Annotated in this window: 394 protein-coding genes, 31 tRNA genes, 9 rRNA genes, 5 pseudogenes, 3 riboswitches and 1 other annotated feature (2 of these 443 only partly in view); of the genes and pseudogenes, 360 read left to right on the top strand and 79 right to left on the bottom strand. The window is 50.0% G+C overall.

Annotation, left to right across the window (positions count from 1 at the left end; genetic code table 11):
- A protein-coding gene (locus B9T62_RS29010; protein WP_087918429.1) for a sensor histidine kinase crosses the window boundary here: on the bottom strand, positions 1-723 show its 5' portion. Its footprint begins 432 nt before the window's first position; only the first 723 of its 1,155 coding nucleotides appear in the window; it begins with the start codon at positions 721-723; its stop codon lies beyond the left edge, outside the window.
- A 176-nt stretch (positions 724-899) separates the two neighbouring features.
- Between B9T62_RS29010 and B9T62_RS29005 the strand changes: the two genes are divergently transcribed.
- The 7 genes from B9T62_RS29005 to B9T62_RS28975 all read left to right on the top strand — a co-directional run bounded on the left by B9T62_RS29005 (position 900) and on the right by B9T62_RS28975 (position 10,299).
- The gene (locus B9T62_RS29005) at positions 900-1,835 is read left to right on the top strand and encodes an ABC transporter ATP-binding protein (RefSeq protein WP_087918428.1); all 936 of its coding nucleotides are present in this window, start codon (positions 900-902) and stop codon (positions 1,833-1,835) included.
- An 18-nt stretch (positions 1,836-1,853) separates the two neighbouring features.
- Entirely contained in the window at positions 1,854-3,026 is a 1,173-nt protein-coding gene (locus B9T62_RS29000) for an ABC transporter permease (protein ID WP_087918427.1), read from the top strand.
- Positions 3,019-4,179, top strand: a complete 1,161-nt coding sequence (locus B9T62_RS28995; RefSeq protein ID WP_087918426.1) for an ABC transporter permease — start codon at positions 3,019-3,021, stop codon at positions 4,177-4,179. The genes B9T62_RS29000 and B9T62_RS28995 overlap by 8 nt, the downstream gene beginning before the upstream one ends.
- 318 nt (positions 4,180-4,497) lie before the next feature.
- Entirely contained in the window at positions 4,498-5,208 is a 711-nt protein-coding gene (locus tag B9T62_RS28990) for an AAA family ATPase (RefSeq protein WP_087918425.1), read from the top strand.
- Positions 5,209-5,301: 93 nt separating this feature from the next.
- Positions 5,302-5,625, top strand: a complete 324-nt coding sequence (locus tag B9T62_RS28985) for an L-rhamnose mutarotase (RefSeq protein WP_087918424.1) — start codon at positions 5,302-5,304, stop codon at positions 5,623-5,625.
- Positions 5,626-5,801: 176 nt separating this feature from the next.
- A complete protein-coding gene (locus B9T62_RS28980; protein WP_087918423.1) occupies positions 5,802-6,965 on the top strand; it encodes a cation:proton antiporter in 1,164 nt (387 codons plus the stop codon).
- Between the two features lie 319 nt (positions 6,966-7,284).
- Positions 7,285-10,299, top strand: a complete 3,015-nt coding sequence (locus B9T62_RS28975) for an efflux RND transporter permease subunit (protein ID WP_087918422.1) — start codon at positions 7,285-7,287, stop codon at positions 10,297-10,299.
- A gap of 75 nt (positions 10,300-10,374) precedes the next feature.
- Here the strand turns inward: B9T62_RS28975 and B9T62_RS28970 are convergent, their stop codons facing one another.
- Genes B9T62_RS28970 through B9T62_RS28960 form a run of 3 tightly spaced genes read right to left on the bottom strand, consistent with a single transcriptional unit; the run spans position 10,375 to position 13,027 of the window.
- Complete coding sequence (locus B9T62_RS28970) at positions 10,375-11,172, bottom strand: ABC transporter permease (RefSeq protein ID WP_087918421.1); 798 nt, start codon at positions 11,170-11,172, stop codon at positions 10,375-10,377.
- A gap of 13 nt (positions 11,173-11,185) precedes the next feature.
- Positions 11,186-11,992: an ABC transporter permease gene (locus tag B9T62_RS28965; RefSeq protein WP_087918420.1), complete on the bottom strand. Its 807-nt coding sequence runs from the start codon at positions 11,990-11,992 to the stop codon at positions 11,186-11,188.
- Between the two features lie 18 nt (positions 11,993-12,010).
- Positions 12,011-13,027: an ABC transporter ATP-binding protein gene (locus B9T62_RS28960; RefSeq protein ID WP_087918419.1), complete on the bottom strand. Its 1,017-nt coding sequence runs from the start codon at positions 13,025-13,027 to the stop codon at positions 12,011-12,013.
- Between B9T62_RS28960 and B9T62_RS28955 the strand changes: the two genes are divergently transcribed.
- Entirely contained in the window at positions 13,008-13,277 is a 270-nt protein-coding gene (locus B9T62_RS28955) for a helix-turn-helix transcriptional regulator (RefSeq protein ID WP_157794053.1), read from the top strand. The two genes, B9T62_RS28960 and B9T62_RS28955, sit on opposite strands and share 20 nt — an antisense overlap.
- 105 nt (positions 13,278-13,382) lie before the next feature.
- Here B9T62_RS28955 and gcvPB read toward each other — a convergent pair whose 3' ends face one another.
- From gcvPB to gcvT, 3 genes are read right to left on the bottom strand one after another with little or no spacing between them, the layout of a single operon-like run.
- A complete protein-coding gene (gene gcvPB, locus B9T62_RS28950; protein WP_087918417.1) occupies positions 13,383-14,843 on the bottom strand; it encodes an aminomethyl-transferring glycine dehydrogenase subunit GcvPB in 1,461 nt (486 codons plus the stop codon).
- A complete protein-coding gene (gene gcvPA / locus B9T62_RS28945) occupies positions 14,840-16,192 on the bottom strand; it encodes an aminomethyl-transferring glycine dehydrogenase subunit GcvPA (protein ID WP_087918416.1) in 1,353 nt (450 codons plus the stop codon). Before gcvPA ends, gcvPB begins: the two co-directional genes overlap by 4 nt.
- Positions 16,192-17,319, bottom strand: a complete 1,128-nt coding sequence (gene gcvT / locus B9T62_RS28940; protein WP_087920467.1) for a glycine cleavage system aminomethyltransferase GcvT — start codon at positions 17,317-17,319, stop codon at positions 16,192-16,194. The genes gcvPA and gcvT overlap by 1 nt, the downstream gene beginning before the upstream one ends.
- Positions 17,320-17,392: 73 nt before the next feature.
- Between gcvT and B9T62_RS39575 the strand changes: the two genes are divergently transcribed.
- Both B9T62_RS39575 and gcvH read left to right on the top strand, forming a co-directional pair.
- Positions 17,393-17,563 (top strand): hypothetical protein, encoded by a 171-nt coding sequence (locus B9T62_RS39575; protein WP_157794052.1) that lies wholly within the window; start codon positions 17,393-17,395, stop codon positions 17,561-17,563.
- Positions 17,538-17,634: riboswitch (glycine riboswitch) on the bottom strand. It overlaps the preceding gene by 26 nt.
- Before the next feature lie 183 nt (positions 17,635-17,817).
- Positions 17,818-18,207 carry a glycine cleavage system protein GcvH gene (gcvH, locus tag B9T62_RS28935; protein ID WP_087918415.1) on the top strand — a complete coding sequence of 130 codons (390 nt, stop codon included), beginning with the start codon at positions 17,818-17,820 and terminating at the stop codon, positions 18,205-18,207.
- A gap of 92 nt (positions 18,208-18,299) precedes the next feature.
- Here gcvH and B9T62_RS39570 read toward each other — a convergent pair whose 3' ends face one another.
- The 3 genes from B9T62_RS39570 to B9T62_RS28925 form a co-directional block, all read right to left on the bottom strand.
- Complete coding sequence (locus B9T62_RS39570; protein WP_157794051.1) at positions 18,300-18,455, bottom strand: hypothetical protein; 156 nt, start codon at positions 18,453-18,455, stop codon at positions 18,300-18,302.
- Positions 18,456-18,523: 68 nt separating this feature from the next.
- Positions 18,524-19,411: a flagellar motor protein MotB gene (locus B9T62_RS28930; protein WP_087918414.1), complete on the bottom strand. Its 888-nt coding sequence runs from the start codon at positions 19,409-19,411 to the stop codon at positions 18,524-18,526.
- On the bottom strand, positions 19,411-20,190 hold the full coding sequence (locus tag B9T62_RS28925; RefSeq protein WP_087918413.1) for a flagellar motor protein: 780 nt from the start codon (positions 20,188-20,190) through the stop codon (positions 19,411-19,413). Before B9T62_RS28925 ends, B9T62_RS28930 begins: the two co-directional genes overlap by 1 nt.
- 179 nt (positions 20,191-20,369) lie before the next feature.
- On the opposite strand from B9T62_RS28925, the gene uvrB reads away from it, so the two are divergent.
- The 6 genes from uvrB (at position 20,370) to galU (ending at position 30,488) form a co-directional block, all read left to right on the top strand.
- Positions 20,370-22,361, top strand: a complete 1,992-nt coding sequence (gene uvrB / locus B9T62_RS28920) for an excinuclease ABC subunit UvrB (RefSeq protein ID WP_087918412.1) — start codon at positions 20,370-20,372, stop codon at positions 22,359-22,361.
- Positions 22,362-22,442: 81 nt separating this feature from the next.
- Positions 22,443-22,808, top strand: coding sequence for a hypothetical protein (locus B9T62_RS28915; protein WP_169834449.1), 366 nt, complete (start codon positions 22,443-22,445; stop codon positions 22,806-22,808).
- A gap of 225 nt (positions 22,809-23,033) precedes the next feature.
- Complete coding sequence (uvrA, locus tag B9T62_RS28910) at positions 23,034-25,898, top strand: excinuclease ABC subunit UvrA (protein ID WP_087920466.1); 2,865 nt, start codon at positions 23,034-23,036, stop codon at positions 25,896-25,898.
- A gap of 314 nt (positions 25,899-26,212) precedes the next feature.
- A complete protein-coding gene (locus B9T62_RS28905; protein ID WP_087918410.1) occupies positions 26,213-26,422 on the top strand; it encodes a DUF2759 family protein in 210 nt (69 codons plus the stop codon).
- Positions 26,423-26,747: 325 nt separating this feature from the next.
- Positions 26,748-29,306: a U32 family peptidase gene (locus B9T62_RS28900; protein ID WP_087918409.1), complete on the top strand. Its 2,559-nt coding sequence runs from the start codon at positions 26,748-26,750 to the stop codon at positions 29,304-29,306.
- Between the two features lie 294 nt (positions 29,307-29,600).
- Positions 29,601-30,488, top strand: coding sequence for a UTP--glucose-1-phosphate uridylyltransferase GalU (gene galU, locus B9T62_RS28895; protein ID WP_087918408.1), 888 nt, complete (start codon positions 29,601-29,603; stop codon positions 30,486-30,488).
- A gap of 75 nt (positions 30,489-30,563) precedes the next feature.
- Here galU and B9T62_RS28890 read toward each other — a convergent pair whose 3' ends face one another.
- Positions 30,564-33,344 carry an O-antigen ligase family protein gene (locus B9T62_RS28890; RefSeq protein ID WP_087918407.1) on the bottom strand — a complete coding sequence of 927 codons (2,781 nt, stop codon included), beginning with the start codon at positions 33,342-33,344 and terminating at the stop codon, positions 30,564-30,566.
- Between the two features lie 143 nt (positions 33,345-33,487).
- Here B9T62_RS28890 and B9T62_RS28885 point away from each other — a divergent pair, with 143 nt between their 5' ends.
- From B9T62_RS28885 to B9T62_RS28765, 25 genes are all read left to right on the top strand, one after another.
- Positions 33,488-34,855 (top strand): ABC transporter permease, encoded by a 1,368-nt coding sequence (locus tag B9T62_RS28885; RefSeq protein ID WP_087918406.1) that lies wholly within the window; start codon positions 33,488-33,490, stop codon positions 34,853-34,855.
- 12 nt (positions 34,856-34,867) lie between these two features.
- The gene (locus tag B9T62_RS28880) at positions 34,868-36,079 is read left to right on the top strand and encodes an ABC transporter ATP-binding protein (protein ID WP_087918405.1); all 1,212 of its coding nucleotides are present in this window, start codon (positions 34,868-34,870) and stop codon (positions 36,077-36,079) included.
- The gene (locus B9T62_RS28875) at positions 36,076-37,683 is read left to right on the top strand and encodes a class I SAM-dependent methyltransferase (RefSeq protein ID WP_169834448.1); all 1,608 of its coding nucleotides are present in this window, start codon (positions 36,076-36,078) and stop codon (positions 37,681-37,683) included. Before B9T62_RS28880 ends, B9T62_RS28875 begins: the two co-directional genes overlap by 4 nt.
- Positions 37,684-37,715: 32 nt before the next feature.
- Positions 37,716-39,989: a glycosyltransferase family 2 protein gene (locus B9T62_RS28870; protein WP_087918403.1), complete on the top strand. Its 2,274-nt coding sequence runs from the start codon at positions 37,716-37,718 to the stop codon at positions 39,987-39,989.
- Between the two features lie 1,212 nt (positions 39,990-41,201).
- On the top strand, positions 41,202-43,661 hold the full coding sequence (locus B9T62_RS28865) for a DUF7657 domain-containing protein (RefSeq protein WP_087918402.1): 2,460 nt from the start codon (positions 41,202-41,204) through the stop codon (positions 43,659-43,661).
- Positions 43,654-44,364 (top strand): glycosyltransferase family 2 protein, encoded by a 711-nt coding sequence (locus tag B9T62_RS28860; RefSeq protein WP_087918401.1) that lies wholly within the window; start codon positions 43,654-43,656, stop codon positions 44,362-44,364. The genes B9T62_RS28865 and B9T62_RS28860 overlap by 8 nt, the downstream gene beginning before the upstream one ends.
- 14 nt (positions 44,365-44,378) lie before the next feature.
- The gene (locus B9T62_RS28855) at positions 44,379-44,747 is read left to right on the top strand and encodes a DUF2304 domain-containing protein (RefSeq protein WP_087918400.1); all 369 of its coding nucleotides are present in this window, start codon (positions 44,379-44,381) and stop codon (positions 44,745-44,747) included.
- Positions 44,748-44,759: 12 nt separating this feature from the next.
- On the top strand, positions 44,760-45,122 hold the full coding sequence (locus B9T62_RS28850) for an EamA family transporter (protein ID WP_245864109.1): 363 nt from the start codon (positions 44,760-44,762) through the stop codon (positions 45,120-45,122).
- Positions 45,123-45,293: 171 nt separating this feature from the next.
- Positions 45,294-46,157, top strand: a complete 864-nt coding sequence (rfbD, locus tag B9T62_RS28845; protein WP_087918399.1) for a dTDP-4-dehydrorhamnose reductase — start codon at positions 45,294-45,296, stop codon at positions 46,155-46,157.
- Positions 46,158-46,253: 96 nt separating this feature from the next.
- Positions 46,254-47,273: a glycosyltransferase family 2 protein gene (locus B9T62_RS28840; protein WP_245864108.1), complete on the top strand. Its 1,020-nt coding sequence runs from the start codon at positions 46,254-46,256 to the stop codon at positions 47,271-47,273.
- Positions 47,274-47,451: 178 nt separating this feature from the next.
- Positions 47,452-48,351, top strand: coding sequence for a glycosyltransferase family 2 protein (locus B9T62_RS28835; RefSeq protein WP_245864691.1), 900 nt, complete (start codon positions 47,452-47,454; stop codon positions 48,349-48,351).
- A complete protein-coding gene (locus tag B9T62_RS28830; protein WP_087918396.1) occupies positions 48,348-49,754 on the top strand; it encodes an undecaprenyl-phosphate glucose phosphotransferase in 1,407 nt (468 codons plus the stop codon). Before B9T62_RS28835 ends, B9T62_RS28830 begins: the two co-directional genes overlap by 4 nt.
- A gap of 80 nt (positions 49,755-49,834) precedes the next feature.
- Positions 49,835-50,710 (top strand): phosphatidylinositol-specific phospholipase C/glycerophosphodiester phosphodiesterase family protein, encoded by an 876-nt coding sequence (locus tag B9T62_RS28825; RefSeq protein ID WP_087918395.1) that lies wholly within the window; start codon positions 49,835-49,837, stop codon positions 50,708-50,710.
- A gap of 187 nt (positions 50,711-50,897) precedes the next feature.
- A complete protein-coding gene (pcrB, locus tag B9T62_RS28820) occupies positions 50,898-51,617 on the top strand; it encodes a heptaprenylglyceryl phosphate synthase (protein WP_087918394.1) in 720 nt (239 codons plus the stop codon).
- A gap of 61 nt (positions 51,618-51,678) precedes the next feature.
- On the top strand, positions 51,679-53,982 hold the full coding sequence (pcrA, locus tag B9T62_RS28815; protein ID WP_087918393.1) for a DNA helicase PcrA: 2,304 nt from the start codon (positions 51,679-51,681) through the stop codon (positions 53,980-53,982).
- 72 nt (positions 53,983-54,054) lie between these two features.
- Positions 54,055-56,067: an NAD-dependent DNA ligase LigA gene (gene ligA, locus B9T62_RS28810; protein WP_087918392.1), complete on the top strand. Its 2,013-nt coding sequence runs from the start codon at positions 54,055-54,057 to the stop codon at positions 56,065-56,067.
- A gap of 597 nt (positions 56,068-56,664) precedes the next feature.
- Positions 56,665-56,874, top strand: a complete 210-nt coding sequence (locus B9T62_RS28805; RefSeq protein ID WP_169834447.1) for a hypothetical protein — start codon at positions 56,665-56,667, stop codon at positions 56,872-56,874.
- A gap of 240 nt (positions 56,875-57,114) precedes the next feature.
- The gene (locus tag B9T62_RS28800; protein WP_087918390.1) at positions 57,115-58,842 is read left to right on the top strand and encodes an alkaline phosphatase; all 1,728 of its coding nucleotides are present in this window, start codon (positions 57,115-57,117) and stop codon (positions 58,840-58,842) included.
- Positions 58,843-58,853: 11 nt separating this feature from the next.
- Positions 58,854-59,570, top strand: a complete 717-nt coding sequence (locus B9T62_RS28795) for an ABC transporter ATP-binding protein (RefSeq protein WP_245864106.1) — start codon at positions 58,854-58,856, stop codon at positions 59,568-59,570.
- Complete coding sequence (locus B9T62_RS28790) at positions 59,567-60,799, top strand: ABC transporter permease (RefSeq protein ID WP_087918388.1); 1,233 nt, start codon at positions 59,567-59,569, stop codon at positions 60,797-60,799. The genes B9T62_RS28795 and B9T62_RS28790 overlap by 4 nt, the downstream gene beginning before the upstream one ends.
- 12 nt (positions 60,800-60,811) lie before the next feature.
- Positions 60,812-61,765 carry a hypothetical protein gene (locus B9T62_RS28785; protein ID WP_087918387.1) on the top strand — a complete coding sequence of 318 codons (954 nt, stop codon included), beginning with the start codon at positions 60,812-60,814 and terminating at the stop codon, positions 61,763-61,765.
- 142 nt (positions 61,766-61,907) lie between these two features.
- Positions 61,908-62,615, top strand: a complete 708-nt coding sequence (locus B9T62_RS28780; RefSeq protein WP_087918386.1) for a response regulator transcription factor — start codon at positions 61,908-61,910, stop codon at positions 62,613-62,615.
- A gap of 20 nt (positions 62,616-62,635) precedes the next feature.
- Positions 62,636-63,748, top strand: a complete 1,113-nt coding sequence (locus B9T62_RS28775) for a sensor histidine kinase (RefSeq protein ID WP_087918385.1) — start codon at positions 62,636-62,638, stop codon at positions 63,746-63,748.
- Positions 63,749-63,830: 82 nt separating this feature from the next.
- Positions 63,831-64,439, top strand: a complete 609-nt coding sequence (locus tag B9T62_RS28770; RefSeq protein ID WP_087918384.1) for a hypothetical protein — start codon at positions 63,831-63,833, stop codon at positions 64,437-64,439.
- Positions 64,436-66,364: a transglycosylase domain-containing protein gene (locus tag B9T62_RS28765; protein ID WP_087918383.1), complete on the top strand. Its 1,929-nt coding sequence runs from the start codon at positions 64,436-64,438 to the stop codon at positions 66,362-66,364. The genes B9T62_RS28770 and B9T62_RS28765 overlap by 4 nt, the downstream gene beginning before the upstream one ends.
- 13 nt (positions 66,365-66,377) lie before the next feature.
- Here B9T62_RS28765 and B9T62_RS28760 read toward each other — a convergent pair whose 3' ends face one another.
- Positions 66,378-67,649, bottom strand: coding sequence for a molybdopterin-dependent oxidoreductase (locus B9T62_RS28760; protein WP_087918382.1), 1,272 nt, complete (start codon positions 67,647-67,649; stop codon positions 66,378-66,380).
- A gap of 103 nt (positions 67,650-67,752) precedes the next feature.
- Positions 67,753-68,961, bottom strand: coding sequence for an MFS transporter (locus tag B9T62_RS28755; RefSeq protein WP_245864689.1), 1,209 nt, complete (start codon positions 68,959-68,961; stop codon positions 67,753-67,755).
- A gap of 479 nt (positions 68,962-69,440) precedes the next feature.
- Here B9T62_RS28755 and B9T62_RS28750 point away from each other — a divergent pair.
- The 12 genes from B9T62_RS28750 to pssA all read left to right on the top strand — a co-directional run bounded on the left by B9T62_RS28750 (position 69,441) and on the right by pssA (position 84,709).
- Positions 69,441-70,998 (top strand): 16S ribosomal RNA (locus B9T62_RS28750).
- Between the two features lie 83 nt (positions 70,999-71,081).
- Positions 71,082-71,157, top strand: a tRNA-Ala gene (locus tag B9T62_RS28745).
- A gap of 249 nt (positions 71,158-71,406) precedes the next feature.
- Positions 71,407-74,454 (top strand): 23S ribosomal RNA (locus tag B9T62_RS28740).
- A gap of 134 nt (positions 74,455-74,588) precedes the next feature.
- Positions 74,589-74,705 (top strand): 5S ribosomal RNA (rrf, locus tag B9T62_RS28735).
- Together the 16S, 23S and 5S rRNA genes with 1 tRNA gene alongside form the textbook arrangement of a ribosomal RNA operon.
- Before the next feature lie 413 nt (positions 74,706-75,118).
- Positions 75,119-76,291 carry a GNAT family N-acetyltransferase gene (locus B9T62_RS28730; protein ID WP_087920464.1) on the top strand — a complete coding sequence of 391 codons (1,173 nt, stop codon included), beginning with the start codon at positions 75,119-75,121 and terminating at the stop codon, positions 76,289-76,291.
- Positions 76,292-76,568: 277 nt separating this feature from the next.
- Complete coding sequence (locus B9T62_RS28725; protein ID WP_087918380.1) at positions 76,569-77,030, top strand: CtsR family transcriptional regulator; 462 nt, start codon at positions 76,569-76,571, stop codon at positions 77,028-77,030.
- 30 nt (positions 77,031-77,060) lie between these two features.
- Complete coding sequence (gene mcsA / locus B9T62_RS28720) at positions 77,061-77,585, top strand: protein-arginine kinase activator protein McsA (protein ID WP_087918379.1); 525 nt, start codon at positions 77,061-77,063, stop codon at positions 77,583-77,585.
- 28 nt (positions 77,586-77,613) lie between these two features.
- Positions 77,614-78,678, top strand: coding sequence for a protein-arginine kinase McsB (mcsB, locus tag B9T62_RS28715; protein WP_087918378.1), 1,065 nt, complete (start codon positions 77,614-77,616; stop codon positions 78,676-78,678).
- A 36-nt stretch (positions 78,679-78,714) separates the two neighbouring features.
- Positions 78,715-81,183: an ATP-dependent protease ATP-binding subunit ClpC gene (gene clpC, locus B9T62_RS28710; protein ID WP_087918377.1), complete on the top strand. Its 2,469-nt coding sequence runs from the start codon at positions 78,715-78,717 to the stop codon at positions 81,181-81,183.
- Between the two features lie 268 nt (positions 81,184-81,451).
- Positions 81,452-82,819 (top strand): DNA repair protein RadA, encoded by a 1,368-nt coding sequence (gene radA / locus B9T62_RS28705; RefSeq protein WP_087918376.1) that lies wholly within the window; start codon positions 81,452-81,454, stop codon positions 82,817-82,819.
- A 13-nt stretch (positions 82,820-82,832) separates the two neighbouring features.
- On the top strand, positions 82,833-83,909 hold the full coding sequence (gene disA / locus B9T62_RS28700; RefSeq protein ID WP_087918375.1) for a DNA integrity scanning diadenylate cyclase DisA: 1,077 nt from the start codon (positions 82,833-82,835) through the stop codon (positions 83,907-83,909).
- 62 nt (positions 83,910-83,971) lie between these two features.
- A complete protein-coding gene (pssA, locus tag B9T62_RS28695; protein WP_087918374.1) occupies positions 83,972-84,709 on the top strand; it encodes a CDP-diacylglycerol--serine O-phosphatidyltransferase in 738 nt (245 codons plus the stop codon).
- 173 nt (positions 84,710-84,882) lie between these two features.
- On the opposite strand, the gene B9T62_RS28690 is transcribed toward pssA, so the two are convergent.
- On the bottom strand, positions 84,883-85,278 hold the full coding sequence (locus B9T62_RS28690; RefSeq protein ID WP_087918373.1) for a nucleoside triphosphate pyrophosphohydrolase family protein: 396 nt from the start codon (positions 85,276-85,278) through the stop codon (positions 84,883-84,885).
- A gap of 213 nt (positions 85,279-85,491) precedes the next feature.
- Here B9T62_RS28690 and B9T62_RS28685 point away from each other — a divergent pair, with 213 nt between their 5' ends.
- The 25 genes from B9T62_RS28685 to tuf all read left to right on the top strand — a co-directional run bounded on the left by B9T62_RS28685 (position 85,492) and on the right by tuf (position 111,624).
- Entirely contained in the window at positions 85,492-86,580 is a 1,089-nt protein-coding gene (locus B9T62_RS28685) for a PIN/TRAM domain-containing protein (protein WP_087918372.1), read from the top strand.
- A gap of 98 nt (positions 86,581-86,678) precedes the next feature.
- Complete coding sequence (ispD, locus tag B9T62_RS28680; protein WP_087918371.1) at positions 86,679-87,377, top strand: 2-C-methyl-D-erythritol 4-phosphate cytidylyltransferase; 699 nt, start codon at positions 86,679-86,681, stop codon at positions 87,375-87,377.
- Complete coding sequence (gene ispF / locus B9T62_RS28675; protein WP_087918370.1) at positions 87,374-87,862, top strand: 2-C-methyl-D-erythritol 2,4-cyclodiphosphate synthase; 489 nt, start codon at positions 87,374-87,376, stop codon at positions 87,860-87,862. Before ispD ends, ispF begins: the two co-directional genes overlap by 4 nt.
- Positions 87,863-87,911: 49 nt before the next feature.
- Positions 87,912-89,375: a glutamate--tRNA ligase gene (gene gltX / locus B9T62_RS28670; RefSeq protein WP_087918369.1), complete on the top strand. Its 1,464-nt coding sequence runs from the start codon at positions 87,912-87,914 to the stop codon at positions 89,373-89,375.
- Between the two features lie 500 nt (positions 89,376-89,875).
- On the top strand, positions 89,876-90,568 hold the full coding sequence (gene cysE / locus B9T62_RS28665) for a serine O-acetyltransferase (RefSeq protein WP_087920463.1): 693 nt from the start codon (positions 89,876-89,878) through the stop codon (positions 90,566-90,568).
- 50 nt (positions 90,569-90,618) lie between these two features.
- On the top strand, positions 90,619-92,025 hold the full coding sequence (cysS, locus tag B9T62_RS28660) for a cysteine--tRNA ligase (RefSeq protein ID WP_087918368.1): 1,407 nt from the start codon (positions 90,619-90,621) through the stop codon (positions 92,023-92,025).
- Positions 92,022-92,456 carry a Mini-ribonuclease 3 gene (locus tag B9T62_RS28655; RefSeq protein ID WP_087918367.1) on the top strand — a complete coding sequence of 145 codons (435 nt, stop codon included), beginning with the start codon at positions 92,022-92,024 and terminating at the stop codon, positions 92,454-92,456. The genes cysS and B9T62_RS28655 overlap by 4 nt, the downstream gene beginning before the upstream one ends.
- 37 nt (positions 92,457-92,493) lie before the next feature.
- Positions 92,494-93,258 (top strand): 23S rRNA (guanosine(2251)-2'-O)-methyltransferase RlmB, encoded by a 765-nt coding sequence (rlmB, locus tag B9T62_RS28650; protein ID WP_087918366.1) that lies wholly within the window; start codon positions 92,494-92,496, stop codon positions 93,256-93,258.
- A complete protein-coding gene (locus B9T62_RS28645) occupies positions 93,258-93,782 on the top strand; it encodes an NYN domain-containing protein (protein WP_087918365.1) in 525 nt (174 codons plus the stop codon). The genes rlmB and B9T62_RS28645 overlap by 1 nt, the downstream gene beginning before the upstream one ends.
- A gap of 153 nt (positions 93,783-93,935) precedes the next feature.
- On the top strand, positions 93,936-94,580 hold the full coding sequence (sigH, locus tag B9T62_RS28640) for an RNA polymerase sporulation sigma factor SigH (protein ID WP_087918364.1): 645 nt from the start codon (positions 93,936-93,938) through the stop codon (positions 94,578-94,580).
- Positions 94,581-94,902: 322 nt separating this feature from the next.
- The gene (gene rpmG / locus B9T62_RS28635) at positions 94,903-95,052 is read left to right on the top strand and encodes a 50S ribosomal protein L33 (protein ID WP_076099620.1); all 150 of its coding nucleotides are present in this window, start codon (positions 94,903-94,905) and stop codon (positions 95,050-95,052) included.
- Between the two features lie 20 nt (positions 95,053-95,072).
- The gene (secE, locus tag B9T62_RS28630) at positions 95,073-95,264 is read left to right on the top strand and encodes a preprotein translocase subunit SecE (RefSeq protein WP_019908206.1); all 192 of its coding nucleotides are present in this window, start codon (positions 95,073-95,075) and stop codon (positions 95,262-95,264) included.
- 21 nt (positions 95,265-95,285) lie between these two features.
- On the top strand, positions 95,286-95,819 hold the full coding sequence (gene nusG, locus B9T62_RS28625) for a transcription termination/antitermination protein NusG (RefSeq protein WP_087918363.1): 534 nt from the start codon (positions 95,286-95,288) through the stop codon (positions 95,817-95,819).
- 75 nt (positions 95,820-95,894) lie between these two features.
- Positions 95,895-96,320, top strand: coding sequence for a 50S ribosomal protein L11 (rplK, locus tag B9T62_RS28620; RefSeq protein WP_087918362.1), 426 nt, complete (start codon positions 95,895-95,897; stop codon positions 96,318-96,320).
- Between the two features lie 82 nt (positions 96,321-96,402).
- Positions 96,403-97,095 carry a 50S ribosomal protein L1 gene (gene rplA / locus B9T62_RS28615; protein ID WP_087918361.1) on the top strand — a complete coding sequence of 231 codons (693 nt, stop codon included), beginning with the start codon at positions 96,403-96,405 and terminating at the stop codon, positions 97,093-97,095.
- 67 nt (positions 97,096-97,162) lie between these two features.
- Positions 97,163-97,316 (top strand) — a sequence feature (ribosomal protein L10 leader region).
- 64 nt (positions 97,317-97,380) lie between these two features.
- Positions 97,381-97,884: a 50S ribosomal protein L10 gene (gene rplJ, locus B9T62_RS28610; RefSeq protein ID WP_087918360.1), complete on the top strand. Its 504-nt coding sequence runs from the start codon at positions 97,381-97,383 to the stop codon at positions 97,882-97,884.
- Positions 97,885-97,950: 66 nt separating this feature from the next.
- Complete coding sequence (gene rplL, locus B9T62_RS28605; RefSeq protein ID WP_087918359.1) at positions 97,951-98,310, top strand: 50S ribosomal protein L7/L12; 360 nt, start codon at positions 97,951-97,953, stop codon at positions 98,308-98,310.
- A gap of 97 nt (positions 98,311-98,407) precedes the next feature.
- Positions 98,408-99,004 (top strand): class I SAM-dependent methyltransferase, encoded by a 597-nt coding sequence (locus B9T62_RS28600; RefSeq protein ID WP_087918358.1) that lies wholly within the window; start codon positions 98,408-98,410, stop codon positions 99,002-99,004.
- Between the two features lie 428 nt (positions 99,005-99,432).
- Complete coding sequence (gene rpoB, locus B9T62_RS28595; protein WP_087918357.1) at positions 99,433-102,978, top strand: DNA-directed RNA polymerase subunit beta; 3,546 nt, start codon at positions 99,433-99,435, stop codon at positions 102,976-102,978.
- A gap of 110 nt (positions 102,979-103,088) precedes the next feature.
- Positions 103,089-106,700 carry a DNA-directed RNA polymerase subunit beta' gene (gene rpoC, locus B9T62_RS28590; RefSeq protein WP_087918356.1) on the top strand — a complete coding sequence of 1,204 codons (3,612 nt, stop codon included), beginning with the start codon at positions 103,089-103,091 and terminating at the stop codon, positions 106,698-106,700.
- Between the two features lie 174 nt (positions 106,701-106,874).
- Positions 106,875-107,126 (top strand): ribosomal L7Ae/L30e/S12e/Gadd45 family protein, encoded by a 252-nt coding sequence (locus B9T62_RS28585; protein ID WP_087918355.1) that lies wholly within the window; start codon positions 106,875-106,877, stop codon positions 107,124-107,126.
- A gap of 135 nt (positions 107,127-107,261) precedes the next feature.
- On the top strand, positions 107,262-107,681 hold the full coding sequence (rpsL, locus tag B9T62_RS28580; protein ID WP_020427075.1) for a 30S ribosomal protein S12: 420 nt from the start codon (positions 107,262-107,264) through the stop codon (positions 107,679-107,681).
- Positions 107,682-107,726: 45 nt separating this feature from the next.
- On the top strand, positions 107,727-108,197 hold the full coding sequence (rpsG, locus tag B9T62_RS28575; protein WP_087918354.1) for a 30S ribosomal protein S7: 471 nt from the start codon (positions 107,727-107,729) through the stop codon (positions 108,195-108,197).
- 48 nt (positions 108,198-108,245) lie between these two features.
- Positions 108,246-110,324 carry an elongation factor G gene (gene fusA / locus B9T62_RS28570; protein ID WP_087918353.1) on the top strand — a complete coding sequence of 693 codons (2,079 nt, stop codon included), beginning with the start codon at positions 108,246-108,248 and terminating at the stop codon, positions 110,322-110,324.
- Positions 110,325-110,433: 109 nt separating this feature from the next.
- Positions 110,434-111,624: an elongation factor Tu gene (gene tuf / locus B9T62_RS28565; protein WP_087918352.1), complete on the top strand. Its 1,191-nt coding sequence runs from the start codon at positions 110,434-110,436 to the stop codon at positions 111,622-111,624.
- Positions 111,625-111,701: 77 nt separating this feature from the next.
- On the opposite strand, the gene B9T62_RS28560 is transcribed toward tuf, so the two are convergent.
- Positions 111,702-112,043 (bottom strand): cupin domain-containing protein, encoded by a 342-nt coding sequence (locus B9T62_RS28560; protein WP_087918351.1) that lies wholly within the window; start codon positions 112,041-112,043, stop codon positions 111,702-111,704.
- A gap of 36 nt (positions 112,044-112,079) precedes the next feature.
- Positions 112,080-112,529: a V4R domain-containing protein gene (locus tag B9T62_RS28555; protein WP_087918350.1), complete on the bottom strand. Its 450-nt coding sequence runs from the start codon at positions 112,527-112,529 to the stop codon at positions 112,080-112,082.
- 181 nt (positions 112,530-112,710) lie between these two features.
- On the opposite strand from B9T62_RS28555, the gene B9T62_RS28550 reads away from it, so the two are divergent.
- From B9T62_RS28550 to rpsI, 36 genes are all read left to right on the top strand, one after another.
- A complete protein-coding gene (locus tag B9T62_RS28550) occupies positions 112,711-113,418 on the top strand; it encodes a Crp/Fnr family transcriptional regulator (RefSeq protein WP_087918349.1) in 708 nt (235 codons plus the stop codon).
- A 1-nt stretch (position 113,419) separates the two neighbouring features.
- A complete protein-coding gene (locus B9T62_RS28545) occupies positions 113,420-113,659 on the top strand; it encodes a hypothetical protein (RefSeq protein ID WP_087918348.1) in 240 nt (79 codons plus the stop codon).
- Positions 113,660-113,854: 195 nt separating this feature from the next.
- On the top strand, positions 113,855-114,163 hold the full coding sequence (rpsJ, locus tag B9T62_RS28540) for a 30S ribosomal protein S10 (protein WP_005544556.1): 309 nt from the start codon (positions 113,855-113,857) through the stop codon (positions 114,161-114,163).
- Between the two features lie 40 nt (positions 114,164-114,203).
- Complete coding sequence (gene rplC / locus B9T62_RS28535; RefSeq protein WP_087918347.1) at positions 114,204-114,827, top strand: 50S ribosomal protein L3; 624 nt, start codon at positions 114,204-114,206, stop codon at positions 114,825-114,827.
- 25 nt (positions 114,828-114,852) lie between these two features.
- Entirely contained in the window at positions 114,853-115,476 is a 624-nt protein-coding gene (gene rplD, locus B9T62_RS28530; RefSeq protein ID WP_087918346.1) for a 50S ribosomal protein L4, read from the top strand.
- Positions 115,476-115,769, top strand: a complete 294-nt coding sequence (gene rplW, locus B9T62_RS28525; protein ID WP_087918345.1) for a 50S ribosomal protein L23 — start codon at positions 115,476-115,478, stop codon at positions 115,767-115,769. The genes rplD and rplW overlap by 1 nt, the downstream gene beginning before the upstream one ends.
- Before the next feature lie 30 nt (positions 115,770-115,799).
- Positions 115,800-116,630: a 50S ribosomal protein L2 gene (gene rplB / locus B9T62_RS28520; protein ID WP_087918344.1), complete on the top strand. Its 831-nt coding sequence runs from the start codon at positions 115,800-115,802 to the stop codon at positions 116,628-116,630.
- Between the two features lie 77 nt (positions 116,631-116,707).
- Complete coding sequence (rpsS, locus tag B9T62_RS28515; RefSeq protein WP_036692395.1) at positions 116,708-116,986, top strand: 30S ribosomal protein S19; 279 nt, start codon at positions 116,708-116,710, stop codon at positions 116,984-116,986.
- A 31-nt stretch (positions 116,987-117,017) separates the two neighbouring features.
- Positions 117,018-117,350, top strand: a complete 333-nt coding sequence (rplV, locus tag B9T62_RS28510) for a 50S ribosomal protein L22 (protein ID WP_036652942.1) — start codon at positions 117,018-117,020, stop codon at positions 117,348-117,350.
- Positions 117,351-117,363: 13 nt separating this feature from the next.
- Positions 117,364-118,029 (top strand): 30S ribosomal protein S3, encoded by a 666-nt coding sequence (rpsC, locus tag B9T62_RS28505; RefSeq protein WP_087918343.1) that lies wholly within the window; start codon positions 117,364-117,366, stop codon positions 118,027-118,029.
- 2 nt (positions 118,030-118,031) lie between these two features.
- Entirely contained in the window at positions 118,032-118,466 is a 435-nt protein-coding gene (gene rplP, locus B9T62_RS28500; protein WP_087918342.1) for a 50S ribosomal protein L16, read from the top strand.
- Complete coding sequence (gene rpmC, locus B9T62_RS28495) at positions 118,456-118,653, top strand: 50S ribosomal protein L29 (RefSeq protein ID WP_019908232.1); 198 nt, start codon at positions 118,456-118,458, stop codon at positions 118,651-118,653. The genes rplP and rpmC overlap by 11 nt, the downstream gene beginning before the upstream one ends.
- A 43-nt stretch (positions 118,654-118,696) precedes the next feature.
- Positions 118,697-118,963, top strand: a complete 267-nt coding sequence (gene rpsQ, locus B9T62_RS28490) for a 30S ribosomal protein S17 (protein ID WP_087918341.1) — start codon at positions 118,697-118,699, stop codon at positions 118,961-118,963.
- A 39-nt stretch (positions 118,964-119,002) separates the two neighbouring features.
- Positions 119,003-119,371, top strand: a complete 369-nt coding sequence (gene rplN / locus B9T62_RS28485; RefSeq protein ID WP_036680556.1) for a 50S ribosomal protein L14 — start codon at positions 119,003-119,005, stop codon at positions 119,369-119,371.
- Positions 119,372-119,433: 62 nt separating this feature from the next.
- Positions 119,434-119,787, top strand: a complete 354-nt coding sequence (gene rplX, locus B9T62_RS28480) for a 50S ribosomal protein L24 (protein WP_087918340.1) — start codon at positions 119,434-119,436, stop codon at positions 119,785-119,787.
- A 31-nt stretch (positions 119,788-119,818) separates the two neighbouring features.
- Positions 119,819-120,361: a 50S ribosomal protein L5 gene (gene rplE / locus B9T62_RS28475; protein ID WP_087918339.1), complete on the top strand. Its 543-nt coding sequence runs from the start codon at positions 119,819-119,821 to the stop codon at positions 120,359-120,361.
- A 48-nt stretch (positions 120,362-120,409) separates the two neighbouring features.
- The gene (locus tag B9T62_RS28470; protein WP_036589425.1) at positions 120,410-120,595 is read left to right on the top strand and encodes a type Z 30S ribosomal protein S14; all 186 of its coding nucleotides are present in this window, start codon (positions 120,410-120,412) and stop codon (positions 120,593-120,595) included.
- Between the two features lie 32 nt (positions 120,596-120,627).
- Positions 120,628-121,026 carry a 30S ribosomal protein S8 gene (gene rpsH, locus B9T62_RS28465; protein WP_087918338.1) on the top strand — a complete coding sequence of 133 codons (399 nt, stop codon included), beginning with the start codon at positions 120,628-120,630 and terminating at the stop codon, positions 121,024-121,026.
- Between the two features lie 30 nt (positions 121,027-121,056).
- Complete coding sequence (gene rplF, locus B9T62_RS28460) at positions 121,057-121,599, top strand: 50S ribosomal protein L6 (protein WP_087918337.1); 543 nt, start codon at positions 121,057-121,059, stop codon at positions 121,597-121,599.
- Positions 121,600-121,684: 85 nt separating this feature from the next.
- A complete protein-coding gene (gene rplR, locus B9T62_RS28455) occupies positions 121,685-122,053 on the top strand; it encodes a 50S ribosomal protein L18 (protein WP_087918336.1) in 369 nt (122 codons plus the stop codon).
- A gap of 27 nt (positions 122,054-122,080) precedes the next feature.
- A complete protein-coding gene (gene rpsE / locus B9T62_RS28450) occupies positions 122,081-122,578 on the top strand; it encodes a 30S ribosomal protein S5 (protein WP_087918335.1) in 498 nt (165 codons plus the stop codon).
- Between the two features lie 14 nt (positions 122,579-122,592).
- On the top strand, positions 122,593-122,778 hold the full coding sequence (rpmD, locus tag B9T62_RS28445) for a 50S ribosomal protein L30 (protein ID WP_087918334.1): 186 nt from the start codon (positions 122,593-122,595) through the stop codon (positions 122,776-122,778).
- Positions 122,779-122,818: 40 nt separating this feature from the next.
- On the top strand, positions 122,819-123,259 hold the full coding sequence (rplO, locus tag B9T62_RS28440) for a 50S ribosomal protein L15 (RefSeq protein ID WP_087918333.1): 441 nt from the start codon (positions 122,819-122,821) through the stop codon (positions 123,257-123,259).
- Complete coding sequence (gene secY / locus B9T62_RS28435; RefSeq protein ID WP_087918332.1) at positions 123,259-124,557, top strand: preprotein translocase subunit SecY; 1,299 nt, start codon at positions 123,259-123,261, stop codon at positions 124,555-124,557. Before rplO ends, secY begins: the two co-directional genes overlap by 1 nt.
- Before the next feature lie 97 nt (positions 124,558-124,654).
- Entirely contained in the window at positions 124,655-125,299 is a 645-nt protein-coding gene (locus B9T62_RS28430; RefSeq protein WP_087918331.1) for an adenylate kinase, read from the top strand.
- A gap of 4 nt (positions 125,300-125,303) precedes the next feature.
- The gene (gene map, locus B9T62_RS28425; RefSeq protein WP_087918330.1) at positions 125,304-126,056 is read left to right on the top strand and encodes a type I methionyl aminopeptidase; all 753 of its coding nucleotides are present in this window, start codon (positions 125,304-125,306) and stop codon (positions 126,054-126,056) included.
- A gap of 11 nt (positions 126,057-126,067) precedes the next feature.
- Positions 126,068-126,376 carry a KOW domain-containing RNA-binding protein gene (locus B9T62_RS28420; RefSeq protein WP_087918329.1) on the top strand — a complete coding sequence of 103 codons (309 nt, stop codon included), beginning with the start codon at positions 126,068-126,070 and terminating at the stop codon, positions 126,374-126,376.
- Positions 126,377-126,378: 2 nt separating this feature from the next.
- Positions 126,379-126,594 carry a translation initiation factor IF-1 gene (gene infA, locus B9T62_RS28415; protein ID WP_036652996.1) on the top strand — a complete coding sequence of 72 codons (216 nt, stop codon included), beginning with the start codon at positions 126,379-126,381 and terminating at the stop codon, positions 126,592-126,594.
- 94 nt (positions 126,595-126,688) lie between these two features.
- Positions 126,689-126,802, top strand: a complete 114-nt coding sequence (gene rpmJ, locus B9T62_RS28410) for a 50S ribosomal protein L36 (protein WP_003322638.1) — start codon at positions 126,689-126,691, stop codon at positions 126,800-126,802.
- Between the two features lie 19 nt (positions 126,803-126,821).
- Positions 126,822-127,190: a 30S ribosomal protein S13 gene (gene rpsM, locus B9T62_RS28405; protein ID WP_087918328.1), complete on the top strand. Its 369-nt coding sequence runs from the start codon at positions 126,822-126,824 to the stop codon at positions 127,188-127,190.
- Between the two features lie 16 nt (positions 127,191-127,206).
- Positions 127,207-127,602 carry a 30S ribosomal protein S11 gene (gene rpsK, locus B9T62_RS28400; RefSeq protein ID WP_087918327.1) on the top strand — a complete coding sequence of 132 codons (396 nt, stop codon included), beginning with the start codon at positions 127,207-127,209 and terminating at the stop codon, positions 127,600-127,602.
- 131 nt (positions 127,603-127,733) lie between these two features.
- Complete coding sequence (locus tag B9T62_RS28395; protein WP_087918326.1) at positions 127,734-128,678, top strand: DNA-directed RNA polymerase subunit alpha; 945 nt, start codon at positions 127,734-127,736, stop codon at positions 128,676-128,678.
- A gap of 34 nt (positions 128,679-128,712) precedes the next feature.
- On the top strand, positions 128,713-129,078 hold the full coding sequence (rplQ, locus tag B9T62_RS28390) for a 50S ribosomal protein L17 (RefSeq protein WP_076225057.1): 366 nt from the start codon (positions 128,713-128,715) through the stop codon (positions 129,076-129,078).
- A gap of 306 nt (positions 129,079-129,384) precedes the next feature.
- Positions 129,385-130,164 (top strand): tRNA pseudouridine(38-40) synthase TruA, encoded by a 780-nt coding sequence (gene truA, locus B9T62_RS28385; RefSeq protein WP_087918325.1) that lies wholly within the window; start codon positions 129,385-129,387, stop codon positions 130,162-130,164.
- 220 nt (positions 130,165-130,384) lie between these two features.
- Positions 130,385-130,822, top strand: coding sequence for a 50S ribosomal protein L13 (gene rplM, locus B9T62_RS28380; RefSeq protein ID WP_087918324.1), 438 nt, complete (start codon positions 130,385-130,387; stop codon positions 130,820-130,822).
- A gap of 20 nt (positions 130,823-130,842) precedes the next feature.
- Positions 130,843-131,235, top strand: coding sequence for a 30S ribosomal protein S9 (gene rpsI, locus B9T62_RS28375; protein WP_087918323.1), 393 nt, complete (start codon positions 130,843-130,845; stop codon positions 131,233-131,235).
- Between the two features lie 396 nt (positions 131,236-131,631).
- On the opposite strand, the gene B9T62_RS28370 is transcribed toward rpsI, so the two are convergent.
- Complete coding sequence (locus tag B9T62_RS28370; RefSeq protein ID WP_087918322.1) at positions 131,632-132,660, bottom strand: AraC family transcriptional regulator; 1,029 nt, start codon at positions 132,658-132,660, stop codon at positions 131,632-131,634.
- A gap of 224 nt (positions 132,661-132,884) precedes the next feature.
- Here B9T62_RS28370 and B9T62_RS28365 point away from each other — a divergent pair, with 224 nt between their 5' ends.
- The 11 genes from B9T62_RS28365 (at position 132,885) to B9T62_RS28320 (ending at position 143,807) form a co-directional block, all read left to right on the top strand.
- Entirely contained in the window at positions 132,885-134,183 is a 1,299-nt protein-coding gene (locus B9T62_RS28365; RefSeq protein WP_087918321.1) for an extracellular solute-binding protein, read from the top strand.
- A gap of 39 nt (positions 134,184-134,222) precedes the next feature.
- Positions 134,223-135,095: a carbohydrate ABC transporter permease gene (locus B9T62_RS28360; RefSeq protein WP_157794048.1), complete on the top strand. Its 873-nt coding sequence runs from the start codon at positions 134,223-134,225 to the stop codon at positions 135,093-135,095.
- Between the two features lie 13 nt (positions 135,096-135,108).
- On the top strand, positions 135,109-135,975 hold the full coding sequence (locus B9T62_RS28355; RefSeq protein ID WP_157794047.1) for a carbohydrate ABC transporter permease: 867 nt from the start codon (positions 135,109-135,111) through the stop codon (positions 135,973-135,975).
- A gap of 7 nt (positions 135,976-135,982) precedes the next feature.
- On the top strand, positions 135,983-137,488 hold the full coding sequence (locus B9T62_RS28350; RefSeq protein ID WP_087918318.1) for a sulfatase: 1,506 nt from the start codon (positions 135,983-135,985) through the stop codon (positions 137,486-137,488).
- A gap of 34 nt (positions 137,489-137,522) precedes the next feature.
- Positions 137,523-137,834 carry a sulfatase-like hydrolase/transferase gene (locus B9T62_RS40310; protein WP_211296363.1) on the top strand — a complete coding sequence of 104 codons (312 nt, stop codon included), beginning with the start codon at positions 137,523-137,525 and terminating at the stop codon, positions 137,832-137,834.
- A 111-nt stretch (positions 137,835-137,945) separates the two neighbouring features.
- Positions 137,946-138,446 carry an alkaline phosphatase family protein gene (locus tag B9T62_RS40305; RefSeq protein WP_211296362.1) on the top strand — a complete coding sequence of 167 codons (501 nt, stop codon included), beginning with the start codon at positions 137,946-137,948 and terminating at the stop codon, positions 138,444-138,446.
- Between the two features lie 47 nt (positions 138,447-138,493).
- Complete coding sequence (locus tag B9T62_RS28340; protein ID WP_245864100.1) at positions 138,494-139,738, top strand: anaerobic sulfatase maturase; 1,245 nt, start codon at positions 138,494-138,496, stop codon at positions 139,736-139,738.
- Positions 139,739-139,872: 134 nt separating this feature from the next.
- Positions 139,873-140,565: a phosphoadenylyl-sulfate reductase gene (locus B9T62_RS28335; protein WP_087918317.1), complete on the top strand. Its 693-nt coding sequence runs from the start codon at positions 139,873-139,875 to the stop codon at positions 140,563-140,565.
- 39 nt (positions 140,566-140,604) lie between these two features.
- Positions 140,605-141,777, top strand: a complete 1,173-nt coding sequence (gene sat / locus B9T62_RS28330; RefSeq protein WP_087918316.1) for a sulfate adenylyltransferase — start codon at positions 140,605-140,607, stop codon at positions 141,775-141,777.
- A gap of 84 nt (positions 141,778-141,861) precedes the next feature.
- Positions 141,862-142,635, top strand: a complete 774-nt coding sequence (gene cwlD, locus B9T62_RS28325; RefSeq protein ID WP_087918315.1) for an N-acetylmuramoyl-L-alanine amidase CwlD — start codon at positions 141,862-141,864, stop codon at positions 142,633-142,635.
- 62 nt (positions 142,636-142,697) lie between these two features.
- Positions 142,698-143,807, top strand: coding sequence for an Mrp/NBP35 family ATP-binding protein (locus B9T62_RS28320; protein WP_087918314.1), 1,110 nt, complete (start codon positions 142,698-142,700; stop codon positions 143,805-143,807).
- A 63-nt stretch (positions 143,808-143,870) separates the two neighbouring features.
- Here the strand turns inward: B9T62_RS28320 and gerD are convergent, their stop codons facing one another.
- Positions 143,871-144,533 carry a spore germination lipoprotein GerD gene (gerD, locus tag B9T62_RS28315; protein ID WP_087918313.1) on the bottom strand — a complete coding sequence of 221 codons (663 nt, stop codon included), beginning with the start codon at positions 144,531-144,533 and terminating at the stop codon, positions 143,871-143,873.
- 116 nt (positions 144,534-144,649) lie between these two features.
- Here gerD and B9T62_RS28310 point away from each other — a divergent pair, with 116 nt between their 5' ends.
- Complete coding sequence (locus B9T62_RS28310) at positions 144,650-145,258, top strand: KinB-signaling pathway activation protein (protein ID WP_342746102.1); 609 nt, start codon at positions 144,650-144,652, stop codon at positions 145,256-145,258.
- Positions 145,259-145,418: 160 nt separating this feature from the next.
- Positions 145,419-146,240 (top strand): PPK2 family polyphosphate kinase, encoded by an 822-nt coding sequence (locus B9T62_RS28305; RefSeq protein ID WP_087918312.1) that lies wholly within the window; start codon positions 145,419-145,421, stop codon positions 146,238-146,240.
- A 54-nt stretch (positions 146,241-146,294) separates the two neighbouring features.
- Here B9T62_RS28305 and pdaB read toward each other — a convergent pair whose 3' ends face one another.
- Positions 146,295-147,098: a polysaccharide deacetylase family sporulation protein PdaB gene (gene pdaB / locus B9T62_RS28300; RefSeq protein ID WP_087918311.1), complete on the bottom strand. Its 804-nt coding sequence runs from the start codon at positions 147,096-147,098 to the stop codon at positions 146,295-146,297.
- Positions 147,099-147,233: 135 nt separating this feature from the next.
- On the opposite strand from pdaB, the gene B9T62_RS28295 reads away from it, so the two are divergent.
- From B9T62_RS28295 to B9T62_RS28200, 20 genes are all read left to right on the top strand, one after another.
- Positions 147,234-147,845 (top strand): stage II sporulation protein M, encoded by a 612-nt coding sequence (locus B9T62_RS28295; protein ID WP_087918310.1) that lies wholly within the window; start codon positions 147,234-147,236, stop codon positions 147,843-147,845.
- Between the two features lie 241 nt (positions 147,846-148,086).
- Positions 148,087-148,317 (top strand): hypothetical protein, encoded by a 231-nt coding sequence (locus tag B9T62_RS28290; protein WP_025336637.1) that lies wholly within the window; start codon positions 148,087-148,089, stop codon positions 148,315-148,317.
- Between the two features lie 413 nt (positions 148,318-148,730).
- Positions 148,731-150,288 (top strand): 16S ribosomal RNA (locus tag B9T62_RS28285).
- 122 nt (positions 150,289-150,410) lie between these two features.
- Positions 150,411-150,527, top strand: a 5S ribosomal RNA gene (gene rrf / locus B9T62_RS28280).
- Between the two features lie 40 nt (positions 150,528-150,567).
- Positions 150,568-150,644 (top strand) — tRNA-Ile (locus B9T62_RS28275).
- A 22-nt stretch (positions 150,645-150,666) separates the two neighbouring features.
- Positions 150,667-150,742: transfer RNA gene (locus B9T62_RS28270), tRNA-Ala, on the top strand.
- Between the two features lie 249 nt (positions 150,743-150,991).
- A 23S ribosomal RNA gene (locus B9T62_RS28265) occupies positions 150,992-154,039 on the top strand.
- A gap of 136 nt (positions 154,040-154,175) precedes the next feature.
- Positions 154,176-154,292 (top strand): 5S ribosomal RNA (gene rrf, locus B9T62_RS28260).
- A 6-nt stretch (positions 154,293-154,298) separates the two neighbouring features.
- A tRNA-Asn gene (locus tag B9T62_RS28255) sits at positions 154,299-154,374 on the top strand.
- Between the two features lies 1 nt (position 154,375).
- Positions 154,376-154,451, top strand: a tRNA-Thr gene (locus B9T62_RS28250).
- A gap of 10 nt (positions 154,452-154,461) precedes the next feature.
- A tRNA-Glu gene (locus B9T62_RS28245) sits at positions 154,462-154,536 on the top strand.
- Positions 154,537-154,574: 38 nt separating this feature from the next.
- A tRNA-Val gene (locus B9T62_RS28240) sits at positions 154,575-154,650 on the top strand.
- Between the two features lie 51 nt (positions 154,651-154,701).
- Positions 154,702-154,775 (top strand) — tRNA-Gln (locus B9T62_RS28235).
- Positions 154,776-154,780: 5 nt separating this feature from the next.
- Positions 154,781-154,853, top strand: a tRNA-Lys gene (locus tag B9T62_RS28230).
- Positions 154,854-154,870: 17 nt separating this feature from the next.
- A tRNA-Leu gene (locus B9T62_RS28225) sits at positions 154,871-154,954 on the top strand.
- 7 nt (positions 154,955-154,961) lie between these two features.
- Positions 154,962-155,036: transfer RNA gene (locus B9T62_RS28220), tRNA-Gly, on the top strand.
- A 6-nt stretch (positions 155,037-155,042) separates the two neighbouring features.
- Positions 155,043-155,119 (top strand) — tRNA-Arg (locus tag B9T62_RS28215).
- 26 nt (positions 155,120-155,145) lie between these two features.
- Positions 155,146-155,219: transfer RNA gene (locus B9T62_RS28210), tRNA-Pro, on the top strand.
- Positions 155,220-155,233: 14 nt separating this feature from the next.
- Positions 155,234-155,307: transfer RNA gene (locus tag B9T62_RS28205), tRNA-Gly, on the top strand.
- A 14-nt stretch (positions 155,308-155,321) separates the two neighbouring features.
- A tRNA-Pro gene (locus B9T62_RS28200) sits at positions 155,322-155,395 on the top strand.
- 89 nt (positions 155,396-155,484) lie between these two features.
- On the opposite strand, the gene B9T62_RS28195 is transcribed toward B9T62_RS28200, so the two are convergent.
- Both B9T62_RS28195 and B9T62_RS28190 read right to left on the bottom strand, forming a co-directional pair.
- Positions 155,485-155,898, bottom strand: a complete 414-nt coding sequence (locus tag B9T62_RS28195; protein WP_087918309.1) for an ImmA/IrrE family metallo-endopeptidase — start codon at positions 155,896-155,898, stop codon at positions 155,485-155,487.
- A gap of 33 nt (positions 155,899-155,931) precedes the next feature.
- Positions 155,932-156,384 (bottom strand): helix-turn-helix domain-containing protein, encoded by a 453-nt coding sequence (locus B9T62_RS28190; protein WP_087918308.1) that lies wholly within the window; start codon positions 156,382-156,384, stop codon positions 155,932-155,934.
- A gap of 284 nt (positions 156,385-156,668) precedes the next feature.
- Between B9T62_RS28190 and B9T62_RS28185 the strand changes: the two genes are divergently transcribed.
- The 36 genes from B9T62_RS28185 (at position 156,669) to B9T62_RS28010 (ending at position 191,685) form a co-directional block, all read left to right on the top strand.
- The gene (locus B9T62_RS28185; protein ID WP_425436709.1) at positions 156,669-157,178 is read left to right on the top strand and encodes an ArpU family phage packaging/lysis transcriptional regulator; all 510 of its coding nucleotides are present in this window, start codon (positions 156,669-156,671) and stop codon (positions 157,176-157,178) included.
- A gap of 389 nt (positions 157,179-157,567) precedes the next feature.
- On the top strand, positions 157,568-157,981 hold the full coding sequence (locus B9T62_RS28180) for a phage tail terminator family protein (RefSeq protein WP_087918306.1): 414 nt from the start codon (positions 157,568-157,570) through the stop codon (positions 157,979-157,981).
- Positions 157,978-158,157 (top strand): hypothetical protein, encoded by a 180-nt coding sequence (locus B9T62_RS28175; RefSeq protein ID WP_087918305.1) that lies wholly within the window; start codon positions 157,978-157,980, stop codon positions 158,155-158,157. The genes B9T62_RS28180 and B9T62_RS28175 overlap by 4 nt, the downstream gene beginning before the upstream one ends.
- A gap of 54 nt (positions 158,158-158,211) precedes the next feature.
- Entirely contained in the window at positions 158,212-159,534 is a 1,323-nt protein-coding gene (locus B9T62_RS28170) for a phage tail sheath family protein (RefSeq protein WP_087918304.1), read from the top strand.
- 1 nt (position 159,535) lies between these two features.
- The gene (locus tag B9T62_RS28165) at positions 159,536-160,006 is read left to right on the top strand and encodes a phage tail tube protein (protein ID WP_087918303.1); all 471 of its coding nucleotides are present in this window, start codon (positions 159,536-159,538) and stop codon (positions 160,004-160,006) included.
- Between the two features lie 85 nt (positions 160,007-160,091).
- Entirely contained in the window at positions 160,092-160,514 is a 423-nt protein-coding gene (locus B9T62_RS28160) for a phage tail assembly chaperone (RefSeq protein ID WP_087918302.1), read from the top strand.
- 194 nt (positions 160,515-160,708) lie between these two features.
- A complete protein-coding gene (locus B9T62_RS28155; RefSeq protein ID WP_087918301.1) occupies positions 160,709-162,763 on the top strand; it encodes a phage tail tape measure protein in 2,055 nt (684 codons plus the stop codon).
- Position 162,764: 1 nt separating this feature from the next.
- Complete coding sequence (locus tag B9T62_RS28150) at positions 162,765-163,466, top strand: LysM peptidoglycan-binding domain-containing protein (RefSeq protein WP_087918300.1); 702 nt, start codon at positions 162,765-162,767, stop codon at positions 163,464-163,466.
- Between the two features lie 11 nt (positions 163,467-163,477).
- Positions 163,478-164,440 (top strand): XkdQ/YqbQ family protein, encoded by a 963-nt coding sequence (locus tag B9T62_RS28145; protein WP_087918299.1) that lies wholly within the window; start codon positions 163,478-163,480, stop codon positions 164,438-164,440.
- 4 nt (positions 164,441-164,444) lie between these two features.
- Complete coding sequence (locus B9T62_RS28140; protein ID WP_087918298.1) at positions 164,445-164,741, top strand: DUF2577 domain-containing protein; 297 nt, start codon at positions 164,445-164,447, stop codon at positions 164,739-164,741.
- Entirely contained in the window at positions 164,738-165,166 is a 429-nt protein-coding gene (locus tag B9T62_RS28135; protein WP_087918297.1) for a DUF2634 domain-containing protein, read from the top strand. The genes B9T62_RS28140 and B9T62_RS28135 overlap by 4 nt, the downstream gene beginning before the upstream one ends.
- Positions 165,159-166,217, top strand: a complete 1,059-nt coding sequence (locus B9T62_RS28130) for a baseplate J/gp47 family protein (protein WP_087918296.1) — start codon at positions 165,159-165,161, stop codon at positions 166,215-166,217. Before B9T62_RS28135 ends, B9T62_RS28130 begins: the two co-directional genes overlap by 8 nt.
- 2 nt (positions 166,218-166,219) lie before the next feature.
- On the top strand, positions 166,220-166,633 hold the full coding sequence (locus B9T62_RS28125) for a phosphoglucomutase (RefSeq protein WP_087918295.1): 414 nt from the start codon (positions 166,220-166,222) through the stop codon (positions 166,631-166,633).
- Position 166,634: 1 nt separating this feature from the next.
- Positions 166,635-167,657, top strand: a complete 1,023-nt coding sequence (locus B9T62_RS28120; RefSeq protein WP_087918294.1) for a DUF2793 domain-containing protein — start codon at positions 166,635-166,637, stop codon at positions 167,655-167,657.
- A gap of 12 nt (positions 167,658-167,669) precedes the next feature.
- Positions 167,670-168,008, top strand: a complete 339-nt coding sequence (locus B9T62_RS28115) for a hyaluronate lyase N-terminal domain-containing protein (protein WP_169834446.1) — start codon at positions 167,670-167,672, stop codon at positions 168,006-168,008.
- 3 nt (positions 168,009-168,011) lie between these two features.
- Complete coding sequence (locus tag B9T62_RS28110; RefSeq protein ID WP_087918293.1) at positions 168,012-168,623, top strand: YmfQ family protein; 612 nt, start codon at positions 168,012-168,014, stop codon at positions 168,621-168,623.
- An 11-nt stretch (positions 168,624-168,634) separates the two neighbouring features.
- Positions 168,635-170,152 (top strand): hypothetical protein, encoded by a 1,518-nt coding sequence (locus B9T62_RS28105; RefSeq protein WP_087918292.1) that lies wholly within the window; start codon positions 168,635-168,637, stop codon positions 170,150-170,152.
- Positions 170,153-170,169: 17 nt separating this feature from the next.
- Positions 170,170-170,688 (top strand): XkdW family protein, encoded by a 519-nt coding sequence (locus tag B9T62_RS28100; protein WP_087918291.1) that lies wholly within the window; start codon positions 170,170-170,172, stop codon positions 170,686-170,688.
- On the top strand, positions 170,688-170,795 hold the full coding sequence (locus tag B9T62_RS40300; protein ID WP_211296361.1) for a CD1375 family protein: 108 nt from the start codon (positions 170,688-170,690) through the stop codon (positions 170,793-170,795). The genes B9T62_RS28100 and B9T62_RS40300 overlap by 1 nt, the downstream gene beginning before the upstream one ends.
- A 485-nt stretch (positions 170,796-171,280) precedes the next feature.
- Entirely contained in the window at positions 171,281-171,568 is a 288-nt protein-coding gene (locus tag B9T62_RS28095; RefSeq protein ID WP_157794046.1) for a hypothetical protein, read from the top strand.
- A gap of 2 nt (positions 171,569-171,570) precedes the next feature.
- The gene (locus B9T62_RS28090) at positions 171,571-171,771 is read left to right on the top strand and encodes a hypothetical protein (RefSeq protein ID WP_087918289.1); all 201 of its coding nucleotides are present in this window, start codon (positions 171,571-171,573) and stop codon (positions 171,769-171,771) included.
- Complete coding sequence (locus B9T62_RS28085; protein ID WP_157794045.1) at positions 171,758-172,153, top strand: hypothetical protein; 396 nt, start codon at positions 171,758-171,760, stop codon at positions 172,151-172,153. Before B9T62_RS28090 ends, B9T62_RS28085 begins: the two co-directional genes overlap by 14 nt.
- On the top strand, positions 172,125-172,841 hold the full coding sequence (locus B9T62_RS28080) for a M15 family metallopeptidase (RefSeq protein WP_087918287.1): 717 nt from the start codon (positions 172,125-172,127) through the stop codon (positions 172,839-172,841). The genes B9T62_RS28085 and B9T62_RS28080 overlap by 29 nt, the downstream gene beginning before the upstream one ends.
- Positions 172,842-172,851: 10 nt before the next feature.
- Positions 172,852-173,115: a holin gene (locus B9T62_RS28075; RefSeq protein ID WP_087920460.1), complete on the top strand. Its 264-nt coding sequence runs from the start codon at positions 172,852-172,854 to the stop codon at positions 173,113-173,115.
- Between the two features lie 200 nt (positions 173,116-173,315).
- The gene (ppc, locus tag B9T62_RS28070; RefSeq protein WP_087918286.1) at positions 173,316-176,108 is read left to right on the top strand and encodes a phosphoenolpyruvate carboxylase; all 2,793 of its coding nucleotides are present in this window, start codon (positions 173,316-173,318) and stop codon (positions 176,106-176,108) included.
- A 345-nt stretch (positions 176,109-176,453) separates the two neighbouring features.
- Entirely contained in the window at positions 176,454-177,296 is an 843-nt protein-coding gene (locus B9T62_RS41360) for a methyl-accepting chemotaxis protein (RefSeq protein WP_087918285.1), read from the top strand.
- A 252-nt stretch (positions 177,297-177,548) separates the two neighbouring features.
- A complete protein-coding gene (gene sigW, locus B9T62_RS28060; RefSeq protein WP_087918284.1) occupies positions 177,549-178,115 on the top strand; it encodes an RNA polymerase sigma factor SigW in 567 nt (188 codons plus the stop codon).
- 123 nt (positions 178,116-178,238) lie between these two features.
- Positions 178,239-178,853 carry a zf-HC2 domain-containing protein gene (locus B9T62_RS28055; protein WP_087918283.1) on the top strand — a complete coding sequence of 205 codons (615 nt, stop codon included), beginning with the start codon at positions 178,239-178,241 and terminating at the stop codon, positions 178,851-178,853.
- A gap of 307 nt (positions 178,854-179,160) precedes the next feature.
- Positions 179,161-179,991, top strand: coding sequence for a diadenylate cyclase CdaA (cdaA, locus tag B9T62_RS28050; RefSeq protein WP_087918282.1), 831 nt, complete (start codon positions 179,161-179,163; stop codon positions 179,989-179,991).
- Complete coding sequence (locus B9T62_RS28045) at positions 179,984-181,471, top strand: CdaR family protein (RefSeq protein ID WP_087918281.1); 1,488 nt, start codon at positions 179,984-179,986, stop codon at positions 181,469-181,471. The genes cdaA and B9T62_RS28045 overlap by 8 nt, the downstream gene beginning before the upstream one ends.
- 96 nt (positions 181,472-181,567) lie before the next feature.
- Entirely contained in the window at positions 181,568-182,908 is a 1,341-nt protein-coding gene (gene glmM / locus B9T62_RS28040; protein ID WP_087918280.1) for a phosphoglucosamine mutase, read from the top strand.
- A 566-nt stretch (positions 182,909-183,474) separates the two neighbouring features.
- On the top strand, positions 183,475-185,307 hold the full coding sequence (gene glmS / locus B9T62_RS28035; RefSeq protein ID WP_087918279.1) for a glutamine--fructose-6-phosphate transaminase (isomerizing): 1,833 nt from the start codon (positions 183,475-183,477) through the stop codon (positions 185,305-185,307).
- 1,597 nt (positions 185,308-186,904) lie between these two features.
- Positions 186,905-188,173 carry a hypothetical protein gene (locus tag B9T62_RS28025; RefSeq protein WP_087918278.1) on the top strand — a complete coding sequence of 423 codons (1,269 nt, stop codon included), beginning with the start codon at positions 186,905-186,907 and terminating at the stop codon, positions 188,171-188,173.
- A gap of 1,103 nt (positions 188,174-189,276) precedes the next feature.
- On the top strand, positions 189,277-189,765 hold the full coding sequence (locus B9T62_RS28020; protein ID WP_087918277.1) for a hypothetical protein: 489 nt from the start codon (positions 189,277-189,279) through the stop codon (positions 189,763-189,765).
- Between the two features lie 20 nt (positions 189,766-189,785).
- Complete coding sequence (locus tag B9T62_RS28015) at positions 189,786-190,322, top strand: hypothetical protein (RefSeq protein WP_087918276.1); 537 nt, start codon at positions 189,786-189,788, stop codon at positions 190,320-190,322.
- Positions 190,323-190,599: 277 nt separating this feature from the next.
- The gene (locus B9T62_RS28010) at positions 190,600-191,685 is read left to right on the top strand and encodes a phage exclusion protein Lit family protein (RefSeq protein ID WP_157794042.1); all 1,086 of its coding nucleotides are present in this window, start codon (positions 190,600-190,602) and stop codon (positions 191,683-191,685) included.
- A 360-nt stretch (positions 191,686-192,045) separates the two neighbouring features.
- Here B9T62_RS28010 and B9T62_RS28005 read toward each other — a convergent pair whose 3' ends face one another.
- Both B9T62_RS28005 and B9T62_RS28000 read right to left on the bottom strand, forming a co-directional pair.
- Entirely contained in the window at positions 192,046-195,993 is a 3,948-nt protein-coding gene (locus B9T62_RS28005) for an nSTAND3 domain-containing NTPase (protein ID WP_087918274.1), read from the bottom strand.
- A gap of 563 nt (positions 195,994-196,556) precedes the next feature.
- A complete protein-coding gene (locus B9T62_RS28000) occupies positions 196,557-197,768 on the bottom strand; it encodes an IS701 family transposase (protein ID WP_087913645.1) in 1,212 nt (403 codons plus the stop codon).
- 1,722 nt (positions 197,769-199,490) lie between these two features.
- Between B9T62_RS28000 and B9T62_RS27995 the strand changes: the two genes are divergently transcribed.
- From B9T62_RS27995 to B9T62_RS41900, 11 genes are all read left to right on the top strand, one after another.
- Positions 199,491-201,011 (top strand): SAVED domain-containing protein, encoded by a 1,521-nt coding sequence (locus B9T62_RS27995; RefSeq protein ID WP_087918273.1) that lies wholly within the window; start codon positions 199,491-199,493, stop codon positions 201,009-201,011.
- 18 nt (positions 201,012-201,029) lie between these two features.
- Positions 201,030-202,151, top strand: a complete 1,122-nt coding sequence (locus B9T62_RS27990; protein ID WP_087918272.1) for an SMODS domain-containing nucleotidyltransferase — start codon at positions 201,030-201,032, stop codon at positions 202,149-202,151.
- The gene (locus B9T62_RS27985) at positions 202,144-203,967 is read left to right on the top strand and encodes a ThiF family adenylyltransferase (RefSeq protein WP_087918271.1); all 1,824 of its coding nucleotides are present in this window, start codon (positions 202,144-202,146) and stop codon (positions 203,965-203,967) included. The genes B9T62_RS27990 and B9T62_RS27985 overlap by 8 nt, the downstream gene beginning before the upstream one ends.
- Positions 203,967-204,467 carry a Mov34/MPN/PAD-1 family protein gene (locus B9T62_RS27980; RefSeq protein WP_087918270.1) on the top strand — a complete coding sequence of 167 codons (501 nt, stop codon included), beginning with the start codon at positions 203,967-203,969 and terminating at the stop codon, positions 204,465-204,467. Before B9T62_RS27985 ends, B9T62_RS27980 begins: the two co-directional genes overlap by 1 nt.
- A gap of 168 nt (positions 204,468-204,635) precedes the next feature.
- Positions 204,636-204,899 (top strand): hypothetical protein, encoded by a 264-nt coding sequence (locus tag B9T62_RS27975; RefSeq protein ID WP_087918269.1) that lies wholly within the window; start codon positions 204,636-204,638, stop codon positions 204,897-204,899.
- A gap of 560 nt (positions 204,900-205,459) precedes the next feature.
- A complete protein-coding gene (locus B9T62_RS27965) occupies positions 205,460-206,755 on the top strand; it encodes an IS110 family RNA-guided transposase (RefSeq protein ID WP_087917418.1) in 1,296 nt (431 codons plus the stop codon).
- A gap of 405 nt (positions 206,756-207,160) precedes the next feature.
- Positions 207,161-207,964 carry a TnsA endonuclease N-terminal domain-containing protein gene (locus tag B9T62_RS27960; protein WP_087918267.1) on the top strand — a complete coding sequence of 268 codons (804 nt, stop codon included), beginning with the start codon at positions 207,161-207,163 and terminating at the stop codon, positions 207,962-207,964.
- A 13-nt stretch (positions 207,965-207,977) separates the two neighbouring features.
- Positions 207,978-208,523 carry a hypothetical protein gene (locus B9T62_RS27955; RefSeq protein WP_087918266.1) on the top strand — a complete coding sequence of 182 codons (546 nt, stop codon included), beginning with the start codon at positions 207,978-207,980 and terminating at the stop codon, positions 208,521-208,523.
- 86 nt (positions 208,524-208,609) lie between these two features.
- Positions 208,610-210,106, top strand: a complete 1,497-nt coding sequence (locus B9T62_RS27950; RefSeq protein ID WP_157794041.1) for a Mu transposase C-terminal domain-containing protein — start codon at positions 208,610-208,612, stop codon at positions 210,104-210,106.
- Positions 210,107-210,111: 5 nt separating this feature from the next.
- Positions 210,112-211,827, top strand: coding sequence for an AAA family ATPase (locus B9T62_RS27945; RefSeq protein ID WP_087918264.1), 1,716 nt, complete (start codon positions 210,112-210,114; stop codon positions 211,825-211,827).
- A gap of 15 nt (positions 211,828-211,842) precedes the next feature.
- Complete coding sequence (locus B9T62_RS41900; protein ID WP_087918263.1) at positions 211,843-212,394, top strand: TniQ family protein; 552 nt, start codon at positions 211,843-211,845, stop codon at positions 212,392-212,394.
- Here the strand turns inward: B9T62_RS41900 and B9T62_RS27935 are convergent.
- The gene (locus B9T62_RS27935; RefSeq protein ID WP_087918262.1) at positions 212,384-213,940 is read right to left on the bottom strand and encodes an IS1634 family transposase; all 1,557 of its coding nucleotides are present in this window, start codon (positions 213,938-213,940) and stop codon (positions 212,384-212,386) included. The two genes, B9T62_RS41900 and B9T62_RS27935, sit on opposite strands and share 11 nt — an antisense overlap.
- Positions 213,941-214,051: 111 nt before the next feature.
- Between B9T62_RS27935 and B9T62_RS41355 the strand changes: the two genes are divergently transcribed.
- The 4 genes and pseudogenes from B9T62_RS41355 to B9T62_RS27915 all read left to right on the top strand — a co-directional run bounded on the left by B9T62_RS41355 (position 214,052) and on the right by B9T62_RS27915 (position 220,614).
- Positions 214,052-214,993, top strand: coding sequence for a TnsD family Tn7-like transposition protein (locus B9T62_RS41355; protein WP_087918261.1), 942 nt, complete (start codon positions 214,052-214,054; stop codon positions 214,991-214,993).
- A gap of 26 nt (positions 214,994-215,019) precedes the next feature.
- Positions 215,020-215,493 (top strand): annotated as a pseudogene (locus B9T62_RS41350) (TnsD family Tn7-like transposition protein); the annotation flags it as partial.
- 27 nt (positions 215,494-215,520) lie between these two features.
- Complete coding sequence (locus B9T62_RS27920) at positions 215,521-217,089, top strand: TnsD family Tn7-like transposition protein (RefSeq protein WP_087918259.1); 1,569 nt, start codon at positions 215,521-215,523, stop codon at positions 217,087-217,089.
- A gap of 117 nt (positions 217,090-217,206) precedes the next feature.
- Positions 217,207-220,614 (top strand): P-loop NTPase fold protein, encoded by a 3,408-nt coding sequence (locus B9T62_RS27915; RefSeq protein ID WP_087918258.1) that lies wholly within the window; start codon positions 217,207-217,209, stop codon positions 220,612-220,614.
- 822 nt (positions 220,615-221,436) lie between these two features.
- On the opposite strand, the pseudogene B9T62_RS42025 reads toward B9T62_RS27915, so the two are convergent.
- A pseudogene (locus tag B9T62_RS42025) lies at positions 221,437-221,652 on the bottom strand (transposase); the annotation flags it as partial.
- Between the two features lie 253 nt (positions 221,653-221,905).
- On the opposite strand from B9T62_RS42025, the gene B9T62_RS27910 reads away from it, so the two are divergent.
- The 15 genes and pseudogenes from B9T62_RS27910 to B9T62_RS27845 all read left to right on the top strand — a co-directional run bounded on the left by B9T62_RS27910 (position 221,906) and on the right by B9T62_RS27845 (position 249,720).
- Positions 221,906-222,838 carry an ABC transporter ATP-binding protein gene (locus B9T62_RS27910; protein WP_245864098.1) on the top strand — a complete coding sequence of 311 codons (933 nt, stop codon included), beginning with the start codon at positions 221,906-221,908 and terminating at the stop codon, positions 222,836-222,838.
- Positions 222,839-222,858: 20 nt separating this feature from the next.
- Complete coding sequence (locus B9T62_RS27905; protein WP_087918256.1) at positions 222,859-224,013, top strand: ABC transporter permease; 1,155 nt, start codon at positions 222,859-222,861, stop codon at positions 224,011-224,013.
- On the top strand, positions 224,010-225,140 hold the full coding sequence (locus B9T62_RS27900) for an ABC transporter permease (RefSeq protein WP_087918255.1): 1,131 nt from the start codon (positions 224,010-224,012) through the stop codon (positions 225,138-225,140). The genes B9T62_RS27905 and B9T62_RS27900 overlap by 4 nt, the downstream gene beginning before the upstream one ends.
- 1 nt (position 225,141) lies before the next feature.
- Complete coding sequence (locus tag B9T62_RS27895; protein ID WP_087918254.1) at positions 225,142-225,327, top strand: hypothetical protein; 186 nt, start codon at positions 225,142-225,144, stop codon at positions 225,325-225,327.
- A 55-nt stretch (positions 225,328-225,382) separates the two neighbouring features.
- Complete coding sequence (locus tag B9T62_RS27890) at positions 225,383-225,607, top strand: hypothetical protein (RefSeq protein WP_087918253.1); 225 nt, start codon at positions 225,383-225,385, stop codon at positions 225,605-225,607.
- A gap of 628 nt (positions 225,608-226,235) precedes the next feature.
- Positions 226,236-226,676: a transposase gene (locus tag B9T62_RS40965; protein ID WP_087918252.1), complete on the top strand. Its 441-nt coding sequence runs from the start codon at positions 226,236-226,238 to the stop codon at positions 226,674-226,676.
- Positions 226,677-226,885: 209 nt separating this feature from the next.
- Positions 226,886-228,625, top strand: coding sequence for an ABC-F family ATP-binding cassette domain-containing protein (locus B9T62_RS27880; RefSeq protein WP_087918251.1), 1,740 nt, complete (start codon positions 226,886-226,888; stop codon positions 228,623-228,625).
- Between the two features lie 407 nt (positions 228,626-229,032).
- Positions 229,033-229,110 (top strand): annotated as a pseudogene (locus tag B9T62_RS40960) (RNA polymerase subunit sigma-70); the annotation flags it as partial.
- 310 nt (positions 229,111-229,420) lie between these two features.
- Positions 229,421-229,966 (top strand): PadR family transcriptional regulator, encoded by a 546-nt coding sequence (locus tag B9T62_RS27875; protein WP_087918250.1) that lies wholly within the window; start codon positions 229,421-229,423, stop codon positions 229,964-229,966.
- Positions 229,944-230,441 carry a hypothetical protein gene (locus B9T62_RS27870; protein WP_087918249.1) on the top strand — a complete coding sequence of 166 codons (498 nt, stop codon included), beginning with the start codon at positions 229,944-229,946 and terminating at the stop codon, positions 230,439-230,441. Before B9T62_RS27875 ends, B9T62_RS27870 begins: the two co-directional genes overlap by 23 nt.
- 615 nt (positions 230,442-231,056) lie before the next feature.
- Positions 231,057-245,327 (top strand): S-layer homology domain-containing protein, encoded by a 14,271-nt coding sequence (locus tag B9T62_RS27865; RefSeq protein ID WP_169834445.1) that lies wholly within the window; start codon positions 231,057-231,059, stop codon positions 245,325-245,327.
- 141 nt (positions 245,328-245,468) lie between these two features.
- Positions 245,469-247,298 (top strand): sensor histidine kinase, encoded by a 1,830-nt coding sequence (locus tag B9T62_RS27860; protein ID WP_087918247.1) that lies wholly within the window; start codon positions 245,469-245,471, stop codon positions 247,296-247,298.
- Entirely contained in the window at positions 247,273-248,427 is a 1,155-nt protein-coding gene (locus B9T62_RS27855; protein ID WP_169834444.1) for a response regulator, read from the top strand. The genes B9T62_RS27860 and B9T62_RS27855 overlap by 26 nt, the downstream gene beginning before the upstream one ends.
- A gap of 210 nt (positions 248,428-248,637) precedes the next feature.
- Complete coding sequence (locus B9T62_RS39545) at positions 248,638-248,976, top strand: exonuclease/endonuclease/phosphatase family protein (RefSeq protein ID WP_157794038.1); 339 nt, start codon at positions 248,638-248,640, stop codon at positions 248,974-248,976.
- A gap of 204 nt (positions 248,977-249,180) precedes the next feature.
- Positions 249,181-249,720: a flavoprotein gene (locus B9T62_RS27845; RefSeq protein ID WP_087918245.1), complete on the top strand. Its 540-nt coding sequence runs from the start codon at positions 249,181-249,183 to the stop codon at positions 249,718-249,720.
- Positions 249,721-250,332: 612 nt separating this feature from the next.
- Here the strand turns inward: B9T62_RS27845 and B9T62_RS40955 are convergent.
- Both B9T62_RS40955 and B9T62_RS27835 read right to left on the bottom strand, forming a co-directional pair.
- A complete protein-coding gene (locus tag B9T62_RS40955) occupies positions 250,333-250,791 on the bottom strand; it encodes an aldo/keto reductase (RefSeq protein ID WP_245864097.1) in 459 nt (152 codons plus the stop codon).
- Positions 250,792-250,853: 62 nt separating this feature from the next.
- Positions 250,854-251,147: pseudogene (locus tag B9T62_RS27835) on the bottom strand (MerR family transcriptional regulator); the annotation flags it as partial.
- Between the two features lie 249 nt (positions 251,148-251,396).
- Here B9T62_RS27835 and B9T62_RS27830 point away from each other — a divergent pair.
- The 3 genes from B9T62_RS27830 to B9T62_RS27820 all read left to right on the top strand — a co-directional run bounded on the left by B9T62_RS27830 (position 251,397) and on the right by B9T62_RS27820 (position 253,961).
- A complete protein-coding gene (locus B9T62_RS27830) occupies positions 251,397-252,485 on the top strand; it encodes a CHAP domain-containing protein (RefSeq protein WP_245864096.1) in 1,089 nt (362 codons plus the stop codon).
- Positions 252,486-252,547: 62 nt separating this feature from the next.
- The gene (locus B9T62_RS27825) at positions 252,548-252,970 is read left to right on the top strand and encodes a GNAT family N-acetyltransferase (RefSeq protein ID WP_087918244.1); all 423 of its coding nucleotides are present in this window, start codon (positions 252,548-252,550) and stop codon (positions 252,968-252,970) included.
- 4 nt (positions 252,971-252,974) lie between these two features.
- Complete coding sequence (locus B9T62_RS27820) at positions 252,975-253,961, top strand: phosphotransferase enzyme family protein (protein WP_087918243.1); 987 nt, start codon at positions 252,975-252,977, stop codon at positions 253,959-253,961.
- On the opposite strand, the gene B9T62_RS27815 is transcribed toward B9T62_RS27820, so the two are convergent.
- The 3 genes from B9T62_RS27815 to B9T62_RS39540 form a co-directional block, all read right to left on the bottom strand.
- Positions 253,927-254,436 (bottom strand): cysteine hydrolase family protein, encoded by a 510-nt coding sequence (locus tag B9T62_RS27815; protein ID WP_342746202.1) that lies wholly within the window; start codon positions 254,434-254,436, stop codon positions 253,927-253,929. The genes B9T62_RS27820 and B9T62_RS27815 overlap by 35 nt on opposite strands.
- 66 nt (positions 254,437-254,502) lie before the next feature.
- Entirely contained in the window at positions 254,503-255,450 is a 948-nt protein-coding gene (locus B9T62_RS27810) for an SAM-dependent methyltransferase (protein ID WP_087918241.1), read from the bottom strand.
- A gap of 130 nt (positions 255,451-255,580) precedes the next feature.
- The gene (locus B9T62_RS39540; protein WP_157794037.1) at positions 255,581-255,748 is read right to left on the bottom strand and encodes a hypothetical protein; all 168 of its coding nucleotides are present in this window, start codon (positions 255,746-255,748) and stop codon (positions 255,581-255,583) included.
- A gap of 52 nt (positions 255,749-255,800) precedes the next feature.
- Between B9T62_RS39540 and catA the strand changes: the two genes are divergently transcribed.
- The 15 genes from catA (at position 255,801) to B9T62_RS27735 (ending at position 270,056) form a co-directional block, all read left to right on the top strand.
- Positions 255,801-256,460 (top strand): type A chloramphenicol O-acetyltransferase, encoded by a 660-nt coding sequence (catA, locus tag B9T62_RS27805; RefSeq protein ID WP_087918240.1) that lies wholly within the window; start codon positions 255,801-255,803, stop codon positions 256,458-256,460.
- 215 nt (positions 256,461-256,675) lie between these two features.
- The gene (locus tag B9T62_RS27800) at positions 256,676-257,395 is read left to right on the top strand and encodes a hypothetical protein (RefSeq protein ID WP_169834443.1); all 720 of its coding nucleotides are present in this window, start codon (positions 256,676-256,678) and stop codon (positions 257,393-257,395) included.
- A gap of 153 nt (positions 257,396-257,548) precedes the next feature.
- Positions 257,549-258,127: an RNA 2'-phosphotransferase gene (locus B9T62_RS27795; protein WP_087918238.1), complete on the top strand. Its 579-nt coding sequence runs from the start codon at positions 257,549-257,551 to the stop codon at positions 258,125-258,127.
- 226 nt (positions 258,128-258,353) lie between these two features.
- Positions 258,354-258,500, top strand: coding sequence for a hypothetical protein (locus B9T62_RS39535; protein ID WP_157794036.1), 147 nt, complete (start codon positions 258,354-258,356; stop codon positions 258,498-258,500).
- Between the two features lie 89 nt (positions 258,501-258,589).
- A complete protein-coding gene (locus B9T62_RS27790; RefSeq protein ID WP_087920458.1) occupies positions 258,590-259,381 on the top strand; it encodes a TatD family hydrolase in 792 nt (263 codons plus the stop codon).
- A gap of 164 nt (positions 259,382-259,545) precedes the next feature.
- Positions 259,546-259,668, top strand: a complete 123-nt coding sequence (locus B9T62_RS41345) for a hypothetical protein (RefSeq protein WP_281257646.1) — start codon at positions 259,546-259,548, stop codon at positions 259,666-259,668.
- Between the two features lie 178 nt (positions 259,669-259,846).
- The gene (locus B9T62_RS27780; RefSeq protein ID WP_087918236.1) at positions 259,847-260,497 is read left to right on the top strand and encodes an alpha/beta hydrolase; all 651 of its coding nucleotides are present in this window, start codon (positions 259,847-259,849) and stop codon (positions 260,495-260,497) included.
- A gap of 1,122 nt (positions 260,498-261,619) precedes the next feature.
- Positions 261,620-262,573 carry an aldo/keto reductase gene (locus B9T62_RS27770; RefSeq protein ID WP_087918234.1) on the top strand — a complete coding sequence of 318 codons (954 nt, stop codon included), beginning with the start codon at positions 261,620-261,622 and terminating at the stop codon, positions 262,571-262,573.
- Positions 262,574-262,613: 40 nt separating this feature from the next.
- The gene (locus B9T62_RS27765) at positions 262,614-262,823 is read left to right on the top strand and encodes a helix-turn-helix domain-containing protein (protein ID WP_087918233.1); all 210 of its coding nucleotides are present in this window, start codon (positions 262,614-262,616) and stop codon (positions 262,821-262,823) included.
- Positions 262,824-263,008: 185 nt separating this feature from the next.
- The gene (hflK, locus tag B9T62_RS27760; RefSeq protein ID WP_087920457.1) at positions 263,009-264,061 is read left to right on the top strand and encodes an FtsH protease activity modulator HflK; all 1,053 of its coding nucleotides are present in this window, start codon (positions 263,009-263,011) and stop codon (positions 264,059-264,061) included.
- Positions 264,058-264,924: a protease modulator HflC gene (gene hflC, locus B9T62_RS27755; RefSeq protein ID WP_087918232.1), complete on the top strand. Its 867-nt coding sequence runs from the start codon at positions 264,058-264,060 to the stop codon at positions 264,922-264,924. The genes hflK and hflC overlap by 4 nt, the downstream gene beginning before the upstream one ends.
- A gap of 812 nt (positions 264,925-265,736) precedes the next feature.
- Entirely contained in the window at positions 265,737-266,441 is a 705-nt protein-coding gene (locus B9T62_RS27750; RefSeq protein WP_087918231.1) for a response regulator transcription factor, read from the top strand.
- A complete protein-coding gene (locus B9T62_RS27745; RefSeq protein WP_087918230.1) occupies positions 266,438-267,811 on the top strand; it encodes a sensor histidine kinase in 1,374 nt (457 codons plus the stop codon). The genes B9T62_RS27750 and B9T62_RS27745 overlap by 4 nt, the downstream gene beginning before the upstream one ends.
- Before the next feature lie 46 nt (positions 267,812-267,857).
- On the top strand, positions 267,858-268,592 hold the full coding sequence (locus B9T62_RS27740) for a PepSY domain-containing protein (RefSeq protein WP_087918229.1): 735 nt from the start codon (positions 267,858-267,860) through the stop codon (positions 268,590-268,592).
- Positions 268,593-269,444: 852 nt separating this feature from the next.
- Positions 269,445-270,056 (top strand): PepSY domain-containing protein, encoded by a 612-nt coding sequence (locus tag B9T62_RS27735; protein ID WP_087918228.1) that lies wholly within the window; start codon positions 269,445-269,447, stop codon positions 270,054-270,056.
- Between the two features lie 161 nt (positions 270,057-270,217).
- Here B9T62_RS27735 and B9T62_RS27730 read toward each other — a convergent pair whose 3' ends face one another.
- Positions 270,218-271,027, bottom strand: coding sequence for an AraC family transcriptional regulator (locus B9T62_RS27730; protein WP_087918227.1), 810 nt, complete (start codon positions 271,025-271,027; stop codon positions 270,218-270,220).
- Between the two features lie 133 nt (positions 271,028-271,160).
- On the opposite strand from B9T62_RS27730, the gene lacZ reads away from it, so the two are divergent.
- Positions 271,161-274,307 (top strand): beta-galactosidase, LacZ type, encoded by a 3,147-nt coding sequence (gene lacZ, locus B9T62_RS27725; protein ID WP_087918226.1) that lies wholly within the window; start codon positions 271,161-271,163, stop codon positions 274,305-274,307.
- Between the two features lie 732 nt (positions 274,308-275,039).
- Here the strand turns inward: lacZ and B9T62_RS27720 are convergent.
- Positions 275,040-276,233, bottom strand: coding sequence for an oxalate decarboxylase family bicupin (locus tag B9T62_RS27720; protein WP_087920456.1), 1,194 nt, complete (start codon positions 276,231-276,233; stop codon positions 275,040-275,042).
- A 191-nt stretch (positions 276,234-276,424) separates the two neighbouring features.
- Here B9T62_RS27720 and B9T62_RS27715 point away from each other — a divergent pair, with 191 nt between their 5' ends.
- The 3 genes from B9T62_RS27715 to B9T62_RS27705 all read left to right on the top strand — a co-directional run bounded on the left by B9T62_RS27715 (position 276,425) and on the right by B9T62_RS27705 (position 279,768).
- The gene (locus B9T62_RS27715) at positions 276,425-277,981 is read left to right on the top strand and encodes a hypothetical protein (protein ID WP_087918225.1); all 1,557 of its coding nucleotides are present in this window, start codon (positions 276,425-276,427) and stop codon (positions 277,979-277,981) included.
- A complete protein-coding gene (locus B9T62_RS27710; protein ID WP_245864093.1) occupies positions 277,974-278,372 on the top strand; it encodes a YidH family protein in 399 nt (132 codons plus the stop codon). The genes B9T62_RS27715 and B9T62_RS27710 overlap by 8 nt, the downstream gene beginning before the upstream one ends.
- Positions 278,373-278,493: 121 nt before the next feature.
- A complete protein-coding gene (locus B9T62_RS27705) occupies positions 278,494-279,768 on the top strand; it encodes an Nramp family divalent metal transporter (RefSeq protein WP_087918224.1) in 1,275 nt (424 codons plus the stop codon).
- A 123-nt stretch (positions 279,769-279,891) separates the two neighbouring features.
- Here B9T62_RS27705 and B9T62_RS27700 read toward each other — a convergent pair whose 3' ends face one another.
- From B9T62_RS27700 to B9T62_RS27690, 3 genes are all read right to left on the bottom strand, one after another.
- A complete protein-coding gene (locus tag B9T62_RS27700; protein WP_087918223.1) occupies positions 279,892-281,202 on the bottom strand; it encodes an ABC transporter substrate-binding protein in 1,311 nt (436 codons plus the stop codon).
- 152 nt (positions 281,203-281,354) lie between these two features.
- Positions 281,355-282,194, bottom strand: a complete 840-nt coding sequence (locus B9T62_RS27695) for a carbohydrate ABC transporter permease (RefSeq protein ID WP_425436708.1) — start codon at positions 282,192-282,194, stop codon at positions 281,355-281,357.
- Positions 282,191-283,081 carry a carbohydrate ABC transporter permease gene (locus tag B9T62_RS27690; protein ID WP_087918221.1) on the bottom strand — a complete coding sequence of 297 codons (891 nt, stop codon included), beginning with the start codon at positions 283,079-283,081 and terminating at the stop codon, positions 282,191-282,193. Before B9T62_RS27690 ends, B9T62_RS27695 begins: the two co-directional genes overlap by 4 nt.
- 107 nt (positions 283,082-283,188) lie before the next feature.
- Between B9T62_RS27690 and B9T62_RS27685 the strand changes: the two genes are divergently transcribed.
- The 6 genes from B9T62_RS27685 to B9T62_RS27660 all read left to right on the top strand — a co-directional run bounded on the left by B9T62_RS27685 (position 283,189) and on the right by B9T62_RS27660 (position 290,299).
- Positions 283,189-285,066 (top strand): sensor histidine kinase, encoded by a 1,878-nt coding sequence (locus B9T62_RS27685; protein ID WP_087918220.1) that lies wholly within the window; start codon positions 283,189-283,191, stop codon positions 285,064-285,066.
- Positions 285,044-286,633: a response regulator transcription factor gene (locus B9T62_RS27680; protein ID WP_087918219.1), complete on the top strand. Its 1,590-nt coding sequence runs from the start codon at positions 285,044-285,046 to the stop codon at positions 286,631-286,633. Before B9T62_RS27685 ends, B9T62_RS27680 begins: the two co-directional genes overlap by 23 nt.
- Positions 286,634-286,722: 89 nt before the next feature.
- Positions 286,723-287,358, top strand: a complete 636-nt coding sequence (locus tag B9T62_RS27675; RefSeq protein ID WP_087918218.1) for a GntR family transcriptional regulator — start codon at positions 286,723-286,725, stop codon at positions 287,356-287,358.
- A gap of 199 nt (positions 287,359-287,557) precedes the next feature.
- Complete coding sequence (locus B9T62_RS27670) at positions 287,558-288,694, top strand: ABC transporter ATP-binding protein (protein ID WP_087918217.1); 1,137 nt, start codon at positions 287,558-287,560, stop codon at positions 288,692-288,694.
- On the top strand, positions 288,691-289,347 hold the full coding sequence (locus tag B9T62_RS27665) for an ABC transporter permease (protein WP_087918216.1): 657 nt from the start codon (positions 288,691-288,693) through the stop codon (positions 289,345-289,347). Before B9T62_RS27670 ends, B9T62_RS27665 begins: the two co-directional genes overlap by 4 nt.
- A 40-nt stretch (positions 289,348-289,387) precedes the next feature.
- Entirely contained in the window at positions 289,388-290,299 is a 912-nt protein-coding gene (locus B9T62_RS27660; RefSeq protein ID WP_087918215.1) for a glycine betaine ABC transporter substrate-binding protein, read from the top strand.
- Between the two features lie 87 nt (positions 290,300-290,386).
- Here the strand turns inward: B9T62_RS27660 and B9T62_RS27655 are convergent, their stop codons facing one another.
- The 4 genes from B9T62_RS27655 to B9T62_RS27640 form a co-directional block, all read right to left on the bottom strand.
- A complete protein-coding gene (locus B9T62_RS27655) occupies positions 290,387-291,775 on the bottom strand; it encodes a sensor histidine kinase (RefSeq protein ID WP_087918214.1) in 1,389 nt (462 codons plus the stop codon).
- A 69-nt stretch (positions 291,776-291,844) separates the two neighbouring features.
- Entirely contained in the window at positions 291,845-293,323 is a 1,479-nt protein-coding gene (locus tag B9T62_RS27650) for an FG-GAP repeat domain-containing protein (protein ID WP_087918213.1), read from the bottom strand.
- Positions 293,324-293,476: 153 nt separating this feature from the next.
- Positions 293,477-294,622: an N-acetylmuramoyl-L-alanine amidase gene (locus B9T62_RS27645; RefSeq protein ID WP_245864092.1), complete on the bottom strand. Its 1,146-nt coding sequence runs from the start codon at positions 294,620-294,622 to the stop codon at positions 293,477-293,479.
- 45 nt (positions 294,623-294,667) lie between these two features.
- A complete protein-coding gene (locus B9T62_RS27640) occupies positions 294,668-295,762 on the bottom strand; it encodes an LLM class flavin-dependent oxidoreductase (protein ID WP_087918212.1) in 1,095 nt (364 codons plus the stop codon).
- Positions 295,763-296,445: 683 nt separating this feature from the next.
- Between B9T62_RS27640 and B9T62_RS27635 the strand changes: the two genes are divergently transcribed.
- The 13 genes and pseudogenes from B9T62_RS27635 (at position 296,446) to B9T62_RS27570 (ending at position 311,217) form a co-directional block, all read left to right on the top strand.
- Entirely contained in the window at positions 296,446-297,738 is a 1,293-nt protein-coding gene (locus B9T62_RS27635; protein WP_087920453.1) for an arsenic transporter, read from the top strand.
- A 693-nt stretch (positions 297,739-298,431) separates the two neighbouring features.
- Positions 298,432-300,027: a stalk domain-containing protein gene (locus B9T62_RS27625; protein ID WP_087918210.1), complete on the top strand. Its 1,596-nt coding sequence runs from the start codon at positions 298,432-298,434 to the stop codon at positions 300,025-300,027.
- Between the two features lie 179 nt (positions 300,028-300,206).
- Positions 300,207-300,983 (top strand): ABC transporter ATP-binding protein, encoded by a 777-nt coding sequence (locus B9T62_RS27620; protein ID WP_087918209.1) that lies wholly within the window; start codon positions 300,207-300,209, stop codon positions 300,981-300,983.
- A gap of 74 nt (positions 300,984-301,057) precedes the next feature.
- The gene (locus tag B9T62_RS27615; protein ID WP_087918208.1) at positions 301,058-301,855 is read left to right on the top strand and encodes an ABC transporter permease; all 798 of its coding nucleotides are present in this window, start codon (positions 301,058-301,060) and stop codon (positions 301,853-301,855) included.
- 24 nt (positions 301,856-301,879) lie between these two features.
- Positions 301,880-302,761: an ABC transporter permease gene (locus B9T62_RS27610; protein ID WP_245864091.1), complete on the top strand. Its 882-nt coding sequence runs from the start codon at positions 301,880-301,882 to the stop codon at positions 302,759-302,761.
- A gap of 22 nt (positions 302,762-302,783) precedes the next feature.
- A pseudogene (locus B9T62_RS27605) lies at positions 302,784-304,390 on the top strand (FAD-dependent oxidoreductase).
- Positions 304,387-304,719 carry a 4Fe-4S dicluster domain-containing protein gene (locus tag B9T62_RS27600; RefSeq protein WP_087918207.1) on the top strand — a complete coding sequence of 111 codons (333 nt, stop codon included), beginning with the start codon at positions 304,387-304,389 and terminating at the stop codon, positions 304,717-304,719. Before B9T62_RS27605 ends, B9T62_RS27600 begins: the two are co-directional and overlap by 4 nt.
- 50 nt (positions 304,720-304,769) lie before the next feature.
- Positions 304,770-305,792 carry an ABC transporter substrate-binding protein gene (locus B9T62_RS27595; protein WP_211296360.1) on the top strand — a complete coding sequence of 341 codons (1,023 nt, stop codon included), beginning with the start codon at positions 304,770-304,772 and terminating at the stop codon, positions 305,790-305,792.
- A 307-nt stretch (positions 305,793-306,099) separates the two neighbouring features.
- Positions 306,100-306,777, top strand: a complete 678-nt coding sequence (locus tag B9T62_RS27590; protein WP_087918206.1) for a Na-translocating system protein MpsC family protein — start codon at positions 306,100-306,102, stop codon at positions 306,775-306,777.
- Between the two features lie 145 nt (positions 306,778-306,922).
- A complete protein-coding gene (locus B9T62_RS27585) occupies positions 306,923-307,306 on the top strand; it encodes a response regulator (protein WP_157794034.1) in 384 nt (127 codons plus the stop codon).
- A gap of 330 nt (positions 307,307-307,636) precedes the next feature.
- Positions 307,637-307,984, top strand: a complete 348-nt coding sequence (locus B9T62_RS40060) for a hypothetical protein (RefSeq protein WP_169834442.1) — start codon at positions 307,637-307,639, stop codon at positions 307,982-307,984.
- A gap of 513 nt (positions 307,985-308,497) precedes the next feature.
- Positions 308,498-309,574 carry a bifunctional 3-deoxy-7-phosphoheptulonate synthase/chorismate mutase gene (locus tag B9T62_RS27575; RefSeq protein WP_087918203.1) on the top strand — a complete coding sequence of 359 codons (1,077 nt, stop codon included), beginning with the start codon at positions 308,498-308,500 and terminating at the stop codon, positions 309,572-309,574.
- Between the two features lie 200 nt (positions 309,575-309,774).
- On the top strand, positions 309,775-311,217 hold the full coding sequence (locus tag B9T62_RS27570) for a SulP family inorganic anion transporter (protein WP_087920450.1): 1,443 nt from the start codon (positions 309,775-309,777) through the stop codon (positions 311,215-311,217).
- 116 nt (positions 311,218-311,333) lie between these two features.
- Here B9T62_RS27570 and B9T62_RS27565 read toward each other — a convergent pair whose 3' ends face one another.
- The 4 genes from B9T62_RS27565 to B9T62_RS27550 all read right to left on the bottom strand — a co-directional run bounded on the left by B9T62_RS27565 (position 311,334) and on the right by B9T62_RS27550 (position 317,016).
- On the bottom strand, positions 311,334-312,326 hold the full coding sequence (locus tag B9T62_RS27565) for a ketoacyl-ACP synthase III (protein WP_245864085.1): 993 nt from the start codon (positions 312,324-312,326) through the stop codon (positions 311,334-311,336).
- A gap of 10 nt (positions 312,327-312,336) precedes the next feature.
- Positions 312,337-312,678, bottom strand: coding sequence for a hypothetical protein (locus B9T62_RS27560; RefSeq protein ID WP_087918202.1), 342 nt, complete (start codon positions 312,676-312,678; stop codon positions 312,337-312,339).
- Between the two features lie 273 nt (positions 312,679-312,951).
- Positions 312,952-314,232, bottom strand: a complete 1,281-nt coding sequence (locus tag B9T62_RS27555) for a glycoside hydrolase family 125 protein (RefSeq protein WP_087918201.1) — start codon at positions 314,230-314,232, stop codon at positions 312,952-312,954.
- Positions 314,233-314,256: 24 nt separating this feature from the next.
- The gene (locus tag B9T62_RS27550) at positions 314,257-317,016 is read right to left on the bottom strand and encodes an alpha-mannosidase (protein WP_087918200.1); all 2,760 of its coding nucleotides are present in this window, start codon (positions 317,014-317,016) and stop codon (positions 314,257-314,259) included.
- 356 nt (positions 317,017-317,372) lie between these two features.
- On the opposite strand from B9T62_RS27550, the gene B9T62_RS27545 reads away from it, so the two are divergent.
- The 6 genes from B9T62_RS27545 to B9T62_RS27520 are packed head-to-tail and all read left to right on the top strand — an operon-like array spanning position 317,373 to position 327,406.
- Entirely contained in the window at positions 317,373-318,326 is a 954-nt protein-coding gene (locus B9T62_RS27545) for an ABC transporter permease (protein WP_087918199.1), read from the top strand.
- 16 nt (positions 318,327-318,342) lie between these two features.
- A complete protein-coding gene (locus B9T62_RS27540; RefSeq protein WP_087918198.1) occupies positions 318,343-319,254 on the top strand; it encodes a carbohydrate ABC transporter permease in 912 nt (303 codons plus the stop codon).
- A gap of 36 nt (positions 319,255-319,290) precedes the next feature.
- Positions 319,291-320,904, top strand: a complete 1,614-nt coding sequence (locus B9T62_RS27535; protein WP_087918197.1) for an extracellular solute-binding protein — start codon at positions 319,291-319,293, stop codon at positions 320,902-320,904.
- 41 nt (positions 320,905-320,945) lie between these two features.
- Positions 320,946-323,258 (top strand): glycoside hydrolase family 3 N-terminal domain-containing protein, encoded by a 2,313-nt coding sequence (locus tag B9T62_RS27530; protein WP_087918196.1) that lies wholly within the window; start codon positions 320,946-320,948, stop codon positions 323,256-323,258.
- Positions 323,255-326,386, top strand: coding sequence for an alpha-mannosidase (locus tag B9T62_RS27525; RefSeq protein ID WP_087918195.1), 3,132 nt, complete (start codon positions 323,255-323,257; stop codon positions 326,384-326,386). The genes B9T62_RS27530 and B9T62_RS27525 overlap by 4 nt, the downstream gene beginning before the upstream one ends.
- Before the next feature lie 3 nt (positions 326,387-326,389).
- Positions 326,390-327,406 carry a glycoside hydrolase family 130 protein gene (locus tag B9T62_RS27520; protein ID WP_087918194.1) on the top strand — a complete coding sequence of 339 codons (1,017 nt, stop codon included), beginning with the start codon at positions 326,390-326,392 and terminating at the stop codon, positions 327,404-327,406.
- A 35-nt stretch (positions 327,407-327,441) separates the two neighbouring features.
- Here B9T62_RS27520 and B9T62_RS27515 read toward each other — a convergent pair whose 3' ends face one another.
- Positions 327,442-329,769 (bottom strand): helix-turn-helix domain-containing protein, encoded by a 2,328-nt coding sequence (locus B9T62_RS27515; protein ID WP_087918193.1) that lies wholly within the window; start codon positions 329,767-329,769, stop codon positions 327,442-327,444.
- A gap of 240 nt (positions 329,770-330,009) precedes the next feature.
- Here B9T62_RS27515 and B9T62_RS27510 point away from each other — a divergent pair, with 240 nt between their 5' ends.
- From B9T62_RS27510 to B9T62_RS27480, 7 genes are all read left to right on the top strand, one after another.
- Positions 330,010-331,074, top strand: a complete 1,065-nt coding sequence (locus tag B9T62_RS27510) for an amidohydrolase/deacetylase family metallohydrolase (RefSeq protein ID WP_245864684.1) — start codon at positions 330,010-330,012, stop codon at positions 331,072-331,074.
- Positions 331,052-332,164, top strand: a complete 1,113-nt coding sequence (locus tag B9T62_RS27505; RefSeq protein ID WP_087918191.1) for a DgaE family pyridoxal phosphate-dependent ammonia lyase — start codon at positions 331,052-331,054, stop codon at positions 332,162-332,164. The genes B9T62_RS27510 and B9T62_RS27505 overlap by 23 nt, the downstream gene beginning before the upstream one ends.
- Positions 332,157-332,912 (top strand): 2-dehydro-3-deoxy-phosphogluconate aldolase, encoded by a 756-nt coding sequence (dagF, locus tag B9T62_RS27500; RefSeq protein WP_087918190.1) that lies wholly within the window; start codon positions 332,157-332,159, stop codon positions 332,910-332,912. Before B9T62_RS27505 ends, dagF begins: the two co-directional genes overlap by 8 nt.
- A complete protein-coding gene (locus B9T62_RS27495) occupies positions 332,905-333,918 on the top strand; it encodes a sugar kinase (protein WP_087918189.1) in 1,014 nt (337 codons plus the stop codon). The genes dagF and B9T62_RS27495 overlap by 8 nt, the downstream gene beginning before the upstream one ends.
- Positions 333,905-334,651 (top strand): GntR family transcriptional regulator, encoded by a 747-nt coding sequence (locus B9T62_RS27490; protein WP_425436608.1) that lies wholly within the window; start codon positions 333,905-333,907, stop codon positions 334,649-334,651. The genes B9T62_RS27495 and B9T62_RS27490 overlap by 14 nt, the downstream gene beginning before the upstream one ends.
- 192 nt (positions 334,652-334,843) lie before the next feature.
- Complete coding sequence (locus B9T62_RS27485; protein WP_087918188.1) at positions 334,844-336,136, top strand: homocysteine synthase; 1,293 nt, start codon at positions 334,844-334,846, stop codon at positions 336,134-336,136.
- A gap of 394 nt (positions 336,137-336,530) precedes the next feature.
- On the top strand, positions 336,531-337,580 hold the full coding sequence (locus B9T62_RS27480; protein WP_087918187.1) for a hypothetical protein: 1,050 nt from the start codon (positions 336,531-336,533) through the stop codon (positions 337,578-337,580).
- A 76-nt stretch (positions 337,581-337,656) separates the two neighbouring features.
- Here the strand turns inward: B9T62_RS27480 and B9T62_RS27475 are convergent, their stop codons facing one another.
- The 3 genes from B9T62_RS27475 to B9T62_RS27465 form a co-directional block, all read right to left on the bottom strand.
- Positions 337,657-337,899 carry a hypothetical protein gene (locus B9T62_RS27475; protein ID WP_087918186.1) on the bottom strand — a complete coding sequence of 81 codons (243 nt, stop codon included), beginning with the start codon at positions 337,897-337,899 and terminating at the stop codon, positions 337,657-337,659.
- Positions 337,892-338,149 (bottom strand): hypothetical protein, encoded by a 258-nt coding sequence (locus tag B9T62_RS27470; protein ID WP_087918185.1) that lies wholly within the window; start codon positions 338,147-338,149, stop codon positions 337,892-337,894. Before B9T62_RS27470 ends, B9T62_RS27475 begins: the two co-directional genes overlap by 8 nt.
- A 453-nt stretch (positions 338,150-338,602) precedes the next feature.
- Complete coding sequence (locus B9T62_RS27465) at positions 338,603-339,556, bottom strand: phosphotransferase (RefSeq protein ID WP_245864083.1); 954 nt, start codon at positions 339,554-339,556, stop codon at positions 338,603-338,605.
- A gap of 570 nt (positions 339,557-340,126) precedes the next feature.
- Between B9T62_RS27465 and B9T62_RS27460 the strand changes: the two genes are divergently transcribed.
- The 3 genes from B9T62_RS27460 to B9T62_RS27450 all read left to right on the top strand — a co-directional run bounded on the left by B9T62_RS27460 (position 340,127) and on the right by B9T62_RS27450 (position 343,766).
- Positions 340,127-342,112, top strand: a complete 1,986-nt coding sequence (locus B9T62_RS27460) for a heavy metal translocating P-type ATPase (RefSeq protein ID WP_087918184.1) — start codon at positions 340,127-340,129, stop codon at positions 342,110-342,112.
- Between the two features lie 287 nt (positions 342,113-342,399).
- On the top strand, positions 342,400-343,341 hold the full coding sequence (gene trxB / locus B9T62_RS27455; RefSeq protein ID WP_087918183.1) for a thioredoxin-disulfide reductase: 942 nt from the start codon (positions 342,400-342,402) through the stop codon (positions 343,339-343,341).
- Between the two features lie 191 nt (positions 343,342-343,532).
- Entirely contained in the window at positions 343,533-343,766 is a 234-nt protein-coding gene (locus B9T62_RS27450; protein WP_087918182.1) for a glutaredoxin family protein, read from the top strand.
- A gap of 149 nt (positions 343,767-343,915) precedes the next feature.
- Here the strand turns inward: B9T62_RS27450 and B9T62_RS27445 are convergent, their stop codons facing one another.
- Both B9T62_RS27445 and B9T62_RS27440 read right to left on the bottom strand, forming a co-directional pair.
- Positions 343,916-344,110, bottom strand: a complete 195-nt coding sequence (locus tag B9T62_RS27445; RefSeq protein WP_087918181.1) for a hypothetical protein — start codon at positions 344,108-344,110, stop codon at positions 343,916-343,918.
- Between the two features lie 253 nt (positions 344,111-344,363).
- Positions 344,364-345,524, bottom strand: a complete 1,161-nt coding sequence (locus tag B9T62_RS27440) for an ROK family transcriptional regulator (protein ID WP_211296359.1) — start codon at positions 345,522-345,524, stop codon at positions 344,364-344,366.
- Positions 345,525-346,002: 478 nt separating this feature from the next.
- Here B9T62_RS27440 and xylA point away from each other — a divergent pair, with 478 nt between their 5' ends.
- The 9 genes from xylA (at position 346,003) to B9T62_RS27395 (ending at position 361,781) form a co-directional block, all read left to right on the top strand.
- A complete protein-coding gene (xylA, locus tag B9T62_RS27435) occupies positions 346,003-347,319 on the top strand; it encodes a xylose isomerase (protein ID WP_087918180.1) in 1,317 nt (438 codons plus the stop codon).
- A gap of 969 nt (positions 347,320-348,288) precedes the next feature.
- Complete coding sequence (gene xylB / locus B9T62_RS27430) at positions 348,289-349,785, top strand: xylulokinase (RefSeq protein ID WP_087918179.1); 1,497 nt, start codon at positions 348,289-348,291, stop codon at positions 349,783-349,785.
- Positions 349,786-349,942: 157 nt separating this feature from the next.
- Positions 349,943-351,730, top strand: coding sequence for a cache domain-containing sensor histidine kinase (locus B9T62_RS27425; RefSeq protein ID WP_087918178.1), 1,788 nt, complete (start codon positions 349,943-349,945; stop codon positions 351,728-351,730).
- Complete coding sequence (locus B9T62_RS27420; RefSeq protein ID WP_087918177.1) at positions 351,727-353,286, top strand: response regulator transcription factor; 1,560 nt, start codon at positions 351,727-351,729, stop codon at positions 353,284-353,286. The genes B9T62_RS27425 and B9T62_RS27420 overlap by 4 nt, the downstream gene beginning before the upstream one ends.
- Before the next feature lie 244 nt (positions 353,287-353,530).
- Positions 353,531-354,511, top strand: coding sequence for an ABC transporter permease (locus B9T62_RS27415; RefSeq protein WP_087918176.1), 981 nt, complete (start codon positions 353,531-353,533; stop codon positions 354,509-354,511).
- Positions 354,512-354,579: 68 nt separating this feature from the next.
- The gene (locus B9T62_RS27410; protein ID WP_087918175.1) at positions 354,580-355,485 is read left to right on the top strand and encodes a carbohydrate ABC transporter permease; all 906 of its coding nucleotides are present in this window, start codon (positions 354,580-354,582) and stop codon (positions 355,483-355,485) included.
- Between the two features lie 144 nt (positions 355,486-355,629).
- Complete coding sequence (locus B9T62_RS27405; protein WP_087918174.1) at positions 355,630-357,378, top strand: ABC transporter substrate-binding protein; 1,749 nt, start codon at positions 355,630-355,632, stop codon at positions 357,376-357,378.
- Positions 357,379-357,521: 143 nt separating this feature from the next.
- Positions 357,522-359,900 carry a glycoside hydrolase family 95 protein gene (locus tag B9T62_RS27400; protein ID WP_087918173.1) on the top strand — a complete coding sequence of 793 codons (2,379 nt, stop codon included), beginning with the start codon at positions 357,522-357,524 and terminating at the stop codon, positions 359,898-359,900.
- Between the two features lie 738 nt (positions 359,901-360,638).
- Positions 360,639-361,781 (top strand): transglutaminase domain-containing protein, encoded by a 1,143-nt coding sequence (locus tag B9T62_RS27395; protein ID WP_087918172.1) that lies wholly within the window; start codon positions 360,639-360,641, stop codon positions 361,779-361,781.
- Between the two features lie 109 nt (positions 361,782-361,890).
- Here the strand turns inward: B9T62_RS27395 and B9T62_RS27390 are convergent, their stop codons facing one another.
- The gene (locus B9T62_RS27390; protein ID WP_087918171.1) at positions 361,891-363,369 is read right to left on the bottom strand and encodes an amino acid permease; all 1,479 of its coding nucleotides are present in this window, start codon (positions 363,367-363,369) and stop codon (positions 361,891-361,893) included.
- Positions 363,370-363,567: 198 nt separating this feature from the next.
- Positions 363,568-363,772: riboswitch (Lysine riboswitch) on the bottom strand.
- Between the two features lie 104 nt (positions 363,773-363,876).
- On the bottom strand, positions 363,877-365,016 hold the full coding sequence (locus B9T62_RS27385; RefSeq protein WP_087918170.1) for a conserved virulence factor C family protein: 1,140 nt from the start codon (positions 365,014-365,016) through the stop codon (positions 363,877-363,879).
- A gap of 168 nt (positions 365,017-365,184) precedes the next feature.
- Here B9T62_RS27385 and B9T62_RS27380 point away from each other — a divergent pair, with 168 nt between their 5' ends.
- Together B9T62_RS27380 and B9T62_RS27375 are read left to right on the top strand one after the other, a co-directional pair.
- Entirely contained in the window at positions 365,185-366,189 is a 1,005-nt protein-coding gene (locus B9T62_RS27380; RefSeq protein ID WP_087918169.1) for an MBL fold metallo-hydrolase, read from the top strand.
- A gap of 163 nt (positions 366,190-366,352) precedes the next feature.
- Positions 366,353-367,978, top strand: coding sequence for an ABC-F family ATP-binding cassette domain-containing protein (locus B9T62_RS27375; protein WP_087918168.1), 1,626 nt, complete (start codon positions 366,353-366,355; stop codon positions 367,976-367,978).
- Positions 367,979-368,240: 262 nt separating this feature from the next.
- Here the strand turns inward: B9T62_RS27375 and B9T62_RS27370 are convergent, their stop codons facing one another.
- Positions 368,241-368,423, bottom strand: a complete 183-nt coding sequence (locus B9T62_RS27370) for a hypothetical protein (protein ID WP_087918167.1) — start codon at positions 368,421-368,423, stop codon at positions 368,241-368,243.
- A 142-nt stretch (positions 368,424-368,565) separates the two neighbouring features.
- On the opposite strand from B9T62_RS27370, the gene B9T62_RS27365 reads away from it, so the two are divergent.
- Entirely contained in the window at positions 368,566-369,453 is an 888-nt protein-coding gene (locus B9T62_RS27365; RefSeq protein ID WP_087918166.1) for a cation diffusion facilitator family transporter, read from the top strand.
- Positions 369,454-369,641: 188 nt separating this feature from the next.
- Entirely contained in the window at positions 369,642-370,754 is a 1,113-nt protein-coding gene (locus B9T62_RS27360) for a C40 family peptidase (protein ID WP_087918165.1), read from the top strand.
- 267 nt (positions 370,755-371,021) lie between these two features.
- On the opposite strand, the gene B9T62_RS27355 is transcribed toward B9T62_RS27360, so the two are convergent.
- Positions 371,022-371,414, bottom strand: a complete 393-nt coding sequence (locus B9T62_RS27355) for a hypothetical protein (RefSeq protein WP_087918164.1) — start codon at positions 371,412-371,414, stop codon at positions 371,022-371,024.
- 195 nt (positions 371,415-371,609) lie between these two features.
- Positions 371,610-371,780 (bottom strand): DUF1328 domain-containing protein, encoded by a 171-nt coding sequence (locus B9T62_RS27350; RefSeq protein ID WP_087920446.1) that lies wholly within the window; start codon positions 371,778-371,780, stop codon positions 371,610-371,612.
- A 191-nt stretch (positions 371,781-371,971) separates the two neighbouring features.
- On the opposite strand from B9T62_RS27350, the gene B9T62_RS27345 reads away from it, so the two are divergent.
- The 10 genes from B9T62_RS27345 to B9T62_RS27300 all read left to right on the top strand — a co-directional run bounded on the left by B9T62_RS27345 (position 371,972) and on the right by B9T62_RS27300 (position 382,928).
- The gene (locus B9T62_RS27345; RefSeq protein WP_087918163.1) at positions 371,972-372,481 is read left to right on the top strand and encodes a DUF948 domain-containing protein; all 510 of its coding nucleotides are present in this window, start codon (positions 371,972-371,974) and stop codon (positions 372,479-372,481) included.
- A gap of 76 nt (positions 372,482-372,557) precedes the next feature.
- Complete coding sequence (locus B9T62_RS27340; protein ID WP_087918162.1) at positions 372,558-373,088, top strand: hypothetical protein; 531 nt, start codon at positions 372,558-372,560, stop codon at positions 373,086-373,088.
- Positions 373,089-373,188: 100 nt separating this feature from the next.
- Positions 373,189-373,536 carry a YflT domain-containing protein gene (locus B9T62_RS27335; RefSeq protein ID WP_087918161.1) on the top strand — a complete coding sequence of 116 codons (348 nt, stop codon included), beginning with the start codon at positions 373,189-373,191 and terminating at the stop codon, positions 373,534-373,536.
- A gap of 235 nt (positions 373,537-373,771) precedes the next feature.
- Positions 373,772-374,944 (top strand): SpoIIE family protein phosphatase, encoded by a 1,173-nt coding sequence (locus tag B9T62_RS27330; protein ID WP_087918160.1) that lies wholly within the window; start codon positions 373,772-373,774, stop codon positions 374,942-374,944.
- Positions 374,941-378,609, top strand: a complete 3,669-nt coding sequence (locus tag B9T62_RS27325; RefSeq protein ID WP_087918159.1) for a response regulator — start codon at positions 374,941-374,943, stop codon at positions 378,607-378,609. Before B9T62_RS27330 ends, B9T62_RS27325 begins: the two co-directional genes overlap by 4 nt.
- Before the next feature lie 90 nt (positions 378,610-378,699).
- Positions 378,700-379,566, top strand: a complete 867-nt coding sequence (locus tag B9T62_RS27320) for a CheR family methyltransferase (protein ID WP_087920445.1) — start codon at positions 378,700-378,702, stop codon at positions 379,564-379,566.
- 18 nt (positions 379,567-379,584) lie between these two features.
- Complete coding sequence (locus B9T62_RS27315; protein ID WP_087918158.1) at positions 379,585-381,255, top strand: response regulator; 1,671 nt, start codon at positions 379,585-379,587, stop codon at positions 381,253-381,255.
- 96 nt (positions 381,256-381,351) lie between these two features.
- Entirely contained in the window at positions 381,352-381,690 is a 339-nt protein-coding gene (locus tag B9T62_RS27310) for an STAS domain-containing protein (protein WP_087918157.1), read from the top strand.
- Positions 381,691-381,708: 18 nt separating this feature from the next.
- Positions 381,709-382,161, top strand: coding sequence for an anti-sigma B factor RsbW (rsbW, locus tag B9T62_RS27305; RefSeq protein ID WP_087918156.1), 453 nt, complete (start codon positions 381,709-381,711; stop codon positions 382,159-382,161).
- Positions 382,158-382,928 carry a sigma-70 family RNA polymerase sigma factor gene (locus tag B9T62_RS27300; RefSeq protein ID WP_087918155.1) on the top strand — a complete coding sequence of 257 codons (771 nt, stop codon included), beginning with the start codon at positions 382,158-382,160 and terminating at the stop codon, positions 382,926-382,928. Before rsbW ends, B9T62_RS27300 begins: the two co-directional genes overlap by 4 nt.
- A gap of 288 nt (positions 382,929-383,216) precedes the next feature.
- On the opposite strand, the gene B9T62_RS27295 is transcribed toward B9T62_RS27300, so the two are convergent.
- Both B9T62_RS27295 and B9T62_RS27290 read right to left on the bottom strand, forming a co-directional pair.
- Entirely contained in the window at positions 383,217-383,552 is a 336-nt protein-coding gene (locus tag B9T62_RS27295; RefSeq protein ID WP_087920444.1) for a DUF5665 domain-containing protein, read from the bottom strand.
- 134 nt (positions 383,553-383,686) lie between these two features.
- Positions 383,687-384,190, bottom strand: coding sequence for a YtxH domain-containing protein (locus B9T62_RS27290; protein ID WP_087918154.1), 504 nt, complete (start codon positions 384,188-384,190; stop codon positions 383,687-383,689).
- Between the two features lie 398 nt (positions 384,191-384,588).
- Between B9T62_RS27290 and B9T62_RS27285 the strand changes: the two genes are divergently transcribed.
- A complete protein-coding gene (locus B9T62_RS27285; protein ID WP_087918153.1) occupies positions 384,589-385,308 on the top strand; it encodes a pirin family protein in 720 nt (239 codons plus the stop codon).
- A gap of 155 nt (positions 385,309-385,463) precedes the next feature.
- On the opposite strand, the gene B9T62_RS27280 is transcribed toward B9T62_RS27285, so the two are convergent.
- Positions 385,464-385,688 (bottom strand): DUF1128 domain-containing protein, encoded by a 225-nt coding sequence (locus tag B9T62_RS27280; protein ID WP_087918152.1) that lies wholly within the window; start codon positions 385,686-385,688, stop codon positions 385,464-385,466.
- Between the two features lie 148 nt (positions 385,689-385,836).
- Between B9T62_RS27280 and yyaC the strand changes: the two genes are divergently transcribed.
- On the top strand, positions 385,837-386,385 hold the full coding sequence (yyaC, locus tag B9T62_RS27275; RefSeq protein WP_087918151.1) for a spore protease YyaC: 549 nt from the start codon (positions 385,837-385,839) through the stop codon (positions 386,383-386,385).
- A 69-nt stretch (positions 386,386-386,454) separates the two neighbouring features.
- Positions 386,455-387,249 carry an alpha/beta fold hydrolase gene (locus B9T62_RS27270; protein WP_087918150.1) on the top strand — a complete coding sequence of 265 codons (795 nt, stop codon included), beginning with the start codon at positions 386,455-386,457 and terminating at the stop codon, positions 387,247-387,249.
- Positions 387,250-387,426: 177 nt separating this feature from the next.
- Here B9T62_RS27270 and B9T62_RS27265 read toward each other — a convergent pair whose 3' ends face one another.
- Together B9T62_RS27265 and B9T62_RS27260 are read right to left on the bottom strand one after the other, a co-directional pair.
- Positions 387,427-388,728, bottom strand: a complete 1,302-nt coding sequence (locus B9T62_RS27265; RefSeq protein WP_425436707.1) for an MFS transporter — start codon at positions 388,726-388,728, stop codon at positions 387,427-387,429.
- Positions 388,709-389,266, bottom strand: coding sequence for a winged helix-turn-helix domain-containing protein (locus tag B9T62_RS27260; protein ID WP_087918148.1), 558 nt, complete (start codon positions 389,264-389,266; stop codon positions 388,709-388,711). Before B9T62_RS27260 ends, B9T62_RS27265 begins: the two co-directional genes overlap by 20 nt.
- A 560-nt stretch (positions 389,267-389,826) precedes the next feature.
- Between B9T62_RS27260 and B9T62_RS27255 the strand changes: the two genes are divergently transcribed.
- From B9T62_RS27255 to B9T62_RS27240, 3 genes are all read left to right on the top strand, one after another.
- On the top strand, positions 389,827-390,495 hold the full coding sequence (locus B9T62_RS27255; protein WP_087918147.1) for a DUF6483 family protein: 669 nt from the start codon (positions 389,827-389,829) through the stop codon (positions 390,493-390,495).
- Between the two features lie 14 nt (positions 390,496-390,509).
- Entirely contained in the window at positions 390,510-391,700 is a 1,191-nt protein-coding gene (locus tag B9T62_RS27250) for a class I SAM-dependent methyltransferase (protein ID WP_087920443.1), read from the top strand.
- A gap of 1,025 nt (positions 391,701-392,725) precedes the next feature.
- Positions 392,726-395,170 (top strand): O-antigen ligase family protein, encoded by a 2,445-nt coding sequence (locus tag B9T62_RS27240; protein ID WP_245864081.1) that lies wholly within the window; start codon positions 392,726-392,728, stop codon positions 395,168-395,170.
- A gap of 517 nt (positions 395,171-395,687) precedes the next feature.
- Here the strand turns inward: B9T62_RS27240 and B9T62_RS27235 are convergent.
- Positions 395,688-396,341 (bottom strand): SdpI family protein, encoded by a 654-nt coding sequence (locus tag B9T62_RS27235; protein ID WP_169834441.1) that lies wholly within the window; start codon positions 396,339-396,341, stop codon positions 395,688-395,690.
- A 2-nt stretch (positions 396,342-396,343) separates the two neighbouring features.
- Positions 396,344-396,622, bottom strand: a complete 279-nt coding sequence (locus B9T62_RS27230; RefSeq protein WP_087918144.1) for an autorepressor SdpR family transcription factor — start codon at positions 396,620-396,622, stop codon at positions 396,344-396,346.
- A gap of 260 nt (positions 396,623-396,882) precedes the next feature.
- Here B9T62_RS27230 and uptA point away from each other — a divergent pair, with 260 nt between their 5' ends.
- The 20 genes from uptA to B9T62_RS27130 all read left to right on the top strand — a co-directional run bounded on the left by uptA (position 396,883) and on the right by B9T62_RS27130 (position 413,907).
- Positions 396,883-397,500 carry an undecaprenyl phosphate transporter UptA gene (gene uptA, locus B9T62_RS27225; protein ID WP_087918143.1) on the top strand — a complete coding sequence of 206 codons (618 nt, stop codon included), beginning with the start codon at positions 396,883-396,885 and terminating at the stop codon, positions 397,498-397,500.
- Complete coding sequence (locus tag B9T62_RS27220; RefSeq protein ID WP_087918142.1) at positions 397,497-398,063, top strand: thioredoxin family protein; 567 nt, start codon at positions 397,497-397,499, stop codon at positions 398,061-398,063. Before uptA ends, B9T62_RS27220 begins: the two co-directional genes overlap by 4 nt.
- Before the next feature lie 3 nt (positions 398,064-398,066).
- The gene (locus B9T62_RS27215) at positions 398,067-398,696 is read left to right on the top strand and encodes an MBL fold metallo-hydrolase (RefSeq protein ID WP_087918141.1); all 630 of its coding nucleotides are present in this window, start codon (positions 398,067-398,069) and stop codon (positions 398,694-398,696) included.
- Between the two features lie 300 nt (positions 398,697-398,996).
- Positions 398,997-399,326 carry a hypothetical protein gene (locus B9T62_RS27210; RefSeq protein ID WP_087918140.1) on the top strand — a complete coding sequence of 110 codons (330 nt, stop codon included), beginning with the start codon at positions 398,997-398,999 and terminating at the stop codon, positions 399,324-399,326.
- A gap of 78 nt (positions 399,327-399,404) precedes the next feature.
- Positions 399,405-399,938, top strand: a complete 534-nt coding sequence (sigY, locus tag B9T62_RS27205) for an RNA polymerase sigma factor SigY (protein WP_087918139.1) — start codon at positions 399,405-399,407, stop codon at positions 399,936-399,938.
- Positions 399,928-400,257, top strand: a complete 330-nt coding sequence (locus B9T62_RS27200; protein WP_087918138.1) for a DUF5345 family protein — start codon at positions 399,928-399,930, stop codon at positions 400,255-400,257. Before sigY ends, B9T62_RS27200 begins: the two co-directional genes overlap by 11 nt.
- Positions 400,254-400,475 (top strand): hypothetical protein, encoded by a 222-nt coding sequence (locus B9T62_RS27195; protein WP_087918137.1) that lies wholly within the window; start codon positions 400,254-400,256, stop codon positions 400,473-400,475. Before B9T62_RS27200 ends, B9T62_RS27195 begins: the two co-directional genes overlap by 4 nt.
- Positions 400,476-400,489: 14 nt before the next feature.
- Entirely contained in the window at positions 400,490-400,681 is a 192-nt protein-coding gene (locus B9T62_RS27190; RefSeq protein WP_087918136.1) for a PLD nuclease N-terminal domain-containing protein, read from the top strand.
- Positions 400,681-401,598 carry an ABC transporter ATP-binding protein gene (locus tag B9T62_RS27185; protein ID WP_087918135.1) on the top strand — a complete coding sequence of 306 codons (918 nt, stop codon included), beginning with the start codon at positions 400,681-400,683 and terminating at the stop codon, positions 401,596-401,598. The genes B9T62_RS27190 and B9T62_RS27185 overlap by 1 nt, the downstream gene beginning before the upstream one ends.
- Positions 401,595-402,368, top strand: a complete 774-nt coding sequence (locus tag B9T62_RS27180; protein ID WP_087918134.1) for an ABC transporter permease — start codon at positions 401,595-401,597, stop codon at positions 402,366-402,368. Before B9T62_RS27185 ends, B9T62_RS27180 begins: the two co-directional genes overlap by 4 nt.
- A 148-nt stretch (positions 402,369-402,516) precedes the next feature.
- Positions 402,517-402,900 (top strand): ATPase, encoded by a 384-nt coding sequence (locus B9T62_RS27175; protein ID WP_087918133.1) that lies wholly within the window; start codon positions 402,517-402,519, stop codon positions 402,898-402,900.
- Positions 402,901-403,129: 229 nt separating this feature from the next.
- On the top strand, positions 403,130-403,633 hold the full coding sequence (locus B9T62_RS27170; RefSeq protein ID WP_087918132.1) for an RNA polymerase sigma factor: 504 nt from the start codon (positions 403,130-403,132) through the stop codon (positions 403,631-403,633).
- A 45-nt stretch (positions 403,634-403,678) separates the two neighbouring features.
- The gene (locus B9T62_RS27165) at positions 403,679-404,932 is read left to right on the top strand and encodes a DUF4179 domain-containing protein (protein ID WP_087918131.1); all 1,254 of its coding nucleotides are present in this window, start codon (positions 403,679-403,681) and stop codon (positions 404,930-404,932) included.
- Positions 404,933-405,146: 214 nt separating this feature from the next.
- Positions 405,147-405,434: an Asp-tRNA(Asn)/Glu-tRNA(Gln) amidotransferase subunit GatC gene (gene gatC / locus B9T62_RS27160; protein WP_087918130.1), complete on the top strand. Its 288-nt coding sequence runs from the start codon at positions 405,147-405,149 to the stop codon at positions 405,432-405,434.
- A gap of 443 nt (positions 405,435-405,877) precedes the next feature.
- Complete coding sequence (gatA, locus tag B9T62_RS27155) at positions 405,878-407,335, top strand: Asp-tRNA(Asn)/Glu-tRNA(Gln) amidotransferase subunit GatA (protein ID WP_087918129.1); 1,458 nt, start codon at positions 405,878-405,880, stop codon at positions 407,333-407,335.
- A 104-nt stretch (positions 407,336-407,439) separates the two neighbouring features.
- Positions 407,440-408,873: an Asp-tRNA(Asn)/Glu-tRNA(Gln) amidotransferase subunit GatB gene (gene gatB, locus B9T62_RS27150; RefSeq protein WP_087918128.1), complete on the top strand. Its 1,434-nt coding sequence runs from the start codon at positions 407,440-407,442 to the stop codon at positions 408,871-408,873.
- 104 nt (positions 408,874-408,977) lie between these two features.
- On the top strand, positions 408,978-409,448 hold the full coding sequence (locus tag B9T62_RS27145; protein ID WP_087918127.1) for a GNAT family N-acetyltransferase: 471 nt from the start codon (positions 408,978-408,980) through the stop codon (positions 409,446-409,448).
- A gap of 42 nt (positions 409,449-409,490) precedes the next feature.
- Complete coding sequence (locus B9T62_RS27140) at positions 409,491-411,410, top strand: DUF4097 family beta strand repeat-containing protein (protein WP_087918126.1); 1,920 nt, start codon at positions 409,491-409,493, stop codon at positions 411,408-411,410.
- 127 nt (positions 411,411-411,537) lie between these two features.
- Positions 411,538-411,975, top strand: a complete 438-nt coding sequence (perR, locus tag B9T62_RS27135; RefSeq protein WP_087918125.1) for a peroxide-responsive transcriptional repressor PerR — start codon at positions 411,538-411,540, stop codon at positions 411,973-411,975.
- Between the two features lie 210 nt (positions 411,976-412,185).
- Positions 412,186-413,907 (top strand): glycosyl hydrolase family 18 protein, encoded by a 1,722-nt coding sequence (locus tag B9T62_RS27130; protein ID WP_169834440.1) that lies wholly within the window; start codon positions 412,186-412,188, stop codon positions 413,905-413,907.
- 85 nt (positions 413,908-413,992) lie between these two features.
- On the opposite strand, the gene B9T62_RS27125 is transcribed toward B9T62_RS27130, so the two are convergent.
- Positions 413,993-414,361: a DUF2614 family zinc ribbon-containing protein gene (locus tag B9T62_RS27125; RefSeq protein ID WP_087918123.1), complete on the bottom strand. Its 369-nt coding sequence runs from the start codon at positions 414,359-414,361 to the stop codon at positions 413,993-413,995.
- Between the two features lie 128 nt (positions 414,362-414,489).
- On the opposite strand from B9T62_RS27125, the gene B9T62_RS27120 reads away from it, so the two are divergent.
- The 19 genes from B9T62_RS27120 (at position 414,490) to B9T62_RS27030 (ending at position 422,431) form a co-directional block, all read left to right on the top strand.
- Complete coding sequence (locus B9T62_RS27120) at positions 414,490-415,371, top strand: nucleotidyltransferase-like protein (RefSeq protein ID WP_157794032.1); 882 nt, start codon at positions 414,490-414,492, stop codon at positions 415,369-415,371.
- A gap of 477 nt (positions 415,372-415,848) precedes the next feature.
- Positions 415,849-417,406 (top strand): 16S ribosomal RNA (locus B9T62_RS27115).
- Between the two features lie 381 nt (positions 417,407-417,787).
- Positions 417,788-420,836 (top strand): 23S ribosomal RNA (locus B9T62_RS27110).
- A gap of 66 nt (positions 420,837-420,902) precedes the next feature.
- Positions 420,903-420,978: transfer RNA gene (locus B9T62_RS27105), tRNA-Asn, on the top strand.
- A gap of 3 nt (positions 420,979-420,981) precedes the next feature.
- Positions 420,982-421,074, top strand: a tRNA-Ser gene (locus B9T62_RS27100).
- Between the two features lie 13 nt (positions 421,075-421,087).
- Positions 421,088-421,162: transfer RNA gene (locus tag B9T62_RS27095), tRNA-Glu, on the top strand.
- A 55-nt stretch (positions 421,163-421,217) separates the two neighbouring features.
- Positions 421,218-421,293, top strand: a tRNA-Val gene (locus B9T62_RS27090).
- A gap of 31 nt (positions 421,294-421,324) precedes the next feature.
- Positions 421,325-421,401 (top strand) — tRNA-Met (locus tag B9T62_RS27085).
- A gap of 2 nt (positions 421,402-421,403) precedes the next feature.
- Positions 421,404-421,481: transfer RNA gene (locus B9T62_RS27080), tRNA-Asp, on the top strand.
- A gap of 14 nt (positions 421,482-421,495) precedes the next feature.
- A tRNA-Phe gene (locus B9T62_RS27075) sits at positions 421,496-421,571 on the top strand.
- 25 nt (positions 421,572-421,596) lie between these two features.
- Positions 421,597-421,672 (top strand) — tRNA-Thr (locus B9T62_RS27070).
- An 8-nt stretch (positions 421,673-421,680) separates the two neighbouring features.
- Positions 421,681-421,766: transfer RNA gene (locus tag B9T62_RS27065), tRNA-Tyr, on the top strand.
- A gap of 6 nt (positions 421,767-421,772) precedes the next feature.
- Positions 421,773-421,846, top strand: a tRNA-Trp gene (locus B9T62_RS27060).
- Between the two features lie 20 nt (positions 421,847-421,866).
- Positions 421,867-421,942, top strand: a tRNA-His gene (locus B9T62_RS27055).
- Positions 421,943-421,985: 43 nt separating this feature from the next.
- Positions 421,986-422,058, top strand: a tRNA-His gene (locus tag B9T62_RS27050).
- 34 nt (positions 422,059-422,092) lie between these two features.
- Positions 422,093-422,167: transfer RNA gene (locus B9T62_RS27045), tRNA-Gln, on the top strand.
- 6 nt (positions 422,168-422,173) lie between these two features.
- A tRNA-Gly gene (locus tag B9T62_RS27040) sits at positions 422,174-422,248 on the top strand.
- A gap of 7 nt (positions 422,249-422,255) precedes the next feature.
- Positions 422,256-422,329 (top strand) — tRNA-Cys (locus B9T62_RS27035).
- 20 nt (positions 422,330-422,349) lie between these two features.
- Positions 422,350-422,431, top strand: a tRNA-Leu gene (locus tag B9T62_RS27030).
- Positions 422,432-422,921: 490 nt separating this feature from the next.
- On the opposite strand, the gene B9T62_RS27020 is transcribed toward B9T62_RS27030, so the two are convergent.
- Both B9T62_RS27020 and B9T62_RS40295 read right to left on the bottom strand, forming a co-directional pair.
- Positions 422,922-423,479, bottom strand: coding sequence for a hypothetical protein (locus B9T62_RS27020; protein ID WP_087918121.1), 558 nt, complete (start codon positions 423,477-423,479; stop codon positions 422,922-422,924).
- Between the two features lie 15 nt (positions 423,480-423,494).
- Positions 423,495-423,632, bottom strand: a complete 138-nt coding sequence (locus B9T62_RS40295) for a hypothetical protein (protein WP_157794031.1) — start codon at positions 423,630-423,632, stop codon at positions 423,495-423,497.
- 82 nt (positions 423,633-423,714) lie between these two features.
- On the opposite strand from B9T62_RS40295, the gene B9T62_RS27015 reads away from it, so the two are divergent.
- The 4 genes from B9T62_RS27015 to B9T62_RS27000 all read left to right on the top strand — a co-directional run bounded on the left by B9T62_RS27015 (position 423,715) and on the right by B9T62_RS27000 (position 428,064).
- Positions 423,715-424,692: a LacI family DNA-binding transcriptional regulator gene (locus tag B9T62_RS27015; protein ID WP_087918120.1), complete on the top strand. Its 978-nt coding sequence runs from the start codon at positions 423,715-423,717 to the stop codon at positions 424,690-424,692.
- A gap of 251 nt (positions 424,693-424,943) precedes the next feature.
- Positions 424,944-426,257, top strand: coding sequence for an ABC transporter substrate-binding protein (locus B9T62_RS27010; protein WP_087918119.1), 1,314 nt, complete (start codon positions 424,944-424,946; stop codon positions 426,255-426,257).
- A gap of 95 nt (positions 426,258-426,352) precedes the next feature.
- Entirely contained in the window at positions 426,353-427,237 is an 885-nt protein-coding gene (locus B9T62_RS27005) for a carbohydrate ABC transporter permease (protein ID WP_087918118.1), read from the top strand.
- Positions 427,237-428,064 carry a carbohydrate ABC transporter permease gene (locus B9T62_RS27000; RefSeq protein ID WP_087918117.1) on the top strand — a complete coding sequence of 276 codons (828 nt, stop codon included), beginning with the start codon at positions 427,237-427,239 and terminating at the stop codon, positions 428,062-428,064. Before B9T62_RS27005 ends, B9T62_RS27000 begins: the two co-directional genes overlap by 1 nt.
- Positions 428,065-428,218: 154 nt before the next feature.
- On the opposite strand, the gene B9T62_RS39515 is transcribed toward B9T62_RS27000, so the two are convergent.
- Complete coding sequence (locus B9T62_RS39515; protein ID WP_245864680.1) at positions 428,219-428,341, bottom strand: hypothetical protein; 123 nt, start codon at positions 428,339-428,341, stop codon at positions 428,219-428,221.
- Positions 428,342-428,460: 119 nt separating this feature from the next.
- On the opposite strand from B9T62_RS39515, the gene B9T62_RS26990 reads away from it, so the two are divergent.
- The gene (locus tag B9T62_RS26990) at positions 428,461-429,051 is read left to right on the top strand and encodes a LysR substrate-binding domain-containing protein (RefSeq protein WP_087918116.1); all 591 of its coding nucleotides are present in this window, start codon (positions 428,461-428,463) and stop codon (positions 429,049-429,051) included.
- Positions 429,052-429,150: 99 nt separating this feature from the next.
- Here the strand turns inward: B9T62_RS26990 and B9T62_RS26985 are convergent, their stop codons facing one another.
- Entirely contained in the window at positions 429,151-429,855 is a 705-nt protein-coding gene (locus B9T62_RS26985; RefSeq protein WP_425436706.1) for a transposase, read from the bottom strand.
- A 758-nt stretch (positions 429,856-430,613) separates the two neighbouring features.
- Here B9T62_RS26985 and B9T62_RS26980 point away from each other — a divergent pair.
- The 15 genes from B9T62_RS26980 to B9T62_RS26910 all read left to right on the top strand — a co-directional run bounded on the left by B9T62_RS26980 (position 430,614) and on the right by B9T62_RS26910 (position 447,493).
- Complete coding sequence (locus tag B9T62_RS26980) at positions 430,614-431,300, top strand: response regulator transcription factor (RefSeq protein ID WP_087920441.1); 687 nt, start codon at positions 430,614-430,616, stop codon at positions 431,298-431,300.
- Positions 431,297-432,439 (top strand): HAMP domain-containing sensor histidine kinase, encoded by a 1,143-nt coding sequence (locus B9T62_RS26975; protein WP_087918114.1) that lies wholly within the window; start codon positions 431,297-431,299, stop codon positions 432,437-432,439. The genes B9T62_RS26980 and B9T62_RS26975 overlap by 4 nt, the downstream gene beginning before the upstream one ends.
- A 2-nt stretch (positions 432,440-432,441) precedes the next feature.
- The gene (locus B9T62_RS26970; protein ID WP_087918113.1) at positions 432,442-434,772 is read left to right on the top strand and encodes an ABC transporter permease; all 2,331 of its coding nucleotides are present in this window, start codon (positions 432,442-432,444) and stop codon (positions 434,770-434,772) included.
- 4 nt (positions 434,773-434,776) lie between these two features.
- Entirely contained in the window at positions 434,777-435,535 is a 759-nt protein-coding gene (locus B9T62_RS26965) for an ABC transporter ATP-binding protein (RefSeq protein WP_087918111.1), read from the top strand.
- A gap of 298 nt (positions 435,536-435,833) precedes the next feature.
- Positions 435,834-436,127, top strand: coding sequence for a glycerophosphodiester phosphodiesterase family protein (locus B9T62_RS41895; RefSeq protein ID WP_087918109.1), 294 nt, complete (start codon positions 435,834-435,836; stop codon positions 436,125-436,127).
- 40 nt (positions 436,128-436,167) lie between these two features.
- Entirely contained in the window at positions 436,168-436,869 is a 702-nt protein-coding gene (locus B9T62_RS26955) for a response regulator transcription factor (protein WP_038594692.1), read from the top strand.
- The gene (locus B9T62_RS26950) at positions 436,866-438,095 is read left to right on the top strand and encodes a sensor histidine kinase (RefSeq protein ID WP_087918107.1); all 1,230 of its coding nucleotides are present in this window, start codon (positions 436,866-436,868) and stop codon (positions 438,093-438,095) included. Before B9T62_RS26955 ends, B9T62_RS26950 begins: the two co-directional genes overlap by 4 nt.
- A gap of 64 nt (positions 438,096-438,159) precedes the next feature.
- Entirely contained in the window at positions 438,160-438,855 is a 696-nt protein-coding gene (locus B9T62_RS26945; RefSeq protein WP_087918106.1) for an ABC transporter ATP-binding protein, read from the top strand.
- Complete coding sequence (locus B9T62_RS26940) at positions 438,839-441,199, top strand: ABC transporter permease (RefSeq protein WP_087918105.1); 2,361 nt, start codon at positions 438,839-438,841, stop codon at positions 441,197-441,199. The genes B9T62_RS26945 and B9T62_RS26940 overlap by 17 nt, the downstream gene beginning before the upstream one ends.
- A 319-nt stretch (positions 441,200-441,518) precedes the next feature.
- A complete protein-coding gene (locus B9T62_RS26935) occupies positions 441,519-442,103 on the top strand; it encodes an RNA polymerase sigma factor (RefSeq protein ID WP_157794028.1) in 585 nt (194 codons plus the stop codon).
- The gene (locus B9T62_RS26930; RefSeq protein WP_087918103.1) at positions 442,042-442,830 is read left to right on the top strand and encodes a hypothetical protein; all 789 of its coding nucleotides are present in this window, start codon (positions 442,042-442,044) and stop codon (positions 442,828-442,830) included. Before B9T62_RS26935 ends, B9T62_RS26930 begins: the two co-directional genes overlap by 62 nt.
- Positions 442,831-442,865: 35 nt before the next feature.
- On the top strand, positions 442,866-443,783 hold the full coding sequence (locus tag B9T62_RS26925; protein WP_087918102.1) for an ABC transporter ATP-binding protein: 918 nt from the start codon (positions 442,866-442,868) through the stop codon (positions 443,781-443,783).
- Entirely contained in the window at positions 443,780-445,033 is a 1,254-nt protein-coding gene (locus B9T62_RS26920) for an ABC transporter permease subunit (RefSeq protein WP_087918100.1), read from the top strand. The genes B9T62_RS26925 and B9T62_RS26920 overlap by 4 nt, the downstream gene beginning before the upstream one ends.
- Before the next feature lie 210 nt (positions 445,034-445,243).
- Positions 445,244-445,346: riboswitch (purine riboswitch) on the top strand.
- Positions 445,347-445,493: 147 nt separating this feature from the next.
- A complete protein-coding gene (gene allB, locus B9T62_RS26915; RefSeq protein WP_087918099.1) occupies positions 445,494-446,906 on the top strand; it encodes an allantoinase AllB in 1,413 nt (470 codons plus the stop codon).
- Positions 446,907-446,929: 23 nt separating this feature from the next.
- Entirely contained in the window at positions 446,930-447,493 is a 564-nt protein-coding gene (locus B9T62_RS26910) for a cysteine hydrolase family protein (protein ID WP_245864077.1), read from the top strand.
- Between the two features lie 632 nt (positions 447,494-448,125).
- Here B9T62_RS26910 and B9T62_RS26905 read toward each other — a convergent pair.
- The 13 genes from B9T62_RS26905 to B9T62_RS26845 all read right to left on the bottom strand — a co-directional run bounded on the left by B9T62_RS26905 (position 448,126) and on the right by B9T62_RS26845 (position 459,060).
- A complete protein-coding gene (locus tag B9T62_RS26905; RefSeq protein WP_245864075.1) occupies positions 448,126-448,731 on the bottom strand; it encodes a DUF1989 domain-containing protein in 606 nt (201 codons plus the stop codon).
- Between the two features lie 19 nt (positions 448,732-448,750).
- Complete coding sequence (locus tag B9T62_RS26900) at positions 448,751-449,434, bottom strand: cyclase family protein (RefSeq protein ID WP_087918097.1); 684 nt, start codon at positions 449,432-449,434, stop codon at positions 448,751-448,753.
- Between the two features lie 541 nt (positions 449,435-449,975).
- Positions 449,976-451,790 (bottom strand): adenine deaminase, encoded by a 1,815-nt coding sequence (locus B9T62_RS26895; RefSeq protein WP_087918096.1) that lies wholly within the window; start codon positions 451,788-451,790, stop codon positions 449,976-449,978.
- A gap of 2 nt (positions 451,791-451,792) precedes the next feature.
- Positions 451,793-452,074: a EutN/CcmL family microcompartment protein gene (locus B9T62_RS26890; protein ID WP_087918094.1), complete on the bottom strand. Its 282-nt coding sequence runs from the start codon at positions 452,072-452,074 to the stop codon at positions 451,793-451,795.
- Between the two features lie 7 nt (positions 452,075-452,081).
- Entirely contained in the window at positions 452,082-452,834 is a 753-nt protein-coding gene (locus B9T62_RS26885) for a hypothetical protein (RefSeq protein ID WP_087918093.1), read from the bottom strand.
- Between the two features lie 8 nt (positions 452,835-452,842).
- Positions 452,843-453,124 (bottom strand): BMC domain-containing protein, encoded by a 282-nt coding sequence (locus B9T62_RS26880; protein WP_019908484.1) that lies wholly within the window; start codon positions 453,122-453,124, stop codon positions 452,843-452,845.
- A gap of 27 nt (positions 453,125-453,151) precedes the next feature.
- Complete coding sequence (locus B9T62_RS41890; protein ID WP_087918092.1) at positions 453,152-453,607, bottom strand: BMC domain-containing protein; 456 nt, start codon at positions 453,605-453,607, stop codon at positions 453,152-453,154.
- A 46-nt stretch (positions 453,608-453,653) separates the two neighbouring features.
- Entirely contained in the window at positions 453,654-454,610 is a 957-nt protein-coding gene (locus B9T62_RS26870) for a hypothetical protein (RefSeq protein ID WP_087918091.1), read from the bottom strand.
- A gap of 780 nt (positions 454,611-455,390) precedes the next feature.
- Positions 455,391-455,660, bottom strand: coding sequence for a BMC domain-containing protein (locus tag B9T62_RS26865; RefSeq protein WP_211296529.1), 270 nt, complete (start codon positions 455,658-455,660; stop codon positions 455,391-455,393).
- Between the two features lie 41 nt (positions 455,661-455,701).
- Positions 455,702-457,045, bottom strand: a complete 1,344-nt coding sequence (locus B9T62_RS26860; RefSeq protein WP_087918089.1) for a UbiD family decarboxylase — start codon at positions 457,043-457,045, stop codon at positions 455,702-455,704.
- Positions 457,045-457,599, bottom strand: coding sequence for a UbiX family flavin prenyltransferase (locus B9T62_RS26855; RefSeq protein ID WP_087918088.1), 555 nt, complete (start codon positions 457,597-457,599; stop codon positions 457,045-457,047). The genes B9T62_RS26860 and B9T62_RS26855 overlap by 1 nt, the downstream gene beginning before the upstream one ends.
- Positions 457,600-457,786: 187 nt before the next feature.
- Entirely contained in the window at positions 457,787-458,152 is a 366-nt protein-coding gene (locus tag B9T62_RS26850; protein WP_087918087.1) for a Na-translocating system protein MpsC family protein, read from the bottom strand.
- A 158-nt stretch (positions 458,153-458,310) separates the two neighbouring features.
- Positions 458,311-459,060, bottom strand: a complete 750-nt coding sequence (locus tag B9T62_RS26845) for an AraC family transcriptional regulator (RefSeq protein WP_087918086.1) — start codon at positions 459,058-459,060, stop codon at positions 458,311-458,313.
- Positions 459,061-459,387: 327 nt separating this feature from the next.
- Here B9T62_RS26845 and B9T62_RS26840 point away from each other — a divergent pair, with 327 nt between their 5' ends.
- Both B9T62_RS26840 and B9T62_RS26835 read left to right on the top strand, forming a co-directional pair.
- Positions 459,388-460,524: a BMP family ABC transporter substrate-binding protein gene (locus tag B9T62_RS26840; protein WP_087918085.1), complete on the top strand. Its 1,137-nt coding sequence runs from the start codon at positions 459,388-459,390 to the stop codon at positions 460,522-460,524.
- Positions 460,525-460,772: 248 nt separating this feature from the next.
- Positions 460,773-461,373 carry the start of an ABC transporter ATP-binding protein gene (locus B9T62_RS26835; protein WP_087918084.1) on the top strand. Its footprint extends 962 nt past the window's final position, so only the first 601 of its 1,563 coding nucleotides appear in the window; its start codon is at positions 460,773-460,775; the stop codon falls past the right edge of the window.

The following is a 461,373-nucleotide window of genomic DNA, read 5'->3' as shown; positions in this document are numbered from 1 at the left end:
CACCGCAGTGCGCATGTCATCCATGCTGGCGGACAGCTGGTCGCGGATCTGGTTCATCATCTGCATGCCGGCCTCCGGTGCGGAGGGAAGCACCTGGATGGCGGCCTCCGTCATCATCTTGACCCGGATCAGCCGGTGGCCGATATCGTCATGCAGCTGGCGCGAGATCCGCACCCGTTCCTCGGACAGGGCGGCGTTCTCCACCTGGGTGCTGAATTGCTGCAGCCTGCTGCGCGTCTCCTCCAGCTCGAAATGTTTTTTGCGCAGCTGGTCATACAGGAACAAGGTATCCTGGCGTCCGCGTCCAGCCCGGAGCAGCAGCCCGTACAGAACTGCCGTCAGCAGAAACGTCAGGTTGACATAGATTCTGATAAGCGGCGCCGACTCGAGGAAGGCTACATTCAGCACAGCCAGATGGACCGCGGTGAAGTAGGCTGCCGTCCAACGCGGCTGCAGTTCCGAATAGAACAGCAAGGCTGACAAGGCGGGGAAGATCATCAAGCTGCCGTACTGGTAGCCCAGCCAGGCGGTGAACAGCATTTCCAGACAGCCTGCGAGTAAGGGCAGCCTTCCCGGCAGCCTGATACCCACCGTTACGAGCAGCAGCAGAAGCAGTACATGCAGGGTGAACCGTTCATAATCTTCATATTGAAATACATACATCGTTATAAAAGCGGGAATGAGAATAAGCCCATACCGCAGCAGATTCAACTCTTTATTCATGGGATCATTCCATCCTATTCCTGAAAGGTAACTTGTCTTCTTATCTTAGCATACTCCGCTGCGGCTTCAGGAGGTGACTTTGGTCACCTTTGAATGATGACTTTTCGTACCTCCCAGGCAACCGTATCCGGGCTACAATTAAGAACATGGAATTACAGAGACAGGGGAGATGACGTATGGCAATTGCGGTATTGACGGATGTAGTGAAACGTTATGAGGGCAAGCTGACAGTCGATCATGTGAATGTAAGCATTCAGGAGGGGGAAATCTTCGGATTGCTTGGACCCAATGGTGCAGGAAAAAGCACAACGATCAGCATGATCTGCGGCCTGCTGAAGCTGGACGGCGGCGATATCGTCATTGACGGAATTTCTGTGGGCTCGAACCCGCTGGAGGTCAAGAAGCGGATCGGCCTCGTTCCTCAGGACCTGGCTCTATACGACACGATGACTGCGGCGGAGAACGTAACCTTCTTCGGGAGGCTGTATGGGCTGAGCGGCAAGCTGCTGAAGGAACGGGTAGCCGAAGCGCTTGCCTTCACGGGGCTCAGCGACCGGGCCAGAGAGAAGCCCTCCACCTTCTCCGGCGGGATGAAACGGCGGCTGAATATTGCCTGTGCGATCATGCACCGTCCCAAGCTGATCATCATGGATGAGCCAACCGTCGGAATCGATCCGCAGTCACGCAATCATATTCTGGAGTCGGTCAAGGCGCTTAACAAGCTGGGCTCCACGATTATTTATACCAGCCATTACATGGAGGAGGTGGCCGCCATCTGTGATCGGGTGGCAATTATGGATCAGGGCCATATCATCGCTTGTGGTACGGAGAAAGAGCTGCGTGAACGGGTAGCCCAGGAGGAGAAAATTGTGGTCAAAGCCTCCAATGTCACACCCGCACTGATCGATGAGTTGGGACGGCATCCCCGGGTTACCCGGGTAGAGCAGAACGAAGGCCTGGTTGAGCTGTATCTGCCCTCCTCGCAAGGAGAACTGCAGGATATTTTATTTATTTTCTCCAAGCATGAGGGAATTATCGGAGCACTCCATGTGGAGGAGCCGAATCTGGAAACCTTGTTCCTAAGCCTGACAGGGCGGACTTTACGCGATTAGAAAGAGAGGGGAATCATCTTGGCTAACATCTGGACCATTATGATCTATGAACTGCGCAGGCTGATGAAGTCACGCTCGATGGTGCTCAACATGTTCCTGCTGCCGCTGGTGCTGATCTTTCTGCTCGGCGCTTCACTCTCGGGAGTGATGGGCGATCAACCTACTCCGACGATCGACAAGGTGCGGGTAGCTATTGTTAATCTGTCCGCTAAAGGGATCGACGGTTCGGCGATGATCTCCGAATTCCTGCGCAATGCTGAAGTGCGGCAAATGGTTGTACCGGTGGAGACGGATAACAGGCAAGCGGCGGAGAGCGGGCTACGCAGCGGCAAATACGGCTATGCCGTGGTAATTCCGGCTGATTTCGACAGCCGTGTGCAGAGCGGCGGAGAGGCGAAGCTTGAATTCATACTCGGCAAGAACCCTACGGACAATCTGGTGGTGGAGACTGTCTTTGATAATTATCTCAGCACCGTCAATTACAGGCAGGCGGCAGCTGTAACGCTAGGGCCTGCCGTTCTGTCGGCAGCAGCTCCGGTCGCTGCGGAGACGGCTTCAGTGAAGCTGGGTGAGCTGGGGGAGAAGGGGACTGGATACACCTCCTCGCAATATTATGCGGTGTCGATGATGCTGATGTTTCTGCTCTACAGCGGGCTGACTGTGTCAACGTCGCTTTTTAACGAGAAGGAGAATCACACACTCTTCCGCATCAACTCGATGCCGGTCAAGGGTTCGCAGCTGTTCATCGGTAAAATGCTCGGAGTCGGTGCGGTTACTGTATTGCAGAATGCAGCCATTATCATCCTGACCCATCTGCTGTTCGGGGTACATTGGGGTGACCAGCCGCTGCTGCTGGCGCTGTTCTGCCTGCTGATGATTGTGGCTTCCATGATGCTGTCGATCATCATCTCGATGTTCAGCAAGACGGGAGCCGGTGCCAGAAGTGTCGTCAGCGTCCTCACTGTATGTATGACCTTTATCAGCGGGGGCATGGTTCCGCTTCCGGAGTCTTTTGTGAATTCGATAGGGGCATTTACCCTGAATCATTGGGCGATGCAGGCGATTCTGCGCATGATGCTGCATGCCGACGTATCAACGATTATGCCTCATTTGGGAACAATGGCGCTGATTTGCCTGGTGATGATCAGCATAGCGGTGGCCGCATACCGGAAGGTGGGTTATCATGAATAAGATTCTTGCAATCAGCTGGAACATGGTACGCAGAAGTATCGGTTCAAAGAAAGGCTTCCTGGCATTTATTATCCTGCCCTGCTTCGTTGTGGCCGGAATTGTGGCGGTCACCGGTAAAATGGGACCAGAGCCGGCCACCGTATTATACGTCAACGCCGATCATGCCCCGGGAGGAGACCACCTGCTGGAGGAGCTGCAGGTTGCCGGAGGCTACGAACTGGTGGAGGCTGCGGATGAGGCTGAACTGAAAGAGGCGATCACCAATCAGCAAGGCGAGGCTGGAATTGTCATACCGGCAGACTATACGCAAGGACTGTTGGCCGGAGAATCGGCGCAGCTTACCGTTTATGAGCTGAAGGCGTCGGAAGCCTCCATTATGCTGCGCATGAAGCTGGAAGCGATCGGTTCCCAGCTGCAGAGCTCTGCAGCCTTGGCCGGCATGCCGGCAGCAGAAGCGGGGGAGCCCCACGAGAAGCTTGCTGTCTTGCTGAAGCAGGCAGAGCAGCATCGGGTGGGCAGCACCCGGACAGACTATAATCTCTACCCCCGCGAAGGGCAGGGAATTGTAACCGGCCTGACACTGCTGTTCCTGATGGGTCTGGTGACCAGCTCCGTGTCGCTGATTATGGATGACCGCAGAGGACGGACGATGATGCGGATGTTCAGCGCCCCGGTGCGGGCCCACGAGATTGCCCTGGGCAACTTTCTGGGCAGCTTCATGGTAGGCCTGATCCAGATTATGGTTGTACTTATGCTTGGCCGGTGGGTGATGCGATATGATTATGAAACTCCAATGTATCTGTATTTTCTGGTGCTGGCCATGTTTATGCTTGTATCGATGGGGCTGGCCAGCACCGTGGCCGGATTGATCCGCAACCCGAATAATGCGGGGATGATGAATGCGCTCATCCTGACTCCGACATGTATGCTGGGCGGCTGCTTCTGGCCGTTGTCCATCATGCCGGATTACATGCAGAAGGCAGCAAATTTCGTTCCGCAGAAGTGGGCCATACAGGCCATTGACGTGGCCGCCACCGGCGGCGGCTGGAATGAGCTGTGGCTGCCCTTTGCGGTGCTGGGCTTGATGGCTGCTATACTGCTCGCCATCGGCTCCGCCATTCTTCGGCCAAGCGAAGCAGGAATCAGCGCGTAAGGAAGATTAGATCAGCGATATAACGAATCGCGAAGTTGTTCTTGTTGTATAATGATCTTGCGCATTCCGCAGGAACAGCCCGCCCTTGACCTTAGCCACAGACGTGCATCCCGTCAGGGATAGCGGGCCGGTCCCAGCGACGTCCAAGCGGTCCCGCAGGGATAAGCGCTCCTACACCCCAGCCTTCTAATCACAGTACCGCCAGGTTCATTCGCCAAGCTTGCGGGTGTCCAGAGGGTGCAACCCTTTGGGGGCCCTCCCTTGGAAGGGAGGGTTTGGGAGGGATCGATATAGAATAGAAATGGAGGTTGGACGCAGATGTTCTTACGCAGCTTGGAGCTTCTTCGCACCCCAACGTATAACCCTCAGGAATATCCCTTCAGTATCCCGGCGATCCGGGAGCTGGACACGTTGTCTTTTGACGGGAACGTGACCTTTCTGGTGGGAGAGAATGGATCAGGCAAGTCGACCCTGCTAGAAGCCATAGCTTATCAATGTGAGTTCAACACGGCAGGTGGGGGCAGAAACAACTATTATGAGGTGGATGCCGCTGATTCGGTGCTTGGGCGGAGTATAAGATTATCCTGGCTGCCCAAGATTACGAACGGCTTCTTTCTGCGTGCCGAGACCTTCTACCATTTCGCCTCTTATCTGGATACGGTACCGGAAAGTCTGGGTTCTTATGGCGGACGTTCCTTGCATGAGCAGTCGCATGGCGAAGCCTTCCTGTCGCTGTTCACCAACCGGTTTGGCAAAAAAGCGATTTACCTGCTGGACGAGCCGGAAGCAGCGCTGTCTCCTGTCCGTCAGCTGTCCCTGCTGCGGATCATCAAGGAGCTGGAGCATGAAGCCCAGTTTATCATTGCTACCCATTCCCCGATTCTGCTCGGTTACCCCGATGCGCAGATTTTTGATTTCGATACCCATCCTGTGGGCCGCATTCGCTATGAGGAAACGATGCATTATCTGATTACCCGCCGATTCCTGGAGAACCGGAAGGCTGTACTTAAGGAGCTGTTTGAGGACTAGGAATCATGCTATAATTGGGCTTGTTGTGTATGAAAGCGATATCAGCCATTACAGGGGCTGGGATGGTGACACTACCAGTAGGAGGATGAGAGGATGGGCAGCAACAAGCTGGCTTGGACGTGGAAGGTTAAAGAGGAATGCTTGGAGGAGTACGTGGCGATGCACTTGGAGCCTTGGCCGGAGATCATGGAGGAGCATAGCAAGGCCGGGATTTCGAACTATTCGATCTTTCAGAACGGCAATCAGTTCTTCTATTGCTTCGAATGTGAGGATACGGAGGCGGCCTTCGCCTATATCGCCAAGAGTGATGCCTGCAACCGCTGGAATGCGATCACCTCGCAGATGGTGGAGGGTTCGTTTGACTTCAATGACAGTGTGCCGATGGTGCCGCTGCGTGAGGTGTTCTACCTGAAATAGGAATGGGCTGCACAGTTTACAACAATTCTAAACAAGGTTATACTGGTATTATATTGTTTAACCGCATATTTCATTGTTATTTGGAGGAGCCTGTCACCAAGGGCTCCTTTTTGCCGTTTTCCGGTTTAAAGCGGCCCTTGGCAAGGGTTCTGAGCCGGTTAAGAAGGAGTGGGAAGATGGAATTTATCCTGTATTTGCTGTTGATCTTATTGTTTACTAAGCTGGCCGGAGATCTCTCTGTGAGGCTGGGGCAACCGGCGGTGCTGGGCAAGCTGATCGTCGGTATTCTTCTGGGGCCTGCGGTACTGGGCTGGGTGAAGGATGGAGAGTTTATTCATTACATGTCTGAGATCGGCGTGCTGCTGCTGATGTTTATCGCCGGACTGGAGACGGATCTGGACCAGCTGCGCAAGAACTGGAAGTCTGCCTTTGCTGTAGCAGTCGGTGGGATTATTCTACCCTTTATGGGCGGATTTGCTGCCGGGGAGCTGTTCGGCTTCGATTATCATCATGCCTTGTTTATGGGTGTTGTGCTCAGTGCGACCTCTGTTAGCATCTCGGTACAGGTGCTGAAGGATATGAACAAGCTGAATTCGCGTGAAGGCTCGACTATTCTGGGAGCGGCGGTTGTTGATGATATCCTGGTAGTAATACTGCTGGCGGTGCTGATGAGCTTCTTCGGAACGGGGGAGCAGGTATCCATTGGACTGTTGATCGGCAAAAAGCTGTTGTTCTTCGCGGCCGCCATCGCTGCAGGCATCTTCGTGGTGCCCCGGGTGATGAAGTGGATGGCTCCGCTCCGGGTGAGCGAAGCAACGGTTACGGCGGCATTGATCCTCTGCTTCGGCTTCGCTTATTTCGCCGAATGGCTGGGCATGGCCGGCATTATCGGGGCATTTGCTGCCGGAATTGCCGTTGCACAAACTCCGTTTAAGCACGTAGTGGAATCCAAGCTGGAGCCGGTCGCGTACTCATTGTTTGTGCCGGTCTTTTTTGTGAGCATCGGCCTCAGCGTATCCTTTGAGGGCGTAGGACAGCAACTGGGCTTCGTCATTGTGCTTACGGTAATCGCTGTGCTGGCGAAACTGCTTGGCGGAGGACTCGGCGCACGGCTGACCGGCTTCTCCAGCCGCTCGGCTGCGATTATTGGCGCAGGGATGATCTCGCGCGGTGAGGTGGCCCTGATTATCGCAGCAACCGGACTGCAGAGCGGTCTACTGCTTCCGCAATATTTCACGGCAGTGATTATTGTCGTAATTGTCACCACGCTCGCAACTCCGCCACTGCTGAAGCTCATGTTCCGTGAGCCGGTGCCGGCAGCAGAGAGACCTGATGAATGAGGGTGGTTTGCTGACCAACCAGATATGATCCAGGAGCTGTCCCGTAAGCCATGAAATGGCTGCTGGGGCAGCTTTTGTTTTTTTTAAGAATAGGATCGACGTACTCTCCTCGGTTTGTTCTACACTAGTGCCAACGCCAACTCCAGGTAGAGGGACGTTCCCCGCCTAAGGTCGTAGATAAGAACCCGCCGGTAGGCTGTTTTGACGGATGACAAATGAGAATAAACTTAATCCAGTAAATGCCAAACATACATAAGAGCACCAAGCAAAAGAATGGCGGGTACAGAAGACTGATGGGGTGGAAGGAGATCGTAAAGAAATGAAATGGTTAACCAAATGGTCGTTCAGCAATAAAAGTGCCGTGAGTCTGCTGGTCCTGATGGCGCTTGTGGTGGGGTACATGAGTTATACTTCATTGCCGATGGAACTGATGCCGGAGGCAGACAGCCCGGTAATTACGGTTACGGCTCTCGGGCCAGGGCAGGATGCACATACGATGGAGACGAAGGTGACGCAGCAGATTGAAACGGCGACTTCACTGATTAAAGGCAAGACAGAGCAGCTCTCGACCTCCGGCAACGGGTATGCCCAGGTGGAGATTTATTTCGAAGGCGGTACGGACATGAAAGCTGCGGCACAAGAGGTCAGCCAGGCGGTAACAGCCCTGCAGCTGCCTGAAGGGGTAATGGATCCTTATGTTCTGCAGCTGAATACTTCCATGATTCCGGTCTCCCAGGTCACGCTGGCTTTTGATGATGGGCTGACGAAAGAGAATGTGGATCTGGTCGAGCAGAACATTCTGCCGCAGCTCCAGCAGATAAAAGGGGTATCCAATGTTGCGTTATATGGCAAGGTGGCTCCACAGGTTAGCGTGAAGCTTAATCTGCAGCAGATGACCGAGAAGGGAGTTTCCACTACCCAAGTGACAGGCCTGTTGCAGGGACGCAATGTGGCAGCCTCGATCGGAGAGCAGACCATCGGCGGCGAGACAGGCAGCATCAACGTGTTCTCTTCCATTGACAGTCTGGAGACACTGAAGCAGCTGCCAGTCTTGCCCGGAGTGAAGCTGCAGGATATCGCCAGTGTAGGGCTGAATAAGCAGCAGGAGAGCATCAGCCGTGCGAACGGCAAGGACGTGCTGGTTGCCGTTGTGATGAAGGAAGCCAGTGCCAACGCTGTAGACGTTGGAGCAGAAGTGCAGGCGGCTGTGGATGATATCAACACAACCTACAAGAATGCGGAGGCTGGAACTCTGATCAATACCTCCGATATGGTGGTAACCTCCGTAAACAGCATGATGCGTGAGGTGCTGCTCGGTGCCTTGTTCGCCACCATCGTTATTCTGATCTTCCTGCGCAATGTGCGGGCGACACTGATTACAGCCGTATCCATTCCGCTGTCACTGGCGGTAACGTTGTACCTGCTGGATCTCTCCGGCATAACGCTGAACATCATCACACTCGGAGCGGTGGCAGTGGCTGTCGGGCGGCTGGTGGATGACAGTATTGTGGTCATAGAGAATATTTACCGCAGGCTGCAGAAGGAGCCGTTCTCGGTGGAGATGATTATCTCCGCAACGTCCGAGGTGGCGCGGGCCATAACCTCTTCAACCATAGCAACAGTGGCTGTGTTCCTGCCTATGGGGCTGCTGAAAGGCAGTCTGCAGGACTTCCTGCTGCCGTTTGCCTTGACCGTAACCTACTCCTTGCTCACATCGCTGGTAGTGGCACTGACCGTAGTTCCGCTGCTCAGCTCATGGCTGCTGCGCAAGACCTCCATGAAGGAGCATGAACCATCCAGAGGGTTCACCCGTTTCCTGGACTGGAACCTGCGCCGCAAATGGCTGGCTCTGTCTCTTGGGCTGGTCCTGCTGGTTGGATCGGTGGGCGCGTATCTCTCCATGCCCAAAGCGGCTCTGGATGCCTCAGATGCCGGTTATGTATCGGTTCAGTTAAATTATCCGCCGGATGTTCCCACATCTGAGGTAATTGCGAAAGGCAAAGAGCTGGAGCAGGAGCTGATCGGCCAGCCGCAGTCGAAAACAGTGGTCATGCAATCCGGCAACAGTGCCGATGCTGCGAAATTTGGTTCAGTTAGTTCTGTGACCCAAGTTGATTATACGGTTGTGATGAAGGAGGACGCAGACGCCCAAGAGCTGCTGGATTTCGTCCGCGGACAGCAGGGGAAATATGCCGGAGCAACCTTGACTGCGAATGAATTCAGTATGATGAGCTCAAGCTCCGCCAATGAGTACATCGACATCATAGGCGATGACCTGGCGAAGATAACCCCTGTCGCAGAGCAGGTTGTGGCGAAGCTGAAGGGGGTAGAAGGTATTGAGAAGATCAGCAGCAATATGGAGGATACCAAACCGGAGTTTGGCTTCAAGGTGGATCCGGCCAAGGCGAACGCCCAGGAAATCGCCATGCAGCTGGGGGCGATGCTGAATCCGCTGCCGATCGGGCAGATGGAGCTGGACGGATCGACGGCGGCAGTGGTACTTGATCCGGTGCTGCAGCCAACAACACAGCAGGAACTGAACGACATCACACTAATAACAGCTGAAGGGCCCAAGCTGCTCTCCCAGCTGACCACCCTGGAGGTTAGCAAGCAGCCGGCGATGCTCTACCACAAGGACGGCAAGCCTTATGTACGGATAACGGCAAAAGTAGATCCGAAGAAGGTATCTGAAATCGGTGCAGATATTAGAGAGCAGACCGACAGCATCAAGCTTCCGGAGGGAATAACCCTGTTTGCAGGCGGAGCATCGGCCGATCAGTCCGGGGACTTCAATGATCTGGGCATGACCGCCCTGATCTCGATAGGTCTGGTCTATCTCATTATGGTCTTGACCTTCAAGACGCTGCGTGCGCCGCTGGCGATCATGTTCTCCTTGCCGCTGGCCGCCATCGGCGCGATTATCGGCCTCTTGGTCTCCGGGATTACACCGGACTTCACGGCCATGTTCGGGGCACTGATGCTGATCGGGATCGTGGTCACCAATGCAATTGTGCTGATTGACCGGATCAAGCATAACGAGGAGCATATGAACGTGCGCGAAGCAATTCTCGAAGCGGCGGGCACCCGGATGCGTCCGATCCTCATGACGGCCATTGCCACCGTCTGCGCCATGCTGCCGCTGCTGTTCGGGCATTCCGCGGAAGGCAGCATTGTCTCACAGAGTCTGGCAATCGTCGTGATCGGCGGTCTGACCGCCGCCACCCTGCTGACACTGATTATTGTGCCGGTGATTTACGAGCTGTTCTATTTCCGCAAATCAGCCAAACAGCGCCGAGCGGCGCTGAAGCCAGCCGAGCTGCAGGAAACAGCTTAAGATTAGATTGGAGTAACAGAACAGGCCTCCCTATCCGGCTGACCGGACGGGGAGGCCTGTTCTGTAGCTAATAATCTAATTACCCGTGCTCTCATAACGCGACAATCCGAGCCGGAAGATTCCGTAGGAGGCTGCCGCACTGCCGATGGCGACAACCGGCGACAGCAGCCACCAGCTTGCGCCACCGCTTTTATCGAAGATGTAGGTAGCCGGATAAAAGCTGATGAATGCATAAGGCGGCACCGTAGAGATAAATATGCGGATACTCTGATGAAAGATGGTAATCGGATATTTGGCCAGATCGGCCAGACTATGCACCATCAGCGGAAAAGCGTTGCCGGAGTTGCGGACCCAGAAGGCTGCTGAATTACCGGCCAGATTGATTGACACCCGGGTCACCACCGCACTCAGCAGCAGCACTGCGATGACGGCAATCTTCTCCGGCGACCATTCCAGCTGGCTGCGTACGAACGACTGCCAGACCATCACAACGCCAATCAGCAGGTTGCCGAGGCCGTTGATGCCGACGCCGGTACAGAATATTTGCAGCACAACGGGAACTGGCCGCAGCAGATAACGGTCCAGCTCCCCGCGGTTCACTAGCCCGCTGAGTCGCCAGGTGCCCTCGAAGAATAAGGAGCCGATCCCCTCTGTAAGAAAGATCATCGCGTACATAAAGATCACTTCCCAGAACTGCCAGCCGTTGATGTCCGGAATCCGGTCATAAATCACCCACAGAAACACGAAGCCAAGCACCTGAGTCAACGCTGCGGAACACATTAGAATATAGAAATCCTTATTGTATTCCAGGATAGCTTTGAGCTGCTGCACATACATTCTCTGGTACAAATAAACCATGCGCTTCAACCGCATGTTCCAACCTCCTTTACCCCCCGTGAATGGTTACCTGGCGGACGGCCCAGCTCCATATTTTTTTGCCTGCCCACCAGAGGAGAGCTCCCCACAGACATTGCAGTCCGATCAGGCACAACGCACCCCAGCCATCTGTCTGCTGCAGGAAGATCACTGTAGGCGTATGGATAATGCTCTGAAATGGCAGCCACAAAGCCAGCCGCTCCAGCCAATCCGGGAAAAAAGCAAGCGGAACCAGCGCCCCGGACATTAAATTGGTGAGCGCAATCCGTGTCCAGACGATGCCGAGGGAGCCTGTAGACCAGAAGCAGAGCAGAGCGGCCAGATACACCACCCCGAACTTGACCACCATCACAGCCAGCAGGCTGAACCCGAATAGCGGATAGACCCAAGGGGAATGCGGAAGTTTGACTCCCGGTGTGAGCATCATAAAACATCCGATCAGAAAGATGCCCAAGGTCCCTTCCAGCAGGCTGGAGCCCAAGGTCTCCGCGAAGCGTGCGCTTTGGAAATCAATCGGCTTCAGCAGATCGGCGGCCACGCTGCCATCGAGAATTTTGGCTGAAATGGCCGTTTCGGAATACCAGGACAAGATGGAATTGGCCAGAAAGGTGACCAGAAGATACGTTTTCATCTGATCCCAGCTGTACCCGCCCAGAGACTCACGCCCGTTGTATATGCCTTGCCATAGAAAATAGACGGCCAGCAGATTGACGAAACTGGATAAAAGGGTCATCACGTAGGAGAGCCGGTACGCCAGAATATTCTGCAAGGAACGGTTGGCTATACTGCGGTATTTTTTAAACTTCATTACGCCCATAATTACGCGGTCCCTCCTTCACTGCACGCGCAGGTTAAGATCCAGGCTACCCTCGTAGACACTTTTGATCACCGCTTCGATCTGTGTTTCCTCCATACGGAAGTCAGCCACCTCGCCGAATTTCATCACCCGGCTGACCACCTCGCTGGCCGTATATTCATACCGGTCGAAAGCCACAGAGAATTCCAGTTCACCCTGGATCGTAAGCTTCATTCCCGTCGTCTGCTCCAATTGCTCTAAGAGCTGGGGCATCGGGGAGGCGACCTGAAAGAAAATCACCCGTTCCTTGGCAAAATTCGCTTTCACTTCGGCCAGACTGCCATCATAGATGATAGAGCCGTGGTCGATAATAATCAGCCGCTTGCACAAGTCCTCAATATCGCCCAGATCATGGGTGGTTAACATCACTGTGGTTTGCTGCTGCTGATTGATCTGCTTGATGAATTCACGGATTCTTTGTTTGACGGATACATCCAGCCCAATCGTAGGCTCGTCCAGATACAGAATCGGCGGGTTATGCAGCAGGGAAGCCGCCAGATCGGCGCGCATCCGCTGCCCAAGCGACAGCTTCCTAGCGGACAGATGAATGAATTCGTTCATCCCCAGCAGCTCGGTGAACATGTCCAGATTGGCTTTGTAGACCACGCTCGGAATCTGATAGATATCCTTCAGCAGGGAGAAAGACTCGGTAATCGGAATGTCCCACCACAGTTGGGTGCGCTGGCCGAACACCGCTCCGATCTGGGCAGCATTTTCGATCCGGTTTTTGTAGGGATTGATTCCGTTTACTGTTACGGAGCCGGAGGTGGGCAGCAGAATGCCGGTCAGCATTTTGAGCGTGGTGGACTTGCCTGCTCCGTTTGGACCTACATAGGCTACCGACTCCCCGGCTTCAATGGTTAGATCGAGAGCGTTCACCGCCGTTTTTTTGATATGTCTGGGCACAAACAGATGTTTGACCGAACCCCTCAGACCCGGCTCTTTCACTGCCTGCATGAAGGATTTGGACAGTTGTTTGGCTTCAATAATACTCAATGGTGATTCCCCCTTATGCGGATGGGCTAAGGCTGGAGCGGACTGCTCTCAACTGCGCAGCTTCCATGAATATGGGTTAACTGACAGGGAGCGGGAAGTCGCCGGCCTGTGGTCCCTGCAGAAGAGCGCGCTGTACATATCCAATGAGCTGAACATCAGCGAAGGGACGGTGCGCAACATGATCAAGAGCATCTACTCCAAGATGAGTGTCAGTGACAGATGGCAATTTGCCAAGAAGCTGGCTCAATGAGTGGGGGTTTCCGCATTTCAGGCATGTTGGTATTTATAATGAAAAAAAGCGGCTAATCTGCAAGTCTATAAACAGACTTGCGGATTAGCCGCTTCGTATATTCGGTTACCCGCAGGAGCAGTTCAGCACCGGCTTGCGCGCGGCCTGAGTCTCATCCAGACGGCTGATCTCCGTCGTATGTGGCGCGTTGATCACAATCTCCGGCGTTTCCTGGGCTTCCTTGACGATTTGGATCATCGTCTCAATGAAGCCGTCGAGCGTTTCCTTGCTTTCGGTTTCGGTCGGTTCGATCATCAGGCACTCTTCGACGGTAAGCGGGAAGTAGACTGTAGGCGGGTGGTAGCCGAAATCGAGCAGCCGTTTGGCTACGTCGAGCGTGCGCACACCGTATTGCTTCAATCCCCGGCCTGACATCACGAACTCATGCTTGCAGACACCTGGATATGGAATTTCGAAATAAGGAGCCAGGCGGTGCATCATATAGTTGGCGTTCAGCACAGCGTTCTCCGACACCTCGCGCAGTCCGTCCGGACCGTAAGTGCGGATATAGGCGTAAGCGCGGACCAGAATGCCGAAGTTGCCGTAGTAAGCCTTCACCCGTCCAATCGACAACGGTCCGCCGAAATCCAGCGTGTAGCTGCCGTCTTCTTGCTTGGCAACGGTTGGCTGCGGCAGGAACGGAATCAGCCGGGTCTTCACGCCAACCGGTCCTGCTCCCGGTCCGCCGCCGCCGTGCGGTGTGCTCATCGTCTTGTGCAGGTTAAGATGCACCACGTCGAAACCCATGTCGCCCGGACGGGTAATGCCCATGATCGCATTGGAGTTGGCTCCATCATAATAGAGCAGGCCGCCTGCTTCATGCACAATAGCGGCGATCTCAACGATCTGTGTCTCGAACAGGCCGAGTGTGCTCGGGTTGGTCAGCATAAGCGCTGCGGTGTCGCTGCCGACTGCCGCCCGCAGCGCGTCCAGATCAACCATTCCCTTCTCGTTGGAAGGAATGGTTATCGTATCGAGACCGGCTGCTGCGGCGCTGGCCGGATTGGTGCCGTGTGAGGAGTCCGGCACAATGACCTTGGTGCGGGTCTCGCCGCGGCTCTCATGGTAGGCGCGGATCATCATCAGGCCGGTCCATTCCCCATGGGCACCGGCGGCAGGCTGGAGAGAAACGGCGTCCATGCCGGTCAGGGCGGCAAGGTCCTTCTGCAGCGTGTACATCAGTTCCAGCGCGCCCTGGATGCTCTCCTCCGGCTGGTAAGGATGAATCTTGGCCAGGCCTGGGAAACGGGCGACATCTTCATTGATCTTCGGGTTATATTTCATCGTACAGGAGCCCAGCGGATAGAAGCCGTTGTCTACCCCGAAATTGCGCCGGGAGAGGGAAGTATAGTGGCGGATCACATCCACTTCCGACACTTCAGGCAGCACTGCCGGCTCGCTGCGCAGCAGCCCTTCCGGGATCATGGTATCAAGGCTCTGCTCCTCAGGGACATCACAGACCGGCAAAGAGTAGGCCGAGCGGCCCGGGCGGCTTAATTCAAAAATCAGACTTTGTTCCGGCTTCATACACAGCCCTCCAGTACGCTTGCGAATTGGTCGATTTCAGTCTTGCTTCTCTTCTCCGTAACGGCAACCAGCATATGTCCGGCCAGCTCGGGATAATCGCGGCCCAGATCGTAGCCGCCGATGTAGCCCTGCCTGATCAGCTTGGAATTAATTTTCTTGACGTCGCTTCCCTCGGGAAGCTTCAGTACAAACTCATTGAAGAATGGGGCGGAGAAGCAGCGTTCTGCACCGCTTAGCTCTGCCAGCCTGCCTGCCGCGTAATGGCTCTTGCGGATATTCAGCTCGCCGACCTCGCGCATGCCTTCCTTGCCCATCACCGAGAGGTAGACGGAAGCGCAGAGCGCCAGCAGCGCCTGATTGGAGCAGATGTTCGACGTAGCCTTCTCGCGGCGGATATGCTGCTCGCGGGCCTGCAGCGTCAGTACGAAGCCGCGCTTGCCGCTGCGGTCTACGGTCTGGCCGACAATCCGGCCCGGCATGCGGCGCATCAGCGGCTCGGCTACGGCGAAGAAGCCGCAGGTAGGGCCGCCAAGCGAAGCCGGAATGCCGAGCGGCTGGGCGTCTCCGACGACGATATCGGCGCCGAGCTTGCCCGGTGTCTCCAGCACGCCGAGGGCAATCGGATTGGCGCTGACCACGAGCAGCCCCTTGACCTCATGGATCAGCGGTTCTACCGCGCGCAGATCCTCGATGCAGCCGAAGAAGTTGGGCGACTGCACCAGCACGGCGGCGGTGTCGCCGTCGATGGCTTCGGCCAGCTTCGCTTGATCGGTAACGCCGTCTTTATAGTCAATCTCCACCACGTCAAGGCCCCAAGCATTCGCAGAGGTGCGCAGCACCTGGCGCGTTTCGGGATGAACGGTGCGGGAGACAATCAGCTTCTTGCGTTTGGTGGCTCCGGCGGCCAGAACAGCCGCTTCGGCGAAGGCAGTAGCCCCATCATACATGCTGGCATTAGCTACCTTCATGCCGGTCAGCTCGCAGATATAGGACTGGAATTCGAAGATTGCCTGCAGTTCCCCCTGGCTGATCTCCGGCTGGTAAGGGGTGTAAGCTGTATAGAATTCGGAGCGGGAGATCACATGGTTAATGACTACGGGAATATGGTGGTCGTAGAGTCCCGCGCCAAGGAAGCTGGCATGGGTGTCGAAGTCGGCATTCTTGTCTGCCAGGCCTTTCATGTGGCGAAGCAGGGCATATTCATCCAGTGGCTCAGACATAGGCATCGTTCCCTGATAGCGGACAGCCTGGGGAATATCGGCGAACAGCTCGTCGATGGACGTAATCCCGACGGTCTCCATCATCTCGGTGCGGTCCTGCGCGGTCATGGGCAGATAACGGTGCTTCATTACGGCTTCACTCCTTGAGTTGTCTTCTTATAAAAAGGGGCTTTCACCACGACAGCCTTCAGCTGCTTGCCGCGGATCTCCACGTTAACCTCTGTGCCGATTTCACTATAAGCGGCATCGATCAGTGCCAGTCCAAGGCTGCGCTTCAGCGTAGGGGACTGCGTTCCGGTGGTCACTTCACCGATCTTGCTGCCGTCGGCCGCGTACACCGGATAATGGGAGCGGGGAATGCCGCGGTCGATCATCTCCAGACCGACCAGACGGCGGGGAAGGCCGGCTTCCTTCTGCTGGAGCAGGGCCTCGCGGCCGATGAAGTCGCCTTTGTCCAGCTTCACGAAGAACTGGACTCCGGCTTCCAGCGGCGTGATGTCCGCCGACAGCTCCTGCCCGTACAGCGGCAGCTTGGCTTCGAAGCGCAGCGTGTCGCGTGCGCCAAGCCCGGCTGGTGTCAGTCCGTGCGGAGCACCTGCAGCCAGCAGTCCGTTCCAGAGCGTGGCGGCGGCTTCCAGCGGTGCGTACAGCTCGAAGCCGTCCTCTCCGGTGTAGCCGGTGCGGGAGAGCAGGACCTTCACGCCGCAGACGGTGGCGTCTTCGATGAACCGGAAGGGCTTCAGCCCTTCCAGCGGCTCAGTGGAAACAGCAGCCATAATCGTCTCGGCCAGCGGCCCCTGCAGCGCCAGCAGCAGCGTCTCGTCAGAGACATTGGTGAGGCTGACTTCGCCGAAGGCGGGGTCCAGATGCTGCTCCAGCCACTGGAAGTCCTTGTCGATGTTGGAGGCGTTGACGACCAGCATATAGCGGTGCTCGCCGAGCCGGTAGACCAGCAGATCATCGACAACGCCGCCGCCTGGGTAACAGAGCAGCGTATACTGCGCCCCGCCGTCGGTCAGCATGCTGACATCGTTCGTGGTCATATGCTGCAGGAAGGCTTCAGCTCCGCTGCCCGTCAACATGAATTCGCCCATATGCGAGACGTCGAACAGTCCGGCCTGCTGGCGGACGGCTTCATGCTCCTTCACTATGCCTGTGAACTGCACCGGCAGCTCCCAGCCGCCGAAGTCGATACATCTCGAATCCGCATAAGCGGAATATAGCTCATAAAATGGCGTACGCTTCAATGTTTCCATTCCCTCACTCCTTTTGATCTGATCGAGCTGCTTCACCTGCCGCTGCACAAAAAAAGGACAGGCGGAAACCATCATGCCGAATGGCATAAATTGGATTCCCGCTCTGTCCTTGGTACCTGAGAGTTACCCTGCACCGGATCAGGCTCCCGGTGAGGTTTCCCCGTTGGTGATCAGGGCGCTGCTTCGCTGCTCGCGTATCCTGATGCTCTCCAGAGATGCGTCCGGCAAAGGTCCTTTTGCCTGAGAGATTCACTCTAACCAGAGCTTACTCCTTCGGCGCCGTCTTCTTGAGACAGTCTCTCCCTATGCCATCATTCGCAAAACGTATGAAATGCTGCTGACTCCATTAAAACGGCAATCGCGTACCGCTGTCAACAAAAAAACGTCAAAAAGTCGACAAATTTAAATTTCCTGTCAGTAATATTGACATAGCGCAGCCAGATAACTTAGGCTATAACTAAATTTACAACTTCATTTTGGAAAAGAGGCGGCTAGTGTATGAGCGAAGTGTTAGACAACCTGCTATACAGCGAAGAGCATGAGTGGGCACAGCAGGCAGCAGGTCAGGTAGTGCGGATTGGCATCACCGATCATGCCCAGCATTTGTTGGGAGATATCGTGTTTGTGGAGTTCCCGGACGTAGGCTCCTCCATCACAGCCGGTGACAGCGTAGGCAGCATTGAATCTGTTAAGACCGTTTCTGAATTATATTCACCGGTTTCCGGCAAGGTCACCCGTATTAACGACGCGCTGGAGGCCAGCCCGGAGCTGATCAATGACCAGCCTTATGGCGAGGGATGGATTTTCGAGGTAGAGATTGAGGGCGAGTTCGCCGCGATTGCCGGCCTGCTGGACGCTGCGGCTTACCGCGAGCTGTTGAGCGAATAGGGATAATTTAAATGTAATTTTTGGTAATTAGTACAACAAGAAGAATAAAGAATCTTATATTTTTAAAAGACAGGCTTTGCACATTGATGTCACTAATGTGTGAGGTCTGTCTTTTGATAGTAGACCAGTCCACCCGCCAGCATGATTGCAAAAACTTGAAATAATGTATTGAACAGCAATGACAAGAGCAGCTGTATGCGGTTTAAGAAACGGGCGGAGTCCCGTGAGGTTCCGTTTGCGGTAGTCATCGGTCCTGAACTCCTTTTTACAGGAAGTGGAAAAGCGAATTTTCGGTATATATTCTACTGAAATCCGCTTATTCCTCCTCCTGCAGCTGCCGCAGCACAATAATCTCCACACGGCGGTTCTTCTGCTGTCCGGCAGCGGTACTGTTGTCAGCCGCAGGACGGGTGTCAGCATATCCTGCATATTGGAAGCTGTCCGGGTCCAGCCCTTCACTGTCCAGGAAGAAGCGCAGTACCGACAGCGCTCTGGCTCCCGACAGCTCCCAGTTGTCATTGTATCGGGAAGCGGAGGATACAGGCGTATTGTCCGTATGTCCCTCAATGCTGATCTTGGCCCCGATGCCCCCAAACAACTCCGACAGCTGGGTCAGAGCAGGCAGGGCAGGGGCTTTCAGCTCGGCTCTGCCGATATCGAACAGAAAGCGGTCGCTTAAGGTGATGGCAATGCCCTGCGGCTTGTCGGCCACAAAAATCTGGTTATCCAGATTATTATCCTCCACATAACGTGTGATGACTCCTACCAGCTCCGCCAGTTTGGCCTCCTGTTCACGGAATGCCAGCTCACGCTCCGATGGCGGCCCCACTGCTGCGGCTGCGCCCGGAGCCGGTGACGAAGAGGGCTGAACACTGCCTTCAGTGCCTGTCCCGCCGCTGTCTGCGCCGTTACCCGGCAAGTCTGTACTCTGGGGAGCCGGAACTACCCCCGGTCCTCCAGATTCTGTGCCTTTGTTTCCGTCAAGCTCACCGTTTCCTCCATCCAGCACAGAACCACCTGATTTGAAGGTCTCTGACAAGGAGCCGGTAACGCTGTTATATTTGGCTGTATCCAGGCTGCTCATGGCAAACATGATTACGAAGAAAATCAGCAGCAGCGTAATCAGATCCGCGTAGGTAATCATCCAGCGGTCACGGCTCTCAGGCACCACATTACGCTGCTTGCGTCGCCCTCTTTGTCTCATTATGAACCTCCTGCTTCCCGGCGGCTTACAGCCGTTTCATCCGGCAGGAAGGAGTTCAGCTTCTTGCGCACCATTAGCGGATGTTCCCCGTTCTGCAAGGCCAGGATGCCGACCAGCAGCATCTCCATGCTGTGCAGCCGGCCTTCGCTGCGGGATTTGATTTTGGAGGCAATGGGTAAAAATAATAGGTTGGCACTGGCAACACCATACAGGGTGGCCGCGAATGCAACCGCAATGGAACCGCCCAGATCTGACGGATCGCTCAGGCTGCTCAGCACACGGATCAGACCCATCACGGTGCCGATGATTCCCATGGTTGGGGCGTACCCGCCGGCGGCTTCGAAGACTTTGGCGTATCCTTCATATTTGGCTTCTTTGGCGTCCATTTCCAGCTCCATAATCTGCCGTACCTGGTCCGGATCTGTGCCGTCTACAATCAGCAGCAGTCCTTCGCGGGTAAAAGCGTCCGGGTGCTCTTCCGCTGTTTTCTCCAGCGTCAGTACACCGCTTCGACGGGTAACAGCGGCCATGGCGATGAGCTCCTCGGCTTTGGCGGCATCATCCGCCGAATGGCGGCCGAAGGCCATGCGCAGCGCTGCAGGAACTTGGCGCAGTCTGCCGGAAGGGAAGCTGACCATAACCGCAGCCAGCGTGCCGCCGAACACAATCAGGGCCGCGTTCAGCTGCAGCAGGCCGGAGAGGCTGCCGCCTTCCCATAGAAAACCGCCGATCAAGGCGGCAAGTCCGGCCAAAAGGCCGATGATTGAGGTAATATCCATAGATTAAGGCTCCTTAAATTACTATATATTATGGTTTGCAAGGATGAAAACTTCAATGTATAATGAACGGGAACAGGTATTCTTATATTCCATTTTTTTCTGGCATTATGCCGCAGCAACTTTCAGCCAACAATTATGATATATTCATATATTTTAGACGATAGAGGGGAGACGGGCAAATGAATGAACTTGTCCTCAGTTCGAAGACTTTCGAATTGGAGTCCGAATATACCCCCCAGGGTGATCAGCCTGTTGCCATAGAGGAATTATTAGAAGGCATCCGGCAGGGCAAGAAGGAGCAGACACTGCTGGGGGCAACTGGTACAGGCAAGACGTTTACGATCGCGCAAGTGATTTCCAAGCTCAACCGGCCGACGCTGGTTATTGCGCACAATAAGACCCTGGCCGCGCAGCTGGCCAGCGAGTTCAAGGAATTCTTTCCCCATAATTCGGTGGATTACTTCGTCAGCTACTACGATTATTTCCAGCCAGAGGCGTACATCCCTTCCTCCGACACCTACATCGAGAAAGACTCCAGCATCAATGAAGAGATCGATAAGCTCCGCCACTCCGCGACCAGCTCTCTGTTCGAACGGCGCGATGTGATTATTGTAGCGAGTGTATCCTGCATTTACGGCCTCGGTTCGCCGGCTGCCTACGGCAACCTGCTGCTGTCACTGCGGGTAGGCATGGAGAAGCCTCGCAACGAGCTGCTGAGCCGATTGGTTGATATCCAGTATCAACGCAACGATATCAATTTCGTGCGCGGTACCTTCCGCGTGCGCGGAGATGTGATCGAGATCTTCCCGGCCTCGCAGGGAGAACGCGCGATCCGGGTAGAGCTGTTCGGAGATGAGGTCGAACGAATTACCGAGATTGACGTGCTGACCGGTGAATTGATTGCTGAACGTGACCATGTGGCTATTTTCCCGGCGTCCCACTTTGTTACGGAAGAAGAAACAATGCGGGTGGCGCTGGTGAATATTGAACGTGAGCTGGAAGAACGGCTGGCGGCGTTGCACGATGCCGGCAAGCTGCTGGAAGCGCAGCGGTTGGAGCAGCGTACACGTTATGATATAGAGATGATGAAAGAGGTAGGCTTCTGCTCCGGGATTGAGAACTATTCCGGTCCGTTGACCTTCCGCGAGCCGGGTGCAACCCCGTATACCTTGATGGATTATTTCCCTGATGACTTACTGATTGTGATTGACGAATCCCATGTGACGCTGCCGCAGATCCGTGCGATGTACAATGGTGACCGGGCGCGCAAGACCGTGCTTGTTGAGCATGGTTTTCGTCTGCCTTCCGCACTTGACAACCGGCCGCTGAGATTTGAGGAATTCGAAGAGAAAGTCAACCAGATTATTTATGTCTCTGCGACCCCCGGCCCCTATGAGCTGGAACGATGCGAGACGATGGTCCAGCAGATTATTCGCCCAACCGGACTGTTGGACCCGATTATTGAAGTCCGTCCTTCCGAAGGACAAATTGATGATCTGATCAACGAGATCCGTGACCGTGTAGAGCGTGATGAGCGTGTGCTGGTCACGACCCTTACGAAGAAGATGTCCGAGGACCTCACAGATTATTTCAAGGAAATCGGCATCAAGGTACGCTACATGCACTCCGATATCAAGACCCTTGAGCGGATGGCGATCCTGCGTGACTTGCGATTGGGCACGTTCCATGTGCTGATTGGGATCAACCTGCTGAGAGAGGGTCTCGACCTGCCCGAAGTTTCTCTGGTAGCGATACTGGATGCTGACAAGGAGGGCTTCCTGCGCTCCGAGCGTTCGCTGATCCAGACCATGGGCCGCGCCGCGCGTAACTCTGAAGGCCGCGTTATTATGTATGCCGACCGGATCACCGACTCCATGGATAAAGCGATGGGCGAGACTTCTCGCCGCCGCGAGATCCAGATCGCCCATAATGAAGCCAATGGAATCACGCCAACGACGATCCACAAGAAGGTTCGCGAAATCATCGAGGCTACCAAGGTGGCCGAGTCCAAGGCTGATTACCTTACAGGTGCCGGCGGCAAGCTGAACAAGAAGGAACGCCAGAGCCTGATGCAGCGCCTCGAGGCGGAGATGAAGAACGCCGCCAAGAACCTGCAATTCGAGCGCGCCGCCGAGCTGCGCGATGCTTTACTGGAGCTGCGGGCTGAATAGCCCCGAGCGCCTTTTTTACTGTGAAATGGAACGGTGCTGTCAACGCCGTTCTTTTTCAATAATATAGGCTTCGCCTATTATATGTCTGTGCTATTGCGCATTCCGAAGGAACAGCTCGCACTTGCCTTTAAGGTCTTGCGCATCCCGAAGGAACAGCTCGCCTTTGACCTTAAGGTTTTGCGCATTCCGAAGGAACAGCTCGCACTTGCCTTTAAGGTCTTGCGCATCCCGAAGGAACAGCTCGTCTTTGATCTTAAGGTTTTGCGCATTCCGAAGGAACAGCTCGCACTTGCCTTTAAGGTCTTGCGCATTCCGAAGGAACAGCTCGCCTTTGACCTTAAGGTTTTGCGCATTCCGAAGGAACAGCTCGCACTTGCCTTTAAGGTCTTGCGCATCCCGAAGGGACAGCTGCACTTAGCGCATTCCGAAGGAACAGCTCTCTTTTGACTTTAGTACCCGGTCGCACATCCCGTCAGGGATAGCGGGCCGTCCATTGCGGCGTCCAAGCGGTCCCGCAGGGATAAGCGTTCCAAGTACCCAGCCTCCTAATCACAGTACCGCCTGGCTCATTCGCCAAGCTTGCAGGTGTCCAGAGGGTGCAACCCTTTGGGGCCCTCCCTTGGAAGGGAGGGTTTGGGAGGGATCGAATTTATTTATGAAGGAGAATCAACCGTGGCAATCGAACATATTGTAATCAAAGGCGCACGAGCGCATAATCTCAAAAATATCGATGTGACGATTCCGCGCGACAAGTTCGTCGTCCTCACAGGGCTAAGCGGCTCCGGCAAGTCATCGCTGGCGTTCGACACCATCTATGCCGAAGGCCAGCGGCGTTACGTTGAATCGCTCTCTGCGTACGCGCGTCAGTTCCTCGGTCAAATGGAGAAACCGGATGTGGATTCGATCGAAGGGTTGTCCCCGGCCATCTCGATTGACCAGAAGACAACCAGCCGCAACCCGCGTTCTACCGTAGGGACAGTAACTGAAATCTACGATTATTTACGGCTGCTGTTTGCCCGGATTGGCCATCCGCATTGTCCTGAGCATGGGATTGAGATTACATCCCAGACCGTCGAACAGATGGTTGACCGGATTATGCAATATCCCGAGAAGACCCGCCTGCAGATTCTGGCTCCGGTTATCTCGGGGCGCAAGGGAGAGCACAAGGGACTATTCACTGATATCTCCAAGCAAGGGTTCGTGCGGGTGCGTGTAGATGGTGAACTGCGTGATCTGTCCGAGGAGATTGAACTGGAGAAGAACAAGAAGCACACCATTGAAGTGGTGGTGGACCGGATCGTCATCAAGGATGATGTAGAGACACGCCTGACCGACTCGCTGGAAACTGCGCTGAAGCTGTCCGGAGGTCAGATTCTGGTTGATGTGATCGGCCAGGAGGAGCTGCTGTTCAGTGCAAGCTTCGCTTGTCCCGTCTGCGGATTCAGCATTGATGAGCTGGCGCCGCGCATGTTCTCTTTCAACAGCCCATTCGGGGCTTGCCCCGAGTGTGACGGACTAGGTGTGAAGATGGTAGTTGACCCGGATCTTTTGATTCCTGACCACGGGATGACGATAGCGCAGGGGGCATTTGTAGCCTGGACCGGCAGCACCTCCAATTATTATCCGCAATTTCTGAAATCGGTCTGTGAGCATTTCAAAATTCCGCAGGATGTGCCGGTCGGTAGTTTGCCGGCGGAACAAATGGCCAAGCTGTTGAATGGCACCGGCAGTGAGAAGATTCGATTCAAATACGAAAATGATTTCGGCCAGAAGAAGGATGCCATGGTAGCCTTTGAGGGGATCATTCCCAATCTGGAACGGCGTTACCGGGAGACGGCCTCGGACGGTATCCGTGAATATATTGAAGGCTTCATGAGCGCCAAGCCCTGTCATGTCTGCAAAGGTAAACGCCTGAAGCGTGAAATTCTTGCCGTTACGATCAACGAACAGAATATCTCAGATGTGACCAATCTGTCGATTGGTGATTGTGAGCGGATGTTTGCAAGCATTGAGCTGAGTGAGAAGGAGCAGGCGATTGCCAACCTAATTCTCAAGGAAATCAGCTCCCGGCTCGGCTTCCTGGTGAATGTGGGGCTGGACTATCTGTCGCTTAGCCGTGCGGCGGGCTCTTTGTCCGGTGGAGAGGCGCAGCGGATTCGTCTGGCGACCCAGATTGGATCAAGCCTGATGGGCGTACTCTACATTCTGGACGAGCCCAGCATAGGCCTGCATCAGCGAGACAATGACCGTCTGATCTCTACCTTGGCCCATATGCGCGATCTCGGCAACACGCTGATTGTAGTTGAGCATGATGAAGACACGATGATGGCTGCTGATTATATCATTGATATTGGACCGGGTGCAGGCATTCACGGCGGACAGGTAATGTCTCAGGGAACGCCGCAGGAGATTATGGATGATCCGAATTCCCTGACAGGGGACTATCTGAGCGGACGGAAGTTTATTCCGGTAACCGCGAAACGCCGTCCCACCGATGACCGCTGGCTGGAAATCCGCGGTGCCAAAGAAAATAACCTGAAGAATGTGAATGTGAAGATTCCGCTGGGTGTGTTCACAGCAGTAACGGGAGTTTCCGGCTCAGGCAAATCCTCGCTCATTAATGAAATACTATATAAGAGCCTAGCACGGCAATTGAACAGAGCCATCAAGGTCCGACCCGGCCAGCATAAAGAAATCCGCGGACTGGATCATCTCGACAAGGTGATCGAGATCGATCAGTCACCGATCGGACGGACGCCAAGATCGAATCCGGCGACCTATACCGGGGTATTCGACGATATCCGTGATCTGTTCTCCAAGACTAATGAAGCCAAGGTGCGCGGTTTCCAAAAAGGCCGCTTCAGCTTCAACGTCAAAGGTGGGCGCTGTGAAGCTTGCCGCGGCGATGGAATTATCAAGATTGAGATGCACTTCCTGCCGGATGTATACGTTCCTTGTGAAGTATGTAAGGGCAAACGTTACAACCGTGAGACGATGGAAGTGAAGTATAAAGGCAAGAGCATTGCCGATGTGCTGGAAATGACCGTAGAGGATGCTACGGAATTCTTCAAGAACATTCCTAAGATCCACCGTAAGATGCAGACGCTGATGGATGTGGGCCTGGGTTATATCAACATCGGGCAGCCGGGAACTACTTTGTCCGGCGGCGAAGCACAGCGCGTGAAGCTGGCCTCCGAGTTGTATCGCCGCAGCACCGGCAAGACGCTCTACATTCTGGACGAGCCAACGACAGGTCTGCATGTGGATGATATCGGACGATTGCTGGAGGTATTACACCGTTTGGTGGATTCCGGCGAGTCTGTGCTGGTGATCGAACATAATCTGGATGTGATCAAGACGGCCGACTATATCATTGATATGGGTCCGGAAGGTGGAAGCGGCGGCGGGACTGTGCTCGCAACGGGAACACCGGAGAAGATCATCAAGGTGGAAGAATCGTATACCGGGAGATACTTGAAGCCGATATTGCTCCGCGATACGAAGCGAACGGAGGATATGCTGCAGACTGTAAACTAGTATATATGATAGGTAACCCTACGAAATAAATATGAGAAAAAGCTGGGCCGCTGAGGCTCAGCTTTTTTTGCGGAACTGCCGGAGGGCAGGTACTTGAACAGAAAACAAACTTGTAATTTCCGTTGATAACCTCATGACTGCAATGAATAAAATCACTCAAACAATCGATGAATGGCTCAGAAAAACAATTTTTTATAACAAATATACAAAACTGCTCAAAATGTTCTTGCACGCATGAAATGGTGGCGATAACATAGAAGGTGACACAGGGGACAGAGTGCTTGTTTTGACAACACTTTTGGGGAGGTTGTGCCATGCTGCTTGCAGAAGCTGCTGTGCAGGAAGCGTCGAAATTCCATACCTTTGATGTATTTATGGTTTTGTTTACGATCCTGATTCTGGTCGGCGTGATCCGGCTGCTGAAAGCTCCGCAGAAGAATAAATTTGCCATTGGTTTTGGAATTGTCAGCCTGATTGTATTTCTAGTGTCTGACTATGCCATGATTATGAATTGGATCAGCTAGGAGGTGTCTTCAAACCCGATGATTCGGAGGACAAGGACAATTCAAGCGGCGACGGGGAGAGAAGATTTCTCTACCTGTTGCTGCTCAATCTGTGATAATCCTCCTGAAGCTTAGGTTTGAAGACACGCTCTAAGGCAATTACCGAATCCGCCAACACGAACGGCATAGGTTTCAGGGCAAAGACACCTTTACCGCCGCAGGCGCACTGAAGGCGTCTTTTTATAAATGTTGGTAAACCCGTGGCGCACTGGTGTGATATTTGATACAATTAATAAGTTAATCGTACAGAAATGACCCGCTGAATCAGCGGTTTGGGAGGATATAAATGAAAGAGCAAGAAATACGCAGAGAAGACGTGGAGCTGCTGGCTCCGGCGGGTGACTGGGACTGCATGCGTGCGGCGGTGGCGAACGGGGCGGACGCTGTCTTTTTTGGCGTAGAGAAGTTTAATGCACGGGCGAGAGCGAACAACTTCCGCATGGACGAGCTGCCGGAGATTATGGCGTTCCTGCACAGCTATGGTGTGAAGGGATTCCTGACCTTTAATATATTGGTGTTTGAGAATGAACTGCTGGAAGCAAAGCAACTGATTGATGCCTGTGTGGAGGCCGGAGTTGACGCGGTGATTGTACAGGATCTTGGGCTGGTGAAGCTGATCCGCGAGATTTCGCCGGATTTCCCGATTCATGGTTCGACGCAAATGACGATCACCTCGCCGGAGGCGGTGGAATTCACGAAGCCGTTCGGGCTGGAGCGAGTGGTGCTGGGGCGTGAGAATAACCTGAAGCAGATCCGCACCATCGGGGAACAGGCCCGCCTGCCGATGGAAGTGTTCGTGCACGGTGCGCTGTGTGTATCATATTCCGGCCAGTGTCTGACCTCGGAGATGTGGGGTGGACGCTCCGCGAACCGCGGCGAATGCGCACAGGCCTGCCGCCTGCCGTATGATCTGATGGTAGATGGCGAGATCAAACCGATGGGGGACGTAACGTACCTGCTCTCACCGAAGGATCTGGCCGCCATTGATCTGATGCCGGAGTTGATTGAAGCAGGCGTGACCTCCTTCAAGATTGAAGGCCGCCTGAAGAGCCCTGAATATGTAGCCAATGTAGTTGGCAAGTACCGCAAGGCGATTGACCGTTATTTCGACGGGGAATGGTCTGCACCCTCCAAGGAAGAGATGCGTGAGCTGCAGCAGAGCTTCTCGCGTGGTTTCACACACGGTTTCCTAGACGGTACGGATAATAAAAAGCTGATCGATGGCACGTTCCCCAAAAGCCGGGGCGTGTACCTCGGAACGGTGGAGCAGATCCTCCGCGATGGCGTAGTCTGCCGTATCCATGCGCCGCTGAAGCGCGGGGATGGGATTGTTTTTGACGCTGGTGATCCAACAAAGAAGGAAGAAGGCGGACGCGTCTACGATCTGCGCCGCAAAGGCGTAAAGCTGGAAGGCGAAGCCGGTGAAGGCTGGATCATCGACATCGTCGCCGGACGCAACGACGTTGATCTGCGCCGTCTGCATGTCGGCGACCGCATCTGGAAGACCAACGATCCTGCGTTGGACAAGTCGCTGCGCCAGACGTATGAGACGGAGAAGCCCTACCGCGTCTTCCCCGTGCACGTGAAGGTGGAAGGCCGTGTCGGCGAGCCGCTCTCGACCTGGTGGAGTGACGTGCAGAAGAACGTCACGGTGCGTGTGGACTCGGAGCTGCCGCTGGAAGCGGCCCAGAAGCGCCCGATGGACACTGCCCTGCTGGAAGAGCAATTCGGCCGCCTGGGCGGGACTGTGTTCCAGCTGGATGCTCTTACGTCGCAGCTGGAAGGCGACGTAATCGTGCCCATGCGCGAGCTGAACAGCATCCGCCGCCGCGCGGTGGAGCTGCTTGCGGGCGAGCGCCCGAAACCTCCCGTCTATGTGAAACGGGAGGTAGAGGTCTACGGCGGCACTGCCCGCAGGGGCGCCGCTGGGGCGGCCCTCCCCGCTGCGCGGGAGGGCGCGGGCCGTGCGCACGGTGAAGCGGAGCTGACCGTGCTGTGCCGCAGCCTGCCGCAGGTGCAGGCTGCGCTCGAGGCCGGCGTGAAGAGCATCTACGCCGACTTCGAGTTTATCAAGCAGTTCCCGGCAGCGGTGGACGCTGTCCGGGCTGCGGGCGCCAGCATCACGCTGGCGACGCCGCGCATCCATATGCCTGGTGAGAATGGCTACCACGCCAATATTCTGCGCCTGCAGCCGGATGCGGTGCTCGTGCGCAACACGGGCGCGCTGTACTATTACCTGCGCCGCCGCCAGGAGCAGCCGGATGTCGTGCATCCGCGCCTGATCGGGGACTTCTCGCTCAACATCGCCAACCATAAAGCGGTGGAGCTGTTCCTGGAAGCAGGCTGTGATATGATCACGCCATCCTATGATCTGAACATCCAGCAGATGGTCGACCTGCTCGGCAACAGCAGTAATACATCGAGCATGGAGATCGTGATTCATCAGCATCTGCCGATGTTCCATACTGAACATTGCGTGTATTGTACCTTCATGAGTGAAGGCACCAACTACACCAACTGCGGCCGACCTTGCGAGGAGCAGCGTGCTTCCCTGCAGGACCGGATCGGCATGTCCCATCCGGTGCGGGTGGATGAAGGCTGCCGTAATACGGTATTCAATGCCGTCGAACAGTCCGGTGCGGAATACCTGGACAATTTCCGTGAACACGGGGTGTCCAGCTTCCGGATTGAGTTCCTGGAGGAAACGCCTGAACAGGTGGCGGAAGTAATCAGCTTGTACAGCCGCGCGCTACGCGGAGAGATCTCCGGCACCCAGGTCTGGAAGAGTCTAAAAGCAACCAACCAGCTCGGAGTAACCCGCGGGCAGCTGGTGAATGCCAAGTAATTCATAGCAGCAGCCACAACGGCCAGGCCAGCAAGGCGGAAGTTCACTTCTACAACAGGTGATGCTTCCGGGCCTTGTATGCCTGGCCTTTTTCTGAATATAAGAGAGTAGATGCTTTACCCCATCACTTAACCTTCTATTTCACGCAGAAATGGATGCCAGTCTCTAAGAAGTTGACTCTGCCAAAACCCAATAATTACTGTTATAATGTTAATAAATATGCCATTTTTTAAGAGGTCATGAGAAACACGGCGACCCTATATACAGTAGATGACAGAAGGAGCAATGTGAGAGATGAAGATCCGTAAAGCGATTATCCCTGCCGCCGGTCTGGGCACCCGCTTTTTGCCCGCAACCAAGGCCATGCCCAAAGAAATGCTGCCGATTGTCGATAAACCAACCATCCAATATATTGTCGAAGAAGCGGTAGCTTCCGGGATTGAGGATATTATTATTGTGACAGGGAAAGGCAAACGTGCAATAGAGGACCATTTCGACAATTCCTTCGAGCTGGAGTTTGGTTTGGCCGAGAAGCAGAAGTGGGAGCTGTTGGAATCCGTGCGCAAATCCTCGGAGATGGCCGACATTCACTATATCCGTCAAAAAGAACCGAAGGGTCTGGGTCACGCCATTTGGTGCGCGCGCAAATTCATCGGCAACGAACCGTTTGCCGTATTGCTCGGTGACGATATTGTTGAAGCAGAGAAGCCCTGCCTTCTGCAAATGATCGAAATCTTTGATCAATACAAATCTTCGGTTGTAGGCGTCCAGCAGGTGCCTTGGGAAGAAGTATCCCGCTATGGCGTTGTGGATGGAACCCCGCTAGCGGAGCGGGTCTACAAAGCTAACCGGCTGGTAGAGAAACCCAAGCGTGAAGAAGCGCCTTCCAACCTCGCTATCTTGGGCCGCTACATCCTGACTCCCCGTATCTTCGATATCCTGGGTGAGCAGCAGGTAGGGGTAGGCGGAGAGATTCAGCTGACAGACGCCATTGCCCGTTTGAGCGACGTGGAGCGGATTATAGCGTATGACTTCGAAGGCAAGCGCCACGACGTAGGGGAGAAGATGGGCTTTATCCAGACGACCATCCATTACGCGCTTCAGCATGCTGAGCTTAAAGAGGACCTGCTGCTGTATTTGAGAAAGGTACTGGAGCAAGAAGCCGAAGAGGCACTTAAATAACAACTGTGTTATAGAATAAAAAAAGAGCGCCCACCCCTACTTGAGGGAGAGCGCTCTTTTGGCAATCATTTGTCACTAATTTAGTCTCGTATTAGCTATTTGGGTAACCTGCTCTGCTTCTGCAGGATCGGCTGCAATCAGCTTGTCATAAACAGCCTGATCCGGAGCAATGCCCGCTCTTTGCTGTGCCGCCAGATACCAGCGTGCGATCTCACGGTTCGTGGCATCATTGTAGTCGTCGGTGAGAACCTGCTGCAACGTGGAAATAGCAAGCTGAGTTTGTCTGGTCATATACTGCATTTTTCCTACATTCAGCGCAATCGCCGGAGTAGTTTTAAATTCCGGATGGGTTGCCAGAAGCTTGTAGGCTTGCAGGCCGTTCTGAGAATGTACATACATCGGAGACAGATCTGCTGGCTGCTGAGCGAAGGTTGCTTGTCCCAGGTCACTAGAGATGCGGATGAAGCCTGCGTACCAATCCGTCGTCCATAGATTTCCACTGTCTGCCAGCTCGGCATAGTTGCCGGTGAAGCCCAACTTCACGGTAGCAGCGGCTGCTTCAGCATCACCCTTCAGGAGCTGCATGTTGCCGATGTTCAGTGCTATGATCGGAGTAATGGCAAAAGGTCTTCCCTGCAGTTGTTCCGGCGGCAGAGTCTTCAGATGCTCGATGTTGGCCAGGACATGCTCATAGGTTTTGAAAACCGTTTGGAGGAATTCCTGCAGCTTGGCATCATCTTTCTGTGCAGAGGCCTCTTGTGCCAATAAAGCACCCCGGTTGAACAGCTCACTGTACCAGTCGATATCCCAATTGAAGTTGACTGTGTTATCGAGATATACCTTGTAAGCCAGGTCGCTTTGACCTTTTAGGTCATAATAGCTGGCAAGCTGGACCAGCAGTTGTTTGTTGAAAGGCTCATCCTTCAGTGCCCGGGTAAGCACACTGTAAGACTCAGCCAGGAACTGTTCATCCTGAGTTTGCGCAAACACCGTCTGGTCAATAGATGATAGCATAAGGGCGGATTCCGGATGACTTGGACGTTCCTTAAGAGCGGCCACCAGCGGCGTCTTCAGCTCTTCATACGACTGGCTGACATTAACCAGTTTTTTGGCTTTCATTCCATCACTAGCTGAGCTAATGTAGGTGATGGAGAGGAATAGCATATACACGGTGCCTATAGTAAGCGCGGCCAGATATCCAAGACGAACACCTTTTTTGTTCCAGCCCTTGCGAAGCGGTTTGCTGTCCATTACGACAGTCATTCCCGCAAGACCGATAAAGACCAGAATTCCCATAAAAGCATAACTTAAGTTAAAGTCCAGCAAGCTGTGAATCAGGATGGACAAAGCGATAATCAGGAAGAAAAATCCGTTCTGGAAATCATCCTTATCCCGCTTCACATAGCCACGGATATATTTATAGAAAATATACAGAATGAAACTCATGAACAGCACGAATCCGACAATCCCAACTTCGATTAAATATTGCAGGAAGAAGTTGTGCACCTGACGGACAGTATAAGGGTTGTTCTCATATTTCTCATAGAGCGTAGCCCAACCGCCGCCGCCGGTGCCTAAGATTGGATAATCTTTAATAACCTTCATCGAGTCTTTGTAGAAAGTGATCCGCTCCAGTACACTGTGCTGTCTGAAGTTGATATTCTCCAGCCGGACACTGATATTGGCGGGCAGAATATTTTTGGCGCTTGTACCAATGAATAGAAAAGCGATGATAGCTACCATAACTACAGAACCGAGTGGGATCCACAGTCCGGTTAGTTTGCGTGACTCCGATCCGCCAAGCTTGCGGTGCAGCCAAGGTGCGGCATATTTCTGAATCGCCCAGCTTAGAGCAGTTGCAACAGCAGAGGCGCCCAACAGGTAGGCCCAGCCTTTAAAAGCATCACCTGCATTGAAATTGGCGACCAATTTGGTGACTCCGTCAATCTGCTGTGCATTAAGCGATATGCCCAGATCACTGACCGGGGTGGTTACAATCAGCGCTGCGATCCCGGCTATACCCAGATGAACAATCCAGAGAATCTGCTGCACAGGCTTCAGGAACAGCAGCAGCAGCACGAAGGCTACGGGAAGCATCACGAGACCGCCGCGTGAGAGCGTCAGCAGCAGTGATACAATAAGCGGTACCAGCATGAAAGCATGGGTCAGCGTGCCATACCATTTACGTGAACGAATCAGAGCAAATACCGCTACGAACAAAAAGGCCATTAAAAAGGCAGCGTATGTATTCGCATATTGAAATACAGAGGTTAGGCGCAAGCCGTTGGAATCGACCATGACGGCATCCCAGTATCTGCCGTTGGTTACGGTACTAGTGAACCAGCCTACCAAATTTCCGGCAAATTTCCAGCCTCCGAGCCAGTTCAACAGCCCAAATCCGACAATAAAATACGCTACCGCCAGCACCGCATTTTGAATGACAACATTTAGTTGCTTTTGCTTCAGCAGATAAAAGGCTATAATGAAGACTGCCGCATACATGCTCTGGATAAAGAACAGATTCATCGCCATATAATGAGAAACAGCGACAAACACCGACAACGCGTATAATACCGGAAGCAGCAGTGAGACTGCGGCGGTCAGATCACGCTGCTCCTCAAGCTTGAACTTCTTGTAGTACAAGCCGACCCAGAGCAGCAGCATAAGTCCGCTGAGCAGCGCAGACACATAAATTGCGTTCTCATAATCCAACGCCTGGCCATTAAACAGCGCCACCTGAAATGGGGTCCAGATCAAGAACAAAATCAACCCAACAACCAAAGCCCACACCGGGCCCGGAATTTTTTCAACATTTCTCGACTGAGATGCGTTTTTACCGTATACTGGTTTCGACACGTTATAATCTCCTTTTCCTGTAGGTACGTGGATATTTTAACATAAGTGGTCAAACGAATAAACTTTATTAGATAAAATGAAAACTAATAAGACAAAGCGAGTTATATATTTAAGCTACTTGTTGATGTGAGGAGTAAAGATTAATGAAGTTTTTGAAACGCTTAATTATTGTATTGGTTTCCATAATGGTTATGTTAGGAGTTTTTTATTTATTAAGTGCTCATCAAAAATCTAGTACTCAAATGTACATTCAGTTTGATGTCAAATCCTCGGTTGCTGATGATATTCAAGTTTTCTTCTCTCCGGAGGCCGAAGGTTGGACTGAAACGAATTCGGAATTTAAAAAGTATGAAGTAAAGGGCTCTTGGAAAACCTTTCGTTTTGAATTGCCTAGGGCATACAGTTTTATTAGAATAGATGTAGGACAAACCAAAAACTCGGATTTATCTATTAGAGATATTCATTTCAGTGCAATCACTAAGTCGAATGTTCCGTTGGACGATTCTAGTATTAAGTTCAATCAAATAAAAATTAATAATTCATCTAATAATGAAATGAACTTTAACTCAATAGGTAACGACCCTTATTTATCTTTTAATACAACTCCCTTTATTAAAGGAGCATACGAAGGGATAAATATTTTCACATTATTATTCAATATTCTTATAAGTGTTTTAGTAGGGAGCTTGTTTTATTTTGTTGTCAAGAGATTCAGATGCTCTATAGGATTCGCTCGTGAAATTAGAAACAATAAAAGTTTAATTTATAATTTGGCGAAAAATGATTTTAAAACCAGATATGCCTCTTCGTATTTGGGGGTATTGTGGGGATTTATCCAACCCTTAATAACAATAGTAACTTATTGGTTTGTATTTCAAGTTGGACTTAGAAGTGGGAGTGTTGGTGACGTTCCATTTATAATCTGGTTTATTGCCGGTATAGTTCCTTGGTTCTTTTTTTCTGAAGCATTAACAGGGGCGACTAATGTATTCTCAGAGTATAGTTATTTGGTTAAAAAAGTTGTATTTAAAATAGAACTTCTACCATTTGTTAAAATTTTATCTGCAGGCTTTGTTCAAATCTTTTTTGTTATTTTTATTTTCATTGTTTATGGTTTTTATGGATATTTACCTGGATTATACAATTTACAAATAATTTACTATTTTATTTGTATGCTTGTGTTAGTGACTGCAATAACTTTTGTAACTTCGGCTGTTGTGCTCTTCTTTAAAGATCTAAATCAAATAATTGCTGTAGTTATTCAAATAGGGTTCTGGTTTACTCCTATAGGTTGGTCAGTCACTATGCTTTCTGAAACATGGGCCAAAATATTTAAACTTAATCCGATGTATTATATTGTGCAGGGATATCGGGATACTTTCATAGATGAAATTATTTTTTATGATCGTCCTTATCAAACAATCTACTTTTGGTTATTTTGTATAATTGTATTTACTTTGGGATTTAAGCTTTTTGAAAAACTTAAACCTCATTTCTCAGATGTGTTATAGGGAGTGTGGAAAATGGAAAAAATTATTGATATCCGTAATGTAACAAAAATGTATAAGTTATACGAAAAGCCAATGGACCGTTTTAAAGAGTCAGTCTCTTTTAGCAAAAGGAACTATCATGAAGAGTTTAAAGCTTTAGATAATGTTACATTTTCAATAAACAAGGGTGATGCTATAGGGATATTGGGTACTAACGGATCGGGTAAATCAACTCTTTTAAAAATGATCACAGGTGTGCTGACCCCAACCAATGGTGACATAGTAGTGAACGGTAAGATCTCTGCTATTTTGGAGCTGGGTGCGGGATTTAATCCTGAGTACACAGGGCGTGCTAACATATACCTCAATGGCCTTATGATGGGATACAATAGAGAGGAAATGGAGGAGAGAATAAATAATATAATAGAATTTGCTGATATCGGAAGCTTTATAGAACAACCGGTTAAAGTTTATTCCAGTGGAATGTTCGCCAGACTTGCATTTGCAGTTTCTATTAATGTCGAACCGGATATTTTAATTGTTGATGAAGCACTGGCTGTAGGTGATATCAGGTTTCAGACCAAGTGTATTGAGAAAATGAAGGAATTAAAAGCACAGGGAACAACAATTCTATTTGTATCGCATGCTCCCGAGCAAGTAAAACGATTTTGTAACAAGGCAGCTTGGTTGAATCAAGGTATATTGAAAGCTTTAGGTGAATCCAGTGAAATAGTGGATTTGTATGAGGATTTTATGAAAAACGGACCGGATTCGGGGTCGGAAGTAAGGACGATTAGTATTAGTAGTGAAGAATTAAATGATTTTCAATTGCCTACAAATCCTGATGTTTTGGCCTTAGTTACTAAAGTTGCGATAAATAAAGACAGCTTTAAAACATTTGAAAAGTTGGAAATCAGAATTGATTATGAAGTATATGCCAATTCAATTGAGGATTTGCTTTTAGGTGTAGCTATATACACTCCCAAAAGAGAATATATATTCGGACCAAATACTCACTTAGAAAAAGTAAGTATTCCCACTGACATAGGAAGGCACAGCATTAATTATGTCATTTCTGAACTTCCTTTACTTGGTGGGAGTTTCTCTGTCGATGTAGGCATCTTTAACAATGAGGGCTTGGTTTGTCTAGACTATAAACAAGATATACTCGGATTCAGCGTGTCTAACAAGTACTTTTCAGAAGGCATCGTATATATGAAGCATAGATGGGAAGTGGTGAAGTGAATCAAATACCTTTTGATCAATTTCAAAGATATAATAATGTGAAAAAGATTATTGACGGTTTGCGAAATGGAAATGAAAGATATAGGATTTTAGAGGTTGGAGCAAATGAACATCAGAATTTAGAGAGATTTCTTCCAATAGATAAAATTACTTATTTAGATATACAACTTCCTAAGGAGTTAGAGACTAATCCGAAATATATTCTTGGTGACGCTACTCAGATGACCTTTGAAGATAACGCTTATGACATTGTTGTAGCACTTGATGTGTATGAACATATCCCTCCTGAAAAAAGAAATAAATTTATCGATGAATTAAGTAGGGTGAGCGCTCACTTTTTTGTGATAACAGCCCCTTTTTACTCAGAGGAAGTAAAAGAGTCTGAAAATAGATTGAATACACTTTATGCAAGCATGTTTAAAGAGAATTTTATTTGGTTAGAAGAGCACGCGGAAAATGGATTGCCTATACTAAGCGAACTCGTACAGTATCTAGAGCATAGTGATAACAATTTTAATATTATTTCACATGGTAATGTTGATATATGGGAAAAAATTATGAGTATGCATTTTTTCGCTGCCCAAAACCCTGAATTAATAATGTACAGAGAGAAAGTTGATCAATTCTATAATGAACATATTTTTAATTGCGATTACTCAGATCAGTCATATAGAAAGATAGTTATAGGATCTAAGTCAATGACTGTAAATAAAATTTCAATTGGGGAGAACAAACAAGTCCCTTTAAAAGAACTTGCAAAGCTACAAGAGTTAGAAAACAGTTTTTTTGAACTACGAGCATTTTTTATTAAAGAATCAACTGAAAAGAAGCTTTCTGAGTTTAAAAATGATTTGCAGCAGTTTAAAATTGATATTGCGAAAGAGAAAGAGAAAGAGAAAGATAAATTACAATTATACGTTAATACGGGAATTGGCTTTAGTGAAGAACAAAGTTTGGCCTATCACTTGGAAAATAGAAATGAAGGTTCCTTTTATTTTAATTTGTCAGAATTTAATGAAGTTAAGTCATTGAGAATAGATCCTTCCATGTTCTCAGGAATATTTGAAATAAAAAAAGTGAAAATAAATAATGAATTTTGTGATATTAAAATGAAAGGGAACTACGTATTGGACTTGCGCAATGAAACATTTGTATTTGAGAACGACGATCCGTTTATTGAATTTAGCTTAGATAAGAGTAGAAAAATAGAATATTTGGAATTTCAATGTATGCCAGTTAAAACCTCAACTTTGGTGAGTGAATTAAAGACCTTACAAAATGTCGCTGATGAATATTTGACGGATTTGAAATTGAAAAATGTGATCAATAATAGTTTGGAAGAGCAGGTAAGTGACTCTCTATTGAAAAATAAAAGCCTAACTGGTCAGATTAATAATAAAGAAAATGAAATTACTGAAAAGGAACGATTCATAAAAATCTTGGAAGACACTAATAAGGATTTAAAAACAGAAATTGCTAAAAAAGAAGAAGAGCAACGCTTATTAGCTCTAAAACAAACGGAATTAACTGCCGAATTATCAGGGATATATTCCTCAAGGTCTTGGAAGCTTGTTAAACGTTTAAAGTCGCTCATTAATAAATAACATTTTAGAGTAAGAAGGGGAGAGGGTTTGGGTTGGCAATCAAAAAGATTTGGGGCAAAATCAAGTCATTCACAGCGGGTGTTTTATCTTTAAGCACAGATATTGAATTGAAAATTATATCTGATCTGACACTTTTAAAAGGGGAGTTTATATCTACAGGCACAGATCCTGCATTTCTATTAGAAGGAAAGATATTTAATGGTTGGAATAAAATAAGTTGGTATTCTGAGTCGGAAGAATATATTCCTTTAAAATTATACTGGGATAATGGGTTGGGGTTTTCTGAAAATAATAGTATAATTTTTTCTTCCATTCCTAAAGGAACGGTAAATTACAATATGACATTTTATATCCCTGAGGATGCAGTTAATTTACGTCTTGATCCAGGTGATAAGAAAAATAAGTTTGTACTTAAAAATATGAAGTTTAAGAAAACAACTAAATTTAAAATTCTATTGAATGGTCTTGCTAATTTCTTCAAGCAACGAGGCGCAAATTACAATACTTTTAAAGTTGTCGTGAACAAAAGTTTGGTGGTATTAAAAAGTCAAGGAATTAAAGGTCTATGGTATAAAGCAAAACAGGTAAGTGGAATTAGCAATGGCAATGTGGTAGATGATTATTCATTATGGCTTGAGAAAAATACTTTATCAAAAGATGAACAAAATATTATTTCTTTAAAAGCTGCGGCGTTTGTGTACAAGCCTTTAATATCTGTAATCCTTCCTGTTTATAATGTAGAAGAGGAATGGTTGAGGAAATGTATTGAATCAGTTAGAAATCAATTGTACACAAACTGGGAATTATGTATCTCGGATGATGCATCTACCAAGGGACATATTCAGAGAGTACTTAATGAATACATGGACATTGATAAAAGAATAAAAGTTGTATTCAGAAAGAAAAATGGTCATATTTCTGAAACCTCAAATTCATCTCTTGAAGTTGCTGAGGGTGAGTACATTGCTTTATTAGATCATGATGATGAACTTACTTTAGATGCACTGTATGAGGTAGTTAAACTAATCAATGAATATCCTGAAGCTGATATGATTTATAGTGATGAAGATAAAATTGGAATGGATGGTATTAGGCATTCTCCGTTCTTTAAACCCGACTGGTCCCCTGATTTACTACTAACTCATATGTATACATGTCATTTAGGGGTGTATAGAAGATCATTAGTTGAACATGTAGGCTCGTTTCGTAAGGGAGTTGAGGGTAGTCAGGATTTTGACTTAGCTTTAAGAATAACTGAACAAACGTCTCATATATATCACATTCCTAAAATACTTTATCATTGGAGAACTATACCAGAATCAACTGCATCGGGTTCGGGCGCAAAAAATTATACTCATTTCGCTGGTCTTACTGCAGTGCAAGATGCTATGAAAAGAAGAAATATAAATGGTTGGGTTGAAGAACTTGATGGTTACTCAAATTTTTATAGAGTTCATTATAATGTTGAGAGTAATCCTATGGTTAGTATAATAATTCCAACAAAAGATAATCATAAACTTTTATCCAGTTGCTTGAGTTCATTAACTGAAATCACTAAGTATAGTAATTATGAAATTATTGTTGTTGATAATGGTAGTGAAGAACAGGATACATTTGATCTATTTGATGAGTGGAAAGATGAATTAAATGATAGATTTAAATTAATCACTATTAATTCTTCATTTAATTTCTCAGCACTTAACAATGCAGCAGTCAAACATGCAGTAGGCGAATTAATTCTCTTTCTTAACAACGATATTCAGGTCATAGAAGAGAATTGGCTAAGCGATATGGTAGGTTCCGCGATGAGAGAGAAGGTAGGCGCTGTAGGTGCTTATTTAAAATATCCAGATAACACTGTACAACATTCAGGACTAACATTAGGATTAGGTGCACAAAGAGCTGCTGGTGACGGTCATCATTATCGTCCAATAGATGATCCGGGATATTTTGGCGCGCTAATTTCTGTGAAAAACGTGTCAGCAGTGACTGCGGCGTGCTTAATGGTAGAGAGAAAAATATTTGAAGAGGTTGGCGGTTTTGATGAGAACTTAACCGTAGCTTACAATGATGTTGATCTTTGTCTATTGTTTAGAGATAAAGGTTATTTAAATGTTTGGCTACCTTACGTAAAACTGATACATCATGAATCAAAGTCCAGAGGGTATGATAATACAAGTACAAAAGTTGATAGATTAAACAAAGAGGCGGAGTATCTTAAGAATAAATGGGGAGCAATACTAAATAGTGATGTCTATTATAACCCCAATTTATCTCTAGATACTGGTTATATAACAAAAATTTAGATAATAAAATCCTGGCTAAACTCACTGGCTTTCAACCAGTAAATCCCTTCAGGATTAGCAGATACATAAGTGTGGGGGGCCCACGACGATGTATTCATCGAAGAGTGAATCTCAATCACGAACTTGATCTTACTTGAGCAAGGGGGTATTTCAATGCACTTCAGTGTAAGGGATGACTTTCAGTAGCTTAGATGAATCCCTACATTTTAGTGAAGGGTGATTTAGAAATCTCAAGATTTAGTTTGAGAAGCGAAATTAAGCAAAGGCAATACATCTATACACGTTAAACCAGAGTTTTCTTGGGGTTGGGAATGATTTCATGCTCACCATGTCGGAGTTAATAGAAAAATTAACGTGAAGATAATGACAATGGAGTTTAAGAAAGCAGACCAAGAAAAATCAAAAAACTAATGAAGCAGGAATAAGATAGACAAATGTATGAACGCTAACAAACCATTGTTCTGCATCGGGTCAAAGGGATGAATGTGAAGAAAATTCCAGATATTACCCTCAGAACAGAGACAACGATTAAAACCTACATTCGCTCGTATGAGAAAAAAGGTCTGGGGGGTTGGTGATGAAGTTTTCTATAGATGCGTCGGAGCAGTTGTGCCCAGCCCAGCAAGAGCAACTAAAAATGTCATCAACCAAACCTTCCTTACCAGTTGGAATTACTGCCAGATATAACAGGACACTCCGTCTGGCAGTCGAGTATGTGGAGTGAGAATCTGAAATTAGTTATACCCTCCCGGGCATGGCGAAGCTGTTACACCGGTTGGACCTTCGATTCGCGAAGCTGACCTATACACTTACTAGAATACAGTCGATCACATCACCAGAGATATCGTATGGAAGGAAGATGTTCAGTTTAGCAGAGACGTTTCTCATATTTCTTAAAAAAGTTGTAGCGTAGTTCCCAAACCGAAAAATTGTGAGCTAATCAAGCCTTTTCTATCAGATATGAATGGACGCTGGGAGTTTGCTTTTTTGCCTCCATACAGCCTCCAATTTAGTATTGAAGTCGGATGTTATCAACAAATTATTTTACCACACGTTAGCTGAAATTCAAGAAAAAGTCGCAGATTTTATGGGTTAAACTATGAAATACAAGTGATACATTATTAAGCGTCTGTGTGTTCGTCTGGAGACTTCCTTCACGATATGAATTTCCGAAAATCATTATTTTAATATCTATAATAAAGGTGGTGCAAAGTGTCGAGAAAGAAGGTTATAAGCCTTTTGGTGTTAATATTTGTGATTTACATCCTTCAGTTACTTTTTTTTAATTTCAGTTATTTTACTGCAGACAGAAGTCTCACATCTGAAGTTCTTTCAGTTAATGAAGGTACAATAAAGGACCTTGAGGTAGTTGATGGTTCTTTTCTCTCAACTACTAACGACCCTTGGATAGATTTCCATCCCACAATTAGGATTATTAAGAGTATTGAAATTGAGGCTTCTTATGAAAATAGCAATTCTTTGTTACAAGTATTTTATACAGTAGGAGAGGACACTTCGTATTCAGAAGCTAATTCGAAAGTATTACAAACTAAACAAGGTAAACATAAATACAGTATAGATCTTGGTGATGAACTGAAAATTACCAGCTTTAGGGTAGATATAACTAATCTGAACAACGAAAAGGTAGGGTTGAATAAATTCACTTTAAACCCTCATGAAAATTTTATTTGGAATACTAAACAATTATTGTTAAACACTTTGTTATTATGTATATTAATGATTTTATCTTATTTAATTTATAAAAAAATTGACTTGATAATCAAATATAGATATCAACTGAGCGGTATAATATTCGTGATTTTAGTTTTATTCAAGCTTCATGGCTCATCTATAGGAATGTGGGATAAATATATCACACAAAAAATTGATACAAGTAAACAAACTACACTTATAGGAACCGAAAGATCAATACGTAGTGATGAATGGCTAGTTCAAGTACCATATATGTTATCTCAAGTAAATAATGCGAGTTTTAATCAATATCATAACGAGTTAGTACGTTCAGATGGTCAAAATATGTTACTTGCTAACACACCTACATTTACCATAGAAACTCTGGGAAAACCATTTTATTGGGGTTTCTTGATTTTTAATGCGGATTATGGATTATCTTGGTATTGGTTTTCGAAAATGATATTGTTACTACTGCTATCTTTTGAAATATCAATGTTTTTAACTAGAGAAAATAAAATATTATCAATATTAGGTAGTTTATGGATAGCTTTCTCTCCGCCGATACAGTGGTGGTACACTACTGGAGCTGGGGTAGTAGAATTAATAATTTATTCTCAAGCAATAGTTACTTGCGCAATATATTATTTTAAATCTGATAATATAAGAACTAAAATTTTTCTTTGGGGGGCTGCGACGCTTAGTTTAATTGGTTTTGTATATACGTTATACCCTGCTGTTCAAGTTCCATTAATGTTTTTAATACTGATATTTTTAGGAGTCTTAATATCTGATAATTTTAAAACACTGAGCATAAAAAAGATTGAACTTTATTTTATAATTGTATATATATTATTATTCTTTTTTACTGTATTTTCTTTTCTCAATAATAGTATGTCTGATATTAAGCTAGTGTTAAACACGATCTATCCTGGAAAAAGAATGATCAACGGTGGTGACTATTCCTTTTCAGATCTACAATTGTATTTAATAAATTGGTTATTACCTTTTAAAGATACTACTTTTTCGAATAATAGCGCAGTAAGTTCACTTTTCAACTTTGTGCCCTTGATAATGATAAGTTTTATTTTTATTAACAAGATAGTAAAAAACAAAAAGATGTTTTTGGCTTTATTTCTTTATTTAATATTTCAAATTTCATGGCTTTTTGTTGATTATCCCTATTTTATTGCTAAAATAACTTTGTTTTCTTTTGTTCCTGAAGCCAGGTTAGCTGGAATTTCTTTTGGTATCACAGCAGTATATATTTCTATTTGGTTTGTAGGAGAAGTGTTTAGATTAAAACCATTCTCCTTAATCCAAAGTCTGTTGTTTTGTATACTAACCTTCTTCGTGTACCTTTATTCTGTTTATAGTAGTGAAATGCATAATTATCTAGGTGCATTCACTATTGCAACATTACTCTACTATACTCTGATTCATTTCTTTTTGTTAAAGGGATATAGAAAGGTATTTCTAATAAGTATGCTTCTAACAATATTTGTATCCGGATTAACTATTAATCCTATAGCGAGGGGTACGGATTCTATCTATAATAAGAAAATCACTCAAGCTATTGAAAGTGTCAACGAAGCTGATCCAGATCAAAAATGGGTCGCAACTGATAGTATTGTTAATGGACAACTTTTAATTGCATTAGGTGTGAAATCATTTAATAGTGTACAGTTTTATCCTGATTTAAAGATGTGGAGAAAATTAGATGAAGAGGGTGAATTTAATAACGTTTATAATCGGTATGCACATGTGATTGTTTCGCTTACGCAACAAAAAACAGAATTCATTTTAGATTATCCAGATAGATTCACAGTCAAATTGGACATATCAGATTTACCTACTACTGGTATAAGGTATATTTTATCATCTTCTAATTTGGATCAATATGATGTGCTAAAAAAAGTATATTACGAGCAAGTAGATCAGTTTTATATCTATAAAGTTAAGGAGAGCACATATGAATAACAAGAAAATATTACTCATTATTCCCGCATATAATGAAGAAGAAAATATTTTAGATACTCTTAATAGCATTAAGTCTGTAAAAATTCCAAATTCCGAAATATTAGTAGTTAATGACTGCTCTTTGGATGATACAGGCTGGATATGTAAGGATGCTGGAGTGTCCGTTATTGATTTGCCTTGTAATTTAGGCATAGGTGGAGCTGTTCAAACAGGGTATAAGTATGCCCAAAATTTTGGTTTTGATATAGCTATTCAAGTAGATGGTGATGGCCAGCACAAACCAGAGTATATTTTTGACTTAATAGAACCACTTCTGAATAATGAGGCTGACTTAGTGATAGGATCCCGTTATATTAAAAAGGAGGGCTTTCAAAGTTCGCTTATGAGAAGAATTGGAATTAATTATTTTTCGCGTCTGTTATTATTGCTTACCAACCAAGTAATAACTGATCCCACATCAGGTTTTCGTGCTTGTAATAAAAATGTAATTGATCTTTTCTCCAAAAGATATCCTACCGATTATCCTGAACCTGAGTCCATAATGTATCTCAAAAGAACGGGCTTTCGTCTAAGAGAAGTTTCGGTTGTAATGCAAGCAAGAAAAGGAGGACAATCCTCCATCACGAAGTTTAAATCAGTTTATTATATGTTGAAAGTATCACTTGCTATAATAATTGATAGGATGAGAAAGCAAATTGTATAAGAAGGAAGTAGTATATGATATCCGATAAACTTCAAATTATTCTTTTTTTGGTTTCTATTGTATGTTTTTGTCTTTTGATTAATATGATTCGTAAATATCACATAGAGCTAAAATATTCAATGATGTGGTTATGTGTAATGTTTATTGTGGTTATCCTTTCGATATTTCCTAAATCATTTGAAACAATTGCTACTCATATGGGCATTGAATTACCTGTAAATGCATTATTTTTGATCTCTATATTTGGAATTAGTATAATTCTGTTTTCTTTAACTATAGTTATCTCTCGAACGACGATAAAGTTAAAGGAATTATCTCAAGAAATTGGCTTGTTAAAGCATGAAATGGAAGAGTTGAAGAGAAAAGATAACACTGTGAAATGAGGGGATAGTATATTGCGTTCTTCTAATATTGTAAACTCTATCTTACTTTTATCTAATATTTTCATGCTAGCCACTGGCCAAATTTTTTTCAAGTTAGGATTAGGGAAAATAGGCGGAGTGAACTTAAATAATGCCTGGAAGGCAATGTTTAATATTCATATTATAGCTGGATTAATTTTATATGTATTTGCAACATTAATATGGTTTGTGGTACTTTCAAGAATTCCCCTCAGTGTTGCTTATCCTATACAAAGTATTGCATATGTTTTAGGTTTACTTGCTGCTTTATTAATATTCAATGAGCCAGTGAGTGCAATGAAATGGTTAGGTATGATGATAATTATGTTGGGAGTTGTTATTATAGCAGTGGACTGACTTATGCATTGTAGAGGCTCACTACAAAACCATCCATTCTGATCAAGCACTAAACTCTAGTCGGAATGTCTTATTATCTTGTGGTAATGATAAACTTACAAACATGCATAATCTAACTAAATAATATTTATATTGTTTTAAACAAGAATTAAAACACACGGAGGTTGAACCATGAGAATTCTCGTCACAGGAGCAGCCGGGCAGCTCGGCCAGGATGTAGTATTACTGCTGCAAAAACAGGGCCATGAAGTTATGGCCTGCGACCGCCAAGAAATGGACATTACCAACCTTGCAGAATGCCAAGAGGTGATCGGCTCATTCGCACCGGATGCCGTGATTCATTGTGCGGCTCATACGGCGGTGGATGTAGCTGAGAGTGATGTGGATGCTGCTTATCTGATTAATGCGGTGGGCAGTCGTAACGTAGCGTTAGCTGCTGAGAAAGCCGGAGCGAAGCTGGTGTATATCAGTACAGATTACGTTTTTGATGGTATGGGTAGTCAGCCTTACCACGAATACGACAACACCGATCCGCAGAGCATCTACGGTAAGTCGAAGCGTGCAGGAGAAATTCTGGTTCAGTCGCTGTCATCGAAATATTTTATCGTCCGCACCTCCTGGGTGTATGGCAAATACGGCAATAACTTTGTCAAAACAATGCTGAAGCTGGGGCAGGAGAAGACACTGCTGCAGGTGGTGGATGACCAGAAGGGCTCGCCTACCTATACAGTGGATTTGGCGCGGTTCCTGCTGGAGCTGATTGCTACGGAGAAATACGGGGTTTACCATGCCTCGAACACTGAAGCTTGTACCTGGTACGAATTCACGCAGGCGATTTTTGCCGAAGCTGAAGATATTCTGGGCCTGAAGTTCACCGCCAAGCTTGAACCTTGCGGAACAGATCAATTTCCGCGCCCGGCACCGCGTCCGCAGTATTCGGTGCTGGAGCATCTCTCCATCCGTACCAACGGTTTTGAGGATATCCGCCCTTGGCGTGAGGGGCTGCGTGATTTCCTGCTGGAATTGAAGGAATAGAAGATTAATAGAACTCCCGAGTCGTACACGGCGATTCGGGAGTTTTTTTGATGTGTTTTTTGCTATAATAGATGAAAAATGAATCCGAGGAACCCGATGAACAAAACAGTTAGCATACATATCGTTACCTATAACAGTGCAGATGATATTATAGAATGTTTAACGGCAGTGCTGGCCCAGGATTATCCCATGGAGCAGGTAGTGGTGGTTGATAATGCATCGTCAGATGGCTGCGTGGAGAAGGTGAAAGCCTTCTTCGGCCAAGCGTTATTGGAGCAGCCGGCGGAATCGCTTCGTACGCGTAGTCCTATTGATCTCTCTCATCAGCCTATTGGAAGCATCCACAACCTCCCCCAACTGAAGCTGATTGCCAATCCGGTCAACACCGGGTTCGCTCCCGCACACAATCAGGCGATTGCTGCCACGGACACCGACTATATACTGGTGCTTAACCCAGACCTTACGTTGGCACCGGATTATGTATCCAGGCTAGTTTCCAGAATGGAGGCTGATCCCACGATTGGCAGCGCGACAGGCAAGCTTCTGCTGAAGGCTGATCCTGCCGTGGTAGACAGCACGGGACTGCGGATGAGCAGGAACCGTCGTGCGTTTGACCGCGGAGCTGGAGAACCGGCGGAGAACTGGCAGACGTCCGGGCTTGTATTCGGCGTATCCGGAGCAGCGGCGATGTATTCGCGGCGGATGATTGAGCATATCAGTGTGGAGGGCGAGTTTTTTGATGCGGATTTTTTTGCATACAAAGAGGATGTGGATGTCGCCTGGCGCGCACAGCTGATGGGTTGGCAGGGGTATTATGATGCACAGGCCATCGGGTACCATGAACGGGGCTGGAAAACCTCCGGCCGTAGCGGCAAGGCGATGTTCATCAGACGAATCTCTTATATTAACCGCTACAAAATGATCTATAAGAATGAACCCCGGCGTACCTTGCTGAAGACGATCCTGTTATCTCTGCCCTATGAGCTTGCTGCACATGGTTATATGCTGCTGAGAGAGCCGAAGTTAATTAAGGCATGGGGATCATTTTTCTCTCAAAGCTCCGCTCTGAGAAGAAAAAGGAAGACTATTCAGTCCAGGGTAAAAACAGACGTATAGAGCTGCAATTGTTGCCGCTCCTAGTGATCACTCAGTACCTCCCTGCCCTCAAACCTCCCATCCGGGAGGTTTTGTGCTATAATAATTGTCGAGAGATTACTATATTTGTCAGGAGAGTAGTGCAGTGAATGTAGATGTAAGCATACTTATATTGAATTACAATACATGCCGCCTGACGATGGACTGTATAAGGTCGGTTTATGACTCGGTAACGAACTATTCCTATGAGATTATATTGATAGACAACCATTCGCATGATGATTCAGTAGAGACCATCAGCAGAGAGTTCCCGGGTGTGCTGTTGATTGCCAATCAAGAGAATGTCGGATTCGCCCGCGGGAACAATCAGGGCATGGGTGTGGCGTCCGGCAGATATGTGCTGCTGCTCAACTCCGATACGGTGGTGCGCAAGGATACGCTGGAGACAATGGTGGCCTTTATGGACACCCGGCCGGATCTGGGTGCCTCGGGGTGCAAGATTATTTTGCCGGATGGTTCGCTGGATAAGGCTTGTAAGCGGGGATTTCCGACGCCGTCGGCTTCGTTCTATTATGCCTTTGGATTCAGCAAGCTGTTTCCGGACCGTCCGAGATTCAACGGGTATCAGCTGGGTTATTTAGATCCTGACGAGGCGTATCCGATTGATTGCCTGGTGGGTGCGTTTATGCTGGTGCGGCGGGAGACGATTGCGCAGGTGGGCGGACTGGATGAGGAGTTCTTTATGTACGGCGAAGATCTGGACTGGTGTTACCGGATTAAGGAAGCCGGCTGGGGGATTTATTATTATCCTGAAACATCGATTGTGCATCTCAAAGGCGGCAGCGCGCGACGCAGACCGTTCAAGATCGTCTATGAGTTTCACCGGGCAATGATTTTATTTCACCGTAAGCATTATAGCAGGCAGTACAACAGTATGATTAATGGAGCGGTGTATGCAGGCGTGGGTGTGAAGTTCGCCATCTCCCTGCTGCGCAATGCGCTGATCCTTCCCAAGACAGTCCCTTCGCCGGCGCAGAGCCTTGGCTCTGCCGCAGAGGTTGGTCCACGTAATGATAATAATACCGAGGTGAGATTATGATTCGCCGGAATCAGCAATTCCTGACCCAGCTCTATATGGTGGCTGACTTTGCTATTATCCAGCTGTCTTTTCTAATGGCCTGGTGGCTGAAGTTCAAGAGCGGGTGGCTGGAATCCTATAATAACCTGCCTGTTGAATCCTATGCTTATTGGAGTTTGATTTATGGTGCTATCGCTGTCTTGATTGGCATCTTGCTCTCATTATATCTGCCCAAGCGTAAGAAACGGTTTGTAGATGAATTCCTGAAGGTGTTTCAGGTGCATGCATTGGGTATTTTTATTCTGCTAGGCCTGATGTTCTTCGTGAAGGAAGTCGACATCTCCCGGCAATACCTGGCCATTTATATAGGTTTCAATATTCTGTCCATTATGCTCTACCGCTATGTGCTGAAGAAGATGCTCAAGTCCTTGCGCGAAAAAGGCTTCAACCGCCAGTTCGTGCTGATCCTCGGAGCGGGAACACTCGGCAAACGGTTCTATAACAATCTGGAGCAATACCCGGAGCTGGGATATGAAGCGATCGGTTTTCTGGATGACTATCTGACCTGGGACGGAATGGAGGAGCAGCGCTACAAGCCGATTCTCGGAACGGTTGATCAACTGTCGGGGTTGCTGGAGATGCTGCCTGTAGATGAGGTGATCCTGGCGCTTCCGCTGGATGCCCACTCCAAATATTCTTCTATTATCGCTGCGTGCGAGAAGGCAGGGGTTCGAACGTTGATCATCCCGGATTTTTTCGACTATCTGCCTGCGCGCCCGTACTTTGACAATTTTGCCGGAATGCCGATGATTAATGTTCGTGATATTCCCTTGGATATGGCTGGTAACAAACTAGCCAAACGGTTATTCGATATCGTATTCTCGCTGTTCGCAATTATTATGATGTCGCCGGTGATGTTGTTGGTGGCGCTTGGCGTAAGGCTGACTTCTCCAGGGCCGGTTATTTTCAAGCAGGAGCGGGTGGGTCTGAACCGTCACAACTTCATGATGTACAAGTTCCGCTCGATGAAGCTGCAGACGGACGGCGGAGAGGACCGAGGCTGGAGCACACCGGAGGACCCGCGCCGTACGCGGTTTGGAACCTTTATCCGAAAAACATCCCTGGATGAGCTGCCGCAATTTTTTAATGTGTTGTTCGGGCATATGAGCGTGGTCGGGCCACGTCCCGAGCGTCCGTTCTTCGTTCAGCAGTTCCGTAGCGAGATTCCCAAGTATATGGTGAAGCATCATGTGCGTCCTGGTATTACGGGCTGGGCGCAGAGCAATGGGCTGCGTGGAGACACATCGATTGAAGACCGGATCAAACATGATATTTTCTATATTGAGAACTGGTCGCTGCTGTTTGATATCCGTATTATTTTCAAAACGATCCGCAACGGTTTTACCAATAAAAATGCTTATTAGTACGATCTTCCCCGTTATGCCAACCGGCAGAGCGGGGTATTGTTTTTCTACTCCAAACACTGCAAAGGAATTTATACTTTATGAAGAAAAAATGGTTGGCTTTTGGAATTGTACTTGTGGCACTGGCGCTTATAATAGTCATTATACTCACTCAAGAAAAGAAAGAGGAACCGGCCACCGGCTTTGCGGCCCACCGGATCATCGCTCACGGGATGGGCGGGATTGCAGGACATGCCTATAGCAACTCTTTTGATGCCTTCATAGCCAACTATGAGCAGGGGACGCGCATTTTCGAAACGGATCTGCTGCTGTCTTCCGACGGTCAGCTGGTTGCACGTCATGAATGGACAGCCAACATGAGCAAGCTGCTGGGTCAGCTGGACGTACTTCCCGAGGACAGGCAAGGAGCGGTATTAGGGCATCAGGAGCTAATGGACACTCCAATCCTGGAGCTGTTCTCGCCGCTTGATTTTGCGAAAATACTGGACCTGATGGTGTATTACCCCGACGCCTATATTGTGACCGATACGAAAGAGACGGATCCCGCGCTGGTGAAACAGCAGTTTGAGCTTATCAGCGCCGCGGCGTCACGCCGCGATCCTGCACTTCTGGACCGGATTGTGCCGCAGATATACAGCCAGAGCATGCTGGAGGAGATTCGTAAGGTGTATCCTTTTCCGCATGTGATCTATACACTCTACCAATCCCAGGATACGGATGAACAAGTGATCGCTTTTGCCCAGACCAGCGGAGTGGATATCACCATGCCGGTCAGCCGGGCCACCACAACGTTCGTGCAAAAGCTGAAGCAAACGGGGGCCCGTATCTATGTGCACAAGCTGAATAACGAACAGGAGATCAAAAAGCTGTACGAGCTTGGCGTGGATGGCTTCTATACAGATTTTGTCTCGGAAGAGGATTTCGGCCATCTTCCCGGACTGCGCGATAGCCGGTAAGTTGGAACATGAACAACTGCCGGGGCGGATTGATTTCCAATAAAAAATGCGAAAAAATGTTCGCATTTTTAGCTGCTTTAAATTGACACACCTGCTGTGCTGGCATAGACTAGATTTATATCTTTTGCAGCCTGCAGGAGTGTCTTTGGCATGGAATAAAGATGAATAACAAGGATGGAGTATATCCATGAATGTAACGCAGCAGATGATAAAACCTTGGCGCCATGTGTTCAAGCTTGACCCGGACCGGGAGCTGGATGATGCGGGACTGAATGCGGTCTGCCTCTCAGGGACGGACGCGCTGCTGGTAGGCGGCTCGACAGGAGTAACCTATCACAATACGGTGGAGCTGCTGTCACGTATAAGGCAGTATGCTATCCCCTGTGCACTGGAGGTATCTGATCTGGAGGCAATTGTCCCCGGGTTTGACCTCTACATGATTCCCATGGTGCTGAACACACCTGATCCGGCCTGGATTGTAGGCCATCACCGCCGTGCGGTAGAACGTTATGGCTCTCTAATTCCCTGGGATCTGCTGCTGACTGAAGGTTATATTGTGCTGAACGGGGATTCCACTGTAGCACGACTCACTCAGGCGGACACCTCGCTGGATGCAGAAGCCGCAGCGGCTTACGCACAGGTAGCGGACAAGCTGATGAGCCTTCCCGTTGTGTATCTGGAGTATAGCGGCAGATTCGGGGAGATGGACACCGTACGGACGGTACGCGAGTGTGTAGAGCACAGCCAGCTGTTCTATGGCGGCGGCATTGCCTCGAAGACAGAAGCTGAACAAGCGGCTGCTCTTTGTGATACGGTCGTTGTAGGCAACATTATTTATCACGATCTGGAGCAAGCCTTGCTGACCGTTGAGGCGGTGCGGCAGACCACGCAGCTGAAGCTCGATTAGTAGTTATAGTTAGGACTACTTAGGAACATTATTTCATATTCAGAAAGGAGCATGTTATAACATGCAACTTGTAAGTATACAAGAAGCCGTAAGCCGGCTTAATCCTCCACAACGCCAGGCGGTGGAGACTACAGAAGGTCCACTGCTTATTATGGCAGGTGCCGGCAGCGGTAAGACCCGGGTGCTGACGCATCGGATTGCCTGGCTGATCGCCCAGCGCAAGGCTCCGCCATGGGCCATTCTGGCTATTACCTTTACGAACAAGGCCGCAAGAGAAATGCAGGATCGTGTCTCTAAGCTGGTGGGACCTGAGGGCAAGGACATCTGGGTTTCGACCTTTCACTCCATGTGCGTACGGATTCTGCGCAAGGATATTGAGCGGATTGGCTTCACCTCCAATTTCTCGATTCTCGATTCTACGGACCAGCTGTCGGTAATCCGCAATTGTATGAAGGAACTGAACATCGACACGAAGAAGTTCGAGCCGAAGGCTGTCCAGGCTATGGTCAGCACTGCGAAGAATGAGCTGGTGACTCCTGGGCAATACGAGCAGAAGGCCGGTGATTATTTTGAAGGACTGGTGGCCAAGGTCTATAAGATGTACCAGCGGCGGCTGAAGAGTAATAATTCGCTTGATTTCGACGACCTGATTATGAAGAGCATTGAATTGTTTAAAGAAGTACCAGAGGTGCTGGATTTCTATCAGAAGAAATTCAAGTATATCCATGTGGATGAGTATCAGGATACCAACCGAGCACAATATATGCTGTGCCAGATGCTGGCTGATAGCCATCACCGGATCTGTGTGGTGGGGGACAGTGACCAGTCGATTTACCGCTGGCGCGGGGCGGATATTACCAATATCCTCAACTTCGAAGAGGATTACCCCGAAGCGAAGACGATTCTGCTAGAGCAGAATTACCGCTCTACCTCCAACATTCTGAATGCAGCCAATGGCGTGATTGCGCTGAACACCGGACGCAAGCCGAAGAAGCTGTGGACCGATTCTGACGAAGGCGCCAAGATTAAGGTGTACCGGGCCGATTCGGAGCATGATGAAGGTTATTTCGTGACCGGTGAGATCAGCAAGAATGTGAAGAAAGGCCAGGATTATCAGAGCCATGCCATTCTGTACCGCACCAATGCGCAGTCCCGGGTTATCGAGGAAATTCTGATCAAATCGGATATCCCGTACCAGATCGTAGGAGGCATCAAGTTCTACGATCGTAAGGAGATCAAGGATCTGCTGGCATACTTGCGGTTATTGTCCAATCCAGATGATGATATCAGTCTGACGCGAATCATTAATGTGCCGAAGCGCGGCCTCGGAGACACGACGGTCGGCAAGCTGGCTGCGGCAGCGGGAGAACGCGGAGTTTCCATCTTCCGTGTCCTGCAGACGGTTGACGATCTCGGCTTCGCCGGACGCACCCGCAATATGCTGGTGGAATTCTATGACATGATCGAAGCGCTGCACCGGATGGTGGAGTTCCTGTCGGTCACCGAGCTGACCGAGAAGATTCTGGAGCTGTCGCAATACCGGCTGGAGCTGCAGAACGAGAATACGCTAGAATCGCGCTCGCGGCTGGAGAATATTGATGAGTTCCTGTCCGTGACGATGGAATTTGAGAAAAACAACGAAGACAAGTCGCTGGTCTCCTTCCTCACCGACCTGGCGCTGATCGCTGACATCGACAGCGTGAATGACGATGAGGAAGAGCGCAGCGACGCGGTGGTGCTGATGACGATGCACAGCGCTAAGGGGCTGGAGTTCCCGACGGTATTCATCGTCGGGATGGAAGAAGGCGTGTTCCCGCACAGCCGCGCCTTCCAGGACAACGACGAGCTGGAGGAGGAACGACGGCTCGCGTACGTGGGCATCACCCGCGCCGAGAAACAGCTGTTTCTCTCCTGCGCACGGATGCGCACGCTCTTTGGACGGACGAATGCCAATCCGCCGTCCCGGTTCCTGGAGGAGATTCCAGAGGAACTGAAGGAAGACACTGTGATAGTGAACGACCGCTTCCGGCGCGGAGGCGCGGAGGTAGGCGGTGCCTATGGCGGCCGCGGCTTCAGCGGCGGCGGAGGCGGGAACTTCGGCGGGCGCGCAGGCGCCGCCGGAGCAACGCCGGCTGGCAAGGGCCGTGTGACCGTGACCACGGGAGGGCAGCGCGCTCCCGGGGCGGGGGCTGCGGACGCCGATTTCAAGGCGGGCGACAAGGTCTCCCATGGCAAATGGGGCATCGGTACCGTGGTGTCCGTCAAAGGCAGCGGCAACGATACGGAGCTGCAGATTGCTTTTCCGGCACCGGTCGGGGTGAAACGGCTGCTTGCAGGGTTCGCGCCGATTACCAAGGTCGAATAATCGGGCGTTTAACGAGGGAATCTTTGGACCACGCTAATCGTAGGTAAACTTATAGACGGAGGGAAGTGCTGCATGGATGTTATGCATACAATGGAAGAGCTGGTCGAGGAGCTGAATCAGCACAATTATCATTACTATACGCTGGATGCGCCGCAGCTCAGCGACAAGGAATATGACTTGCTCTACGACAAGCTGGTAGCGCTGGAGGCCGAAAGCGGCCTTGTGCTGCCCCATTCACCCACCCAGCGTGTGGGCGGCGAGCTGCTGAAGGGCTTCACTCCGCACCGCCATCTGGCACCGCTGTGGAGCCTGGATAAAGCGCAGAATATTGAGCAGCTGCGTAATTGGAATGCACGGGTGCTCCGTCTGGTCAATGACTACAATACTAAGAACCCCGATACTCCCCTGCCTGAGCCTTGTTATGCCGTTGAACTGAAGTTCGACGGGCTGACGCTTAACCTCACCTACCGTGACGGCGTGCTGGTGCAGGCGGCAACCCGCGGCAACGGAGTGACGGGGGAAGGGATTCTGGCACAGGTGAAGACGATCAAATCGGTGCCGCTGACCCTTCCTTTCCAATCGGGGGTGATCGAGGTGCAGGGAGAGGGCATTATGAACCTCTCTGTACTGGCTGATTACAACACCAGAGCGGCAGAGCCACTGAAGAATGCGCGCAACGGTGCAGCTGGTGCCCTGCGCAATCTTAATCCGCAGACGACAGCCAGCCGCAGGCTTAACGCCTACTTCTATAATGTCGGTTATGCGGAAGGGGTAGACTTCGCCGACCATCAACAGATGATGGATTTCCTGCGGACCAACCGGTTTAAGGTCAATCCTTATCTGACCTATTTCAATACCTTTGACGATGTCACAGAGCAGCTGGCAGAGATCGAGGAGAGCCGTGCGGGCCTGGATTATCTCATTGACGGTGCCGTTATCAAGGTTACGGATTTCCGTATCCGTGAGGTGCTCGGGTATACCGATAAGTTCCCGCGCTGGGCGGTGGCGTATAAGTTCGAGGCTGAAGAGACGACCACCATTCTGGAATCGGTCAGTTGGAATGTGGGCCGGACCGGCAAGGTGACTCCGCTGGCCCGGGTAGAGGCCGTGGAGCTTGCCGGGGTTACCGTGCAGAATTGCACGCTTAACAACGTAGGGGATATTGAGCGGAAGAATCTGAAGCATGCGCTCGGTACCCGGGTGTTCATCCGCCGCTCCAACGATGTCATTCCGGAAATTCTCGGCAAGGTGACCGAGGAAAGCGACGGCGGAGAGATTATATTCCCTGAAGCTTGTCCTGCCTGCGGATTCCCGCTGGAGATGCGCGGGGCCCATCTGTTCTGTAACAACAAGCTGGACTGCAGACCGCAGATTATCGCGCGGATTACCCATTTCGCCTCACGGGATGCAATGGATATTGAGACGTTCAGTGACAAGACCGCAGGACAGCTGCATGATGAGCTGAATGTTCGCGAGCCTGCCGATCTGTATGAGCTGGATTTCGAACAGCTGGTGAAGCTGGACCGCTTCGGGGAGCGCAAGGCCCAGAACCTGCTGAAGGCGCTGGAGGACAGCAAGGGGCGTGATCTTGCTTCGTTCCTGTACGCACTGGGAATTCCGAACACCGGCAAAGCGACAACCCGTATGCTGGCCGACCATTACCGTGATCTTGGCGCAGTGATGCAGGCCGATGCAGAGGAGCTTGCGGCGCTGCCGGACATTGGCGGCATTGTCGCTGAGAGTATTGTAGGCTTCTTCGCCGATCCGTTTGTAGTCACATCGATTAACCGCATGCTGGAGCTGGGCGTGGAAGCCAAGGCGCCAGAGGCGCCGCGCGTGGTAAGTGCGGATTCCTTCTTCAGCGGTAAGACCGTTGTGCTGACCGGTTCGCTGCAGAAGCTGACCCGTGAGGATGCAGCGGAACGCTTGGAGGCACTGGGGGCCAAGGTCTCAGGCAGTGTCTCCAAAAAAACAGATCTGGTTATCGCCGGCGAGAAGGCCGGCAGCAAGCTGGCCAAGGCGCAGCAGCTGGGTATCCGGGTTATTGAGGATGAGGACGAATTCATCCGACTGCTGGAAGAATAGGCTGTAAGCTTCTAAGCAATCGACAACCCTGCGAATGCTGACACCGTAAACCGTAAATAGTAGCCTGTATGTTCAGCATATTTATACCGCCCCCTGTGTTTCTGTGCAGGGGCTTTTTTATAGTTACCACTAAATCTTCTATTGAGAGCATTAGAAAACGTACCAATTGGCCGATAATTTCTGGCTGAAGAAAATAAGTACGGAAACGGTTGCTACTTAGGTCATGCTGAAGATGGTAGAAAGTTACACTAGAGCATTCAGAGAAATTAGATGCAAAAGCGCATCTAATTTCAGGTGAAATAGATGGTATCAGGCAAATAAGTGCGAATCTGCAACTATTTTCGAGAAAAACGTTTCCTTAACGCTCAAAAACCGAAATTAGATGCGTATTCGCACTTATTTGCTCCAAAACGGAATAAAACGGGGAATTAGATGCAGATTCGCAACTAATTCGGTGGAGTAGACTGATATAGAGAGATCAGACGTTTAGTTCTATCCTACGGGGCTTCTGAGTAGTGACCACGTTTACATTTGATTACTCGCAAGAATCCACGACATCCCTTAGAACCCTAGCTGGAGCCAATGGAGTATAAGGTTTTGCACATTCCGCAGGAACAGCCCGCTTTTGACCTTAAGGTTTTGCGCATTCCGCAGGAACAGCCCGCTTTTGACCTTAAGGTTTTGCACATTCCGCAGGAACAGCCCGCTTTTGACCTTAAGGTCTTGCGCATTCCGCAGGAACAGCCCGCTTTTGACCTTAGCCGCCGGCCGTGCATCCCGTCAGGGATAGCAGGCCATACCCTGTGACGTCCAAGCGGTCCCGCAGGGCTAAGCGCTCCTCGCACCTTACCTTCCTAATCACCGTACCGCCAGACTCATTCGCCAAACTTGCCGGTGTCCAGAGGGTGCAACCCTTTGGGGCCCTCCCTTGGAAGGGAGGGTTTGGGAGGGATCGATTCCTTATTTAATACAACCCTCTACTTATTTTGACAGAGCCTTGATCATTGAACGTTATGCTTAATGAAATCTTGATCATATGGAAGGGGAATGAAGTTGAATAAAATCATGAAAAGTATGGTTATCGGCGGACTGGCAGCAGCAGTGGTTTCTGGCTCCACCCTCGTTGGAGCGGCACAGAGCCAGACACAGAAGGCGGTTGCCGCCAAAGGGCAGTCCAAGAATCTGATCGTTCTGATTGGCGATGGCATGGGCCCGGCCCAGGTCTCGGCCGCACGATACTTCCAGCAGTACACCAAGGGAGTCAGCCATCTTAATCTTGATCCATATTACGTGGGACAGGCTACTACATATGCTGACCGGGGGGAAGACGGGGACAAGATTGTTTCGGGGATTGTAACGGACTCCGCTTCAGCGGGTACCGCTTTCGCCACCGGACACAAAACCTATAATGCAGGCATCAGCGTATCCAATGAGGATGTAGCCAAGCCGTTTGCATCGATTATAGAAGCGGCCGAGAACAACGGGAAGTCCACAGGTCTGGTTACTACCGCTCGGATTACGCATGCTACCCCGGCCGTCTATGCATCACATGTCCGCAGCCGGGACAATGAATCGGCGATTGCTTCGCAGTATCTGGAGAGTGGCGTTGATGTGCTGCTGGGCGGCGGCAAGCAGTTCTTTACGACCAAAGAGGAGAAGGGCAAACGCTCGGACAAAAATATCCTTCCCGACTTCCAGGCCAAAGGCTACAAGCTGGTGGAGAACACAGCCAGTCTGAACGCGCTGCCGGCTTCAACGACCAAGGTGCTCGGACTGTTCGGAAACTCCCATGTAGCCTATGTTCCGGAGCGTACTGCCGAGGTTCCCAGCCTGGCGGCCATGACCTCGAAAGCCCTGAAGGTGCTCTCCAATGACAAAGACGGATTCGTGATGATGGTGGAAGGCGGCCGGATTGATCATGCCGGACATGCCAATGACCTGCCGACCTTGGTGCAGGAAGCGCTGGATTTCGACGCGGCGTTCAAGACAGCCATTGAATTTGCCAAAAAAGACGGCAATACCTCTGTTGTTGTTACAGCTGACCATGAAACCGGAGGCCTGTCTCTTTCACGCGATAATATCTATGAGATTAATATTGACCTCTGGGATAAGCAGAAGCATTCCTCCGAGACTTTGGCCGCTTCCCTGGAAGCAGCGCAAACACCCGAAGAGATTCGGACCATTGTAACAGCCAACACCTGGATCACTGATCTTTCCGATGAAGAGGTTCAGCAGATTATGAACGGTGACGGTTCTTCCTACAAACGTGAAGGCGCATATAATGCCGTAATCTCCAAACGTTTGCTTGTAGGCTGGTCGGGTCATGGACACTCGGCGGTGGATGTAGGTGTCTGGGCGTATGGACCGATAGCAGATCAGGTTAAAGGGCAGGTGGACAACACCGAAATAGCCACAGCCGGTGCCAAAATTCTGGGTCTTGATCTGAATAAGCGCTCCACAGAGCTGCAGTCGAAGTACCTGTATCCTAAATTTAAAATCAGCCGTGAGAACGAGGTGCTGTTCCCGGCTGAGGCCCTTGTCAAAGCTCTTGGCGGCGCCTATAAAGGCGATGCTTCCACAGCCAAGCTCACACTGGGCAAAAATGCCGTAGAGCTTAATCTAAGTGCCAAAACCGCCAAGCTGAATGGAAAAGCAGCAACATATACCGTCGATGTGGACAATGGCAAGCTGTACCTGCCACTTGCGGCCTTCAGCCAGCTGACCGGAACCGCACTGAAATGGGACGCCTTGTCCGAACGGATTGTATTGAGATAGGAGGGATTGACTTGCTGCATATCCGAGATCTGCAGAAACAATTTCAGGTGGATGGCCGGTCTGTGCCCATTCTGGATATCCCGCAGTGGAAGGTGGAACCAGGGGAGCAGGTGGCGATTACCGGCCCCAGCGGCTCCGGCAAAAGCACGCTGCTGCATTTGATCAGCGGTCTCCTGCGGCCGGATCGCGGGGAGATCCTGCTGGATAATCAGCCGCTCCATTCGCTTGGTGAAGCACAGCGCGATGCCTTTCGGGCCAGCCGGATCGGATATGTGATGCAGAACTTTCATCTCATTCCCTCGCTGAATGCAAGACAGAATATTGAGATTGCCATGACAGGCGCGATCTCTTCCAAGGCCAGAGCCGCGGTTATCAGCGAATGGCTGGAGCGGGTGGGGCTGCAGGACCGCGGGCAGCATCTGCCCTCCCAGCTCTCACGCGGGCAGCAGCAGCGTGTGGCGATCGTGCGGGCGCTGATCAACCAGCCGCCGCTTGTGCTGGCGGATGAGCCTACCGGCAGTCTGGACTGGGAAACAGCGGACGAGATCGCATCGCTGCTGCTTGGACTCAGCCGCGGCATCAGACATACGCTGATTGTGGTCACACATGATCTTAATCTTGCGGCGCGATTCAGCAGATGTCTCCATATCCATGACATGAATCAGATTCGTCAGCCTGGCCTGAGCCGCACGACCGGACTGGAACAGCGGGAGGGATTTGGCGGATGAACCTTCTGCATTTAACGCTGCGTAATGTGCTGCATCGCCGCTTCTTGTCTCTGCTTACGGTCTGCGCAGTGGCGCTTACCGTTGCCTTCATTGTGCTTCTGTCGCTTTCCCGTGACAGTGTGGAGCAAGGTGCGAAGTCCGGTTATGGTCCATTTGATCTTGTGATTGGCGCCGAGGGCAGTGAAACGCAGCTGGTGCTGAACAGCTTCTATCATATCGGTGCCCCGACCGGGAATATTCCGCTGGCTGTACTCGAGCAGGCGAAGCTGGATGCAGGTACAGACAAGGCTTACGCGATGACAACCGGAGACAACAGCGGCGGGTTTCCTGTCGTCGGCCTAGACCCCGAATATTTCGTCACGCGTTACGGGGATCAGAGGCTTCAGTCGGGAAGGCTGTATGCCCAAACTGGTGAAGCAGTGCTCGGCTCCCATGTGGCTAAGACCCTGGGCCTGCAGCTCGGCGATACCTTCACCGGAGCGCATGGGCTGATCGAGGAGCATGAATCCGGCGGTGAGCATGATGCCGAAGAGTCGGCGGAGCATGGCGCGCATGAAGAAGAGGATGCGCATGGCAGCTTCCTGTATACGGTAGCCGGGATTCTGCCGCCGCTGCATACGCCGGATGACCGGGCGATTTTTACTACGGTGGATTATGCCTGGGCGGTACACGGACTGGCCCCGGAAGACCGCGAGATTACGGCAGTGCTGGTGAAACCGGGCAGTCTGCTGGGCGCGCATGATCTGAAGGAAGCGCTCGACGGGCAGGGCGGAGTTCAAGCCGCCTACAGCAGTAAAGCTGTTTCCGATGTGCTGAACGCCGTGGATCAAGGCTCTCGCCTGGTTGGAATCATTACGGCGCTGTGCATAGTGCTGGCGGCCATTACCATCCTGCTATCGCTGATTGCGGCAGTGGGTGAGCGTACGAAAGACGCGGGCCTGCTGCGCCTGCTCGGCAAATCGCGGGCGTATGTCTGGATGTCCTTAACCAGCGAAGGCCTGCTGCTAACGTCAGTTGGACTGCTGTCCGGTCTGTTGCTTGGGCATCTGGGCGCATTCCTTCTGCAGGATAGAATATTCGCCGAAGCAGGCATACAGCTGAATCCTTACCACTGGACGCAGACCCATGTTCTGATTGTGGCGGGCACACTTGGCATAGGCCTGCTGTCCTCACTGGGCCCGGCCTTCCGGCTGTACCGGCTTCATCCGCTGGAGCTGTTTAAATCCTAGGAGGTGCACAGGTTGATCTATGTTCGAAGCAGGCTGATTTCTATTCTGGCAGCTGCGGCAGGCGCACTTATACTGCAAGGCTGCGGCCAGGACAATGCCTCCCTTAGCCAGGGAGATTCCTTCGCCTCTTCCCTCCATACCGCTGAGCTTGCTGCTCCGGTGGAAGCTGAAGCGTCACCCTCACAACCGGCTGCAACACCCGGAATAGCGACTGCGGCAACAGCTGCTACGGCCGCCAGCACAACGCCTGACGTCACCGCCAGCCCGGAAGCGACAGCTGATGCAGTCGTTTCGGCTGCACCGGCCACTCCTGCCGCAGAGCAGTCTTCCGAGGCTGCCGGAGAGCCGGCGCTTGCCGCGAAGGCGACTGCGGCCCCGGCTTCGGCTCCGGTCCAGGCAACACCTGCGCCCAAGAGACAGGACGCATCAGGACAGGGCGGCGATGAACCTAAGGCACCGCCATCCAGGCCACCTGCCACGGTGAGCAGCAAGCCATCGGCTGAATCCGAGCCTGAGGCCACTGCCACCGCCGCCAGCGTGTCACCTCGGCCAGCAACCAGTGCACGCCCGAGCACCCCTGCTCCTAAATCATTGGCCTCCTCAGGACTGACGGCTATCGGCTGGGACGGATTTTTTGACGGCAGCGATCAGACTCGCCCCTCGGAGCAATTCTGGGATCTCAGCGGCAGCGAGGTCACAATCAAGGGTTTTATGGGTGAAGTGCTTTCCTTCGAGAAGAACTGGTTTCTGCTGATTCCCGAACCGGGCGCGGAATGTCCGTTCGACAACGGGGATGAGACCTACTGGAACAAGATTATGATCGTGTTCGTGCCGGATGATGTGAAGCTGAGATACGTATCGGGGCCGCTGCAGATTACAGGCAGGCTGGATGTGGGCATAAAGATCGACGACTCTGGCTACAAGACGATGTTCCGGCTGTATGACGCCTCTTTTACCACACTATAAGCTCCAGTAAGTATATCCTGCTCTTAGTATGTCCTCTCCTCTTATAGTGAAGCTCCCGTTCTCCGGGGGCTTTTTTAAATTTGAATATGATAAAATAAACAATAGAATCTTTATATCGTCTGAAGAAAGGAAACCCACTGTAGTGAAACAACAAACGATCCTGCTCGTTGATGACGAGAAAGCAATCATAGAGCTGCTGGACATCTATCTCTGCAATGAGGGATACCGGCTGCTGAAGGCCTACGATGGGCTGGAGGCACTGGAGTGTCTGCGGACAGAAGACGTTGATCTTATTATCATGGATGTGATGATGCCCCGGCTGGACGGGCTGGAGGCCTGCATGAAGATCCGTGAGGAGCGGCAGATGCCCATCATTATGCTGTCGGCCAAAAACACCGATATGGACAAAATCACCGGTCTCAGCATTGGCGCAGATGATTATGTGGGCAAGCCGTTTAATCCCTTGGAGCTAGTGGCACGGGTGAAGTCGCAGCTGCGGCGTTACCATAGATTCAACAAGGAATACAATCCGCCGGTGAATGAAAGCGAGCTGGTGTTTGAGGATCTGGTGATTGATACAGCGAAACATGAGGTGCGGGCAGATTCCAAGCGGATTAAGCTGACGCCGCGTGAATTTGCCATTCTGGAGCTGCTTGCGCGGAATCAGGGCCAGGTGCTGAGCATCGAGCAGATTTATTTGAAGGTATGGAACGAGCCGTTTCTGGACGGAGGCAACACCGTAATGGTTCATATCCGCAATATCCGCGACAAAATCGAGCAGGACTCCAAGCACCCCCGCTATATCCAGACCGTGTGGGGAGTGGGCTACAAGCTGGATGGTCCATCCTGAGGAAGGAAGGTTGAAGCTGCATGAACTCCAAATATATCGCTACGATCCGCTGGAAATTTATATACGCCTTCCTGCTCAGTGTGCTGTCCGGGGGAATTCTGCTCTTGGCTGGCTATCAGTTGGTCAATTCGATGATCTATCTGAATCCGGCTTCTAATGATGCGCCTTATTCGCGGCTGCTGCGCTGGGTGATTAACCATATTGGCTCGACACCTATTTTGACTGCGGTCGGGATCATCAGCTTTTTGCTGTTTTTTTTCCTGTATACCCGCAAGGTGGTGCTGTATCTGGAAGAGATCACCTCCGGTATTCAAAAAATGTCGAAAGATGGCATGACCCACCGCATCGAGGTGCGCAGCGGCGACGAGCTTGGCGAACTGGCGGATAACATTAATGCTATGGCTGAGCTTCTGCAGCAATCGGTGCTGGATGAACGGAAGGCTGTGACTGCCAAAAATGACTTAATCACCGGCGTTTCCCACGATTTGCGCACCCCGCTTACCTCTGTACTGGGGTTTCTGGAGTATATTGACCAGGACCGCTGCCGGGATGAAGGTGAGGTACGCCATTATGTCGGCATTGCCTATGAGAAGTCGCTGGTGCTGCGCAAGCTGATCGATGACCTGTTCGAATATACCCGGGTCAACAGCGGCGGTCTGCCGCTGAGGCTGGAGCCGCTGGACCTGAAGGCTTTCATCCGCCAGCTGACCGAGGAGTCGGTGCCGGAGCTGGAGCAGGCTGGAATGACTTATACGATCGAGGATGAGACGGAGGCGTTGTGGATTGAAGCCGCACCGGGTGAACTGGTAAGAGCCTATGAGAATCTGATCACCAATGCCATCCGTTATGGAAAAAGCGGTAAGCGGCTTGAGATCGCCTTCAGCAGGGACGGAGAGGAGGCCGTAGTACGGTTCAGCAACTTCGGTGACCGGATCGCAGAGAGCGATATTCCTTATATTTTTGAACGCTTCTACCGGGCTGAGCGCTCGCGCTCCCAGCATACGGGCGGCTCCGGTCTGGGCCTCGCTATTGCCAAAAGCATCATAGACCGCCACGGCGGCACGATATCCGCAGCCAGCGGACTGCAGCGGACCGACTTTATCACAAGTTTTCCATTGTTAAGGAAATCTTAAGAAGTGTGGTAAGCGTTTCTTAAGATTTAGCCGTTATCCTTGCAGAGCAGCATGAACAGCTGACTGTAAGGAGGGAAGGCCAGTGAAGATATTTAATACAGTGCGCTTCAGCTATCTGTATATCGTGGGCGGAAGCGCGCTGATCAGCGGTTGTGTACTGGCGGGCTTAAGGGTAGCAGCAGAGCTGCTGTATGCCCGTTATGCCGGGGACCCGTCTGTAATTTGGATTAGAATCATTCATTGGATTATTAATCATATAGGCAAGATTCCGGCGTCTGCCGGATTATTTCTGTTGCTGTTCGGCCTGCTATATATGCTGCGCTCACAGAAGATAGCCGCTGACCTGGAAGTGATTGTGCGAGCGGTAGAGGAACTGGCCAACACGGGGCAAGCCCATGAGATTCAAGTGCTCTCCACAGGGGAACTTGGGCGCATTGCGGCCAGTCTGAACCGGCTGGAGCAAATGACTCCTGTAGCCACTGAAGTTACTTCTGCGCCAAGTGATATGCCGGCTCTCGGCAGAACGCAATCGATCCAGCTGCTGGTAAGAACCAGGTCTGTGCTGCATTATTTGCGTGAATCGCAGAAGGAGGAGCTGACGCCCGAGGAACTGCGCGTCTTATGCCGTGCAGCGGCGGAAGACGCGCAAGTATTGGAAAGGTTCCTTGAGCACCAGGTCATGGAATCATGAGCGCAGGGTGGAGTTACAGACTCCTTGCGCTCATCGCAGGCAAGCTGCGCAGAAGGAAGGCGCAGACCCTGCTGTACCGAATCTGCTACAGGCTGTTTGATCTGACCGTTGTTGTTGCCATTCTTGCTCTTGCCATATTACTCTATGTGCATCAATACGGGGGAATAGTTGTCAGCCGCCACCCGGAGAAGCTGAAGCTGGCTGAATCCAGTCAAATCCTCTCAGCCGATGGCACTCTACTGCGGACACTTCCGCTGCCTGGCTCAGGCTACAGACTGGCGGCAATGCTGGATGAAATGCCGCAGCTGCTGCTGGATACCTTTCTGGCAGTGGAGGACCGCAGATTCTACAGCCATCAGGGACTGGATTATCGGGGGATTCTGCGGGCATTTGTGAATAATGCCACCCGGGGAAGCCTATCGGAGGGCGGCAGCAGCATTACTCAGCAGCTGGCCCGCAATCTGTATCTGAACCGGGAGAAGAGCTGGCTGCGCAAGCTGAACGAGGCGGGGGTTGCCCTAGAGCTGGAGCGCAGGTTGTCCAAGGACGAGATTCTGCAGCTGTACTTGAATCAGATCTATATGGGAAGCGGGCAATATGGTGTAAAAGCGGCAGCTAAACGTTATTTTGGCGTATCTGACCTGAAGCTGCTGGAGATCGGGCAGATTGCCGGCTTGGCGGGCCTTCCCAAAGGACCTTCCATCTATAACCCGCTGGATCATCCGGAGCAGTATCGAATCCGCCAGAAGCTGGTACTTAAGGTAATGTACCAGTCAGGACTGATCAGTTATGCCGAGATGCAGCAGGCAGCCAGGCAGACATTCCAGCTTCCTGAAAGGGAGCGGGCATCGACAGAAGGCATCGGTGTTTCCTATCTGGATGCAGCGCTTCGGGAAGCTGCGCGAAAGACGGGTATAACGCCTGAGGATTTGAGGACAGGCGGCTATACGCTGGTTACTGCGATGAACAGCGGGGCGCAGCAGGTGCTGGAGCAGGTTTTTGCGGACACAAGTATGTTTCCGCCGGATGGCAGCGACCAGCAGGTTGAAGCGGTCATGACGATCATGGATCATCATACCGGAGAGATCATCGCCTTGATGGGCGGCCGAGATCCGCAGGAAGGCGGCTTGAACCGGGCCTTGCTGGATGCTCGTCAGCCGGGGTCCGCTTTTAAGCCCATCATTGCTTACGGTCCGGCGCTGGAGAGCGGCCGGTTTACTCCCGAAAGTATGCTGCCGGATCGTAAAGCAGCTTATGGAACCTACCGTCCCGAGAATCTGAACGGAATATACCGGGGCCAGCTGAGCATGCGGACCGCGCTTCAGCAGTCTGTCAATGCACCGGCGGTATGGCTGCTGCAGCAGCTCGGGTTGTCCAACGCCCGTGAATTCGCCTCCAGATTGGGGATCAAGCTGGCACCTGAGGATAACAACCTGGCGATTGCGCTAGGCGGTCTGCACAGCGGCGTGTCTCCCCTCTCGATGACGCAGGCTTACAGCGTGTTTGCCAGCGGCGGGGTGTATCAGGAGGCTCACTTGGTACGCCGAGTAACAGACAAGCAAGGTCGGACAGTCTACGAACACCAGTCTAAGCGAAAGCAGGTTGTTTCTCAGGCGACGGCTGCGGGAATAACAGCGATGCTGCGCAGCGCCGTCGAGCGCGGCACAGGCCAAAAAGCCCGCATGAACCTTCCGGTTGCGGGCAAGACGGGCACAACCCAGCTGGACCTTCCCGGAGTGAGCAGCAAGGCCAATCGTGACTTGTGGTTTGTGGGGTATACCCCACAGTGGACTGCAGCGGTATGGATGGGCTTTGACCGGACGGACAGCCATAATTATATGACTGCGGGCAGTGGAAAAGCTGCGGCATTATTCGCCGCTGTGATTAGCAGAGCCGCAGCTCAAGCAGGCAGCTCACATGAATAGTTCAGACTGCGGGCTAGACCCGCTTGGCATCCGGCAGCCAGGCATCTATATCATATCCGCGCTCTTCCCAATAGCCGATGTGCTCCTTGTCGATCAATTCGATCCGGTTCAGCCATTTTACCGATTTATAGGCGTACATCTGTGGAGTGACGAGGCGCACAGGACCTCCAAGCTGGTTCGGGATAGGTTTGCCGTCATGCATCACCGCTACCATGATATCCTCCATCCGCGCCTGCTCCAGTGTCAGGGAATCTGTGTAGACGCCGTCGCCGGAGTACAGCTTCACCATTACAGCGCCCGCTTGCACTCCGGCCATGTCCAGCAGGGTGGCGAGCGGAATGCCCTCCCAGGTATTCTTGTACACAGACCAGCCTGTCACACAGTGGAAATCACTGACCTGGACCTGGCGCTTCAACGCTACAAACTGCTCCCAGCTCCAGTTGAATTTGTTGTTGACCAGACCGTCAATGGTAAAAGACCAGTTGCTGTTGTCGAAAGAGGGGATGTCCGTCACGGTGTATACACGGAAGCTTCCTTCCGCACCGCCACCAATCGGCGGCGCGGACTCAGGCAGCGGCACAGGATCAGGCAGCAGCGCATTGGCATTGTCTGCGGCGTATTCCTCTGCTGTCGGCATCTGCAAGGATCTGCCCACCCAGCGTACAAAAGTAGGTCCAAGTGTCACCGCAAGGCCGGCACCAACCGCTACCTTGATAAACCCCCGCCTTGAATACAAAGGCTGGGACGTTGAAGCGGCAGGCTGCTGCCGTACACCGGGCTCACCTTCCCGTGCTGCTGGACTGGCTTCGCGGGTGATGGAGCGTTTCTGCGGTTCCTTGAGCCATTTGGTGCGGGTGATCGAGTGATAGATGATTACGGGCAATCCGATCCAGGTCAGCAGATCATGGATGAGCAGGGCGGCATTGGCCGCCCGTGGCCCAACCAGCCGGAATTGCCACAGGACAACCCCGGATATAATCCAGCCCACCAGCATCGCCATTACGAAGATTACGTTAGCCTTCTGTCCGTTTTTACCTTTCAGCCGTTTCCAGTGTTTGGACGCAAGCAGCAGGTAGTAGATGACAGGAATGAGCAAGACCAGTCCGATGTAGATATGGGCCAGCTTCAACCAGACCCGTCCCTCACCTAACAGCTCCCGCCAGACGCCTCCCAGCAGCATTAACCCGCTTATGGACAGAAAAAGCACCAGCCAGGCATTCCACATATGAAGGGAGACCAGTTTTTTGCCGTACCCTTTGCGAATCCGTTCCAGAACATTCTTCATCTGCTGATCTCCTTTTGCGGGCTGCATATGGGCTGCGTTCAGTTAATAATTTAAGTTTTAACTAATTGTACCGCAAAATGCCGCAGATGAATAATCGCAGGATTTACTCCGCTGCCCATTCCTCCAGCTGCTGATCACGGGGAAGTAATAGAGCCAGGAGTCCCAACAAAGGAAGGAAGCCGCAGGCTATAATCACATTGGTAATGCCGATACCATCGATCAGACTGCCAATTACCAGTGAGCCAATGCCGCCAAGGCCAAAAGCCAGCCCTGTAATCAGCCCCGAAACTGTACCGATGTTCCCTGGATAGAGCATCTGAGCGTAGATAACCGTAACCGAGAAGCTGGACAGCAGCACGAAACCGCCAATCAGCAGTAGAATAGCCGCCCAGAACTGGCTGACAAACGGCAAAGCCAATGCAAATGGAACCGTTCCTACCATAGAGATCAGAATGAGGTTGCGCCGTCCGAAGCGGTCGGCAAGCGGTCCGCCAAAAAAAGTTCCGATCGCACCGGCGGCCAGATACATGAAGATGTAGACCTGAGCGTCATCCAGCGGCATTTTATAATTCTCCATTAAGTAGAAAGCGTAATAGCTGCCTATTGAAGCACCGTACCAGGAGCGCAGGAAGACCAGCAGCACCAGAATGATTGTAGCGTTGCGGATACTTTTGCTGCGGGCCGGATCAATGGTGCGTGCTGATGTTTTTTTGCGGAAGGTGTATCCAGCATCCAGCATTTCCCGGTACCAGCGGGCGACATAAGCTTGAACGGCAATCCCCGCAGCGGCAAAGATCGTGAAGGTTAACGCACCAATCTGTCCAAACGGAATGAAAATCCATTTCGTAAGCATAGGGCCCAGCGATTGTCCGGCATTTCCGCCTACTTGAAAGATGGATTGCGACAAGCCCTTGCGTAGGCCAGCAGCCATATGGGCCACTCGCATCCCTTCCGGATGGAAGGCTGCCGAGCCGAAACCGACCAGCATGACGGAGAACAGGACGAGTACGTAGTTATTGGCAAAAGCCAGCAGCAGCACTCCGGCGAACGTACAGCACATGCCCAGCGGCAGCAGAATAGGGCGGGGCTTCCGGTCGGCGGCATAGCCGATAATCGGTTGAATGACCGAAGAGGTCATGTTCAGAGCGAAGGAGATCCAGCCAATCTGAGCGAAGGAGAGCAGCATGTTCTCTTTTAGGATGGGGAAGATCGCCGGTATGACCGCCTGAATGGAATCATTGAATAAATGGACAAAGCTGACTGCAAGTAAAATACGGTAAATGGTAGCTTGCTGTACATTGCGCGGCTCCATGCCTTTTTGACCAGGCTGTTGTGCAGAGGATGAAGGGATATTTTTCATCTGTTCTCCTTTTCGGTTTGTGATATGTAGTTGTCCTATTAATATAGAAGAAGACAAATTCTATTGTAGTCATAATCCAAGGGATATGGGAATCAATTTGTGCTCCCGCAGCCCTATTTATACGGCTATTAGATATTTTTTAAAAAATGGTTGCATTCATCAGAACGGCATGGTATATTATCTCTTGTGCTTACGAGACACCGATCGACAGCAAGATGAACGGTGAAGAAATAAGTTGACAAGATAGTCCGAAACATGATATGATCTAATTCCTGTGCAAGAAACATAACTGTTGAAAAGCCGGGTACAAGTTCTTTGAAAACTGAACAAATGGAACGCGTTAATTTTAAAGGATTCATTTAATGAATCGTCAGTTTCAAAATGAGCATATCGCTCTTTTCAATACTTTATCGGATTTATCCGATAAAACCAATTTGGAGAGTTTGATCCTGGCTCAGGACGAACGCTGGCGGCATGCCTAATACATGCAAGTCGAGCGGAGTTCTGTTGAAAGCTTGCTTTCAACAGGATTCAGCGGCGGACGGGTGAGTAACACGTAGGCAACCTGCCCCTTAGCCTGGGATAACTACCGGAAACGGTAGCTAATACCGGATAATTCCTTGGTTCACCTGAACCGAGGATGAAAGGCGGAGCAATCTGCCCTTAAGGGATGGGCCTGCGGCGCATTAGCTAGTTGGTGAGGTAACGGCTCACCAAGGCGACGATGCGTAGCCGACCTGAGAGGGTGAACGGCCACACTGGGACTGAGACACGGCCCAGACTCCTACGGGAGGCAGCAGTAGGGAATCTTCCGCAATGGGCGAAAGCCTGACGGAGCAATGCCGCGTGAGGGATGAAGGTTTTCGGATCGTAAAGCTCTGTTGCCAGGGAAGAACGTCCGGTAGAGTAACTGCTATCGGAGTGACGGTACCTGAGAAGAAAGCCCCGGCTAACTACGTGCCAGCAGCCGCGGTAATACGTAGGGGGCAAGCGTTGTCCGGAATTATTGGGCGTAAAGCGCGCGCAGGCGGCTATTTAAGTCTGGTGTTTAAACCTTGGGCTCAACCTAAGGTCGCACTGGAAACTGGGTGGCTTGAGTACAGAAGAGGAAAGTGGAATTCCACGTGTAGCGGTGAAATGCGTAGATATGTGGAGGAACACCAGTGGCGAAGGCGACTTTCTGGGCTGTAACTGACGCTGAGGCGCGAAAGCGTGGGGAGCAAACAGGATTAGATACCCTGGTAGTCCACGCCGTAAACGATGAGTGCTAGGTGTTAGGGGTTTCGATACCCTTGGTGCCGAAGTTAACACAGTAAGCACTCCGCCTGGGGAGTACGGTCGCAAGACTGAAACTCAAAGGAATTGACGGGGACCCGCACAAGCAGTGGAGTATGTGGTTTAATTCGAAGCAACGCGAAGAACCTTACCAGGTCTTGACATCCCTCTGAATCTGCTAGAGATAGCAGCGGCCTTCGGGACAGAGGAGACAGGTGGTGCATGGTTGTCGTCAGCTCGTGTCGTGAGATGTTGGGTTAAGTCCCGCAACGAGCGCAACCCTTATGCTTAGTTGCCAGCACATCATGGTGGGCACTCTAAGCAGACTGCCGGTGACAAACCGGAGGAAGGTGGGGATGACGTCAAATCATCATGCCCCTTATGACCTGGGCTACACACGTACTACAATGGCCGGTACAAAGGGCTGCGAAACCGCGAGGTGGAGCGAATCCCAACAAAGCCGGTCTCAGTTCGGATTGCAGGCTGCAACTCGCCTGCATGAAGTCGGAATTGCTAGTAATCGCGGATCAGCATGCCGCGGTGAATACGTTCCCGGGTCTTGTACACACCGCCCGTCACACCACGAGAGTTTACAACACCCGAAGTCGGTGGGGTAACCCGCAAGGGAGCCAGCCGCCGAAGGTGGGGTAGATAATTGGGGTGAAGTCGTAACAAGGTAGCCGTATCGGAAGGTGCGGCTGGATCACCTCCTTTCTATGGAGAATCGTTTCCTGCAACGGAAACATTCAAATATGTACTTAACGCGTATCCATTTGTTCAGTTTTGATGGAATTTGAGGGGCCATAGCTCAGCTGGGAGAGCGCCTGCCTTGCAAGCAGGAGGTCAGCGGTTCGATCCCGCTTGGCTCCACCAACAAACTTCATCTATTTGTTATGTCTTGAATAGTAAACTTGATCCTTGAAAACTGGATACCGAAACGAATTTGCGTTTTAGAACATCTTTTAACTGAAGCTTGCGTAAGCAAGTGAACGTGCATTAGATGCTGGAAGCGAAGATTTTGGATGATGAAGCGACCTTTGGCTTTGAATGTGTTAGTGAGTGGAGCAATCCGCGAGCGGCATTCAAAACAAGATGAGCAAATCAGCCAAACATCGTAGCGCTGGTTAAGCTAATAAGAGCACACGGAGGATGCCTAGGCGCCAGGAGCCGACGAAGGACGTGGCGAACAACGAAACTGCCTCGGGGAGCTGTAAGCAAGCTTTGATCCGGGGGTGTCCGAATGGGGAAACCCAGCTGTGGTAATTCGCAGTTACTCCTCTCTGAATACATAGGAGAGGTAGAGGCAGACCAGGGGAACTGAAACATCTAAGTACCCTGAGGAAGAGAAAACAATAGTGATTCCGTCAGTAGCGGCGAGCGAACGCGGAACAGCCTAAACCTAAGAGCTTGCTCTTAGGGGTTGTGGGACGTCTCACATGGAGTTACAAAGGAATATGGTAGGCGAAGAGGTCTGGAAAGACCCGCGATAGAGGTAAAAGCCCTGTAGCCTAAACTGTATTCTCTCCGAGACGGATCCCGAGTAGTGCGGGGCACGTGAAACCCCGTATGAATCCAGCAGGACCATCTGCTAAGGCTAAATACTACCTGGCGACCGATAGTGAAACAGTACCGTGAGGGAAAGGTGAAAAGCACCCCGGAAGGGGAGTGAAATAGAACCTGAAACCGTGTGCTTACAAAAAGTCAGAGCCCGTTTTAGGGGTGATGGCGTGCCTTTTGTAGAATGAACCGGCGAGTTACGTTTACCATGCAAGGTTAAGGTGAGAAGCCGGAGCCGCAGCGAAAGCGAGTCTGAATAGGGCGATTTGAGTATGGGGGCGTAGACCCGAAACCGTGTGATCTACCCCTGTCCAGGGTGAAGGTGCGGTAACACGCACTGGAGGCCCGAACCCACGCATGTTGAAAAATGCGGGGATGAGGTGGGGGTAGCGGAGAAATTCCAATCGAACTCGGAGATAGCTGGTTCTCCCCGAAATAGCTTTAGGGCTAGCCTCGGTATAAGAATAGTGGAGGTAGAGCACTGATTGGGTGCGGGGCCCGCAAGGGTTACCAAGCTCAGTCAAACTCCGAATGCCACATATTTATTGCCGGGAGTCAGACAGTGAGTGCTAAGATCCATTGTCGAAAGGGAAACAGCCCAGACCATCAGCTAAGGTCCCCAAGTGTGTGTTAAGTGGGAAAGGATGTGGAGTTGCACAGACAACCAGGATGTTGGCTTAGAAGCAGCCACCATTGAAAGAGTGCGTAATAGCTCACTGGTCGAGTGACTCTGCGCCGAAAATGTAACGGGGCTAAACACACCACCGAAGCTATGGCTAGGATCGACTTCACTGCTTCTTTGAGCGGTGTTTATCGGATAGACATGTATGCCTGAAATCATCCTGGAAGGGATGAAGGCTATATGTTCTACAGGGGATAAACACATTTCGAAGCTGGAGTGAAGTCGATCCTGGGGTAGGGGAGCGTTGTATATACGTTGAAGGTATACCGTGAGGAGTGCTGGAGCGTATACAAGTGAGAATGCCGGTATGAGTAACGAAAAGATCAGTGAGAATCTGATCCGCCGAAAGCCCAAGGTTTCCTGAGGAAGGCTCGTCCGCTCAGGGTAAGTCGGGACCTAAGGCGAGGCCGAAAGGCGTAGTCGAAGGACAACAGTTTGAAATTACTGTACCACCGTAATCCGCTATGAGCGATGGGGTGACGCAGGAGGGTAGTGACGCGGACTGATGGATGTGTCCGTCTAAGCAGTGAGGCTGATGTGTAGGCAAATCCGCACATCGTGAAGGCTGGGCTGTGATGGGGAGCGAAAATTATAGTAGCGAAGGTCATGATCTCACACTGCCAAGAAAAGCCTCTAGCCAGGAGAAGGTGCCCGTACCGCAAACCGACACAGGTAGGCGAGAAGAGAATTCTAAGGCGCGCGGAAGAACTCTCGTTAAGGAACTCGGCAAAATGACCTCGTAACTTCGGGAGAAGAGGTGCCTCGGTAGGGTGAATAGCCCGAGGGGGCCGCAGTGAAAAGGCCCAAGCGACTGTTTAGCAAAAACACAGGTCTGTGCGAAGCCGTAAGGCGAAGTATACGGGCTGACGCCTGCCCGGTGCTGGAAGGTTAAGGGGAGCGGTTAGGAGCAATCCGAAGCTGTGAACCGAAGCCCCAGTAAACGGCGGCCGTAACTATAACGGTCCTAAGGTAGCGAAATTCCTTGTCAGGTAAATTCTGACCCGCACGAATGGCGTAACGACTTGGGCGCTGTCTCAACGAGAGATCCGGTGAAATTTTAATACCTGTGAAGATGCAGGTTACCCGCGACAAGACGGAAAGACCCCATGGAGCTTTACTGCAGCTTGATATTGAATTTGGGTACGATCTGTACAGGATAGGTGGGAGCCTAAGAAGCAGGAGCGCAAGCTTCTGCAGAGGCGCCGTTGGGATACCACCCTGATCGTATCTAGGTTCTAACCTAGTGCCCTTATCGGGTACGGGGACCGTGTCAGGCGGGCAGTTTGACTGGGGCGGTCGCCTCCTAAAGAGTAACGGAGGCGTTCCAAGGTTCCCTCAGAATGGTTGGAAATCATTCGCAGAGTGCAAAGGCATAAGGGAGCTTGACTGCGAGACCTACAAGTCGAGCAGGGACGAAAGTCGGACTTAGTGATCCGGTGGTACCGCATGGAAGGGCCATCGCTCAACGGATAAAAGCTACCCTGGGGATAACAGGCTTATCTCCCCCAAGAGTCCACATCGACGGGGAGGTTTGGCACCTCGATGTCGGCTCATCGCATCCTGGGGCTGAAGTAGGTCCCAAGGGTTGGGCTGTTCGCCCATTAAAGCGGTACGCGAGCTGGGTTCAGAACGTCGTGAGACAGTTCGGTCCCTATCTGTCGTGGGCGCAGGAAATTTGAGAGGAGCTGTCCTTAGTACGAGAGGACCGGGATGGACGTACCGCTGGTGCACCAGTTGTTCCGCCAGGAGCATGGCTGGGTAGCTACGTACGGACGGGATAAGCGCTGAAAGCATCTAAGCGTGAAGCCCCCCTCAAGATGAGATTTCCCAATTAGTAAGACCCCTTGAAGACGACGAGGTAGATAGGTTGGAGGTGGAAGTGCAGCAATGCATGGAGCTGACCAATACTAATCGGTCGAGGGCTTATCCACATCTTAAAACGCAGATTTGTTTCGGATTCAGTTTTCAGGCGATTAAGCCTGAAAGATTTTAAGGTGCATGTCTTTTCTGTAGTCGGTTATTTTCCTGAAGGAATTCGGGGAGTAGCACGAGCGGAAAAAACCCGTTTGGTGGCGATAGCGGAGGGGTTCCACGCGTACCCATCCCGAACACGACCGTTAAGCCCTCCAGCGCCGATGGTACTTGGACCGAAGGGTCCTGGGAGAGTAGGACGCCGCCAAGCACATGAAGACCACTGTTGATCACTCAACAGTGGTTTTTTTGCGTTGTGCAGCCTGTGGAGATCCTGTGGATAGTTCGTGAAAATGTACAGAAAAGTTATAAACAAATTACAGGATATGCGGATATTTCAGCTTTCTTCAAGCCTGTTTTATACACAATGAATTAGATATGTCAAGAAAAGGTGGAGTAATACACTGATTTTGTGGATATTTTCCGGGATATGTGGATAAATAATTGAAAACAGTGGATAACTTTTGTTGACGTCGATTTTAACTATGAACAACTGAGTTATCTGTGTGTAAGCTGTTGATAACTTTACTGGATATGATCGGCTGCTTTTTTGGATTAGCGTTAGGCAGGGGTAGCTTGGTATACTCTCTTAAAGAATATAATTCAATGAATGAGGTGAATATGATGGAGATCAGGCAACTGAAAGAGGAAGAATTCGACGTTAGCGTTAGCTTGTCTGAGTATGCATTTCAGTACAAGCTGTCTGATGAAGATCGATTGAAGGCTAAGCAGAGATTTAAACCGGACCGGATATGGGGGATTTTTGATCAGGAAGCATTGGGTGCCAAATTAACTATACTCCCCTTGCAAATATACATACAGGGACAACCGGTATCTATGGGAGGGATTGCCGGAGTAGCCACCTGGCCAGAGAACCGCAGACAAGGGCTGGTCTCCAAACTGCTGACACACACCCTGCAGACCATGAATGAGGCTGGGCATGCCATTTCCCTGCTGCATCCGTTTTTGATCCCTTTTTACCGCAGATTTGGTTGGGAAGTCTTCTGTGAATATAAGAAATACACCATTCCTGTGAGCAACTTTCCCAAAAAAGTGGAGATAGAGGGCGTTGTAAAACGTGATGTCGATACTGTGGAGACGCTGGACAGGCTCTATCAGCAATTTGCGGCCAACTATAACGGTACGCTGAAGCGGGACCGCGATTGGTGGGAGCACTCCATTCTGAATGAGGATTGGCATCAAGCCGTATTTTATTCCATATCGGGTGAACCTAAGGGCTATGTGATCTATAAAATAGAAAACAAGGTGCTCCGTATCGATGAATTCATTTATCTGAACGAGCAGGCACGGCAGGGACTGTGGACTTTTTTGGCCAACCACGATTCGATGGTAACGAGTGCTTCGCTCAAGCTGGTGCCTGCTGACGACATGCTGCCTTATCTGCTGCCTGATCCCCGGATCGCCCAGGAGAATTATCCCTATTTCATGGCCCGGATCGTTAATGCCCAAGCTTTATTGGAACGTTACAAACTAAGGGCACAAGGGGTAATAAGCAGGAAGACCTTTTATATAGAAGATCATGAGGCTCCTTGGAACAACGGGTTATGGGAATGGAACGTGTCTGCGGAGGGGGAGTCCCAGCTGAATCAAATAAAAGGGGAAGACAACACGGCTGAGCTGACATGCAGTATAGGGACATTAACTGTGCTGCTGCTTGGGTATAAACGCCCGAGTGAGTTGGCCCGCTTCGGTCTGCTAAACGGTACTGAGGCTGCAATCGAATGGCTGGAAGAGGCTGTACTGCCTGCCCAGACGGCATTGTTTGATTTTTTCTAAAGAATACATTGGCTCCAATACGTAAAAAATAATACTGCCCACTTGGCATTCAGTGAGAATATGGTATAATGTTAAAAAGTCAAAGAAAGTCAAAGTCTAACGAAAAGCTTATCGGGGCAATTCTTGACGGATTTAGGTCATTCCAGCATCAGGATTAAGGCAATTTGGATAGTGGTTGACTGCCGCTATGTAGATTCGCTGCCTGGACGCAGGTTAAATTTTGTTAGAAATCACCCGTAAGCGGCATGATAATGCTTTGAATACTGGAGGATGAGTGATGCGCAATATCTCCGATATTATTGAACAATATCTGAAGAATATTTTGCATGAAAGTCCCGAAGGTACGGTGGAAATCCAGCGGAATGACCTGGCGGACCAGTTCTCATGCGTACCGTCACAGATTAATTATGTAATTAGTACACGCTTCACTCTGGAGAAGGGCTATATAGTGGAAAGCAAGCGCGGCGGCGGCGGCTACATCCGAATTCAACGGTTTGAATTGCCCCAGAACGTGGCGCTCCATGTGCACCTGAATCATACGATAGGCAGCGGGATTGATCAGAATGCTGCCGACGGGCTGATTTATCAGCTGGAGGAAGCTCTGTTTCTCACCAAACGTGAAGCGTGTCTCATGCGTTCCGCAGTTTCCCGGGAATGCCTTGCGGTTAATCTTCCGTACCGGGATGAGATTCGTGCCAAGATCATGAAGGCTATGTTAATCTCTTTGTTAGGCAAATAATTGTCAACGATAAGGGAGGGCCTGACGTTTATGTTATGCCAGGAATGCGGCGTCAAACCCGCAACACTTCATTTCACCAAGATCGTCAGTGGAGAAAAGACTGAGTTTCACATCTGCGAAAGCTGTGCGCGTGAGAAAGGGGAGGTACTCCCCGGAACGTCCGGTGGCTTCTCCATCCACAGCCTGCTGTCCGGTCTGCTTGATCTGGAAGGAGCCGGCAAGGAGAAGACAGCCGCCACCAAGAATACGCAGAGCTTGCGCTGTGACAACTGTGGAATGACTTATTCGCAGTTCAGCAAGCTGGGCCGGTTCGGCTGCAGCTCGTGCTACAACTATTTCAACAGTGCGCTTGATCCGCTGTTCAAGCGGGTGCATGGCAGCACATCCCATGTAGGCAAGCTTCCCAAACGTGCGGGAGCGAAGATCATGTTCAAGCGGCAAATTGAGGAGCTGAAGCAGGATCTTCAGCAGAGCATCTCTCAGGAAGAGTTCGAAACCGCAGCAGGTCTGCGGGATCAGATCCGCCGACTTGAAAAAGAAATTACACAAGAGTAAAGTCTTTGATATATAAGGGGGATACGACATGTCAAGTCTCCGGTTTACCGAACAAGCCCTCAGCGATTGGATGCGTTCCGGCGGCAGCCACTGTGAAATTGTACTTAGCAGCCGGATGCGAATCGCCCGTAATTTGCAGCAGCTACCTTTTCCCATGCTGGCTTCCCATGCGCAGGCCGAAGAGGTGCTGAAGCAGCTGGCTCCCGTATTCAATAAGGGAACGGATACTGGATTTGGCGTTTTCGAACTGCTGAAGCTTGAAGATCTGGAGGAGCTGGACAAAAAGGTACTGGTCGAGAAGCATCTCATCAGTCCTAATCTGGCTAACGATTCACGCGGTGGTGCTGTGGTGCTGAATGATGATGAGTCCGTCAGCATTATGATCAATGAGGAGGACCACCTCCGCATCCAGTGTCTGTACCCGGGGCTGCAGGTCCGGGAAGCATGGCAACGCGCTACTGCAATTGATGACATCTTTGAGGCTGCAGTCAATTATGCTTTTGACGATAAGCGCGGTTATCTCACCAGCTGTCCCACCAATGTGGGCACAGGGCTGAGGGCATCCGTAATGGTTCATCTGCCGGCGCTGGTGATGACCCATCAGATCAACCGGATTCTGTCCGCTGTGAATCAGGTGGGGCTGACCGTTAGAGGAATTTACGGGGAAGGCAGCGAAGCAGTGGGGAATATCTTTCAGATTTCCAACCAGATTACGCTGGGCCAGACCGAGAGTGAGATTATCGAGAATCTGCATAGTGTAGTCACCCAGATCATTGAGCATGAACGCAATGCAAGAGAACGGCTGCTTTCCGATTCGGCCCTGCGGATTACCGACCGCGTGAAGCGCTCCTACGGAATATTGTCGTATGCGGCGCTGATGGAGCTGAAGGAGTCGGCACAGCGGCTGTCCGATGTAAGGCTGGGGGTAGACCTTGGCATTCTAGAGGGGCCATCGATTTCCGTGCTGAATGAACTGAATGTGAAGACACAGCCAGGATTTCTGCAGAAAATGTTCGGTGACGAGATGACAGCCACTGAACGCGATATGTACCGGGCAAAGCTGCTCCGGGAAACTTTGGGATCACAACATTAACTATAGATATCTATTATTCATGGAGGTGCAGGAGATATGATGTTTGGAAGATTTACGGAACGTGCACAGAAGGTGTTGGCACTGGCGCAGGAAGAAGCAGTTCGTCTAGGACACAACAATATCGGCACTGAACATATTTTGCTCGGACTTATTCGTGAAGGGGACGGCATTGCCGCCAAAGCTTTAATCGGTTTGGGACTGGGTCTGGAGAAGATTCAGGATGAAGTGGAAACACTGATCGGCAGAGGCCAGGAGCAGCCAACGAACATAGCGTATACTCCTCGCGCCAAAAAAGTCATCGAGCTGTCGATGGACGAAGCCCGCAAGCTGGGCCATACGTATGTCGGCACAGAGCACATCCTGCTTGGACTTATCCGTGAAGGTGAAGGGGTAGCGGCACGTGTGCTGAACAACCTCGGCATCAGCCTCAATAAGGCGCGCCAGCAGGTACTGCAGCTCCTGGGCAGCAGCGAGGCGGCTTCCAGCCACAGTGGTACACCGGCGAACGTCAGTACGCCAACGCTGGATGGACTGGCCCGCGATCTGACCGCTTATGCGAAGGACGGCAACCTGGACCCTGTTATTGGGCGCAGCAAGGAAATTGAGCGCGTAATTCAGGTGCTGAGCCGCCGGACGAAGAACAATCCGGTGCTGATCGGCGAACCCGGTGTAGGTAAAACGGCGATCGCCGAAGGACTTGCCCAGAAAATCATCAACAACGAGATCCCCGAGACGCTGCGCGATAAACGTGTAATGACTCTGGACATGGGTTCTGTTGTTGCCGGTACGAAATACCGTGGTGAATTCGAAGACCGTCTCAAGAAAATTATGGATGAGATTCGCCAGGCAGGAAATATTATTCTCTTCATCGATGAGCTGCACACCTTGATTGGTGCAGGCGGTGCGGAAGGCGCAATTGATGCCTCCAACATTCTAAAGCCCGCACTGGCCCGTGGAGAGCTGCAGTGCATCGGGGCAACAACCTTGGACGAATACCGCAAATACATCGAGAAAGACGCCGCGCTGGAGCGCCGCTTCCAGCCGATTACAGTGGATCAGCCTTCACCGGAGGAAGCCGTACAGATTCTCTTCGGTCTGCGTGACCGGTATGAAGCCCATCACCGTGTGAAGATTACGGATGAAGCGATCCATGAAGCTGTGAAGCTGTCGGATCGTTACATTCCTGACCGCTTCCTGCCGGACAAAGCGATCGATCTGATTGACGAAGCCGGCTCCAAGGTAAGATTGAATTCATATACGATTCCGCCCAACCTGAAGGAACTGGAAATGCGTCTGGATGATATCCGCAAGGAGAAGGATTCGGCTGTACAGAGCCAGGAATTCGAGAAGGCAGCGGCGCTGCGCGATACCGAGCAGAAGATCCGTGAGGAACTGGACACTACCAAGAACCAATGGAAAGAGAAGCAAGGCCGTACTGACTCCGAGGTTACGCCTGAGGATATCGCCCAGGTTGTAGCCAGCTGGACCGGCATTCCTGTCAGCAAGCTGAAGGAAGAGGAGACAGACCGACTGCTGAACATGGAATCCATTCTGCATGAACGCGTAATTGGCCAGGATGAGGCCGTCAAGGCTGTCAGCCGGGCGCTGCGCCGGGCACGTGCAGGACTAAAGGACCCGAAACGTCCGATGGGCTCCTTTATCTTCCTTGGTCCTACCGGTGTAGGTAAAACCGAGCTGGCCCGTGCGTTGGCAGAAGCGATGTTCGGCGATGAGAATGCCGTGATCCGGATTGATATGTCGGAATACATGGAGAAGCACTCCACGTCCCGTCTGGTCGGTGCGCCTCCGGGATATGTCGGCTATGAAGAAGGCGGACAATTGACCGAGAAGGTACGCCGCAAGCCATATTCCGTGGTGCTGCTGGACGAAATCGAGAAAGCCCACCCGGAAGTCTTCAACATTCTGCTGCAGGTGCTGGAAGACGGTCGTCTGACCGATTCGAAAGGCCGGGTAGTCGATTTCCGCAACACGCTGATCATTCTGACCTCCAATGTGGGTGCACAAGCGATCCGCAAGAACTCGACACTGGGCTTCACCGCTGTTCAGGATGCGGGTGCGGACTATGGCAATATGAAGGGCAAGGTTATGGAAGAGCTGAAGAAGAGCTTCCGCCCAGAGTTCCTTAACCGGATCGACGAGATCATTGTTTTCCACTCGCTGGATGAGAAGCATATTGCCGAGATCGTCACCTTAATGTCGGATGATCTGCGCAAACGGCTACGTGAGCATGATGTTGACTTCGTGCTTACTGATGAAGCCAAAGCGTTCCTGGCCAAAGAAGGCTATGACCCAGCCTTCGGTGCACGTCCGCTGCGCCGGGCCATTCAGAAGCATATTGAAGACCGTCTGTCTGAAGAATTGCTTAAAGGCAATATTCAGAAGGGCGACTCCCTGAATATCGACCAGGTTAACGGAGAGCTTGTGGTAACTAAGGTGGCTGCCCCAGACCCGGTATCTCTGGAAAAAGAAGTCGAAGCTGAATAAGCTTCACCAAGAAGAAACTTTATAGCGTAAAACCTATAAATTCTTATATTTTAAGATAAAAAGCTTCCGTTCCTTCATGTAGAGGAACGGAAGCTTTTTTTGTTCCATAGTGCGAAACAATGGTTATTTGCATTGCATTTCAGGTGCGTAAGTGTACGAACTGTAAATCCAGTTCTTAATGGCCTTTCGTAAAAGGGGCAGAAATGGTAAACTTTGATTAGGACAAAAATATCCGCAATTTTAGAAGTTCAGACAGTTAGGAGAGCACATGGCCAAACCTAAAACTAAATTTTTCTGCACGGAATGCGGGTACGAATCACCCAAATGGTTCGGCAAATGCCCGGGGTGCCAGGAATGGAACTCCATGGTGGAGGAAACGGAAAGCGTCGTCAAAACCCAGGGAATGAATGCCCCTATTTTTCATAGTAAAGAAAAGGCACAATCGATCATAAGTATAGAAAGTGACAAGGAGCCTCGCATCTTGACAGGCATCGGTGAGCTGAATCGGGTGCTCGGCGGAGGCATCGTGCCCGGATCGCTTGTGCTGGTGGGGGGAGATCCCGGAATCGGCAAGTCCACCCTGCTGCTGCAGACCTCCCACGCGCTAACCACTCAAGGGCTGAGGGTGCTCTATATCTCAGGCGAGGAATCCGTTAGGCAGACCAAGCTGCGTGCTGACCGTCTTGGGGCGTTGTCGGCAGAGCTGTATGTGCTGTGTGAGACCAATATGGAGAGCATCGAAGAAGCGATTGATCAGATCAAACCGCAATTCTTGGTCATTGACTCGATTCAGACGGTGTTTATGCCTGAGGTTACCAGTGCACCGGGCAGTGTGACACAGGTACGGGAATGTACAACAAGATTCATGCGGATTGCCAAGATCCGGGGGATCGCTACGGTACTGGTAGGGCATGTGACCAAGGAAGGCGCCATTGCCGGTCCTCGCATGCTGGAGCATATGGTTGACTGTGTACTATACTTTGAAGGTGAGCGGCATCATACGTACCGGCTGCTGCGGGCGGTGAAGAACCGCTTCGGCTCCACGAATGAAATCGGTATTTTCGAGATGGGAGAGCTGGGGCTTACCGAGGTGGAGAATCCTTCTGAGCTGTTCCTCTCGGAACGTCCGCTTGGTGTAGCCGGATCTGCAGTAGTTGCCAGTATGGAGGGGACCCGGCCGGTGCTGGTCGAGTTGCAGGCACTGATAGCCTCTACGCATTTCCCTTCACCCCGGCGGATGTGCACCGGGATGGATCACCAGCGGATGGCGCTTATTATCGCTGTACTGGAGAAACGGATGGGCATGTTTCTGCAGAATCAGGATGCTTACCTGAACGTGGCCGGAGGAGTGAAGCTGGATGAGCCTGCGATTGATCTGGCGGTAGCCGTCAGTATCGCCTCCAGCTTTCGTGATATATCGACTAAACCCTACGATGTTTTTTTCGGTGAAGTAGGGCTTACGGGCGAAGTGAGGGGCGTCTCACGCGCAGAGACGCGCGTCAAGGAAGCCGCGAAGCTTGGCTTTCGGCGTGTAATTATGCCGGAGAAGAGTATGAAAGGCTGGAAACATCCGCAGGATATCCAGATCATTGGCGTCAGTACCGTAGCAGATGCACTATCGGTCGCGTTAGATTAGGGGGCACATACAGATGAAGGAATATAACCAATTAGAGAATATGAATGATCTGCTCAGGCTGGCGGCACCGGGAACCCCGTTCCGCGAAGGGTTGGAGAATGTGCTGCGGGCCAAGACCGGAGCGCTGATCGTAGTTGGATACAGTCCTGAAGTGATGGAAGTTGTCGATGGCGGTTTCTCCATTAACTGCGATTTTTCGCCCAATTATTTATATGAGCTGGCCAAGATGGACGGGGCAATTATTCTGAGTGAGGATCTGAAGCGTATCCTGTACGCCAATACGCAGCTGATTCCCGACTCCTCCATCTCCTCCATTGAGACAGGCATTCGCCACCGGACAGCGGAACGTGTAGCGAAGCAGACCGGCAAGCTGGTGGTCTCCATCTCCCAGCGGCGCAACATCATTACCTTGTACCAGGGCTCGATCCGTTATGCGCTTAAGGAGATCGGCGCCATCTTGGCGAAGGCCAACCAGGCCATTCAGACGCTCGAGAAGTACAAGGCCGTGCTCAATCAGGGCCTGACCAATCTTTCTGCCTCCGAATATGAGGGAATTGTAACGGTGGCTGAGGTGGTTGGTGTTATCCAGCGGGTGGAAATGGTGCTGCGCATTAAGATGGAAATTAAACGCTATATCAACGAACTGGGCAATGAAGGACGCTTGATCAGCATGCAGATGGAAGAACTGGTGGGAAACACCGAGGAAGAAGCGTGGCTTCTGTACAGAGACTATGCAAGAGAAGAGCAAGAGGACAAGATCCGCGAAATTATCGCCGGTCTCAAGCGGGCAAGCGATGATGAATTAATGGACGATAATCATATTGCCCGCCTGCTGGGCCATTCTTCAACGGCGGTTGCTTCCGAAGAGATCGTAACTCCGCGCGGCTACCGGTTATTGAACAAAATTCCACGGCTCCCCAATGTAATCATTCACAATTTGGTGGAGCGTTTCGAAAGGCTGCCTAACCTGATGACAGCAAGCATTGCTGAGCTGGATGAGGTGGACGGAATCGGGGAGGTGCGTGCCCGCAACATTCAGGATGGACTGAAGCGCCTGCAGAAGCAAGTTCTTATTGACAGACAAATGTAAATAACATACAATCACGTAATGTTGAGCAGGAAGATTTAAAGTAAGAATACAGAGGTGAAGAAATGATACAAAAATCAATTCCGAGTCTTTTTACCATTGGTAACCTGATACTTGGAATGTTTGCGATCATGATGGCATTTGACGGGAAGCTTAGCATGGCTGCTATCATGGTGATCATTGCGATGCTGCTTGATGGTCTGGATGGCCGGGTAGCGCGTGCCCTGAAATGCGAAAGTGAATTTGGTAAGGAATTGGATTCATTGTCGGATGTAGTATCCTTTGGGGTAGCGCCGGCGGTGATTATGTATATAACCAGTCTGCAGGATTTGAATTCTGCACTGGGCTGGACAGTAACTGCAATCTTCCCGGTGTTCGGAGCGCTTCGGCTGGCCCGCTTTAATGTACGCCCTGGAATTCCCGGCTATTTCGTCGGATTGCCTATTCCTGCTGCCGGTGGCGTGCTTGCCACATTAGCTCTGTTCCATAAGGATGTTTCCGCTCCGTTTATGATTGTAGCTACACTGCTCTTATCCTACCTGATGGTCAGCACGGTTAAATATCCTAATTTCAAGAAGATCGGTTTGCCCAAAAAAGCAGTTGTAGGCACACCGCTCGTTATCGTGGTTGCTGTCGCTGTTGCCGTAGTCTTTCCGGAGCAGATCGCCAAGCTGATCTTCGTCTTGCTTGCCTTGTATGCCTTATATGGCTTCAGGCAGAATGTTGCCCGGCTGTCGGCACGCCGCCGCCACCGCCGCAGAAGACGATCGGAGGATAAGGTATATCACTCCAAGAACGGTTAAATATGAAGATTAACATAATAAGGCTATGTCGCCCCGAGGGCAGCATAGCCTTATTTAAAATAAAAGAATTTATATGCTGCACGCCATAAATTATCCTTCTATTTCTCGCTGAAACGTCGCCGTCCTTTAAAAAGGACGGCGACGTTTCCACTTGTGTTTGCCTAATGAAGAGATCAGGAGAGATTAAATAAGCCGAGCGTGGCGCATTTCTGTGATTCCTTCACAACAATCTCGTCCATATTGATGTCAAGCAGATTGCAGAGAGCAGACATGTAGAACAATTCACGGCCCAGTTCGGAGCCGATCACTTCACGGCAATTCTCACACAGCTGTCCTTCCACATGAGTGCCGGCAAGCTCTTTGGCCTGTTCCATGCCAAGAGCGGGTTCAAATACCTGCTTGGTGGCGTGCAGCTGAATGCAGCCGCATTCGGTAATCGCTTTGACGACTGCCCGGTTGACGGATGCGCTGCTCTGGCCGTTTTTGGAGATGACGTCCAGAAGACTACGGTGACGGAGCAGCAGTTCGGAGACTTGATCCTGGAAGGCCTGTAAACTTGGTGCGCTCATTTTCCATTCACCCCTGACTTCGTAATTGAATTCATTATATCTACCGCTTTGCCTTTTTTCAACCAGGAATAGGGGGCCTGAAGCCCTTTTACTCCTACTGTGGAGCCAAGTTCCAAAAAAAAATTTTGTACCCCGATTACCATCGAGAAAATTGGAACATACTGGTGAGGAAACCATCGTTTTCTGGATGAATAAAAGGAGGTGCACGCGGTTATGTGGAGAAAAATCATCTTGTCTTTCGCTTCAGTTTGTGGAGCTTGGTCAGGATATTCGCTTTATCATGCGGCAGAAAGAGGCTTCCCTCAGGGGATGGAGAAGCTGGGGAAGGAGCTGCCTGTGGAAGGAAGCCTTTTGTTTATGGTGCTGGGTGCCATTATTTTTTTGTTAGCAGGAACTTTGTGTGCAGACTGGGTAGGGGCCAAGCTGAAGGAGGCTGTCCTGTTCTGCTCACGCATTCCGATGAATGAACTGGCTGCAGGTGCTGCCGGTCTGACGGGTGGGCTGCTGCTGTCCCTGCTGCTGTATCCGGCCACGGTCTGGCTGGGCAAGGCAGGGCAGCTGCTGCAGGTGATCGCTACACTGGCGTTCGGGTATATGGGGCTGCGTATTGGGCTGGAGAAAAAAGCAGAGCTGGCTTCGTTATGGACCACGGGACGCTGGGGACAATCGGCGGAGCCGGAAGGGCGCGGCCTGGAGGAGCATAAAATTCTCGATACGAGCGTGATTATCGATGGCCGGATTGCTGATATCTGCAAGACAGGGTTCATTGAAGGCACGATTGTGATTCCTGAATTTGTGCTGGAGGAGCTGCAGCATATTGCCGATTCCTCAGATCTGCTGAAGCGCAACCGTGGACGGCGCGGCCTGGATATTCTCAACAAGATCCAGAAAGAGCTGGATGTGAAGGTATTGATCTACGAAGGCGATTTCGAGGAAATCTCCGAGGTAGACAGCAAGCTGGTGAAGCTGGCCAAGGTGCTGAGAGGGAAAGTGGTCACCAACGATTTCAATCTGAACAAGGTCTGTGAGCTGCAGGGAGTATCGGTGCTTAATATTAATGACCTGGCGAATGCGGTGAAACCGGTCGTGCTGCCCGGAGAAGAGATCATTGTACAGGTGATCAAGGACGGCAAGGAACATGGACAAGGTGTGGCCTATCTGGATGACGGAACGATGATTGTGGTGGAGGGTGGACGTGAGTACATCGGCACTACAATGGAGGTTCTGGTCACCAGTGTGCTGCAGACCTCTGCCGGACGGATGATCTTTGCCAAGCCGAAGCTGCTGGAAAGAGCGCAATAATAGGCGAGTGCACGGGACCGCTTCAGGCTGTATGGGTTGGAAAAGCCCGCCAAACACGTTATGATGGAGATATACGTGAAAGGGCGGGAGTCTGAGCAATGTCAAACAGTGTAGGCGCCGTAATTGTGGCGGCAGGCAGAGGGACAAGAATGGGAACGGCAGAGAGCAAGCAATATCTGCTGCTGCAGGGCAAACCGATTATCGTGCATACGCTGGAGGTGTTTCAGCAGCACCCGCTGATCTCCGAACTGGTGCTGGTCACCGGAGAGGACGATATCCCGCGCTGCCGGGAGTGGGTGCAGACCTTCGGTTTGGACAAGGTCAAGGCCATTATCTGCGGAGGCGCGGAGCGTCAGCATTCGGTTCATAAAGGACTGATGCAGCTTAAGTCAGAGTGGGTAATGGTGCATGACGGGGTCCGGCCTTTCGTGAAGCCTCAGGAGATCGTGGCTTGTTATGAAGCAGCGCGCCGCACCGGAGCTTCGGTGCTTGCCGTGCCGGTGAAGGATACGATCAAGCAGGTGGACAATACGGGACAAGTGTTATCTACGCCGGATCGGCGAAGTCTGTGGGCGATTCAAACCCCGCAGACTTTTCGTCTGTCCGCTCTCGTTGCCGCTTATGAGGCAGCGGAGCAGGACGGGTTTCTTGGCACCGATGACTCCAGTCTGGCGGAGCGAGCCGGTATTGCCGTTTCTGTGGTGGAGGGAAGCTATGGAAACATCAAGATTACCACGCCGGAGGATCTCGATTTTGCCGAGTTTACAGAAAGAAACAGGGGAGAGAGACAAATATGATTGCTGTAGGTCAAGGGTTTGATGTGCATCAACTGGTAGAAGGCAGGCCATGTATTATTGGCGGAGTAACGATTCCATATGAAAAAGGCTTGCTGGGGCACTCCGATGCCGACGTGCTGCTGCATGCAGTGAGCGATGCCATTCTGGGCGCACTGGGACTGGGCGATATCGGCAGGCATTTTCCCGATACCGATCAGGCCTTCAAGGATGCAGACAGCCTGGAGCTGCTGCGGCAGGTATGGGCTATGGCCAAGGAGCGCGGGTATAAGCTGGGCAACATAGATTCAACGATCATTGCCCAGAAGCCGAAGATGGCTCCGTATATTCCGCAGATGACCGAGATTATTGCCCGTGTGCTTGAAGCGGAGCCTTCCAAGGTGAACGTAAAGGCTACGACTACAGAGCAGCTTGGTTTCGCCGGGCGGGGCGAGGGAATTGCGGCACAATCTATTGTCTGTCTGCTCCAAAATGTGGTATCATCGTGAGATGGCTTAACCAGCACTCTATCTAATTATATGAAGCGGAGGGAATGAAATGGCGGATGAAGTCCGGGTGCGTTATGCACCGAGCCCTACGGGACATTTACATATCGGAAACGCCAGAACGGCGTTGTTCAACTATCTGTTCACCCGCAATCAAGGCGGCAAATTCATTATCCGGATTGAAGATACAGACGTGAAGCGCAATATCGCCGGCGGCGAGGAAAGCCAGCTTAAATTCTTGAAATGGCTGGGCATGGATTGGGATGAAAGTGTGGATGTGGGCGGAGAATACGGCCCTTACCGCCAGACTGAACGTCTGGACCTGTATCGTGTCCAGTGGCAGGATCTGCTGGACCGTGGACTGGCTTACCGCTGCTACTGTACAGAAGAAGAGCTGGAAGCAGAACGCGAAGAGCAGACCGCACGCGGCGAAACACCGCGGTATTCCGGCAAACACCGGGGTCTGACCGATGAGCAGCGCCAGGCTTTTGAAGCAGAAGGGCGTATTGCCAGCATCCGTTTCCGGGTGCCAGAAGACCGCACATTTACGTTCGAGGATATTGTTAAGGGCAGCATTTCTTTTGACACGACTGAAATGGGCGATTTCGTCATTGTGAAGAAGGATGGAATTCCGACCTATAATTTTGCGGTAGCTGTCGACGATCATCTAATGGAGATTAGCCATGTGCTGCGCGGAGAAGACCATATCTCCAATACACCGCGCCAGCTGATGATCTATGAAGCTCTGGGCTGGGAAGCTCCACTGTTCGGCCATATGACATTGATCGTCGGCGAGAACCACAAGAAGCTCAGCAAACGTGACGAATCAGTCATCCAGTTTATCGAGCAATATGATGAGCTGGGATACCTGCCGGAGGCTATGGTCAATTTCATCTCCTTGCTGGGCTGGTCCCCGGAAGGCGAAGAAGAGATCTTCAGCAAGGAAGAGTTGATTTCCATCTTCACTGCTGACCGTCTGTCCAAAAGCCCTGCGGTATTCGATAAGCACAAGCTGGCGCATCTGAACAATCATTACATCAAGCATGCTGAGCCGCAGCGGATTGCAGCGCTGGCCATCCCTCATCTGCAGAAGGCTGGAAGATTGCCGGCCGAGCTGTCACCAGAGCAGCAGGAATGGGCTGCAAGTCTGGTCGCTCTGTACCAGGAACAGATGACGGCTGCTTCGGATATAGTAGAACTGTCAGAGCTGTTCTTCCGCAGCCATCTGGAGCTGGACACAGAAGCGGCACAGATTCTGGCCGAAAGCCAGGTGTCCGAGGTGCTGTCCGCGTTCCAGCATAAGATTGAGAACTGCGAGGATTTCAGTTCGGCGAATATGGCCGTACTGATCAAGGAAGTTCAGAAGGAAACCGGACACAAGGGCAAAGCGCTGTTTATGCCGATCCGTGTCGCCTTGACGGGCCAGACCCATGGCCGTGACCTGAATGTCACGATTGCTCTGCTGGGACGCAGCCGCGTAATTGAACGCTTGAAATCACAGATCAAAGGAGCCTAGGCGGGAGATTCCGCGGCGGCAGCCTCTTGTCAGACAATAAGCTTGTGCGCTAAGATATAAGAATATTACAATAGCTGTGATCAGGAAAAGTACGTGCATAAAGACAATGAACAGAGAGAATAACCGCGGGAAGGGTCTTCCTTCCCGGGCTGAGAGTTATTCCATTGTCCGGGACGGAACATGCACCTGTGAGCTGCACGGTTGAGCGGCCTTTCAAGTATGAAGGCGCCGTTAGGCCGCGCCGGGAACGTCGCCGTTACTGACGCCAAGTGGGGCGGAAGCACCGTTGCCGATGTTTAGCCGGCAGCTCGGGAGCTAACGTCCAAGCAGAGTGGGACCGCGGTTAAACGTCTCTGCAGCTTTATGCTGCAGGGGCGTTTTTTGTGTACAGCGTCAAGCAATCCTGAACCATACTCCGAGGCTGCCCTGGGCTGGAGTCACTATCTTGCTCTGCGTACCTGATAACAGGAGGCAGGGGAGTCATGAAGAGGGGAACCGTGATGTTTAAGCATATCAAATCGGATATCCAGGCTGTATTTGATAACGATCCTGCTGCCCGCAGCAGATTTGAGGTAGTCTTCACGTATGCCGGGCTGCACGCCATTTGGGGACACCGGATTGCCCACTTTTTATTCAAGCACCGCTGGTTTACACTGGCCCGGGTCGTCTCCCAGATCAGCAGATTTATGACCGGAGTGGAGATTCACCCCGGAGCTACCATCGGGAGTAGGCTGTTTATCGATCATGGGATGGGGATTGTCATTGGCGAAACCTGTCAGATTGGTGATGATGTGATTATATATCAGGGAGTGACTCTGGGGGGAACAGGCAAGGAGAAGGGGAAACGCCATCCCACAGTGGGGAACAATGTAGTCATTGGCTCGGGTGCGAAGGTGCTTGGATCGTTTCGCATCGGGGATAATTCAAATATAGGCTCCAATGCTGTAGTTCTGCGCGAAGTTCCGAATAACAGCACCGTAGTCGGCAATCCCGGCCGGGTCGTCAAGCGCAATGGGGAGCGGGTTTCCGACCGGCTCGATCATACTCAGATGCCCGATCCGCTCGTTGATTCCCTGCGCTTCCTGCAGAAGGAAATCGAGGAAATTAGGGAGAAGCTGGGTGCGGAAGATAAGCAGAAGACAGAACAGCGGCGGCTGGAGAGCCAGCAGTATATTGGGGATTATGAAATATAACTTACCGGTACTCAGAGATTCCGGCATCGATGAAAGGGTTGGGAAGAAGAATGGCTATACAGATCTATAACACAATGACGCGCAGTAAGGAGTTGTTTGTACCCCTGGAAGCAGGCAAAGTGAAACTGTACGTCTGCGGTCCGACCGTATATGGCTATATGCATATCGGCAATGCCAGACCCATTATCGTCTTCGATATGGTTCGTGCCTATCTGGAGCAGCTTGGCAATGAGGTGAATTACGTCACCAATTTCACCGATGTGGACGATAAGCTGATTCGCAAAGCGGAGGAAATGAAGCTAAGCGTAGCCGAGGTATCCGAGCTGTTCATCAATGCATACTTCGACGATATTCAAGGGCTTGGCGTGAAGCCTGCGACCCATAACCCCCGTGTAACGGAAAGTATGGATCTGATTATCGGATTCATCAAGGAGCTTGAGGATAAGGGGTATGCCTATGCCAATGGCGGAGATGTATTCTACCGTACGGCTAAATTCTCCGGTTACGGCAAGCTGTCGCGCCAGAATCTGGAGGAGCTGCAATTCGGAATCCGTGTGGAAGTGGATGCGCGCAAAGAGAAGCCTGAGGATTTCGTGTTATGGAAAGCAGCCAAGCCGGGTGAAGTCTTCTGGAGCAGCCCTTGGGGCGACGGTCGGCCGGGCTGGCATATCGAATGCTCGGCCATGGTGCGTGAGCTGCTGGGGGACACCATTGATATTCATGGCGGCGGCCAGGACCTCACCTTTCCCCATCACGAATGCGAATGCGCCCAGACTGAAGCGCTGACCGGCAAGGCGTTGTCCAATTACTGGATGCATAACGGGTTTATTAATTTCAACGATGAGAAAATGTCGAAATCACTCGGAAACGGGTTCTTGGTGAAGGATGTCCGGGAGCAATTCAAAGCCGGTACCATCCGTTATTTCATGCTCTCCACCCATTACCGCAACCCGCTGAACTATAATCCGGATTCAATGACCTCTGCCGAGAAGAGCGTGGAGCGGATCGCGCTGGCCGTGAGCAACGTGAAGCATCGTCTGGAGCTTGCGGCAGACATAGCGGCGGATGAAGTGAATCCTCAGCTTCAAGAGCAACTGGCTGCCATTGTCTCAGGCTACCATGCCAGAATGCAGGATGACTTCAATACGCCGGATGCTATTACTGCTGTGTTTGACTGGGTTACCCTCGCTAACCAGACCTTGTCGCGCAGTGAAGTTAGTGCCGCGGATCTGACTGCTTTGACGGAAGCTTTTGCAGAGATGAACGCTGTCCTGCGTCTGATTCCCGAAGCCCAGGATGAAGTGGCGGGAGAAGAGGTGGAACGTCTGATCGCCGAACGGACGGAAGCCCGCAAGAGCAAGAACTGGGGACGTTCCGACGAGATCCGCGATGAACTGAACCGGATGGGCATTGTTCTGGAGGATACGCCTCAGGGAATGCGGTGGCGGCGTAAATGAGCGATCAACTTCAGAACGGATTTGGCTGGTTCCCTTATGAGCCCTCCAAAGCTCCGCGGCTGCTCTCCCCTATAGTGCTTGCTTATATCGGAGATGCTATATACGAGGTGGCGGTGCGGCAGTACCTGATCTCGCTGCCCAATCTGCGGCCCAACCATCTGCACCGCACGGCAACCGGACTGGTGTCCGCCAAAGCACAGAGCACGATTCTCGCCTTCCTTGAGCCTTCGCTAACGGATGCTGAGAAGGATATCGCACGCCAGGGGCGCAATGCCAAATCCGGTTCGGTGCCCAAAAACGCGGATGTGCTGGAATACCGCCATGCCACTGCTTTTGAGTGCCTGATCGGCCATTTGTATTATACCGGACAGCAGGAGCGAATCCGCGAGCTTATTGAGAACAGCATTCAATATATGATGAACCGGTCCTGACAAGGCCAGGAATGAATAGAGAAGAGGAGGCGTAAGCATGGAAGAGGATTTGAAGACAGAAGAGGAAATATTGGCTGGAAAGCACTCTGTGCTTGAAGCGCTTCGCGCCGGCCGCACCTTGAACAAGATATGGATCGCCGAGACGGCGCAAAAACATCTCACCGCCCCCATCGTCGCCGAAGCGCGCAAGGTAGGAATCGTAATCCAGCATGTGGACAAGCGCAAGCTGGATCAGCTGGCACCGGGAATTCAGCATCAGGGCGTTGTTGCGCAAGCAGCTCCGTTCGCCTATGCCGAGGTCTCCGATCTGCTGGCAGCGGCAGAAGCCAAGGGCGAGCCGCCCTTCCTGATTCTGCTGGACGAGATTGAAGATCCGCATAACCTCGGCTCCATTCTGCGCACCGCAGATTGTACGGGCGTACATGGGGTGATTGTTCCGAAACGGCGCTCTGCTCAGATTACCGCCACCGTCTCCAAAACCTCGGCCGGCGCAGTAGAGTATGTTCCTGTCGCAAGAGTTACCAATCTGGGCCAGACAATAGACCGTTTGAAGGAGCTGGGCGTTTGGGTAGTAGGCACCGATGTAGATACGGACCAGAATCTGTTTGGATCCGATATCTTCACGGGCCCTGTGGCAGTCGTTATCGGCAATGAGAACAAAGGCATGGGCCGGCTGATCCGCGAGAAATGCGATGTGCTGCTGAAGCTGCCAATGGCCGGAAGAATCAATTCGCTTAATGCCTCGGTTGCTGCCGGAGTGATCATGTACGAGGTGCTGCGACGCCGGCAACAGCAGGGATAATGAGGGCCGATTGGCGTGATGTGATGCTTGTGGATGGTTATAATATAATCGGCGGCTGGCCGGAGCTGGCGGCGCTGTCGCTCAGCGGGATGCAGGAAGCACGCGACCGGCTGCTGGATTTGCTCGCCGATTATCAGGCCTTTTCAGGCCGGCGGGTGATCGCCGTGTTTGATGCATACCGTGTTCCCGGACTGGGCCGTTCATTCGTCCAAGGCAAGGTGCAGGTCTTTTTCACTAAGGAAAAAGAAACGGCCGACGAATGCATCGAACGGCTGGTTGGAGAATTCAGCCACCGCCGCCGTCAAATTTATGTGGCCACCAGCGATTCCATTGAGCAGCATGTCATTTTTGCTAAAGGGGCTCTGCGGTATTCAGCCAGAGAATTGCGCCTTGAGGTCGAAGAGAACCAGAAGCAGGTCAAGAAAGCTATTGATCCCCGCAGTGGAGGCTCCTCACGGCATTCGCTGGAGGATAAACTTCCGCCGGATGTCCGCGATGAGCTGGAGAAATGGCGCAGGCAGTAGAAAGTTAAGAAATACGAACGATATTCCATATTATGTTATTGATGATTTTTTTTGGACGATTTACGGTTGACGGTGTAAGGTAACATAATATATACTGTTCCTATATTTCACGAAGTGACGATGTGTCAAGCGTTGCAGCCGGGGGGATTCTTGGTGAGTGTCGACCTCAAGGAATTAATGCTATCCGAGTATGATTTCATAAGCGATGAAGATATTGTCGAGGTTTTCCGTGGTGGCGACAGTGGCGCATTGGAACATTTGATCAACAAGTACCGTAATTTCGTCCGGGCCAAGGCTCGCTCTTATTTTCTAATTGGGGCGGACCGTGAAGATATTGTGCAGGAAGGCATGATTGGTCTGTATAAGGCTATACGTGACTTCAAGGGCGATAAGCTTTCTTCTTTCAAGGCTTTTGCCGAACTCTGTATTACGCGTCAGATCATAACCGCTATCAAGACGGCAACCCGTCAGAAGCATATCCCGCTCAACTCCTACGTCTCTTTGGACAAGCCCATTTATGATGAGGATTCCGACCGGACGCTAATGGATGTGATCTGTGGAACTCAGGTGCTTGATCCTGAAGAACTGATCATTAATCAGGAGGAGTTTAGTGGTCTTGAAGACAAGATGGCTGAAATTCTAAGCGATCTGGAACGCAAGGTGCTTATGCTCTATCTGGACGGGCGCTCCTATCAGGAGATTGCCGAGGATCTGAAGCGACATGTGAAGTCGATCGACAATGCGCTGCAGCGGGTGAAACGGAAACTCGAAAGATATCTGGAAGTGCGTGACAATTGATGGTATACTGTTACTTGAAAGGCTCGGACTTCGAGTCTTTTTTTAGTGCTTGCTTAGAGCAGGTTTATACACTGTCGTATTACCCCATAATGAATAAGGCAAGCAGCAAAGTGCGGGGATTGGACAGCCTCAGCGTCAAAGGATGGACACAAGACTACGCAATGCGGATACACCCCATGTAGCAGGCAATTCTTTCGTTGACACAGCCATTAGCAGTATGCTAAAGTGTTTTAGGTAGGCCTAAATTCGCGGCTTTTTTTAGGATCAATATTTGCGTCTTCTGATTTTAGAATTGGAAGGACGTCATCGGGAGGTGCACAGCATGCGGGTAATTATCACTTTGGCTTGTACAAGTTGCAAACAACGGAACTATGCGACAACCAAAAACAAGCGAAATCACCCCGACCGCATGGAGATGAAGAAATTTTGCAAGTACTGTAACTCGCAAACTCCTCATCGCGAAACCAGATAGTCTTTGGAGGTGTAGTCGGCGTGAAACGTAGTTTTAAGTCTTTGTTTTCCTTTTTCACTGAGAGCTGGAGTGAACTCAAAAAAGTTCGCTGGCCTAGTCGTAAAGAACTTAAGAACTACACTTTAATCGTTCTCGGTACAATTGTAGTTATTGCTCTGTACTTCTGGGTTCTGGACATCGGCATTTCCGCTGTGATCGAAAGGATTATTTAGAGAGGTCCCAGGTGGCTTGATATGGAAAAAAGATGGTACGTCGTTCATACCTATTCCGGGTATGAGAATAAGGTCAAAGCCAATTTGGAAAAACGCGTTGAGTCCATGGGCATGGAAGACAAAATATTCCGCGTTCTTGTTCCTATGGAAGAAGAAATCGTAACCAAAGACGGCAAGAAAAAAACCGTCATGCGTAAAGTTTACCCCGGATATGTTTTGGTGGAAATGGTCCAGACGGACGATTCCTGGTATGTTGTCCGCAATACGCCGGGCGTTACCGGATTCGTTGGTTCGACAGGCTCCGGGTCCAAGCCTACCGCTTTGCTTCCGGAAGAGGTAGAACAAATTCTGAAGCATATGGGTATGGTTGAACCTAAAGCTGTTATTGATTTCGAAATCAAGGAATCTGTACGTATTATGGTTGGTCCCTTTGCGAATTTTGTGGGCTCCGTGGAAGAAATTTTGGCGGACAAGAGCAAGATCAAGGTACATGTTAACATGTTTGGACGGGAAACCCCGCTGGAGTTGGATTTTACTCAAGTGGAAAAAATATAACAATGGTTAGGGTTTCTTGTGGGAGAGCGCCAAAAGGCGTTCGAAGACCACTATTGACGCAAGGAGGTGTCACTCATGGCTAAAAAAGTTATCAAAATGGTGAAACTGCAGATTTCTGCAGGGAAAGCGAATCCAGCCCCTCCAGTAGGTCCGGCATTGGGCCAAGCAGGTGTCAACATCATGGCATTCTGTAAGGAATTTAATGCTCGTACTGCTGATCAGGCAGGTCTGATCATTCCAGTTGAAATCACAGTGTTTGAAGACCGTTCGTTTACCTTCATCACCAAAACTCCTCCGGCTGCCGTTCTGCTTCGCATCGCTGCTAAAGTAGAAAAAGGATCCGGTGAACCAAACAAGAAAAAAGTAGCAAAACTCGGCCGCGCTGCGGTTCGTGAAATTGCTGAGCAAAAAATGCCCGATCTTAACGCTGCAACTGTTGAAGCTGCAATGCTGATGATCGAAGGTACTGCCCGCAGTATGGGTATCACAATCGAAGACTAGTATTGTCTTTCGAGCAACCGGTCGATCATGACCGCAATATGTGGGAGGAATTTCCGCTAACACCACAAAGGAGGAACATTTCATGGCAAAACATGGTAAGAAATACCAAGAAGCTGCCAAGCTGATCAACAGCGAAGCGACTTACGAGCCAGCTGAAGCCGTTGAGCTTGTGAAAAAAGCAGCGACTGCTAAATTCGACGAAACCATTGAAGCAGCAGTGCGTCTGGGCGTAGACCCGCGTAAACAAGACCAAGCTGTTCGTGGTGTTGTTGTCCTGCCTCACGGCACAGGCAAAACACAACGTGTGCTTGTATTTGCAAAAGGTGAAAAAGCTAAGGAAGCGGAAGCTGCCGGCGCGGATTTTGTAGGCGATCAGGATATGATCAACAAAATTCAACAGGGCTGGTTTGATTTCGATGTCTGCGTAGCTACACCTGATATGATGAGTGAAGTAGGTAAACTGGGTCGTCTGCTTGGTGGTAAAGGTCTGATGCCTAACCCTAAAGCCGGAACAGTTACATTCGATGTTTCCAAGGCTGTGCAAGAAATCAAAGCCGGTAAGATCGAATACCGCCTGGACAAGGCGGGACAAATTCACGCGCCAATCGGCAAAGTGTCTTTCAACGCTGAACAGTTGAACGAGAACCTTAAATCCCTGATCGACGCTCTGAACCGTGCGAAACCAGCTTCTGCTAAAGGTGTATACCTGAAGAGCATCGCTATTTCGTCCACTATGGGTCCTAGCGCTCGTGTAAACACAACCGTCTTCAGATAATTGGGGGTTGACTCTATGAGTCATCTTTGATAATCTATAACAGTTGTGAAGATGAAGGTTATCTTCTTGAACTTGAATATGCTTACCGTAGACAGTAGGTGCCGTAGGGCTTAATTTCCTACCGAGGTGTTGTGATAGAAACAAGAAATGCCGGGCGTTGCCTGTGTAATTTTCGTTTTATCAAGCCTTCGTGATTCTGCGGAGGCTTTTCTAATGCCTGCGTAGGTACGGTGTACTTTCTCTGGAAGAGATGCCGTCACATAAATTTTCAGGAGGTGTATACAATTGGCAAATGCAAATGTAATCCAAGCTAAACAGGATGCAGTTGATGTCGTAACTGGCAAGCTGCAAGGCAGTATTACTACTGTAGTTGCGGACTATCGTGGTTTGAACGTAGCCCAGGTGACTGAACTGCGCAAGCAGCTTCGTGAAGCTGGCGTTGACTTTCAGGTCCTGAAGAACACACTGCTTCGCCGCGCAACTGCGGCAGCCGAGCTTACTGAGCTTGATGCAGTTCTGACTGGTCCAACAGCAGTAGCATTCAGCGAAACGGATGCGGTAATCGCAGCCAAAATCCTTAATGATTTCGCCAAGAAAAACGAAGCTTTGAAACTTAAAGGCGGCGTTGTGGAAGGTCGTGTCATTGACGCGGACCAACTGAAAGCATTGGCAGAGCTTCCATCCCGCGATGGTTTGCTGTCCATGCTGCTTAGCGTGCTTCAAGCACCAATGCGCAACTTCGCGCTTGCAGTTAAAGCTGTTGCAGAGAAAGAAGAACAAAGCGCGTAAGCCTTTGGCTCTGACAGCATAATCAACAACACAAACTAAATTTAAATATAAAATGGAGGTTCTATCATGAGCAAAGAAGCAATCTTGGAAGCAATTAAAGGCATGAGCGTATTGGAACTGAACGACCTGGTAAAAGCAATCGAAGAAGAATTCGGCGTAACTGCAGCAGCTCCAGTAGCTGCCGGCGGTGCTGTAGCAGCCGTTGAAGAAGAGCAAAGCGAATTTGACGTAATTTTGACAGGCGCTGGCGCTTCCAAAATCAACGTTATCAAAACCGTTCGCGAAATCACTGGTCTTGGTTTGAAAGAAGCTAAGGATCTGGTAGACAACGCACCAAAAGCAATCAAAGAAAAAGTGAGCAAAGAAGAAGCCGACGCTACCAAAGAAAAATTGGAAGCAGCAGGCGCAGCTGTAGAAGTGAAGTAATTCCTTCTATAACTGATAAACCCCTTGAACTTGTTCAAGGGGTTTATTGTGTAATATAGGATGAGAATTATCAAAAGAACGGAAAGGGAGAATAGAGATGTCGCAGCATTACTACTCACAGCAGCCGGAGGCACGTCATGACAGACGTACCATTCATACCGTTTTGAGGGGCCGGAAATTTCAATTCACCAGTGACGCCGGAGTGTTCTCCAAAGGCGATATCGATTATGGCAGTAGAGCTTTAATTGAAACGATGGAGATCCCGGAAGGTGCGGCAGTTCTTGATGTAGGTTGTGGTTATGGTCCTATCGGACTCAGCGCAGCGCATTTGGCTCCAAAGGGGCATGTGACCATGCTTGATATCAATAGCCGTGCTGTAGAACTGGCCCGTGAGAATGCCCAGCAGAATGGAATCCGGAATGTGACGGTAATGGAAAGCGATGTGCTCGGCGCATTGAAGGAACAGACCTTTGATGTGATTCTCACCAACCCGCCCATCCGTGCCGGCAAGGCTGTGGTGCATCAGATTTTTGAAGAGGCCTATCAGCATTTGAATGAGGGTGGTTCGCTGTGGATTGTGATTCAGAAGAAGCAGGGGGCTCCTTCAGCAGTTGCGAAGCTGGAAAGCTTGTTCCCGGTTGTAGAAGAAAAGGGGAAAGACAAGGGCTATCGGATTATCAAAGCACAGAAATAAAAATATAATAATTTCATTGACATGCGAAATTGATAGTGGTATTATTATAAAATGTCAGTATTAAGCTAGGCTCCATGTCTTTAGTTTGCTGAAAAGTCAAGTGATATATTGTCGCCCGGCAAGCGCATGCTAAAGCGGCTCGTTTGTGCCAAGTGCTTCTTGTACGATGCGGGAGTAAGTGCTGCATGGTCTAATGAATATCAGTGCATAAACTGGTGCTTGCTGACGTATAATATGTACGTTTTGGGCAAATCTACTGGATAAGGAGTATTTTGGTCATGGATAAATGCGCTCTTTATTCGAAGACTTCGATAAGGGCTTTTCTTTTATTTATGACTGAATCCATTGGATCATGGTTCCATTATACGGGTCCAAACAAGGGTTCGCAATCAATTTTTAAAGTGAGTAGACATGAGGGGTGAGTAAAGTTGGCAGGACATCTTGTTCAGTATGGTCGACGCACTCGGCGGAGCTATGCGAGAATTAACGAGGTACTCGAGGTCCCGAACCTGATCGAGATCCAACAAAAATCTTATGATTGGTTTTTGGAGGAAGGATTGCGGGAAATGTTTCAGGACATCTCGCCGATCCAGGATTTCACAGGTAATTTGGTACTAGAGTTCATTGATTACAGCCTGGGTGAACCGAAATATACGGTTGACGACGCTAAAGAGCGGGACGTAACGTATGCGGCTCCTCTGCGTGTAAAGGTGCGGCTCATCAATAAGGAGACCGGTGAGGTCAAAGAGCAGGAAGTGTTCATGGGAGATTTCCCGCTGATGACGGAAACCGGCACTTTTATCATCAATGGTGCGGAACGGGTTATTGTCAGCCAGTTGGTTCGCTCTCCAAGCGTCTATTTCAGCACAAAAGTGGATAAGAACGGCAAAAAAACCTACACCGCCACTGTAATCCCGAACCGCGGAGCCTGGCTGGAACTGGAGACGGACGCCAAGGACATCATGTATGTCCGCATCGACCGTACCCGCAAAATTCCGGTTACTGTGCTTCTGCGCGCACTTGGTTTCGGTAGTGATGCCGAAATTCTGGAATTGCTTGGCAATGATGAATATATTCGCAATACGCTGGATAAAGACAATACGGACTCCACGGAGAAAGCTCTGATTGAAATTTATGAGCGCCTGCGTCCGGGCGAACCGCCGACATTAGACAATGCCAAAAGCTTGCTGGTCGCGCGTTTCTTTGACCCAAAACGTTATGATCTGGCCAATGTAGGCCGTTACAAAATCAATAAAAAGCTGCACATTAAGAATCGCTTGTTCAACCAACGCCTGGCACAGCCGCTGGTTGATGAATCCACTGGTGAAATACTGGCGGAATCGGGCCAAATGGTGGATCGCCGCTTGCTCGATGAGTTGATTCCTTACTTCGAGAAGAATGTTGCAGCTAAGAGCTACCGTGTCAACGGTGGAGTTATGGACAGTGACGACATTCCATTGCAAACCATTGACGTGTTCTCGCCAATTGAGGAAGGCCGTGTAATCAAGCTGATCGCCAATGGCAACATTGACAAGTCGGTCAAGCATATTACCCAAGCTGATATTATATCCTCAATCAGCTACTTTATTAATCTGCTGCATGGTATCGGCAACACGGACGATATCGACCATTTGGGTAACCGCCGCCTGCGTTCCGTGGGTGAGCTTCTGCAGAACCAGTTCCGTATCGGGTTGTCCCGTATGGAGCGTGTAGTGCGGGAGAGAATGTCGATTCAGGATGCCAACGCGATTACACCGCAGGCCCTGATTAATATTCGTCCGGTTATAGCATCGATTAAAGAGTTCTTCGGCAGTTCACAGCTGTCACAATTTATGGATCAGACCAACCCGCTTGCCGAACTGACGCATAAACGCCGTCTGTCTGCTCTCGGACCCGGTGGTCTGACCCGTGAACGTGCAGGCTTTGAGGTTCGCGACGTCCATCACAGTCACTATGGCCGGATGTGTCCAATCGAAACGCCGGAGGGTCCGAACATCGGGCTGATCAACTCCTTGTCCACCTTCGCCCGTATCAATGAGTATGGCTTCATCGAAGCGCCGTACCGTTGGGTGGATCCTAAGACAGGTAAGGTAACCGAGCATATCGATTATCTGACTGCCGATGAAGAAGATAACTATGTAGTTGCACAGGCGAACGTACTGCTTCAAGAAGACGGCTCGTTCCAGGAAGACATGGTTATCGTCCGTTATAACAAAGATTCGGATAATATCACAACGATGCCAAGTAATCGCGTTGATTACATGGACGTATCGCCTAAACAGGTTGTATCGGTCGCTACGGCGCTCATTCCGTTCCTGGAGAACGATGACTCCAACCGCGCACTGATGGGATCGAACATGCAGCGTCAGGCCGTTCCATTGCTTATTCCTAAGGCGCCGCTCGTAGGCACAGGGATGGAGCACAAATCTGCCAAAGACTCGGGCGTATGTATTGTTTCCAAATTCGACGGTATTATCGAGCGTTCTTCGGCCAATGAAATCTGGCTGCGCCGCGTCGAGGCTGTTGAAGGTAAGGAAGTCAAAGGTGATATTGTTAAATATAAATTACACAAATTTATGCGTTCGAACCAAGGGACTTGTATTAACCAGCGTCCACTGGCCAAAAGAGGCGACATTGTAAAGGCGGGTGACATTCTTGCGGATGGTCCTTCCACAGAAATGGGCGAACTTGCTCTGGGCCGCAACGTAGTTGTTGCGTTCATGACGTGGGAAGGCTACAACTATGAGGATGCGATCCTACTGAGTGAGAAGCTGGTCAAAGAGGATGTATATACTTCGATCCACATCGAGGAATACGAATCGGAAGCCCGTGACACGAAGCTGGGACCTGAAGAGATTACACGCGACATTCCGAACGTTGGGGAAGAAGCGCTTCGCAATCTGGACGAACGCGGTATTATCCGCATTGGTGCCGAGATCAGTGCCGGAGACATCCTGGTAGGTAAGGTTACGCCTAAGGGTGTTACCGAGCTTACTGCTGAAGAGCGTCTGCTGCATGCAATCTTTGGTGAGAAGGCTCGTGAAGTCCGTGATACTTCTCTGCGTGTACCTCACGGTAGTGACGGTATTATCGTTGACGTTAAAGTGTTCACCCGTGAGAATGGCGATGAGCTGCCTCCTGGTGTGAATCAGCTGGTGCGTGTCTATATTGCCCAGAAGCGTAAAATTTCTGAAGGCGATAAAATGGCCGGACGTCACGGTAACAAGGGTGTCGTAGCACGTATTCTGCCAGAAGAGGATATGCCATTCCTTCCGGACGGTACTCCTGTACAGGTAGTACTTAACCCGCTGGGCGTTCCTTCCCGTATGAACATCGGACAGGTGTTGGAAGTTCATATTGGTATGGCTGCTATGCGTCTGGGTATTCATATCGCTACGCCGGTATTCGACGGAGCGCGTGAGTATGACGTGTTCGACACCATGGAAGAAGCAGGCATGCAGCGCAATGGTAAGACCATTCTGTACGACGGCCGCACAGGCGAGCGCTTTGAGCGTGAAGTTACTGTAGGCGTCATGCATATGATCAAGCTGGCGCACATGGTTGATGATAAGATTCATGCCCGTTCCACAGGACCATACTCTCTCGTTACGCAGCAGCCTCTGGGTGGTAAAGCCCAGTTCGGTGGACAGCGCTTCGGGGAGATGGAAGTATGGGCGCTTGAAGCCTACGGTGCTGCTTATACACTGCAGGAGATCTTGACGGTCAAATCTGATGACGTGGTTGGACGCGTGAAGACGTATGAATCCATTGTCAAAGGTGAGAATGTACCGGAACCGGGTGTTCCAGAATCGTTCAAGGTATTGATCAAGGAGCTGCAGTCACTGGGGATGGATGTCAAAATCCTGAGCGGTGATGAGCAGGAGATCGAGATGAAGGAATTGGACGATGAGGATGAGACGGCAGGCGACAAGCTGAGCCTCAATTTGGAAGGCTCGGAAGTTGGCGTAGACTAAATCAGGAACTGAACAGTTCCAGCTATAAATTACCGTGCCCTCCTCGGACAGTAAGCCGAGGAGGGCATTAAACGGTACTAAATCAGGATTAGGTTAAGGAGGGTTGCTCCTTGTTGGACGTTAACAATTTTGAATTTATGAAAATCGGGCTTGCTTCCCCGGAAAAAATTCGTTCTTGGTCCCGCGGAGAAGTTAAGAAACCGGAAACCATTAACTACCGTACACTGAAGCCAGAGAAAGAAGGACTGTTCTGCGAACGGATCTTCGGACCTCAAAAGGACTGGGAATGTCATTGCGGTAAATACAAACGCGTCCGTTATAAAGGCGTAGTCTGCGACCGCTGCGGCGTGGAAGTTACCCGGGCCAAAGTCCGTCGTGAACGTATGGGACACATCGAATTGGCAGCTCCGGTATCTCACATCTGGTATTTCAAAGGTATTCCAAGCCGCATGGGTCTGGCTCTGGACATGTCCCCTAGATCACTGGAAGAGATTATCTACTTCGCTTCTTATGTTGTAACTGATCCAGGTGAAACACCTTTGGAGAAGAAACAATTGCTGTCCGAGAAAGAATACCGCAGCTACCGTGAGAAATACGGCTACGGATTCCAGGCAGGCATGGGTGCTGAGGCTGTGAAGAAGTTGCTTCAGGATATCGATATTGATAAAGAGCTGGAATTCCTCAAAGAAGAGCTGCGTACGGCACAAGGCCAGCGCCGCAACCGGGCGATCAAACGCTTGGAAGTCATTGAAGCATTCCGTAACTCCGGCAACAAGCCTGATTGGATGATCATGGATGTGCTCCCGGTTATTCCTCCGGAGCTTCGCCCGATGGTCCAGTTGGATGGTGGCCGTTTTGCTACGTCCGATTTGAACGATCTGTATCGCCGTGTAATTAACCGGAACAACCGTCTGAAGAGACTTCTTGATCTGGGTGCGCCTGATATTATCGTACAGAACGAGAAACGGATGCTTCAGGAAGCCGTTGATGCTCTGATCGATAACGGCCGTCGCGGCCGTCCGGTAACCGGTCCTGGTAACCGTCCTTTGAAATCGCTCAGCCACATGCTGAAGGGTAAACAAGGTCGTTTCCGTCAGAACTTGCTGGGTAAGCGCGTTGACTATTCCGGACGTTCCGTTATCGTTGTAGGTCCGTATCTCAAAATGTATCAATGCGGACTTCCAAAGAAGATGGCACTGGAACTGTTCAAGCCATTTGTTATGAAAGAATTGGTTAACAAAGGCCTTGCCCACAATATCAAGAGTGCGAAACGCAAAGTAGAACGTGTAAGTCCAGAGGTCTGGGATGTGCTTGAAGAAGTAATCAGAGAGCATCCTGTTCTACTGAACCGCGCGCCTACGCTTCACCGTCTCGGGATTCAAGCCTTCGAACCGATTCTGGTGGAAGGTCATGCGATTCGTCTGCATCCGCTCGTATGTACGGCTTATAATGCTGACTTTGACGGTGACCAAATGGCGGTACACGTACCGTTGTCTGCTGAAGCACAGGCAGAAGCACGTATTCTCATGCTGGCATCCGGCAACATCCTGAACCCTAAAGATGGCAAGCCGGTTGTTACCCCTTCCCAGGATATGGTCCTTGGTACATTCTACCTGACTATGGACAACAATGAGGAAAAGGGAACGGGTATGATTCTGCGTACCGTCAACGAAGCAGTATCAGCTTACCAGCGCGGAACCGCAGGTCTGCATGCTCGTGTAGCTATTCCAGTGAAGGCACTAGGCAAGACATGCTTCACAGAGGAACAGCAGGGTGCGCTATTGATCACTACGGTCGGCAAGATTATCTTTAACGAGATTTATCCAAGCAGTTTCCCATATATCAATGAAGCTACGAAATCCAACTTGCTGCAAGGTACACCGGAGAAATACTTTATCTATGAAAAAGGTGCGGATGTCCGTAAGCTGATCATGGATGCGCCGGAAGCCAGTGCGGTAGGCAAAGAATATCTGGGTCTGATTATCGCCCGCTGCTTCGAAACCTATCACACGACCAAAACGTCTGTGATTCTGGACAAAATCAAACAGCTTGGTTTCACCTATTCCACACGTTCAGGCGTAACGGTTGCTGTATCGGACGTTATTGTTCCTGAGGAAAAGGTCACCATTCTAAAAGAATCCGAGGCTAAGGTAGATGTGGTTGCTAACCAATATCGCCGCGGTCTGATTACCAATGACGAACGGTATGACCGCGTTATTGAAATCTGGTCGAAGACCAAGGATGAACTGACCAATGTCCTGTTGAAATCGATGGACCGCTTTAACTCCATCATGCTCATGGTTGATTCGAAGGCGCGCGGTAACAAATCTCAGATTACCCAGCTGGGCGGGATGCGCGGTCTGATGGCGACTCCTTCCGGACGAATCTTCGAATTGCCGATCAAGGCGAACTTCCGTGAAGGTCTGACGGTATTGGAGTACTTTATCTCCACTCACGGAGCGCGTAAAGGTCTTGCCGATACAGCGCTGCGTACAGCGGACTCAGGGTACTTGACACGCCGGCTTGTTGACGTGGCTCAGGATGTTATTGTTCGCGAGGAAGATTGCGGAACCGACAAAGGCTTCATGGTCGCCCGTATCCAGGACGGCAAGGAAGTTATTGAGGATCTGTATGACCGTATTGAAGGCCGCTACTGCTTCGAGACCGTCCGCCATCCACAGAGCGGAGAAGTTCTCGTTCACCGCAATGACCTGATCGACTCCGATAAGGCTGAAGCTATCGTAAATGCAGGCATCACTAAGCTGCAGATCCGTTCAGTGCTAAGCTGCCGTGCCCGTCATGGTGTCTGCAAGAAATGTTATGGCCGCAACCTGGCAACCGGCAAATACGTTGAGATTGGTGAAGCTGTAGGGATTATTGCAGCACAATCCATCGGAGAGCCGGGAACTCAGCTTACCATGCGTACGTTCCATACCGGGGGCGTTGCGGGTGATGACATCACCCAAGGTTTGCCGCGTATCCAGGAGCTGTTTGAAGCCCGTAACCCTAAAGGTCAGGCCACAATCAGTGAAATTGATGGTGTAATCAAGGAAATCCGTGAAACCAAGGACCGTCGTGAGATTGAAGTCCAGGGCGAAGCTGAATCCAAGACCTACTCCATCACTTACGGTTCACGGCTGCGTGTCAGCGAAGGCCAGGAGATTGAAGCTGGCGATGAGCTGACAGACGGTTCGATTGACCCTAAAGAAATGCTGCGTATCAAAGGGATCCGTGGGGTACAGAACTACATTCTGCAGGAAGTGCAGCGTGTATACCGTAACCAGGGCGTAGAAATCAATGATAAGCACATCGAGGTAATGATCAAACAAATGCTGCGCAAAATCCGGATCATCGATGCTGGTGATACGACGCTGCTGCCAGGTGCATTTGCTGATATCCATGAGTATGAAGCAGCCAATAAAGAAGCGATTCTGTCCGGTAAGGAACCTGCAGTAGCTAAGCCGGTATTGCTGGGTATTACCAAAGCATCCCTTGAGACGGATTCATTCCTGTCCGCTGCGTCCTTCCAGGAGACTACACGTGTCCTGACCGATGCTGCAATCAAAGGAAAAGTCGACAAGTTGCTTGGACTGAAAGAAAATGTTATCATCGGTAAGTTGATTCCTGCAGGTACAGGCATGAATCGCTATCGTAATGTGAAGCTAAGCGATCCGAATGCACAAAGCAAGAAAGAAGCTTTAGAAACGGTTCCTGCTGAATAAAGCAATAAGGTGGTAATGCTGATCGCGCTGCGCCTACAGGTGCGGCGCGATTGCGTGCTGCTTGCATGCATGAATTTATTGCGTAACGCTTGACATCGTCAGCTGATAATGCTAATATGTCTAAGGTGCGTGAGTAGCCTTGTTATTCTTGTTCATTGGAGGTAATGAGTTATCATGACTGATGATAGAGGACTACAGGATGCTCAGGTCAAGATCGGTACCAAGCAAACCGTCAAGGCGGTGGAATTGGGCCAAGCTGCAGAAGTCTATGTGGCTGAGGACGGAGATCAACGGCTTACTTCCAGGATTGTTATGCTTTGCGGCAAACAAGGTGTAAAGGTCACATATGTAGACACAATGCTGAATTTGGGCAAGGCCTGCGGAATAGAAGTTGGCGCTGCGATGGCAGCCGTCTTAAAACAATAGCTACAAGAACTGTTTTTGTACCCGGGGTACACTTCGGCGGCAAGAACTTTTCATTTGTCTTTTTATGAACCGCCTGGGTCTGTGGACTTAAAGTTCTTAAATTGACTATTATTTCAGGAAGGGGGTGGCAACAACATGCCAACTATTAATCAACTGGTTCGTAAAGGCCGTCAAGCCAAAATCGAAAAATCCAAATCTCCCGCTCTTCAAAAGGGGTTCAACGCCCTGAAGCGTGAGGCTACAAATTTGAGCGCTCCGCAGAAACGCGGTGTATGCACTCGTGTAGGCACAATGACTCCACGTAAACCAAACTCTGCGCTTCGTAAATATGCCCGTGTTCGTTTGACGAATCGTCTCGAGGTGACTGCTTACATCCCGGGTATCGGACATAACCTTCAAGAGCACAGTGTTGTATTGCTTCGCGGCGGTAAAGTAAAGGACCTTGCAGGGGTTCGTTATCACATCGTTCGTGGTGCACTGGATACAGCAGGTGTAGCTAACCGTATGCAGGCTCGTTCGAAATACGGCGCAAAACGTCCGAAAGCTAAGAAGTAAGATAAACACATTAGAATGATAAACATTTGAGAAAGGGGGATATCCATGCCACGCAAAGGTCCAGTTACTAAGAGAGACGTATTGCCAGATCCGTTGTATAATAGCAAGTTGGTTACTCGTTTGATCAACCGTATTATGCTGGGTGGTAAAAGAGGTGTCGCTCAAAGCATTTTGTACAATTCATTTAAACTGATTGAAGAACGTACTGGCAAGGAACCGATGGAAGTTTTCGAAGCTGCCATCAAGAATATCATGCCGGTTCTGGAAGTTAAGGCTCGCCGTGTCGGCGGTGCGAACTACCAGGTGCCAATCGAGGTTAAACCTGAAAGACGTACAGCTTTGGGATTACGTTGGCTCGTAAACTACTCCCGCAACCGCGGTGAGAAGACTATGGAAGAGCGTTTGGCGGCTGAGATCATCGACGCTTCCAACAACACAGGCGCTTCCGTTAAGAAACGTGAAGATACACACAAAATGGCCGAAGCAAACAAAGCGTTTGCTCACTACCGCTGGTAGGATTTACAGCCATTCCAATAATATATATTTTGAAGGGAGATCCAATTCATGGCAAGAGAGTTCTCCTTGGCGAATACACGTAATATCGGGATCATGGCACATATTGACGCCGGTAAGACAACAACCACTGAGCGGATTCTTTTCTATTCGGGCCGTACGCACAAAATCGGTGAAGTTCACGAGGGTGCTGCTACAATGGACTGGATGGAGCAAGAGCAAGAGCGTGGAATCACGATTACTTCCGCTGCTACAACCGCCGCATGGAAGGGTCACCGCGTCAATATCATTGATACTCCGGGACACGTTGACTTCACAGTCGAAGTTGAACGTTCCCTCCGTGTATTGGATGGGGCAGTAGGCGTTTTCAGCGCTAAAGAGGGCGTAGAGCCTCAATCGGAGACCGTTTGGAGACAAGCTGACCGTTATACAGTACCGCGGATCGCTTATGTCAACAAAATGGACATCATCGGTGCTGACTTCTTGAATGTAATTCAGTCTATGCGTGAACGTCTGATGGCGAACGCAGTTGCAATCCAACTGCCGATCGGCGCAGAAAATGACTTCGTCGGTATTATCGACTTGGTTGAAGAAAAAGCGCATATCTATAAAGATGATCTTGGCCGCGATGTTGAGGTCACTGATATTCCTGCTGAGTATCTGGAGCAAGTGAAGGAACTGCGTCTTGAGTTGATCGAGAGAGTTGCAGAACTTGACGAGGATCTCACAATGAAATACCTTGAAGGAGAAGAGATTTCAGTTGCGGAAATCAAAGCTGCACTGCGCAAAGGCGTATGTGAAGTTAAGATTTTCCCTGTAATCGTTGGATCCTCTTACCGCAACAAAGGGGTTCAGCTAATGCTGGACGCTGTTGTAGATTACTTGCCATCCCCTCTGGATGTACCGGCAATTACCGGTCACCTGGATGATGGTACTGAAGCGATTCGCCATTCTTCGGATGAAGAACCGTTTGCAGCACTGGCATTTAAAATCATGACAGACCCTTATGTGGGTAAACTTACGTTCTTCCGTGTATACTCCGGTGTTCTGGAGTCCGGATCTTACGTAGTCAACGCAACCAAAAACAAACGTGAGCGTATCGGCCGTATCCTGCAGATGCACGCGAACAGCCGTCAAGAGATCTCCATTGTGTACTCTGGCGACATCGCTGCAGCTGTTGGTTTGAAAGATACTAGCACGGGTGATACACTGTGTGATGAGAAGAATCCAGTTATTCTGGAATCCATGAACTTCCCTGATCCGGTTATCGAAGTTGCTGTTGAACCAAAAACCAAAGCTGACCAAGATAAACTGGGCGTTGCGCTCGGTAAATTGACCGAAGAAGATCCAACTCTTCGTGCTCATACTGACCTGGAAACAGGCCAAACTATTCTTGCAGGTATGGGGGAGCTTCACCTTGAGATTATCGTTGACCGTATGCGCCGTGAGTTCAACGTTGACACCAACGTTGGTAAACCACAGGTAGCTTATCGTGAAACATTCAAGGCATCAGCTCGCGTCGAAGGTAAATTCGTTCGCCAATCCGGTGGACGCGGTCAGTACGGTCACGTGTGGGTCGAGTTCGAACCACTCGAAGCAGGTACAGGCAATACCTTCGAAAGTAAAGTTGTCGGTGGCTCGGTTCCTAGAGAGTACGTCGCTCCTGCACTTGCGGGTATCGAAGAATCTATGAAAAATGGTGTTATCGCAGGCTTCCCGCTTGTTGACGTTAAAGCCACTATCGTAGATGGATCTTACCATGATGTGGACTCCAACGAAATGGCGTTCAAAGTAGCCGGTTCGTTGGCCCTCAAAGCAGCTAAAGACAAGTGTAAGCCTGTCCTGCTTGAGCCTATCATGAAAGTGGAAGTAACTGTGCCTGAGGAATACATGGGCGATGTAATGGGTATGCTGAGTTCCCGTCGCGGAAGAATCGAAGGTATGGATTCCCGTGGCGGCGCGCAGATTATTCGTTCCAAGGTGCCTTTGTCCGAAATGTTCGGATACTCCACTACACTCCGTTCCGGTACACAAGGACGCGGTGTATTCTCAATGGAGCTTTCTCACTATGAAGAAGTTCCTAAGAGCATCGCTGATGAAATTGTTGCCAAGAACAAAGGCGGAGAATAACCAACTGTTTTTAACTTGCCGTCCGGGTATGATCACTCAGCCACCCAAGATAGCTTTACACCGGACGGCTCAAATAAAAGGAACCCCATATTAAGGAGGAACTGTTCAAATGGCAAAGGCAAAGTTTGAACGTAACAAACCACATGTTAACATCGGTACGATTGGTCACGTCGACCATGGTAAAACGACTCTGACTGCTGCAATCACTACTGTATTGTCCAAAAAATATGGTGGCGCTGCTATAGCATTCGATCAGATCGATAAAGCACCAGAAGAACGCGAACGTGGTATCACTATCTCCACGTCTCACGTTGAATATGAAACGCCTAACCGTCACTACGCACACGTAGACTGCCCTGGACACGCCGACTATGTTAAGAACATGATCACTGGCGCAGCACAGATGGACGGAGCAATCCTGGTTGTATCCGCAGCTGATGGCCCTATGCCACAGACTCGTGAGCACATCCTGTTGTCCCGCCAGGTAGGCGTTCCTTACATCGTCGTATTCCTGAACAAATGCGACATGGTTGAAGACGAAGAGCTTCTGGAACTGGTAGAAATGGAAGTTCGCGACTTGCTGAACGAATACGAATTCCCAGGTGATGATACTCCAATCATTCGTGGATCCGCTCGTGAAGCTCTGGCGAATCCTGAAGGCGAATATGCACAGAAAATCGTTGAAATGTTCGAAACGATTGACACATACATCCCGCTGCCAGAACGCGATACTGCTAAACCTTTCCTGATGCCTGTCGAAGATGTATTCTCCATCACTGGCCGCGGTACCGTGGCAACTGGCCGCGTAGAACGCGGAACAGTAAAAGTCGGAGAAGAAATCGAAATCGTTGGTATTCATGAAGAAACTAAGAAATCCGTAGTTACGGGCGTTGAAATGTTCCGTAAATTGCTGGATTCCGCTCAGGCTGGGGACAACATCGGCGCATTGCTGCGTGGTGTTGACCGTAACATGATCGAGCGCGGCCAAGTATTGGCTAAGCCGAACTCCGTTAAACCACACACTGAGTTCACTGCACAGATCTACGTTCTGACTAAAGAAGAAGGCGGACGTCACAAACCATTCTTCACTGGTTACCGTCCACAGTTCTACTTCCGTACAACTGACGTAACTGGCATCATCAACCTGCCAGAAGGTACTGAAATGGTTATGCCTGGTGACAATATCACTGTAACTGTTTCCCTGATCTCCCCAATCGCGATTGAAGAAGGAACTCGCTTCTCCATCCGTGAAGGCGGACGTACAGTTGGAGCCGGTACTGTAGCTTCGATCCAGAAATAATTTGGCGCTATCCTTCGGATAGCTGCTAGAATATAAAAAAGGGTTCTTCTCACGAAGAACCCTTTTTTCTGCTGTTTTTATACGTTTTCTGCATAAGCACTACTTGGAAGTTTACTGAGTACCACATACAAGCTGGCCGGTAGCTCGCCACTGTTACGATAAGCGAAATTCTCGTCCCCTGCTACATGAATTACCTCACCTTTGTCAAAAGCATGTTCTACATCATCCACTATAAGTGTCCCATTGCCCTCCAGGGCGTGGATATAAACATCTGTCCCTGGATGTTTGTGTGTAGGAAGCTGCTGGCCAGGTAGAAAGTTCAACACAAACACAACGCTTTCTCCTTTTTGAAATAGAATCCGTTTCGTAAAGCGTGCCTCTTGATATTCTACCGCTTCGCTTAGGTTTTTCTTTTCCATTCTAATCGCTCCATTCCGTTGTATGTTGTTCCTGCTTTAAAGCCTAATCTCATATTCACAATGTTCATCACCAATGACGTTGCATTTGATTTCTCTGACAGTTATTCTTCGATCCAGTAGCTTGGATAAAGCTCCCTCCATAATCGCCCCCTCCAGATCACAGACCATCTTTTCCTCTTCAAGTGTTGGCAACCCTTTGCAGAAGCAATCATCAACAGCGATGTTGATCCGTTGCTCATCCCGGTAGACAATACGTGGAATGCCTATTTTCAGCTCCTCAAACAGCTCAAGCAGTTCTTCAATGGATTGGACCGGAAGGCTGTGGCCGATCTTACGACCGATGGTTGCCGTAGTGCTTTTGCCCCCAAGGGGGAGCCCTTGGTTTAGACCGATCAGACGGATGGTGCGAAACAACTCCAGTGGAACCATATTGCCAAGCTGCGATCTGTCGATCTGTTTCATGTCTTCAAAAGTGTAATTCTGCATAGATCATATCCTCCTGATACTCAGATAAAGATTCACTTTGTAATTTGTATTGTGACAGAGTGAGAGTAGGAAATCCTTGATCTAAATCAAGTTTTTGAAAATCTTGTGATACAAATCACAAGGTTTATGCAGGGCTGTGATAAAGTTTCCTTATACTTTTCTATAGGCAGGAGGCTTACAGATGATATGTACAACATGCCAATCGACGACATGCATCCGTCAGGTTCCGCTGTTTACGGGCTTGGCTGAGCCGGAGGTTGAGATGCTGGATTCCATTACCGAGTCTAGATACTATGAGAAGGGGAGTTATATTTTCCGTGAAGGGGAGCCTTCAGATTCCTTGTTTGTGGTGAATACAGGTCTGATCAAGCTGACACAGGGGAGTGGCGAAGGGAAGCAGCATATTATCCGTTTTTTGTTCCCCGGTGATTATTTCGGACAATTTGCGTTACTGCAGAATAAACATAACTATTTAAATGCTGAGGTGGTAGAGAACACTTTGGTATGCAGGATGCACCGTGATGACTTCCTCCCTTTATTGGCGCGCAACGCCACACTGGCCTATAGCTTCCTGTTGTCCATGAGCGAACAGCTGCAGGAGGCAGAGGAGTGGGCAGGGGCAATGCATATGCTGGAAGCCGATAAACGGCTGGCCAAGATGCTGGTCTACCTCTATACCAAGCTATCAGTCCCCTTGAAGGACAAGTCGAAGGAACAGAAGATTACCTTGCCCGCTGCCAAAAAAGAGATGGCCTCGATGATAGGCACTACTGCTGAGACATTAAGCCGGAAGCTCGGAAATTTTGAAGCTCTGAATCTGATAAGAGTTCATAAACGTGTTATTGAAATCATTAATCTGCAGGCACTCCAGAGGATGGCTGAAGCATAAGATGGCCAAATTCAGTGGTGAATTGATAGATTTGAGCATGGACACTAACGCGACTGTGGAGCAGCGGGTGGTCAGCAGCAACGAAGCCAATAGACTTTCCAACGGACTGCTGATCAGAGTGCTGATCCGGACCATTGAAGAAATTGGCTCAACAACGGCTCAAACTGCGGTTTCGGCAGAGTTTTTCAGCTCTGCGACAGTGAACTTATTACCTTATATAGAGGAAGACAACAACCTATGAAAAAAAGTATGTGTAGTTTGTAATTTCGCTTGCAATACTGCCGCCTATTGTATATAATAATAAATGTTGTTCTGAGACGTTGCGATGATGTGAGAGGTTACTGACACACCCGGCCCCTTTGCCATGGGGACGAGGTCAGAAAATTTTCACGGAGTATGTCCGATACCAAATTGGGCGATAGAAGGAGGGACTAAAATGGCAAAGCAAAAAATTCGTATTCGCTTGAAAGCATACGACCACAGAATTCTTGATCAATCCGCAGAGAAAATCGTTGAAACAGCAAAACGTTCGGGTGCTGGTGTATCCGGGCCGATTCCGTTGCCAACTGAGAAACAAATCATTACCATTCTCCGTGCGGTGCACAAGTACAAGGATTCCCGCGAACAGTTTGAAATGCGGACTCACAAACGTTTGATCGATATTGTGAACCCAACACCACAAACTGTGGACGCCTTGATGCGCTTGGATCTACCGTCCGGTGTAGATATCGAAATCAAATTGTAATTCTAATTAGTAACTTAGGAAAAGAAAAGAGGTGTCAACATTGAAAGGTATCTTAGGAAAAAAACTCGGTATGACTCAAGTGTTTACTCCAGAAGGTAATGTAATTGCCGTTTCGGTTATCGAAGCTGGACCTTGTGTGGTACTGCAAAAGAAAGACCTGAATATCGACGGATATGAAGCAGTGCAGCTGGGCTTTTCCGATAAAAAGGAAAGTCGCTCCAACAAGCCTGAACAGGGTCACGCCAAAAAGGCAAATGCAACACCTAAGCGCTACGTTCGCGAAATTCGCGGTGTTGACCTCGAGTCACTCGAGGTTGGACAAGAGCTTAAGGCTGATCTTTTCGCGGAAGGCGAATTTGTTGACGTAACAGGTACTACCAAGGGTAAAGGCTTCCAGGGCGTTATCAAACGTTGGGGACAAAGCCGCGGGCCAATGGCACACGGATCGCGTTACCACAGAAGACCGGGTTCCATGGGTTCCATTCAAGCCAACCGTGTTCCAAAGGGCAAACGCCTGCCAGGACATATGGGTCACACGACCGTAACGGTTCAGAAGCTTGAAATCATCAAGATCGATGTACAACGCAACGTAATCCTGGTTAAAGGTGCTATTCCTGGACCTAAGAACAGCTACGTGAAAGTTAAGCAAACTGTAAAGAAATAATTACTGAAGAAAGGAGGAACATGAAATGCCAAAAGTAACACTTTATAATATCAGTGGCGGAGAAGTTGGCGAAGTTGAACTGAGCGACTCCGTATTCGGTATCGAACCGAATGAGCACGTTCTGCACGAAGCTGCGCTTATGCAAAGAGCTTCCCTGCGTCGTGGTACACACAAAGTAAAAGGACGTTCTGAAGTGCGTGGCGGCGGACGTAAGCCTTGGAAACAAAAAGGTACAGGTCGTGCTCGTCAAGGCTCCATCCGTTCTCCACAATGGAAAGGCGGCGGCGTTGTCTTCGGACCAACTCCACGCAGCTATTCCTGGAAACTGCCTAAGAAGGTTCGTCGCTTGGCAATCAAATCGGCGTTGTCCTCAAAAGTTCTTGACAATGACATCATCGTATTGGATAGCCTGAGCATGAACGCTCCGAAGACGAAAGAATTCGCGGCAATCCTGAACAACCTGAAGGTTGATCGCAAAGCATTGATCGTAGCCGTTGGTTATGATGACAATGTAGCACTATCCGCTCGTAACATCCCTGGGGTGAAATTCGTAGCGGCTGACGGCATTAATGTTCTTGACGTACTGATGTACGACAAGCTGATCATCACTAAAGAAGCAGTTACGAAGGTAGAGGAGGTGTTCGCGTAATGAAAGATCCTCGTGATATTATCAAACGTCCGGTGATTACGGAACGCACATCCGAATACATGAGCGACATGAAATACGCTTTTGAAGTGGATATCCGTGCTAACAAGACCGAAATCAAAAAAGCTGTCGAGGCTATTTTTAAAGTAAAAGTAACAAATGTGAACACAATGCGCGTACCTGGCAAACTGAAACGTTACGGCAAATATTCCGGTTATACTCCGGAGTGGAAGAAAGCCATCGTTAAGCTCAGCCCGGACAGCAAGCCGCTTGAATTCTTCGAAGCGGTAGAATAATAACTCTGTTGAAGTAAGGAGGGAACTACAGTGCCAATTAAAAAGTACAAACCGACCTCTCCGGCAAGACGCGGCATGTCCGTGTCTACGTTTGAAGAAATCACAACAAACCAGCCTGAGAAATCGTTGCTTTCTCCGCTGTTCAAACATGCGGGACGCAACAACCAAGGTAAAATTACGGTTCGTCACCACGGCGGCGGACACAAACGTAAATACCGTATTATCGATTTCAAACGGACTAAAGACGGCATACCAGGTAGCGTTGCTACGATCGAGTATGACCCGAACCGTACATCCAATATTGCATTGATCAACTATGCCGATGGAGAGAAACGTTACATCATCGCTCCTAAAGGCCTTAAAGTTGGGGATAAAATTGAGTCCGGCCCTGGGTCAGACATCAAAATCGGCAATGCGCTTCCTTTGGAAAACATTCCGGTAGGTACAGTTATCCACAACATCGAGCTGAAACCAGGCAAAGGCGGACAACTTGTGCGCGCTGCCGGCACAGAAGCTCAGTTGCTGGGTAAAGAAGATAAGTACGTATCCGTTCGTCTGAGCTCCGGCGAAGTTCGCAGAGTTCTGAGCGTATGCCGTGCAACAATCGGTTCCGTGGGTAACGGAGACCACGAATTGATCAAGATTGGTAAAGCCGGACGTAGCCGCTGGTTGGGACGTCGTCCTGAAGTACGCGGTGTAGTAATGAACCCTAACGATCACCCACACGGTGGTGGTGAAGGCCGCGCTCCAATCGGACGGAAATCGCCTATGTCTCCTTGGGGCAAACCAACCCTTGGCTACAAAACGCGTAAGAAAAACAAAGCATCTGATAAATATATCATTCGCCGCCGCACGAAATAAGACGCTTCTGGCAGGTTAATCCAGCGCAAAGCGTCGACTCGCGGTTTTGAAGAACTGAACGAAGGGAGGATTCACACATGGGTCGCAGTTTAAAGAAGGGGCCGTTTATTGATGGCTACCTACTGAAAAAAGTTGAGGACTTGAACGAGACAGACAAGAAAGTTGTAGTAAAAACCTGGTCCCGTCGCTCAACCATTTTCCCTCAGTTTATCGGACATACGTTTGGTGTATATGACGGCCGCAAACACGTGCCTGTATACGTAACGGAAGATATGGTAGGTCACAAGTTGGGCGAGTTCGCGCCAACACGTACTTACAAAGGCCACGCGGGTGACGATAAGAAAACTAGAAGATAATTAAGGTCTTCGTCTGAAAGGAGGGAAAACAATGGAAGCAAAAGCACATGCAAGATCGGTGCGGATTTCCGCTCGTAAAGCGAAACTGGTTATTGACTTGATTCGCGGCAAGCAAGTGGGGGAAGCTATTGCAATTCTTCGCCACACTCCAAAATCCGCTTCTCCGGTTGTTGAAAAACTTCTTAACTCGGCTATTGCGAACGCTGAGCATAACTACTCTTTGGACGTGAACAGCCTGTTCGTTAGCGAAGTATTCGTTAACCAGGGTCCAACGATGAAACGTTTCCGTCCGCGCGCCATGGGCCGCGCAAGCCGGATCAACAAACGCACCAGCCACATTACTTTGGTGGTATCTGAGAAATAAGGAGGGATAACACGTGGGTCAAAAAGTAAATCCAGTCGGACTTCGAATCGGGATTATTCGCGATTGGGAATCTAAATGGTATGCAGGGAAAGATTTCGGAACGCTTCTGATGGAAGATGTGAAGATTCGGGAATACCTTAAAGGCAAATTGAAGGATTCCGCTGTTTCCCATATCGAGATCGAAAGAGCGGCTAGCCGCGTGAACGTTACAATTCATACTGCTAAACCGGGTATGGTAATTGGTAAGGGCGGAGCTGAAGTAGAAGTACTTCGCAGCGCAGTTACTACTATCGCCGGCGGCAAAAAAGTGCACATCAACATCAACGAAATCAAGCACCCTGAACTGGATGCCATTTTGGTTGCTGAGAGCATTGCACAGCAGTTGGAACGTCGTGTATCGTTCCGTCGTGCCCTTAAACAGGCTATTCAAAGAACTATGCGCTCTGGCGCAAAAGGAATCAAAACTCAAGTGGGCGGACGTCTTGGCGGCGCTGAGATCGCTCGTTCTGAAGGCTATAGTGAAGGAACAGTTCCACTTCATACGCTTCGTGCCGATATCGACTACGGAACGGCTGAAGCACATACTACTTATGGCCTGATCGGCGTAAAAGTATGGATCTACCGTGGAGAAGTTCTTCCCCCAGCTAAGAAACAAGCTGCTCAGGAAGGAGGCAATTAATCATGTTGGTACCAAAGCGCGTTAAACACCGCAAGCAACAACGCGGTCACATGAGAGGTATGGCAAAAGGCGGTACTGAGTTGAACTTCGGTGAATTCGGTCTGCAAGCCCTGGAACCATCATGGATTACTAACCGTCAGATCGAAGCTGCCCGTATTGCTATGACACGTTACATCAAACGTGGCGGACAGGTTTGGATCAAGATTTTCCCAGATAAGCCAGTGACTCAGAAGCCTCTTGAGGTTCGTATGGGTAGTGGTAAAGGTAACGTTGAGAAATGGGTAGCCGTAGTTAAACCGGGCAAGATCATGTTCGAACTCGGAGGCGTGTCGGAAGAAATCGCTCGTGAAGCGATGCGTCTTGCCGCTCACAAGCTGCCTGTAAAGACTAAGTTTGTGAAACGTGAAGAATTGGGTGGTGAAGCAAATGAAAGCTAATGAACTTCGCAACTTAACCACTGCAGAGATTGAACAAAAGATCGCCGGATTCAAAGAGGAACTTTTCAATCTCCGTTTTCAATTGGCAACTGGCCAGCTGGATAACCCGACTCGGATTCGTGATGTGCGCAAGGAAATAGCTCGTGCTAAAACCGTTATCCATCAAAGAGTACTTGGGATTAGTTAAGTGAGGGCGGATCTAACATCCGTATTCAGGAAGGAGGCTAACTATGAGTGAAGAACGCAATGCACGTAAAGTGCTGGTCGGTAAAGTAGTCAGTGACAAAATGGATAAAACCATCGTAATTGCTGTTGAAACCTATAAAAAGCATAACCTGTACCATAAACGCATCAAGTCCACGAAGAAATTCAAGGCACATGATGAAGAAAATGTTGCAAAAATCGGTGATGTTGTAAAGGTCATGGAAACTCGTCCGTTGTCCAAGGACAAACGCTGGAGACTGGTTGAAGTGATTGAAACAGCGGTTATCATCTAAGATAATCAAGAGAGTTTTTCCGGAAGGAGGAAATTTAAAATGATTCAACCATTTACACGTTTGCATGTGGCAGACAACTCTGGTGCGAAGGAACTGATGTGTATCCGCGTACTGGGAGGTACTGGACGTCGTACAGCAGCAATCGGGGATCTGATCGTTTGTTCCGTTAAACAAGCAACACCAGGCGGCGTTGTCAAAAAAGGTGATGTGGTAAGAGCGGTTGTTGTTCGTACCAAACGTTCTGTCCGCCGTAAAGATGGTTCTTACATCGCATTCGACGAAAACGCAGCAGTTGTTGTAAAAGACGACAGAAGCCCTCGTGGAACACGTATCTTCGGACCAGTTGCTCGTGAACTTCGCGACAAGGACTACATGAAGATCGTTTCCTTGGCACCGGAAGTAATCTAAATATCCCGTGGCCGCAAACAGCGGCTCATAGTTGAGAAGGTTAGTTATAGGAGGTGTAATAAATGCCTAGAGTGAAAAAAGTTCTGGAATCCCATAACAATAAGTTGCACGTGAAGAAAGATGACGTAGTAATGGTGATCAGCGGAAAAGACAAGGGTAAAAAAGGCCGTGTCATCGCTGCTTATCCTCGTCAGAACCGTGTTCTGGTCGAAGGCGTCAACATGATGAAGAAACACCAGAAGCCAAACCAGCTGAACCCGCAAGGTGGTATCATCGAGCAGGAAGCTACGATCCATGTGTCCAACGTAATGCACATTGATCCGAAGAGCGGCAAAGTAACCCGTATCGGTTACAAGGTTTTGGACAACGGTAAAAAAGTCCGGGTTGCTAAACGGTCCGGCGAAATTATCGACTAATCTAGCCCTAAAGAAAGGAGGTTAAATCTTCATGGCAGCAAGAATGAAAGAACGTTACCTGAATGAAATTACACCTGCTCTGATGCAGAAGTTTAACTATACAACTGTAATGCAAGTGCCTAAAATTGAGAAGATCGTCATCAACATGGGTGTGGGTGACGCTGTTCAAAACTCCAAAGTACTTGACGCTGCAGTTAATGATATGCAACTGATCACTGGTCAGAAGCCAATCATCACTAAAGCCAAGAAATCGATCGCAGGATTCAAACTGCGTGAGAACATGCCAATCGGGGTTAAAGTAACACTGCGCGGCGAGCGTATGTATTATTTCCTTGATAAATTGGTTAACGTAACGCTTCCACGCGTACGTGACTTCCGTGGTATTTCCAACAAAGCCTTTGATGGCCGTGGTAACTACACACTGGGTCTTAAAGAACAACTGATCTTCCCTGAAATCGAGTACGACAAGGTGGATAAGGTCCGCGGTATGGACATCGTTATCGTAACGACTGCAAAGACGGATGAGGAATCCCGCGAGCTGCTCACCCAGCTGGGAATGCCTTTCATAAAATAAAGCACCAATATCCATTTCTCCGAAACTGTTTAGGAGGTGTCAGGCTAAGTGGCAAAAACTTCAATGAAAGTTAAACAACAACGCGAGCCCAAGTTCAAAGTACGTGCATATACACGTTGCGAGCGTTGCGGTCGTCCACATTCGGTACTGCAAAAGTTCAAAATTTGCAGAATTTGTTTCCGTGAGTTAGCTTATAAAGGCCAGATCCCTGGCGTGAAAAAAGCAAGTTGGTAAGAAGTTTATAAACGGGAAGGAGGTTTACACACATGACTATGTCTGATCCTATCGCAGATATGCTTACTCGTATTCGTAACGCTAATGTTGTGCGTCACGAAACAGTAGAGATGCCTGCTTCAACTATGAAGAAACAAATCGCGGACATTCTGAAACGTGAAGGTTTCATCCGTGATGCAGAATTTGTTGAAGATAGCAAACAAGGGATTATCCGTATCTTCTTGAAATACGGACCGAACCAGGAGCGCGTTATTACCGGTCTGAAAAGAATCAGTAAACCAGGCCTTCGCGTATACACGAAGAGCAATGAAGTGCCTCGTGTACTCGGCGGCCTGGGGATCGCGATTATCTCCACATCTAAGGGAGTTATGACCGACAAAGAAGCTCGTCAATCTAAATCTGGCGGAGAAGTTGTCTGCTACATTTGGTAATAAACGTCACAAGATAAGGAGGTGCAACACATGTCTCGTATTGGTCGCAAACCAATCGCAGTACCTAGCGGTGTAGATGTCACTTTGGACAATACCGTTATTACAGTAAAAGGTCCCAAAGGTTCTTTGACTCGTGAGCTTCATAAAGACATGAAGGTTACAGTTGAAAATAACGAAATCACCGTTGTTCGTCCATCGGATAACAAAATGCATCGTTCTCTTCACGGCACAACCCGCTCCGTTGTCAATAACATGGTTAGCGGTGTGACTGAAGGCTTTACGAAATCTCTGGAGCTGGTTGGGGTCGGATATCGTGCAAGCAAATCCGGAGATAAAATCGTACTGAACGTTGGTTACTCTCACCCGGTTGAAATCTCACCGGAAGCGGGCATCGAGTTCGAAGTTCCCGTGAACACGAAGATCATCGTTAAAGGTATCGATAAAGAACGTGTTGGCGCATATGCTGCCAAAATCCGTTCTGTCCGTGAACCAGAGCCTTACAAAGGTAAAGGTATCAAGTATGAAGGCGAGCGTATCATCCGCAAAGAAGGTAAGGCCGGTAAGAAGAAGTAACCGGCTGATTCCTGCTTGTAAGATAGCCCGTGTATCTTAAAGTCAAGGCTGCCCTAGGGCAACTGAAGGGAGTGAAATAGAAGTCATGATTACAAAAGAAGATAAAAACAAGGCTCGGCTCAAAAGACACCTGCGTGTTCGCAAGAAAATTCAGGGAACTACTGAGCGTCCGCGTTTGAATGTGTTCCGTTCTTCGAAACACATCTACGCTCAATTGATCGATGACGTGACAGGCGCTACTATCGTATCTGCCTCCACTGTTGATAAAGAACTGAGTGCTAGCATCGGAAATGGCGGCAGCGTTGAAGCTGCAAGCAAAGTGGGTAAGTTGGTCGCTGAGCGCGCTAAAGAAAAAGGTTATGCAGTGGTTGTATTTGACCGCGGTGGATACCTGTACCATGGACGGATTCAGGCATTGGCTGATGCAGCTCGCGAAGCTGGTCTTGAATTCTAGAATAATTCTCAAAAGGAGGTTAACGACTTGCGTGTAGATCCGAACAGTTTAGAGCTGACAGAAAGAGTTGTACACATTAACCGTGTAGCAAAAGTTGTAAAAGGCGGACGCCGTTTCAGCTTTAGCGCACTTGTTGTTGTGGGCGATGGCAATGGACACGTTGGTGCTGGTATCGGTAAAGCCGGCGAAGTTCCGGATGCCATCCGTAAAGGCATTGAAGACGCCAAGAAAAACTTGATTCACATTCCAATCGTGGGAACATCGATTCCTCACCTGGTTACAGGACACTTCGGCGCAGGCCTTGTGTTGCTGAAACCGGCATCCGAAGGTACTGGCGTTATCGCTGGCGGCCCGGTTCGTGCGGTATTGGAATTGGCAGGCGTTGGCGACATCTTGACAAAATCACTGGGTTCTTCGAATTCCATGAATATGGTCAATGCAACTTTGGAGGGTCTATCCCGTCTGAAGCGCATTGAAGAGGTCGCGAAACTTCGCGGCAAATCTGTCGAAGAATTGCGCGGTTAAGGAGGGGAACGTCAATGGCAAAATTGCAAATCACCCTCGTACGCAGCTTGATTGGACGTCCAGAAACACAACGTGTTACTGTTAAGACGCTCGGCCTGCGTAAACTTAACTCGACTGTGGTTCAAGAAGATAATGCTGCGGTTCGTGGTATGATCAATAAAGTGAACCATCTGGTATCCGTAACAGAAATTGAAGGCTAATAGCCTTCTCTAAATTAACAAACATAAGGAGGTGCAAACGATGAAGTTACATGAACTAGCTCCGGCTCCGGGTTCCCGCAAAGAACGCAATCGCGTTGGTCGTGGTCCTAGTAGCGGAAACGGTAAAACTTCCGGCCGCGGTCACAAGGGTCAAAACTCGCGTTCAGGCGGTGGTGTTCGTCTGGGCTTTGAGGGTGGACAGAACCCCCTCTATCGTCGTCTGCCTAAACGTGGTTTCGTCAATCCTACCCGTAAAGAGTATGCGATTGTGAACCTGGAAGATCTGAACAGCTTTGCAGAAGGAACGGAAGTTACTCCTCAGCTGTTGCTTGAAACTGGTGTTGTCAAAAACTCCAAGAGCGGCATTAAGATCCTCGGCAATGGCGAATTAGCCGTTAAATTGACGGTACAAGCAAATAAGTTCTCTCAATCTGCGGTAGAGAAAATCGAAGCTGCCGGCGGTAAAACCGAGGTGATCTAATGATCAAGACGTTTAAGAATATATGGCATGTTGAAGATTTGCGCAAAAAGATTCTGTTCACCCTGTTCGTTCTGTTTATCTACCGCATTGGTTCTTTTGTACCGGTTCCCGGTGTAAACAAGGAAGTACTGGAAACAGCGAATCAGAGCGGAGACGCTTTGATGGGACTCTTGAACACCTTCTCGGGCGGAGCGCTTAAAAACTTCTCGATCTTTGCGATCAGTATTTACCCGTACATTACCGCGTCTATTATCGTGCAGTTGCTTTCAATGGATGTGGTACCTAAGTTTGCCGAATGGGCTAAACAAGGGGAGCACGGTAAAAAGCAGCTGGCGCAAGTTACCCGTTATGGCACAGTAGTGTTGGGTCTGATTCAGGCTTTTGCCACATCAATCGGTTTTAACCGGATATATGGCACTGAGATGATTCCCAATGCAACCTTTGCGGATTACCTGCTAATCGCGATTATTCTGACAGCAGGTACATCGTTCCTGATGTGGCTAGGTGAGCAGATCACAGAAAAGGGAATAGGAAACGGGATCTCGATCCTGATTTTTGCGGGAATCGTCGCCGCCATCCCGGGATATATCACGAGTACGGCACAGTCAAGCTTTATTCAGCCGGATCAGGTGTTCCTGAATATTCTTAAAGTCGTTATTGTGCTGATTGTCGTTGTGGCGATTATTACAGGAGTTATCTTCGTGCAGCAAGGCATTCGGAAGATTCCTGTACAATATGCCAAACGTGTGGTTGGCAACAAAATGTACGGTGGACAGAATACGCATATTCCGATGAAGATCAATGCGGCAGGTGTAATTCCGGTTATCTTCGCCGTTTCATTGCTTCAGTTTCCGGTAGTTCTTGCCAACTTCTGGTCCACGCACGAATGGGCAAAATGGATTACGAAATACATGGCAATGGATGCACCACTTGGAATGCTTTTGTACATCGTTATGATCATCGGATTCACGTTCTTCTATACGTTTGTTCAGATGAATCCTCAGCAGATGGCCGAGAACATGAAAAAGAATGGTGGATACATTCCAGGTATTCGTCCTGGTAAAGCTACAGAGAAATATTTGACCAGAGTAATGTCCCGCCTGACGATGTCGGGTGCGCTGTTCCTGGCTTTGATCTCCGTATTGCCGATGTTCTTCGGCGCTTTGTCCGGATTGCCTAAAGAGGTTCGCATCGGCGGTACTGCACTGCTGATCGTAATCGGTGTGGCGTTGGATACCATGAAGCAGATCGAGAGCCAACTGATCAAACGCCATTACAAAGGTTTCATCAATAAATAGGCGATAGGTTCCGGCGAAGCATAAGTTCCACAGACTTCCCGGCACCTATTGTGCTGTTTCTTGCTTGGTGGCGAACTTGTGGGGGGAGAGAGAAATCGTGAACATCTTATTCATGGGCCCTCCTGGGGCAGGCAAGGGGACACAGGCTGCAGAGATCGTGAAGACCTTTGGACTTCCACATATTTCGACAGGAGATGCTTTTCGCTTGGCGATCAAGCAGGGGACTCCGGTTGGATTGAAGGCCAAATCTTTCATCGATCAAGGTTTGCTTGTGCCAGATGATGTGACGATTGGAATTGTGGAAGAACGGCTACAGCTGCCTGATTGCAAAGAGGGTTTTCTCTTGGATGGTTTTCCAAGAACTCTGTCGCAAGCAGAAGCCCTGGATGACATTCTTGGCCGCTCCGATGCTTCCTTGGATCATGTGATCAACTTGAATGTAGACCGTGGACTGCTGATGGCGCGTCTTACCGGACGCCGCATCTGTAGTGTTTGCGGAGCATCCTACCATTTGATTTTTAATCCTCCGAAGCAAGAAGGCATCTGCGACAATGATGGCGGAGAATTGTATCAACGTCCGGATGACAACGAAGAGAGTGTAGGCAAGCGCCTGGATGAGTATGATACAAAAACAGCGCCTCTGCTCGCATTTTATGACAATAAAGGTCTTTTGCGTCAGGTGAACGGAGAAAACGATATTCATGTCGTTACTTCTGAAATCGTATCTTTAGTGCGGGGTTAGTGTAATGATCATTTGTAAATCCGAACAGGAACTTGCCTTTATGAGGGAAGCTGGTCGAATTGTTGCCGAGAGTCACCGTCTGATCTCCGAAGCCATTGCGCCAGGAGTTACAACCGGAGAGCTCGACAGAATCGCCGATCAATACATTCGCAGTCAAGGTGCTGTGCCGTCTTTCAAAGGTTACAACGGGTTTCCTGCCAGCATTTGCGCTTCAGTTAACGAACAATTGGTGCATGGATTTCCCGGTAAACGCAAACTGCTTGAAGGCGACATTATCACGCTGGATATCGGAGCGGAATACCGCGGGTATCACGGTGACTCCGCCTGGACCTACGGGGTAGGCAGCATTTCCGAAGACGCTCAGCGCCTGCTGGACATTACGGAAGGCTCCTTGTACGCTGGACTGGCGCTGGTTAAACCGGATGTGCGCTTGTTTACAATCTCCCATGCGATCCAGCAATACATCGAAGAGGCTGGCTTCTCAGTCGTACGCGAGTATGTGGGTCATGGCATTGGGGCAAAACTGCATGAAGAACCGCAAATTCCTAACTATGGCATAGCGGACCGCGGACCACGTCTGAAGCCGGGTATGGTACTCGCGATTGAGCCGATGGTGAACGCAGGGAAGAGAAATGTCAGAACACTGGAAGATAACTGGACAGTCGTTACGGTAGACGGCTCACTCTGTGCTCATTTTGAGCATACAGTAGCAGTTACTCCGGACGGCATGGAAATTTTCACAAAACTGAATGCGTAGGTGATCATCACTTGAATAATGTGAACAGCCTGCAGGTTGGTCAATTAGTGAGAATTCTCAAAGGCAAGGATGCCGGAGAGGCTGCCGTTGTTATCGCAGTTGTTGATAGCAGATTTGTATATATTGCTGATGGGGACAAACGTAAGTTTGATGTTCCGAAGAAGAAGAATATTCTGCATTTGGAGCTCATACCCGTAATTAGCAATGAGATTGTAAGCAGTTTGGAAGAAACCGGACGGGTAACCAATGGCAAGCTGCGTTATGCAGTTCTGAAATATGGCGGATCCGCCGGACAAAGTGCTGAGGAGAAAGGAGACTAACTGTGGCTAAGGAAGATGTCATTGAGGTAGAAGGTACGGTCCTTGAACCGTTGCCGAATGCAACGTTTAAGGTTGAGCTGGAGAACGGTCATCAGATACTTGCTCATGTATCCGGCAAATTGCGTATGCACTTTATCCGTATATTGACCGGAGACAAAGTGGTTGTACAGTTATCGCCTTACGACTTGTCAAAAGGCCGTATAACTTACCGTAAATAGATGGGAACTACGAAGCCGGTTTTACTGAGGTGAAACTGAGTGAATCCTTTCGAAGTCAGTTTTACTAGCGTAAAACTTTGAGGAGGTAATTAACATGAAGGTAAGACCTTCTGTAAAGCCCATTTGCGAGAAATGTAAAGTTATTCGCCGCAAAGGGACTGTTATGGTAATTTGCGAAAATCCGAAACACAAACAAAAACAAGGTTAAGAAGGGGGTGTAGCGTAAAATGGCTCGTATAGCTGGAGTGGATTTGCCACGTGACAAACGCGTTGAGATCGCCTTGACTTATATTTTCGGAATCGGTAAAACGACTTCCCAGAAAATTCTTAATGAAACAGGCATTGACGTTAACACACGTGTCCGTGATTTGACGGAAGATGAAGTCAGCAAACTGCGTGAAACGATCGATAAATCAGTTAAGGTTGAAGGTGACCTTCGTCGTGAAGTTTCCTTGAATATTAAACGTCTTACCGAGATCGGCTGCTACCGTGGTGTTCGTCACCGTCGTGGATTGCCTGTTCGCGGTCAACGTACCAAAACGAATGCCCGTACCCGGAAAGGCCCGCGTCGTACGGTAGCAAACAAAAAGAAATAAGGGGGGATAAGAGACAATGGCTAAACCGAAAAAAGTCGTACGTACCAAACGCCGCGACCGTAAAAATATCGAAACTGGCGTGGCACATATTCGTTCCACGTTCAACAACACTATCGTTACCATTACGGATCCGCACGGTAATGCAATTTCCTGGGCAAGCTCCGGCGGCCAAGGATTTAAAGGATCGCGTAAGTCGACTCCATTCGCAGCACAGATGGCAGCTGAATCAGCAGCTAAAGCAGCGATGGAGCACGGCATGAAGTCTGTAGAAGTTATGGTTAAAGGACCAGGCGCGGGCCGCGAAGCAGCCATCCGTTCCCTTCAGGCCGCTGGCCTGGAAGTTAACCTCATTAAAGACGTAACTCCGGTTCCTCATAATGGATGCCGTCCGCCGAAACGTCGCCGCGTATAGTGAAATCAGTATCGTGAATGTGGTATAATTCTGACGCATCTGCTAATAATAGGTGTTTAGGCATACTACATGATGCACCTGATGGGGTGACAGTTTCATATAGGAGCGACGTTTGAAGGAGGGGTACACTCGTGATAGAAATCGAAAAGCCGAAGATTGAGACCGTAGAAGCCAATGATGAAGGAACCTATGGGAAATTCGTAGTTGAACCGCTCGAACGTGGATATGGCACGACTCTGGGGAACTCGCTTCGCCGGATTCTGCTATCCTCCCTTCCGGGAGCCGCAGTAACATCGGTCCAAATTGACGGCGTTCTGCATGAGTTCTCGACCATTCCCGGCGTAATGGAAGATGTAACGGAGGTCATTCTGAACCTTAAAGCTCTTTCCCTGAAGATTCATTCAGATGAAGAGAAAGTGTTCGAGATTGATGCTGAAGGAGAAGGCATCGTTACCGCAGGTGATATCCGTGCGGACAGCGACGTTGAAATCCTGAACCCGGATCTGCACATTGCAACGCTGGGACCTGGCGCGAGACTTCACATGCGTATTTTTGCAGGCCGTGGTCGCGGCTACGTCCAAGCGGACCGGAACAAACGCGACGATCAGCCAATCGGTGTTATCCCGGTTGACTCCATCTACACTCCTATCTCCCGTGTCAACTATGGCATAGACAACACTCGTGTTGGCCAAGTAACCAACTATGACAAGTTGACCATGGAGATCTGGACAGATGGCAGTATCAGACCGGAAGAGGCTGTAAGCCTCGGAGCCAAAATTTTGAACGAGCACCTCGTTCTGTTCGTAGGACTTACGGATGAAGCGAAAGACGCCGAAATTATGGTTGAAAAAGAAGAAGACAAAAAAGAAAAAGTTCTTGAGATGACAATCGAGGAGCTTGATCTTTCTGTCCGTTCCTACAACTGCCTCAAACGTGCCGGTATTAATACCGTGCAGGAGCTTACCACGAAGACGGAAGAAGATATGATGAAGGTGCGCAACCTGGGTCGTAAATCTTTGGAAGAAGTTCAGGAGAAGCTGGAAGAGCTTGGTTTGGGACTCCGTACAGAAGAATAGCTTACAGATTGCTTGAGTAAAGGAGGGAAAACAAATGGCATACCAAAAATTGGGCCGTGATTCCAGCGCGCGCAAAGCATTGTTCCGCGATATGGTAACGGATCTGTTCCTATACGAACGCATCCAGACAACGGAAGCCAAGGCGAAGGAAGTTCGTTCCATCGCTGAGAAACTGATCACTAAAGCGAAAAAGGGCGATCTTCATGCTCGCCGTCAAGTAGCTGCATTTGTTCGCCGCGAGACTATTGACGGTGAACAAGATGCAATCCAAAAATTGTTCTCTGATATTGCTCCTCGTTACACAGAGCGTCCAGGCGGATACACTCGTATCCTGAAGCTGGGACCTCGCCGTGGCGATGCTGCGCCTATGGTTTATCTTGAACTCGTAGACCGCGCGTAGTACACAAGAACTGATTTCCGAATGACTCCTCACTGCCACTGTCCCCCGGACAAGGGCTTTGAGAATACAAGTGTTAATGTGCAGCAGGGGGATAAGCCCTGCCGTACAATTAACCGCGGGAATCGCCTTGGTAGAGTGGAAGGAGCTCCCGCAGGGGCTCTTTTTTTTTGAAATAGAAGAGAGTATAAGTTTCACCTGATACTTTATTCCTTCTATTTCTCGGAGAAACGGAGCCGCCTTTTTCAGCGGACGGCAGAGCCGTTTCTTTTTGAAGAAGCTTAGTATATCTTGCAAGGGGATAAGGGAATGCGCAATCTATTGATGAAGGTCAATTATGACGGCACCTGTTATGATGGCTTTCAGACCCAGCCTAAGGGCAATACGATTCAGGACAGACTGGAACAGGCAATCCTCCATCTGACGGGTGAGACGACTAAGATTACCGCCTCAGGGCGTACAGATGCCGGGGTCCATGCTTATGGCCAGCCGTTCAACTTCACGACCTCCTCGCAGATCCCGCTCGAGCGCTGGTGTTTGGCGCTTAATGCCAGACTGCCGCAGGACATTGTCGTAACGGAGGCCAGAGAGGTGCCGTTGTCGTTCCACTCCCGCAGAGGAGCGAAGCGCAAAACCTACCGTTACACAATTAACGGCAACCGGTTCCCGGACCCGTTCCAGCGCCGCTGGCAGCATCACCATCCTGTGCAGCTGGATATACCGGCTATGCAGCAGGGATTGACTCATTTGATCGGCACTCATGACTTCACCTCATTTGCATCACGGCGCTCTACGAAGACTTCCCATGTCCGAACCATCTTCGAGGCCCATATGGAGATCGACCGCAGCATGTGCCGTCCATCGTCGACAGACCAGGGCGTCATATACACCTATGTGACCGGCAGTGGATTTCTGCAGCATATGGTGCGGATTATTATGGGGACGCTGATTCATGTAGGGGAAGGGAAACTGCAGGCTGATGAGGTGGCTGAAATTCTGGCAGCATGCGACCGTGCTGCGGCCGGACCTACAGCTATGTCTCAAGGACTGGCTTTAATGAGTGTGGAATACGAGGAGTCTTGGGAGTAGAATTACTTTATAAAAAAACAGGCGTAATGGCTAAAAATATCTTGCACTTGTCTTGTTTATACTGTAATATAAAAGTTGTGTTTTCTTGATGGCTATCCCACAGCCCCGATCAAGAAAATGCCAACAAAAGTCTTTGCTTCACTAACATAATCGTAAACCAATGAGAAACAAGATATACGAAACAGATGATTTTTCGTACGAGAACAAGGAGGAAACATTCATGCGTACCACCTACATGGCGAAGCCGAACGAAGTTGAACGCAATTGGCACATTATTGATGCCGAAGGCAAAACACTTGGTCGTTTGGCGAGCGAAGCCGCAGCTTTGATCCGTGGCAAACACAAACCGCAATTCACACCACATGTTGATACAGGAGATTTCGTTGTTGTTATCAACGCTGAGAAGATTCACCTGACCGGTAAGAAAATGCAGAACAAGAAATACTACCGTCACTCGATGCACCCAGGTGGCCTGAAGGTTACTGTTGCTGAAGACCTGATTAAGACTAAACCTGAACGCATGATCGAATTTGCTGTTCATGGTATGATTCCTAAGACTCGTCAAGGCAACCACATGAAGCTGAGATTGAAAGTCTATGCAGGCGCTGAGCATCCACATGCAGCACAAAAACCTGAAGTTTACGAACTTCGCGGATAAGAATAGAGGAGGACAGTTTCATGGCACAAGTACAATACTATGGGACAGGTCGTCGTAAACATTCGGTAGCACGTGTTCGCCTTGTACCGGGTGAAGGACGCATTGTCATTAACAAACGTGAGATGGATGAATATTTCGGTTTGGAAACACTCAAACTGATCGTCAAACAACCTTTGACACTGACTGAAACTTTGGGCAACTATGATGTACTCGTTATCGCACACGGTGGCGGAACATCTGGTCAAGCTGGAGCTATCCGTCACGGAATCTCCCGTGCTCTTCTGAAGGTTGACCCGGAATACCGTGGTTCCCTGAAGAAAGCCGGATTCCTGACTCGTGACCCACGCATGAAGGAACGTAAGAAGTATGGTTTGAAAGCAGCACGTCGTGCTCCTCAGTTCTCGAAACGTTAAGATCCCTTATACAACAAGGAATTCAAGCCTCTGGCCCTCGCGGTCGGGGGCTTTTATTTTGCCCTCTTAACAGGCTGTTCTTGCACTTCTTTAATAGAGGCCCCAGCTTCAAATTGCATAGAAGTATGTGTGTGTGTCTCATCTCGTGGATGGTTATGGGATGAAGTTAATGAAGTTTAATGATCACATCAAGTTTGTTATTTAGGTAGTCAAGTCTAATCGGAGTCACTCCATCATCACCACCCACTGTGGGTTGTAATTCACCTTGGCATCGTTTGGAACGTTATTTTGTCATTACATATATGGTAATATAATGCTTTGAAAACATGATTTTGTCTACCTAATGACCGGAGGCTGCAAAAACAGCAATGTCTGGCCTGTTATTCTATAATCAGTTCATCTTTGAGCAAATATCATGTCTTGCTTTGCTCGACTGCGGTACTGCTGGGGGGAAAGCCGGTGATACTGTTGAAATGCACGGGAAAAATGATGCTGGTTCTCAAAGCCCACCATGCCGGAGATTTCCTTGATGGACAGCGAGGTAAGCAAGAGCAGATCCTGAGCCTGCTGCATCCGGACGCGCTGGACATACTTCATGGGCGGCATTCCGAGTGCCGCTTTGAACAACGTTCGCAGCTGTTCTTTGCTGAGAGATACGGTCTCGGCCAGTTCTTCCAGAGACAGCGGCTCGGACAGGCGTTTTGCGATGATGTCGCATATTTCAAAGACCCGGTTGTCATAGGTCGCCGGATGATCAGGCAGCAAGTGGCACATAGCCTTGAACAGTTCCAGTATCCAGGAGAGGCCGTCCGAACTAACCTGTAGATACCTGAGCGTTTGTTCAGTGTTCAGCGTCACCGGTGGAATACCAGTTCCGCGGGTTGGGATGACTGCTTCCGGAGTGATGGCTGCTGGGAAGGGTTCGAGAAACTTTTTGTAGGTCACGGCCAGTAGTTGCCACGAAGCGACCAGGGCTTGAAAGTCTGAGGATTCCACCGTTGAGGCGATGACGGGAAAGCGGTACAGCCGTATGAAATCAAACACGCCAACTTTAGCTTCACAGGCAAAAGAGAGATAACGGAAGGGGGAACCTTCGCTGATATCCTCCCAGGTCTGATGCGTTTGAGGAGGGATGCAGACGATATCTCCGCACTTCAGTCTATACGGAACCCGTTCCAGCGTGATGGTGGCGGAACCGCCGGTTACCAGCCAGATGACGCTGTACTCGAATAAAAATTGATAAGGATGTCCCTCGTACAAACACCACTCTTTCAGCCAGCGGATGTTAATCTTAAGGTGATCCATTGAGCTGTGATTTTGAAATTCAAGCAGCTTCTGTCCTTGACTATGCCACTTCTTCAAGAAAGCCTGTTTCACTTCCGTCTGTCCTGTAGTTTCATTTCCCCTAACCACTGCAGTCTTCATCACATATCATCCCCCTCTGTTTGCTGCCAATAGAAATGAAAATCTGCATTTTTGGTACAAAAATAACGTTGCCGGATAAATACGGGCTCCCCCCTCAATGCTATAATGATAAACATTGGACGGCCGAATGGCAAGTAAGTTAGTAGGAATACTATGTCTGTGTTTTTACCGGTCAACTGGACAAAGCGTAGAGCCACCAAAGTTCATCAACAGGGGGATTAAAAATGAGACAACGGTTAACTGCGGGACTCATCATATTGACGATTATTCTTACGCTGGTACTCAGCGGCTGTGCGCCGGGTTCAGGTCAGGAGCCTGCCGGAACACAGGCAGACGGGACCGATTCGGAGAAGGTAACACTGAAATTCTGGTATCCAAATGCCGGAGAGATCACGGACCAGGCCATTCAAAAGACGATTGCATCGTTTGAAGAGCAGCACACTGACATTCATGTGGAGCTTACCGTTGTACCTTGGGATCAATATTTTCAAAAGCTGGCAGTTGCTTATTCAGGCGGCACACAGCCGGATGTGCACGGTCTTGGCTTTGGACAATTGATTTCCACGGTGGATCAGGGGAAGTACCTGAATCTTCAGCCGTATATCGACCAGGAGCAGTGGGAAGGAGCCTCCGATTTCTTCCCGGATATTTGGAAGTCCGGACAATGGCAGGATGGGCAGTACGGGCTGCTGATGCCGGATGTGCGGCCACTTGCGTGGAGGAAGGATTTCTTTAAGGAAGCCGGACTTAATCCCGAGTCGCCACCGAAGACGGTGGATGAACTGTTCGAATTCGCAAACAAGCTTAAGAAAGCGGAGAACGGTCAAACGGTCCGGTCAGGGCTCGATATTCAGATCAGCAACGGGGAGCAGTCCTATCTTTCGATTCTGCTGCTTCTGGGACAAAATTTTTACGACAACGAGGGCAATCCGCAATTTGACTCCGAAACGTCCATCCAACTGGTGGAACGGCTGGTGGAGTTATACAAGTCTGGCGGGTTTATGGCCAGCAATCAGCAGTCGACGACGGGAACACCTTTTCAGAACAGCCAGGCGGCAATGGCATTCATCTCGGCCTCAGCGGCGGCTTCGCTCGTTCAATCGGTCGGAAGCGACAACATTGGCTGGTCCCTGCCGCCTGCCGGAATCGACGGAAGCCAGCCAGCGCTGATGCTGGGCACGTTCCTTACGGCGGCGGCCAGCACCAAGCATCCCGATGCGGCGTGGGCATTCATCAAGTTCTGGTTCAGCAAGGACAACATTCTGAAGTTTACGACTGAAACCGGCAATCTGCCGCCCTTGCAGTCTGTCAAGGAAGAGTACTTAAAGGCCCACCCGGAGAATGAAATCTCCTACGAGACCATGAAGAACGCACAGGGCTATCCGCCTTCCAAGCAGTGGTCCATTAATGTTAAATATTTGCGACTCGCTCTTGAAGAGGCCTATAACGGCATTAAGGCGCCTGCGGACGCCTTAAAGGATAACGCCAAGCTGGCCAGGGATGAAATTGCAGCCACTAAATAAGATACAATCCGGGAACGGGTTTCTAAGGAGGAGATGAACATGAATAAAGGCTGGAACCGGATTGTTCCGTATCTGTTGATTTTTCCGAGCATGTTCCTGTTTCTGCTGTTCGTGCTCATTCCGGTTCTCCGCATCATTTATCTGAGCTTTACCGATTACACCATGCTCCAGCCGCCTGTATGGACGGGGAGCGCCAATTATACGAAGCTTCTTCACGATCCCATCTTCGGAAAAGCCGTGAGAAATACAGCCTGCTACTGGCTGGGCACGGTTCTTCCATCCATGGGGCTCGGTCTGGTGCTTGCGGCGGTATTGACCTTGCGGCTCAAAGGACTTGCTGCCTTCCGTGCCCTGATCTACCTGCCAGGAGTACTGTCGTCCGTGGCCGTCGCAATGACCTGGCTATGGCTGCTGGACCCGCTGCAGGGTCCGGTCAACCGCATGCTGTCCCTGTTCGGAGTGGCGGGAAGGAACTGGCTGCAGAGTCCCGACACCTCGCTCGGATCGGTCATTGTCATCGGTATCTGGACCGGAATGGGCTTCGCAATGATTGTTCTGCTTGGAGGCATTCAGGGCATTTCGGAGAGTCTGTACGAAGCCGCAGCGCTGGACGGAGCCTCGGGCGTGAGGCAATTCATCCATATTACACTTCCTCTGCTGCAGCCGATTCTGCTGTTCTTGTTCATCATCTCAACGATCCGCTCGTTTCAAGTGTTTGACCTGGTCTATATTTTGACGGGCGGAGGGCCAGCCAACTCCAGTACGACGGTGGTCACGCAGATTGTCAGCGCCAGCTTCCAGGATTATCGGATGGGTTATGCTTCGGCTATGTCTGTTGTTCTGCTTGCCGTTACCATGGCTATCACGCTCCTCCAGTACAAGATGGGAAGCCGCAATTCATCAATGGAATAGGGAAGTGCAAGAGATGAACTCCACGAAAACCGAACGTTTTACGGCTTATCTGATTTTAACGGTAATCACTTTGCTTGCTGTTCTGCCGCTGCTCATGACGTTCTTTACCTCTATGAAGGGGGATGAAGAATTTGCGGCAGGCGCGACAAGACTGCTGCCCGCCGCCTGGCATCCTTCCAACTATATCCGGGCTCTGCAAATGGCGGAATGGGGATTGTTTCTCAAAAACTCTGTTGTCGTTACGGGCGCAGCTGTACTCGGAAGCCTGATCTTCAACACCATGGCAGGATTTGCCTTTGCCAGAATCCGCTTCAAAGGGAGAAGCTTGTTATTCCTTCTGCTGCTCGTCGGGCTGATGATCCCCGCACAGGTCACCGTCATTCCCCAGTTTCTTGTACTCAAATCAATTCCGCTGTTCGGGGGGAACGATATGTTCGGGCATGGCGGAAATGGCTGGTTGGACAGCTACTATGCGCTCATTGTTCCGGAGCTTTCAGGAGCCTTCGGTGTATTTATGGCCCGGCAGTTCTATCTGCAGATGCCCAAGGCACTCGATGAAGCCGCTTATATTGACGGATCGGGCTATACCCGACTGTTCTTTTTTATTTATCTCCCCCTCAGCGGACCGCTGATCGCGACTTTGGGCATTTTCAAATTTGTGGGAGTCTGGAACGATTTCTTCCATCCGCTAATCTACACGAACAGTCCGGCAATGCGGACCGTCCAGCTGGGGCTGCAGGTGTTTCGCGGAGAGAATCAAGTTCAGTACAATCTTCTGATGGCGGCGACTCTGCTGGTGTCGATACCGATTCTGGTCATGTTTCTGCTGTTCCAAAAGCAGTTCATTCGTAGTGCCATCTCATCAAGTGTGAAAGGATGATCGATTTGTGAAAGCAATCATGGTGATGTTTGATACGCTTAATCGGCATATGCTCTCTCCTTACGGCGGACCGACATGGATAAAGACGCCCCAATTTGAACGGCTCGCCGAGCGGTCCGTCGTATTCGGCAACAGCTACATCGGCAGTATGCCCTGCATGCCGGCCCGCAGGGAGCTTCACACGGGACGTTATAATTTTTTGCACCGCAGTTGGGGGCCGCTGGAGCCGTTCGATGATTCGGCCATTGAACAGCTGGGTCAGGCCGGCGTATACACGCATCTGGTAACCGATCATCAGCATTACTGGGAGGACGGGGGAGGGACTTACCATCCCCGCTACCAAAGCTTTGAATTCGTGCGGGGCCAGGAGGGAGACCCCTGGAAAGGAGAGGTGGAGGATGATGGGACGGGGGAACCGAATAGGCCTGCGGATCCGAACATACCGGCGCCTCTGCTGAACATATGGCGCAGGATGCAGCGCCAGGACCGCATCAACCGGAAGCACATACAAGCGGAAGAAGAGTTTCCGCAAGCGCGAACCTTTGCCGAAGGCCTCGAATTTATCCGTAACAATGCCGGGGCCGACCGCTGGTTCCTGCAATTGGAAACCTTTGATCCCCATGAGCCTTTCTACAGCCCGGCGGCATATAAGAAGCTGTACCCGGGATTGAATGACTCGGCCGGCTGGGATTGGCCGGTTTACGGTCCGGTAACCGAAGCGGACGAGGAAGTGGAGCAGATGCGCCTGCAGTACGCGGCGCTCCTCAGCATGTGCGACCATTATCTTGGACAAGTAGTAGACACTATGGATGAACTGGATCTATGGAAGGATACAATGCTGATTGTAAATACGGATCACGGCTTTCTGCTTGGCGAGCATGGCCAGTGGGCCAAGTGCGTTCAGCCGTTCTACAATGAGGTCGCTCATACTCCTTTGTTCATTTGGGACCCGCGCAGCGGCAAACAGGGCGAGACCAGAAACAGTCTTGTCCAGACGATTGATCTGCCGGCGACGCTGCTGGACTTCTTCGGTCTGGAGAAACCGGAGGATATGCAGGGTGCCGCACTGAAGGAGACGATCGAGAGTGACAAGCCGGTGCGCCAGGCCGCGCTGTTCGGCATTCACGGCGGGCATGTCTGCGTGACCGACGGTCGATATGTCTATATGCGGGCTGCCGTTACGTCAGTGAACGAGCCGCTGTATGAGTATACGCTCATGCCGACACACATGAGGAGCCGGTTTCAACCCGCTGAGTTGCAGGAGATTGAGTTGGCCGGCCCTTTTTCATTCACGAAAGGTATGCAGGTGCTGAAAATTCCAAGCCGAGGCAACGGTCATCTTCACCGTTACGGAAACTTGCTGTTTGATCTCGAGCAGGACCCGCAGCAGCGCGAGCCTATTCATGATGAGCAAGTGGAGAAGCGGATGATTGCGCTGCTTCAAGGACTGATGAGGGATAGCGCTGCCCCGAGCGAACAGTTCCAGCGCCTCGGTTTGGATGAAGAGGGATAACAACAGCCTCTTCGAAAAGAAAAGGAGTGCAATCATGTCAAGGAAACGTCCGCATATCATTCTGTTTAACCCTGATCAATGGAGGGGAGATGTGCTGGGGCACATGGGCGATCCGGCCGCCCGGACACCCAATCTGGATCGGCTGGCGGCCAAGGAGGGTGTCTCGTTTAGCAGCGCATTTTGCCAAAACCCGGTGTGCACGCCGAGCCGCTGTTCGTTTATGTCGGGCTGGTATCCGCATGTACGAGGACACCGCACCATGTATCATATGATGAAGCCCGATGAGCCGGTGCTGCTGAAGACCGATTTTCGGTTCCAATCTGAAAAGAGGACAGCTCGGAGATGATACCTTCTATTCCTTCTATGCCGGTCCTTCTATGCCGGCAAAATCGAAACGGAAAAAGGAGAGGCATTATGCGGGGACAGCGATTGGGTACATATCATGGGGGCGATCGACTTGAACAAAGAGCCGCCAAGAGACCAGCCGTTATGCATTTATCTTCCCATTCTCTATCCCCATCCGCCTTATGCCGTCGAGGATCCGTGGCACAGCGCAGTTGACAGGTCTCTCCTGCCGAAACGCATCCATGCGGCAGAACACCGCGATGCCGTATTCTGCGAAGGCGGCCGCCTTCACGGCGAGCTGCACTGCAATGAATCGACACCCTATAATGAAGATCCCCACAGCCTGTACTGGCCCCGGGGTGAAATGCAGCGCAGTGAAGGGGCGGAGCATACGAAGGCGACCATGATCCGCACCAAGCGGTTTAAATATGTCTGCCGATTCTATGAAAAGGATGAGCTATATGATCTTCTGAACGATCCCGGCGAAACCGTCAATGTAATCGACGACAATTCGCAGGCTGCGGAGCTTGCCTTCCTTAAAGAGCGCATGCTCGATTTCTATCAGGAAACCTGCGATACGGTGCCCTGGGGTAGAGCAAAACGAGAGATCTGAATGGCTCAAGAAGCCTGAGCGGAGGAAGAAAGGAGCAATGGACGCGTATGGGCGAAATGTGCGCCGGAGCAAGCGGAAGACATGTAAGTGTGATGTGGAAAACCGTCTCGGAAGATTGCAACCTGGCATGTGATTACTGCTATTACAGCACATGCGGAGGAAAGCCGGGAAAGATCAACCGGATCGAATCCTCGCTCCTTGATACCTTCATGAAAGGGTATATGCGGCAGACGAGCGGCGTGGCCGCCTTTACCTGGCAGGGCGGCGAGCCCTTACTGGCGGGACTGGATTTTTTTGAGGAAGTTGTGAGCTTGCAGGCGAAGTATGCCCCTCCACATACGGTCATCAGCAACTCCCTTCAAACCAACGGGACGCTGCTGACCGATAAGTGGGCTGCATTTTTGAAGAGCTACAACTTTCTCGTCGGTGTGAGTCTGGACGGACCGCAGGAGATCCATGATGCCAGAAGAGTGGATGCGCTGGGGCAAGGAAGCTTTAACGGGGTCTTGAAAGGCATTGGCCATTTAAGGCAGCATGGAGTCGATTTCAACATCCTGACGGTGATTCATAAAGGCAACGTGAATAAAGCGGCGGAGCTGCTGGACTTCTATAAGCGGGAGAATTTTGACTATGTGCAGTTTATTCCCTGCATGGATTTCCGCTCCCAGGAGACAGACAGGCCCGGAGTATATGAAATCACCCCCGAGGAGTATGGGGAGTTTGAGGCTTTCGATATCTGGTACAATAACGGCAGTCCCGACATGTCCATCCGTTTCTTTGACAATATGATGGGCGTCTATATGAACGCTGAAGCAGAGCTGTGCATTCACCGTTCCGTTTGTCCCGATATGCTGGTGCTGGAACAGAACGGGGATGCTTTTCCGTGCGATTTTTTCATCAATGAAGAGTGGAAGCTTGGCAACGTAGGCGTTCAGTCCCTGAAGGAACTCCTGTCGAGTCCGGTCTATCGGGAATTCAAGTCGCTCAAGCCGCGCCTTCCCGAGCCGTGCCGGACTTGCGAATGGAAGTCATTATGCCACGGCGGTTGTCCCCGGAACAGAGCCTGGTCCGATAACCGGATGTCCTCTGACCCGGATTACTTTTGCGCTTCCTACAAAAAGATCTACGCTCATGCGGATGAACGAATGAAGCTTCTTGCCGCCAAGCTGCGCAGGGAGCAGTTCAAGAAGAATGTGGACCGTTATCTTAAGGGGCATGCCCCGGGAAGAAATGAACCCTGCGCATGCGGAAGCAGTAAAAAGTATAAACATTGCTGTATGGAGAGTATGTAGGGCATGTCTGAAATTAAGAGGGTTTGAACCTGCGACCTCTTGCTCCCGAATTTCATTGACATCCTCCCTGAAAGCTATATACTATTTCATATGAGAATAGTTGGAATTGAGATATGGATGGAGGAATAAAACAAATGAATCTGCTTGAGAAGGAAGATCTCGTTAAGATCAAAGCTGAGGAATTGGAAACCGCATCTCCTGAGGAGATCATTCGCTGGGCTGTTGAGACATTTCCTAACCTTACATTTGCCTGCAGCTTTGGTGCAGAGGATGTAGTGCTCGTTGATATGCTACAGAAGGTCAGTCCATCTACGGATGTATTTTATCTGGATACTGAATTTCACTTCAAGGAAACCTATGAAACCAGAGATATGATGTCTGAGAAATACGGTTTAGAGTTCGTGCGTGTTGCTCCGCAGATTACTCCACAGGAACAGGCTCTGCAGTATGGGGAGTCCCTATGGACCGTTGACCCTAACCAGTGCTGCGGAATTCGCAAGGTTGAGCCGCTGACACGGATTCTATCTCAATATGATGCCTGGATTACCGGTATCCGCCGGGATCAAGCTCCTACCCGCGCCAACACCAAGAAAGTGGAATACGACTACAAATTTGGACTTGTTAAATTTAATCCGATTGCCGACTGGACGACAGAAGATGTCTGGAACTATATCCGCGAGAATGATGTGATCTATAACCCGCTGCATGACCGTAATTTCCCTAGTATCGGCTGTGAGCAATGCACACGTGCAGTAATGCCGGGTGAAGATCCGCGTGCCGGACGCTGGTCAGGATCAGAGAAGACAGAGTGCGGACTGCACAAATAAGCTTGGTTCTGTAATACCAACACAGAAGGAGAGTATGAGATGACTTCAATACTTCCGCATGGCGGAACACTGGTTCAGCGTATAGTGGAGGGTGAGCAGAGAGCGAAACTGCTGCAGGATGCCCTTGAATATCCTGTGATTCCTTTGAATACCTGGACTTTGTCTGATCTTGATCTGATTGCTGTAGGCGCGTTCTCGCCGCTTACCGGATTCCTGAACGAAGCAGACTACCACTCTGTGGTGAAGAATATGCGTCTTGCCGATGGCACGGTATGGAGTATCCCGATTACACTGGCTATTGGAGAAGAGCAGCGTGCTCTGTTATCTGTGGGTGACCGCATGTCTCTTACAGGTGAAGAGGATGGTGTAATCTACGGACTGCTGGATATCGAGAGCATCTATGAGGTTGATCAAGCTCTGGAAGCACAAAATGTATTCAAAACACTTGATCCGGCCCATCCAGGTGTCAGCAAGCTGATGGCGCGTCCGGCAACTTATGTGGGCGGCTCCATTACTGTGCTTAATCGGCCGCAGCCAGAGAAATTCTCGGAATTCTATTATGACCCGGCGGTGACACGCCAGATCTTTGCAGACAAGGGCTGGAGAACCGTTGTGGGCTTCCAGACGCGCAATCCGGTCCATCGTGCTCATGAATACATCCAGAAGTGTGCTATGGAGGTTGTAGACGCCCTTTTCCTCAATCCGCTTGTCGGTGAGACCAAATCGGATGATGTCCCAGCCAATGTGCGGATGAAGAGCTACCTTGTTTTATTAGAGAACTACTACCCGAAGGATCGTACCTTCCTGGGCGTTTTTCCGGCAGCAATGAGATATGCAGGTCCCCGAGAGGCTATATTCCATGCGATGGTGCGGAAGAATTACGGCTGTACCCACTTTATTGTCGGCCGCGACCATGCCGGGGTGGGAGATTATTACGGTACCTATGAGGCGCAGGAGATTTTCTCCAATTTTACAGCGGAAGAACTGGGCATTACTCCTTTATTCTTTGAACACAGCTTCTTCTGCACCAAATGCGGCAGCATGGCCTCCAACAAAACCTGTCCGCACGGAAGCGAACATCATATGGCGCTGTCGGGCACCAAGGTGCGCGCGCTGCTTCGTGACGGACAGTGTCCGCCGCCGGAATTTACGCGTCCAGAGGTAGCTGAGGTGCTGATTGAAGGGATGTCGCAGGAAGCGGCTGTCCAATAGTCCAATAATACAGGAGCGGGTACTATTTGACCCTCTTGTCCCATATAGATGAGTAGAATCTATCGGGACGAGGGGGTCTTTGTTATGTCTGGCCGAAAGCACAGTAAAGTCTCGGTCTGGATCTCATGGAGCAGCATCAAAAAAGGGGTGTTCGGCATGCTTCTGCTGGCTTTAATGATCGGTATTATTGCCTATGATATGCCCACAGCCAGAACAGTGAATTACTGGAGTCTGCCCCTGTCAGGCAAGGTCATCGCGCTGGATGCCGGCCATGGAGGGCCGGACGGGGGGGCGGTCAGCCGGGACGGGCTGATCGAGAAGGACATCAATCTGGCAGTGACGCTCTATTTGCGTGATTACCTGCAGCAGGCCGGAGCCATTGTGGTCATGACCCGTGAAGGGGATTATGACCTGGCCCAGGATGAGACCAAGGGATATGCCAGACGCAAGACAGAAGATCTGAAGCAAAGAGTGAGAAGCATTGAGGAGAAGGATGCGGACCTTTTTATAAGCGTGCATATGAACAGCATTCCTTCCGGACGCTGGAGCGGCGCGCAGACCTTCTACTACCCTAATCATGGAGATAATAAAGCCATAGCTGAATTTATACAGGATGAGCTTCGAGTTACACTGGAGAATACGGAACGTGTGGCCAAAACTGTGAATACCGTATATTTGCTGAAGGCGCTTAGAATACCGTCTGTGCTGGTAGAGGTTGGTTTCTTGTCCAATCCTGAGGAGTCCCTGCTGCTGGGCAGCGATATCTATCAGCGCAAGGTGGCGACCAGCATTTACCGCGGCATTCTCCGCTATGCTTCAGAGGGTGCGCCCAAGGACTACTCTTCCGCAGAAAGGTAATGTTATAATAGACAAAAATACCGGGGCTATCTGTATCCGGGAAGAAAACAGAGGTGCTTTCCATGCTGACGAGGGAACAAATTGTTGAATTGCTACAGCCGATCAAGGACCCGGAATCCGGAAAAAGCCTAATTGAATTACAGTTAATACGTGACATTATGATCAAGGAGGAGCGCGTCTCCTTATCCATTGTCTGCCTGGACGCTCAGGAGCAGAGCCGAATGGAGCTCGAGCAGCGGGTACGCGGTGTGCTTGAAGAGGGCGGTGCCGGCAGTGTGCATATCCGGCTGCGTGATGCGACCGACTATGAGCGCTCCCAGATCCGCGGAGAGAACGCCGAACAGGAGCCGCAGGCTGATGAGCCCGGCAAATTGAAAGGGCATGCAGCAGGGCTTGAAGGGCATAAGCTGATCGGGGAGAACTCCGGGGTGAACTTTATAGCGGTGGCCTCCGGCAAAGGCGGCGTAGGGAAATCTACGGTAACGGTAAATCTGGCTGTTGCGCTTGCCCGCAAAGGTAAAAAGGTAGGTCTGATCGACGCGGATATCTACGGGTTCAGTATTCCTGATATGATGGGCATCGAAGAGGGGCCGATCGTGGAGGACGGGACTATTATTCCGGTGGAACGGTTTGGAGTAAAAGTCATGTCCATGGGCTTCTTCATACGTGAGAACAGCCCTGTAATCTGGCGCGGACCGATGCTGGGCAAGATGCTGCGCCAGTTCTTCAATGATGTGAGCTGGGGAGAGCTTGATTATATGCTGCTTGACCTGCCGCCCGGCACAGGCGATGTGGCACTTGACGTCCATCAGATGCTGCCGCACAGCAAAGAGATTATTGTAACCACCCCTCATGCTACAGCGGCGTTTGTGGCGGCCAGGGCGGGCTCTATGGCGTTGCAGACGGATCATGAGATTCTGGGAGTCATCGAGAATATGGCGTATTACGAATGCTCTGGCTGCGGCAAAAGGGATTATATCTTCGGGCGCGGCGGCGGCGGCAGGCTAGCGGAAACCCTGCATACAGAGCTGCTGGCGCAGGTGCCGCTTGGCGCCCCGGACAACCATATTTCGGAGCCTGACTTCTCTCCTTCCGTCTACAAGGAGGAAACAGCAACTGCGCAGATATTTGCTGAAGTGGCGGACAAGCTGATTGCCAAGCATGAGCAGTAGCAGAAGGATAAAGAGAAAGAGACCTGTCCGGACAATACGGACTAGGTCTCTTTTGGATAAAGTTTATGAAGATGAATCCTCGCTGCCGCTTTGTTCCCCACCTGATTTTCCTTTTTCACCTTTTTTCTCAACCTTGGGCTGCAGCTCTTCCTGCACCACCGTTTTGAGCAAGTTTAGTACCTCCATGCGGAATAAAGGGTTCTGCATAGCCTCCTGCATGATGGTCATGGTCTGCTTGCGATAATCAGCTGTTTTTGTAAGATCCAGGAACATTTTAGTCATTTCCGGCGATTTCATGATTTCTCCGACGGATTTCTGGTAAGAAGGATCCTTGATCAGCTGCAGGTGAAGCTCTTTGCTTTGGGAGTTGACCGCTTTGGCGAAATCTCCGGCGAATTTCGGATCGGTCATGATTTTCTCGATTTCCTTCTGATATTCCGGAGACGTAAGTGTGTCCTTCACGGCGACCCTGATTTCTGCATTGGTCTGCAGCGGCATCATTTTCATGGATAGGCCAGAGCCGGTAGCTCCGCTTTCGCTGCCCGACAAGGCTTCCTCTACCGCTTTGCGGCCGTCATCACTCTTCAATATATCTACAACCATGGTCTTCATTTCCTTGTAGCCGCCTTGGCCGGAAGAAGAACTGCTTTGTTCACCTCCGCAGGCTGTCAAGGCCATCACACAGCTTATGGCAATACCTGCAGACCACAACATCCTCCATTTCATTGGCGTTGCCTCCTTTTAGGATTCCTGTAGGTAGTATGCCGCAAGGCTGTGCAATTATGTTCTTTGCTTAATGGTCTTTTGTCGGTAACCTTGGTAAAATAAATCTGACACTGGGGGTGAAGGGACTGAGACTCAACAGGTGGTTTTACCTATTCTGGACTACGCTGCTTATCGGTGCAGGTGGGGCTTTGATTGCGGGGCTCGCGCTGCAACTGGTGAATGGCAGAATCAATTTCAAAAGCACGGCTGATTTCATCATCTATCCGCTTATTTTGCTAGGTTATGGAGTGCTTGTCAGTGTATATGCCCAGCTTGGTTTCTTCGCGTACATGATTCTCAACTACACAGGCAGCGGTGTGTTCCCGCGAAAGGTCTGGCGTTACATCCAGCTGGCTTTGGCCCTGCTGGCCTTGCTGGAGCTGATGTTTCTGCGTCAGGCTCTGGGAAAGGAAAGAGCAGCTGCACCTGATCTGATCCTCGGGCTTTGTCTGCTCGTATTTGCCATTATCGTGTCCTACTGGAAAGTCCGCAGCACCAATGATACAGCGTTTGTCCCTACCTTCTTCTTCATGACGGCCATTTCCATTGTGGAAATTATCGGCGTGCTGCAGATTGGTGTGGGCAGTGCCACTGTATTTATTGTGGTTCCGCTGCTGCTCTGCAATGCATACCAGATTCTGATCCTGCACCGCGTGCTGAGCAAACCTGTCCTTAATCCGTCCTAATCAGCAATAGACCCCGTACCTCTGGCAGCCAGAAGCACGGGGTTTTTGCATCCTCAGCAATTTTGAGATTAAAATGAAGACGAAAGGGTTAAAGTTATAAAACGATTGTCTGCTCATGAGATGTCTGGAAATGCTCAATAAAACACCGGGAGGGGAATATATGAACATCAACCGATATATGATAAAAGACACCAAGGAAATCCGGTTAAGCAAGCTGGATGCGAATGAAACAGGTGACTTCAAAACGAAAAAGGAAGCCGAAGCAGCTACAGCGAAGCTGAAGAAGCGGCTGGCCGAGCTGCAGGATATTCTGTTCGCTCAGAAAAAACATTCCCTGCTCGTGATTCTGCAAGGCATGGATTCCAGCGGCAAGGATGGAACGGTTAAGCATATTTTCTCCGGAATTAATCCGCAGGGCTTTATTGTGACTAGCTTCAAGAAACCTTCGCTGGAGGAAGAGGCGCATGATTTTCTGTGGAGAGTGCATCAGAAGACCCCGCCCAAGGGTTATATTTCCGCTTTCAACCGTTCCCACTATGAAGATGTCCTCGTACCGCGTGTGCATGGCAGCTTAAGCAAAGAGGATGCTAAGCACCGTTTCCGTTATATCCGTCAATTTGAAGAAATGCTCGTGGAGGAAGGGACAACTATAATCAAACTGTTTTTGCATATATCCAAAGAAAAGCAGCTGGAAAAGATCCAGGAGCGGCTCGAAGATCCAAAGAAGCACTGGAAGTTTGATGCCAGTGATCTGCAGGAGCGCGAATATTGGGACAATTACCAGGAAGCGTACGAAGAAGTGTTCAAAGAAAGTTCCACAGAGCAGACCCCCTGGTTCTGGATTCCGGCCAATCACCGCTGGTACCGCAACTACCTGGCTCTGGATATCGTTGTCAAGACGCTGGAGAAACTGGATTTGAGATATCCGAAGCTAAACACGCCAACGCCCGATATCTCTGAGCTTATTTCGCCGCGCCATTAATACTCACGAAAAGAGGACCGCAGCGAATGGATCACTGCGGCCCATAGGGGACGGTTACATACCTGCGGCATCCTCCAGGCTATCATCCAGCCAGGCAGAATCGCGGACTTCCTTGCCTTCGGTGCTGCTCTGGCTGATCAGCTCAGAGACGGTGACGAATTCATATCCTTGTCTTCGCAGCTCATCAATAATGAGCGGGAGGGCTTCATGGGTCTGCTTGCAGGAGTCGCTGGCATGCATAAGCACGATATCTCCGGGATGAGCCTTGGTGGTTACACGTTTGACGATATTGTCGACTCCGATGTTCTTCCAGTCGAGTGAATCAGTATCCCACTGAATCACTTTATAGCCGAGGTCACTGGCCACCTGAAGTACTCTTTTGTCAAAATCACCGTTGGGCATCCGAATCAAATTGGGTGCAGTTCCGGTTAATTCAGTTAATACGTTGTGTGCAGTCGAGATCTGGGTGCGTATTTCTTCACTGCTCAGCGCGCTGTAGTTAACATGCTTATGGCCATGGCTGCCGATCTCGAAGCCTGACTGTTTAATGCTGGTTACGATTTCGGGGTGAGTCTTGCTCCATGGAGAAGACAGGAAGAAGGTAGCTTTATCCACTTTTTTGTCCTCCAGCACCTTCAATATCGGCTCAGGCCGTTTCTCCCCCCAGCTGATATCAAAAGTCAGGGCGATCAGCTTCTTTTCTGTCGGTACACTGTAAATAGCGGACGGAGCAGATTCCGAGAATACGGTAATATTGCCCCTCTCAACATAGACGATCCCGGCAGCCAGCAGCGCAGCGGCACAGATGTAGATGAACCGTTTTATCTTTTTGCCGCTGAATACATAAAAAGAATTCATAAAATAGCAGCGCTCCTCTCCCATACATACTTGTTTGTTTTAAATGTATGCTCGTACCTTCCGGTTATGACCCCGGTTGGGAGTGAAAATTACTAAAAGCCGATACAGGACCTATAACTAATTCAGGAGGTAATTATGTTATCTTTTTTTACATTTCTCAGAGATATAAGAACGATCCGCACCGCATTGCTGATTTCTATAGTGTTGTTCGTGGTTGGCGGCATTGCCGGCTGGTTTGGCACCAGTACGTTGGAGAAGATCCTGCTGCAGCAGCTGGAGGGATTGGGCGAGATCAGCACCAAACTTAAGGATTCGGAGAATCCGCAATGGAGCTTTTTTGTATTTATTTTCTGGAATAATGTAATCAAGGGGGTAGTTATTATCTTCCTCGGGGCATTGTTTGGCATTCTGCCGGCTTTGTTCCTGCTGATTAACGGAGCGGTTATAGGCTATCTGATTCATATCTCAGCACAGCAGGGACAGGACTTGTTCACGCTGATTGTCAAAGGGCTGCTGCCGCATGGAATTATAGAAATTCCGGCAATTATTATTGCCTGTGCATTCGGACTGCATTTTGGCGCCAAAGTGTTCAGCAGTATGTTCAATAGAACCTCCGAGAAGGAGAGCCGAAGCGTCGGCTGGTCCATCTTTATGCGCCAGACCTTAACGGCTTCCTTCTGGACGATCATTCTGCTGTTTGTGGCCGCCGTGATAGAAAGTACATTAACATTTGCGCTGCTTTCATAAAATGGGACGAAATAGAGCATAACATTAGAGCATATTACCCGGAGTCAGATGAATGTGCGGAAATAAAGCGTTCTGAACCATATAGGAAATTTATCATAATTATGGTTACGGATTAGATCCTCCGGTTAATCTAGTGTAAGTGGATGTATAATCGGCTTTTCCATCTGATGGACCGCTTCTTCGCACAAGAGCCGGCAGTTGAGAATGATGCTATTTTGAATTCACGAAGGAGGTCAAGCCTATGCTCGGAATGCTGTTTAATGAGAAGGAGTGCAAGGAGCTGGACTATGTCTTACGTAAAGAGCTTGATGAGATGCTGTTAGACTTGAGCGATCAGCGCTTGGACCAGAATATTAGGCATGCCATTGCCAATCGATATAAAACGGTCTTCCGGATGTATGCGAGGTTTGCTCCTCAGAAAGAGTTGTCCAAGTACGCATGGGGCGGACGTTCATCCCAGTTCAAACATTAAGTAACCAATGAATGCTATGGTGAAAAATTACCGTTTTTGATTAATTAATAAAATAGGTTGACTATAAAGGAGCTGCTGTGATACATTATATCTCGCGCTCCTTTTGAATGTGAAAAAGGCGGCTGGAAAGCAAGAAATGTTGAAAAGAACATTTTTCAAAAAAAGCTTGCCAAACAGCCTGGTGCTATGATATATTATAAAGGTCGCCGCTGACAAGCGACGATGAAGCAAATGAGACATTGATCTTTGAAAACTGAACAACGAGTGAGTGGGATTTTGCGAAAGTAAAATCCAAAAGAAGATGAGTTTCACGCAAGTGAAGCTTGTCGGTAGAGAATGCAAATTCTCGTCAGATGTTTCAAAATGAGCATATCGCTCTTTTCAATACTTTATCGGATGTATCCGATAAAACCAATTTGGAGAGTTTGATCCTGGCTCAGGACGAACGCTGGCGGCATGCCTAATACATGCAAGTCGAGCGGAGTTTTGTTGAAAGCTTGCTTTCAACAGGATTCAGCGGCGGACGGGTGAGTAACACGTAGGCAACCTGCCCCTTAGCCTGGGATAACTACCGGAAACGGTAGCTAATACCGGATAATTCCTTGGTTCTCCTGAACCGAGGATGAAAGGCGGAGCAATCTGCCCTTAAGGGATGGGCCTGCGGCGCATTAGCTAGTTGGTGAGGTAACGGCTCACCAAGGCGACGATGCGTAGCCGACCTGAGAGGGTGAACGGCCACACTGGGACTGAGACACGGCCCAGACTCCTACGGGAGGCAGCAGTAGGGAATCTTCCGCAATGGGCGAAAGCCTGACGGAGCAATGCCGCGTGAGTGATGAAGGTTTTCGGATCGTAAAGCTCTGTTGCCAGGGAAGAACGTCCGGTAGAGTAACTGCTACCGGAGTGACGGTACCTGAGAAGAAAGCCCCGGCTAACTACGTGCCAGCAGCCGCGGTAATACGTAGGGGGCAAGCGTTGTCCGGAATTATTGGGCGTAAAGCGCGCGCAGGCGGCTATTTAAGTCTGGTGTTTAAACCTTGGGCTCAACCTAAGGTCGCACTGGAAACTGGGTGGCTTGAGTACAGAAGAGGAAAGTGGAATTCCACGTGTAGCGGTGAAATGCGTAGATATGTGGAGGAACACCAGTGGCGAAGGCGACTTTCTGGGCTGTAACTGACGCTGAGGCGCGAAAGCGTGGGGAGCAAACAGGATTAGATACCCTGGTAGTCCACGCCGTAAACGATGAGTGCTAGGTGTTAGGGGTTTCGATACCCTTGGTGCCGAAGTTAACACAGTAAGCACTCCGCCTGGGGAGTACGGTCGCAAGACTGAAACTCAAAGGAATTGACGGGGACCCGCACAAGCAGTGGAGTATGTGGTTTAATTCGAAGCAACGCGAAGAACCTTACCAGGTCTTGACATCCCTCTGAATCTGCTAGAGATAGCAGCGGCCTTCGGGACAGAGGAGACAGGTGGTGCATGGTTGTCGTCAGCTCGTGTCGTGAGATGTTGGGTTAAGTCCCGCAACGAGCGCAACCCTTATGCTTAGTTGCCAGCACGTGATGGTGGGCACTCTAAGCAGACTGCCGGTGACAAACCGGAGGAAGGTGGGGATGACGTCAAATCATCATGCCCCTTATGACCTGGGCTACACACGTACTACAATGGCCGGTACAAAGGGCTGCGAAACCGCGAGGTGGAGCGAATCCCAACAAAGCCGGTCTCAGTTCGGATTGCAGGCTGCAACTCGCCTGCATGAAGTCGGAATTGCTAGTAATCGCGGATCAGCATGCCGCGGTGAATACGTTCCCGGGTCTTGTACACACCGCCCGTCACACCACGAGAGTTTACAACACCCGAAGTCGGTGGGGTAACCCGCAAGGGAGCCAGCCGCCGAAGGTGGGGTAGATAATTGGGGTGAAGTCGTAACAAGGTAGCCGTATCGGAAGGTGCGGCTGGATCACCTCCTTTCTATGGAGAATCGTTTCCTGAGACGGAAACATTCGAACAGAAGCGTAAGCTTCTATAGAACCTTCGGGTTCAACACACTCACTCGTGTTCAGTTTTGAAAGAGCAAGTCTCTTTCGTATGCGTTTGGTGGCGATAGCGGAGGGGTTCCACACGTACCCATCCCGAACACGACCGTTAAGTCCTCCAGCGCCGATGGTACTTGGACCGAAGGGTCCTGGGAGAGTAGGACGCCGCCAAGCGCACACTTATGAATTTCATAAGCGTCATTGATATGAATAAGGGCCTTTAGCTCAGCTGGTTAGAGCGCACCCCTGATAAGGGTGAGGTCGGTGGTTCGAGTCCACTAAGGCCCACCATTTCAACTTCATATCCTATTATGGGGCCATAGCTCAGCTGGGAGAGCGCCTGCCTTGCAAGCAGGAGGTCAGCGGTTCGATCCCGCTTGGCTCCACCAACAAACTTCATCAATTTGTTATGTCTTGAATAGTAAACTTGATCCTTGAAAACTGGATACCGAAACGAATTTGCGTTTTAGAACATCTTTTAACTGAAGCTTGCGTAAGCAAGTGAACGTGCATTAGATGCTGCTAGCGAAGATTTTGGATGATGAAGCGACCTTTGGCTTTGAATGTGTTAGTGAGTGGAGCAATCCGCGAGCGGCATTCAAAACAAGATGAGCAAATCAGCCAAACATCGTAGCGCTGGTTAAGCTAATAAGAGCACACGGAGGATGCCTAGGCGCCAGGAGCCGACGAAGGACGTGGCGAACAACGAAACTGCCTCGGGGAGCTGTAAGCAAGCTTTGATCCGGGGGTGTCCGAATGGGGAAACCCAGCTGTGGTAATTCGCAGTTACTCCTCTCTGAATACATAGGAGAGGTAGAGGCAGACCAGGGGAACTGAAACATCTAAGTACCCTGAGGAAGAGAAAACAATAGTGATTCCGTCAGTAGCGGCGAGCGAACGCGGAACAGCCTAAACCTAAGAGCTTGCTCTTAGGGGTTGTGGGACGTCTCACAAGGAGTTACAAAGGAATATAGTAGGCGAAGAGGTCTGGAAAGGCCCGCGATAGAGGTAAAAGCCCTGTAGCCTAAACTGTGTTCTCTCCGAGACGGATCCCGAGTAGTGCGGGGCACGTGAAACCCCGTATGAATCCAGCAGGACCATCTGCTAAGGCTAAATACTACCTGGCGACCGATAGTGAAACAGTACCGTGAGGGAAAGGTGAAAAGCACCCCGGAAGGGGAGTGAAATAGAACCTGAAACCGTGTGCTTACAAAAAGTCAGAGCCCGTTTTAGGGGTGATGGCGTGCCTTTTGTAGAATGAACCGGCGAGTTACGTTTACCATGCAAGGTTAAGGTGAGAAGCCGGAGCCGCAGCGAAAGCGAGTCTGAATAGGGCGATTTGAGTATGGGGGCGTAGACCCGAAACCGTGTGATCTACCCCTGTCCAGGGTGAAGGTGCGGTAACACGCACTGGAGGCCCGAACCCACGCATGTTGAAAAATGCGGGGATGAGGTGGGGGTAGCGGAGAAATTCCAATCGAACTCGGAGATAGCTGGTTCTCCCCGAAATAGCTTTAGGGCTAGCCTCGGTATAAGAATAGTGGAGGTAGAGCACTGATTGGGTGCGGGGCCCGCAAGGGTTACCAAGCTCAGTCAAACTCCGAATGCCACATATTTATTGCCGGGAGTCAGACAGTGAGTGCTAAGATCCATTGTCGAAAGGGAAACAGCCCAGACCATCAGCTAAGGTCCCCAAGTGTGTGTTAAGTGGGAAAGGATGTGGAGTTGCACAGACAACCAGGATGTTGGCTTAGAAGCAGCCACCATTGAAAGAGTGCGTAATAGCTCACTGGTCGAGTGACTCTGCGCCGAAAATGTAACGGGGCTAAACACACCACCGAAGCTATGGCTAGGATCGACTTCACTGCTTCTTTGAGCGGTGTTTATCGGATAGACATGTATGCCTGAAATCATCCTGGAAGGGATGAAGGCTATATGTTCTACAGGGGATAAACACATTTCGAAGCTGGAGTGAAGTCGATCCTGGGGTAGGGGAGCGTTGTATATACGTTGAAGGTATACCGTGAGGAGTGCTGGAGCGTATACAAGTGAGAATGCCGGTATGAGTAACGAAAAGATCAGTGAGAATCTGATCCGCCGAAAGCCCAAGGTTTCCTGAGGAAGGCTCGTCCGCTCAGGGTAAGTCGGGACCTAAGGCGAGGCCGAAAGGCGTAGTCGAAGGACAACAGTTTGAAATTACTGTACCACCGTAATCCGCTATGAGCGATGGGGTGACGCAGGAGGGTAGTGACGCGGACTGATGGATGTGTCCGTCTAAGCAGTGAGGCTGATGTGTAGGCAAATCCGCACATCGTGAAGGCTGGGCTGTGATGGGGAGCGAAAATGTTAGTAGCGAAGGTCATGATCTCACACTGCCAAGAAAAGCCTCTAGCCAGGAGAAGGTGCCCGTACCGCAAACCGACACAGGTAGGCGAGAAGAGAATTCTAAGGCGCGCGGAAGAACTCTCGTTAAGGAACTCGGCAAAATGACCTCGTAACTTCGGGAGAAGAGGTGCCTCGGTAGGGTGAATAGCCCGAGGGGGCCGCAGTGAAAAGGCCCAAGCGACTGTTTAGCAAAAACACAGGTCTGTGCGAAGCCGTAAGGCGAAGTATACGGGCTGACGCCTGCCCGGTGCTGGAAGGTTAAGGGGAGCGGTTAGGGGTAACCCGAAGCTGTGAACCGAAGCCCCAGTAAACGGCGGCCGTAACTATAACGGTCCTAAGGTAGCGAAATTCCTTGTCAGGTAAATTCTGACCCGCACGAATGGCGTAACGACTTGGGCGCTGTCTCAACGAGAGATCCGGTGAAATTTTAATACCTGTGAAGATGCAGGTTACCCGCGACAAGACGGAAAGACCCCATGGAGCTTTACTGCAGCTTGATATTGAATTTGGGTACGATCTGTACAGGATAGGTGGGAGCCAGAGAAGCAGGAGCGCAAGCTTCTGCAGAGGCGCCGTTGGGATACCACCCTGATCGTATCTAGGTTCTAACCTAGTGCCCTTATCGGGTACGGGGACCGTGTCAGGCGGGCAGTTTGACTGGGGCGGTCGCCTCCTAAAGAGTAACGGAGGCGTTCCAAGGTTCCCTCAGAATGGTTGGAAATCATTCGCAGAGTGCAAAGGCATAAGGGAGCTTGACTGCGAGACCTACAAGTCGAGCAGGGACGAAAGTCGGACTTAGTGATCCGGTGGTACCGCATGGAAGGGCCATCGCTCAACGGATAAAAGCTACCCTGGGGATAACAGGCTTATCTCCCCCAAGAGTCCACATCGACGGGGAGGTTTGGCACCTCGATGTCGGCTCATCGCATCCTGGGGCTGAAGTAGGTCCCAAGGGTTGGGCTGTTCGCCCATTAAAGCGGTACGCGAGCTGGGTTCAGAACGTCGTGAGACAGTTCGGTCCCTATCTGTCGTGGGCGCAGGAAATTTGAGAGGAGCTGTCCTTAGTACGAGAGGACCGGGATGGACGTACCGCTGGTGCACCAGTTGTTCCGCCAGGAGCATGGCTGGGTAGCTACGTACGGACGGGATAAGCGCTGAAAGCATCTAAGCGTGAAGCCCCCCTCAAGATGAGATTTCCCAACTAGTAAGACCCCTTGAAGACGACGAGGTAGATAGGTTGGAGGTGGAAGTGCAGCAATGCATGGAGCTGACCAATACTAATCGGTCGAGGGCTTATCCACAATCTTAAAACGCAGATTTGTTTCGGATTCAGTTTTCAGGCGATTAAGCCTGAAAGATTTTAAGCTGCATGTCTTTTCTGTAGTCGGTTATTTTCCTGAAGGAATTCGGGGGAGTAGCACGAGCGGAAAAAACCCGTTTGGTGGCGATAGCGGAGGGGTTCCACGCGTACCCATCCCGAACACGACCGTTAAGCCCTCCAGCGCCGATGGTACTTGGACCGAAGGGTCCTGGGAGAGTAGGACGCCGCCAAGCGGATATTCCCTGATAGCTCAGTTGGTAGAGCACTCGACTGTTAATCGAGTTGTCACAGGTTCGAGTCCTGTTCGGGGAGCCATGCTCTCATAGCTCAGTAGGTAGAGTGCTTCCATGGTAAGGAAGAGGTCACCGGTTCGAATCCGGTTGAGAGCTCCACAAATTTTTAGGCCCGTTGGTCAAGGGGTTAAGACACCTCCCTTTCACGGAGGTAACATGGGTTCGAATCCCATACGGGTCACCATTTTATCTGTTTTGTCCCTTTTGGGTCACCATACATATGGAGGCTTAGCTCAGCTGGGAGAGCATCTGCCTTACAAGCAGAGGGTCGGGGGTTCGATCCCCTCAGCCTCCACCATATTGTATTGCGTGAGCATGCTTCTATGGGAACACATCAAGTTAACACCTTAGGGGATTCGCCAAGTGGTAAGGCAACGGACTCTGACTCCGTCATCATAGGTTCGAATCCTATATCCCCTGCCAAATGCGAGCCATTAGCTCAGTTGGTAGAGCACCTGACTTTTAATCAGGGTGTCGAAGGTTCGAATCCTTCATGGCTCACTTGTATTATGATTTATGCGCGTGTGGCGGAATTGGCAGACGCACTAGACTTAGGATCTAGCGTCTTTGACGTGGGGGTTCAAGTCCCTCCACGCGCACCACTTATTTGCGGACGTGGCTCAGCGGTAGAGCATCGCCTTGCCAAGGCGAGGGTCGCGGGTTCGATTCCCGTCGTCCGCTCCAAATTGTGCGCCCTTAGCTCAGCTGGATAGAGCGTTTGACTACGAATCAAAAGGCCGGGAGTTCGAATCTCTCAGGGCGCGCCATTTTTAATGAAGCAATTATAGGATTACGGGATGTAGCTCAGCTTGGTAGAGCACCTGGTTTGGGACCAGGGGGTCGCATGTTCAAATCGTGTCATCCCGATATTTTACACCTATGCGGGTGTAGTTCAATGGTAGAACTTCAGCCTTCCAAGCTGATAGCGTGGGTTCGATTCCCATCACCCGCTCCATAATTTCATAGTTACGGGATGTAGCTCAGCTTGGTAGAGCACCTGGTTTGGGACCAGGGGGTCGCATGTTCAAATCGTGTCATCCCGATACTTGGCTAGATCAACAAACACTCTTACTTCGGTAAGGGTGTTTTTGTGTTTTTTTGCACAAACAATCGCGAGAACCGTCTCCCCGTTTTAATCATCCTGCAAAAAATGGACCTCGTGCGGAAGCCCGATTCTTAAATAATAACTATGCCACGATTCATCCGGATCTGGTGAGGTTCCTGCGGACAGCAGCTTCAACGCAAATACATTGGCCTGCCGTTCCAGCTTGCCGGGTGAGAAATAGGACTTCTCTTCGAGAAAAAAACGGTTGACCCCCTTATGCAGCCGGTCATGTCCCAGTTCATGCGCGCAAACAAAACGCTGCCATTCCAGAGGCAACTCATTATGGATGACAATAAATCTTCTTCTTAATTTACGGTAGTATAACCCCTTAGTCCCCGTACCCAGGTTGATAAAACGGATATGGATACCCAGTGCCTTAGATAGCTCAAAAGGACAGTTGGTTTTGTATTTATGAATCAGTTTATTGATCAGTTTATCCATTCTCTTCACCTGCAGCCAGTTATTAGGGTTGAATTAGCGTTGTTTACCTGATTTTGGTTCAGTATCGTCCGGTTTCTTGTTCCTTTTATTCATCTGCTTCGCTTCCCAGAACAGCCCTGTCAGCACATCCTTAATGCGCTGCCGATCTTCTTTATCCAGTGGGATTCCGTCAAACATCAGTTCTCCGTCGTCCTCAAGCATTTTGCGGAAATCTCGTTTGTCCTTGGAGGTAGCCCAAGCCGGGATAGCCTCTTCACTCTGCTTCGTCTCCTGCATATAGCCTGCATGGTCCATCAATTCCTCATAAGCCACACCTGTAGCTTCGGCAATTTTGCGCAGTGTAACCGGCTTGGGAACTCCACGTATTCCATTCTCTATCCTTGATATTTGTGAACCGCTGATTCCGGCGGAAGCCGCCAGATCGTTAATCGTCAGTCCTTTAGCCTCACGAAGCTGTTTCAGATAATCTCCAAATGTTGGTCTCATCACTACCGACTCCTATCCCTATTAGCTCTTGCTATTAATATAAGCTAAATATGCCAATAGGTAAACAGTAATGCGTATATCATTGCCAAAAGGCAAGAGAAGCTGAGATAATCCACTGTACATGAGCTTAAATGGCCGTAAACCGGGTTTTACGAATTTGGGAAAGAAGTGGTATATTATAGAAAAATACGAACAACATACGAACAAGAGTTATTCTATCATATTTTTGAAGGGAAAACTGCAAGATTAATATCAATTACTTAATCTAAAGGAGTGTTAATATGATGAATTTATCTTCTCTGCCTGAGCTCGACCGTCGGCGGACACAGGTAGCCATAGAGAACATGCTGGAGAAATACCGGATATTTAAGACGGTGACCTTTGAAGCCAAGGAGGCTGGAACGACTTATTCGTATACCGAAAGATTTCACGGACCTACCCATAAGATTACTGATCAGACTGCGGCTATAGCTGCTCATAATGTGGACGTGCCTGCCGCTCGAAGAGCCTTCTGCTCAGCCATAGACTCCGTTGTCGAAAGATTGGATACAAGAGAACAGCAACTGGTCCGCGAGCGTTATATGCGCAGGGATGAGACGTATGACTATACGGTATACAATCATGTGTTTGATCCACCGGTCAGCAAGGATACGTATGTGAAGATCCGTTCCAAGGCTTTTTATAAAATGGCACTGGCGCTGACCGACCTGGGCTTGATCTCGCTTCACTCCCTGCTGACAAACAGACAGCCGGGTGCAGAGGCAGAGATGCAGCATACGGATATGTACAAGTAACAAGTAAGCAGACGAACAGGAGCTGTATTGCCCAATATGGGCGGTACGGCTTTTTTGTTGTGGTGTGAAGAGGGAAAGTCTGCTTTGCTTGGGTTCCAGCATTTGCACCAACTCAAAACCGCTGTATTCCATCCCTATGTTCATCCTAAGACAGCCCTTAAGCCGTCTCCATGCTGCAGCCGGGGGTGTAAGATTATAACATGGCAAATGAAGCAAAAGAACACCGCAGGAGCATGAATGCTCTACTATAATGTCCCGCCCGTCAAGGGCTTGGAACCACTGTCGCGGTGAAAGATTCTTTTGGCAGGAGCCTAGGAAAGACGGATATGATCCACATTGGATTGTATCCGTCTTTATTTATCGGCAGATCTGGGAGGGGAGGCCTAAAGATGTCAGTAGAACAGCTGAGAGGCCAGATTATTAGAGCGCTTGAACAGTATTATCCTGAAGTGCCGGTGTATGACGGGGGCGAGGAACCGGGGGAAGCTTATTTCTATCCCGGATTAATCTCGGCAACCTATGACAGACAGCGTGAGGGAAGATATATGGCGATCTATCGGTTTGGCATCCGGTACAAGAAAGCAAGCCTGCTGGAAGGCGAACATTGCGCTGACGGGCTGAGTGAAGCACTGGCAATGATGCAAGGCGAAGCGGGGGCTTACCGAATTGTCAGACAAGCCTGGGAAGCAGGAGCAGCAGAGGAGGGGCCACTGTTTACAGCGGATTTCATGCTCTATCTGCAGAGTGAACGGACTGAGGCACAGAAGATTGCCCGGATGTCGGGAGGGGAGCGGTTGAAATGAAGGCAAATAGAACTAATGAGCCAGTGTTTGGCAAAACGCAGCTGGTAAACTCGGCGTTGTTTGCAGCGGCGGAAAAAGATGTGCTGCAGGTTATTTTGCAGGCAGATCAGCAGTATACGCTGGAAGAAAGCAAGCAAAAGCTGGAATCGTATCTGAAGACCCCGCTTGCGCTGTAGGGCTGTATTCAGGCAGATGTGGATTATCCAACAATTTATTTAGGAGGTTATTCAATGGCTGGAGGAACATGGACAACACAAAACAAGGTGCGACCCGGAGTTTATGTAAATGTGGCAACAAATCAGAGCAGCATCGGCAAAATGGGAGAACGCGGGGTGACGGCGCTGGCGCTGACACTCTCCTGGGGCCAGGCTGGAGCCATCTTGAAGCTTACCCCACAGGACGATATGGAGAAGTTGCTCGGCTATGGGCTGACCCACAGCAGCCTGCGTCCCGTGCGTGAGGCGCTGAAGCGGGCAGGAACACTGCTACTATACCGGCTGAATGAAGGAGTAAAGGCGCAAGCTACCGCGAATGGCCTGCATGTTACTGCCCGCTATGGCGGTGAACGCGGTAATGATGTTTCGGTAGTGATCGAGAAGAACGTGGAGAATAACACGCTTTACGATGTGAAGACATTGCTGGCGGGAGCCGAATACGACAAACAAACCGTTAGCAAGGCTGAGGAACTGGCTGCGAACGATGTTCTCGATTTTGAAAAGGACGGTACGGAGGGGTTGAAAGTGACTGCCGGCATGCCGCTTGCAGGTGGGGCCAATGGGGTGGTAACTCCTCAGCAGCATAGTGATTTCCTGACGGCCCTGGAGGTGCAGAACTTCCAGACCGTGGGGCTGCTGTCTGATGAGAATACGCTGAAGGCGCTGTATAGCGCTTTTGTGAAGCGGCTGCGTGAAACAGAAGGCAAGAAGGTACAAGCCGTAGTGGCGGATTACGCGACAGCCGGATATGAAGGAGTAATCAGCGTCAAGAACGGTGTGGTGCTGAGCGACGGCACGGTGATCAACAAAACCGCTGCCGTAGCCTGGGTTGCCGGTGCAACCGCCGCAGCTGCCGTCAATGAATCGCTGACCTACCAGGGTTACGATGATGCGGTGGATGCCGATGTGCGCCTCAGCCACTCTTCAACATCAGCTGCGCTGCTCGGCGGTGAGCTGGTGTTTACGTATAGTGGAGGCCGCGCGGTGGTGGAGCAGGATATTAATACTTTTACAAGCTACTCTCCTGAAAAAGGTAAGGCCTTCTCTAAAAACCGTGTGCTGCGGGTACTGGACGGGATTGCGAATGATCTAAAGACGATGTTTGAGCGCTATTATATTGGCAAGGTTGCCAATAATGAAGATGGTCGTGCGTTGTTCTGGTCCCAGTGCGCCACGTATATGAATGAACTGCAGAACCTGGGAGCCATTGACAACTTCGATGCCCAGAGTGATATTGTGGTGGCCGCCGGAGCGGACAGCGACAGTATCGTACTTGAGGTTGCCGTGAAACCTGTGGATTCCGTAGAAAAAGTATATATGAAAGTGAAGGTGGTTTAAGATGGCATTTTTGAAAGCAAGTGATACGATCTCCGGCCAGGAGGGCCGTGCCTATGCGGTAATTGGTACCCAGACGGAGGAAATGTTCTATGTGAAGACGCTGGAAGCAACAGTAGAGAAAACGAAAGCTGAAGTGAAGACGCTGGGACGCCGCGGGGTGCAGCATAAAGCGACCGGCTGGTCGGGGAGCGGCACGATGACGATTTTTTATATGACCAGCCGTTTCCGTGAGATGATGCTGAGCTATATGAATACAGGGATTGACCAATATTTCGATATTGAGGTCACCAATGATGATCCATCCTCCAGTGTGGGGGCGCAGCGGATTATGTTGAAGGGTGTGAACCTGGACAGTGTGATTATGGCCTCACTGGATACAGAGTCGGATGCGCTGGAAGAGGAGGTTAGCTTCACGTTTGAGGATGTGCAGCTTGTGAAGCCTTTTGGCACTCCGGCGGGAGCGGGGCTGTAGGACACTGACATCAAGAACTGAATGAAGAGTAAATAAGACCCGGACGTGTTGATGCGGCGGGTCTTTCACCTAAAGGAGGATAACAATGAGTGAATTAAGTTTGTTCTATGCACAGAATGCGGCATGTGATGCCACGGAGGACTACGTAGTTTCCCTGCGTTTTAAGGATCAAGAGGGCAAGGCGGTAGCCTGGAAGCTGCGCAGCATGAACGAAGATGAGAACCAGGAATGCCGCAAGGCTGCTACCCGCAAAATCAAGGGCAAAAACGGGGTGTACACCTCGGAGATCGAGCCCAACGATTACATGGCCAAGCTGATGACCTCCAGTGTGGTACACCCGGATCTGAAAAATGCCGAGCTGCAGCGCTCGTACAATGTGCTTGGCGCTGAAGCGCTGCTGCGCAAAATGCTGCTCCCCGGCGAGTTCGCGGCGCTCGGTGAGCGGGTGCAGGCGCTGAACGGCTTCGGCACCGATATGAACGAGCTGGTGGACGACGTAAAAAACTAATCAACGAGGGCGACAGTGAAGCCAATCTGGCTTACTACGCCCTCCATGAGCTGCATATTCTGCCGCATGAGCTGATGAAGTTCTCTTCCCGCGAACGCGCGGCGATCTATGCGATGATCTCTGTCCGGGTGGAGAAGGAGAAGCAGGAGCGTGCGCGCAGTAAGGGCAGGAAAAGATAGTTGGGGGGTGAAAAGATGGCAGGTGTACAAAACAACATGGCAGGCATCCAGCAAATCTCCAATCAATGTCTTACTGATATTACAAATCAGATCAGTACTCAGGTGTCGGCGAATATCTCGAATTCCTTCTCGGCAACGCTGAACCGGATCAGTATGAAGGTAGTCAACAAACCGGTGTATAACATTATTAATGATTACAGTTCTGCATATACCCGGATTGAGGCCTCAATCAATAGCGCTGCTCAAGCCCAGGGGAGACTTAACGATGCCGCAGGGGATGGCGCTGAAGGGGCAGAGCAGCAGGCGGGAACCTGGGAGAAATTTACCGGAGTCTTTGAGAAGGTCAAGGGAGTCGCGGAGAAAGTCAAAGCTGTCATGGAAAAAGTGCTTGGACCTGCAGCGGAACAGCAGAAATGGGAGGATCTGTTTAAAGCCAAAACAGGCAATGCCGATGTGGGATTGGCCATGTTTGAGAAATTCAAACAGCGGGCACTTGCAACCGGCCAGGATGTGAACAAGTCCATGGAAAGTGCCTTGACGTTCTATCCCAAGACGCAGAATACCGAGCAACTGGATCAGCTGATGGATTATTCCACCAGACTCAGTATGATGTCACCGGAAGGCAAGGATATTGGGGATACTTCATCCGCGATCACGTCTGCTTTTGAGGGGGATTCGGGGGATCTGGCCTCGATGCTGCAGTTGGATGAAGAAGAGCTGGGAGGCCTCGATCTGGTAGCAGAAACGGGCAATATGGAAGCCTTCTTAAGCACACTGGGCAACATTATGACCACAGCCGGAATGACCAGCGCTGCGCTGCAGACCATGATGGATTCTCCGGTGAACCAGTGGCAGACACTGCTTGGCAATTACAATAATTCATTGGCGTTAATGGGGGAAGGGGCTTTGCAAGCCCTGGCTCCACTGCTTGAGATGTTGAATACAGCGTTCGCAGACGGAACCTTCCAGCCGATTATTGACGGGATGGCCATCGGGCTTGCCTTATTGGCACAAGGCTTCTCCGCTGTAGTGGAAGGTGCGCTGTTCCTCTGGAGCGTACTGAGCAGCACACTGCCTGTGGTTCTTCCGCTATTGCTGGGGATTGTTGCGGGCGTTGTAGCTTATCAGATAGCAATGGGAGCAGCGGCTATTGCTACCAATATGTCAGCCATAGCAACCGGTATTGCCACTGCTGCACAAGCGGTTTATAACGCCATACTGAATGCCAATCCGATTGCGCTTGTGATCGGTCTGGTCATTGCGTTGATTGTGGCTTTTCTCGGTATCGTTGCAGCCCTTCAGCCTGTGCGTGATTTTCTGGCTAATATGTTTCGCGCATTGGGGCAAATCGTGGCTGATTTCGTAGGGTATGTGATTGATCTTTGGACCGGTTTTATTAACGGTGTGATTGACGCCGCCAATTTTTTGTTAAGCGGAATTAATAAAGTCGTTGGGGCAGTCGGGAAATTTGTAGGGATTGAGTCGGCAATTAATCTTCATCTCGAAAATGTAGACAGCAGCCAGTTCAAACAGGATGTACAAATGAGTATTGAGAATACATTTGACTCTGCTGCCGATTTTACACAGAATTTCGATATCAACAAGTTAAAGGAAGGCATGAACATAGGCGGGAATACGAATAATGAATCGAACACTACTCAGTGGAACAATATGCATCCGGGTGACGAAGCGAAGATTCCTCAAATGCCTCCTGTCCCTGAACAGCCTAAGCTTCCAAAGGTTCCTAATGCTCCAGCTGGATTGAATTCAACGCCGGTTCGCAATACTTCTTTTCAAAATACATCTGCTCCAACGAACATCAACAACGTCAACAAAGTAAATTCTGTAGGGGCCGTAGACGGCACTGTGGACATTTCGAGCGACGACCTGAAGATGCTGCGCGAGCTGGCGGAGATCCAGGCGATCCAGAATTTTGTCGAACTGACGCCGACGGTGCAGGTTACCACAGGGAATATCAACAATGCAGGGGATATTGACTCGATCATCACCAAGATTGGACAGAAGCTGAATGAGCAGTTTGTCTCTACGGCGCAGGGGGTGTACACCTAACGTGGAAGAGTATGGATTGTTTCTGAATTTCAACAACATGGAAGAGTCGATTCGACTACCCGTCAACCCGGAGACGCTGGAGATCAAGGAGAGTGGCGATGGCACAAGCTATACGCTGATTGATCTGGGTGAAATTAACTCGATTGCCTATCCGAAGCTTACCGAGCTTACGATTGAGAGTATTTTCCCAGCGCAGCGGTATCCGTTCGTGGTGGTGCCTGAAGACGGGCTGCGCAGGCCCTTTGAATATGTGGAGCTGATCAAAAAGTGGATGGGAAGCCGCAGGCCAATCCGGTTCGTGTTTTCGGGGCTGAAGGGGGTGCAGGATACCCGTGTGAGTGAGGATCTGACCTTCCTAGATGATTTTGCCGTGAATATGGCGATGAGCATTGAAGGCTTCACCTGGAAGCTGAGCGCGGGGACGTCTGGGGACATTGAATATTCACTTTCGCTCAAAAAGTATGTATTCTACCAGGCGGTAGCTGTAAAGGTTGTGAAAGGTGAGGTCAGAGCTGAGCAGAAGCGGGCGAATGAGAAGAAGGCTCCGGCTACTTACACCCTGAAGCCCGGTGACAACCTGTGGAGCGTAGCGCGCAAACTCCTTGGCGATGGCCAGAAGTACAAAACCATCCAGAAGCTGAACGGCATTGCAGACAGTGAGCTGAACAAGCTTCCGGTAGGCAAAGTCATCAAGCTGCCTTAGGAGGGAAACGTATGGAACTGCTTGTAAAGAACAAAGAAGGCAGGCTCTGGGATATCTCGGGCATGGTCTCAGATCTGGCCTGGAAGACTTCCCGCAGCGGCAAGCCAGCTACACTGGAGCTGACCTTGGTGGACAGCGGCATCTATCAGCATCCCAAATTCGATATCAGCAACGGTGACATTGTACAGTTCAGCAAAGATGGCCTGGATGTATTTTATGGCTTTGTGTTCAGCATGGATACGGGGTCGGACCAACTGATCAAGCTGACGGCCTATGACCAGATTCGCTATCTGCTCGGCAATGGGAGTTATGTGCTGCAGGATGTGACCGCCCAGGAGGTGATCCGTAAGATCGCCAAGGATTACGGGCTGAAGACCGGTGTGCTGGAGGAGACGTTATATCACATTCCTTCGCTCATTGAAGATGACAAGAAGCTGCTGGATATTATTATGGGCGCCCTTGGCAGTGAACTGCAGTATAAGGGCCAGCTGATGGCTTTTTATGATGATTTCGGCAAGCTTACGCTGCGTAAACCGGCTTCAATGCTGCTGAATCTGGTGCTGGGAGCCGGTCATTCCTTATATGATTATTCGCTCAAAAAAAGCATCGATCAGGATACGTACAACACGATATTTCTCTATCAGGACAATGAGCAGACGGGCAAACGTGAGTTCTATCCGGTAAGTGACAAGGGAAATGTGGAGCGCTGGGGTCTGCTTCATCTGTATCAGAAGGCTGACGATAAGGCGAATGCGGCTCAGATTCAGGAGCAGGCGGGCCAGTTGCTGCGGCTGCATAACCGCGAGAAACTCAGTCTGTCTGTACAGGCGATCGGCGATCTGCGGGTCAGGGCGGGCAATTTCATCTATGTGCTGCTGGACGAATTCCAGACCCAGCTGTTTCTGGTGGATACGTGCAGCCATAAGATCAATGGAGGGGAGCATACGATGTCCCTCGATATTAAGGTGGTGTAGAAGGATGCTGGATATTATTAAAAAAGCGAGCCTCGGGGCGGTGGGAAGCACGAATCCGGTGGCTTTTTCTTATGGAATGGTGACTAGTGCGGTACCGCTGCAGATCCAGGTAGATCAGCGGTTTGTCCTCTCCGGACCAGTGCTGGTGCTGCCCGAATCGGTGATTGAGAGCAAGCTTATGCTGGATGGCAGGGAGATCCTGCTGCGCAGAGGGCTTGAGGCAGGCGACCGTGTGCTGATGGTCCGCATGCAGGGCGGGCAAAGTTATGTGGTGCTGGACAGGCTGGTGAACGCGATATGATCCCTGTAATTGGACAGTCGGGGCCTGTAACAGCATTTCTGGAAGGGACCACCTTAGGCAGTGCGGAAGCCCCCAGCTTAACGTACCGGATGGATTGGGAAAATAAGCGGATTATAGGCCAGCTGGATGGGCTGAAGGCTGTTGAGCAGGCCGTGGTCAAAGTGCTGCGTACCGAACGCTACGATCATCTGATCTACAGCTTCGAATACGGCACAGAGTGGAGGCTGGTACTAGGCCAGAACCGCCTGCTGGCCAGAGCCGAGCTGCGGCGGATGATTACCGAGGCTTTGCTGCAGGATGAGCGGATCACGGGAATAGACCATCTGGAGGCTGCGTTCAGCGGAGACAATCTGAGTGTGTCATGCCAGGTTGCCACCACATATGGAAGCTTTCAGCTCAGGAAGGAGATGACTGCAAGTGTATGAGGATCAGACCTATGAAGCTCTGCTGGAACGGATGCTTGATCGGGTGCCGCAGGGACTGGATAAACGGGAGGGGAGTATCATTTATGATGCGCTCGCTCCGGCAGCCGCCGAGCTGGCCCAGATGTATATTGAGCTGGATGTGAATCATAATTTGGTTTTTGCCGACACGGCGGCAGGCGAATATCTGGAGCGAAGCATCGCCTGGTCAGGTATCCGGCGGCGTCCGGCAAGCCAGGCGCAGCTGCAGGGAAGTTTTTATCGCGAGGACGGTACTCTGCTGGAGCTTCCTGTTGGCAGCCGTTTCTCGCTGGAGCTGATGAATTACACCGCTGTGGAGAAGCTGTCGCCAGGGATCTACCGTCTGCAGAGTGAGCAGTCCGGAGCGATAGGCAACCGCTATTTCGGTGCCCTGCTGCCGGTAAACTATATTGCCGGTTTGGCTCGTGGCGAGATTACGGCGCTGCTGATTCCCGGTGAAGATGCGGAGAGTGACGAGGCGCTGCGCCAGCGATATTATGCTTCGGCCAGAAGGCCTGCGACAAGCGGCAACAAATATCATTATATGGAATGGGCTGTCCAGGTTGAAGGGGTAGGCGGAGCGCGTGTATTTCCGCTGTGGAATGGACCTAAGACGGTGAAGGTCGTTGTTGTGGATGCTGCCAAGCTTCCTGCTTCGGCCCTGCTGGTCTCCAAGGTGCAGCAATATATCGATCCGCTCCCCGGAAGAGGCGAGGGGCAAGCCCCGGTAGGAGCCGTAGTTACGGTGGCCGCTGCAGCCGGCAAAAACATTCCCATTACCGCCAAGGTCATCCTTGACCCGGGCTATACCCTGCAACAGGTGCAGGAACAATTCAAACAGACACTGGAGAAGTACCGCAAGGAGCAGGCTCTGAATGCAGCCTATGTCAGCCATTCGGTGCTAGGTGCCCTATTGCTGGCGGTAGAAGGGGTTCTTGATTACAGAGAACTTCAGCTTGGCGGCGTGGCAGGCAATGTAACGTTAACTGAAGAAGAAGTGCCGCTGTTCGGCAGCGTTGTGCTGGAGGTGTAGCTATGGGATACCCGGATAGTATAGATAGATTCACAGACAAGCTTAACCGCAAAGTGGGCGGCGCAAGCCATGTCATTGAAGAACGCCTGGAGCTGGTGAAGGGGGCGTACAGCGGGCCGCTTGCCCATGACAACATCAACAACCAGAGCATTTCTGTGTACACCGGACCTGGATATTCAGGTGTGGAGCTGCGCAACTTCACTGTTGGCTTTCCCGATGATCTGCCTTGGCGGCGCGAGATCAGGATCTATGCTGAGGTTCCCGAGGTTTATGTAACCTATGAAACCACGGGCGACACAATTGAAGCGGATGATATCAACAGGCTGCAGCGGGGGCTAACAGCTGTACAAGGGGAGCTGGAGTGGTACAAGCTGGATGGTCGGATCGACGGCGGCACATTTAAGGAAGAGGTGTAACATGGCACAGACCATTCAAATGAAACGCGGCACCAAGGCTGAGCTGACCACTTATGGTGCTCTAAAGGCCGGGGAACTGGGCTTCTGTACAGATACGAAGGAGGTATACATTGGCGATGGAACTGCGAATTCGCTGGTGGGCCGGGCTTTGTCCGGGCCGGAGGCTTCGCGGCCTGCCGCAGGAGCGGCCGGACGGCTCTATTATGTAACCACAGGCACGAATGCAGGTTACCTCTATTTCGATGACGCCAGTGGTTGGCGGCGGGTCAATGCCCAGAAGCTGAGCGATCTTACCGGAAGCGTTGACGATATTGCCGATGGCTCCACCTATGCGAAGGTGCTGAAGGCAGATATCAGCGCAGGGCATGTCAATAAGGTATCGGATGGAACGAATGTGAAGACGGCCGCCGAGATCAGAACCCATCTCGAGGATGCTTCCAAGCACCGGACGATTAATGATGCCGGAGCGGCCATTACAGATCTCTGGTCTGCGCAGAAGATCAGGAATGAGATTGAGCTGGCGAAGCACAACATTGAACCGCAGGCTTCGGTCAAAGACCAGAATCTGGCGGCTCCGCTCGCCAGTCCGGTGGAAGGCGACCGGTATATCATTCCAGCGTTAGCGACTGGTGCATGGTCAGGGAAGACGGGGCAGATCGCGGAATACCAATCCTCCGCCTGGGTGTTCTATGCTCCGGCAGTAGGCTGGACGGCTTATGTGGACGATGAGCAGAAAATCTACAGCTGGAACGGCAGCGCCTGGGTGCGGACCGGAGGCGCACTGCAGACGATTACCGCCGGCAACGGCCTGACCGGCGGAGGGCAAGCTGACAGTGTAACGCTCCATATCGGCACAGGCTACGGGATTGGAGTCAGCGCGGATGCCATCGCCGTGACTGCCGGCAAGGGCATTAGTGTGGATGCGGCTGGCGTAGCCGCGAATATTGATGGAAGCAGCATCGTGTATGATGCGGCCAATGGCAATAAGCTCACAGTCGCGAGTATCGACGGGGGTACATTTTAGGAGGCGAGCGCAATGGCTCTGAAGACATTGATCCAGATTCGCCGCGGACTGGAAAGCGCCTTGGGCAGGCTGGCCGTCGGCGAGCTGGGCTATTGTACAGATACAGGCAAGCTGTACATCGGAACCACGGTCAGCAATGTGCTGCTGGTGGCTGCCCAAAGCACCGGCGATATGCTCAAAAGCATCTATGACACGAATAATAACGGCAAAGTCGATTATGCCCAGATGGCGGACAGCGTGGCTTGGTCGGGCGTGGCCGGGAAACCGGCGCTTTATCCGCCAGCGACACATACGCATAGCGAATATTTGAATACAGGCCCACTGACCTGGAATCAGCTGAAGGGAGTGTAGCGAATGAACTATGGTGAATCGCGTTACGGCTCCTTGTTGTACGCCGGTACAGATCCGGCGGTTGATCCCGGCGGCAGCGTGCCGCGCGATTTGATGCGTTATCTCCCGGACTATTACCAGGGTGTCAGGGAAATGGAGGAGCTGCAGGAGAGGATCGGCCTGGAAATCGGTCGTCTCCTGGCAGATGGGTTGGATGTACTGGATCAGGCATTTGTAGAGACGGCTACCTGGGGTCTGGGACGCTGGGAGTCGGAAGTGGGATTAACCCAGGACACTTCGAAGTCCTATGCCACCCGACGAGAGATGATCAAGGCTAAGCTGCGGGGAGCAGGTACGACTACGCCAGAGATGATTCAGCGGACGGCATCGGCCTTCTCCGGAGGCGTGGTCGAGGTGAGTGAGGTGCCGGGCGAATACCGCTTCCAGATCCGTTTTGTCAGCACACTGGGCATTCCGCCGAATATGGCAGGGTTGATCCAGATGATTGAGGAGATTAAACCGGCACATCTGGATTATGAATTTATCTACAGCTATACCTGGTGGACTACGCTCCGGGCAATGACCTGGAATCAGGCCCAGACCAGAAGCTGGAATGAGTTAAGAATCTACAGTTAGGAGAGTGTGAGATGAAGACAACTGGAAATCTGGGACTGAAGAAGCCGGAAGGGACGGACATTGTCGATATCGCCGATCTGAACGGCAATATGGATGTACTGGACACGGCTGTTGCCGCCAAAGTGGATAAGGTCAGCGGCAAGCAACTGTCGACTAATGATTATACGGCAGCCGAGAAAAGCAAGCTGGCGGGGATCGCGGCGGGAGCCAACGCCTATACTCATCCGAATCATACAGGGGATGTAATCAGCACCGGAGACGGAGTGACCGCGATTGCCGCCGGAGCCATTGTGAATGCAGACGTGAACGCCGCTGCTGCGATTGATGCCACCAAGATCGGAACCGGCGTAGTCTCCAATACGGAGTTTGGTTATCTGGATGGTTTGACTGGCGGGATTCAGGGGCAGTTGAATGGGAAGGCTCCGCTGGTGACCACACCGCAGCAGACTACGGCGGCGCTGACGTATTATGTGCGGACGGATGGGAATGACAGCAATAATGGGCTGGCGAATACGACGGGTGGGGCTTTCAGAACGATTGGGAAGGCCATAAGTGTCATTCCACAGATTGTGAATCATGCCGTAACGATTAATGTGGCTGCGGGAACTTACGCTGAAGTCGTAACCATTCAAGGTTTTTTTGGTTCGGGGAGATTGGACTTACTAGGCGATACAGTAGTTAGTTTAAGTCGCCAAGCTACAGGATTTTATGTGATTCATAATACGATTGCGATATATATTAAAGGATTCAGAGCAACAAACACAGCAGGAGCGGGCTTCTACGCAAGTAGTAATCTTAACTTAGGATTTGATGCTTGCAGCATTATTTCATCCGCACCTACTCAACCGGGGTTCGACATTGGTGGCGGTGGAATGGTGGCCGTAAACGGATGTTTGGCAAGTAACCGTAATGCAGCACTAAACGTAAACGGTGCGGTGACCGTTGTGTCATATGTGTGGCAAGTGGGTACAGGTAACGCATATGGCATATCAGTTTACTTTGGGAAGGTGTCTAAACATGGTACGCAACCATCAGGCGCGACCCCTGAGTATGTGACAGCGGGCGGTGACATTGGGGGTGGTGGTGTTATTAACCCATGGGGAGATAATACGGATACAACAAGACCCGTTGGCGACCTATCAAGGTTTTCGAGCGGCGGGCAGAGCATCGCTGCTAGTACGATCTCAAAAATTATTTTCACTTTTTCTGCAAACAATCAAAAAAATACTTGCGATATACCAAACTCCCGGTTTGTAGCACCAGAAACGGGTTATTATTTAGTCAATTGTCGCGTTGGGATAACGGGGGCATCTGGTTATAATCAATTAATGCTTTACGTTAATGGCTCTGTAAATACGGTATTGGCCGAAACATGGCAAAATGCAACTAACGGATTGACTATATCGGGCGCTAGTATTTTACGACTCCTAGCAGGCTACACAGTAGATTTTCACGTTTTTGTAAATGCTGCTGCAACTGTGAATTATAAGGACGAAAATACACACGCCTCTATCATAAGGATTGCATAAGGAGGGAAGAACAGCCCATGAATATAGCACTATCAATCATGTATTTATACCCGCAAGCTGAGTCAATGTGGGATTTTATCGTACAGGACAATGGGCCTGAGCCTGTGCTACGGGAAGGGGCCGAGGGAAAAGGCCGGGTCCGTTACGAGATCAAACCACCGACGGAAGGCGGAGAGCCAGTCGAGGGAGTCCATTACCGCTATGGCATCGACTACAATCTGCTGACTGAAGGTGAAGATTACGACTTGGTAGAGCGCGGTCCCTACATTGCTGCCTGGAACCTGGATGTTCCGCAGCCAACTGAAGAAGAACTGCAAGCCGCCTGGGAGGCCTATCAGGAAGAAGAGGCCAACAAGCCTCCACAGCTGACGGAGATCGAGCAGGTCCGTGAGCAGCTGGCGCAGGCGCAAACTGCGCTGGCGGAGCATTCCGATCGGCTGCAGGCTGCGCAAGAAGAGGCGACGACCGCGCAGATGGCATTGACCGAGCTGTATGAAATTGTACTGGCCGGGCAGGCCGCGGGAGGTGAGCGGTGATGCCTAAGATTTATGCGAGTTTAATCCGCAAAGGGCTGAAGACTATTGATGAGGTTCCGAACGTCATCCGCGAGGATGTAAGGCTGTTGTTGGAAGAACGCAGCTGATTGCCCTACGTTCGTAGTTATAGGGGAATTAAGCCTTATTTTTCCTAAAAGCAGCCGTGATAAAAGTTACAGGTAGTTAGGTGTTATGTAGGATGTAGAGTGTTGCGTTGGAACTTCCCTCCAGAGAAATTAGATGCGAAAGTGCATCTAATTTCAGGTGAAGCTGCTGGATAAGGGAAAATAAGTGCAAATCTGCAACTAATTTTGCGTAAATCGCTTCTGTAGTGCTCAAAACCCGAAATTAGTTGCGTTTTCGCACTTATTTGCTCTGAAAAGGAAAAAACCGGAAAATTAGATGCGGATTCGCAACTAAATTCTCTTTATTGGAATGGACTAGAGTGGGTTGGAATGATGCGGCCATCAGACTTACCTGCTCCAACCCAACGGGGGCCAAAGCAGTTACCATTTTTGCAACTAAATCGCGATTGGACTTTTTGCTGCCCCCGGCTTGCCCGGGGGCTTTTGTCATATTACAAGAAGGGAGCATGAAGATGGAAGAGGGAGATATCACACAGCTGGAGCGGCTACTGCCGCTGGCGGACAAGTACGGGCTGGCGTATATGGTGGCGCTGATTCTGATGATCGCCCTGCTGCTGCTGCTGCGCTCCATCGTCAAAGGAAACCTGGTGCCGCGTGAGCTACTGGATCGTGCGGAAGAGGACCGTGACCGGCTACAGGCGATTCTGGACAAGGAACGCTCGGAGTTTATGCAGCCCACACTGGATGTGCTGAAGAAGCTGAAGATTGACCACACGGAAGACAGGGGGAGTTAACGATGCGCTCAGATTGGATCAGGCGCCTGCTGCTCCCCCGGCACGCCGCCAGAGCAAAGGAATTGCGCAGAGCCTCCGTCCGCGTCACCTTGACGATCAGCCAATACCAGAATGTGTCGCAGGAAATCCAGGAGGAGATTAAGCATAACCGCTTCGCCAAATATTTAATCTATGATCGGGGTGAGCATCATGGACATGATTGATTACATGCTGATGATATTGTACGGCATGGCCATCGCCTGCGCGCTGTATATTCTGTACAGCCATAAGTCCTATTTCTATGAACGTTTCCAAAAAGGCGTAGTCAGTCTCTTCATGCTGGCGATGCTTTTTTTTCTGCTGGCGTATACGTTTAAAATGCTCGTGGTGCTGTTCATCCTTGTTGCCGATGCCGCCCACCTATCTTCGCCGGAGTTGCTGGCAGGGCTGAGATATGCCTGGACCTTGGCTCAGCTGGGGACTACGGTTGGATTGGTTGTTCTGGCCTTGCTGACCCGCTCGGGGAACTACGATCAATTCATGCATATTAAGAAATTCGACCGCAAAGGAGAACGCCATGCTGACTCTGACCCAGCTAAAAAGTAAATCCGCCACACGCCTGAAAGGCCTCCACCCCGCAGTGCGGGTTGCCGCCCAGACTCTAACCGAACATTGCTGCCAGCGCGGAATTCCGATTCTGATTACCCAAGGACTACGTACCGTGGCCGAGCAGAACGCGTTGTATGCGCAAGGGCGCACCGTCAAGGGAGCCATAGTCACCAATGCCCGTGGCGGCTACAGCTATCATAATTATGGGCTGGCGGTTGATTTTGCGCTGCTGCTGCAAGATGGGCGGACTGTTTCCTGGGATACCGGTAGTGACGGTAACGGGGATGAGATAGCCGATTGGCAGGAAGTCGTCCGTGAGGCGAAAGCGCTCGGTTTTGAATGGGGTGGAGATTGGACCAGCTTCCGGGACTATCCCCATTTGCAGATTGCGTTCGGATTAAGCCTGGCTCAATTGCGCGGTGGGGCGGAGCCTTCTGCCGCTTCCGTCGAGGCGTTGTACCAAAAGATTAACAAAGAAGGGGAGAAGCAGGATATGAAGACAGAACACACAGCAGTTGTACAAGTGAACGGAGTTAAGATTGCAGACGGTATGCTGAATAAGGGAATAACCTATGTACCTGTCCGAAGTCTGGCGGAAGCGCTTGGTGCACAGGTGAGATATATTGCGGCTACGCGGACGGTTGAAGTTACCAGCTCACAATTAAGGGGGAATGGAGATGAATAACCTCAACAATCTGGAACAGGTGTTGGCTTTTGCTACGGTGTTGGCCGTATTTATTGTAGCATTGGTACAGCTGATCAAAAAAACAATCAAGCTCCCGCGCAACGCCCTCCCGCTTATTGGACTGGTGGCGGGACTGGCGGTGGGCGCGGTGGCATACCCTTTTACCGAACTTACGTGGGTGCTCAGACTATGGTCGGGTGGACTGGCCGGCTTGTCGGCTACAGGATTGTTCGAGCTGGCCTTCAAGGACCGTCCGGGCACTGCGGGGGAATGAGCGGATAAGCGGATTTGATCACCCAGGTAAATATTTATGACTGTATAAATACAAGGATTGGTGTATAATCGTAATTGCTGTACTGCTTTACCGCGTAATAAAGTTGAAGATTTCCGGGAAGTTTTATTGTATGATATGAGGAAAGATTTAAATAGACAATGCTATAGACATTGATCCGGAAAGAGGATGGGGGGAGCAGCATGACAGAACTTACGACTACCGTCAGCAAAAGCAACTCTAACAATCTGCTGCGGCGGGACGTACGGTTCTTGGGGAATATACTGGGCGAGGTCTTGGTTCACCAAGGCGGCAACGAGCTGTTGGAGATTGTGGAGAAAATCCGCGAGACCAGCAAATCGCTGCGCTCATTGTTTTTGCCTGAACTGCACACTGAATTTAAGGAATTGATCACTTCTCTGGATCCGGAGAACCGCCACCAGGTGATACGGGCATTCGCCATATATTTCCAATTGGTGAATATTGCTGAGCAAAACCACCGGATTCGCCGCAAACGTGATTACGAGCGTTCTGCCGGGGAAACGGTACAGCCAGGGTCCATCGAAAGCGCCATTCAAGAGCTGCGGGAGCGTGATTTCTCCCAGGATGATGTGCGTGAGATCATCAAAGGGATGTCGCTGGAGCTGGTTATGACGGCTCACCCAACAGAGGCCATGCGCCGTGCCATCCTCGACATCCATAAACGGATTGCCGACGATGTGACGGGGTTGGACAATCCTACCCTAACTTTCCGCGAACGTGAACAACTGCGTGAGAAGCTGCTGAACGAAGTGATTACACTGTGGCAGACCGATGAGCTGCGTGACCGCAAGCCCACAGTGCTCGATGAAGTGCGCAACGGGATGTATTATTTCCATGAGACGATCTTTCATGTGCTGCCTGATGTCTACCAGGAGCTTGAACGCTGCCTGAGCAAATATTATCCGGGGCAGAACTGGCATGTGCCTACCTATCTGCGGTTTGGATCGTGGATCGGCGGCGACCGTGACGGCAACCCTTCGGTAACCTCTGCGGTTACGCTGGAAACGCTGCGCATGCAGCGCAAGCTGGCCATTCGGGAATATCAGCGGATTATGCGCGAGCTGATGCAATATTTGAGCTTCAGTACAAGCATTGTCAGCGTAACCCAGGAACTGCTGGATTCCATTGAGCAGGACCGCAATATTATCAACCTCGACAAAGGCAAGACCTGGCACAACGATAATGAACCTTACCGGATTAAGCTGAGTTACATGATCGGGAAGACACAGAATGTCCTCGATGATGAAACCAAGGGTACACCGGAGCGTTATTCCTCACCAGAGGAATTTATAGATGATCTGAACGTCATTGACCGCAGCCTTCGGCATCATTATGCCGATTATGTAGCGGATACCTACATTAAGAAGCTGATCCGCCAGGTGGAGCTGTTCGGCTTCCACACGGCAACTCTTGATGTGCGCCAGCACAGCCAGGAGCATGAGAATGCGATGACTGAGGTTCTGGAGAAGATGAATGTAACGCCGGATTACTCCAAGCTCTCGGAGGACGAGAAGGTGGATCTGCTGGAGAAGCTGCTGAATGATCCGCGTCCGCTGACTTCGCCTTACCAATCGTATTCCGAAAGCACGGAAGAATGCCTCAGCGTATACCGCACGGTATTCCAGGCTCAGGAAGAGTATGGCCAGCAGTGTATTACCAGCTATCTGATCAGTATGGCGGAAGCGGCCAGTGATATCCTGGAAGTGATGGTGTTCTCCAAGGAAGTTGGCTTGTTCCGCAAGGACAATGATGGGACCGTAGTCTGCACACTGCAGGCGGTGCCGCTCTTCGAGACCATTGATGACCTGCATGAAGCACCGCAGATTATGCACAGACTGCTTAGCCTGCCGATCTACCGCGATGCGGTCAGAGCCATGCATGATCTTCAGGAGATCATGCTTGGTTATTCTGACAGCAACAAGGACGGCGGCGTGGTTACCGCGAACTGGGAGCTTCGCGTGGCACTGAAGCAGATTACAGCTACAGCCGATGAATTCGGCATCAAGCTGAAGTTCTTCCATGGCCGCGGTGGGGCACTGGGCCGCGGCGGCATGCCGCTGAACCGCAGTATCCTGGCTCAGCCAGCTTCGACGATTGGCGGCGGGATCAAGATTACGGAGCAGGGTGAGGTTATCTCCTCCCGTTACTCCATGCAGGGCATTGCTTACCGCAGTCTGGAACAGGCTACATCGGCGCTGGTGACAGCAGCGATTAATGCCAGAACTCCACAGGCGGATCTGTATGAGGAGAAGTGGGATGAGATTATCAAGAACATCTCCGATGTATCCTTGAACAAATATCAGGATCTGATCTTCCGTGATCCCGATTTCCTGACCTATTTCAAAGAATCCACGCCGCTGCCTGAAGTCGGAGAGCTGAACATCGGTTCCCGTCCTTCCAAGCGCAAGAACAGCGACCGCTTCGAAGACCTGCGTGCGATTCCTTGGGTATTTGCCTGGACACAGAGCCGTTATCTGCTCCCGGCCTGGTACGCTGCAGGCACCGGACTGCAGAGCTTCTATCAGGGCAAGGAAGAGAACCTGAAGATCATGCAGCATATGTATGAGAACTTCTCGTTCTTCACCACGCTGATTGATACGCTGCAGATGGCGATCGCCAAGGCGGATTTGATTATCGCCAAGGAATACGCCGGCATGGGCAAAAATGACGAGGCGCGCGAGCGGATCTTCGGCCAGATTGAAGAGGAGTTCAAACTAACCTCCGAGCTGATCCTGAAGATTACCCGCCAGCAGGATATTCTGGACAACGTACCGGTGATCCAGGAATCCATCCGTCTGCGCAATCCTTATGTCGATCCACTCAGCTATCTGCAGGTGCAGCTGCTCGCTGAGCTGAGAGAGCTGCGCGACGCCGACGGTGATGATCCCGAGCTGCTCCGCGAGGTGCTGCTCACGATCAACGGCATTGCCGCAGGGCTGCGGAATACGGGCTGATGCCCGCAGGCCGCAGATGAGCTGCTGCGCTTCGCAGCTATGTACTATAATAAGCAGCGGTGCCGGGTATCCCGTCCCGCTGCTGTGTTTAAGTCCGCTCCTTCCGGGGGCGGACTTTTGTGCGCTTGGCAGCGCATCTGCTAACAGCCTTTGAGCGGATCAACAGGATCGCATTGGCCTCCTCCGAGCGGAACTATGACGTATCTGCCTCAGCGCAGTTCTGACAAATTTAAGTGTGAAGGAAGCGCAGTGGTGAACCCATATAGCAAGGACTAAATGCTTTGTGGGGTGCGTTTTTCCCCGTGCTATAATAATCTAAAATGCTGTATTAGGAGCTGTGGTGTAGTGAAGAGTCAAAATGAAATGGATATTGAGCAATTGCTGAATGCTTTGAGAATATCGTTGCCGCTCGTGCAGCAGCTATTTCCGCTGGATGTGATGTTCGCATTAGCAGATTCGGACAAGTTTATCTATTATCTACCGGGGAATGAGCTGGATATCCGAATTCAAGAAGGAACATCGGTTCCGCAGAATGGCGGGATCCGAAGATCTCTGGACACCGGCGAGGTGGTCAGTGCAAATATTCCGAAGGAAATCTACGGATTGCCCTTCAAATCCTCCTCCATGCCGGTTCGGGGACAAGACGGGAAGGTTATCGGGGTTTTTACGATCGGGATCAGTCTAAGCAATCAAGAAACGTTAAGCTATGCTGCCAATACCTTGGCGACAACCTCTGAAGAGATAAGCTCCACCTCCGGGGAAATAGCGGGGACTGCCTCCGATTTGGCGAATACCGTAAGCGATCTTAAGCTGCTTGGTCACAAGGTTGTTGAAGAGCTGCATAAGACGGACGAGATTTTGGATTTCATCAAAAAAGTGGCGGACAACTCCAATCTGCTGGGCCTGAACGCCGCAATTGAAGCTGCGCATGCCGCCGAGTACGGCCGGGGATTTGGGGTAGTCGCGCAGGAAATCCGAAAAATGTCGGTCTCCAGCGCAATCTCCGCCAAAGAAATCACCGGCATTCTGCAGACAATTAAGAAGAACATTACGCTGATGGATGAAACCCTGCTGGATTGTCTGGCACAGAGCGAGCGCCAAGCTGCTGCCACTGAGGAAATCACCGCCTCCATGCAGCAGTTGGCCGCTTCCGCAGTGGAGATCGAAAAGATTGCGCGCCTGATTTGAAGAGAAGCGAATGAAAAACAATGAAGCTAATATGCGTACTTATCATATGCGTGTGAAATCTACGGATTGGCGAACAATTGATTGATCGTAAAAAAGGACTATTCGTTTGTGCTGTTTGAGTAGGGAGTCAGTGATAAAGGTAACAAGACTATCCTTGATTTTTACACAGACTTGAATTACGATTTAAATGCTTGTACCGTGGATATTTGTAAGCAGAATACCGAGGGGCGGCAAGTCTGGGGGAGTTAACAGGTGGAGAATTTGGAAGGCAGATTGACAAAGCTCGCCTTGAAGGGCGACCAAAGGGCTTTTGCCGAGCTTGTGGAGCTATATAAAGACAAAATATATCATTTGGCATACCGGATGTTGAACAACCGTCATGAGGCGGAGGACATCGTCCAGGAAACCTTTTTGCGTGTGTACAGAAACCTTGACCGGTATGATGATAAACAGAAGTTCTCTACCTGGATCTACCGTATCGGCACCAACCTGTGTATCGACAGGCTGCGCAAGCGCAAGCCAGTCTATTCGCTGGATGCCGAAATGAACGACCAGGAGGGCATTGACGGCTATTCCCTGATTCCAAGCGACAATGTGACTCCGGAGACCGAACTGCTGCTCTCCGAGACACAGAGGGTGATCTACGAGGCCATTGACAGCCTGCCCGTGAAGTACCGTTCCGTGATGATCCTCCGCTATCTGCAGGATCTGTCGCTGCAGGAGATCAGTGATGTGCTGGATATGCCAGTCACTACAATTAAGACCCGGGTGCATCGCGGGCGTGAGTTCTTGCGTAAAAAATTAGGTCCCAAAATGTAAAATAAGATTAAAGTTTGTGAAACGTCTGACTGGCGGGGACGTATGTAAGTTAAGCAAGTCTTATGTCTCCTGCCCCCTTAGTCACAGAATAATTAAATAGCACTCATGAAAGGATTGGCTCCTATGGAATGCAAACTGGCCGTCTCTATGATGCATGACTACCTGGATGACGACTTGCCTGCACAGCAGCAGAAGGAATTGAAGGAGCATCTTCTATCCTGTCCGGATTGCCGTATCAAGTTCAAAGAATTGGAACAGACGGATATGCTGATGTTCTCTCTGATGCATCAGAACGCAGCAGCCTCCGACGAACTAGTGGGCCGCATCATGAACGCGTTGCCGAAACCTAAGAAAGAGAAAGCTTTTGTCACCTGGATCAAGAGACATCCCGCGTTAACGGCGGCATCGTTGTTTCTTGTAGTCATGCTGATGAGCGCAGCCACTTTCTGGAATCAGAACACCCAGCTGGTAGTCAGAGGATCGGACCTGGATCAGGTAGTGATCAAGGGTGATACGGTTATTGTGCCGTCCGGACATACCATCACCGGCGATCTTACTGTGGAGAATGGCAAAACGCAGGTATATGGCGAAGTGAACGGCAATGTGACTGTCATCGACGGGTCGCTCTACAAAGCTTCAACTGCCCATATCTCGGGGCAAGCCAAAAATATAGACCAAGCGGTAAGTTGGCTCTGGTATAAAGTGACGAACATGTTCTCTGAAGTTGCCTACCGTTAAGCTTGACTGGTCGCTAAGCAGGAATATTATTTGCGCCTCTTTTTCCGGAAAGATGGCGCTTTTTTGTTGAATATAAGCAGTTATATGCTTCACACAATAAATGATTCTTCTAACTTCCTACAGAAACGGTTGCCCTTCCTCAAAGGACGGCGAAGCCGTTTCTTCTTAACTGGAAAACTCTGTATATGCACGGAATTATGCCTTAAACTTGCAACTGGACCGGGAACGTTATAACCTAGATATGGTACAGAACTAACAGACAATTTACATAAACCCAGCTAATATGAAATGACGGGGGTTTTAGGCAATGAGCTATTTTACGGATTTTACATGGAAAGAGTCCATTAAAGATATAATTGACATCCTAATTGTCAGCTACATTATCTATAAAGTGCTCAATATGGTGCGCGGTACCCGCGCGGTTCAACTGCTGAAGGGTATCCTGGTGCTCGTTGTCATTTGGGCCGTCAGCACGCTTCTTGACCTGTACACACTGAAGTGGCTGATGAACCAGGTGTTTACGTTCGGGATCTTCGCCGTATTTATCATCTTCCAGCCGGAGCTGAGGCGCGGGCTTGAGCAGCTCGGGCGTGGGAAATTCCTCGGCCGCTGGTCGGAGGACGACGAGGAGATCAACAAGCTGATCGGTGAAGTTATTAAGGCGGTGAATTATTTATCGCGTAGAAAAATAGGTGCATTAATAGTATTCGAGCGGACAACAGGACTCAACGAATATACAGAATCGGGCATCCCGATGCGTTCGGTAGTCAGCTCGGAGCTGCTGATTAATATTTTTATACCGAATACACCGCTCCATGACGGAGCGCTCATTATGCAGGGCAGCACGATTGCCGCGGCAGCATGTTATCTGCCGTTGTCCGAGAACCCTTTTATCAGCAAGGAACTGGGGACCCGGCATCGTGCGGCAATTGGGATCAGCGAAGTGGCCGACTCCGTTTCAGTAGTGGTCTCCGAGGAGACCGGACAGATCTCGCTGGCGCTCAATGGCCAGATCGTGCGGGATATCAAGGAAGAATCGCTGATCTCGAAGCTGTATCAAGAGCTGCGTGCAACTTCTCCGCTGAAGGAGAGGAGTTCTGCTTTCTGGAAACGGAAGGGGGACAAGACCAATGGATAAGTGGATGAAGAATAACAACTTCAACAAGGTTCTTGCACTTGCCCTCGGGATTATTCTGTGGGCGATGGTGCATGTGGACACTGCTCCGCTGCCGCAATCAACCGTACTTACCGAACCCAAAATCATTGAGAATGTAAAGATTGAGACTCCCGGCTACGATGAGGATAAATATGCGATATCCGTGGATGCGAAAAGTGTGCGGCTGGAGGTTGAGGGGAGAAGCTCGGACCTGACCTACAAGCTGTCCGATGATTATTCCGTCACCCTCGATCTAAGCGATGTGAAGCCGGGGAGCTATACGCTTCCGCTGGAATACAAGCTGCCGAGCGGAGTGCGGCTTATCCGCATGACGCCGGATGTGGTCCGTGTGACGGTAGAACTGCGCACCACGAAGTCGTTCCCGATTACCCTGAACACCAAGGGGGAGCCTGCCAAAGGATATAAGCTGGGAACGCCGGTTATCCAGCCTACAGGGACCGCCGAGGTCACCCTGCCGACCAGCGATCTGACCAGGGTAGCCAAGGTCCAGGGTACGATTGAGCTGGACGGGGAGACCACTACCTTCAAGGAGAAGCGGATGAAGCTCTACGCCTATGACAGCAACGGTAAGGAGATCCCAGATGCGGTGATTGAGCCGGCTACCGTAGCGGTTGAGGTACCGGTCACGCTGCCTTCCAAGGAGCTTCCGCTGGAGATCAGCTATACCGGCAAGCTTCCGGACACGCTTGTCTTGTCCGAAGTGACTGCTCAGCAGGACAAGGTCGTTGTCTATGCCCAGGAGGCTGCACTAGCGCCATTAACCTCTTACGAAGCAGTCGTTGATCTTGCAGCTATCAAAATCGCAGGCACCACCGAGCTGAAAGTGAAGCTTGTTCCGCCGGAAGGCACCGAGCGGGTGGAGCCAGGAACTCTGAATATCACCGTAAGCACCTCAGCGGTTGCCCAGCGGACCCTCGACGGGATCCCGATTAAGCTGGAAGGGGTAGCGGACGGTTTGGACGCAGCGATTACTTCGCCTGCTGCCCAGACGATATCGCTGACCCTCTCCGGCGCACCCGCGCTGCTGGATCAGCTGGACCCGGGCAGTATTACAGTGGTTGCCGACGTCAGTGGTCTGGGGGCAGGCCCGCATGTGGTCCCGCTGCAGGTCTCGCTCCCGCAATTCATCACACTTGGCAATGCCGGACAGCCGCTGGATGTGGGCGTGCAACTGCAGCCGCCGTCTGCGACACCCGAGGCTTCTCCTGAGACGGATTCAAGCAGCACAGCGTCGCCGGAGCCAAGCTCTCAGCCTGTCACAGGCGATGAGATTGTGCCGAGCTTGACGCCTGTGCCAAGTATTGAGGTTACGCCAACAGCAACTCCTTCGCCTCCTGCCGAGAGCCCTAATCCGAGTGATGCGGGCAATGAAGGCGGCAATACCGGAAACACCGGGAACACTGGGAACACCGGAAACACCGGGAGTACCGGTGGTACATAGCTGTTGTGGTTGTGATTCACTGAGATTCACCCTGACAGTTATTCATTCATATCATATAACATTAAGCTGAAGCAGCGTATTTAAAGGAGAAAAGAGATGGGTAAGTATTTTGGAACAGACGGTGTGCGCGGAGTCGCAAACCGTGAATTAACTGCGGAGATGGCCTATAGCATTGGCCGCTGCGGTGGTTATGTGCTGGCCGGAAATATAGAGAAACCGAAGGTTGTCATCGGAATGGATACTCGTATTTCCGGACCATTGCTGGAGTCGGCGCTGGTTGCCGGGATGCTCTCGATTGGCGCTAAAGTGATTCGTCTGGGTGTAGTGAGTACACCTGCGGTTGCTTATATTACAAGACTGCTGAAGGCTGACGCCGGAGTGATGATCTCGGCTTCCCATAATCCGGTGGAAGATAACGGCATTAAGTTTTTTGGCGGAGACGGCTTTAAGCTGACGGATGAAACCGAACTGCGGATCGAAGAGCTGATGGATGCCGAGCAGGATGAGCTGCCTCGCCCTGTAGGCTCCGGTCTGGGTACGGTTACGGTCAATAATGATGCCAAATATCTCTACCTGGATTATCTCAAAACAACGATTTCCCAGAACTTCAGCGGGATCAAAATCGTGCTCGACTGCGCACATGGAGCGGCCTATGAGCTGGCACCACGTCTTTTTAAGGAACTGGGCGCTGAAGTGATTGCGATTGGTTCTGAACCGGACGGACTGAACATTAACGACGGTTTCGGCTCCACCCATCCGGAGACACTGCGAGAGGAAGTGCTGCGCCATGGCGCGGCTTTGGGACTTGCTTTTGACGGAGACGCTGACCGCCTGATCGCTATCGACGAGACCGGTGAGGAAGTGGATGGAGACTTTATCCTCTGCATCTGCGGAGACGCGATGAACCGGGCGGGCAAGCTGAAGGACGGCACCATTGTGTCCACTGTCATGAGCAACATCGGCTTCTATAAGGCGACTGAGCAATTACAGCTGAATACCGCCAAGACAGCCGTAGGCGACCGCTACGTGATGGAAGAGATGCGCCGCGGCGGCTACAACCTGGGCGGAGAACAGTCCGGCCATGTGATTTTTCTGGATTACAATACGACTGGCGACGGCATTCTGACTGCGATTCAGCTGGTGGATACCCTGAAGTCTTCCGGCAAGAAGCTTAGCGACCTCAAAGCGATGATGACTAAATACCCGCAGGTGCTGGTTAACGTGCGTGTGCAGGATAAAACCAATTATCCGAACAATCCTGCGATTGAAGCCGCCATCCTGGAAGTCGAAGGCAAGCTGGGCGACAACGGCCGTGTGCTGGTGCGTCCATCCGGTACAGAGCCGCTGATCCGCGTGATGGCGGAGGGGCCGGATAAGGCAGAGCTGGATCATTATGTCGGCCAAATTGTGGATGTTGTGCAGCGCGAATTGGTATAATATTATTTAGGTGGCTGGGAAATGCTGTTTCAATGCGCATTTTCCGGCTTTATTCCATTCTAGGCTGTTCATACTATATCCATATGACAGGCTTCGGCAAGTATTTGGGACCTATGGCATTGCCAAAATGATGTAAGGTGCATATAATAGGTTAAGTGTCATTCCAGAAGGAAAGCGGGGATTGTGAGGTTGGCAACAGCAAGCGCCAGAGCTTGGTCGCGCGCGGGGGAGAAGGGACAGCCAGGAAGAAGGCTGGAACGGATCACGGCCGACGTAAGCTGACGAGGTGGGGGTGTTCGAAATGTTCGGCGGGGACCTCCCGGTGATGCACCAGAGCCGTAAATACAAAACGGAAAATGTTAGGGCGACCTTTCACACAACGTTTCGTATGGGTGCGTAAAGAAGTAGTTGGATGCGTGCATCAGAAGAAACAGCGTTGTTCTGCCACGGCAGAGAAGAAGAGAGTATACAACTGAATATTGTGCTTTTTCTCATCAACATGCCGCACGGCACGTTTCTTTCCTTATGCCGCCCATACCCCAAATCATGGACGGAGGAAAATTATAATGTGTGGTATCGTAGGATATATTGGCAATCAGAATTCGCAGGGGATCTTGGTCAATGGGTTGAAGAAGCTGGAGTATCGCGGGTATGATTCCGCTGGTATCGCTGTGTTCACCCAGGAAGGTCTTCAGGTAGTCAAAGCCAAAGGACGTTTGATGAACCTGGAAACCAAGCTTGATACTCATCCGCTGACAGGCAGTGCCGGAATCGGACACACTCGCTGGGCGACTCATGGCAAACCTTCGGATGAGAACTCCCATCCCCACACCGATGAGAGCCAGAAATTCTCTGTAGTGCATAACGGCATCGTAGAGAACTATCTGGACTTGAAGGAAGAGCTGATGGCCGGAGGATGCCACTTTACATCCGAGACTGATACTGAGGTGATTTCACACCTGATCGCCCGTGAATATGAGGGTGACATTGTGAAGGCTGTGCAGAAAGCAATTACTTTCATGCGCGGTGCGTTTGCCCTTGGCGTTCTGACTGAATATGAGCCGGACAAATTGGTAGCTGTGCGTCAAGCCAGTCCGCTGATTATTGGTCTTGGCGATGGAGAGAACTTTATCGGGTCCGATATTCCCGCTCTACTGGAATACACCCGCAACGTATATATTCTAAACGACGGCGAAATGGCGGTACTGACACGCGATGCTGTCGAACTGATGACGATTGAAGGTAACTTTATTGCTCGGGAAATGATTACTGTCGATTGGGACGCCGTTACCGCAGAAAAAGGCGGATACGAGCATTTCATGCTGAAGGAAATTCACGAGCAGCCTAAGGCATACCGCGACACCATGCGCGGTCGTATCAATGCTGAAGGCAATCAGGTTATCTTGCCTGAACTGAACCTGACCAAAGAGCAGATTAAGAACATCAAGAACATTCAGATCGTTGCTTGTGGTACGGCCTACAATGCAGGACTGGTTGGACGCAATCTGATCGAAACGCTGGTACGTATTCCGGTAGAGAATGATATCGCATCCGAATACCGTTACCGGTCACCGATCGTATCGCCGGAAACCCTGGTTATCGTAGTCAGCCAATCCGGCGAAACTGCAGATACCCTGGCTGCCCTGCGTGAAGGCCATGCCAATGGAGCGCATGTGCTGGCTGTAACCAATGTAGTGGGCAGCTCGATTGCCCGTGAAGCGGACAGCGTGCTGGTCACACTGGCTGGACCGGAAATCGCCGTAGCTTCGACTAAGGCGTACACTTCCCAGCTGATCGTATTCACTTTGCTGGCGCTGTATCTGGCTGAAGTGCGTGGCACTCAGACCGAAGCAGAGGTGACTGCTATTCTCGCGGCTATGCAATCCCTGCCGGAGCAAGTAGAGCAGATTCTGGCTCAGAAGGATGCCATCAAGGAATATGCAGAGCAGATCTCCAAGCATGAGCACCTGTTCTTCCTTGGACGCGGTGTCGATTACGCAGTAGCCCAGGAAGGTTCACTGAAGCTGAAAGAGATCTCTTACATTCACTCCGAAGCTTATGCTGCCGGTGAGCTGAAGCATGGTACGCTCGCATTGATTCAGGAAGGCGTGCCGGTCATTGCCCTGGCAACCCAGGAGTCCGTTCTGGAGAAAACCGTCAGCAACATCAAGGAAGTCAAAGCACGCGGTGCCGTAGTCATGGCCATTACGCAAGAAGAGAATGTCACTGACCTGCTTAGATCCGTGGATCAGGTGTTTGTAATTCCAAGAACCCTGCCATTGCTGAGTGCGGCTCTGTCCGTAGTTACCCTGCAGCTGCTGGCTTACTACGCTTCGCTGGCCCTGGGTCACGATGTCGATAAGCCCCGTAACCTGGCGAAGAGTGTTACGGTGGAGTAGGTTTGGGTTGTTTATATTGGAAGTGTCCAGTTGTATAGAAACAATATAGTTGTGAAGTAGACATTAAAGTTATGAAGAAGACATTAAAGTTGTGAAGTGCACATTAAAGTTATGAAGTTGTCTGATAATAAAAACTTAGACAATAACCCAGACAGCATGAGCCGTCCTGACATCTCAGGACGGCTTTGTTTTTCGGAAATGGATATTAAGGGGGAATTGTTAAAATTAATTATTATATTTAAAAAAGAAAGTAAAGCATTAGACTGAAAAATAAAGTGTTAGACTAAGAAAATAAAGTTATTAGACTAGCGGATGCTTCATTAAACTATCCTGCTAATAGCTTGTAAATATTACCAGAAAGGTGATTTTAAATCATGTGATATAGTTAAAATGAGAATGCCAAATAACCCTCCAATTTCCAGTCTGTATTAGAATATTATTACAATAAGATTCCTTTAATTTGGATGGAATACCTTATTGTTTTTCAAGATAGCGTACAGCCAATGCACGAGCTTATTTGCACACGCGATTAGAGCTACTTTATGCTGTTTTCCTTCGGCTCTCTTGCGATCATAGAACTCTTTGATTCGCATATTTGGGAGGGGATAAGTCTACACGGAACAGCCATCACCAGCGCGTAACGCAAATACTTAAAACCACGTTTCGTGATTTGGTTTTGAGTCGCTGTAAACTTACCGGAAGCAAAGATACTTTATGCCCAATGCTGGAAATCGAATAAATTAATTACATAATCTTCAATTTTTTTAGCTAGAGCATCTATGTTCTGTTCCAGTTCAGAAATATGCTCTTGGTATTGAAGAATACGGGTAATAAGAACTTTCAAATTGATTAAATGACTTTTATACATGGTTTGCTGAAATGGGTTTTGTTTTGCCGCATCTACTAGTCATTGAACCCGTTGATTAATCCAGTGATAGCGCAGATTGAGAAGTTGAACCCCTCTTTTCTTAAAATATTCAATACTAGGAACTGAACAACAGGGCTTTGGTAATGTCCGGTTGCTTCTAGAATAAGTAAAGAACGTTGTTTAGATACTAATTCAACATCCGTTAAAACTTGATATGGATTTGCTAGTCCATCACGAGTGGCACGAAGTGGAATGTCCCTCTGAAGGGCTTTCCGCTCGCTAAAAAGGCTTGTCCATGAATTTCTTCTTTTGAAATATCTAGACCGACAATCTCTCCCTGTAAGTTTAGATTCACCGGCATCCCCTATTGTTCTTCTTGGCGCTCCACAGCATCGCTTGTAATACAGGATATTACGTCCCAACCAGCCTCAATCATGGTAATGACAATATCATAGGAGATCCTTTTAATCGATTAGTTAGCTTCGTGTTGAGTGAAGCGGCGGATGAACTTAATATCGCCAACTCAGGCGCAAGACTTAATGTGGTCGATAATAAAAGTAATCCGACAACCGTCGTAGTTTGGCAATTTATCAAATCATAAAATTTTAAGAATTCAATCTAGTTCAAATGGAGCAGCTCTATGAACTGTAAGTAATATTAATAAGTTTTCGGACACAGGTAAAAATAAGCTCATGGTCAGTTACTTGAGAAGATTGAAAGGAGTATTGTATGGACACACTATTGGCTTATAGGTATGAATTATACGATAGGTTTGAGAATATAAGTAGCACGTACTCCTTCTGGAATCTACAAAAAGAATTAGTTAAAGCACTACTTAAGTGTGAGGAGGAACTAATTAAAGGAAATGAAGCTGAAAAGGATGAGTGGCTTTATCATCAGGCTCGGCTTTACTCGATCAGCGAAGCTATGGTGTGGTCCGTGCTAGAAACCTTCACAATAAGACAACTAGGAAAGTTTGAGTCTGGGAGGACCGCACTTTTGCCCCAAAAAGATACTATTATGGGGATAATAGAAAAATTTGAACCTTTAGCGAATGAGAAAATATTTATTCTTGCAGATACAACTCGTTGCATCACAACTGGGGACCTAATTGAGGTGAAGGCAACTGATCAGATTCATATCTACGAATGTAAAACGTCGACGCCAATGGAGATTGAAGAAATGGTAAGGGGAAGGGTAGGAAGACAATTCTCCAAAAATTTCTGGCTCCAGGAGTATTTAGAAAGAGGCTATGGAACGCTATATAGAGCGGATTTGATTACGAGAACAATTGAAGTTGATGTAACGGGATATCAAGAACACTTTTCGTTGCTTGATCAACTTATTGAGGAATGTATGAGAAACAAATCAGGGAACTCCTCCGTATTAGCTGAACCGGGTTTGGTTTATGCAGCAATCAAGTATGAGGAGGATCCCAAAGAAGTTGATCCTGAGCTCATCACCGGCCTGTACGATTTTAAAGAACCTTTTTGGACTGGGCTTTCAGGGTTGGTCGAGGAACCACGAGAAAGCATATTTCACATGCCACCACTTGCATTTCCAATTTCTCTGAAAAGTAAAAAGCTTTTAATGGAAGTAGGCGTCATAATTCTTTGTTACCTTGATCATGAGGTACTTAAAGATAAGTTCCGAATTAAGGGCTTTGAATATACTACCTCGAAGGAGGGGTTTCCTCAGCTAAGTAAAGGTGGAGATCCAATACAATTTCACCCAAGATTCATGAATGAGATTATGCTTGGCTTCCAGCCGATAGAAAAGGTTGTAAATCAAATGACAGCTCTTTATGATTCAACGCTGAACGGTTTAACTGACGAAGAACAAAAATATATTAATGAACGACCGTCTTCATTAAAAGACTTTGTAAACTATATTTGTGAGAACTACGAATTGACTTCTGAGGATGACAATAGTCCGGGTCTTATATCTATTGGTAGTAAGAAGTTGAAACAGAAGACGAGCATAGATTTGAAAGATTGAAGTGCTTTTCTTAAACCCTTTCTGGATTCTTTTCAAAAGTATGTACGGTAAGGAATTCCGAAATAGCCGAGGAATCTGCATCTTTTATCTTTTGTTTCCGATAATGCCTTTCCCAAATAAAATTCCAAAAAATGTTGAATACTAACCTATTGAACAGCAACGTTAGTTTAACGACAACAGCGGCAGTCTAAGACTTTATTTATCAAGTCTTGGACTGCCGCTGTTTCTTTTAATCAATCAGTCAAAAACTTATTTTTCAAAAGCTGACGATTCTTCAATTCAAAAACCGCGTTTTATTTTCACCAAACTGAAAAGGCGATATCGTAGTCAGTAGGTGCTGCTTGCTACTTCAGATTCACGCACTGCTTGCTCCGAGACGAAGTCCGGCTGTTGAAAGACAATATAAGGATTAGACTCAGTAGGTAAAGTATTAGAATGCGAAAATAGGATTACAGACTAATACGTCGGCAGCCATATGCGCGGCTCGTACTCCTGGTTAATCTTCTGAAAGCGTCGGTTCAGCAAGATTGACACGCCGGCGATCAGGTACGCGGCTAAGCAGCGGCTCATGCTCACCTAGGTTGTTTTCTAGGAAGCGTCGTTTAGACGGAACCGGCGTTGCTAGCAGCGGGGCGGATTCGCAATTTAGGCTCCTGGTAGTTCATAAAGAAGCGCCGACTCGGCGCGATCGGTACTGCGGCGACCGGCTGCGTGACGAAATTGCGAATCGAGCTCCTAGTTGTACAGAAATATTGGGTTTCTCCATGGCTCTGCAGGTTGATACCGGCGGACCTAGGGGAAGATCTTGCTGCTACCCTTCCGAGCATAGGGTTGCTCTCGGGCGAAGCAGGATGGGGTCACCGGTTCTAGGTGAATATCATCTGCAGTGGCCCCGCGTTTCAAATTGCGCCCTGGAGAATCCCGTCAGCAGTTGGTGGACGGCAGGATGGCTTGCTGCTGTATCTGTGTTCACCTTGTTGCTTCCGGGCATAACCCGTCGGTATCAGTGAACCTCATTAAATTGTAAAATTAAAGTATACTTTTCGATTGATTGATTGTATACTACTGATTAACTAAATAATTTACAATAGGAGATGACAAACTTGTTCGACGGACGCACGTATCCCGTCTTTAAGGTAAAACCTTTCCGCGGTAGTCGTGTAAGGAAGCTATTGAAATGGATCAAACGGAGTAAAAGTCAGGTTTTTAAGTCCAAACGTGAAATCCGTTATTTTCTTGAGGATGATATGTTGCTTAAAGCTCATAATCATGGAAAGTTTGTCGCACTCCAGACGTTAAAACGTTACATAAAGGAATCATTTGACGTTGATAGCCTTGTAAAGCGGGACTTTAATAAGAAGGCATTCGCAGGGGTTAGGATGGCAATTCTCCTTGAGTATTTAGATCATCAGATGACAATTACCAATGACGCAATAGAATCTCTCGACGAATTAGTGGTGGATGAAGAATTCGAATCTTACTTACGACGTTATTTAATAGCTCAGTATATTATTTACAGGGATTTTCATTCTGCAATTTATACCGGGGAAATTGAAAGCGATGTTGATGAAGACAGTGACGAGGATCTTTGAAATCTAAAGGAGGAACCAAAATGACTAAGATTACTTTGAAGGATGAATACAAAATTTCTCGATTACAGAGGGCTGCACTTGCAGAAGTCGAATTACTCAAACACGAATTTGAACTGATAGTTGAACACACAAGAAAACAAAAATCAATTTCTCTTTTTGATGAAATTGATTTTGTTGATTTCACAGATAGTGATATTAAGGATATATTCACGAAGAGAAAAGATCGAAAATACGCATCATTAACCGTAGAGTTATATGCAATTACTGAACAAATGCTGAAAGAAATGTATGAATGTTTGCACTCTGACCCCTATAGCAAAAGTAATGATAACAATATAATTAAGGATCTTGAAGACGTACTTAAGTCACGCCTGGTTATTAATGAAAAGGGCTCTCTTAAAAAACTATCAATGCTTAGGAATTATATAATACACCACAACTTTTCAATGAAAAAGGCACGTGAAGAGAAAGAACTTAATATAAAAAGCAAAGATTTATATTCTGAATTACATCAAAAAGTGGTCGACTACATTAATAATATCAGCTATAAAGAATAACGAATAGGGGAGTTGCCTCGAGAATTTTAGACTAGTGGCAACTCTCTTTTTGTGCTTGATTTCTGTGAGAGGGCATCTTCTGTGTACCTTACAAAATAATATCTTTGAATCGTCGGGACGCCGCAAGGCATATCACTATTACACTCAAGTCAAACTTAAGTAAATATTTCAAAGGGACGTCGCAATGCATGTGCAACGGACAGAATAGATACAATAAGTTAATTTTTATATCATACTACTTAATGACAAATGTATAAGATAAGAAGGGGGAATGATTGTGGAACTTAGAAACCAATTTGCCAAACAAGTATTTTTTACAAATTTTTTCAAAGGTGAATCAGCTAATGTAGAATCTAAAATATTAAGCGATGCTATCGAAAACAATCTGCTTAGTCCTGAAATAATTGAGCATCTAAAAACTAGTACCTTAATAGAAGCTATTAATAATGATCCATTACCCTTCAGCAATGATCTAACATGTGATTTTATTGTTAAATTAGTGTTTCTTAACACAATGAATAAAAAATTAGGGGAAATCATTCGTTCAATATATGTTGGTTATGTTGCTATGGAGAGAAGGTTACCAAGGCCATATGTTTACATACCTTTTTATGATAAATCTCGTTTGGTAATTATAGATGCCACAACAGCATACCAACTAGATCAGATAAATGAGATAATAACCATAAAGTTCATGCGTAAATATGGCTATTTTGATAAATTAAGTAAGGATTTTGATGAGTCTTTGCTTAATAAATTACTGTTTAAATTTAAAGATCCGTATTCTAAAAAATACTTGTTTGAGTATGAGGATTATATTATAACTAGTGGCGGAGAAGAATTATTTGATAATTACGCAATACTTTTAAGCGAAATTTACGAGGTATCTTTAGGTTTTATAATCGGTCATGAAGTTGGTCATTGTTATTTGGAACATAGTGGTTATTCTGACGATACTCAGATTAACCATGATATGGAAATTGAAGCGGATGAGTGTGCTGTATTGTTTATTAAAGAGTTTCTAAATTTTTATAAGCAAAAAATTGATCAGGGGCATGAAGAATTGCAGTTAAGTGGAATAGCTTCAGCAATAATATATATGGCAATATCAAGTACAAAATCTCCATTTCAATTTGATAGTACACATCCTTCATTAAGAAAAAGATATTTGTTAGTTATTTTCTCTATTTTCAATAGATTTAGTAAGAAGTGTGCTATGGATTTGGTTGAAATTGTAAAATGTACTTGCGAAGAAACCAAACTACATTCATGGGATGAAAAATGGTGGGTTATTTCTCCAGAGTTTTTTGAAAAAATTGAAGAAAAACTACCGGAAATAAGAAAAAACGCTAAAATCAATTAAGTATATTAATGTTATGTTAGTCGTTTGGTACTTGAAGTACTAATTAGCCGAGATAAGAATAGTAAATATTTTTTTGAAAATTGGAGGTATTAAACTAACGGAAAACGCTAGTTTAATACAGCAGGCAGATTAAACCTCCCCTTAGAAGCAAACTAAATTTAATAGCTTCTAAAGGGAGGTTTTGTTACGTTTTACCAACTACTTTTAAGATGGGCACTAGCGATAAGCTACCATTGTTCTTGTGCTGTGTTTTCTGCTTAATTTGCTTTGTCCGCCGCCAATCTGCAATGTTCACGTTCACGAGATGTATGCTGTGCGTATAATGTAAGCTTATCGCTTCCTACAACAGCCGTTGCGCCATCACAGCACCCAATGCTCCAACTCGTAATGATCTTCAAACGATCGCGCTTGCTCGGAGCCCGACTCGATAAGCTGATGTCGATTAGCTTCAAGCAGCCGATCAATTTCGTCATCGGCAATACGCAATTTGCGCAGCGTTTTGCCAACTATCCTGTTTGTTAACGTCATTCTCGGCGGATTATGCTCATATACCAAGCTAATAAATGTTTTAAAATTGTCGAGCTGTTGTCCATGCTTCTCATCGTCGGCAAGAGAGGTCGTTGCTTGCTGCTCAGCATAATTCATATACTGGAAGCAAATATCTACCACCTTATGGTCGATGCTCAGTCTAGAGCACAACTGGCCAAATACAACATCCCTCTCAAATAGCTCCAACAAATCTTTTCTATCATCACACTGGTATTGCACAGCTTCAATATTCTCTGCGATGAGCGTGAAAAATTGCTGTCGCTCCTCCTCGGAGCTATGGGCAAGCAGCAGATCCCACATTTGTTTATTGCTTTGGTTGTTTGTTGCTGTAACGGTCAGCAACTGACGAAACAGCTTCTGTCGTTGAGCGAGATTAGCGACCAGTCTCGTATACACGGCCATACCGTCTTGAAATCGGTCCGTATCTTTATAGTAAAGCGCATCTATAAACTCCCGCAATGCAATATCGAAGCATCGCCCCTCCGGTGGTCGCCCCAAAACCTCCACAATAACACGATTCCATACCTTTTCGTTATGATGATGATAGCCATTCCACCATAACGGCTGCGGGTAACCGCAATGGACGTTGAGGCAGCATTCTAGCAGTCCTTCCGCCATCAGCCGATCCACTACAGCACCAATCTCTTGTCCAAATAAGACCTCGCCCACAATCGCAATTTGCACTTCATCAGGAACAATGCGGCGGTTCAGCGCAACTCCACGCAGCCACCGGACATCCTCTCGCTTGGCTTGCAATACCGCTATTAGCTCAGCCCGTTCGCCAATTGACAGCGAGGGCCAATGGTCTACCAATGTGCCGATCGTAACCGTGAGCAGACTAGTTTGCCGGACTGAAAGCAGTTCTTGAAATAGTTCTGCTCTAACGTCAGCAGCCTGTCCTGTTCCTTTCAGCAAATAATCCGCAACATTCATGCCATAATCCTCCGGCAAATGATGCTCGCTATAATGATGCAGCCAACGATGCCAAGAGCTCGCCAATTGGACAATCCGCTCCAAATCATCAACATGAGCGAGTGACTCTCTCGCTGCTTTCACCATATGAGCTTCATTCATCCGGATATATTGGGACGGAAAATGGTTTAGTAGCGCAATAAACACATCGTACCAAACAAGCCATAGCTCTCGGGCCTCCTCGTCTGTGAGTTTATCCCAATCTAGGCCATCCCGCGCATACTGATCCTCGAAATATTCCAAAAAACGTTTGGAGCGCAGCGCAACGGACATAATTGACAGCGATTTCCGAACATAATCTAAAATCGCAGACTTCGCTTGTGGTTTATAGCTGCTCCAACTGGACAAAGCGCCGCGAAACAGCTTATAAATATAGTCCGGATGCTCTTGCGGCTCCAAGTAGCCTGCAATATCCTCGAACGTATAAGCGAACTGTTGAAACAGCAGTTTCACCGCTTTCGCTCGAATAAAGCTTTCATCATAAGCTAGCGCCAGCCGAATAACGTGCAGCAGATCCGCAGGCTCCATTTTGTCTGCAACGCGAACTGCTAGCATATCCCGTATTTCTTCAGCAGTAAGTAGCTCGCTTGCCGCCAATTTTTGCAGACTTGCTGCATGTCTGTCCTCATCCCAGTCCAGCCAGTCGAAACTGGACCGACGCTCCGTTGCTGTATTAAAATACGGCTCGCCCTTATGCCACAAAATATCATCGTCGTTCATCGAGTTTTGAATTTTTACAGCACGCACAAACGCCTTCTGCTCCTGATCGTTCAGCTCATCCAGCCGACTATTGAAATACATAATGACCCGATCCTTCACAGACGGAAACAACGAATGTAGACTTCTTAGAAGTAATACCTTGATTCGCTGTTTAAGCGTGGCATCTTGTGTCTCGGCATACTGCCACTCTGCCATCATAAGCGCGCATAGGTTTCCGTCTTTAGATGGTGAAGCCAAACTTCGACCTAACAAGCGGAAGTTGCTATCCTTGTCGGCAAAAACGTCTTCCAGATTCGTTTGGAATAAGATTTTGCTCGCGTGGTAGTAAATCGGATGGGTAAACACAATCGTTTTATAAAACGAATCAACTTTGATATAGCCGCGGTCGCGTAAATCTCGAAGCGCTGCCCTATCGTCGCCCGTAATCTCATACGCTGCCTGGTAGGCTGGATATGGCGGCGTCTCCGCTACTTTGCCCCCGATATGATAAGAAACCGGCTCGTCATACTGGGAGTTAAGCGCTGGCTCCTCCGTCGATTCACTTAACAGAAACGCCAAATCGTCGAGCTTGACCGCTCGATAGGTGTTGCAGCTTAAACCAAGCGCTATAAACACATGCTTGCTGTACTGTCCCTGCTCGTCAATTTGCCGTGCCAAGCGATTAGAGTCGATCCGTGCTTCATTAACGATTGCCGACTCATCCCATTGCTCCAGCACACCCAGATCAGGCTGCGCATAATAGAGGTGCACGATTTGTCCCGGTTGCAAGACGCTCGTACGTTCATAACGCTCCAACCAGTCCTGCAGCCGCTTAAACAATACCTTAGATGGATCCGACTCACCATAATAGCGACTCCAAATTTTCTCTCCGGTTGCAACTTCATTAGACGTCAAATCATGCCATATATGTGCCTTCATGTGGCATTCCGCAATCGTGTCGCGACGCAAAGCATGAAGCAAAATATCGCTGCGGGTTGTCACGATCAGTTTGCGATATGGGCCGCAGGCGTCCAGCAGCCGTTCCACTTTTGCAATAAGCTCGGCCCTTTGTGCATGAGCCGTCATCGAGCCAAACGGGTCTTCCAGTACAAGCAGCCTCTCCTCATGGCTCACATGCCGCAAAAAAGCGAGCGCACCGCTATCCCCATCTAGCTCACTTGTTATTTTCACTCTAAAGCCAGACTCCTGATAACGTTGGGCAATCTCCTTCGCCAAATACGTTTTGCCACAGAAGGATACCCCTGTCAACAGCAGCACATGGGAAGCTTCTAAAACTTCACTGCAGAGGGACATTTCGGCGCGCGGCACGAGCTTCTCATCATAGGGGAATATTCGATTGCCGTTGTAAGCAGCAAGCAGTCTAACAACATCCTCCATGATGGATTGCCCGGAATCGCGTCCTTGCCGAACTAGCTCATCCAGCTTGCTAATGACGTCATCTGTTTTGCTTTGCGGAACGGCGTATTTTCTATTGAGCAACCGTGCTAGCCGTTCATAAACAGTATCCCAGTCCATAGACTCCCAGACGCGGTTCTTTTTCAAAATCTTCCTAAGCTGATTTTTTGAGTTATCTCTAAAAAACTGCTGCAAAAAACGCCGACGTCCCTGCCCAGCAGGAGTTGCATCTGTGTAGTGAGCCAACACATTTGTTTTGACCCGATCCAATAAGTCGTTGCCCATCCCTGCCGTTAACGGCAAATAAACCTCATTGGAATCTACAAAGAGGCTCACGTCGTCCTGGCAGCGGGCATTCGTTATAAATAATACAAAGCGATTGGCGTCTTGCTTTAATTTCTCCAGCAAGTTCATTTCCCCGCTATACTTGTCAAAATGGCTAATCCAACTCGAAAACTCCGCTAAATCAATTTGAGCGGAGCGATCCTTCACTTGCACGTCCAAAATATAAGGCTCGCCCGCGGCCTGAAAAGTAATCCGCGAATCTTCACCATCCGCACATTCGATATAGATGCCAACGTTTTCTTGATCTAGCAGCTTCAGCGCCACATAAGCAGAAACAAGATACTGGTACTCATAGCCTCGAACTCCTGCGATTTCAACGGTCATCATGTCACCCCTCATCTAGTCAGCCTGAATAGACAAAAAACCATATTGCAGCTCTTATGGTTCTGTTCCCCATCAATGTAGTTCTATCTCTGTCCTTTATTTCCCTCTTGTAAGCGACAAATTTACAGCAAAATTGAAAAAAATATAGAATCAGGGAAGCAAAAAAGAAAGAAGACCATCGCAAGAAAGACGCTTTGAGCAAGCAATCCGAGCTACCACTGACAGCTTACCATCAAAGCAAAAAAGTTGTTTTTTCAAAAACTTACGAGGAATTGCGGCTTTCATGGCCATTTGGATCACGGTGGCTTCGTCAAATGTGTCATTTAGCCCTAGAGTAAGTAAGATACCTGCGGCTACTGTACCGGTTCTTCCTTTTCCTCCTCGGTGCATTTATACTTCTAATTGCTCTATTCATTGGGTATGGAGTGTTATTCGCGTTCCTTATGAATCAAGTCAAAGAACTTAGATATACGGATTTTGCGATAGGCATCCTTTTACTTGTATATATTATTGCGTTAATAACTATAAATGAGCAAAAACGGATACAAAAAATTCCAAATCAAAGATCATGCTAATTTTAATCGTTTTTGAATCACTTGAAAAGGAATGTTCTTTCGGCCGCAGTCATAGATAAACTGGGCGATATCTTGTTTGACTTGCTTGCGAACGGTGCGTAGCCCATCGCCAAAGGAACAAGGCTGTTCAAGCCCCACGGTACAGAACAAATGTGTCCAGGCGAGTAGTGCCCATAGACGAATAAACGCAGTGGCCGAGCGAACTTGATACGTCTCGAATCCTAAATTACCTTTGGATTGTCTAAAGAAGATTTCAATCGGCCATCTTTTGCTGTAATACGTACAAATCGTCTCTGTCTCTAAAGACACATTCGTGCACAAAAAGGCGCGTAAAGCTTTCGGCTGACCAAAGGCTTGCTCAGGCCAACAGAGAAGTACGACTGCATTCGGGATGTCGTTTAAGGCTCCCTCATATCGGTACGTCCAGTACGAAGAACCATTCACGGTCACGAGGTGAACGTCTTTTTTGGACACATGCGCGGCAAAATGCTGAACCGAGATCCGGATGCCTTGCGGATAGAGAATACGATTGGTTTTTAAAGCGCCAATCAGGTGGTATCCTGCAGTCGCGTAGCTGTCAATGATCCGGGAGCAAGTAAACCAGGAATCGACAAGCGCATATCCCCCATATGGAGGCAAAGGCATCGTCGCAGCCATGTCACACACATGATCGATTTTAGTATAGACGGAGCCATCCGGATGAACTTTTTTTCTGTCGTATAGATCTATAGAATGAATCAATGCCGCTGCACCACATTGTACGATAGTGGCCTGAACCTGATGGCCCCAGACGGTTTTACCTTCGAGATGCGAATGATGATATCCAGTCTGTTCGATGGGAGACTTGGCCTGTGACGAAGGCTTGGTCTTCTTGCAAATCGAATCATCATGAATCACAAATAGAGGCTCCGCCGTTTGTGTGGACTCGCGGAGTACATGACGAATAGATTCTTGCTTCACTTTATGTTGAAGAATCCTTTCGTCCCAGTGCCCGTGAGTCAAAAAGTGCCCGAGAGCAGTGCGGTGACACGGGCTATAATCGGCTAGATCTACGACCTTACCCCGAAATCCTTTGGACGTTGCTGCTGCCATGTAAGATAGGATATGATTCATCACGGGTTTAGAGAAATATAAAGGCAACCGGTGCTGCAATAAATAGTTGCGAAGCATTTGATGATCAGGTACGATGGCGGTATGGGACATTGTGAGTTCTCCTTCGGCTAAAAAGTGTGTTGTGGTGACTACTTTTTAACACAAGGAGAGCACTTTGTCTCTATTCTTTTTGATTTTACAGTTTACTGGAAGCGAATTTGCTCATTTATAGTTAATAATCATTGGTTGTACCTGTATATCAAAAAAACAAAAAGAAAAAAAGACAGGTAACGAAATCAATTACTCTGAGAAAAAAGTTGAATATATAACCATAGGTATGGTTTTTCTAAATCTTATTATTTATGCATACTTTTTAAACGAATCCTACTTTAATTCGGGTGTGAAAAATGGAGCATATTATTGGGATCTTATTTCATGTATTATTGTGTTTTTTATGATTACGTATCTTTTAATGAAAGCACAACTTTACTTATAAGGCTTTAAAAGAAGATGTTGGAGTTACGTATTATCTCCGACTCCTGAAAAAATAGAAGAGCGATATTTACATGTTTTATATGCAATATCAGCCACACAACTTGTTCTTTCTGAAGATGAAAATTCCCATTATCCTACAAGTATTTATCTTTTTGATATGACCAAGCAAAGTTATATACATTTCGAAAGAGTGTTAACTTTAAAGAAAGAGAGTAAATAATTTTTAATATGAGTAGTAATGCCAATGAATATTGACTAATTTAATATATAACCATCTACCAAATGATGCTTTAAAAAAAGACTATATACTCGTTTGAGTTACATTCTTTGTTTTATTTAAAGGTTAGTATTATTCAGATCTTTTGCAATTTATGAAGAATGATTGCTCTGTACCAGTAATAATATTATTCTTTATTTATAACCCATAGCGTCGCCAACACGATCAAGCTTTCGAGAGTCCCCTGAAGATCCTTTTTGCCATTCGTGAAGATGTAGGAAATCAATATCTGGTAATGGTACGTGTATCTACAACAGATTATAAGGAGGACGGGTTATATCCGGAAGAGTTAGCGCACATTCTTCGGGGTTAGAAACCGATGAAAATGCTATCCATGTATTAAGAGGCGGGGGATAACCCCTGTGAGACCACAAGATATATATGACACTTATCAAGCACCTCGCGTAGCATTCATTAAAAAGCATGTACAAATACCTTTTATACCTGTAGGGAATATTCAAATTCGTAATTTAGCGGACCGTATCCTTGAATCGCTTGGCTGATATTATTGCCATTGGTCGCCCGTTACTGGAAGATACCGATTACGAGAAAAGCTCACTGAGTGAGAGGCAATCCTTTGAGGGTAATTCGGTGCAAATAAAACAATTATTTTCATAAATATGAATGCTTGTTTTTTGGTGGTGTTATCCCTTGTACGCTAACATAGTCTAGCCTTGCTCCTACCTGTCGGGAGACGAGGAAGCAGTTGAATCAGTTCCGGTTCTCGAGATCCAGAACATGTTCAGTATCCTTTAGTCCGGCAATAACCTAGAGAATACCACATCCAGGATCTAAATTCGCATTTAAGAAGCTACGGTCAAATCTTCACTGGAATACTTAAATTAGCGGACAGGGTATTAAAAATCAGCAAGGGAGTCGCAGCAGATGTCAGCAAAGGCACGGCAAGACCTTTTTCACAGCACTCTTTTGGCTATGTACATACACTGTTTCCTTTGCTGCAAAACCAGGGAAAGTGATTGGATAGTTGAATATAGAAGGTTGTTGTGAGATAATAATTAAGGGAACATAAGTTCTTTAATTTACTTATAGGACTGTGATATATGGGGAAAGCAATTGATGCAATTAATGCTGGTTTGACGTATCAGAATCTGTATTTTTGGATATTTGCTTCTGAGTTGCTCCATAATGATACCAATATTAAGGAAGTATCATATGAGGATGATCGTATTAAATCTCTCGACGATGTTGTAGTTGAATATATTGAACCTATTAGGGGGGATTACAGCATCGATGATGAAATTACGATGGACTTTTATCAGGTGAAATATCATGTTAAGAATTCGCAACAGATAGAATTATTGGACCTCATTGATCCTTCATTTATTAATGCCTCTACACACTCCTTCTTAAATCGCGTGCACGATGCTTTGAAACAAGGGTACACTAAAGCTCGATTTCATTTAATTACACCCTGGAACATTAAAAAAGGCGATCCACTAGAAGTTTTATTGGACAATCATCATAACAAACTACAATTGAATGTGTTATTTGATGGAAGACAAAGGACTAAAATGGCCTTAGCTCGAAAATCTATGATGCAACATCTAAAGCTAGATAATGAGGCCGAACTACGTGTTGTTTTAAGCAGTATTCGCATTCAACATAGTAAACCGGGTATTTCTATGTTAATCAAGGAACAACTCAATTCTAAATTAATGCTTGCAGGACTTAAACCCCTTGATTTTAAGGTCCTTGTAAATCCTTATAATGATTTGATAGTAAACTGTGCAAGTAAGGGAAGTAAACGCTTTAATAAAGAGTCCTTTTTAAAGCTCTGCCGCGCAGAACGATTGTATACAGGCCAACCGCTATTATTTAAAGATGATATTCCTGTAGGAATTCGCAGTTTTCTTCCGTATACGGAAACTCTGGAGGAAGAAACAAACCATCTATTATGTCTTAGTGACCACTTCGATGGACGATTGCTTAAATCAGAAAAAAGTTGGAATGGGGATATTTACGCTAGATTAGTAGAGTTCACCAAAAAAGTCTTTTCTCCAGGTAATGCATACCTTATTCAATTCAATACACATCTTTCTATAACATTTGCTGCAGGTTTAATCCTTAATCCAAAATCAGGCGTCAAGGTATTTCCTGTTCAGCGTGGAGATGGATTAATTGCATGGATTCCGGATGTACATTATGAAATAACTCCAGCGTACCCAATGTTCAATGAAGAGTACACAGATAACTCTCTGCTTGAAGGAGATACAGTTGTTGCCATCAGTATAACTCGGAATGTTAGATCTCATGTTGAGTGGTACATTGAGGAGAAAGAATTATCAATAAAATCATTTTATCATTTTTGTTTACCTTTAGAGGGCACTAAGGCAATTCAAGATGGTACACATGCCTGGTTATTAGCAGGACAGGTCATCCGGATTTTAGACAGGCGCAATCCGAAACAGAGAAAAGGAAAGGTTCATTTTTTCTTTGCTGCTCCTGGTGGTTTTGTTTTTTTTCTTGCTCAACAAGCAGCCAATATCCCAGAGATCATTTTGTACGAACATGACTTCTCTGGCGATGGATCATATTCACCTTCGCTTATATTACCACTCTAAAAATTCGGAGGTATTACTGTGAATATTCCTACTTACTTTGCCAGATTCCTTAAAGAAATTCGTTTAACTGATAATCAAGTCGATGATCTAATCAAAGGGCATACCACGTTAAGAAAAAGATTAAATGAAGACGAAGATATGTCTAAGATTATTGTAAGTACATTCCTGCAAGGAAGTTACCGAAGATCTACGGCTGTTCGGCCAAAAGGGGAAAGTCGTTCGGATGTCGATGTCATTGTGGTGACTAAGTTGAGCATGGAGGAATACAGTAATCCAGAAGATGCTATTAAAGTTTTCGAACCATTTATGGAGAAACACTATGAGGGGAAGTATCAGATTCAGGGTCGTTCAATAGGGATTTCTTTGAGTTATGTAGACTTAGATGTAGTTATAACAGCTGCCCCTTCAGAGAGTGAAGAAGGTATCCTGGAGTCAGCTAGTGTTACTGATATGCGAGCACTGGAAGATATTGAAACATGGTCCTTAAAGGGATCATGGGAAGTTTTAAATGAAACTATAGAAGCAAGCTCTATTTTCAAAACATATTCGAATGCTAATGAACCGGAATGGAAAACAGTTCCTCTTTGGATTCCTGATAGGGAGGCGGAGGAATGGAAGCAAACAGATCCTCTGGCACAAATTAAATGGACACAAGACAAAAATAAATCATGTAACCGGCATTACGTCAACGTAGTTAAGGCACTAAAGTGGTGGAGAAGAATAAACAATGTGCCAAAACATCCTAAGGGATATCCACTGGAGCATCTCATTGGTTTATGTTGCCCAGATGGAATACAAAGCGTTGGTCAAGGTGTAACTGAAGTCTTGGAGGGCATAGTGAATGACTATTCAACAAAGCCGGTTATGGCAGATCACGGTGTACCGGAACATGATGTAATGGGTAGAGTTACCGATGAAGAATACAATGAGTTTTATGAGTTGGTTAAAAAGGCTGCAGAAATTGCTAGAAAAGCTTCAGATGCCACCACTGTTAAAGAAAGTGCTGAAGAATGGAACAAACTCTTTGGTTCGAAATTTCCTACATCTGAGGCTACAACTAATAATCAGAGTAGTTCTGGAGTCTTTTCAAAAAGAGAAAACCCAACTAGTTCAGATATTGTAGGTGGACGGTTTGGATAATCCTTCAATACCTGAAAGCATAATAGTTGGGTGTACCCAGTTAGAAATTGTTGAAGGATATCAGCAACTCCAAGACCTTTATTGGTCTGAAAATTTTAAAAATTGGATTTTTCGGTTTAGTATAAATGTATCAGGGGTAGATGAACGATCTATCCCCCATACCACGAATTGGTATATGTTAATAGATCCTCTTTATCCGAGAGGGTCTATTGGTATATACCCCGACAAAGTAAATAGTATTACTCAAACCTATCAGCACATGAATGAAAACAAAATGGTAGAGCATTTCCCTTGGCGATTAGGAAAAATATGTACCGATTGGGATAATGGTCAGCTTGAGTTATTATCAGATACTGAGGAACAGATGGATTCAGATCAACGTATTTCATGGCATGTTGAGCGATTAAAAAAGTGGGTGCTTGCTGCTTCAAACAATTCTTTGGTGAACTCCGGAGATTATTTCGAATTGCCACATTTATATTATGACGGAGAACAGTTCATTGCCTTCGCAGAAGAACAAAAGCATCTTATACAGTGGAGTGGAATGAAAATTAGATCCGGGTTGGTATCTCTTAAAGAGATACCAGAATATAAGAACACTTTATTTGTTTCGGATTTTTATGATAGGAAGTCAAATGTCATTCAAACATATAGCTGGGGGAAACTTATCGGAGCTAGCGTTGAACCCATTCTTCATTACGGGGTATGGGTTTTGCTTCCGTTCTTGCCCATTTCCCATCCTTGGACTTATCCTAAAACAATAAAGGAATTAGAAGCTATTTGTAAGAAACATCATTTTGATATCTGGCGAGAAATATATGGGCACATGCATGTCTTCAGAGAACAGGAACAACAGAATTACCTATTGATTGGATTTCAAATTCCCCAATTGGTCGGAGGAATAAATGCAATTGTTCATTGGATAAGTATTGAAATAGCGAAATTAACTAAAAAGGTAAATAAGATTACAGGATTCAGAAGAGCAAATGACTTCTATTTTCAACGAGATCGCATAAACCATTTACATCCAGAAAAAAGCTTAAGGTATGTTCGTACAGAGAACTGGAGTAAAGAATCAGTGCTTAGTCGTGGGAGTTTAAATGAAAAAGTACATCATGATAGTGTGTTTTTAATCGGCGCGGGCGCTCTTGGTTCAGCCATCGGGGAACTACTTTCTCGTACAGGCATTTCTAAAATAATTGTTTGTGACAATGATATTTTAAAAGTTGGTAATTTATCTCGACATACGCTTGGTATTAATCACTTATCCATGAATAAAGCTGAAGCATTATCGCATAGAATCAATTACAATAATGTACACACCTGGTCCGGAGCCATAAACAGTGCTTTTCCTAATTTGAGTGAAGATGAAGTAGATATATTAGAGAGTCAGGACGTCATTATTGATACTACAGGAAGCGACGCAGTTGTTGACTATTTATATTCCTTTGACTGGACACTTCCGAAAAGATTTGTTTCAGTGTCACTAGGATTCGGAGCTAAAAGAATGTTTGTTTTTTTATCCAATAAACATCCATTTCCTGCTCAGTCTTTCTATAACTTTCTCAGGCCGTGGATTGAATTGGAGCGAGAAGAGAATAAAGACATCATCTTACCTAGAGATGGGATAGGATGTTACCATCCTTTGTTTCCTGCTCGCTCAGATGACATTTGGATGATGGCAGGACTAGCGATAAAAGAAATTGAAGCATGGTGGCTTCAACCATTTGGACCCAACATATTTGCTGTTTATGAACAACAACATTTAGAGGGATTACCAGCTGGTGTCTTACTAAAGCAACGAGAGGTGTTTTAATGCTTGTTCATAGATATAAAGATAGTAGAAGTACTCTTGAGGTTGAATTTAGTGACGATGTATTAGCGTTTATGTTAGCGCAATGTACCTTAAGTGGAGAGTTAGAAACAGGTGGTATTCTGGCCGGCTACTATGATGATGCGTTGAATAGGGCTGTTATAATAAAGAGCAGTGCTGCCCCTATTGATTCGAAACAATCAAGAACTAGATTTTATAGAGGAGTTCATGGTCTCAAAGATTGGCTTAATACTCTATGGAAGTTAGAGAAGGCATATTATGTGGGAGAGTGGCATTTTCATCCATTCGCATCGAGTAAAATGAGCATAATTGATTCTAAACAAATGAGCTCAATTTCTAATAATAAGTCAATGAACTGTCCAGAACCCATATTATTTATCATTGGAGGAAATCCAAGAACAGCGCATTCTGTTTCAATCAGCATTTTTATGAAAAACAAGAAACCACTAGAGCTTAGTGAGTACTTACCTGAAATAATCTAGAATGGAAGTTTAGAATAAGTTTTGAGAAGTGACCTAAATAAAGGGCACCCGATTGGGTATCCTTTATTTGGGTATATTAATGTGTTTATATAGGTAGTTTTCTCTTGAAACGTATTAATTAATGAGAGGTGGAGATAATAGAGAAAAGAAACCTAGTGAGGTTTAGTAATGAATTATGATGATGTTTATAAGCTGCATCTACAATTACTCAGCATATATGAAAGAAAGGAGCGTTATTCACGGAATCACCAAATGCAAATAGATTATTACAAAAAGCAATTGTTCATGTTTACTGAAGATAATGTTCAACGTATTTTTGTTCTAAATCAACTGCTAAAAATTCACGAGAAGACTCGTGAAGATATCGTCAATCGTTGTGCAGATCATTATTTTTCAAGGGATACTTCTGTAAATGCTGATTCTAGTATGTAAGAGATATTGACATGCTTTATAACAGAAACAGTGATGGAGGGATCGTGTGTTATTTAAAATCACTACCGAAATGGAAAAGAAGATAAAGAAATGGGATTCGTGTAAAGCCGTTGATGTTACGGGGGCTAAGTTTTCATATACATTTATTCCAACCAGTCTCGGAACAGTTATACACGTTCATTGCGATATTTGTAATAGAGAGTTAGACCTAACAGAAGATTGGGGTTAAGGAAGAAAGTGAATTTAAGTTATTTATGAGAATAAAAAATTGAACTTATACTTTGTTGTTTGTTTTTTGTGTTTTATAAAGTGCTAAAATTTTAAAATTCTATATAATAATATCGGCCCTCATTGTAAACTGATTTAGAATATAATACTGAGGTTAATGATTTACATATACTGCATCTAGAGGCGCATGACTAAATAGTTATGCGTCTTTCTGTTTTGAAAGGAGCCATTCCTGTAATGAATTAATTTGAGGTTTGAAAGAAAAAAGCGCCAACTGTATACTGGGAAACGTTCCGTCCAAAGAACAAATTCCAGCGCAGGAGGCACTCAACATGAAGTATAAACAATCGAAGAAACAGAATCAACGGATTACACGAATTTCTGACAAGACCCTTGTCGTAGGCGCAGACATTGCTAAAGAAACCCACGTGGCCCGTGCCATCGACTTTCGGGGCATTGAACTGGGAAAGGACTGTGTGTTCTCCAATACCCGTACCGGGCTGGAACAACTGGTTCAGTGGATGAAGGAGCTTCAGCAGGAGCATGCCAAGACTGACGTCCTCTTTGGCATTGAGCCTACCGGACACTACTGGTTTAATCTGGCCGAATACTTGGGACAGCAAGGGATTCCTTTGGTCATCGTCAATCCGCATCATGTACACAAAAGCAAAGAACTGGAAGACAACTCACCGACGAAAAACGACTATAAGGATGCAAAAGTCATTGCCGATTTAGTGCGTAACGGGAAGTACAGCGAACCGAAACTGCCGACGAACCTCTATGCAGATCTGCGGATTCTCATGAATCTTCGCGAGAAAATCATGGTGAACCTCGGGCAGGTACAAAGACGAATGCAGAACTGGCAGGATCGATTTTTCCCGGAGTATACAAAGGTTTTTAAAGACTGGGAGGGGAAAGCCTCCCTTATTACGTTAAGCGAGTTTCCGACGCCAGAAGAGATCGTAGCGCTCGGTACAGAGGCCATTGTGAAGCGATGGAAGAAAGACGTGAAGCGCGCCGTAGGGACGAAACGAGCGGAGCAACTGGTCGAAACTGCAAGAAGATCCATCGGGCTTACCGAAGGACTTCCCGCAGCCAAAATAGAGATTAAAACGCTTCTGGAGCAGTACGAAATGTTCGCCAGACAACTCGAAGAGATTCTGGTCGAGGTGGAACGTCTACTTGCACAAATTCCGGGAACGAAGGAGATGCTCACTGTGCCGGGTGTGGCCGTAGTCACCTTGGCGGGGTTCCTTGCAGAAGTAGGGGACCTAAGCAGTTACGAGCACGGACAGCAGATCATACGGCTGGCCGGACTGAATCTCAAAGAAAACAGTTCAGGAAAGAAAAAAGGCAAGTCCAGCATTACCAAACGTGGACGTGCAAGGCTAAGAGCCCTGCTGTTCCGGGCGGTCATGCCCATGGTAGCGAAGAACGCGGAGTTCAAGGCGCTGCACCAGTACTTTACGACACGAAGTCAGAATCCATTGAAGAAAAAGCAATCCCTTGTGGCGTTATGCGGAAAACTTATACGCGTCCTGCATACACTCGGTACGAAGCGAATTCCGTACGACGCTAACGACGTGTTAGGGCCGGTACGTCTGGCCCAGCTACAGATGGCAGCTTAAGAAAAGACCAGACTCTTTTTGCTCATTGAAGTAGGAATCACCAAAGACAAAAGAAGCACGGAGCAGCCGCAGGAATCAATTCCATAAGGGCAACGACCCTGTAAAGGAGCAAGAAACGGCGTCCACCTCTTGAGAGGCAGAACGAAGGAATGTAAGGGCAAAGACCCCGCGTGACATGGGAGGGTAAGCCGTCAAGAGACAGGTGTGGATATCCAAAGTGCGATTACAGAATGTATCTTTGGGTTGGGGATAACTCCCCCACTCTCTATTCCCGCCACCGGCTCTTCCAGAAAATAATGTCATCCTTACATGACTATTCCAACTCTCAATCTGTCAATGAATGAAAACCTGAGAACGAGTGAGCAAACAAGAGAAAATATTAATTTATAGTGGGAGGAGAAGTAAATGACAAACACTATAAATATAACACATGCAAATCGACTTAAAGATGGAAGAGGGCAAGGAAGAGGAGCAGACTACATTCCTTTCATTCAAGCAAATGATAATAAAGTGGCGTCAGAGGGATGGTTAACCCGTACTCCAGGCTGGCATTCAAATCGAATACATCATACGTTGTCCAAATATGAGTATCAATATCTGCTTGTACAGGATTGGGCAGGTCAAGTTATAGATATCAGAGAACAATATCCCCTTCCAATTGAAGAAACACAACGAATAGCGAAGAAATTAAATATAATTCATGCGAATCTAAAAGGAGAAGATGTAGTTCAGACTACTGATTTTATGTTAACCGTTCCAAATGGTCAGAATAGAACAATGGAAGAAGCCAGAACTTTTAAACCAATAAATAATTTGACTAAAAGGACGCTTGAATTATTTGAAATTGAAAGGCGGTACTATAAAGAAATCGGTATTCAGTGGAAAGTGATATTTGATGTGGGAAGACCTATTAATTTCATAAAGAATATTGATTGGTTACACGATGCAAAGCGACCAGATGTACGTCCGGGCATGGATAATGAGATGGTCAATATTATTGCTGAACCTATATTTGAATTATTGAAAAAGAATGATCGCGGTTTATCCATAAGCAAAAATTGTTTAAAGTGCGATCAAAGTATTGGTCTTGAACCCGGAACATCAATGTTTATGGTTAAACATATGCTTGCCAATAAACGCTGGGTAACAGATATGAATGCATTGATACGTGAAAGTGCCCCTTTGGTTATAGATAAATCATTAAAATGATGGTGGTGAGGAAATGATCTTTCAAAATTCTGTTATCTGTTTTCTAGATGTAGGTCCTAATAAGAAGAGGACATTTGAACGTGTATTGTGGATCGCTCCTGATCATTCGCAGGTTGTTCTCATTAACATTGATAATAAAAAGAAAGTCCCTTTTCCCTATTTCCGAGACTATAAAGATTTATTACTTTACCTGGAGAGTGGTAGTGCGCAGGTTGAAATTATTGATCCTGATTTACGCCTAATCGCTCCTAGCGATGAATATCTCAAAAAGTACTCTCAAAGGAGAGATGAAAAATTCGCAATTATTGAGGGAATTGTATTTAAAGAGCCGGACATATATATACCTGGAAAAAGAGGAAAGCTAGTTAGTGGGGCGGCTGAACAATGTAATAAACAAGTAAATTGGGTTTATCAATTATTAAAAAGGTATTGGTTTTATGGGAAGAATGAAAATGGTCTTTTAAATGATTATTTTGACGTAGGAGTTCCGACTACGGGGGACGAAATCGAAGTGAAAATACAGGCCCAAAACCTGAGAATGGGAAAAGCTTTATTATAACCGATGAGGACAAAAAGAAATTTAAAAAGGCAATTAAGAAATTCCATACTGATCAAGGAATGAATTTAAGGGCCACACACAAACATATGTGTGAAGAAGAATACCCAGATGGATATTATAGAAAATTTGGAGAGCTTATTCCAATGGTTGGCGGACCCTCGTTGAGACAGTTTTTATATTGGTATGACAAAGAATATAACAAAAAGAAGAAAGTTGCTGCTAAGTTTGGTCAACGAAAGGCTGAAATGTTGGCAAGATCCCTCCTTAAATCTGCAAATGGCGACCTCCAAGGACCTGGAGCACTCTACGAAACCGACTCTACACCTGCTGATGATATTTTAGTATCCCTTGATCATAAAACGATTATAGGAAGACCTCATGTTTATTTTGTTAAAGATGTAATAAATAGACTGATTACTGGGATGCACATATGTAAGACTCCTTCCTGGGAAGAGGAAATGGTAGCGCTTGAGAATGCTTCTACTGATAAAGTCTCATATTGTGCACAGTTCGGGATAACTATTAATAAAGAAGACTGGCCAGCTAAGCATTTACCAAGATATATTGTGGGTGACCGAGGAGAAATGAAAAGTAAAAACTCTAACAATCTGGCGCTTCTTAACATACGGGTAGGTAATCCTCCTTCGTACCGTGCAGACTTAAAGCCGTATATAGAACAGCAATTCAAAAGTTTTTGTATGCGCATGAGAGAACTTGATCCAGGGGGAATTCATAAAGAGCATAGGGTTAGAGGAGACAAAAATCCAGAAGAGAAGGCTGCCTATACATTTGAGGCTTATACAAAATTAGTGATTCTGTTTGTCCTGGAGTATAACCGAAAAGCATTAAGTGAAGATTTTTTAGTTTCAAAGGAAATGTTTGTGGATAATGTGGAACTCACCCCCTTATCTATGTGGAATTGGGGAATGCAATATAATCTCCTACAGGAGCAACCACGTAGCTTGATCCGATACGCACTTCTTCCTAAAGAAACATGCAAAGTTACTCGAGGAGGTGTGGTGTTAAGAAAAATGAGTTATGCCTGCCAACGTGGTGAAGATGAGGGATGGTTCGAGGACGAAATGATCGAAGGTAGAAGAGAAGTAATAGTTAGTTATGACCCGAGAAATTGTAGCAGTGTGTTTATTAAGCTCGCAAATGGGAAAGAGGAGCAGCTTTTTCTTACTGAAAAATTCAAGGAATACGAAGGCCTTCATTTTGAAGATGTAAAAGAAATAATGAGTTTCAAGAGTAAGCAATTAAAAAAGGCTAAGAATAATAGAAATCAAATTGAAGCAGAGTTAGATACAGTTGCGAAAAACTTAACACAAGTTGAAGTGGCAAAATTAAAAGAAGCACAAAAGGGGAGGCCCAAATCAGCTAAATTCAAGAATAAGCGGAGTGTTCGAAAACTTGAGAGAAGAATTGAATCAAGTGCAAAAGCTTGGACTGCGACTAAATCTCAGGCACGGGTTATAGCTGCAACTGCTACAGTAGATAACCAGACTCCAGTGATTGAAAAACGCAAGCTGGATAAAATGGAGCTGTTTCTTTTAGGCAAGAATCTAGAAAGGGGGTCTTAAGATTAATGATAAAAGAACAAGGACGGTATATATATCTAAAAGGTAGTCAAATTAAAGCGACGTACTATCCACAGATTGTTGAAGAATATCAAGGAAATCCGTTTATAGAAGCTTTGCCGCCTAGATTAGCTCAAGATCAATTGTATCACATGTTAGATTCAGTCCCTCGCTTTTCTGGAGACATCAATCAGTTGGATATGGAAGATCGATTAGAACTTATTCAGCAAATCAAACCAAAATATTGGAAGCCATTAGCAACTCATTTCGAGAGATATAGAAACATATATAATATGTTAAAGATTGGTTACCAATCTCGAAATCCATTAAGTTCAATTTACCAAAGAGAAATTGCAATAGGATGGGATAACATATTATCACATGGAACAGATGAAGATGGTAAGAATCTAGCTGGAAATATTCAAACGGCTCAAACATTTGCAGATATTGGACTTAGCGGTATGGGGAAGACAAAATCTTATGAAAGATTGTTAAGACTTTTTCCGCAAGTTATCCATCATGTGGAGTACGAAGGACAACCCTTTCCAGTAAAACAAGTTGTGTGGCTTCATATCGAGTGCCCCAGCAATAAATCGGTGGGGGCGTTATGCCGAAATTTTTATTGGGCTGTGGATCAGTTGTTAGGAACCAGCTATTATGAAGATTTAGCAGAAAAAGATGGTCGTGCTGAAGTTCTAGCAAAAAGAATGGCAAAGGTAGCCGGAAATATTAGTCTTGGTGGCTTATTTATCGATGAAGTACAACGAGTACACAAAGGGCACTCTGGTGGCGAAGAAAAAATGATCGATTTTATTACTGAGCTTACTAATTCTCTTGGTATACCCATTGTGATGATTGGTACGTTCAAAGCACTTTACTTATTCAAGACTTCTCTTGCTAATTCAAGGCGAGGAATTCCGGACGGATATGGGGAAAACATTACTGACCGAATGAAGGATGATTTACAATGGGATATCTTTTTAAAAGGACTCTGGGAACTTCAATACACGAATAAGCACACAATATTAACTGAGGAGCTTAAAGCAGTAATGTATTATCACACACTTGGGATACCCGACTTTGCTGTGAAATTATTCATGCATGTTCAATGCCGGGCAATTATATATGAAGATGATGAAGTTATTACTGCGGAATTGATCGAAAAAGTAGCCAACAAAACGTTTAGGCTTGTTCAGCCAATATTCGAACGTATAAGAGGAGGCGAAGATATTGATCCTTCTGAATATGAGGATTTAAAGCCAGATTGGATCACTTTTAAAGAATATCTGAAGGAAGCACAGCATCGTATTACTATAGATGGACACCTCTCTGAGGAGCATAAACTTATTCTGTTGCAGCATAATAGAAGGATTTTAATCGAGCAACTTCTTACATTCGCAATGAAAATGGGTTGTGCTGAAGAAGTGGCATTAACTTATGCTGAACAGGTCGAACTTCATAATCGGGGAACCGGCCATGATATGGAAGTGTTGTATACAGAAATGGCTAGACTTGTTTTTGAAGGTAAAACTGCTAGCCCAAATGAACCTATTTCAGAAGTTGTTGAAATTATAAAGAAAAGGAGAAATAAAAAGAGTGAAAGCCTTGAATTAGATGAAAATGATATTCGATATATTGTAGCCCAAGGGAAAATAGATAACTTGAGTGTTGATGAGGCACTTAGGAATGTAGGATTAGTTGGGGAATTCTGTGAGTTTGTATAAACAATAGATAGAGATATGGGGAGTTTTGTTTTTTTTCCTTCAACATATCCTGACGAAGATTTTAGAAGTATTGTTTTTAGGTATTTTCTTCGCTCGCCACTTGTCTTTACTAAAGCAAAGTACGAAATGTTTGGTGAATATGGCACGAGAAAAGCTGCCTTAATTCCTCTCAATTTATCTAGAATTGAAAAAGAGTTTGGGCTTACACCCGCATTTGCGGAAAGAATAATTGAGAATCACACCTACTATCCATTTTTGCGACCGTTTATTTCTATCGATATTCAGTCGAAATTTTGGGATGTCATGTATTCAAGCGTTTACGAAAAGAACAGTAGGAGTCTGCTTATTAGGCATATTCAGTCACTTCTTCATTCTTCTGCACGATATTGTTCTGCTTGTATGAAAGAGGATCTCGAAAATATTGGAATTGTCTATTTACACCGTATTCATCAATTTTCTTTTTTGCATAAATGTCTTAAACATAACATAACGTTGATTGATGCATGCCCAGTGTGCAATATCTCCTTAACTAACCTGAATTCCCCGCAAATTATAACTAGGTTTTAAGGTCTATATTAAAAATGCGTGCGATCTCTTTATGCATCTTGGTAGATTCGGTAAAGATAGATCCATATCGTCCCGAATAGGTGATCTTGGAGAGCGTCTCCATTTCCTCAAGCAGTTCCTTCACGGTAAAATGCGCCAGCGAGGGATGTTTTTGGATCGTATTGCGGATCGCACTGATATAGATGAGCGCTATAAATTGCAGAAATATCCGGCCATCCATGGTCGAGGAATGATGAACCCGTAGCCGTTTCATATCCAGTTGGTTCTTGAGATCATCAAAACAGTTTTCCACGACGTCCTTATTTCGATAGCTATCCAGTGCCGTTGCGGGGTTTTTAATGCCAGTGGTAAACAGGATGAAAAAACCGGCATAGCGCTTGCGATAGCCCTGCACGGCTTCTGGATTGAATCTTACTTTGACCCCCCTCACCGGGGTATTCTTTATGATAAAATATCGCTGATAAAACGACTCGTGTTCTTTGACTCTGTGTCCCGACTCCAGTTCTGCCTTGTATTCAAGCAACTTTTCATGAAAATCGTCCCTGTCCTCTGCGGCAGCACGAGCGTTATGATAAACATGAACATACGAACGTTTTCCTTGAGTCCCCCATTTGTACAGTTTGGTTCTCACGTAAAGGACATCATCACCGATCTTCCGGTAGTTCTCTACATCCAGCATATCGGGCTGGAACTCATCCACAATTTCTTGCACCCATTTGAGGTGGATCGAAACCCCCATCGTAAACTTATGGTGCGCAGCAAACAACTCGTCTACATTGGCGTTACTGTAAAATCCTTTATCCAGTACAAGATGAAGTGTTTCGTTGCCCAAGAAGTTCATCGTCTTCAAAAAGTTAGACAACGTGCTCACATCTGTAATGTTTCCAGGCAGACGCTTGTAATAGACAGGCAGTCGGCTTTGTTGGCCAAACAGCATCGCCATATTGATCTGGGGCAATTTTTCTTTGTCCCGGTTGTATCCATACTTCACATACTCATTCTGTTCGGAATACGAGGAAACGGAAGTGATGTCATAACAGAGGCATTCTTTTTCCGTGATGACGCGACTCCATTGCTTGAAAAACGTTTGTCTGGCATCTTCGGTTTGAGAAGCAAGTAGCTTACTAATCGCCTGACTGGTCAGTCCTTTGGAGTATGGATGCAGGTGGCCTTTACACCAACTTTCGCAGTGGCTTAAAGCCTGGCCCCGTTGAACCAGGAAATAGACCACGGAGAGCACCTGTTGATGGTCGTTCGGAAAACACTTCTTCAGCAGTTTTTCAATGCCAAGCTCTTGAGTAATCGAATCCAGGAGGAGAGAGGGCCCAGCCACTAGAGACGTTGCGGTGGCCTTAGAGTTATGTAATGTGGAAGGGGAGGAATTCAACCTTTTGGAAGGAATCAATTCACCCGTTTCCGAATCCAGCTTCCCGATACAGACTTGCTTATTTGTGGAAGTCTTTTTTTCCTTATCCCATACTGAAACAGCTTCGTAGACATAAGTGATTCCGTTCTTCTTATTGTAATGATGCACGCGGTAGGCCATATAAAATTACCCCATAATTTGGATTTATGGTTATAATTATAACCATGTTATGGGGATTGTACAAGTGAACTTCCGATCAATTCCCTTGGTGTATAAGGGTTCTTTGTTTGCATGATCCCGCATGGTTATAATTTCGGGGGAATTGAGGTAACTAACGAAACCTGTGAACAAATGCTTATCGATTCAATCTGCCCTAACGGACATGAGATTTTAGCTAATGTTGATCACTGCTCTAATAAAGTAACTGATGAAAACCAACGATTAATCGATGATTTAGCAATATTAATGAAACAAACAAGCGCTAACTTAGACACAAGCTTTATTAAATTAATTTCGTATGCCGGTGCCAAAGGCTATATTCATTTTCGGGGCGATTTTATCTATAAAAAAAGACTTTTATCTGATATGACAGAGTATTTTGGTGTTGAGTATTTAAAATCATTCGGTCTCGACCCAGCTTATCTGATGAGTGAAAAAGAAATGGTGCACTTTCTTCAAAAAAATAATCTCAAGGATAACCTCATCTTATACTTGTTGATTATGAGGTTTTTTGCATATAATGTAAAAGATTGGTTTTATAAAGATGAAAATTACTCAATCCCAATCCCATTTGGGAATGGACCATGGCTGTGTGTCAATACAATCTGTCCACAATACAATAATAGGATTATTTCTACGATATACAGAAAAGCACATGAATGGGTTACTGGTCGATTCAGTTGTCCATACTGTGGAATGATCTATACTAGACGAGGAATTCCTAAAACTGAAGATGAAACACAATATTCTATAGATACAATGGGCTCTTTATTCATTGAACAGGCAGTTCTTTTTTATGAGAATGGACTGACATTTGATGAAATAGCAAATAAGTTATTATCCAATAGGACAACAATTAGGAAGTACCTTATGCCGCACAGGGGAAGAAAGCGGAGTAAAGCATATCCGAGGGAAGTCGATCCTTCTACTGTTTTAGAACTTGGGTACCATCAAGCGGCTGCAACCGAGCTCCCAAAAATTGAGGAATGTAGAAGTAGCTTGGGGAAGCCTTAGAGACATTAGGAGCAGGTGCTTCTAGACAGGACATTCGAAAATTCAATATGCATAGATACGATTGGTTAATGAAAAACGATAGATTATGGTTGGAGGATCGCCTACCATCAAGAGAGCCATTGCCGAATAGCATTAATTATAAAAAAATTGATGAAGAAATGTTTGAAATCATGAAGAAAGCTGTAGAAACGGTGAGCAACGATCCGCCTAAAAGACAAATATGTTTAAGTTCCTTCTTTAATATCGTACCTGATTTTCTTAAGGCACGTTATTATAAATTTCAAAATCAGATGCCTCGTACAGTAGAACTTCTGAACTCAAATATTGAATCCATTGATGACTATGCAGTAAGGATATTTCCGTATGTAGTTGAGAAATTCTTGAAAACCAGATACAGAAGGTTAACCTTAAAACGGCTTCAAACTATTTCGAAGGTATATAAAAAATGTTCTCCTGAAGTACTGAATTGGGCAGTGAAGGAAGCAGATAAATACTATTAGTAGCATTTTAATGAGAAGAGGCAACCAATGATTTATTTTCCACCACCATTTCCAGACGAGTTGTTATATAGCGTTTTAGCTCGATATCATGCTAGGTCTGGTAACGAAAACACTAAATTTACAATGAGGGATTTGTTTGGTAAAAAGACGGTCTGTGCGGTGACTGACTTTCCTGGACACCTGAATGATCTTCACTCGCTCATCCCTGGAAATGCGATTCCGCTTAGCGTACTAATTAATGGACACACGCTTCTTCCATACTACCGGCCTTACATTACGCCTGAACAGTATGATAATGTTACACGGGACATGATTTTTGGGGATGGGCAGTCCATTTATATGAAAATGGGGTTAGCTGCAAATAAAGTAAAGCAATTATCTTATCTGAGATATTGCTCTGCGTGTATCGAAGAAGATCGTAGTAAATATGGTGCAGCGTATTGGCATAGATATCATCAGATTACAGGATTCAACATATGCTCTGTTCATAATTGTTATCTGCATAATTCAAAAGTTTCTTACGCACAACGACGAAATAAGCATGAGTTTGTTATGCTTGAGTCTGTCTTAGATAGTAATTCGCATCAACTGGAGTACAGTGAGAACGCGTTAGAGTTATTAATCGCACAACAATCGGAAGCTTTACTAAAGATGAATTATCAAGCTATAAATGAAGTAGCGATAAGAAAAGTGTACTATGGGAGGCTGAGTCAAATGGGATTGCTCACTGCCAAGGGACATGTAAGGTTTCAAGATTTGCTACCTAAATTCGAATCCTTTTTTGGAGCAATCTATCTTAAAGAGCAGCGCTGCTCCATAGACAAGAACAGTCAGCATACTTGGTTGCATAAAATGCTCCGAAAGCCAAGGCATGGTGTACATCCTTTAAGGCATATCTTGCTTCAACTTTATTTGGGGATAGAAGTAAAAGAGATATTAGAAAAGAAGTACGTCAGTGCTGTATTACCATTTGGTGAAGGCCCCTGGCCTTGTCTGAATAAGGGATCTGAACACTTCGGGGGATTTACAATTCCGACTGTAAATATAACAAGAGATTATGAATCAGGGAATTCAGTAGGGACCTTTAGTTGTAATTGTGGTTTTGTTTACTCAAGGCGAGGTCCAGATAAAAAAAATGAAGATCTTTATCGAATAGGAAGGATTAAGAACTTTGGACCAACATGGATAGAAAAATTAATCGAATTAAACGACAATAAAGATCTTGGCTTGCGTGAGAGAGCGAGGCAGCTTGGTGTTGATGCTGGTACAGTCAAAAGACAAACAAACTTACTAAAACTAGGTGCGAAAGGGAAAGCTCAACAAGATTCGAAACCACATAAAGTATATTCATTTAAAGTACATAGTAATAAAAAAATAGTTACTAACATACGAGTGCGGGTTGATTGGAAAAAAAGAGATGAATGTTTAGCTGAAGAAGTTAGTCGAGTTGCTATTGAAATTAAAAAATCAGGAAATATACGAGTATCCCGTAATGAAATTGGAAGAAGGTTAAAGTGTTTAACGATGATTAGAACCAAACTTGACAAATTGCCCTTAACAAAAGAAAAGTTGAAGGACGTGACATGTAAGGAGTAGATCTAGGCTTTTGAACTATCCTAAAGTATATTAAGGTGTGGTAATATATCACATTTTGCCGTTGTTTCCATGGTATAATTATCCTATAAAAGTACATACGGTATAGGAGAGTATAACATGACCAAAGAATGTACGTCCTTCTTTCTGAACGATGATCCTGCAAATAAAGATGAATTCGAGTCTCATGAGAGAGTGGCAGATGCAATATATGAATTAATAAAGATCGAAAAAAATAGTAAAACTATTGCTCTCACTGGCCAATGGGGGAGCGGTAAATCAACTATCGTTTCTATTATAAATGATAAAGTATTAGCCGAAGAACCGGATATTAAAATTATGGAATTCGATGCTTGGGAACACGAGGGGAATTCTTTAAGAAGAAGCTTTCTTGAGTCACTAATGGATAATTTGGAAAAGACTAAATGGAGTAAAGCAGAGCAATGGATTCCGACAAGAAATCGTATTTCTAGGAAACTAAAGGAAACAGAAACCAGATCCTTGCCTACATTGACTAAAGAGGGTAGAAATTTCATTATTGCTACTGCTTTTTCTACAATAGGAATAATGGGACTAAACAAACTTTCCTTTGCTACACAGAATAGGCTTGGATTAACTTGGCAGGTCATTCCATATATTAGCCCGAATTTCGTGCCTTATTTAGTAGCATTACTCGTTTTGTGTGCATTAAGTCCGATTTTACTTTTCTTAATATACCTACTTAAACCTAAAGATAAAAATAATAAGATGAATATATTATCCCTCTTTCTAAACAAGGTTGAAACAGTGACTAAAACTGAAACATTTGAAAATCCAGAGCCAACATCTATTGAGTTTCAAATTGAATTTAATAAAATTCTAGGAACCGTGCTGTCTAAATATCCAAAAAGAAAGCTTGTGGTGGTCATCGATAATTTAGATAGACTGTCTGCAGATGACTTGTTAAAGACATGGTCGACGATGCGTACTTTTCTTGATGCAACCACAAAAGAAGAATGGAAGAATAGATTTTGGTTAATTTTACCTTTTGATAAAATAGCTCTTGAAAATACTTTGCATAAAAATTCTGATAATACGTTAAAATCAAAGACTCAATTATTTGTTAATTCATTGATAGATAAAACAGTACAAATTAAATTCGATGTTCCCCCACCGGCTCTTTCTAAATGGAAAAACTATATGGAAAAGCTATTGCAGAACGAGGTTTTGCCTAATCACAAAAACACCGATGATTTTCATGATGTTTACCAAGTTTTCTTGCTTTATTTCGTTAAAGAAAGTGGAGATGAATTAATAACCCCAAGAAAAATAAAATTATTTTTGAATCAAATAGCAGTTATACATAGAATATGGGAAGACACTATACCATTGGCTGATCAAGCCTTTTATGTTGCGATGGGCCTTTTAGATATCGATGTGTATAAAGAGTTGCTTAAAGAAGAGAAAATGTCGGTTTTATATCGATACTCATATTTATTAAGTGATGAATTTTTTAACAATATGGCTGCATTATACTTAAATGTTGGAAAAGAGGATGCCTTACAAATTATTATGGGTCCAAGGATAACTGCTGCTCTCCTAATGGGGGAAAGAAAAGAATTAAAACAATTAATAGGAACTCATGGTTTTTATGATGTATTAGAAAGAGTAGTTCTAGAAGAACAGGAGAGTTTTGTTAAGGATCCTACCTCGCTTGTAAAAACAGCTTATACATTGTCGGAAATTCCAGCAAGTGTCGAAAATCTAAAAGGAATTAATAAAGTTTGGAGAACTCTTCTTGCTGGAGTTAATAACAAGACTGATTGGTATATAGCAAGTAAACGGGCGGGAATAGGGTATACTGAATTACTAAAGAAAGCAAATTTAGAGGCCAAAAAAAATATGTTATCTCATATCAATATGATTGAGGATTTTGAAGATTCTTCAGTAGATGAATGGTTACAGGGAATTAGCTATGTAATTAGTTATTTAGAGAATAATGATTATTTGGATTTAATTCGTTCAATACCTAATCCAATTAATGAAACTTCAATATTTGAATTCGTAGGGGCTTTAAAAGATACTGGTTTATTAAATACGATGAAATTATTATCTTCCTACTCTATTGACCCGTTAAAAGTAAAAAATGAACTCATTAACAGGATAAGTAATGGCAGTGCAACAGCTAAAGAAGAAATAGTGTTGAAAAGATTATATTCCATTTCATTAGTGTCTCCTGATAATGAAATCATTCAAACTATCAACAATAGAATTTTGCAGTTAGGTACCAGCGTTCAGAGTTCAAATGAATTAAATACACTGTTATCACTCCACTTAGCTTTATTAAGAATCATGTCATACCCGAGCGATATAATACAAGAGACGAAGAGTAATTTAGATTCTTATCTCTTTAATTTTTATTCTTTTTCTAACCAGCATGCACTTATTGAACTTGAAGGAACGATACTTTGTTTAATTCTTATTAGTAATCCAGCTTTATCGTTGAGACAACATTCAGGGAATTCATCGAACGGTGTGAATTTGATTCAAAATTTAATTGACTATCCTCACCACAATACACACATAGTTGAACCTATGATTGAAGAATTTAAAAATAATGTTGATATTGAAATCGCTTTTTCACGACAAGGAATTGAAGGATATTCTTCGCAACTGGCTGAAATAGTTCTTAGGGAAATAATAAAGGATAAAACATATTACTACAAAAATTTAAATTGTAATCATATTGTGAAGTATTATCATCTATTGGATAAAGCTTCAGGTGGGGAGATCCATGATTTATTACTACATTTTGTAGGTCAAGATGAGTTTATTAATTCACTAATCACCTCTAATTTTATGCCTGAAAATAGTGGACTTTATCGTAAGGTGATATTAATGGTTGAAGATATTAGTAGAAATATTGTATTTGATTGGATTGCTACTAATCTAAAGAAACTTAGTAATGAATTCTGGAGAATAACCCTTACTGAAAAAGATAGTTTTTATGATTTCTTCACTGATTTTATTAACTTACACTCCAACTTCACCTTAGGTGTTGATTATGCTGATTTGATATATATGCTAGTCACAGACAAATTAGATGAATATAAAGATGATATTATTAAATTGTTCTCTGTTGTAGATGATTCTCACAAAGAAAGTGTTATCCTTAAAATAAGACGTCACATCAACCAGTCAGATAATTCCGTAAAAGATATTCTAAAAGTTTTCCATGGAGTAATCTTTGAACATGTAACCGAAATATCGAAGGATTACATTAATGAGCTAATAAATGTAGGATTTACGAAAATACTTCAGCGCGAAGATACAAAAGAGATAGTAGAGATGGCAAATTTATTTAAAATGAAGCCTGAAATTTATAAACAGGGAGATCCGGGAATATGGAATACATTTGTTGACCGTGTGCAAAATTATCAAGACATTAATGAAGAAAATAAGGTATTACAAGAGGCATACGAGGAGGTTTTTTCAAGCGTGAAAAAAGTGAGCAAAGGTAAAAGAAAAAGTGTTCAACCATCAACATAGGTTGTATAACTAATACCAGAAAAACGCTCAATATTCACTTCATAACTTTAATGTCACTGATAATTTTCAATCAGCCTCACTTCACAACTTTAATGTAATTCGTAATTTTATTAAAACAGGAAAAACCCTTGATATGTAAGGGTTCTTAACTTCACAACTTTAATGTATTTGAACATTTGGTGATAAAAAAGTGTGGAACTAGTTAAAAAACTATAGAACCAGTAAAAAGTGTGGAACTTCTACAACAGTCCCGATGATGCTTTGTTAGGTCATCGGGGCTGTTTTTTTAGAAGGGATTGTAGTCAGTGTTAGGGATCGAATTCGAGAAATTAGAATGAAAAATTAGAAGGACCAAACTGAGTTTTCAAGCTATTGATGTGCCTCAGAAAACGCTGAGTTGTTGTAGACTGAGAAGGATATTAAGCTAAGAGGCAGCCATAATTCTAATAAACATTTACATTACGAATAATTCGAGGATATACTAATTGGAGTGGATATATCATCCAATTTGTTCTTAATCAATGAAAGATCACTAAATTATAAAGAGGGGTCGAGTTCATGGGGATTAAAAATTACAAATATAAAGAACTACATAGATGAATCAATTTCATAATGCATTGCCTTAAAGAGCAATGGACTACTCCAATCTCATCAACTTCATTTTTTTGAATCTTATGCTGCATTATACTGAGCTTGTTTGTTTATGCGGTCACAAGCTAATTTTGTACAGTTGTACACCAAAGTGACCAAGTTAAAATGAAACTTAGCTTTTTGTCCTGAACGGTTGCTCTGACTGATCTTTGCTACTAATCGGGAATAAGAAACTACCGAAGGAATCGTTTCTGCAAGAGAGAATCCACAATCCAAGCGAAATAGGATGTCTTCACGTAGTCGTTTCAATAAATGTTTAATAATAATTCGAGCAACAAGAGAATAGACCATTGCTGAAAAATTAACTTCAACAGGTGCACCGTGACACGAATTTTTTCTGACTAAACTCAGGATCGGTGAGATATCTAGAGTTGAAAATATAACATCAAATCGATGTTTCCGTTACAATTCAAACAAATTGTGTAGCGTAAATAGACTCTTGTGTCGAATATAGGTCATAGGGAGTCCACCTCGTCTCTTTGGTTTGCTTAGTCGCTTAACCTATTCGAGATTTGGGGAGGTACTCCTTTTTTATGCCTGAAGAAGCTTGTTATATCAAGGGCTGAGATTTATGAAATTGATTCATTTACTATTAATGTGGGGGTAGAACATGACGACCTGTATTATAGAGGATGTGCGTATGATAATCGAAGTTTCAGACGTGGTCAAAAAATACAATAAACTCGATGTGTTGAAAGGGGTTAATCTGAGCATACGTGAAGGTGAGATATTTGGGTTGCTAGGACCTAATGGGGCTGGGAAGTCTACGTTGATGAATACGATATTAGGACTTTTACGTTTTAACAGTGGCTCAGTGAAGATACTTGGCAAAGACTTTTCAACACATGCGACAGAAATTAAACGTAAAATTGGTTACGTTCCTCAAGAAATTGCTATATTTGAAACGTTAAATGCGATAGATAATGTCACTTATTGGGGCAGATTGTATGGTCTGCGAGGAAATGAATTAGCACAAATGGTTAAGAAGGCACTGGAGTTTACTGGTCTGTGGGACAGACGGAAATCGAAAGTGAGCACTTTTTCAGGCGGCATGAAGCGAAGGCTCAATATTGCTTGTGCGATTGTGCATAAACCGCGTGTTCTATTTATGGACGAACCGACGGTTGGGGTTGATCCGCAATCACGCAATCATATCTTGGAATCTATCCGTATAATGAACAAAGAAGGCACGACGGTCATTTATACGACTCACTATATGGAAGAGATTGAAGCAATCTGTGACCGTGTTGCTATCATGGATTTCGGTCAGATCATTGCACTTGGGACAATTGACGAATTAATCGCAGACCATATCCACGAACAGTGCCTAAGATTGGAACTCACTGCTAATACAGCAGAAGCTGTCAAAGTAATCGAGTCCTTTGATGGAGTTTTGTCCTTTAGTGTTAACAAAGAGATATTAGAAATTAAACTAGATAAAGATGACAGTTGTATTCCTCGTATACTGGAACAATTAATCAAGCAACACTTTAATATAAAATTTATGGCAGTAGAAAAACCGGATTTGGAAACGGTTTTCCTCCAATTAACAGGTAAAAAGTTGCGTGATTAATTCGGAAAAGAGGATATGCAATGAATATTTTGTTCCAGATGTTCTATGCGGTTAAACGGATAATCATGAATCCAAAAGCAATTTTGATTAATCTGCTTACATATGCTATCATTATTCTCATTTTGGGTTCGGTATTCGGTAGTACATATGATATACAAAGGTCATTGGGGAAGGTCACAATAGCTTATGCAAACCTTGATTCAGGCAGGTATGGCGCTATTTTTGATGCTGTTTTACATTCAAATGATGTTACTCAGCTTGCGGAACTAAAGCCGGTTAAGTCATTAGATGATGGCAAAGTTCTTATTAATAAGGATAAAGCAGATGCCATTATTTATATTTCTGATAATTTCTCTGACGATAGAGATCCCCCCCATGTCGTCAATGTCTACTTATCAACAGAATACGGTGTACCTACGCTGGTTGTTAAGAACATTGTAAGTAGTCTAACCAATTTGATGAATACGTCTAGCGTTATTTACAACATAACAGGACAAACAGAAGTCGATGCGATGAGTTCCGAGCCGCAGAAGAATAATGAACAAAATGTCAAAGAACAATCCTTAACAAGTTCAAATTCAAGTTTGCAAGCGACGACTGCGATGGGGTATTACAGCATAGCGATGATATTGATGCTATTATTATACGGGCAAGAATACGGTATTTTTATGGCGTCTGAAGACTATTTAGGCACTTTAGGCAATCGAATGCGCTTGTCTGCTGTGAAACCGTATGTACAATATATTGGCAAAGGACTTGGTTTGTCATTGGTGACATTTTCCCAAGGGGTCATCTTACTTTTGTTAACAAAGTACGTATATGGTGTGGATTGGGGAAACCATATCATAGTTGTACTTCTTACTTTGTTTATATTATCCATACTCGTTACACTACTTGGGATGATGCTGGTTATTATTACACGTAGCATTGAAAAAGCACAATCATTATCCAATTTTATAACGCTGGGGGGGACTTTCATCGTTGGCGGTTTTGTAATCGTGGACTTTGGATCACTTGCCTATCTATCACCAAGCTATTATGCTAAGACTGCTCTTTTCAATGTCATATATGGGAATCAAGTGGAACAGGCACTTATTAATATTGGAGTAATGATATTAATTTGTGTCGGATTAGTGCTTGTAAGCCTGGTTGCTTCGAGGAGGACGGTAGAATGACAATATTTCTTAATTGTATTAGAAGTGTTTTCCAGAAGGGTTGGAGTTTGTTGTTTATTTTTATTATACCGATTTTACTGATTGTTTTTTTGATTGTGGTGACATCTCAGGAAGTTCAATATAAAGTTGGGATAATAGATGAAGACAATACCTTGTTCACTCAAGATTTTATAGAACAGTTGAAGGGGCAGTACGAGATTATCAATCTGACGAGTAATGATGATGTCAAAGGCATGGTTATCAATTCAGAACTAGACGGTGGGTTGCTTTTTCAGCAGGGCTTCACTGAAAGCTTGTTGAATGGTGAGGACGTCTCTGTATTAATCTGTGATTTAGCAGGTACTGACATCTTTGGTCCTGTAAAAGTGTATGTGTCAAGCTATGTATCTTCTGCAAAACAAATTGCAAGAGCGTCTGGAGGTGATGAGAAGATTTTTTACCAAGGCATGGACTATTACAAGAACAGCACGTTTAACGTTACATATGAAAGTGCGTTTAAGTATGCAGGTTCAGGACGAGACGTCAGCAATGCCGTAAAATCATTAGGATTTATTGCTAGTGGTATGATATTTCTCATGACATTCTCCACCAGAATAATCTTGCAGGATAAATTATCAGGTGTGTATGATCGTATTGCAGTTACGCCTGTTTCAAGATTTAGTTATCTCTTACAAAACATGCTGGCATGTTTTGTGATCGCTGCTATTCAATCAGTATTGTTACTGAGCATTATATCTAGCATAGTAGATTTTCCATTCGGGCAGACCTCTGAGCAGAAACAAGAAGTGTTGCTCGTGTGCTTGGCTTTCTCCCTTGTTTGTGTCGCTCTAGGTGTAGCAATCAGTAGATTCTCGAACACCCGCCTAATGGCTGGTTCGCTCTCGACTTTAATTTACTTTCCTATGCTAATGCTGGGGGGGTGTTTTTGGCCGGGGGAGATTATGCCTAAATTTGCACAGCAGATCGGAGATTTTTTCCCGACGACATGGTTTTTGCAAGCAGGAAGAGATGTTATAGCCGGGAAAGGTATTGCTGCTGCTTCACAGCAACTGATATATATGCTTAGCTTTGCAGCTCTACTTATATTTGTTTCCTTTATCGTAAGGAATGAAAAGGTAAGGACGTGATATGAACATAGAAACAATTGTGGTAGATCAAAAAAGTGCTGATGCTGTCAGAATTATGCGTAAACGGGGAGAGTTGATGCAAGAAGCGATTGCACCGGAAGCAGGTTGCATGGTGTCAGTGTTGATGCGTGATGTGGAGAAACTTGAGCATATTTGTCATCGGTTACTCAATCAAACGAAGTGGTAAGTATTATTGTGAAATAATCTTCATTTATTTTAATTGGAAAAGAGGTTTTGAATCAATGAATAGCAATATTATTTGGGGGATAGTATTATTAGCGCTGAGTTTGTTTCTTAAGCCATTATTGGCGATTGTGGGGCTGAATGAAAGGTTGTTCGGATTACACTGGCAAGGTGAAACGGTGTTTTCATTGAGTCCATTCTTAGTTCGGATTATTCTAGCAGTAATTGGGATTATCATGCTTATCATCGGCGGTATGCAAGTTGCAAAGCAGAAGAATGAATAGTTGAAAGGAACTTCGCAGCACTTAATTGGCAAACAAGCTTCGATGTAGCTGAGGCAACATTCATTGCTGGATTTGACTGAATTAGAGTCTGGATAAAAGAGCAGCTTTGAGCGTTTATCAAAGAAAACAAGCTGGTCTGCGAAAGTTCAGTTAATTAAATTAGTTTCTAACTTTCTTTACATAGTAAATTCTAGTGGTTCTACACTTTCTTTTTTACGCGTTTATCAAATGTCCCGAAAATCCTAATAAAATCAACAAAATTAGTTTCACAGATTTTTATCACCTGATAGGAAGTTGTCTGGTGACATTAAAGTTGGTGCCTAGACATTAATGTAGGTGCTTAAACAATAAAGTTAGTGTCTTTACAAAATAGTTGGTCCTAGAAGTTGAATAGGCCCATTGAATATCGACATAAAAAGTCCCGACGATGTCTTAAATCATCGGGACTTTTTATAATTGGTTGAGTTAACTAAGCTTTTATCATTTGTAGCTCGTACTTTTGTATATAATTTCGGAAACAAGACAATAAAGAAAATATAAGATGTTACTAGCTTTTCTATAGAGTTTACCGCTGCTTTTGTTCAACTAACGGGCAGGATAGCTCAATAATTTCGCAAATACTCTACATATAGAGTTATTTGCGAAGTTCGTAAATAAGACGTTAAGTGCAATTCTTGGGGGAAACCCGTATAAATGCTGTGAAGTTCTGATCAATGGAACGTTTCCTATTCGGAAACTGACTCATTTTAAATGTGGAAAGAAGCTCACCGATGTCGCCATTGAAACGATCGGTAAAGTCCATGATGGCCCCATTGGCGAACAGCTTGCAGATAAGAATTACATCCTTGTTCAAGACCGTGCTTACGGAAAGATCAAACGATTTGATCAATATGCTAGAGAACAACAGTATTTTGTTACTCGTATCAAAGAAAATGTCATGCTTGTGAAGCCACACTCGTTAAAACGCCAATCCGTTGAAGACTCAAATGTAACGAAAGATATCACTTGCTACCTAGACAAGGCACATTGGGGCATCGAAGTGTTCTTTAGATGGATTAAGCAAAACTAAAATGTCCCTGTTCTTTTTGGTACGACAAAGAATGCCGTATTTAATCAATTGTTCTAAGTTATATTTTTCGATTTCACGAACAACTTTAATGTGAAATGATTGAAGTTGGTTGTAAACAGTGTTACTCTATCAACGGTAAACTCAAAATCTTACGATTTTCAATACATCTATTAATAGTCATAAATTTAGTTATAAAGAAAGGTAATACTATGATAAAAGCTGATAACTTATCCTTCTCATTTCCGCAAAAAGAACTATATAAAAACATTTCATTTACGTTAGAAGAGGCACAACATTGCGCTTTTATAGGAACAAGCGGCAGCGGGAAAAGTACACTGATCGATATACTGATGGATCCGGAAAGATATTTGTTTGATGGCAGGTTAGAGATAGACCCCACTTGCAGAATTGGGTATGTAAGCCAGTTCTCACAATTGGATAAATCTAAAGAAACAACCGTTTTTGAATATATAGGAGAAGAATTTATTAAGATACAAAATGAAATAACAGCTATTTGCACGGAAATGGAGACATCACCGGATATTGATTCGTTACTGGAACAGTATCAATTAGCTCTAGACGCCTTTGATTCAATGGGCGGGGATGATTTCGAAAGCAACATTAATAAGAAACTAAATCTGGCAAACCTCATGAAGCTAAAAGATCTTAGGGTGTCCGACCTGAGTGGCGGGGAATTCAAACTTATTCAAGTGATGAAGGAAATGCTTGAGTGTCCAGACTTAATGATTATGGACGAACCCGATGTATTTTTAGACTTTGAAAACCTAAATGCGCTTAAAAATCTTATTAATTCCCACAAAGGCATACTGCTGGTTGTTACGCACAACCGCTATCTATTGAATCATTGTTTCAACAAAATCCTGCACCTTGAAAACATGGAGCTCCAGGAGTTTGACGGGCGGTATATTGATTACAACTTCTCATTGCTGCAAACTAAGATTGAGCTGCAGGAACTCACAATCGCTGAAGATGAAGAAATTGCGAGAAACGAGAACATCGTCAATAATCTTAGAGCTATCGCAACTTATAATTCAGAAGCCTCCAGAGGGAAAGCGCTGAAAGCCAGAGTTAAATTTCAGGAAAGATTGGAAGCGCGGAGAATTAAAGCACCATTCGTGGATATTAAGCAACCAGATATCCGTTTCGGTATGGATCATGAAATGGACGACTGCATTGTTGTAAATGTTAATAATTATAGTGTTGCCTTTGATGAGCTGCTGTTAGAAAATGTTAACTTTGAGATCAAATCTACGGATAAAGTAGCCCTTATCGGTGCAAACGGTACCGGAAAAACGACTCTACTCCGGGAGATTTTCAAAAATAATCATTATGCAATTGAAATAAATGCGGATGTTAAAGTAGCTTATTTGTCTCAGCAGCAAGGCGAAGTGCTACAAGATTCTAATACCATACTGGAAGAATTCATCGATGCCGGGTTTAAAACTTATGAAGAGATTAGATCATATATTTCAGACTATGGTTTTGAAGGAGAAATCGTTAATCAAAAGATAGAATCTTTATCTGGTGGAGAAAAAAATATGCTTCAATTGGCTAAAGTTTCTGCCAGTAAAGCAAACGTATTGCTTCTTGATGAACCGACAAGTCATTTAGACACCTATACACAAATAGCACTGGAGAAAGCCATTGAAGACTATAAAGGTGCGATTCTCATGATTTCTCATGATTTCTATTCTGTGGTAAATGGTATGGATTATGTTTTAATCATTGAAGATAAGACGATTAGAAAGTTGAGTATGCGGAAATTTAGACAGATGATTTATGCTAGTCATTTTGATAGAGGCTATTTAGAAACGGAACAAAAGAAAAAATCAGTTGAAACGAAAATAGAATTGGCTTTAAAAGATACTAATTTTGTACTTGCAAAAGTATTGGTTGATGAGCTAGAAGAGTTGATTAAGTTGCTTTAAATTACAACCCTCTGATTGAAATGATCGAATGGATGGTAAGCTAAAGTGAATTAGTCTGAGTTCAACGATGAAATAAGATGTTGGTGGAAAAGTATCAACAAAAAAGACACTGATGAATAGGATCTCAGTGTCTTTTTACTGCATTGATTTCTTGTAGCTCTTGCCGTGGACAGTGGTTCACTTACTTTACCGATTTACGATAACCCGCGTTGTTATGCGGTTTTTTATTGTTACTCGAATCTATTGAGAAGCTGCTTAAATTACAGAACATTTCTGCTTTTACAGATATCATTCGATTCATACAGAGAAATCACGGATGGACCATTATTGCAAGAGGGCGTGACTATGCATATCAGTCGATAACATTTAACTACCTTGCGACATCTGGATTGAAGTATCACTCCTTCAGCCGGAGCTATGTATCGCGGATTGAGAAACGGGTACTGATGAAGCTGTATCATGTGTTTTATAAGGTGAAGCGGTGAAATGTTGGAAATTGCAGTTTACTTTGAGAAATCTGAAGGGATAACATCCTTTTGGATTTTTTTGTTTATATTGAAAAGCGTAGTACTCTCATTCTTCGATTCTATAATAGTCCAGCGTAGCTTGAATAATTTTTCTGAATAAAACTTTAGCAAATGCTATTGACAAATCGATCGTCAAATTATATATTTTACATATCGAATCGATATATCTCGATTATATATATGTGAATCTGCTATATGTAAACGGAGATGAGTTCCCTTTGATTTCAGAAGGAACATTCACTATGCCAGGAAGGAAGGGATAGATTTTATGTTGATTTATGTATTACTTGGGTTCCTCTGCGAAAAGGATATGACAGGCTATGAAATCAAGCAGAAGATGACGTTAAGTACTTCAAACTTTATTGATGCCAGCTTCGGCAGCATATATCCTATGCTGAAAAAAATGGAAAAGGGGGAGCTTATCAAGTATGAAGAAGTGGTAGAGGAGGGCAGATTCAAAAAATCATATGGGATCACGGAAAAAGGGAAGAGTGAATTTATAGAATGGTTAAAAACACCATGTACTTTTTCCCCTTTTAATTATGAGTATTTGAATAAGCTTTTCTTCTATAAATATCTTGACGATCTTGAAGTTGTCCAATTGATTTCCAGCTTTCAAACCACTGTCGCCAGTGAATATAACAAGCTTGCCTCGATAGAAGAGAAGCACGTTCACGAGATGGGTGTATATGAGCACGCGACGTTGATGTTTGGCAAGGAATATTATCAAATGATTATGAATTGGCACGATAGACTCACCAGAAAAATTACAGGAAAGAAGGAGAATGAACATGAGAATGACAAAGAATTTTAAATTGCAGATTGCAGCGAAAAATGTGGATTTGTACAAATGGGTAACTGAGATGACTCCAGCTGAATATGAATCATTTTCAAAAGGTCACAAGGCAATGGGCAGTTATTTTGAAAATGGCGAATTCTATATGGTTAATGTGGAAAATATGGGGAATGAGATGATCGTTCAGCACTATCAATTAAAAGAGCACAAAGAGGATCATTTGCGTTTCTACTCTGACCGGACAAAAGCATATATATGTCGATGGATACCAGCCATTGTTGGAGTTCCATGGGAAATGAAGGTCACGCCTATTGATAACTACTCTTGCGAACTTAGTTGTACGATTGGAGCGGACTTTCCATCTCGGCTACTGGCTTTTGCAGCATGGATAAATGGTTTTGGTGGATTCTTCATGAGAAAACATTTAGCCGATGAGGGCGGGAAATTTGCTAAAGATATAGAAAAGAAATTTAATAACGGCAGGTATGCATAATTCATGAACGAGCTGATTAGAAATTTAGACCAGTCCCATTCAAAGCGCGATCTGGTGCAGTGGGTGGAGTGCGCAGCGAATGGCTTAAGCTTGAGGCTCCCCGGTCCTTACACAAACTATTTTACGCCATCGGAAATCCCCTCTAATTTCGAAAACGCCCGCTGGAAAGGGAGGGCAGTTAGCTTTTTACACCCAGGAGCAAGGGGATGACATGCAAAGGAACTGAAGCGCAGTTTCAGCGTTTTCTTGTCACCCAACATGAATTCTTGCAAGCATGCGGTTGCCCATCCCAAGAGCTACTCACTTCTCTTATCTCTGTAATAATAGAATATTTCATCACCAAAAATATTATTTCTCGAACTAAAAAACCGCGAAGCCTTGCTGCTTCGCGGTTTTTCCTTGTTCCCCATCCAACTTTTTCATTATTCTTTTATTCGTTTCCTATAAACTCTTATATGAAAGCTATTAATCTGTCTATGAAAAAAGTCTCATGCCAAACCGATCAATGTCTATCGGCAGAAACCAGGCAAGGCCATAGATCTGTGAGGACAAGGATGATGTGATGAAAGGGGAATTAGATTGGAGAAACATTTGGCAAGAAAGTGGAGAATGCTCTTGCTCAATTGGCTTTTGATCGTGAGCCTGATAGTGGGTATGATTCAGCCCGGGCCTCTCTTGACGGGCAAAGCGGCCGCTGCTGCTGTGGACGGAGTTGCATCTATAGCGAATGACACAACAGGCCATTGGGCGGAGAAGCAATTGAACGAATGGATGGAGAACGGATACATTAAAGGCTTCCAAGACGGAAGTTTTCGCCCGGATCAGGCCATTGCGCGGATTGAATTTGTCACGTTAGTGAACCGGTTGTTTGCATACAAAGGAACGGCGGATATTTCCTTTAAGGATGTGCCCACTAAAGCCTGGTTCGCCTCTGAGGTGAGTGCCGCGTCACAAGCTGGGTATGTAAAAGGTTTCCCTGACGGGACCTTCCAGCCTAATAAGTCGCTTTCACGCGTGGAAGCAGCGGTGATGCTCGCCAAGCTTACGCCTTTACTGATGAAAGAGGGAGACAATCCTCTTGATGTGTTTAAGGATGCGGGCAGTGTGCCGGGCTATGGACGGGACGCGCTTAGCGCTCTGATGGTTGCCGGGTATATGAAGGGTTTTCCGGATCAAACGGTTGGTCCTGCTAAGTCGCTTACACGCGCCGAAGCGGTTGTGCTGCTGGACCGTATTTGGGAGCAGTCAACAAGCCATGCGGATGGAGGAATCGTTCCTCCGGCTAAGACGTTGGAAACGGGGGGCACGTACGGACCTGCTACAGGTTCATTTATGGTCGCCGGTGATCTTACCGTCAATGCTCCTGGCACTACCTTGCGTAATGTGATTGTAAAAGGAAATCTGGTCATCGGCCAAAAGGTTGGAGATGGAGACATCTACCTCGACCATGTTACGGTGCTCGGAAGTACCGCAATTAACGGCGGCGGGGCACATAGTGTACATATTGATAATTCGCAGCTCGGAGCTGTAGTCGTTGATAGAGCGGACGGCGTCGTGCGGGTTGTGATTGGCGGAACGACGATCATTAAACAGCTCGACGTTCAGTCGGATGCAAATATCGAGTCAAACCTAAACGGGACAACGTCCGGTGGCATCGAAGGTGTTGTGATCTCTTCGACGGGCGAGGTCACCTTATCCGGTGATTTCAACTCGGTTGAGATTAAGAGCAACGTCAAGGTAACCGTTGCCTCGGGTACAATCGCCCACATGGTAGTTAACGAGAGTGCCACTTCCTCGACGATTACGTTGAATGAAGGCGTTCAGGTGACCAGCTTGGAACTACATGGGACTGCCAGAGTAAAAGGTAAGGGGGAAATCGCCAAAGCACTGGTGGACGCTCCGAATGTTGTATTCGAAAGTAAACCGGGCAGTGTGGAGACTACGGATCGTGGAGATTACACCGTAGGTTCAACATCGGGCAGCGCAGGTGGCGGTGTTGCCGGCGGAACCGGCGGAGGTGGTACTGGTGGAGGTGGTACTGGCGGAGATGGCACTGGCGGAGATGGTACTGGCGGAGGCGGTACCACCCCAGTAGACCCTCAGCCGCAAAATGTTGCAGTTACCACAACGCTTCCATCATCAAGCGGCTTCTTGCTTAGCTTCAGCGACCCCGTTGCGAATCTAACGGCAGCGGATATCTCGCTGCAAGATACTGCGAATCATGCTGTGGGAATCACCTTTGTAGGTTCGCTGAACGAGGGAAGCTCTTACCGGGTAGCGGCTGCCTTAAACGAGGGTGAAACCTACTCAGTTACACTCTCCAAAACAGGTTATACCTTTGGCACATCTGTAACGTTTAGTGTGCCGGTTACGTCACCGGATGACATCGTGGTAGCCAAGACGGTGCAGAACATTAGTGCCGCAGGTTTTGGGGTCACGTTCGACAAACCGGTAACAGGATTGCAAACGTCGAATTTCACGCTGAAACGCAGTGCAACAGGCGAAGCTGTTCCACTTAACAAAATGACGCCGAATAGCGATGGGACTTCTTATCACTTAGCAGCATCCTTGCAAGAAGGCGTTACGTATTCGTTGACCGTCACCAAGGCGGGATACAACTTTGGTAACGCAGTGTCGGTGTTCGTTCCCGTCACGGACCCGAGCGTTATATCTGTGACCGCCGAGGTATACGGAATCGGAGAATCCGGTTTCCAAATATCACTTAACCCGCCGGTAGCAGGATTAACTCCTTCCAATTTTACATTGGTAGAAAAAGGCGGAAGAACACTACCGATTGACGGAGCGGTATCAACAGACGACGGCGGATCGTATGCGATCTCTGCGATTCTTGCCCCAGGCAGCACGTACACTCTCATTATTGAACATAGCGGGTATAGCTTTGGAGCGGCACTCGAAGTGGCAGTGCCAGGTGACTTGGTTGTGACTCCGGCTGTGAGTGACGTGACTGCAAGTGGATTCACTTTGTCGCTCGATCAGCCGGTACCTGGTCTGACTACCGAGAACTTCACCCTTAGTGGCAAGGATGGTCAAGCGGTCGATATCGACAACGCGGCAACCTCTGATGGGGGCAGCACTTATACTATTACCGCAGGATTGACCAAAGGTGAAACGTACAGACTCAACCTCCAGCAGGCAGGTTATAACTTCGGTGCGCCGTTAGAGGCGGCAGTGCCGGCCGAGGAGGGAGTGAAAGTAACCCCTTCGGTCAAAACTGTGAGAACTTACGGCTTTATCCTGACCATGGATCCAATCGTGCCGGCTTTAGACTCATTGAACTTAGTTCTAAAGAACGGAGCAGGCGAGGTAGTGAGCATCGACATGCTCAGCGCGGTGGTCGTTGGCAAAGAATACGAAGTCTGGGCGACGCTGGATAAGAACGGTACGTATACCCTCTCGTTAGATAAGGAAGGGTACGAGTTTACGGAACCTATCACGCTGACCGTGCAGCCGGAGGGAGTCCCCTCTTCGGTGGGGTGGATATCACATGGCGGATTCCAGATTGTTTTTCAAAATGCCATCTCGAGCGTTTCCTCCGACGAAATCACGCTAGAAGACCCGAGCGGTAAATCCGTCGCTGTAGGCGGCGTTCAGCTTAGCGCGGGTGGCAAGTCTGCGGTCGTGTCAGCGGATTTATCTGCGGCTGGTATTTATTCCTACCGTGTGGACATGTATGATGGCCGATTCGCTCAAGGAACCGTGGACGTTCCTGCATTGGTTGCGATAAGCAAGTATACGACGTATGACGGATATCCCGGAGGTTACACCGGTCTAACCATTTATTTTGACGTTGCGGTGCCGGGTTTAACCGCTTCAGCGTTTCAACTCAAGAATAGCAGCGGCGAGGTCATTGCTTTTGATTCGGTTTTGTCCCAAGGTGGCGGCAGTAGCTACGTGCTGCAAACCACGCAGATCAACGCAGGGGGTCCTTTCGTACTCGGCATCACGGCTTCGGGCTACAGTTTCGGAGATCCCACGACGCTGGGGAACGCAACCCTTAATTTGTGGAATGCGGGACGGAAGCCGACGCAGTTTATGGCCGGACTGAATCCGAGTGTGCCGGATTTGACGACAGATAACTTTACAGTCAAAGACGCGGCAGGCCATGACGTCGAAATTACCGATGTCACTTGGGACAGCCGGCAGCGGATATATGTGGTGACCTTTGATGGATCGGGCGGCCAAAGCTATTCCGTATCGGCCAAGGTCGACGGATACGACTTCGGCGCTCCGAAGACCATCCATGTGTACTCCCAGAACGCCATTATTGATCCTTCCTATACCGGATTCACACTCGTAATGGCGCCTCCGGTGAAGGTCAATACGCAATACGGCTTTAAGTTGACAAGGTCTATCGACGGTACGGCGGTACCCCTCCAAAAAATCGTGATGAACGACGATGAAGGCTCCAGCTACCAGATCTCGGCAACGCTTGCGCCGGGTTACTACAATTTGACGCTGGATGCGGATGTTGATCCGAATGTCCTCTCATTTGAGGTTCCGGTTGTTGCGACCCTTTCGGTCGATACAATCGCGGCCAATGGACTGGACGCGAAGCTGGACTACGCGCTGGATGGACTGGATGCGGGAACCTTTGTGCTGTTTAACAACGATACGGGCGACCAAGTGGATATTTCATCGGCAGTAACAGACGATCAAGGAAAAACGTATCATCTGTCGGCCCATTTGCCGGGAGGCAGCTACAATCTGAAATTGACCGGTCACCTGCCGGAGGCAGGCGTCGATTTCCAGGTTGCCGCCACAGCAGACGCGGGTGCAACGACCCTTTCCAATATTACAAACGCGGGTTTTGATCTTTCTTTTGACAATCCCGTACTCGGTCTGCTGCCTGCGAACATCACCATCAAAGACGCGCAGAATAACAAGCTGAGTGGTGTTGCCTTATCCACCAATGATCATGGCGGGACTTACCATGTTCGCGTAACGCTCGCGAATAACGCGGATTATACGGTAGAGCTGCAGAAGGATTATATGATCTTCGATTCGCCGGTCTCGTTCCATGTAAACCGGTTAATTACGGGAAGTGTGGCGGACGTAACGAACGACGGGCATTTGACGTTGAAGTTTGCACCTGCTTTCCCTGAGATCGAGAACTATTTGGGCTTGTCGTTAACAGATGAAGCGGGCACGGTTTATTATCCGAATCTGTTCGAGTCGGTTGATGGCGGAGCCAGCTACCAGCTGTATGTGCCGGGCAATAAATTGCACTCGGGCACAACCTACTACATCAGGCTTGACAAGGATGAATTCTCCATGAATCCGGTGTCCTTCATGTTGCCGCCAACGCTTACCGTTACAGAGGCGACAACGTCAAGCTTGAAAGTTCAACTGGATGGGCCGGTTCCGGGACTGGGCAAGAAGAATTTTATCCTTAAAAATGCATCAGGCGAGAGCGTTGCGCTGACTTCGGTGGCAACAGATGACTCCGGCGCCCACTATACCCTTACAGGCACATTTGTGGGCGGTCAAACGTATACGGTGCAGTACAAACCGGATGTCACGTATCAAGTGAATGATCCTGTTGCCTTCGCGGTCTCGAAGATTATCACGGCAACGATCAGCAATGTGACGGTCTTGGGGTTTAAGGTTCAGTTCAGCTCCAAAGTGGCTGGATTGACTCCGCAGCAAGTGATCCTTCACGATCCGAGCGGAGATCAAATCCCAACGACTGGGTACACTTTGAAAACTACGGATCGAGGTTTGAGCTATCTGGTGACTTTGACATCGGCCCTACCAGGCAAGGGTTACACCTTCGATTTGGTTAGAGATGAATTCAAACTGGCCTCACCGGTATCTTTTGATATTTCGCCTACAGTTTCCCTTAATTTGTTAGGTACAGCACTCAATAAAATTGTGGTGTATATTTCACCACTCTTGCCCGATCTGACCAAGGACAATTTCTCTTTGTTCGACAGCAAAGGCAAGAAGGTAACATTTACGGTGACCTACCAAGAACAAGGCAGTCTCTACAACATTGAAGGGCAGTTTGATCCGACCGAGACGTATACGCTCCAAGCCAATTATCCTGGCTACTTATTTGGAGCACCTCTTACCATCGGATTTAAAGTACGTGTGAACACCGTGATCTACGCACAAACGCAGAAGGGCTTCAAGATCGGGATGAGCCCGGCTGTTCCGGGTCTGAGCGCATCGGACATTACGATTACCGATGATTCAGGTAATACAGCTACGGTGCAATCTGTGCAAGCCACGAATGGCGGGGGCAATTATACGGTCCTCGTACCGCTCTCCGGCGGCAAAACGTACACAGTGAAAATAGCCGACAAGACGCCATATACCTTCGGCACATTTGATCCGTTCAAAATGAGTGCCTTGTCGGCAACCGTCGACCGGCAGTCTTTGACCAGTTTCTGGCTCAGCCTGTCCTCGCCGATTAGTCTGAGTCCGGCGAACTTAAACCTGGTTGACGACCAAGGCCAGTCCGTCCGCATTGAATCCTTGATTAGCCGGGATGCGGGACGTTCTTATGAGGCTTACGCTTCGCTCACCGCGGGCGTCCAATATTCGCTAAGCTTCAATACGCTCGGCTATGATTTCGGATCAGATATACCGGTATCCGTTCAGCCTGTAACGACAACGTTCGAAGGGATGGTCAGCGGAAACAACCAGGCGTTTACCCTCCGGTTTGACCATGCCATCCCAAACCTGCGTCCAAGCGACTTCATAATCCAGCAGGGAGGATTTCTTGTAACCTTCCCTGCATCAAATGTTACGACGGAGGATGGTGGTTACAGCTACAAAGTAGAAGCGAACTTCTATGGGGCGGAGCAGTACACGGTGCTTCCGGTCAAAGATGGATATGACTTCGGGGCGGCGGTTGTCCTCGACGTGCCTGTTATCGTAAGTTCTGCGATTCTGAGAACCGGAGCCTCTTACGTGGATATTGGCTTAAACTCAGCCGTTCCCGGGCTGAACGCCAGTGATTTTACGTTGAAAGACAGTTCAGGACAACCGATAGCCATTTCGTCAGCCGTAACGGCTGACGAAGGCGGGACCTATCGCATTAAGGCTTCCTTTATCGGAGGCGAAAATTATACGATTACTCTGGATCACGCGGGATATGACTTCGGAGAAGAACTGTCAGTCGATCTCCCAAGTGCCATTACGAGTGAGATTGGAGCCGTGAATACACAAGGAATAACGATCCTGCTGACTTCGGCTGTCGGTGGACTGCAAGCGAGCAGCTTTACGCTTCTCGACTCCGCTGGCGATGCGGTCGCTATCGATTCGGTCTCGGAGTTGAACGGGGGAGCGGGTTATACGCTGGCAGCTGATCTTACGGCTGGGGCGGCCTATACGCTTGCGTTGTCGGCTCCGGGTTACGACTTTGGCTCCCCGCTTGCAGCCGCTGTGCCGATTCCGGTTGGCATTGCTTATGCAGATATTCAGAGCGCCGAGCTGACGGTGAAGCTGGAGCCAGCCGTTCCGGGGTTAAGCGCAGTAAGCTTTAAATTAGTGGATGCTCAAGGCAATTCGGTCTCCGCCGCTTCGGCAACCACGACAGACGGCGGTGCGACATATGCCGTGCAAGCGGCACTGCAATACGGAGAAACCTACAGCCTAAACCTTGTGAAAAACGGATATGATTTTGGAACGGGCCTGCCATTTACGGTACTGAAGCCGGTAACCCAATCGGTTGAGGCACTGTCCAAGAAGGGGTTTACCTTGCGGCTGCAAACCGCTGTTCCTAATTTGAAAGTTAGTCATATCCTGCTGACGGACAGTAACGGTGAGGCCGTAGCGATTGATTCTCTGGTGACTGCTGACGGCGGATTAACCTATCAAGCAGCGGCGAAGCTGACAGAAGGGGCGGCATACCGGTTAGCGGTTACAGCGCAAGGTTATGATTTTGGTCCATCTGTTCATTTGGATGTACTGCCTATGCTGGAACTGTCAGCAACCGCAATTAACGCCTACGGATTTAACCTGAATCTGAGTAAGGCAATTCCAGGTCTGAATTTGGCTGTGGTTCATCTAACCGACTCAAGTGGTCAGAGCATCACGCTGAACAGCACCTCGTTCTATGATGCTAACCCGAACACAGCCGATGCGGGTAAAATGTATTTCGTACGTGTTCCTCTATCAGCCGGTCAAACCTATACGATCTTTATTCAAGATCCGGCTCACCCCACGGAAGGTCCGCTCGAAGTGGTTCTGCCGATTGTGGTGGGCAGCCAGGTAACTAGTGCGGACGTTAGCGGAATTAAGCTGCGGCTTGCTCAAGCGGGAATAGATTTGCTGACTTCGGACGTTATGCTTCTAACGGAAGCAGGCGATAAGGTAACGGTAGCTGGCATCGTTCCCGGAACGGATGCCGGAACTTATACGATTCAAGCGCTGCTGGCTGAGGGGGAGACTTACTCGCTGAGCTTGAAGAAACAAGGGTATGACTTCGGCACAGCCGCTAGCGTTTACGTGGCGTACCGGGTCACGGCCAGCATCGCAAGTGTGAATGAGAACGGCTTTACCTTAAGTCTGAGCTCTCCGGTTCCGGATTTGAACCTCACCCTGCTTGACGGCAGCAATCCGGCAACGCTCGGCACCGTGTCGACTTCTGATTACGGTCAAACGTATAAGGTCACGGTGAACCTGGCCTACAATAAGGAATTCAAGCTGCGGGTAGGCAAAACAGGTTACGATTTCGGAGCGGATCTGACGGTGAACAATGTAAGCGCGCCGCCGCAATTGATCGATGCCTCCTCCAGCGAAAGCGGCACGCAGGTCATTCTTACTTTTGATAAGCCGCTGACCAGCGTGGCTTCCAGTTCATCCTTTTCCGTCAAGATCGACTCCCAGTGGCAAAGCTCAGTAGTTTCCACGCTCGGTGCCGATCCGGCGCAAATCATTTTGACCTGGAGCAGCAGCGGCCGGACTATTAGTTCCACCTCAACGGTATCCCTTGCTTATACAGGGATAAATAGAGTGAAAGCAGTGAATCAGACGTATCTGGCCGCTTTTGATGAATTGCCGGCCTCGAATGTAGCAACACTGCTCGGATTTGTCTCAAGTTATGCCTACAAGAACGACGCGGCTTATCCGGCGCAGGTGCTTCATAAACAATACGGCAAGTCAGCGCTGGAGACAGCTCAATTGCTCAGAGAAGGCGGGTTTAAATCAGCTAACCTTTACCGGGCCATTCTTATAGAGTATGTCATGATCAGTTCCGAGATGGCTCCCATACTCTATGCGATGGATGCGGATGCAACATCGATCTATGATGCCTACAATTCGTTTAAAGCTCCCTACGCTTCCTTCGACTACTTGGTTGTCGGACAATTGTTCTCCGCAGGCTATTCTGCCAGTGACATTGGCCCAGCCCTGCGGAAGTTCGGCTTCCAGAGCAAGGATTTAATGGGGTATCTGAAGCGTTACAACGTATCCACATCCGAAGCTGCCAAGATTCTGAAGGTCAACTTCAATGAGACGAGCGATAATACAGTTCTGTTGCTCAGGTCTGCGGGCTACGATAGAAACGGGATTGCAGGGGCCGTTCAGAACACCTATGGACTGAGCAATGCGGCAACAGTGGTTGCGCTGGCTGGCGGCAAGCAGTCGGCAAGCGATACGGCCGCAGTAATCAAGGACCTTTATCAGGCTGATGCGGTTACAAGTGCCACATGGTTGTCTCAAGCTGGATATTCGGCAAGCGATGTGAGCGGGGCGATTGCGTTATATTATAGCTTTGCAGGCGCGGATGAAGCAATTGAGGCCTTTTTCGGCGCAGGATTCTCCGCTTCTTACACCTATTCACTGCTGCGGAGAGAATATGCGCAGCCTGATGCGGCAATTGCGCTGCTGAATGCCAAAGTGTCTGCCAGAGTAGTTGCCGAAGCGGTTAAATCGGCGGGTGATGGCGCGTCAGTGATCATTAGCGCGATGCTCAGCAGCAACTATGATATTAAAGAAATCTCTATCTTGGTGAACAGTTTATGGGTGTCTTCGGGCACATCGTTAAGCGATGTATTAGCGCAGTTCGCCGGCAGCGGATTTAATGTTTCAGCGCAAGCCACTTTGTTGCGGGAACAGTTCGGTGCCGACATCCCGGCAGCGATTGCCGCTCTGTATCCGGGACTTACTCAGCAGCAGCGCAATCATATCCTTAAGTATCTTCTGGATGGGGGATATGATCCGGTTCAATTAGCGGATTATAATTTGAAGCATGGCAGCGACCGTGACGGATTGTTCAGAGAGTTCAGGCTCGCTGGCAGGACGTCCGTTCAATCGCTGCAGAGTGTTCATGACGCCACCTTGCAAGGTGGAGCGTCGTTCACGCTGAGTGATGCAATACAGCTCTTCTACAATGATTACAATAACCGTTACGAAGTTTCCGAGGTGCTGGCCGCTCTCCGGACAGTATTTGCTCAAGATCCAAATGTAACGGCAGACGCCACCGCGATGGCGACGGTCCTGAGCAATTCGCAAATGTGGGATAAATACGAAATTGCCAAAGTCTTGATTAAACAGATGGGCGTAACGATGCAGGATTGGGTGGAGCTGGAGCGGACGAATGCTTTTGCCAGATTTGGCTGCGCATGCGATGTGCGGACGGTTGTCAAGGATACCCAATTGTTATTCGCTGGCGCAACGCTTCCGGATATTACCGTAGCCATGAGTGTATCCAGCCAGTACACCCTCGACATGATCGTAGAGGGAACGATTAACCTCTATCCGACGGAGGGGGTCAGAGCGAAGGGAATGCCTTACCTGATGTCTGCGCTGAAAAATGCGGGGTATTCCTTCGAAGAGGTGGCTGCCGAGTTCGACAGCAAAGGGTGGACCGAATGGATTGCTGTCTTCAGCAAATACGGCATTGCGGCAAGTGATGTCACGGCCTATTTGAAGAATAAAGGCCTTACCATGGACCAAGTAATTGATCAGTTGGCTCCATATCCACTTAAGGATAGAGCGCTGGTGCTGCGCGAGGCTTACGGCCTCGATGCAAGTGCAGCAACGCCGCTGCTGCTTCAGCATACGGGTGAAGACCAGGAAGCTATCGCCCGTGCGCTTGCCTGGGCATACGGCAGCGATCCCATCGCGCTTTGGATTCAGACGCTCCGGGTGCAGGGAGCTACGGCATCATCCGTGATCAACACACTCTCCGCGCGTTATCCTTCTTTCTGGGATGCAGGCAAGGCTGGTCCTGCCCTGATCCAAGGCGGATTCAGTCAGGATGAGGTGATGAAGGGGCTGCTTATCCATGCTTCTGTACGCAACAATCTGCAGGCGACCATTGGGCTGCTGCAGTCGTTATATGGCCAGCAGCAGGTCACCATCGCTCAGCTTCTGACCGCTGCGTCGATCGACTCGCCAGAGGACGGACTGGAGTTTCTGCAAAAAGGCGGCTACAAGCTGCCGGACATTGCCCGCGCTTTGAAAGATTATTATGGGCTTACGGCTGGAGAAGCAGCAAAGCTGCTAACCGCCGCTTACCCTAATAATCAGAGCTTGATCCTCTCGGGTCTTGCTTCCGTATACGGACAGACGCTGGGTTCCACGGTAGCAGAAGCACTGCAAGAGAAGGGCATCACCGACATTGGCGGGGCGATTGATTATTTGTGGAATGCTGGCTTTGCGCCCCAAGAAATCGCAGGTGCAGCCAAAGAAGCATTTAACCAAACGGTGGGTCAAACGGCGCTGCTCTTCGTGCAGAAGAATATTCTCACAGATAAAAATGTGTTGATTACGACGATTGCAGCTGTATACGGCCAGTCCATAGAGGGGACGATTCATGCGCTGCTTGCTCAGCAGGGAACGACTTCCTTTGAGAGTGCCATCTCCTTCGTCTACCAGTCTCATTTCAGTCTGGCGAGCAGCATCAAGCTGGCCAAAACGGAATACGGATTATCCGCCGGAGATGCTTTGCAGGCTCTGACGAGTTCCAATCTGTACCGTCAAGCGGATATCGTTTCGGGAATCACGGATATTTACAGAACCTCGCCGCGCGATAGCATCGTGGATTCATTAACGGCAAGCGGTCTGGTCACACTCGGGTCTGCCGTGTCTTTCCTGCAAAACATGAAGTTTGATCTGAATGGGATCGTACGGGTGGGTAAAGAGCATTACCAGCTGACAGCCGGAGAGACAGCCGCCGCATTGATTGCGGAAGCTTCTTATGGCCAAGCGGATATTCAGAACGCGGTGTCCTATGTATACGGGCAAAATCTCACGCAGACGACGCTGGATACGCTGAGCGCGCTTGGCATTACCGTGTTCGCCGATGCGGTGCCGCAGCTGAAAACAGCAGGACTTACATTGTCCGATCTGGTGCTTGCGGGCAAAACGTATTATAATCTCGCAGCTGGTGAAATCACCTATGCTCTGCTGCAATCGGAAGCTTTCTCTACAACGGACATATTGGCTGCCGTGGCGCAATACTACGGGAAACCGCTGAATGAAAGTCTGGATGACCTGCTGAAAAATAGCGGCATCGCCAAAATCAATGATGCCGCTCCGTACCTTCGTTGGATGGGGTACACCTTGCAGGATGTGATCGAAGTGTCCAAAGACTATTACGGCAATTCGTCCCAGGCAACCATAGATGCGCTAAATACGCTCCATTTCGAGGACAGCAGCATCATTGAGTGGACTGTTCTGCATATCTATGGCGAAGATTCGGATGGAGAATCTGCGCCCGGTACACCTCAAGACATACTGCAAGGAGCCGGGATTACGGAAGATAACGCGGCTGTCGCTTATCTGTGGACAGCAGGCTACTCGCTCTATGACATTATCAAAATGTTGAAAGAATACAGCGGCAAATCAGCAGCGGATACCGCTGAATTGTTAATTGCGAATGGCTCTTTCGAAGCTTCTGCCATTCTAAGCAATCTAAATACCGTTTACGGCACAGCGTTTGATGCAGCAATGCTGAATATCTTTATGACAAAAGGCATCTTCACAAGCGCAGAGAATGCTGCTCTAGCCTTAAGTGGGAGCGGCTACCGGATGGCATATATTGCTGAAATGCTGAAGAAGAGTTATGGCAAGACGGGAGCGGAAACGAAGGCCATCCTGACCGGCCTGGGCATCTATTCAGCCGATGCGGTTCAATCGACCGTAGATCAGGTGTACTTCTCGGTGGGGACCTCATCGGGTACGCTGCAGCAGGTCCTTGATCTGTACGGAATTACAACCGCCGAAGGCGCCGTCTCGTTATTAACCAAGCAAAACACTCCGGTCCAGGATATCCTCCAATATTTGAAGGATGCTTACAATAAGGGAGCCGATGAAGCGACAGCGCTTCTGGCCCCATACTACAAAGGTCCAGAGCTTGGTATTGCTGTCACCACGGTTTACTACAGCAGTACGAATATCGGCTACCTGGCCAAAACGATTCCGGCAGCTTACACTGGAACACCGGGTACGGTAGCGGGCTATATGAAAGGCAAGTTCACGGATTCGGACATTGTGCTTGCGCTTAAAGTCATCTTTAATCTGGATGCCTTGGGCGTACAGGATGCGATTTCATCTACTGTAATGACGGCGGAACGTGTCCGCGCGGCCGTCGCCGAAGTGTTCGGAGACGATCCACTCTTTGCCTATCTGAAGCGCATGAAGGATCAAGGTGCGAATGCAAACGACGTGGCTGCCGAGCTGGACGTTCGGGGTTTGCTGGAACTGGCACCCTCCAGTTATCTGGTAGGTACGCTGCGGGAGCTTGGTTACGACAACGCGAGTATTCTGAAGATGCGGTACAACTACTATAATGATACGCGTCAAAATGCAGGCACCGAAGAAGAGCAGGGAGCAGAGTTGGTTCAGCTTGGTGTCAATACGCCTGCAGCCATCGTCCAATATTTGCGAAAGTGGAACCTGCTCCCGTACAAAGTGATTAAGATTGTCAAAGCAGGCTTGCCGGATGCGCAGGCCGCAGACATTGCCCTCGCTATGCGTGAACAAGGCTACGACGGTATTGCGATCATGGGAGGACTGAGTGCGGTAGGTGAAGGCGGCGATGCGATTGCCGGGATTTTGAGAAAGCTTGGACTTTCGGCACCGGATGCAATGGTCTTCCTGAATGACCGGTCATCGGATGAGCAGCTTCAATGGCTGATCAGCAATGGCTATACGCCAAGCGAGTACATCAAATACAGGAATGTACAGTCCGATAACACGATTGCTGTTCTGAAGCAGCAGTTAGGCCTGTCCGCGACCGATATCGCAAAACTGCTGAACCGGTACAAAGGAAGTCTGAGCTACTATGCCGTTGCCAAAGCGCTATATGATGGGGGATTCACGAAAGTCAGCGACGTTGCTGGCGCCCTGATTGAGACGCGTAACCGACCGGTATGGGTTCTGGGAACCCTTGTAGGAATCGGCGGCTGGACACTTCAAGATGTAGCCCAAGGCATGCTGGATTCAGGTCTGATCTCTCTCGTCGATCTGGTGGATGCGCTCCAGATGGCAAACGGCGGTGTTTTGAAGGAGACCTATCGAATTATTAAAGCGATTTCGACCCGCGAAAGACAGCAATTCTATGACAGTCTGGATTACGTGGAACGCAAACTGCTGGACAACAACGAAATTGCCATGATCATCACAGTGTCCGCAATGCGGAACGCGAATATCAGCATTTCGGCTGTTACGAATCAGCTGAAGGTGACGGAAGTCATCGAGCCGGAGGATGCGCTGAAAGTGCTGATTGTATCCGGATTTAACGTACTCGATTCTGTGGGCGCTGTATGGGATGTCTATCGGGATTATATCGGCGCAAAGATTGTCCTTAAGATGTTCGAGAAAGCGGCAGGTCAGTATATTTCGGATTTCAAAAATTACTACAAGCTGGTCATGACGTTATCGAAAATCGTTTATAAGTTAACTAGTTAAGATTTTAGGCAACATGAAGGCCGATCCGGGTATGGATCGGCTTTTCCTGTAACCGGCAGGGAGAGCGGGAAGCGTGGACACTAGAGTATAGAAGGTGCTATCCTATTTTAGTAGATTCTTAATATTAAGGGAGACGCAGCCGTGGACATTAGACAATGGATGTCGATTATGCTTTTTGTCGCAACGGCACTGATGTTGTTTGTCTCTTTCTTGTCCTATCAGAAAAGACATCTGCCTGTTGCTAAAACGATGATTTTGATTATGCTGGCAGCGGCTTTTTATGCGTTCGGTTATGCGCTCGAAGTACTTAGCGGGAGCTTAAGCGACGTGAAGCTGTCGCTACAAATCGAATATGTAGGCATTCCATTTGTGTCTGCACTTTGGCTTTTTCAAGTCATCCAATTCACCGGAACGGCAGCCCGCTATCGAAAGCGGCTCGCTGTGCTGCTATTCCTAATCCCCACCGTCGTATTTTCCCTTCATTTAACCAATGATTGGCATCATCTGATCTATGAACGTTATCTCCTGAATCCGGTGTCTTCGGTTTCCCTATATAGCACGGTGAAGGGACCTTGGTATAAGGTGCACACCGTCTATAATTATCTGATTTTGATCAGCGGGATTGTGCTCTTTATGCCGATGTATGTGCGGGCATTGCCGATTGTGCGGAAGCAGATTTTTGTTTTGCTGCTGGGTGCGGTCGCCCCTATGTTTTTCAACTTGTTCCTATGGACCGGAACGAGTATTGATTTTACCCCGTTTGGATTTGCTGTATCGGGGGTTGCTTATGCCTGGGGAATTCTCAGGTTCAATCTGCTCCGCTTGACGCCTCTTGCGATGGCCCGGGTATTCGAAACCATCCGCGATGGTGTCATCCTGTTTGATTATGAGAACCAGATCGTCAGTTACAATCGGGCGGCAGAAAAGGTGATTCCGGAGCTGGGTTTGATGAAACGTTACCCGGTAGATATGGCGGAAGTGTTGTCTGGCAGCCCGGAACTGCTTGAACGTGTTAGAGCCGCTGGCGATGGGGATGAGCGTTTTCCGTTCGAACGGTTCCATGTAAACCGGAAGCTGTACTATAACTGCAGCTTGTCTTTTATTTACGATACGGGTAGCACGCCAATCGGTAAAATTCTGATGTTCAGCGATATTACGGAGTTGAAGGAGAGCGAAGCCCGGCTGCGCGAGAATGCCCGGCAGCTGTCCGAGCTAAACGCATTTAAAGATAAGCTGTTCACGATCGTGGCCCATGATATTCGCGATCCGATCGCGCTTCTGGTCAGCCTGACGGAGCTGCTTGGCGATGAACTGACCATCGCAGACTTTGAACATGCGGAGGTCGTCCGGGAACTCAAAGGGCAGGTCCAGAACACCTTTCAGCTTGTGGAGAATTTACTGGATTGGTACCGCAGCCAGAAAGGGAAAGTTTCCTTTCACCCGCAGGGCTGGAGTTTGCAGCAAGTTGTCAGGCAGGCATTGGTACTGTCAGGCACGAAAGCCGGGATGAAGCAAATTCGGATGACAGAGAAAATTGGCGGCCATCTTACGGTCAGAGCAGATAAAGAGATGCTGGACCTTATCCTCCGCAATTTGCTGTCAAATGCCATTAAATTTACTGGAATAGGTGGCAGCATTGAGGTTGGAGCCGTGCTCGAAGGCACCCAGATCATCGTGTCCGTACGGGACAACGGGGCGGGGATTGATGAACAGACGGCGGAAATGCTGCGCTTGGAGGAGCCCATCTTAAAAGCGCCGGCTGCCGGGGACGATTCTGGGGAAACAAGATTTGGGCTTGCATTGACCCGCGAATTTGTCCGTATTCATGGCGGAAACCTTTGGTTCGAAAGTGAGCCGGGGATAGGGACCATCTTCTCTTTTACCTTGCTGGGTTCGGCGGGGGAGAGCGATACGATTAATCATGGCGGAAGAGAGGAGGAAGTTTATGAAGGTTATTCTGGTAGACGATGAGCGGACGATACATCTGATTCTTAGTAAAATGTTGCTCAAGCTGCCCGAAGTCCACATAGTTGGTACTTTTACGGATACGAAGTCTGCAGCCTCTTTTTTAAGCGAGAATCCGGATGTCGCACTTGCATTTGTAGATCTTTCTATGCCGGGTGAGACCGGCATGGAATTCGCCGCCAGGATGGAAGCATCAGGTTCCCCGGTACAAATCGTGTTTGTAACCTCGCATAAGGAATTTGCCCTGGAAGCTTACGATTTGTCCGTGCTGGACTATTTGGTCAAACCCGTCTCCCAGGAGAGATTGCAGCGTGCGGTTAACCGTGCGCTGGACAATCGGCGGGTTAACCAATCCTCTCCGCTTTCAGCGCAGGTTTCGGTTTCGACAAGTTTGAATAGGGTGGCTTTGACAATGCTTGGCAATGTCGCCGTGAGCAACGAATCGGGCCGCGTCAAATGGATTTCGCGGAAATGTGCAGAACTGTTCGCTTATTTGCTCCTTTACCAGGGGAAACGAATCCCCCGTTCCAGACTGGTTACGGATATTTTTGGAGGTATGCACCGGACAAATGCGGAGAGCAATCTCAACACAACCGTCTATCAACTGCGCAAGTCTTTGGAGCCGCTAGGTCTACGGGAAGTTGTACGCTCGGAAAACAACGGATATGCACTCGAATTGAAAGAGCCAATGATCGACTACTTGGCATTCGAAAAGCAGGTGGAGAAGCTGCAAGCTATTGATCTCGGTAATATCGAGACGGCATTGCAAATCGAACGGTTGTATACAGGGGACCTGTTTGGGGACAAAGCCTACGTATGGGCCATTCATGAAACCGAACGTTATGCGAAACTGTACGCCTCGTTCGTTAAACGGCTTGCTGAAGTGCTCATTTCCATGCAGGATACAGCTTCCGCCTCCAGGCTGTTGTTGAAGCTGAACAAGCGTAATCCGTTTGAAGAATCGGTAATCCGGCAGCTGATGACCATACACGAAATGACCGGGGACAAAAAAGGACTAAACGCGGTCTACACCGACTACGTCCGGCTGCTCAGCCGGGAGCTTGGCATCCGTCCTTCCAGTGAGCTGATTTATTTGTATGATTCGCTGGTACGGCGGATAGCGGAGAAGAAGTAGGCACCTCATAAATAAATAAGGGACTTCATTATTATAGATTCAAGTAGAATTTTCCAGTCAACGCCAATGCCTAAGAAAAGAACTTCGGCAGGTTTTTTCAAGAGGAGGTAAAAATAATACAAGAATTAAGTTCGAGAGTGGAACCGTCCATATACTGTATTTCTATTACACGAACTTGATATTATCGCTTTGCAGGAGGTCAACCAATCCATGCATGAGCGGCCTCTGTCTGCTACAAAACTGGAGCATTATTATACTACTGAAACCGACACAGTTATAACAATTTTCGCACTCGTAAAAATCCTCGGTGTGCAAGTGGTCATTGAACAACAGGCTATCTGGTTTGATCTTTATTCAACAGCCCTCAGCAAAGATGACGGAGCGACGGTGGTCAAAGCCATTGGCGACTGGAAGGATAACAGTCAGCCATTGCGGATCGATTATATTTTTGCCAACCATTTGGTAAATGCCAAATCCTCGACCGTTGTGCTCAATGGCACGAATGGTCCAGTTGTATCAGATCATTATGGTGTAGCTGTGGAAATCTAATTAAGTGGGTAGTAGCAGGAAATAATAAGCCGTCAGGGGGTCTCCCCGAAAGGATGGGCAGGTGCCTTTTTCGTGAATTCAGTAAAAGGTTTGAATAAGGGGCGAATGGGTGTTTGCTATTGGGCCATTATAGGTCACCAAATATTAGTTAATCAACAGGCCTGGTTTGAAGACAATTAATATAATCTACGGGGGGATATTCAGGTGTTGAAAACCAAGAAAATACTGGTCGGTGTATGTGGAGGAATTGCTGCATATAAGGTAGTTGAAATTGTGAGTATGTTAAAAAAAATGAATGCAGATGTACATGTTATCATGACGGAAAGTGCGGTGGAATTTGTCAAACCACTAACCTTTCAATCCATAACACATAACCCGGTAATCTATGATATGTTCTCCGAACCGAAGAAATGGAATATTGAGCATGTTGCATATGCCGAGATGGCAGATCTTTTTCTGATAGCCCCAGCTACGGCTAATATCATTGGAAAGGTATCCGCCGGGATCGCAGATGATATGCTGTCAACAACTATTATGGCAACCCAAAAGTCAGTTTTGTTTGTGCCTGCAATGAATGTGAAAATGTTCACGAATCTAATTGTTCAAGATAATATAAGAAAATTAAAGAGATATGGATATAACTTCATAGAGCCGGAATATGGAAGACTGGCATATGGTGATAATGGCTTGGGAAGATTCCCTGAATCCCAGAAGGTAATATCATTGATCACAAAATTATTGTAAATCAAAAAAATGGGATTAAAACACATGCAAAAAGAGGGAGCATATTTTTGTAACTTAAAATACGGATAAAAACGTGAAACACTTGATCTTACTCACTTTTTCAGGAACCAACTATAATGTCACTGAACAGTTTTTGTCAGAGAACTGACATCGAGAATATCAACATGATTTTTATTGGGGCTGCCTTCGGGTAGCCCTGTTTTTAATATTCTTTGAAAGTGGCCATGGAGTCCGTAACTCCCGCAAAAGTGGCGTCAGCAGCGGAGGGCGCTGGGGTCCGTAACTCTCAGCATGATGGGGTTAGCCGTGAACTAGCGGTAGAATTTCTTGCCTGGGCCTAAGTAGTAACGTTTTATTGCAGAAGGGAGGGCTCAAGGAAGAGACGAGGACTAAATATTAAACCGTTCGTAAGGGAATGACACAGGCGAAGGAGTGTAACCCTTCGCCTGTGTTGGGCTAACAACCAGGCGAGAGCGACTTGTGCAGTTTCCTTTATTCAGAGCAAATGTCTTTAACTGTTCAATATGATTGAGATTGGCAAGGAGGGCTTCCTTTTGGAATAGAGGATTATTCATACGGGACATGTCATTGAATGTATCATTCTTCGTGTATTTACCGGCAAGCAGCCCGTCTGCAAGTGGATAAATAGGGAATAACCGATATTTGGTTCTCTAAACAATAAGGTATGATTTCCGCTTCGGCAGTTCTCACGAGCAAATTATATTGAACCTGAAGGACATCCAATTGATGGTTGGTATTAAATTCTAACTCTGCAAGTGGGGTTTTGGTATCCGGGAAGTGAAGGAAGTACATATCCAAATAATCCGTTTGCAGTCTTGTCAGGCTGTCTTCAACAGCTTGCCTCAGCGCTGAACGACTATTATCTATTTCCATGACTCCGTCGACAAATTTGAAATCAGGAGAAGCCTTCGTGGATATAACAAGACGATCGCGGTCGCCTCTTTCTGTAATGATTTCACCAATTAGTTCTTCGGATCTCCCGAATCCATAGAGATATGCTGTATCAATAAAGTTAATAACTTCATCATGATTGTTTTCTCCTTTATGCATTTATTTTGAGAATAAATGCATCTTACAACTTGGAGTCAACTTCAAGTCAAGCACCAAGTAAATTATATCCACTTATGAGTGTTCAGGAAGCCGGAGTTTCCCGCTATTTGATTTTCTATATTTTTCTTGTGACCTTGAAGCATTCCGTACAATTCAGGAAACTCTGCCAGGTTATCGTCATAGGAGAGATGCAAATACGGCTTCATATCATAGAGTGACAAGCCTGCTTTTTTCAAACATATAATGAACTTGATTGAATTAATATCTTCTGAACGGTATACACGATGACCATTTTCCTTTCGTTCCGCACGTGGCAGCAGGCCGATTTTCTCATAATATCTTATGGTATCTTCGGTTAATCCGGTCTGCTACGAAGTTTGTTTAATAGTAAATCTGTTGACTTCACTCATTATTTTCATCACATACTTTCTTATCTGTTTAAGTCAATTGTATAACTTGGAGCTTACTCCAAGTCAAGTAAGGTAGTTCACTTATAGATGTCATAACTATCTTCTTGAACAAGTGATGTATTACAATAAGGTTGGGTTATTTTACCGAACAAGCTATTTTTAATAAAAATTGTATAAGAGAGGCGAAGACTCACAGTGAGTGAACAAACGGCAACAAAAGCAAATCAGCGGCTTGATAGTGTTCGTGTACTTGTTCAAGAAATGATCATGTCCATGGTTAACGCACTCCAGAGACAGGAAGCGTGTGTTCAGCTGTACGGGGTGTCCACCTTAGCCTCCATGCTCGCTATGAAGAGAGAACAAAATCAGGAATTGGCAGCGATTACAGGATTACTTCACAATTATTATTTCTATAGAACCGGAATTCGTGAATTTCCTGGTCCCAACAGTGCCGAGACGGTAAGACCTCTGTTAACCCATCTGAATATTTTTACGGAAGAAGAGCAGATCACAATCCTAAAGGCCATCTTCTATCATGAGGACAGAAGCAGGGTTCAGGGTCCGTATGAAGAAATCGTCAAGGATGCTTATGTGCTGCAGATGTATTTCCAGAATAATAACAGTGGTAGGTTAACGCAGCAGGATGCTGGCAGACTCCGCAATGTGTTTCGTGAATTAGCGATTCCAGGGGAGCTTTCGGACAAGAAGCATTACAGTGACAAGAGGGCGATTCTCCAGCACCCGAACAGACGCAGCAAGTTGGCTGAGATTGCAGAAGCACTCGGGAGAGAGAAGATCATTGGCATTCCGGGAGACGAACGATATCGGGAAATCTGTACATATTGGCCTGATCAAGGGATCTATAAAGTATTACAGAGCAATTGGTGTGCTGCGTTCGTGTATCACTGCTGTATGCAAGCTGGATTTCAATTGCCGATTCGGTACCCGAATGGTATGTATCGGCTGGCTGGGGTAGGGGCATGGTTAGAGTGGGCACAGTTACCTGAAACCGGGTTCTTTTATGGCGATGGGCAGAATGGGTTTATTCCTCAACGTGGAGATATCGTGATCTACGATCAACTGTTATCCGATGACTCCCATGATCACACAGGTATTGTTTTGGCATGCGGAGACAAAGAAATCTTGATTGCAGAAGGAAATCGGGATAATCAGAATTACTCCAGTGTGTTCTACAGGGATAGGTGGCATTGCATACTTGGCTATATCCGTATCGACAATGACTACCAATTTGATTATAACGGCGAATACATTCCTATTATTTAAGAAGGATTACCTTGTTTAGGGAAACAAACCGTGTATACATAAAAGTAAAAGGAGTAACCGACATGAGAATCGTTGCCGCAACGGATTCGGACTATGAGTTCATTAGAGAACATGACCATCATATTGCCGAACATTTAATCCTGCCTAAAATTAGGGGGAATGAGATTTACATTTTACAGAATGAAGACGGAAGTATTATAGGGTGGATGCGTTACGGTTACTTTTGGGACAACACCCCTTTTCTGAATATGATTTGGATCGATGAAGCCTATCGAAGCAAGGGATTAGGTAAGGAGGCCGTTCTGTTCTGGGAAGATGAAATGAAGAAGCAGGGATTTCAAGGAGTTATGACCTCTACGATGGCCAATGAAGAGGCTCAGCACTTTTATAGAAGATTGGGTTATCGGGATGCAGGGTGTTTGCTGCTGGAGGATGAGCCGTTGGAAATCCTTCTTACTAAGACATTAGCTTCTAAAGGGGGATAAAGGTGTGGATTATATAACATTAGCCAAGGAAATTGTTTCATTGTATCCATTTGGCAGTCCGGATATCGAGTTCATTCGCCATAATGAAAATATCACTTTTAAGATAACTGATCCGTTAAATCGTAATTGCTATATATTGCGTATACATATGCCGGTCACCGATGGTTTTGCTGGTATACAGAATACTTTTGAGGGATTGCAGTCAGAAATGATTGTACTGAAGGAGCTTTATTCGAATAATGTAATTCATGTCCAAGAGCCAGTTAAGAATTGCATGGGTGATTATGTTACCGTATACAATTCCACCGAGTTTGACGTCCCTTGCTTAGCAACACTATTGACTTGGATGGAAGGGGCTACTCTATCCGTCGAAGAAGATGATATGGAAGCAGCTGCTTTCGCATTAGGAGAAGAACTTGCAGCGCTTCATGAATTTACTCGCAGTTATAAGCCAGTGGAGAAACTAAGTAGACCTGTATACGATGGAAACCGCATTGATTTTGCTATGGATGAGCTGCAGTGTGGTGTTGAACGTGCTTTATATAGTATGGAACAGTATGAAACCATCAAAGAAGTGCTTCAACTTGTCAAAAGACAATTAATTGAGCTGGATTCCCGGAAAAATTCTTGGGGGCTCATCCATGCAGATTTACAATTCGGTAATGTCATCATCCACAATGGACGGCTAGGATTAATCGATTTTAGTTTAAGTGGCTACAGCTATTATTTGTTCGATCTAGGCAGTGCTTCTTCTATGCTCCCTACCGAATGGAGAAAAACATTCTTAAATGGCTATTCGTCTAAAAGTTCATTTATTATGGATGATTTAAGGTACATTGAAGGTTTGATATTCATGGACATATTTATCAGCTATTGTTTTTTCATCCGAGACGATAATAGAAATGGGTGGATTAAAACCAATGCAGCTGAACTATGCGATACCTTGTGTAAGGATTTTATTCAGGGAAAATCCGTTTATTATTCACTCTAAATGATTGAACCATATATTCAACAACCGGGTAGGAGATCATATGCCGATCCTGGTAGAGGGAGATGATGGCCTCAGGTTTGGTGCTCAGAATGCCCTTTTGGAGAATGGCAACTGGGAAACCTCGCTCCACGGCACCGTTAGCGGTGAAGGTAACGCAATGTTCTGCGGCGAAGCCGGCAACGATGACGAAGTCGACCCCCTGGGCGCGAAGCTGCTCTTCCAGATCGGTTTTCCAGAAGGCATTGCTATATTCTTTGGCCACCTGCAGGTCCTGAGGCCCTACTGTAATCTGCGGAATGGTATGTCTGGCCTCCGGGTTGGTATCCTCGGTTGAACCTTCCATGTCATGAATATGGATGACCACCTGGTCTTGGGCACGAAGCAGCTCCGCTACATGATTAATGTACTCACAGGCTTCAGGAACCTGCAGTTTCTCCATCCGCTCTTGTAAGAACAGGTTCTGCATATCGACAATCAGTAATGCGATGGTTATGGCGCTCTCCTCCTTGGAAGTACAATGTTAGTTGTTGTGATAATGGGGCTAGCCCTGGGTCTTCCTTCTAAAAATATACACAGCATTCTCATCAGATGGAGGTAAAAGTAGCGCAGACAGGCGCTCACTCCGTTCCATGCTGAACTTGTCAGCGTTAGTATAGGCTGCGAAATCGCCGGTAACGGCAGCTTCACTTGTACCAAGCATGATATACAGGTCAACGGATGGTGTTCGGAACACATGCTTCTCATACGGATTACCCGGCACAGGCCAGGAGCATAGGACAGCTTCAGGACTGTATTTCTGGAGCGCAGCTTTGGCGTCGGCTTTCTCCACAGACTGAGGATAGGTGATGTAATGCTCCCAGCTGTAGTCGTCGGTTGCATGGCAGTCGATATTTTTTTGCTGCAAAAAGCGAGTCAGCGTGCCATCCCCGGCCGCGATTTCAAGGCATTTCTTATCTCCGAGCAGGGTGGAGAGCTCTTTAATTAACGCTTTGGAGTAGAAGCAGTAGATGCCTTTTTTATTCACGAGTGGCATTAGGATCTCTTTATGGGAGATTAACCGCCACCAGAACTTAAATAATCCCAATGACACGGGCTTTCTGTCAAAACCCTTGCGGAACAAAAGCTTCTGCAGAATGGTGCCATCCCACAGGTTGAAGCGTACACTGGTGGCAGGGCTTTTCGCAGAGACGGCAACATTTAATTGCTCCAGCAGATAAATCGCAAAGCGGGCTTTGATAATCTTGGGCAAAAACACATTGACGGTCGCTTCGTTTAAGCCGCTTTTACGAATTTTGCTGGTAGCCAGCTTCGCACTTGCCGTATAGCGGTCAATAATGGCATGAACGATGTTCGATTCCGTGTTGTTCTTAATCACACCAAGTTCCTGTAGTACCTCTTCCTGATATTCGGGATACTGCTGCAGCAAGGCTTCTACCTTAATTTCATTCGCCAAAATTCTCCGGGCCGTTTCGTTCGAGAAGGTTCGCATCTAATTCTCCAATAGTTTAGGATATATAGAACGTGGACTTAAGAATGTTACATACGGAGTTGCCTGGAAGCCCTATGCATCAGGCTTTCTGACAACTCCACTACTCCATTCTTAAGTTCATCTTATATAGCTAGTTTACCTTAAGCTTGCCAGGAATTAAATGAGGGATTTCAAGCAGCGAGTATTTTCCACAATCGTGGGCTTTTTTTGAGCTGTTATTTACGGATGATGACATAGATTGCGATGTTGGATAGTTTTTTGCTATACCTGACTTCGCCTGGTTCTCTTTCGTGATCATTAAGCAGACCTCCTAAAAAGAAAAATGCAATAATTTTAGGAGGTTATAATAAATGATTTTTAATCCGATTGTCATGGATAACTGGAGCAGAAAACCCTATTTCGAACATTATTTAAACAATGTCAGATGTACCTATAGCATGACTGCAAATATTGACATTACCCACCTACTGGCAGAAATCAAGAATAAGGTAGTTAAGTTGTACCCAGCCCTAATCCACATGATAACTACGGTGGTAAACCGCCACACTGAATTTCGCACCTGTCTTAATGCTGAAGGTAGATTAGGTTATTGGGACAGTTTGTCTCCTAGCTTTACAATTTTCCATGATGATGATAAGACTTTTTCAAGCATCTGGACGTTGTACGGTGAAGATTTTAATGATTTCTACAGTCGTTATCTTGATGATATGAGAAAGTACGGAAGTGTTAAACAATTTATTGCTAAAACAAACGAGCCAGCAAACACCTTCCCCATTTCAGGCATTCCGTGGGTCAGCTTCACGGGCTTTAACCTGAACGTCTATAACGAGGGAACCTATTTACTACCCATCTTTACAATCGGGAAATATTTTCAACATGACGGGAAGATACTGTTGCCATTATCGGGACAATTCCATCATGCCGTGTGCGACGGCTACCATGCCAGCCTGCTGTATAATGAGCTTCAAATACGTGCAGATACCTGTACGAAATGGTTGTCAAACAATTAATTGGCTACCGTATTCCGTTAACGGGAAAATAATAGTTCGATAAAACAGCGTCAGTCCAGGACTTTATTTTCTCGTCCATGGCTGACGCTGTTTCACATTTTTAGGGGTCAGTCTAACTCAAATTATTCTGGATTAACCGAAGAATGGTTCTTGCTTAGGTCCAGCGAGTATTTAAAACGTTGCACTGACTTATAGGGTTGGAGGGGAGCAGCTCAATGAAAAAACAAATTTTTTTATACCTATTGGTTAGTATAGGTCTACTCACAGGATGTCAGGAAAGAACTGACCCTGTTAACAACGTGGTAAATCAACAGACTGTTGATTCAGAGGCCGTAGCCATAACAGAAGTAGAAGATGATGACTCTGCAGGAATTGTGCCAGAGGGTTGGCATGTGCTGGAGCGGGTGGAAGGAGAACCTTCAACAGCAGAAGGTGACCTTAATCAGGACGGTATCCCGGACCTGGCGGCAGTGATTGAACAGGATCAGGATCAGTCCCAGGCTGAGGGGGAGGCTGCTCCACGGGCACTAGTTATCGCTTTTGGAAATAAAGCTCATGAATTTACCCGGTCGGTGATGGCACAGAAAGTGATGCTGCAAGCAGATGAGGGCGGTATATGGGGCGATCCATTTGAGCAGATTTCAATCAACCGTGGATCGGTGCTGGTCGACCACTATGGCGGAAGTAACTGGCGATGGTTCAGTACACACAGATTCAGATATCAGAACAAGGATTGGTATTTGATTGGATCGACCAATGGCTCGTATTTCACAGGGACAACAGCAGAAGAGAATGCCGACGTTGAAGATACCAACTGGCTGACCGGGGATTATGTATTGAGGACAACCGATGAGAACAACAAGTTGATCACGACTACAGGGAATCAGGGGAAGAAGGAATTGATAAAATTAGCAGATTATGATATTCGGGAGTAAGGTTATCAGATAATATTGAATACAGAGGCGGTTGCGGACTGGAATGAACAGAGGATGGTACAAGCAATCCGGATAGTGGAGACATTTGAGCACCAGGTACATATAGTAGAGGTTATTCGACCACGGTACTAACACAATATAAGGAGAACATTTATGAACAGTAAGGGAGAACAAAGCTTAAGTAAACTGCTAAGTCTGATGCTGCGCCATGCGCCGCAGGATTTCGGGCTCCGGCTTGACCCGGAGGACGGCTCCTGTGAGCTGGAGGACCTGCTGACTGCCGTTCGGTGCAGCCGTGGACAGTCGCAGACCACCGCTGAGGATATCCGCGAGGTCGTTCGGCGCTCGGATAAGCAGCGGTTCGAGATTCACGGCGCTGCGCCTGCGGAGCGCATCCGGGCGAGATATGGACACAGCTTCGGCAAGCTGGCCTATGATGCAGGCATGCCGCCAGCTGCACTGTACCATGGGACGAACCTTCATGCGCTGCCGAAGATTCTGGAGCAGGGGCTGCTGCCGATGGGGCGGAAATATGTGCATTTGTCCGGCGATACGCATTTCGCCGAGCTGGCGGGAAAACGCCGGGGCAAGCTGGTGATGCTGCGGATTGACACGGCAGCGGCTGCCCGGCAGGGGATTGTGTTCTACGATGCCGGGCATGATGTCTGGCTGGCCGAGCGGGTGCCGCCGCAAGTGCTTGCCGTAGACGAAACTTATGGCATTAATAGTTGATGTTGTGAAGGACTGACGGGAAGGACTTCGAGGCATGAATGCAAAGATTTCGCATGAAGGACTGCGGGAAGGACTTCGGGATATGAATGCGAAGATTTTGCATGAAGGACTGACGGGAAGGACTTCGAGGCATGAATGCGAAGATTTCGTATGAAGGACTGCGGGAAGGACTTCGGGATATGAATGCAAGATTTCGTATGAAGGACTGACGGAAGGACTTCGGGATATGAATGCGAAGATTTCGTATGAAGGACTGCGGGAAGGACTTCGGGATATGAATGCGAAGATTTTGTATGAAGGACTGCGGGAAGGACTTCGGGATATGAATGCAAGATTTCGTATGAAGGACTGCGGGAAGGACTTCGGGATATGAATGCGAAGATTTCGTATGAAGGACTGCGGGAAGGACTTCGGGATATGAATGCGAAGATTTCGTATGAAGGATCGACAGGAGGACAGAACATGAAGAAACAGACGATTGACATCGGTGTCAATCTGATGCACCGCTCCTTCGGCGAAGACCGTGAGCGGGTTGTGCAGGCGGCGGCCGACGCGGGCGTATCGCCGCTAATCCTTACGGGCACAAGCATCAGAAGCAGCGAAGCCGCTGCGAAGTATGCGGCGCAGTATCCGCGCAGACTCTACGCCACTGCGGGTGTACACCCGCATGATGTGAAGAGCTGTGATGCGCGGACCTTGCCCGCGCTGCGCCGCCTGGCAGCGCGGGAGGAGGTAGTGGCGATTGGCGAGTGCGGACTCGACTACAATCGCGATTTCTCGCCGCGCGAGCTGCAGCGCGACTGGTTCGGGCGGCAGCTGGAGCTGGCTGCGCAGCTGCGGCTCCCGCTGTTCCTGCACGAGCGCGACGCGCACGAGGACTTCGCGCGGATGCTGCGCGAAGGGAGGCCGGAGGCGCTGCCGGCGGTAGTGCACTGCTTCACCGGCAGTGAAGCCGAGCTGCACAGCTACCTGGAGCTGGGGCTGCACATCGGCATCACCGGCTGGATCTGCGATGAGCGCCGCGGCGGGCCGCTGCGCGAGGTGGTTCGCCACATCCCGCTGGAGCGGATGATGATCGAAACCGACGCGCCGTTCCTGACGCCGCGTGATCTGCGGCCGAAGCCAAAAGACGGCCGCAATGAACCTGCGTTCCTGCCGCATATTGCGCAGGTGATCGCCGAATGTATGGGTCTTGCTGCGGATGAAGTGATGGAGCGGACGACAGAAACGGCCAAGGCTTTTTTCAAAATATAAGGATGATAAGACAGGATAGTTAAATAGCGGAGATTGGAGCGATCCCCATGCAGATCTGCCGGAGGGTGCAGATATTTACAGATGATAACCGACAGGAAACGTCTGAGCATGAAGAGAGGAAGAGAAGGATAATAGTCAGTCTATATACTCCTGGGGCTGACTGGATGCCTGAGCAGGGGCCTGGGCTGAAGTATACAGCGTTATTTGAGCCCTGCCTGGAACAGGCGGTGGGCTTGCTTAAGGATATTGGAATGAACCTGGAGCTGCTGGAAGACTTGACTATATAAGATGAACTTAAGAATGGAGTAGTGGAGTTGCCAGAAAGCCTGAACCATAGGGCTTCCTGGCAACTCCGTATGTAACCTTCTTAAGTTCACGTTCTATACACCTATCCAACAGAATGCTTCAGCAGAAGCTTCGCATCCTGTCGTGATACTTACACCTGCGTTAGGCTTGGATCGGGACATGTATATGTATGCTATCGCGGCGTTGGTTAACGATGGTTTTGCCGTGATTACGGTCAGCGCGCCTTATGAAGCCATGTTTACAGTGCTGCCAACTGGTGAATTCCTGCACCAGTCTGAACAGATGCGGGAGGTGGAGAACAATTATCCGGCGCTGGGTAAACTAATAGATCTCCGAATCGAGGATTTGAAGTGGCTGCTGAACGCCATGGTCAAGTTGAATGCAGAATCCGGTATGCTGCAAGGCGTACTGGATCTGGAGCGGATCGCGCTCATTGGTCATTCACTAGGCGGCACGACGGCCGCTGTTCTGCTTGATCCGAGTATGGATTTGTTCAGAGCGGGGGAGACCGAGTGGAAACATACGCCCTCCGTGCTTGTACTGCAGCGGGATGCAGTTCATTTCGCCAGATTCAAGGAACTTTTTGGTGAAGAGGTAGTGTCCAAATACATAGAAACTGAAGAAATACTGGTTCGCAGACTGCAGGGCAAGGCATCACTGATAGAGGTGAAGGAAGCCAGTCATATGTCCTTTAGTGATCTGCCGCTGTTCGAAGCGGACCAGCCGCTAAGCGAGCAGACCGGCAGGATTCATGAGCGTATAAACGGCATGCTGCTGGATGTTCTTGAGCAGAACCTCAAAGGCCGCTGAACAGACTCAGTTACCGCAGTCCGCTGATACTACTGATATCGCTACAACAGATACTACCAATACCGCCAATGCCGCCAATACTACTGATACCACCGATACCGCTGCAACAGATACCACCACACTACAGATACTACCAATACCACCAATACTACCGATACCGCCAATACTACTGATACCACCGATACCGCTGCAACAGATACCACCACACTACAGATACTACCAATACCACCAATACTACCGATACCGCCAATACTACTGATACCACCGATATCGCTGCAACAGATACCACCACACTACAGATACTACCAATACCACCAATACTACCGATACCGCCAATACTACTGATACCACCGATATCGCTGCAACAGATATTACCAATACCACCAATACCACCAATACCAGCGATACCGCCAATACCGCCGCTACCCGAGCGAAAGCCTGCAAATCTGCAGGTTTTCAGACCGTTATTGACCTCGAAGAGGCAAAAACCTGCAAATCTGCAGTTTTTTGAGCAAGATTGGCTTCAGAGGTCGGTTCTTAAGCAAAATTCCTGTACATTTGCAGGTTTTGGTGCTGGGTGAGGAGATCTGCAGATAATTCCTGCAGATTTGCAGGTATTCACTCGGACTGATCTCCGAATCTGTAAAGTTGCATAAGAGCACCCCTACGCTGTCCATAAGAAACTAACAGTAAGCTGACTCTGTAAGTTAAACTCCATAAGGTGAACTCCATAAGGTGAACTCCATAAGCAGCCTGACTCTGTAAGTTAAACTTTATAAGGTGAACTCCATAAGCAGCCTGACTCTGTAAGTTAAACTCCATAAGGTGAACTCCATAAGCAGCCACCAATAAGCTGAACTCCATAAGCAGGCCGCACCTCAATACACTTGTGACCACCTAATCAGCGCTTACTCCACGCCGGGAAAAAGCACTGTTTGCTGATTCAACCAACCTAATCAGTTTATGGAGGGGTTCAGTTACGTCTGCGTCTGCGGCTGGCCTTCTGCTCAGCCTGGTATTTCTATTACTAGCATAACCATACTGTGGCTGCTGCTCCCAAGTCCGGGTAGAATGAAGACTACTACAGCAAGCCATCATCCAAGGAAAAGAGGAAACCATACCATGCAGACCAAACGATTGGGACAGGAAGGACTGGAAGTTTCAGCCCTTGGCCTGGGCACCATGATGATGCCGGACAACGAGGAGTCGGTTCGCACGCTTCAGGGAGCCCTTGATCTGGGAGTGACTTTATTTGATACCGCAGATATTTATGGCGAATTCGCACAGGGACGTTTCGGAGGCAATGAGAAGCTGGTGGGGCGGGCGCTGAAGGGGCGGCGTGATCAGGCGATTATCGCTACCAAATTTGGTGTGACGCATACCCAGGGACCGAAAGGCGACCCGGCTTATGTCAAAAAATCGGTTGATGCCAGCCTCTACAGCCTCGGACTGGATTACATCGACTTGTATTACCAGCATCGCCCTGATCCGGGCACGCCGATTGAAGAGACTATCGGCACGATGGCCGAGCTGGTCAAGGCGGGTAAGATCCGCTATATCGGCTTGTCCGAAGCCCCGGCAGACATTATCCGCCGTGCACATGCGGTGCATCCAATTGCTGCCGTCCAGACGGAATATTCACTGTGGAGCCGCGAGGTAGAGGATGAAATTCTGCCGCTGCTGAAGCAGCTGGGCATCGGTTTCGTACCTTACAGCCCGCTGGGCCGCGGATTCCTCACCGGCCAGATCAAGACATTTGAGGACCTGGCAGAGGACGATTACCGCCGCCATTATCCGCGTTTCCAGGGCGAGAACTTCGTCAAGAATTTGGAGGTGGTCAAGCTGATCGAACAGATGGCCGCGCAGAAGGGCTGCAGCATCTCCCAGCTCGCGCTGGCTTGGTTAATGGCACAAGGGGAAGACATTGTGCCAATTCCCGGTACCAAACGGCTGGAGCGGGTGCAGGAGAACCTCGGCGCGCTGGAGGTAGTGCTTACTCCGGCCGATCTTGCCGAGATCGAACGGATCTCGCCCAAAGGCATGGCTGCGGGAGGGCGTTTTCCCGGACGGGGATAGGAGGGAATGGCTGATCTAGCAGCACTGGCAATTAGCTGGAGTGCCAACTAATCGCCAATCTGAGAGTGGAATCCCTGCGATTGTGCGCGTAGGAACGACAGACTCGGTGCAGAGTATCGCGGAGCAGGTAGGCTATCTGTATCCGATGTCTTTTATTCGTGTGTTCAAGAAGCTGGAGGGCCTGACTCCGGGGGAATATCGCAAGGAACAGGAAGCATGTCAAATAGCTGCGCCGCCAACAGGAATGTAGGGGCTGACCGGTGGCAGAAGGCCCGGATCTGGAGGTGAAACCACATCCTGCGCAATAGAGAAATGCAGCAAAACCCAGCAAGCTTGACCAAAGTCGCAAAAGTTGCGACTTTTTTGTTTTTTTTACGTATATGATCCTCTATAGAGACTTAAATACGCAAAAAGGAGCGATGCATCTTGAATTTCATGAACGAGAATGGCAATAATCCAATGCGCGGGCGCAAGCTGCCGGAGCTGAAGCCGGGAATGTACAGGAAGATTGGAATGGGGGTAGCTGCCGCCATTGTGCTGATTTTTCTTGGCTCCTCTTCATTCTACACCGTGCAAGAGCAGGAACGTGCGGCGCTTCTGACGTTTGGCAAGTATACCAACGAGACCTCGGCAGGGCTGCATTTCAAATGGCCATATCCCATCCAGCAGGTGATCACGGTACCGGCGGAGCTGACCCAGCGGATACATATTGGGTATCGCCAGGAAGCGGACGGATCCGTTGCGGTTGAAGATGAAGATGAAGCGATGATGATTACGGGCGATGAGAACATCGTATCTGCTGATGCTGTAGTGCAGTGGAAGATCAGCAACATCCGCGATTATCTGTATAACATTGATGACCCGGACAAATTCCTGCGCAACTCGGCAAGCTCCTCGATCCGTGCGGTAATTGGTGCGGAGAAGCTGGATTATGCCATTACTGACGGTAAGACGGTGATTCAGGACAAGGTCAGAGTGCTGCTGGTCGACCTGCAGAAGAAATACAACACCGGCATCCAGATCATTGATATCAAATTCCAGGATATTGAGCCGCCAAGCGGTCAAGTGGAGGAAGCCTTCCGCGAGGTAACCAATGCCCGTGAAGAGAAGAATACGAAGATCAACAACGCCAAGAAATATGAGAACGATATCATTCCGAAGGCACGCGGGGAAGCGCAAGCGCTGCTGGAGAATGCCGAAGGGGAGAAGAAATCGCGTATCCTGAACGCGCAGGGGGATGTAGCCCAGTTTAATGCGATTTTTGCCGAATACAGCAACAATAAGAGTGTCACCGAGAGCCGGTTGATTCTGGAGACGCTGGAGACGATCATGCCTAATGCCAAAATCTTCATTACCAACTCCAATAGTGATACCGTAAATTATCTGCCGCTGAACGAGCTGATGCGCAGTGCTTCGGACAGTTCGCCTGCTCCGTCAGCTGCGGCTCCGCCTGCTTCGGCCGCGCCGCAAGGAGGAGATGCCCAATGAGAAAAAACCACTGGATTGCCCTGATATCATCCGTCGTTCTAGTTATCCTGCTTGCCGGTTCCATGTATATAGTGAAAGAAGGGGAATACAAGGTAGTCCTCCGTTTCGGTGAAGCGATGCGCGCCGTGGAAGAGCCTGGGCTGAAGCTGAAGATTCCTTTTATTGAGAATGTCTCGGAGCTCCCTAAGTATCAGATGACGTATGAAAGCTCGCCAACCAGCATCCTGACCAAGGACCAGAAGCCGATTGTGGTCGATAATTATACGGTCTGGAGAATTACCAACGCCTCGCAGTTCCTGAGAACCGTACAGTCGGTAGGCGGCGGCATTCAGCGCATTGATGAAGCGGTATATAACTCCGTGCGCCGCAAGCTGTCAGAGGTCAATTATGAGAATATTATCAGTGAGGACACCGGACGGGGCAATATCAACGATGAGATTACCAAAGACGTAATTGCCGCCTTGACCCGTGATAATTACGGGATTGAAGTGATTGATGTGCGGATCAAACGTACCGACCTGCCGGAAGAGAACAAACAAAGTGTCTACAACCGGATGATCTCGGACCGCCAGTCGATTGCCGCGCGGTATCTGTCCGAAGGTGACGAGGAATCCAAGAAAATCACCTCCAAGGCCGACCGTACCTCCACAGAACTGATGGCTCAGGCCGAAGCCGACGCGAAGAAGATTATTGCCGAAGGCGAAGGGGAAGCCGCCAAGATCTACAATCTGGCCTACGGCAAGGACCCTGAGTTCTACAGCTTCTACCGTACGCTGGAGAGTTATGTGACCACACTGAAGAATGAGCCGGTAATCATGATGCCGATTGATTCGCCTTATGCCAAAATATTGCTGGGGCAATAGCTTCATCTTGTACGGCTGATTTATGAGAAACACCAGCGGACGTAAGCAGTCTGCTGGTGTTTCTGTGTTTTAAGATAGTGATCGTGATTGGACTCATATTGGAAGAGGTTCCAATTATAGTAGTGGTATTCGTTACTACTTAGGTTCCAACGAGGATGTAGAAGGCTACATTAGAGCTTTCAGAGAAATTAGATGCAGATTCGGTTACTACTTAGGACCCCGCGAGACTCCAAGCCCTTGAACTAGGTAACCTGCATTCTAGCGGACCGTATAGCCCCTATTTCCTCCTATCTGCGATCTTTTGACGTCTTACGGACCGTATAGCCCCTAAGCCGTCAAAACAAGACCTAACCCAAGGTTGTTCTATGGTATAGAGGCTCCTGGGTCCGTTAATCCAGCAAAACGGCCTATGTACAGCAAATAGAGGCTCCTGAGTCCGCAACCGTCTGAAATCGAAGCGAGGGTTACGAGCGAAGAGGGCTAGGGAATCTAAGTAGTAACCAGATTCGCAACTAATTCGGTGGATTGGACTGATATGGCGATCAGCCGCGTAGTCTTTGATGCTCCAGCCTATGGGGACCCCTGGGTTGAGGAAAGTTATGGCCGATCAATCTTAGTATGAAGCAGCAGCATATCGAAACATAGACTATATCCTGTGGACCAGCGCTGCTTCTCGCGGCTTGCAAGCGAGTTGAAGTAGTCAGGTGGCCTGAACCGGCGGCTGTTCTTGCTGTCCTGTACTTTATGGTACTATGGTTGAAAGCTTAGTTTAACCAGGCTAAAACTTCTGCTGTACAGAAGGAGGAACCGATGTGCCGGAGACGATTCTGGTTGTTGAGGATGAAGAGAAAATCGCCCGTCTGCTGCAGATCGAGCTGGAATGCGAGGGCTACCGTGTGCTGAAGGCGGGCAACGGTTTGCAAGCGCTGGAGCTGTTTCAGGGCGGCGGGGTGGATCTGCTGCTGCTGGACGTGATGCTGCCCGGGATCAGTGGCATTGAGCTGCTGCGACGGGTGCGCCAGCATGATTCGAGAGTCGCTGTCCTGCTACTGACGGCCAAGGATTCCGTAGAGGACAAGGTGTCCGGGCTTGATCTGGGAGCCAATGATTATATTACGAAGCCGTTTCAGATCGAAGAACTGCTGGCCCGTATCCGCAGCGCACTGCGGCTGACGACGGCGTCAGCTGCGCAGCGAGCGGAGCCCGGGGCGCAGGGGCTGCTGATGGCGGACAATCTGAGCTTAAACGAATCCACCCGCGAGGTGGTGAGGGGTGGCACGAACATAGAGCTGACCCCACGGGAGTTCGATCTGCTGGTCTATCTGCTGCGGAATCAGCGCCAGGTGCTGAGCCGGGACCAGATTATGGCGGCGGTCTGGGGCTATGATTATGTGGGCGAAACCAATGTGGTGGATGTCTATATCCGTTATGTCCGCAAAAAGATCAACCAGGGTGAGCAGCCGGAGCTGATTCATACCGTCCGGGGGATCGGGTATGTCCTGAAGGATGCTCCATGAAGCTGCGTACCCGAATCCATCTGTACTCCAGTGTGCTGTTCGCCGTGCTGCTTGTGCTGATGAATCTGGCGATTTACTTCATGTTCAGCCGGCTCTCGATGAACAGTCAGCTGGAGCAGGCTGAAGCGGAGGGCAGCCAGATTGCCGCCGGTATGCACAGTGCGGCGGCTGCTGCGGATGTGGCCGACCTGCTGCGGGCCTATGTTCCGGCGGATGGCATGATCCGGCTGCTGTCCGAGGATGGGAGCGGCCCGGCCCCGGTTACCTCGGCTTCGGAGCAGGCGATCAGCCGCTTGCCGGCGGTATATGACGTACATGTCCGCAGCAGTATTCTTCATGAGGGGGGCCGCACCTATGCTTCGGTGTCTACTCCGGTGATCTGGGCAGACGGCAGCGTCAGGAATGTCCAGCTGACCAAAAGCCTGGAGCATACCGTCGGCACTTTGAACGTGCTGCGGGTGGTGCTGGCTGTGGCTACGCTTGTGGCGTTGCTGCCCCTGGTGCTGTCCAGCCGCCTGCTGGCCGGAATTATTATGAAGCCGATTGTGCAGATGACACAGACGATGCAAGGGATCAAACGAAGCGGCAGATTCACCAGACTGGAGCTGGATGACAAGTCCCGCGATGAGCTAGTCGAGATGGGCCAGACCTTCAATGAGATGATCGCTCTGCTGGAGAGCAATTATCTGAAGCAGGAGAAGTTCGTGTCCGATGCTTCGCACGAGCTTCGAACTCCGCTGACGGTAATTGAGAGCTATGCCAGCCTGCTGAAGCGGCGGGGTCTGGAGCATCCGGAGCTGTTCGAGGAATCGGTGGAAGCGATCCATTCGGAAGCCATCCGCATGAAGGAGCTGACCGAGCAGCTGCTGCTGCTCGCCCGGCACAAGGACCACTGGAATCTGTCGCTGGCTGCGGTTGATCTGGAGGAGCTGGCTGAAGGCTCTGCCCGGGCCTTCCGGTATGCGTATGGCCGGGAAGTCGCCGTCAGCGTCAGCCCCGGCGGGGTGGCACATGGCTACAGCGACGAGGCCAAGCTGAAGCAGCTGCTGTTCATCTTTCTGGACAATGCACGCAAGTACAGTGATGGGGAGATTTCGCTTACGCTGGCAAGCGCAGGCCCGGAATGCGTGATTACGATCGCGGACCGGGGCATCGGTATTCCGAAGGCGGAGCTGCCGAAGGTTTTTGATCGCTTCTACCGGGTCGATGAAGCCCGTGGGCGCAAGCAGGGCGGTGCCGGACTCGGCCTGTCGCTGGCAGCGGAGATTGCCGAAGCCATCGGCGCACAGCTGGAGCTGGACAGCGTGGAAGGGCTGGGTACAACGGTGAAGATCAGGATTGCGGCAGCAGAGAGCGGGGGAGCACTATGAGGAACAGCGGAAGGGACATTACGGTGGCAGATAGTGGTGAGGCAGCATGAAGAAGAAGGCTATGTATATTTCGGCTGCTGTTGTACTGCTGGTGCTGCTGGTAAGCGGACTGCTGCTGAAGCAGCGGGACGGAGCGTCCGCGCAGCAGCTAAGCGCTGCGGAAGCTTCGCAGGTGCTGCTCAGGCAGTATCCCGGCGAGGTGCTGAGCCTGCACCTGCGGGAGCGCGGTTACCTGGCCCGGCTGAGGACGGACCAGGGACTCTACGAGCTGCAGCTGGATGCTGCTTCAGGCGAGGTGGAGTCGATCGTCCGGCTGGAGCTGCCGGACGGGAGTTCCCCGGCGCAGCCGGCCGGGTCCGCCGAGCCGGGGACCGCTGTGCCCGGTGCGTCCGGGCCGCCCGGGGCGACGCCTTCCGGCGGGCCGGAGGGCACCCCGGCAGCGTCCGCAACCGCCGGACCGAAGCCCACGCCTGCGGGCGGCGGGAATCCGGGGCAGGCTTCGGCCTTGCCCGGCCGGTCCGCCTCTCCGGCTCCGGCAGCAACCTCCTCGCCGGACCCGACTGCCCGGCGGGTCATTACGGAAGCCGAAGCAGTTAGGCTTGCTCTGCGGGAGGTCCCGGGGGAGAGCGATGATGTCGATACCGGCCGGGACCGCTCAGGTCCTTTTTATCTGATCGAGGTGAATGCCACCGACGGCCGGGAGGCTGTGGTCCAGGTGAATGCGACCTCCGGCGCAATCATGTCCGTATCCTGGGAAGCGGACGACGATGATAATACATGAGTACAATAGCGCCGGGTTTAGTTACTACTTAGCTCTCATTAGGTCTCACGAGGATTTAGAATGCTCCCCAAAGAGCTTTCAGAGAAATTAGATGCGAAAGTGCATCTAATTTCAGCTGAAACTCATGTTATGGGCAAATAGGTGCGAATCTGCAACTATTTTCGAGGAAAACGTTTGTTTAACGCTCAAAACTCGAGATTAGATGCGTATTCGCACTTATTTGCTCCAAAACAGAAAAAATCGGTGAATTAGGTGCGTTTTCGCACTTAAATTGCTGGCTGGACTAAGCTGGTGCTCAAGAAATCACATCTTGGATGCTCCTATCTTATGGAGTCCTATGCAGCAATCCGTTTCGCAACTATATCTGTGAATTCGACTACTGAGACGGGCATGGAGCTAAGTCTTTGATGCTCTTATCCTACGGAGGCCTACTAAGTAGTAACCGGGTTTGCAGCTTAGCTGGTGAGTAAGATAGCTGAGTTCTGATGTAACTTATAGAGGTGTTGCGCTATGTGCGGAAGCCCGCCACAACGAACTATAGGGAGTTTTGAACACTAATGTTGCCGTGCACCGTGATTGTTGCATGTTATAGGGAATGGTGACCGTTAATCTCACACATTTGCTCTAAAAAGCTGTTTAGCGGAGGTTTTAACGATCTTTTTTCCCTATAACCTTTGTTGGATGCTGAGGTTGTGAAGATTAACGATAGAAATTTCCTATAATTCTCGTAACCCCCTTTCTTTGAGCTTTCTCATCAAATTCTAATCTTCCTCTTGCTTGGTTCTCAGAATCGTTCGTTATATTTATAGCATAGAAGACGAGATGCAAGAATGAATGAGGAGGAGATTAGACATGAATATGAGAACAAAAATGTGGGGCGGGGCTATAGCAGCTGCGGTTCTGGTGACGGGCGGCAGCGTGTACGGCATCAGTACGGTGCAGGGTGCACCTGCGGGAACGCCAAACAACCAGACTAGCCAGCAGAAGGCCGTGATTGGTTTCGCTAAGGCGGAGCAGCTGGCGCTGAAGGAAGCGCAGGGCGTTGTGGAGAGCATCGAGCTGGAAGGCAGAGCCGGCAGCAAACGTTATGAAGTGGAGATTGAGCAGGCCAACCGCGATGTCGATGTGCTGATTGATGCTTATACAGGAAAGACGCTGAAGGTAAGAAACGATGATGACCGTGATCATGACAACAGATCCGTCAACAGTACCACTGCGGGTCAGAACAGCGGGGCTAAGGTGATTGGGGCAGGAGCAGCATCCGCTGCTGCCGCCAAAGCTGCCACGGGCACGGTGACCGAGGTGAATCTGGACCGTGACGACGGGGAACTGCTGTATGAGGTTGAACTGCAGGACGGCAGAACTTCTACGGAAGTGGGCGTGGATGCTTTTACTGGCAAGGTAGTATACGTGGATGCGGATCATGACGACGATGACGATGATTACGATGGTGATAATGATTAAGTAATTGATGAGTTGGACAGACACTGCTTTAACCTAAAAAAAGCTATCCCATGCCACTTCTCAGGGCTGCGGGGTGGCTTTTTTAAGTATATATGAAAGCCAGGTTTCACCTGATCCTGGATTGTTCTGGATTGTGGGCGATTCCCTATGCTGTTCCTGCCTCAGCCTCTAAGCCCGTGCAGGCGCATGAATTGTTCAGGGGTCATGCCCTCCTGGCGTTTGAAGTTGGTGATGAAGTAGCTGGAGCTGCTGAAGCCTACATCCGAGGCGATATCTTCGATCTTCCGCAGCGGGGAGTGGTACATCAGCTGCTTGCTGCGGTTGATCCGTTCGCGGTTGACATAGGCAATCGGACGCATATTCATCGTTTTTTGGAACAAATTACAGAGATGCTGTTCGCTCACGCTGATGCACTCCGCTAGCTCCTGGAGCGTTAATGTACGGTGAATATGCTCCTGGATATGCCGGATCACGGGCTGAATCCTGCGGTACAGCGGTTCGGCGGCGGCCAGCGGAGCAGACACAGTTGTGACCAGATCGAGAAAAAAACTGTACGCCAGCTTCGAGCATTCCGTCCCGGTACGGGGATCGCCGCTCTGGGCCGTCGCAATGATGCCTTCAAGCGCTTCCTGCATGCGTCCGGCATCGGTTACATTATATACGCTGCTGCTGAACAGTCCTGACCACTGAAACAGCAGCTGAGAATGGGTGCCTCCGATCGACAGCCAATACAGCTCCCACGGCTCGGCAAGCGCACGGTAGGAATGGGGCACGCCTGGGTAGAGGCTAAAGCACTGGCCTGCTTTAACTGTGGAGGTGCGTTCACCTACGGTAAGCTCGCCTTCACCAGAGACGACATAGAACCACTGGAGGAAGGGGAAGCCGTCCGGCCGCCGCATCGTGTCCTGATGATCCCAGTGTCCGATGCTGGTTACATAGATGGGCAGCCGGGCTTCATTCTCGGTAACCATGGGGAACAAGGAAATATCGATATGGACCCACTCACCTTCAAATATTGATATTGGCTGTAATAATATCTGATTTCATTTGACTTTTGATCAGTCTATACTAAGAATATCATTATATCAATAGGAGGAATCCCTCATGAAACCAACGAAACTTGTCTACTCGGCGCCGAGTAATGGATATCCGGAATGGAACAATAACCCGGAGCTGTTTCAGATTAACCGCATGGCGGCCCATGCTGTTACCCTGCCCTATGATTCACTGGAGCAAGTGCTGGACGGTGATTTGACAGCGTCATCATCATACCTGTCCCTCAATAGCATCTGGAAATTTGCCTGGGCACGCAACGCGGAGGAACGTATCCGTGATTTCTACCGCCCGGACTTTGATATAAGCAACTGGGCGGATATGCCTGTGCCCTCGCACTGGCAGCTGGAAGGCTATGATTATCCGCAATATACGAATGTGAATTATCCGTGGATCAAGGCTGAGCCGGAGCTGAAGGCACCTTTTGCTCCGACCGGGTATAATCCGGTGGGCTCTTATGTGCGCAGCTTCAGCATTCCCGAAGCGTGGGCAGGACAGCCGGTATTCCTCAGCTTCCAGGGGGTTGAATCGGCGTTCTACGTATGGGTGAATGGAGAGCTGGTTGGCTACAGCGAGGATACCTATACACCTGCTGATTTCGATATCACTCCTTATCTGCAGGAGGGGGAGAACAAGCTGGCGGTGGAGGTCTACCGCTGGTGCGACGGCAGTTGGCTGGAGGATCAGGATTTCTGGCGGATGAGCGGAATTATCCGCGATGTCTATCTCTATACTTCACCCGAGGTAAGACTGTACGATTATTTCGTCAACACGGATCTGGATGATAATTACGAGCATGCCAAGCTAAGACTACGCACCAAGCTGGTCAATGAGACCGATGGCAAGGATGCCGGGCAGCTGACGGTGCAGGCACAGCTGTATGATCAGCTGCGCCAGCCGGTGCTGGGAGAGCCGCTTACCCTGAAGGCAGCCCTTGGAGCGGCGGATGAGCTTACGCTGGAGGAAGCGGTGGATGTGCGCAGTCCGCTGAAATGGAGCGCGGAGCAGCCCAACCTGTACACACTTGTGATTACACTGCTGGATGAAGCGGGCAAGGTGATTCAGCGTACGGGCTGCCGGATCGGATTCCGCAAGTTTGAGATCAAGGATGGGCTGATGCAGATCAACGGCAAACGGATTCTTTTCCAAGGCGTGAACCGTCATGAGTTCTCCTGTGACTCCGGCCGGGCCTTGTCCTATGAGCACACCAGCGACATGCTGCGTGATGTGCAGCTGATGAAGAGCCATAATATCAACGCCGTGCGGACATCGCATTACCCGAACCATCCCAAATGGTATGATCTCTGCAATGAATACGGCCTCTACGTGATCGATGAGACCAATCTGGAGACGCACGGCAGCTGGACCTATGGCCAGCAGGAACTGGGCGATGCGATTCCGGGCAGCAAGCCGGAGTGGACGGCCAATGTGCTGGACCGCGCCAACTCGATGTTCCAGCGCGACAAGAATCACCCGTCGATCGTAATCTGGTCACTGGGGAATGAGTCATTCGGTGGGGACAACTTTATCCAAATGCATGAATTCTTCCGTGAGCAGGACCCGTCCAGAGTTGTTCATTATGAAGGGGCCTTTCACTGGCGGGCCTCGGACGCGTCGTCTGATATCGAGAGCCATATGTATACGCCGCCGCACAAGGTGGAGGAATATGCCCGCAATGCGCCGAAGAAGCCGTTTATTCTCTGCGAATACAGCCATGCCATGGGCAATTCCTGCGGTGGACTGAAGGAGTATTGGCAGTTGTTTCATAAATATCCGATCCTGCAAGGCGGTTTTATCTGGGATTGGGTAGACCAGGCGATCCGCAGACAAACCGAGGACGGGCAGACGATCATGGCCTACGGCGGTGACTTTGGGGAGGATGTGCATGACGGCAACTTCTGTGGGAACGGGCTGATTTTTGCTGACCGGACGATTTCGCCCAAGCTGTATGAGGTCAAGAAATGCTATGAGAGTGTAACCATCACTACGGAGGATGTCTTCGGCGGAAAGTTCAATATCCAGAACAACTATCTGTTCACCAATCTGGATGAATTCGAAATCGAATGGGAACTGCTGTGCAGCGGGGAAAGTGCCGGTGTGGGCCGCCTGCCGATAGCAGGTGAACCTGGAGAGACGTCAGTCATTGATATTTCGGGTATCTATCCGGCAGCGCGTAAAGCAGGGGAAGAGTGGATTCTGACGCTCCGGCTGGCCAAGCTGAATGCGGCTGCCTGGGAGAAGGAGCTGAGCAGCGAGGTCGCGTTCGAGCAGTTTGTATTGCTGCTGCCGGTTGCTGGCGGGGATGCTGAGGCAGATGAACCGGAAACAGCGGCGCCGCTGACTCTGGAGAGAAGTGCCGCAACGCTTACGATCAGCGGAGCCGGATTCTCCGCAGGCTTCAGCACAGTTACCGGCTTGCTGGAATCCTACAGCAGTGCAGGCCGGGAGCTGCTGCAAGCGCCGGTGGTACCGAACTTCTGGCGGGCGACCACGGATAATGACCGCGGCAATCACCTGCCGGAGCGCGCTGCGGCTTGGCGGGCAGCAAGCCTGGAACGGCAGCTGCTGGATTTCAGCGCGGAACAGGTTGGGGATGAGGCCGTGCGGGTAACGGCGGAGTTCGCTTTCCCGGCCGCACCGGGCAGCCAGTGTACACTCGTGTATGAGATCCGCCGGAATGGGGAGATGGAGTCCCGGATGGCTTTTGCCCCGGGAGAAGGTCTGCCGGAGCTGCCTGAGATCGGCGTGCGTCTGGAGCTGGCGCCGGAGCTTGACCGGCTGAGCTGGTATGGCAGAGGCCCGTTCGAGAGCTACTGGGACCGTAAGGGCGGCGCTGCGATCGGGCGCTATGAAGGCCTGGTGCGGGATCAAATGGTGCCTTACCTGCGCCCGCAGGAATGCGGAAACAAGACGGAAGTCCGGTCTGCCGATATTGTGGATGCCCAGGGAAGCGGGCTGCGGATTGCAGGCCTGCCATTGGTGGAGCTGAACGTGCTGCCGTACACGCCTTTTGAGCTGGAGGAGTATACTCATCCGCATCTGCTGCCTGAATCCGCCCACACCTCTGTGCGCATCAACGCGGCGCAAATGGGAGTTGGCGGCAATGACAGCTGGGGGGCGCTGACGTTGCCAGAATATACGCTGTATGCCAATCGTGTATATCAGCTGGCGTTTACGCTGCAGCGCTGTGGCCTGTAATCAGGTTTTGAAGTAAAATGTGAAGTGGTGTGTGAAGTAAATTATGATGTAGTTTGTAAAGTGAATTATGGTGCCCCGCTGCCTGGAGGCTTCCCTGCAGCGGGGCTTTTTGCGTTGGCTAACGGCGCATGGAACCTCTACATTCTGCTCGGCTGCGTTGAAATAACGCAATATTTCCTTCCTCTGTGGTGCCGCACAGCGACATAGGGCCTTAGTATTATAGCAAACCTGCAAATGTGCAGGTTTTTTGCCTGAATTGGCGGCTCAGGAGGGCTAAACCTGCAAATGTGCAGGTATTTATGCGGCAAAGCCATTGCAGAGTAAGATTAGCGCTAAAAAACTGCACATTTGCAGGTAGTTGAAGCCAATAGCTTCGAATCCGGCGAAAACCTGTATATTTGCAGGAATACGAGCTTAGTAAGATATACGTCCAAGCGGGAGTGGAGAAATTAGCTGCTATATAAGATGAGCTTAAGAATGGAGTAGTGGGGTTGTCAGAAAGCCTGATGCTTAGGGCTTCCTGGCAACTCCGTATGTAACATTCTTAAGTTCACGTTCTATAATCGCTCGAAAACGATCCATACCCGCTGGGTGCACACACTAGAGTCGCTCGATAGCTATCCCACTACACCGGCATAAGTTACTTCAATTACAGTAGCTGTATTATCAGACAAACAACGTCCCGCCGCAGGCCCGGAAGGCGACCTGCGGCGGGACGTTCTGTTCTGGGCGTCACTTCCCCGGATACTCATATCCGGAGAATCTGACGACCGGCCATTTGACTGTGCGCAGCGCGTCAAGCACCTCCGGGCCAACCTTCAGATTGCTGGCCACCAGCTGGGAAGGCGTAAGCGCCATCCACTGGGTCAGGGAGACATCCTCGAAGCGGTCGCTTTTGAACATTTCCAGGAACCACAAGGAATCCTTGCCGGTGTTCTGGATGTAGTGGCCGAAGGCAAACGGAACATAACCGACATCGCCGGCTCTGTAGTTGAAGGTGCGGGCGGCGCCGTTGCCGGCAAATACGGTCATGCGGCCTTCTCCGGTCAGGTAATACTGCCATTCATCGTTGTTCGGATGCCAATGCAGCTCCCGCATACCGCCCGGCTCAATCTCGACCAGTGCGGCAGCAATGGTCTTGGAGATCGGGAAGTTGGAGGAATCGACGATCCGCACGCTCCCGCCCGGCGTCTTCAGCGGCGGCTGGGCCAGCAGCTCATGCTTGAAGCTGAGCGGAATCTCTCCATAAGGAGAATGAACCTGCTGACTCTGCAGTGTGCCCGGCACCTGATCCTGGTAAATGTACACCTGATCCGCCGGAATGGCATTGAAGGCTTCCTGTGGTACGCCGAAATTGGCAGACAATACTTCCTTCGGCGTGTGGGCAAACCAGTCGGAGATGGATAAGGTATTCAGGTCGGAGAAGCTGCCGTCATCAAACACAAGCAGGAACTCGCAGCCATCTTCCAGACCCTGAATCGAGTGTGGGATGCCTGGCGGGAAATACCACAGATCGCCGGGGCCTATATCGGCAATGAAATTGCGGCCATTCTGGTCCACGGCGGTAATTCGGGCGTGGCCCAGCAGCATATAGGACCATTCTGCCTGCTGGTGCCAATGCAGCTCGCGAACGCCGCCGGGGGTCAGGCTCATGTTCACCGCAGCAAGGGTGGTGGCTATCGGCAGCTCCCGTTCAGTAACTTCCCTGGACCATCCCCCGTAATTGAGCTGCATATGGGCATCCGAGAAAGAGAACTTGAGGTTCGGCACAAGCCCGTTATCCGTTACCGGGGGAACGAACATATCCGGGTTCTCCAGGTCGCGCATCACATCACGCGGGCCTTTATCGACTCCACCGGCTCCGTCACTGCGGATCGGCTGAGGCACCTTAAACGCAGCAGAGTTATTCTTTGCTGAAGAATCTATGGTTTCCACTCCTCCCGAAGGTTAGTTGTGAATAAAATACTCCAACAGATTATATGCGGACGAATGTGTTTTATGAAGAATTGTAGCGGCGGGTAAACGGGTTGACATCGAATAACTGATCATAGATGCTTATTGCAGCAGGGCAGTATAATGGATAACGTTTGAAATCAAAGAGAGCAGGGCTGGAAATTATGACAATCGAAGGACTGACGTACTATCGCTTCAGTGAAGCGCCGATTTGGGAGCTGCAGCGGGCTTATTTCGAGCAGCAGGGAATGAAGGCCTGGGATAACGACCAGGTTCCGCAATATATTACCAGCAATCCTATGATCGCTACGGCGTATGCCGAGATGATCTTTGGATTGCTGCAGGACCGGGCAGCGGCGGGCCATGTGTCGGAGCCGGTCACTATTCTGGAGCTGGGGGCGGGAACCGGGCGTCTGGCGTTCCATGTGCTGAGCAAGCTATGCGAGATCAGGGATTATGCGGGCCTTCCGCTGCCTCCCTTCAGATATGTATTAAGCGACTTGCCTTGGCTGAATATCGCCGGCTGGCAGCAGCAGCCGGGACTGAAGAAATTTGTAGAGCAGGGAATCCTTGATTTTGCCCGTTTTGATGCGGTGGAGGATGAGGAACTGCGGCTGACCGAAAGCGGGATCACGATCAAGCCGGGTGATCTGGCACAGCCCTTGCTGCTGATCGCCAATTATTTTTTTGATAGCATTCCGCAAGAACTGATCTATGTGGATGAAGGCAAAATCTTTGATTGCGAGGTTGCGCTGCAATTCCCCGAGGCTGACGAAGGTGGGGACCGGCTGGAGCTGCTGAAAGAGATCACACCGCAGTATCATTACCGCCGTGCTGCCGGATATGAGCAGCCATCCTATGCCTATCATGAAGTGATCGCCCATTATCGGGAGCAGTTGGAGGATTCGCATATTCTCTTTCCTGAAGTAGGTCTGGCTTGTCTGCAGCGGCTTAGCCGCCTGTCCGCAGCCGGGTTTGTATTGCTAACGGCGGATAAGGGAGATCATCGGCTCGACAACTGGAAGTTTGCAGCGCCGCCGGAGCTGATCCACCACGGCAGCTTCTCGCTGACGGCCAATTATCATGCGCTGGCTTACTTCTTCGGGACACAGGGGGCGGTATCCCTGTTCACGGCTCATCACTATAAAGACTTGAACGTAGGCTGTATTCTGATGCTGCCGGAGCCACAGCGGTATGCCAATACTAGGCTTGCTTACCGGCGGTTCGTGGAGCGCTTCGGACCGGATGATTTCTTCAGCCTGAAGGAATGGGTCGACCCGCAGCTGGAAGAGATGGAGCTGAGACATATCCTGGCCTTCTGGCGACTGGGCGGCTATGATGCCGAATTCTTCATTCAGAGTGCCGAGCGGATCTCCGGCCTGCTGGAGGAGGCCTCGGATGAAGAATTGCTGGACATAGAGGGTGGGATTCAGCAGATGTGGGCTGGGAACTATACGCTGGAAGGCGGTTATGATCTGGCGCTGGACTGCGGCCTGCTGCTGTTCGAGATGAACGTATTCAGCGAAGCGCGGCTGTTTCTGGAGCGTTCACTGAGCAGCAGCCCATCCGAAACCGTCTCGACGGTGTTCTACACTTTGGCAATTTGCAGCTATGAGCTTGGAGCAGAGGAAGCGGCAGTGGAGTATACGCGCAAGGCTCTGGCCCTGGAGCCGGAGCATGAAGAGGCGCTGGAGCTGCTGGAGGCACTGCAGAATGGATAGAGATGAGGCGCATACGATGGAGGGGATGATGACGCAGATCGATGAATCGAAGCTGGTACAGCAGCATCTGGCGAATGAGAGAACCTACCTGGCGTGGATACGCACAGCCATTGCCCTGGTAGGGCTTGGCTTCCTGTCTGCAAGCATTGTGTTCAGATCGGTGATTTACAGCGAAGTGGGCCTGATCATCGCAGCAGTTGTAGCGGTGTTTGCGGTTCTGCTCGGGGGCGTACTGGTCGCATTGGCCACGCGTGACTATATGCGGAAGCGGGAGGATATCAACCAAGGACATTTCCGTTCCGCGGTGCGGATGATCCGGATGATCTTTTATTTCCTGATTGTAATTCAGCTGTTGCTGCTGGTACTGGTAGTTCTAATGCTGCAGTCTTGAAAATACCATTGAAAGCATATTTACAATTTTCATTAATCATATTATAATCTAAATATAAAGTTGCACACGGGAAACATTCATGTGTTAAGACAACAATTGTCAGGCAAGAGGAGGGGTTATCATGCTGGAACAAGCTGCAGCAGAACATAAGAATTCAGTCTCGGCTCAGGCTGTACTGAATGGAGATATCAAAGGATTTCGCAGATTGCTGCCCTTTCTGGGGCCGGCATTTATTGCTGCCGTGGCCTATATCGATCCAGGCAATTTCGCTACCAATATTACAGCAGGCTCCAAATACGGATATATGCTGCTATGGGTCATTGCGGCGTCCAACCTAATGGCTGTGCTGATCCAGTCCTTGTCCGCCAAACTCGGCATTGCCACCGGCAAGAATCTTCCCGAAGTGGCGCATGAGCGGTTTCCAAAAGGGGTGTCGATCTTCCTCTGGATTCAGAGTGAGCTGGTGATTATTGCTACCGATCTGGCAGAGTTTATCGGCGCCGCGCTGGGGCTGTATCTGATCTTCGGCATTCCGATGCTGCCGGCGGCATTGATTACGGCAGTAGGGTCATTCGCCATTCTGGAGCTGCAGCGCCGCGGGTACCGTTCGCTTGAAGCAGGTATCGCTGCTATGGTCTTGATTGTGGTGCTGGCTTTTGCTTTCCAGGTCATTGTAGCCCAGCCGGAGTGGGGCGCCGTTGCTGCAGGAATGGTAACCCCTCAATTTGAGGGCATAGACAGTATTTTGCTGGCCGCAGGCATATTGGGCGCAACCGTTATGCCACATGCGATCTACCTGCATTCCTCACTGACACAGAAACGTGTCGTAGGCATTAACGAAGCTGAGAAGAAGCAGATATTTAAGCTGGAATTTATCGATATTATGATAGCCATGGTCATTGCCGGAGCTGTAAATATGGCGATGGTGGTTGTCTCGGCAGCGCTCTTCTTCAAGAACGGGCTGGTGGTCGAGGATCTGGATGTAGCCTTTCAGCAATTCGGCCAGCTGGCAGGTCCGGTAACGGCTATCTCCTTCGGGCTTGGGCTGCTGATTGCCGGGTTGTCCAGCTCTTCTGTCGGTACGATGGCAGGCGATGTGGTGATGCAGGGCTTCATTAACAAAAGAATCAACCTCTACCTGCGCCGGGCCATTACGATTATTCCGCCGCTGGCCATTATCGCTTATGGGGTCAATCCGACCCGTGCACTGGTAGCAAGCCAAGTGGTGCTTTCCTTCGGGATTGCGTTTGCCTTAATCCCGTTAATTATCTTCACCAGCAACCGTGCCATTATGGGTGGCCTGGTAAACCGTCGGCTGACCTCCGTCCTGGGCTGGACCATCTCCGGGCTGGTCGTAGCTCTCAATCTATTCCTGGTTGTGGAAATGGTGGTCTGAACTTCAACCCGTATGCAAGCAGAACAAAAGTCCAGCTCCGAGTCACGTGCAGCCAAGAAGCTGCCGGACCGGGGGCTGGACTTTTGCATACCCTGCGAGAGCAGGGGGAGCACAACTTACTGTCTATTGCTTAACAATATCCTGGACCGCCTTGTCGAGCTTCTCCAGCAACTGATCATGGTTGATCTGGTCGCCAAGGTACTCCTGCATCGCGGCACCGAAGCCCTGGGTTACGCCGTCAGGGAACATATCCCAGTTCCAGCCCAGTGCGGTAGCCGATTTCTCCTGCACTGCCACAGCGACCTGGCCGATGTCCTCGGCATTGGTTTCAATATTGCTCTCTGCCGGAATGAACTTGAATTCCTTGGTCAAATATTGTTTGCCTTTTTCCGAAGAAACCATCCAGTTCAGGAAAGCCTTGGCTTCTTCAGGGTGAGCCGATTTGCTGTTGACGATATAGTTGTTAGGAACGCCTACCAGAATCGTACCTTCCTTATCGCTGATGGGCAGGGGGAGAATGCCAAGATCCAGTTCAGGATCAATCTTGTCGATATCGCCCTGGGTCCAGTTGCCCTGCAGCATCATTGCAGCTTTGCCGGAGCCGAATTCGGCTACCTGGGTGGCATAGTCGGTAGTGACCTTGTTATCCTGGGCATTGTCAAAAATAACATCCACCAGATCCAGCCACTGCTCAAACACGGCATTGCCTTTAATCGTCTGCTTACCGGCTTTGACATCTTCGATGAACTGCTTCGGATCTTCCTGATTCGCCATGCCCACATTCACCAGATGAATCCCCATCGACCACCACTCATTAGTCGCTTCGAACGGTGTGATGCCGGCGGCCTTCAGCTTCTCGGCAGCTTCCTTCAGTTGCGGCAGCGTCTTCGGCTCCTCGGTGATGCCCGCTTGCTTGAATAATGCCTTATTGTAGATCAGGCCGTAGCCTTCAACGTTCATCGGCATGCCGTACAGCTTGCCGTCCACCGTAGCCGGAGCCTTGGAGGTAGGAATCAGATCCTTGACCCAAGGCTCGCCCGACAGATCGGAGGCCCGGTCCATATAAGGGACCAGCGCGGTGTAGCCGCCGTTGTTGAAGATCTCCGGCTCCGAACCGGAGGCGATTTCCGCCTTGAGCAGCGCGCCGTAATCCTCACCTCCGCCATGCGTCTCCACTTCTACCTTGACGCCGGTTTCTTTCTCGTATTCCTCAGCCAGCGCATTCAGCTGTTCGGCGATTTCCACCTTGAACTGGAACATCTTGATCGTGACATCCTTGGCCGGGGCTGTCGTAGCTTCCGGGGAAGCCGCTTCGTTCTGTGGAGTGTTGGTAGCGTTCACATTTCCTGTGGAGTTAGTATTGTTACCGTTGCCGCAACCTGCGATAATAAGAGTGCAAACGATTGCCATTGTAAATCCAAGTCTTTTCCTCATGGGTATAACCCTCCCTGAACAATTTATAATACCTATGGCCGCGGTCCCTTTCGGGATGGCATAGCCAGGATAACTGGTTCCTTATGATCGTAATGCAAGCACAGCTTAACTTAAACTTAATATTTTGCCCAAAAAAGTGGAGGATATTGCAGCTAGCCCTTAATCGAGCCTGCGGTGACGCCTTCAACAATGTACTTCTGCAGGGTCAGGAAGAAGAGCAGGATAGGCGTTACCGCCAGGACAAGGCCCGGCAGGGCAAGATCCCACTTCTTAGTATACTGTCCAAAAAACTTCGTTACCGCCACCGGAAGGGTGGTCAGATCCTTGTTGCCCCCAATCACGAGTACCGGCAGCAGATAGTCATTCCAGATCCACAGCGTATTGAGGATGATCACAGTAACGACAATCGGCAGCAGCAGCGGGAACACGATCCGGAAGAATACGCCGTACGGATTAGAGCCGTCCACACGGGCCGCTTCCTCCAGCTCGAAGGGAACCGTCTTAATGAAGCCATGGAATAGGAAGACCGACAGCGGCATCCCGAAGCCCAGATAGCAGGCCACAATGCCGTACAATTCGCCGCGCAGCTCCAGAATGCTGGTTACCCGCACAAGCTGCAGCATCAGCGACTGGAACGGGATAATCATCGCCGAGATCAACAGCATGAACACGAATGAATTGAAGCGTGTCGGCTTTCTGGCGATCCGGTAGGCGGCCATGGAGCTGAAGAGCACAATGAAGATGACGCTCAGTACCGTAATTTGCAGCGAGCTCCAGAAGGCCTGCGGGAAGTCGATCGCTTTCCAGACCTTCGAATAATTCTCCCACAGGAAGACCTGTGGGAAGGAGGCGGCGTCCACCAGAATCTCCTTGAGGCTCTTGACCGAGTTCGTCAGCACCAGGTAGAAGGGGGAGAGGAACACAAGCGCGAGCAGGATGGCGGCAATCTCCAGAATAAAGGTGCGGGAACGATATCTGCTGCTGTTCATCAGGCGGACACCTCTTTTCTTTTGGTCAGCCAGACCTGGGTGATCGTAATCAGCGACACGGCGAAGAAGAAGAGCAGCGCCTTGGCTGTACCCAGCCCGTAGCGGTTGTTGATCAGGGCTTCGGCATAAATGTTATAGGCCAGTGACTGGGTGGAGGTGCCCGGACCGCCTTTGGTCAGCGACAAGTTAAGGTCGAACATTTTGAAAGCGTTCGAGGTGGTCAGGAACAGGCAGATGGTGATTGCCGGCATGATTAGAGGCAGATAGACGCTTTTGAACAGCTGGGGGGCGCGTGCTCCGTCAATCTGGGCAGCTTCCACAAGATCCTTGGGAATTCCGGCCAGTGCCGCGATGTAGATCACCATCATATAGCCGGCAGTCTGCCAGACGAACACAATGACAAGGCCCCAGAAGCCGGTACCCGGCGTGCCCAGCCAGGGCAGCTGGAAGAAATGGATGCCGGTGAGCTCGCCGATGGTGGCGAAGCCTTTGGTGAAGATGAACTGCCAGATGTACCCGAGCAGAATACCCCCGATGACATTGGGCATGAAGAAGATGGTCCGCAGCAGCTTCTTGGTCTTCAGAGCCGTCATAAGGATGAAGGCCAGCAGTAGAGCAAGTACATTGGCTGCCACCACGGATACGGCAGTGAAGCGGAGTGTGAAGGACAGTGACTCCCAGAATTTATCATCATTCGTGAAGATCCGCATCCAGTTGGCACTGCCGGTCCAGACCGCTTTGTCCAGATCAAGGCCGTTCCAGTCGGTGGAGGAATAATAGAAGCCCAGGATAAAGGGCATGACCACAATGGTCAGAAAGAAGACAAGACAAGGTCCCAGGAAGATCAATTGCTGGTCCCAGCCTCTTGGCAAACGCAGAGCTTTTCTCATATGGTGTCTCTCCTTCTTCGGTTTTGATTCCATTATAGAAAGAGCGGCGGAGGCTCAACACTCAATTTCATGTTTATAAAAGTGGATTATATTGCAGGAGGTCCAGCATGTTCAGGAACAGCATCCGTACCCGGCTGATGGCGCTTGTGCTTCTCGCTTCCGTCATTCCGTCAGCAATTTCCGTCACCTTCTCTTATCTGTATACGAAGCAGTCGGTCACCGAGCAGTCCGTGAAGCAGAATACCAAGCTGCTGGCGCTTGGCGAATCCAATCTCAGTAATTATCTTAGCGACATGAACCATCGGGCCATGTCTTTGTACAGCGGCATTAACGTGCCCGGGTCGTTCTACACAGCGATGCTGATCGCCAAAGACCCGGAGAAGGTTGCCCCTGGCTCTACCGTCTCCGACAACCGGGCCATTATTTCTACCCAGCTCTATAACCTGTTTCTCTCGGACCAGAACACCTTTCAGATCCATCTGTTTGTGCGGGCCCAGCTGCAATCGAACCTGCTGCTGGGCGGACTGTTCCGCCAGCAGCGGAACACAGCTTATATTCCGCCATCTGGTTCGGGCGATTCTTACAAGCCCTTTGTGGAAGTTACGCATCTGGATCATCAATATGAGGTGAAGTCGGGATTCCCGAATCTGAAGCCGGGTACTGTGCCTGTATTCACGGCACATTTTCCGATCTACCGCACGCCCAGCCAGGAGGTGTTGGCTGACCTGTCGATTGATTTCCAGTTGGAGGGGCTGGAGCAGATTGCCAAATCGATGTATAATTCGGACACGGAACGTCTGTATATGCTGAATGAGCAGGGACAAGCGCTTTATGCTTCCAGTCCCGACTGGGTCGGCCAGCCTGTGACTGCCGGCTGGAGTCAGCTGCCCAGAGATCAGGACAATGGCCATTTCAGCTGGAAGAATGACGGATTCGAGGGAATTGTGATGTACCGGCACATCAATGATCCACTGTTCAAAGGCAGCATTATCAAGCTGGTACCGTATGAGGATCTGTACGGCGCTGCCCGCCTGATTACCCGATTCAACATGGGCATCGGCGTGCTGTTCCTGATTCTGGGCGGCATTTCAGCCGTACTGATCTCCATCGGCTTCACAAGGCCGATCAAGAAGCTGATTTCTTTTACCCAGAAGGTGCAGATCGGCCAGCTGGATGCGTATGTGGATGCGGAGCGCCAGGATGAATTCGGGCTGCTGACACGCAAGATTACCGATATGACGAAGACCATCAATAATCTGATTGTGAAGGAATATCGCCTGGAGCTTGCCAACAAGACCAACCAGCTGAAGGCGCTGCAGGCCCAGGTGAACCCTCATTTTCTCTATAATGCCCTGCAGTCGATAGCCAGCTCATCCCTGCGCTACAATGCCCCGAAGGTATACGATCTGATCTATTCACTCGGCAGCATGATGCGTTATTCCATGAATACGGAGCGGACTCAGGTGCCGCTCGGGGATGAGCTGGAGCATGTGGGGAATTATCTGGTGCTGCAAAGGGAGCGGTTCGGGGAAGAGGAGCTGCGGCTGAGTATTGAAGCGGCTGAGGATGTGCGGGAGATTGTGGTTCCGAAGATGATCCTGCAGCCGCTGGTGGAGAATATATTCAAGCACGGGTTCGCGGATGGTATCCGTAACGGGCTGATCCTCATCTCCTGCACCGTGGATGAGCAGGAGCGGCTGATCATCGCCATCACGGATAACGGCAAAGGCATGACCACTGAACGTCTGGAGGCGATCCGTGCCGGACTGGAGCGGTCAGACAGCAGCAGAGCCGGAGCGGACTTGGAGGAGATCGGCCTGCGCAATGTGCTGGCCAGGCTACGGCTGCAGATGAGTGAAGCGGCGCAGCTAAGGCTGGAAGGAGAAGAAGGGCAGGGACTTCAGGTTACATTAATCATTCCACGAAACGGCAGCTTAGCTGCATCGGAAGGAGGGGACGAGCGTGAAGGTATTGATCGTGGATGATGAGCGGCATGTGAGGGAGGCGATCCGCTATTTCGTACCTTGGGCGAAATATGGGATCACCGACATCCGTGAAGCGGCCAACGGACAGGAGGCGATCGAGGAGATCCGCATGCAGCAGCCGGCCATTGTGTTCACGGATATGCGGATGCCGCTGCTGGACGGAGCCGAGCTGCTGGAATGGCTGCACGAGTATTCCCCGCATACGAAGACGATTGTGATCAGCGGCTACCAGGATTTCAATTATGTAAAGCCGGCGATTGTATACGGGGGGACGGATTATCTGCTTAAACCGCTCAACAGCAAGCAGCTGATTGCCGCCGCCGAGCATGCCTTTCAGCTGTGGCTGGCCGAGGAGCAGGAGCGGGAGCAGGACCGCCGCCGGAACATGCAGCTGAATATTCTGCGTCCGGTATACTGGGATAAGGTGCTGTCCGATCTAATCAACGGAGGGGCTTCCTTTGCTGAGATTGCCCCATTGTTGACCGCAGAGCTGGGGATGCCGATCGGAGCGGAATCTTGCAGGATTGCCGTAATCTCCCTTCAAGGAGCAGGCTGCCGTCTGCTGCAGCGGTTCAGAGGAGATCTGTCGCTCACCTCCTATGTCATGGCCAATGTGTGCAACGAATTTCTGGCGCCGGGAAGCTGTGGATTTGCTTTCCGGTATTGGCAAGGCGGGGCGGATATTGTGATCCTGTTCTGGGATGCTGTGCAGCAGGCTGAAGCCCAGCTGGAACGGATCAATGAGGCTGTACAGTTGGCTTACGGTGTTCAGGTTGACATCGGACTCAGTGGACTGAACAAGTTCCCGCAGCAGCTCCAGCAGGCTTTCGGGCAGGCTGGGCAAGCGTTACGGGAACGCAATGTGCTGCAGGGAACAGGCAGAATTCACACCTGCCGGGAAGAGGTTCCAGCAGCGAGTGGGTCTGTTCAGGACTACGCCATTGTTGAGTCCGGATTGGAGAAGCTGCGGTTGGCCGTTCTCACCGGTGAGCAAGACCGGATGAATCAGGTCGTGGAGGAGTGGGCAGAGCGGCTGTCCGGGCTGACGGTGCTTACCGAGAGCAGCCTGCAGAGCATGCAGGGACAGCTCGCCGCGGTGTTGAAGCGCTGGCGGCCGGAGGTGGCAGTGGCTCTGGAAACTTGTTATGATGAAGAAGGTCTGTTCTCGCCGGCAGGATGGAGTGAAGGGCTGAAGGCGCTGCTGCAGCGGCTTTCCAGAGAGAATCGGCTATCGGAGAATGCAGACAGCAAGATGGTGATGGAGATTCGGGACTACCTTGATCAGCATTACGATCAGGAGATGACGCTTCAGCATATCGCCGAACGTTTTTTCATCAGCCGGGAGAATGTTTCGCGCAAATTCAAGCAGATCACAGGGGAGAATCTGTCTGATTACTTAACGGGTTTAAGAATCGACAAGGCCAAGCTGCTGCTGCAGAATACGCCTATGCGGCTGTCGCAAATATCCGAGTTGGTGGGTTATGAGGATGAGAAATATTTCAGCCGGGTCTTCAAGAAGGCTACCGGGCAGACTCCACGGGAATATCGCAAGCTGGGAGAGAACTGATTTCTGCTTCATTTGAAGCGGCAGACAAGGTATACGTAAGACGTATTCAATACTTCATATAGACTTATACACGGAGGTCAAGGTAGACGATGTCTATGCAGGAGATGGCTGGTTACAAATCAATAGCTCTGGATATTGCGCAGAGGATCGTGAGCGGTGAATTTACCGTGCAGAGTAAGCTGTCCGGGCGTTCGCTGCTGGCAGGGCAATACCATGTCTCCCCGGAGACCATCCGCAAGGCCATGGGACTGCTGAAGGATGAGGGGATTGTCAGTGTCTCTCAAGGGAAAGAGATTATTGTCCTGTCGGATCACAAAGCGCTTGATTATATCACCAGGAATAATTATCTGAAGTCGGCGTATTCGCTGAAGCAGGATCTGCAGCAGCTGCTGCAGGACAAGAAGGAAATGGACCGCAAGTTTGAGAAGCTGCTGACCGAGATTGTGGAGGCGTCTGACCGGCTCCAGAACCTGAAGCCGTATCATCCGGTGGAGATTACCGTCCGAGAAGGTTCACATGTTGCCGGCAATACAATCAGTGCCCTGCAGTTCTGGCAGAATACGGGGGCCACAATCATTGCATTGCGCAGAGAGACGAACGTTACCATCTCCCCAGGGCCCCACGTCATTTTGCGGGCAGGTGATGTTCTGGTACTAGTAGGGGATGAGAAAATGTACCAGCGAACGACTATGTTTATCAATGGTGATTCAGGCCATACTATGTAGCAACAGGTCGTTAACAAGGGTTATCCAAGGGTATTGTAAACCTGGATAACCCTTTTTTGTGAAGTTGATTACCAAAATAATACATACAACCTATTGGAGTGAATTAGGTTGTATGTTAGAGTCTTTGTTGTTATAGTGTAAGGTACTCAGTCTTCTGAACGGTGATATGAGATCAGAACCAATAGATAAGGAGCATCCAATGCTAAAATTTGAAGGAGTAGGCAAGACATATGCCAGCGGTTTCGAAGCCGTGAAGAATATCAGCTTTGAAATTACAGCCGGGGAAATACTGGTGCTAATTGGTCCCAGCGGCTGCGGCAAGACGACAACCATGAAGATGATCAACCGGCTGATTCCCCACACCTCCGGCACCATTACATTGCACGGCAAGGATATTACCCAGGAGAATGTGGTGACGCTGCGCAAGAACATCGGTTATGTCATTCAACAGGTAGGCTTGTTTCCCCATTACACGATTGAAGACAATGTGGGTCTGATTCCAGAGCTCAAGGGATGGGATACCAAACGAAAAAATGAACGGGTGCTGGAAATGCTCCGGCTGGTCGGACTTGACCCTGAGGTGTTTGCCAAACGGTATCCGAAGCAGCTGTCCGGTGGACAGCAGCAGCGAGTAGGGGTGGCACGGGCACTAGCCGCTGATCCAGAAATTGTGCTCATGGATGAGCCGTTCGGCGCTCTGGACCCGATTACCCGTGAACAGCTGCAGGACGAGCTGCTGCGGCTGCAGCAGGAAGTGAAGAAGACCATCGTCTTCGTGACGCATGATATGGATGAAGCGCTGAAGCTTGGCGATAAGATCGCCATTCTGAAAGCCGGAGAGATTGTTCAACTGGATACGCCATACGAGCTGCTCAGCAACCCTGCCAATGATTTCGTGGAGTCCTTTATCGGACGCAACCGTATCTACCAGAACCCGGAATATATTCCGGTCACTGAAGTGATGCGTGACAACCTCTCCACCAGTCTGCCGAGCCGTTCACTCGCCAAGGCGCTCACCTTCATGCGCCAGCGCAAGACAGAGACGGTGCTGGTGTGCGATGAGCATGGGCTGCTGCTGGGGATTGCTTCGGCTTATGAAGTCGCCGCGAAGATGGAGACTGCACGTACCATTGAAGAGATTATGACTCCAGTTGCGATAACACTGCAGGATACGGCGACCGCAAGAGATGCGCTGGGCCTGATTACCCAGGCTCCATTTGGTATCCTTCCCGTAATCAACGCGGAGGGCCGGATCAAGGGCTTAGTTACCCGGGGCAGTCTACTTACAGCGTTCGCTTCCCAATGGGAAGGCGACACGAAGGAGGAGACAGAATGAAGAATCAATCCCTTTGGCAGCAGCTGATGTACCAGCTGGATATCCGCAGAGCAGATCTGCTGCATTCCCTGGGCGTACACATTCAGCTGGTATTTCTGTCCATGCTGTGTGCCGTAGTTGTGGGCATCGTTCTCGGCATTATGATTACTCGTGTCAAACCGTTGAAAGGGGTAACGCTGGGAGCCGTCGGCATCCTGCAGACGGTTCCCAGTCTGGCGATGCTGGGCTTCATGATTCCATTGTTCGGCATCGGACTGAAGACCGCTGTAGTGGCACTGTTTCTGTATTCGCTGCTGCCGATTGTCCGCAATACCTATACAGGAATCACCGATGTGGATCAAGCGATTGTTGAAGCAGCCAGAGGCATGGGGATGACAAACCGACAGATTCTGTTCCGTGTGCAGCTTCCGCTGGCGCTGAGCGTAATTATGGCCGGCATCCGCACTGCTGCCGTAATCAATGTGGGTACGGCTACGCTGGCGGCGTTTATCGGAGCGGGAGGCCTGGGCGAATTTATTTTCCTCGGGATTCAGCGTAATATTGATGCACTAATCCTGCTCGGGGCGATTCCGGCGGCGCTGCTTGCGCTTGTGCTGGACTATTTGCTGGGCTTGCTCGAGAAGGTGACAACTCCGAAGGGTCTGAAGGTCTAAACGGAACGGTACAGATCAGATAAATAGAAGGGGAGAGAACATGAAGATTAAAAAAATAATGATATACACCTTGTTCACAGCTCTGCTGGGCACGATTCTGGCCGGATGCGGCGGCAATTCGAAAGACGGGGCGGCAGGCGGAGGTTCAATCACTATTGGCTCGAAGAACTTCACCGAGAATGTGCTGCTGGCCCATATGATGGCAGACCTGATTGAAGACCAAACCGATATTTCCGTCAAACGCCAGATGAATCTGGGCGGCTCCAATGTAGCCTGGACGGCGCTTGAGAATAACGAGATTCAGCTGTTCCCTGACTATACCGGCACCATTGTAGCAAATTATTATCAGGAGAAAACCGGTACCTCGGAGGAATCTCTGGCCAAGGCCAGGGAGCTGGCAGGGGCGGATGGTCTGATTTTTCTGGAGCCGTTCGGCATTAACAATACGTATACCTTGGCCGTTACCCGCGCCACTGCGGAGAAATACAGCCTGAAGACCTTCAGTGATCTGGCCAAGGTATCAGCCGACATGGTGCTGGGCGTAGAGTTTGAATTTCTTGACCGTGAAGACGGCTATCCTGGAATCAAGAAGCTTTACGGCATGAATTTCAAGGAGAGCAAGGGCATGGACCACGGGATTATGTACCGCGCGATTGATGACGGCGAAACGGATGTTACCAACGCTTATGCCACGGACGCACAGATCAAGGTGCATGATCTGGTTATCCTGGAGGATGACAAGGAATTCTTCCCGCCTTATGATGCCGGACCGGTCATCCGCCAGGAGACCTTGGACCAACATCCGGAGCTTAAGGAAGTGCTGAACCAGATGGGCGGCGTGATAACGGAAACAGAAATGCAGGATCTCAATGCCAAGGTGGACGTCGATGCCCTGAAGGAAGAGGATGTGGCACGTGATTTTCTGATCAGCAAGGGATTGATTAAAGACTAGAGCATCATAGGTTGACAAGAGACTGTGGGGGATTCCCCACAGTCTCTTTGTGTGCAAATATAGCAAAGCCGTTTCTGCTTGATACAGCTAATACAAAAGCGGCAGCTCCACCCTGACAGTGGTACCTTGACCCAGCACGCTCGTGACCCGCATGTGGCCGTGATGCTGCTCGATGATCTCCTTGCAGATGGCCAGCCCCAGGCCGCTACCCGATTGGCGGGAACGGCCTTTGAAGAATTTCGTTCCAAGTAGCGCGAGGTCTTCCGGCCCGATGCCTTCCCCGGTGTCGGCAATTTCGATGATCACCCACTGGTCCTGAACAGAGGAGGTAATCCGAATCACTCCTTGCACCGGTGTGAACTTCAAGGCATTATCGAGCAGATTGACGAATACCTGCTTCAGGCGGTTGAAATCGCCGCTCACGGGCAGCGGCGAGTCATCCAGCTGTGCAATAAGATCAATCTGTTGTGCCTGTCCACGATACTTGAACTGTACCAGCAATTCATTAAGCATGCCGCGCAGCTCATAGGGCAGCAGCTCCAGCTTCATTTCCCCGGCCTGGAATTTCGAGAAGTCAAGCAGATCCTCGACCAGCCCGATCAGCCGGTCCGTTTCGCCCGTAATGACCTTCAGCCCTTGGAGCGTCTCTCCAGTATCGGCCAGATCGCCTACCAGCAGAGTTTCTCCCCAGCCCTTAATTGAGGTGAGAGGCGTTCGCAGCTCATGGGTTACGGAGGATATGAAGTCATATTTCATTTTTTCGCTTTTGGCCAGCTCCTCGGACATATAGTTCAGCGTGACCGCAAGGGTGCCGATTTCATCGTTGTGCTGCTTATCCGCGCGGATACTGAAATTGCCGGTAGCCATCTCCTTGGCAATTCCGGTCAGCTGCTGAATGGGGCCTACGATCCGTTTGGCAATGATCAGGCTGAGCCCGAAGCCGAAGGCGATCACCAGCAGGCCAACCAGTCCGGCATTCAATGCGATCCGCAGGATCACATCGTAGAGCGGCTCTGCCGAGACCGAGAAGCGAAGAATGCCGATCGTGCCGCCGGATTCCTTAAGCGCTACCGAAACGGCCAGAATGCGTTCACCTTCCGTAGGGTTGAAGCGCTGGTAGGTGCCTTTGCCCCCGGAGAGGGCAGACTTTACGTCAGGGGTCATGACCGGCTCGGAGCTGGAGAAGCCGAACGAATTAATGATGACCCGGCCCGTCGGGTCCAGTACCTCGACCTTGCTGCTCTCTTCGGGAGAGAGGTTCTCCAGAATATATCGGGCCCGTTCCTGAATGGAATAGCCTTCGAGATATTTATTGAAAAAGGTTGCTGAGGTGGTTGCCCGTGAAGTCAGCGTATCCGTCGCGGTGCCCAGGTAATAGGTATGGATGGCGCCGATAAACACGCCCTCCAGCAGCAGGACAATTGTCAGCAGGACGATGGTAATATAGACAGTAAGCCGCGATCTGATTCCTTTCATAAATGCTTGTACCCTCCACCGTAAACCGATATTCCATCGTTATGCATCCTGTTGCCCTTCACGACCGGTCTAATACGCTGTATCCGTCTCCGGCAGTGAACCGGCCAGCTGCCGCACCTCATCGAGTGTCAGCAGCCGTTCTCTATAGGCCTGCAGCGCCGTGCCCTGCAGGCCGCCATCCTCGGCGGCAGATGGCAGAATGGCCACCAGAACGGAAGGCGTCGCCGAATCTGCCGGATTTGGCAACTCATACAGCAGGGTATACTCCGCCTTCTCTGCAAGCAGAGATGCCTCCGTCTGTGCCCAGGCTTGTTTGCTGACCATACGCAAGGTCAGCAAGGGAACCGGCTTGCCGGTATCTTCATTGAAATCGTTAAACTTCACCATAGTCCACGGCTCATTTGAACCCTTGGCGAGTTCGAGCGAGTAATGGCCTGTCCAGGATTGCGGAATATGGAAATTGTAGCCCCAGCGGTCAAACCGCTCCTCCACCGGACGCAGACGGGAACGGCCATCCCACTGGTAATATTTGCTGATGAACGGCGTAGCCAGCGGTGCTTCAGCCTCCAAGCCAACCGGAGGAACGAGGAACCCCACTTCGATAATGCCGTCGCTGTTGACATCCCTGCTGTACAGCGGGTAATCCTTGCCGGCCATCGTGTTGGCGCCTAGGACGCCATCGGTCTTGAAGCTGGGCTGAAGCACAATCTCCTGGCTGGCTGCAAGCTCATCTTTATAAGTATAAACGTCTGCTGCAAGTATATCAGTAAAATGGTCATTATCCCAAGTCAGCAGGGCAGTATACGAAGAATGCGCACCTACGGCTGCTTCAACAAACAGGCCGTTGCCTGTGGGCGAAGCTTGCCCGTAATTCACCTTCAGAATGGTGCCGTTGATCCGTTCCTCCGATAGCACCTGCGGCTGGCCTTTGTCGAACTGGTACAAGCTCAGCTTCGATTCCGGCTGCACGTCTGTAGTCGCAACGCTCTGGAAGAGCGCCACCTGCTTCCGGCCGGTGCCGGTCAAATCCCCGGCGATCATATAATCATAGGGCTGCTTCAGCAGCTCGGTGAGGTTGCCCTCCTTCAGAGTGTAGACTGCCAGTTCCTTGCTGAGGCCTTCACCGCCGCCGAAGCCCAGCAGCACATCCGCCGCCCCGTCCCCAGTCACATCGCTGAATTGGACGAGATCCAGTTCACGGCCTATGCCAGTGACAGTGGTAAGCTTCTTCCACGTCCCGCTCGATTGCGACAGGATCAAGGCATTGATTTCATAGTCGGTTTTATCCGTTTTGTAGAAAGCGATAATCTCATCCTGTCCATCCTGATCGAGATCTTGCAGCTGGATGGCGCTGCCGGCCTCCGATTGGACCGGAACGGTCAGATGGGACTGGGCAGGCAGAAAAGGATTGACGATTCCGGTAATGGTCCCGTTGGTTTTGTTCTGTTCAGGGGCGCGAAGCAAGTCCCCCGGAGTTTTGACGGCGCTGCAGCCGGAAATAAACAGTGTGAGCAGCACCAGGGTAGTCCATGGTTTATATAAACGCATCAGTATAATCTCCTTTTGAGCTTTCTCTCTGGCTAGTATATCCCAAATTCTGCGCTTAAGAAGTTTCAAAAAAGTAATGGCATCTTGATCCGGGTGCCCGATCAAGATGCCATAGGTTACTAAATAAGAATGCCGTGATGATGAACCTGAGGCCTAACGCCGGAAATAATCAGCCATTCCGTTTGCGATGGCCCGGGCCGCTTTTTTCTGATAGGAGGAGGTGCGGACCGTGGACTCGTCTGTAGGATTAGACAGAAACCCAAGCTCTACCAGCGCTGCTGGTGCCCCGTTATTCCGCAGAATGTGATAGTCGCCGAAGGATATTCCGTTACTCTTCAGACCGATGCCCTGGCCAAGCCGGGTTTCCAGCGCGCGGGCCAGTCTCAGGTCATCAGCTTCTGAATAATAGAAGGTCAGGGTCCCGGATACCTTTTTGGGCGAAGAATTGTAATGGATGCTCACAAAAGCGTCCGCCCCCAGCGCCGCGCTGAGTCCCGCCCGCCGCGAGAGCGTGGGCTTCTGGTCGCTGGTGCGGGTCAGCTCGACCCGCGCGCCTGCGTCCCGCAAGTAATCGCGGACATACAGCGCGGTCTGCAGGTTCAAGTCCTTCTCCATCGTATTGTAAGTCGTGCCGATCATGCCCGGATCGCTGCCGCCGTGGCCGGGGTCGACCACAATCAGCTTGCCGCGCAGGCTGCCTGTGGAGGCGGCGGGTACAGCCGCAGAGACTGTCTGGACTGCAGAAGTGCCGCTGCTGCTCAAATATTGCCCGGCCACCCAGCCCTGCTGCCCGCCTGCTGTGCTGATCCGCACCCAGCCATTCTCGCGGGCGAGCGGAGTTACGGAATCGCCTGCTCTCAGCGAGCCCAAGACCTCGTAGCCGGTCCCGGGACCGCTGCGAATCCGCAGGGAATCGGCGGCTACCGAGACCTTGGTTCCCCCGGAGGTTTTAACTGTAGCCGCCGTGGTTGTCGCTTTAGTTGTGGTCGTGGCCGTGGCCGGGGAAGCTTGTGCAGAGCCGCTGACTTTCTTGAGATAATATCCGGCTACCCAGCCGGAGGTCTTGCCGGCCTGCACCTTCATCCAGCCATGCTGCTCATCACTTACCGTGACCAGCGAACCGTTCTTGACCGAGCCTTTAACTGCCGCGTCTTTGGCCGGCTCGCTGCGCACGGTCAACGAATCCGCGTACACCTTGGCCGTATAACTTCCGGCGGCCGACGCCTTGTCCGGCGAAGGTCCGCTCCAGCCCAATAAACATGCGGCAAGCGTTGCGATTCCTGTTAGTTTTCTCATCATGTCATATCCCCGCTTCCGGTTATGGATGTGTGGCTTCTGGCAGGTTCAGGGCGCCATAATTCTGGTCTTGGCGGCAATTTCACGCCGGACGACCGGGGCCACCTCGGTGGCGAGCAGTTCAATTGCCGCAGCAACCTTGGCGAAGGGCAGACCGCCAATATCCAGCTGGGTCATGAAGCGGCTGTGCCCGAACAGCTCATGCTGGTAGAGGATCTTCTCAATGATCTGCTGCGGGCTGCCGACAGCAAGGGTATTGTCATGCGCAACCTGTTGTCCGAATTCGCTGCGTGATACCCGGTACTGTGTCCCGGAGGTAGGGCTGATCGAATTGCGGTAGCTATAATAGTAAGGATAATATTCATCCAGCGCCTGCTGTGAGGTTTGGGCAATGTAGCCATGGCTGGTAATGGCAATCTTCAGCGCTTCCGGCGAGTGCCCTGCCTTGCGGCCGGCGGTGCGGTAGATCTCCGCTAGCGGCTGGAGCGGCTTCGGGTCGCCGCTGAGGATGGCAATGGCCATGCCGGTTCCGAGCGTACCGGCTTTCTCCGCGCTCTCCGGGGAGCCGCCTATGCCGACCCAGAGCGGCAGCCGCTGCTGAAGCGGACGCGGAGCAATCTCGGCGTTCTTCAGCGGGGAGCGGAACGCTCCGCTCCAATTCATCACCTCATTGCGGTTCAGCTCCAGCAGCAGGTCGATATTCTCGGCGAATAGCCGGTGGTAGTCATCGATCTCATAGCCGAACAGGGGGAAGGATTCCACGAAGGCGCCCCGTCCGGCAATGATCTCGGCCCGTCCGTCCGACAGCAGATCCAGCGTGGCGAAGTCCTCGAACACCCGTACCGGATCAATCGTGCTCAGAACGGTAGTGGCGCTGGTCAGCTTGATCCGCCGCGTCTCGCGCGCGATGGCCGCAAGCACCACCGGCACAGAAGAGATCACGAAATCAAGCCGGTGATGCTCACCGACCCCGAACACATCCAGTCCGGCCTCGTCGGCAAGCTTGGCGGCTAAGATCACTTCCTCCAGCCGCTGCCGCGGAGAGATTGTCTGTCCGGTGTGACAGTCCTGCACGATATCCCCCAGCGTATAGATTCCAAACTCAAAGCCGCCCGCAGGCTTCTTCGGCAATTCATTATTCATCTTCACAAGCCCCTTGTATTCAAATTATTTCTTGGTTGGCATACAGCCAGTCCGATAAATTGACGATTGTGAGCATTATACCACAATCTCTTACTTAAAGTAAGCGTAAGGACTGCGTAGGAATTCTTAGAAGCTACTAGTACAGCGTTTCAGAAGTCCTTACCCGGGCATGCCCCTGATCTGTAAAGCAGGGTGTAGTGTAACGTTTGGAACCCGCAATGAGGAAGGACGACCACTGAAGCAGCGCAGGGCCGCTAGCTTCAAGCTCAGCGGGCCATATATAGTCACCTACTGCCCAAAATGCCTGCAATCATACCGTTTTTTTCGTGCGAAAACGGTCTTCGGGACCGAAAGCCTGCAAAAGTGCAGGAATTTACACCTCCAGCGCTGTTTCGATGAACCAACTGCCGGAAAACCTGCACTTTTACAAGAATTCAGCGAACAAGGAGAAGAGAAGAGGAAATTCCTGTATTTTTGCAGGAATATCTCTCCGGGTGAGCATCTTGACCCTTCGTCCATAAGCTTTGGTCTTGGAAACTGGGGAAACGGAGAAGGAACTTATGAAACGGACTGCTAGACGTTGAATGTTAGTATGAGCTATAAATTATGATGATTAAACCGATGTATTGTCTTATGATAAGAGGAAATGTTTGCGCGGAGTAGAATGGGAGAGTGAAGCAGCGGTGTCTGTCGTGTTGGCCTGTTTGATATTTGTAATAACCATAACGCTTGTGATCTGGCAGCCTAAGGGGCTGTCGATTGGATATTCCGCTTGCGGAGGGGCGATTCTGGCCTTGGCGGCCGGGGTGGTCAGCTTCAGTGATGTAGTAGATGTAACGGGAATCGTCTGGAATGCCACACTGGCGTTCGTAGCCATTATTCTAATCTCCCTGGTTCTGGACAGCATCGGCTTCTTTGAGTGGGCGGCTCTTCATATGGCTGCGGCGGCAAGGGGCAGCGGCGTGCGGATGTTCCTGTATGTGACCGTATTCGGGGCCATCGTTACGGCGCTGTTCACCAATGACGGCGGGGCGCTGATCCTGACGCCGATTGTGCTGGCAATGGTGCGGGCGCTGAATTTCGATGAGCGCAAGGTGTTTCCGTTCGTGATCGCCAGCGGGTTCATCGCCGATACGACCTCATTGCCATTGGTGGTCAGCAATCTCGTCAATATTGTCTCAGCCGATTTCTTCGGTATTTCCTTTATGGAATACGCCGCTCATATGGTTGTGCCGAATCTGTTCTCGCTGGCCGCAAGCACGGGGGTGCTGTATTTCTTTTTCCGAAGCAGCATTCCGAAACATTTCGACAGCGAGGAACTGAAGCTGCCCGCGGAGGCGATCAAGGATAAACGGATGTTTACCCTCTCCTGGTTTGTGCTTGCTGCTCTGCTGGCTGGCTACTTGTTCGGCGGTCTGCTGCATATCCCGGTCTCGGCAATTGCCGGAATCGTGGCATTGGTATTCCTGATTATGGCCAGCCGAAGTCCAGCCGTCCCTGTGAAGCGGGTCGTCAAGAGTGCGCCTTGGGCGATTGTTTTTTTCTCTGTGGGAATGTATGTGGTGGTGTATGGGCTTCGCAATGCGGGCTTAACCAGATTGCTGGGCACCATCATTCAGGATGCTGCTGAACATGGCGTGCTGGCCGCCACGCTGGCGATGGGATTTCTCGCGGCCCTGCTGTCCTCTCTAATGAACAATCTGCCCACGGTGCTGATCAATGCGCTGGCGATTGACACTACCACGGTTACCGCTCCTGTGAAGGAAGCGCTGATCTACGCCAATGTCATTGGCTCGGACCTGGGGCCGAAGATCACCCCAATCGGCTCGCTGGCGACCTTGCTGTGGCTGCATGTGCTCTCAGGCAAAGGCGTGAAGATCTCCTGGGGAACTTACTTTAGAACGGGTATTATCCTTACAGTGCCCACGCTGTTCTTCACCTTGCTTGGACTGTACCTCTGGCTGCTCATCTTCTGATTGCACCCTTTAGCTAAACTGTCTTGTTCGCAGAGAAATCTGTGGAGAGGCAGTTTTTTTGTTGTATAGGGTCTTGCGCATTGCGAAGGAACAGCCCGCCCTTGCCCTTAGGGTCTCGCGCATTGCGAAGGAACAGCCTGCTCTTGCCCTTAGGGTCTTGCGCATTCCGAAGGAACAGCCTGCTCTTGCCCTTAGGATCTTGCGCATTCCGAAGGAACAGCCCGCCCTTGCCCTTAGGATCTTGCGCATTCCGAAGGAACAGCCTGCTCTTGCCCTTAGGATCTTGCGCATTCCGAAGGAACAGCCTGCTCTTGCCCTTAGGATCTTGCGCATTCCGAAGGAACAGCCCGCCCTTACGCTTTCGCCCTTAACCCCCTGCCGTGTATCCCGTAAGGGAAAGCGGCCAGCCCCAGCGGCGTCCAAGCGGTCCCGCAGGGATAAGCGGTCCTACATCCCAGCCTCCTAATCACAGTACCGCCAATCTCATTCGCCAAACTTGCGGGAGTCCAGAGGGTGCAGCCCTCTGGGGCCCTCCCTTGGAAGGGAGGGTTTGGGTGGGATCGATAGGTTTGAAACTTTTTTTACAACAACAGTGATCCAAATCCCCCATCCCTGCGTTTCATCCATGTAAGCAACAACAGAAGATCACCTGGGCAGTGCTTCACAAACCCAATCCATGAGGAGGAATGTAACATGTTTAAAATGAGAAAATTACTTGCTCCAATGTTGAGTCTGACACTGCTTCTGCCTACGATGGCGAACGCAGCTACGGTACAGTCGATCGCCAAGGTGGATACGCCGGCCGTTGAACTTAGAGCTGCGCTGGATCATCTGCTCTCCGAGCACTTTGTCCTGGCGGTTGCAGCAATGACGAAAGCCTACGATGGCTCACAGGATGCCGCTGCTGCATACTGGGCTCTGGACCAGAACGCGCTGGACATGCAGCCGGCGATTGAATCGCTGTACGGCAAGGCAGGCGGAGCCGAATTTGAACGGATCTTCCGTGAACATAACAAATACACCGATGAGCTGGTGAAAGCGACGAAGTCGAAGGATGCCGCAGCTATTCAACAAGCAGAACAGGAAGTACAGGGTTTTGTTACTGAGTTTGCCGCCTTCCTGAGCACAGCAACCGAAGGCAATCTGCCTAAGACGGCCGCCGAGCAAGCGCTGCGCAGCCACGAAGACCACGTGCAGGACACCTTTGAAGCTTATGTAGCCGGAGATTATGCCGCTGCCTACAAGACCTACCGTGAAGGCTACAAGGAAATGTTCACCATCAGCAAAGTGTTGTCCACCGCGATTGTGACTCAAATGCCGGAGAAATTCGAGAATACCAAAGCAGACACCAAGGCCGGAGATCTGCGGTCGGCACTGAACGGTGTAGCAGCTGAGCATTTTGCACTCTCGGCACTGGAAATGCAGAAGCAATTCGACGGCAAAGCCGATTACATGGCCCTGATTAATGCAGAGGCCGGCAATACCGCCGATTTCAAAGCTGCAGTGACATCCGTTTACGGTGCTGCGGGCGGAGATGCTTTTGAACAGATTTGGGTAGGCGACCATATTAAAGCGCAAAGCGACTATGTAACAGCAGTCAAAAATAACGATGCCGCTGCCAAAGCAGCCGTTCTGGCCCGCATCGACAGCTTCGGTATGGAACTCGGGAAGTTCCTGGGTACAGCTACTGCCGAGCATCTGCCTACAGCGACTGCGCAAGCTTCGCTGAAGGTGCATGAAGGCCAGGTGCAGGCTACCTTTGATCAATATGCTGCCGGAAATTATAGCGGTTCATACACCGCCAACCGTGAAGGCTACAAAACTATGTTTGGTGTAGGTAAAGCTCTTTCTGGAGCCATTGTTGCCCAGTTCAACGACAAATTCCAGGAAGCTGCTGCTCCTGCCGACATGACAACGGTCTGGATGAAGCTGAACAGCATGGACCTCCACATTAATGGAACAGTAACCAAGATGGACACTGTACCTTCGAACATGATGGGAACCACTTATATCCCGCTGCGTTACCTGGGTGAAGGTATTGGTGCGGAAGTGAAATATGACCATGCCACCAGCTCCGTGTGGGTAATGGCAGGCGGAGACACCCTGAAATTCTGGATTGGCAAAAACGTGATGGAAGTCAACGGAGTACAGAAGTCCGTAGGCGCCAAGGTATTTATCAATGAGGACGGCAGAACAATGGTGCCGCTGCGTTTCATCGCTGAGCTTCTGCAGTGGGATGTAGCCTGGAACCAGCAGGCTGGAATCATTACATTGACGAAATCCATGTGAGATAGTGTTGACAGCTTTCTGAATAGGTGATATTTTAAATATACAAATTCCAATGGTTTTACTTTGGATTATATGACCGACTGTTCAAACAGAGGTGTTCGCGGAAGACAACCGCGGATACCTCTGTTTTTTTGTGTACCGGCAATGAAGGTTTGTCTCATCAAGAAGGAGGAGCTGAAATGGGAGCAGCATTACTATCCATCGCCAGGCTGAACAAACAGTTTGAGACGGCTGCAGGACCGGTTCACGCGCTGCATAATGTGGATTTGCAGGTTCAGGAGGGTGAGCTGATTACGGTCATTGGTCCCAGCGGCTGCGGTAAAAGCACTTTACTGCGGATTATCGCTGGACTGGATCTGGGATATACAGGCAGTGTTACGCTTGAAGGCGCCGAGATTGGCGGGCCGGGTGTGGATAAGGGATTTATCTTTCAGGAGCACCGACTCTTCCCCTGGCTTACAGTGGAGAAGAATATTGCTGCTGATCTGCCGCTTGGCAAGCCGGAAATCCGGCGGAAGGTGGATGAGCTGATCAGCCTGGTGAAACTGAACGGCTTCGAGAAATCCTATCCCCGCGAGCTGTCGGGGGGAATGGCTCAGCGGGTGTCCATCGCGCGGGCGTTGCTGCGCAATCCCAAGGTGCTGCTGCTTGATGAGCCGTTTGGAGCGCTGGACGCCTTTACCCGCGCCCATATGCAGAGTGTGCTGCTCGATATCTGGCGCGCGAACCGGACGACGATGATTTTTGTAACCCATGATATTGATGAAGCTGTATTTCTCGGCAGCCGGGTAGTGGTTCTGGAGCCGCGTCCCGGGAAGATTCGCAGCATTGTGCCGATAGATCTGCCCTATCCGCGCAAGAAATCCAATATATCCTTTCAGGAGCTGCGGCTGAAGGTGATGAATGTATTTGAGAAGGTGGATGAGCTGGAGCTGACGGATGGTGCGGGAATCTAAAATTTTTGCCGGCTATAATCCGACTTAACATATGTGAATTATTTACTATAAGAGACAAGGAGGTCGATGAAGCCATGACAACCCGATCACTGGCGGCAACCGCCGGCAGGCGACCCGGTAAAGTGGCAGCCCTGGGGCTCCTGCTGCCGGGCAGTGTTGTTATTCTATGGCAGCTCCTCAGCCATTATGGAATGATTTCGGAAATGCTGTTTCCATCGCCCCTTACGATTGCCCAATCCTTTATAACATTATCCGCTTCAGGCGATCTATGGGATAACTTCAGCATCAGTGCAGGCAGGGTATTTGCAGGTTTCCTGCTTGGAGGAGGACTCGGACTGTTCCTCGGACTGTTGACAGGACTATTTCGCAGATCGGAGCGGCTGCTGGACCCTTCCCTGCAAATGATCCGGATGGTGCCCAGCCTTGCCGTGGTGCCGTTGTTTATTCTTTGGTTTGGCATCGGCGAGGAATCCAAGATTTTGCTGATCGCCAAGGGTGCTTTTTTTCCGCTCTACATTAATACATTTATGGGTATTCGCGGAGTGGACAATAAGTTGTTTGAGGTGGCTCGCGTACTGGGCTTCAGCAGGCTGAAGCAGGTGCTGCGGCTGGTGCTTCCGGCAGCGCTGCCGAACATTATATTGGGAGTGCGCCTGTCGCTGGGCCTTTCCTGGCTGGGGCTTGTTGTCGCCGAGCTGATTGCTTCAACCTCCGGCATCGGGTATATGATGTCCGACGCCCGCCAGTTTGCCGACACTCCGGTTGTTTTCGTAGGAATTATGGTGTTTGCCGTTGCCGGCCTGGCCAGTGATTCGATTATTCGGCTAGGAGAACAACGGCTGCTGCGCTGGCAGGATCAATATCAGGGATAAACGGGCGAATAAGGAGGGAACAGCATGAGTGATCAGATAGAAGCCCTAATCAAGGCTTCCAAAGGAATCATGGAGGCCAAGGACTACAGTGGTACGGCTGCTGTGCGGGTGAAAACAGTCAGGCAACCTGTAAACAGCAGCAGCGGGATTCTGGCTAACCTTGCCACAGGAGCGGCAATCCCGGTTGGCGTAATATTCCTGTGGCAGCTGGCAGGCAGCTTCGGCTGGATTTCGCCGCAGTTTCTGCCCGCGCCGTTGGCTATTTTTCGGGCATTGGCCGGGCTTGCTGCCAGCGGCGAACTAATTCATCACCTGGGTGTCAGCCTGGGCAGAGCGGGGGCCGGCTTTGTGCTTGGTGGCTGTCTGGGCCTTGTGCTGGGACTGCTGAATGGCTTGTTCCGCAAGGTCGAGTATCTGCTGGACCCCAGCATTCAAGTGCTTAGACTTGTGCCTCATCTGGCGATTGCACCGCTCATCATTCTCTGGTTTGGGTTCGGCGAGGTCTCCAAGATTGTGATTATTATGAGTGGTGCTTTCTTCCCGCTGTATATCCATACGTTCATGGGCATTCGCGGAGTGGACAATAAGCTGTTTGAGGTTGCCCGGGTGCTTGGCTTCAACTCCTATCAGACCTTGCACAGACTGATCCTGCCTGCGGCACTGCCCGGCATATTGCTCGGCCTGCGGCTGTCTCTGGCTGTAGCCTGGATAGGGCTTGTTGTCGCTGAATTGATCGGCTCGCAGTCCGGGGTAGGCTTCCTTATTAATGAAGGCAAACAGAATTCCAATACGGAGATCGTGTTTGCAGGGATACTGATTTTTGCTATTGTCGGCAAGCTGATTGATTCATTATTCCGCGTTATAGAACGCAGATTTCTGTTCTGGCGTGATAACTATCAAGGTTGACGAATCGGGGGAGGAACCACATATGAGTAATGGGGCAGAGCAAAGAGCGGCAGATTATATTGCAGATGTACTTGTGATTGGCGGAGGGCCGGCAGGGACATGGGCTGCTCTGGCGGCATCAGCCAGAGGAGCAAAGGTGATTCTGGTGGATAAAGGGTACTGCGGCTCCAGCGGAGCGACTGCGCCTTCGGGAACCGGCGTATGGTATGTGCAGCCGGACCAGGAGCTCCGGGAGCAAGCCAAAGCAAGCCGTTTCGAGATGGGCGGCCAGCTTGCCGAACACCGCTGGATGGACCGGGTGCTGGACCGCACGTACGAGAATATGAACAAGCTGGGTGTATCCGGTTATCCATTCCCTGCGGATGAAGAGGGCAATCCGTACCGCAGAGGTCTGCAGGGGCCAGAATATATGCGGCTGATGCGCAAGCTGGTGAAGAAAGCGGGCGTGCGCATTCTGGACCACAGTCCTGTGCTGGAGCTGCTGGCTGATGAACACGGCGTGGCCGGAGCCGCCGGTGTGCAGACCCAGAGCGGTCAAACCTGGAGGATACAGGCAGGGCCGTTGTCATTGCCACCGGCGGCTGCGCTTTCCTCAGCAACGCCCTGGGCTGCAATGTGCTTACAGGCGACGGCTATTTGTTCGCCGCTGAAGCGGGAGCCAGCTTGTCGGGGATGGAATTCTCCAATGCTTATGCAATCTGCCCGACGTTCTCTTCTGTAACCAAGACGGCGTATTACAGCTACGCCAGCTTCTATTACGAGGATGGAAGTGTTGTGGAAGGAGCAGGCTCGAAGAAAGGCCGCTCCGTGATCGCCCGCAATCTGCTTGCCGGTCGGCAGGTATATGCCAAGCTGGATGGGGCTTCCGAGGATCTGAGGCCGCTGCTGCGGGTGGCACAGACCAATTTCTTCCTCCCGTTTGACCGCAGGGGAATCGATCCCTTCAAGGAAGCCTTTCCCGTTACCCTGCGCCTGGAAGGAACCGTGCGCGGCACGGGCGGCATTCGTATCGCCGATGAGAGCTGCGGAACCGGCATCCCTGGCCTGTATGCAGCCGGGGATGCTGCAACCCGCGAGCTGATCTGCGGCGGGTTCACAGGCGGAGGGAGCCATAATGCGGCTTGGGCGATGTCCTCCGGCTCGTTCGCCGGGGAAGGCGCGGCCTCCTATGTGCAGACTCTGGGCCGGCATGCCGCGTTGCGCAGCCCGGTCGGCCTATCCTCGTCGCCGCTTGTTCATCAGGAGGTGAAGGCGGGGACGGCTGCCAGAACGGCGGAATATGTGGAAGCTGTACAGGCTGAAGTGAAGCCTTACGACATCAATCTGTTCCGTACGGAGGCTGGGCTGACCTCATCGCTGGGCCGGCTGGAAGGGCTGTGGAAGGACCAGCGCGGCCGTGAAATCCAGCGCACCATGGAAGGGGTCAAAGCGCGTGAAGTGCAGGCAATGACAGCCACGGCCCGATGGATGTACAGCTCAGCGCTGGCCCGCACCGAAACCAGAGGCATGCATAAACGGGAGGATTTCAAGGCAACCGATGAAGGCCAGCATCACCGACTGATCAGCGGCGGCCTGGATCAGGTCTGGGTCAAGCCGGAGAGCGTAGTGAAGGAGGGTGTTCTATCGTGATAGAGATCATCAGTGCGGATAGGTGTATTGAATGCAATCAATGTGTATCCGTCTGCCCAACCAACGTCTATGACCGCGTAGAGAACGGGATTCCGGTGATTGCCAGGCAGAGCGACTGCCAGACCTGCTTCATGTGTGAGCTGTATTGCCCGGCTGATGCCTTGTATGTAGCGCCGGATTCCGAGGGATTGACCGGGATTACTGAAGCAGAGATCCAACGGGAAGGTTTGCTTGGCGGCTACAGGGAGAAGGTAGGCTGGGGCCGGGGCAGGCAGCCTGTAGCCAGCCATGAGTATATGGTGAAGCTGGCAGCCCGGGCCGGGTTCTGAGCTGTCACGAATGAGATAACCGCATATTTGCAGGTGAAGGGGAGACAACAATGAGACAGGTCACAGGTTATCGCACATTGCTTTCAACAGGTATTATTATGATTATGCTGCTGCTGCAGGCCTGCGGCAGCAATGCCGCAACACAGGACCCTGAGACTGCGGCAGCAGAGGGTTCTAATTCTAAGGAGCAGAGTAATGTTCCGGCTGTACTGAATTATGGCTATATCGGTTCGAACAAGCTCAATGTGCCCGGAGGAGCAGAGGGCTGGGGCTTCTATAAAGGAATCATCCAAGAGGAGCTGAAGAAGCACGGGATCAACGAAGTGAAGCTGACAGGCTTCCCCAATGGACCGGACCAGACAGAGTCCCTGATCAGCGGACGGCTTGATTTCGGCAGCCTGGGAGATACTCCGGCCATTATTGCTTATGCTTCCGGTGCCAAGACCCGCCTGATTACCCAATCCATGACCAATAACGTAGGGTATGTAATCGCCAGGAAGGGAGGTCCGACAACCCTTAAAGAATTGCAAGGCGCAACGATCGGCATTCAGAAGGGCTCGTTCATGCACCGTTATATCGTCGGACTGCTGAAGGAGGAAGGGGTGACCGATTATAAGCTGGTTCATATGCTCAGACCCGATGGTACAGCTGCGTTGGCCCGGGGGGATATTGATGCTATGACCAATAGCGGAATCTTTGCTCTGAGCCAAATTCAGGAAGGCTATACCAGCCTTGATGATGCCAGCAAACATCCTGAATTGCTCGGCTCCAGCGTAACTGTAGTTTCAGAGGATTATTTGAGTAAGTTTCCGGACTTTCCCAAGGTGTGGAATGACGCCCGGCAGAAGGCCTTGGCAGATCTGAAGCAGCATGAAGCAGAGTATTATCAGTTTCTGGCCGAGATCAACAACACAACCCCTGAGCTCGCGGAGCAGGTCAGCCCAATCAGCGAGATTAAGGATACCGCCTTCACGGAAGAGGGGCTGAAGCTGCTGGAAGGCACCAAGACTTTCCTTGTGGAAGAAAAGCTGGCGAAACGTGATTTCCCGATAGCAGAGTGGCAGCTGCAATAAATATTGGCGGAGAAACCCATTGACCCTTCATACCAGGGTGGCCTGCAGGTTCCACGGACCGGCAGCCACCCTGGTATGATTCTGTCTGGGCAAGGGGAAGCTGTTAACTATATTCCTCTCCAGGAAATGTCTAACGTTCTTATGGCTTTGGGCTGCTGCATCCGGCTCCCAGAAGTCTGGGGATTTTTTTGTGTGTACGAACTTCGCCGTTGCTATTATACTAAGTGAACGAACCGTTTTTTCAGCGAACGGTGCGGCTCCCCAGAGCAGGCAACAGAGACAAGAATAGAATGCTGGAGGAAATTAGATGAGTACGACTGAACTTACTAGCCAACTTGCCAGTTACGCTGGAAGATTGCTGCGAGAACGATTTGGGAAAGGTCCTGAATCCATATATGCTTCAATAGGGGAACAATGTATAACGCTTCATATCCGCAACTTTATTGGACCTGTGGAGACATTTCTTCTGAATAAGGAAGAGGAGCAGGCTTTTCGTTACACACGGGAGCTGATGATGAAATCGCTGCTGCCTGAATTATCAGCATATCTTAGTAACACTATGGCAGTTGAAGTAGGCGAGCTTTTCTATGATTGGGGGATACATAACGCTTCGGGAATGATTGTGGCTCTGATCAAGACAGAGGGCACGGCACCCGATCTTTATGCGGGCCGGGAAGAGGTTCATGCCCAGATCAACGAAGTGAGCCGGCTTGTCCAGAAGGAGCCCGTGCATACCGATTCCTGGTGGCAGAATCCGCGCACTCTGATTATTAAGCGTGAAGGTATCCTGATCCCTCTGGAGAAGGAATTAATCGGCCTTGGGTATGAGAATACGCTCAAGACCACGAAACGGAAGATGGAGAAGCGGTATCTGCAGGATACGACAACCATTGCACCCATGCTGGGCAAGGAGCTGTCTGATATTTATGTCGATTGGGATCTGGATAAGGACACAAGTGTAATAGCATATACGTTTACCAATTAAATACAAGCAGGTGGAAATGAGTCGGACACGACAGTGAGCCGAACATGAGCCGAAGAGGGGGGATAGACCCTTTCTTCGGTTTTTTTATTTTTTGTGGTGCAACAAGGCATCCGGCATGGGGGTGTTTTTAAGGGGGAATGCAGGAATGGAAGAACACAAGCAGACGGTATTATATGTTGAAGATAACCCGCTGAACATGGAATTGATGCACCATATCTTCAGAAAAAATCTTCCCGCAGTACAGCTGCTCAAAGCGGAGACGGCAGAGAGCGGTCTGCAGATTGCCGAGCAGCAGCAGCCGGATCTGATTATTCTGGATATTGGCTTGCCAGACCTGGATGGTTATGAAGCTATGGAATATCTGAAGAAGGATCAACGTACATGCCATATTCCTGTGCTGGCCATTAGTGCATTTGCACAGCAGGCCGATATCCAAAGGGCGGAACAAGTCGGTTTTGCGGGATATGTCACCAAGCCTATTCAGGTTAAAGCCTTCACCAGGACCGTGGAGCAACTGCTGGGGGGTTAGTTCTGAAACAGGCTGAAACAAGAAAGATGCAAGATACAGGGATGCCGCTCTGGGGAGAGGATATTCACTTTTAATGTTTTTACAATTTGCTTTTTTTGTTAATTGACTTTAGCCCTGTTATACAAGATATTTATATTAAATACTTGAAGAGTAATAGGCCGGAATTACTCACGAACGGGCGGGTGAATAGGATGTTGAAGCAGCAGACGAAACTCTGGATGAAGCTTCGGCAAGCATACATAAGCAGTTGATCGGGACTCTGGAACAAGCAAAGCTCCCTTATTTGGAGTGCGAGCTGAAGCTGGTATCTGAAGTGGGGATTCCCGTGCTATGCAGGTGCAGACGGTGCTGGTCATCCATCCGTTAACAGGAGCCGGGCTGTATTATATCCTGAATATGATGATGTTGCCGGATCAGCAGATGGAAGATGTCGATGAAGTGCCGAACCGCTCGTTAGACGAGTTGGGCCTTCTGATCGCCGTCAATATCAAGGATATTGTGTATATATCGGGCTCCGATGATCTTTGCCGTTATTGCTCGCCTTCGGTGCGCGAAGTGCTGGGCTACCCAAATCCTGAAGAAGACTCTGCCTCCCGGTCAGCTCCCGGTCATTATCGCAGTTACAGCCAATGCCCTGAAGGGGGACCGCGAGAAATGTCTGGAAGCGGGAATGGATGACTACATCAGCAAACCGCTGGGGATCGAAGCCCTAAACCGCTTGATCAGCAAATATATATAATTTGAGATTTATAATTAACGCTGCACTGCGGTGAATTGATATCTTGCGCCAATATTGCTTTTTGATTAAGATAGCAGAAACCAGTGCCGAAGAAGCACTGTATAGCTGGAAAGATCATGACGAAGAGAGTAGACGCTGGAAACGGATCATAACAGGGAAGGTGTGCCGGAGACTGAGAGCACCCTCGTGAGACGGCTGGCGTTGAAGTTCACTTCCGAGTTGGCCCCTGAAGTATTGTGCTGCTGAAGCATCAATATGGGTAGGGTGGCCCGCGCCCCGCGTTAACGGGTGAAAGACAGAATGAATACTGCAGTCAGGGCAATGCAATCCAGGTAATGGACCGGCTAAGCAGATTAATTCTAAATAAGGGTGGTACCACGGCTCCTCGTCCCTTGCGGCGGGGGGTCTTTTTGCGTTCAAATATGTATTCTAACCAAAGGGAGTGGAAGGTAATGAGCAATGTGGAGTTGGATGAGTTAAGAGGCCGTCTGGATGAGATTAACGGTAAGCTGCTGGAGCTGATCTCCGAGCGTGCGGCTGTTGTGCAGGAGATTGGCGTGATCAAGGAGAAGCAGGGTGTGCCCAAATTCGATCCTGAACGGGAGAAGAAAATGCTGGATGAGCTGGTGGCAAGCAACAAAGGACCGTTCACCGGCAGTACAATCCGCAGCCTCTTCAAACAGATTTTCTCGGCCTCGCTGGACTTGCAGAGCGATGAGCACAAAAAAACATTGCTGGTAGCCCGCAAGAGTCATAAGGAAGATACAGTTATTGTTCTGCCAGGAGAGGTTACAGTTGGCGGAGCGTCCTCGCTGATGGTTGCTGGCCCTTGTTCTGTGGAGAGCGAGCTGCAGACCCGCACCGTAGCCGCTGCTCTGCAGAAAGCCGGTGTGCGTGTTATGCGCGGCGGCGCCTTCAAGCCCCGTACCTCACCGTATGATTTCCAGGGTCTTGGCATGGAGGGGCTGCGGATTCTGCGCGAAGCGGCAAGTGAATACGGGCTGCTGACCATCAGTGAGATCGTAGATCCGCGCCATATTGAAGAAGCGCTGGATTATGTCGACATTATCCAGATCGGCGCCCGCAATATGCATAATTTCGAGCTGCTGAAGGCGGTAGGGGAAGTCAACAAGCCGGTGTTGCTGAAGCGCGGACTGTCCGCCACGCTGGACGAATTCGTACATGCAGCGGAGTACATCATGTCTCGCGGCAATACACAGGTTATGCTGATCGAGCGGGGGATTCGTACTTATGAGCGCTCAACCCGCAATACGCTGGATATCTCAGCCGTTCCGATTCTGAAGCAGGAATGCCATCTGCCGGTACTGGTTGATGTGACTCACTCCACAGGACGCAAGGATATCATGCTTCCTTGCGCCAAGGCTGCGCTGGCTGCCGGAGCCGACGGCATCATGATTGAGGTGCATCCTGATCCTGCGACAGCCTTGTCCGATGCGGCGCAGCAGCTGAATATTGATGAGTTCAACACCTTCATGAAGGAAATGAATGCATCCGGATTATTCCGGTAATTGACGACTACAGGAGATATAGAATAAACGAGATATACGCAGGATAAAGAAGCATACACCCAAGATAAACGCTTACAGGACCGGTTTGACTTTTTGTGAAGGCTAAGGCGGGTCGGGTACAATAAGGAACATTAGCGTTGCATCGGACCCGGGGCCTCGGAGGAGGCCCAACAACCTTAACAGACACAGGAGGAAAGAGGATTTTGAAACAGCTTGTCCTAAATAATGGGTGGTTCTCCAACACACGGAGTGATATCCTGTCGGGAATGACCGTTGCCGTTGCGCTGATACCCGAAGCGATCGCTTTCTCGATCCTTGCCGGAGTAAGCCCGATGGTGGGTTTATATGCTTCTTTTTGTATTGCGATTGTAACGGCATTCGCTGGCGGACGGCCGGGTATGATCTCGGCGGCAACCGGAGCGATGGCTCTGCTGGTCGGCAGTCTGGTACTTCAGCACGGTATAGAGTATTTATTCGCGGCAACCGTGCTGACCGGTCTTATCCAGATCCTGATGGGCATGCTGAAGCTTGGCCGGTTTATCACGTTTCTGCCTCAGCCGGTGATGACGGGTTTTGTGAATGCGCTGGCGATTCTGATCTTTATGGCCCAGCTGGTCCATTTCAACGGGCAAGGCTGGGTGATGTACGCCCTGGTGGCATTGACATTGGTCATTATCTACACGTTCCCTCGCCTTACTGCGGCAGTGCCTTCAGCGCTGGTGGCTATTGTTGCCGTTTCCATTCTTGCCATCACACTGCAGCTGGATGTGAGGACAGTGGGCGATATGGGTACGATTACCTCGGCGCTGCCGATGTTTCATCTGCCGATGATTCCGCTCTCGCTGGATACGCTGCTGATTATCCTGCCGTATTCATTGTCGCTGGCTGTTGTAGGTCTGCTGGAATCACTGATGACTGCTACATTGATTGATGATATTACCGGTACTGGCAGCGACAAGAACCGCGAAGCCAAAGGCCAGGGGCTTGCCAATGTGGTCACTGGATTCTTCGGCGGCATGGCCGGCTGTGCGATGATTGGCCAATCGATGGTCAATATGAAATCGGGTGGACGGACCCGCCTGTCGACGTTTGTATCAGGGATTTTCCTGTTGTTTCTGATTCTTGTGCTCGGGGATGTCGTGAAGAAGATTCCGATGGGGGCGCTTGTTGGTGTAATGATTATGGTGTGTATCAGCACCTTTGACTGGGGTTCAGTGAAGTCCTTGACCCGTGTACCGGTAAGCGATGCACTCGTGATGATCGTAACTGTGGTTACAGTAGTGCTTACGGACAACCTGTCTATTGGGGTATTGTTCGGAGTGCTGCTGAGTGCGTTGGCGTTTGCCTGGAAAATAGCTTCGATCCGCCTGAGTGTGCAGACCACCGGCACCTCAGCAATCTACGCCGTATCGGGGCAGCTGTTCTTCGGCACCACCAGCCACTTTATCCAGGAATTCGCTTATGGCAGCGATCCCGATCAGATCGTGGTCGACTTCACGCATTCACATGTGTGGGACCAGTCAGCAGTGCATGCGATAGCCAAGGTCATAGACAAATACGCTCAGCAGGGCAAAAAGGTCTCCGTCACCGGATTGAATGAAGAAAGCTCCCGGCTGGTGCAGCGGGTGGGGTTGTCCTTATAAGTTGTTGCCTAGAAGGTTCAGACACCTAGGGGCTCAACTTTAAAGGCACAAACAAACAGCAGGCCACCGAATGAAGGGGGCCTGCTGTTTGTTGTTTTCAGTAAATAGGACCTACGTTAATACTGGAACAGCATCGTAGGGATCTGCCAGCCTGCGCCTACAGACCAGAAGAACACATAATCGCCGCGTTTGATCCGGCCGTCTTCCACTCCGCGCTGAAAAGCGATAAACGGACTGCTCGTTGCCGTATAGCCAAATTCATCGCCCACATAAATAAACTTCTCGTCATTCAGGCCCAGTCCTTCCTGGATGAGTTGAATGTTCTTCAGCGAGAACTGCGACAGGCAGAAGGCTGAAATGTCATCGGTGGTCAGATGGTTCCGAACAAGCAGCTCTTTCAGATCGGCGATTGCGGCAGCTACACAGACAGTACCGTCAAACGGTGTCCACCGGATACGAATCTGCTCGGGTGTGATGCCTTCTTGATAAATATTGGATAATCCACAAGCTGGAAACATAATATTATAGCAATCATCTGAGTTGGTGTAATACAAGGAATCAATAAGTCCTCCCGGCTCCTTGCTGCGCTCCAGAATGACAGCCGCTGCCGCATCACCGAAGTTCGGGTATGTGATCTCATCCTCAGGGTTGCAGTTGATGGAGCTGTAGTCACTGCCAACCACCAGCGTATAGTGAATGGACGGATTAGCCTGCATGTAACGGCTTGCCTGCTCTACCGCAGCGACCATTCCGGCGCAGTTGGCGTTGGAGTCCTGGGTGATGGTGCGGCGTTTACCCTGGAGCATATGATGCAGCAAAAGTGCGTTGGTAGGATAGGTATACTCCGGCGTCTGCGAAGCGAATACGATCATATCCATATCTTCGCCCGTAAGGCTGGCCTCCTGCAGTACCTTGCGGGCTGCCTCCAGCCCCATGGTCAAGGAGTTCTCCCCATCGGCCTCCGCTATATATCTCCGTTCCCGGCCCATCACCTCTAAGAATCGTTTGATATCCTTGCCCATCTGTTTAAAATGATCGAGGTAATACTCGTTATAAATGATACGTTCCGGATGGTAATAAGCGGCATGTCGAATGGTTATATGTTCCAAGTGGGGCCTCCTATAATTCGATAATTTCGTAGTTTTCCAGCTTGGTAGAGCGCGCCACCCGGCCAAGCTGCATCTTGAGCACAGGATTCTTGGCAATCGTGAAGACTACTTTATGGAAACCGGACTGCTTGTAGAGGATGTAGCATTGCTCCAGCATGGGGAGAACATCTGATGTGGATACATTCAGAGTTGTGCAATCCAGTACAATTTCATACTCAGTTGGATCAAAGGTGCTGACGATTTGGTTGTATTGCTCGATGAATCCCCCTGCATCCTTCTCAGACATTGTGCCTTCTACTTTAACGTTTAATCTCTTTGCAGCATTGTCTGCTGCCAGGTTATAGCTTCCCATTTGCGTATAATCTCCTCCTAAAGTAATGTAAAGAAATGGGTTTTCCTTAAAAACCACTCCATAATAACTATTATCGTAATATAGATAAGGAATATTTAGCATAATTCCCCTATTTATTTTGTTTCTGAGATTCATACCAGTAATGAACTTATATGGTGAGGCTGCCTAGGTCTGCGTATGAAGCGGATATTGGCAAAAAAACGGCTGCGGCTTCCTTGAATAAGGAGGACGCAGCCATTACTTTTTGATCATGCCGGTTACAGGACTGAGGGTCTAGACCAGCCCTTTATCTATGGCCTTGCTGATCAGTGTAGCGAACAGGCTGTTGGACCAGGCGAACCACTCGCGCGAGAAGTCGGCGGGATCGTCCGGATGGAAGCCTTCGTGCATATACCCGGTATCAGCGTCTGTGCGGATAAGCATATCGATCAGTTCTTTGATCTCCTCATCGTTGTCTGCCGTCAGCGCCTGCATGGACAAGGCCATATGCCACACATAACCTCCCGGCGTATGCGGACTGCCGATCCCTTTGGCATGTTGTCCTTCAAAGTAGAACGGATTGTCAAAGCTGAGGGCAAACCGGCGGGTATTCTGATAGATCGGATCATCCGCACCTACATAACCGATATAAGGAATCGAGATCAGTCCCGGCGTCCCGGCATCATCCATCAGTGAATAATTACCGTAGCCGTCAGTTTCATAAGCATAGATTCTGCCGTATTTCGGATGATTCACGATTCCGTACGTCCGGATGCCGAAGTCGATCTCTTTGCGCAGCTTGGCGGACCGGGCGGCCAGTCGCTCATCCTTATAGATCTCACTTGCGATCTCCCCGATATATCCCAGAATGACCACGGCGAACATATTCGAAGGGATATTATAGCCGAACTCACAGCTGTCATCGCTGGGACGGAAGCCGGACCAGCTCATGCCGGTATAATTGACGGGCATGCCGCGCCCGTTGTTCTGCAAGGTCTCCGTATCCTGCAGCGTCTGGCGCACAAAATGGTAGGGTGATTGCTCGCCATGATGCTGTTCGGTACCGACCACGTCCACGATGGAGGTCAGCGCCTGGTAGCAGGCAGGGTCAAAAATGTCGGTCTGCTCCGCTTCCTTCCAATACATATAAGCCAGCTGTACTACGAAGCAGAGGGAGTCGAGCTCATATTTGCGCTCCCACATCCATGGATTCAGATTGCAGTCATCAGTGTCCCGGTAATGCTTGTCGCTTGCTGTTTCGTTAAAAGCATTGGTGTACGGGTCAATGTTCACGTAGAACATCTGCCGGGCAATCAGGCCGCGGAGAATCCGCTGGAGTTCCGGGTCTTTTTTGGCAAAAGGAATGTAGTGGCGCACCTGCTCGGTGGAATCGCGCAGCCACATGGCCGGGATATCGCCGGTGAACACAAAGGTGGTTCCGTCATCAAGCAGCTTGGTTGTAGTCTCCAGCGTATTAGGGAAACAGTTTCGGAACAGCTGCTGCAGTTTGGGGTGATGGGCGAGCTGTTCGTCGGCTTCGTTCAGGTACTCAGTAATGGAAGCTGGCAAGTTCATGGGTCGAATTCCTCCTGGTCATCCTCAATTTTGGTGTTGAACCGGACTTAGCGCATAGGTGACAATTTGGGCTTGGCCCACATTTCGGCGAAGTGTTCCTTCTTCAAGCTCCTCGGTGTGCTTCCGCCGCTCCAGAATATCACTCGCGTATATGTTATCCACAGGGAAATTAGCCTTAAGCGTAACATCCTGCTCCTGGTGCGCCAGATTGTACCAGCGTAAGATTACATCCTCATGCGCCGCGGACATTTTGAACGCCGATAGTGCCAGCGTGCGGCCGTGCCATTGCAGCGGCTGATAGGTGGCTGGCAATGAACCTTGCTGCCATCCGGTCTGAACGGCGAACCAGGGGACCTGATACTGATAGGCCCAGGCAAATGCCTCCGACTCGATGGCCTCTCCCGCATGAGGAGTAAGAGCAAACTCCACAGTGTGCTGACCCAGGCACTGGGCCTCCGGTGTAGGGAATACCCCCCAGTCACCCAGCTCTGATACGGAGCGCAGCAGCGTAACGGCGATGGTGTTCTTCCCGTCGCGCAGCACCTCATATTCATTGAGACCTTTGTTGGCAATCGTGAGACCGGCGCTGCCGTCGGATACGCTGACAAATGCCTGCTGATGCTGGGCATTGCTCGGATTGATCCAATCCGGAGCGGGGTGAGTATCACGCTCGGCCGCTTCAAATACGGAATCGGCCAGATGGGTAGCAGCTGTAAGTCCGGTAGGGAAGAGAACACGCAGCCGGTGATCTTTGGCCTGATTATGATAGGTGGCAGACATCTGTATGCCTGTTCCGCCAGCCTCCAGGCTGACCCGGGTTACGATACGCAGCGGCACTTGATCAACAGAGCGTGATGCCTTGCGCTGTCTGAAAGGAACCATCCTGCGCTTCTCTTCCTCGAACGAAGCATCGGCGGAAGCCGGAATCTGCCAGTCATGCACGATCTCGTAAGTGATGCGGAAGGGCTCATGCTCAACAAGTGAGATGCGGGCCGGAAGACCCCGGGTAGTCAGCGGAATATCGTGATCCGGCTGACGGAACACATATTCATTGCCGAGATCGCCGCAGTCTTCGTAGATGCCCTGCGCTGCAAAGATCCGGCCGGTCCGTTTGTCTGTCACATCATAGGAGCCGTCTTCCCGGAATTGAACGGCCAGGAAGTCATTGGCCATGCCCCGCTCCATCAGCGTCAGCGGGCTGGCGGCAGCCTCAGCAGGCGTATCGGGTGACACGGTCCAGGCGAAGGTCTTAAACCCAAGCGGCGGCACCTGTCCGGCTTCAAAGGTCAGCCGGATTTTGCGTGCCATGTACGGCTTGCGGAACTGGTCTTTCGGCAGCTCATATCCGAAATGAGTGCCCAAATCCTCCGCACGGGCAGCAAGGCTCTGCCCGTGCTCGTCCATCAGCCGGCCTCCCTCCAGATGAAGCTCCAGCTGGTCCAGCGCTTCGGCAATGGCCGCCGGATTCGGTCCCTCTTTGAAATAACGCTTGGCAGCGATCACCTCTACGCTTACCGTGCCGCTGCGTTCCCAGCCGGTTGTGTTGAAGATGACTACAGGGATAGCGGATGCATCCCATGCACCCACCGCAGAGGTACCTACCTCTCCGGCAATGGCCGTCAGGCTCTCTTCAATGATAGCATCAGCGACATGCCGGCTCTTCTCGAAGCGTCCCACCATTTCGCGGTGGACCTCGTCCACACTGCAGCCGCAGATGCTGTCATGCGGATGATTCTGCATCAGGGTCTTCCAGGCGTAGGTTAATAATGGGTGGGGATAGGCCCGGCCGCTGACCAGGTGCGCCAGTGTGGCTAGAGGTTCGGCTCCCTTCTCCAGCAGCGTCTGCCCTTGCTGGTTCAGCTGCTTAAGATAGACACGGGCAGATGCGGTATTGACCAGCGTTCCCCAGCCGTCGGTATGCTGGCTGCGGAGCTCACCGTTTACGGTCACGAGATCGGCAGGCAGCGAAGGCTTAAGCGCATTCAAATACTGCTCGAAGCTGGAGTGTACGAAGTCCACATCCGGGTACAGCACCTTGGCGGTGTCCAACGCGTCTCCCAGATTCTTTTGCACAGGCTGATGGTCGCACCCATTCATGAACAGCAGCTCTGGCGTAGATGCGTATTTCCCGGCATCGGCCAGCTTCTTATCCCAGAACACCTGAGCTTCCTCCGGCCCGGCAGGCACCTCGTTGCCGTTGCTGTACCAATTGGCGAACAGCAGCCCGAGCACGCTTGAGCCGTCGGGAGAAGTCCAGAACATTTCGGAGTAAGGCGATTCATAGCTGGAACTGTTCAGCTCGCCGACCATATTGTCAAATCCCGTCGGCTTCACACCGCGACCGAATACCGCAGTCTCAATATCGGCCTGTCTGAGCAGTTGGGGGGCTTGACCCATGTTGCCAAATGAATCGGGGAAGTACCCCAGCTTGGAGATGACTCCATACTTCGCCGCATCCTGGTGACCAGTCAGCAGATTGCGGACGTTGGCTTCCGAACTGGTCAGAAACTCATCCTGCAGTACATACCAGGGACCGATGATAATCCGTCCTTCGCGGATGAATTGTTCCAGCGTTTCTCTTTTCCCGGGATAGATCTGAAGATAGTCTTCAATAATTATGGTCTGTCCATCCAGGTGGAAATAACGGTAACGTTCATCCTGCTCCAGGGTCTCCAGGAGTTCGTTCATCAACTCGGTCAGCAGTACATGATGACGTTCGTAAGGCATGTACCATTCCCGGTCCCAATGCGTATGGGAGATCAGGTGAGCGGTTGTACGGGTCATAACAAAACCTCCTAATCGTCAGTCAATCATTTAGTCAGGCATTCGTAGCAAATGTTTGCATACCTGTCCGGTGATCACAATATGTAACTTTTGCAGCCTGCGGGGCGGTTCATAATCCACACATTTCAGGCAGAGCCGCATCCGGCGGCCGTTTTTGTTCATGACAGCTCTAAGGACTGATGCAGCGCGGTTTGGGCGGATCTTAAGATGACAATGCAGAATCTACATATTTACGGTGTCAAGTTCGTTTGTCTACACTTTGTCATGTAAGCGTTAGCAGAAGTTGCATGCGACCATGTGAAGCGGCTATACGGCTTAATGTTACCACTAACCGTAATATAGAGAGGAGGGGAAGAATGAAGGGGAAAAGACAACTTACAGCGGTATCCGGAAATCATTTGAAGAACAAGTCCCTTGGCAAAAGAATCTGGCAGAACTGGGAACTATATTTATTTATGGCTCCGGCATTACTGTATTTCCTTGTGTTTCATTACGGCCCGATGTACGGCATCCAGATTGCTTTTAAGAATTTTATTCCTTCCAAAGGAATCACGGGCAGTCCGTGGGTCGGTTTTGAACATTTTGAACGTTTTTTTAATTCCTATTATTTCTGGGATCTGCTGTGGAATACATTCAGCATCAGCTTCTATGAACTCGCGATCGGGTTTCCGCTGCCGATTATTCTGGCGCTTGCCTTCAATGAAGTACGGAACGGTCCGTTCAAAAAAACGGTCCAGACGGTTACCTATGCACCGCATTTTATCTCAGTAGTCGTCATGGCAGGGATGATCATAACCTTCCTGTCGCCCTCGACCGGAATGATTGTGCGGTTCATCGAATTGCTGGGAATGGAGCCTGCGGCTTTTCTGACAGATCCCGCCTGGTTTAAAACGGTGTATGTACTGTCAGGGGTATGGCAAAGCACAGGCTGGGGAACGATCATTTACTTGGCTGCCTTATCGGGGGTTGACCCGCAGCTGCATGAAGCTGCGATTGTTGACGGTGCCAGCCGCTTTAAGCGAATGCTGCACATCAACCTGCCGACGATTGTACCCACCATTACCATTATGCTGATTCTGAACATGGGCAACATTCTGGGTCTCGGCTTCGAGAAAATTCTACTGCTGCAGAACTCACTTAATATGGAAGCTTCTGATGTAATCTCCACCTATGTATACCGGGCTGGTCTAGTGAATGCTCAATACAGTTTCTCCACAGCTGTAGGACTGTTCAACTCGGTTGTGAATGTCATTCTGCTGGTTACTGTGAATAAGATTGCCAAACGCACGAGTGAGAATAGCCTTTGGTAGAAAGGAGTTATAATTTATGGTAACTACCCTGAAAGAGTCCCGGGGCGACAAATGGTTCCTTGTAAGTACCTATATCTACCTGTGTCTGGCGCTGATTGTGGTCGTATATCCGCTCATTTATATTCTCAGCGCATCCATCAGCAGCCCACAGGATGTCAATTCGGGAGCGATGTGGCTGTTCCCCAAGAATCTGACCTTAGACGGCTATAAGCTTGTATTCGAGAATCCAAAAATATGGAACGGTTATATGAATACCATCATCTACACGGCGCTAGGTACTCTTCTGAATCTGGCGGTCACCTTGCCTGCATCCTACGCGCTCAGCAGATCGGATTTTGTCGGACGGCAGTTGTTCATGGGCTTCATTCTGTTCACGATGTTCTTCAGCGGCGGCCTGGTGCCGAGCTATCTCCTGATCAAGAACCTGGGTCTTATCAACAGTATGGGAGCTTTGATTCTGCCCGTTGCCGCATCGGTATGGAATATCGTCGTCGCCCGCACCTTTTTTCAGTCCACGATTCCGAAGGAATTGCAGGAAGCGGCCCACATCGACGGCTGTACGAATCTGAGGCTGTTTATCCGCATTATTTTACCGCTGTCCGCGCCGATTGTAGCCGTGATGGCCCTGTTCTACGGAGTAGGACATTGGAACAGTTATTTCCCGTCGTTGATCTATTTGAATGACGAATCCAAGTATCCGCTGCAGATGGTTCTCCGTCAGATTCTCGTCCTTCAGGAGATGTCGGCGGAAACCACAGGTGCTGCGATCAACGGTGAGGTGGCTATGGCCATGAATTCCAAGGCGGAGACAGCATCGCTGATCAAATATGGAGTGATTGTAGTCTCCACACTTCCCATCATCGCTGTATATCCGTTTCTGCAACGTTACTTTGTGCAAGGCGTTATGATTGGATCAGTAAAGGGATAACCAAATTCGCTTAACGATCGAAAGGGAGGATTCATCATGCAGACAAAAAGTAAAACGTGGAAAATGATGCTGGCCGGAGTTATGGGCCTGACCTTGCTGGCAGGCTGCGGCAATTCCAATAATGCAGATACAAGCGGAGAGGGAACCGGGGGAGTTACGGTGAGCAAGGAAGGTTTTCCGATTGTGGACAAGCCGGTTACCTTGAAGATGATGGCACCTGATGTGGGTATTCAGAACTGGGAGAACATGGCCGTGCTTCAGCAGATGCAGGAGAAGACCGGCATTACGCTTGAATATCAGAACGCGCCTAAAGACAGCTTCGAGACGAAGAAGAATCTGGTGTTCGCCAGTGGGGACTACCCGGATATTTTTTATGCCGCAGGTCTGACGACTGCGGAGCAGATGAATTACGGGGAACAGGGCATTCTGATTCCGCTGGAAGATCTCATTGACGAATATGCACCGAATTTCAAAGCGCTGCTGGAGGAGAACCCGGATGTCCGCAAATCTATCACTGCTCCGGACGGGCATATCTATTCTTTGCCGGTTGTCGAATTCAGCCAGCACTGGTACCGCAACCCGCTCTGGTATAACGGTGACTTCCTGAAGGCGCTGAATATTGAGAAGCTTCCCGAAACGACTGAGGAGCTATACACCTATCTGAAGCGGGTCAAAGAGGAAGATCCGAACGGCAATGGGCTGGCGGATGAACTTCCGATCTCTTCGGTCACGGTGACCTCCGCCAATCTGCGGGATATCCGGACCTGGCTGCTGGGTGCCTTTGGCGTTTATGAGGAAGAGATTTATGTGGATGATGCAGATAAAGTACACTACACGCCGCTTGAGGAAGGTTACAAGGAATATCTGGTCTATATGAACCGGCTGTGGGCGGAGGAGCTGCTGGACCATGAGAGCTTCTCGCAGACGGCGGAACAGAAGAAGGCCAAAGCGCAGAACAACCGGGTTGCCCTATTCTCTGATTGGCATGCTTATATGACCAAGGGCGGAGAGCCTTCCACCAATGATCCGATGTTCACACCTGTAAAAAGCGATTCGGTGGATGCACCGGCCATAGCTAAGAACCGGGGAATTACAACAGGAGCCTTTGCCATCACGGAGAGCAATCCGCAGCCGGAAGCCTCCATGCGTTGGGTGGACTATTTATACTCTTACGAGGGTGCCCTGTTCTTCAATAAAGGACCGGAAGGCACGCTCTGGGAATATACCGATAAGGAAGGAAGAGTCAAGCAGTACCTGCCTGTACCTGACGGCAAAGAAATGGAAGACTACCGGGCTACATTGACCCCTAACTACGGTATTCCGGCTCCTACACTGTCCATGGATGACATTAACAAAGGGCTGAAGACGGATTTCGACCTGTGGGTGGAGCAAGAGACAAAGATGAAGCTGCTCGATAAAGGAGCGCGTATTCCGTTCCCTGCCTTGTTCCTGACTGTGGAAGAACAGACTGAAATCAGCAGTCTCAACTCGGATCTGAGCACCTATGTGAAGCAGATGGAAGCCAAGTTCATCACTGGCGCCGAGCCGTTCGGCAATTGGGATAAATACTTGGATACGGTGAAGAAAATGGGCGGTGAACGGGTAGCTGAAATTAATCAGGCCGCTTATGACCGCTGGAAATCCAACTAATCGAGAATAGAACTCTTTCATGCAGAAAGGTGCGGCCCTAAATGAAATATAAGGATAAGACATTTCCTGTAGCAGACCGGGTTCAGGACCTGCTGCAGCGTATGACCCTTACAGAGAAGATTGGACAGATGGTCCAGCCCTTCGGATGGCAGTGTTACGAGAAGCAGCCGGATGGGACAACTCTTATGACGGAGTCGTTCAAACGCCAGGTTGCCCGCGGCGGTGTGGGTTCCTTGTACGGAACCCTCCGGGCCGATCCGTGGACAGGTGTTACCCTGGAGAGCGGGCTCTCGCCCAGAGAAGGAGCGGAGGCGGTCAACGAAATTCAGGCATACGCCATGAAGGAGAGCCGCCTGGGCATTCCGATCCTGTTCGGAGAAGAATGCTCGCATGGGCATATGGCGATTGGAGCGACCGTATTTCCGGTGCCGCTGGCCCTGGGCAGTATGTGGAATCCTGATTTATATCGTGAGATGTGCCGTGCCGTAGCTGTGGAGACCCGCAGTCAGGGCGGAGCGGCGACCTACTCGCCGGTGCTGGATGTGGTGCGTGACCCCCGGTGGGGGCGGACGGAGGAGACTTTTGGCGAAGATCCGTTTCTTATAGCGGCTATGGGTGTGGAGGCTGTCAAAGGCTTGCAAGGAGAGCGTCTGGATGCCGAGGATGCCGTTCTGGCTACCCTGAAGCATTTCGCGGCCTATGGCAGTTCGGAAGGAGGACGGAATTCTGCGCCGGTACACATGGGTCTGCGCGAGCTGCATGAGGTTGACCTGCTTCCGTTCCGCAAGGCTGTAGAGGCCGGAGCCCGCTCTTTAATGACCGCCTATAACGAAATTGATGGTGTTCCTTGTACCACCAGCCATTATTTGCTGCAGAATGTGCTTAGGGAGCAGTGGGGCTTCGACGGATTTGTCATCACGGACTGCGGTGCGCTCGGGATGCTGACGAATGGCCATAACACTGCTGACAGCGGGGAAGCGGCAGTGGCGCAGGCGCTGCTGGCCGGAATCGATATGGAAATGTCGGGCGAGATGCTGGAGCAGCATCTCGGGGCGGCTATCGCCGCCGGACGGCTGCACGAGTCTGATCTGGACCGCGGCGTGTCCCGCATTCTGGAAATGAAGTTTACACTGGGCCTGTTCGACCGTCCCTTTGCTGACCCGGACCGGGCTGAACAGCTGATCGGATCAGCGGAGCACCGCAAGCTCGCCCGCCGCATAGCCGGCGAGAGTATCATCATGCTCAAGAATGAGGCGGCGACGCTGCCTCTATCTCCAAACATCGGGCGCGTAGCGGTGATAGGACCGAATGCAGATAATCCTTACAATCAGTTAGGCGACTACACTTCACCACAGCCTAAGGGAGCGATTGTGACCGTTCTGGAGGGGATCCGCAGCGCTCTTGGCGGGGACCCGGACCGTGTGCTTTATGCGCCGGGCTGCCGGATTAAAGGCGATTCGCGGGAAGGATTCGCGTATGCGCTGGAATGTGCAGCGCAGGCAGATGTTGTTGTTCTGGCTATAGGCGGTTCCAGTGCCAGAGACTTCGGGGAAGGTACGATTGATCTGCTTACCGGAGCGTCCGTGGTGACCGAACATGCCTGGAGCGATATGGAATGTGGCGAGGGAATCGACCGTTCTACACTTCATCTCATGGGTGTGCAGCTGGAACTGGTGCAGGAGCTTCATAAGCTGGGCAAGCCGCTGGTGATCGTCTATATCAACGGCCGTCCGATTGCCGAGCCATGGATTGTGCAGCATGCCGATGCCATCCTGGAAGCGTGGTATCCGGGGCAGGAAGGAGGCCATGCGATTGCCGATATTCTGTTCGGCGAGGTGAATCCTTCCGGCCGGCTGACCATCAGCATACCCAAACATGTGGGGCAGCTCCCGGTGTACTACTACAAACGCAGAACGAGAGGCAAGCGGTATTTGGAGACGGATTTCCATGCGGAATATCCGTTTGGCTTCGGCCTGGGCTTCAGTGAATTTAAGTACAGCCATCTGCAGGTAGAGCCGGCGATCATCGGTGCGGATGGAGAAGCGCTTGTATCTGTGCAGGTCAGCAACTTGGGAGCCAGAGCCGGGGCTGAGGTGGTTCAGCTCTACATTTCAGATCTGGCCTCTACGATTACACGTCCGGAGAAGTCGCTCAAGGGCTTCCGCAAAATCACCCTGCAGCCCGGTGAGACGCAGACCGTTACTTTCAGCGTAGGCCGCGAGCAGCTTGAATTCGTCTCTGCTGATCTGTCGCGGGTAGTGGAGGATGGAGATTTCACGGTGATGGTAGGACCTCATTCCGGGGAATATCTATCGGCACCGCTGCGTGTCGAATCGGGGGTGGATGAAGCGTGAAGCGGATGGAACGCTTTATAGACTGGCTGGCGAAGAGGCAGTGGACCGAGGTCATAGAGCTTCGGCAATGGCAGCTACGTAAATCCCGTTATATCACACCCGGTGTGTACGAATATGAGACGGAAGGCTGGGAGAACCGGGAGGTTGACCGGCTGGATGGAGGACATGGAACAACCTATTTTCTGCATCAGGAAATTATAGTTCCGCAGGAATGGCAGGCAGAGGAAGCGGCGCTGCTCTACCATGGCAGAGGCGAAGGCCTGCTGCGGATAGATGGGCGCAGCTATCATGGGCTGGACCGGAATCACTGGTTCATCCCGCTCCCTGCCGGTTCGGCGGGCAAGTCGCTTACGCTCGACATTGAACTGTATGACCCGGTCCCAGAGCCTGAAGATCCTCTGAACCGCCAGGCGAACATTCAGGCCCCGGTCCAGGGGATATCGCTCTCGCTGGCAGGTGTGAACCAGCCGGTATACAGCCTGCTGCACACGGTGAAGATTGCTCACGAAGCAGCAGTGCTGCTGCCTGTGGATGACATGCGCCGCCTGCGCATGGAGCTGGCACTTGCGCAGACCATGGACCTGCTGTATATGGAGCCGGCAAGACTTGCCGCGGAAGGCGCGGTCCGTCAGGCTGAGAGAGGCTTGCAGCAGGCTGTGTCTGCTGAGAAGCCCCCCGGACAGCAGAACGGGACTATGCATATGGTTGGGCAATCGCATATTGATATCGCCTGGTTATGGCCGGTAAGAGAGACTGTACGGAAGGTGAGCCGTACCTTCTCTACTGTGTGTACCTTGATGGATAAGTACCCGGATTTCCGATATTCCCAGAGTCAGCCACAGCTCTATGCTTTTGCTAAGGAGTATGACCCGCAGCTGTATGCAAGAATTCAGGCCAGAGTCGCCGAAGGGCGTTGGGAGCTGGTCGGCGGCATGTGGGTCGAGCCGGATCTGAATCTTCCCGGCGGGGAGTCGCTGGTGCGGCAGATGCTGTATGGACAAGGATTCTATGAGCAGGAGTTCGGCAAGCGCTCCAGGATCGAATGGCTGCCCGATACCTTTGGCTATTGTGCGTCACTTCCTCAACTGCTTAAACAGGCCGGAATCGATTATTTCATGACCACCAAGCTGGGCTGGAATGATACCAACGTATTCCCGCATACGCTGTTCCAATGGGTAGGCATTGATGGTACGTCCATCGTGGCTTATCAGAATCACGGGGTAAATGAGCATACCCATCCCCGGGATGTTCAGGAGCACTGGCAATCCTATGAGCAGAAGGGGCAGCATGATGAGTTGATGCTGCTCTACGGCCATGGCGACGGTGGTGGCGGAGTCACACACGAAATGGTGGAGTATATTGGGCGAACCGGGCTTGCGGCGGGCCAGCCAACAAGCCGCTTCTCGGCCGCAGCGGATTTTTTTGCCGGCATTGATGAACAACAGCCCCAGCTCCCCAAGTGGCACGGTGATCTGTATCTGGAACTGCACCGGGGAACCTTCACCACACATGCCCGCAATAAGCGCAGCAACCGTAAAGCTGAGGTCCTGTACCGCCAAGCTGAGATCTGGAGCCGTCTGGCGGGCGGGGAGGGGGCTGCGGGACAAGCGGATTCCATCCTCCGGGAGGGGTGGAAGCTGCTGCTGCTCAATCAGTTCCATGATATTATCCCGGGGACTTCCATTCCGGAAGTGTATGAAACCTCCACAGAAGAATATGGGCACATCTTCCGTCTGGGCCAGCAGGTGCTGGATTCATCGCTGAGTGCATTGGCGGCGCAGGTTCATACGGACGGGGAGGGCACTCCTTACGTAGTGTTCAACAGTCTGGGCTGGGAGCGCTCAGGGATGATCTACCTGGAGGGAGACCACAGTCTGACATCCGCAAAGGCCTTTGATGAAGCGGGGCTGCTGGACAGTGAGGTGTGGCCCGCAGATGAGCTCGGAGAGCGGTATACGCTGGCCGTCCGGGTCTCCGGCATTCCTGCGTTTGGCTGCCGTACCTTCTGGCTGCGGGATGCAGCCGGGAACCTTGTACAGCAGGACGAGATTAGGGATTCTGCACCATTCCCGGACAGCTGGGAGACGGATTTCTATATTCTGGAGTTTAATGAGCAGGGGGAGATCAGCCGCTGGTTGGACAAGAGTGCTGACCGTGAGCTGATTCCAGCTGGACAGAACGCTAATCAACTGCAATTTTTTCATGATACACCGCCCTTATGGGACGCTTGGGATCTGGACTCGCGTTATGAACAGCAGCCGGCCGGAGCCGCGATACTGCTGGACAAGCAGGTTATTACCCGGGGGTCTGTTCTGATCAGCCTGAAATTCCGCTGGCAGCTGAATGCGTCCGTGATCGAACAAGAGATCGTGCTGCCAAGGCACGGCCGGCGGGTGGACTTCCGGACACGGGTGCTTTGGAACGAAGAGCATAAGCTGCTTAAAGTTGCTTTTCCGGTGGATGTGGTTACAACCAAAGCCACTTATGAGATTCCCTTCGGAGCGCTGGAGCGGCCGACGCACAGGAATACAAGCTGGGAGCAGGCGCAGTACGAAGTATGTGGGCATCGCTGGGCAGACCTCTCCGAGAATGATTACGGAGTCAGTCTCTTGAATGACTGCAAATACGGCTACGATATCCATGACGGGGTGATACGTCTGTCCCTGCTGCGGGCGCCTTCCTGGCCGGATAAGAATGCAGACCGTGGCGAACATTTCTTTACGTATTCCCTGTATCCGCATTCCGGGGATTGGGGCAAGGGGCAAGTGGTGAAGGAAGCTGCGGATCTGAATGAGCCGTTACTGGCCGTTCAGCAGCATCCGCATCCGGGTATTCACCCGGACACGCATGCATGGCTGGGATTCCGCAGCGAACATGTGCTGCTCGATACGATCAAAAGCGCAGAGGACGGCAGCGGGACCATTATCAGATTATACGAATCCGCAGGCAGAAGAGGCACAGCGACCATAGATTGGCTGGCGGAGGAGATCCGAGCCAGTTCGGCGGATTTACTGGAGGGTGAGACCGGAACGCTGGAGGCTCAGGATGGAATCCTTAAGCTGTCCTTCCGGCCATATGAGGTCAAAACGATTAAAATACATGATAAACATCAGGCTCAGGAGGCATAGTCCATGAAAATTACCAGGCATCCGAACAACCCCATCGTAGTCCCGGGAGGTTATGAATGGCGTAAAGTGACCGTATTCAATCCCGCAGTTATTATTGAGGATGGCAAATTCTATATGATTGAGCGCACAGCGGGCTCACTGACACCCTGCAAGAACTTTCTTGGCCTGCTGGTGAGCGAGGATGGCGTGAACTTCACCCATGTCAAGGAGGAACCGCTGGTGACACCAGATATGCTAGGGTTTCCCTATGGCAGTGTGCAGGACCCGAGGATTGTCAAAATTGAAGGAACCTTCTATTTGAATTACGCGCTGCGGCCGTGTGCGATGAGTTATTATCCGACCGGAGCCGGTATTCCTGAGCGTTCGATTCCAGAGTACCCGGATGGCTGGGGGGAAGAAGCGGGACATTGGCTGACACGGTCCTCTATTCTGAAATCGGATAATCTGCTGGACTGGGAGTTTGTAGCCGATACCACGCCCCTGGACATCAATGACCGCGACAATATCCTGTTCCCCGAGAAAATCAACGGCAAATTCGTGCTGCTGCGCCGCCCCGAGGAATACGTGGGCGAAGCCTATGGAACAGAGAAGGCCGCGATGTGGATTACGTATTCCGAAGATCTCATCCATTGGGAACAGCCTAAGCTGCTCGCCAAAGCAGAGAATCCCACATGGGAGTCCCGGAAGATTGGCGGCTCTGCACCTCCTGTGCGTACGGACAAGGGCTGGCTGGTGCTCTATCACGGTGTCGATGAAGATATCGTCTACCGTGTAGGGGCCATGCTGCTGGACTTGGATAACCCGGAGAAGATCATTGCACGGACGCATCATTTCATTATGGAACCGGAGACCTACTACGAGAAATTCGGATATCAGATTCCCAATGTGGTCTTCCCGACCGGCAATGTGGTCAAAGACGGACTGTTGTACATCTACTACGGAGTGACAGATACGGCGATTGCGCTGGCGACTGTTCCGCTGGACGAGCTGGTCGATTATATTCTGAACGAGCCGCAATAAGAAACGGGCCGGCTGACTGCTGGCCCGTTTACATTTTATTTTCCCGTGGAGCCGCCTGACGCATACTGCTTGCGGTATTGTCCGGGTGTCAAGCCGGTTTCCTTCTTGAATTTGCGGATGAAATTGGGTGCATCCAGGTAACCCACCTGTTCAATAATTTCCTTGAGTGGCGCGCTTGTATTCTCAAGCAGCCGGATGACTGCATCCATGCGGCGCTGCCAGATATATTGTGAGAAATTGCAGCCGGTTTTCTCTTTGAAGCTACGGCTCAGATATGAGGTCGAAATGGAATATTTGAGGGCAACATGCTCCAGGCTGAGCGTGTAATCGGCGAACTGCTGGTCGACATAAATTACGATGTCTTCCATCAGTGAAGACTCCTTGCTCTCTGTGTTCCGTTCGACCTGCTGGCATATCCGTACACTCAGGGACAGCAGTCTGTTCTCTAATTCTTCAAGCGTCTCGAACGAGGTCAAGGCAGGCAGATCGGCGAACACTTCGTTCATTCCGAGCTCGGAGGCGGTCCGCAGGAACGTGTTCAGCAGATCAAAGCAGATGCAGCGCAGCAGATGTACCTGCAACGGCTCATCCTTAATCGTATCAATGGTGTCGGCAATCATCTCGGTGGCTACCGATTCATTGCCCTGCTTAAGGCTCTGCTCCAGCTTGAGTATGGATTTGCGGGAAATCCAGAAGCTCCCCGTTGCCGGTGAATTCAGCTCTGCCAATTGTTCGAAATAAGTGACGTGGCCGCTGCGTCGGATCACCCGGTGCTCCAGGGCGGCAGCCGCTTCGACGAAGGACTGGTTGAGCTTGGCCAGATCCTGGTAGGCGGTTCCGACACCGATGTGGGGAGCGAGCCGGGAATTCTCTTGAATAACCGCTTGCACCGCGTCGATGACCTGCTCCATCCGCTGTTGAACCGGCCCGTTCCCGCTGGCAGGGAAGGACACAATTAAGGCGAACTGCTCTTGGGCGGAGAACTCCACTCCAAAAATCTGGGCCGTAAGGCTTGGCAAGTTCACATTGCTGAGCATTTCCTGCAGCAGGTGGCGCTCATCCCAGGAGCTTTCGCCTTGAACGGCATCATCCCAGGACAGAATGACGGAGAAATACAGGCCGTTTCCTTCGGACAGCTCAAATCCCGCACTGCGTATCATCTGCTCAATCTCGGGGTCATCCGGCTTGCCGTGCTTCAGCAGAAGCAGCATGCACTGGTTGCGGACGAACGGCTCCTGCATATCGATTCTGGCGCTGTATTCCTGGATGGTCTGCCGGATCCAATCCCACTCGTTGCGGGTCTTGAGGGCGTCATTGCTGTTCCCTCTAAGCTTAGCCAATTCCATCAGGTCCCGGATCGGGTGATACTGCCGTTTGGCAAGCAGCAGAGCGGCTACGATGCCGGTGATCACTGTGATGCAGAAGACAAGCAGGATCAGGGTCTGGACATGGGCGACACGGCTGAAGAACTGGAAGCTTGGCATGGTGGTTACATAGGTCCAGCCATTCTGCTCGGACTGGACAGAGACGACCGAATGCCGTTCACCGTCCAGCACCAGATTATGAATACCCGGCTCCAATGAAGACAACGTGCTAAGTTCGTCCTGAGGCAGGCGGATGCCGTGGCTGTTCGCGGTAAGAACCTCACCAGAGGAGTTGAAGATGTAGCTGCTCCCTGAGAAGTCACTGAGGATGGAGTCCATCACACCGGTAAGCTTCGATTCCTTCATTAAATAAACAACGGTTCCGTAAGGGAAGGGGTCATTGGGTTTAATCGGGACAAGCAAGACCAGCATAGGGTCCCGGCGGGAGTTAACGGTTACATTCTCAGCAGGGCGCATCATGGGCTGCTTCGTTTCATTGAGATCCTGCAGCAGTTCTTCAGGAGACCAATGCTCGAACTGGTATAAGGTGTCGAAGGTTACGCTAAGGTCGGCGAGGCCACGGTAGGAATAGATGCTGGAGTCATCGTGGAAATACAGAAACAGATCCTCTACGATGCTGCTGCTGGCTTTGTAGTTGGCGAGAGCCTGAATAGCTTCGAGTCCGTAATAAGGGTGCCGTACCATGTAAGGGGTGAGGTGCCTGTCATAAGCAATTCTGCCGGATATCTCCTGTAGTTCAACCATCCGTGCATCAATGGTGCTCTTCACCTGATTCAATTGGTTGACATTGGATTGCTCGATCTCCACGCGCAGCCCCTTAACGGCATTCTCATATACAAAAATAGTTACGCCGCTCAGTGGAATCAGGAACATAAGGATATAAGAAAATGCATATTTCAGAAGTAGCTTGGATTTGAAATGATTCCAGTTGAGCTGGAATCTGGATCGCAAGGATGCCTTGTGTGCCGGTTTTGCCATATAGAGTATTCCCTCCAGTGATGTTGGATGGTAAGTCACAGTTCTCTTTGGGATCACACAGATGCAAGATCATTATTTTAGGGGTAGATTTATAGTTTAAAACATTATAACATTATAATCATTGAGATGTTGTGAGATATTAATAGAACATGAACTTGGTAGCTTCTAATTACCAATTTCAGTATAGAGAAGGAGATGGGAAGAGTGGGCACAGCGACTGTGCTGCGCAATTTGCAGCTTATGAACGGGCAGACCGTCGATATTGCCGTTCAGGAAGGTATCATCACTGATATTGCGCCAGCAGGACACGCTGAAGGGGTGACGGAGCTGGATGGCTCCGGATGGTATGTATCCAGTGGGTGGATTGATCTGCATGTTCATGCCGTGCCGGAACTTCATCCCTATGGGGATGAGATTGATGAAATCGGTGTGAAGCATGGCGTAACTACCCTTGTCGATGCGGGAAGCTGCGGTTCGGAGCGAATCGGGGCTTTTTACGCTGAGACTGCCAGAGCTGTTACGAAGGTGTTTGCCTTTTTGAATATTTCGCAGATTGGACTTCAGCGGACGGATGAATTGTCGCAGTTGGAATGGATCAATCGGGACAAGGTTGTGCAGGCGGCAGCCGATTATCCCGAATTCATCGTTGGACTTAAAGCACGCATCAGTCAAAGCGTGGTGAAGGAGAATGGAATTCTGCCGCTTAAGCAGGCGCGGGCATTGTCCGAAGAGACGAAGTTGCCGCTGATGGTGCACATCGGCTCGGCTCCGCCGGCCATTGGCGAAGTGCTGGAGCTGCTGGCGGCCGGAGATATCATCACTCATTATCTCAACGGCAAGTCCAATAACTTATTTCATGAAGACGGCCAGCCGCTGCAGGGACTCCGGAATGCTGTACAGCAGGGGGTTCATCTGGATGTGGGGCATGGGACGGCCAGCTTCTCCTTTAGAACAGCGGAGCAGGCAAAGGCTGCCGGCATTGGCCTGGATACCATCAGCACGGATATTTACCGGGGCAACCGGCTGAATGGTCCGGTGTACAGCATGTCGAATGTGCTCTCGAAATTTCTCTACCTTGGCTACAGTCTGGAAGAGGTTATCCATGCGGTTACCCGCAGCGCGGCAGCTTGGCTGAAGAAGCCGGAACTGGGCGAGATCAGGGTAGGACAGCAGGCTAATCTGACGCTGTTCACAGTGGCCGAAGGCAGGCAAGAACTGACGGATTCTGAGGGCGATGTCCGCGTGGCGGATCGTTATATTGAGGCGAAAGGGGTTTTTGTGAGTGGATCACTCATTACATGCTAGGTATGGGCTGAAACGCGTCATTAATGCCAGTGGAAGGATGAGCATTCTAGGGGTCTCCGCTCCAACGGATACGGTTATGCAAGCCATGAAGCTGGGCGGACAGAACTACGTGGAGATCTCCGATCTTATGGATAAGGCTGGTGATTACATGGCCCGCATGTTGGGCTCGCAGGGAGCGGTCGTCGTAAATTCGGCATCCAGTGGGATCGTGTTGTCCGTGGCGGCCGTGGTGACCGGCGGAGATCCAAGGCTCAGCCTGCGGCTGCATCAGGAGCCGATGGATAAGAACGAGATTATTATGCTGAAGGGCCACAATGTGCAGTATGGAGCTCCGGTGGAAACCATGATATACCTTGGCGGGGGACGGGTCGTTGAAGCCGGATACGCCAATGAAGGCCGCAAAGAGCATATTGAAGCGGCGATTTCGGAGCGCACGGCGGCTATTCTCTATGTGAAGTCGCATCATTGTGTCCAGAAGAACATGATTTCCGTAGAGGAAGCGTGGGAGGTTGCCGTCCGGCGCGGAGTTCCGCTGATTGTCGATGCGGCTGCGGAGGAGGACATCCGCAAATATGTACAATATTCGGATCTGGCCATCTACAGCGGCTCCAAAGCCATTGAAGGACCCACTTCAGGCATTGTCGCCGGCAAAAAGCAATATATCGAGTGGCTGAAGGTACAATTGCATGGGATCGGCCGCAGCATGAAGGTTGGCAAAGAGACCACCTTCGGGCTGCTCCAGGCTCTGGATGAATATTGGGAGAAAGCGGACAACAGCGCTCAAGAGAGGAAAACGCTGGAGGCACTCCAGGCACTGGCGGAACTTAGCGGGATATCGGTCAGCATTGTGCAGGATGAAGCAGGCCGGGCGATTTTTCGTGGACGCATCCACATAGAGGCAACGGCAGCCGGAATAGATGCCAAGACAGTCAATGATCAGCTTCGCGAGGGTGAGATCGCAGTATACACACGGGATTACGGCGTGAAGCAGGGGTATTTCGATATTGACCCAAGGTCGCTCCAAGGAGACGATTTGGAAGTTATCATCAGCAGAATACAGGAGATTGCGGGGGGAAGAAGCCATGTCTGATCCATACAACTTTTTCTATAAGAATACAGCGGCTCTGAATGTACTGGCGGGCAGCATTGAGAATGCCAAGGAGATCTACGCGGCTGCGGAAGGTTATGTTCTGGTGGGTGTACTCTCCAAAAATTATCCCACAGCCGGAGAAGCGGCAGAGGCGATGAAGGCGTACGGCCTCACGATCAATGATGCGGTATCGATCGGACTCGGGGCAGGGGACAACCGTCAGGCTGCGGTCGTGGCAGAGATTGTGAGGAGCTATCCTGGCAGCCATGTTAACCAAGTCTTCCCGGCAGTCGGGGCAACGCGGGCCAATCTGGGTGTTAAGGACAGCTGGATTAATAGTCTTGTCTCCCCTAGCGGCCGGGTCGGCTATGTGAATATATCGACAGGGCCTATCAGTTCAGGAGCTCAGGCGCAGGCGGTAGTTCCTGTTCAGGCAGCGATTGCGCTGGTACGGGACATGGGCGGCAATGCGCTCAAATATTATCCTATGCAAGGCCTGGAGCTGGAGGCGGAATACCGGGCGGTTGCCAAGGCTTGCGGGGAAGAAGGCTTCGCTCTTGAGCCTACAGGCGGCATTGATCTGGACAACTTCGGACCTATTCTGGAGATTGCCCTTCAGGCGGGCGTTCCCCGTGTGATTCCGCATGTGTATTCCTCCATCATTGATGCCAAGACCGGGAATACGAAGGTACAGGATGTAAAGGTATTGCTGGGCATGATGAAATCACTGGTAGATCAATATGTCTAACATCGCTGCTTTTGGCGAAGTGATGATGCGGCTTCAGGTTCCAGGCTATGAAACATTAGCCCAGGGCAGCAAGCTGAACTACTCCTTCTCCGGAAGTGGAGTGAACGTTACGGCGGCGTTATCCAGATACGGTCATTCCGGATACATGGTGACTACCCTGCCGGACACTCCGGTCGGGGATGCGGCTATGAGCTATCTGCGCAAGCTGGGGATTGACATCTCGCTGGTCAGCCGTGGCGGCAAGCACCTGGGCATGTATTTTCTGGAGAATGGCTTCGGGGTTCGTCCCGGACGGGTCACCTACACGGACCGGCTGGGCAGCAGCTTCAACACCTCGGCTGAGACAAGCTATGATCTTGCAGCCATCGCTTCCAGCGTGGATGTCCTCCATTTATGCGGCATCACGCTCGCGATGAATGAAGAAGTGCGCAGCCAGATGAAACGGCTGGCGGCAGCGGTGAAGAATGCGGGCGGTAAGGTCGTATTTGACTGCAATTACCGTCCTGCGCTGTGGGGAGCGCCGGGTTATGCCGGTGCTCGTCCGCATTATGAAGAGATGCTGAATCTGGCGGATACGGTCATGATGAACGAGAAGGATGCAGAGTTTATTCTTGGCATCGGAAGCGGAGAATATGGTAGAATAACACAGTTGAAGCATGCGGTTCCAGAAGTGGCCCGGCGCTTCGGCATCCAGACCGCGGCCGGAACCCACCGGGAGATTAATGCCGACAATACGCACTCTTTAACCGGATATATCTATCAAGCGGATACGTTTGCGTTTTCCCGTAAGCTGACCTTTTCGGTGCATGACCGGATTGGAGCAGGGGATGCATTTGCCAGTGGAATCATCCATGGGGAACTGCAGGGATATCCGTTGCAGCAGACCGTCGATCTGGCAGCGGCGGCGGGGATGCTGGCTCATACCGTTGTAGGGGATACAGCGCTTTTTACAGAGACTGAGGTGCGCCGGGCGCTGTCAGATCATATCGGAGATGTTGAAAGGTAGTGAGATGGGCGTGTCCCTCAAACGCAAGCAAGGTCCTTTATATCAGCAGATTAAAAAGATCCTCAAAGACAGGATTCTGCATGGGGTGTACCCGCTGGGCAGTATTATTCCGTCTGAACCGCAGCTTGAGAAGGAATTTGAAGTCAGTAAAATGACTGTCCGCGGGGCGGTGCAGGAGCTGGCGCAGGAAGGATATGTGCAGAAGAAAAGCGGGATTGGAACGATTGTAACCCGCAATACTTCTTTTCTGAAACTGTCCAAGGGCAAAAGATTCACGGAGCTTCTGGTGGAGGAAGGGCATAAGCTGGAAAAAAGACTGCTCTCCTCCGAACTGTTAGCCTATGAAGCAGGAACGGAAGAATACAGCCGCTTCGGGCCGTATTGCCAGCGGATTGAACGGCTGTATATTCTGAATGGACAGCCCTATATCCATCTGGTCCACTTCCTGACGGCGGCTGCCCTGCCTTTTGGAGGCGCTGCGGCAATGGATTCGGATATCCAGTCGCTCTATGATGCGCTGGAGGAGAAGGACATTCATTTGGAGAACTTTAAGGACCGGTTCTTCGTAGAACCCGCCCCGCCGGAAGTCTGTCTGCTTCTGGAGCTTCCGCAGGGAAGTTATGTCCTCAAGCGTCTGCGGAATTCTTACGATGGGGATGGCAGGCTGATTGAACACAGCATTGGCTGCTATAACACGGAACTTCATCACTACCTGGTCAGTTACGACACCTGAAACCGGATTTATCCGAATACATTCAAGATCGACATCGTTTATATCGGCTCCAGCCAAGTTGCGGCGGGGGCTTTTTATAATACCCAGCGGAATGATGAGAATTATCTTTTCAAATGACATGGTTTGTGAGAGAATAGGTACAATTCTAAGTTGTCAAAAATTGCTACAACGAATATAAGGGAGGAAATACCGATGTCTGAAGACCGCAAACTGTCATTCGAAACCTTAGCTGTACACGCAGGACAAGAGATTGATCCCACCACCTTGGCCCGTGCTGTACCACTGTATCAGACTACCTCTTATGGGTTCCGCGATACCGAGCATGCTGCGAATCTGTTCGCACTCAAGGAATTCGGGAATATTTATACCCGTCTGATGAATCCGACAACTGATGTGTTCGAGCAGCGTCTGGCGGCGCTGGAGGGCGGTGCGGGTGCACTGGCTACGGCCTCCGGGGCAGCGGCAATTTCCTTCTCCATCCTGAACATCGCCGGTGCCGGTGATGAGATTGTCTCCTCTGCAAGCTTATATGGCGGGACATACAATCTGTTCTCCACCACATTGCCGAAGCTGGGCATTAAGGTGCATTTTGTGGACTCGAACAATCCGGAGAACTTCCGTAGCAAGATTAATGACAAGACGAAAGCGATTTACGCGGAAACCATCGGTAATCCGCGCGGCGATGTGCTCGATATCGAAGCCGTAGCAGCGATTGCCCATGAACACGGGCTGCCGCTTATTGTCGATAATACCTTCCCAAGTCCCTACCTGCTGCGTCCAATAGAGCATGGGGCAGACATTGTAGTTCACTCGGCTACCAAGTTTATTGGCGGACACGGAACCTCCATTGGCGGAATTATTGTGGATGGCGGCAAGTTCGATTGGAAGGCGAGCGGCCGGTTCCCTGGTCTGACCGAACCTGATCCAAGTTATCATGGAGTGGTATATACGGAGGCTGTGGGGCCTATTGCTTATATTATCAAAGCGCGTGTCCAGCTGTTGCGTGACCTGGGAGCGGCGATCTCACCATTTAACTCCTGGCTGCTGCTGCAGGGTCTGGAGACCCTTCATCTGCGGCTGGAGCGCCATAGTCAGAATGCATTAAAAGTAGCACAATATCTAGAGAAGCATAACGATGTAGAGTGGGTGAGCTACGCCGGATTGGAGAGTCATCCGTCCTTCGAGCTGGCTCAGAAATATCTGCCCAAAGGCCAGGGGGCGATCCTGACGTTCGGTATCAAAGGCGGAAGTTCTGCGGGGCGCAAGCTGATTGAGAATGTGAAGCTGTTCTCCCATCTGGCGAATGTCGGCGATTCCAAGTCGCTGATCATTCATCCGGCCAGCACTACGCACCAGCAGCTGTCTGATGAAGAACAGACTGCAGCCGGTGTTACGCCGGAGCTGATCCGCTTGTCGGTCGGCACGGAATCCATCGATGATATTCTGTATGACCTGGAGCAGGCGATTGCTGCCAGCCAGCAATAAATAGAACTGCGCTTTCAGTTGAGGGCAAGAGTGGTGCGGACATGGGCATTTGCGGCTAAACAGCCGCAAGTGCCTTTTTGGCGATAGAACGTACCTTTTATTCTAAAGTCCATTTTATATAATAAGGGGATTATAGAACGTGAACTTAAGAATGTTACATACGGAGTTGCCAGGGAAGCCCTATGCATCAGGCTTTCTGGCAACTTCACTACTCCATTCTTAAGTTCATCTTATATAGCTATTAATGACATTACATATATTGTGCACTTTTGGTATCGCTTGCATAATTCGGTGATGTGCTCCGTATCTATAAAGTGAAGCCATATGCCGGTGGCTGATGCAGGTTGCGTTATCACAAGCGGCAGCAATCCAAAGCCAAAAAAGGTGGGTGCAAATGATGAAGGGTGAACGTCAGCAGGACGGCTTGCGGAGCAATGAAGGGCGCCCGTTTATGTATAACGGCGGTGATCGGACTGCAGGTGCAGAGATGAGCCAGTCGGGGTCCGTTGCATCGGCAGCCGCCGAATTCATCACCGGAGCGGTAAGCCAGGAAACACCGCCGCTTAGCCGCACTTATTTCCAGCGGGCGGGTGAGCAGCCTGCTTTTCTGGTGCTGCGTGAAGGGCAGGAGGAGCGTCCGGTGCGGCGTGAGGACGGCGGTGTATTCCGCGCAGGTCCATGCCTGGTTAGGGGCGAGGAGTGGCTTCAGGCACCGGAGCTGTCCGGCCTTTATGAGAGCTGGCTGTTCTGTGAAAACGATTCGCAGGCTGAACGTATATTGCAGCGGATCGGCTACCGCTTGCGCGCGTCCACCGCCGCGCTGCTGGAATCGGCGGACGGCGACTGGGCAGCCGTCACGCTGGTGTATGAGCCGCAGCTGGCGCAGCAGCCGGCTAAGCTGGCCGCGCTGCAGGATGCGCAGCTTGAAGCGCTGTTTGCCGCGGTGGCGCTGAGCCAGCGGCAGGGCGGCGACAGCCGCCTGGATGTGCTGGCGCCTTATCCCGCCAGCGCTGCCGAATTCGCCGCTCAGCGCGAATTCATCGAGGAGGTGGCCGAACAGACGCTCGGCCACGCTTATGCGGCGGCGTGCCGCATCGGGGCGCTGGTCGCCCCCGATGTAAGCACTGCCGCCGCCGGGGAAATCGCGCGCATCGCCGATTTCCTGGTGCTGGACGGCGCAGCAGGCGAAGCTGCGCCGGAAGAGGCCGCCGCCGGCTTCGCGCAGGCGGCGGCGGAGATCCTGGCCGCCGTGCGGCGCGTCAAGCCCGCGGCGGTGGTGCTCGCCGCGGGGGCACCGGCGGCGTCGAGCCTGGCCGATCTGTACCGGATCGGCCTGAGCGGGATCTTCTGCAGCGCCGGTCAGCGGACCGAAGCGCTGCTGCGGGCTGCCTGCCTGACCTGGATGGCCCGGCAGGACGCTGCTCTGGGTACAGTCTCCGGCTGACGACTGTGAATAATAAGGCAGGCGCTGAAGTTCTCGCGCCTGCCTTATTGCGTTGCCGTCCCGTCTGTTCCTGCTACTACGTACTTTCGAACTCCACATTCCCGCCACTGCACCCAATAAAACAAACCTTGCCTCTGAATATAGCAACACCTCTGTAGTGACGCGGATCAGTGGCAAAAAAGCCTTTGATTTCTTCCAGCGCCGTCGTATCACGCAGATCAAAGGCAAAAAGGCCTTTGAATTCGCCCAGCGCCGCCGTGTCACGCAAATATGAGGCAAAAAAGCCTTTGATTTCTTCCAGTGCCGTCGTATCACGCAAATGCAAAAATGCCTTTGAATTCAGTCAGCACTTCCGTAATCGCCAAATCAAAGGCAAAAAAGCCTTTGATTTCTTCCAGCGCCGTCGTATCGCGCAAATCAAAGGCAAAAAAGCCTTTGATTTCTTCCAGCGCCGTCGTATCACGCAGATCAAAGGCAAAAAGGCCTTTGAATTCGCCCAGCGCCGCCGTGTCACGCAAATATGAGGCAAAAATGCCTCTGAATTCGATCAGCGTCCCCGTAATCGCCAAATCAAAGGCAAAAAAGCCTTTGATTTCTATCCCCGCTACCAGCCGCCTTACGCCGGCATCTATAGGGATTTTTGACCGCTAAATTTAAAATACGGGTGGGTTTTACGAATATATAGGGAAAAATATCCACTAAATCCATTAAATTTGAAGTGAAAGAGTTTCTTTCTATGCGATAGGGGTAATTTTTCCCTATAAGTTCGTATGAAAGTGTGTTTACTCCAAACTAACGGTCAATTTTCCCTATAATACCGCAGCTGTCTGAGCTATCGCCGCCGCCCGATCCCCCGCAGTTACCCGCGCCCCCGTATCCCCTAATCGTCCAACAATTACCCGCCACCCGTATCCCCCGATCCCCCACAGTTACCAGTCACACTCACCTACAGCAGCCAGCCCCCGCATCTCTCATTTAGCTACAGCAGTGTTCGTCAACCGTTGCAGCCATGGCAGAGCCTATTATCCGACAGCCATTAGCCATTGTGCCAGAACGGAGGTGTTATCGTTGTAACGTCTGAGGGAGTGGAGGGTAGCGGCTACTTGTTCAGTTCCAAGCTGCTGCTCTTCTTCGCTGGAGCATTCCAGCCATAAAGAGCGCTTCAAGCTATATTCCAGCCAGTCCAGCTTACCCATGAAGCCCAGTGCTAAAGCGGGCTCCCAATCGGGCTGCACATTCCCGCCATTCTCAACATAGCCCGCCATAAAGGCCTTGAATTTCTGCTCGTTCAGGTCCCCGGACTCGTCCTCTGACCAGTATACGGCGGTTTCAATCAATTCCTGTTTGGGATGGATATAGCCTGCGGCCTCCCAGTCAATGACAAGGGGCTGATCGTCATTCCACAGCACATTTTTGGGGTCGAGATCCCGATGGCTGAGGACCATTCCGGTTGCCAGGAGCTGTGCAGCACGGCTAGCCTTAGCGTTCCACTCGTACAGCTGTCCGCTGGCTTCTTCCATAAGAGTAGACCACACAGCCTGTTGCTCCCATCCTTTCTGCACATAAGCTGTCCAATCGCTCAGCTCTGCCTTGGTCGGTTCAGGGGTGCTACATTCCAGGCCGGAGAAATCCATCTGGTGAATATCGGCCAGAATTGCGCCCATCCTGTGACAGTGGCTTAGCTTGATATGCGGGGCCTTCAGGCTCTGACCATCAGCCCAATAATCGAACACAAGATAATATTGCCCGCCAATTTCATGCATGAAGCGGCCATGCCATTCTTTGGCTGGAAGGGCTGGGATTTGCTGCGCCGCTGCCTTGGCAATCTGCTCGGATTGGATATAATTGCACATGGCATCCGGCCTTTGCATAATTTGCGGATTCAGAGCTTTGATTGCATAGGTACCAGTGGTGGTTTCGACCCTATACATCTGGTGCAGCAAGCCGCCGGAGACCACGCGGGGGGCTTTAATCATTTCGCCCAGCCCGGTAAGTGTGCATAGTTGTTAGAACTGCAGGTTGTACTGAATAACAATCATTCCTTTTTGGTTTGATATAGAACGTCAACTCTAGAAATTTGCCTTGTTACTAATTCCCATATCAATGTGGAATATCCTTCCTAATTAGGCTCAAAACCAAAATCAGCAGTTCACCACTTGTGAAGAAGCGGTGGAGTTGTCCGAAAGCTTGCTGCATAGGGCTTACCCGGACAACTCCGAATATAACATTCTTAAGTTCACGTTCTATAGGTTGAAATGGGTCGCTCTGTTCGTTTTTCAAACTTAGGCTCGGCTCAGGGTTTACTTTTCAGCAAAAGGTGGTATATTAAATTTATAAGTTGCACTGAGGAAATAAATTTGCACAATAGAAACAATGATTATCATTCTCATTGCCCATATCGACTTCAACATGCTGTCCCGGCTAAGCCGGGGCAGCATGTGCCATTTTAGGGGCTTTAATAATGGCTCTCATTCTCATTGGACCCACAGGGCTGCCATCTGGCCGCATCGCAACGCTACACAATTCTTCAGAAAAAGGTGATTCTTATGCAAGCAACAACGAAACAATTACGCCAGCACGCAGAACGTTCAGGAAGCGCACAGCAGCAGCCGCGCGCGCCGAAGCCGCGCAGATTCGATCCGCGTGCCATGATCAGCAATTCAGAGATGCAGGCAGCGCTGGGCAGCGGTGTGCTTATGCTTGTCGCCTGGGCAACAGGCAGCTGGTCAGAAATGCTGTCCGTGGCGATCTATGTATTGTCTTATGCCGTAGGAGGCTGGAGCAAGGCCAAGGAAGGTGTGGAGACGCTGGTCAAGGAGCGCGACCTGGACGTCAATCTGCTGATGATTGCCGCCGCGCTTGGCGCTGCTTCGATTGGCTACTGGAATGAAGGCGCGCTGCTGATTTTTATCTTTGCGATGAGCGGTGCGCTGGAGAGCTATACAATGGAACGCAGCAAAAAGGATATTTCCTCTCTGCTCGCCCTGAAACCGGCGACTGCCGTCCGGATCGAGCAGGGGGCGATGAACGAAGTCGGGATTGACCAGCTAGTGCTTGGGGACCTGCTGCTGGTCCGTCCGGGCGAGCTGATTCCGGCTGACGGCAAGGTGTGCCGGGGAGAATCGGCGGTAGATCAGGCTTCCATTACCGGCGAATCGCTGCCGGTGGAGAAGTCCGTTGGCAGCGAAGTGTTTGCCGGTACGGTCAACGGGGAGGGCCCGCTGTACATTGAAGTTACCAAAGCCGCTGAGAATACGCTTTTTGCCAAAATCATTAAAATGGTCGAAGAAGCTGAAACCGAAGTACCCGAATCGCAGCGGTTTATTAAACGGCTGGAATCGATATATGCCCGTGTCGTGGTAGGGGCGACAGCACTGCTGATTCTGCTTCCCCCGTTCCTGCTTGACTGGAGCTGGAGCAATACCTTCTACAAGGCAATGGTCTTTCTTGTGGTAGCTTCCCCTTGCGCACTGGTGTCTTCGATTATGCCTGCGATGCTGTCCGCTATTTCCAAAAGCGCACGCAAAGGCATCCTCTTCAAAGGTGGAGTCCATCTGGAGAATATGGCGCGCACGAAAGTGGTGGCTTTTGACAAGACCGGAACACTTACCGAAGGAATTCCACAAGTTACTGACTTCATCGCCAGCGCTGGATACGACCGTGACGAACTGTTATCCATCAGTGCTTCGATTGAGAATCTGTCACGCCATCCGCTGGCAGAGGCCATTGTGCGCAAGGCCGAGGAAGAATACCTGGAGCTGCAGGGCGTGCAGGAGAGCAAATCGCTGACTGGCTGGGGGATTGAAGGGCGAATTGACGGGCGGCTGTGGAGCATCGGCAAATCCAATCTGCTGGACGGGAATGATCAGTGGACCGGACCGGAAGCAGCAGGCAGCAACAGTCTGGACTACTGGCGCTCGCTGCGCGGACAGCTGGAGAGCGAAGGCAAGACCGTCTCTGTCATTATGGACGGTGAGAAGATTGCCGGAATGATTGCGCTGCAGGATACCTTGCGTCCGCAAGCCGAAGCGGCGGTGCGCAAGCTGCAGAATCTGGGCATCAAAGTAGCGATGCTGACGGGCGACCGTGCTGCCACTGCTGCCGTCATGGCCAGAAGAACAGGCGTGGATCTGGTGTTTGCCGATCTTTTGCCTGAAGATAAGGTATCCCATGTCAAAACATTGCGGGAGCAGTACGGCCATGTTGTCATGGTAGGCGATGGCGTCAATGATGCCCCGGCGCTGGCGACGGCCACCGTAGGGATGGGCATGGGGATGAAGGGCAGCGGCGCAGCGCTGGAGATCGCTGATGTAGTGCTGATGAACGACAATATTGAGGAGATTGCCGCGACGATTTCCCTTGCCCGCCGTTCGCAGCGGATTGTGAAGCAGAATATGATTTTTGCCGTCACCGTCATTGCTGCGCTGATGATCAGCAATTTCGTGCAGGGCATCGCGCTCCCGTTTGGTGTGGTAGGGCATGAGGGCAGCACCATTCTGGTTATTCTGAACGGACTGCGTCTGTTGCGCTAGAACAATGGAACCTGTCTGCTCCTGGGCAAAAGATTTCTGACTATAGAACGTGAACTTAAGAATGTTACCTACGGGTTTCCAGGAAGCCTGAGCATCAGGCCTTCTTGAAACTCCACTACTCTATTCATAAGTTCATCTTATATAATTAAATTGTTCACAAAATAGTTTCTCTACAGGCGCTCTGGCATATTGACAACTGATGGTTCTGTAATCATAATTGGTATTACATTATAATTATTTTAAATAAGAACCGGCGTCACTGCCGTCAGCTCAAGGAGGATACATTTATGTATAAGTCTATTATTGTGGGCACCGGCCCAGCCGGGTTGACCGCTGCAATTTATTTGGCCCGTGCCAATCTGAACCCGCTCGTGATCGAAGGGCTTCAGCCGGGAGGCCAGCTGACCACCACTACGGAAGTGGAGAACTTCCCGGGGTTCCCGGACGGAATTATGGGTCCTGAGCTTATGGACAATATGCGCAAGCAGGCTGAACGGTTTGGCGCCGAATTCCGCTCCGGCTGGGTGAACAGCGTGGAGATGGGCGAACGCCCTTTTAAATTGAACGTTGAAGGGTTGGGTGTGCTGGAGACAGACACTTTGATCATTTCCACAGGCGCTACGGCTAAATATCTGGGTATTCCCGGTGAACAGGATAACGTGGGCCGCGGAGTCAGCACCTGTGCCACCTGTGACGGATTCTTCTTCCGCGGCAAAGAGATTGTTGTCGTTGGCGGCGGCGATTCGGCGCTGGAAGAAGCGGGATTCCTGACCCGTTTTGCCTCCAAGGTAACACTGGTGCACAGAAGAGGCGAATTGCGTGCCTCGAAGATTATGCAGGACCGTGTCCGTGCCAATCCTAAGGTAGTATGGGCATTAGACCGCACCCCGCTGGAAGTAACCTCCGGTGATCATGGCGTGAACGGACTGAAGGTACTGAACAATGAGACCGGGGAAGAGGAAGTCATTGAAGCCAGCGGCGTGTTCGTGGCGATTGGCCATCATCCGAATACTTCTTTCCTGGGCGGACAGCTTACTACCGATGCGAATGGGTATATCGTAAGCAATCCGGGAACCTCCGAAACCAACATCCCCGGCGTATTCGCCTGTGGTGATGTGCAGGATACCCGTTACAGACAAGCAATTACGGCAGCAGGCAGCGGCTGTATGGCCGCGATGGATGCCGAGAAATATATTGAGAGCCTGGAGCACAGCGCAGTAATTGTGTAAAATGGTTGTACGAAGTATCTCAACGAAGCTTAAGCTCACAAAACTGGGCGTATGCTTTCGAAGTGAGTTTTGTACGAAGTGATGCAAGGAAGTTAAGCTCACAAAACTGAGCGTATGCTTTCGAAGTAAGTTTTGTACGAAGTATCTCAACGAAGCCTAGGCTCACAAAACTTTTTAGGAGGAATCATATCATGGACAACGTTATTGTATACACTTCAACTAACTGCCCGCACTGCCGCCAGGTCAAGAGCTACCTGGGTGATAAGGGTGTAGCCTATGAGGAACGCAACATTGAGCAGAATGATGATTTTGCCCAGCAGGTATGGGATATGGGGCTGCGCGCAGTGCCCGTAACCGTAATCGGCGAACACAAGATTGTCGGCATGAACAAAACCAAGTTTGAAAAAGTACTGGCTGCAGAATAAGTGGCGGAATAAACAGTAACCCAAAAACCAGCAAGTCCCCTGTATAGGAGACTTGCTGGTTTTTGGTCGTCTGGGCGGTCTGGAAGGCTAGCGCGCGTGTAACGAAGCCGGATGAAATTGCTATTATGCGAGGAGTAATTCACTCAGAATCAGGTAAAGGCAATGATCAGCTGAAAAATAATGTAAACGGCTATCCCGCCGCCGATCAACAGCAGTCCCGATTGTCTTCTCGACTGAAACAGCCGGAGCACTCCAAGACTGACCAGAGGGGCAATCACAAGCAGAAACAGCAGAACGGTAATAAACATGTGTGCCGACAGACCTGAGGTGTCCACATATGTCATGGATTAGCGCTCCATTTCTGATGGAATTACGATGCATTAAGTTCAAAATATAAGAATTTATTTGCGTTGCGCTATAAATTATCCTTCTATTTCTCGCAGAAACGTCCCCGTCCATATAAAAGGACAGCGAAGGCGTTTCCACTTGAAATATAAGAAATTATATGTTCTGCACTATTATTTATCCTTCTATTTTTCGCAGAAACGGATGCCGCCTCTTGCAGAGGACGGCGAAGCCGTTTCTTCTTATCTTATATTACAGAGTTACGCGAATATGTCCCAGAAAATGCATAACCGCTGAGAAACCGGCTCCAATTACCGTTCCCCGGCTGCCGAGCTTCGAGAATGTAATTTCGAGCTCTTGCTTATGATAGGGCAGCGTGCGCTTCGCCACCACGCTGCGCAGTGGCTCGCCCAGCCAGGCTTCCGCCTCCGACAAAGCGCCGCCAATCACGATCAGCTGCGGGTTGAAGCTGTTGATCAGATTGGTAACGCCAATGCCGAGATATTCACCCATTGTGTTGAAATGGCTTAAGGTATTAGGCTCTCCGGCTGCGGCATGGGCTACCAGCTCAGGGGTGGTGCGGGCGGGCAGAGGGAGGGCAGGGGTGTCGTAGGTCTTCTCTGAAGCATAGAGCTCCCAACAGCCCTGGCTGCCGCAGCTGCAGGGCTTGCCTTCGGCTTCGATCGACATATGGCCGGTTTCACCGGCATAGCCGCGTGCGCCTTTGTACAGCTCGCCTTCGATGATAATGCCAGAGCCGATACCGGAGCCTGCGCTGACATAGAGCAGGTGGCGCACATCCCGCGCCGCGCCGAAGTTCAGCTCGCCGAGGGCCCCGGCATTGGCTTCATTATCAATCGTTACCGGCACGGCGAATTCGGCTTCCAGCAAAGCCCGCAGGTCGACGGTTTCCCAGCCCAGATTGGGTGCGAACAACACCACCCCATGTTCGTCGACCATCCCCGGAACCCCGACTCCGATCCCGACAATGCCATAAGGCGTGGCCGGAGCGGCAGCAATCAGCGCCGAGATAAGCTTAGTCATCGCTTCCAGAACATAAGGCAGCTGATGCGATTCCAGCGAGCATTCCTGCTCCTGGAGAATCCGGCCACCCAGATCGCAGAGCACGGCGGTCAGCTGCTTCACCCTCAGCTCCACGCCGATGACACTTCCCGCCATGGCGTTGAAATGCAGAATCAAGGGCTTGCGTCCGCCACTGGATTCACCTGGCCCGGCTTCGGTCACCAGCTCCTGAGCGCACAGCTCAGCGACTAGATTCGATACGGTTGCTTTATTCAGTCCGGTCATCTCAGAGACCTTGGCGCGGGAGAGCGGCGAATATTTGCGGATGGTATGAAGAATGATCGATTTGTTGATTTTTTTGACCAGCGCCTGGTCTCCGGTAACCCTCACTATTGTACACTTCCTTCTTAAAAGATAAGAATTTATTTGCTTTGCGCTATAAATAATCCTTCTATTTCTCGCTGAAACGGATACCGTCCCTTTGAGGACAGCGCAGCCGTTTCCACTTGGTAAACGTTCACATGGATTACTTGCTATATAAGATGAACTTAAGAATGGAGTAGTGGAGTTTCCAGAAAGCCTGATGCATAGCACTTCCTGGAAACTCCGTATGTCACATTCTTAAGTTCACGTTCTATAGTCTAGAGTGATGTGCGGCAAATTGCAACAGTTTTGCTCTGCACTTGCTGCTGCGCTTCCGTATTCGTCGGGCGAATAAAGCGGAGGTCCAGGAGGGAACGTATGGAAAACACACTTAAATAAATACTGAATAAAAACTTTGTTTAACCAATATACAAAGTCGAAAAGATGTGTTAAGATGTTGCTGTAAACGCTTGCGGGCGCAGCACAATATGAGGAGGATTAACTAATGGCTTATTTCGAAACTGTGAACAAAATCTCTTACGAGGGCAGCCGTTCCACTAACCCTTATGCTTTTAAATTCTACAATCCGAAAGAAATCGTAGCCGGCAAAACGATGGAAGAGCATCTGAAATTTGCAATGGCTTATTGGCATACATTGATTGCAGGCGGTTCTGATCCGTTTGGTGCGGAAACAGCTGTTCGTTCGTGGGATAAATTGAGCGGACTGGACAAGGCTAAGGCACGCGCTGAAGCGGCTTTTGAATTTATGGACAAAATGGATCTGCCATACTTCTGCTTCCATGATGTTGATATTGCACCTGAAGGCTCTTCCTTGCGCGAGTTCTACAGCAACATTGACACTATCGTAGACATTCTGGAGCAGGGCATGAAATCGTCCGGCAAAAAATTGCTCTGGAACACCGCCAACATGTTCACCAACCCGCGTTATATGCACGGCGCAGGCTCCACCTGCAATGCTGATGTGTTCGCACATGCTGCTGCACAGGTGAAGAAGGGTCTGGAAGTGGGCAAACGTCTGGGCGCGCAGAACTATGTATTCTGGGGAGGCCGTGAAGGCTACGAAACCCTGCTGAATACGGATCTGGGTCTAGAGCTGGACAACATTGCCCGCCTGTTCACGCTGGCTGTGGACTATGCGAAGGAAATCGGCTTCGATGCTCAATTCCTGATCGAGCCTAAACCGAAAGAGCCTACGAAACATCAATATGATTTCGATGCGGCAACCACCATTTCGTTCCTGCAGAAGTACGGCTTGGATAAGCACTTCAAGCTCAACCTTGAAGCCAACCATGCTACACTTGCCGGCCATACCTTTGAGCATGAGCTGCGCGTAGCACGGATCAACGGTATGCTGGGCTCGCTGGATGCCAACCAGGGCGATCCGCAACTGGGCTGGGATACCGATGAATTCCCGGTTAATATCTACGATGCGACTCTTACGCTGTACGAAGTATTGAAGAACGATGGACTGGGCAAAGGCGGCATCAACTTCGACGCCAAGGTACGCCGTCCTTCCTTCGAGCCTGAGGATCTGTTCCTGGGACATATCGCCGGCATGGACACTTATGCCAAAGGCCTCAAGGTAGCTGCCAAGCTGATCGAAGACCGCGTATTCGAGGACTTCATCGACAAACGCTACAGCAGCTTCACTGAAGGCGTAGGCGCAGACATCGTATCCGGCAAAGCTACGCTGGCTTCCCTTGCCGAATATGCGCTGAGCAACGAGAATCCGCGTGCGAACCAATCCGGCCGTCAAGAGTACCTGAGAGCGGTCCTGAACCAATACATTTTGGCTGAGTAGTACAATGGCAAGTCGGGCAGGTCCACACTCTGGACCTTGAACCGCAAGTATCCAAACGCAACGGGGGTTGCTGAAGAGAGCATTCTTCGGCAGCCCCTTTTTATGCTCACAGACGATAGTGCTGCCATCAAAGACTCAATTCGTTACTGCTAAGGACCCTGCGAGGCAATAGAGGGTTAATCGAGAACCGGCTGCGGATGCAGCTGGCTTGTCTTAACATGGACACTCTAAGCAACTGAGAAGCGTTCTAAGGAATTAGATGCAAAAGTGCATCTAAATTTAGCTGAAATTACTGTTATTGGGCAAATAAGTACGAATCTGGTTACTGCTTAGGTCCACTGAGGATGTGAATGCTGCACTAGATCCTTTCAAAGAAATTAGATGCGAAAACGCACTTAATTTCAACGAAAACGGCTGTTAGAAGGTAAATAAGTGCGAATATGCAACTAATTACGAGTAAATTGCTTGTTCAGCGCTCAGAATCGGAAATTAAGTGCATTATGGCACTTATTTGCTTCAAAATGGGAAAAATCGGTGAATTAGATGCAGATTCGCAACAAATTCCGTGATTGGACTGATGTGGCGATCAAAATTTGATGCTCCTTTCCTATGGGGTCCTAAGTAGTAACCGAATCTGCAACTATTTCCGAGTAAATCGCTGTTTCACAGTTGAGAATCCTAGATTAGCTGCGTTCTCGCACTTATTTGTTCTAAAACGGAAAAAAACGGTAAAACAAATGTAGATTCGCAACTAATTTGGTCCATTGCTCGGACTTATGGGGCGATCAGAAGTTAGTTCTATGAAGCGTAAGCTTCACAAAACTTAAGCCTATGCTTACGAAGTGAATTTTGTACGAAGTGATGCAAGGAAGCTATGCTCACAAAACTTAAGCCTATGCTTACGAAGTGAGTTTTGTACGAAGCCATTTTAAAGAAGTCTTTGCTCACAAAACTTTTAGGAGGACTACTATGAACTATGTAATCGGTGTCGATCTGGGAACAAGCGCTGTAAAAACCGTGCTGGTGGACCAGCAGGGAAAGGTGGCTTTTGAGCACTCGGAGGCGTATCCGCTGAGCAGACCACAGCCCAGCTGGAGCGAGCAGGATCCGGAGGATTGGGTCAAGGGCACGCTGGTCAGCCTGCGCCGCCTGATGGAGCAGTCGGGCGTGGACCCGGCGCAAGTGGACGGAATCAGCTTCTCGGGGCAGATGCATGGCCTGGTGCTGGTGGACAAGGACGGCCAGGCGCTGCGTCCGGCGATCCTCTGGAATGACACCCGCACCACAGCTCAATGCCGTAGAATTGAGCAGACGCTTGGCACGGAGCTGCTGGAGATCGCCCGCAACCGCGCGCTGGAAGGCTTCACGTTGCCCAAGCTGCTGTGGGTGCAGGAGCATGAGCCTGAGGTGCTGGACCAGGCCAGTCTGTTCCTGCTGCCCAAGGATTATGTGCGGTTCCGCCTGACCGGCGATTACGCCATGGACTATTCTGACGCTGCCGGCACACTGCTGCTGGATGTCGCTTCCAAAGAGTGGAGCGTGACCATCGCAGAAGCCTTCGGCTTGCCGCTGTCCTTGTGCCCGCGGCTGGTGGAGTCCTTCGAGCAGACCGGCACGCTGCTGCCGGAGATCGCTTTGACTTCAGGCCTGCTGACCTCGACGAAGGTGTATGCCGGCGGAGCGGACAATGCCTGCGGAGCGTTGGGAGCAGGCATCCTGGGTGAAGGCCGGACCATGTGCAGCATTGGCACCTCCGGCGTTGTACTGTCTTACGAGACGAACAAGGATCTTAACCTGGAAGGCAAGGTGCATTTCTTCAATCATGGCGAGAAGGACGCCTACTATATAATGGGAGTTACCCTGGCGGCAGGATACAGCTTGACCTGGTTCAAGGATACGTTTGCCGCAGATCGCAGCTTCGAGCAGCTGCTGGAAGGCGTAGGTGCAATCCCGGCCGGCAGCGGCGGCCTGCTGTTCACCCCGTACATCGTTGGCGAACGCACGCCGCACCCGGATGCGAATATCCGCGGCAGCTTCATCGGCATGGATTCCGGGCATACATTGTCCCATTTCACACACGCTGTCATGGAAGGAATCACTTTCTCCCTGCGTGAATCCATTGAGATTGTACGCGAATCGGGCAAGGCCATTACCGAAGTCATCGCCATCGGCGGCGGTGCCAAGAATGAGGTCTGGCTGCAGATGCAGGCTGATATTTTTAATGCCTCGATCATCAAGCTGGAAAGTGAGCAAGGTCCCGCCCTGGGCGCAGCCATGCTGGCGGCTTACGGCAGCGGCTGGTTTGCTTCGCTGGGCGAGTGTGCAGATGCCTTCATCCGTCAGGCCGAAGTCTATACGCCGAATCCGCAGCAGGCCGCCATTTATAATGGACTGTTTGACCTGTATCAGCAGGTATACACGCAGACCCGGGAATTAAACAATAAGCTGGTGGAGTACCGCAACTAAGCTGCAGAACCGCAGGGCCTCTTCCCGTAGTCAGCCTTTCGCTTATGGCGGAGGGCTTTTGTTGCCGTTTTCATGGTTCTTCTGTAATGTATAGGGTACCCTGCCAGGCATGGACTGTCTGTGCAGAAGACAGAGAAGAAAATTGGGGGCGAAGTCCATGTTTCAATGGTTCGTCATGCGGCTGAATGATATTAAGATCCGCAACAAGCTGCTGCTTGCTTTTCTATTGATCACCCTGCTGCCGGTTCTGCTGGTTGGGGGGTATCTTACGATCAATATGAGGGCGATGGCGTTCGAGAATGCGCTGGAGCAGGCCTCCACCAACGTAGAGCGGGTCCGCAAAAGAACAGAGGAGGTCATCGGCGTCTCCCAGGACATCGCCCTGCGACTGAGCAATGATACCCGGCTCAAACGTCTGGCGATCCATCAATATGAGAGTGTCTATGATGTGGTGGAAGCTTACCGGGAATACCCGGATATGCAGGAATACCTCAGACTATACAAGGAAATCTCTAACATCCGTCTCTACATTGACAATATTACCCTGCTTAACAACTGGGAGCTGATCAATCCGACCCCTGCGATTCTGGGCAGTGAATGGTATCAGCGGGCACAGCGTTACGTAAGTATGATTGGCTGGGAATATATTGAGGATGAGCGGGACCACCGGCGTTATTTAAGTCTAGTGCGCAAAATTGAGCTGGAAGGCCTCAACAATACCGGTGTGCTTGTGATCAATGTCAGCAGCGGCCAGTTGAATTCAATCCTTGCCCAGGAGACTTTTGACACGATGATTGTCGATGACCAGAACAATATCGTCTCCGCCAACCGCCGGGAACGGACAGGCAAGACACTTGGGGACATCTCTTTTGACACCCAACTGCTCGGGCAGGGAAGCGGAAGTTATGAGGCCGTGATTGACGGCGAGCCCTCGAAGATTGTTATTGAGGAGCTAAACCCGTCGAACAGCAGGAATGCGCTGCGGATCATCTCTATTTTTAGCATAGAAAGTATTGTAAAAGAGCCCAACCGGATCATTGGCTTAGCGCTGACTGTAATTGCGGTGAGCGTTGTGCTGGCCTTTTTGCTGGTCTACAGCTTCTCTTCCTTATTCTCCCGGCGCCTGCTTCGGCTCAGCAAGCATATCAACAAGGTGGCCACCGGCGATTTCGACATAACCCTGCAGATTGACGGCAAGGACGAGATAGGCCTCTTGGCCAGACAGTTTAACTCCATGGTGCGGAGCATCAACGATCTGATGGTGGAAGTGCAGCAATCCAATGAGCAGAACAGCAGACTGGAGCAGAAGCAGAGTGATATCCGCTTCAAAATGCTGGCGAGCCAGATTAATCCCCACTTCCTGTTCAATGCGCTGGAATCGATCCGCATGGAGGCCCATATGAAGGGGCAGGTAGAGATTGCCCGGGTGGTGCGGCTGCTCGGCAAAATGATGCGCAGCAGTCTTGAGGTAGGCAGAAGTAAGATCTCCTTGAAGGAGGAGCTGGAAATGGTCCGTTGTTATCTGGATATTCAGCAATTCCGCTACGAGGAAAGACTCAAATATCAATTCATTGTCGATCCGGCCATCGAGACGCTCTATATGCCGCCTCTGATTGTTCAGCCGTTGGTGGAGAATGCGGTAATTCATGGGCTGGACAACAACATGGAGGGAGCTTTTGTCACCGTGGGTATTCTGAAGGTTGGCGATGAGGCCAGATTTACAATCACCGATAACGGGGTGGGGATCACCCCGGAGCGGCTGGAGCATGTGCGCAGAACGCTGGAGACCCAGGAAGAGCAGGAGGGTGAGCGGATAGGATTGCGCAATGTGCATGACCGGCTGAAACTATCCTATGGGGAAGAGTATGGGTTAACCATAACCAGCCGTCCCGGTGAAGGGACGGTGATCCTCTTCTGCATCCCTCTGGAGGAGATGACTTTATGATTAAAGTGCTGATTGTTGATGACGAGCCGAAACTGCGGGAAGGGCTGCGGAGCCTGATCCCCTGGGAAGAACATGGATATACAGTAGTAGCGACGGCGGCCAATGGCCTGCAGGCTCTGGAGAAATATCATACCCATCACCCGGAGCTGATGGTGGTGGACATCCGCATGCCGGGTATGGATGGGCTGGAGCTGATTGGTGAGCTGCGCAAGGAGGATTCGGCCTGCCATGTGCTGATTCTGAGCGGACATGCCGATTTCGAATATGCCAAGCAGGCGATTACGTACCGGATCGATGGCTATTTGCTGAAGCCAGTGGATGAAGAGGAGATGATCCAGTATCTGAACCAGGTGCGGGAGGCCATTCTCCAGGAGAACCGCTTCAGCCGCTGGAATGAAGAGGAGCCGGCCCGCACCCGGGAGACGCTGCTGCGCTCCCTGCTGCAACCGGGCAATACGGAGGGAGATCCGGCAGATGAAGGGAACGATCCGGCCAAATATGCAGCTGCGCTTGGACTTCCACCCGGCAGCTATGAGATTGTGCTGATCGAGCTAATGGAGCCGCTGCAGGCTGACGAGGAGCGTACGCTTCGAATCAGAGCCGCAGTGGAGCATTATTTCGGCAGCGACGAGGACCGGATCTTCTTCACACTGTCACCGTATCTGGGTCTGCTGCTCGGCACCCCGCTGCAGGATTCAGCCAGCCGGGAGGCCTTGTACAAGGAGCTGGCCGGTCTAATCCGCCAGGACGGGTATGATTTCCGGGCAGCGGCCGGCGGCGCTGTACCGCAGCCGGAAGCGGCGGCAGCGTCTGCGGATCAGGCGCGGGAGCTGCTGCGGGAGGCGTTTTTTCTGCGCAAGGAGCAGCTGCTCAGCGCGGATTCGGTGCAGGTGTACAGCGGCGCTGCTGAAACGGAGTACGCGGAGGGGCCGGATGCGGAGAACCGGCTGCAACTGGCGGTGGAGACTGGAAGCAGCTCGGCGATTGAGCCGCTGGTGATGCAGATCTGCCGGGAACTAATCACGGCCGGAAGTGACGAACTGCGGATCAAAGAGACCTTTGTGCGGATTCTCAGCACCGTGCTAGCCCGCCTGGAGCCGTCCTATCCTGTTATCCGGGCCTACGCGGCCGAGAAATCACCGCCAATCAGCGAATTGTACCACAGCCGGAACCTGAGCGATTTGCAGAGCCAGGCCACAGCTTTTCTGAATGAAATTGCCGGTCTGGTCTCCGGTGGCGGTCGGGGCAACGAGGTCAAGAAGATCATGGAGCTGATCCAGCGCCGGTATAATGAGAACCTGAAGCTGGAAACCCTGTCAGAGCTGTTCAATTACAACAGCGCCTATCTGGGCAAAATGTTCAAGAATACCACCGGCGAATACTTCAACACTTATGTGGATAAAGTGCGGATCGAGAAGGCCAAGCAATTTCTGGCCCAGGGCATGAAGGTCTATGAAGTCGCGGAGAAGGTGGGTTACATGAATCCGGATTATTTCAACGCCAAGTTCCGCAAATACGTCGGGATTTCGCCATCGGCTTACCGGAAGAATAACTGAGTCTGAGTGAGTAGATTGCCGCTAAAGCATGTTATCGGTTGGCAGCAGGCCAGCATAATTGCGTCTGAGCACAGCTTTTCTGTGCTCAGACGTTTTTTTTACAGCTCAGCATGTCTAAGCTTGAAATAAATGTCGAATATTCTGCACGAAATCTCTAATTCACACCTGATTTTAGGTCGAATTTATAGGGTACTGCAATCGCTTACAGATCCCTAAAATATAGACATAGAGAGGAGGGGGCTTTATGAAAGCGGAAACAGCAACAGCTCAAATCCCGCCGGATACCCGAATGCGCAACAAAAAGCCTGCTTCAGGAGGACGGTTTTGGAGAAGCTTCAAGAATCAAAAGTATTTGTGGATGATGTCGATTCCCTTTGTCATCTGGGCATTCGTCTTCAGCTACCTGCCGTTATGGGGCTGGACGATGGCGTTCCAGAAGTACAAGCCGGCACGCGGCTTTTTCGAACAAGAATGGGTAGGCTTCGAACACTTTAAGATACTGTTCACAGATTCGCAATTTCTCTTGGCTCTGCGTAACACCCTGGCGATGAGCGGAATGGGCCTGATCGCAGGCTTTATCTTCCCGATCACCTTTGCCATCTTGCTGAATGAGCTACGTCTAGGGTTCTTCAAACGATTTGCTCAGACCGTATCGTATCTGCCCCACTTTGTATCATGGGTCGTGGCAGCAGGTATCGTAACCAAAATGCTATCCAGTGAAAATGGTCTTGTAAACGATGTCATGTTAGCCATAGGATTTATTGATACTCCTATCCAGTTTATGGCCCAGGGCCATCTCTTCTGGGGAATCGTGACCTTGTCGGATGTGTGGAAAGAAACGGGATGGAACGCCATCATCTATCTTGCCGCTATATCGGGCATAGGGCCTGAACTGTACGAAGCGGCCCGAGTGGACGGCGCCAGCAGGCTCCGTCAGGTATGGCATATCACACTGCCGGGGATCCGCCCGACGATTACCGTGCTGCTCATTATGTCGGTTGGTAATTTGCTGAATATCGGCTTTGAGAAGCAATTCCTGCTCGGAAACAACCTCGTTACCGATTATTCCCAGGTGCTGGACCTGTACTCGCTGAAGTACGGACTGGGCATGGCGAGATACTCCTACGGTACCGCGATCAATATATTCAACTCAGTGATCAGTGTAATTCTACTGTTTACGATTAATGGAATCTTCAAACGCACAACCAAAGAAAGCCTTCTGTAGGATACAGAAGATCCTTCTACCCAATCGTGGCAGTACATTGCCCTTTTCATGAAAGGAGAGCGTTACCTGTGGGAAATACAGCCATTACCGGCAAGTCATGGCCGGACCGGATTTTTGATTTCATTGTGTATTTTGTAGTACTGTTCGTGGTCGTCATCACGATTTACCCGTTTCTGAATGTACTTGCGATTTCGCTGAATGATTCCGTGGATAGTGTACGCGGCGGCATCACCATCTACCCCCGTGAATTCACCTGGGAAAATTACATGAAGATCTTCACCTTCTCGGGATTGATCACCGGGTTCAAAATATCCGCTTTCCGGACGCTCATCGGTACTCTGCTCGGATTGATCAGTGCATCGATGCTGGCGTTTACGATCAGCCGTCCTGACTTTGCCGGCCGCAAATTTGTGTCCACCTTCCTGGCGATGACCATGTATATATCGGGGGGAATCATTCCGATCTACATGCTGATCAAGGATCTGCATATGATGAACAGCTTTGCCGTCTATGTCCTGCCGGGCCTAGTCAGTGCCTTTAACATCTTCGTCATCCGCTCCTTCATCGACGGCTTGCCGTATGCCTTGCAGGAATCGGCGAAGCTGGATGGAGCTAATGATTTCACGATCTACTGGCGCATCATTCTGCCGCTGATGAAGCCGGCGCTGGCAACCATCGCGCTGTTCCTGGCGGTAGGCCAATGGAATGCCTGGTTTGATACGTATCTGTATAACGGGTCCAGTCCTAACCTCACCACGTTGCAATATGAGCTGATGAAAGTTCTGCAGACCACAACCAGTGGCAACGGCGGGGATTACCGCTCCAATATTGCTTCAATGGCAAACAATCAGGTCTCACCGGAGTCGCTGAAGATGGCGATTACGATTGTCGTAACGGTGCCAATCCTGTTGGTATATCCGTTCATTCAGAAATATTTCGTCAAAGGCATGACGCTTGGAGCCGTGAAGAGCTAGTCACAGCTTCAGTGACAGGGGAGCCAAGTCTCCCCTGTCATTTAACCGCAACATGTATCCGTTTTCTTTTGGCAAGCTGAGCAAGGTATTAACAGGCATGTACCTGTGATACGATAGATAACAATTTTAAGGAGGGTTTCATTCATGGCAAGTAATAGACAAATAAAAGCCAAGGCTTCGTCAATCACGCTCGCTTCCGTTATGCTGCTTGGTTTGCTCGCAGGATGCGGAGGGAACAACGATAACAATGCAGCCGGGAATACAGGAGGCAATACTGCTAATACGGAGAATTCGGCCAACACGGCTGAGGATACTTCTCCGCTGTCGATGACATTCTTCAGTGCAGATCCTAACCCAAACTGGACAGGAATGCAGGATGAAGTGGGTAAAGCTCTTACTGAAAAGACAGGTGTAACATTAGAAGCAGAATATGCGGTAGGCGATCCAGTTCAAAAAGTAGCCCTGATCGCAGCCAGTGGTGAATATCCGGATTTGATCAGTGCCAAGACCGAGATCAGCAAGCTGGTGGATGCAGGCGCAATGCTCGATCTGACCGATCTGATTGAAAAACATGCTCCGAATATCAAAAAAGTATTGGGCGATGAAGGCTTGAAACGCTCGCGCTACAGTGACGATGACCATGCGATTTATGCCATTCCTACCTATGCGGGTGTGGACAACAAATATTTTGATGCCGGCGGCGGGTTCGAACTTCAGCATCGTGCCGTGAAAGAAGCCGGATATCCGGAAATCAAAACGGTTAAGGATTTTGAGGATGTCATCCAGTCTTACCTGGAAAAACATCCAACCGATGAGAACGGCAACAAAAACATCGGTCTGACCCTGAATGCAGACGATTGGTACATGTATATTACAGTAACTAACCCGGCATTTATCACTACTGGTTCCCCTGATGACGGAGAATATGCGATTGACATTGACACACAAGAAGTGACCTATCACTTCCGCCGCCCAGCCGAGAAAGAATATTTCCGCTGGCTCAACCATATGAACGATATTGGTTTGCTTGATCCGGAAAGCTTCGTTCAGAAATACGACCAGTACAAAGCCAAGATCGCTACCGGCCGTGTCATTGGTCTGATTGACCAGGATTGGGGTTATGGAGACGGAGAAAAAGCGCTGAAGGCTGCCGGTAAACTGGATCAAGGTTATGGACACTATCCGGTGACTCTGTCTGAGGAATATAAAGAAACTTCCTTCTGGCCTACAGGCTTCATGGCCGGTAACGGAATCGGGATCAGCGTAGATGCTGAAGATCCGGTGCGTGCCATTAAATTCCTGGATTACCTGGCTTCCGATGAAGGCCAAGTGCTGGTTAACTGGGGGATTGAAGGCAAGCATTACAACGTTGTTGACGGCAAACGTGTCATTCCTGAAGACGTGAACGACCGTAAATATAACGATACCACCAATTTCCAAAAAGAAACCGGACTGGGCAATGTCGGCTCAAACTACGCCTTGCTTAGCGCGCATTATGGCGATGGCGTATTGGACCCAACCGGTAGCTACTACACCACCCGTTTCCCTGAACAAGTAACAGCCAGCTACAATGCGGTGGAAAAAGAAACGTTGGCTGCTTACAAGGCAACCACTTGGAAAGATCTGTTCCCGAATGAAGATGAGTTCAAGGTTAAGCCTTGGGGCGCGGCATGGAATATCACCATCCCTGGCGAAAGCGAAATTCTCGTTCTTGACAACAAGCTGAAGGATATTACCTGGAAAAAAATTCCTGAATCTATCCTGTCGAAGCCCGCTGATTTCGATAAAGTCTGGGAGGCCTATATGGGCGAACTGGATAAGGCGGGTGTAGAGAAGGCGGAAGATCTGCGTGAGGAACTGGTGAAGCAACGCGTTAAACTGTGGAATGAGTAAGTATTGAATTAAGCCTAATGAAATAAAAGCATGAAGCAGGCGGGAAGTCCGAACGAAAGTCCGGACCTCCCGCCGATTGCTGTTCATTCGGCAATAATCCGGACAGAAGCAGTGGTGTCCATAATACCGCAGGAGGGATATCCATGGAAGAGAATAGGAAGGATCAAGGGAACGTGCTGTGGTACAACAAGCCGGCGGCTGTATGGGAAGAGGCGCTGCCGGTCGGGAACGGACGGCTGGGCGGTATGGTGTTCGGCGGAGTGGAAGAAGAACGCATTCAACTCAATGAAGATACGTTATGGTCGGGCTTCCCCAGAGATACCGCCAACTATGAAGCACTGCGTCATTTGGGACCAGCACGACAGCTGGCAGCAGAAGGCAAATATACCGAGGCTGAGGCTCTGGTGGAAGCCACGATGCTCGGCAGACGCACCGAATCGTATCAGCCACTCGGCGATTTGCGCATCCAGTTTCAGGCTGGCAGCTCACTCGGCCATTATCGGCGGGAGCTTGATCTGGATCAGGGCATAGCTTCAGTATCCTATACTTTGGATGGCGTGAGGATCGTGCGCGAAGTCTTCTCCAGCAGACCGGATGAGCTGATGGTTGTTCAGATTCGGGTTGAAGGAGGAGATGGGGATGCCGTGCTGCCGGAGCTGTCAGCGGAGTTCACTTCCCCTCATCCTTACAGTGCTGACAATTATCCAGACGCAGTTCTGATGGTCACGGGCCGGGCACCTTCGCATGTAGCCGATAACTATGTAGGTGATCATCCCAGAGCCGTATTATATGAGAGCGATATGGGAATCCGTTTCGCTACTGCCCTGAGAGTCTGGACCGAAGGCGGGAAGGTGGCGGCGGAGAAGGGACGTGTGAGCATTTCTGGTGCACAATCCGTTACCTTTGTGCTGGCTGCGGCGACTGATTTCGCAGGATACGACCGGATACCGGGAAGCGGGAAGATGCTCCCCGAGACGCGCTGTATAGAGCAATTGGCACAATCGGCAGGCGTATATTCGGAATTGAAGCAGCGGCACATCACGGATCATCAGGCCTTGTTCGGACGTGTGCAGCTAGAGCTGGGTAAAACCGGTTCTACTCTGGATCAACCCACCGATATCCGGCTTGAAGCGTACCGGCAGGGTCAGGCTGACCCTCTGCTGGAAACGCTGCTGTTCCAGTATGGGCGGTATCTGATGATTGCCGGTTCCCGGCCGGGAACGCAGGCGCTGAACCTGCAGGGAATCTGGAATCCGCATGTCCAGCCACCGTGGAACAGCAATTATACAACCAACATCAACACGGAGATGAATTATTGGCCGGCAGAGAGCTGCGGACTTGGCGAATGCCATGAGCCGCTGCTGAACCTCATCACCGAGCTGGCTGAAGCGGGCGGCCGCACGGCCGACGTTCATTATGGGGCGCGAGGCTGGACAACCCACCACAATACCGACCTGTGGCGCATGACCACGCCATCCGACGGTAGGGCGATGTGGGCGTTCTGGCCGATGGGCGGGGTCTGGTTGTCACGGCATCTCTGGGAACGTTATGCCTTCCGCCCGGATGAGGATTATCTGCGCTCCAAGGCTTATCCGTCGCTGAAGGGAGCAGCCCTGTTCTGTCTGGACTGGCTGGTGGAGCTGCCGGATGGACGCTGGACGACAGGTCTGTCCACCTCGCCGGAGAATGTGTTCCTCACGGCTGACGGAATGCCGTGCAGCGTATCTTCCGGCTCCGCGATGGATCTGGCGCTGGTGGCGGAATGCTTCAGCCATTGTATTCAGGCTGCCGAGATTCTGGAGCTGGACCCGGAGCTGCGAGAAGAGCTGCACGCGAAGCGTGAGCAGCTGGCTTATCCCGGCATAGCGTCAGATGGCCGCTTGCGCGAATGGAATGAGGAATTCGGGGAGCACGAGCCGGGCCACCGGCATGTCTCCCATCTGTATGGGCTGTATCCCGGCGATACCATAACTCCGGCGGGAACGGCGGAGCTGGCCGCCGCCGCAGCCCTGACACTGCAGCAGCGCCTGGCGGCAGGCAGCGGGCATACCGGCTGGAGCGCAGCCTGGCTGCTGAACCTGTATGCGCGCCTTGGGGACGGGGCTGCAGCTTATGGCTGCTTGCGCCGGATTCTGCAGGTCTCCAGCTTGCCGAATCTGCTCGGCAACCATCCACCGTTCCAGATTGACGGCAATTTCGGCACGACGGCAGGCATCGCTGAGCTGCTGCTGCAGAGCCATGGAGGCGTGCTGCACCTGTTGCCCGCCCTGCCGGAGAGCTGGAGCGAAGGCAGGGTTACAGGGCTTGCCGCGCGCGGCGGCTTTACTGTGGACCTGGAGTGGAGCGCAGGCCGGTTAATGCGGGCGTTGCTTACCTCAACGCACGGCAAGCTCTGCTGCATCCACAGCGGTCTACCGCTGGATCTGCTGGCAGTGGACGGTTCGCGGCAATCGGCCGCCCATACGTTTGAGACAGAAGCAGGCCGGATGTATACGCTTATCCCGCAATCAGAGCAGCGTTAGGACAACCTATCTTCAACTTAACTGCAAAAGAGTGGAGGAGATTAAGGTTATGCTCAGATTATTCGAAACCAACAAGGTGCGGAAAATAGCTGAAATGATGCATAGCATGTGCCAACTAACTAATTATCTAATAGGCTCCCCGCGATTGTGGAGGGGGGCCTCTATCTGCTCTACAACAGCAGGTTAGTATGTGAAATGAGCGGATGTACGGTGGAATTTGCCTACTTGCGGACACTATAGCTCTTATTTTCAAATTCAGCTGTGTTTGGAGGTCGTTACGGACTGAGGGGCCCTTATGCCGGGAATTCAGCTGCTTTTTAATTGCTTTTGGCATGAATAGGGGCTCCTGAGTCCTTAAATCATCAAATCAGACCGATTTGGCGCAAATAGCGGCTCCTCGGTCCGTAAGTAAGCAGGGGTGGAGCGTTAACAGCATGAAATATTCAGTATATAAAATGAACAGCGGTTTCATTGAAGAAATCTGGAGACAACAGCGGCCGGAAGTCCAACTATTCACCGCAGTGACGACGGAAATCGATGGGTAGAAACTTAAGTTCATCTTATATAGAGTAATATTAAGCCGCGGTAGTCGCGGAGCTTAAGTTTACAGAACTGCCGGGAATAGCGATAATAGAAAAGTGCCCATCCTGATTCTCAGGTGCCTCAAGGCCGGCATAATATAAAGCATAGTTTGGACATACAAGCTAGGCAAGCCGATAGGGGCAGGAGGATCAAACCGTGAAGAAGAGAAGCAGAGGCTCGCTGGTCAAAGCCATTCTTGGCGTATCGCTTGTTGCCGGGGCCATTCCTCCGGCAGTCTATCTGAGCTGGAGCCATGTGAATGCGGCTGCCCATCCGGCCAGTTTGAAGTCAGTCAGCGAAATGACACAGAAATTGACGGCCTCGATGAATAATCGCAGGGAGACGATAACGTTTACTTTTGAAGGCAAAACCAGTCAACTGAAGCCACAGGTGCAAAGCGCAATCAATCACGCCATGGCGAGCGATCCGTACCTGTATTATATTGTCGACAGCTATGGCTACTCCTATCAGGGAGGTGCGCGCTCTGCAAAGGTAACGGTGCAGATGGAATACCGGGAGACACTACAGCAGACTGCCTATGTTAATCAGCAGGTGAAGGCAGCGCTGAAGAAGCTGATCCTGCCGGGAATGAACAACCACCAGAAGGTGAAGGTGATTCATGACTGGGTAGTTCGCACGCTCCAATATGACACTACGTACAGCAAATATACCGCATATGAAGGGCTGAAGAGCGGTAGCGCTGTCTGTCAGGGCTACTCGCTCTTGACCTACAAGCTGCTGAAGGAAGCGGGCATTCCGAACCGGATCGTCGAGGGAACCGCCAAGCCTGAGGGAGGCAGCCGGGTATCGCATGCCTGGAACCTGGTGCAGCTGGACGGGAAGTGGTATCACCTGGATACAACCTGGGATGATCCAGTGCCCGACCAGCCCGGCGAAGTCGTCACGGCCTATTATCTGAGGACGGATGCCCAGCTGCGCAAAGACCACAGCTGGACCAAGCCTTACCCGGCGGCTTCCACCGCCTATCATAAGACGCTGGCTGAACTGGTGAGCGGTGGCGGGCAGGCAAAGGCATGGTTCAAGGCCCTGCAGCAGGAGCTGAACTATGAGCTGTATGATGAGAGCCGCATCGTGGCTGCCGGCGCTGATCTGGCGAAGCTTGGACAACAGGCGCTCTCGTCCGGCAAGCATTCCCTGCTGTTCCGCTACAAGGGCAGCAAGAAGCAGCTGCAGGGCGATCTGCAGCAATTGTACCAGCTGGGCTTGAACCAATTGTCCTATTCCACTTCCAGCTTCGATAATACGGGTGATCTGAAGGTATATGTGACCTGGAAATAAGCTGTCCGCAAATAATAGAGCATATATAGAAACGGCTGCCGTCCTGTTGTGGATGGCAGCCGTTTCTATTATGAGTTCTGTTGTAACCGCAGCGCAGCAGCAGGCCTCCTTATTCCGGATGCGTGCTGAGATCGACTTCGGCCAGCGGCACCAGCCGGCTCTTGCGGAACCAACGGTAGCCGAACCAGATCAGCAGGAACAGCGGGAGGCTGATGTAGGATACCATCAGGCCGTACCAGTCAATGCTGTCTCCCGTAAAGGCGCCCAGATTCTGTCCCAACACGGCAACCATACAGAGGGCAAAGGCGAACAGCGGACCAAACGGGAACCATCTGGCCCGGTAAGGCAGCTCATCGAGCGAATGTCCCTGAGCGATGAACGCACGGCGGAAGCGGAAGTGGCAGATGGCAATACCCAGCCAGTTAATGAAGCCGCACATCCCGGAAGCGTTCAACAGCCAGTTGTATACCGCACCGTCGCCAAAAAAGGAAGCGAGAAATGCCAGCATGCCGACAGCCGTTGTGACCAGCAGCGCGCCGACGGGTACGCCCCGGCGGTTAAGCCGTCCAAGCGCACGCGGAGCCATACCGTCTTTGGCCATGGCATACAGCACCCGGCTGGAGGCGTACATCCCGGAGTTGCCCGCAGAGAGCACCGAGCTAAGAATGACGGCGTTCATGACGGAAGCGGCAATAGCTAGCCCGGCTTTGTTGAAGACGATTGTAAACGGGCTGACGCCGATATCGTCGATCCCGCCCCGCAGCAGATCCGGGTTCGTATAGGGAATCAGCAGGCCAATGACCAGAATGGCCAGGATGTAGAAGATCAGAATCCGCCAGAATACCTGGCGGATGGCCAGCGGCACATTACGGCGCGGGTTCTCGCTCTCGCCAGCCGCTACGCCTACAAGCTCGGTGCCCTGGAAGGAGAACCCGGCTGCCATAAAGACGCCTACGAAGGCGAAGAATCCGCCGTGGAAGGAGCTGCCGCCCAGCTGGAAGTTGCTGAAGCCGACGGCCTCGCCACCCATAATGCCGAAGATCATCAGCACGCCGACAGCCAGGAATACGATGACGGTAATAATCTTGATGATCGCGAACCAGTATTCCGATTCCCCATAGCCGCGTGAGGAGAGGAAGTTCAGACCGAACATCAGCAGCAGGAACACCAGGCTCCAGAGAAAGGAGGGGCTGTCCGGGAACCAGTATTTAATAATCACTGTAGCCGCCGACAGTTCAGCAGCAATCGTAACCGCCCAGTTGTACCAGAAGTTCCAGCCGATGGCGAAGCCGAAGGCAGGGCTGATGAAGCGGGTGCCATAGGTGCTGAACGAGCCGGAATCCGGCAGATAGGTCGCCAGTTCTCCCAGGCTGGTCATCAGAAAATAAACCATGATGCCAACGGCGGTGTAGGCCAGCAGTGCCCCGCCCGGCCCGGAAGCGGCGATGGCGCCCCCACTGGCCAGGAACAGCCCGGTCCCGATCGAACCGCCGAGCGCGATCATGGTTAAATGTCTGGCCTTAAATGTCTTGCGCAGCCCAGGTTCCTTGGAGCCGGCCTGCGTCGTATGCTGCTGCTTGCTTTGCATAATAAATGACACTCCTTCTAGTCTCATGTTTCTGTTCATGAACGGGGAGTGCTGAGCGCCCTTTGCCCGCCGGGACGGGGGCTGCCACGATAGCCCGGCAGTGCCGGAATGGACGCAGCAGCTCACTTCTGTAAGCGCGCAAAAACCCGCAGACGGTATCCTGCGGGTTCCTTGTATTACAGCTCCGCATCATACTCCCTGTAAGATAGCGCAACACAGCGCCGCTGCGGTGATAGCAGCGATGCCGTGACAGTTCCGCACCTTGTCGGTGACGGCCCCAATCTGCGCTGCTGTAAGAGCGGCAGCGCGGACTTCGGCGGATATCCCTTTCCATGCCTTTCACAGACGGCTCTTGAACGTCTCCGGGCATATACTCTTGATATCCGCGACCTCTACCTCATCGTAGGTATGATGAGGCTATCTTTACTATTTCGTTTACAAACACAACAGGAATTAGTATAAAGCAAGTTCTGTGGTCAGGCAATGACAAATAACGGCAGGTTGGCGTTAGGTCCGTCGGCGTTCCGACATTTGCTGCCAGACCGTACCGGCGGCGGCTTCGCCGGAGGCAATTCGTTCCAGTGCCATCCGGGCCTGCAGGCCCACCTCGAATTCCGGGTCCTCGGCGGCGGCGGTCAATGCTTCCTGCGCTTCGGCGGTGCCGACCTCATAGAGGAAGCGCGCCGCCCGCCAGCGGACCAGCTTGCTCTTGTCCTGCAGCGACGCCGTCATGACCGGCGTCGCGGCGGGATCGCCGATATCAGACAGCGTATCCCCCGCCGTGCGCCGCACGGCCGGAGCGCTGTCTGCCATCGCCTCATAGAGCAGCTCCATCGCCTCAGGGCTGCGAAGGTCGCCCAGGTACACGACCGCCAGCCTGCGGATATGCAGCTTGGGGTCGTGCAGGGCCGTGCGCAGCTCCGGCAGCAGCTCGGCGCTTGGCGCAAGATCCTCCAGCGCGGCGTAGCGCACGCGCCAATCCTCATCATGCAGGTCCCGCAGCAGCTCGGCCTGCTCTTTCTTGTGCCGCTGCTCGATGAACTCGCCGGCTGCTCCGTGCGCGATGGCCTGCTGCACGAGGGAGTCGAGGCGTTCCTGCGGATACGCCGCTTCCAGCTCCTGCTCCACCTCACGCGCGATGTCGCTCGGTTCACCGTAGCGCACGCCGTAATCGGTGAGCTTGCGCTCCTTGATCATGACGGCGCTGGCTACATCCATGACCGCTTGTGTGAAGCGCGCGGCCAGGGAGATCCGCTCCTCGCCCGCACCGGTCTTGACGCGGATCTGGATCGGGATGCCGCGGAACATCTGCACGAAGACCTGTGCTTCTCCGAAGTGGGCACCCGCGTGCTCATCCGTCAGGCTCCAATCCTCCGCTGCCAGGCCTTCACCGCCGCCGAAGCGCTGCTGGACCTCGCGCAGGATCGCGGCCCAGTCGGCGCTGCCTTTGCGTTCCAGCGCCGCGAAGTCGGCCGCATGGTAGATGCTGGTTACTCCTGGTATAGTAAGCATATCCCGTGCCCAGGGGGGAGCGGAACGCTGGCTCTCCGGGGTATAGGTCCGGCGCACGCCCGGCTCAAGGCTCTCATCCAGATGAAGCTTCATCGTATTTGGACTCGGTGTCGGTTCAATAAAGGTAATCTTCATACGCAGCTCCTCCTTAAATGGTAAATGTACCGCTCTCTTTATCCGCATTTTAACCTATATGCCCTGCTGAGCACAAAGGACAAGCAGGTATTCCGCTTAAACTTTCTGCTATAAGGGTAAAATTTGTAGTATGCGTATGATTAATGACAACTATAAAAGAGGTGCCTTATGGCCAAAATCCGCTACAACAACATCGATAATGTAAGTACCGATAAAACGCTCAAGGAATTCCGCCAGTGGCGCGAGGAACGCCGCCGCAAGCAGAAGGACTATTCCTACGCGGTACCCAATGTTCCGCCCAAGCTGTCTTACCTGGCAGAGAACCGGCTGGATACGACGATTACCTGGGTGGGGCATTCCACTTTTTTGCTTCAATATGAAGGACTGAATATTATAACCGATCCGATCTGGGCGCGCCGTCTGGGCTTCGAGAAACGCCTTGGCGAGCCAGGCCTTCCGCTGGCCGCGGTACCGCCGATCGACCTGATTCTGATCTCGCATTCCCATTATGATCACTTGCATATCTCGTCCATCCGCAAGCTGTATGGGGCAGGAACTACCCTTGTTGTGCCGACCGGTCTGAAGCGGAAGATGCTGCGCAAGGGCTTCCGCAGCTGCGTGGAGCTGGAGTGGTGGCAGGAGGTCACACTGGCAGGCGTGAAGCTGACCTTTGTGCCGACCCAACACTGGACCCGCCGGACGCCGTTTGATACGAATACCTCGCATTGGGGCGGCTACGTGCTGGAGCCGGCCCAGCCGGAGAACCATCCGGACGCCGGAGAGGACGTACAGGGCGAAGCCAGGCACAAGCTGCCGCCCAACCTTTATTTTGCCGGAGACAGCGGCTATTTTGCCGGCTTCAAGGAAATCGGCAGCCGCTTCAGCCTGCACGTCGCCCTGATGCCGATCGGCGCTTATGAGCCGGAATGGTTCATGACCTCACAGCATGTCAATCCGGAGGAAGCGGTGCAGGCTTTTATGGATGTAGGCGCGGAGCTGATGATCCCGATGCATTACGGCACCTTCAGGCTGGCCGATGATACCGCGCGTGAGGCGCTCGACCGAATGGAGGCAGCAAGAGTGGAGCAGGGCATTCATGAAGAGCGTATCCGTACGCTGGGGTACGGCGAGACGCTGGTGGTACATCCGGAGGCCCGTACTGCCGGTCAATGAGGCCGGGGTGCTGAACAGGACGATTCAGTCTGGAATAATTTTCTTCATAAGGAAAGCTGGAATGCTTCAAGTTCTGGACAGAGGTCTATTTGTTATAGGCTATTTAGCTTGATTTTATGCTATAATGAGCCGGAACCCTAAGTGAAAAGGATGGTAATGCTTAATGATTAGTACAAGCGGCGTAACACTCCGCTACGGAAAACGCGCTCTCTTTGAAGATGTAAACATAAAATTTACCCCAGGCAACTGCTATGGCCTCATTGGTGCCAATGGGGCCGGTAAATCAACTTTTCTGAAGATTCTCTCCGGAGAGATTGAAGCCAACATGGGGGATGTCCACATTACTCCCGGAGAACGGCTTGCAGTTCTCAAGCAGAATCATTTCGAATACGATGAGTCCCAGGTGCTGGAGACCGTTATTATGGGGCATACACGCCTCTATGAGATTATGAAGGAGAAGGACGCGTTGTACGCTAAGAGTGATTTCACCGAAGCGGACGGACTGCGTGCCGGTGAGCTGGAAGGCGAATTCGCCGAGCTGAACGGCTGGGATGCCGAGCCGGATGCGGCTGCCATGCTGATCGGCCTTGGCATTATGCGTGACCTGCACGAGAAGAAGATGGCAGAACTCAGCGGCAACGAGAAGGTGCGCGTGCTGCTGGCCCAGGCTCTGTTCGGCCGCCCGAACAACCTGCTGCTCGATGAGCCTACCAACCATCTGGATCTGGAGTCGATTGGCTGGCTTGAGAACTTCCTCATGGACTACGAAGGCACCGTTATTGTTGTATCCCATGACCGTCACTTCCTGAACAAGGTATGTACGCATATCGCCGATATCGACTTCGGCAAGATTCAGATGTATGTCGGCAACTACGACTTCTGGTACGAATCCAGCCAGCTGGCTCAAGCCCTGCAGCGGGATTCGAACAAGAAGAAGGAAGATAAGATGAAGGAGCTGCAGGCGTTTATCCAACGCTTCTCCGCCAATGCCTCCAAGTCCAAGCAGGCGACCTCCCGCAAGAAGCAGCTGGAGAAGATTACGCTGGATGATATTCGTCCGTCCAACCGCAAATATCCGTTCCTTAACTTCAAGCCTGAGCGTGAAGCAGGCAAGCAGCTGCTTACCATCACCGGTCTGACCAAAGAGGTGGACGGCGAGAAGGTTCTGGATGAGTTCAACCTGGTAGTGAACAAAGGCGACAAGATTGCATTTGTCGGACCGTATTCCCAGCCGAAATCCTTGCTGTTCGATGTGATTATGGGCGAGATGGAAGCGGATGCCGGTGAGTATGCATGGGGGGTTACAACCACCCAGGCTTATTTCCCCAAGGATAACTCCGCCTATTTCGACGGAATTGAGATGAACCTTGTGGAATGGCTGCGCCAATATTCCAAGGATCAGGATGAGACGTTCCTGCGCGGCTTCCTGGGCCGGATGCTGTTTGCCGGTGAAGAGGCGCTGAAGAAGGCGAGCGTGCTTTCCGGGGGCGAGAAGGTCCGCTGCATGCTGGCCAAGATGATGCTGAACGGCGCGAATGTGCTGGTATTCGAAGAGCCTACCAATCACTTGGATCTGGAATCGATCACAGCACTGAACAACGGGCTGATTGATTTCGACGGCACCATTCTGTTTACTTCGCATGACCATCAGTTCATTCAGACCATTGCCAACCGGATTGTTGAAATTACGCCTGCCGGTGTAATTGACCGTTCGATGAGCTATGACGAATATTTGGAGAACCCGGAGATTAAGGAAATGCGCCAGCGCATGTACCCTGTCGAGGTGTAATTCTTCGCTGCAAGACATACTTAAGAAGCGGCTGTCCACTCCTCCGGGGGAGGGCAGCTGCTTTTTTGAAAATATAAGAAAGCGATACGTAGCTTCGCTGCTTCGGAAGCATCCACCTCTTACAAAAGACGGCGAAGCCGTTTCTACTTGAAGTAGAAGTTTCACCGGATAACTTAGCCCATATGAGGACATAGAAAAACGGCTGCGTCTTCCCGGGTAGGGAGAACGCAGCCGTTTAGGGTCAAGCGTGAAATGAATCTAATTACGATCCGCCGGTACGGCGGCGCTGGTTGTTGGGCTTTTTGTTGTTTTGTGATTTCAATGGTTTGGCAGAACCTGCCTGAAACGTGGATTCCGGTTTGAAATTCTGCTGTTTTTTTTGTTCCAGCTTTTGACGGATGGCATCGGCCAGATTAATTTTGCTTTTTTCGTTGCTTTCGCTCACTTGTGCTTGACCTCCTTCGAAACAATTACCTCACTCTATTCTAATGGTTTTGTAATCAGGCCACAAGGGCAAGAATAATTGAAAGAATTCTGTGCCGGAAGCAAGGGTACAACTCTAAGCAACATACAGGAGGCTGCGGGTCATGACAGATATCTATGAGGATATACGCAAAGGAGAACGTGGAGCCTGGGTCAGCATCGCGGCTTATCTGGTTTTGTCCCTACTAAAGCTGTCCAGCGGCTATTTGTTTGCTTCCAGCGCGCTGCTGGCAGACGGCTTCAACAATCTGACCGACATCGTCGCTTCGGTTGCGGTGCTGATTGGTCTGCGGATTTCACGGAAGCCGCCGGATTCAGATCACGCCTACGGGCATTTCCGTGCCGAGACGGTGGCTGCGCTACTGGCCTCTTTTATTATGGCGATGGTAGGGATACAGGTGATTGTCGAGGCTGTCCGCTCCTTTTTCGAAGGGGCCAAGGCCACGCCGCAGCTATGGTCTGCGGGCATAGCCGTGATCTGCGCGATAGCCATGCTGGGGGTATATACATATAACAAAAGGCTGGCGAAGCAAATCAACAATGGAGCACTGATGGCAGCAGCCAAGGATAATCTCTCGGATGCTTTAGTGAGTATTGGAGCAGCTGTAGGCATAGTGGGTGCCCAGTTCGGTCTGCCTTGGATAGATTCCGCAGCTGCCGTTCTCGTAGGCCTGCTGATTTCCAAGACAGCATGGGATATTTTCCGTGATTCCACATACCGGTTGACCGACGGATTCGATGAGAACAAGCTGATGGATCTGCGCAGCACCATTGCCCGCACTCCAGGCGTGGAAGGAATCAAGGATGTGAAGGCCCGTGTACACGGAAATCATGTGCTGGTGGATGTGGTCGTTGAAGTGGATGCGGGCATTACGGTCAGTGCCGGACATGAAATCAGCAATACCATTGAAGAGCGGATGACCCGGCTCCATAATATCATGCACGTGCAGGTACACGTCGAACCCAAAGTGAAAGACGGTAAAAATGCATAATAAAGGAAATTAAAACCATATTCAAGGAGGATTAAAGACTATAGACCTGGGTTGACCCAGAAGTTGGAAAGTTTTTTGTGAAATTTGGAGCATGTTCCATATCCCGGGTAAGCCTATAATGAGGGCAGAAAGCAACAAAAGTTGCGCGCACCTTTGTTGAATTCTTAAAATGTCATTCGGGGGAACCTATGATTAAATCGCAGAAAAAGCTTACAGCAAGTCTATTGGTCACAGCCGCCATTGTCACAGGTTTGGGGAGTTACCCTATTGACCGGGCCGCTGCAGCAAACGCTTCTTCCAATCCTTCAGTAACGGCCGCTGCCGTACAAACAGCTACCATTGAAGCCAGTGTTCGTCTGCGTGATACACCTTCCACAAGTGGAAAAGTGATAAGCTACTTGAAAAAAGCAGAAATAGTGACTATTCTTGAGAAGACGAATAATTATTTTTATAAAGTGCGCACTTCCGGCGGTGATGTTGGATACACCAGTCTGGACAGCCGCTACATCTCGCTGAATACAGCTCCGGCTCCGGTGGCAACTTCGGGCATCACGCCGTCAGCGCAGAATGGAATGATTCAATCCAGTGTTCGCTTGCGTGATCAGCCGTCTACTGACAGCCAGGTGCTGAAGTTTCTGCAGCAGGGTGACCAGGTAGCGATAGTTGAAGCAACCAACCGGTATTGGTACAAGGTAAGGACAGCAGATGGCGTAACTGGTTATACCAGTGCAAGTGAGCAGTACATTAAGGTAGGTTCCGGAGCGGGAGCACCGTTAATTCCGGCACCAACTCCGGTGCCGACTCCGACCCCAACCCCGGCACCTGTGCCAACAGCAGCACCGCCGGAAGCTCCTGAAGGAAGTGCGGTTATTGAGACCGTAATCAGTACCGGCATGCGTTATCTGGGCACACCCTATGAATTTGGCTCCAATCGCAGCACTACAGATACCTTTGACTGCTCCGATTTCATCCGGCAGATCTTTATGGAGGCTGCGAACCTGAAACTGCCGGCCGACTCCCGGCAACAGGGAGATTGGGTGAAGCAGAACAGCAAGGCGGTATATGATCTTTCCGGCTTGAAGCGTGGCGATCTGATGTTCTTTATGGACTACAAGGGCACCTCGGCATCAGACTATGCCGTAATTAACAAGGATACGGCAAGAATTTCACATGTATCGATGTATTTGGGAGATGGACAAGTTCTGCATACTTACTCCAAGACTTCGGGTGGGGTAAGAGTAGATAAATTAAGCGCTTCTTGGATGAATCGTTTCCTTTACGGGGGTTCGGTCATCCGCTAATTATAAAGCAATACAGGAAGCGGGCGCATCATCAGTTTGTGACGGGTGAACTAGAGCGGGTGTTATCGTGGGGCTGTCCCTTCAGCAGATTCTTCTGCCGGGGACAGCCTTTCCTGATTTATGATGATTATGATTATGGAAAAAGAGCCGAATCAGACAATAAGTATTGTCCGATCCGGCTCTTTTTTATGTACGCCCATGAATAGGGCGTAATATTCTAAGGAAATCTGCCCTTAAATTTGGAGTGGTTTAAGCTTATTCGTATTCTTATGGAGTGATAATGTATGCAGAGGTAGGCACTTTAATCCATGCTTTGCCAAGCCAAGTGTAAATTTCTCTCCATTCATTGCCGAAGCTATCTCTTTGAATCTGACCGGTAGTATCAACAGTCTGAGAACTCAGCCAGCCTGCAGGTGTAGTTGTGCTGCCTGCTGCAAAGTGGAATGCAGTGCTTTTGGTCAGGATGACCATCGGCGTAGCAGGACGAAGGTCAGCTGGTGTGATTGCAGTTTCGTATTTAGTGTAAGTTGTGTCTGTTACTGATGTAGGTGTGCCTACAACAGGCGTTCCTGTAATGGGTGCGACTTCTGCTGCGGAAGCACTGGCTGCGATAGAAGCTAAAAGCCCAGCGGCTACTGTAAAGCTGACGAGTTTTTTCATAAAATGTTACCTCCTGAGAATGGGTTTTGGCTTTAGCGTTTTTTCGTTGTACGCCGTTTGCTAATAAGGTAGTAAACATAAAGTGGGTACTATGAACCAAACAACTTTCATTTTTTATTTGGGCTGTGTAAAGCAGGTGTTAGAAGACGTCCCTTTTGCCAGAATTTACACATAAATATAAAAGTGAAGATTGCGCTACTTGGAACGACCGCGGCGTCCTGTAAAGAGAGAAATGATAAACAACACCAGGAAGATAAAGAATACAATTTTGAAGATCCCCGCTACGGCTGCTGCAATCAGATTAAAGAAACCGAAAACCCCCGCAATTAAAGCAACGGCAAGTAGAATGATTGACCATTTCACCATCATAACCACCCTTTCTTTTATGAGATAATGTAGTCATGATTAAACGGGGCTTAGTGATTTGAAACAAAGCCATAAAGGGGGATTTTACCATGGCTTGACTGGTTGTTTCGCCTTATTGGCGCAAGGGTAACTATGCATTATACAGGGCTGATTAGCCGCTACTTATTGATACTTGGAAGGGGTTTTTGGATATGGATTTAATTATTTCACTTAGCGTAGCCCTCGTAGCTGTCGCATTCGCGGTACTTGTCTTCTTCTTAATCAGAACCTTGAAGTCGGCAAAGGAGTCCCTGGATAAGGTCAGCCAGACGCTGCAAGAGGTGCAGAAGACCGTCGATGAGCTTACTTGTGAAGTCAAAACCACAGTAAGGCATGCCAACGATATTACTTTGGATGTACAGGGTAAGATTCAGAAGATTGATCCTATTATGGATTCGGTCAAGAACCTCGGCGATGTGATGAACGAGCTGACCCTGACCGTCAAGCAAGTGTCCGTGACAGTCATCGAGAAATACCGTAAATCACGCGAATTGAAAGAGAAGAGCAAGGCGGTATCTATTAAAGAAGTGCCGATGACCCCTTCTGAAGAGCGTACAGTGAATTCCTATGACGCTGTTTATACGAAGCCGCCAGGGAAAGTGGCATCCATACTCAAAGGTGTAGATGCTGCTGCGACCATCTGGCAGAAGTTCCGCAAATAATCTGCCTCGGCCATTGCTGATATACATGTAAGGCTTGTGGTGGCAGGGTGCACAAAAGAAAGGTGGGAGCACAAGTATGAACACCATTCTCCTGTTACTCAGTCTCCTTTCCCCCTACTTTGCTGTCTCTGCACCGGAAGAACAGGTACCTCTTGCTATATTTGCAGAACCGGCGGCAGTTGCTGCCTCAATACAGCAGTCTGGCCCAAATTCTTTAATCACTTCTTTTGATTCGCTGGCCAGGGTATCGCTCTATGATACCGAGGAAGAACTGCTGGCAGCCCAAGGAGCGCCACTGCGGATGGCTCCGGACCCTTGGCAGAACTGCATCGAATACCAGTATTCCGAGATGTCTGCCGGAATTTGCGAGGGGATTGTGCTGTATGTGCATGTCTCTCCGGCGCAGGCGTCAAGTTATGGACTGTACCTGAATGGCACGAAGCTTGACCCGTTGAAGGGGAATCTGCGCGAGATGCTTGGCGAACCGTATTTCGTAGCCGAAGATGGCGATGTGTATATGAGAGGCAGCACGGCGCTGAAGATTTACCGCAATCCGGGTACAGGAGAATGGAGCGGAATAGATCTGTTTGACGGTAATTCTTCCTGAAGCGTTTCGCTGCCTCTGTATTTGGTTAATGAAAGAACATGTTCTCTTTGACATTGTATGAATAATATGACCTACAACCTTCGATTAGGAGAGTGATCCCATGGATTCAATTGGTGCACAATCATATGCCAAGGTATTAGAGAATGGTGTTCAGGCTATTGAAGAAGTGAACCGCCTGCGTAACAGCGGCTACACCAGAGAAGACATTTACGTAATTAGCCATGATGAAGACCGTGAAGGACGCATCGTGGATGCAGCGGACACCAATGAGGTGGGGCTTAAGGAAGAAGGCCTGTTTGGCGCTATTGCCAACATGTTCCGCTCCCGCGGAGACGAACTGCGCTCCATGATTACTTCGCTGGGTTTCACTGAAGCCGAAGCTGATTTCTACGAAAAAGAACTAGACTTGGGCAAGGTTATTGTCATTGCCAAGAAACCTTCGGCGTAAGCGTTGGTTCAAGGCAACCGTCAATGGACAGTCCTATAAGTACAATAGCGTAACCTCCAGAACCACTAGCGCAGTGGGGCTGGAGGTTACTTTGTTGAAGAAACGAAAGCATACCCGAATGGGCTAATCATTCAAATGGTAAAAGACTGACTAAATATCGTATGATAAATATATGTGCTTTACGGGATTTTACGGGAGATATCACTGCAAAAACTAATCGTGTGAGGTGAAGAGGATGAGAATTCTGATCGTCGATGACAATCCTACCAATGTAATCATTATCCGTGAGATCTTGAAGAAGGAAGACTACCGGAATTTCATAACGGCTTCTTCTGCAAAAGAGATGCTGGGGTTGCTGGGGATTGGTACGGAAACGGAGCAGGGGCGCCCGCGGATGTCCGATATTGATCTGATTCTGCTGGATATGATGATGCCGGAGATGGATGGGATTGAGGCCTGCCGGGTGGTCCAGCAGTATGAGCATCTTAAGGACATTCCCATTATTATGGTTACAGCCGTGGGCGATTCCAAGAAGCTGGCTGAGGCGCTGGATGCCGGCGCAGTCGATTATGTGACCAAGCCGATCAACAAGGTCGAGCTGATGGCAAGAATACGGCTGGCGCTGCGTCTGAAGCAGGAGAAGGACTGGCACAAGGAGCGGGATCAGCGGATTCAGGATGAACTGAAGCTGGCTGCGCTGGTGCAGACTGCCGTTCTGAGCCTGCCGCTGAAGGAACCGCAATTTGAGGTTCATGCGATTTATCAGCCCTCTTCGGAGCTGGCTGGGGATCTGTATGCCTGGTACCCGCTGGGAGACGGCCGGTATGGAGTGATCCTGCTGGATATGATGGGACATGGGATCTCCTCGTCTTTATTCTGCATGTTTATCGCTTCAGTCATGAAGGACACTGTAACTACGTACGTTGAACCTGAGCGGGTGATACAAGAGCTGAACCGCCGCTTTAACCAGCTATATATAGAGAAGCAGCTTGTCCAGTATTACTTTACAGCCATCTATCTGGTTATCGATACCCGGCAGAAGCGTATCGATTTCGTTAATGCCGGCCATCCGCCGGGGTTGTTCTTTGAAGGATCTGCCAAGAATCCGGTATTGCTGGAGAGCAATGGACATCCGGTAGGTCTGTTTGACACGATTGATATTCAAGCCCAGAGTCTGACCTATGAAGATGAAGGGCATCTGGTGCTGTATACGGATGGGCTGCTGGAATTGGCCGAAGGCGGTCAGGAGCAGCAGCTGGATTTCATGGTTTCTCATCTGGATGTCGGGCATTCCTGGCAGGAAGAAACTATGCGTGAGGCGTTCTTCTATGACTCCGCAAGCAAAGAACGCGAGGATGACCGCTGCCTGGTGTGGATTTCATTGACGAAGGGAACAGATAAGGAATGAAAATAAAGGCTAAGCTCTTGATCGGTTTCAGTGCCATGCTGGCCATTATGCTTGCACTGACCATGATTGGATACGATCGTTTGAATTATATGAATAACCAGCTGGACGGATTCCAGGAACGGTATATGAAAGGCCGCGCCTCTTCTGCCATGCGGGGAGAAGTCAACGACATGGCCCGCATCCTGACTACCTCCATGCTGAATGCAGATACGCTCTCTGTAAATTCACAGAAGAGTGAGGTGGAGAGAAAAGCGGCTAAAGCGGAGGAACAATTCCTCCTCATACAGAAATCAATGAATACCGCTGAAGGCTTGCAGATTGTAGGACGGATTGACAAGGCCTATACTGCTTATATCGAATATCAGAACAAGGTGCTGGAGCTGCTGTCTGCAGGTTACTTCCAGAACGCCAATACCTATCGCAATACAGAAGGACAGGATATCCAGAATGAGGTTCTGGACAGTCTTAATGCGCTTTCTGACTACAACGCCTTCATGATGACAGAAGAGAATAACAGCTCCACAGAAGCTTATCAAAGGTCGATCCAGATGGTTACACTGATCATGATTGTGGGGCTGCTGCTTGGGCTTGGAGTGATTCTATGGGTGATCCCAAGCATTACACGCGGGCTGAATGTAGTATCGATGATGATCTCAAGCTTCGGCAACGGCAAAGTTAAGGCCATCCGCAGGATTAAAGTGACTTCCAAGGATGAGATTGGCGATGTGGCCCGTGTCTTCCAGGACATGGCCCAGGATATTGAACAGAAGCAGCAGATGGAGAAGGCATATGCCGAGGCGCAGAATGACCAGTCCTGGCTCAATGCCAATATGGCGCGGGTAACGGAACTGCTGCGGGGAGTGAATACACTGGACCAGGTTTCCCAGACCTTTATCAGTGAATTCACCCCTATTCTTGGTGCCCAGTTCGGTGCCGTGTATCTCAAGGATAAGAATAATCCCAACCGCTTAACCGGCAGCGGATTCTATGCAATGGATAACGATATTCGGCCGAAGGAAGGTTTTGAGATTGGCGAAGGTCTGGTGGGACAAAGTGCGATGGATCAGAAGCCGATTACATTGGAGAATTCCCCAGAGGATTATGTATCCGTGTCCTCGGGCTTTGGAGATTCCAGACCAGCGAATGTTGTAATCTACCCGCTTATTTTTGAGGATGAAGTTCTGGGTGTGGTGGAATTTGCTTCATTTAACCCGTTTACGGCCCTGCACAAGGATCTGCTGCAGCAGCTGACAGGGAATTTGGCGGCAATCTTCAATAATATTAACCGCAGGCTTGTGGTTGAGGAATTGCTGCGTGAATCGCAGACGCTTACGGAAGAGCTGCAATGCCAATCCGAAGAGCTGCAGACCCAGCAGGAAGAGCTGCGCCGTTCCAACGAGAATCTGGAGGAGCAGACGGATGCGCTGAAGCGATCTGAAGAACTGCTGCAGCGCCAGCAGGAGGAACTGGAACACTACAATACCGAGCTGGTTGCCAAGACCCGAGCCCTGGAGGATCAGGTGCAAGAGGTGGAGGAGAAGAAGGATGAGATTGAGCATGCCCGTGAACAATTGGAGAAGCAAGCCATGCAGCTTGCGGTTACCAGCAAATACAAATCCGAGTTTCTGGCCAATATGTCACATGAGCTGCGCACTCCGCTGAACAGTCTGCTCATTCTGTCCCAGCTGCTGACAGAGAATAAGGAAGGGAATCTGAGCGACAAGCAAGTGGAATTCGCTCACACCATCTACATGTCGGGTGCAGATCTGCTGAAGATGATTGATGAGATTCTTGACCTGTCCAAGGTGGACGCGGGTAAAATGGAGCTTAATCATGATGAAGTGAAGCTGACTGAGCTCAAAAGCTTCCTGAAGCAGAATTTTGCCCCGCTTGCTGTCAAAAAGAGGCTGTCGCTGCGTCTGTCCTTTGAAGAACCGCTGCCAGACGTAATTGTTGCCGACAGCCACCGGTTGAAGCAGGTGCTGCGCAACCTGATGTCCAATGCCTTTAAATTCACAAGCGAAGGATTTGTGGAGTTTGCTGTCAGTAAGGCAAGTGCGGATCAACTGCCCTATTATCTTCCGCGTGAAACTGAATATATCGCAATGGCAGTCAAGGATAGCGGCATCGGTATACCGTCCGACAAGATCGATCTTGTGTTTGAAGCCTTCCAGCAGGTGGATGGAACGACCAGCCGCAAATATGGCGGCACAGGCTTAGGTCTGTCGATCAGCCGTGAGCTGGCCCGCCTGATGGGGGGGGCCATTGTCCTCGAATCGCGTGAAGGGCAAGGCAGCAGCTTCACTTTTTATCTGCCTGTCCAGGGAAATTACAATATGGGTTCGGGAGCAGAAGAAGCTGCTCCTGTCAAAGAAACCGTCGACCTTGCCGGATATGTAGATGAATTTCACCCGTCCAGGGATTCCAATGTACTGTCTGCCCCGACATCGCTGGTGCAGATAGAGGATGACCGCGAGGAGCTGGGAACGAGCGACAAGGTTCTGCTGATTATTGAAGATGATGAGAAATTCGCCAAAATCCTGCTGGGCATGGCTCGGGGAAGAGGCTTTAAGGGGCTGGTGGCACTCCAGGGAGATACCGGTCTTGCGCTGGCCAAATCCCATCTGCCGGATGCGATTATCCTCGATATCCAGCTGCCTGTGCTCGATGGCTGGGCCATTCTCAGAGAGCTGAAGAGCGGATCGCAGACCCGTCATATCCCGGTTCATGTGATCTCTGTCAATGATGAGGTTAAGCAAGGTCTGATGATGGGAGCAATGGCTTACTTGCGCAAGCCTTCATCGAAGGAATCGCTGGAACGGGCCTTCTCCCAGATTGAGAATTATACAGCGAGTACGCTGAAGCATCTCCTGATTGTTGAAGATGACGAGATTCAGCGACGGTCGATCATGGAGCTTATCGGTCATGACGATGTAGCCATTACCGCCGTGTCTACCGGCCGTGAAGCACTGGCCGAGCTGCGCAAGCAGAGATATGACTGCATGGTGCTGGACCTGATGCTCGAGGATATGAACGGCTTCCAGCTGCTGGACCAGATCCGCGATGATGAAGAACTGAATGATCTGCCTATTATTATTTATACCGGCAAGGATCTGGACAGCAAGGAAGAGACCCAGCTGCGTAAATATGCCGAATCGATTATTATCAAGGATGTGCGTTCACCGGAACGGCTGCTGGATGAAACCACACTGTTTCTGCACAGAGTCGAAGCCAACCTTCCAGAGGATAAGCGTAAAATCCTGCAAAAGCTCCATAATAAAGAAGAATTGTTTGACGGCAAAAAAATCCTGCTGGTTGATGATGACATCCGCAATGTCTTTGCCCTCTCCAGCGTGCTGGAGGGCTACCATATGCAGGTTAAGTTCGCAGAGAATGGGCGCGAAGCCTTGGATATACTGGTAGAGCAGGACGATTTCGATCTGGTGCTCATGGATATGATGATGCCGGAAATGGATGGGTACGAGGCGATGCGCAGAATTCGACAAATGCCGCAGTACAGCAAACTGCCGATTATTGCGCTTACCGCCAAGGCAATGAAGGAAGACCGGGCCAAATGTATTGAGGCCGGAGCCTCGGACTATATGAAGAAACCAATTAGTACAGATCAACTTCTTTCACTAATGCGGGTATGGTTGTATTCGTAATCGCATTTTTGGGGTAATAGCTTTACAGAACTAATACACCCAGACTGGAAGTATGGCAGGTGGCAAGGGAGCCGGGATATAATGACGGAAATGGAACATGGATACGATGAACAAGCCGGCGTTTCGGCTGCGGAAACCAAAAGTGAGCTGGAGCAGATTGAGATCGAGCTGCTGCTTGACGGAGTGCACCGTTTGTACGGGTATGATTTCAGGAATTATGCGCTTCCTTCCTTGAAGCGGCGGATCTGGCATCACGTCCATGCAGAGAATGTGCCTACGATTTCCGCATTGCAGGAGAAGGTGCTGCATGATCGTACCTGCTTCGAACGGTTTATCTACAGCCTGTCTATTCCGGTTACCGAAATGTTTCGTGATCCCGGACTGTTCCTGACCTTTCGTCAGAGGGTGGTGCCGCTGCTGCGGACCTATCCTTATATCCGCATCTGGCATGCCGGCTGCTCTACAGGCGAAGAGGTGTATTCCATGGCCATTCTGCTGCATGAGGAAGGTCTCTATGATAAGGCGCGTATTTATGCGACCGATATGAACGGACGTTCACTGCAGCAGGCTAAGGAAGGCGTATATGACATCGGCAAGATGAAGCAATATACCAAGAACTATCTGGAAGCGGGCGGGACCCGTGCTTTCTCGGAATATTATACAGCCAAATATAACTCGGTTATGCTGCAGCCTTATCTGCGCAAGAATATAATTTTTGCCGAGCATAACTTAGCAACAGATACTTCATTCAATGAATTTAATGTGATACTCTGCCGGAATGTGATGATCTATTTCAATGATGAGCTTCGGGACCATGTACATGGGTTATTCCATGAGAGCCTCAGCCGCTTTGGGGTGCTGGTGCTCGGCTCCAAAGAATCCATTCATTTCACCAGGTACAGCGACTGCTATGAACCCCTGGACAGAGTAGAGAAAATATACCGCAAAATAAAATAACGGGTAAGGAGGGGTCCCATGGGGTTTCAAGAACCAATTCATATACTGCTGGTAGATGATCGTCCCGAAAACTTGCTGGCGCTGGAAGCTGTGCTCGAAAGTCAGCATTATAAGCTTATTAAAGCCAACTCCGGTGAAGAGGCACTGCGGTGTTTGTTAAGATACGAGTTTGCAGTAATTGTGCTGGACGTACAGATGCCGGGTATGGATGGGATCGAGACCGCCAAGTTAATAAAGGCCCGCGACAAAACGAAGGATATCCCGATTATCTTTATCTCCGCCAACAGCAAGGAATCGGAGCATCTGTTTGCAGGCTATTCAGCAGGTGCAATCGATTATATGGTCAAACCGTTTATTCCCCAGATTCTGAGATCCAAAATCGAAGGTTTCGTGGAAATGCATATTACGAACAAAAAGCACCAGATGCAATCCATGCTTCTGCAGCAAAAAACGATGGAGCTTGAAAAGATCAACGGCGAGCTGACTCAGGCCAAGGAAGAAGCGGAGATTGCCGCCAAAGCCAAAACAGAATTTCTGGCCATGATGAGCCATGAAATCCGCACGCCCATGAATGGTGTTGTAGGCATGATTGATCTGCTTATGGAGACGGAGCTAGCGCCTGAGCAGAAGGAATACACAGAAATTATCCGTAAAAGCGCGGACACGCTGATTGCCGTCATTAACGATATTCTGGACTTCACCAAGATGGAATCGGGCAAAATGGAAATGGAAGAGCAGCTGTTCGAGCTTCAGGACTGTATTAAAGAGGTATTCAGCCTCTTCTCCGCTGAGGCGGGCAAAAAAAACCTGGAGCTGGCCTATTTCATCGATCAGAAATTGCCCAGATTAATCTATGGAGACATGGCAAGGCTGCGGCAGGTTCTGATTAATCTGGTAGCGAATGCAGTTAAATTTACCAATCGCGGCGGTGTTTATTTAGTTGCTTCCAGCATTCAAACCTCTGATAATAGACTGGTAGTGGAATTTACGATCAAAGACACCGGGATTGGCATCGCGCCCGAGAAGTGTGAGCGGCTGTTCCAGCCGTTCTCGCAGCTGGATTCCTCTATGACACGCAAATATGGCGGCACCGGCTTGGGGCTGGCCATCTGCAAGTCCCTGGTAGGTATGATGGGCGGCGACATCCGGGTCGAATCGATGGAAGAGCGGGGGGCAACCTTTGTATTTACGATTCAGGCCTCCTTGCCTGAAGAGGGGCTGGCAGGCTTCGGTGACGAGGATCATCTGCTGGAACCCATCCCGGGCAGAGTAGACCGCGGAAGGGTGCTTGTAGTGGATGACCACCCCATTAACCAGCGGCTGATGGTCAGTATGCTGGTTAAGCTGGGGTATCAGGCGGACGTCGCCGAGGATGGCGGGCAGGCGGTAGCGATGTCGCTTAAGCAGCCTTATGATTTTATCTTCATGGATCTGCAGATGCCTGTAATGGACGGCCTCGAGGCTACCACGCTTATCCGCCAGGGCGGTGGTCCTTCGGCAGAGGAAACGATAATTATTGCAATGACGGCGAATGTGATGGATGGCATTCAGAACCGCTGTATCGCTTCAGGAATGAACGACTATATCAGCAAACCGCTTAAGATGAGCAGCATCAAGCAGATTCTGTCTCGATATTCGCTGAGTAAAGGATCGCTTTTGGATCAAGGGACATCTTTATTTAATGCGTGACCCAGATTTTACTAGGTATTAATAACTGTATTTCTGATTCAAAGGTAGGCATTTAGGGTTATTGGTAAAGAAAACATTTATCAGGAGAGATTGTCTATGAATACACACAAAAGTGAAAAGTTCCACGCAAGAACTGAAACAGAAGGCAGTCTGTGCACAGTTTTCCTAACCGGAGAACTGGATTTATCGGTTGCTCCGGATTTCCGTCTGGTGATGGAGCCGCTTGTGGGGGATACAGGGCTTGACCTTGCGATTAACCTCAAGGAATTGAGATATATCGACAGTACCGGTATTGGAATCCTGCTGTCTATCCTCAAGGCAAGACATGGAATGGATGTTAAGTTCACGGTAGAAGAGGTACCGCCTCAAATACAGAAATTATTCGATATGACTGGTATTTCGAAGTTTTTTGCCCCCCAAGAGAATTCCCACTAGGAAAGGACCGAACCAAGAATGAGCGATGACGTACAAAGAGTAGTTCTTCAGTTGCCTGCCAGCGCAGAATATGTGGATATAGTCCGGCTTAATTTATATGGTATTGCCTCTAAGATGGGATTTACCTATGAGGATATCGAAGACATGAAGGTGGCTGTTTCGGAAGCCTGTAATAACTCCGTGCTCTATGCTTATGGGCAGCAGGACGGTTTGGTTGATGTAATCTTTGAAGTGGGGTCCAGTGCCTTGTCCATTACAGTCAAAGATGAGGGGGAGAGCTTTGACGGTTTGGATTCATCCGGTGAACGTTTGACGCTTCATAACAAGGAGCTGAATGATGTTCAGGTTGGCGGACTCGGATTCTATTTGATGCAAGCACTCATGGATGATGTCAGCGTTGTGAATGAAGCGGGGAGAGGCACAGTTGTTACCTTGACCAAGCGACTGAATTACAGCGAGGAGAAAGTATGAATGAAAAAGTGACTCCCCCCGAGTCCATGAACGAGGCAGTAAGCCTGATCTGGGAATACCAGCAAACCAAAGATAACGATATTGCCACGGTGCTGATCCGTAAGTATGAGCCGATGGTGAAGATGGCTTCCGGCAAAATTGCCCGCAACCGTCCTGATTTATATGAAGACTTATACCAGGTAGGGCAGATGGCGCTGATTCGTCTGCTCCAGCAATACGATATCAGCATGGGGATTCCTTTTGAGCCTTATGCGATGAAAAGCATGATCGGGCATATGAAGAATTATCTGCGCGATAAATCCTGGTACATTCAGGTTCCCAGACGGATCAAAGAGAAGGGTGCGCTTGTCCAGCAGGCCATTGATGAACTGACAATCAAGCTGGAGCGTTCGCCTGCAGTGGACGAAATTGCCCATTATCTCGATCTGTCTGTGGAAGAAACCGTAGAGGTGCTGGCCGGCAGAGAGTGCTACCATTACGTCTCGCTGGACTCTCCGCTGTCCCAGGAAGAGAGCGGCGCCACGCTTGGTGAATTAATCTCTTCCGATGCCAATGACTATGAGAGTCTGGAGAAGCGCATGGACCTCCAGCAGGCGCTTGGACAGCTGAAGGAGCAAGAGCAGCAGGTACTGCTGTTGGCATTCCAGGATGGACAGTCTCAGCGTGCCATTGCGCAGAAGCTTGGCGTTTCACAGATGAGCGTTTCGCGGATTCAGAAACGGGCGACTGAGAAGCTGAAGCAGATTATGGCCAATTCCTCTTATTAATTATTAACTCTATTAATTATAAATATAGGGCGTGTTTTTCTTGTTATCAAGAAGAACATGCCCTTTTTTGAAATATAAGAGTTTATATGTTCCACACTATAATTTATCCTTCTATTTTTCGCTGAAACGCCCCGTCCTATAAAAGGATGGCGTAGCCGTTTCCACTTGTTTGCGGTTAAGAAGCAAATGGACAAATATCCCCCGCAGGCTGCCCGGATCAAGCGAAGCGCAAGGGGCGGGCAGTCTGCGGGGGATTGGACGAAGTTATGCAGCACTTCAACAGCTGTGTTAGCTGTTGGCATCAATATATTGTTTGATTTCGCCCAGATATTCTCCAATAACCGGAACCTTGAGGAATAAGCTTAGGACATAACCGAGGATACCCAGTACAACAAACGTACCCAACGAGAGTCCAAGTCCACGGGATACGCCTGCCATCAGGTTCGTAATAATCCGTTTCTTCGGATCCGTGTAATTCTCAAGGATGTCCTTGAATTCCGATTTTTCCAATGAATCTGCAATTTTGTCGAGCCTTGCATTCAGGCGTTTCACTTCATGCCGCAACTCAAAAGGGTGCTCTTCCACTTCATATTGTTTGGTTTTGTTGCCGCCCGGTTCTACCATATGGATTCCTGCTTTCTGTAGCCCGGCAGGGCTTGATTGATTATGCATAGCCAGCTTTCTGCCCTGCACAACAACAGCCAGCTGCGGTCAGCTGGCTGTTGAGAGGTCAGAGAATAGCTGAAGTTCACCGCAGTTTAGTAAGAGGATTTATACGTTGTTTTAACATCCTCTTTGGCATCCTTGGCTTGATCGGCAACCTCTTTGGAGGAAGCTTTGGTTTCCTCGGCGATATCGTCAGATGCCGTTTTTACATCGGCAGCCACGTCAGCAGAAGCTTCGCTTACAGTAGCGCCGATTTTCTTTCCGGTTTCCGACAGGGTAGCGGCAATATGCTGCGTGCTGTCGCTGACAGTAGTATAGATATCGGAGGCTTTGGCAGACACTGTGCTGGCCAGATCAGTGGCTTTTTCGCCAACTGTTGAGGCAATCGCCTTGGTTTTATCCGTTACCGTACCTGCAACCTCTTTGGTTTTGTCGGTAGCCGTGGACAATTTATCGGATAGATCACTGCGCAGCTCACTGCCTGGCTTAGGAGCAAACAGCAGGGCCGCCGCCGCACCCAACAGACCGCCAATAAAAATCCCCTTTAGAAAAGTGCTTCCGCTTTGCACTGGATGTTCCGTTTCTGCTTTATTCATCACTAATCACTCCTCAATATATGATATGGGCTCCAGGGTAACCTGAAGTTATCTTACTCCGTATATAAACGTTGGCGTATGGGCTGAAACAGTAACATATAGAACGTGAACTTAAGAATGTTACATACGGAGTTGCCAACAAGCCTTATGCATCAGGCTAGCTGACAACTCCACTACTCCATTCTTAAGTTCATCTTATATATCTTATATATCAAGGAAAAGATTCCCGAAGCCGCCGGAGGGGAGGATGTTTTCCCCTATGATTGACAGCGAATGGAAGCGGGTAAGAAATACATAATTATAGCGTCAACCGAACCAATATATATATTTCATATCTGGGAGCACCCTTTTATACTTCACAAAAAAGCAGAACCCACATCTTCGGAGGTGCAAAGACTATGATTAAGATAGTAACGTCAGCGCAGCGGCATACCTCTAACAGAGAATGGATTCATAGTGAATTCAGCTTCTCATTCGCAGATTACGATGATCCCAGCAATGCCCATTTCGGTGCGCTACTGGCACACAATGACAATGAGCTGGAGCCAAAACAAGGCATGCATGAGCATCCCCATCATGACCTGGAGATTATTACTTATGTAGTTTCCGGTATATTGAGGCATGAGGATGATCTGGGAAATCAGGCAGAGCTGCAGGCAGGCACGGTGCAGATGATGAGTGCGGGAACTGGCATCAATCATTCGGAAACCAATCCATCCGACACGGACAAGGTACGGTTTCTGCAGATCTGGCTGCTTCCGCAGTCTCCGGGGCTGACTCCACGTTGGGACGCGAAATTTTTCCCGAAGGCATTTAGAATGAATACCCTGCTGCTAGTGGCTACGGGAACCGGGGAGGACGGAGCATTGAGCATCAACGAAGATGCTGCGGTGTATCTCTCGGTGCTGGAAACAAACAAGGAGCTGCATTATCCTCTAGAGGAGAACCGGCGGACCCATATCTTTGTGATCTCCGGAAATGTTGAGGTGTCCTGCGACGATGGAGCCTTTCAGCTTCAGGCAGGGGATGCCGCACGTATCCGCAAGAATTGTGACTTGACACTTAAGGGAACGACGAGTGAAGGTGAAGCAGAGCTGGTGCTGATTGACTTACCTTAAAGATCAGGCTGCAAATTGATGGTGTATAGCCGTTAAAAAGCCCCCTAACCCTATTCCATGAGAATGGAGCGTAGTTAGGGGGCTTTTCTATTTCCCGCAGAAACGAATGCCGCCTCTTGCAGAGGACGGCGAAGCTGTTTCTACTTGTGGATTGCTTATTTTTGGCGCAGGCGTCCAAGCTCAGAGACAAGCGCCTCCACCTGGGAGATGCTTAATCTGTCGCTGCCCATGGCTACTTCATATACATCCAGAATATCTTCATAATGATCTACCGAAAAAGCGGATGCCTGCATGGCAGCGGCGCTGGCCATCTTCAGCTTGTTTTTGATGCCTTCGATCATGTATTCTACATTTTCCTGGCTAGGCTGGCTTAAATCCATAGGTTTGCTAACATCCTTTCGTATCTTGATTCATGTATTTTAACATGATTGGACAGGGCATCACCAATTTTTTGTCCGCTGCCGAGAAATCATGTAAAATTGGTTTATTAAAAGATACAATAATTTGGTATGCGGAAGGGGGGCGGCAATGGCTATTAGAGAACAGCAGGGAGAAGGCAAACGCGCCAAAATGGATGCGGCGGAGCTGGAAGGATTTTTCCGGGAAATAGCCGTCTTGCATCCTCCGCAAGAAATTACATTCCTGTGTATTGGAACAGATCGCTCAACCGGAGATGCGCTTGGTCCGCTGACGGGTACCCGATTATTGCAGTACGGCTTTCCGCATGTGACGGGCACCCTGTCTTGTCCCTGTGATGCGGATAATCTGCTGGCCTGTATTGCCGCCATCCCGGTGGGGCAGACCATTGTCGCCATTGATGCCTGTCTGGGACCGCCTGTTGCACTCGGTTATTATTTCACCTCTCATTCGGCGCTGCGGCCAGCCCAATCGGTAGGGGGCAGCTTCCCGGCAGTAGGGCATTACAGTCTTGCTGCGATTGTAGATATCAACGGCCCCAAGCCTTACCGGACTCTGCAGACCACACCGCTAGGCCGGGTGATGATGATGGCTGAAGCGATTGCGGCTGCCGCAGCCGCCGGATTCGGGCTGGAGAAGAACCGGCTGAAGTTTCAATGAGAGCGGTTTAGCTTATTAATAGATATTGAACTATAAATCCGCGAGGTACTTAGAAAGAAGGAGATGGCCATGGAAACCGTTCGTTGTGAAGGAAGTAACTTGTGCTACAGTGATCAGGGCAGCGGTGATGTCATTGTGCTGCTGCACGGATTCTGTGGAAGCGCGGAATACTGGGAACATGTAGTTCCTTTCTTAAGCGGCAGCTACCGTGTGATTGCACCCGATCTGCGCGGGCACGGTTCCTCGGATGCCCCGCTTGGCGCTTACAGCATAGAGCAGATGGCAGATGACGTTGTTACTCTGCTGGATGCGCTGGAGGTTCAGGAAGCGATTGTACTAGGCCACTCCCTTGGCGGCTACATTACGCTGTCCTTGGTCCAACGTTATGCTTCCAGGCTGAAGGGTTTTGGCCTGATTCATTCAACCGGTTACCCGGACAGTGACGAAGCGAAGGAGAAACGCCTTGCCAGTATCGGCAAGATTCAGAATGAGGGCATTACCGCCTTCGTGGATGGGCTGGTTCCGGGGTTATTCGCACCGGCTACTGTTGAGAACTCCCCGCTATTGGTGGATCGGGTGAAGGAGATCGGCTACAGAACTCCGCCTCATGGGGCGGTGGGAGCGGCTATGGCGATGCGCGAGCGTCCCGACCGCCGGGATGTGCTGTCTTCCAGCGAGCTTCCGGTATTGCTTGTGGCCGGCGCTGAAGATACTCATGTTACACCGGAGCGAATCTTCACTACAGACAAGGCTAATGTGACCCAGGCGACCATTTCCGGCGCAGGCCATATGAGCTTGTATGAGGCTCCGCAGCAGCTGGCTGAGATTCTCAAGGATTTCGCTCTGGCTACCGTAACGAAATAGCTGTGGATTGTTGAACAGCAATTATATGAAAAGGGGTGTCCCAAATGCCATGAAATGGCTGCTTGGGGCCCCTTTTTCTTTTGGAGCTAGATCGATGTTTGCCCTTGGTGTGGACGCTCCGCGAACGGACCGTTGTTCCAATCGCTGTTGTCTCCAGATTTTATTTATTTCCCAATCTTATTGAAACCGGCGGATAGCCGGTATGCTTAACACAAATGTTATACAAGCCATGCCGATTCCGGCAAAGATCGCAATCGTGGCTACGCCGCCAATAAGATCGGCGAGCCAGCCGACAAGAACATAACCTAACGGCAGCAGCGCGAAGGAGCCTAGCATATCGAGGCTGGCTACCCGGCCAAAGGCCTCCTGTGGCACCAGCTCCTGCAGGCTGATTTCCCAGATCAGCCCGAATATCATCAGGCCGAATCCTTCTACGGCGAACAGGGCAATCGCACCGCTTGCCGTCTGGGCGAACGGGAGCAGCAGCAAGGCCAGTCCGCTCAGCAGTGCCCCGCCATAGGCCATCAGGCCGCGGTGTTTCCATACCGGCCGCATGCCGAATAACAGTCCGCCTAAGATCGCACCCACACCGGAGAAGGTGACGGCAAGCCCGTATAGATAAGGGGGCCAGCCGTGGTGAACCTTGAACAGCCAAGGTACGAGAATAACGGTAATTCCCCCATAACAGATATTAACGAAAGAGAAGGCCAGTATGGTAATCCACAGCCACGGATGGCTGCGCAGCACGGCAATGCCTTCCTTGAAATCCGCTCTCCAGTCGGCTTCGGCTTCGGGTACCACTATTCCGGTGCTGTCTGCGGGCGCTGCTGGCTGCTGCGGCAGCAGCTTCAAGGCCAGCACCCTGCGCAGATAAACCAGGCAGACCAAGGAGAGCAGATAGGTCAGGGCATCCAGACCAAACCCGATGCCTGCGGAGAGGTGGGTGACCAGCAGCCCCCCTAATGCAGGGCCAATTAATCGCACGGTTTGTGTGCTCATTTGGGTCAGGGAGTTGGCGGCCACACGGATATCGGCTGTAAATACTGTAGCACGCATAGCGGCATAAGCCGGCTGAAACAAGCCGTCCAACATCCCGTAGAAGCCGATCAGAACCATCAGCACAGGAATGGAGAGCAGGCCGGATAAGGAAAGTGCAGCGGTGGACAGCATAATAACAAAGCGCAGAATATCGGCAAGCATCATGATCCTTACGCGGTCATGACGGTCTACGATATGCCCGGCAATCGGCAGCATGATAATATTGGGCAGCATATAAACTGCCATTACAAATCCCATAATAGTTGTCGAGCCGGTCAGTGAATAGACCAGCACCGGCAGAATAACCATGGTCACCGAGCTGCCCAGGAAAGAGATCAGATGAGCCAGCCATAGAAAAGGAAAGGCACGCGAGCGGGTAAAGGGAGCGGCGAATCCTTGCAGGGGATTATAGCTGGCGGATTTAGTCGGTGGGGTCGGCATCATGCTGCGGCTCACCTCCTGCCTCGGCATGCCCGTTCGCTATACGTCCCAGAGAGACTTCGATGCCATACTCTGCTCCGTGAGTAACCTTGGATTCCCAGGAGGTGATCAACTGCTTCATCTCCTCCTGAAAAGCTGCCAGCTCACTGTCCGATAAGGTTAATCTGGTTGTAAAGCGTTCCACAAGATCATCCTCGCGGAACCGGAGCCCACTGAAGCTCTCCGCACGGAACAGCGTTGCTTTGGAACGGTAGAACTTCTGGATAATGCCCCCTGAGGCTTCGGTGCGCACCAACTCGAGCAAGCCGCCCTCGAACAGCTTGGCGATGTGATAGTGAATATTGCCCGGAGTTTTGCCCAGCTTGTCGGCAACCTGCTTGGAGGTTAAGGCTTCTCCGGCAAGGGCATGCATAATTTTGATCCTCAGGGAACTTTCCAGCAGCTTGTCCTGTTCGGCAGTAATTTGCAGGGTGTCAGCCGTGTGCAGCAGCTCCGGATGCAGCTGCGTGTCTGGGGAAGGGGACTGATGGTCGGACAATGAACTGACCTCCTTGATAAGTTGATTGGTGACTAATAATCCGTAGTAAGATCCGTAGTAAGATCCGTAGTAAGATCCGTAGTTAATAATCCGTAGCTATATCCGATCTGTAATCCAGATCATTCTGTGATCTAGTTTAATCTTTGGGACTTATGGCTGTCAAGCAGACTTATTAAAGCCAGCAGATGCTGTCAGTAGCGTATGGCTTGGGAATGGTTTAAGATTAAAGAAGTCTAACGTTACTAGTTAGGCTTGGTATGCTAAGTACATCGAAATTAGATGTAAATCAGCACTTAATTCCGCCCTTTTGTGGGAATATAAAGAAATAAGTGTCGAAAGTGCAACTAAATCCATACGCAGGAGGGGGTTTACACTCAAATGAGCTGGATTAGTTGCAGATTTGCACTTAATCCTCCCCAGTTGGCGATTCAGCTATATTTAGTTGCACTTTCGCATTAATTGCACTATAGTTCCAGAACACTCTCCAAAGATCTTTGCTATTCCCAAGTTGTAACAGTCTAACATCTATAATTACGGCTATGGAAAAGGGGTGGGCACACATGTTCCGGAGAGACTATATTGTTCGTATGATCGAAGACATGACGGCAATGGTAGCCAAGGTACTCACGCTCAAGCAGGAGCGCAAAACTACAGAAGCTTTGTGGGAGATTGATGAGCTGCTGAACCGGCATTTTCGGCTGAATTCCCGTCTGCTGAATTCACTGTCCGTGGAGGACATTATTGATATGTACCGTCTGGGCAACGTTGTTGAGTCCGACCGGCTTCAGGGCGTGGCGAAGCTGTTGAAGGAAGAAGCCGATATTTATAAGCTGAATGATGATCTGAATCAGGCCTTGTTCAGAAATATGAAGGCACTACATCTGTATTTGTACGCGGATCTTCATGGAGCCGACCGGGAGCTAATGAGCCTGCCGGAAGATTTGAATGCGCTGCTGCAGGAGCTTGAACCTTACCGTTTGCCCGTGAAAACAGAGCGGCTGCTGCTGGGTTATATGGAATCAGCAGGCAGATACAGCAAAGCTGAGGATAGTCTCTATCGGCTGCGTGAGCAGGAGGAAGATGTCAATCAGGAAGGGCTTGAGTTATATGAGCGCCTGCTGCGGAAGGACCCTGCCAGCCTGGAGCAGGGCGGTCTTCCGATTAACGAAGTGAAAGAGGGATTAGAGGCGTGGAAGAAGCTCGCCGTACAATCCGGCACAAGATTTTAAATACTGAAAGCGAGATGTTTGCTGTGGAATCATTACAAGCCCTTATTGAACAAGTAATTAGCGACCGCACTTTGATTGTGGCTACTCTGAGCCAGCAGCGCAGCAAAGGGGAATCCTCCCCCAGCAAGGTGCAGATTAAGCCGGTGGAATTGAAGGGCAAGCTGCATTACCAGTTTGAGTCCTATATCGGAACGAAGGTGGAGCACCTCAATATAGCTGCCGAAGAGGCTGCCGCCCAGATGTTCTCCCTGTTAAATGACACCTTCCGACAAGGCCTGCTGTGTACGGTCGAAGCGGATTATCAGGTGCTGATCAGCAAGAAATCGAAGGTGTCCATCCTGACCAAATCGTCAACCAAGAAAGAAATGCCTAATCTGGCCCACAACCGCCGCAAGCGTTATGTGCTGGAGGATGGCAAGCCGGTGCCGTTTCTGGTGGAGCTGGGCATCATGAGTAGTGAAGGCAAGGTGCTGGCCAGAAAATATGATAAGTTCCGCCAGATCAACCGTTTTCTGGAGATGGTGGAGGATGTGCTGGATGATCTGCCTGCCGGAAGACCGTTAACCATAGTAGACTTTGGCTGCGGTAAATCCTATCTGACGTTTGCTCTATATCATTATCTGGCTGTGCGTGAGAAACGGGAGCTTAACATTGTTGGTCTGGATCTTAAGCAAGATGTCATTGAGCACTGCAGTGCGCTTGCCGTCAAGCTTGGGTATGACCGGCTGCGTTTTCTGGTGGGAGACATTGCCGATTATAACGAGCTGGAGCAGGTGGATATGGTTGTTACGCTCCATGCCTGTGACACAGCAACAGATGCTGCCCTTGAAAAAGCGGTGCGCTGGGGCGCTTCGGTCATTCTTTCCGTACCGTGCTGCCAGCATGAGCTGTTCGCTCAAGTGGAGAATGAGCTGCTGAGCCCGCTGCTATCGCACGGAATTCTGAAGGAACGTTTCTCCGCGCTGGCGACCGATGCCATCCGCGCCAAGCTGCTGGATCTGATGGGATACCGCAGCCAGTTGCTGGAATTCATCGATATGGAGCATACTCCGAAGAATATCCTGATCCGCGCTGTCCTGAGTCCGGGTGGAGATCAAGCTGCGCGATGGCAGGAGTATACAGCCTTCCGCGATTTCCTGGGTGCCCGTCCGTATCTGGAACGGGTATGTGCCGACCTGCTTCCGCAGGAAGCAGCCGTGCAGTAGTAACCGAAATAATAGCTGGCCTTGAAGCAGCAGCTTCGGTCCAGCAGGGTTGTAGAAGCCGGATTTCCAATCCGCGAGCGGAATCCCTGACATGGTGTGCTTAGGCTGTCATCGCAGATTCATTATAGGGAATCAAACACGCAGCTACTGGATCACAACCTAAGTCCTCCAAGAATATAGTAGCGAAACTGGTTACTATTTAGGACCCCAGCCATCCCCAAGTAGGTTTGCGCCTTCGGAGTAGTACAACAGAGGTGGCTATGTGGAAAAACTACCGTTAATACCTGGCTCATGCTCGATTGTCGTGGCTTATAGGGAAAAGTTACCACTACATCGTCCATTTAGGGCTTTTCGGAGCGGATAGGACCTCATTAGTGGTAAAAATTCCCTATAAGCTCACCAGAACGCCCAACCTTCGTCCAACTAGCGGTAGAATTTCCCTATCATCTCTCACTGGACCTAAGTAGTAACCGAAAACGCATCTAATTTCGGATTTTGAACGTTAAACAAGCATTCTTCCTCGAAAATAGTTGCAGATTCGGTTACTGATTAGGACCCCATAGGAAAGGAGCATCAAATTTTGATCGCCACATCAGTCCAATCACGGAATTAGTTGCGAATCTGCATCTAATTCACCGATTTTTCCCGTTTTGAAGCAAATAAGTGCCATAATGCACTTAATTTCCGATTCTGAGCGCTGAACAAGCAATTTACTCGTAATTAGTTGCATATTCGCACTTATTTGCCCGATGTCATCACTTCCGGCAGAAATTAGGTGCACTTTCGCATCTAATTTCTCTAAACGCTCTAACTTTCCCAATATGCTCAGCAAAAAGACCAATGCTTGTAATTTTATTCTATTTAAAACTACGTGTTTCGGCTCAGCGCGCTCAAACCTTCTTACCGAAGGCAGAGTTCTAAATAGTAATACCAAGAATAAGAGGACGGACCTTTCTGTGGAGAGGAACGTCTTTTTTTTTGCGGAATTAACGGAATAGCCTGCATTACTGTTGGCGGAGCTGTTATTGGGCAACAATGGAAATAACAATAAGCAATGGGGATGTGCGGATGCGGGGGGCTACATGATGTATGGTCTACGGACAGGAACGGCCTGTATATGTGCAGGAATGGTTTTTATGGCTGCGGGGGCGGCTTGTATGTTGCGCGGATTCTTTTTTACTGAAGAAATGTATGGATTTCTGGCTGTCTGGTTTGTGCTCTGTGCCCTGATTGCTTATCTTAGGGTGATTGGGCGGAGCATGGAGAAGAACGTGGATACAGCAGCCTGGAAGGCCGAATCTCTTCAAGCAGGCGCTGTATTCAGCAAGCCGCACCACGCAGCGGTGTTGATGACATGCGGAGCTGTTATTGTTGCCTTGTTGTATCTGCTACATGTCGTGAGTGGAGCACGGTCTCTTCAGCGTACGATGGAGGAGCTGCTGCGCTGGTGCTTCTATGCCAGCTTCATTTGCATTGCCGGGATTGCCATGTCCAATCGGCAGCTATACCGTGCAGTGCAGGCCGCCTGGCATCTGCTGGGCTTGGCATTAAGCCTCAGCGCTCTGCTTGCAGTCTGCGGTGGACTTCGCCTGCAATTTGCCATCGCCTACAGCTCCTCGCCCGCAGTATCAGCCAGCGGCGCCCGGCTTGCCGGACTGCTGGAGTACCCCAACACCTTCGGCGCGGTCATGGCCGTATTCCTGCTAGAGCGGCTGTTCGCCGTGGCGGAGGAGTGGGGAGGGCGTGCTGGTGGAGCGGTCAGGGGTGGCAAGGCACAGGGCGGTGGAACTGGAAAGGGAGTGGGGAATACAGATGCTGGGCAGGGGGCGGGAAGCAAAAGCGCCGGACAGCATCTGAGCAGAAGCAGTGTGCAGGAATCGGGTGTCAGAAGTTCTGGGCAAGGAGCGGGAAGCAAAAGCGCTGGACAGCATCTGAGCAGAAGCAGTGTGCAGGAAGCGGGTGTCAGAAGTTCTAGGCAGGGAGCATGGAGCAGCGGCGCCGAGCAGGGAATAGAGAGTAGTAGCGTCGTTCAGGGAGCGGGAAGCAGAAGCGCCGTGCTGCTGCGCAGCCTGCCGCTGTTCCCGTACGCGGCCGCGCTGCTGCTCAGCGAGTCGCGCGGCGCATGGCTGGCCGCCGCCGCAGCCGCGGCGGCCGTGCTGCTCGCCAAGCGGCGGCTGATCGCGCCGCTTGTAGCCACAGGCGCCGCGCCCGCTGCCGCCGCGGCGCTGCTCTACCGCCAACTGGCCCGTGCCGGGTTGGCGGTGGAGCCCTTACCCGGCCTGCTGGCGCTGGCCGGGTGCTGGGCCGGCGCGCTGCTGGCCGGCCTGTGGCTGTGCCGCCGCTGCCAGCGCAGCGCGGCGGGCAGTGCCCGCGCCGCGCTGGCAGCGGCGCTCTGCTGGACGGCGGCGGGCACCGCCGTCCTACAGCAGGTGTACGCGCGCATCGCCGGACCGTCTCCGACGGCCTCCGCGCGCGGACTGTTCTACCGCGACGCCTGGCAGCTCGCGGCAGAAGCGCCCTGGCTGGGGCAGGGGGGCGGGACCTGGCGGAGCGCGTATCTCGCGGTCCAGTCACGCCCCTATGTCGGCAGCCAGGTGCACAGCGGTTATCTCGACCTCCTGCTGAACCTGGGAGTGTCTGGAGTGGCCGCCGCTGGACTGCTGCTGCTGGCGGCGCTCTGGCTTGTCAGTGCTTCGCCGCGCTTGCTGGCGCCCGCGCTGGTGATTCTGCTGCACAGCGCCGTGGATTTCGACTGGAGCTACGGTCTGGTCTGGCTGCTGCTATTAGGGCTGGCGGCCGCCGGGGCCGCGAAGCTGCAGCATGGCCAAACGATTCTTCCGCCAAGGAAACGATCAAGTGGTTGGAGGATTGCAGATCATTTGAGGATATTCGCCGCTTATGGCGTCTGCCTGCTGCTGTCGCTGCTGTGCCTGCGGGCGGAGACGGCACAGCAGCTGTACACCAGGGCGCTGCAAGCGTCACATCAAGCGGAAAGCACGGCATGGCTGCGGCAATCGCTGGACTGGAACCCGCTGCTTCCGCAAACGGCCACTGCGTTAGCACGGCTGCTCCCAGCAGAGGAGAGCCTGGTCGTGCTGCAGCGCGGGCTGGAATACTCCCCGCAGAACGCTGCGCTAAGCTGGGAAATGGCACGTCAGCTATGGCAGGGGGAACAACCGGGTCCGGCGCTTTACTGGGTCCGGCGCAGCCTGCAGTTGGACAGATACAATGTGCAGAAGCATTTGGCTGCGATTGAAGGCATGCTGGGTATGGCGGAACGCAAGCGGGCTGAGGGGGAGGAGCGGGCTGCGATGAACGCCGCAGCGGCAGGGACAGAATTGCTACGTCAATACCGCCTGCTTGCTGTCGAGGAGGGTCGCAGAGGGAAGCAGCATAATGACCGCTATTTTGGAGACCGAGAAGAAGCCGTCAGTTTGCACCGGCGGCTTGTGGTATTTCTTGAAGTATAAGAATTTATAGGTTTCACGCCATAAATTATCCTTCTATTTCCCGCAGAAACCGACAACGTCACTTACAGAGGACTGCGAAGCTGTTTCTTCTTGAAGTATAAGAATTTATAGGTTTCACGCCATAAATTATCCTTCTATTTCCCGCAGAAACCGACAACGTCACTTACAGAGGACTGCGAAGCTGTTTCTTCTTGAAATATAAGAATTTATAGGTTTCACGCCATAAATTATCCTTCTATTTCCCGCAGAAACCGACAACGTCACTTACAGAGGACTGCGAAGTTGTTTCTTCTTGAAATATAAGAATTTATAGGTTTCACGCCATAAATTCTCCTTCTATTTCCCGCAGAAACCGACGACGTCACTTACAGAGGACTGCGAAGCTGTTTCTTCTTAATTTATAGGTTTATCGCAGAAACCGTTGTCGCCTCTTACAGAGTACAGCAATGCTGTTGCACCTAATTCTTTATTCTTCTCTTTTGCTTAAACTGCCCGCAGCTCCTGTTGTGCCGCCATGTTAATCGCGGACAATCCGCGATACCTGCCAGGAGTAGACAATAGGCGTTGGAATGGCAAGGAATAGCGAAGCAATAATTAGAACGAGGGCAACAGTCCCGGACAGCAGAGCTGCGAGTATGATCAGCAGTCCGGCTATCACCCAGAGAGTCCCGGATATTCTGTGCGTTCTGCGCCAGACCTCAGGGCTGTTCAGGGTCCAGGGCGTTCGTATGCCAAACAGATAATTATCCTTCACCTGCGGCAAAAAGTTGCCGATAACCATCAGCAACAGCCCCGCCCCAATCAATGAAAACTTGGCTATATTGGGTGCTCTGCCGAGTCCGTGCAGCACAGAAACTACAAGCATAAGATTCAGCAACACACCAACCATCAGCCGGGTCATGGCATAGGCATTTTCGAATTTTTTGTAATTTTCGCGTTTGGGGTCCATTCTGCGGGTGAGCTGAAGCAGCAGCGGAAGCAGAATCCCGACGGTTCCCCATACACCGATAGCCAGCTCTTTGTTCCAGGTTCTGTTTACCTGGCCTTTGATTCCGAACTGGACCGGAAGGCGGTCGGGCAACTTGCTGTAATTCAACAGTGCGAACAGCACCGCAGCCAATCCGACCAGCACAATCAGTGTGTCCTGCCATTTCCATCGGATATCCTTCATCCTCATTCAGCCTCCTTGGGTTTACCTGTACCTGTCAGCTCCAGCAGCCAGCCCGCTACTTCCTCAAGCACGGTGGTGTTGAGTGAATACATGATGAATTGTCCTTGCCGTTCATCCTGGATCAGGTTGGCATGTTTTAAGGCATTGAGGTGATGGGAGATACTTGGCTTTGACATATTGAAAGAATCGGCAATCTCTCCCGCAGTGCGGTCTTTCTCACGGAGCAGCCGGATAATCTGGCGGCGGGTAGGATCGGCCAGTGCTTTGAAGGAATCGTTCATGGGTCACCTCAATTCGATATTTAAATAAACATCTAAATATATAATATCATTCTGATTTTAGGGCTGTCAATCCATGGATTGGTCTATTTTGCCGCAGCAGCCGCAGTCTGGCTTAGAAAGCAACATCTCTTCCGCAACTAGAAGTGTTAAGCACGCTTGTGCTAGAATAGGCTAAGAGAAATGGGATACATAGAACGGAAGCGGCATAGCCCTACATACGGACGCGCCGCGTTCGCTAACTACGGGAGGAGGTGCTAATTATGCATTATATTTCTGAGCTGATCTCGTTGTTGTTTGAATGGATCCAGAGTCTTGGCTATTTCGGTATTATGATTGGACTTATGATTGAGGTAATCCCCAGTGAGATTGTGCTGGCTTATGGCGGCTATCTGGTATGGGACGGTCAGATTAACTTTTTTGGCGCGGTGCTGTTTGGTACAATCGGCGGAGTCATTGCCCAGATCTTTGTGTACTGGATTGGCCGTTACGGCGGCAGACCGGTGCTGGAGAAATACGGCAAGTATATATTTATCAAGAAGAAGCAGATCGACAGCTCGGAAGAGTGGTTCAAAAAGTACGGAACGGGCGTGATTTTTACCGCACGTTTTATTCCTGTGGTGCGTCACGCGATCTCGGTTCCGGCCGGAATCTCCCGGATGCCGCTTGGCAAGTTCACTTTGCTTACTACGCTCGCAGTTATTCCCTGGAGTGCTTTATTCGTATACCTGGGCATGACTTTGGGCAACAAGTGGAAGGATATCGATGAGGTGGCCGCTAAATATACCCACGAGATTATCCTTGTTGCGATAGCTCTAATCATCCTTTATTTTGTGTTCAAGTGGTATAAATCCAAGAAGAAAAGAGGCAGCGCACTATGAAGCAGAATGTAGCCGGCAAGTTTGGGCAAGGACTATCGCCCCGTCAATTTGTAGAAGGTATGACACGCAACCAGCAGGCTTTTGAAGCCTGGTATGAGAAATTCAGCTGGGAAGACGAGGATGACAAACAATATTTCGAAAGCTTGAACCACCGCGATGATATCCGGGTGCTTATTCTGGCAGCAGATTGGTGCGGTGACGTGGTGCGCAATGTTCCGGTGGTCTTCCGTGCACTGGAAACTGCGGGCATTAAGACAGAGGTACTGATTCTTGAGGATAACCAGGAGCTTATGGATGACTTCCTCACGATGGGCGGAAGAGCCGTGCCAATCGTGATTTTTGCTGATACCGGCGGTTATGTGCTTGGCCACTGGGGTCCGAGACCGGAACATGTGCAGAGTCTGATGAATGCCTTCAAACAGGAGAATCCTGACCGTGAGGCACCCGATTATGAGCCCAAGATTGCCGAAGTCCGCAAAGCTATGGGTCAAGCCTACGGGGAGGGAACGGAATCACACGCTGTTATCGTCAAAGAGCTGCGCAGTCTGATCTCCGAATTCTAAGTTATGCTGAATGTACGCTCTTACAATCTTGGCCCGCTCCAGACCAATGCCTACCTGCTGACCGGCAGCGATCCAGCCAAAGGGATTATTATTGATCCCGGGATGAATCCGGCTGCGCTGGTGCGGAGCATCGAGGGTATGGATATTGAAGCTATTCTGCTGACCCATGCCCATTTTGATCATATGGGCGGTGTGGATGAAATCCGCAAAGCCAAGAAGTGTCCGGTTTATTTGCATCCACTGGAGAGTGAATGGCTCAGCAGTCCTAAGCTGAACGGCTCACTGCAGTGGCCGGATGTGGCACCCCCGCTGTCGACGGATCCGGCGGAGTATGACCTCGCCGAAGGCCAGACCCTGAACCTGATCGGACATTCCTTCCGTGTCCTTCATACCCCGGGGCATTCGCCGGGAAGTGTCAGCTTCCTGTGCGGGAATGATCTGTTCTCAGGGGATGTGCTGTTCAAGCTCGGCGTTGGCCGTACTGACCTGCCAGGCGGGAGAGAACGAGATTTGGTAGACTCTTTACGCGGCAAGCTTTATAGGCTGGACGAAGAGGTGAAGGTATATCCGGGCCATGGCTCACGGACAACCATTGGATTTGAACGGGTCCGTAATCCTTATGTAACGCTCTAATCCGCTCTAAACATCCATAAGACGACAAATAGCGGCAATAGTGGATAGACAAGCGGATACAAACTTGCTACAATAAGGTTAATTAAATGTAACATTTACCTCGCGAAGCACGCAGACTGTGGGATCACCCCGGTTTGCGTGCTTTTTTTGTCTATATACAGCTATATAAGATGAACTTAAGAATGGAGTAGTGGAGTTGCCAGGAAGCCTGATGCTTAGGGATTTCTGGCAACTCCGTATGTAACATTCTTAAGTTCACGTTCTATATACATAGGTTTTTAAGCTGGGGGGAGTAGCAGGGTGGAACGTGACAGCAAATACCTTTTGGATTATGGGCATGATGGTAAGGATCAGGCATGGAAGCCATTTTGCAGCACCCGCTGCCGCTTTTTTGCCTGTTGTACGGGAAGAGGCGGCTTTTGTGCATCTGTAGAGCGAAGAGAGCTGCTGACGGAAGCGCAGCTTGTGAAGGATGTGCGGATTCTGGAAAGCGCTGAAGCCTATTCAACGGAATCTTCGGCAGCCAAGACGCTGCCAGGTGCAAGCTCTGCACTGCTGTTCTGGAAGTTTCCGGGTGGCTTAGGCCATGTTCAGCCCTGGCGGCGCAGACTGTGGGAGCTTAAGAAATAAATTATTTAACGGACTGAACGATTCCGTCCATATAATCGTATTACAAATACATGCTGAAGGTGCGGGAAGGAGGGGCGGATGGGCGAAGGAGCAGAGGAGAAGATCAGGAAAGCGCAGCAGGGCGATGCTTCGGCGCTCGCTCTGCTGCTGCGGGAGAACTACACTTTTTTGTACAAATATTTAATCAAGGTGACACTGGACCCCTCGCTTGCGGAAGATCTGGCGCAGGACACGATGGTCAGATGTATGGAGAAGATCGGTACCTATAACGGCAAGTCCGCCTTCTCCTCCTGGTTGATTACAATAGCCACCCGGATCTACATCGACCGTAAACGGCGCTGGAAACGTGAGGAAGCCTGGAAACGGCAGGAGCAGGGGCTGCGTTCGATTCGCTGGCGGTTTGAGAGTCGTGGTGAAGCCTGGAGCGATGTACTGGACAGTCTTTCCCGCCTGCCTTATGCGCAGCGGGTTGCCGTACTGTTGAAGCATTATTACGGCTATGGATATGAGGAAATCGCCGAAATGCTGCAGATTCCTGCCGGAACCGCCAAGTCACGTGTGGCCACTGGCCTCAGTCAATTGCGAAAGGAGCTGAAAGAGGATGGGGAATAACAATGACCAGGATTGGATTGTACAGAAGCTTGGCGGTGAGCTTGACCGCCTGGACGACCAATTTGCAGATATCGGCATGCCTTCCTTGCAGGAACTTGAACATTTGGCTGTAGTTACAGCAGTTCGCAGATGCAAGAAAGCGAGGAACGAGCTGCTGCTGTTCTGGCTGATTTCCCTGCTGCTGCTTGCCTGCATGGTAGGAGTGCTATACTCCGCACCAGGTATCTATTTGCTAATTCAGATCCTGATTCCGCTGCTGGGCTTAGGCGGGCTGGCGGCCGGACGCATCAGACGCAGCAAGGAGGGTGCGGAAGAATGAGTGAATGGCAAGAGATTCCCTTGGCGCTGCTAATTGCTACGGCTGCTCTCTTGCTGCTGCAGGGAAGCTGGCTGTTTCACAATGCCCGCGCAAGAGGAAGGGGCAGACAGGCCTGGTTCTGGGGATTGTGGGGGATGACCGGATTTCCGACACCTGTGCTTGTCTATTGGTGGTTTGTCATTTTGCCGGACAGGCGCAGAACGAAAGGCAAGAACTAAAGGGGATGAGACGGATGGATGAGATCAATTGGAAGCTGATAGCACCCTTGTTGGTCCTGCAAGCCCTGCTTGCTATTATTGGGCTGGTTTCATTAAGCAGGGCAGAGCGCGTCCGCGGCCCGAAATGGATGTGGATGATTATTATCGTGCTGGGTAATATTGTCGGAAGCATTTCCTACTTCACTATTGGGAGGAAAGAAAACTGATGCCTCTGTTGCAAGTCACCGATTTAACTAAACAATACGGCAGTCATATTTCAGTGGATGGAATCAGCTTCGAGATCGGGCAAGGCCAATGTGTAGCCTTGCTTGGTCCGAACGGAGCAGGCAAAACCACCACCTTACGCATACTTGCCGGTCTGATGCCTCCCTCATCCGGGCGGGTGTCCTTTAAGGGAAGCCAGCCAGGATCGGAGTACCGGCGCGGACTCGGATATGTTCCACAGGCACCAGCTTTCTATGGCTGGATGAGCGGACAGGAATACGTAATTCTTGCCGCCAAGCTTAGTGGCATGAGTACCCGGGAGGCGGCGAACCAAGCTGCAGCCGTGCTCCAGAAGGTAGGGCTGGCGGAAGCTGCCCGCCGCCGGATTGGCGGATATTCTGGTGGGATGAAGCAGCGGCTGGCACTGGCACAGGCTCTTGTACACCAGCCGGCGCTGCTGCTGCTGGATGAGCCGGTCTCGGCGCTCGATCCGCTTGGCCGCCGGGAAGTGATGGAGCTGCTGCGTGACATCCGCGAAGAGACTACCGTGGTCTTCTCCACCCATGTGCTGCATGATGCCGAAGAGATCTGCGACGATATTATTCTGATGAACCGGGGGCGGATTGCTGAACAGGGTGCGCTGTCCCTGCTCCGCTCGAAATACAGCCTGCCTCTGATCAGAATCCGCATAGAGAAGAACGAACAGGCCTCTCTGTGGCTGCAGAGCTTGGCTTCCAGAACGTACATCTCGGATACACGGGAGCTGACAGCAGAGCAGGCAGTATTTCATGTCCATGATCTGGCGATGGCACGCCTTGCCATTCTGCAGGAAGCTGCAGGTCAAGGAATCCCGCTGCTGCAATTCGAAGCAGGCAGCTCCACGCTCGAGGAGCTGTTCATGAAGGTGGTGGGCGCGTGAGGAACAGCTGGATTTTCTACCAGAAGGAAATGTTGGAGTCCTTCCGCAGCTTCAAGCTGATCTGGATTCCCGTTGTATTCATTATTCTCGGAATTATGCAGCCGCTGACGTTATATTATATGGCTGATATTATGGAGGCCGCAGGCAATATGCCTCCGGAACTGCTCGCAGGATTCGAGCTGCCTGATGCGGCAACAGTGATGGTGCAGTCACTGGGGCAATACGGCACGATTGGTCTGCTGGTATTGGCTCTTGCGACAATGAACAGTCTGGCCGGCGAGCGTTCCGGCGGAACTGCGGAGATGATGCTGGTTAGGCCTCTGACTCCGACTGCTATGACGGCTGCCAAATGGTGCGCCCAGTTTACCTTATTGCTGCTTGCGCTTGGTCTGGGCGCCGCAGGCGCTGCATATTATACCGCAGAGCTGTTTGGTCCGCTTAACTGGGGGCGTGTTGCCGCCGCTTCCGCCCTTTACGGCCTGTGGCTGTTGTGCGTGGTTTCGCTGACGTTACTGTTCAGCGCATTTCTACGCCCAGCGGTAGCGGCGTTTCTGTCCCTGCTCTCAGCAGCCGGATTGTCGCTGGCTTTCAGCCTGCTGCCGTCCCGGCTGGACTGGACGCCTGCGGCATTGCCCGCACTTTCCGCCTCTGTCCTCACCGAAGGCGGAGGTGTAACTGTAAGCCCTCTAATCTCGGCGGCGCTGCTTATTCTGCTCTGCATTGGCGGAGCCGCGCAGCTGGCTGGCCGGAATAAGCTGCCTAAGGAGTAGCTTTGCGCATTCAGCAGTTATGCCAGATTCAGAATATTTTCTGAAAACTCTTCCAGAAGCCCTCCTTTTGCTAGACAGTGCTATCTTTTTTTAGTAGACTGTTGAAATAAGCAAAACCATGATAGATTCCAAGTCAGGAGGTAGGGCGATGCTGCGTTTAGGAGAGAAGATTGTCATTGTCGCGGACGCTTTCGAGCAGAATCTTCCTATCGGGGAATGCGGATACCTGATTGCTTACGACCGCAATCCGGATAATGCGTTTGATTACGTTATTCGGGTGCCACAGGCCAACCGTAATTTCTACGTGCCAGCCGAGGATGTGGAAGCGGAGGAGCAATTACTGGTAGTGGAGGCTGAACGGGCCACCCATGAAGCATTAATTGATTACGCTTTGTCCACGTACAATGAGAAGCTGTTCCACCATTTGATGAATGGTGAAGAGATGGCGGCAGAAGAGACGGAAGCTGTCTCACAAGAAGCGATGTCCCAGGCAGAGTTTATCAAACAGGTAAATCTCAGAGCTTGGATTTAAGGAGAGCCGGCGAAAGCCGGCTTTTTTGTTGTCCGGGGCCTGTATGCGGGACTAGATAGTCGCTATAATCACTCAATGCACCTATTTACTAGATGTAATCCTCGCTGGAGGATTTTTTTTATGTTCATACAACCTTATCCGGGTTTGCTGTATCTAAACTATTGAAAGCCATATACGAGAATGCAGAACTGCGGTATATCGGCCAAGCCTATTTCAAAGGAGAACTCAGGTGACAACAATAACAGCTGTACACCAAGCACAAAGCGGCGATAAAGCAGCCTTTATCCGTCTCTGCCGGCAGATCGAGCCTGAGATGTACGGGATGGCCCGTTCCATGCTGCACAGGGATGAGGATTGTGCGGATGTGATGCAGGAAGCTACCTTGAAGGCTTACCGCTCGATCCGCAGCTTGCGGCAGCCTGAATATTTCAAGACCTGGATGCTGCGCATTATCATCAACGAATGTCGTCTGCTTCAGCGCCGGCAGAAGAACACGGTGGAAGCCGGTGAGGCAGTGAACCAGCTGCCATCCCCTTCATCGTCCGCGGAATACGAGAAAATTGAACTGCGTGAAGCAGTAGAACAACTTGATGAGAAGCTGCGGGCAGTTGTAGCGCTGCATTATTTTCAGGATATGCCGATCCGGCAAATTGCTGAGCTGCTGGGTATTACTGAAACGGCAGTCAAATCGAGACTCTACCGAGCGCGTAAAACCTTGATGCAAGGCATGTAGTCTGTAGTTAGTTGGTATGCAGCCAACCCGGAAAGGAAGAGAGAAATGGACCCAAGAGAGATAGAAGAATTGGAGCAGCGTTTGAACAAGATCAAGCTTCTTCCTGCAGAGGAACTGCCAGCGATGATCCGAGAGCGCCAGGAGAAGACGTATGCCCTGCTGCTTGATGAACAATATCACCCGGAGAAACCTCAGGCACGTAAGTTCCGCCTGCTGAAACGTTCTGCGGCCGGTGCCGCCGCAGCAGTGACCCTGCTGGGAGTAGCTCTGCTTGCCAGCGGCCTGGCTTCCCCGGTTATGGCTAAGACACTGGAGCGCATTCCGCTGGTAGGCAGTATTTTTGAGCTGGCCGGAGATTTAGGCCTGAAGGCCGCAAACCAGCAGGGATTAACCGCGCCGGTCACCGGAAGCGATATCCGTCAGGAGAGCGGAATTAGGGCAACCGAGGTCATTTATGACGGCACACGGCTTGTTGTCGGCTTGAAGCGGGAAGGCGGGGATTTCAGCGGATCTTTTCATGGTCTGCGATTGAATGCGGACGGAACGCCGAAGCTGAATGCAGCTGGAGAATCTGTCTTTAACGAAGCGGGAGCTACCGGTAGCTTAAACGATTTGAAGATTCTGATTGACGGTCACCCGCTGAATCCGGAGGAAGATGCCCCTGATGCTTTTAAATACAGTATTTCACCTATCCTGGTTACCGGGCCGGATGAGCAGTCGCTGATTATGCAGTTCTCGGAGCAGACCTATGCGGGCGGAGGGCAGCTTCTGCCCGATGCCTTCACGCTGACTCTGCAGATGGAAATATCGGGTCTGGAAGGGGAGACCTTCACCTTGGACTTACCTGTCCATAAGGATACCAGTCATAACATCGTGCTGCTGCCCAAGGTCAGCCGAATGCACGATAACATTACAGCTACCGTGGAGAAGCTGACATTGGCACCTACAACGACACAGATTAGAATCAGTGATATCGCAGAGCAGAATATTTCTAAACAGTATTTGGAAGATACAGGGACTCTGGCGCTGGATCATGAGGTTTACGATGATCAGGGCAACCTGCTGCGTATCGTCAATGGGGGCGGCGGATGGTCGGAGACGGATCAGGATCAGCGTTACACGCTTAGATCGGATGTGAATCTTGAACCGCTGGAGGACAGCGTGAAGTCCATTACCGTCAGAACCTATATTTATAAATATACTGGAACCGGCCGCGAGAAGCGCAACAGGCTGGACAGTGCGGGAAATCCCGTGAAAGAATATATTCCGCAGCTGGATATGACTATCCCGATCAGATGATCCGCAGCAGTACCCACAGCATCTTTTGAAAAAATTAAGCCGCCCGCGTTCAAAATGGTTAAGTCCATTTCGACGCGGGCGGCTTTTTACCTTGATTTGGTGGCAACCGAGGCGATCCCGCCTGCAAGCGGTCATTGAATTGTCCAGGCTTCTACCATATAATTAGAAACGTTATCCGGGCGCTTTAGCCCTTTAAACAGGAGGGATGTTTCTCATGAGTATTTCCAGACAAGATGTGCAGCATGTGGCCAAGCTGGCCCGCCTGCAATTAAGCTCCGAAGAAGAGGCAACTTTAACTGAACAAATGAATGCTATATTACAATATGCCGACAAATTAAATGAACTGGACACAGAGAACGTGAAACCGACGGCGCAGGTGCTGCAGGTCAGCAACGTTATGCGTGAGGATGTTGTCAAGGAAAGCCTGTCCCAGGAAGATGCGCTGCTCAATGCGCCGGAAGAAGAAGACGGTCATTTTAAGGTGCCTGCAGTTCTGGAATAGCCGCTTTATTTGTTACTACTTAGGACCCAGCGAGGATATAGAGGGTTTCTCTATAACGTTCGGAGCAATTAGATGCATAAGTGCAACTAAATTCAGCTAAAACTCCTGCCAGCAGGCGAACAAGTGCAAATATGCAACTAATCTAGAGTAAATCAGCCCTATTTCGCTTAGAAGGCCAAAATAGATGCCTTTTTGCATCTATTTGTTCCAAAACGGAAAAAATCAGCAAATTAGATGCGCTTTCGCAACTAAATCGGCGGATTGGACTTAAGAAAGCTTCACGGAGCTGAGATTTCGAGGTTCTCATCATACGCACGCCTAAGCAGTAACCTTTATTTCAATGAAACTTATGTTATCTAAACTAATCGTATGCTTACGAGGCAAGTTTTGTACGCAGTATCTCAATGGAGCTTAGGCTCACAAAACTATTAGGAGGAACAGTTGTGAGTTTGTTTCAATATCGTCTACCTGAAGTACATAATCTGTTGATGAACCACAAGCTGTCGGTCAGTGAGTTGACCGAAACAGCCTTTGCGGCCATTGCCGAACGGGAGGACAAGGTGAATGCCTTCCTGACCCTGAATGAAGAGGGCGCGCGCCTGGCCGCGCGTGCGCTGGATGACAAGCTGGCTTCCGGTGAGGCACGCGGTCTGTTGTTCGGGCTTCCTGCCGGAATCAAGGACAACATTGTGACCCGCGGCCTTCGCACGACCTGTGCCAGCCAGTTTCTGAAGGATTTCCAGCCGTTATACGATGCGACGGTGGTTGCCAAGCTGCGCCAGGCGGATGCGGTTACCATAGGCAAGCTGAATATGGACGAGTTCGCCATGGGCGGTTCGAACGAGAACTCCAGCTTTGGTCCGGTGCGCAATCCGTGGAATCTGGAGCATGTGCCCGGCGGCTCCAGCGGCGGCTCTGCCGCAGCGGTAGCTGCAGGCGAGGTCTTCTTCGCGCTTGGCTCGGATACAGGCGGCTCTATCCGCCAACCGGCATCCTATTGCGGTGTGGTGGGCCTGAAACCTACCTATGGCCTGGTATCCCGCTACGGCCTGGTTGCATTTGCTTCCTCGCTGGACCAGATCGGTCCGCTTACGCGCAACGTGGAGGATTCCGCTTATGTGCTGCAGGCCATCGCCGGCTATGACGCCCAGGACTCCACCTCAGCCAAGGTTGATATTCCTGATTATCTAAGTGCGCTCACCGGCGATGTAACCGGACTGCGTATCGCCGTGCCTAAGGAATACCTGGGAGAAGGCGTAGACGCTTCGGTCCGTGAGAGCGTACTGGCTGCGTTGTCCGTGCTGGAAGGCCTGGGCGCAAGCTGGGAGGAGGTTTCCCTGCCGCATACCGAATATGCGGTGGCGGCCTATTACCTGCTGGCTTCCTCGGAGGCTTCCTCCAATCTGGCCCGCTTTGACGGCGTCCGCTACGGAACTCGCGTGGATGAAGGCGGCGGCCTGCTTGACCTGTACCATAACTCCCGCAGCCGCGGCTTCGGACCTGAGGTGAAGCGCCGGATCATGCTGGGCACCTATGCGCTCAGCTCCGGGTATTATGACGCGTATTACCTGAAGGCACAGAAGGTGCGTACGCTGATCAAGCAGGATTTCGACGAGGTATTCCAGAAATACGATGTAGTTATTGGGCCAACGGCCCCAACGACGGCGTTTAAGCTTGGCTCGCAGACGGAAGATCCGCTGACGATGTATCTGAACGATATTCTGACAATTCCGGTCAACCTGGCGGGAATTCCTGCGGTCAGTGTCCCTTGCGGCTACGCCGAAGGACTGCCTGTAGGCCTGCAGATTATCGGCAAGGAATTTGATGAGAGCACGGTGCTGCGCGTGGCGCATGCCTTTGAACAACATACAGACCACCACAAACAGCGTCCGCAGTTGTAGCACGAAGTCTGCACTCTACATGCGGGAACTTCGGCTTGCGGGAAATTGCCCAGCGCGAATTGGCTGATAGGTTTAACAAAACTTTTAAGGGAATGTGATTACTAATGACTACCTATGAAACGGTTATCGGGCTGGAAGTTCATGTGGAGCTTCATACCCAGTCCAAGATCTTCTGCGGCTGCTCGACCGAATTCGGCGCTCCGCCCAACACTCATACCTGTCCGGTCTGCCTGGGCCATCCCGGCGTGCTGCCGGTCCTGAACCGCCAGGCCGTGGAATATGCGATGAAGGCGGCAATGGCGCTCAACTGCACCATCGGCGATGTCAGCAAGTTTGACCGCAAGAACTATTTCTATCCCGATTCACCCAAGGCCTACCAGATTTCGCAATTTGACCAGCCGATCGGCCTGAACGGCTGGATTGACATTGAAGTAGACGGCGAGACCAAACGGATCGGCATCACCCGTCTTCACCTCGAAGAGGATGCCGGCAAGCTGACCCATGTCGACGGTGGGTTTACTTCGCTGGTCGATTTCAACCGGGTCGGAACCCCGCTGATTGAGATCGTATCGGAGCCGGATCTGCGCTCGCCGGAGGAAGCTCGCGCTTATCTTGAGAAGATCCGTGCCATTATGCAATATTGCGACGTATCCGACGTCAAGATGGAGGAAGGTTCGCTGCGCTGTGATGCGAACATCAGCCTGCGCCCTGAAGGGCAGGAGCAGTTCGGCATTCGTGCGGAGCTGAAGAACATGAACTCATTCCGAGGCGTGCTGCGCGGGCTGCAATATGAACAGGTTCGTCAGGCGGAGATCCTTGATGACGGCGGTATTGTCGTTCAGGAGACCCGCCGCTGGGACGAGGCCCAGGGCAGAACTCTGTCGATGCGCGGCAAGGAAGAAGCGCATGACTACCGGTATTTCCCGGACCCTGACCTGATCGTGCTGCATATTGATGATGCCTGGAAGGAATCGATCCGCTCCACGATTGCCGAGCTGCCGGATGCCCGGAAGCTCCGGTATAACGAGGAGTATGGACTTACTGCCTATGATGCCGGGGTTATTACCTCATCCAAGCTGCTGGCTGACTTTTTCGAAGGCAGTCTGGCTTATACGCAGGATGCCAAAGCGGTTGCCAACTGGATTATGGGCGACCTGCTTGGCTATCTGAACAGCAACAGCCTGGAGCTGTCCGAAGTGCGGATTACACCGCAAAGCTTGGGCGAGATGATTGGCCTGATCGCCGCGGGAACCATCAGCAGCAAGATAGCCAAGACGGTGTTTAAGGAAATGCTGGAGAGCGGCAAGCTGCCGGGAGTGATTGTTGAAGAGCAAGGCCTGGTGCAGATCAGCGACGAGGGTGCCATCAAAGGTATTGTGGAAGCTGTAGTCGCAGCCAACCCGCAATCCGTTGAGGATTATAAGGCAGGCAAGCAGAAGGCCATCGGCTTCCTGGTAGGACAGGTGATGAAGGAAAGCAAAGGCAAAGCCAATCCGGGGCTGGCCAACAAGCTGCTGACCGAGGTGCTGAACGGCTAGAAGGGCTTGCTCAATTTCATAATGGGTAATAAAATATCAAGAACTATAAGCTAAGGCTTGTCGGCAGCGGCAGGCCTTTCGCGCCATATAAGGGGACTGTGCGGATGGATACAATAGTAAAGCTGGATCTGCAGGATGAGAGTACCGTTGATGAGCTATGGAGCCTCCAGCATAAGGCCTACCGCCTGGAGGCGGAATTAATCGGCTTCCATGAGATTCCCCCGCTGCTGGAGACCAGAGACATGCTGAGAAGCTCCAGAGAAGCCTTCTACGGCTGTGTCGATGACGAAGGGGACCTGATGGGAGCAGTCGCAGCCGAAGAGGAGTCGCCGGGCAACCTGACGGTGACGCGCATGATGGTAGGACCGCAGTATTTCCGACAGGGGGTGGCTGGCAGGCTGCTGGAGTATATTTTTACACAATATGCAGGAATGAAGCAGTTTACCGTATCGACTGGCAAGCTGAATCTGCCAGCTGTGGCACTTTACACTAAACACGGCTTTATTCCGGTTAGCGTGGAAGAGGTCGCTCCCGGAGTGGAACTTATTGAATTTCACCGGATCGGTTCGATTTGAAGCACACAGGGCAAGTCATTTTACGAAAGGAGGAGACCCGAAATGAATAATGATTCTGAAGAGCTCCCCGTAGAGGAAGAACAGGAACAGCCGCAGGAACAGAACGAGGAGCAGCAGGCCAGTCCACCTGGAAAACGATCTCCCCGAATCCCTCCACGCGTGAAGCGGCGTCCGCGCAAGCACAAGTTTATTGCCGGGCTGCTGGCGGCGGTTCTGCCTGGGACAGGACATTTATATTTCGGGCTTCTCCGCAAAGGCATTTCATTTATCTTTATCATTCTGCTGGATATTGCTGCATTGCTGTATTTCTCTTCCATTGGCATGCAGATCAATGTGCCACTGCTGATTATATTGGCTCTGCTGATCCCGGTGCTGTATTTCTATAACGTATTTGATGTGCTGCAGCTTGCCGACCGGCGTATCCGCCTGCCGGAGGATCAGACCCCTACGCAAGCCCAAGTTCCAAAAGGGGCGGGCAAACGTCGTGCGTTTGTAACAGAACCCGGTATTTCTTTTGGGTTTCTGCTGTTGTTTGGTGGCGCAATGCTAGTTTTTTTTCGCCAAAAGCCTGCTTGGCTTCAGTTTTTCATTGAGCATTATGCGCAAGCGGCAACAGCGCTGGTTCTGCTGGCCATTGGGCTGCTGCTGGGCGTCCGAGAGATTGTTCGCGGCCTAAGCCGCCGTAGAGGCAAAGATAACCGCAGACGGCGTGTCGGCAGATACACTGCTGCCATGCTGCTCGCGGGCATCGCCGTGCCACTGTTTCTGGACTGGAGCGGGGATACAGACTATATGCTTTTGCTGCTGAAATGGTGGCCGGTTATTCCTGTACTTTGGGGGCTGGAGCTGCTGCTGATCTATTTCTTCGCCCGGCGTTCCGGCAGAACGCAGGCAGGTGCCAGAGCAAGGCTGGACTTGCGAGGCTTGTTGTCTGCAGTTCTTGTCGCGGCATGTGTGTTCATTGTGGCTGAACAGGAGCATTATCTGCATCTGTGGAACCGGGTAAGCCTCAATCTTACAGCGGCAGCAGTCGATTATGGCGAGGCCGAGGGAAGCCGATTCGAGAAGCCGGCGATTGCAGTGCCGGTCGAACTGGACACCGCGAAGCTGTCGATTGATGGGATCAACGGAGATATCCTGCTGCACAGGGCTGCGGTAGAGGATATAGAGATCGTGACTACGGTATGGGTGGATCAGCTTGAAGGGGCTATGGCAGAGGCGATTTCGGAACAGTCTTTTATCGAAGTGGTTGAAGGTCCGACCATCAAGCTTATCTCCAAAAGCAAGGCTTATGGGGATTCAGGCAAACGCCAGCCACGCATGGACCTCGATATCTCCTTGCCGGAGGACCGCCGTTTCAATCTGGAGATTCGGACCATGAATGGCCGCATCTCCCTGCAGAATGTGGAAGCAATCGAGAATATATCACTTGAGACCGGGAATGGTGAACTCGTGCTGCACCGCGTCTTAGGCAATGTTAAGGGAAAAACCTTAAACGGACCTGTCCGCGCCAGAATGCTGCAGGGAAGTGCAGAGCTGACTACTAGCGGTGGAGATATGGATGCCTGGGATGTTACTGGCGCACTCCAAATGACTACTGCGGTAGGCAACATCACCGCTACGCGAAGCGGTGCCGAAGTGGAGATCTCCAGCAAGAACGGCAACCTAGACATCAATGAAGCGAGAAGCAAGCTGAAAGCGGAATCGCTAAACGGCGGAATCCGTGTGCGCTCTCCATATCTGGAGGGAGATTGGAATATATACAGCGCGGTAGGGGATATCATGCTGTATTTACCGGCTGAGGGCAATTACAAGATCATGGGTTCAAGCGGCTACGGTAATATTGTTACGGACTTGCCGGGACTTGTAATCGATAAGAAAACCATCTCCGGCGAGCTCGGTACCGGTGAATATCAAGTGGAAGTTGAAGGAAACAGCAACCTAAATGTGAGCGAATATTGAAAAAAGTAATTTTTATTATATAATAATGAATATAAAGAGTAGACGACGTTGACAACATTTAAACCCCGGTCTTACAATTACAGGTAGAGTTACTAATATTGGTTTAACTACAAAGGCGGTGGCATTGATGGGTAGTGGCGTGCAGCATGCATTGGAGCAATTGAAAACTACCGGCGTCCGTATTACACCCCAGCGTCATGCGATTCTTACGTATCTGATGGAAGCGATGAATCATCCTACGGCCGATGAAATTTACCGTGCGCTTGAGCCTAAGTTTCCGAGTATGAGCGTGGCAACCGTATATAACAACCTCAAAATGTTCATAGAAGCCGGAATGGTGCGGGAGCTGACTTACGGGGACACCTCCAGCCGTTTTGACGCCAATGTATCCGATCATTATCATGTAATCTGTGAGGTGTGCGGCAAGATAGAAGATTTCAGCTATTCATCCCTTCACGAAGTGGAAGAACGTGCCGCTCAGAGTACAGGCTTCACGATTCATGGTTTGCGTATGGAGCTTTACGGAGTTTGCGGATGCTGTGGGAAGAACGACTCGCAGCAATAAATCTAATAATACAGCGGCGAAAGTCTACTTGCTCCATACGGTTTAGGAGGATTTGACCAGGGCTGGCCCTAACGTGCGGAATCCGGTAATCGGAGACCTCACGTTTTTTATTTTGGGTCAAAGGTGCAACCAAATTAGGTTTCGCAGCGTATTCATAAAGTCGGCTATGCCTTTTGAGCTATACAAATACAGTAATGATCTGGAGGATGTATGTTGGACAGAAGACGAAGACAAACACATGTCAGGAAAAGAGGCGGAACGTTCCGCCGTTTGCTTGGACTGTTGATTATAGCAGCTGCTGTTTATTGGGTTGTCTTTTATGTAATGCCCAACCGGGAGCATGTAGATCCGGACTGGAAAGGGCTTGATCGGCCTGTTTTTGTAAAAGGCGAACTGACGGGCTACTCTGCATCGGGTGAGGAAGATAACCTCTTATTGCCATTGCCGCTCTTGCAGGAGTATGTTGATCCTGCTATTCGTTATGAAGAGACTACCAAGTCAGTAATTCTTTCAACAAACAGCGAACTTTTATATATGCAGGAGAATAACACTGCTGCCACGCTGAACAACAAACCGCTGCAGCTGCGGCTCGCGCCGGAAGTGAAGGATAAGATAACCTATCTGCCTGCGGATGTGCTTGAAGACCTCTATGGGTTTGACTTGCATGAGGACAGCGGTACGGGAGCAGTTCTTCTTATGACTGCGGGGGAGACAGTGCCTCTTGGTACAGTTAATGGTGATGCGGGCGATACGAAGGCACTGCGACATGAGGCCTCCATACATGCCCCGATTGCAGTGGATATGCCAACAGGCGCAGCGGTGCGGATATGGAATGCAGAGAATGCGGACTGGCTGTATGTTCAGTTGGAGAGTGGTTACACCGGTTACGCCAAGGCGAGTGATATTGAGCAGGCCGGAGAGAAGAAGGTAGAGCCCAAAGCCGCCGAGCCTTCACGCGCAGAACGGAACTGGCAGGGGAAGCCAGTCAATCTGTTCTGGGAGGCTGTATATGAACGTAAGCCGAACCCTGCTTCGTTCGATAAACTGCCTGGTGTCAATGTGGTCAGTCCTACCTGGTTCAGTATTGTCGATACAGAGGGCAATGTGCGCAGCAAGGCTGACAGCGCCTATGTGCAGTGGGCCCATGGACAAGGCATGGAGGTGTGGGGACTGCTGAGCAACAGCTTTGAAGCTGACCTGACCACTGCCGCTTTGTCCACCTATGAGAAGCGGATGAATACCATTGTGCAGATGCTGCAGTTTGCTGATTTGTACAAGCTGGACGGCATCAATATTGACTTCGAGAATGTTTACACCAAAGATGGCGGGAACGTTACCCAGTTTATGCGTGAGCTAAAGCCCATGGCTCAGGCCAAGAACTTGATCGTATCGATCGATGTGACTCCCAAGTCAAAAAGTGAGATGTGGTCTCTGTTCTTGGACCGCAGGGCGCTTGGAGAGGTGGCGGATTTCCTGATGGTTATGGCTTATGATGAGCATTGGGCAGCCAGTCCGGTTGCAGGCTCCGTCGCTTCATTGTCCTGGGTGGAGCAATCGATCAGCCGAATTATTGAGGAAGATGATGTGCCGCCGGAGAAGCTGATCCTTGGTATTCCGCTGTACACCCGGATTTGGACGGAAGCCGAGGAGAAGGGCAAGACCAAAGTAAGCTCCAAAGCGGTCAGCATGAACGCCGTAGAGGAGATTATTACCGAGAAGAAACTAAAGCCGACCTTTGATGAGGAGGCTGGGCAGAATTATGTGGAATACAAGGAAGACGGCAGTCTGCGCAGAATTTGGATCGAGGATGAGGTTTCTCTAAAAGCAAGAGTAGAGCTTGCCAAGTCCTTCGGCCTCGGTGGCCTGGCATCCTGGACTCGCAGCTTCGGCAATCCTTCGGCTTGGGAAACCTTAAACGAGATTCACCAATAACGGTGAACTGCACTTATTTTAGATATCAACCAGAAACGGCTGCCTCATCCTATTCAAGGATGGGGCAGCCGTTTCTTTCAAATACTCAATGATTTAGATGCTGCTGGTCCTCAAGCTGATCAGCTGTATGGTTCGCCTGCTGCGGATCAGTTGTCAGGATGGTACGGCAGAACATACAGCGGTCCGTTTTGCCCAGCAACTTGGTCATTTTGCCGCAGGCGGGACAATCTACCTGGAGAGCACTGGTCGAGAGCATGCCTGCCCAGAAATAGATAGCTAGGCTGGCCAGCATGGCTATCAGGCCAATAACCAATCCGATTGCAGCTGCAATTTTGCCTGCCGAACCCCAGAACACAATACCGGCTGTTCCGCATACCATGAGTCCCATTCCGAGCATGGTGAGCAACAGCCCCCAGGTGCGGAAGGCATTGATTTTGGCTGATTTAAATTTCATGGGCGCATACTCCTAACTGAAATATAGTTCTGACGTGCAGAAGGAACTATGTAGCAGATGTAGAATATTACTAGTAAGCAAATTATAACTGACAAGACGCAAAATCGCCAAATTTGATGGAGGGAAGTATGGAACTGTCCAATTTGACCCTATTGAGTGGAGAAACCTTCGATGAGCATGTTCTGGGAGCGGTCACCTTGCGCAATAGCAACAGCCACACACCGGTTCAGAGCGCACTTCTTCAGGATTTTGATATGGTATTGGTAATGCTTCATGAGAACCAGAACGGAGAACATGTGGTCAGCCATACCATTTCCGGAGAGAAACGGACTCACTCTGTACATATCGGGTTGTCTGCACTGGAACATGCTGTTATGGCAGGGGACAACAACGAGCTGCTTACCAGTCTGGTTGTCGGTGAGGTGATTTGGGACCCCAAGGGCATCCTGGAAGAGATGCGCCGGCAGATAGCGAAGTTCGAGGGTTCGCTGAGAGAGCGGGTGCTTTTTATGGAATTTGCCCGTTTTTTGCATATGTATGTGAAGTCCAAACGTTATTTGGAGGCCGGCTGCATCATGGACGCATACAATTGCGTAATGAGCGCCTTATACCATTGGGCACGCATTGAGGTCAGCGAATGCGGCCAGTTTCCCGACCCTGCGATTTGGGAACAGGTCAAGAACTTGAATACTGCTGTATCCAAGCTGTATGAGGAGCTGGCAGTCAGCAATGAGACGCTTGAGCAAAGAGTTCAGCTGGTACTGCTCGCCTGCGAATTTGCCGTGATGTCCAAAATGGCAGAATGCTGCGCCTTGCTCCTAAGCATTCTGGGCAGCCGCAAGGAGCCATGGAGCGTTGATGAGCTGCTTCAGCATTCCGGGCTTAGTCCTCTGGAGGCTGAACTGCCCTTTGTGCTCCGCAAGCTGGTTTCTCGCTCGTTGGTAAGGGAGATCACCTCCTGGGCTGACACGACCTGCCGGGAGGGGCATGACATCCGATATACGTTGTAATGATTGACCTGCAGGAGAGAAGGATATAGAGAAATAATCACCTGGATAGGGAGAGCTAAGGCACTCTCTTTTTTTGTTATTCAGGCTCCGAATGATTTACTTAAGATCGGGAAATATTTATAGTTGACTTAACTCTAATTCATGTGTTAGATTATAACTCGTGCCTCTGAAACAAACGTTGGCTTGCCCAATGAAGACAGAAGTTAGCCGAAAGAGAAATAAAAAATAGGTTGACTAAAACGAGGCTGCTGTGATATATTATAAAGGTCGCTGCTGACGAGTAATAATGAAGCAGACGAGAACTTGATCTTTGAAAACTGAACAACGAGTGAGTGGGATTTTGCGAAAGTAAAATCCAAAAGAAGATGAGTTTCACGCAAGTGAAGCTTGTCGGTAGAGAATGCAAATTCTCGTCAGATGTTTCAAATTGAGCATATCGCTCTTTTCAATACTTTATCGGATCTATCCGATAAAACCAATTTGGAGAGTTTGATCCTGGCTCAGGACGAACGCTGGCGGCATGCCTAATACATGCAAGTCGAGCGGAGTCCTGTTGAAAGCTTGCTTTCAACAGGATTCAGCGGCGGACGGGTGAGTAACACGTAGGCAACCTGCCCCTTAGCCTGGGATAACTACCGGAAACGGTAGCTAATACCGGATAATTCCTTGGTTCTCCTGAACCGAGGATGAAAGGCGGAGCAATCTGCCCTTAAGGGATGGGCCTGCGGCGCATTAGCTAGTTGGTGAGGTAACGGCTCACCAAGGCGACGATGCGTAGCCGACCTGAGAGGGTGAACGGCCACACTGGGACTGAGACACGGCCCAGACTCCTACGGGAGGCAGCAGTAGGGAATCTTCCGCAATGGGCGAAAGCCTGACGGAGCAATGCCGCGTGAGTGATGAAGGTTTTCGGATCGTAAAGCTCTGTTGCCAGGGAAGAACGTCCGGTAGAGTAACTGCTACCGGAGTGACGGTACCTGAGAAGAAAGCCCCGGCTAACTACGTGCCAGCAGCCGCGGTAATACGTAGGGGGCAAGCGTTGTCCGGAATTATTGGGCGTAAAGCGCGCGCAGGCGGCTATTTAAGTCTGGTGTTTAAACCTTGGGCTCAACCTAAGGTCGCACTGGAAACTGGGTGGCTTGAGTACAGAAGAGGAAAGTGGAATTCCACGTGTAGCGGTGAAATGCGTAGATATGTGGAGGAACACCAGTGGCGAAGGCGACTTTCTGGGCTGTAACTGACGCTGAGGCGCGAAAGCGTGGGGAGCAAACAGGATTAGATACCCTGGTAGTCCACGCCGTAAACGATGAGTGCTAGGTGTTAGGGGTTTCGATACCCTTGGTGCCGAAGTTAACACAGTAAGCACTCCGCCTGGGGAGTACGGTCGCAAGACTGAAACTCAAAGGAATTGACGGGGACCCGCACAAGCAGTGGAGTATGTGGTTTAATTCGAAGCAACGCGAAGAACCTTACCAGGTCTTGACATCCCTCTGAATCTGCTAGAGATAGCAGCGGCCTTCGGGACAGAGGAGACAGGTGGTGCATGGTTGTCGTCAGCTCGTGTCGTGAGATGTTGGGTTAAGTCCCGCAACGAGCGCAACCCTTATGCTTAGTTGCCAGCACATGATGGTGGGCACTCTAAGCAGACTGCCGGTGACAAACCGGAGGAAGGTGGGGATGACGTCAAATCATCATGCCCCTTATGACCTGGGCTACACACGTACTACAATGGCCGGTACAAAGGGCTGCGAAACCGCGAGGTGGAGCGAATCCCAACAAAGCCGGTCTCAGTTCGGATTGCAGGCTGCAACTCGCCTGCATGAAGTCGGAATTGCTAGTAATCGCGGATCAGCATGCCGCGGTGAATACGTTCCCGGGTCTTGTACACACCGCCCGTCACACCACGAGAGTTTACAACACCCGAAGTCGGTGGGGTAACCCGCAAGGGAGCCAGCCGCCGAAGGTGGGGTAGATAATTGGGGTGAAGTCGTAACAAGGTAGCCGTATCGGAAGGTGCGGCTGGATCACCTCCTTTCTATGGAGAATCGTTTCCTGCAACGGAAACATTCGAACAGAAGCGTAAGCTTCTATAGAACCTTCGGGTTCAACACACTCACTCGTTGCTCAGTTTTGAGAGTTTAAGCTCTCTGTTTCTGAAAGGTTTGGACGATCACGAAAGTGTCGTTAAACGTTTCAGACTACAACTTGATCCTTGAAAACTGGATACCGAAACGAATTTGCGTTTTAGAACATCTTTTAACTGAAGCTTGCGTAAGCAAGTGAACGTGCATTAGATGCTGGAAGCGAAGATTTTGGATGATGAAGCGACCTTTGGCTTTGAATGTGTTAGTGAGTGGAGCAATCCGCGAGCGGCATTCAAAACAAGATGAGCAAATCAGCCAAACATCGTAGCGCTGGTTAAGCTAATAAGAGCACACGGAGGATGCCTAGGCGCCAGGAGCCGACGAAGGACGTGGCGAACAACGAAACTGCCTCGGGGAGCTGTAAGCAAGCTTTGATCCGGGGGTGTCCGAATGGGGAAACCCAGCTGTGGTAATTCGCAGTTACTCCTCTCTGAATACATAGGAGAGGTAGAGGCAGACCAGGGGAACTGAAACATCTAAGTACCCTGAGGAAGAGAAAACAATAGTGATTCCGTCAGTAGCGGCGAGCGAACGCGGAACAGCCTAAACCTAAGAGCTTGCTCTTAGGGGTTGTGGGACGTCTCACAAGGAGTTACAAAGGAATATAGTAGGCGAAGAGGTCTGGAAAGGCCCGCGATAGAGGTAAAAGCCCTGTAGCCTAAACTGTGTTCTCTCCGAGACGGATCCCGAGTAGTGCGGGGCACGTGAAACCCCGTATGAATCCAGCAGGACCATCTGCTAAGGCTAAATACTACCTGGCGACCGATAGTGAAACAGTACCGTGAGGGAAAGGTGAAAAGCACCCCGGAAGGGGAGTGAAATAGAACCTGAAACCGTGTGCTTACAAAAAGTCAGAGCCCGTTTTAGGGGTGATGGCGTGCCTTTTGTAGAATGAACCGGCGAGTTACGTTTACCATGCAAGGTTAAGGTGAGAAGCCGGAGCCGCAGCGAAAGCGAGTCTGAATAGGGCGATTTGAGTATGGGGCGTAGACCCGAAACCGTGTGATCTACCCCTGTCCAGGGTGAAGGTGCGGTAACACGCACTGGAGGCCCGAACCCACGCATGTTGAAAAATGCGGGGATGAGGTGGGGGTAGCGGAGAAATTCCAATCGAACTCGGAGATAGCTGGTTCTCCCCGAAATAGCTTTAGGGCTAGCCTCGGTATAAGAATAGTGGAGGTAGAGCACTGATTGGGTGCGGGGCCCGCAAGGGTTACCAAGCTCAGTCAAACTCCGAATGCCACATATTTATTGCCGGGAGTCAGACAGTGAGTGCTAAGATCCATTGTCGAAAGGGAAACAGCCCAGACCATCAGCTAAGGTCCCCAAGTGTGTGTTAAGTGGGAAAGGATGTGGAGTTGCACAGACAACCAGGATGTTGGCTTAGAAGCAGCCACCATTGAAAGAGTGCGTAATAGCTCACTGGTCGAGTGACTCTGCGCCGAAAATGTAACGGGGCTAAACACACCACCGAAGCTATGGCTAGGATCGACTTCACTGCTTCTTTGAGCGGTGTTTATCAGAAATAGACATGTATGCCTGAAATCATCCTGGAAGGGATGAAGGCTATATGTTCTACAGGGGATAAACACATTTCGAAGCTGGAGTGAAGTCGATCCTGGGGTAGGGGAGCGTTGTATATACGTTGAAGGTATACCGTGAGGAGTGCTGGAGCGTATACAAGTGAGAATGCCGGTATGAGTAACGAAAAGATCAGTGAGAATCTGATCCGCCGAAAGCCCAAGGTTTCCTGAGGAAGGCTCGTCCGCTCAGGGTAAGTCGGGACCTAAGGCGAGGCCGAAAGGCGTAGTCGAAGGACAACAGTTTGAAATTACTGTACCACCGTAATCCGCTATGAGCGATGGGGTGACGCAGGAGGGTAGTGACGCGGACTGATGGATGTGTCCGTCTAAGCAGTGAGGCTGATGTGTAGGCAAATCCGCACATCGTGAAGGCTGGGCTGTGATGGGGAGCGAAAATGTTAGTAGCGAAGGTCATGATCTCACACTGCCAAGAAAAGCCTCTAGCCAGGAGAAGGTGCCCGTACCGCAAACCGACACAGGTAGGCGAGAAGAGAATTCTAAGGCGCGCGGAAGAACTCTCGTTAAGGAACTCGGCAAAATGACCTCGTAACTTCGGGAGAAGAGGTGCCTCGGTAGGGTGAATAGCCCGAGGGGGCCGCAGTGAAAAGGCCCAAGCGACTGTTTAGCAAAAACACAGGTCTGTGCGAAGCCGTAAGGCGAAGTATACGGGCTGACGCCTGCCCGGTGCTGGAAGGTTAAGGGGAGCGGTTAGGGGTAACCCGAAGCTGTGAACCGAAGCCCCAGTAAACGGCGGCCGTAACTATAACGGTCCTAAGGTAGCGAAATTCCTTGTCAGGTAAATTCTGACCCGCACGAATGGCGTAACGACTTGGGCGCTGTCTCAACGAGAGATCCGGTGAAATTTTAATACCTGTGAAGATGCAGGTTACCCGCGACAAGACGGAAAGACCCCATGGAGCTTTACTGCAGCTTGATATTGAATTTGGGTACGATCTGTACAGGATAGGTGGGAGCCAGAGAAGCAGGAGCGCAAGCTTCTGCAGAGGCGCCGTTGGGATACCACCCTGATCGTATCTAGGTTCTAACCTAGTGCCCTTATCGGGTACGGGGACCGTGTCAGGCGGGCAGTTTGACTGGGGCGGTCGCCTCCTAAAGAGTAACGGAGGCGTTCCAAGGTTCCCTCAGAATGGTTGGAAATCATTCGCAGAGTGCAAAGGCATAAGGGAGCTTGACTGCGAGACCTACAAGTCGAGCAGGGACGAAAGTCGGACTTAGTGATCCGGTGGTACCGCATGGAAGGGCCATCGCTCAACGGATAAAAGCTACCCTGGGGATAACAGGCTTATCTCCCCCAAGAGTCCACATCGACGGGGAGGTTTGGCACCTCGATGTCGGCTCATCGCATCCTGGGGCTGAAGTAGGTCCCAAGGGTTGGGCTGTTCGCCCATTAAAGCGGTACGCGAGCTGGGTTCAGAACGTCGTGAGACAGTTCGGTCCCTATCTGTCGTGGGCGCAGGAAATTTGAGAGGAGCTGTCCTTAGTACGAGAGGACCGGGATGGACGTACCGCTGGTGCACCAGTTGTTCCGCCAGGAGCATGGCTGGGTAGCTACGTACGGACGGGATAAGCGCTGAAAGCATCTAAGCGTGAAGCCCCCCTCAAGATGAGATTTCCCAACTAGTAAGACCCCTTGAAGACGACGAGGTAGATAGGTTGGAGGTGGAAGTGCAGCAATGCATGGAGCTGACCAATACTAATCGGTCGAGGGCTTATCCACAATCTTAAAACGCAGATTTGTTTCGGATTCAGTTTTCAGGCGATTAAGCCTGTAAATGTACTATATTCCCTGATAGCTCAGTTGGTAGAGCACTCGACTGTTAATCGAGTTGTCACAGGTTCGAGTCCTGTTCGGGGAGCCATATGGAGAGGTGTCCGAGTTTGGTCGAAGGAGCACGATTGGAAATCGTGTAGGCGCCACAAGCGTCTCAAGGGTTCGAATCCCTTTCTCTCCGCCATATTATTTAGTAAGGCCCGTTGGTCAAGGGGTTAAGACACCTCCCTTTCACGGAGGTAACATGGGTTCGAATCCCATACGGGTCACCATTTTTCACTTGATTTTAACCTGTGAGATTTGGTACAATAGTATTTGTTCTTTTATGGAGGCTTAGCTCAGCTGGGAGAGCATCTGCCTTACAAGCAGAGGGTCGGGGGTTCGATCCCCTCAGCCTCCACCATGATAATTTTATAAGATAGTGTTTACAATGACGCGGGGTGGAGCAGCCCGGTAGCTCGTCGGGCTCATAACCCGAAGGCCGCAGGTTCAAATCCTGCCCCCGCAACCAATGGAACCGTGGTGTAGTTGGCCTAACATGCCTGCCTGTCACGCAGGAGATCGCGGGTTCGAATCCCGTCGGTTCCGCCATTTTAATAATGTATGGCTCGGTAGCTCAGTCGGTAGAGCAAAGGACTGAAAATCCTTGTGTCGGCGGTTCGATTCCGTTCCGAGCCACCATGTTTTATTTTAAAGACTGCACCGTGCCGGTGTAGCTCAACTGGTAGAGCAACTGACTTGTAATCAGTAGGTTGGGGGTTCAAGTCCTCTCGCCGGCACCAATAATCCTGGAGGATTAGCGAAGTGGCCAAACGCATCAGACTGTAAATCTGCTCACGTAAGTGTTCGGTGGTTCGAATCCATCATCCTCCACCAGTTTTTAGGGGCATAGTTTAAAGGTAGAACAACGGTCTCCAAAACCGTTGGTGTGGGTTCAATTCCTGCTGCCCCTGCCAATTTTTTTAAAGTTTATATGGCGGTCGTGGCGAAGTGGTTAACGCACCGGATTGTGGTTCCGGCATTCGTGGGTTCGAGACCCATCGGTCGCCCCATTTTCTTTAAGAATATAAATTGGCAATAATGTACTATAGTGTGGCGATCGTGGCGAAGTGGTTAACGCACCGGATTGTGGTTCCGGCATTCGTGGGTTCGAGACCCATCGGTCGCCCCTTTTTACTTTCTAAATGTAAATGAATGTATGTTGGGGATTAGCCAAGCGGTAAGGCAACGGACTTTGACTCCGTCATGCATAGGTTCAAATCCTATATCCCCAGCCATTTTATGCGGACGTGGCTCAGCGGTAGAGCATCGCCTTGCCAAGGCGAGGGTCGCGGGTTCGATTCCCGTCGTCCGCTCCATTTTTTTGGCGCCATAGCCAAGTGGTAAGGCAAAGCTCTGCAAAAGCTTTATCCCCAGTTCGAGTCTGGGTGGCGCCTCCATTTTTATTCTTAAGCAATGCGCCGATGTGGTGGAATTGGCAGACACGCCGCACTCAAAATGCGGTGCCGAGAGGCTTGCCGGTTCGAGTCCGGCTATCGGTATACTAAAAGGGTTTATAAAATTGCTAACTCAGCGATTTTATAAGCCTTTTTTCTTTGCCGAGATGTTATATTTTTATCGCTTTATTCATGGTTTCTGCTGAGTAGCCACATTGATATAGTCCAGGTAGTCCATACAGTACGAATCTTTGCAAAGGTCACAGTTTACTCCTGCTGCTGTTTAAGATGCAGCAGCTTGTAGAATGCGTCTACAAGCGGCAGAGTGCGGCGGCTTGCTTTGTTCTTCGTCCTGTAGGTCAATAGCAGACCATTTCAAACCAAGTACCTCACTTCGCCGTAATCCATAAAAAGCTGCAAGAATGACAGCAAGCTCAATTTTGCTGTTCCTTACAACTTCCAAGAGACGCAGATTCTCCGTTATCCGCTTCACCTACACATTCCATATCAGACTGCGAATCTATGTTGTACCTTAGCCCTTGACGAACAAAAGGTTGATCATCTACAAGTAAAATTCGAATTTTTTCACTAGATTTTAGCCGGAGAGATGGTCGCTCAGCCTATTGTTGGGCTGTAATGGCAGATTCCAGCCATCAATTCCAAACGTAGCAAGTTGAATACCCACAGCCAGCAAAACGTTTATTGAAAAGACAATCAGTGCAAAAAGAAAGGATGCTGAAATTTTTGCCTTTATCAATTTGGATTTTCCGTATCTAGTCGAGAGAATAACGCTGTCAGCGCCGGATTGATATTCTCCTGCGAATACAGGAGCAACACAAATGCAGATTGCAATAATGGTAACGATTAGCAATTCAAAACATTGGAACAGGCTTTTCCAGCCAGCATGATAGCCATATTCATAAGGCGTTTCAATCTGACTGTTTTTAGCGTTCCAAAAATCTTTTTCTTGCTCGGAATATGCCCAGTCAGAATAGTCTACAGTAAAACATTTCTCCACTTTTTCGGTGCGGGCCGCATAAAACTCTGCATTATCTTCTAACTGCATATCTCTGATAACGGTAAGTCCGGTAAGAGTGGTTTTCCCTGCCCCGTTTGCTCCAAGCCAAAGTATAGTTTTTCTGATTTCTTTCAATCTTCCGTCATTAATTTAAACGTTAATTTCATCAAGGTGCAAGTGCAGGTATTCTTCCTTGGGCGGAAGCGGCTTGTCGCTCATGATAGCGTCCAGAATATTGCACATGCTGACGGACAGCTGATCCGGCTGTTCATTTATGTTCCGTTGCAAATATCTATCAGGCTTATCCCTGTTTGTTTTTTATCAGGATATGAAGTATAGTTTTGAAAATAGATGTTGAAAGAGGAAATGTATGGTTACTATTCATGATGTTGCTTTAAAAGCCGGTGTATCCGTCACCACAGTTTCGCGGGTTCTGAACAATCGCGGTTATATCAGCGAGAGCACCCGCAGCAAGGTCTACCGAATTATGGAGGAGCTCAATTATCATCCGAATGAAATTGCACGCTCGCTCCTACGAAAGCGCTCTAATATTATCGGTCTTATTGTTCCAGACGTTTCTCACCCCTTCTTCGCTGAGCTGGCTAATCATGTGGAATATTACGCATATCAGGACGGCTGTAAGGTATTGCTGTGTAATTCTCATCTGGACCCGGTCAAGGAAAAGGAATATATAGAGATGCTGAAGCGGAATATGGTGGACGGCATTGTCATGGGCAGCCATACCCTGCAGGTGGATGATTACCGAAATCTGCATTCGCCCATTGTGACCATTGACCGTCAGATTGATGAAGAGATTCCCTATATCTCGTCGGACAATTATCGCGGAGGGGAGCTGGCAACTGAGCTGCTGATTGCCAAGGGCTGCAAGAAGATTGCGCATATTTGCGGTAATTTGGAGTTGAAGCTTCTTGCCAATAAGCGGAGTAGCGCTTTCCGTGACGTCATGTCTAGGCATGATATTGAATACGTTATCATCCAGACGGATATGAACGTATTTGATCACGCCCAATATGGTTCGATTATAGAGAGATTGCTGCGGGAACATCCGGATGTAGATGGTATCTTTGCCACAAGTGACATTATTGCTGCTTTTGCCTTAAAGGGCTGCATTAAAGCGGGAAAAAAAGTTCCTGAAGACATTCGCATTATCGGTTATGATGACATAGGAGCCGTTTCCTGGTTTGAGCCAGAGCTAAGTTCCATCAAGCAGCCCATTAGTGAAATAGGCAGGCTATCGGTCGAATTAATCCGCAAACAGCGCGATGGGGAACCCTTTATCCGGGAGAATATTCTCCCGGTTGAGCTTATGGAAAGATCCACTACATAATCATTTTATACATTTTGAACCTTCGAGAGCTTCTTTGCCATGTGCATAAGGAGCTTTTATTTATTTAATAGCTAAACATCAGCGACTCTAAAATACGATTCCTCCCAGGTAAGCAATCGTTTATTTCGATAGCAAAAATGTATCAAACGTTTGACATGTCAAACGATTGACACATAAAGGTTGATAATATATAATCCATTTGTAAGCGTTTTTATACATCGCATCTTGAGATTTAATTGGGGGGAAATCGAATGAAACTTTTCAAAGGATCAAGTTTAATGGTTTTGTTATTGGCGTTTGTCGTGGTACTATCTGCCTGCGGCAACTCGGCGGATAGCGGAAAGTCTTCCGATTCCAGTAATGCCGATGTGAAGATCACGCTGCTAAATTCCAAAGGCGAAATACAGACACAGCTTGAGGATGCGGCCAAGGCTTTTCATGAGGATAATCCCGGTATCACGGTGGAGATTCAAGCCGTTCCTACAGGCGGTTCACCTTTTGAGCGGGCCTCGGCTTTATATGCGTCAGGCAACCCGCCAACCATGATCATGATGGATACAGGCGATGTCGAGAAATTTAAGGACCGCGTTCTGGATCTTAGTGAAGAGAAGTGGAATGGCGACGCGGTGGTGAATGCCACCGACCTGACCACCTTTGACGGCAAAAACTACGCCTTCCCACTGGCCATTGAAGGTTACGGCTTCATCTACAATAAAGCAGTTGTTGACAAGGCCGTTGGCGGAAGTTTCGATCCTTCCACTATCAATACCACCGAGGCGCTTGAAGGTCTGTTCAAGCAGATTGAGGCGTCCGGCAAAAAGGCGCTTGTAGTTTCCCCGATGGATTGGTCGCTGGGCGCGCATTATCTGCCGCTGGCGTATGCCGGACAGAATAAAGATATGGCAGAGGTTAATAAATTTGTGGATGCTCTGCGGGCCGGTACAGCTTCGATTGCAGATAACAAGGTATTTAACGGACTGATGGATACTTTTGATGTGATGATGAAATATAATATCGACAAAGCTTCGGCGTTATCAAGTACTTATGAGCGCGGACCCGAACTCCTTGGCAAAGGAGAGGTGGGCATTTGGTTCATGGGGAACTGGTCTTGGCCGCAGATCAGCAGCTTTGATACCGCGAACGGAGAATACGGCTTCCTGCCTGTCCCAATCAGCAATAACGCGGCGGATTATGGCAATCAGGAAATATCCTCAGCCGTTTCCAAACGTCTTGTGCTGGATAAGGAAAAAGCTACGCCGGAGCAGCAGGCGGCAGCCAAGAAGTTTCTGGATTGGATCGTTTATCAGGACAAAGGCCAGGACTTCTTGGTGAATAAGGCCAACATCATTCCGGCATTTAAAAATATTACTATTCCGGCCGCAGATCCACTGGGCAAATCCATTCAGGATTATATCTCCAGAGGAAAATCCGAGCAATCCATGAGCGCGCTGCCTGCCGACCACTGGTCCATCCTTGGGGCATCGATGCAGAAGTATTTGGCCCAATCAGGTGATCGCGCCTTACTGGCCAAAGAAATTGAGGAGTACTGGAAAACGGCGAAATAATCCGCAGGATAAAGCGTTGCAGGGGCAATGGATGAGGGTGCAGGCACCCTCATCCATTGCCCTTAGAAATAAAACACAGAGAGAGAGGGAACCTCATGATTACGGAAAAGGGAGTGTGGAACCGACTGCGTTTGCGGCTGCTCTTTACCGGGCCTACCTTGTTTACGTTTATTACCGTGATGATCATACCGTTTCTCTATGGGATCTACCTGACGTTTACGAACTGGGACGGAATCTCAACGACGCAGACGATGGTCGGCTTTCAGAACTATGGAGCGGTCTTTAGGGATGCTGATTTCTGGAAATCCTTCGGCCTGACGCTGAAGTACGTGCTGTTCACTGTCGTATTCACCAATGTGCTGGCTTTTCTGCTTGCTTATGTGCTTACTAAGGGAATAAAGGGGCAAAGTTTCTTTCGCGCAGGTTTTTTTCTTCCCAATCTGGTTGGGGGCATCGTGCTTGGCTTCATTTGGCAGTTTATCTTCAATAATGTGCTTGTATATATCGGCCAACAGGCTGGAATCGGAATCTTCAGTGCGTCCTGGCTGGCCGATCCGGATAAAGCGTTTTGGACGCTGGTTATTGTAACGGTATGGCAATATGCGGGTTATATGATGGTCATTTATGTAGCAGGTCTGAGCGGGGTTCCGGGTGATGTCCTGGAGGCGGCAAGCATTGACGGAGCCAGCGGCTGGCTGAAAATGGTCAAAATGACGATTCCGCTCATGATCCCTTCTTTTATTGTGTGTATCTTTCTGTCTTTGCAGCGCGGCTTTATGGTATATGATGTCAACCTCTCCTTAACAAAGGGCGGTCCGTTCAAAAGCACTGAATTTGTTTCCATGCATGTCTATCAGAAGGCTTTTTTATCCCGGGACTACGGGGTAGGGCAGGCGGAGGCGCTGGTGTTATTCCTGCTGGTGGCGGCCATTACACTGCTTCAGGTTTATTTTAGCAAGAAATTGGAGGTTGAGGCATAATGGCAGGTTCCCGCAAAGTTTTCTCGCTGCTTAAACTGTTCGGACTTTCGCTGGCGCTAATTCTGTTCATTGTTCCCTTCATGTTTCTTGTGATGAATTCCTTTAAAGAAAATCGGGAGATCACCTCTAATCCGCTTGCTTTGCCGGACAGCCTCAGCTTCTCCAATTATACGAACGCCTTTGAGAAAATGGGATACGTTGATGCTTTCTCCAATTCGTTAATTATCACCATGCTCAGCGTGCTGTTCATCTCGCTGTTTGCGGCAATGACAGCCCACTATTTCGTGCGAAATCAAACTAAAGGCAATCAGTATACTTTCCTGCTTATGGTGGCTTCGATGATTATACCATTTCAGGCCATCATGATTCCGCTGGTCAAAATTTACGGTTCGCTAGATATGCTGAACAGTAAATGGTCTCTGATCTATATGTATATCGGTTTTGGTAGCTCGCTAGCGGTATTCATTTATCACGGTTTTGTAAAGAGCATCCCCAAGGAACTCGAGGAAGCTGCGCTGATCGACGGGTGTACGCGGATACAGACTTTTTTTAGAATTGTATTTCCTGTGCTGATGCCAACCACGGCGACGATCGCCATTCTCAACGTGCTTTGGATTTGGAATGATTTCCTGCTGCCTTCCCTTGTCCTGATAGATGCGAAGCAGCGGACACTTCCGCTGTCTACCTATAATTTCTACGGAACTTATACTGTTGATTATGGTCCGCTTATGGCCAGCCTGGTGCTTACTGTACTTCCTGTTATTGTGATTTATCTGTTTGCCCAGAAATATATTATTCAAGGCGTGATGCAGGGCTCTGTTAAATAATAAATGTACCGGTAGCGACTCAAAATCGAGTGGGAAACCGTGAGGTTCGAGTCCTCTCGCTGGTACTTTCATTGTGAACGAACAGTCCATTAGAGAAATAATCTAATGGGCTTTTTTTACTTGTGGAGCCCTGCAGCGCAATTTATTTTTCAGACTAATCGATAGCTATACCAATATTGCCTAGTTGTTCGCCCCGCTGCATACGCTGGAAGGCTAGAACCGTATCCTTTAAAGGATAGACGCTGTCTATTATAGGGCGGAGTAAATGCTGCTCCATGAATTGAAGCATGTCTGTAAACTCTTCACACTATCAAAAGCATGGTTGACTTTTAGATCGATAGCCGCTTGTCGTTTGACTTCACTTCTTGAGGTAACGCTGACTTTTGCACCTGCTGGATCGGATCGATTGAAACGGCAGCTGCCAGTCATCTGGTCCCTGTATTAAAGGCGTATCAATTCGATTATCCAGATGTTCATTTAAGGCTCATCACAGGTGAAACCCATGGTCTTTTACAAAAGGTGAAAGCTGGTGAACTGGATGGTGCCTTTGTTTATGGACCCTTAAACGAGCCGCATATCGAGTATCTGCCTGTATTTGAAGAAGAGCTGGTATTGATTTCGGAACCGGGGAGAAACAATGTGAGCGAACTTCTTACCAAACCGATGCTGTTTTTCGATGTGGGCTGTACGCATCGAGTGAAAGCGGAGCATTTTTTACGGGAGAACGGAGTTACTTCCTATCAGATACGGGAATTCGGCACCTTGGAAGTGATTTTAAATGGGGTCACTGCCGGGCTGGGCGTATCTTTGTTGCCACAATCGTCTATTGCCAAGGCGGATAAGGAGGGGCGTATTTCTACGCATCGCTTGCCTGAGGGATACCGTGAGTTACAAGTCGGCTTTATCTATCAATCAGGGCAGGTCTATTCCAGTGCGTTGTCAAGTCTGCTGGAAGGATTGGATTGTGAAATAGAAGCAGAACTATGATTTTTTTTGTTATTAAAAAATAGGGTACAGTCCTGCTTACAGCAGAGCTGTACCCTATTTATGTATAAATATAAGAATTTATAGGTTCCACGCTATAACTTATCCTGCTATTTCTCGCAGAAACGGATGCCTAAAAGCGATACGTAGTATCGCTGCTCTTTGTTTTTGGTCATTGGCTGCTTGCTTGAGCAGATTATGCGCAAGGGAAAGCCAGCCGACCTTAAGGGTTACTTTTTCCATCCCTCTCAGCAAAAAGCGCCGGAATCCCCGGTTGTTTTTCAGTTGTCCAAATACGCTTTCCGGCTCGGTCATTCGTTGAACGGACAGCGCATAACCCTCTTCACTTCGCAGGGTTTGTCGAGCCTGTTCCTGGTACCGCAGCCGCTCCAAACTGACGACCACTTCCCGATTTCCTGCAGCCTTCGTACATCGTTCCTTCAGGGGACAGCCTTCGCAGGTGCTGCTTCGGTAATGACGCTTGCGAACTTCATATCCACTCTCTAAGGTTTCCTTAGTTTCTTTACGGAAATGCAGCGTTTGTCCGGCTGGGCATGTCCATGTATCCTCCGTTTCGTTGTAGGTCCAATTCTCAATCTTTCCGACATTCTCTTTCCAGGCTTTACTCTTCTCTTTATGGTAACTGCCATATTTCACCACAGCCTGAATCTCTTTTTTTTCCAGATAGGCATAATTTTCTTCACTGCCGTAGCCTGCATCTGCAATGACTGTCTGCGGGAAGTCCCCAAGCATCTGCCTTGCCTTTTCCATGGTATTCCTGTTCTTCTTGTTTCTCCGCGGCTTCAATATCGGCAAATAGCGCATGAGATAGAATCGTCCAAGCGATTTACGGCTGCGTTAACGACACGAACGAGGTGATGAGGGGGAATGTCTTCTTCTAAGTCCATTGGCAAGCAAAGTTGATCCATGGTATATTGAATGTACAAAGAAATCGCTCCTTTTTGAGATGGTTGGGTGGTACCTCCATTTTACTAAAAGGGCGATTTTTTGCTGTTTTTTTAAGATTGTCGAAACAATTTCCGTTTAAACAGCGGAGAGGACGGACTGATTGTGGAAAAGCGGTAGCGGTCGCCTTTGTCCCCGGATTTTCACCGCTAAGGAGAGTCGAAAAAATCTGGGGACAACAGCGATTGGAACAACGGTCCGTTCGCGGAGCGTCCACCCAAGTGCTCACGTTGATCCTGCTCAAAAAACTAGGGGTGCCCCAAGCAGCCATTTCATGGCTTTTGAACAGAGTGGAACGAACAAAATTTTTTTCGCCGCCGTGTGAATTATTCAAAATAAAATGTGGTTATGCTTCTGAGTCCAGCTTATTCAGGTGTTCCATAACACGGGCGTAGTAGATGCGCAGGAACTTATGCTCCAATGCCTCGCCCCGCAAAGTTGCTGTATTTTCGTTCCCGGCACAATGCTCAGTATTGACAGCCGGATTGCAGGAGCAATCTTAAGGTAATGTTAAGGTTGATCATGTTTAACTGAAAGGTAGGACAACTATAATGAACTTACGGCTCGAAGGTATGATGAGCAAGAAGAGAGGTGAAACCATGAACAAAACTATTCTGATTGTAGATGACGAGAAGGAAATTCGTGAGCTTCTGCGGTTATATATAGAAAAGGACGGCTATTCCGTGATACAGGCTGAAAATGGATTGGAGGCGCTTAAACAGGCTGCGTTCGCACGGATTGATTTGGCTGTCATCGACATTATGATGCCGGAGCTTGACGGCTATCAGCTTATCAAAGGTTTGAGAGAACGCAGCAATCTTCCCATTATAATAGTGAGCGCTAAAACGGAAAATCATGAGAAAATATTGGGGCTTGACCTTGGTGCGGACGATTATGTTACAAAGCCTTTTGACCCTTTGGAGGTCACAGCCCGAATCAAAGCTCAATTACGCCGCTATGACGGAGGTGCGGCGGATTCCGAAGCGGCTTTACTGACGGCAGGCGAACTGTGTATGGATGTTTCCGCTTGCACACTTAGCTTTGGCAGCGGGACAATTCCTCTTACCGCCACGGAATTTAACATGATGAAGCTGTTTATGCAAAGTCCCGGACGCGTATACACCAAACAGCAGATTTATGAAGCTGCATGGCAGGAGGCAGCCATCGTGGACGACAATACGGTGATGGTCGCCATCAGCAAGCTGCGCGGCAAACTTCCTGGTGACGGTGCGGTATCCATCGGAACCGTCCGGGGATTAGGGTATCGTCTGGAGGTGCGTATATGAAGAAAAAGCGTAGTTTCAAAAGAGTCATCATGCGCAGATTCATAGGCTATACCATCGGAATTGCACTGACGCTTCTGGTATTGGAGTTTTTATTCAGTCTGTTTACATTGAATAACGGGATGAACTTCTCGGAACTGGCGTCTTCCCCTCTGGCCGAGGGGACGGAAACCCTTCAAATCACGCTTTCAGTTATCTGGAATCTTATCACAGTTGCGATATATTTTATAGGGATTGTCCTTTTTGGGCGCGGAATCAACAGGAAAATCATGGAGCCTGTACAGAAAATGGAAGAAGGTTTCAAGGAGGTTACGGCCGGTCATTTGGACACTACGCTGGACTTTGAAACAGAAACGGAATTTGGGGAAATGCGGGATGCTTTCAATTTTATGGCACGAAAGCTGAAAGACTCCGAAGAAAAGCGAATGACAATGGAAAATGAGAGGATGCGGATTTTCTCGCACATTGCCCATGACTTGAAAACCCCCATGACAACGATTTCCGGATACGCGCAAGCCTTGGCAAGCGGTATGGTGGAGGAGCCGGACAAACAGCGGGAATACCATCTGGCGATTAAAGCGAAATCCGGGCAGATGAACCAATTGATTGACCAGTTGCTTTCCTATTCCAAGCTGGGTACGCCGCAATACCGGATGAATTTTGCGAAGGTTGACCTTGTAGAGCTGCTTCGCGTATCTTGCGCCACTTTGTTTGGTGAAATCGAAAGCAAGCAGATGAAATTGGAGCTGCGGTTGCCGGACAAGCCAGTATTTTACATGGCGGATTCGTTGGAAACCAACCGTGCTATTGGCAATCTGCTGACAAACGCAATCCGCCATAACCCGGTGGGCAGCCTATTGTCCGTGGGGCTGACGGATGAACCCGGCTGTATTGAGATACAAATTGCCGATAACGGAGCGGCTATCCCGGAGGCCATCGCCGGGAATCTGTTCGAGCCTTTTGTTTCCGGCAGTGATTCAAGAAGTACCAGCAGTGGAACAGGACTTGGGCTTGCCATTGTGAAAAAGGTGATGGAACAGCATTCCGGCGAGGTTTTCGTATTGGACGCACCCTCTCCTTATACAAAGATGTTTGTCCTGAGTTTTCCAAAAGTTTCAGGACAGAGAAAGGCGGAGGGATGAATATGTATCAAAAAATGATCAAAAACGATATACGCAAAAGTAAGCTGATTACCACGACGATTATGGCGTTTATCCTCGTTGCCGCCATGCTGACCGCTTTGGCCGCATCGCTGACAGTAAACCTGTTCGGCGCTATCGACAATATGCTTCTTTCGGCAAAGTCGCTCCATTTCATGCAGATGCACACAGGCGACGTAGATATGGAACAGTTGCGGAGCTTCGCGGACGCTAATGACAGCGTAGAGGATTATCAGGTGTTGGAGTTCCTCAACATCGAGGGCGCGGACATTGTCATCGGGGACGATTCCCTTGCCGGAAGCATACAGGACAACGGCCTTTCGGTGCAGGGCGAGAAATTCGACTTCCTGCTTAACTTAAACGGCGAAGTCATCCATCCCGCCGACGGCGAAATCTATGTCCCCATCTATTACATGCAGGAAGGAAACGCGGCACTTGGCGATACGGTGACAATCCACGGCATTTCCTTTACCGTCGCGGGGTTTTTACGGGATTCTATCATGAACGCGGCGATGGTAAGCTCCAAGCGGTTCCTTGTGAGCCAAGCGGATTTTGAAAGAGTCCGTGAATTCGGACAGTTAGAAAACCTTATTGAGTTCCGGCTGGCAGAGGACGTTTCCTTCCCGGCTTTCGAGGCAGCCTATCAGGGCGCGGGGCTTCCGGCAAACGGCCCGCCCGCTATCACTTACACTCAAGTGAAGATGATAAACGGCATTACAGACGGCATCATGATTGCCGTGCTGGTGTTGATAGGCGTCCTTGTCATCATCGTGGCGTTTTTGTGCATCCGCTTTACGCTACTGGCTAAAATCGAAGAGGATTATAAGGAAATTGGCGTACTGAAGGCCGTTGGGATGCGGGTATCGCAGATTAAAAAGCTCTACCTTGCGAAATACGGCGCAATCGCGGGGGCGGCCTGCGCGCTGGGCTTTCTGGCCTCCCTGCCGCTCCAAATGCCTTTCATGCAAAACATCCGCCTGAACATGGGCGAAAGCGGCAGCCCGTTACCCGGCTTGCTCTGCGGGCTTTTGGGGGCGACGGTAATCTGCGGGGTTGTCATGCTGTATGTGAACGGCGTGTTGCGGCGCTTCCGTAAGATATCCGCGGCGCAGGCGGTGCGGTTCGGCGCGTCGCAGGAGAAATCGAGATCGGCCAGAATCTTCCGGCTGAGTAATAACAGGCTCTTTTCCCGGAATATCTTTCTTGGAATCAAGGATGTTCTTTCCCGGAAAAAGCTGTATGTCACCATGCTGATGGTGCTGGTCATTTCCTCATTCATTATGATTGTGCCGCAAAATATCAGCAGCACCATTTCTGCGGAAAGCTTCATCACCTACATGGGCATGGGAATTTCCGACGTTAATATCGGGGTGATGCGGACACAGGTGGAGGACGTTCTGGGGAAGGCGGCGGAAGTTGCTGATGTGCTGGCGGAGGATAAGAATGTTGAAAAGTATGCTTTGTTCACCGGCATGATGTTAGATCGCAAAGCGGACGACGGAACGATGGAGAAGCTGCGGGTGACATTTGGTGACTATTCCGCCTTTCCTATCACCTACTCCAAGGGCCGTGCGCCGCAATCGGAATCGGAACTCGCTCTCTCCGTACTCAATGCCAAAGACCTTGAAAAAACCGTTGGGGATGAAATCATTTTAATCGTTGACGGTGCGGAAAAGCACCTGACTGTCAGTGGGATTTACTCTGATGTCACCAACGGCGGCCGAACGTCGCAAGCCATTTTTGAGGCAAATAACGAAGATGTTTTGAGCGTCGGTATTGCGGTCACGTTCCGTGACCGCCAGAGTGTAAAGGCGGCAATATCACAGTACAGGGAACAGTTCCCCTTCGCCAAAGTTACCGGCATCGACGAAAGCATCAGGCAGATGCTCGGCTCTATGCGGGACGCCATCAAAATGGCTTCCGCTGTCGCTATCGGGGCAACCGTCCTGCTCACACTACTGGTCACGGTGCTGTTTATGAAAATGCTGGTGGCGAAAGACCGTTATCCTATCGCTATACTGAAATCAATGGGCTTCACCGGTGCGGATATTCGCAGGCAGTATATTACGCGCTCTATCACCGTGCTGGCACTGGGCGTAATCATCGGCACAATTCTGGCAAACACGCTGGGAGAGCTTGTCGGCGTGGCAATCGTTTCTTCCTTTGGTGCAACAACCTTCCATTTTGCGGTAAACCCGTGGTTTGTCTACCTCGTTTCGCCTCTGCTGATTACGGGTTGCGTTGTCGCCGCTACCATGCTGGGCGTTTCCGGCATCCAGGCATTAAAAATTTCCGAACATATTAAGGAGGCTTAACATTATGAATAGCATCATTACAGGTAAAAATATCGTGAAAACCTTTGGCAAGGGTAAGGAGCAGGTCAAGGCGCTGAACGGAGTAAACGTGGAAATAGCAAAAGGCGAGTTTGTTGCCGTGATGGGGCCGTCCGGTTCGGGGAAATCCACACTGCTGTTCGCGCTCAGTGGCATGGACGAGATTACAGGAGGGGCGGTGAAATTTGGCGATACCGAACTATCTAAACTCCGCGAAAACGCGCTTGCGGATGTTCGCCGGACAAAAATGGGCTTTGTCTTTCAGCAGCCCACTATGCTGAAAAACTTGAATCTTTTGGATAATATCATCCTCCCCGCCGCGCATGAGGGCAAAAAGGATACAGCGAAACTCACGCAAAAGGCGAAAGCCCTGATGAAGAAAATAGGGATTGCCGGGCTTGAAAGCAGGGATACTACGGAGGTTTCGGGCGGCCAGCTCCAGCGGGCCGGCATCTGCCGCGCCCTGATGAATGCGCCGGAGATTCTCTTTGCCGACGAGCCGACCGGCGCGCTCAACTCAAAGTCGGCGGAGGAAATCATGGGGCTGCTGGTGGACATCAACAAAGAGGGCACAGCCATATTGCTTGTGACCCACGACGCGAAAGTCGCGGCCAGGGCTGACAGGGTTCTGTTTACGAAGGATGGGAATATCGTTTCCGAACTGCCGCTACAAAAGTTCAGCGGCAGGGATATGGAGGCGAGAGGGGAAAAGGTACTCGCTGGGATGGCGGCTGTGGGTATTTAGGTGCGATTAAAAACTGCAAATAGCCATAGGCGGCGCGGAAAACCTCTGAACTTAATTGCTTATGCCTTGCGAAAACGATAAACGCGGAGTGCGTAACCGTACCGCCTTTGGGCGAAAATCCGAACTTACGGACACATGTCATAAGATCATTTGACTGTCTTCTGGCCGTTGCCGTTGGATGTCGGGAGAAGGTAGCTGACAAAGTAATCAATCAGCCGCGTGAATACCCGGTAGGACTCTCCCCACCGATAAGCCATTCGAATTCAGAGGACAGACATGTCCGGCATGAACCGCCTTCATGTTTTTCCATAAGCTACCCTTCCTCTACCCCTTTCCTAATAAGATTTATTCACTCAATAAAACTAGCGCCTCCGCAGAAAGTGTTGTAGAGTTTGTGAAAGACAAACATTTCATAACTGTCGCCATGCCTGTTTCTCGCGCGTTTTTCAACTCCAATTTAATTCCAACACTAAATAAACTCGGTGTAAAAAGCTATGTTTACACCGTCAACAGCAGACCGGTTATGCAACTTCTGTACAACTTTGGGGTGCATGGGTTTTACACTGATCGGGAAGAATCACCGGAGGAGTAGCAAAAGTTCGATCTCAGTTACGACGGTAAGAGGAGGAGTAATGAATAACAAAATTTTACTTTTAGAAGATGATATTAGCTTAGTGGATGGATTGAAGTACTCTTTAAAACGTAACGGTTTTGAAGTTGATATCGTCCGTACCAAAAAAGAAACTATAAGCCTCCTGCCCAAGATCAATACATATGATTTATTGATTTTTGATGTAACTTTACCGGACGGAACAGGCTTTGAAATTTGTGAAAAAGTGCGGAAACAAGGAAATCAGATTCCTATTATATTTCTAACCGCCTCTGATGAAGAAGTGAATGTCATTCGGGGTCTGGACAGTGGCGGGGATGATTATGTAACAAAGCCGTTTAAGCTAGGTGAATTATGTTCCCGAATTCGGGCTTTATTGCGTCGAACCAGCGTATTAAACCAAAATAATCATGCTGTTATCGAGTGTGGCGATGTTTCAATCGATTTTTTGGGAAGCCGTGTTCAGTTGAAAGGAAGAACTCTGGATTTAACAAGTGTAGAATACCGTCTGATATGCTTGTTAATAAGAAATGCTAACAGGGTAACAACTCGCAACAATATTTTGAATGAGCTATGGGACAGTTCAGGAGACTTTGTGGACGATAATACGCTTTCCGTTTATGTACGGCGGCTTCGTGAAAAAATTGAGGTTGATCCATCTCACCCTGAGCATTTAATAACGATTCGTGGATTCGGCTATCAATGGAACGAGGTATCTGTATGAACCTTTTTCGTGACAAACAAATAAAATTTTTTATTATCTTTCTTTTTTCTTTTTCTTTGCTGATTTTTCTTTCCAGCATGGGATTAAACGCAGTACAGGAAAAGGCCATACAGAATTTATTCTTATCACATGATAAAGCTATTGTAACTTCTCTTTTAGAACAGGGCATTTCGAAAGATGTGATTGCCAAGGCAGTTACAAATACCGTCAGTAGCCAAGAGGGAACGGCTTTGCTTGTTAGTATTGGTATAACAGAACATACCTCTATAAGATTTTTACCCTTTATTGCTGAGTTTCAGCGGATATCAGGGTATTTCATGCTGCCTGTAGGAGCGTTTCTATCAATATTGCTTTTTGGTGGGACATTTATTTTCTTATGGAAAAGGGAGCAGCTTTATCAGCGAGCGGCAAAGGTGATTACCCGCTTTACTGAGGGAGATTTTTCTTGCCGCATGCCTCAAATGAGTGAGGGGACGATCTACCGTCTCTTTGCTTCTTTAGACCAACTTGCTACGATATTACAGTCGAAAAATGAAGCTGGGCAGAAAGCGAAAAAGTTTTTGAAAAATACAATTTCAGATATATCGCATCAGCTGAAAACACCACTTGCCGCTCTTACCATGTATCACGAAATCATTTCCGATGAACCCGATCATATTAAAACTGTCATAGAGTATTCTGAAAAGACAGGGTTGGCGCTAAAGCGTATGCAACAGCTTATTCAAGCCATGCTGAAAATTACCCGCTTAGACGCCGGCAGCATTGTCTTTGAAAAGGAAAGCTGTCGTATATCAGAATTGGTTTTACAGGCTATCGGTGAATTAACAACACGGGCATCCAGTGAGGGAAAAGAAATCATAATAGACGAATCCTCGGAAGAAACGATCATTTGTGATAAGCAATGGACGAGCGAAGCGATTGGGAATATCGTGAAAAACGCTTTGGATCATACGGATTCTGGAGGAGAAATCCATATTTCTTGGAACCGAACCCCTGCTATGCTCCGCATATTGATATCCGATAATGGTTCGGGAATTCCTCCGGAGGATTTACATCATATCTTCAAGCGCTTTTACCGCAGTAAAAAATCTTTGGACACGCAGGGAGTTGGATTAGGGCTGTCACTGACAAAATCCATTGTTGAGGGACAGGGCGGCATTATCTCTGTTCAAAGCACTTTGCATGAGGGAACTACTTTTATCCTTTCTTTCCTTACGGAATCGTAAGCTGTTATTCACCCGATTGTAAGGTGAGCCTGTTATTCTTTTCAGGAAAGGAGGTACTTGAAATATGGAAATTTTAAAAGTACAGCATATATCTAAAACCTACGGCAAAGGTGAAAATCAGGTGAATGCCTTAAAGGATGTTTCCTTTATATTAGAGCAGGGGGAGTTTGCGGCTGTAATCGGTGAATCCGGGTCAGGTAAAAGTACATTGTTAAATTGTATCGGAGCCTTGGATACTCCTACCTCAGGAAATATCTATATGGATGGCAAAGATTTGTTTTTGATGAAAGAGGAACAGCGCACCATTTTCAGGCGGCGCAATATCGGCTTTGTGTTTCAGTCTTTTCAGCTTGTTGCAGAATTGACTGTGGAGCAAAATATTATGTTTCCGATTCTTCTGGATTACCGCAAGCCGGAGCAATCGGCAGTGAATGAGATTTTAGAAGTTTTAGGACTGAAAGAACGCCGTCATCACTTGCCAAGCCAATTATCCGGCGGACAGCAGCAGCGTGTTGCAATTGGACGGGCGCTGATTACAAGACCCAAATTGATTCTTGCTGATGAACCAACCGGAAATCTGGACAGCAAAAACAGTCAGGATGTGATTGATTTACTGGTTAAGGCATCACGCCACTACCAACAGACAATTCTAATGATTACACATAACAATAATCTGACTAATTCAGTAGACCGTGTACTGCGTGTTTCAGATGGTGTGCTGACGGATCTGGGAGGGAAAGAGAATGAAAAGTTATCTTGACCTTGTTCCCATCTCAGCCAAAGTCCATAAAAGGCAGAACAGAATGTCTGTATTCTGCATTGTTTTAGCGGTGTTTTTAGTCACAGCTATTTTTGGTATGGCAGACATGTTTATACGCAGCCAAATTATGCAGGTCCGTATAGAGGACGGTAATTGGCATGTAATGGTTCGAAACATAAACGAAGAACAAGCAAACCTAATTTCTGCACGGCCGGAAGTAGCTGCATCTTCTTGGTATGGTGTCCTCAACTTCAGGGGAGATCAGGGCTATACTGTATCGGGAAAAAACGTGGTCGTTTTTGGAAGCGAAGAAAGCTTTGTAACAGAAATGCAAACGGATGAAATTCAGGATGGAACATTTCCCCAAAAGGACAATGAGGCCATGATAACAGAAAATGCAAAGACGATGCTTGGATTGCAAATCGGAGATGTCATTTCAGTCAATGCGCCTGATGGAGCAAGTTATAGATTTACGATCTCCGGCTTTATAAAAAATGCATCTAAAACAATGAAAGAAGATTCCTATGCGGTTTGCTTGACTACCAAGGCGTTTCGTTCCCTGTATCCCGGAGTCACGAATGGTAAACCAGCCGATTATAACAGTGTCTTTTATGTGCAGTTTTCTACTCATAGCAATATACGCAATACGATTGCCGATATGAAGTCTCAGTTTGGACTTTCAGACGAACAGGTTTCGGAAAACACGAAACTGCTGGGCTTACTTGGTCAAAGCGGGAATTCTTTTATGATGCAAATCTATAGCTCCGCTGCTGTTTTGTTTTTATTAGTTTTACTGGCAGGCATTATGATGATTGCAAGCAGTCTCAACAGCAATGTCGCACAGCGTACAGAATTTTTTGGAATGATGCGCTGTATCGGTGCGACACCAAAGCAGGTGATGCGATTCGTCCGCAAGGAAGCCCTCGGCTGGTGTAAATTCGCAATTCCGCTTGGCATTTCAACAGGAGCCGTTGTCATTTGGATCTTGTGCGCCTTACTTCGTTTTCTCAGTCCGGAATATTTTGCCGAGATGCCAGCCTTTGGCATAAGCTTACCAAGTATCGTGGCCGGTATCTGTGTAGGCATCCTGACGGTTCTTCTGGCTGCTCGTTCCCCAGCAAAAAGAGCAGCCAACGTTTCCCCGTTAGCAGCTGTATCAGGGAATGCAAATTCTTTACAGCCTGTGCGCAAAGCCGCTAATACTACATTTATTAAAATTGATACCGCCCTTGGTTTCCATCATGCAAAAGCAAGCAAAAAGAATTTTGTTTTGATGGCAGGTTCCTTTTCCCTGAGTATCATTCTTTTTCTCGCCTTTTCAGTCACGATTGACTTTATGCACCATACACTTACACCGTTGAAGCCGTGGACACCGGATTTATCTATTATCAGCACTGACAATACCGGTTCGATCAGCAACACCTTGTTAGAAAAATTCCAGGAAAATCCGGCGATCAAACGAGCATACGGACGAATGTTTGCCTATGACGTGCCAGTTACGGTGAACGGGGAAGAAAAAAAGGTTGATCTGATTTCATATGAAAAGAACCAATTTGAGTGGGCAAAGGACTATTTGCTGGAGGGTTCTTTGGATACCGTTCAAAACGAGAACAATACCGGACTGATTGTTTTTGAACAGCAGAACACCGTAAAAGTTGGAGATACGGTGACGTTACACACAGAAAATCATTCTGCGAATATAAAAATTGTGGGCTCGCTTTCTTCCAGTCCTTTTAACAATGCCCCTGATGTTGGAACGATTATCTGTTCTGAGAACGCTTTTCGGCAGCTGACCGGCCAAACGGATTATACGATTATAGACTTGCAGTTGTCTAAGAACGCGACGGAAGCTGACATCGATGAAATTCATAAATTAGTTGGTACAGAGGTTATCTTCTCTGATGAACGCTCAGGCAATCGCAGCGTAATAGGCACTTATTACTCCTTTGGATTGTTTATCTATGGGTTTATGGCTTTGATTGCTTTGATTACCATATTCAATATCGTAAACAGTCTTGCAATGAGCGTTTCGTCTCGCATGAAACAATATGGCGCATTTCGTGCCATCGGTCTAAGTAATCGGCAGCTAATAAAAATGATTATTGCTGAGGCTTCAACCTATGCAATCACAGGAAGTATCTGCGGCAGCGTTGTCGGGTTAATGCTGAATAAGTTTCTGTACGCAAGGCTGGTAACCTTTCATTGGGGCGAACAATGGAGTATTCCATTTGCAGAAATTTCCATCATAATAGCAATCGTCCTTTTCTCCGTTGTCTTAGCTGTACGAGGCCCAGTAAAACGTATCCGCGAGATGTCTATTGTAGATACCATCAGCGCAAAATAATAAGAAATAATTTTTAAACGGGGCCATTTTCAAAGGTCGTGCGCGACTTTGACCGAATGGACGGAGGAGATCCGATGACTCCGCCCCAATGTAGCTGTGAACACTGTGGCGGAGAAATTTACCCGGAGTATTACAAGGGAGTCTATGGATACGAGTACCAAATAATAGAAGGTACACCGAATGTAAAAAGGACCTGAAGCAGAGCTTCAGGTTTTTTTTATCATAGTATAAGTTCTCAGAAATACATAAAATAATTACAGGAATCACTCTTTTTTTGACGTCTAAATCGGTTATACAGGACAGGAGAGGAGGAGAGCCGGTGGAGGACGCCGAACTGATCGAGCGCATTAAGCAAGGAGAGGAACAATACCTCGACGTACTCATAGAGAAGCATTACGAGAGTATCAGGAAATACTGCTATTGGAAGACAGGACATACGGAAACGGCGCAGGATATCACACAGGAGACCTTTTACCGTTTCTTCCGCCACTTTGGCCAATATAGCCATGCCGGGAAATGCAGAGCCTATTTATATACCATTGCCCGTAACTTGTGCGCAGATTATCACCTGGCCAAGAGGAAATATAGCACGGAGGAGCTGGCGGAATCTGACGGTGGAGAGATGCCATCGATGGAAGAGGCGGTGGACAGTCAGCTGGATGTTGATCAATTGCTTGCTGAGTTGCCGCAGGAACAGCAGGAGCTGCTGCTGCTGCGCTTCAGCTATGATCTGAAATACCGTGAGATTGCTGAGATTACCGGCATTAATCTTTGTCTCGTACAATACAGGGTGAAGCGGGGTCTCAGCACACTTAGAAAAAAGCTCGAAAGGAGTGGCAACGATGAAGAAGTCATCAGAACTGATTCAAAACAAGCTGCAGCAACCCGCTATGCCCCCTACTAGTCCAGATGTACTGGAAGAGACGATCCGCCAGTCGAAACAGCTCCTGCGGCAGAACCAGCTTGCCAAGCGGACCACGTTCATTGAATTCTTCAAGGCACAGCTGCGTTTTATCAGCCCGAAGATATGGGGAGTACAGCTGCTGATTGTTGTGGGGATGATCCTGTTTGTGCAGCATACAGAAGTCTCCTCTGTAAGGGACAAGCTGCAGCTGCTGGCGCATGCATCCATGGCTGCCCCGCTGCTGGTATTGGCCGGAATTCAATTGCTGACACGCTCCTTCACCCATAATATGATGGAGATCGAGCTCTCCACCAGACATTCCTTGGAGAAACTGATGATGGTCCGTCTCAGCATTCTAAGCATGGCCGATTTGCTTGGCCTCCTGGCATCAGCCAGCTTCTTCAGTATGCAGCTGGAGCGGGACATCGGACTTGTGCTGCTGTATTTGTTCGTGCCTTTTAATCTGACATGTCTGGGTTGTCTGTGGATTCTCAACCGAATCCACACGAAGGACAGCGGATATTATTGCCTTGCCTATGGGGGCCTATTGGTTATCCTGCAATTTGTGCTCTCTATCGAAACAGTCAACCTGTATGATGCCCCGGCGGTCGGAGGCTGGCTCATAGTGCTTGTTGTATCATCACTTGCGGTTATCTACGAGGTACGCAAGCTGCGGGAGGCCTGCAGAACCATAGATCAGATCCAGCCGGCCTATTTGTTCAACTGAGATGAGCTACACCAGTAAGACGGGAGGAAATGAAATTGGAACTGACAATAGAAGCAATCAGCAAGCAATTTGGCAAAAAGCTGGCGGTGGATCAGATCTCCGCCAAGCTGCATACGGGGGTATATGGGCTACTAGGTGCTAACGGTGCCGGCAAAACGACGCTGATGCGGATGATATGCGGAATTCTGAATCCGAGCTCCGGCTCCATTCTTCTGGATGGACGCAGTACCGCAGAAATGGGGGAGCATTACCGTGATTTGCTGGGGTATCTCCCGCAGGATTTCGGCTATTATCCGGATTTCAGCGCAGAGGAATTTCTGTGGTATATAGGTGCGCTTAAAGGGCTAACTCTCAAGAGCAGCAAGCTGAAGGCCCGGGAGCTGCTGGAGCTGGTAGCCTTGACGGAGGTGTCGCGCAAGAAGATCCGCACCTTCTCGGGTGGGATGAGACAGCGTCTGGGAATTGCGCAAGCCTTGCTGAATGATCCCAAGGTAGTTGTGCTGGACGAGCCTACAGCCGGTCTTGATCCGAAGGAACGTGTGCGGTTCCGCAATCTGATTGCCAATTTCGCCAAGGACAAGATTGTACTGCTGTCCACACATATTGTCTCTGACGTCGAATACATAGCCGATCAAATCCTGGTGATGAAAAAAGGCGGTCTGCTGATGAGCGGCACGGTGGATCAGCTTACAGCGACAATGAAAGGGAATGTGTGGAGCTGCCATGTATCTACCCGCGAAGCGGAGCTGTGGACAGCCAAGCATTGCGTCAGCAACCTGAAGCATGAGGGAGATCAAGTGGAGCTGCGGATTGTAGCAGAACTGGCGCCATCGCCGGATGCCATGGCGGTCCCTCCTACACTGGAGGATCTGTACCTGTATTACTTCCAGGATGAACCGGAAGCGGCTCCCAGTACAGCCCAAAAGAAGGGCCAGAAGGGAGCGAACGCATGAATCTGCTTACCCGTTTTGAGTTCCAAAAAATCTTGCGCCGGAAAACCACGCTGGCCGGGATCGGATGTATGCTGTTATTTACTCTGCTGTCCGTCTACCTCTCTGTACATGGGGTGCAGTGGACGGATGAAAAGGGGGATGACCTTAATGGCAAGGCTGGAATATCTCTGAAAAGGCAGCAAACGCATGAACTCGCAGGTAACCTTGATCCAGTCAAAATCAGTATGGTCTTGGAACGCTACCAGAAAGCAGATAATGACCCGGATAATCAGGTGCCTTCACCGGACGGCAATGGAATGGTGCTAAGCAATGAAGCTTACGGAAAGTTCATTGCCAGAGACAGTGCTATCACCAACTTGATTCGCAGCGTTTTTTCACCTGTAGACGGATACGACTATTATGTTATTGACTCTATGACGGCTGAAGAAGCCGCCGGGTTCTATGAGGTAAGAAGGGACAAAATCAAGCAGCGTTTAAATATGGATTATACTTATGGCAATTATACTGAGGCTGACAAGGCTTATTTCCTAGAGAAAAATGATAAACTGGCCGTTCCGTTTAAGTTTGATTATGCAGAGGGCTGGGAGAAGGTGCTGCAGAATCTTAGTGCACTTGGTATGGTGGCTGCTTTTGTGATCAGCTTATCTCTGGCCCCTATGTTCGCCGGTGAATATCAGAGCGGAGCAGACTCGCTGATTCTGTCCTCACGGTATGGCCAGACCAAGCTGATTATGGCCAAGCTAAGAGCGGGAATTCTGTTCACAACCGGGTTCTTCTGGATCACTAACTTAATACTGCTGGTGTTGACGCTGCTGTTCTTTGGGATCAATGGCTGGAACTCGAATCTACAGATTATTGCCATCATGTCACCCTATGGATTTACGTTGCTGCAAACCTATCTGTTATCCGTACTGATCGGTTATCTGGCTTGTCTGATGATTATGGCTCTGACTCTAGTGTTATCTGCCGTAATGAGATCACCGTTCCAAGTTATTATTGTAACGGCTGCCGTGCTGATCGTCCCGATGTTTATCCCGGACAGTAAGAGGAGCCGCTTGTTCAATCATATGATGAGCCTGCTCCCCAGCAATATGCTGGAGGGATATACTTCCTTCACTACGAATGAGGTGTATCATATGTTCGGCCAGCTGGTACCGCAGCCATATGTTATTGCCGGGACCGCCGTAGTGTTTACCTTGCTGCTGCTGCCTGTAGCTTACAGAAGGTTCAGTACGCATCAGGTAGCCTAATTGGATAAGTGATTATTGTCGCTGCACACTTGATTTCGACATTGAAAATAAGCTTATACGTCAGGTAATATAACGTAGTTTATGACTATTCATTGAATAACCCGCCGCTGTTATTGACGATATGTGATCCGATGGTATGATAAAGGTAATTAACGGATAGCAAGCAAGGAATTGTGTGACTTAACATAACACTAAACATTAAATCCATAAGCGGATAATTAAATAAGCTCTTGTATAAGCTCAGAAATCGGTTTGAGCGTTTCGACCAGGCAACCGTAAATTGCCCCAGGCTACAAGAGGTACAAGATGAAGAACGGCTATCCCCGGTGCAGCGATGCATGTGGTGATTCGATGTTCTGTCCTGTGCCTTTTGGATGCCGGGGTTTTTTTGTTGTGCTCTGGAACGTGGTTGAACTTGCGTGTCCGGTTACTCAAATTATAGAAGATGAGGTGTCTACTTATGAGTTATGAACTGGTAATCCGAAATGCAAGCATTCCGCAGGGCGACAGACAGGTGCTGACCGATATTCTAGTGGATAAGGGAGTGATCGTCGGGTTTGCCAGGGATTTCGAGCCCGGTGATGCAGAAGTGATTGATGCCAAAGGCATGCTGGTGCTGCCGGGGGTCATTGACTCACATACTCATTTTAATGATCCGGGGTTCACACACCGTGAGGATTTCGTTACCGGAACAAGCAGCGCCGCAGCCGGCGGGGTAACGATGATTGTAGATATGCCTTGCTGCAGCGTGCCTTCGGTCCGCTCAGTTGATAATTTGCATAGCAAGCTGAATGCGCTGGAAGGCAAAGGAATTATCGATTATGCCATGTGGGGCGGGGTGACCGGCGAGGATGTGCGAAATGATGTGCTGAACATCGTCAAGGAGCAGGCGGCAGAAGGCGTGGTCGCTTTCAAGGTCTACATGACACCGTCGGTGCCGACTTACCCGCGTGTAACAGACCCGGAGATGCTGGAGGCCTTCTATGCGGTGGCTGAAACGGGGATGCCGATCGGCATCCATGCCGAGAACTTCGCGATCTGTGATTTCTATACCAATAAGCTGAAAAAAGAAGGCCGGACCGACTACCCTGCTTGGGCGGAAGCACGGAAAATCCTGGCCGAGAAGGCAGCCATTCAGCTGGGGATCAGCTTCTCGGAGGAATCGGGAGCACGGCTGCATATCGTTCATATGAGCACGGCCGCGGGCAACGGGCTGATCAAAGCAGCGAAGCTGAAAGGGGTCAAGGTTACAGCCGAGACCTGTCCGCATTACCTCACGCTGAACGCGGTGGATGCGATGACCGAATTTGAAGCTTTTGCCAAAATTGCTCCACCGCTCAGACGCCCCGAAGACAATGAATCCCTCTGGCAGGGGCTGGTGGACGGAACGATTGATTTCATGGCGACCGACCATGCGCCGTATGAGATTGCTACCGAAAAGGATGCGCCGGGCATGGACGTCTGGACCTCCTTCCCGGGAATTCCGGGCGTGGAAACGCTGGTGCCGATTATGATCAGTGAAGGCTACAACAAGGGCAGACTCAGCCTGTCCCGGCTGGTAGAGCTGCTGTGCACCAACCCGGCAGTCCACTATGGCCTGTATCCGAAGAAAGGCGCGATTGAGATTGGAACCGACGCCGACTTCACGATTGTGGATCTGGAGAAGGAATGGACCTTGGATAAGGATCAGATGCACTGCAAACCGAAATATACGCCGTTCCACGGCATGAAGCTGAAGGGCAAGGTCGACAAGACAATTGTGCGGGGAACTGTGGTTTACGATGATGAGCTGGGTGTCGTAGGCAAGCCGGGTTACGGCGAATTCGTCAAACGCCAGACGATCAGTGAGCTGCCGCGCCTGCTGAAATACTAGAAGCCACACGAGAGGAATGTGAGATGATGAGCAAACACGCTATAGTTGTCATCGATATGTTGAATGATTTCATCAGCCCGGAGGGGGCGCTGACTTGTCCGAACGGCGAGAAGATTGTACCGGCTCTGCAGGAGCTAATCGAATTCAGCCATGAGAATGATATCCAGGTGATTTTTGTCCAGGAGGCACACCGCAAGAACGATGCGGATTTCCGGGTTCGGCCGATTCATGCGATCAAAGGCACCTGGGGCTCGGAATTCATCCCTGAGTTGACCCCACAGCCGGAACAAGGCGATTATGTGGTCCAAAAAAGACGTCACAGCGCCTTCAGCTACACAGACATGGATCTATTCCTCCGCGAAGAGGGGATCGATACGGTAGTGGTCACCGGTGTCTGGACCAATGTCTGCGTTCGCTCCACCGCGTCGGATGCGATGTATCATACCTATAAGGTGATGTGCATCAGCGACTGCTGTGCTTCGAAGGATGAAGAGATGCATGTGTCCGGTCTGCGGGATATCGGCATCTTCGGTGAAGTGCTGACGCTGGAGGAATACAAGGCTAAGAATACGGTGGTAAGAGGGTAGGACCGAAGCTCCTGCATGGGCGGAGTGTAACAGCAAATGAAACTAGCCAGTCTCTGGGTTATGGGAGACTGGCTAGTTTTTTTATTCTTCTGTTGTAGATCAGGGGTGTTTAAAGTCGGGGTAATATAGAGGTCTTGCGAATTCCGAAGGAACAGCCCGCTTTGTCTCTTAGGCACTTGCGCATTCCGAAGGAACAGCCTGCTTTGTATCTTAAGAGGTCTTGCGAATTCCGAAGGAACAGCCCGCTTTGTCTCTTAGGCACTTGCGCATTCCGAAGGAACAGCTCGCCTTGGCTCGTAAGAGGTCTTGCGCATTCCGAAGGAACAGCCTGCTTTGTATCTTAAGAGGTCTTGCGAATTCCGAAGGAACAGCCCGCTTTGGCTCTTAAGAGGTCTTGCGCATTCTGAAGGAACAGCCCCGCCTTTGACCTTAGCCTCCTGCCGCGCATCCCGTCAGGGATATCGGCCAGCCCCGGCGACGTCCAAGCGGTCCCGCAGGGATAAGCGCTCCTACCACTAAAGCCCCCTAATCACCGTACCGCCAGACTCATTCGCCAAACTTGCCGGTGTCCAGAGGGTGCAACCCTTTGGGGCCCTCCCTTGGAAGGGAGGGTTTGGGAGGGATCGAAACCCTCAATTGATAATCTGCATCAACAGCGGAGTAACCCGATAGCCATTAACAGGGGCAAGGTCCTGGGAACAGGCAGAGAGGGCTACGATCACATCAGTCTGAGCCAGCAGTGCGACGTAATCGCCAGGCTTCGATAGAGGTTCTTCGATGACATAGTCGAGGTTCTCATCCAGGGCGTTATTCATAAACCAGTTGATCGGATCGGGGATTTCTTTATGCCCCAGCTGATATTTTCCCAATGCCTTCTGCAGATTGTCATGGCAGTTTGGATGCTCCTCCAGGCCGAAATCTACCTTGTAACGGTAATAATCACATGCTGGAAAAAAGAAATCATGCCTCCCGACGGTATCTTTGACGAGCGTCATCAAAGGTCTGCGGTAGTTGCTGTACAGACCGTCACCTTCCTTCAGCCGGATGCTGCTGAGAGAGGACCTCATATGAACGGGTGACACATGCTCTTCAGGATCGGCTTCGTTGAAACAAACAAAATCCCCGACCTGCTTGCCTTCCACATCAATGATATAAAGAATCTGTCCCTTGCGGACCCTGGCACTTCTTCCTTCGTAGGCGGGAACCAGGATTTCTTCGATTACATTTCCGTTTCTCACGGGCATTCACCTGATTTCATTATTCTATGAATACAGCTACGGCACGGATTGGCGAGCCTGTTCCTTGTCTGATCTTAAGCGGAAGTCCGAAATACAAAAAACGTCTTTGTGAGATTTTGTCTAAATTGCACAAATTCTCGGTGTTGGTTATGGCATACTCCCGACAAATCAGATGTCCGGAGAATTGGGGGTCCAGCGGATTGTCGATAGAAGGCGAATCTACGCCGATATTAACGATGCCTTGCTTGGCCAGCCATTCAGCGGCTGCATAGTTCAAACCAGTATAACGAGTTAACCATTCTTCGGTGCCATAAGCGCGGTTGTAGTGTCCGGTATAGAGCAGAACAATGTCCCCTTGGTCTAGATGGAGACGATCCTTCTGCAGTGCCTGCTCCAGATCCTGGCGGGTGATGTAATCATCAGGTGAGATGTGGGAGACGTCGAGACACACGGCAGGCCCATAGAAATACTCCAGCGCCATCTCGTCAATGGTCGGTCCCTTGGGATCATATTCATAGATGGCATCGCTGTGCGTGGGACCGTGCTCGTTGATCAGCAGATTGTTGGTGGCGAATGCGAAGCCCAGCTTCTGCTTGCTCTCTTCATGACTCATATTGGGAAAAATCATTGTTTTCTGATGCGGAGGGAACACCGGCATTCCCTGGTAGATTTCCTGCGATAGATCAACAACCTGAATGCCCATGTTAGGCCCTCCTCAAAGTTTTGATAGCATTAACTACATTGAAATTCATCGCAAAACTCGCTACGGAAGCATCGGCTTAGTTTTGGGTTACTACTTAGGGCCCTGCGACACTCCAAGTCCTTAAACGATAGGTAACCCACTTTCTAGCGGACTGTATAGCTCTTACCTCCTCATTTCTGCGATATGTTGAAGTCTTACGGACCGTATAGCCGCTAAGTCATCCAAACAGGCTCTAAACCGAGGGATTTCTGTGGTATAGAGGCTCCTCGGTCCGTTAATCCTGCAAACCTGCCTTTTTTACAGCAAATAGGGGCTGCTGGGTCCGCAACTGTCTGAAATCGAAGCGAGGGTTACGGGCGAAGAGGATAAGGGTCCTAAGTAGTAACCACTTTCGTACTTATTTGCTCTAAAACAGAAAAAATCGATAAATTAGATGCGTATCCGCACTTAAATCGGCGGCTGGATAATGTGCGAATGAGAAACCAGGTTGTGGCTGCTCCGATCTTATGGAGAGCTAAGCAGTAACCGGTTATATTAGCAATCAAGCGAGCGTAGGCAGCACGGTGAAGGCATCGACATCGATAAGGCCGATATCGGTGATCTTCCAGGCCGGGCTTGTGACCAGCGACAGGAAGGAGAGGTGCATAAACGGCACATGCAGCGTGCAGCCCAGCTCCTCGCGGGCCAACCGGTGCAGTTCGGTAATCCGGCTGCTCATCTCCTTGCCGGTCAATTCATCGGTCATCAGCCCGCCGATCCGCAGCGGCAGATCGCCGACCACTTTGCCATCCCGAATCATGGCGATGCCGCCGTCCATGGCAATGACACGGTTGACTGCCGTGACCATATCGGCATAATTGGTGCCGGTCACAATGATATTGTGCGTATCATGCGCAACGCTCTCGGCGATAGCGCCGGATTGCAGCTTCATGCCGCGCACGAAGGTCTTGCCGATCTTGCCGCTGCGTCCATGACGTTCGATGACAAGCAAGGGAAGCAGGTCTTCGGCAACGGAAGGCTGGACAACTCCGTCCTTAACGGCTGCCTTGTAAATTCCCGCCCCGGTCAGATTCTGATCGGGAACCACCTCAATGGTGCGGATCAGAACGCTTCCATAGGCCCCTTCGGCGGATATTTGCAGCTCCTCGAGTTTGACGGGCTTGCGTTTGACCGATTTTTTGACGGAAACGGGGTAGATGTAAGATGGAATGTCCCTCGTAAGTTCGCCGTGTTCGGCGACTTTGACGCCGGCGATATAGACCTGTGAGATGCTCATGCGGCTGAGGTCGCTGATTACGGCGATATCCGCTTTTGTGCCTGGTGCCAGTAGTCCGATATCGTCGAAGCCAAAATGGGTAGCCGGGTTAATCGTAACCATCTGAATGGCCTCTACCGGATCAAGCCCCACAGCTATCGTTCTGCGCACGATATCATTCATGTGGCCGAAGTTGAGCAGATCCTCCGGAACCATATCGTCCGATACCAGAATTGCCCGCCGGGAATCCATGCCTTCCTCGGTAATTGCCCGGATGCATTCGGCCATATTGCGTTGGGAAGAACCTTCGCGCATAAATACACTGACTCCATAACGCAGCTTCTCCATCATCTCTTCCTTGGTCGTGGTCTCGTGGCAGGAGACATGGCCACCCCCGCAAATAATATGGGCGGCAAGCTCGGGACCGAACAGTCCGGGGGCGTTGCCTTCGATGCTTTTGCCAATGGACTTGGCGTAAGAGACGGAAGCAAGCAGATCATCGATCAGATATGGCGCATTGCGGTACACCGGATGGACGTTGCTGAAGCCCTGGAGTTCGCCGATGCCCTGCACATAGTCATCATTCAGCAGCTCCTGCATATCCTTCGAGCTGATATCCGCGCCGGCAGTCTCCAGTCCGGGCACATCAGGTGTGAGGCAGGGAACGGTGAAGAGGACACGGTTCGGCAAGGTCTTGGCTTCCTCAATCATGGCCTTCATGCCCTGCACTCCCAGCACATTGCCGATTTCATGGGGATCGGCCACCAGTGTGGTCGTTCCTGTGGGGATGGATAATTTCGAGAATTCGGTGACGGTCAGCATGGCACTCTCGAAATGCATATGGGAGTCGATGAAGCCTGGACTGATGAATTGTCCGGTGACATCTTCAATCACGGTTAACGGTCCAATCAGCTTGTCGGCCTGACCCACCAGCAGAATCCGATCGCCTTGGATCGCTACATCCCCGGCGTAAATCTCCCGGGTCACGACATTGATAATATAGCCGCCTTTCAGTACAAGGTCGGCATAAATGTTGCCGGAGAGCAGGACATCAATCATCCGCCGCCGCTGAATCGCAGCTTTGATATCTGTGGTTAGCATGGCTAAGAACCTCCTGACTTGGCGCAATCCACGCTGTCTACAATACCGACAATGGCGGCATCAATGGGGGCTTCGGGATGCGGTGTTGCCCGTGAGGCTACGCTGCCGACGACGAAAATAATCGTCTCGCCGATGCCTGCTCCTACTGTATCCACCGCTACGATTGTAGGCCCCATAGGCGTATGGTCCGGCTGGATCGGCTGGATGACCAGCAGCTTGGCGCCAACCAGCGCTTCATCCTTCCGTGTGGCTACAACGTGCCCGATAATAAGTCCCAGCTGCATGTGATTGTCACCTCTTTGAATTGGTTTGAAGCTCGATTCCGTATTGTCTGGCCAGATCAGCGGCAAGCGGAGTGACTATCGCTTGCTGCCGTAAGCTGATGCGGCTGCTTCCCAGTCTGTACGCGGTATGGATATCTTCAGCAGTCAGTACCTGCTTATGAAGCGGCGCTGCGGCAGAGGCTGGCCAGTTGCTGAGCTGATCAGGCTCCAGCAGTGTTATGCCATAGCCTTCGACCTCCGCTACCATCGCCTGCATCTTAGCTTGCAGCAACGGGCGGACTTGTGCCAAGCCCCGTTCCCCCCATAGATAATGCTGGGGCTGTGCGCCCAAGGCTATTGCGCCAACCGGCTTACCAGCACACAGGGCAGAGACAATGGCCTGCACGAATGAATCGCTGGTATCCAGCTGGGTCAGCCGGGAGAGCAGAGAGAGCGAAAGCACGGGAATGAAGAGGGCGTCCGTCTCCAGGGTAGAGGGAGGCGTGGGACGGGAAGAACGAACATGATCATCCACTCCGGACCGTACGGCCAGCTCTTCCGGAGTCAGGGTCAGCAGCAGGCTCTCCTCCGCCCAGAGCCGAAGCCTGACCCGGCCTTCCGCGAGTTTGCGGATTGCTGCGAAACCTTCCTCCATGCCGATGAAATGGCTGCAGAGAAGTGTTAAGACCTGCGGATAATCCTGGGTCAGCTCTGCTTCCCTGGAACGGTAGGCCAATCCCAGGAGCGTATTCGCTGCAACCGTGCTATGCCGGCTGTCCATGGCGGCAGCTATTCAATGCCTTTGGACAGCAGGGCACGTTCCACTTCGCTATGCGGTCTTGGAATAACATGCACGGAGACCAGCTCGCCTACCCGTTTGGCGGCAGCTGCGCCTGCATCGGTTGCGGCCTTAACGGCTCCTACATCGCCGCGGACCATGACGGTGACAAGTCCGAAGCCGATTTTCTCATAACCGCAGATCTCTACGTTGGCAGCCTTCACCATGGCGTCTGCTGCCTCAATAGCGCCTACCAGTCCTTTGGTTTCAATCAATCCGAGTGATTCTCCCATTATAAAAACCTCCATTAATTTAAAATATTAGTTTGGTTTATTGTCCAGGCCGTCTGTGCCTGATGAGTCATCCGGGTTCGCGGGTGCGGGCGGCGGGTTATTGGAGTGCTTCTTGGCTGGCTTGGCAGCCGTGGAAGCCGGAATAGAAGCGGGAGCCGCTTCCGAAGGCAAAGTAGCTTCGAAGCGATCCGCCCCCATCAGGTAGCGCGATACAATTTTGTCTGTAACGTCGCTGTGTGCTTTGGCAATGACGTGTGCCGAGATGACCCGGCCCACCCGAGCTGCTTCTGCCTTGCCTGCTTCAACTGAGGCGGTGACGGCAGCGACATCGCCGCTCAAGTGAATGGTCACCCCCAGCGAGCCGCCGACTCCAATGACTTTCTCGACTCCTACGAGCCGCACATCCGCTGCCTTCAGTGCGGCGTCTGCCGCCGAGACGGCGGTGGTAAGTCCAAGCGTTTCGATTAATCCGAGCGCTTCCATGGTCCAGACCTCCTTCTAGTCAGTGCAGCTAAGCTGCGCTGCACGGTTATTTCTGCAGCAGGCTGCTCAGCACTGCTTCGGCCTCCGCCACCTGCGCCGAGCTGCCGGTGAGGATGCAGTAGCTCTGCTGTGCGCGGATTCGCAGACCGCTCAGAGCACTGCTGCGGCAGAGTGCCTGCTCCAGCAGGCCGATGCTGCTCCAGCGGGAACCGGCATCGATCACAGCCAGCGCTTCCTGCTGGCCAGCCTCGAGATGCCGCCGCAGCAGTTCGCCGGGGCTCAGGCTGGCGAACAGCTTGATGGGCCGGGCGGCGTCGGCCTGCAGCCGCCCGGCGATCTGCTGCAGCCTGAGGGCCAGCTCACGGGAATCATTGCCGAACAGCTTCAGCTCGAAGCCGCTGCCGGCTTCGTTCCAGCAGATGTCGGCTTCCAGACCGTGAGCCTCTGCCAGGCTGGTCTCGGCCGCGAACAGCTGGCCGGGATGGGCGGCCGGAGCGCGCAGCACTCCGGCTGAGCGGTAGCTGCGGCTGCCTGTTCCCAGCAGCGGCCGCAGTGTGGCTGTGACCTCCGGGAACAGCCAGGCCTCCAGGTTGTCGGCAGTGGCGAGCCGGGAGGGCTCGGAAGTGCCGGGGCTTGCGGCGCCGCGGCCGGGCGCAGCCAGTGGCGGCTGTGCCGCTGGCGCCAGCGTGCGCAGCAGCAGCGGCGAGAGGCACTGCTCGGCGAACTGCCGGGACGGCAGGGAGCGGGCGCTTGCAGCAGCGATGGCAGGAGCGGCGGCGTGTGGATTCGCCGCGGCGGGAATGCTGCGGCTGGCAGTGGGCGGGGTGCCGACGATGAGTGTGCTGCCGCTGGAAGCTTCAGAAGCGCCGGATCCGCCGGAGTTGCCGGAGTTGCTGGACCCGCTGGACCCGCCGGATCGGCCGAAGCTATGCTCTCCGCCATTGCCCGTAAGGAGCGCCAATCGTTTGGTCGCCTGCTCCTTCTGGTAATTGGTGCGCTTCACCGCGAGCGGTGCTTTGGTGCAAGCCCCCGGCTGAGTGCAGGTGTGCGGGCAATGATCCTGGCTGGCTGCAGAGCAGGAGGCAGGTAAACTTGAAGTGCTAGGTAAACCTGGTGCACCTGATAAGGCTGATGCGTTTGGTAAGCCCGGTAAGCCTGCGGTGGCAGGAGAAGAAGGGGCGGCAACGCGTATCTGCTGGTTTCTCTGCAAGACCTCTGAAACCACATTTCGCATAAATTCGGACAAGTATGATCACCTCCTGAGTTGTGGTTAGACTAACTGTGCCATTTAAACTAACCAATGCTATACATCATCCTGCTCATGTTGAACGTCACCAATTAGTTGCGAAACAGCACTTAATTTGCGGGATATCGGTGTTTGGGAGTAAATAGTTGTCAAAAAGGCACTTAATTCCGCAGATATACCTGATCAGCGCTCTAAAGACGGAAATTAGTTGCAGAATCGCACTTAAATGCCCCATGTAGCTCGATTCGGCTGAATTAAGTGCTGAATCGCATCTAATTCGCAGCAGCGGGTGGTGGTGGACGATTAACGACGGGTGACTGACGCTTGGTGACTGGTGACTGGTGACTGGTGACTGGTGACTGGTGACTGGTGACTGGTGACTGGTGACTGGTGACTGGTGACTAACGACGGGTGACTGGAAACTGACGGCTGGAACTAGGCTGATGGTTGGTGGTCAGTGATTGGTGGTGTTAGGCAGATGGCCCAGCCAACCGATCAAACTGCTGAAGTCTCAGCTTCTTAAGCACTGGCCTTGCATCAGTAGAGCATGGCGGCCAGATCGGGATGAGGGCGAGGAATCACATTGGAGGAAACCAACTCGCCGCCGGTGCGCAGGTAGGCGCTGGTGCCCGCTTCTACTGCGGCCGATACGGAAGCGACATCGCCTTCCACAATGACAGTAATCAATCCTGAGCCGATCCGCTTGAACGCTACCAGCTTGACGTTGGCGGCTTTGCACATCGCATCCAGCGCTTCAAGCGCCGGAGTCAGACCGCGTGTCTCAATGAGTCCGATAGCTTGATTGATTTCTGGCATAATCCACCTCCTTATACAATTGTTTTAGCCCGCTAAACATAATCCTCCAGCCGGATCTCCTCCTGACCGGGGATATGTGTCCTGCGGTAATGCTCCGCTTCCGCCAGCGGGTAGGTGGCGTCGATGCCCATCTTGGCGGTTACGCCTCTGAGGTTATGCGATGGCTCAAGCGGGGAGCCTTTGGCTCCAGGCACGATGAACAGGTCAAGATCCGCCTGCACCCGGGTAGCTATGGCCCATTCCACGTCCAGCGGGTTCAGCAGATCGACGTCTTCATCGACAACAACGACATGCTTGAGGTCCTTGTCTCCGGCGAAGGCAGCGAGGAGGGCAGTTTTGCCGTCTCCGTCGTGCACCTTCCTGATTCGCACCACCGCGTGGTATCGTCCGACACCGCCCATGGTGATATGGACGTCCAGCACCCCGGGGACCACCTGGCGGATCGAGCTGATCAAGGCCACCTCGCGAGAAATGGCCATCGGCAGCTTCTCTTCATAGCTGGCTGGCAGGATCGTCTGCCAGATCGGCTGGCTGCGGTAGGTGACGGCGGAGATTTCGACTACAGGCTGTTCCGTGCGTGGGCCATAGTAGCCGCCCAATTCGCCGAACGGGCCTTCCGGCACCCGGACGCCGGGGAGAATCCGGCCTTCGAACACCACTTCGGCTTCGGCCAGCACCTCCAGGTCCACCGTCTTGCAGCGGACCACCTCAAGCGGCTGGCCGAGCAGGGCGGAGGCGACATCCAGCTTGTCGACATGGAACAGATGCGTGCTCACCTGGGAGGCGAGCACTACAGCCGGAACGACTCCGAACATAAAGGCAGCCTCCATCGGTTCGCCGCGTTCCTCGAACATCCTGTACTGCTGGAATAATTCAGGCGAGGAGATCAGGATGCTGGTCCGGTTGCCCTCCAGCAGCTGCATCCGCCGGATGGAAGTGTAACGCTTGTGTCCGTCGAACCCTTTGACTACCATCACGCCCGAGACGTAATAGGCTCCGCTGTCTAGCGCATGATAGGTGCAGACCGGAAACAGCTCCTGCAGGTTAATCTGCGTGGTTACCACATTCTCCTGTACCGGCGCACTGGCCGCCTGCCGCGTGGGGAGCGGATTCACCACAGCGTCGATCAGCCGGGGCAGCAACTCGGCAGGTGTCATGTCCATGCTCTCGGCGAGCAATGCCTTGGAGCCGCCAAGGCCTGCTGTCATGGGAACGCTGTAGCCTTTGATTCGCTCGAACAACAATGGCCTTGCTCCCCGGACCGCTTTGACCACGGCTCCGAACTCAAACTTGGGATCAACCTCCCGCGTAATCCGCAGCAGCTTCCCGTCATGCTTCCACCGGTCCAGCAATTGCCGGATATTCACAGCCGTCATCAGGCTTCACCCCATCTCTTCATTAGCTCATGCTCAATCCCGAAGGCATCCAGCACCCGGGCATTCATGAAATTCACCAGCTCCCAGATCTCTGAGGGATGATTGTAGAACCCTGGGGAAGCAGGCATGATATCGGCCCCAGCCCGGGCGACCCGGAGCATGTTCTCAAGGTGGATGATATGCAGCGGAGACTCCCGGGGGACAATGACCAGCCTGCGTTTCTCCTTCAGCATGACACTGGCTGCGCGGCTAAGCAGGGTATCCCCCATGCCGTTAGCGATAGCACCAAGCGTGTTCATAGAGCAGGGGATGACCACCATCCCATCTGTGCAAAAAGAGCCGCTGGCCACAGGAGCGAATAGATCCTGATTGGACAACACCGTGGCATATTCAGCGATTTCTTGCAGCTCCAGCCCGCATTCATATCTCAAAACATTCTCACCGGCTCCGGTGGCAATTACATAAGTCTCTATGCCTAACTGATGCAGGCTGCGAATCAGGGAGTAGGCGTAGATCGAACCGCTGGCTCCCGTCACGGCAACGATAATCCTCATCTTGCGGCAGCTCCTTCCGTTGATGACTCCTGATTTCGGGGATATAAACAAAAAGAAGCCGTCGAAATAGAGAGATTCTCTAATCAACGGCTTCCTTCAGTCTGTAAACAGAAATCGGGCGAACCTTAATATGGACAACATTTGAGCGGACACCGGCGGAGTTGAAGTCAGCGAGATAAATCCCGTTTCATTCGGGTGAGCCGGTTCCGGTAATAACAATCGTACAGGCCCAGGAGGTATGGGGATCGTAATCCCGCAGCACGCCTGTGACCGGCAAATTCATTTCTTCTGTGAGCTTCTTCTGGATTCTCCGCTTGAACTCCTGGTGCAGCGCGGCATCTACAGATTGCTTCAGCTCGGGGTAGTGTTCTTCAAGGGCGCGCAGGGCGGTAACCCGCTGGTGCTTCACCAGGAACATGAGCATCAGCTCGCCGGCGGCATCGATCTTCAGCTGTGTCACGCCAACGCCGTACAATTCCTTATGCACTTCATTATAACAGCGGGACAGCTTCTTCTTGGATTCGTTCGATGAGAGAAGGATAGCTATGCTCATACATTCCACTTCCCTGATACAAACTTATTTGGACAGCTAACATGTCATTATTCATGACGTATCCAGCAGATATTGATTACAATATTCAACGATTATTTAAAATTAACCCTAATTATAATCAAAAAAACAATAAAGTAAATGATTAATGTTATATTATATTACTTTGTTCGGATACGGAAGGTGCGGGGCGACACTCCGGTCTCCCTTTTGAACATATTGCAGAATTGCGAATCATTTACGAACCCCGCCGCAGCTGAAATCTCGGAAATATGCATCTGGGTATGCTGGAGCAAGGATTTGGCATAATTCAGTCGTTTTAGCAGAAGATAACGCAGCGGGGAGAAGCCGAATCGTTCCTTAAACAGATGTCGGAAGCGGTCGTAGCTGTATCCGGACATCTCCGCCAGAGTCGTAACCGACAGCTTATGGCGGTAGTGCTCATCCATATAATTCAACACATACTGCACCCTGTCCTCGGAAGGCGAATGGAAATCTGCTGCGCCAAGCAGCCGGAGCAGGTGAACGGTGATCTCGCTCAGCTGCAGATTCATCAGCTCGGCGAAGCCGTCACGCTTGCGCTTGAACTCCTCCTGCATCCGCCGCAGCGTCTGAAGCACGGAGTGCTCCTTATCATCTTCATAGACGCCCTGAAGCGTACTCATCCCGGGATGATCGCTCAGGAAGCCGATGAACAGAATGTCGGCATCGTCCCTATGATTCTCGTCATGCTTGTGGTTGGGAGGGATCAGGGCGAAGGAGGACGGGCGGAAATGGTAGCTGCGCGGCCCCACATTCGTAGTCCCTGCGCCATGGATATAATAGACCAGCTCATAACATTCGTGTTGATGTGGGGGGATATAAGTGCCCGTCTCATGAAAAGCACTTACAATATATAGAACACGTTCCATCGTGTACCTCCCTCGATTGCGATCTTTAGCCGAATCATACAAAAAATTGACCGAAAGTATATAAAGTTTTCCCGGTATATTTGTTATGATCGTAGCAATTAAACCGTATGTTTTGAACCTGACTGGCCATCTCGTTCGGAAATTGACCGGTTCATAGCTAATTATAACCGTTTTCATAGTGCATTGTTAACGAAATATAACGAATTTTAGGTCTTTGGTCCATGATTGTCCGCTGTATGGAATGGTCTTATCCGTAAATTATACAACCACAAGCTGTAATTTTAAAGCGATCTATCCAACTACAAACAGGGGTGTGAACAAACAACAATGAGAAAAAACGTTCTTGCATTATTGTTATTGGCGGTAATGGTCCTGGTCACTGCATGTGGAAACAATACGGCGAACAACGCCGGAAATACGCCGGCGAATCAAGCGGCTGAAGGTAATAAAGCAGGCACTGGGGACAAGCTTAAGGTTGTGCTGCTGATTCCGGGAACGCTGGGTGACAAATCCTTTTTCGATGCGGCCAACAGCGGTCTGCAGAAGGTAAAAGCAGAGCTTGGTGCGGAAACCAAGGTAGTGGAAATGGGCACCGACAAGACCAAATGGGAGCCAACGTTTAATGATATTGCTGCTGAGGACTGGAATGTAATCATTTCCGGCGGCTCGGAGATTACCGAGATGTTCAATCTGACGGCTGAAGCCAATCCGGACAAAAAATTCATCAACTATGACACCGATATTGAAGAAGCGCCGGCCAATATGTACAACATGTCCTACTCCACGAACGAAGTGTCCTTCCTGGCGGGTGCGGTTGCTGCGCTTGCTACGCAATCGGATATGCCCAATGCCAATGCCGACAATGTGATCGGATTCGTGGGCGGGATGGATATTCCGGGAATCAATGCTTTCCTGGTGGGTTATATCCAGGGCGCACAGTATGTGGACCCTGAAGTGAAGGTGGCTGTGTCCTATGCGGGCGATTTCGTGAACCCTGCCAAAGGCAAGGAGCTGTCGCTGATTCAATACAACTCCGGCGTGGATGTGATCTTCAACGTTGCCGGCGGTACGGGACTGGGGATTTTTGACGCAGCCAAAGAGAAGACCAAATATGCCATTGGTGTAGACTCTGACCAGGGTACGCTGATTAAAGATACAGACAGCCAGAAGGGCGACCTGATTGTTACTTCCGCGATCAAAAAAATTGACAGTGCGATCCTCGGAGCTGTGAAAAAGCTGCAGGACGGCACGCTGGAAATGGGCAAACGCGATGTGCTTGGATTCGTCGAAGACGGCGTGGGCATTGCCGAGAATGATATTTACAAGGCAGCCTTCCCGGCTGATCTGCAGGCCAAGGTAGAAGAAGTGAAACAGAAGCTGATCAACAAGGAAATTACGGTCGACAACGCAATGGGCATGGAAACCTCAGAAGTGGAAGCGATCCGTAACGCGGTTAAACCTTAAAACCAGTGTAGAAAGTGAAGATAACTTTATCTGTATAAGATGAACCAAAGAAAGCAACAAAAAGCGAGAAGGACCGAAGGGGAAGTTCAAACATTCACCGTAGGGACGACCGAGCCTTGCGCGTTTGTATCTTAAGTTCATCTTATATATTATGGCTTATCGAGCAGTTGGAGTTCCTTTTCCAGGATGGGGGGAATTCCAGCTGCCTGTTTTTGCAGACCTCCAAGTGGAAAGGCGGCGAAAGACCGATGTCAAAAGCTCTGCTGGAAATGCGGGGAATCACCAAAGTGTATCCCAACGGGGTTGTAGCCAACAAGGATGTCCACTTCTCCCTGCAGGAGGGGGAGATTCATGCGCTAGCCGGAGAGAATGGCGCCGGCAAATCGACGCTGATGAAGATTATGTTCGGAATGGAAGAGCCGAGCGAGGGCGGAATCTATATCCGCGGCGAGCAGGTGAAGCTGCAGTCTGCACAGGACGCCATTGACCGGGGGATCGGGATGGTCCATCAGCATTTCATGCTGGTGCCTTCTTTTACGGTGGCCGAGAATATGGTGCTGGGCATGGAGCCGCGCAAGGGGCTTGGCTTCAGCGCTGCGGAAGCGATCCGCATGACGGAGGAAACGGCGCGCAAATATAATCTGGCCGTGAACCCGAAGGCGAAGGTAGAGGACCTTACCGTTGGCATGAAGCAGAAGGTGGAGATTCTGAAGGCGCTGCTGCGTGGTGCACGAATTCTGATCTTGGATGAGCCTACAGCCGTGCTGACACCCCAGGAATCGGAGGAGCTGTTCCGTGAGCTGAAGCAGCTGCGTGAGCAGGGGCATACGATTGTGTTCATCTCCCATA

It is taken from the genome of Paenibacillus donghaensis, assembly GCF_002192415.1.
GTDB classification, from domain to species: domain Bacteria; phylum Bacillota; class Bacilli; order Paenibacillales; family Paenibacillaceae; genus Paenibacillus_AQ; species Paenibacillus_AQ donghaensis.
This window is presented reverse-complemented; position numbering and strand designations above follow the sequence as displayed.

What these genes read in the sequence shown, in the direction of transcription:
- B9T62_RS27955 (WP_087918266.1), top strand. Translation starts at nt 207,978, where the DNA reads ATGATCTTTCAAAATTCTGTTATCTGTTTTCTAGATGTAGGTCCTAAT.
- B9T62_RS28800 (WP_087918390.1), top strand. Translation starts at nt 57,115, where the DNA reads ATGAAGTTGAATAAAATCATGAAAAGTATGGTTATCGGCGGACTGGCA.
- B9T62_RS26920 (WP_087918100.1), top strand. Translation starts at nt 443,780, where the DNA reads ATGAATCTGCTTACCCGTTTTGAGTTCCAAAAAATCTTGCGCCGGAAA.
- secY (WP_087918332.1), top strand. Translation starts at nt 123,259, where the DNA reads ATGATCAAGACGTTTAAGAATATATGGCATGTTGAAGATTTGCGCAAA.
- B9T62_RS27300 (WP_087918155.1), top strand. Translation starts at nt 382,158, where the DNA reads ATGAATGAAAAAGTGACTCCCCCCGAGTCCATGAACGAGGCAGTAAGC.
- rpsI (WP_087918323.1), top strand. Translation starts at nt 130,843, where the DNA reads ATGGCACAAGTACAATACTATGGGACAGGTCGTCGTAAACATTCGGTA.
- B9T62_RS28045 (WP_087918281.1), top strand. Translation starts at nt 179,984, where the DNA reads ATGGATAAGTGGATGAAGAATAACAACTTCAACAAGGTTCTTGCACTT.
- B9T62_RS27495 (WP_087918189.1), top strand. Translation starts at nt 332,905, where the DNA reads ATGTCTAACATCGCTGCTTTTGGCGAAGTGATGATGCGGCTTCAGGTT.
- B9T62_RS27510 (WP_245864684.1), top strand. Translation starts at nt 330,010, where the DNA reads ATGAACGGGCAGACCGTCGATATTGCCGTTCAGGAAGGTATCATCACT.
- rsbW (WP_087918156.1), top strand. Translation starts at nt 381,709, where the DNA reads ATGAGCGATGACGTACAAAGAGTAGTTCTTCAGTTGCCTGCCAGCGCA.
- B9T62_RS28900 (WP_087918409.1), top strand. Translation starts at nt 26,748, where the DNA reads ATGAAAGAGCAAGAAATACGCAGAGAAGACGTGGAGCTGCTGGCTCCG.
- B9T62_RS27915 (WP_087918258.1), top strand. Translation starts at nt 217,207, where the DNA reads ATGACCAAAGAATGTACGTCCTTCTTTCTGAACGATGATCCTGCAAAT.
- B9T62_RS28365 (WP_087918321.1), top strand. Translation starts at nt 132,885, where the DNA reads ATGAGACAACGGTTAACTGCGGGACTCATCATATTGACGATTATTCTT.
- B9T62_RS28985 (WP_087918424.1), top strand. Translation starts at nt 5,302, where the DNA reads ATGGGCAGCAACAAGCTGGCTTGGACGTGGAAGGTTAAAGAGGAATGC.
- B9T62_RS27675 (WP_087918218.1), top strand. Translation starts at nt 286,723, where the DNA reads ATGTCTATGCAGGAGATGGCTGGTTACAAATCAATAGCTCTGGATATT.
- B9T62_RS27735 (WP_087918228.1), top strand. Translation starts at nt 269,445, where the DNA reads ATGAATATGAGAACAAAAATGTGGGGCGGGGCTATAGCAGCTGCGGTT.
- disA (WP_087918375.1), top strand. Translation starts at nt 82,833, where the DNA reads ATGAAGGAATATAACCAATTAGAGAATATGAATGATCTGCTCAGGCTG.
- B9T62_RS27375 (WP_087918168.1), top strand. Translation starts at nt 366,353, where the DNA reads ATGATTAGTACAAGCGGCGTAACACTCCGCTACGGAAAACGCGCTCTC.
- B9T62_RS27145 (WP_087918127.1), top strand. Translation starts at nt 408,978, where the DNA reads ATGGATACAATAGTAAAGCTGGATCTGCAGGATGAGAGTACCGTTGAT.
- B9T62_RS27555 (WP_087918201.1), bottom strand. Translation starts at nt 314,232, where the DNA reads ATGAACTTGCCAGCTTCCATTACTGAGTACCTGAACGAAGCCGACGAA.
- B9T62_RS27485 (WP_087918188.1), top strand. Translation starts at nt 334,844, where the DNA reads ATGTCTGAAGACCGCAAACTGTCATTCGAAACCTTAGCTGTACACGCA.
- B9T62_RS27590 (WP_087918206.1), top strand. Translation starts at nt 306,100, where the DNA reads ATGAGTACGACTGAACTTACTAGCCAACTTGCCAGTTACGCTGGAAGA.
- B9T62_RS28855 (WP_087918400.1), top strand. Translation starts at nt 44,379, where the DNA reads ATGATATCCGATAAACTTCAAATTATTCTTTTTTTGGTTTCTATTGTA.
- B9T62_RS27550 (WP_087918200.1), bottom strand. Translation starts at nt 317,016, where the DNA reads ATGACCCGTACAACCGCTCACCTGATCTCCCATACGCATTGGGACCGG.
- rplA (WP_087918361.1), top strand. Translation starts at nt 96,403, where the DNA reads ATGGCAAAACATGGTAAGAAATACCAAGAAGCTGCCAAGCTGATCAAC.
- gatC (WP_087918130.1), top strand. Translation starts at nt 405,147, where the DNA reads ATGAGTATTTCCAGACAAGATGTGCAGCATGTGGCCAAGCTGGCCCGC.
- B9T62_RS27650 (WP_087918213.1), bottom strand. Translation starts at nt 293,323, where the DNA reads ATGCGTTTATATAAACCATGGACTACCCTGGTGCTGCTCACACTGTTT.
- rplF (WP_087918337.1), top strand. Translation starts at nt 121,057, where the DNA reads ATGTCTCGTATTGGTCGCAAACCAATCGCAGTACCTAGCGGTGTAGAT.
- B9T62_RS27345 (WP_087918163.1), top strand. Translation starts at nt 371,972, where the DNA reads ATGGATTTAATTATTTCACTTAGCGTAGCCCTCGTAGCTGTCGCATTC.
- B9T62_RS27015 (WP_087918120.1), top strand. Translation starts at nt 423,715, where the DNA reads ATGGTTACTATTCATGATGTTGCTTTAAAAGCCGGTGTATCCGTCACC.
- xylA (WP_087918180.1), top strand. Translation starts at nt 346,003, where the DNA reads ATGGCTTATTTCGAAACTGTGAACAAAATCTCTTACGAGGGCAGCCGT.
- B9T62_RS27175 (WP_087918133.1), top strand. Translation starts at nt 402,517, where the DNA reads ATGCTGCGTTTAGGAGAGAAGATTGTCATTGTCGCGGACGCTTTCGAG.
- galU (WP_087918408.1), top strand. Translation starts at nt 29,601, where the DNA reads ATGAAGATCCGTAAAGCGATTATCCCTGCCGCCGGTCTGGGCACCCGC.
- B9T62_RS28355 (WP_157794047.1), top strand. Translation starts at nt 135,109, where the DNA reads ATGAACTCCACGAAAACCGAACGTTTTACGGCTTATCTGATTTTAACG.
- rplN (WP_036680556.1), top strand. Translation starts at nt 119,003, where the DNA reads ATGATTCAACCATTTACACGTTTGCATGTGGCAGACAACTCTGGTGCG.
- B9T62_RS27545 (WP_087918199.1), top strand. Translation starts at nt 317,373, where the DNA reads ATGAAGGGGAAAAGACAACTTACAGCGGTATCCGGAAATCATTTGAAG.
- rpmG (WP_076099620.1), top strand. Translation starts at nt 94,903, where the DNA reads ATGCGGGTAATTATCACTTTGGCTTGTACAAGTTGCAAACAACGGAAC.
- gcvH (WP_087918415.1), top strand. Translation starts at nt 17,818, where the DNA reads ATGAGCGAAGTGTTAGACAACCTGCTATACAGCGAAGAGCATGAGTGG.
- B9T62_RS27890 (WP_087918253.1), top strand. Translation starts at nt 225,383, where the DNA reads ATGAATAGCAATATTATTTGGGGGATAGTATTATTAGCGCTGAGTTTG.
- radA (WP_087918376.1), top strand. Translation starts at nt 81,452, where the DNA reads ATGGCCAAACCTAAAACTAAATTTTTCTGCACGGAATGCGGGTACGAA.
- B9T62_RS28145 (WP_087918299.1), top strand. Translation starts at nt 163,478, where the DNA reads ATGGAACTGCTTGTAAAGAACAAAGAAGGCAGGCTCTGGGATATCTCG.
- B9T62_RS27665 (WP_087918216.1), top strand. Translation starts at nt 288,691, where the DNA reads ATGAAGAATCAATCCCTTTGGCAGCAGCTGATGTACCAGCTGGATATC.
- B9T62_RS41890 (WP_087918092.1), bottom strand. Translation starts at nt 453,607, where the DNA reads ATGGAAGCGCTCGGATTAATCGAAACGCTTGGACTTACCACCGCCGTC.
- trxB (WP_087918183.1), top strand. Translation starts at nt 342,400, where the DNA reads ATGTATAAGTCTATTATTGTGGGCACCGGCCCAGCCGGGTTGACCGCT.
- B9T62_RS26975 (WP_087918114.1), top strand. Translation starts at nt 431,297, where the DNA reads ATGAAGAAAAAGCGTAGTTTCAAAAGAGTCATCATGCGCAGATTCATA.
- B9T62_RS26900 (WP_087918097.1), bottom strand. Translation starts at nt 449,434, where the DNA reads ATGGGCATTCAGGTTGTTGATCTATCGCAGGAAATCTACCAGGGAATG.
- B9T62_RS28600 (WP_087918358.1), top strand. Translation starts at nt 98,408, where the DNA reads ATGTCGCAGCATTACTACTCACAGCAGCCGGAGGCACGTCATGACAGA.
- B9T62_RS27825 (WP_087918244.1), top strand. Translation starts at nt 252,548, where the DNA reads ATGAGAATCGTTGCCGCAACGGATTCGGACTATGAGTTCATTAGAGAA.
- B9T62_RS28990 (WP_087918425.1), top strand. Translation starts at nt 4,498, where the DNA reads ATGTTCTTACGCAGCTTGGAGCTTCTTCGCACCCCAACGTATAACCCT.
- B9T62_RS27450 (WP_087918182.1), top strand. Translation starts at nt 343,533, where the DNA reads ATGGACAACGTTATTGTATACACTTCAACTAACTGCCCGCACTGCCGC.
- rplV (WP_036652942.1), top strand. Translation starts at nt 117,018, where the DNA reads ATGGAAGCAAAAGCACATGCAAGATCGGTGCGGATTTCCGCTCGTAAA.
- dagF (WP_087918190.1), top strand. Translation starts at nt 332,157, where the DNA reads ATGTCTGATCCATACAACTTTTTCTATAAGAATACAGCGGCTCTGAAT.
- B9T62_RS27140 (WP_087918126.1), top strand. Translation starts at nt 409,491, where the DNA reads ATGAATAATGATTCTGAAGAGCTCCCCGTAGAGGAAGAACAGGAACAG.
- B9T62_RS26850 (WP_087918087.1), bottom strand. Translation starts at nt 458,152, where the DNA reads ATGAGCATAGCTATCCTTCTCTCATCGAACGAATCCAAGAAGAAGCTG.
- B9T62_RS40060 (WP_169834442.1), top strand. Translation starts at nt 307,637, where the DNA reads ATGCAGGTGCAGACGGTGCTGGTCATCCATCCGTTAACAGGAGCCGGG.
- B9T62_RS27000 (WP_087918117.1), top strand. Translation starts at nt 427,237, where the DNA reads ATGGCAGGTTCCCGCAAAGTTTTCTCGCTGCTTAAACTGTTCGGACTT.
- B9T62_RS28170 (WP_087918304.1), top strand. Translation starts at nt 158,212, where the DNA reads ATGGCTGGAGGAACATGGACAACACAAAACAAGGTGCGACCCGGAGTT.
- B9T62_RS27795 (WP_087918238.1), top strand. Translation starts at nt 257,549, where the DNA reads ATGAACAGTAAGGGAGAACAAAGCTTAAGTAAACTGCTAAGTCTGATG.
- B9T62_RS27515 (WP_087918193.1), bottom strand. Translation starts at nt 329,769, where the DNA reads ATGGCAAAACCGGCACACAAGGCATCCTTGCGATCCAGATTCCAGCTC.
- B9T62_RS27220 (WP_087918142.1), top strand. Translation starts at nt 397,497, where the DNA reads ATGAAGCAGAATGTAGCCGGCAAGTTTGGGCAAGGACTATCGCCCCGT.
- B9T62_RS27690 (WP_087918221.1), bottom strand. Translation starts at nt 283,081, where the DNA reads ATGAGAAAAGCTCTGCGTTTGCCAAGAGGCTGGGACCAGCAATTGATC.
- B9T62_RS40310 (WP_211296363.1), top strand. Translation starts at nt 137,523, where the DNA reads ATGTCAAGGAAACGTCCGCATATCATTCTGTTTAACCCTGATCAATGG.
- B9T62_RS28295 (WP_087918310.1), top strand. Translation starts at nt 147,234, where the DNA reads ATGTTATCTTTTTTTACATTTCTCAGAGATATAAGAACGATCCGCACC.
- B9T62_RS28085 (WP_157794045.1), top strand. Translation starts at nt 171,758, where the DNA reads ATGGACATGATTGATTACATGCTGATGATATTGTACGGCATGGCCATC.
- B9T62_RS28015 (WP_087918276.1), top strand. Translation starts at nt 189,786, where the DNA reads ATGACTAAGATTACTTTGAAGGATGAATACAAAATTTCTCGATTACAG.
- B9T62_RS27540 (WP_087918198.1), top strand. Translation starts at nt 318,343, where the DNA reads ATGGTAACTACCCTGAAAGAGTCCCGGGGCGACAAATGGTTCCTTGTA.
- B9T62_RS27280 (WP_087918152.1), bottom strand. Translation starts at nt 385,688, where the DNA reads ATGGATTTAAGCCAGCCTAGCCAGGAAAATGTAGAATACATGATCGAA.
- xylB (WP_087918179.1), top strand. Translation starts at nt 348,289, where the DNA reads ATGAACTATGTAATCGGTGTCGATCTGGGAACAAGCGCTGTAAAAACC.
- pcrB (WP_087918394.1), top strand. Translation starts at nt 50,898, where the DNA reads ATGAATGTAACGCAGCAGATGATAAAACCTTGGCGCCATGTGTTCAAG.
- B9T62_RS28885 (WP_087918406.1), top strand. Translation starts at nt 33,488, where the DNA reads ATGAAGTTTTTGAAACGCTTAATTATTGTATTGGTTTCCATAATGGTT.
- B9T62_RS27385 (WP_087918170.1), bottom strand. Translation starts at nt 365,016, where the DNA reads ATGAAGATTACCTTTATTGAACCGACACCGAGTCCAAATACGATGAAG.
- B9T62_RS27330 (WP_087918160.1), top strand. Translation starts at nt 373,772, where the DNA reads ATGAGAATTCTGATCGTCGATGACAATCCTACCAATGTAATCATTATC.
- B9T62_RS40300 (WP_211296361.1), top strand. Translation starts at nt 170,688, where the DNA reads ATGCCTAAGATTTATGCGAGTTTAATCCGCAAAGGGCTGAAGACTATT.
- B9T62_RS27655 (WP_087918214.1), bottom strand. Translation starts at nt 291,775, where the DNA reads ATGAAAGGAATCAGATCGCGGCTTACTGTCTATATTACCATCGTCCTG.
- B9T62_RS28160 (WP_087918302.1), top strand. Translation starts at nt 160,092, where the DNA reads ATGAGTGAATTAAGTTTGTTCTATGCACAGAATGCGGCATGTGATGCC.
- B9T62_RS28860 (WP_087918401.1), top strand. Translation starts at nt 43,654, where the DNA reads ATGAATAACAAGAAAATATTACTCATTATTCCCGCATATAATGAAGAA.
- ligA (WP_087918392.1), top strand. Translation starts at nt 54,055, where the DNA reads ATGGATGTTATGCATACAATGGAAGAGCTGGTCGAGGAGCTGAATCAG.
- B9T62_RS28915 (WP_169834449.1), top strand. Translation starts at nt 22,443, where the DNA reads ATGTCTGTGCTATTGCGCATTCCGAAGGAACAGCTCGCACTTGCCTTT.
- glmM (WP_087918280.1), top strand. Translation starts at nt 181,568, where the DNA reads ATGGGTAAGTATTTTGGAACAGACGGTGTGCGCGGAGTCGCAAACCGT.
- B9T62_RS28545 (WP_087918348.1), top strand. Translation starts at nt 113,420, where the DNA reads ATGGCCAAATTCAGTGGTGAATTGATAGATTTGAGCATGGACACTAAC.
- B9T62_RS28925 (WP_087918413.1), bottom strand. Translation starts at nt 20,190, where the DNA reads ATGGATATTACCTCAATCATCGGCCTTTTGGCCGGACTTGCCGCCTTG.
- B9T62_RS28000 (WP_087913645.1), bottom strand. Translation starts at nt 197,768, where the DNA reads ATGTCCCATACCGCCATCGTACCTGATCATCAAATGCTTCGCAACTAT.
- B9T62_RS27235 (WP_169834441.1), bottom strand. Translation starts at nt 396,341, where the DNA reads ATGAAGGATATCCGATGGAAATGGCAGGACACACTGATTGTGCTGGTC.
- B9T62_RS26895 (WP_087918096.1), bottom strand. Translation starts at nt 451,790, where the DNA reads ATGCTAACCACAGATATCAAAGCTGCGATTCAGCGGCGGCGGATGATT.
- B9T62_RS27265 (WP_425436707.1), bottom strand. Translation starts at nt 388,728, where the DNA reads ATGCCGACCCCACCGACTAAATCCGCCAGCTATAATCCCCTGCAAGGA.
- B9T62_RS27685 (WP_087918220.1), top strand. Translation starts at nt 283,189, where the DNA reads ATGTTCAGGAACAGCATCCGTACCCGGCTGATGGCGCTTGTGCTTCTC.
- sat (WP_087918316.1), top strand. Translation starts at nt 140,605, where the DNA reads ATGACTTCAATACTTCCGCATGGCGGAACACTGGTTCAGCGTATAGTG.
- rpmJ (WP_003322638.1), top strand. Translation starts at nt 126,689, where the DNA reads ATGAAGGTAAGACCTTCTGTAAAGCCCATTTGCGAGAAATGTAAAGTT.
- B9T62_RS27355 (WP_087918164.1), bottom strand. Translation starts at nt 371,414, where the DNA reads ATGAAAAAACTCGTCAGCTTTACAGTAGCCGCTGGGCTTTTAGCTTCT.
- B9T62_RS28825 (WP_087918395.1), top strand. Translation starts at nt 49,835, where the DNA reads ATGAAGAAAAAATGGTTGGCTTTTGGAATTGTACTTGTGGCACTGGCG.
- rplK (WP_087918362.1), top strand. Translation starts at nt 95,895, where the DNA reads ATGGCTAAAAAAGTTATCAAAATGGTGAAACTGCAGATTTCTGCAGGG.
- B9T62_RS39535 (WP_157794036.1), top strand. Translation starts at nt 258,354, where the DNA reads ATGAATGCGAAGATTTCGTATGAAGGACTGCGGGAAGGACTTCGGGAT.
- sigY (WP_087918139.1), top strand. Translation starts at nt 399,405, where the DNA reads ATGGGCGAAGGAGCAGAGGAGAAGATCAGGAAAGCGCAGCAGGGCGAT.
- B9T62_RS28550 (WP_087918349.1), top strand. Translation starts at nt 112,711, where the DNA reads ATGATATGTACAACATGCCAATCGACGACATGCATCCGTCAGGTTCCG.
- B9T62_RS27895 (WP_087918254.1), top strand. Translation starts at nt 225,142, where the DNA reads ATGAACATAGAAACAATTGTGGTAGATCAAAAAAGTGCTGATGCTGTC.
- gatB (WP_087918128.1), top strand. Translation starts at nt 407,440, where the DNA reads ATGACTACCTATGAAACGGTTATCGGGCTGGAAGTTCATGTGGAGCTT.
- hflK (WP_087920457.1), top strand. Translation starts at nt 263,009, where the DNA reads ATGAACGAGAATGGCAATAATCCAATGCGCGGGCGCAAGCTGCCGGAG.
- B9T62_RS27780 (WP_087918236.1), top strand. Translation starts at nt 259,847, where the DNA reads ATGTATATGTATGCTATCGCGGCGTTGGTTAACGATGGTTTTGCCGTG.
- B9T62_RS27615 (WP_087918208.1), top strand. Translation starts at nt 301,058, where the DNA reads ATGACAACCCGATCACTGGCGGCAACCGCCGGCAGGCGACCCGGTAAA.
- B9T62_RS27740 (WP_087918229.1), top strand. Translation starts at nt 267,858, where the DNA reads ATGAAGAAGAAGGCTATGTATATTTCGGCTGCTGTTGTACTGCTGGTG.
- B9T62_RS27880 (WP_087918251.1), top strand. Translation starts at nt 226,886, where the DNA reads ATGATAAAAGCTGATAACTTATCCTTCTCATTTCCGCAAAAAGAACTA.
- B9T62_RS27575 (WP_087918203.1), top strand. Translation starts at nt 308,498, where the DNA reads ATGAGCAATGTGGAGTTGGATGAGTTAAGAGGCCGTCTGGATGAGATT.
- B9T62_RS28090 (WP_087918289.1), top strand. Translation starts at nt 171,571, where the DNA reads ATGCGCTCAGATTGGATCAGGCGCCTGCTGCTCCCCCGGCACGCCGCC.
- B9T62_RS27490 (WP_425436608.1), top strand. Translation starts at nt 333,905, where the DNA reads ATGTTGAAAGGTAGTGAGATGGGCGTGTCCCTCAAACGCAAGCAAGGT.
- B9T62_RS28135 (WP_087918297.1), top strand. Translation starts at nt 164,738, where the DNA reads ATGATCCCTGTAATTGGACAGTCGGGGCCTGTAACAGCATTTCTGGAA.
- B9T62_RS27480 (WP_087918187.1), top strand. Translation starts at nt 336,531, where the DNA reads ATGATGAAGGGTGAACGTCAGCAGGACGGCTTGCGGAGCAATGAAGGG.
- B9T62_RS27460 (WP_087918184.1), top strand. Translation starts at nt 340,127, where the DNA reads ATGCAAGCAACAACGAAACAATTACGCCAGCACGCAGAACGTTCAGGA.
- rpmC (WP_019908232.1), top strand. Translation starts at nt 118,456, where the DNA reads ATGAAAGCTAATGAACTTCGCAACTTAACCACTGCAGAGATTGAACAA.
- B9T62_RS27255 (WP_087918147.1), top strand. Translation starts at nt 389,827, where the DNA reads ATGTTCCGGAGAGACTATATTGTTCGTATGATCGAAGACATGACGGCA.
- B9T62_RS27365 (WP_087918166.1), top strand. Translation starts at nt 368,566, where the DNA reads ATGACAGATATCTATGAGGATATACGCAAAGGAGAACGTGGAGCCTGG.
- B9T62_RS27405 (WP_087918174.1), top strand. Translation starts at nt 355,630, where the DNA reads ATGGCAAGTAATAGACAAATAAAAGCCAAGGCTTCGTCAATCACGCTC.
- clpC (WP_087918377.1), top strand. Translation starts at nt 78,715, where the DNA reads ATGATGTTTGGAAGATTTACGGAACGTGCACAGAAGGTGTTGGCACTG.
- B9T62_RS28980 (WP_087918423.1), top strand. Translation starts at nt 5,802, where the DNA reads ATGGAATTTATCCTGTATTTGCTGTTGATCTTATTGTTTACTAAGCTG.
- B9T62_RS28965 (WP_087918420.1), bottom strand. Translation starts at nt 11,992, where the DNA reads ATGGGCGTAATGAAGTTTAAAAAATACCGCAGTATAGCCAACCGTTCC.
- B9T62_RS27415 (WP_087918176.1), top strand. Translation starts at nt 353,531, where the DNA reads ATGAAAGCGGAAACAGCAACAGCTCAAATCCCGCCGGATACCCGAATG.
- B9T62_RS27705 (WP_087918224.1), top strand. Translation starts at nt 278,494, where the DNA reads ATGCTGGAACAAGCTGCAGCAGAACATAAGAATTCAGTCTCGGCTCAG.
- B9T62_RS27530 (WP_087918196.1), top strand. Translation starts at nt 320,946, where the DNA reads ATGAAATATAAGGATAAGACATTTCCTGTAGCAGACCGGGTTCAGGAC.
- B9T62_RS27585 (WP_157794034.1), top strand. Translation starts at nt 306,923, where the DNA reads ATGGAAGAACACAAGCAGACGGTATTATATGTTGAAGATAACCCGCTG.
- B9T62_RS27645 (WP_245864092.1), bottom strand. Translation starts at nt 294,622, where the DNA reads ATGATGAGAAAACTAACAGGAATCGCAACGCTTGCCGCATGTTTATTG.
- B9T62_RS27285 (WP_087918153.1), top strand. Translation starts at nt 384,589, where the DNA reads ATGATTAAGATAGTAACGTCAGCGCAGCGGCATACCTCTAACAGAGAA.
- B9T62_RS27800 (WP_169834443.1), top strand. Translation starts at nt 256,676, where the DNA reads ATGAAAAAACAAATTTTTTTATACCTATTGGTTAGTATAGGTCTACTC.
- B9T62_RS27620 (WP_087918209.1), top strand. Translation starts at nt 300,207, where the DNA reads ATGGGAGCAGCATTACTATCCATCGCCAGGCTGAACAAACAGTTTGAG.
- rplM (WP_087918324.1), top strand. Translation starts at nt 130,385, where the DNA reads ATGCGTACCACCTACATGGCGAAGCCGAACGAAGTTGAACGCAATTGG.
- B9T62_RS26885 (WP_087918093.1), bottom strand. Translation starts at nt 452,834, where the DNA reads ATGGACAGCCGGCATAGCACGGTTGCAGCGAATACGCTCCTGGGATTG.
- B9T62_RS41895 (WP_087918109.1), top strand. Translation starts at nt 435,834, where the DNA reads ATGTTTTTCCATAAGCTACCCTTCCTCTACCCCTTTCCTAATAAGATT.
- B9T62_RS41355 (WP_087918261.1), top strand. Translation starts at nt 214,052, where the DNA reads ATGATCCCGCATGGTTATAATTTCGGGGGAATTGAGGTAACTAACGAA.
- B9T62_RS27660 (WP_087918215.1), top strand. Translation starts at nt 289,388, where the DNA reads ATGAAGATTAAAAAAATAATGATATACACCTTGTTCACAGCTCTGCTG.
- B9T62_RS28360 (WP_157794048.1), top strand. Translation starts at nt 134,223, where the DNA reads ATGAATAAAGGCTGGAACCGGATTGTTCCGTATCTGTTGATTTTTCCG.
- B9T62_RS27810 (WP_087918241.1), bottom strand. Translation starts at nt 255,450, where the DNA reads ATGCGAACCTTCTCGAACGAAACGGCCCGGAGAATTTTGGCGAATGAA.
- rpsH (WP_087918338.1), top strand. Translation starts at nt 120,628, where the DNA reads ATGACTATGTCTGATCCTATCGCAGATATGCTTACTCGTATTCGTAAC.
- ispF (WP_087918370.1), top strand. Translation starts at nt 87,374, where the DNA reads ATGATTGCTGTAGGTCAAGGGTTTGATGTGCATCAACTGGTAGAAGGC.
- B9T62_RS28340 (WP_245864100.1), top strand. Translation starts at nt 138,494, where the DNA reads ATGGGCGAAATGTGCGCCGGAGCAAGCGGAAGACATGTAAGTGTGATG.
- rpsM (WP_087918328.1), top strand. Translation starts at nt 126,822, where the DNA reads ATGGCTCGTATAGCTGGAGTGGATTTGCCACGTGACAAACGCGTTGAG.
- B9T62_RS28290 (WP_025336637.1), top strand. Translation starts at nt 148,087, where the DNA reads ATGCTCGGAATGCTGTTTAATGAGAAGGAGTGCAAGGAGCTGGACTAT.
- B9T62_RS27790 (WP_087920458.1), top strand. Translation starts at nt 258,590, where the DNA reads ATGAAGAAACAGACGATTGACATCGGTGTCAATCTGATGCACCGCTCC.
- B9T62_RS28555 (WP_087918350.1), bottom strand. Translation starts at nt 112,529, where the DNA reads ATGCAGAATTACACTTTTGAAGACATGAAACAGATCGACAGATCGCAG.
- B9T62_RS27710 (WP_245864093.1), top strand. Translation starts at nt 277,974, where the DNA reads ATGGATAGAGATGAGGCGCATACGATGGAGGGGATGATGACGCAGATC.
- gltX (WP_087918369.1), top strand. Translation starts at nt 87,912, where the DNA reads ATGGCGGATGAAGTCCGGGTGCGTTATGCACCGAGCCCTACGGGACAT.
- B9T62_RS27640 (WP_087918212.1), bottom strand. Translation starts at nt 295,762, where the DNA reads ATGAATAATGAATTGCCGAAGAAGCCTGCGGGCGGCTTTGAGTTTGGA.
- B9T62_RS41900 (WP_087918263.1), top strand. Translation starts at nt 211,843, where the DNA reads ATGGGGAGTTTTGTTTTTTTTCCTTCAACATATCCTGACGAAGATTTT.
- cwlD (WP_087918315.1), top strand. Translation starts at nt 141,862, where the DNA reads ATGTCTGGCCGAAAGCACAGTAAAGTCTCGGTCTGGATCTCATGGAGC.
- uvrB (WP_087918412.1), top strand. Translation starts at nt 20,370, where the DNA reads ATGAATGAACTTGTCCTCAGTTCGAAGACTTTCGAATTGGAGTCCGAA.
- B9T62_RS28725 (WP_087918380.1), top strand. Translation starts at nt 76,569, where the DNA reads ATGCGCAATATCTCCGATATTATTGAACAATATCTGAAGAATATTTTG.
- B9T62_RS28685 (WP_087918372.1), top strand. Translation starts at nt 85,492, where the DNA reads ATGTGGAGAAAAATCATCTTGTCTTTCGCTTCAGTTTGTGGAGCTTGG.
- B9T62_RS27445 (WP_087918181.1), bottom strand. Translation starts at nt 344,110, where the DNA reads ATGACATATGTGGACACCTCAGGTCTGTCGGCACACATGTTTATTACC.
- B9T62_RS28970 (WP_087918421.1), bottom strand. Translation starts at nt 11,172, where the DNA reads ATGCGGTTGAAGCGCATGGTTTATTTGTACCAGAGAATGTATGTGCAG.
- B9T62_RS27965 (WP_087917418.1), top strand. Translation starts at nt 205,460, where the DNA reads ATGAAGTATAAACAATCGAAGAAACAGAATCAACGGATTACACGAATT.
- B9T62_RS27360 (WP_087918165.1), top strand. Translation starts at nt 369,642, where the DNA reads ATGATTAAATCGCAGAAAAAGCTTACAGCAAGTCTATTGGTCACAGCC.
- B9T62_RS27910 (WP_245864098.1), top strand. Translation starts at nt 221,906, where the DNA reads ATGATAATCGAAGTTTCAGACGTGGTCAAAAAATACAATAAACTCGAT.
- B9T62_RS26955 (WP_038594692.1), top strand. Translation starts at nt 436,168, where the DNA reads ATGAATAACAAAATTTTACTTTTAGAAGATGATATTAGCTTAGTGGAT.
- rplO (WP_087918333.1), top strand. Translation starts at nt 122,819, where the DNA reads ATGAAGTTACATGAACTAGCTCCGGCTCCGGGTTCCCGCAAAGAACGC.
- B9T62_RS27190 (WP_087918136.1), top strand. Translation starts at nt 400,490, where the DNA reads ATGGATGAGATCAATTGGAAGCTGATAGCACCCTTGTTGGTCCTGCAA.
- B9T62_RS28655 (WP_087918367.1), top strand. Translation starts at nt 92,022, where the DNA reads ATGAGCGATCAACTTCAGAACGGATTTGGCTGGTTCCCTTATGAGCCC.
- B9T62_RS28905 (WP_087918410.1), top strand. Translation starts at nt 26,213, where the DNA reads ATGCTGCTTGCAGAAGCTGCTGTGCAGGAAGCGTCGAAATTCCATACC.
- B9T62_RS28155 (WP_087918301.1), top strand. Translation starts at nt 160,709, where the DNA reads ATGGCAGGTGTACAAAACAACATGGCAGGCATCCAGCAAATCTCCAAT.
- allB (WP_087918099.1), top strand. Translation starts at nt 445,494, where the DNA reads ATGAGTTATGAACTGGTAATCCGAAATGCAAGCATTCCGCAGGGCGAC.
- cdaA (WP_087918282.1), top strand. Translation starts at nt 179,161, where the DNA reads ATGAGCTATTTTACGGATTTTACATGGAAAGAGTCCATTAAAGATATA.
- B9T62_RS28835 (WP_245864691.1), top strand. Translation starts at nt 47,452, where the DNA reads ATGGACTGTATAAGGTCGGTTTATGACTCGGTAACGAACTATTCCTAT.
- B9T62_RS26930 (WP_087918103.1), top strand. Translation starts at nt 442,042, where the DNA reads ATGAAGAAGTCATCAGAACTGATTCAAAACAAGCTGCAGCAACCCGCT.
- mcsB (WP_087918378.1), top strand. Translation starts at nt 77,614, where the DNA reads ATGTCAAGTCTCCGGTTTACCGAACAAGCCCTCAGCGATTGGATGCGT.
- rpsL (WP_020427075.1), top strand. Translation starts at nt 107,262, where the DNA reads ATGCCAACTATTAATCAACTGGTTCGTAAAGGCCGTCAAGCCAAAATC.
- lacZ (WP_087918226.1), top strand. Translation starts at nt 271,161, where the DNA reads ATGAAACCAACGAAACTTGTCTACTCGGCGCCGAGTAATGGATATCCG.
- nusG (WP_087918363.1), top strand. Translation starts at nt 95,286, where the DNA reads ATGGAAAAAAGATGGTACGTCGTTCATACCTATTCCGGGTATGAGAAT.
- B9T62_RS27700 (WP_087918223.1), bottom strand. Translation starts at nt 281,202, where the DNA reads ATGAGGAAAAGACTTGGATTTACAATGGCAATCGTTTGCACTCTTATT.
- B9T62_RS39540 (WP_157794037.1), bottom strand. Translation starts at nt 255,748, where the DNA reads ATGATCACGAAAGAGAACCAGGCGAAGTCAGGTATAGCAAAAAACTAT.
- ispD (WP_087918371.1), top strand. Translation starts at nt 86,679, where the DNA reads ATGTCAAACAGTGTAGGCGCCGTAATTGTGGCGGCAGGCAGAGGGACA.
- rpsJ (WP_005544556.1), top strand. Translation starts at nt 113,855, where the DNA reads ATGGCAAAGCAAAAAATTCGTATTCGCTTGAAAGCATACGACCACAGA.
- B9T62_RS27715 (WP_087918225.1), top strand. Translation starts at nt 276,425, where the DNA reads ATGACAATCGAAGGACTGACGTACTATCGCTTCAGTGAAGCGCCGATT.
- B9T62_RS28185 (WP_425436709.1), top strand. Translation starts at nt 156,669, where the DNA reads ATGAATTTATCTTCTCTGCCTGAGCTCGACCGTCGGCGGACACAGGTA.
- B9T62_RS28760 (WP_087918382.1), bottom strand. Translation starts at nt 67,649, where the DNA reads ATGAAGAATGTTCTGGAACGGATTCGCAAAGGGTACGGCAAAAAACTG.
- B9T62_RS27215 (WP_087918141.1), top strand. Translation starts at nt 398,067, where the DNA reads ATGCTGAATGTACGCTCTTACAATCTTGGCCCGCTCCAGACCAATGCC.
- B9T62_RS28930 (WP_087918414.1), bottom strand. Translation starts at nt 19,411, where the DNA reads ATGAGACAAAGAGGGCGACGCAAGCAGCGTAATGTGGTGCCTGAGAGC.
- B9T62_RS27995 (WP_087918273.1), top strand. Translation starts at nt 199,491, where the DNA reads ATGGGGAAAGCAATTGATGCAATTAATGCTGGTTTGACGTATCAGAAT.
- B9T62_RS27730 (WP_087918227.1), bottom strand. Translation starts at nt 271,027, where the DNA reads ATGGTTACCGAGAATGAAGCCCGGCTGCCCATCTATGTAACCAGCATC.
- B9T62_RS27935 (WP_087918262.1), bottom strand. Translation starts at nt 213,940, where the DNA reads ATGGCCTACCGCGTGCATCATTACAATAAGAAGAACGGAATCACTTAT.
- uptA (WP_087918143.1), top strand. Translation starts at nt 396,883, where the DNA reads ATGCATTATATTTCTGAGCTGATCTCGTTGTTGTTTGAATGGATCCAG.
- B9T62_RS27560 (WP_087918202.1), bottom strand. Translation starts at nt 312,678, where the DNA reads ATGGGAAGCTATAACCTGGCAGCAGACAATGCTGCAAAGAGATTAAAC.
- B9T62_RS27535 (WP_087918197.1), top strand. Translation starts at nt 319,291, where the DNA reads ATGCAGACAAAAAGTAAAACGTGGAAAATGATGCTGGCCGGAGTTATG.
- B9T62_RS28645 (WP_087918365.1), top strand. Translation starts at nt 93,258, where the DNA reads ATGAGGGCCGATTGGCGTGATGTGATGCTTGTGGATGGTTATAATATA.
- B9T62_RS27125 (WP_087918123.1), bottom strand. Translation starts at nt 414,361, where the DNA reads ATGAAATTTAAATCAGCCAAAATCAATGCCTTCCGCACCTGGGGGCTG.
- rplX (WP_087918340.1), top strand. Translation starts at nt 119,434, where the DNA reads ATGCCTAGAGTGAAAAAAGTTCTGGAATCCCATAACAATAAGTTGCAC.
- B9T62_RS28110 (WP_087918293.1), top strand. Translation starts at nt 168,012, where the DNA reads ATGAACTATGGTGAATCGCGTTACGGCTCCTTGTTGTACGCCGGTACA.
- B9T62_RS27870 (WP_087918249.1), top strand. Translation starts at nt 229,944, where the DNA reads ATGAGAATGACAAAGAATTTTAAATTGCAGATTGCAGCGAAAAATGTG.
- B9T62_RS27230 (WP_087918144.1), bottom strand. Translation starts at nt 396,622, where the DNA reads ATGAACGATTCCTTCAAAGCACTGGCCGATCCTACCCGCCGCCAGATT.
- B9T62_RS28100 (WP_087918291.1), top strand. Translation starts at nt 170,170, where the DNA reads ATGAATATAGCACTATCAATCATGTATTTATACCCGCAAGCTGAGTCA.
- B9T62_RS27390 (WP_087918171.1), bottom strand. Translation starts at nt 363,369, where the DNA reads ATGCAAAGCAAGCAGCAGCATACGACGCAGGCCGGCTCCAAGGAACCT.
- rpmD (WP_087918334.1), top strand. Translation starts at nt 122,593, where the DNA reads ATGGCAAAATTGCAAATCACCCTCGTACGCAGCTTGATTGGACGTCCA.
- B9T62_RS28775 (WP_087918385.1), top strand. Translation starts at nt 62,636, where the DNA reads ATGAACTCCAAATATATCGCTACGATCCGCTGGAAATTTATATACGCC.
- B9T62_RS28190 (WP_087918308.1), bottom strand. Translation starts at nt 156,384, where the DNA reads ATGAGACCAACATTTGGAGATTATCTGAAACAGCTTCGTGAGGCTAAA.
- B9T62_RS27290 (WP_087918154.1), bottom strand. Translation starts at nt 384,190, where the DNA reads ATGAATAAAGCAGAAACGGAACATCCAGTGCAAAGCGGAAGCACTTTT.
- ppc (WP_087918286.1), top strand. Translation starts at nt 173,316, where the DNA reads ATGACAGAACTTACGACTACCGTCAGCAAAAGCAACTCTAACAATCTG.
- B9T62_RS28585 (WP_087918355.1), top strand. Translation starts at nt 106,875, where the DNA reads ATGACTGATGATAGAGGACTACAGGATGCTCAGGTCAAGATCGGTACC.
- B9T62_RS27400 (WP_087918173.1), top strand. Translation starts at nt 357,522, where the DNA reads ATGGAAGAGAATAGGAAGGATCAAGGGAACGTGCTGTGGTACAACAAG.
- B9T62_RS27670 (WP_087918217.1), top strand. Translation starts at nt 287,558, where the DNA reads ATGCTAAAATTTGAAGGAGTAGGCAAGACATATGCCAGCGGTTTCGAA.
- B9T62_RS28105 (WP_087918292.1), top strand. Translation starts at nt 168,635, where the DNA reads ATGAAGACAACTGGAAATCTGGGACTGAAGAAGCCGGAAGGGACGGAC.
- B9T62_RS28320 (WP_087918314.1), top strand. Translation starts at nt 142,698, where the DNA reads ATGCTGACGAGGGAACAAATTGTTGAATTGCTACAGCCGATCAAGGAC.
- B9T62_RS28975 (WP_087918422.1), top strand. Translation starts at nt 7,285, where the DNA reads ATGAAATGGTTAACCAAATGGTCGTTCAGCAATAAAAGTGCCGTGAGT.
- B9T62_RS27980 (WP_087918270.1), top strand. Translation starts at nt 203,967, where the DNA reads ATGCTTGTTCATAGATATAAAGATAGTAGAAGTACTCTTGAGGTTGAA.
- B9T62_RS29005 (WP_087918428.1), top strand. Translation starts at nt 900, where the DNA reads ATGGCAATTGCGGTATTGACGGATGTAGTGAAACGTTATGAGGGCAAG.
- gerD (WP_087918313.1), bottom strand. Translation starts at nt 144,533, where the DNA reads ATGAAATGGAGGATGTTGTGGTCTGCAGGTATTGCCATAAGCTGTGTG.
- B9T62_RS27320 (WP_087920445.1), top strand. Translation starts at nt 378,700, where the DNA reads ATGGAACATGGATACGATGAACAAGCCGGCGTTTCGGCTGCGGAAACC.
- B9T62_RS26970 (WP_087918113.1), top strand. Translation starts at nt 432,442, where the DNA reads ATGTATCAAAAAATGATCAAAAACGATATACGCAAAAGTAAGCTGATT.
- B9T62_RS27975 (WP_087918269.1), top strand. Translation starts at nt 204,636, where the DNA reads ATGAATTATGATGATGTTTATAAGCTGCATCTACAATTACTCAGCATA.
- B9T62_RS27770 (WP_087918234.1), top strand. Translation starts at nt 261,620, where the DNA reads ATGCAGACCAAACGATTGGGACAGGAAGGACTGGAAGTTTCAGCCCTT.
- B9T62_RS28370 (WP_087918322.1), bottom strand. Translation starts at nt 132,660, where the DNA reads ATGAAGACTGCAGTGGTTAGGGGAAATGAAACTACAGGACAGACGGAA.
- B9T62_RS27120 (WP_157794032.1), top strand. Translation starts at nt 414,490, where the DNA reads ATGGAACTGTCCAATTTGACCCTATTGAGTGGAGAAACCTTCGATGAG.
- cysS (WP_087918368.1), top strand. Translation starts at nt 90,619, where the DNA reads ATGGCTATACAGATCTATAACACAATGACGCGCAGTAAGGAGTTGTTT.
- B9T62_RS27195 (WP_087918137.1), top strand. Translation starts at nt 400,254, where the DNA reads ATGAGTGAATGGCAAGAGATTCCCTTGGCGCTGCTAATTGCTACGGCT.
- rplW (WP_087918345.1), top strand. Translation starts at nt 115,476, where the DNA reads ATGAAAGATCCTCGTGATATTATCAAACGTCCGGTGATTACGGAACGC.
- rplR (WP_087918336.1), top strand. Translation starts at nt 121,685, where the DNA reads ATGATTACAAAAGAAGATAAAAACAAGGCTCGGCTCAAAAGACACCTG.
- map (WP_087918330.1), top strand. Translation starts at nt 125,304, where the DNA reads ATGATCATTTGTAAATCCGAACAGGAACTTGCCTTTATGAGGGAAGCT.
- B9T62_RS39515 (WP_245864680.1), bottom strand. Translation starts at nt 428,341, where the DNA reads ATGGAGCAGCATTTACTCCGCCCTATAATAGACAGCGTCTATCCTTTA.
- yyaC (WP_087918151.1), top strand. Translation starts at nt 385,837, where the DNA reads ATGGCTATTAGAGAACAGCAGGGAGAAGGCAAACGCGCCAAAATGGAT.
- B9T62_RS27520 (WP_087918194.1), top strand. Translation starts at nt 326,390, where the DNA reads ATGAAAATTACCAGGCATCCGAACAACCCCATCGTAGTCCCGGGAGGT.
- rplL (WP_087918359.1), top strand. Translation starts at nt 97,951, where the DNA reads ATGAGCAAAGAAGCAATCTTGGAAGCAATTAAAGGCATGAGCGTATTG.
- B9T62_RS26980 (WP_087920441.1), top strand. Translation starts at nt 430,614, where the DNA reads ATGAACAAAACTATTCTGATTGTAGATGACGAGAAGGAAATTCGTGAG.
- B9T62_RS26845 (WP_087918086.1), bottom strand. Translation starts at nt 459,060, where the DNA reads ATGGAACGTGTTCTATATATTGTAAGTGCTTTTCATGAGACGGGCACT.
- B9T62_RS28140 (WP_087918298.1), top strand. Translation starts at nt 164,445, where the DNA reads ATGCTGGATATTATTAAAAAAGCGAGCCTCGGGGCGGTGGGAAGCACG.
- B9T62_RS27945 (WP_087918264.1), top strand. Translation starts at nt 210,112, where the DNA reads ATGATAAAAGAACAAGGACGGTATATATATCTAAAAGGTAGTCAAATT.
- B9T62_RS28125 (WP_087918295.1), top strand. Translation starts at nt 166,220, where the DNA reads ATGGGATACCCGGATAGTATAGATAGATTCACAGACAAGCTTAACCGC.
- B9T62_RS28790 (WP_087918388.1), top strand. Translation starts at nt 59,567, where the DNA reads ATGAACCTTCTGCATTTAACGCTGCGTAATGTGCTGCATCGCCGCTTC.
- B9T62_RS27960 (WP_087918267.1), top strand. Translation starts at nt 207,161, where the DNA reads ATGACAAACACTATAAATATAACACATGCAAATCGACTTAAAGATGGA.
- B9T62_RS28880 (WP_087918405.1), top strand. Translation starts at nt 34,868, where the DNA reads ATGGAAAAAATTATTGATATCCGTAATGTAACAAAAATGTATAAGTTA.
- B9T62_RS28690 (WP_087918373.1), bottom strand. Translation starts at nt 85,278, where the DNA reads ATGAGCGCACCAAGTTTACAGGCCTTCCAGGATCAAGTCTCCGAACTG.
- B9T62_RS26940 (WP_087918105.1), top strand. Translation starts at nt 438,839, where the DNA reads ATGAAAAGTTATCTTGACCTTGTTCCCATCTCAGCCAAAGTCCATAAA.
- gcvPB (WP_087918417.1), bottom strand. Translation starts at nt 14,843, where the DNA reads ATGAAGCCGGAACAAAGTCTGATTTTTGAATTAAGCCGCCCGGGCCGC.
- B9T62_RS27855 (WP_169834444.1), top strand. Translation starts at nt 247,273, where the DNA reads ATGAAGGTTATTCTGGTAGACGATGAGCGGACGATACATCTGATTCTT.
- B9T62_RS26860 (WP_087918089.1), bottom strand. Translation starts at nt 457,045, where the DNA reads ATGACGGCTGTGAATATCCGGCAATTGCTGGACCGGTGGAAGCATGAC.
- B9T62_RS27335 (WP_087918161.1), top strand. Translation starts at nt 373,189, where the DNA reads ATGGATTCAATTGGTGCACAATCATATGCCAAGGTATTAGAGAATGGT.
- B9T62_RS41345 (WP_281257646.1), top strand. Translation starts at nt 259,546, where the DNA reads ATGCCTGAGCAGGGGCCTGGGCTGAAGTATACAGCGTTATTTGAGCCC.
- perR (WP_087918125.1), top strand. Translation starts at nt 411,538, where the DNA reads ATGGGTAGTGGCGTGCAGCATGCATTGGAGCAATTGAAAACTACCGGC.
- pcrA (WP_087918393.1), top strand. Translation starts at nt 51,679, where the DNA reads ATGCAACTTGTAAGTATACAAGAAGCCGTAAGCCGGCTTAATCCTCCA.
- B9T62_RS27295 (WP_087920444.1), bottom strand. Translation starts at nt 383,552, where the DNA reads ATGGTAGAACCGGGCGGCAACAAAACCAAACAATATGAAGTGGAAGAG.
- B9T62_RS28175 (WP_087918305.1), top strand. Translation starts at nt 157,978, where the DNA reads ATGAAGGCAAATAGAACTAATGAGCCAGTGTTTGGCAAAACGCAGCTG.
- B9T62_RS27010 (WP_087918119.1), top strand. Translation starts at nt 424,944, where the DNA reads ATGAAACTTTTCAAAGGATCAAGTTTAATGGTTTTGTTATTGGCGTTT.
- B9T62_RS27250 (WP_087920443.1), top strand. Translation starts at nt 390,510, where the DNA reads ATGTTTGCTGTGGAATCATTACAAGCCCTTATTGAACAAGTAATTAGC.
- B9T62_RS28025 (WP_087918278.1), top strand. Translation starts at nt 186,905, where the DNA reads ATGGACACACTATTGGCTTATAGGTATGAATTATACGATAGGTTTGAG.
- glmS (WP_087918279.1), top strand. Translation starts at nt 183,475, where the DNA reads ATGTGTGGTATCGTAGGATATATTGGCAATCAGAATTCGCAGGGGATC.
- B9T62_RS27165 (WP_087918131.1), top strand. Translation starts at nt 403,679, where the DNA reads ATGGACCCAAGAGAGATAGAAGAATTGGAGCAGCGTTTGAACAAGATC.
- B9T62_RS28995 (WP_087918426.1), top strand. Translation starts at nt 3,019, where the DNA reads ATGAATAAGATTCTTGCAATCAGCTGGAACATGGTACGCAGAAGTATC.
- truA (WP_087918325.1), top strand. Translation starts at nt 129,385, where the DNA reads ATGCGCAATCTATTGATGAAGGTCAATTATGACGGCACCTGTTATGAT.
- B9T62_RS27465 (WP_245864083.1), bottom strand. Translation starts at nt 339,556, where the DNA reads ATGATTAAAGCCCCCCGCGTGGTCTCCGGCGGCTTGCTGCACCAGATG.
- B9T62_RS28730 (WP_087920464.1), top strand. Translation starts at nt 75,119, where the DNA reads ATGGAGATCAGGCAACTGAAAGAGGAAGAATTCGACGTTAGCGTTAGC.
- B9T62_RS27325 (WP_087918159.1), top strand. Translation starts at nt 374,941, where the DNA reads ATGAAAATAAAGGCTAAGCTCTTGATCGGTTTCAGTGCCATGCTGGCC.
- B9T62_RS27340 (WP_087918162.1), top strand. Translation starts at nt 372,558, where the DNA reads ATGAACACCATTCTCCTGTTACTCAGTCTCCTTTCCCCCTACTTTGCT.
- B9T62_RS28005 (WP_087918274.1), bottom strand. Translation starts at nt 195,993, where the DNA reads ATGATGACCGTTGAAATCGCAGGAGTTCGAGGCTATGAGTACCAGTAT.
- rpsQ (WP_087918341.1), top strand. Translation starts at nt 118,697, where the DNA reads ATGAGTGAAGAACGCAATGCACGTAAAGTGCTGGTCGGTAAAGTAGTC.
- B9T62_RS28335 (WP_087918317.1), top strand. Translation starts at nt 139,873, where the DNA reads ATGAATCTGCTTGAGAAGGAAGATCTCGTTAAGATCAAAGCTGAGGAA.
- B9T62_RS28095 (WP_157794046.1), top strand. Translation starts at nt 171,281, where the DNA reads ATGAAGATGGAAGAGGGAGATATCACACAGCTGGAGCGGCTACTGCCG.
- pdaB (WP_087918311.1), bottom strand. Translation starts at nt 147,098, where the DNA reads ATGAATTCTTTTTATGTATTCAGCGGCAAAAAGATAAAACGGTTCATC.
- B9T62_RS26945 (WP_087918106.1), top strand. Translation starts at nt 438,160, where the DNA reads ATGGAAATTTTAAAAGTACAGCATATATCTAAAACCTACGGCAAAGGT.
- catA (WP_087918240.1), top strand. Translation starts at nt 255,801, where the DNA reads ATGATTTTTAATCCGATTGTCATGGATAACTGGAGCAGAAAACCCTAT.
- B9T62_RS27420 (WP_087918177.1), top strand. Translation starts at nt 351,727, where the DNA reads ATGATTAAAGTGCTGATTGTTGATGACGAGCCGAAACTGCGGGAAGGG.
- rpsG (WP_087918354.1), top strand. Translation starts at nt 107,727, where the DNA reads ATGCCACGCAAAGGTCCAGTTACTAAGAGAGACGTATTGCCAGATCCG.
- B9T62_RS27625 (WP_087918210.1), top strand. Translation starts at nt 298,432, where the DNA reads ATGTTTAAAATGAGAAAATTACTTGCTCCAATGTTGAGTCTGACACTG.
- B9T62_RS27350 (WP_087920446.1), bottom strand. Translation starts at nt 371,780, where the DNA reads ATGGTGAAATGGTCAATCATTCTACTTGCCGTTGCTTTAATTGCGGGG.
- B9T62_RS28830 (WP_087918396.1), top strand. Translation starts at nt 48,348, where the DNA reads ATGATTCGCCGGAATCAGCAATTCCTGACCCAGCTCTATATGGTGGCT.
- B9T62_RS26890 (WP_087918094.1), bottom strand. Translation starts at nt 452,074, where the DNA reads ATGCAGCTGGGACTTATTATCGGGCACGTTGTAGCCACACGGAAGGAT.
- hflC (WP_087918232.1), top strand. Translation starts at nt 264,058, where the DNA reads ATGAGAAAAAACCACTGGATTGCCCTGATATCATCCGTCGTTCTAGTT.
- B9T62_RS39545 (WP_157794038.1), top strand. Translation starts at nt 248,638, where the DNA reads ATGCATGAGCGGCCTCTGTCTGCTACAAAACTGGAGCATTATTATACT.
- rpsK (WP_087918327.1), top strand. Translation starts at nt 127,207, where the DNA reads ATGGCTAAACCGAAAAAAGTCGTACGTACCAAACGCCGCGACCGTAAA.
- B9T62_RS28120 (WP_087918294.1), top strand. Translation starts at nt 166,635, where the DNA reads ATGGCACAGACCATTCAAATGAAACGCGGCACCAAGGCTGAGCTGACC.
- B9T62_RS28195 (WP_087918309.1), bottom strand. Translation starts at nt 155,898, where the DNA reads ATGGATAAACTGATCAATAAACTGATTCATAAATACAAAACCAACTGT.
- B9T62_RS27185 (WP_087918135.1), top strand. Translation starts at nt 400,681, where the DNA reads ATGCCTCTGTTGCAAGTCACCGATTTAACTAAACAATACGGCAGTCAT.
- rplQ (WP_076225057.1), top strand. Translation starts at nt 128,713, where the DNA reads ATGGCATACCAAAAATTGGGCCGTGATTCCAGCGCGCGCAAAGCATTG.
- B9T62_RS40955 (WP_245864097.1), bottom strand. Translation starts at nt 250,791, where the DNA reads ATGCATAAAGGAGAAAACAATCATGATGAAGTTATTAACTTTATTGAT.
- B9T62_RS39570 (WP_157794051.1), bottom strand. Translation starts at nt 18,455, where the DNA reads ATGACTACCGCAAACGGAACCTCACGGGACTCCGCCCGTTTCTTAAAC.
- B9T62_RS27875 (WP_087918250.1), top strand. Translation starts at nt 229,421, where the DNA reads ATGTTGATTTATGTATTACTTGGGTTCCTCTGCGAAAAGGATATGACA.
- tuf (WP_087918352.1), top strand. Translation starts at nt 110,434, where the DNA reads ATGGCAAAGGCAAAGTTTGAACGTAACAAACCACATGTTAACATCGGT.
- B9T62_RS28560 (WP_087918351.1), bottom strand. Translation starts at nt 112,043, where the DNA reads ATGGAAAAGAAAAACCTAAGCGAAGCGGTAGAATATCAAGAGGCACGC.
- rlmB (WP_087918366.1), top strand. Translation starts at nt 92,494, where the DNA reads ATGGAAGAGGATTTGAAGACAGAAGAGGAAATATTGGCTGGAAAGCAC.
- B9T62_RS27130 (WP_169834440.1), top strand. Translation starts at nt 412,186, where the DNA reads ATGTTGGACAGAAGACGAAGACAAACACATGTCAGGAAAAGAGGCGGA.
- B9T62_RS27200 (WP_087918138.1), top strand. Translation starts at nt 399,928, where the DNA reads ATGGGGAATAACAATGACCAGGATTGGATTGTACAGAAGCTTGGCGGT.
- B9T62_RS26910 (WP_245864077.1), top strand. Translation starts at nt 446,930, where the DNA reads ATGATGAGCAAACACGCTATAGTTGTCATCGATATGTTGAATGATTTC.
- B9T62_RS28840 (WP_245864108.1), top strand. Translation starts at nt 46,254, where the DNA reads ATGAACAAAACAGTTAGCATACATATCGTTACCTATAACAGTGCAGAT.
- B9T62_RS28305 (WP_087918312.1), top strand. Translation starts at nt 145,419, where the DNA reads ATGAACATCAACCGATATATGATAAAAGACACCAAGGAAATCCGGTTA.
- B9T62_RS26965 (WP_087918111.1), top strand. Translation starts at nt 434,777, where the DNA reads ATGAATAGCATCATTACAGGTAAAAATATCGTGAAAACCTTTGGCAAG.
- B9T62_RS26840 (WP_087918085.1), top strand. Translation starts at nt 459,388, where the DNA reads ATGAGAAAAAACGTTCTTGCATTATTGTTATTGGCGGTAATGGTCCTG.
- B9T62_RS28115 (WP_169834446.1), top strand. Translation starts at nt 167,670, where the DNA reads ATGGCTCTGAAGACATTGATCCAGATTCGCCGCGGACTGGAAAGCGCC.
- rplP (WP_087918342.1), top strand. Translation starts at nt 118,032, where the DNA reads ATGTTGGTACCAAAGCGCGTTAAACACCGCAAGCAACAACGCGGTCAC.
- B9T62_RS27900 (WP_087918255.1), top strand. Translation starts at nt 224,010, where the DNA reads ATGACAATATTTCTTAATTGTATTAGAAGTGTTTTCCAGAAGGGTTGG.
- gcvT (WP_087920467.1), bottom strand. Translation starts at nt 17,319, where the DNA reads ATGGAAACATTGAAGCGTACGCCATTTTATGAGCTATATTCCGCTTAT.
- B9T62_RS27425 (WP_087918178.1), top strand. Translation starts at nt 349,943, where the DNA reads ATGTTTCAATGGTTCGTCATGCGGCTGAATGATATTAAGATCCGCAAC.
- B9T62_RS27950 (WP_157794041.1), top strand. Translation starts at nt 208,610, where the DNA reads ATGTGTGAAGAAGAATACCCAGATGGATATTATAGAAAATTTGGAGAG.
- B9T62_RS28165 (WP_087918303.1), top strand. Translation starts at nt 159,536, where the DNA reads ATGGCATTTTTGAAAGCAAGTGATACGATCTCCGGCCAGGAGGGCCGT.
- fusA (WP_087918353.1), top strand. Translation starts at nt 108,246, where the DNA reads ATGGCAAGAGAGTTCTCCTTGGCGAATACACGTAATATCGGGATCATG.
- B9T62_RS39575 (WP_157794052.1), top strand. Translation starts at nt 17,393, where the DNA reads ATGCCGAATGGCATAAATTGGATTCCCGCTCTGTCCTTGGTACCTGAG.
- B9T62_RS27595 (WP_211296360.1), top strand. Translation starts at nt 304,770, where the DNA reads ATGAGACAGGTCACAGGTTATCGCACATTGCTTTCAACAGGTATTATT.
- B9T62_RS26855 (WP_087918088.1), bottom strand. Translation starts at nt 457,599, where the DNA reads ATGAGGATTATCGTTGCCGTGACGGGAGCCAGCGGTTCGATCTACGCC.
- gcvPA (WP_087918416.1), bottom strand. Translation starts at nt 16,192, where the DNA reads ATGAAGCACCGTTATCTGCCCATGACCGCGCAGGACCGCACCGAGATG.
- B9T62_RS27315 (WP_087918158.1), top strand. Translation starts at nt 379,585, where the DNA reads ATGGGGTTTCAAGAACCAATTCATATACTGCTGGTAGATGATCGTCCC.
- rfbD (WP_087918399.1), top strand. Translation starts at nt 45,294, where the DNA reads ATGAGAATTCTCGTCACAGGAGCAGCCGGGCAGCTCGGCCAGGATGTA.
- pssA (WP_087918374.1), top strand. Translation starts at nt 83,972, where the DNA reads ATGATACAAAAATCAATTCCGAGTCTTTTTACCATTGGTAACCTGATA.
- B9T62_RS28755 (WP_245864689.1), bottom strand. Translation starts at nt 68,961, where the DNA reads ATGGAGCCGCGCAATGTACAGCAAGCTACCATTTACCGTATTTTACTT.
- rpsS (WP_036692395.1), top strand. Translation starts at nt 116,708, where the DNA reads ATGGGTCGCAGTTTAAAGAAGGGGCCGTTTATTGATGGCTACCTACTG.
- cysE (WP_087920463.1), top strand. Translation starts at nt 89,876, where the DNA reads ATGTTTAAGCATATCAAATCGGATATCCAGGCTGTATTTGATAACGAT.
- B9T62_RS28080 (WP_087918287.1), top strand. Translation starts at nt 172,125, where the DNA reads ATGCTGACTCTGACCCAGCTAAAAAGTAAATCCGCCACACGCCTGAAA.
- B9T62_RS28055 (WP_087918283.1), top strand. Translation starts at nt 178,239, where the DNA reads ATGGAATGCAAACTGGCCGTCTCTATGATGCATGACTACCTGGATGAC.
- rplE (WP_087918339.1), top strand. Translation starts at nt 119,819, where the DNA reads ATGGCAGCAAGAATGAAAGAACGTTACCTGAATGAAATTACACCTGCT.
- rplD (WP_087918346.1), top strand. Translation starts at nt 114,853, where the DNA reads ATGCCAAAAGTAACACTTTATAATATCAGTGGCGGAGAAGTTGGCGAA.
- B9T62_RS26880 (WP_019908484.1), bottom strand. Translation starts at nt 453,124, where the DNA reads ATGGGAGAATCACTCGGATTGATTGAAACCAAAGGACTGGTAGGCGCT.
- B9T62_RS27745 (WP_087918230.1), top strand. Translation starts at nt 266,438, where the DNA reads ATGAAGCTGCGTACCCGAATCCATCTGTACTCCAGTGTGCTGTTCGCC.
- B9T62_RS28765 (WP_087918383.1), top strand. Translation starts at nt 64,436, where the DNA reads ATGAGCGCAGGGTGGAGTTACAGACTCCTTGCGCTCATCGCAGGCAAG.
- B9T62_RS27920 (WP_087918259.1), top strand. Translation starts at nt 215,521, where the DNA reads ATGATTTATTTTCCACCACCATTTCCAGACGAGTTGTTATATAGCGTT.
- B9T62_RS27380 (WP_087918169.1), top strand. Translation starts at nt 365,185, where the DNA reads ATGGCCAAAATCCGCTACAACAACATCGATAATGTAAGTACCGATAAA.
- B9T62_RS27310 (WP_087918157.1), top strand. Translation starts at nt 381,352, where the DNA reads ATGAATACACACAAAAGTGAAAAGTTCCACGCAAGAACTGAAACAGAA.
- B9T62_RS27270 (WP_087918150.1), top strand. Translation starts at nt 386,455, where the DNA reads ATGGAAACCGTTCGTTGTGAAGGAAGTAACTTGTGCTACAGTGATCAG.
- B9T62_RS27610 (WP_245864091.1), top strand. Translation starts at nt 301,880, where the DNA reads ATGAGTGATCAGATAGAAGCCCTAATCAAGGCTTCCAAAGGAATCATG.
- B9T62_RS27005 (WP_087918118.1), top strand. Translation starts at nt 426,353, where the DNA reads ATGATTACGGAAAAGGGAGTGTGGAACCGACTGCGTTTGCGGCTGCTC.
- B9T62_RS27905 (WP_087918256.1), top strand. Translation starts at nt 222,859, where the DNA reads ATGAATATTTTGTTCCAGATGTTCTATGCGGTTAAACGGATAATCATG.
- B9T62_RS28180 (WP_087918306.1), top strand. Translation starts at nt 157,568, where the DNA reads ATGTCAGTAGAACAGCTGAGAGGCCAGATTATTAGAGCGCTTGAACAG.
- mcsA (WP_087918379.1), top strand. Translation starts at nt 77,061, where the DNA reads ATGTTATGCCAGGAATGCGGCGTCAAACCCGCAACACTTCATTTCACC.
- B9T62_RS26950 (WP_087918107.1), top strand. Translation starts at nt 436,866, where the DNA reads ATGAACCTTTTTCGTGACAAACAAATAAAATTTTTTATTATCTTTCTT.